This window comes from Paenibacillus sp. J5 (assembly GCF_054955055.1).
In genome coordinates, this window is sequence record NZ_JBUEDD010000001.1 from 1 (window position 1) to 461,373 (window position 461,373).

Here is a 461,373-nt window from a genome sequence, read left to right on the forward strand (position 1 = left end):
AGACTGACACCTGTTTTGAGCCTTGCTCTATATTACATATCGGATTTAATATTGATATTTTTAGTATTTATTCTTGATAAATTTAATTTAAACATTTATAAACATAATAGATGCATGAATAGGAATTATGATCTGTGTTTGCGTAAACCGAGCTCCACTCCCTCTAATATTCCATTCGTTTATACTTCAGCCAGCCCATGCGGCAAGTGCAACCCATGTTCCTACCTCGGGCGACCGACTTGAATTTCCTGTTCACACACTCTCCGCCTATGAACTCATATACTGTAATAAATGGCACAGGAGGCTGGGCATTATGAATCAGCAAGAGAGCGCCGCATGGCGACGTCTGGATCTGTTTGAAGCCGACATGAGGCAGCATGTTGTGCAAGCCGCACGGAGCATGGCGAGAAGCGGGGCCGCATTTGCAGATTTTGAACAGACGAGAGGCAACGAACAGCTATGGCGAGTGACCGAGCTGGGCGCCCTGCAGCTAAGGCCCGGTGTCTCTCCAGCGGCAGGAATACGCGATATTTTTGTCAATGGAGACCTGTATGCCTTTGAATGCGCTACGGCTACGGTCATTGTCCTGTACAAAGGAATTCTCGATTCCATCGAGGAAGAGAGCTTCAATCGGCTGTTTGCTGATCTGCTGCTCTATGATTGGGAATATGACGAGGATCTGAGGCTCATTCAGACAGGGAGCAGCGCTGCGGCGATGCCTGGAGATGTGCTGTACTTCATGAACCCGGATGTGAATCCCGATACGCCCGAATGGCAGGGCGAGAATACGATCAAGCTGGGACCTGACCTATACTTTGGCCATGGGATCGGTGTGACCTCCGGCGCCGACATCATCGCTGCCCTGAACGAGAACCGCATTCCTGATAGTACTCGAACCGCTTACTTGACTAACAATGTGCACCGCCTGGATTTCTCCTATTATTATCCCTACGCGAAGCCGAATGAGCCAAGCGGTATAGCAGCGAGATGCACTTGCTTCATCCGGGTTCGAATCGGACAGCACAGCGGCGCATTCTATCTGGAATAAGCCGCTGTGTATTGCGCCACGACTGTATCTCCTATACAATCATTACTGTTGCTTCATCCAGGCAGGCTCTAGCATGCCGGGCGATTGACCAGCAGCCATAGATCATAGATCATAGGAGAAGGAGTCATCTCATCATGAAGAAGCTGATACTGACAGCAGCACTGCTACTGTTCGCCGCGATGGCGATACCAACCGGAGCAGCAGAAGCCGCATCCAACAAGGACAAAACGTTCGGTTACCTCAACACAGAGACGAACAGCACCTTCGTGCCGATTCGCTTCCTGAGCGAGTATGCCGGAGCTAAAATAACATGGACGGCGGCAGACAAGCGAATCGATATTTCCAAAGGCAAGGATAGCATCGTGCTCTATGTCGGTCGGACACAGGCTATGATTAACGGAGAGCAACAAAAGCTGAGTGCCGCTCCCTTCGAGGAAGGCGGCAGCACCTATGTGCCGCTGCGATTTGTCAGCCAGGCTCTCTCAGTTCAGCTCGCCTGGCAAGCCGATACTTCGTCAGTCAGCGTCACGGCGGGAAGCAAGCAGACTCGTCTGCCTGTAATCAAGCGCGGCGCTACGTCGCCGCCAGTAACCAGCCAAGTGAGGTCGTTCAAGGTAGGAAGCAAGTCGTTCTCCGTCCGTGTGATGACGGTCAACCTGATGCACCCGAAGGTGCAGCTTGATGTCGCGCTTGCCCACGATACGATCGGCAAGGTGGAGGAGCTGAGCAGCATGGCCAAGCGCAGCAATGCGAAGCTCGCCATCAATGGCACCTTCTTCGATGCATACACCAAGGACAGCTACAAGACGCCTTATGGCTGGATCATACAGGGTGGGAAGATTAAGAAGGACAGCTCGGGAGACCGCAAAACCGTCTTTGCTTATGATAAAAACAATCTGACAGAATTAATCGCTGGCGTTGACTTTCCGGATCGCTACCAGCAAGGCGGCATAGAAGGCGCGCTCCAGGTCGGACCTCGGCTGGTCGTCAACGGTAAGGTGCAGCTCAATGTGGAGGCCGAGGGCTTTCGCGATCCTAAGATATTGACCGGTGGCGGGGCGCGCAGCGCGCTGGGGATTACGTCCAATCATGAGCTTCTGCTCGTTACATCCGGTGGAGCGACCATCCCGCAGATGGCCGAAATTATGAAGCAGGCTGGCGCATATCAGGCGATGAATCTGGATGGCGGAGCCTCCAGCGGCCTGTATTACAATGGCAGCTATCTGACCAAGCCAGGACGGGAGCTGAGCAACGCCCTTCTCGTCAAGTATTAATCGTCCTCTCACCTACCGCAGCATCGGACAAGCCTGAAATAAACAAGCGCGAGTGCAGGCTTGATTGACCCAAGCCTTGCACTCGCGCTTGTATATGAACTGACTACATCGCCCTGATCCGCCTGACCACCCGCCTCAACCGTTCTTCATTGAACGGCTTGAGTACGTAATCTGTCATCTGATGATCAAAAGCCCACAACGCATAATGACGATCCTCCGTCACAATGACAACATGCAAATGGGGGAGGGATCTTGTGATTTGCTCCGCAAATGCAATGCCGTGCAGCTCAGGAAGGTGAAGCTCCATAAACAGGACATCCGGCTTCAGATACCCAATCTCCTCCATTGCCTCGATTGGGTTAGAGGATGTTCCGATGATCTCAACCTGCGCTGCTCTTTGCAGCATAGCTGATAGATATTCCAGTTCAGACTCGCTCACATCTAGTAAATATACTCTCATCCCATCCTCCTCCTCCCAAGCCGGCTCGCGCAAGCAAACTAAACAAACTGCATATTACCATTCTAAAGAACTATCCATGGCTTCAATCCTGTTCCTTCATTATTCGAAAAGAAGCTGCCTCTGCAATGTTGCCTCGCAGAAACAGCCATTCATCCTGAATCGCCTCTATTTCTTGTCTAGCAAGCTGCGGACGTCCTCCATCGAGATGACCAGATGAATACCGTTCATCGTCCGCATCGAACCGGAAATAATGCCGCTGAGCCTTCCCTGCTCATCGAGCACAGGGCCGCCCGACATCCCGCTCACGATGGCCGCTGTTGTCAGGATTCGCGCCCTTCCATTCACCTGCGCACCGGGATGGCTGACAATCCCCTCCGTAATTATCGGCGTATCCTTCATCGGATAGCCTAGAGCGTACAGCCGATCCCCATGCCGCAGTGCCGGCTCGCGAAGGGGAAGCGCCGGGTAGGCGCCTCCTTTAAGCTTGACCGTCTTGGGAGAGGGAAGCTGCAGGATCGCAGCATCCGTCAGTTCATCGTAGCGCTGAACCTGTATCGGCCCGATGACGGTGCCATCAATGAGCACCCCTTCGATCCGCTCTCCTCCCTTGACCACATGGTACGCCGTAACGGCTGTTCCGCCTGGGCTGACAATGACGCCAGAGCCGACGGTCTTCACCGTATCGCTACTGTTCATCACCCGCAGATAGAGCAATGCGTTCTGAGCCAGCTCGTAGCTCTCCTTCGCATCATGCTTATCCGGGGCCGTTGCCCGGGTTGCGCCGGCGAATAACAGCGCTCCGCACAGCAGCGCAACTGCAAGCAGGCCTACCCCCGCAAGTTTCACCCTTACAGACATCGCCATGCTTCTCCTCCTCGTTCTCCTCTACGGCTTCACCACGGCCATAATATCCTCATAGGCCCAGTGAGACGGCAGCACATCGGTAAATTTCTCTGGCTGGCTCTGCTTGGCAGCGCCCGTGATGCGGTTAATCAGCACAACAGCCTCTGCTCTGGACAGCTTACTGTCCGGGCGGAAGGTGCCGTCTGGGAAGCCCTTCACATAGCCCGCTTCAACAAATGCTTTCACGTAGCTTGCCGCCCAATGACCTTCCAGGTCGGAGAACAGCGGCGCGGAAGCTTCCTTCGCCGCGGCGCCTGGATTCAGATGCAGCACACGAGAGAGAGTCACGACGAATTCCGCTCTCGTCAACGGCTTATCGCCGCCAAATGTACCATCCGGGTAGCCTTGTACGATTCCAGCCGAGGTGAAGAATGCGATCTGATCCGCCTGATTTGCCTTCACATCGGAGAACAGGTTTGCTACAGTAACATCCTCTTTGTCAATCAGCGGTGCAAGAGCCGTCACTAATTCATAGCGCGTCATCGATGCGTTAGGCTTAAACGTGTTGTTGCTGTAACCGGAAATATATTTGATCTCGGCTGCATTTTTCTTGAGCGCATAGTCCGCATTATCTACCTCATAGTTCATCGTCACTACACGGTTATCCTTGCTTGTAATCGCCTTGATCGTCATCTTGCCTGTAATGATAATCTCGCCTGTGTATTGCTTGCTGGATGTCGTCGGCGTGCTGCCATCTGTCGTATAGTAGATGATCTGCCCTGCCGGTGCTGTCAGTACCAGCTTGCTGTTGCGAGCAATCGTTACCGGCTCCTCACTGGTCGAGCTGACCGTCTTCTGTCCGCTGCGCGCACCGACTACAATCGGCTCATCCTTCGGCTTCTCCGGCGTGATCGGGCCGAATCCGCCTGGGCCGTATACGGCCTGATGTCTCGTCCAGGTTTGTGAGAGAATCTGGCTAGGCTCCTTCTCGGATACCATCGCCACCACCTTGAGCTCGGTTGTCTTACTCAGCTCGATCGGGCCGCTGTACAAGCTGGATTCCTCGCTTGGCTCCGTGCCGTCGAGCGTGTAGTACAGCTTGGCTCCCGGCTCATCAACGGCCAATACAATGCTTGTCTTCTCCAGGAAGTTATTATCACCAGATACAACATACGGTGTCTTGGCTGTCTCCGAATAAGGAACAACAGGAGTATTCAGTACAAGCTCGCGCTGCTGGTTCCCTGCCGCTACCTTGAAGGTAATGCTGCTTGTACCTTTCAGAGTGCCTTGTACAGCCTCGCCTGCTTGCTCGATCTCTGCCTTCGCCGGGTCGGCGCTCCATACGAGCTGATCGTCAGCCGTCAGTCCGAAGGCCGATCTAATCTTGTTAATGCTATCCTTCACATCCAACACTACAGCCGCAGCACTCAGCTTCGATCTTGTGCTGCCTGCATAGGCGGTAAGCTGCGGATAGAAGCCTGCAGTCGCTGTCCACTTCGTGGCATCCAACTGCACCGGCAACTGGCCTGCGGTCAGCGCCTTGACTGTCAGCCCCTGTGCAGCCGCATTCGTTCCCGCGACTTGCTTGGCGACGCTGCTATAGTAGGCGGTGTCGTTTTTAAGCTGCTGCTTGTTGTATACACTGTTGCCAATGACGGCTGCGTCCGCCTTCTGTCCTGCAAGGCCGCCATAGAAGGTCTGACCGGAGATGACCTTGCCGTTCACTGCGGCGATGATCTCGCCCGTGCTCACGGTGTTGTTCATCTCACCGGCTGCTGCATAGCCTGCGATGCCGCCTGCCCAGGCCTTCGCTGTACCCTGTGCTTCGACGCGGCCGCTGTTATAGCTATAGCTGATCGCTCCCTCGTTGGAGCCGCTCAGCCCGCCTGCTTGTGCTTCTGCTGCCGTAACCAGCACATCCGCATACGAGAAGCTATGGCTGATCGAACCGGCTGCACGATTGTCCGCCGTCACGCCGCCTGCGCGAACCAACTGCTGTGGCGCTGCTGCTGCGCTGCGGATAACGCCGGAGATCGTCACTTGATCGATGGTTCCTTCATTCACGCCAGCCGCTCCGCCTGTATAGGCAGCTCCAGAGCTGATCGTTCCGTTCACTTGGCTGTTGCCAAGCTCGCCCTGGTTCAGCCCGGCGATGCCGCCAACATATTGCGGCTGAGTAGCAGAAGTCACGTCGATCGCCACTGTCGCCTCAAGTCCGGCAATCTCTCCTTCGTTCACGCCGACTGCTCCGCCCGTGTATTCCCCGCTTGAGCTGAGCTTGCCCTCTACCTGGCTGCTCTCCAGCTTGCCCAGGTTGCGGCCTGCAAGTCCGCCCGCAACACCAGTGCTCTCCAGCTTCAGTCCAGTGACCTTCGTCTGGGAGATGGTGCCGCCATTGCTGCCGACTACAGCGCCGGTCGGTCCATTGCCCTTGATGTCCGCTTGCTCGATCCCCACACCGGAGATCATCGCTTCTGGCCCAGTTGTACCTGCCGCTACGCCCGTATGACCTTGACCTGTAACGACAACCTTAGGCTGGTCAAAGCGGATATTTTTCAATGTGCCTTCGTGGATAGCGATGAAGCCCGCTGCTTGCTCGGCATCCACCTCGCCAGTGATAGACAATCCGGAGATTGTATGTCCGGCACCATCCCATACGCCAGTGAAGCGATCGAATGGCGTCCATGCTCTGCCCGACCAGTCAATGTCTGCCGACAGCGTCAGCAAAGCGAATTCCGGCTTGTCCGCGGCTGTGCGGTCAAACAGCTTGTAATAGGTTAATCCGGTGTCTGCATTGTACAGCAGCACTGCGCCAGCAAGCTGTGGAGCCGAGCCGATCACCAGACCGTTCTCCTGCTTGCCTGTGAGGAAGAGCGTATCCACCTCATAGCTCCAGCCGCGCACAGCCCCCATATCGGAAGCTGGCACTGCCGCTACACTACTCGACTGGCCGAGATTGTAGCCAATCGGATTGAGCGTGCCGCTGTAAGTAGATTCGGTAATAGCTCCTTGTCGGAACTGATAGCCAATGAGTGCGCCGCGATATACGTTGGCTCCACTTACATTGATCGTTATTGTTGGCACACCCGCATATACCTGCTTCAGCTTGCCGTCATTATATCCAGCAAATCCGCCAGCATAGGCATTGGTTGCATGGTTGATACCGATCGTCTCCACCTTGTCAGACAAGGCATAGGCATTATCAATGGAAGCATATCGCTCGACTGCTCCCGCAAAGCCGCCGCTGCGCGTATCGAATCCGGTGTTATGCACATTGCCGGAAGCATACGCCTGCTTGATCATATACTGATCTACCGAGCCTGCAAATCCGCCAGTGTATGCTCCGGTGATGCCCTTCACAGTCACATTGCCCTTGGCATATGCATCGCTGATAAGCGCCTGCTGTGTCGATGCGTCCCCGAGCAAGCCCGCGAAGCCGCCCGTATACATGGTATTATCCTGATTGCTGTCCTCCACCTGCACCGGAATATCGGCGTAGGAATGAGTCATCTTCGTGTTGTCGCCCTTGCCGACGAAGCCGCCGATCTGGGCGACCGGCATCCGGCCTGGACGGGTAACGGCCTGTCCGGCAGTCACTTTCGCTTCGCCTGCCGCTTTGGCCTCCGAGTAATGAATCTCTCCGCCATCTGTTCTGCCGACCACACCGCCGACGGACAGAACAGTTCCGCCTGCAGCATCGACGCCGCCGCTCGACTTCACATGTACGAGAATGCCGCCAAGATTCGTCCCCACGGCGCCGCCTGCCGCAAGCTCTGTACCACCTGTAGCCTTCAGGCTTGCTGCTGTCTGCGAATAGTAGACCGAGGTCTGCTGGTTATATCCGATCAGGCCGCCCGTATGCGAATTGCCTGTCGCAGCATCCATCGCCAGCTCGATCGAGCCCTGCTGAACGTCTGCCTGATAGATTCCATAGTAGAACGGAATGAGTCGGCCAAAGTCAAAGCGCTTGTTCAGATCGGCAGATTCGCTTCGCCCGATCACCCCGCCTGCCGCGGCTTCACCGGACAGAGCACTCACCTTGATATGAGGCACAACAGTCGCCTTGCTCACGATAGAGCTGTCGCTCCAGCCCACGGTACCTCCCACTGACGGGCTTGGCCCTGAGGCTTGAATGACAGCATTCGAGACCAGTTCTTCCGCTGCTGCCTGGCTCAGGCCGCCAGCTACACCGCCGATGATCGGCGTCCGTGTCGTAGATTGTCCCTGGATGAACAGCTCCTGAACCCTCACACGCTCGGCATCCAATGCAGCCGTTCCACTACCTTCCTTGAATCCGACAGCTCCGCCAACATAGTAGTCGCCGACCACCTGCGGCGTTTCGCTGCCAGCAGTTGTCACAACGGTAAGATCAGCGATTACGTTGTTCGGCTCGGAGTACCCGAAGGCGCCGCCTGCTGCCGATCCGTCGCCTGCTGCCTGCACTTGACCCAGCAGCTCCAGCTTGATATCTTGTGCCTTGCCGGAAGCATAATGACCGACGATGCCGCCAGCAGCGCTGCCCTCGCCATCTGCCTGTACCTTGTAGCTCGGCTCCAGCTTCAGCTCGAATCCGGTCAGGTCGCCTGTCTGCTCGCCGATCACTCCGCCAGCGTAGCCGCCTGACGCTTGCGCGCTAACACTACCCTCTACAGCATGAACCTCCAGCACACTGCCCTGCAGCGACTGACGGTTAACACCAACTACGCCACCGGCGATAGCGCCCGGAACCTGGCTCTTCACTTCGCTGCCGCCATCGATCGTTACCTTGATGACTGCCTCTAGTGTTCCTTCATTCTCGCCCACTGCGCCGCCCGCATGCTTGCCGTTGACGGTTGCGCCATTGAGCAGTCGAATGTCTATCTTGTTAATCGTTCCCTTGTTCAGGCCGACGAGACTGCCTGTCGCTTGCTGGCCTGCCACATGCAGCGGCTCCAGCGTGACATTCTTCACTTCAGCCTTGTCGCCGATGACCCCGAACAGGCCGCCGTAGATATGCTCCGGCTGTACCGTCAGACCATCGATCAGATGTTTGCCGCCATCCAGCGTGCCCTGGAAGCCATGAGCGATCGTGTCGCCGATCGGCACCCATTGCAGCGATTGAATATGGATCGGCTTCGTAATGCGGATCGTTCTGCCCTCGAAGCTGAAGGCGTCCTCCCCTGGAACCGTGCCATTGACGATCGCCGCCAATCCGGCGAGCTCCGCCTCTGTGCCGATCTCGAACGTAACCGCATCCTTGTCGAGCAGATACCAGCGCAGATTGGTGTTGACTTCCTCACTGCTGCCCCCGCCGCTGTTCGCGGTTCGGATCAGCTCAGGATATTTATACTGTGCGCTGAGCGAGCCGTATTTCCACGTATTCGTGAAATCCCAGCCCGACAATCCAGGGAACACGTCGCGATTCTCCAGTTGCCCCGCCAAAATCGTGCTCAACCGACCGTGAGCGTTCAGGAAGCGGTGATTGCCGTCTGCAAAATCGGACAGGTCCTTGTTGATCAGCTTGTCTTCATCTTTGATGTAGTACGACTTGAACAGCAGCTCTCTGCTCGCATTGTCATAACGTCCTGCAAAGCCGCCCGCATACGCCTCACTGGAAGCGACAACCTGGGAAGCTGAGTAGGCGTAGGATATTTGACCAGCCACGATGCGTCCGATCAGACCACCCGCATACGAGTTCTGCTGCAATGCATGAACCGATTTACCCGAATATGAATTGTCGATCGAGCCGGATAGCTGCTCGCCAACGAGACCACCAGTCATCGTATAGGCTCCCTCGGAGGTCACCTTCGCTACAGCGTATGATTTATTGATGATTCCGCTATTGCGCCCGACCAGACCACCGGTAAATACCGGTTCGCTAGCGGTGCCGTTCGCTTTGCTGGTTACATCATTGTCAATATAAGAAGCAATGATGCGACCGTTCTGTTCGTTATGACCAACGAGACCGCCGGTCAGTGTGCCTGTGCCTTCAATAGCCAGGTTGGCATTGGTGTACGTATAGTACAATACGCCTGTCCCTTTATTGACGCCGACCAGACCGCCCGCTATCGATTGGTTGCCTTTAAGCGTGAGCGGATTTTTGTCGGTAATGCTGTTGTTGGCAATCAGGCTGTTGTTCTCGCCCGCCATGCCGCCCGCCACCGTCAGCGGCGCGCTGCTCTGAATGCTGCCCGCCACGCGGCTGCTCTGAATCGTGCTCACCCCGGCAGCCGGATCAGGAACCGTGTCGCCTGCGCGCTGCGCATTGCGGCCGATGAATCCGCCTGCTACGAGGCGCTGCGCCGCAGCATTGGCACGCAGATTAAGCTCCGTCACATAGGTGCCTGTAATAACCTTATTATTAGAGCCCAGATTGTAGCCGACGATGCCACCTGCTTCGGCATCAGTGCCATTAAGCACCAGATTCACCTTATAGCCAACCAGCTTCTCAAGCTGCGTGCGAAGGCTCGTTCCGACGAGTCCCCCTGCACGGGCATTCGTTGCGGCAGCCGAGGTCGTCAACAGTACATTCTCCGCATTGATCTTCACTGCGTTGCCGATCATGACGGAATCCTCTGCTGTACCAGCAAGCGCACCTGCCGATACACCCGTTCCCTGTACAGAGAGCGCTACATAATCCGGGATGATGGCTGCCGCGCGCGAGTCTGCCAGCCTGGCGTTCTTGATGTAGCCGACCAGTCCGCCTGCATGCCCATCCGCTCCTGCCGCCGTCAGGAGGGTCTCCTCGCCAGCCAGCGCATTCGCTCTTGTAATCGACGCCAGCACGCCACCGTCTACCGTCTCCATGCGGCCTGCGATACCGCCTGCCTCCACGCGCGCTCCGCTCGCATGAATAACGATATTGCTGGTGCGTGTATCTGCCAGCACGCCCGTATTCCATCCCGCTACGCCGCCCAGCTTATTATCTGCCGCTGTCGAGACGAGACGAACGCGGTCAGCCAGCACGATCTGCTCTTGCTCCTCTACGTCTTGCTGCATGGTTGTGCCAACTACCTCGCCATGCTGCTCGGCGAACAGGCCGCCCAGTATGCTGCTTGCGCCTGTGCTTCCCAGCTCGCTATCCTGCACGCTCAGCAGCGTATTGTCCGGCAGCAAGGTCGCCGTATTGACGGCCGCGATGCCCCCTATACGTACCTGCTCGCCGGCTGTCTGCAGTTCCAGCCTCTCTGCCACTGCGTACAGCTTGGCCGAGTTGTTGCGGCCTGCCGCGCCACCGATATAACTGTTAGCGGCTTGCACCGTAAAGGCTATATCGTGAATATTCAACGGCTGCTCCTTGGAGCCTGCCGTTGCCTTCTCTGTCAGCTCTCCAGCCACCGCACCGAAGGTGTAGCCGCTTCTTCCTGGCTCTGTAACCAGTTGGATTCGCGCCACCTCGATGCCGCTAAGCGTCAGATTGTCCGAGTTGCGTCCGATGACGCCGCCAGCGGCGAACTCGTCGCTGCCCGCAGGCGCGGCAGCCAGATCGGCAGCAATCGTCACACTATGGCTTGCATCATGGTTCACATCACCGACTACAGCGTTGGTGATCGTGCCTTGAGCCAGACCTGCCACGCCCCCGGCAACCACTTGGCTTGGACGACCCGCAAGCGCAATATAGCTGACTTGCGTCTCTTCAATCGTGCCATCTGCATAACCGGCAATGCCGCCCAATACAGCATCTGCTGTAATGGAAGCATATTGGTCGGTTGTATTGCCAATGACCGTATGAGATATCGTGCTTCCTTGCATGTAACCGATGATGCCGCCGGTATAAGACCCTGCCTGGCCGACAACATCCAGCTTCCCTTTGAACGCCGTATTCTTCACGCCATCGCCGCCGATGTATTCCCCGACAACGCCGCCGGTGCTCACGCGGCTGTTACTGTCCGATTGCGCAGCCTCTACCTTAATCTCGTTCGTGTAGACAGCTCCATTAATCGCGGTATCCGCAGCAACTGCGCTGTCTACCAGGCCAATGTAGCCGCCTGTATACAGCTTGGTCTGCCCGTTCACCGTAATATTACCGGTGCTGTGAACATTCGTCGGAGCCGTGCCGGCTGTGCTGGAATAAGCCAGGTTGGAGATAATCCCCCCAGTGGCCACTCCGCTGCCTGCTGTGACTTGCAGCTCCCCGCTGTTCACATACGCTTGCGGATCGCTGTTGTCGAGCAGCACACGGCTTGCGCCGAAGCCGATCAGACCACCGGTATAGACCTCATTCGCTCCGCCGCTTACCGACACGAGCGCACTGTTGCCTGCCTTGCCGGTAAAGGTAAGATTGCCAGTCATCCGGCCAATCAAGCCACCGGTGTACAGCTCGGATGCTCCGGTAACTGTAATCGGGACTGTATTGGTAAAATTCCGATTCCAGGTCATATTGCCCTCGACCTTGCCGAAGAGACCGCCCGTATGAGCACGGCTTGCGCCATTCGTGCTCACCGCGCCACTACTTGCAAATTGCACCTGGAACAGCTCCTGCTGCTGCGGCGCAGTGATGGCTCCTGCAAGACCGCCTGCATAGGAGGAGGAAGCGTCAGCAGCAGTGACAGTGACCGCTCCGCTATTGGAGGTCTGCTCCGAGAAGTCCGTCTCGCCACCCGCCAGACCGATAATCCCCCCGGCATAGCTGTTCACGCCCTGAACGGCAGTAACCGCGCCGCTGTTGCCGATGGGTGTCGATTCCTCAATCATGGTCAGCACAGCCGTCGATTGGCCGACGATGCCCCCGGCTATGCTATCGCCTGCGCCTGAGCTCGTGGCCGTAACCAGACCGCTGTTCGAGCTTTTCTTCACCTTCAATCCATTCGCGCTGGAATAACCGACGAGGCCGCCCGAGGAGCTATTAACCCCTGTCGCCTCCACTGCCGCATCATTCACAGACAGCGAGATCGTTCCTTCAGCAGAGCCGACCAGACCGCCCGCATACATGTTGTATGCTCCAGCATCGGCATTAATCGCCAGATGGTTCGTCACCTGGTGCACGATGCTGTTGCCAGTCATCTTGCCGACAACTGCGCCAATATAAATATCTCTGCCAGGCGCATCCACCTGTAGACGTCCGTCAGCGGCGAACTCCAGTCCGCCAACCGTTCCGCCGTCCATATATCCAATCAGCCCCCAGTAGCTGGTGTCGCTGATCACCCTCATGCCAGAGAGTGTAAAAACTTGCGCGTTTTCACCCAGCAGCGTGCCCTTGAATGGGCGGTCAGCGTTGCCGATGGGAACCCACTGGTATTCAGACAGATCCAGATTGCGATCAATTTCCAGAATTCTTCCTTGGAACCCGTTAATCTCCTTGCCGTCCGCCGTCTGGCCGTCATTGACCAGCTTGGCGACACCAGCCAGCTTCTCCTTGGAATCAATCGTAAATGTAATATACATCTCGTTGTACCAGCTCGTATCTGCATGGCTGTCCCATCGGTCGGGATCGGCCTGAGCCATATATACGCCCGTCAAAGCAGCCAATGACACGCAGATTGCCGCAAGGATAACCTTAAACATCGAGGATTGCTTCGCTATCATTCATTGCACCGCCTCAAGTAATTTGTGACTGCCCGATCCTGCTCCATACTGTAGCTTCGCACGATAGTCAGAGCAGCGCCCAGTGAGAGCAGATATACCCACACAAGCGTCAAGCGTCTTGTGTGGGTATTGCCCGCTACTCTATTATCCGTTGATGAAGCTATCGAGGCGCACGGCAATTGCTGCGGCTTGCGCCCTTGTCAGATCGCCCTGCGGCATAATGCTGCCATTCTCACCGCGGATAATGCCTTGCTTGATCGTCAAGGCCACCGATTGTCTTGCCCATGCCGGGATGGATGCTCCATCCTTGAATTCGCTCAGAATCTTGTCCGCCTCGTCGGCGCTTAGCTGCTCTGCCAGGCCTAGCGCACCTAGCGTTCTGCCTACCATCGCCATCGCCTCCATGCGGGAGATCGTCGCGTTCGGCGCATAGCTTCCATCTGCATTGCCAGTGACGATGCCCAGCTCTGCTGCGATCGAGACGCTGCGGCTATACCAGTCCTTCGCCGCCACATCCGTAAAGCTGTTCTCTGCATTCCGATTCATCCAGCCGCCTACACGCAGCAGAATCGTTGGATACTCGGCTCTCGTAATTTTGCTGTCCGGTTCAAAGCGGTCTGCGCTCTTGCCGAGCACGAACAGCTTGGCTGCTGCTGCCTCGATGCTGGCTTGTCCCCAGAAGCTCGCCGGTACATCCTGAAATGTCTTCGTGCTGCTCAGGAAGGCCAGGCTGCCATTGCCTGTCACATGAACAATCGCATAGGTCTTGCCGTTTATCTGCTCCAGCTTCCATGGAAGGGTCGTCCAGCTTCCATTGCTAGCACGCTGTACAATCGCGGTCACATCCTCCGCGCGAACCTGATCAGGCAAGGCTACCACAGCATTCACATAAGGGAGCAGGCTTTGCGCCGGAAGGTTCGTTGTGATACGCACGCCTTGACCATTGCCAAGCAGCGTTGCGCCCAGTGTACCCGCTAGCCCTTGCAGCCCTGTTGTTTCTGCTGTGCTGTTAGCGCCGATGTTCATGCTCAAGTTATCCTTCACATGAGCCAGTTGCTCCGGAGTCAGCTCCACCGTCGCTCCTGGCAATTCGATGCGCAGCTTGCTCTTCTTGCTGCCAAGCTGCTGCACGATCGACTTGTCCAGTTGAACATCATAGCTGGAGGCCGTCGCATCGCTGGTAGCAATGACCAGATCGGTCGCATCCTTCACCGTTACTGCTCCTGCAGCAAGATGGATGCGCGCTTCATTGCCGACCCGTGTTGCCTTCTGCTTCACTCCGCCGACGGTAATCTCGATCGGGCCAGTTGTTGTGGTGCTTCCACCACCACCACCACCGCCACCGCCGCCGATGACGCCAGGGCCGGATACTGCCCATACCTGTGCCGTTACTCTGGAGGACAATGCTGTCGCTTCCTTCGATTGCGTCAGGCGCTTCGCGACAAGTACGGTATCCCCTACATTGGCTGCGATCTCGCCATGGGTTGGCAGGACGCTCCATTGGCTCAGATTTTGCTTGTAGACGGGCAGCTCTACCGATGTCCCCTGCGGGAACACCTTGTACACGAGCTGCTGACCGGCCATATCGCCCGGATCGGCTACCGTCATCTTCGTCTTGCTGCCTACATTGACAATGGACGCAGATGTTGCTGTCAAGCTGTCCAGTCCGTCCACCGTAGCGACAGACATCGTCTGCAGCTTCACATCCTCCGTTACCGTATACTCTGCCTGGATAATCGACGAGCCCGTCTGCAGACTGGTAACACGTCCGGTGTCGGTTACATTGACCGCTTCGCCACGATATACCGAGTAGGTCAGGCGCTTGTCTCCGGCTGCTACTGCAACCTCCTTAAACTTCGGCTTGCCGCTTGCATCCTTGCCCGTAACATACTTGAGATAGGCCTGGAAGCTTGCGCTCTCGCCCGGCTTCATCGCCGCCAGCTCCTTCAGCACCAAGCCTGCAGGTGCTTCGAAGCCGTCATTGGTAATCTGGACGCTCGCCGCATTCTTATTGCCTGCACCGTCCTCCGCTGCGAATTCCAGCATGGCTGTCGCTGCACTGTTGCCCACGGCAACACTGCCCTCAAAGCTGCCGTCCTGCGCTACTTCAATGCGAGTGCCATTCACTTTTAATTCCGCATCATTGGATGTTTTGCCAACGACCTTGATCTTGCCATTCGTTGTCCGCTCGCCCGTCAACGGCTGATCGATATACAGCACCGGAGCGATCGTGTCTACGGTCACATACAGCATCGTCACCGAAATATCCTTGGTCTTGGTGTTTCTGGAGACCAGTTCAATAGCATACGTGCCATCACTTTTCAGTTGGTCCAGCTTCAGCGTGCCCTTGCTGCCGCTGCCGCTGTTGGTCAGTACAGTCTTGCCAATCGACTTCTCATCATAGAAGGCTTCGACCTCAACGTTAGGCTGATCAGAGTTAAGCTGCAGCGTCTGCTCGGTCTTGCCTGTCAGCAGCTCTCTCGATGCTGGCAGCACAGTGATCTTGCCTGAGTCGGATTGCACCTGCAGGACAGGCTTCTTCGGAATCGGCAGCAGCTCTTTGGTGCTCCGCGTCAGCTCCGCATAATGATAGTTCTCATTTTTGTCGGCTTGCTTGGTCGGCTTGATGACTGCCGAGACTGCGGCAATATATTCCTGACCCGTAAGCAGTCCAACATACTTCACGTTCTGCTTATCGAGCGTCGTGCCCTTGAGGTTGTCTGTGTTGATCTCATCCGTTGTGGACGTTGGCGTCCAGCCACCAATCAGAATCCCCTCATACTTGCCGCTCTTGCTGTTCCAATATGGCGCCAGCTCATCGGCAGTGAACAGAATATCGCCAAAGTTCTCATAGGTCTGCAGCTTGCCATCCTTCTCCTGCAGCGCCTGAATGAGATAGCTGTGCTCGAAGCTCTCATGGCCTTCCTTCTTCGCCGCCGGCTTGAAGGACAGCGAGAACAATCCATTGCCTGCCGGCTCGATCGCGACATCGCTCACTGGCTGTGGCGCCAGCGGATCGATGATCTCGAATGTGCTAGATGAGGTCTTGGTTCCATATGCTGCATGAGACTTGAGCTCTGCGCGCAGATAATATTTGCCTTGACCCAGCAGACCGCGAATATCTTCGACCTCGCCCATCATGCTCACTTTGGTCACATCGACCTGCAGACTGCCTTTTGTAACAGAACCGCTCACTGAACCGCTCGTGACAACCGGAATGTCCTTGGCGATCAGCATGCCTGGCTCGCCCGGCTCCAGCACTTCCTCACCATTCTCCAGCTTCCCTGTCGTCTGGGTTACCGGCTCAGCGGTCAGATACAAGCTGACGGTGTCGCCAGGCTGGGCATTCTGCACCTTCCAGGATGCCGTGAACTGATTCGCATCTGTGCTGTCCTCGATAATCTCCACATCCGAAAGCCCTGGCGCGGTCGGCACGTTAAGCAGCCGTGTCTCCACTGGAGTAACCGAGGTGAGCTTCCATGTTCCTCCGGCTTCAGCCTGAGCCTCAGGAACGATGATATACAGCTTCCTCAGATCGACGCCGTCTACCGATTCCGATGCCGGAATAATCTGAGTGAAGGCATTGGCATTTGGATTCGTATTCGTGTTATCCATGATGAGAGGATATTCCTTGCCATTACGATCTTTCAGTGTCAGGCTCGGTACTTCCTTCTGATCATATTGCACTTCAATCAACGCATTGCCCGACACACCCGTCATCGGAATCTCATGAACGCGGCCGCCGTTCTTGGTTGTAATGCCGCCGATACCTGCATTGGCCTGACCGTTCTCGATCACGTTCACGCCTTCGGCTACATTGCGGTATACAATGCCTTGTGTCGGCTGTTCCGCATCAATCCAAGAGGTGGCTACCGTCTCGACGCCTTGTCCGATTACCATGAGACGCGGGCCACGTTCCGGATCATCGATAACCATATGAATGAAGCCTTCTGGCAGCTCCTCACCGGAGGTGCCGAATTCAATTCCACCGCCCCAATAATAGGTCACGCCGAGCGTGATCAGCAGCACACCAACGCTGCCCCATACCTTGTCGTTGTTGATGCCGAAGAATACGCTGGAGAGCGGCAATCCACCAACGATTGGAACACTGGAAGGAATCTGAATCTTCGCGCCCATATATCCTTCAAAATCAATCCGGTTCTTCTCCAGATTCTGACCGACGAAGATGCCCGCCTTGCCGATGACGACATCCCAGCCGCCAATATCTACCTCTGCGGCGAGACGAACGAACCATGGCGTCACCCACTGGGCTTCCAGCAGCGCCAGGCTGAGCATCGGTATGAGGTCACTCTTCTTCGGATCGCCCTTGGTGGAGAAATCAAGCTTCCCTTCAATCTTGATGCCCGTTCTCTTCACGGTCAGGTCGACAGCTCCGAAGAAATACGCCGGCGCCATGCCAAAGCGCATATCCACGCCTGCCTGCACTGTCAGCGGGAACGGGTCCTTGCTGGTACCGCCTGCAATCGTGTCCGCCAGCTCGCGCACTGCTCCGCGCACCGCTGTCAGATAGGTCTGCCCGGCTATCAGAATACCCGGATTGCCAAGCGTCGTGCTGAAGGCAATAACATCCGGCAGCACCCTGCCGTCGGCCACTTGCTTGAAGGCCAGCTCGGCCTCAATCTCAATCGTATTTTTCAGCTCGGCCTTGAACTTGATGCCGTACTGATTGCTAATATCCTCTACTTTCTGGACGTAGTGCACGACATTCAATTCGCCGCTCACACCGCCGCCATCATCGTCATCCTTCTTGCCTTTTTTGTCGTCCTTCTTGCCGATCAAGCCAAGATCCTGCTCCAGCTCGAACTTCAGCCCGGCATCGACGCCAACGAAGCCCTTCTCATTGAAGACGACATTTTTGATCTCACCTTCAATAATTTTCAGCTTGATCGAGCCGCCGAAGGATATGCCCTCTTCACGAAGAATATAGTCGTTGAAGGAGAAGCCAAAGCCAGAGATGGAGAAGCTTGGCGCTGCAAACAGGCTGTGCTTGTTGAAGTACACCTGCTCAATCATCACCTGGCGCAACGGGTTAATGCGATCGCCTACACCGCCTACTGCCCATTTCAGGCTGCCGTTGAGGGAATCATCCTCTGCATTGGTTTTGGCGTTTTGCGCTTCCTCTTCCTTCTTCTCTTCTTCCTCTTCCTCATCTTCATCATCATCATCATCGTCGTCATCATCTTCTTGACGCTCGACGCTCTTGTTGAAGCCGTTGAAGAAGTCGAGTGTCCACTGGCCTTGATGGAAGACGAAGCCGCTGCTGGCTACGCTCAGCGTGCCGTCACCCTTGACGAACATCGTATCGAAGAACGGCATCGTGTCATAGCCGGAGACTTTGGTCTTGGCGCCGAAAATATCCAGCTTGCCGCGCACGAAGGCCAGGTCTTTGCCCTTATACGCTACCGCGCCATTAATGATCGCCGGCTCGGTGCGGGTATCAACAACGGCCTGCAGATCAGAGCCTTCGCCGACCTCGCGAATCATCCCGCGAATAACAACCAGCTTCTCGCGGTTTTCCGCCTCCTCGTTATTCTCGTCGTCAAAGAACTCCTCCAGATCCTCCTCGGAAGCAAACAGCTTGTAATTGTAGGCCGGAACTTCCTCAAGTGCTTCGTCGTCCAGGAATTCATCAAGCTTGAACTTCGGATCGACAGCCTTGCTCGCTATGCCAAACAATGCCTTCGTCTGCTTGTAGGCCGTCACAGAGTCCTTCAGCGCAGTCGACGTACTGAATGGCTCGCCAGGGAACATCGTGTTCAGCTCATCCACCAGCTCCTGCTTGGGTGTACCGCCGCTTCCGACACCGCTCAGGTCGAAGGTCTGCTTGTAGACCGCCATAATGTTCGCTTCCCGAATACGCGCCTGCTGGTTCGTGGTTACCAGGAAGGTCTGCTTGGTCGTGATGTCATACATCGCAGCAATTTCCTCGTCGCCGCCCGTATCGCCCTTGTAGTCTATCTCGACCTGGTATTCTCCCAGTGGCAGCTCTGGTCCGCGCCCGGCCTCGATAATCTCGCCGTTGCGATCAACCCGATCTCCGCCCTTGTAAGAGATGCGCATATCCCCGGAATATCCGTCATCAGTCGGCTGGAGCAATACGGAATCCTTGACCGGAATTTTGTAGCGCTCTCCTGTCACGATTTCCTTGAAGTACAGATCAAAGTTCGGATCCGCCGTGTCATTGCCTGTATTGTACGCTTCTATATTGGACAGGTTCAGGGTGACATACTTGATGTCATCCGTGTACAGCTCGCCTGGCGACAGCGCATAGACATACGTTGGCACGGCCTGTCCCACAGGCGGCAGCAATACAAAATTCGCTCGCGTGGCTTCGAACTGAGCCTTGATGCTCTCATCCTCAATCCCCTCGATCTCCTTCTGCGTCTCCGGGCTGGCTACCTTGAGCATGTACTCTTTGGTCGTCGGCCACGGACGCCCCTTCGCCTGCACCTTGAACGATACGGTAATCGTATCCCCCGGCTTATACTTCGGCTCGATCCCCTGCGCCGCTTCCTCAGGCGTGGCCGGCTTCAGGAACTCCAGCGACTTGCTGCGGAAGGCCTCGATCTGCGCCTTGCCATTTGCATCGCGAATAATTTTGCCTTCCTCGTCCACCTTGACGAAGTTCAGCCCGCTCTGCAGCGACAGCTCGGCACTGATTTTGCTATGCTCCTTATTGTAGGAGGCGATATTCTCCACCTCAGCAATAATGTCGAAGATGCCTTCGTTCACATAATCGCTGTTATCCTGCAGTGTAGCGAGCTGCTGCACCGGATCGATGTAGCGAATCGAGAACATCTTGTCGGGTTCAATGATTTCGCCCAGTCCATAGATGGTCTCAAAGGTCTGCACCTTCTGATTATCCAGCGCCTTCGGCTTCCAATAGAAGGCTACCGCCGAATCTGCCGTGCCGTAATCATTGGTGTCACGGGTGAAGTCAAGATTGGAATTAATGTTGTAATCCCACTTCGTATTAGCCAGGCCATTCCAGTGTCCCACGATCATCTCGTCGACAAGGTTGATGTTCGCCTCGGCAATATTATTGAAGCCATAAGCAACTACATTGGTTGCCAGCGGATTGGACAGATCCAGTTGGTCGCGCATGACCCAATAAGGAGGCAGCTTGTAGAAGTTGACATCCTCATCCTTCACGCCCAGCTCCGCCTTCGGATCATGCACCAGCTTGCGCTCTACCAGCAGCGGCGCGCGGTAGGCTGTGCCAATCTGGAACTGTGGCCCGTCATTGCCCGCCACCATCGTATCCAGCAGAATCCGGCTGCCCAGTTCCACCTTCGCTCCGCTGCGGTTGACCACCTCGTAGCGAATGTTGACGTTACCGGCATTTTTCTTATTCGAGGCGTCGGAGTAGAGCAGCAGAATCTGTTTGATCTCCACACCCTTGATCTTCCAGACCGTCTCGATCTGGCGAGTGCCGTCTGTATTGTTAACGATCACCGGAGCGGTAATCTCAGAGAAGAAGTTCGCCCCGAATTTGTATGGATTACCAAAGATATAGTCCGTTCCGTCAATGCGGAAGGTCGTAAACGAAGTCTCAGGATTGTCACCCTGGAACAGCATATCAACGTTCTGATCCTTCTTGCGGATCGGCTGTCCTTCCACGGTACGAATGCTGAAGCGTCCTGTACTGTTATTGACCGTTACTTTCACAAAGTCATTCTGCAGCACCGTCACCTCGGGCGCTGAAGCCGCTGCCGCAACGGCCTGCAGGCCGCTTATATTGGCGGTCATCGTCAAGACGAAGGCCAGCAAAAGGACAAGCGTTCTTTTCATAAGCAACACATTACTACCTCCTGTCTGTTCATCCTCCCTGGCGAGCACCGCCCCGCTCATGTCCCAATGACAGGCGGAGCCGCGCTATCCAGGGTTGCCGCTTCCTCTACTTGGTCTTCGTAATGAAGAAGGTTGCGTATTCCCGTTCACGTTCCTGGTTTCTTACGATCACCGTATACCAGCCCGCCTGCGGGAAGGTCACCGTGAACTTGCCGCTGACCAGCTCTTCATACGTCAGCTTCTGGGCGATGTATTTCATCTGCCCTTCGCGATACAGTCCCGGCTGATACAGCAGATCGAAGGTAGCCTGCTCGTTCGTCAACTGCTTGCCTCCAACGTCCATCACGTTGAATCGGCTGATTCGGAAGGTAATCGAGCTGGTGTCGAACAGCACCGACTCACCCAGTCCCGCAGAGATCAGACGATCGTTGCCGAAGATGAGCATGCCTTGGTCACTCACGACGAACACTTCCTGAACAACCTTGGTGACATTGCCGACTTGGTCAGTTGCCGTATAGGTCACCAGTTGCCGTCCCGTTTGCTCCAGCTTCAGATCATCTACCTCGACCTTGATGTTCTCCGGTGCAGATACATTATCCGTCACTGTGTATCCGCCAAGATCGGTACGGAAATCGAAGTTCGCCTTGTTCTGCACGATGGCTGTGGTCGGCAGGTTGAGTGTCAGCTCAGGGCCCATGTTATCCAGCCCCTTGACCGTCACCGCCACCTTGTTGACATTGCCCACCAGATCAGAGAGTGCAATCATGGTGCTGCCCTCAACGCTGAATACTTTCGAATAGGAGAAGGTACCACCCGCATTGCTGATGAGATTGGTATATTCATCATCCTTGACAACCGGGACAGAACCAGCAAATACCTTGTTCGGCGCAGTTGTCTTGCCGCTGAGCGTCACTTTGACAGCGCCCTTCGCATACTTCTGCCCATCAATCGTAACGATGCTGTCAGGTGCGAGCTCCACCCCTGTGTCATCCACAAAGGTATAGGATACTTGCTCCGGTGTAGGCGCCAGTCCGGCGATATTGTTGACTTCCTCCGTGATGGTCGCCGTATTGCCCTTGCGATCAGCGACCATGAAGGTCACCAAGCCGTTCTCGCGCACCGTCACTAATGGTTCGCCCTTGAGCATGATGAAGTCCTTCGTTGCTCCGTCGGCCTTCTGTACCTCTAGCGTCAAGCCGGAGGAGAGGAGGATGTTGCCTCTGTCATCCGTTACCGTGCCGAAGGTTTGGCTGCCTGTGCTGCCATACGTATAGCTGCGCACGATTTTGACTTGCGGCCCTTCCTTGTCGATATTCGACACCGTTGCCGTCGCCGTATTCGTATTGCCCGCCTCGTCCTTGAATTCAAAGGTAAACGTGCCGTTCCCTGTGAAGGTGTACACATTCCGCCCCTGATTGTTCGTAATCGTGACCGGCTCGGAGGTACCGAGCTTGACGTTGACATTGCTGCTCGTCGGCTCCGTCACCGAATATTCGATGCTGCCCAGTGGCGCGATGCCGTCGATGTTGTTCACCACGACATACAACGTCTCTTGCGGACGGTTCGCATCGGCTGTATCTGTCAAGTCAAATGCGTAATACCCGTTCTCCTTCACCGTAAAGGTGTTGCCCTTGCGCTTGAGCGGAGCAGGATTGACTTCTGCTGCGACCGCCTTGATGCCAAGCGGCAGCGCCAGCTCGATGTCGACCCCGCGGTTCGGATTAACCGGTCTTGTCGTATGCAGTGTCGCAATCGCATAGATCGGCTCCTGCTCGGACAAGGTGCTGATCGTAAGTCCTGCCGGCTCGCTGGTCTGTCCGCCCGGTGTTCTGTACTTGATCATAATCTGCTGATCCGCCACCTTGGCAGAAGGAACCTTGAGCGCTGCGAAGTTCGTGTATGGCCGCCATTTCCCCCAGCTCTCGCCGAAGTCCGGCGACAGGGAGAACTCATAGCCGCGCTTATCCTCGGTAGCCAGGCTCAGCTTCATGACGGCGGTGTAGCCATCCTGATCATCTCCGTATAGATAGATCAGATCGGACTCCGCATCTGCCGGAGGCGTGTCACTTCCGCCCGCACGGGATACCTTGAAGGTCTCTGTCGTGCTCGAGATCGCACTGTTGCCAGCGCCATCCTTAGCGAGTACATACAATTTGAAGTCTGCGACCTCGCCAGGCAACAGGACAGTGCCGTTAATGACGGCTACCTTATCCTCCGGTAGCGCTGTCCAGCCAGCCGATTGATCGGTCGGCTCTGGCTCGCCCGCTCTGACCCATAGATACTGGGCGGTCACGCCTTGTGTACTGTATGGCTCAGTGACGGTAACCGTCACCTCCTGGCTATCCAGCGGATAGGCCACTCCTTGCTTGCTGAAGGTCACGCTTGGCGCTTCATTGTCGAAATAGTACGCCTTGGAGTAGAAATACTTGCGTTCTCCTTCGCGCGCCATCATATGCACATACTGTATGCCGTTCAGCGTCGGGTCGGCCTCGATCAGATAGGCTCCAGGATCATCCGCCAACGCGTCCAACGCCCTATAGCTCCCCTCTGAGGGGCGACTGGCGTTGCCGCTGATCGCATAGGCGACCAGATCTGGCGTTAAGCCGCTAAGCGAGAAACGTACCGCATGGCTCTGAGCATAGTCCGGGTTCGAGTCCGTGAGGAAGGTTCCCTGCACCTGTTGCTTCGAATCAACGGTTACCGGCGCTTCCAGCGACGTGATCTCCTCATTGCCCGCCTTGTCAGTGGACTTGAAGTACAGTTGGTACGTGCCATCCTCAAACACATTGTTCAAGGTAACGAAGGTTGCCTCGCCGCCTGCCAGCACCGCTTGGCGCCATTCAATCTCAGATGGCTGGCTGCCTTCCTTCACCCATTGATAGAATACCTGCTTCACACCGCTATGCTCGTCCGTTACGGTTGCCCGCACCTGAACATTCACGGTCTGATCGCCGTTCACCTCATGAACCGTGACCGTCGGCGGCTTGTTGTCCAGCCGCAGCGTAGCCACGTTATAAGCCCAGTTGGAATCCTCCTGTTTAAAATCCGAGAGATCCCAGACCGATGTATCGCCATATTGGCCGACTGCCGCAAGCGCCTTGTTGTTGGCGTAGAAGATCTGCTCCGCCTCGGACGCATTCGGCTGCTCTGCCTTCCACGCTTCATATTGCGATGGATTGGCGGCAACAAAATCCTTCATCTTGGCATACTGCATCAGCTCGCGCGCAGTGTCCCATGTCATATCAGCCGTCCACGTATGCAAGTACCACTCGCCGCTGTTCTCCGCCGTCAACGCTTCTGCCGGAGGTGCAATCATGTTCGTCTTGTTGTTGTTCACCTGCAATTGCAGATCGGGATATTCGCCCGGATACAGCTCCTCGGACGGCTGCTTGGCTGACAGAGAGTAGCGCTTGATCGCCGCGAATTGATCATTTTCCTTGCCCGCAAGCGGATCATTCGGGTTCTGGCTCCACCAGTAGTAGACCAATCCGACAGATGGAGAGCTTGCTCCGGTCATGTTGGACGGGCGGTAGATGCCCCGGCTCGGACGCTCGGTGCCGCGCTGCGGCAGATCAGGCTCCAGATGCGGAATCTTCACCGCCGGATCATTAGCATCGATCCGTACCTTGCCGTTCTTGAGATACAATTGGTTCGTTGCTCCGTCCGCTTCATAATGGAAGCCGATGACCGGCTTCGTATTATCGATCGCGAGCGTCGCCCAATCGATCGTGGAATCCATCAAGGCCGGGTCATTGCCCAGCTCATCGGTATGAATGCCCTTGAAGTTGGCTGGCTGCATCAGCAGGTTGCCTGCGTAGTCCTGAATGACGCCAGTATCGGAATCATTGCCCTTCTGATCGTTGCCAAGCGAGATCACCTTGAGCAGCGGTGTCTCCATCACCAATGTGTCGGTGACATACGCCCGGAACAGCCAGTTGCGTGAATTTTCGCCGGAGACGTAATAGGCCTTCATACCGTTGTTGAACAGCAGGAATGTATTCGTTACCTCCCAACCGCGCTTCACGACGGCCTCCTCCGTCATCTGCAACGTAAAGTCGATCGTATCATTATCATTGAGCGTCACTCCGGTCAAAATCTCCGGTTGAACGCCGTTGGCCGTCTTGGAATACTTCGGCGGCACCGCATCGACAATGACCTTCAATCCGCCGTTGTCATAATCGAATGGATTGACCGTCTTCGCTCTCAGATAATCGTCACTGCTCCCGCTTGCCCGGTTAGGGAACGACATATCAACGGCATTCCCTGCCGCATCGGTCAGCTCCGCTTCCTTGAACTTCTGCTCTAGCGGCTGATCGATTGGCGCCCCGCTACCGGTGCCGGTGATCTTAGGCTCCAGACCGCGGTTAGCGCTGCTATGGTATCTGGACCCTATGTATTGGAAGACAATATCCTTGTTCAGCTTCTTCAAGGATGCTGCAGTTGTGTACGTCAGATTCTTCATATATTGCTGCTCACCCGATGCCGGCAAGCCTGTGCCCGGCTCACTGACAAACAGCGGATGTCTGGTGAAATGCTCGTAGTACGCATTGTTCAGCGTGTTCGGCCGAACAGGCTCGCTAAAGTTATAGGACAGCTTAATATCCTCGTTAGCCTTGACGTACAGTTCCTGATCCCCCGTATTCGGGTTCGTCCACCGTGCTCCGCTTCCTGTGAAGGTGTAGCTGTTCATAACAGGACGAGTCGTGTCGGAGAACTTGAAGTACAGCCCGCGCACGCCGGATGGCGCATCCGTCTTGTCACGAATCCCTCTTACCTTTACTTTAATAGTCATGTTGGGAGTTAGGGTTCTTGTCGCGCTTCGCGAGCCAACCCCGCCATGATAAGCTTCCTCGTGAATTACATTGGACCCGTTAATATCAATCCAGGCTTCCGTGCCTTGGTAATCCTTGTCGACACAGATTCCCAGCACTCTCTTGGCACATTCCTCCTGCCATTCCAGGAAACTCCATCCTACCTCAACTTGAGCATGGCCGCTGGCAGCCAGCTCGCTTAGCAGTGTGTTGTTCGCAACACTCAGATCAAATTCAACCAAATCTCCACGATAGAGGATCGTATCCCCCGCAGCGAAGTCGATGATGAAATCTCTGTTCTTGGTATAGCGAAACCCGTCCGAGTTGCCGCTAAAATTGATCGCCGCATTCGTCGCCGAATACGTGGCATTCCCGACGCGCCCCCCTCTCTGAAATTCGACCTCCCGGTCTGCTGCAAATGTCGCTGCTTTGGCAATGGGTGTGTACCATCCTGGAGCCGGCAGCGCCAGCAAGCAAATAATCAGTAGAGTCGCCAACAGCCTATATGCCTTGCTATTCCTAAGCAATACCACAACCTCCTTCTAAAGTACTAGACTTATGCTTGCATCCGTCGATCAGTGCTCGATCCGCTATGTTCTATCCACCCCCAGCAATCGATTTTGTTCAGGAATGCTTGTAAATAATGACCTCATTCTATCTATAGAACTAGCTACTCTACACTACGAACCAGTATATCAGCCCGCTCTGAGCGAATTCTGAGCAAACTGGACAATACTCCCTAATTCATGACAGCTTATTGCGCAACTAAAGGCCTATTACAGCGATAGATTGTTGAAATTAAGCTTATTTTGTCGATAAAAGAAGGTATGAAAACAATAGAAAAAACCCCTAAAAGGGGCTCATACAAAAACAGCCTGCGCAGGTCGGACACCCCTACCCGCACAGGCTGTTATACGATTTCACTCATTCAGTGGCTTGCTCTTGCAGGCTGCAGCCTGGCAACCAACGGCTGTATTCGCTCTAATGCGCGCTCCAGTTGCTCCGGGGCAACCGAGTAGGAGCAGCGGATATGCCCTTCACCGCTCTCGCCGAATACAGAGCCGGGAACGACGCCTACGCCCGCTTCCTCCCGCAGCGCCATGGCGAACTGCTGTGAGGTCAGCCCGCTATGAGCGATCGAAGGGAAGGCGTAGAAGGCGCCCTCCGGTGTATGACAGGGCAGTCCGATCGCTTGCAATCCCTGTACGAAGCGGTCACGGCGCTGCCTATAAGCGGCAATCATGACTCTCATCGGCTCCATGCCGCTGCGCAGCGACTCCAGAGCCGCAATCTGCCCGATCGCGGGCGCGCACATCGCGGTATACTGGTGAATCTTGAGCATCTGGCTGATCAGCTCGTCTGGACCGCAAGCATATCCGATGCGCCAGCCGGTCATGGCGAAGGCCTTGGAGAAGCCGTTAATGACAATCGTCCGCTCGCGCATCCCCGGCAAGGACGCAATGCTGACATGGCGCCCGCTATAGGTCAGCTCGCAGTAGACCTCATCTGAGATGACGATCAAGTCATGCTCCTGTATGACTTCAATCAGCGGCAGCCAATCCGCCGCGGTCATTACTGCGCCTGTGGGATTGTTCGGGTAATTGACCAGCAGTACCTTGGAGCGGGCTGTCAGCTTCTGTCGCAGCGCATCCGCTGTCAGCTTGAAGCCGTGGGTGGCAGAGGTAGCAAGCGGAACGACCGTGCCGCCATTGATGGCAGCAATCGGAGCATAGGCGATATAACCTGGAGAAGGAATGAGCACCTCATCGCCAGGCGTCACGAGAGCACGCAAGGCCAGATCCACCGCCTCGCTCGTGCCGACGGTTACCACCATTTCACCCTCCGGCTCATAGTTCAGCCCGAAGCTGGTCGCCAGATAGCGGGCAATCTCTTGCCTAAGCTCCGGCATCCCCGCATTGGACGTGTACTTGGTATAGCCTTCATTCAGCGCGCGAATGCAGGCCTCGCGCACCGTCTCCGGTGTCACAAAATCCGGCTCGCCCACTCCGAGCGAGATCATCTCCCCGCTGTTATCCCGTTCAAAAAAAGCCCGAATCCCCGACGGGGGAATCTCCCGCACCAACGGCGCAATCCATTCCTTACTCATGCTGCAGCACCCCTTGCTTCCCTATGATTATCCTGGTTAACTCTCCTGCTAGCCCTGCTCCTGTAATAATACCCTTGCTTGCTCGCCTATCACCCGTATCCCCAGCTCGATCTCCTCGTCTGCTACCCGCGAGAAGCCGATCCGCATCGTATGGCGTCCCCCGCCATCCGTGTAGAAGATGTCTCCCGGCGTGAAGATGACGCCTTGCAACTGACAGCGCTCCAGCAGTCTTCGGGTATCAAAGCCTTGGGCAAAGACGACGAACAGATGCAGCCCGCCATGCCCTGTCAGCTCCGCATACGGGATATGCTCCCGGCAGCAACGCAGCGTCAGCTCGTATTTCCGTTTGTATTCGGCGCGTGCCCGTCTGAGGTATTTCTCCAGATTGCCATTGTGTATATATTGGTACAGCGTCGATTGATCCAGTGTGGAGGTGTGAATCGTGCGCGCCCGCTTGATGCTCTCCAGATAGCCGACCAGCTCGGCATCCGCGAGCACCCAGCCGACCCTAAGACCTGGAAACAGCACCTTGGAGAAGCTGCCAATGTAGATGACACCATTGCCGCCGCCCGCCGCCGCAATCAGCGGCGATACATGAGATGCGGTATAGCGCAGCTCCTCGTTAAAGCCGTCCTCGATAATGGGAACGCGGTACTCTCCCATCAGCCGCACCAGCTCCAGCCGCTTCTGCACCGACATGACGATGCCTGTCGGATTATGATAGGACGGAACCAGGTAGGCACAGTCGAAGCGCTGCTCAGCCAGCGCCCGCTCCAGCTCTTGCAGGTTTACGCCGTCCTGCTCCATCGGAATGCCTGTAATGTCGAAGCCATGCAGCCGCAAATTTTTGATCGCCGTATTATGAGTCGGATTCTCGCATAGCACCCGTCCACTGCGCTTGCCCAGCGCCGACAGCACGATGTCGAAGCCCTCTGTGAATCCGTTCGTAATCAGGATGTCCTTGCCCGTCAGATCGACGCCCTTATGCTCCATATAATGTAGCAAATAATCCATCAATGGCTTGTAGCCTTTGGCATAGCCGTAATTAAGCAGGACATGTCCCTCCATCGCCATCCGATCGAGAAATGCCCGCTTCACATTGCCCAGATCGAACAGCTTCTCATCCGGCGCGATGCTGGTGAAGGAGATCGTCCCCTTCTGCGAGCGAATGCCATGCTTCATCAGATCGAGCTCCTCCGCCTGCAACGCCTGGTCGCTGAGCCTCTCCTGCCAGCCGATGCGCCACGAAGGCTCCGCCGACATGACCGATGTGGCAGCTACGAAGCTGCCCTTGCCCTGCTGCGTGTAGGTGAAGCCATCCTCCTCCAGTGCCGTATAGGCGGCGATGACGGTATTGCGGCTCACCTGGAGCAGCTCGCCCAGCTCGCGGGTCGATGGCAGCTTCTGATGAGGCTGCAGCGCTCCCTTTATCATTAATCGCTTCATATAATCTTTGACTTGAATGTAGACCGGACGATCCGGCATCGGTAGAAAATCGTTGAACATCGAGCATCGCCCCCACTGCTATCATGTCACAGGTCACAGGATAAAAAAAGAACCACCGCGCTGGATTTTTCATCCGGGGGTGGTTCTGCAACAAGTTATCTCAAAAGCACCCCCGTATCAGACGTATCCGAGGTGCTGACCATTTTCTATTCCACTAGAGATAATAAATATCCGTAATTTTCTTCAGCCATCTTGTCGAGCGGGACGAAGCGGATGGAGGCGCTGTTGATGCAGTACCTTTTCCCGCCACGATCTGCAGGGCCATCATCGAACACATGCCCTAGATGAATGTCGCCTGATCGGCTTCTCACCTCGGTTCGTTCCAGCCCGAAGCTCTTATCCTCGGCATAGGTTACGACCTCAGGCACAATCGGCTTCGTAAAGCTCGGCCAGCCGCAACCGGAGTCATATTTGTCCTGGCTGCTAAATAACGGCTCTCCTGTTGCAATATCCACATACAGACCTGGTTCGTATAGATCCCAATACTCGTTGCTGAATGCGTGCTCCGTATCATTGTTAACCGCTACCGCATACTGCTCCTTCGTTAATCGTTCCTTTAATTGTGCATCTGTCGGGCGTGGATACTGTGCGGGATCGATATCGATATCCATCTCCTGCTCATCCAGAATGCTCAAGTCGATGTGGCAATAGCCGTTAGGATTCTTCTCCAGATAGTCCTGATGGTACTCCTCGGCAAGATAATAGTTCTGCAGCGGCAGCACTTCCGTTACGATAGGTTGATCGTATTTCTCTTGCTCTTGAGCTACAGCCTGCTCAATGATCTGTGCATCTTCAGGCGACGTGTAGTAGACTCCTGACCGATACTGAAGGCCTCGATCATTCCCCTGCTTATTCACACTGGTCGGGTCGACGACTCTAAAAAAATAATCAAGCAGCTTCGCAAGCGATACCTGCTTCGAATCATATTTCACATGTACCGTCTCAGCAAAGCCGCGGTCCCCGCGAATGACATCTTCATAGGTGGGATTCTCTCCTTCTCCGTTGGCATAGCCCGAGGTGACATCCTGTACCCCGTGAATGCGAGACATATACGCCTCCACGCCCCAGAAGCACCCTCCCGCCAGGTAGATCTCGCTGAGCTCAGCGTCTGACATGGTCACGGTCTTGACGGCTGGGGGAGAAGCAGACTCCCGATGACTCGCCTCCCTGCCGCCACAAGCAGTCCCTGTGATTGCAATAACCAGGAGGCATATGCCTACTAGTACACCTCTCATCGCGTTATCCCTCCTCACATCATTTCCTTCATCGTCTGCTTGATCTGGTCATTGGATGCATGACCCGGAAGGGATTTCACCAGCACCCCGTCTGAGCCAATATAATAGGAGCTGGGATATGCCCTTACCTGGAACTCCTTCGCCCACACTCCGTCTTCATCCAACAGAACGTTGAGATGCTCATAAGGCTGCCTGTTGAACCATTCAGTGAACTCACTGGATGATTTCTCTCCTTTATAGCCCGGTGCAACAATCGTTATGACGGTGAAATCAGTGTCCTCGCCGGCTAAGGTATTGAGCTCTTCCAGTCCGGCTAGACAGATGGAGCACCATGAGGCCCAATATTTCACATAGACCTTCTTGCCTTGGAAATCCGCCAGCTTGAAGGATTCGCCTGCCAGATTGCTTAATGAAAATGCAGGTGCGGCCTCCCCCTTGTTCATATTGGTTGACGAGACTGTATCGGATGTTGGTGCCATCGGCTTCGCAGCACATGCAGTCAATATAGTCAATAAGCTGCCCATAGCCAGTATATAGCCCACCCGCTTCAACATGTTCCTCATCCCTCACGCCCCCAGTAATTATTGAACCCAGCCGACCAGCATATTTAGTCGATCTGTCATTAACAGTAGTCCCATCACAATAAGAATACAGCCTGACACCACTTTGATTGCTCCCATATACCTGTACAGATGTCGGACGCGCTTCATTAGATAGCCTGAACATACAGACAGGATCAAGAATGGAATGGATAAGCCGACGCTATAAAGGAGCATAAGAAATCCCCCGTAGACAGGAGAGCCTTCACCTGCCGCGATCCCGAGTACAGCCGCTAATACAGGACCGATGCACGGTGTCCATCCAAAACTGAAGGTCAGGCCAAGCAAGAAGGCTCCGATATACCCGCCCTGCTTCATCCCATTGCGAGATAGCCTTACTTCTCGTTCCAGCCATGATAATCGAATCCATCCCGTCTGGTAGATTCCAAACAGGACAACGATTGCCCCGCAGATCGCAATAAACCAGGGGCTTGAGATGATATGACCTAGAATACCCGAGCCAAAGCCCAGTAGAATAAACACCATCGACAGCCCAAGCACAAACATTAACGTGCGCAATAGAAGTACAGAACGAAACCAAGCGGAGTCGGCGACACCCTCCTCCTGATTCACGGCATTGACTATGCCTCCTGACAAGTAAGACATGTATACCGGAAGCAGCGGCAAAATACATGGGGACAAAAAAGATAATACTCCTGCGCCGAATACGCCCATAAGAAATATGAAATCACCAGCCAACTCCAACACCACCTGAGCAAACAAGACTCGTTAAAGCCGAGCTTAGCGACTGAGGTATATCGGAAGCGTGAACCAAAAGCAACTGCCTGCTCCCTTGGTGCTGTTCACCCCGATCTCACCGCCATGGAGCTGAACAATCGATTGCGCGATTGCAAGACCTAGCCCGGCACCTCCATTGTTCTTGCCGCGTGATTTGTCAATCCGGTAGAACCGTTCAAATATACGGGAAGTCTCCTCCGCCTCGATCCCTTCCCCTTCATCTAGAACCGAAATGCGCACGTATCGGCCCATCTCGGCGGCGGATAATACGATCTTGCCTTCAACCGGAGAGTATTGAATGGCATTTTGCAGCAGATTGGACAGGACGCGCTTCATTTGTGCAGGCACCATCATTGCAGCGGGCAATTTATCAGGCAGCTCAATCTCGATGGTCAGTTTTTTCTCCGCGAGATGTAATGAAAAGCTCTCCAGGGTATGGATCAGCAGCTCATCGGCATGATAGGGCTGGGGCTCGAACACCACGCCTTGGGCTTCCAGGCTGGAAAGTTCAAATAGATCCTGGATCAGTCCACCCAATCGTTTCGTTTCCAGCCGAATCGTGTTCAGGTAGCGTTGGAAGGTTTCCTCATCCTTAATCACATCGTCCTCCAGCGCCTCAACAAAGGATTGAATGGATGCCAGAGGTGTGCGCAAATCATGAGAGACGTTCGCAATGAGTTCCCGCCGCGCAGATTCGGAATGGTGCAGGTTGTCGAAGCTTTCCTTCAGCTTGCAGCTCATCACATTGAATTGCTCGGCCAGCAGCTTAAACTCCTGCGGGCCGACCAAGGGGACCTCGGTATGGAAATCCCCTCTGGCAATTCGGACGGTCTGCTGTGAGATGCGCGCAATGGATTTCTCCAGTGGCTTAGTCAGAACATACTGAAGGATGAACGAAAGCAAGCCTACCCCTGCTGTTATGCCGGACAACCAATACAGTTGTTCAATAGAGAGCAGCATCTTGGAATAGCTGACAAATAAACAAATTAATAATACGCCGATGCCCGTCAAGCTGGACAATAGTAAGTAGGTACGCAGCTTCATGAGTTGCCATCACCCGCAAACTTGTAACCGATCCCCCATACCGTCTTAATAAACTTGGGATGAGAAGGAGTCGGTTCAATCTTCTCCCTTAATCTCCGAATATGCACGGTAACGGTTGTCGTGTCTCCTTCATAACTGAAGTCCCAAACCTTACTCAGTATCTGGTTGCGGGAAAATACTTGATCAGGATGGCTCGCCAGCAAGTACAGCATCTCAAATTCTGTAACCGTCAAGTCGATGATCTGCCCGCCGATCTCCACAATACGCTTCGCGATGTCAATTGTAAGTCCTTCGTACTTGATGATGTGTTCCGATGCGCTAGCAGGCTTTGCCTGCACATAACGCATCCTGCGCAAGATCGCCCGCACACGCAGCACGAGCTCTCGCGGACTAAAGGGTTTGGTTAAGTAATCATCAGCCCCCATGGTCAGACCCATCAAGCGATCCTGTTCCTCGCCGCGGGCAGTTAACATTACAATCGGAGTATCTTCGGTCTGCCGTATCTCGCTGCACACTTCCCAGCCATTCTTATGGGGCATCATGAGGTCGAGCACGATCAGGTTTGGTGTTTCACTGCGCCATAGCTCCAATGCCTCCAGGCCATCCTTGGCGGTCGTGACGAGATAGCCTTCCCTCTCCAGATACCTGCGGCACACATCGGTAATGTTACTATCGTCATCCGCTACCAGCACTCGCTCATTCACACTGACCCACCCCACCCCATATTCGCAGAATTCATTTGACTCCATCATATCATATGGTGATGGGCCTGCTTATTCAAATATTTATTTCATGGCCTCGGCAGGCATCATATATTGAATGAAGGCTTCCGCGACATAAGTGCTGCCCTTGGAGATGGTAGGGGCAGTATCCAGCTTAACTTCCTTCCCATCCACGTTGATTGTTTTGTTGCCAATCCATAATTTAATCATTTGTCCCGCCGGTTTCATCTCACTATCCATCATCATGTCGTCCTTCATCTTCATGTCATCCTTCATCTTCATATCATCCTTCATCTTCATGTCGTCCATTTTGCCCATATAGGATAACGTTACTGATCTTTCCTTGGCGTTCCATTGCACGCTATATCCGTACATTTCCGCCGCCTGCCTCAAATGGAATAGCTCCATCCCGCCTTTAGTTATTGTCTTGATGCCTGCGGCATTCACTACCCCGGAGAGCACCAACGATAGCATTAATACCGCCATTACGATCAATACCTTGCCTTGTTTTCTTCCAATCATTCTCATCGTCCTCCATTCATTTTATCTTGCATGGAGTAGAATAAGTAAGATAGCTTACGATTCTCTAAGCGAAGTATTACAAATGTATTACGACATAAAATTTTCCATCATCAGACTTCACTATGGTCTCCGAAGCATGCCTCTCCGGGAATGAGAGATGAGTAAATAATTGTATAATAATCAATATATTGATATAATCTTTCGTGTAAGCGCTATCTTTTCTGTGTATTCATGATAGAAAGGAGGATCGAGCAGGCAGCAAGACCGTCATAGATCATTATTCAAACTAGAAAGGATGAAGGTAATGAACAGATCCTGGTTCAAAATCGGCTGGCTCGCTGTGATGTGTACTGTGTTGGCGACAGCCGCGCTCCTGCCGGCTGCGGGCTCGCGTGTGTATGCTGCCAATGAGGTAAATGCGAGGGACTTCGGCGCAACGCCTGGCGTCAGGAGCGATCAGAGCGCGGCGCTCCATGCCGCGATGAAGCATTTCTACGATAAGGGGCAAAAGGGGACGGTCTACCTCCCCGCGGGCACTTATTATGTCGATCAGGGCGTTCGTCTGCATGCCGGGGTCAATCTCGTTGGCGATGGTGCCGGCCGGACGATCATTAAAAAGATGGGCAATGTGACCAGCTATGTGCTCGCCAATCCGGTACTGCGCTCCGGCTCCAATGAACTGGGCGCAACCGTGTCCAAGCTGACGATCGATGCAGATCGCACTGCGCGCGCAGCCCAAGGGCTGTCCCAGGTTGGCGGCATTCTAATGGATACGGATGTGCGTAACCTGACCTTGTCCAACATCGAGGTGCGCGACACGACGATCGGCGCGCTGCTGCGCAGAACGAAGGATTCAGCGATCATCGACAGCAGCTTCGACCGTACAACGGGACACGCCATCGCGACCGGACATGAGAGCTACCCTGTCGGCGAGTTCCGCAATGTGCGCATTGCCAACAACCGGATTACGAACTCTAGCGGCGGCAGCGGCATCAATCTGTCCCGCGCAGCCTATACGACCGTAACCGGCAACCAGATCATTAATTCAGTCCAGCAATCCGATACGTATGGCGGCATTCGGATTCCGAATGGCGGCGAATATAACGTCGTTACGAACAACCGGATTGTGAATTACCCGCGCGGCATCTTCGTGCTTACGGGTGCTCATAACAACCGGATTGAGGGCAATACCATCGTCGATTCGCGCATACACGGTATTTTGGTAGAGTCCAATAACAACACGTTCAAGAACAATATTATTCAGCAGTTCAACACTTCGCTGAACCCGGAGACGATTCGGCTAGCTAATGCCAGCGGCAACGAGCTGTCCAACAACCGGATGCAGACCTACAGCGCCTTCCGCAACTTTGGCATTCGCGTTACCGGCAGCTCGAATAATAACCGCATCCTGAACAATGTAACCTCCACCTCCGGCACCTCGATCAGCATCGAGGGCGGCACGGGCAATGTTGTCAGCGGCAATAGCAATTCACGGTAATCATCACCCTAGAGAGCAGGCAACAGCTAGGGCGCAGCCCATCAGCTTAAAAAAAGCAAACACCGAGAAATGCTTACAATACAGCATTCTCAGTGTTTGCTTTTCATTTGTAAGTGGCTCAAAAAGGACGATTCGGACAGCCCCAAGGAGGGGTTCCCCTGACCTTAATAGCCGATTTTAATGCTGTCTCCCTCGACAGCAATCCCCTTGGAGCGGGTCAGCGTCAGCTTCTGCTCCTCCGAAAATCCGATCGTCTCCCCGTCTTGCAGCAACACATCATATTCAATCAGGTATTGCGTAATCATATACAGAAATTCATACAGCTCACCCGGCGTTTTATCCGACTCCACAACCTCAAGCTCATCGCGGCCGAATTTGTTCAGTCCCACCGTATAGGCGCTATTTCCTTTCTCTCCGCCATATAAGCCGACGAATACCCAGAGCGGGATAGGAAGCTCCTCCTCCTGCAGCATCTGTGCCAGCTCAGTGTAATGAGCAGCCTCCAGTACTGCTGGAGCCATGTATAAGCCGAGCGCCTGCCCGGATTGCAACAGGCTGCTCGCAGCTTTGGTGAACAGGGCATGCCCTTCGATCGGATCATTATAATTCAGCACGGACAGGATCAACTGCGCCTGATGCTGTGAGACGACCTGCTCCGCCTCCGGCCAGATCAGATTATAGCGGCAGTTCTCCTCGACCTCGCGGTTAGGAATTGGCGCAGGAACATACATACACGCCGCGCGCATGCCATCGACCTCGAAGACGAAGGCTCCGCCCTCCGGGTCGCCCTGATCGGACAGGTCGATCCCCCACCTCTGGCGCATCTCGTGAATGAACGGTGTGTAGTCAAAGGCATCCCCCTGGAGCAATACGAATCCCACTAATGCGCCATAGCCTTGCTCCTCAGCTTGCCCCTGCTGTTCATTGGGCTGCGGCTGCGGCTCCTCAGCTTGTTGTCTGCCTTTCCCCTTATTCCCGCGCAGACGATCCCAAATTCCCATCCTTAACTCTCTCCTCGCTCTTTGTAGTCTCAGCATCATCATACCAGATGAATCGACATTTCAAGCGTGGCCTAAGGATCATTTTGCCTTGACACCCAGTCGTGTAGCACTATCCTTGCACCGATCGCCCTGCGGAGAAGCAATCCTATGATTTGGCGAACAGATCGATAGCCTCGCGTATAATAACCTCTCCCGCCAAAGGTCCTCGGTAGAAGAGCCACTGCTCCATACTCACGGTGTAGGCATGTCCCGATTTGACGACGTCCAGGTTGCCGAATATAGGATACTCTTCAGGTATAACATCCGCTGTGTGCTCGGGACTTTGCATCAAGATGAAAGCATCCGCCTTCACATCGCCGATCGCTTCTACACTTAGCTCTTCGAAGGGCTTGCCGCCCGCCTCATATGGCAGCTCAAATCCTAGTCCCTGCAAGATCGCTCCCGTGTAGGATTGTGCCGTATAGATCCGTATTACGGACTTGGGATATAAGGTAATCGGCGCGACGGCCCGGAAGCCTGAGCCTGCAAGCTCCGCCTTTCCTGCCTCCAGCTTCTGCTCGAAGTCGGCAATGACCGTCTTCGCCTTCTCTTGCTGCCGGGTTGCCTCTCCAAGCTGTGTAATGATCGTTTTCCAATCCTCAGCACCCGATCCGCTTACAACCATTGTTGGTGCGATCTTTTCCAGTGCCTCGTAGCTTTTCTGATGCCGTTGCAGGTCAGCCACGATCAAGTCTGGTTCAAGTCCGGCCAGCACCTCCAGATTGGGGTCATTACGGGCTCCAACCCATGTCAAGTCATAGTCGACATAAGATTTCAAATAGGAAGGCAGCTCCTCCTTGCCTGGACTTTCCGTAGGAGCACCGATCGGCCTCAGCCCCAGCGCTAGCGCAATATCCAGCAAATAGGTGTCGAGAACCACTATTTTCTGAGGCACCTGCTCCAGCTTGACTGTGCCAAGCTCATGCTTAATGCTCCACGATTCGTTTGCACCGTCTTCTGTTATCGGTGTGTTCAATTGGCTGTTCTGCCCGCCACAGCCAGCTACAACAGCTACAACGAGCACGAGCAGCGCTACCCCTAGCTGTTTTGCCGCAAGCTGCAGCCTCGAGATGAATATCGTCTTCATTCTACTTCCCCCTGTGAATTCAAAAATGAATCAGCGGTTCTGTTCTCCGCCTCTCTTCTCATCGATAATGAGAATTGTTATTATTGATCTTAACAACGGACGTTACGGATTTCCATAGCCTAAAATCTCCGATTCCATATCCGTTAATCACATCTTAGCTAAAGGAGCATGACTATGCGCAGATTGCGAACCCGGCATCCCGTCTACACCTTGTCCTCTATCCGCCTGCGAAGCTTGCCCGCCCATTCACAGCTCTCTGAACGTCAATCGCCCGTTCCTCTACTGCTCTACGTTACCAGGGGCGAGGGATGGATACAAGTCGGCCAGCATACGTGGAGCATTGATATGGATGGTCTTGTATATATTCCTGCAGGTGTAACATTTCGTGCGAAGATAGGCAGCAGCTCGGTCGAATATTACCAATTGCTTATACGCGCAGCCGAGCTTTCCTATGACTCCTCGGGATGCCATGCTCTCGTCTGTCGAACCTTAGAAGGGCTGCCCGAGCATAACGCCATTGTCGTACACGGGGGAAAGCAGTGGCGCCAGCTTTTGAGGGACATGCAGGCCGCCTACACATCGGCGAGCAGCCGCCAGTGCGATCGTGACATCCTGCTGTTGCAAGCTATTAAGGAGCTTCAAGCCAGCACGGAAAGAGAACCTGCTGCGCCAATGGACGGTATTCAACAAACCATCGACTATATGGAGAAACATTATGCCACGAGAATTATGCGGGAAGCGCTCGCCCGCATCGCCATGCTGACGCCTGGCGCCTATTGCCGCAGCTTCAAAAAAAGCCTCGGCGTAACGCCAACAGATTATTTGCAGCACATTCGTATTCAACATGCCAAGCAGCATCTGGCGCAAGGAGCAAGCCTCAAGGAGGCGGCGGCGGCAGTCAGCTACCGGAATGAATTCCATTTTAGCCGTGTATTCAAGAAGGTGACCGGGATTCCGCCAAGCCTCTATATTAAGAGGGAATTCCTTCGGATCGCCCTCGCCACTCGCTTCCATTGGCGCGACAACTTGCAGGCCATGGGCGTCACCCCCATCCTGACAGTAGACTGTTACCGCCATCCGGGCATGGATGAACATGAATATGAGCGCCGCGTCATGCTGCATCTGGAGGAATTGCGGGCGGTCAAGCCCGACCTGATCATCGCCGACTTCTCTCATGAGCCGTTCTATGATACGTTCAAGAAGATCGCCCCTACGGTTACAATTAAGCACAGCCTGGATTGGCGATGGGTGCACCGGCAATTGTCGGAGCTAGTCGGCAGAGAGCGCGAAGCGCAGGACAGCCTGGAGCAATCCGAGCATGGTGTTGCCGAAGCCGCCACCCGCTTCCGCCGCATCGCAGCCGGACAACAGATCGCCATGCTGCAGGTGATGCCTGATCATATTATGCTGCAAGGCACGGTCAGGCACCCGCTGAACGAGTTGCTATATCACGAGCTAAGCCTGCAGGCCGATCCGGCTGTTCCGCGCGATCATCTGCGATTGCAAGCCGCGCCGCAGGATATTCCCGCGCTGCATGCAGATCATGTCTGGGTTCGCCAATACAATGAGCAAGCAGATGTTCAGCGTGTATTCGGCCGCTTGCAGGAGCGCCCGTTCTGGCAGGACATGCCCGCTGCTCAGCACGGCAAGGTTCAACTGGTCACCAATTGGCTGCTGATGAGCTGGACGCCCCAGGGTCGACAGGAAATCGTGGCGGAGATTGGAGGGTATCTAGGAGAATGTCAGCTATAACTATCGGCCTTGTATGACATGGCCATTCTGAATCGTACCACTGCACGATTGCACATCGACTGGCTGCCAGAGCATGTCTTATGCCCAGGCGATGCCGTGAGCAAGCCGTGTCTGACAAGCAAGGCGCTGAACAGCTAGCAAGCCCGGCCATTATCGGCCGGGCTTGCTAGTATAACATATGATCTTACGCCATAATTTTGCAAATATCGTTCGTGAATTCAACAGGGTCCTGCAACGGCAGTCCCTCAATCAGCAGCGCCTGATTGAACAGCAGGCTCGTGTAGAGTGCCAGCTTCTCCTTGTCGGAGGCCTGAGCGTTCTTGAGTGCCTGGAATACCTCATGGTTCACGTTGATCTCCAGCACCTTGTCCGCTTTAACCTCCTGGCTGTTCGGCATGGCGCTCAGCACCTTCTCCATCTCGATGGAGAGCTCGCCCTCGGTGGACAGGCAGACCGGATGCGACTTGAGACGCTTGGAGGCTTTGACGTCCTTCACCTTGCCGGACAGCAGCTCCTTCATCGCTGCGAACAGCTCCTTGTCCGCATCCTGAACCTCGTTATCCTTGTCCTTCTCGTCAGCCTCAATGCCCAGATCGCCGCTGGATACGGAGCGGAATTCCTTCTCCTTGTAGGACATGATCATCTTGATCGCGAACTCGTCGATGTCATCGGTGAAGTACAGAATCTCGTACCCCTTGTCCAGCACACCCTCCGTCTGCGGCAGCTTCTCGATCCGCTCGATCGAATCGCCGGCTGCGTAATAGATATACTTCTGATCCTCTGGCATGCGAGAGACGTACTCATCCAGGCTGACCAGCTTCTTCTCCTTGGAGGAGTGGAACAGCAGCAGATCCTGCAGCACATCCTTGTTCGCGCCGTAGTCGCTGTATACACCGTATTTCAACTGGCGTCCGAACGAGCCATAGAACTTCTCATATTGCTCGCGCTCATCCTTGAGCATGCTCTGCAGTTGGCTCTTGATCTTGCTCTTGATGTTCTTGGCGATCAGCTTCAACTGGCGGTCATGCTGCAGCATCTCGCGCGAGATGTTAAGCGACAGATCCTCGGAGTCGACCATCCCTTTGACGAAGCTGAAATAGTCCGGCAGCAGGTCCGCGCATTTGTCCATGATCAGCACGCCGTTGGAGTACAGCTCCAGTCCCTTCTCATACTCCTTGGAATAATAATCGAACGGTGTATGCTCAGGAATGAACAGAATCGCATTGTACACCACCGCGCCGTCCGCGCTAATATGGACATGCTTGAGCGGCTTGTCAAAGCCGTAGCGCTTCTCCATATAGAAGTTATGGTAGTCCTCATCCGTCAGCTCGCTCTTGTTCTTGCGCCAGATCGGCACCATGCTGTTGATGGTCTGCTCCTCCTGGTACTCCTCGAACTCACCCTCCGCATCCTCCTTCGGACGCTGCCCCTTCACATCCATCTTGATCGGATAACGGATGAAATCGGAATACTTCTTGATGATCGCTCTCAAGCGATATTCTTCAAGAAATTCATCATAATTGTCATCCTCTGTATTATCCTTGATCTTCATTATGATGTCCGTGCCGACAGTTGCCTTCTCCGCCTTCTCGATCGTGTAGCCGTCTGCGCCTTCGGATTCCCACTTGAACGCCTCATCGCTGCCCAGCGGCTTGCTGATGACGGTTACCACATCGGCCACCATGAACGCTGAATAGAAGCCAACACCGAATTGCCCGATAATATTGTGACCGTCCTTCAGCTCATTCTCCTTCTTGAACGCAAGCGAGCCGCTCTTGGCGATGACGCCCAGATTATTCTCCAGCTCCTCCTGTGTCATTCCGATCCCGGTATCGGAGATGGTGAGCGTGCGGCTCTCCTTGTCTGCGGTAACCTTAATATAGTAATCTTCCTTATTAAATACGAGCTGGTCATCGCTCAACGCTCGATAATAAATTTTGTCGATGGCATCGCTGGAGTTGGATATAAGCTCTCTGAGGAAAATTTCACGCTGAGTATAAATGGAGTTGATCATCATCTCTAACAGCCGTTTGGATTCAGCCTGGAACTGCTTCTTCGCCATGAATGGATCTCCCTTCAAATATGAAATCTTCTGCAAAGGCCTGATCGCCTTCTTAATGTTAGCACTCCAACCAACCGAGTGCTAATGACTATTTTTATATTACCTATCCCATTTTTGGCTGTCAAGAGCCTCCACGATATTCTAGGCATAAATTTCCCATGGAAGAAAATTGGAAGCTGGTGGTTAACCGGTAATTGTTTTAAAATACTGATAGATTTGCTCCAGCTTTTGCGACTGCTTGCCATTCTTTTTCTCCATGCTGCCAAATTCAAAAAATTTGACCCGCTTGATCCCGACATAACCAAACAGCGCCCGCTTCATCAACACCTTATGAGCATTGTTCAGCCAGAACAGTGTGTAGCGCGGCGGCCCCTCCATCGTCGAGATGCATATGGCCGACTTTCCCTTCAGCAAGCCCTCCACCATGAGACCACCTGTCCTACGATAAGCAAAATTGGCGGAAAACATCCGGTCGATATAGCCTAGCAGCATCGCCGGCGGTCGTCCCCACCAGATGGGATAGATCATGACGATCCGATCGGCCCACATCAGTTGCTGGCGATAGCGTTCCAATTCGGGATCACGGTGCATATCCCGCCTGCGCTTGTTCTCGTTGAAGACGAGCCGCGGGTCAAACTGCTCGGCATACAAGTCGAGCACCTGCACCTCACTTGTCTGCGGATTGTCCTTGAGTCCAGCCAGCGTGCGCTGCAAAAAGGCATAGTTCAAGCTTTCATGATTAGGGTGAGTGAATACGATTAGGGTTTTCATTTCGCACCTTCTTTGTTATGATTCAAGCGTAAACGGCAAGGAAGAGTTTGGACTACCTTGCATCGTTTCGCGTAGAAATAGAAGTCAAAGGGTAATCGCACAGCGTGTCCCTCCTTCTATTTCAAGCGTAAACGGCAAGGAAGAGTTTAGACTACCTTGCATCGTTTCGCGTAGAAATAGAAGCTAAAGGTCACTCGCGTAGCGAGCTGTTGTCGATAATAAACTAACACAAATATAATTTAGTTGTCAATAGATAAGTATCATTTGATAATAAAATAACACTGAGGTGAGCCACTTGGAGTTAAAAGAACGAATTTTCCAACAAACCGTCGCGTTCCTTACTTCGGCACATAACTTGCAATCGGAATTTACCAAGGTTGTACCCAAGGAGGATGTTACCCCCCTGCAATTTGATATTCTGATTTTCCTATCCATCCAACAGCCACTGACCCCAAGCCAGATCAGCGACTGCATGAACATGTCGATGCCCAACACCAGCCGCGAGCTGCGCAAGCTCACAGAGCGGGGACTATGTGAGAAATACAGCGATGCTATGGATCGTCGTAAGCAATACATCCGGCTGTCCCAATCGGGATGGGCCTATATGGAAGGCGCCTTCGACCAGATGAAGCAGGAGCTGAACAAGCGCCTGGACAGTTGGACGGTAGAGGAGCTTGAGAACATCTCGCAAGCGCTGGGGCTGCTACAATCGACTCTGTTCCGAACCCCCGCAGTACAGGTGGACAAGCTATTACAGGAGAACATGGGGACAACACGGAGCGACTTAGAGGGCTAGTACATTAGAGGAACAGGCAGCTTTCCTAGCCGATTGAAGAATTGGATCGACCGCTTTAATGGAGTAGCAACCAACTATTCGCAACATTATGGGGATTGATTCCGTTATATAGACAGCAAGGAATATGAGAATACCTCATCGAACAAGAAGAAAAATAGGTTGGTCAAATCGTGCTTGTTTACGGTGACCGCCACGAACGCCAAACTTCGGCTTTCTACTTAACTAATGTTTTATCGAAAGGGCTTTTAGATGAAGGCAATAATAATTTCATTCTTGATGTTACTCATTCTTTGTTCGTGTAGTAGTCAGTTTGACCAAGAAACATGGTTAAAGGAACCAGAGAAAAGACAAGATATGGTAAGCAGTTTAACAAACAAGTTCAAACTAAAGGGTATGACTGAGAGTGAAATTATTGAATTGCTTGGAGAACCAGAGGAAAAGCTATCTGAACCATCACGACAATTATTGTACTACATCGGGAGTGCAGGATTAGGGGTAAAGGTTACGTTATTACAACTTCAATTGGATGAAAGCGGCAAAGTGGAGAGTCATGACATCCTATATAAATAGGAAGATCGCTACTCGTAAAAGAGGTTATTCGCGGGAGTGAAGTTATGGAAACTCTCAAAGAGGCCAACCCGTTCAACGAAGACCCTCAAGAAGGATATGAATACATGATGTCTAAAATTCACTACATCATATCTTCAAAAATGGGTAAGCCACAGATACAAGCCCGCGGCCCGCGGGGACACTTACCCGGCTGAATTTTCAGCCCAGTTGTTACATCTGCTTCAATCAGGGTAAGGCTGAGTAGACGGTCAGTGACGGGAGGAGAACGCAATTTTGCGTTCAGCTAAAGTAGAGGCTCGACTGTTCGTTTCAGCTTCTTGAAGGTATATCCTGAATATGGTATGCTTACAATAGAATTAAGGGGCGATTCGCGGTCGCCCCCTGCACAACATTTTGGATGGGAAACCTCCAGTCAAAACTAGAGAAAATAACCTGCTCCCAGTGGCGAAACTTGGGCAGGTTATTTTCGTTTATTCAGGTAAGTAAGTAGCGCGAGCAAGAACATGCCGAGCATCATCACTTCTGTCAACGAAAATTGCATGAGCATCACCTCCGCTCTGGAGGCGATACTTTCCCACCCAAGTCATGTTGTACGGTGACTATTATACCAAAGTTTTCTAGTGTAGGGTATACCTTTTGATAAACGAATCGCTTATCAGTGTACAGCCTTCTAATCGATGTGAAGTCGAATTAACGAATCCATCCTCACAACGAATCAACATTAGAATTTCATATAGCCTTCATTTAATGTTGCTGAAATTTATCCATACCCCTAACCTGATCCTGCGATTAAGACACCCTGCGCCCACTGCGTCGTAAGCCCTTGCTGAGCAAGAGCACCAGAGCTGACAGCGCGATCAGACAGCCTGCAAGCAGAAACGGTATCGACGAATCTAATTGATACAGCGTTGTGGACAGCAGTGGAGCAATGATAGAGGCCACGCCCTGTACAGCAGCCACCATCCCGGCCACTCCCCCCTGCCTTTCCTTGCCGACTGCAAGCGATGCGCCAGCCATGAAGCCCGGCATCATCAGTCCAGCGCCGATACCAAACAAAAAGAATGCCGCATAATATAGGGGCATCGTTCCCGGAACCAGGAACAGCACCATCCCAACTGCGCTGCATAACGAACCCCAGATTATCATCCGCATTGGCTGCCAGTGCAGCAGCCTCATCTGCAGCACCTGTACCAGCAGCATCGCAACTCCCGAGCACATCAGGCCGAAGGAGACGGCACGCGCTGTCTCGCCGGATGTCAGCAGGAGACGATCTTGCAGATAAAATCCGCCGATGACCTGCAAAGTAACGATGCCGATCATCGTAGAAAATCCCGCCATGAGATACAGTCCGAGACCCGGCTGAAGCACCCCATCCTTGACCTGCTTCTCCTGACGCATAAGCATAGGCGGAGCAGGCGGTATCATCACCTTCGCGATTACAAGCGCACATACAGCAGTGAAGATGCCGAAATAGAGCGGCCACAGAAGTCCAATCAGAGTAAATGCGCCTGCTATCGCTGGCCCCAGCACGAGGCCAAGCCCGTTGGCGGCGCTGATCAGCGCCATGCCGTGGGTACGCTCCTCCCCTTCTGTCACGTCGCTCATATAAGCCTGGCTGGAAGACAGTATTGCCGGTATGAAGATGCCAATCAGGCTCCTGGTTGCGATCATCCACCCTAGCAGCAGCCCGCCACGGATCCAATGCTGCAAGCCGCTGAACAATACCACCGCAAACAACAGGCAACTGATCGCCATGCCACCGAAGCCAACTAAGATAATCGGCTTGCGGCCGAATTTATCACTGAGCTTTCCCCACAGCGGCGCCGTTAGCGCCATCATGACCGAGCCGATCGAGACGATCCACCCGGAATGACTTTCTTGAAGACCCAATTCACGAATGAGTGGCGGCATAATCGGAGCGATCAGCATCAGACCGAGCATAGCCACAAATACAATAAAGAATAGACTTCCTTTCACCTTGTTCATCGCGTTGTTTTTCTCCTCTCCACGATCAGCAGTACTAGACAAGTCACAGTATAGCGCGGCTCTATGCCCTGTGCTGCTCGCAGGCGGAGGATTAATGACGCGTGAAGGATTATTAATAAAGCCGCTTGACAGCCGACGGCTTCAGCCCATATCTGCGACAAAATTGCTGGGAGAACGCACTGACATTGCTGTAGCCTACCGACACAGCCGCCTCTGTCACGCTACAATCCCCCTCTCGCAGCAAAGACATGGCCGATTCCAGCCTTACTTGCCGGAGATGCTCATAGACGGTTGTGCCATAGCAGGCCTTGAAGCCCTTCTTCAGCTTAAAATCATTCAACCCGACACGCCGGGACAACTCAAGCAGCGAAGGTGGATCAAGCAAGCTATCCTCGATGATGCTTCGTGCCAGCCCCAGCTTGCGCATATCCTCTCGCGAGAAGCCTTCAGGGAGACGACGCCCTTCAAATAGATGATGAAAGGAACGATCCACCAGCTCCAGAGCAGACGCCTCCATGAGCAGCGGCGATCGGTGCCGCTCCTGCATCGCCAGCAACAATGCCCTAGCCATCATCAGGCTGCGCTCATCCAGCTCGAAGGTTAGAGCCTTGAAGCTGCGCCCGCTTAGGAGCGATAGGAAATCAACTGCATGTCTCGTTTCCATACGAGACACAGCATAATGAAAGAGCGGGATGGGAATACCGATCGTCAGCGAAATATACGGCTCCTGCGACGGCGGGTAAAAGCAGGCACGGAAATTTTGCAGGAGGATTAATGCCCCCTGCCCGGCAGGCAGCGTATACTCCTCCCGTTCTATCATCACATGACGCTGTCCCTGGAAGGCGAACTGCAGCTCGACAAGCGCACCTGGAGAGGAGAAGGAGGTAGACAACGGCTGATTATATTGAATATCGGAATAAACAATCTCGATCCCACTAAATGTGGTTAGCCTCCTGATCTGCCCTGTGCCTGCCTGGGGCTGCAGCGTGTACAGATAAGGCTCCAGCTCGCAGAATGGACTTCGACTTAGATAATACTGATAAATGTCTTGCAGAGCCAGCGATGGGCTCGTCATAGGATCACCTCAACAAGAATAGTGGAGGCACATCAAAGGTACCAAAGGCATCCGAATTCAACGGTGTCACCGTCCACTTTTAATTGATAATAATTATCATTATCTTAGCGTACTCTCCCCTATTTGACTAGTCCTAACAGCTTTCTGCTGGAATGATGTGGGCAGCTCAGTACTTCCCTTGCTCCTACTGTTATTCCCCTTTGGCGCCCAGAACCTATTCGTGTATAATCAGTGCTAACCGTTCATGCTGCGATGGTCTACGAACTGCGAATGCGGCAACAGCATAACGATATAAGACAGTTCGAGTTGACGAGCAGTGGTACAGGATAATACCTTGGAGGGAAATGGGGAAGCCGCATGATCTATGTCGCATTGCTACGCGGAATCAACGTGGGTGGTAATAATAAAATCAATATGAAGGAGCTCAAGATTACCTTCGAGCAAGCGGGAATGGGGTCGGTCGTTACTTATATTCAGTCCGGCAATATTATATTTGCCGATTCGGCACATTCCAGCGCTGAACTTGCAGCTCTGCTGGAGCAGGCGATCGAGGATGACTTCGGACTGCGCATTCGTGTGCTCCTCCGCAGCCTGCCCGAGATGCAGGCCATCGTATCCGCGCTGCCGGAGCATTGGAGCAATGACGAGGCGATGAAGAGTGATTGCCTGTTTCTATGGGAGGAGGCGGATAACCCCGATGTGCTCAAGCAGTTGCCTCTCAAGCCAGGCATCGGCACCGTCATGTATGTGCCTGGCGCCGTGCTGGCCTCGTTCAGCCGGGAGGAGGCCGCTCGCAGCGGAATGAACAAGCTCATCGGGTCAAAGGTGTATCAGCTTATGACCGTTCGCAATGTCAATACAACACGGCGCATCTATGAGCTGATGACCGCCGCAGAAGAATAAACGGCGAGGCTAACGAAAATTCGGCCAGATCTGATCCGTTCAGAGTATCCAGACACGACCTAGAAAAAGACAGCCAGCCCTATGCGGCTCGCTGTCCTACTTGTATTTCTTCCAATCCATATTGGTGTTGTTCAGTAAATATTCAAAATCCCCCTCCAGCCGCTTCTGCTCTGCCTTGCGCTGCTCCTCAGCCTCCTTGCGCCGCTGCTCCTGCTGAGCTGCCTCGGTCGCTTTAAGCTCTTCAGCCTGAGCCTTGAGCTTACGGAGCACATCAGGGCTAAGCATATCCTTCAATGTCGGCGCACTGCTCCCGGCCGATGCTGAAGGTGCCGGAGCCTGCCGTCTCTTCTTCGCCAAGCGATCCCCTCCTCTCCATGATGTTTGCCTCTATGCGCAGGCTTCCGGGCTCATACGAGCCACCATCCACACACATTGCCCGTCGCCCACGTCAGGAAGCGAGCCAGCGATGACCGTTCATGATCATTCCCTAGCGCATAGCATTCAACCTGCTACCCGTATGGTACTCCCGCTATGTGGAAAATGTCAAATTGCCAGAAACGCAAGCGATGATGCTGTACATACCGAGCAGCACCCCTTACGTGTGTGCTTCCCCCGAGGATATTCGCCTGCCAGCACAACGGCGATTGGTGTGATTCTGTCTTATATGGTATAATCTCAACCACAATTCATATGCAGGAGGGGAAGCTGTGCTGACCTTTGAACAGAAGCTGGAGATTCTCGAATCCTTCCCTGAGCTGACACGCAAAAATGTGTCACTGGGGAGGGTCAACTTTCAATACGAACAGAGCGTATATGACAAGAAGAATGTCGTCTACCATCTGCATCCGAACGGCAACGGCTATGTCTATGGGGAGCGTCTGCTTGGTTATCCGATGGATGACAAGGGCTTCGTCAATATCCGTGATTTCACCGAAGCCGAGCTGCGCATCATCGTCGAGAAGGCCATTCGTTCCCTCTCCGCGGCGACAGACAAGCTCGTCGGTTCACAGCAGCCTCGTCCACTCAACGCCTCAGGTGCGGATAGCATTGCAGATCGTGTAGCAAGTTCAAGCGATGATAGAGTCGATGAGGCCAGCCGAGCTGATGCGGCGTCTGAAGCAGTCATTGCCCCACATGGTGCGGAAAAGCCACACGCCGCCGAAGCAGGCATTGCCCTGGAGGGTACGGCAGATCCAGAGCCCTCCGACTATCCTGATGGCGGACAATGGATCGATGAAGCAGGGCATACACTCGTACTCGTATGGGCAGAGGAAGAGGAGCTATGGTTCGTCTATGCAGGGGATGCTGTCGATATGGCCTTCGAGACAAGAGGGGAAGCAGCAGCATACCTGAGAGAAGAGGGCTTTCGCCCGCTGTAGCACGTCATGAAGCTGATGAGCAATATCGTGTGTCATAATACCGTGTGTGATAATACCGTGTGTCACAGACACCGTTATTCGCTCACCGGCTCCATGCTATCATAAGCAGCCTCGCTGACCAGACTTTGAATATCCTCAGAACTAATACTCAGGCAGACATACCCATCTCGCTCACTTTTGCGCCTCGCCTGCTCCTTGATGAATCGCGGGCTTCCCGCCCCCGCCTCCTCATCGTAGACGAGCAAGATGCCGTCCGTCTTGCGCAGCAGCAGCTCGTCACGCGCGCGGAATTGCCATGTTCCAGCATAGGGCTGGTGACTGACTGCACCGTAATAGTCCACGTGCTTCAACACACGCTCATAGTACGCCTGACGCTCCTCCTTCCATGTCTCCTCCTGATTGCTGTACGCCGTAATGACTGCCAACTGCAAATCAGGATACTGCGGCTTCAAGTCAATAACCGCTTCGCAAGCCCACAGATCGACACCATATTGTCCTGGCGAGATTATCCACTCCAGCCCCTCCTCTGCGAGCGGAATGAGCCGATTGGCGATCGCCTGGCGAATATAGGGGATGCCCGGATGCTTCTGATTATAGATGCCTAGCTCATGGGCGCGATAGCCTGTAACCAATATATTTTTTATCATTCTATTCCTCTCCTGCAGCAATGCCGTGGTATCTGCGTCCTAATATGCTATTATTTTACCATGCCCCTCCACCCATCGTCATGCGACTGTTCATTGTACAATTATTGTGTTATATGCTGCTTGGCGGCGTTCGGTCGAGCATACGTCAAGATCGTTCGATTGAACGACGATTTCAACTTAGGAGATTTTAAAGATGTCTTTCAATGATTCCTTATCCTCATGTACGCCCACCTTTTATATGCCGGTACGCGTGGCCGCTCTCAACAGTCTCATCATCCAGGCGGTCAATGAAGAGGCTGATGCGCGGGCCAGAATACTCATCATTAGCGGCGGCGAAGGGATGCTGGAGCAATTCGGCGTCGTCTATCCACTGTACCGAGGCAGCGTGTGGATGAGTGAGCCTACATCCAATTCATCTATACGCATTAACGAGCGAATGCCGCTAAAGGGGACACTAATTGAATATCGCGCGTTCACCGCTGATGGTTCCCGTGCGCTGTCGATTCAGCCAGCCAAGCCATTGATTCGTTGCTCAGATCCGCTGCTGCGCCTTGCACTAGATCTGGAGCAAGCCTGGCGGCAGCCCAATGCTGACCCGCTCCAAGCACAGAGCCTCTTCACCAGACTGCTGGAGATCTTGCTCGGCGAGTTGCTCTCTAGCCATGACAGGCCCATCTCTTGGCTGGAACAGGTTCTACGGTATATGCACACCCATTTCGCCCAAGAATTAAGCCGAGAGCAATTGGCAGTACTGGCTGGAGTCAGCCCTGAGCATTTCTCCCGCGTTTTTCATAAAGCAACTGGCCAGACGTACAATGCCTACCTGACTATGCTGAGAATTCGCCGTGCCCAGTTGGAGATTTTACATGGCGCTGCAAAGGTGGGCACGATAGCCCTGGATGTCGGCTTCAAAGAAAGTGCTTATTTCAGCCGCAAATTTAAACAACTGACGGGGATACCCCCCGGTGCTTATCGTAGTAAGCCTAAGCGTGCCGCCGCGCTTAATCTCAATCATACCGCCTGCCTGCACGCGCTTGGCATTACACCAGAGGCAGGAGTCTATACGCCGTGGTTAGAGCAGCTTCCTGGCGTTCAGCCCTGTCGCAGATTGAATCCTGGCAAGGAGCCTTTTGACGACACCTATGCTGCGCTGCGCGCCGTGAACCCTGATCTCATCTTTAATTACAACACATCAGATGTAAATAAAGCGCTGCTCCCGATTGCCCCGGTCGTCGGGCTGCCGTTTATGCACATGGATTGGCGGGAGCAGTTCCGTTATATTGCCGATATGATGAACAAGCGTCCAGCGGCTGAAGCACGACTCCAGCGCTATAATGAACACATGGTACGTTTAAACAGGCAGCTTGATCTGAGACTTGGCACGAGGGGAACGGCAGTCATCTGGGAGGTCGGCAACAGCTCAGCCTGTTGCTTCAGTAGCAGCTTCGGCAGAGGATGTCAGATTGTCTATGACGATCTTGGTTTTCAGCTACCATCTGTCATGCTTGAGCAGGCGATCGAAGCCAAAGGCTATATCGAGATGGAGATCGAAGAGATGCCCTCCGTGGATGCGGACTATATCTTCATTACCGGATGGCCGACGCATCCATCCGCTTCCAGCCGGATCATGCTGCTGCTGCAATCCCCCCAGTGGCTCGCACTGGAGGCCGTGCGCAGCAAGCGGGTATATATTCTGAGCAGCACAGACGTATTTTTCGGCTACGATCCGCTGTCCTCTGAAGCACAGCTTCAGGAGCTGCAGCGAGTGCTGCTGCCCTGAAGTTGCCTTGGTGAGCAGCATCACAATAATCCAAGCAGCAAGATCATAGAAAAGCATCGCCATTTGCTGTGGAACACGATAAAGTAATGTCGAGAATGATTATCGTTATTACAAGGGGGATTTACTTTGTCCGTGTTTCACACCTTACAATTCTCTGATTCAGACAGAGCCTTAGCCGAACCTACAGCCGGCTTGAACCTGCGTCACTGTCATCATGCAACGCGCCTGTTGGCTGCTATCACTTGCTTGCTGCTCACCCTGCTCGTTGCCGCTTGCGGCAATGACAGCAATGACGCAAGCGGCGGGAGGGAAGTGAATGCGAATGCTCAACCTCCCTCCAATACCGCCGCTATGGGCAATTCGTCTGCTGTAGACTCGAGTCCTGCTACTGCCGGAGCAGAAGGAACGAAGAGCGTATCGACCGTCAAAGGGGATGTCGAGATTCCCTTACATCCCGAGCGGATCGTTGCGGAAGAGTACCTCGGCACGCTGATTGCGCTTGATGTCATTCCGGTAGGCGCTCCCGGATTAACTCTACAAAATTATTATTTTGAACAGGCGCTCAATGGTGTCGCTGATACGGGCCAATACGGACAGCCATCTGTTGAAAACATTGTCGGCTTACAGCCCGATCTGATCCTTATCGGCAGCGCCAACAACTATGATCAGCTCAGTAAAATTTCACCAACCTTGGTTATTCCGTATGGTGAGTTGAAAAATGTCCATGAGGAGCTGACCTACTTCGGTAAACTGCTGGATCGCGAAGAACAAGCGAAAGCCTGGCTCAAGCAATATGATGAGCGTGTCGCGGCAGCCAGAGCGAAGGTGGATGCGGCGATTCCTGACGATGCTACCTTCTCTATTATGGAGGTTGGAGACAAGTCCACCTGGGTATACGGGGATAATTTCGGCCGTGGCGGCCAGCCTATCTACCAAGCGCTGGGGAGAAAGCCGCCTGAGCGGGTCAGGGCGGAAATTATGGAGAAACAATGGATGGAGCTGTCGGCTGAAATGCTCGACCACTACGCTGGGGATTATATAATTATGACCTCAAACAGTCGAACGGTCGAGGACTTCGAGAGCGACCCGCTCTGGGGCAGCTTACCTGCGGTCAAGAACGGACGGCTCTACGTCTGGCCCGAGGAACGCTCCTGGTACTATGATCCGCTAGCCGTACAGTCTCAGATCGAGGAACTGACAGCTTGGCTCGCTCCTGATCATTAACGTCCTCCTTCGAACCGCGTGCTCTGCTGCTGCAGGCTGAATATGTTTATTTTCAGACTAATAATGGCATAAATAAAGGGTACGTTACAGATGGGGCTGGCCTTCCTCTGGCGGGTCATGCCACCCGATTTTACAGAAGGGAGCTCAACAATGAGCGCATTGTATACAGCTACAGCTACCGCACAAGGCGGAAGAAGCGGTCAAGTCACCTCGTCAGACGGTATCCTCAATGAGGTGCTGACGATGCCTAGAGAGCTTGGCGGCGACGGCGCCGCGGGAACGAATCCAGAGCAGTTGTTTGCAGCAGGGTATGCCGCCTGCTTCGAGAGCGCCCTGCGGATGGTTGCCCGCAAGCACAAGGCCAAGGTCGACGGGACGAAGGTAACTGCGGCGATCTCCATCCATAAGGATGGCGAGGGGTTCAAGCTGTCCGCAGCCTTGACAGTCAGCATCCCCGGCATGGAGCGCGAAGCCGCCACCAAGCTGGCGGAGGCCGCTCACCAGGAATGCCCCTATTCCAAAGCGACACGCGGCAACATGGAGGTTGCTATTGCGGTTGAAGCATGACCGACGGCCGGAGGGCACACCTATGCAGGTGTGCCCTCCGGCTTGCTCGCGTGCGCCGTCGCGAGTGTTAGCGATGGTCTGCCGCCTACCTACAGATCAGCGTCTGGCTGACGATGTCCGAATAGATCTCCAAGCCTCTCGTAGCTGCAATATGAATGACATCGGCATACGACTCGCTCTGCGGCAGCAGAGCCGCCAGCATATTGTCCTGTCCCAGCACCAGCGACGGATGGAACACGACCCCTTCCCGCCCGTCGAAGATCGCTGCGTAGAAGATACCGGTCTCCACAAGATCCTGAAAGAAATGGCTGCCGTAAGACAACTCCGGCATGAAGCCGCCACCTGCAGAGGCCACCTCGCAGATGACCGACATATAGCAGATTTCGGAGAATCGTACAGGAACGCCAAGCGAGGGCGTCGTCGTTCCCCATCGCCCTGGCCCGACCAGCATAACACGCTTGCCCTTCAGCTCGCGGCCTATCCTGCCGATCTGACGCGCCACTGCATACTTGTCCTGCTCGCTTAGCAGCAGATAAGGCTCTGGCCGCACATAGACGACATAATCAATCGGCAGGCGCACATTGCCGCCCATGAAGCTTCCCTTCGTCGCGAAGAAGCAGTCTTTGCCGTCATCCAGCCGCGGGATGCTGACCGGCTGACCCAGACCTCTCGTCTGGAGCGGACGGCATTGGAGCAGATTGATCTTGAATCGACCCTGTGGCGTAAAATTAGCCGTAAACTCAATATCAACCGGATATTCGTATACAGAGGACAGCAGCGCCAGCAGCTCCCTCATCAGAACAGGGAATTCCGTCTCTCGCAGCAGCTTCTGGAAATCAAGTATATGCGGAGTTGGCCGACCTGTGTAGCCCAGCTCTCGCATCCGGTCAGCCGTCTGGTAATCTACCGTGGCAAACAAGGAGCGATCAGCCTTGAGCGGGAGCGCCAGCAGTCCATCTGCATCCACTGTCGCCAGCCGGTTGTCCTGGAGGGAGATCAGGTCGACGTTATGTTGAGAGAACTTGCGCACATCCTCCGCATTCATCGGCGTGCGGCGGAGCGGGTCATCCAGGCTGACGATCTTCACATAATCTCCGACTGTGCGGTCGACGGCGCGTGTACCGAGTCCAAATACGAGCCGCAGCATGCCCGCATCCATATCGACATCCGGTTCCCACACATACAGATTGGAGGAATTGCCTACCCCGGCAACATGCGGAAAGTACATATCCTGGTAATGGTCGCCAGACACGCGCTGCACGAGCAGCGCCATCTGCTCATCCTGCTCGACTAGCCCGCGATCCATCCGGTACGCGAGCGCATCCTCATTCATCATGCTCGCATAGACGGTGCGGATCGCCTGCTCGAATGCCTCGTACCGCTCCTCCGGCGTCCCCTGATTGGCGCAGAACACGCTCTCGTATTTGCCCGCGAAGGCGTTGCCGAAGTTGTCCTCCAGCAGCGAGCTGGAGCGGACGATAATCGGGGACTGGCCATAATATTCGAGCAGCTCCATGAACCGTCTGCGGATGCCCTCGGAAAATCTGCCGCGCAGCAGCTTCTCCTGCAGCTCAGGAGCATGCTTGAAGTAGCCCTCCTCCGTCCGCTGCCTCGCTCGCAGCGCCCACCATCCGTTCTGCACAACATAGGTATAGAACACATCCACTCCGATATAGTAGGAATCATGCGGCTCCAGATACGGAGCGAACCGCTCTCCTCCCGCCCGCTCCGCGATGCGCCGCGCCAGCAGCATACCGACGCTCTTGCCCCCGATGAAGCCGGTACCGATCTCGCGCGAGGCCATCATGACCAGATCCTCCAGCGTAAAAAACCGGTCGCACAGCCTGAACATACGCGATTCACTGCCAATCAGCAGCGACATCAGCAGCCGTTTGTGCGGCTCCTGCTGTGCTGCATCCTGTTGCAACGCTTCGCGCGACCGATTGACGATGACATCCCAGTAGTCGAGCCGCTCCTCGCCGCGGTGAATGGCCGAGAATAGCTCCGCCGCCTGCGCGCTCGCCGTTATACATAGCGCCTCCCCGCCATCTATCAGATGCGGAAAAAACATCGTCGGCGAATAACGCGACCATACCTTGAGCGGGTGAATATAGAAGTGACCGTTCACCTGGTACAGATCGAGCAGCAACTGCGTTGTCTCGCGAATGCCGGCAATCGTGCTGTAGGTATGGGCATTGCGGATGATCGCGAAGTACGCGATCGTATCCAGCTCATACAGGAACGGACAGGAGACGTTGAAGAAATTAGCAATCATTGCATCCGAATACCAATGCTCCAGCAGCTCGGTCAGGCAATCGAATACATAAAAGGTTTTACGCCCTTCATGCTCCATCAAGCTATGCACCGCCATGGCGAAGCTCTCGAACCCTTTATTCGCATCCAGTTGATAGACCCGGATAGCCGGATCATCCTCCACCACCGGCTCATGGCGGCCGAAGCGGACATAGACCAGCTTGCGCCTGTCCTGCTTCGCCCTAGCCACATAGGGTGCGACCATCTCCCGATAATGATCGACCGAATCGACCTGCCACACGACATTGTCTCCCAGGCGCAGCCCGTCAATGACATCATCGAAGCCAGCCATGCCTGTGCTGGCCCGACTGCTCATTTCCGCATTCATCGGCATTCCTCCCGCAATAGGATGATGTACAGCTCAAGCGAACACAGCACGCTGCTCATCTTTTGTCTGCTATTTATTGTACTTCAATCTCAGGAAGGCGACAAATGTGCCCACAAGCTGCTCCGCTGGTGCACAGGGCACCTGAAGTGTGCGTACCTGACGAGCCTCATCAAATGAAGGCCGGACGGAAAACCCCACGGTTTTCTCGCCCAGCCTTTGAATTGGGGGACGTACTGGACGACCCCCGGTATGGTAGCCTGCTTGCGGGATTAGCGCCAGGCTCTAGCGACGCTTGCGGGAAACACGCCATAGCAGATAGATGAAGAAGGGAGCGCCGACCGCGCTAATAATCAGCCCCGCCGGAATCTCCAGCGGCGGGCGCAGCAGCCGACCGCATAGATCGGCGGCCAGCACAAGCGATGAGCCGCACAAGGCCGCCGTCGGCAGCAGAATGCGATGACGCCCGCCGACAAGCAGGCGGGCCATATGCGGGGAGATGAGGCCGACGAAGCCGATCGTGCCCGCAGCGGATACCGAGGCGCCGGCCAGGCCGACGACCGCGCAAAACAGCAGCAGCCGGATCGCTGCTACCCGCATGCCAAGCCCCTGTGCCGCCGCCTCGCCCAGTTGCAGCAGATCTAGCTGGAGCGCCAGACGCCAGACGACGGGCAGGAGCACCCCAATCCAGGGCAGCAGCCCGAACAGCTCGCTCCAGCCGCGCCCCCACAGGCTGCCGGTCAGCCAGACGAGTGCGGTTGCGAGATTGGCGCTGCCGCGCAGCAGGATCAGGTCGATTCCTGCGCTGCAAAATGCGCCCATCGCGACACCGACGAGCGCCAGTCGTATCGGATCGATGCCGCCGCGATACGCGATGAAGTAGATGGCCAGCGCTACGGCTGCCCCGCCAAGCATTGCCGCTGGGGACATCATCCCTGCCATCGAAGCAGGGAGCAGCAGCGCCACCATGACCGCGCCCAGTCCAGCACCTGCGGTAATGCCCAGCGTGCCCGGGGAGGCAAGCGGGTTGCGCAGCAGCGTCTGAATGACCGTCCCCGCAACAGACAGCCCTGCGCCGATCAGTGCGCCGATCAGCACGCGTGCCAGCCGATAATCAAGCAGAATCGCGCGATAATCGGGATTCCCGTGACCGAGCAATACAGCAGCCATCTCCGCAGGCGGAATCGGGATCGCGCCCAGCACCAGACTCAGCAGCGCGACGAGCAGCAGAGTGGATGCGAGCCCCAGCAGCACCAGCCACTGCTGACGCGAGCCCCGCCCTCGTTCTGCTGTCAACTGCACGTTGCTCAAGTCGCGGCCCTGCTCCTTCCGCATTGCTTCCGTCATTGTCCCGTTCTCCTTCTGCGCGCCAGATAAATAAAGAATGGCGTGCCCAATAATGCGGTAACGATGCCGACCGGCGTCTCTCCAGGAAAGCTGATCCAGCGCGATCCGATGTCGGCGAGCGTCAACAGCAGCGCCCCGAGCAGCGCACTGGCCGGAATAATCCGCCGATAATCGAGGCCGAGTATGTAGCGAGCCATATGCGGAACGATGAGCCCGACAAAGCCGATCGGGCCGGCGATCGATACCGAGACCCCGGCAAGCACAACGACGACCGCCAGCGCCGCCCCGCGCAGCAGCCGCACCCGCTGGCCCAGTCCCCGAGCCAGCTCATCCCCCAGTCCCAGCACCGATACCGAACGACTGAGCCAAGCAGCCGCAGCAAGTCCGGGCAGACTCCATATTGCCAAGACGGATGCCTCATAAGTCCGGTTGCCGACGACTGAGCCGGCAAGCCAGAACAAGAGCTGCTCGGTCTTGCTCTCATTGAAGATCAGCATCGCCTGAGTACCTACAGCCAGGAAGGTTTGCACTGTGACACCGACCAGTGTCATGTTCAATTCGATCTTTCCCCACCGGATCATATGGCTCAAGGCATACACGAGAACTGCGGTTCCGAGCGCACCGGCAAAAGCGCCATTTACTCGCCAGGCTGCAGACAGACCCGGCAGCAGCATCGTCATGCATACTACCGCGAAGGCAGCGCCCGCATTTAGCCCGAATACACTTGGCGAGGCCAGCGGATTGCGAGTGATCGCCTGCATCAGCGCCCCGGCAACGCCCAGATTGGCTCCGACCAATACGGTAACCACCACGCGCGGCAGACGTAGGGTCGTCAGAATCAACTGCTCCCTGCTCGCCGTGTAATGGAAGATCGCATCATATAGCACCCTGACGGATAAGGTCGTTGAGCCATAGCGCAGTGAGATCAGGATCGCTACGGCAAGCAACAGCCCGCAAGCCGTCGCCACCGTCCATAGCCTCCTGCGGCTGCCGCGCCCCGGGAGACCGCGGCCCTGTGAGGCTTTCATCATCATGTTGTGCGCTCCTTATACATGTTCATGTGCCGCCGCGCCCTTCGCGAAGGACTAGGATTGCGACTTGATGCTCGGTGCAAGAGCCTTCAGTTCCTCCAGCACGACATTAGCGCCCGGCACGCTGCGGTTGAATGACCATTTGCTATGCAGCACCGGGAAAACCTGATTCTCCTGAACCGCCTTCAGTTGCATGAACAACGGGTCTTTGCGCCATTCCTCCAGCAGCTCGCTGTTCGTGACGAACAGAACATCAGGGTCAATCTCCAGCAATTGCTCGATGCTGGCCTTGATAGCCGTTTCATCCGGCGCGCTTGCCTGGAGCGCATACTTCAACCCCGCCTTCTCCAGCATACTCGGCTGGAAGAACAGGTTCGTGCGCGGATTGAGCACCTTATCCCCCAGACTGACGATCAGATAGCTCTTGTCCTGCGGCAGCATCGCCGCCGTCTGCTTCAGCAGTGCTTGATGCGCATCGACATAGGCTGCCGCCTCCGCTTCCTTGCCCAGCGCCTCGCCAATGATCAGATGATTGTTCAGCGCATCCTCATAGTTCGCCTTTGTATCCGGCAGCAGGAGCGTTGGAGCAATGTCCGACAGCTCTTTATAGATTTCATTGTGGCGAGCGTAGTCGCCAATGATCAGATCCGGCTTGAGCGTGCGGATGACTTCCAGGTTTGGCTGCTGCCTTGTGCCTGCTGGAGTGTAATCTCCCATTTGCTTCAAAAATCCGAGCTCCTCCAATGTTCCTTGCTTGCCATCATCCGTGTAGCCGACAGGCTGTTCCCCGAGCGCAAGCACCGAGGCGAGCAATCCATACTCCATCACGACGATACGCGACGGCGTGCCACTGATCTTCGTCTCGCCCGCCTCATGGCGAATGAGCCGCTCCCCGCCTGCCGCTTCCTGCATATCCGATGTTCCGCTAGCCGCTGCTGCAGAAGAATTCGTCGACGTCCCATTCGCCGCAGCATCCCCAACGCCCATTCCGTTAGGGGCTGGAGTCGAAGAAGCACTACAGCCCGCAAGCCCACATAATACCAATGTTATCATAATTAAAACTACACTCCATTTTCGCATATGCCTGCAAGCCCCTCTTTACTTGAAATTGATAATCTTTATCATTAATGAAGTATAGCGGGCAAGCGGCTCGTCGTCCATGACTTCTTTATTCCATTTTGCCATGGACTTTATTGCATTGATCAAGGAAATAGCGGGTCTATGACAGGTTACAGACTTTCGTCAAACAATGTAACCGCCTGCTGCAACTGCCATTGTACCGAGAGCGGCGCATACACCATCCAACGATGCCAGTCGAGTACCGCATACCGACGTTGAACAATTGCGGGATGCCTCCTCCAGGATAGTGAATGCTGCAGACGGCGTTGAACCTCCATCTCTCCCTGCTCGGACTGGACGACGAAGGCAAGATAATCGGCCTTTACGTTATCCAGCCGCTCCACATCCAGCTCCATCCATGTAAATTCGACGCCAGGCGGATGCTGCTCCAGCGCCCTTCGCACCTGCTCCGGCGGCTGAAAGCCGAGCGCGCGGTAGAAGACATGGCCGATGTTGCGCGCACCGTACAATCTCCAGCCTCTGGAATGCAGCACACAGATCGCCAAGGTAGCGCCGCGCTGCTCCACAGGCAGTGCCTCTCTGGCCTGTAGCTCCTGCAGGCGGTATTGCTCCTGCCACTGCTCGGCCTGCAGCTCGCGCCCGAGCACACACGCCAGTTGCTGCTGCAGCCCGAACAGATCAAAGGCTCGCCATGGATAAGAGATAATCGGCGCTACATCCCCGATGTGAAGGCGGGCCTGCCTGAGCACATTGTCCTTGCAGACAATCAGCTCCGGCGCGCAATCGACGAACATATTGCGGCTAATCTCCCAGGGGTCCTTCTCATGATATGGGAGCGGCAGCACGGGCAGCGTGCCCTGCAGCGCGACAGGCACCTGCGCAGCCCGCGGAATAATGCCGAGCGCAAGCAATTGCTCCGTATATGGATAGGAGAGCGAGATAATCGAGGTATCACGGGTCACCTCCAGCCGATAACGGGAGGGCGAGATGCCGTGCAGTCGCTTGAACCGTCTGCTGAAATAAAATTCATCATGGAAGCCGCTACTCTGCGCCACCTCGCGCATATTGCGCCAGCCACCGGTAATGAGCTGCTCCTTCGCTCTGTTCATCCGCCTCTGCACAATAAATTCGGTTGGAGACTTGTCCATCATCTGTCTGAAGCGACGAGAGAACGACGAGAGCTGCAGCCCCGCCAACTCGCTCAATTGCTCTACCTTCACCTCTTCATGGCAATGCTCTGCAGCATAGCGGATGGCTGCGTTCATTCGGTCCTCGGCTGTATCCTCATGCGGTCGCTCCAGCGGTAGCGGTAGCAGCAGCTCCAGCAGCTTCAATAGCCGCTGGCCTGTCTTTAATTGCTCCGAAGCCGTGTGCTGCTCGCTGCGATGCGCGTACAGTTGCAGCAGCAGCCGCTTCAGCGCATCGATTCTCCAATTAATGAGTCCATGCACAGGAAGATTGTCTGCCTGCTCATAGATTAAGCGCTCTGTTCCCTCACTTGCCTTCGTGCTGCTTCGTTGATAGATTTGAAAATCCAACTGATAGGCTTCCAGCGGCTCTTGCGGCTGCCGCGCCGACTCGATCTTCATGCCAGGCGCCATCACATAAATTCCAGGCGAGCGCAGCACCACTTGCCGACCGCTGACGATAAATACCGCCTTGCCCTGCTGAACAAATAGCAGCCGATAGTGCCTTAACTCCAACGGCTCCTGACCCGCAGCCGGAAAAGCCTCCACCAAGGCGATACCCACTAGGTGCGGCAGCCATTCTGTTGCTATATTGCCTAACGAAGGAGCCTCCACGGGATGAGCCCCTAGCTGATTATCATATCCCCATCGTTCCATGCTCATGCTGCTATCCTCGTTCCTTTCCCCTTACATCCTGTTTCTCCCTTATTGTATCATGTTCCGAGCGAGATATAGACCACACACCGCCAACTGCTCTACTGGAGCCGACGGCAATCCACCTTATGCCTCTGCCCGTTTCATCCGAATAAGACGTATAAGCCCTTCCATCCCACTGCAACGTGGAACGGAAGGGCTGTCGCTTCTTGCTATACACCTGGCTCGCATCAACATTCGAGCTTTGTGCTTTCCGCTTTATTACCTATTGCCTATTACCTATTTGAACGCTGGCACAACAGCACCCTTATACTTCTCATTGATGAACTTCTCCACCTCAGGTGTCTGCAACGCTGCCACCAGCTTCTGGATCGCCTCCGAGTCCTTGTTATCCGGGCGGGCAGCAACAATGTTCACATACGGGGAATCCTTATCTTCAATAAACAGCGCATCCTCCGTCGGATTCAGTCCAGCCTCAAGCGCATAGTTCGTGTTAATGGTTGCGATGGCTACTTCATCAAGCACCCGCGGCAATGTGGCGGCCTCCAGCTCGACAATCTCGAAGCTGCGCGGGTTGTCCTTAATATCCGCTACGGTCACTTCAACACCCTTGGATTCATCCAGTGTGATCAAGCCATGCTGGGCAAGCAGCAGCAAAGCCCGACCGCCATTGGAAGGATCATTCGGTATTGCAATCTTCGCTCCGTCCTGCAGCTCGTCGATCGACTTCAGCTTGCTGGAATAGACGCCAAACGGCTCCACATGGACGCCGGCAACCTGCACGAGATCATAGTTTTTATCCTTGTTGAACTGATCGAGATAAGGCACATGCTGGAAGAAGTTCGCATCCAGTTGTTTCTCATACAACTGCACATTCGGCAGTACATAATCTGTGAACTCTGAAATCTCCAGATTGATGCCTTGCTCCTTCAATACGGGAATCACAGATTCCAGAATCTCGGCATGAGGGACGGGCGATGCGCCCACCTTCAGCGTAATCGGCTCCGCAGCAGGCTCTTCCTTTTTCTCTGTCTGGGTATTGCCTGCACCGCCTGTTGTATCATTGGCCGCCGGAGTGTTCGTGCTCCCTGTCCCCTTCTGTCCGCATCCCGCCAGCACCAGCACGAGTGCGAATACAATAAACAATGATTTCTTCATTTCCTTCTCCTCCTACCCTTGTCTCTATATTCTTAAAACTATACTATTCAATCTACTTCCGGCTCAGTCGCCGCACGAGTGCGTCGCCTGCCATCTGCAGAAGTTGAACCATAATGACCAGCAGCGCTACCGTCACAATCAGTACATCCAGTTGAAAGCGCTGGAAGCCGTAGCGAATCGCCAGATCGCCCAGACCGCCGCCTCCGATAACACCGGACATCGCCGTGTAGGAGACGAGTGTAATCGTTGTAATCGTCACCCCCGCCAGCAGTCCTGTACGTGCCTCCCGCAATATAACATGCCAGACTATCATCCACTTCGACAGCCCCATCGCAGCCGCAGCCTCGATGACGCCCCTGTCCACCTCGCGAAGCGATGCTTCCACTAATCTGGCGAAGAACGGCGCTGCCGCAATGACGAGCGGCGGGATGGCTCCCGGCACGCCGATCGAGGTGCCCATGATGAACTTGGATACCGGCAACAGGACAAGAATGAGAATAACAAAGGGCACCGAGCGTAATATATTGACCACCAAGGACAGTAAGCGGTAGATCCATTTATTGTGCAGCATCTGCCCGCTAGAGGTCAGAAATAGAATAATACCGAGGATCAGTCCTATCACGATGGTAAGCAGCAACGACATGCCCATCATCATCAGCGTCTCCTTGGTCGCCTTAATAATCTGATCCCAGCGAATATCCTGAAAGAAGCTACTCATTGTACAATGCTCACATCCAATCCATGCTGTCTAAGCTCGGCGATAATCCGATCCGTCTCTGCCCGTTCTCCCCGCAGCTCCACGATCAGTTGGCCGTAAGGCGTGTCCTTCATGCGCGACACAGTTCCTTGCAGAATGACAAAGGAGGCTGTCGTTGACCGGACAGTATCGAACAAGACAGGCTCATAGGCCAGGTTCCCCCGATAGGTGAGCCGAATGATGCGCCCCTGCGGATGAAGCGCCAGCCGATCTGTATCCAGCACATCAGCAACCTGACTCACAAAGTCCTTCGTCGTGTCATGCTGCGGATTCAGGAATACATTCAGCACATCCCCCTGCTCGATGATGCGGCCGGAGTCCATCACCGCAACCCTGTCACAGATCGCACGGATGACATGCATCTCATGGGTAATAAGCAGTATCGTAATGCCGAGCTTAGCGTTAATATCCTTCAGCAGCGTCAGGATCGCCTCCGTCGTCTGCGGATCGAGCGCCGAGGTCGCCTCGTCGCATAGCAGCACATCCGGGTGATTGGCGAGCGCTCTGGCGATGCCTACACGCTGCTTCTGCCCACCGGACAACTGTGACGGATACTTATGTTCATGTGCACTCAGCCCGACCAGCTCGAGCAGCTCCGTTACCCGCTCTCTGATCTGGACTTTGGTTAGCGTGGATGTCTTGAGCGGCAAGGCGATGTTGTCGCGTACCGTAGCTGTGGTCAACAGGTTGAAATGTTGAAAGATCATGCCGATCTTCTGCCTGCGCTGCTGCAGCTCCTTCTCGCCCAGCATCATCAGATCCACATCGCCAACAATAACTCTCCCGGAGCTAGGCCGCTCCAGTAGATTCACACAGCGCAACAGCGTGCTCTTGCCTGCTCCCGAATGTCCGATAACGCCAAATATCTCGCCTCGTTTTATCGTCAGATGCACCTCGCTCAGCGCATGAACCACGGCACTGCCAGATACGTAGTCTTTATGCACGTCTACCAATTTAATCAGAAGTAACACTCCCCTACAAGCAACAGAAAAACATATCATATATTTCCTATTGACTTAGTCTAATATAAAAATGGAGAAATATCAATGTATACATTTCAGGAAATTTATCCCTTACTTTCATTCCTTCGTCCCTCCATTTTTTACGATGGATCGCACTGCTCACTATTCTAGTGTATTTTGTATATTGTATTATAACATAGAACAGGCTGTTTACCGGGGAATTTGGATAACAAAGAAATGCTCCTCTTCAAGTAGAGGGATATGTACTAATCCGATCTACTTGAAGGGGAGCGTATAGAAGAATATCCAACTAAACGTCAAACTTATGTCTCTTTTTAGGAATCACATGCGCTCGCAGCGCACCTTCATCCCCCGCAAACCAGAAGCTCGGCAAATGGCACATCAGCCGGAGCGAGCGCATAATTCATAAGCTCTGATGGAGCAACCCAGGCATGGGCATCGTGGTCGATTAATTCAATGATACCGTCTATATAATCGGCCTTGTAGGCATACAGGCGAATCTGCACGGTTCCATAATCATGCTCATGAACGGCGAAATACGTGTGCGGGTCGATCTTGATTCCCATCTCCTCCAGCAGCTCGCGGCGCAAGCAGTCTGCCGCGCTCTCCCCTGGCTCCAGCTTCCCGCCAGGGAATTCCCATAATCCACCCTGCTGTTTGCCCTGCTTCCTGCGAGCAAGCAGCACCCGTCCTTGCTCACCCACCACAATAGCCGCCGCCACCTCAATCATGCCGCCGCTCCTTTCCTATCCTCTCTTGACTTTCATCTATTGTACCACGCTTCGTCCCATAGTTGCCTACAACCGCGGGTCCATCTCCTTCTCCTGTGCGGTCTCGAATAACAGACCGGCGGCAATCTCCCTGTAGCCTTGATGCTCAGGGGAAATATCGTGGAATGGAACCTGCAGCATGCGCAGGCCAAGACGATATTCATTGAGCGAGGTACGCAGCTTCCGCGCGATATTCTTCTGCTTGATCAGCTTGCGGTGCTTGTGCGGGAACATGTAATCATAGCCGTAGACGATGGACAGGTACTCGCGGTTGCGAACCTTCAAGTACGGCACCGTGCGCCCATCCCATACATCCGGCTTGATAACGACGCCCTCCATCTGCTTCTCCACGGTCAATTGTTCAAAATATCGCTCCGCCCGCTCCAGACAATCCGGCTCGGACAGATCGAGTACGAGCGCCTCGTCCTCCGACAGCAAGGCGTACATCGTGGATACCTTCATATCCGGCAATTCCTCGCGTCCGTCCTCATCCATCCATTTCAGTATCGCAAATGGCTTGTAGTCCAATTCCTGATCCGATCCATATAGCTCCAACTGTCGCCTGTACGTCGCCAAGGCAGCGATATGGTCTGCTAAGGGTACATACGCCTCTCTCACCCCGCTAACATGCTTGTAGGTCTGGTATGTGCTGGAGCCGTACTTGTCGCTCAGTGCGCCCTTGGCCATGCGATGCTGCTCCTGCTCGAAGCCACTGGCCTCATAATTCGTGATCAACTGGTTCACCGCCTGCTCGAACCCGGTCTGCTCCAGAAAGGCCAGCTCTGTCTCCAGCGCCCGCTCGATCGGCTTGAACTGCCGTTCGATCAGCCCTTCGCCAAGCGCCTTCCACGGCAGCAGCTCCCCGTCGAGCACCATCATCGCCAGCTTGTGTTCCTTCATATAACCGTCGAACCGTTCCAGCAGTCGCTCATAGATCGCGGTCAGATCCACCTTGCGAATGCGATAGCCGTTGCGACTCACTGCATAGCAGCTCTCAAGCTCACGATGCAGATAGATATTGCAACGTGAGCCCATATATTTCGGCTGCAGCACCACATGCTTCACTCCCCGCTCGCTGAATGCCTCCAGCCCACGCCGCAGCGACTCCAGCTCCTGCGCCTGCTCATCCTTATCCGCAGGGGACATCGTACCCGATATATAGTTGATCTGGTTGCGCGAGCAGTAATGAAGGCGCCGCAGCTCATCCTCGCCCAGCTCCTCTACCGCCACCTTGCGTTCGTGCTTGAACAGGATGCTCAGCTCCTCTGGCAGAGCCGTCTGCTGAGAGGCATGCGACTTCATCAACGGCTTGAACGAGATGACCGCCGAGCTCAAGGCATACCCATGCACACAGCCACTGTCGAGATGAAGCTTGTTGCGGATGCGGAACGGCTGGGCGGCCGCCACGTGGCCGAACACGTGGTAGGGATGATTGCCCACCGCCTCCTCCCGCAGGAAGGCGAGCTGCTCCTCAAGCGGCGCCTCGCGATCAATGCGATAGCTGCGCTGATGACGCAGCGAGTTCGGGTCCAGCTTGCCCAGATATTTCGTGCGGCACGGCGCATGCGTGACGATGAACGATGGGCCGCCGCTCCCGATATACCGATAGAAAGGCTGGGATTGCTCCACCAGCTCATTGAACTGCGCCCGCAGCTCCTCATCTCCCTCCAGGATGCGCACAGAGTCAAAATACGTCTCCAGCAGCGCCGGATCAGCCCCGGCAATCTCTCCCTTGAGATACTTGTAGACGAAGTTCTCATGATTGCCAAGCACCAGATACAACTGCTCCCGGTTGCGATGCAAAAATTGCACTATCTCCCGCGTCTGCTTTCCCTTGTCGATCCAGTCTCCAACCAGCAACGGTCGCATATGACGTGCCTTGTCGCTGGCACTCAGTCGCCCGTCCTCGATCTGGAAGCCATAGTCGCGCAGCAGTCCCTGGAGCTCCTGTACACACTCATGCACATCGCCAATCATAATATACTGCTGACCCTGTGGAAGCACAGTGGCGGCATACGCGGCCGCATTCTCAATCTCGACCGTATAGGCAGGATTCGCTATCGCCTGCTGCGGCATATAGAAATCTTTGGCTCGCACCTTATGCACCTTATCATAGCTCTCTCTCGCCAGTTGGCCGAGCACCTCCTTGCGCAGCCGATTAATATGGTTGCTGATCAGCTTCTTGGAGCGTTCGGAGGCGTAGTAATCCTCCCGGCTGCGGTAATCGAAGACGATGGCTTCGAGACGATAGTTGTTCTCATGGGCAATCTCCCTCACCTTTGCCCGGAAATCCTCTGCCAGCCCTGTCGTATCGATGATGACGAACTCGGCTTGAACCGGATACGAGGTTGCCAGCCTCAGCCGCTCGAACAACAACTGGAATGCCTGCCCGCTCGCCTCCATCATTTGCTGATCGTATTTGTCATAAGGATAGCCGAGCAATGTCTGGCGCAGCTCATCCGAGGATAGATACTGTACATTGGTGCGCAGATTGCGGCTCTCATCCGTCAACTGAAGACCTGGCACTAGCACCTCCCTCGCGAAGGTCGTCTTCCCGCATTCTGTAGGCCCGATAAGCATGAAGATGGTATGCAGCCTAGTCTGAATGATCATCGCTCAAGCCCCCTCCTTCCGCACAATGACGCCCTGAGTCGTCTGCACCTGATTTACGCTGTCGCCCACCGCCACGAATTCATACTGCAAGCCATGCAGCAGCTCTGCCATCCATTGCCGGAATTCCAGCTCGCCCAGCTCCCACTTGTGATCCTCATGCCGAAAGCCGCTCAGCTCGTAGTAGCGGTTAAAGTCCGCATTGGGCGTTGTAATGATCAAGCGCTCAAAGTTCGCATGCTGGCAAATGTCCCGGATCAGTTGCCCTGCTTCCTCGCGGCTCATATGCTCAATAACCTCAGTCAGCAGCACATCCACCCGCTCCCCGTTATAATGCTCCAGAAATTGAGCGAAGGAGCCAAGCTGCACAATATTATCCAGCTCCCGAGCTGCCGCCTTGCGCTCCACAACCTCCAGCGCCTCCTTGTTAACGTCAATCGCATAGTAGCTGCCTTCCAGCTTGCTTGCAAATGGGAGCGCGTAGAAGCCCTCTCCACAGCCGACATCCACGATCGACTTGTCAAAATCCAGTACATCGGCAATATAATTGCGCCGCTGCAGCGCTGTTCCACCGAAGGCGAAGCGGATCGGATAGCGCTCCGTCCTCTCCAACTCCGCCCTGTACCTATTGAAGCGGCTGCGCGAGGACAGAAAGTTTCGCACGAACAAGCTGCGGATATAGAACGGAGCATCGATGTTGCCCATGCTTTTAATATATTTGTCCAGTATGCTGTCTGAAATATCGAGACTCTCGTTGCCCAGCATCGACAGAAACAGACAGAGCACACTGGTTGTATGTAGCAGTTGATATAGGCTGCGCTGTGTCCGAATGGTCAAGGAATAGCTCTTGTGCTCCAGGTGAATCAGCTCGAAGGCATAGTCTTGCATATGCTTGCGGAACGAATCGACGTAGCGCGGCAGCTCCACATGAATCATGTTGATGAACAGTACCTGCTCGAAGCCCTCCGTATCCCGTTCATGCTGTATCTTGAGCGGCGCCGAGAAGAATTCCCCGATGGCTCCAAGCGGGAACAGCGGTGTATGATAACGCGAGACATTCAAGTATTCGAAGCTCTCGTCGGGATGCTGTTTATACGAAACCTCATTCTCCGCATCCTTGAAATAAACATTGTAGCTCTGTTCATCGCTATACCAGCCATACGCCATCCCTTTGCGGATAGAGCGCAGTTGCATACCGGAGGCCGGATTCTTCTTGATCAAAAATGAAAATTGCGGGTTTGTCGAGCGAACTTGCATGATAGCCATGTGCTACCCCTCCTTGCTGACTGAAGCCAACCTGTCCGCGCTTTACACGCAGTACAGGATGAGCCGTTGCTGTTCATTTTCACTTATTTACCAGTCAATGAACAGGGTAGAAGTATTACAACACCATCTTGCCTCAATTATAGGGCGTATGCTCTGTGGAACACCGATCAATGGAATGTTGCGCAACTCCCAGCACGCCGTGCAATGCCTGCATGACGGCGTTCGGTCGAGCGACAGCGAAGCTACTAATAATGAAAGCGGTTCCAAAAATGGTCACAGGGTGACCACACACTCTTCCCCCTGCTGCGCCAGCTTGCGAGCAGCGGCATCGTGGGAGTCGCGCCAAGGACGGCAGAGCGCCACACCTGTGCGACTGACCAGCCTGCCGTTTATGCTATAGCAGTTGTTGGCTCCTGAATTTATGAATCTCTGCTTCAATGTAGACCCAGGCCTGCTCCAGCTCAGTAAACACCCAGCCGGCCTCCGTAACAGGCAATGGACTGTTCAGACCGAGCAGCAAGGTACGAATCCCTTCACAGCATTGCTCGCCAACTACGAGCGCCACCGGGAACGGCATTTCTTCATATTGTCGATTGCCGATGCCGAAGACCATCTCCAGTCGGTCTCCCCATTCATACGCCAGACCGCTCAGGTCAATGATGAGCCCTCCCGGCTCCCAAGCATCCACACAGGCATTGCCGATAGCTCTCATATAGATGGCATCACAGTTCCCCTCTGATCCGTAGCCATAACTTCCCTCAAATTTCAGCACCATAATGCCAAGATCGCTGGCCGCGCTGGAATTCCCGATATGCACCTCATGACGTATACTGCTTAGCTGCTCCAACTGAACCTGCTGCAATGTGGTTTCGATCATGGCTGTTGTCTCTCCTATCTCTCGTACTGTCCCTATGCCAAGCTGCAAGCATCCACAATCCGCCCTCTGGCCATCGCCCGCCTTCCCCGCTGCAGGCAGTGCTGCCTGCCCGCGGCGCTGCCGCTTAGCGCTGACTTCCAAGCAGGCAATAAGCGCACGATCATGCCATGTTCGTACCAGCCGATTGGGCACCATGCATTCTCTATGTTTATACTATCGGATAAATACGCGAGTGTATGTAGAGCTACAGTGGCGAAACCGCATTTTTCTGCACGAATCGCTGCGGACACAGGACACAGCATCCCGGCCCGCTACTCTTCCTCCTGCCATATATCCAGATGCTCCCGGATCAGTCGCAGCAGCTTTATCCGTTCCTCATCAGGAACCCATTCCACTAGCCTAGCCGCGATGACAGGCAGGTACCAGCGTTGAATATCCAGCTCGTCAAGTCCAGACAGCTCGCAGTAATGCTCCAGATACACAGCCGCGAGCTGTTCGCGCGCAGTGGAGAACACCTGCCGTACTTCCACAGGGGAATGCTCGGGCAATATCGCATGCTGCAGTAGAATCGCTGTCCGCGCCACATCTCCTGCAGGATGCCCGCTTGTTCCCGTCATCCAGTCCAATATCCAATCCTTCTGGCCGATCAGTACATTAGCCGGGTGGAAATCCCCATGACAGATTCGGTCGCCACCTGGCAATCGATCCATATACCGAATGATCTTTCTCTTCTCCTCCTCCTCTAGTTCAGCCGCTTGCATAATATGGCCGCGCCACAGGTCCCGCTGCGGGCGGAGCATATCCTCTGCCCTCCATTGATGCATCTCCCAATGAAGAGCGGCGAGCTTGCGAGCACAATCATCAGCCTGCGCCGGATCGCGAATGATCTGCTCCAGCAGTGTGATGCCGTCCGCACGCTCGAATACGATGCCGCTGCGCCCATTCAGGCTGAGCTGCTCCAGCGCCTTCGGAACCGGGAGGCCTCGCTCATGGGCGATACAGCTCACCTCCCACTCCTCCTGTATGGCCTGGCTAGGGAAGCCGGAAATATATAGCTTGAGAATTGCATCTGTGCCGTGCTCGTAGATTTCGGCTGTTCTGCCTTGCGCGATTTTTTTCATCATTACAGTAGCCTCCTTGACTTGGCCTTCATCCATCTAGTAATAGAATACTACACTGGCTCCGGGACGAGGGGGGAGTCGTTTATGTATCATTCGTTAATGAACAGGAAGAAGCCTCTCGATGGTCAAGAGGCTTCTGGCTTCTTTTGATGTGTGTGGGACAACCTCATACATCGTTTAATTGTAGATGGACGTCAATTGCAGCTCCTGCTCGCTCGTCAACCGATTGTCCAGCGCTTCACGGCGCAGAACCAGATACAGCTCCGCCTTGGTCGAGTATACATAAGGCACGACGAACAGGGTTCCAATGCCAAACAGCAGCCCCCCGAGCAGCCACCAGCCGAGAAAGCTCAGGTCGAGTACAAATAGACGAAGCTTATGTCCTTGCGTCATCTCCGTGCTTAGCTCCACCGCACGGTTATATCCGATATTCGGATTATCCGCCAGGATAAACGCAGTCTGGCTATACGCGTAATACTTCACGATGCCCGGAACAACCAGCAGCAAGAACCAGAGAAAGTTCAGCACATCTCTCCAAATCATCGTTTTGACAATATCCCCGTACCGCCCTTTTTGAAATGCAGAGGCTACATAACCAATCTCCACATCCTGTTCGGCAGCACGCTTGTAATACCGGAGCGCTCCTGCCTCAAGCGGCCCGCCCACGAAGATGCGGAAGATCAGCGCGAGCCCTACAAATATAGCAGTTACAACCAGCGCCACGATAATTAACATGCCATTGATATATCCGCCATACTCACTACCTTCTGTCCCGCTATTCCATGAGCTATAGCTTGACACGCCGCCTCCACCACCAGCAAGCACCAGGAGCAATCCAACCACGAACGCCTTCCAGTAGGAGGCGCGCAGCACATCCTTCGCCCGTTCCTTTAACACTTTACGATCCCACATAGTAACTCCCCTTAGTGAATAATAGTCGTCTATATTCATACAAATGAACTTCCAGCTCAATGGCTCCATGAGCTTTACTTCATATATATGCTTGTACTGCCGGCTCATGATCATGTCCCTTGAAACGGTTCACTCTGGTCATTGGACCTACTTCCTAAGTTATATCTACAGCTTAGGCTTCATGTCATACCAAGGGACTATAGTAGCAAGGAGCATGCATATTGGCAGAATAATCCGTAACTGTATCGCTTGTCAAGCACTAGCCCTGGCAGGCTAAGCCCGATTCACGCCAAAAAAGCGGCCGTTTGGCCGCTCCTTCGGTGGAAGCTCCAGCTCCCATGGAGGCTCCAGTTCCCGTATCAATGAATGTGCTGCATTATGGCTGCTGCCCTGGCTCCGTGCCCCAGACAAGCGTGCCATTACGATATAGCGTGACTCGCTCCCAGTCGGCGAAGGCCGTCTTGAGCGGATCATATGAGTAATCCCCAAGCTCATTATAATTGGACCAGTCCGTCTTGTTCACACGCGTCTGGATCGGGCCGCTGTCCGCGCCTGCCGCCACACTGCCGGCTCCCGCAGCAAATGACAGCTCCAGGTAATAATCAGCCCCGGCAAGCGGCTGTGCCAGCTTCACAAGACTTCCACTCAGATTGGAGCAGCCTGCCTGCGCCCAGTCGCAATGAAATTGCTGCGGCCGCTCCCCATCCACCGTATACCAGTAGCGGATGGTCAGCTCGCTCAGCGGAACCGCCGCGCTGCCACGGTTAACGATAAGAAAGTGCGGAGTCAGTGAATTGTCCCCGGCATTGCTCGAGCTGGTACGGTACTGGACTGCGAGTTGGCCTGTTCCGGTATGCGGCGTTCCCTGCGGCGTAGCCGACACCACGGCTGATGTCGCACTGGCTCCCGCTGCATCATGCGCCGTCACCTTATAATAGTAGGCCGTACCATTAACTAGCCCCATGTCCAAATAAGATGAAGCCGTCAGCCCCTCCGCTACCTGCGTGTACGGCCCGCCCCTCTGCAATGCGCGCTGCACGCTGTAGCTCGCAGCCCCCGCAACCGGGCTCCAGCTCAGGGTGACGCGCCCATCACCCGCAGCAGCCTGTACATTAGATGGCGCATTCGGAAGCTGCGTCTGCACATCGCCTACAATCTCCCAATACGCGCTCTTGGACTGTAGCCGCTCATCGAACAGCAACGGCCAATTGTTGCGAGTCACAGGGAATTTACGCAGCCAGGTGTTCCCATCATCCTTGCCCCATACCGTAACATTATCGATCAGATCACGATGACGCCTGAATATCTCGAACAGTTGCTTATAGCGCTCCACCTGCCGCTGCTCAATCTGTGCCGGCAGCGTATCATAGCGCTGTCCCGAATTCGTGTAGATGTCAACATCCAGCTCGGTGATCTCCGTCCTGAGGCCCAGCGCAGCAAACTTGAGGATCGAAGCCTCAATCTGGCTCATCTGCGGATAATCGATATTCACATGCGTTTGATGCCCGACACCGTGAATCGGCACCCCTTTTTGCTGCAGCCGAACGATCAGATTATACAGCGCCTGACTCTTGGCAGGATCATGCGTATTGTAATCATTGATGTACAGCATGGCATCAGGATCAGCCTCATGCGCATAGATGAATGCCTTCTCGATATATTCCTCACCCGCGATCTCATACCAGAGACTGCGCCGCAGGCCGTTGGCCTCTCCTTCATCGATAACCTCGTTCACCACATCCCAGGCATAGATCTCATCCTTGTACCGTCCGACGACCGTTTTGATATGATCCTCCATTCGTTCGAACAGCACTTGCTTCGTAACGAGGCCGCCATTGGCGTCACGGAATACCCAATCCGGCGTCTGATTATGCCAGATAAGCGTATGCCCCCGCACATGCCCAGCATTCTGTGCCGAGAACTGTACAGCCGCATCTGCCTCCGTGAAGCGGTAATTGCCCTCCTGCGGCTGCAGGCTGTCCCACTTGAGCACATTGCCTGGCGTCAGGCTGTTGAAGTGCTTGGCAAGCAATTGGGCGTCCGGCTGCTGGTACAGCTCGAAATTTTCGAAGGCCGAGCCGAATAGGAAGTAATCGGCATAGACATCCTTCAGCGAAGGAATATTCTCCTCAATCACGATGGGCTCGCCATCTGGCAGCTTCTCCAGTACGAAGTCATCCACATAGAACGACTGCGTAGGCTGACTCGGAATCTCAAAATAAACGGATAAGCTATCCGCTGGTTCGCGATACTTGTACTCGGCTCTTAGCTGCACCCATCCATGGGCGGCTGCATTCTCATTCACTAGCTGCTCATAATGCATCTCCTCCCCTGCGGTCCGCTGCATCGTCATGTATACGGGGCTCGCCGCAGATCCGGCAGGCAGCTTAACCCAACTGGAGAACACATACGTCTTGCCGAACTCCATGTAATCCGTCACATCAAGCGTCGCGCCATGCCACACCGCACTGCGATTAGCCACCTTCAGTCCGTAGGCTCCTGTGCGCGCAGCCTCTGCCGCAGCGGTCAGCGTCTCGTTATCGCTGCGCCCGGTCCAGCCCTGCGCCGTGCCATCCTCAAATCCGTGCTCCAGCAGCACTGTATTCTGTGCCTGAACCGTCGGTGTACTATAGACGAAGCTGCCTAGCAGGCCGACCAGACCCAGTAACGCGATTACTCTCCGCCAATTTCTTATTCTCATTACCCTCTCCTCCATTTCTTCACCATATAAGCTTGCTCCCTATGCTTGGGGCCTCAGGGCGGCCTTTCCTCCGCGGCAGACCATCCACCCTGCTATCACACGAATAGATCCGCTTGGGATCGACCGATCATAGAGCTTGTCTCCTTCCCAAATGTATTCGGCCCCCCCTTTCTATAAAGCGCTTACATTTTTCCTTAATCGTATCGAATGGCAGCGAAATTGTCAATAAATATTTACCATATTAACCAATAAAATGAATTTAATTCGAACGCATAGCAAGTGTACACGATGCCGATGATCTTGGCGGGCAAGCTATGTTTCATGTAATTGAAGACCCGTATACGTGAACATGTACTTTCTACTAATTTAAAAGAGACCGCCCCGCATAGACTGCTCATGCAGGACGATCTCTTCGTTGCCAGTGTGAACCCGCTATGGACGGCTAGAGGCTGCCTGCCGAGGCAACGCCAGCTACACGCTCATAGGCCGGCTTGGGGCGATGCTGTTCATCGAACAGCAACGGCCAGTTCTTGCGTCCTTGTACCGGGAAATAATCCAGCCAGGTGTCATCGTCGGCTGCTCCCCAGAACGTCACCGAGCCGATATAATCACGGTACTCCTTCAGCAACCGGAAGATGGCCTCATACCGCTCTGCCTGCCGTTCCAGCAAGGAAGGGTCCGGGCGGAGCAGGTCGGTACGGCGGTCATGGAATTCGAATACGGACATATCCAGCTCCGTCAGATGCAGCTTTAGCCCAAGGGAGGCGTAGCGTTCAATCGCTGCCCGAATATCCTCCAAAGACGGGGCGAACAGATTCCAGTGTGCCTGCAGACCAATGCCATGAATAGGCGTTCCCTGCTTGAGCAGCGATTCAACCAGTTGGAAGATTCGCTCCCGCTTCAGTGGATCGGATTCATTGTAATCGTTATAGAAGAGCAAGGCATTCGGGTCTGCTTCATGCGCATACTCGAAGGCTTTGGCGATAAATTCCGGCCCGGCAATGTCCAGCCATCTGGATGGACGGAGCTGTTGATCCCCTTCATCCGCCACCGCTTCATTCACCACATCCCAGGCATAGATGCTGTCCTTATAGCGTCCCACAACCGTGTGAATGTGCGAGCGCATCCGCTCCAGCAGCACTTCACGGCTAACTGGCTGCCCCTGGCTGTCCTCGAATACCCATCCGGTAGTCTGATTGTGCCACACCAGCGTATGTCCGCGCACTGCCATACCATGCTTGCGGGCGAACGAGATGAGCGTGTCCGCTGCTTCGAAGGTATACTTCCCCTCCTCAGGCTGCAGGCTGACGAATTTCATCTCATTCTCTGCCGTAATACTATTGAAATGGTAGCTCAGCAACTGCTCCTGCTTCTTCATCGAGGAAGGATTCACTGCCGCCCCGATATGGAAGTCTTCCTGGAACAGCTCCTTCAGAGCCGCCTCCGTGCGTTCGTGCATGCTTATCCCTCCAGTCCGTCAGGCAGCCGGGTTTCAAACCATGCGAAGCGCGCTGGCTCCGCACAATGCTTGCCGTTGCCTGATGCATAGAGTCCCATTACTGTGCCGGTGAAGCACATCTTGTCTACAAAGTCCTCCGGCGATAACGAACGGGCTGAAGCTCCAGCCAGCCGTTTCCACTGCTCGCCATCCAGCGAGTAGTACAGCGAATACTCCGCCACATCAGCCTCGATCCGCAGCCACACGTTGCCAGTGAAGTCTTCTCCCTCTATCGGCACCAGATGCTCGGCCTGTGACTTGCCCCTGTATCGTAGTCTGGCATATACAGCAAGCCCCCCGTCGACCCGCTTGACGCCAATCGCGTAGTAGGCATCCTCATCCCGTCTTGCGACCAGTCCCGCCTCTGCCTGCTCGCTAGCTGGCGCAAACGACATACAGGTCGTGTACACCGCATGCACATGCTGCTGTCGACGCCCGATGAACGAGACCTGGGCGACATCATGCAGCCCGCCGGGCTGTCCATACAGCGTGAGGCTGCCTGGATGGTCGGTAAGCGACCAACTGCCTTCTGCCGGATTGCGCAGGAACATCCACTCCGGCTTCAGCTCCGTACCGGCAAACGTCTCCCGCCCCTCGCAGGCGGCTGGCTTGGATCGGGTCGGCCGATTGCCTGCTGGCAGCTCCACCTGCATCTTGAGACTGACCACGCCTTCGTTGTTATCAATATGCGGCCAGCCGTCCCGCCATTGCACCGGAGCCAGGAACGTCTCGCGTCCGAGCACGCTGTAGCCTGTCTCGACCAGACGCACGCCCAGGAAGACCGCCCACCATTGCCCATCGGTATCCTCCACCAGATCGGCATGCCCAAGATACTGGATCGGATGATCCATATCCCGATGCGTCAGGATCGGCTCAGGGAACATCTCGAACGGCCCATACGGGTGTGGACTGCGCCCGATAATCTCTCGATGCTCCTTGGCAGTACCGCCCGATGCAGACATCATGTAATACATGCCGTTCACCTTGTACAGATGCGGCCCCTCCGTCCATGGCCCGCCATCGCCATGCCATACGACAACGGGCTCACTCAGCGCCTTGCCCGTCTGAATATCAATCTCATACTGGATCGCATGCGAGTTATAGCCCTCGCCCTGCTGCGCTGTCACGTAAACCTTGCCATCGTCATCAAAGAACAAGGACGGATCAATCCCGCCATGAGGCACCAGGATCGGGTCTGACCATGGGCCAGCCGGGTCGGTCGCCGTGACGTAGAAGTTGCCAATTCCACGCACATCAGTCGTAATCATGTAGAAGGTTCCTGCATGATAGCGTATTGTCGGCGCGAAGATGCCATCTGAGCTAAGACGGTCGCGCACATCGAGCTGGCTGATGCGATCGAGCACATGCCCGATCTGCTCCCAATGGAGCAGATCATAGCTGCGGAAGATCGGCACGCCAGGGAAATATTCAAACGAGCTGTTGATCAAGTAATAGGCATCCTCTGCACGAACAATGCTTGGGTCTGGATAGAAGCCCGGTAGAATCGGGTTCGTATACGTAATCGTTTGCTTCGCCATTATTCTTTTACACTCCCCACATTCAGTCCAACAACAAAATATTTCTGCATGAATGGATAAACGACCAGAATCGGCACAGAGGCAACAATGGTGACCGCTGCACGAATCGAGATCGGCGTTACCATCGAGCTAACGGTATCCTGTGTCACGCCGCCACCATTGGCAACGGCCGGGTTGCTGTTCGCATTCATACTGGATGAGAGCAGCTTCATCAGCTCATACTGCAGCGTACTCAGCTCTTGCCTGGATGAGGTGTACAAGAACGCATCAAACCAGGAATTCCATGAACCTACCGCAACGAACAGCGCTATCGTAGCCAGCACGGGCTTACAGAGCGGAAATATAATGCTCCAGAAAATTTTAAACTCTCCTGCACCATCAATTCGTGCAGATTCCACCAAGCTTTCGGGAATCGTCCCGATATAGGTGCGAATAACGATCATATTGAAGGCACTAATCATCGAAGGAATAACATATACCCAGAACGAGTTAAGCAAATGCAGATCCTTCATCAGGAAGTATCCTGGAATGAGTCCGGCATTGAAGTACATCGTCAAGACAAACACCAGCGTGATCTGCTTGCGGAATATATATTCCCGGCGGCTTAGCGTATAGGCCAGCATCGTCGTCAAGAACAGATTCAGCAAGGTGGCCAGTACGGTTCTCGCTACCGAAACCCAGAACGCATCATAGATGGTACCGGATACGAATACCGCTCGATAGTTTTGCAGCGTCCATTCCCTCGGCCACAGATATAAGCCCCCACGAATGGTATCATTGCCGGCATTGAAGGAAACAACGATCGTGTTCAGAAATGGATACAGTGTAACGACAACCAGAATAACCATAAACAAGGTGTTGAATGTATTAAAAAGGATCGGTTCAATCCTGTTTATTCCGGATTTGTTTTGCACAGTAGCAGAAGCCGACACAGCGCTCAGGCTCGTTTTTTTTGCGCTCATAGCAGCCTCTCCTCTCCCATTCGCTTGGCAATCCAGTTGGCGCCCAGCAGCAGTGTGATGCTGACGACGGTCTTGAAGATCCCGCCCGCAGTAGCCAAGGAATAGTTTCCTTGCGCGATCCCATACTTGAGTACGAAGATGTCAATCGTCTCCGACCAATCCACAACCAGACCATTGCCTAGAAGGTACTGAACCTCAAAGCCTGCTTCGAGCAGATGTCCGACGGACATGATCAGCAATATAATAATCGTCGCTTTAATTCCCGGAATGGTAACAAACCTCATCTTTTGATAACGGTTGGCACCATCAATATCGGCTGCTTCATACAAGGACGGATCAATGGAGGACATCGCTGCCAGATAGATAATCGTATTCCAGCCCACTTCCTTCCACACATGCGAGGCTCCGACCACGCCCCAGAAATATTTGCCTTCACTAAGCCACACAATCGGCTCATTGATCAATCCCAGCCACATCAGCACATCGTTGACAATACCGTCTGAGGCCAGAGAGGTAGCGACGATGCCCGTCACAATAATCCAGGACAGGAAGTGAGGCAGATAAGAGACCGTCTGCACGGTACGTTTCCAATACATATTTTTGATTTCATTCAATAGCAATGCAAGCCCTATTGCAGTGACAAAGCCAAGCACCAGGTTAATAATACTCATGCCGAGCGTATTGCGCAGCACTCTCAAAAAATTATCATCGGTAAACAAAAACACAAAATGCTTAAATCCTACCCATGTCTGCTGAGCAAATGCCAAATTTGGCTTGAAATCCTGGAACGCCATCGTCCAGCCCCAGACTGGAACATAGGCAAACAGAATAATATAGGCCAGCAGAGGCACAGACATATAGATCAGTTGTCTTTGCCGCTTGATGGCCGCCCAGGTGATCGGATATTTGATCTCCTGCTTGCGTTTTGCGGCAGCACGATTTATCTTTTTAGTCTCCACCATAAGCTCGTTCTCCCCACGCACCCAAATTTCTGAAAGTGGAAGGCGGATCACGCCTCCCACTCTCTGATTACATCCTTATTTGACTGTCCATGTTTCAATACGCCATTGCAGTACCTCGTTAATCCGATCCTCGTAAGCTTTCACGTTAATCTTGCCCATCTCTGAGACATATTCGTTCCATGTTTTATCGAAGTCTGCCGCACTTCCAAGAATGACCCTAGGCAGGAATTTCGTCGACAGATCGGTCATCTTCGTGTTAGCCACCTTCGCTTCCGAGCCCTCTACCAAGTCAACGGACCATGCCGGATAGTAGACGGGGTTCTCAGGCGGAGCGCTGAAGAAGTCCACATAGCTGTCATACCCGTATTTGTCCAGGAACTCCACATCATATGGCTTCAGGGACGCTCTGTACTCCTCCGGTTGAGCGCTTCCATCCGTGGCGTTGCCATCGCTGAAGTAGCCCTCCATCTTAGGAGCAAACCTATACAGACTATCTGCTTTGTTCGCCAGCTTCCAGGTTGCATCGGTGAACTTGTCTCTCTGCTCCTGGGTTTTCATAAAGCGGCCTTCCTCGTTGACAATATAATCCTCGCCTTCAAATCCCCAGCTCAATGTTCTCTGCCAATCTTCTTCCATCAGACGATCCAGCAGCTTGATGATACGCTCTGGATTTTTAGCGTTTACACTAATGCCAAAGCCGTTGTTCACGTTCAGCGCCGGACGATCCCGATAGTGATCCCTCGTGCTTTCATCGAATACGACCGGCAATCCGACATAGGTTCTCTCCAGCTTCTTCTGCGTCGTCAGGGAATCCTCTGCGGCCTGGAAGCTCCAGTGCTGGTCGAACATGCCAAGCACTGTTCCGCTGGAAATCTTGGCCATGTATTGGTCATAGTTTTGCGTGAAGGCTTCCTTATCGAGCAAGCCCTTGGCGTTGATTTCATTCAGCTTCTGATAGTATCGCTTCGCATAATCCTTATCTGCGAAAATTTCGGCTTTGCCATCTTTTACAACGACGCCGCCATCATTTGGATGTCCAATCAGATGCTGAGGCGGGTTAAGCAGCCCCCAGGTTCTCCAGTCGTTGTTCAAAATCTCAAAGCCGATCGTCGGGCTACCATCAATGGTCGGATATTTTTCCTTATACTTCTCAATCAGATCGAAGTACTCATCCAACGTCTTTACTTTAGGGTATCCAAACTCCGCCAACACTGCTTTTTGAATCCAGAATGCCGGACCTGAGTACCAACTGCTCGTTACTTCACCGTTGTATGCGCCATAGTTCGGAAGGATATAGATATGGCCATCACTCGGGTCCTTCATCATATTCCAGTATTTAGCGTAATGCTTCTTCAGATTAGGCGCATGCTGCTCAATCAGATCCTCCAGCGGGATATAGGCACCGGCAGAAACCAGCTTCGTATTCCCTGTCATCATATCCGGGTAATCAGAGCCTGCGATCATAACGCCCAGCTTCTGGTTGCTCTCTCCTGCGAGAAACTCGAACTTGAAGCTCGCGCCCAGCTCATCCTTAATCTTCTTATACACCTTGTTATCCGGTGTCGGCTGTTGGCCGGCTTCCCCGATGTACACTGAAATCTCAAATGGCTCTGTTCCGTCTACGGAATTCCCTTCTCCGCTGCTTCCTGTACTCCCCTTATTGCTTGAGCAGCCTGCCAGCACAACGCTAAATGCCAGCAGCATCAGCAAGCTCATGCGAAAGAGTGATATTTTCTTTTCCCCCATGAAAAGCACCTCCATTATGTTCTGCTACAGGTGGTTGTAACCCCTTTCAAGCATCTGTCTTCATTGTAATAATGACCGCGTGTTGGAACTACTCCGCAATTAAAGCTTTTTCCCAAAAAATATTAGTTCCTGTTTTTGTATTCATTAGGAGACATATGAAACCGCTTTTCGAACTGCTTCAAAAACTGACTGTAGCTCGTATATCCTACCAGCTCGGACACCTCGCTATTGGTGTACTTCCCTATGCGCAGCAGCTCCTCAGCCTCTTCAATCCGCAGATTATGGAGCAATTCGTTAAAGCTGATGCCATTTTTCTTAATCAGCAATTGGCCCAGGTACGCTGGATGCAGGTAAAAAACCTCAGACAGCCGCTTGATCGTCAGCGCCTCTCTGTAATGCTCCTTGATGTAATCGTTAATGTCCTGAGCCGTCCCCTGCAGCTTGCCCTTCTGCTCCTTCAGCAGGAGTCCGATACATGCTTCTCCCCAAGCAAGGAGGCGCTCCATACATGTCTCCAGCCTGAGCAACGATTCCACTGCTCCTGGCATATCCGGCTCCTGCAGCAGCAGCTCCGCCTCCTTGGGACCATGCTCACGCACATAATCATCCATCTCGTACCATAGATGGATGACGACCTTCTTCACAATCTCCGGCGCGACTCGTTGACTGCGGAACAAGCTAGCCGCCTCCTCGACGGCTGCATGGAAGGCAGCGGTATCCAGCAGCATGAGTGCGGACAGCAGCTTATTGATCAGCTCCGTCTGATCATATTGGTTAAGAATCGGAGCGCCGCCATCCCTTCGATAAGCAATAGCCCCGGCAGCGCCGGGGCAGTAGAAGGTATCGCGGAGCGCTTCTCTCGCTTCCGCATAGCTATGATGCAGTTGACTCAGGGACGGCACAGCGCCTCCTCGCGCGATCTGAATGGGCCGGTCTGCATACTCATGCGCCAATTCGTTGATGATATGCCAGGCGGTGCCCGGCTGCTCGCTTGCATGCGAGCCTCCCCGTACAATCACGAACTGGCCGGCATTCATATGCAGCACATAGATTCCATCCTGGCTGCTCAGCCGCTCCGTTGCACGTTCTCTCGCCCAATCGTAATCGCTCCGCTCTGTCTGAACGAGACACACCTGCCATTCCTGCCTGCTGCTAGACAGCCGTTCCAGAAGCTGCTGCTCCGCCATGCCCACAGGCGGACGAACAACCGCCTCCTGCAGCACACGCAGCGTCTGCTCCCAAAGCGCTGCATCACGGATGCGGCGCTGCTCCGCCTCCTGCCGCAGCTCCATGTAGATGCTGCGCAGCTCCCGCTCCGCCTCCTCCTCATCCATCGGCTTGAGCAGGTAATGGGTTACATTATATCGCAGCGCCTTGCGGGCATATTCAAACTCGCTGTACCCGCTCAGGATGACGAAGCGAACCGGACGCTCTCCTTGCTCCTGCCACCGCTTAATCATCTCCAGGCCATTCATGACCGGCATGTTAATATCGGTTAGCACCACGTCCGGTTGAAGCTGCTCGATCATCTGCAAGCCTTCCGCTCCGTTGCCGCACATGCCGCACACCTCGTAGCCCAGCCCTTCCCAATCAATCCACAGCTGCATGCCTTCCAGAGCACCCGGCTCATCATCAATTAGCAATACCCTCAATCTCATGACAGTCCCTCCTTGCTCTGCTCCATCAGCTTCATCGGAATCTCGAAGGACACACGAGTCCCCTCGTTCCATTCACTCATAATGCTGAACTTCACCTGATCATCATAATATAGCTCTAGTCGCCGGAAGACGTTGCGAATACCGATACTGCTTCCGGTCATATTCTCGCTGCTCATCGCCTGCGTAATCTCAGCCAGCTTCTCCTCTGTCATCCCGATGCCGTTATCCTCCACGGTTACCCCTAATCGACCTTCGATAAACTTCACACTAATCTGTACGGTGCCCAGCCCTTCCACGGCCTGAAGCCCATGCTTGCATGCATTTTCCACTAACGGCTGAATACTCATCTTAGGAATCTTGTACTGCAGCGCCTGCGGGTCAATGTCCAGCTCATATTCAAATTTATCCCGGAAACGGAACTTTTCGATCTTGAGATACATCTCAAGAAAACGAAGCTCCTCCTGCACCGTAACGAGGTCCTCCTTCCAACTGAGCAACCGCCGCAGCAGCTTGGATAGACTCTTAATAATATCGGTGACATCCGTATAGTTGTTCTTCGTACAGACAACCAGAATCGCATTGAGCGTATTGAAGAGAAAATGCGGATTCATCTGGCTCTGCAGTACATTCAGCTCTGCCCGCACCTGCTCCATCTCCAGACTCTTCTTCTGAATCTCCAGCTTGTATACATTGTTAATCAATGAATTCATACGTGCGGTCATCATATTGAAGGACTGGATCAGTCCACCGATCTCGTCGCGTCCCTCATCCATGCGGATCAGATCGAACTTCTCATTGGTGACCTTATGCATATGACGGGACAGCCGTTTTACCCGGTAATTATAAGAACGGAGCATCATATAGATAAAGCCCGAGGCAAATAAAGCCATGCCTGCTGCAAGCATGAACACAAACATCTGCATATCCCGTGTCGCCTTGCTGAGCCGGGTTCCCTGTGGCACCCCGATCAGCTTCCAGCCCTTCACATAGCTGGCTGTTCCAATGGAGACGACATGAACGTCAGAATCCGCCTCCTGCGGCAGCTCAAAGACCGGATACGCCTGCTGTTCTCCTCCACTCAGCGTCTTGTCCGCCGAGACGATAATACGATTATGCTTATCGACCAGATACAACGTCAAGTAATCTCGCTCACGGACGATCACATCATAGATTTTGTCCAGATCCAGATCAATGCGGGCGAGTTTCTCATAGGTATTCAGTCCATCAAATGAATCCAATTGCTCCATAACACTGAGATAGGGACTGGTTACCGCCATATCGCTAATTCTTGTTTCAGTATAAGCGCCTACCACTACCTTATCAGAGGATTGCTTCCATAGCTTATACCACTCGCTAGACTTGACCTTATTACTCAGATTATAGTAGCTGCTGCCCGGCACGATCGTTGTATTATCCGTATAGACTCTGATTCTCAGAATCTGGCTATTGACCGGAATATAGCTGTTCACCCGGTGCCGCAGTTGCTCATCAAAGGTATCATAGAACGTGATCGGGCTCTCATACCTACGCTCTAACATCTCATATAACGTCTTGTCTGTGTTCAGCGCATGGCTGACAGCCACCCCGCCGTCAATAAAGTTATGAATATCCTTTCTTGCACGCTCCAGTGAAATTTGCAGATTCTGCTCCTCACGCTCTGTGATCAGATTGGACATGCGATCCATGAACATCAGATTAATGACAATAATCGGAAGCAGTATTCCGATTACAAAAATTAACAAAAACTTATAATTCAATGGAATATCATTGATGATCCCGCTGAACCGAACTGTTCTTCTTCTCACTTCAGCACCGTCCTGCTCATAGGTTGTTTCTGCCCTGCTCTACAACTGCTTCTTAAACACGGAGGGGACTGTGCCCGTCTTGCTCTTGAACAGCGATATAAAATAATCCGTATTGTGGTAGCCCACCTGCTGGGCAACCTCTGATACATTCATGCGCGTCAGCTTCAGCAGTCGCTTCGCCTCCTCCAGACGCAGGTCGTTCAGATATTCACGGAACGACTTGCCCGTCTGACGCTTGAACAGTTGCCCGAGATATGTGGTGTTCATATGGAACATCTGAGCCAGCTCCTGAAGCTGCAGCTTGCTGCGGAATTCGCGGTCTACATATTGAACTAATTGAATAATGGTACTGCCCTCGTTGGAGCAGGCCAGCCTCGCCAGCTCGGCTGCGGCCTCCGTGCATAGCACACGCACATAAGAGCGCAGCCCTGCCATGCTGTCCATCGCTTGCATCGAGCCACATTGCTGATGCAGCTTCTGCATGAAATTATCCACCTTGCCGTGCAGCTTCGCAATCCGGCGGCAGATGTTCAGCTCCAGATGTGCGATATGCGCCCGCAGCTCTTCCTGGTTCAGCCGCAATGCCGCCATCAGGGTGAGCAGTTGGTTGAGGGCAGCATCCAGTTGCTCAGGCCGCAGCTCATTCATCTGCTCCAGCAGCTCCCGATACGCCTCCTTAGCCGCAGCTTGCTGCCGCTCTCCCGCTAACAGCTCGACCTCAGCAGCGAAGACGATGCCCTCTCGTCCTTGATGGCGTTTCCATTCAATTAGATTCGAAGCTTGAACATACAAGTTATGTATCCTGCGCAGGCCGGCACTGCTGCCGCTGACACCTACAACGATGGGCTCGCTCTGGTCAGCGAATAATTGCTCATACAGCCTGGCGGCACACTCCTCCAGAAGGTGGGAAGACAGCTCGGCGATCGGAAGGATCGCACCCACCCGCCCCTCATGATCCACGAACGTCCGGTCGGGCAATTCCGGCAGCAGCGCCTGCAATGTATGCTGTGCCTTAACCGGATCGGCTGCTCCGGCCACCAGCAAGCATGTCAACGGCTGCTCATTCGTCAATTGAAGCATACTAGCTGCCTGCCGCTCCAATTCCCCGCCAGCCTCTCCCTGTAGGAAGCGATGAAGCAGTTGCTGCGTATATACGCTTCGCTCTCTGCTCTGATGCAGCTCAGCGGCGCGCTCCTCGTGAATTTTACGGCTCATGCGGGCGAGAGCCGCCTCAATCTCTTCCTCATCGATCGGCTTGAGCACATATTCGGCTACCCGCTGCTGGAGCGCCGTCTTCGCGTACTCGAAGCTGTCATAACCGCTCAGTATAATAAATTGCGGCGGGCTTTGAAATCTCTGATTGGATTGTTGAATCAGCTCCAGCCCGTTGACGGACGGCATATTAATATCCGTCAGCACCAGCTCTGGCCGCAGTTGATCGATAAGCGACAACGCAGCCGTTCCATTGGACGCCTCTCCACATATTTGAAAGCCATAGCCGTTCCAATTAATCATGGTTCGCAAGCCCTCCAGCACCCAAGGCTCATCATCTACCAGCAGAACATTCATCATGCTCATCCTGCTCCTTTCCTACCTTAAGTGAAAGCGTACTCATCCACTATGCTATCATATTTGTATAGGCGTGGAAATAAGTGTATTTTGACAAATACAGCACCTTTTGCTCTCCTGGGTGTAAGCCGCTCGTCTACAGCCTGCACGCCAATAGAGCAGCCGCTAACAAACACGGCTGCTCTATTGTGGCAGATTTCCATTGATAATCGCATGGTTTCGGGGGGATTGCTGCGGAACGATGACCACAGCTCCTGCTTAAAACTTGAGCGTAGCCTTCAGGGAGAAACGAGGTTGCGAGTTTCGATGATCTGAGATACCCCAGCCTTTAGACAGAGAACCCGTCAAGGTGTAATGACAATATATCCTTGAGGGGTTGTATATGCTCTTCCCAAAGGAATTAAAATGCCACCTCCTGGCCAACCTCCACCTCCTGGCCAACCTCCGCCTCCTGGCCAACCTCCACCTGCCCCACCAGTGCCCCCTCCTGTAGGTGGTTGTGTTACAGGAAAAGTTGGACCAAGGTACTGTAATCCAGTAATGTCCTGATTCGTAACGACCATATTTGGATATTGAACTGCTCCATTAGGAGCCATGATGTTCATTCTTACACTCCCTGCCCCGATGGGATCAGTTGGAGCAGGTGGGGTAAAACTCAATAATTGCCAAATAACTGTACCAAATCCGGGAATGTTTGATCTGTAAAAATGATTTGTTCGACCTAGATTGATTTCATTTTGAATATCCGTTGGTAAAATGAGTGGTGCCAAAACCGGTGGCATTGCCATACAGGAACATCTCCTTCAAATATGTGATGATCATGATATATGCCCACGCAGCTTGTTTGTGTGAATAATTTCCATAAATAACTATTTCATATATTTCATTCACTCTTATGGGATGACGGCGCAAATTCCACCACTCTTCCCCCTTAGACATCTTCACAATAATCAGGATCATGCAGCGATGCCAGAAGGCAATCGAGCTGCTCCACGTATTCATAATTGCTGATGTTATCCCGAATAAATGAGGTGTCCATCCCTGATCTTCGCACCTGCTCAATCCATTTCAGTGCTTCGCTCCTCCCGATTCCGCGATGAAGCATGCCATAATACAGATAAGCCAATTCATTGCTGATATTCGTGTTAAACACGATCGGATCATCCGTGTTGACGTTGATGATGATGTCAGGAATGTCCTGATCCTGCTGCTGTATCTGAAAAAACTGATTCTCTGTCCATGCCTGCATGTCCATAATGACAAAGTTCGAGGAGGGATTAACCTCTACAACAATCCCCTTGTCTGCAACGATACGCCTGACATAACGCTGCATATCCATAACAATCTCCTTCTCCAGATCCGTCGCCCTTACAAAGACAGGCTCCCGCTGCTTCTGGAGATACGCCTGATCATGATAGGACAGCAGGACGTCAGAGAGAACAGATTGTCTGGAACGCTGCTCCTTGCGCTCCCAGTCCCTGAAACGGGTAATTTCCTGCTGAACACTGGCCGCGACAGGTAGAAACCTCCTCTGGTACGACTCGTAGAGCATTTCGATAGAGTAGTCGTAGACAGCTTCGCCGAAGATATCCTTGGCCACTTCGTGAATCTTATGCTGCAAGTAGGAGTAGGTCTTGAAGTTCACTTCTGTCGAGCGGGTATACACGCCCCATGCCCATAACAGATTGTCCAAATATTCGCCGCGGGGCAGCACAACCTGCGAATGCTCCTGTACCCAGCGCTCAACCGATACGCCAAGGGCAATGCCATGACCGATCCGGTCCCCGGAATGAAATTTGCAGTAATGAATGACCTCATCAATCCGCCGCAAGCCGGAATTCAGATGGCGAAAATCCTCGCCCGCGTGAAATGTAAAAAACAAGCTCTGCTGTCTCGAACGCTTGCCGTCCCGATCCACCATCACCTTGCGATCATGGTCACTGTTGCGCGCCGCTTCAAACACAGGAGCGAACACATGAATCGGCGTATTATTCTCCAGGCTGGCAGCATCGAGCCCAACGATGAAGTTGGACAGGTATGGGATGTTGTTCCGCAGCTTCAGCATGTGCCGCACCTTCTCAATATAGTTCTGCTGAATCCGACCGTAATACAGATGCTCGGGCTTCCCGGTCTTCTCATATTCCTGCCAATCCTTCGCAATGTGATCCTCCTGCTTGATCAAGTGATAGACCAGACTTACCCGCGGAAAATCCACTTCCCGATCCAGCTCGACATTGTAATCCTCTGTCAAAATATCGCGGTATGCCTGAAGGATGCTGCGAATTCTCGTTCGGTTGGCAGCCACGCTGCTCGCAATGGACAGACGCAGCTCCACCTTCCTCAGATAAGGGTTCTGGAACAGATTGCGCAGCATATCTCGATAATAGTAGTGATCCTGGGAGTCGAATCCATCTGTCGCCCGGTCGAAATATTGGCGAAAATGATCCAAGCCCTGCACGGCATTTGATTGATTCACCTGCTGGTAGAACTCATTTTTGATGCACAAGTAACGAAACATCAGATGCCATAGCTCATGATCCTGCTGCCGCACTCCACCCTTGCCTTGCCGCTTCATCACGAAAATCATCAGCTTATGCATCAACATATTTTCTCCATAGGTATGAAACGGCTTATACTCCTGTAAGATATAGCTCATCCAGTCGGCTCCGTTCTCGCCGATATGACCGATGAACTCCTTCTGCAGATTTTCCAGCACTAGCTTCAGCTCTTCGATCGACAGGAAGCCTTCCTCGCCGAACAGGGCTGTACGCACTAGAGGATAATCGCGCCTCATACTCTGCCTGAGCCAGCGGCTGATCGCAATATCCTCGTCAAGACGCATATAGAGCGCCAACACGAAACGAATGATCTGGGCAGTCAGCATGTATTCCCTCACTTGCTCCGACTTGCAGCTATGGGAAGGACGGAAGTTCGCCAGATATGTCCCTACCGCCGAACGGCTGAAGTCACCGTTGAAGTTCATGCACCGCTCCCACAGCATCGTAAACGTAAAGGCAGCACTCGCATGGATGTGATTCTCTGCAATGCCCTGCTGCAGTACATCGTGCAACGGCGCATCGGCCAAATTAATGTGCTGGTACCATCCGTCCAACTGATGCGGCTCATGGAGGCCGTTCACCGCATAGTACGTCGCAACGAACAGATCAATGGGAAGCAATCGGCTCAACGTACTGAACATATGCACCTTGTCCAGCTCCTCATAGGCCCGCCATACATCGCGAAACATGGCGTCCCCGCTCTGCTGTTCATGGTTCCAATACTTGAACACCATCTCTCCATCCCGATGCGACAACAATGCACGCGTAAATTCTCGGATCAGCTCCAGATAATGCTGATACAGTCTTCCTTCTATCTCTGATGGTTCCTCGATTCCTTCAAAATACGGCTTGAACAGATACGGGTGAAACTTCTCCACCATCAGGTTGATCTCATCCAGGCTGGAGGGCGAGCATTCTGCAAGCACGATGGGGTGCAGCTTGTTCAGCAGCGCCTTGCGCGCATCCATTGCTCCCTTCCTGCTGAAGTGGGACAGCTCTGCCACCTTGATCAGCTCCTGCTGTCCCTCAAATGACAGATCCTTAAAAGGGAAAAAGGCAGTGTGCAGCATGAGCTGCATGTGGTCAAGCGTCACCGGTCGGCTCCTCGTCTTCATCAAGGTCAAGACCGAGATCATTCAGATCAGCGGAGACCGTATTCATCGCTTGCCGGAATCCATCCTCCAGCTTCTGTTGCATCTCCTTTTTTATTTGTTCAGATTGATGATCCTTCTTCGGCAGCTTGCTATGGTTAACTTGCTCCAAGTAATACCGAAGATGGCGAAGCACCCAAAATTCATGCTGGTCAAAGCTCGACACCGCAACATACGATTGCTCCTTCAACACCTGCAGCAGCCTTCTGGCTTCCAGCCTTCCATACCAGACATAGCTGTTGCTGGATAGACCGCCTACTTTACTGAGTAATTCTTGATAGCTAGTAAAATCAATATCATTTATATTTACATTTCGGACAGCAGCTTGAGTCTTTGCATATATGGTCGTCTCTGTTAAACCTGAAAACCCTGTTTTGAATGCCTCAAGAGCTGTTTCAACCGTCCTCTTATCTAACCATTCAATCTGGTACCTCCCTTCACGGATTCTCAGTCTGATCGTGTCAAATAGTTCCTTATAATAAGCCGTAACCCATTTATTTATCGTCGTAATTTGTGCAGTCGTCAGTTCTTTGCTTGGGTCCGCTTGTTGCGATTTCATCAGACTTCGTATGACCTTGGCTAGCTTCAATGAGACCGGCTGGTTATCCTGCGGATGATGTATTGCTAGTTGTTTCATTACCTCCAAAAATTGATCCTCATCCCATCTCTGAATTTCAACAATTGTATTAATAAACACATCCAACGCATAGCTGGTATTAATATTCCAAATAGTAATATTTCCCCAGGACGCCTCCTCCGAAGGGTATCCGTATAAGGTTTGATAGTAGATATGATCCTCATTCGTCACACTGGTATCCGATATGAAATTCAATACATGGTCATACTCAAATTTGAGCTTATTCTTCGCACAATAATATTGCTCCTGGTACAGCCAGGACAGCAGATTTTCTTCCCGGCCTGCTCTGGTAAGCTGATTAATATGCTTCAGCATCCATCGATTATGCTGCTCGGCAACATAGCTATTCGTGAGACTGTCTGTCAACCAGCCTTTTTGGCCCAGGAGCAGATGTGCAAAGTACAAGGAATTATCAAACTTGATGTAATCAAGCAGGCTCATAACGATGTGACCATATTTATTAGGTCTCACATCCTGATCCAACTGCAAGATTTCTTTGATCGCCTTCACTCTCATCTGGTTTTGGATCTGAGCATCATTGCATCGAACATCATTCAATAAGGCAAGGATAATTTCACCCACGATGATTAAGGACAATAGCACACTTTCTTCTTTTTGTTCATTAGAGCTGGTGATATGAGTCGTTATAGCGTCTAATATAGAGTAGTCAAGATAAGTATTTTGTGCGTCCTGCCCCCATTGAACATATTTTCCGATAATATGCCGCTGCTGCTCTGTCAGCTTCGTAGAGGACAGTATGATGGTGTCGACTAACGATTTGACAAGATTAAACTTCTCTTTCCGTTCCTTCGCACTCCGTTCTTCATGACTAAATAGGTTCCTGTATCGCCCAAGTATCTCATGGATGTGATAGTACACATTGACGATTCCCCGTGGAGTGCGGTCAAATATACTATAGCTCTGTGATAATGGTACAAGGCGAGGCTCTTCGTCTTGATCGTTGGCATAGCTGAACACACTGTTATCTCCAAACAGGCGCGCCAACTGGCTAATTAGCGTCCATTGATCGAACGCAAACTGAGGAATCGTGTTATTGTTCCATTCCAGCAGATTATGCCGTCTGGCTGGCGGAATAATCTTCTTCAAATATTCGTGAGCCAGCTTTAACTTTCTTTTGTGTAGGGGCATCTCTTCGACCTGAAAATCCACGCTGATATTGCTATGTCTGAGATTCTCATCCTGAATCAGCGCTAGCGTGATCGCTTCCTGCAATATCGTATAATCACCAGAGAGCACCGTAATGATATTAGGATGGTTCGCATACTGCAATATCGATTCCATCAGCTCTCTGCTGCGCGTCATTTTCAGATCAATATCATCAATAAACAGGAAAATAAGCGGCTCCTGGTCGATGTAAGGCTTCTCCAGCAATTTCCTCTGATTGTACACCAGCAAGGAGATCAGCTTGTCGAGCCTTGCCTTGAACTCAATGTCAGGGGTCAGCAGCTTTTCGGACTTGCGTATATGAGTGGCCAGGTCGTCATAGTTATGCACCAGGATTTTGCGATATTCATTTTCCGTGTACAGATGATACTCGATTAATGCATTCATGGCGCTCTTCAATGCGTTGTTCGGGCGGAGCACTCCCTTCGTGAAGTAGTCCTCAAACTCCGTAGATTTGGGGTTATTCAAGACATGATGCTTGATGGCCCTCAACTGCTCCTCCATTGTCTTGTTCAATAGACCGACGATCGAGCCCATAATTTTCGTATTATCGCCAAAATGATCCGGCTCGATAATATCCAGCACGAGATTGGGAGAAATCAGGGGCCTGTCGCGCTGCACTGGCTGCGGAGGATTCAGATGATTGATGAGCGTAAACATGACCGAGCTTTTCCCCATGCCCCTTGCCCCGAAGATGCCGATCGTGTTATTAATGCTCTTGTTATATCTATTGTGTCTGCCGCCCGCGCTGGCGCGGCTCGTATCGCGAATCTGCTCAATCTGCTTGAGCATCAAATCATAGGTCGGCATGATGTTTTTGACCTCATCCTTCAGGTCTCTTGCTCCGATAAACACCTCGATCTCCTGTTCTTCCTTCACCTGACCCGTCATCATCCTCTCCCCTTTCAACTGCTACTTAAGACTTAGTGAACATGTCCCTGGAGCTTTATTCCACTTCGACATGATCCAACAAATACCTTTACATTTATACAAAATAATTGATTTTAAAGTAAAATACATACAGATGATCATCCAAGCGACAACGGCTGCCGTCCTCCTAGACGTACTTAACGATCAAAAAAGGCGCCCTCCCGTCATGGGAAAGCACCTTATGTTGCAACCTGACATGCCTTGACCTTGCCTTCAATGCTATATTGCCGACCACGCCTGTAGCCGTTTATTCCCCGCCGCTATCCCGCCGCTCCGGCCAGCCGGCCCTTGTGGTCATATGCAAAGCCCACCATCACGGCTCCAGCGAGGGCACATAGCCCGTACATCCACGAATACGAGAGCAGATCGGCCAGCGGCCCCATCATCATGCCGCCTAGCGATACGCCCAGGTCGGCGGTCGCGATGAACAGTCCCATCAGCACATTGCGGCTTGCCTTGGGCAGCACGAAGGACAGATAGGTCGTCAGAGCCGGATAGAGAAGCGCCTGAGCAAGCCCCATCAGCAGTGCGCCTGCATAGAACAGGACAGCCCCGCCCCAGGCCGCCAGACTGACGCAGAGTGCCGCAGCGCTCAACAGCAGCATCACCTTCATGATGAACCCGTGATGCCATCTGCCGTCCGACGGGATGCGCTTGCGCAGCGTGAAGCGTGCGACCACCACCACCGCGGCCTGCAGCATCAGGAACAGCGCGGCGCTGCCGTCTGCAACCTGCGATGCATACAGCGGAATGAAGATCGTCGCCGCCCCGAACACCACCGATGCGGTCAGCATCAGCACGCTGCACTTGAACAGGTGCGGATTGCGCACCAGCTCGCCGAAGGAGCCGCGCAGCGAGGCTGCTGGCGGTGCAGACGCGCCAGCAGCGGGGGTCGCGGGTGGCGCGGGCACCGACGCAGCGGATGTCCGCTCGCTGCGCTCGTCAGTCGCTCCATCACCGCACGACTGCCTGATGTGCACGCTCGCAGCCGGTGACTTCCCGGTTGCCACGCTCGCAGCAGCCGATCGCACAGCGGCCCCCCCCGCAACAGGCACTTGCTGTGCCTCCCGCTGCGCTGCCTCTCCCTGCTGCATCGCCTCCCTCTGCTGCATCACACTGGCGGAGCCGTTCGCCGCACGGCTGCCGCCAAGCGTGGCGCTGTAGCCGATCGCACCAGTGAGCAGCGCCAGCCCCAGCATCGACCAGGTGAAGGCGCTCCCGTCGCTCGCCTCCCACATGCCCAGCGCCAGCAACGGGCCGATAATGCCCGGCATCGAGGCGCATAGCGAATACATGGAGATGCCCTGCGACCGCTCCTGCTCCGGCAAGGCGTCGATGATGCCAAGCTGCAGCGCCATCGAGAAGAATGCGGTGCACACGCCCTGCAGCATCCGTGCCGCCAGATAGCCGCCCAGCCCGGTGAAGGGATACAGCACCAGCGCCACCCCATTTACTGCCAGGATCAGCCTCAGCACCCGCACGGCGCCATGCCGCCCGATCACCTGCCCCGCCCACGGGCGCAGCAGCATCGTCGTGAACAGGTACGCCCCCATCACCATGCCAATCTCGGCGTTGCTTGCGCCAAGCGCCTCTCCCTTGAGCGGGATGATGACATTCAAGATCGCGTTGGCGCTAAAATAAAACAAGGTTAATAGATACAATCGGACAAAAGGCCATGACAGCGCCCCTCTCACGATGCCCACCGCCTCTCTTCATTCCATGACACCCACCCTGCTATATCAGGACAGCCTGCAGCAGCCGCTGCGCATACTCGGACTTGACGTCGCGAAGCTGGCTGATTGCGACCGTCTCCTCCACCCGCCCCTGATGCATAATAACGACCCGGTCGCACAGATAAGCTGCCGCCTGCAGATCATGCGTGATGAATATATAGCTCATGCCGTACTGTTGTCGCAGCCGCTTCAGCAGCTCCAGCACCTGTAGCTGCACGGAGCCATCGAGCGAGCTGACCGCCTCATCCAGCACGATGCAGGACGGATCGGTCGCTAACGCACGGGCGATGCATACTCGCTGTGCCTGTCCGCCGGACAGCTCATGCGGATATTTGCTGCGATAGGAAGCATCCAGCCCCACCTCGTGAAGCAGGCCGTCGATCTGCTCCAGCATCGCTTGCCTGTCAGCACCCGCCCAGCTCTTACCGCCCCGCGGGCGCACCTTGCTGCCCGTCATGCTCCAGCCCCGTGTACTCGCAACCTGTCGGATGACCGCTCGCTCACCACGAAGCTGTTGCTCTGCCCAGGGGACATCGCCTCCTGGCTTCGCTGCTCCCATCCGAGGCAGCTCTGCGCCATCCGACCGCTCCGCCACTGCCGCTGTCACTCCCCCCTGCACGCCCCTAGCCTCAGCAGACGATCTCTGGTAGCGAAGCGGCTCCAGCAGCACCTGCTCGACCGTATAGAACGGGTTCATCGAGGAGGTGTAATCCTGGAAGACAGCGCTGATCCGCCCGCCGCGCGCTTCACGGCGCGACACCTCCCGTCCCGCGAACCGCACTGTCCCACGATCGGGCTTCTCGATGCCCAGCATGAGCCGGGCCAGTGTCGACTTGCCGCTGCCACTTGCCCCGATGATGCCGACACACTCTCCATAGCCGCACTCCAGGCTGATGCCATGCAGCACCTGCTGCTGTCTCCGCGAGAACAGTCCACCCACCGGGTATGACTTCTCCACCTGCTCGACCTTCAGCATCATGAGCCACCCCCCATCATCTGTGTGAAATGGCGCTGCAGCGTCTGTCTGGCATCGATAAGCTCACGTGTATAGGGATGGACAGGACGGCGGCCTGACATCAGCTCCTGCAGATCACCTCGCTCCACGATCTCGCCATGACGCATCACCAGCAGTTCATCAGCTACCTTGCGCACCGCGCCCAGATCATGCGAGACGAACAGCATCGAGCAATCGAGCCTCTCCCGCAGGCGAACGAATTGCTCCAGCACCTCATACTGCGCGATGGCGTCCAGCGCCGTCGTCGGCTCATCGGCAATGATCAGCTCCGGCTCCAGCACCAGCGCCAGCGCGATCATTATACGCTGCAGCATCCCGCCCGACAGTTGGTGGGGATACTGATTCATCACGGTAAGCGGGTCCTTGAGCAGTACCGCCTCCATCGCCCGCTTGAGGCGGGCGGTCGTCTCCTCACGCCCCAGCCCCAGATGCTCCGCCATCGTCTCGCGCAGATGGACACCGACAACACAGGACGGATCGAAGGCACGCATCCCATGCTGCAGGATCATGCACATCTGCTTGCCCCGCTTCTTGCGCAGCTCGTGCTCCGGCAGAGACGACAGATTGACCCCGCTCAGCACAATCTCACCCTCCTGACGCAGCGCCTGTCTGTTGAGCCGCATGACCGCACGGCAGGTGACCGACTTGCCGCTGCCGCTCTCGCCTATGATCGCCAGACAGGAGCCGCGCTTCACTTCGAAGGAGCTGTCCTGCACCAGCAGCTTGCCTGTCAGACTATCCCACACGCTCAGCCCGCTTACTGCGAGCACCGTCTGCTCCATGCTATGCGACCTCCTTCCCGCGCACCTCGGCGTCTCTAGCTGTAGACTGACCCGGCGCCTGCTGCCTGGAAGCGGCCAGCTTCGGGTCCAGCGCCGTCTGCAGCGCATCGGATAGAAAATTGATCGCTGATACGACAACCATGATCGCGATACCTGGCGCCAGCATCATCTCCGGCCGCGAGAACATGACCTCTCTGGCTTCACTCAGCATCATTCCCCATTCCGGTTGCGGCGCCTGTACGCCTAATCCAAGGAAGGAAAAGCCGCTCATTTGCAATACCATCGAGCCGAAGGCGCTGCTGGCAATCACTGCAATAGCAGGCATCGTCACCGGGATGAGATGACGCCATATAATCTGCACATGACCTATGCCCAATGTACGGGCATACTTCACATAGTCCGCCTCCGCATACGACATGACCGCCGTGCGGATCGCCCGCGCGAACCAGGCCCACTTCGTCAAGATGAAGGCCAGCAATATATTTTCCAACCCGACCCCGAGGATGCCGACAAGCGCCAGTGTCATGACATAGCCAGGGAAGGACAGCACGACATCACATACTCGCATGAGCAGCGCATCGATGCGCCCGCGGAAATATCCAGCCAAGAGCCCAATCACTGCACCCAATGCCACCGAAGCGCCCAGTGCTGCCAGTACCCAAAGTATGCTCGGACGGATGCCATAGATCAGTCTGGACATGATGCAGCGGCCCAGATGGTCATTGCCCAGCCAATACGCCCAGGAGGCTCCCGCATACCGCAGCTCCATGTGCACCTCCTCCGGATCATGTGGCGCAAGCCATGGCGCGAACACGCCAGCCACCAGGACAGAGGCCACAATCGCCAGCGACAGCACGGCCAGCTTATCCTTGAAGATACGCTCCCATCCTCTCATCTACAGCTCCTTCCGCAGCTTCGGATTCAGGGCTGCATTGACAATATCGGCTAGCGCATTGAACAGCACGAAGGCTGCTGCCAGCACCAGCACATAAGCCTGAATGACCGGGAAATCCCGGCTCAGAATCGCCTTGATGCTCAGCGACCCCAGCCCCGGCCAGGCAAATAGATTCTCGACGACCACCGTGCTGCCCAGCAGGATCGGAATCGCCATTCCGAATACAGAGATCGCCACCTGCAAGGAATTCCGCATGATATGGGCCGCTATCTTCCGCTCGGGCAGACCGCTCGCCCGCCCGTACAGAACATAGTCCTCATTCATATTGCTCAGCATCGAGCTGCGCACCATCCGAAAATAAATGCCTGCATAGGCCACAGTAATGACGAGCACGGGCAGAACGTAGCTGCTGTATCCGTCCAGACCGCTCGTCGGCAGCCAGTCCAGATGAGCAGCAAAATACCAGACCAGCAGTGCAGCCAGCCAGTAGGACGGCATCGAGGCGAGCAGGAAGGTGATGCCGCGTACCAGCCGGTCTGTCCAGCTCCCTTCTCTACGTGCGCAGAGCACGCCGAGCAGGATCGACAGCACAATAATGGCAGCGGCAGAGCTTATCGTCAGCTTGAATGTATTCGCGAAGGCCGGAGCAAGCAGTGACCAGACCGGCTTGCCCGACACATACGAAGCGCCGAAGTCCAGACGCAGACAGGACAGCAGCCAATCCAGATAACGTACAAGAAACGGACGATCGAGTCCCAGCTCTGCCCTTGTGCTGGCCAGCAGCTCTTCCGTAATGACCGGCACGCCTTGCTCATGCAGCACCGATCTGGCCGGGTCCGCAGGGGACAGCTCGTTCAACATAAATGTCACAAAGGATACCAGCAGCAGCAGTGGAAGCGCAGTTGCCAGCCGCTTCATGATATATCTGATCATAGCCCTCTCCTCCGTCCTGCGAATTCCAGTTCGCCAGATTATTCCACATACATCCGTTCAAATGGCAGCTCGTACTGTGTCTGCTTGAAGCCGATGCCCTGCAGCTTGGAGGAGGCAATCACCGTTACGCTGCCGTTAGTCAGCGGGATGAACACCGCCTCATCATGCACCGTCCGCAATATATCCGCATACAGCGCCTTGCGGCTCGCCTCATCCTTCGTCACCATCACCTCGCCAATCTTGCGATATAGCTCATCGGCATGCTCGATTCCACTGGTGGTGTAATAGTAGGAGGACTCAGAGGTAAAGGCCGACACCGTGCTCTGCGGGTCATAGGCCAGCCCCCAGGTCTGGTTAAACAGCAAGTCATAGTCGCCGGACGATCTTCTTCCCGCAATCGAGCTCGATTCCTCGCCAACCAGCTCGATCTGCATGCCAATTTGCTTCAGCGCATTCTGCAAGTATTCGGCCTCTGTTTTTTGAGTAGAGGAATTAATGTCAAAATACAGCTTCATCGCCAGCGGTGCGCCGTTCTTCGTCCGAGCGCCCTCCCCCTCTGCCAGCCAGCCCGCCTGCTCCAGCAGTTGCTTCGCCTGCTCCGGGTTATAGTCTCTTGGCTTCAAGTCTACCTGGGCATAGTTCACATTGGAGGAGAAGAGCGACTTAGCAGGGGATTCTGTCCCGCTGAAAATCTGCTTGCTCAGCATCTCGCGGTCAATCGCGTACCAGATGGCTTCGCGTACCGCCTTGTCATGTACAGGGGATTCCTTGCGGCTGCTGTTCGCCACAATCATCTTCGTATTCATCGGCTCGCTGCGAACCAACTGGTAATCTCCCGAATCGACCAGTTGCTTCATCGCCTCCACATCGATGCTGTCTGCCCCCCGGTCATCCGTGAAGATCAGATTCACTTCTCCCTTCTTCAGGGCAAGATAGGTGGTCTCCCCGGACGGCAGCACCTTGGCCGTAATCTTCTTGATCTTAGGCGCACCATTCCAGTAGCTCTCATTGGCCTCGAAGATGGCATACTGGTCAGTCTTCTGCTCGATCAGCTTGTACGGGCCTGTGCCATGATGCCCGCTCACGCCATCCTTCGTCTCGCCGTTCACGAAATCCTTGGGTGAGATGAAGACGAACGGCCGGGTCATCGACAGCTCCTCCAACGCCGGGTAATACGGCTCAGACAGCTTCAGCTCAACGGTATGCTCATTGAGAACGGTCGTGCTCACGATCTTGGTGGACAGCTTGATCCACGAGTGCTTGGCAGCGTTCCGCTGCACCGCCTCGATATTTTGCTTCACCGCCTCGGCATTGAACGGCTCGCCGTCGTGGAACACGACCCCCTTGCGCAGGTGGAACGTATAGACCAGCCCATCCTCGGATACATCCCAGCTCTCGGCAAGCAGCGGCTTGATGCCCTCGGAGGTGTTCTCCACCAGCGATTCATAGACCATTCCCTGTGCCGCCATCAGACCCGGATAGAGGTGCGGGTTCATATCGTTAATATCTTTGGAGATCGCAAATACCAGCTCCTGAGCCGGAGTCTCGGCAGCACTGCTGCTCGTCTGTGCACTGTTGGCTGCCTCGCCCTTGCTGTCCGCTCCTTTGCCATGGTTGCTGCCCACCTGCTCTACGTTGCCGCTGCAGCCAGCCAGCATGACGATGGTCATGACCAGGACGGTTAATCGTGTCGTTAATTTTCTCATCGGGTTCCATCCTCCTGTAATTACCACAAGTTCGTTCCTATCCTTTGCTATGGGCTCCTGCGAGCCTGACTCTCACTTGCCTGTCAATTGCGCTACGCTTCTTACTCTGTGATTCTTGCTCTGCTTCCCTGAGCCCTCATCGGGCTTTTATAAATTCTCGTTCTGCTTCTATGAACTCCCTGACAGCGAGCCCTGCAGTCGATCCCCGAGCCCGTTACATATACGGCGCACATCCTCGGCAACATCCTGTACGGCAAAGGCATCCGACAAGGGCTGTCCTTGCAGCCTGTTCGCCGCTTGCATCAACGCTTGCTCATATCTGGCAATAAACCGGTCGATCACTTGACATTCCACCTCCACATACTGTGCGATGCCCTGAATGATCTTGACCCGGTAATAGTCCTCCTTGGGCATTCGCGGCACATCCCAGCAGCCCTCGCGATCTTTATAGATCTGGCGGAAGGGCACCGCGCTAAAATCGAAATAACGACCGTCCTCATCCGGCTCCGAGAAGGGATCGATCAGCAGCGAGGTGTAGCGAACATACAGAAGATACTGCTGATGGATCGGCTCCAGCTCCATAAACTGCTCAATATCCTCACGCGACAGGCTCTCCGGTCTCACTGGATAATTGTCGTCGGTCATAAACTGGAGCAGATTCACGCCCGGTATGCCCAGCTTCTCCATAATCGCTGTTATCTCCCGCCACCCCGACAGCATCTCGCGGATCAACTTCTGTGTAATCGGACCCTCCGGGAACATCTTGTAGACGAACTTCCTCGCTACACCCTCTCCCAAAATAATGTCCAGCGAAAATTCATTCATAAATAATGGCGGATGAACATACAGCGATATATTTCTGGTCTCCGCCTCCAGTGCAGCAGGCAAGACCTGCATGACCATGCCTGCGCTGCCATATAGCCTGCATAGCTGATCCACCGCTGACGAGCGGACAGGCGACGAGGAGCCAACGTACAGCTTCCGCTTCATCCCGGTGGTCAGCACACGCTCACATGGCTCGCCCTGAGCCCAGCGGGTATCGCCCAAATAGGTGGAGAAGCTGATCACCTCGGCCTCTGGCTGAATGCCTGCGATGTAATGGCAAACCAGATGGTTCGAGCCAAATGTTGGCGACAGCAGCACGACTCGGCGCACCTGACTCAGCACCTCATCAGGCATACACCTTAATACCTCGATATACGCATTGGCGGCAACTGCCAGTATGAGAGTCTCCCACTCGCCCTCCACCGTCTCATAGCCAAGAAAGACACGCTCCAGTACACATTCGCCCGCGAGCGCCTGATGCTGTGCATTCTGCACATCGGCTCGCACCCGATTACCGCTCTGCAGCATCGCACAGAAGAAAGGGGCAGCCCGTACCGAGTCTCTCCCCGCGATAGCAACCGCACTTCCCGGCTCTTTACCGAACAGAATCGCCAGTTGAACCGCCGCCGGTCCAGTACCTGCAATTAACACATTACCAAAGCCGCTCATTTGCCCGCTCCTTCTGCCCTCTGGGCTGCGTTAGCCTTACGGTACAATGCAACATCGAAGATATGTCCAGGGCGCAGCAGTGTATCCGCCAGCTGCCATTTATCTTCGTCCACCTGCTCCATTGGATAATTGAACAAGGACTTCAGCTTGTTCCCGAACCGCATCGCCACGACAACTCCACTGTCGGTCGTAGCATACATCCGCTCCAGCAGCTCATACTTGATCGGCACCGTAGAACTGAAGATAATATGCGTCGCTTCGCGCGCTGCTGGCAGTTGATCGGCTGGTATGTTCTCCAGCCGGATCGGCAGGCCTTCGCCCAGCCGCTCCACCACCTTGCGCCCCAGCGTGACCGCTTCCTCGTCAATATCGACTCCGATGACCCGCGCGCCTGTTCTTCTGGCGATCAGCAGCGGAGTCATCGGGAAGGAGCCGGAGCCAACCAGCAGCACGGTGGAGTCAGAGCTTACCCGAAAGCTGCCGAATTCCTGCTCGATGCACGATTCGATATTGTGAAAGTAACCTGCAATATCGTCCTCGCCTTGCAGCAGCTTCAGCGCGCGATACTTCTCCATCGTCGCCACGCAGGCTGCCGAGCTTCGCCGCACCTCATCTGTCAGTTGATGCAGGGGAGTGCTAATTTCCATCCCCGTTCCCAGTTCCTGCTCCAGCTCCAGTTCCTGCTCCAGTTGCCCCCAAGCCTGCACATTTCGCTCATCTGTAATCCATGCCGAGTAAGCATTAATCGTCCCCTCCAGCTCAGCGCTGTGCTGGATCGTTCCGTCATAGCGTGCCGCCAGCTCCGCGAAGCGATCGGCATAATGCTTGATTTCATCTTGCAGCCGATGAACCCTTATCATCCTTGTCTCTCCCCTCCAGCCGCCATGCAGAGCTGAGCCTGCCCCTGCTCTGGCGCCTTAATCTCGACAAAAGCCCGTCCTTGCGCCACGATGCCCACGCTTCCCTCTATGGCGATGCTCATGGCCTCACCCTTGGAGCAATCCGCATAGACATGAATGACACCTCCCGGCTGCTTGATTGGGGCTATGATCTCTTCCCCCCGGCTCCATGACAAGTATGCGCCAAGCGATGCTGTACCGGACCCGCAGCCTCGTTCCCATACCAGACTGTCAAGCGCCGGTACGTAGATCAATGGCTCCAATTCATTCGTCTGGCGACGGTAGAGCATCATACCGACCAGCTTCGAGCCCGGCGCCATGCCGAGCAGCCTCGCCAGCGCCATCGCCTTGCGCCTGACCGCTTCATCCAGCAGCTCCACCTCCAGAATCAGATGAAAGCTCTGCTCATAACTGACCAGCACCGCCTCCAGTTGCTCCTCCTCATAGGTGAACGTCCTGCGTTCGATGGTGCGAGGAGGCGGCATCGCAACCCGGCATATATACCGGTTGTCGCTCCTCCTGACTCTGCAAGCAACCGCCTGTGCCGCCCCCGAGGAATCGAAGGACAGCTCCAGCGCGCCTCCCGGCGACAGTTCCTGCCTGGATGCGATCCAAGCAGCCAGCGCCATACACGCATTGCCACAGAACTCTCCCCCTGCCATATGTAGAGAGGCTGCGGCCTGGGGACTGTGTGCAGCGCCGATGAAGCCTACTTGCTCTGCATGCACATGGTCATAGGACATTAGCCGGGCAGCGATAAATGAACGAGACTCAGACGGATGCTCTGAGCTGACCAGCACCGTCATGTTCTGTGTTGGATCACATTTCACAAACTCAATTTCCTGTCTCATTGCGGTTCCCCTCATCCACCTAATTTGACGAGCCTGCGGTTCCATAAATGACACCAGAATTATAATAGTAATTATTACTATTACCGAACAAGATTGATCTTACCCATAATTTGTCTCGGCGTCAATATGTATGCCAAAAAAAATCATCGCGGCCTTGCGGAGCGTCCTCCTGCTGCGTCTGGCGCACGAGCTTTATAGTGAAAGACGAAAAGCCCAAAAATGCGGATAACCCTTGCTGCATTCTTGAGCTTTTCATTTATAGGGGAGCGCCAGCAAGCCCCCGTTTTAAGGGCAGCCTCACATAAGTACCGCGCGCAGCTCCCGGCGCGCGGTGCATAGCGGCATGACGCCACTCGGTCGAACCACATCGCTGTCACAAGCGCTTGCCTCATAGCGGCTGCTCCTTGCCCGCCAACTTTGACCGGAAGCAGCCAGCTACGACTATCCCCGCTGACTCAGCTCTGCCGCCACCTCGGCAAGACGGGTAGCATAGCCCCATTCATTGTCATACCAGGCGGCGACAGATAAGATCTCTCCCTGCACATGGGTCAAGGGCAGGTCAATGATCGAGGAATGAGGATCGCCGACGATGCGCGAGGAAGCCCACTCCTCCTCCAGTACATCGAGCACGCCCTGCAATGGGCCCTCTGCGGCAGCAGAGCGGAAGATATCATTCACTTGCTGAATTGTGCATGGCTTCTCTGTCACCAGATTGAGCTCGGCGACGCTGCCGGTGCGCGTCGGCACCCGATACGCTTTCCCTGTAATTTGCAGGTCATTCCATATAAATTTCAACGCCTTGGCTGCTCCTGAGGAGGACGGGATAATATTTTCCGTTGCCGCCCACGAATCACGCCGTGCCTTCATCGGCTGATCCGTCAAGGATTGCGTGTTCGTATAGGAATGCACGGTGGAGAATACCCCGCTTTTTATACCGAAGTTTTCGCGCACCAGCTTAACGACAGGAGCCAGTGCATTGGTCGTGCAGCTCGCCATACTAATGATCTTGTGCTGCGCCGAATCAAAGCGATCCAGGTTGATGCCCTTGAGCAATACCGCATCACAGTCATCCAGACTTTTGCTTGGGCCGCTGACCAGCACTCTTTTGGCGCCGCGATCGAGATGGGCCTGGGCTACTGAGCGGGTCACAGCCCGCCCTGTACATTCAATGACCAGATCAACCTCCAGGCTCTTCCAGTCGGGCAGCTCCTGCGATGAATTGATATACGGGATGTTATGTTCGCCAATATGGAGATGCCCGGACTCGCCGCGAACCTGCTCCGGCCAGCGATTATAATTGGTATCCACCTCGAACAATGCCGCCAGCGTCTCCTCGTCCCTAATATCGGAGATGGACACCGGGACGAACAACGAATTTTCCAGCGCAACCCTCAATAACTGTCTTCCGATACGGCCAAATCCATGAATCGCAATTCTTTTCATTTTTGTCCTCTTTTCTACGCTTTACGCGATAATGTGTTAGTGCCTTCAACCACTTGCCCCAGTGCAAGGCAGAAGGCAGGAATAGCTTCCAAAGGCAGACTGGCGATGCATATTCGTCCTGTATCCAACAGATAGATCCCATGCTGCTCCCGCAGCACTTCAATGGAGGGCGGAGAGAGCTGCAGACACAGAAACATCCCCTGTTGTCGATGATATGACAGTAACGTATCCATCAGACCACTGCTCTCCAGCTCGGCGAACAGTGCAGCGCGGCGACGCTGCAGATCGCATCGCATCTCCTTCAGCTCCTGCTGCCAGCAGGAATAGCGATGTGGATCATTAATAATATGACTGGCGATGTAGGCTCCATGCGCCGGTGGTGTGGAATACGTACTGCGAATCATCCTCTTGAGCGTGCTGTGCCAGACTGCCAAGCGATCCGCATCCTTGAATACAAGGGTCAGGGCTCCGGTACGCTCGTTATACAATCCCATATTTTTCGAGAAGGAATTGCAAATGATCAACCTGTCCGAGTGCTCTCGAAACAAGGCGAAGAGCTCGGCATCCTGCTCGGCCGATTGCGCGAAGCCTTGGTAGGCAAAGTCAAACAGCGGAATCAGGCCGCGCTCCGCACAGAACTCCGCCCACTCCCTCCATTGGGAGAGCGTGGGGTCCATCCCTGTCGGATTATGGCAGCAGGCGTGCAGCAACACATAATCACCGGGACGAGCCGCCTGCAGGTCTTCCAGAATCGTAGTCATGCATAACTGATCAGGATTGGCTGGCTGATACCGGTAATAGCCGATCTGCTCCGGGCGGCTGCTCAGCAGCGCAGCATGGTTCTCCCAGGTTGGGGAGCTGATCCACACCCGCGCTGCCGGGGCATCGTGCTGAATCATGCGTCCAGCAAGATGCAAGGCTCCGCTGGAGCCGACCGTCTGGATCACCTGAACATGGTGCGCGCTGCCCTCCTCGCCGGACGGGAACAGCAGACGGCGCACAGCCTGCTGAAATTCGGGAGCGCCATCCATATCGAACGTGGCCTTGCTGCGCTGATGCTGTATGCGGGCATATTCAGCCTCGCGCACCGTTTCCAGTACAGGGGAATTTCCCGATGGGTCCGTGTAGATGCCTGCCGTCAGATTGAGCTTATCTGCCCGCGGGTCCTGATGATACTGAGCTAGTAATTGCAGGATGCCGGGCTTGGTCGGGTTGTTGAGCATACTGTCCTCCTTGAATAATATCAGCGGCTATCGCATCAGCATCCATCATAAAGTCAATCCATTTGTGCGGACGGCTGCTGCCTGACTGCATAAACCACCGGGTGTACTCGGTCGGAATGCCCAGCACATATAGCTGGCCTGCGATCGATTGATTGGCCCGGATCGGGTGGAACGGAGAGTCCGTCACAGCGACACCGCCTGTCTCGAACTCCGCCTCCGCGCCCGCATTGACAAACGGGACATAGATGCCTTGATCCAGAAGCGACTGGGTCAAGCAGGAGCGATCACGGGTAATATCGGTGACCGGAACACGGCCATCAATGATCACCTGCACCGCCACCCTCGAATGCTGTACAACAGGCGATGACATGTAGACACAAGCTTCCGTCTCCGCAGGCTCGAATTGGACAGAAGGTCCGACTACGGTGACGATGCCTGCGCGAATCAAGGCTTGCAGTTGAAGATTGCGGAAGGCAGGCGGCCCGGCAGACAAAAAGCTGCTCACAGGCGCAAACCTCGCCAGAAACTCCTTCTCATGCGAGGCAGGCTGCAGCCCTCCGAAGTCTACATAGGCGCGAATAACCGAACGCGAGTTGCGAATGACATCCAGCGCCGCCTTGAGCGGAGAATCCACATTGCCCTGCATCGCCTCGGCGTAATCGGCAGCCAGCACGTCTTGCAAGGCTTCATGGAAGGCAAGCGGCGATGGGAATATACATCCATTGAACGGATTAGCTAACGAATACAGATCGATCTTGATCGGATGCGACAGCCCTAACCGATGCGCCATCGTGCTGACTCCCTCTACAGAATCCACCTGGCATTCCAGCACCAGCTCGCATAATCTTGCCGCTTGCTCCTCGCCCTGCTCATGAAGGAGTCTGGTCTTGGCATACATGAGCGTAATTTCCGCCTCCAGCACAGGCAGCACATCCCGGTCAAAGCCTATCTCGCCCCGCTCTCGCATGGCATGGGCGCGCTCCAATGTGAAGATTACCGGCTCATACTCGTAGTCATACGGCTTCTGATTGCGGCCGCGCGCCGGGACAGGCATCCCGCTGCGGCTTCCAGCGTAGATGAGCGGCTCCCGCCCGGACGGGCAATACTGCAAGGAGCCGTCTATATCCGCTACAAATCTACCACCGCGCCCCAGTGTAAGCTCAGCGACAATATCATAGAAGGCCAGTCCCATGCCGATTATCCCGACCCTCTGCCCCGGTTCGATCGTGGAGAAGTCCATATCCGCCGCGGAATCCCCGGCGATATAAGCTACTCCGTGAGTTTGGCTGGCATAATCATGGAGAGACTTCTCCAGACCTGACAACTGATTCGTCGAATGTCCTGTTGCCAGTACCGTCCGATCAGCCTGCAAGGATTGGCCGTCCGAGAAATGTAGAAGCTGCATCTCGCCCATCTCCTCCAGGCGATCCACTCGCCCCGTTATTTTGTGAAGGGCAACAGAGGGCGGCAGCGCACGCTCGATGGCGGCCAACACATAGAGCAGGTATTGTCCGTAGTAGGCTCGCGGGCCGTAGCCGCCATATTGCTCATAGTCGTCCAGGTGCAACTGCCACCACTGGGAGAAGGACGGCCCATTGCCCGGGCGAATCTCCTTGCCGTCCCACGGGCCGGAGAAGGCGGAGATTTCTTGTGCGACGGTATTCATCAGCAGGTGAGGGGACTGCCCGGTCGCCCATACCCGCCCGGTGCCTACATACCCGTCATCGATCAGATACAGGTTAATTGGCTCCCCGTTGTCCCGCTCCAGCAGCCGGGCAGCCAGCCGTTCCAGAACCGACATGCCTCGCGGGCCGCTACCTATAATGGCAATTCTCAGCGCCTGCTTCATAGCTGCGGCTCGCTTAGGAGCGTGCGGCAGCCAGGCGATGGCAATGTCGTCGCCAGATGCACATTTCTGGCCGCCTCGTATGCCGCTATGCTGTATTGATCCTGGATCGTCAGTGCAATATCATCCAGATTGAGAATGTACTTCTGCTTGTAGTGGGCTTCCATCAGAAGCGGTACACACCCTTCATCCCAGGTAATAGCATCCTTCTCCAGATCTATGCTAATCTGTGCCTGCGGGCGGCGGCTCAGCACCTCACATAACGAGCGAATCCCTTCCTCAGTGGTTCGTACAGGCAGCACATCATTGATAATGGCGTTTTTATAGAAAATATCGCCGAAGCTGTGAGCAATGACGGCCTTGAAGCCGTAATCCTTGATCGCCCATACCGCATATTCACGCGATGAGCCTGTCGCGAACTCCCGCCCCGCAACCAATATATCGGCCTGGGCATAACGAGGGTCATTCAGCACAAAGCTCGGGTCCTGCCGCCAATTGCCAAACAAGGAGCCGCTGTGTCCCACCCGCTTGGGCTGATAACAAAATCGCGCAGGAATGATCTGATCCGTATCCACATCGTTTCTCGTTAAGGGCATGCCGTATCCGCTAATCCGTTCCCTGCTCATCCTCGTCTCCCCTCTCATCCTACAAATCTGCTACTCTGCTAATCCGTCCAGCTATCGCACTGGCGGCTGCCACGGCAGGCGAAGCAATATGGGTCATCGCATTCACACCCTGCCGTCCTTCATAATTGCGATTGCTCGTTGAGACCGAACGCTGCCCGCTCCTCATACTGTCTTCATTCAAGCCGCAGCACATCGAGCAGCCAGGCAACTGGCGAAAGTCCGCGCCCGCCTGCCTGAATATGGCATCCATCCCCTCGCTGATGGCCTGATCGCGCACCCGGGTAGATCCGGGGACGATGATCATATGCACATTGGGATGAACAGAGCGCCCCTTCAATATATGTGCCACCGTGCGTAAATCCTCGATGCGTCCGTTCGTACAAGACCCCACGAACACTTTGTCAATCGGAATGTCCCGAAGAGATTGCCCCGCCTTCAGGTTCATATATTCCAGCGCACGCTGTACCGCCTGCCGCTGACTCGGCTCCTCGTAGTCATCGATGTCCGGCACACTCTCGTCAAAATGAATATTTTGATAAGGAGCCGTCCCCCATGTGACACTCTCCCCGATCGCTGCGCCGTCCAGCACAATCTCCTTGTCGAATACAGCGCCCGGATCACTTACGCATGTACGCCATCGCTCCACTTCCTCCGCAGCAGGTGGATTCCCGCTCGCCGAGATCGTCCGGGTCAGATAATCGACCGTCACCTCATCCACCCCGATCAGGCCCGCGCTCGCCCCCGCTTCTACGGACATATTGCATAAGGTCATGCGCGCTTCCATGCTGAGCCCTCTAATGGCTGAGCCGGCATACTCGATGACATAGCCTATTCCGCCGCCAGTGCCCAAGGAACGAATAATAGACAGTGCCAAATCCTTTGCCGAGCTATACTCCGGCAATTGATTGTTCACTGTAACCCGCATCGATTTAAACTTTTGAAATCTTAACGTTTGCGTTGCCAGCACATGCTCGACCTGGCTTGTGCCAATCCCGAAAGCCAGTGCAGCGAAGGCGCCATGGGTGGTCGTGTGGGAATCGCAGCACACCAGCGTCGTACCGGGAAGCACCAGCCCCTGCTCCGGGGCAATGACATGGGTGATTCCCTGGCCGGGGTCGCCCAGCCTGAACAGGGGGATGCCGAACTCTGCACAATTGCTCCGCAGCAGATCCACCTGCTTCCTGCGCACCTTATCCTCCTCCAGCGCAAAGGCAGAGCGTGTGGGCGTGTTATGATCCTCGGTCGCTACCGTCAGGTCTGGCCGTCGCACTGTCCGCTTCGCTGAGCGCAAGCGGTCGAATGCCTGAGGCGTATTAATCTCATGCAACAGATGCATATCAATATAGATTAAGTCTTCGATCTCGCCCAGATCCTTGATGCAATGAGCGGCCCATATTTTCTCTACTAACGTTTTAGCCAACATGGTCACCTTCTTTATTGCGGAGTAAGCGGGTTGCTTTTCTCATGGACAGTTGGCCCGCATCTGCCATAAGCGGCAGCGCCAGCAGTGATGCGATCCCGACTACAATCCAGACGCCCAGCCAGGACGACAGATGCAGGATAAAGGGAATCATGTAGGGAATCACAAACGACACGGCGAACACCGTCATCCCCATCATGCCCAGCGCTCTGCCCGCATAACGCACCCCGGCTACAACGGCGATCTCGGTATAGCCGATGCCATGCCAGGCATTGCCCGCCAGACCGGTAATCACCAGCAAGCCGACAGCAAGATAGACATTCTGCTCCGAGAACAGTCCCAGCACGATGCCAGCGATGCCCGCAATGATCGCGATCATGCAGATGACCTGACGCCGATTTTTGCGCTTGTCGGTCAGATGCCCGGTAACCAGTCTCAGCACCCCGCCACCGATCTGAATGACGAAGGCAATGATCGTAATCAGAGCCAGATTAAGCTGATATTGGTCGGTGAGATATACCGAGGCAAAGGTAAGGACGGCCATCTGCGGGAAGGTCAGGGCGGCGCCTGCCAGAGCGATCTTCCACACCGATAACCGCTTGAGGGGCGACACAGCCGCTTGGGCTGCCTCGCCCGCAGCGCCCGGGGTGATCGCCAGCTCGATCATCCAGATCGATACGACGACCGCCATAACCAGACACAACGCGCCAAGCGTCAGAAACGCCGCATCAAAACCGAATGAAGAGGCAATGTGCGGCACGGTAACCGAGCCGATCGCTGCCCCTACAGGAATAGCCGTCTGGCGGACACTCATGGCAAAGCCGCGCTCATGATCCTGAAACCAGGTCATGACCGCGCGGCCGGAGGAGGAGTTGATACTCCCCCCCACCGCTCCTGCAACAATCAACAGTGCGCCCAGTGCCCGATAATCAGGAAGCCGATCCGCTGTGGGCACAAATCCGTATGAAATCACCAGGTAAGCAGCGCCCATTAACGCCAGACCGATGATGAGCACAATCTTGTCGCCAAGCTTGTCAGTCAGCACTCCCCAGATAATCTCGGACAGTCCGACCCCCAGACCCATACAACCGAGCACAAAGCCCAGCTCTGCCATCGAAAATTGATAATCGGTACGCATGAGGACCCCGGATACGGGAATGCCTGCAAAGCCAATCGCAAACGTAATCTGTGCCAGCACGCCAATAAATAAAATAAACCAACGGTATCGTGTTGCTGATGGGTTCGTAGTGGTTGTTGTCATGTTCGCTTCCTTTCACTCTTCAATAGGCTGAGGCGGCTTCTCCCACACAATCAGAGCCAGACACCCGATGTCACTGCGCGAATGATGGCGGCTGCCCGGCGGCAGCAGCATCATTTCATTCTTTCTCACCGTGCCTTGGCTAGTAATCATCTCCCCCTCGAAAATATAAGCGAGCTCGTAGCCGGTATGCAGGTGCGGCGGCGATTCCCCGCCCGGCTCGTAGCGGATCAGCGCAGCGCCAGTGCCTCCTGTATCCTCAGGGCGAAATAGCCAATGCACGGCGGATTTGGATCGCTCAATGGCCCGGAAAGGGCTGAATTCCAGCTCCGTTGCCGCCAGAACGCCGGATTCATCCTCTTGGAGAAGCACCGGCAAGCTTTGTACCAGGTTGTGCAATGTATTGTTCATCATCGCAATGTCGTATGATCCCGAGTCGAGAAATCATACTCTCCTTTCACCCTTTTTATTCCAATCTAATTTCTGCTGGCAGTCAGAGGTTGATCGCTGGCACAGCCATACACATCATTTGCCCAGTAATCCGCAAAGGTATCGGCGGTTGCCCGGTCTCTGAACGTATAGGTTTTGAGCAGCCAGCGCTTGGAGGTATCGTCAGGATTGTTGACCTCGATACGCTCCCGATTATGAAGCCCGAATTGATTGGCGAAGACGAGCAGATCGCCGTACTCCAGCCGATGGCGCGATTTCGGAGATTTGGTCATGCCATCCTTGAAGGCCAGCAGCGCCTCATACACCTCGAGCGGAGCGTCCGCTACAGGCTTGGTGAGTGTATCCTGGAAGCATAGCATCCCGTCCTTGAGAATCGCATGCGCGCTGGACCGCTCCCAGTCCTTCACCTTCTCGCGCGTCAGGTCATCAACCTCTGTAACAAACCATGGCTCGCTCAAAATCTGCACCTGCTCCGAGGTAAGGTGGCTGATGATGTCCTGCCCGTCTATGTAGGTCGTGTAGACCAGATCATTAGAGGGACAGCGCACTCCCAGCAGTGTAATATAATCGGCTCTGACCGGATGGCTGGTGCGGTCGTTATGATAGATCAGATCGCCATCGGTGAAGCCGGTACGCTTCCCGCGGAACCGATTAATGCTGACCACATCAGTGAAGAAATCCCCATTATTGCGAGAGGCATAGGACAGCAGAGGGGTCTGAAGAAGGTAGGCAAACACCCCCAGAAAGGCTTCACCCAGAAAGGTTTTCTTCAACCGATATTTATCATTGATCGGGTCGTCATGGTTTAGATCTGGAATCTCGGTGTCCATCGGGCAATTACGGAGCACATGGACATGAGCGCCTTGCTGGCGGTCAGAGCGGATTCGCTCGCACAGGGCTGTAAAGAATACCGGGAGCTGCCCCTCCTGTACAGTACGAATCATGGCCTTCTCAAAGCTGGGGAAATCCACATAGGGAGAGATGGCTGCGACGGCGGACAGCGCTGTGCCAAGAGCTTGGCGTTCATCATCTGTAAACATGTAATAGGCGTTCAAAGTAAAACTCCTTCCTCGCTTAGAAATTGTTCAAGCGTATAGAGCTCCGACAGCTTCTCTATGACGGTCATCGCACATTGATGGCTGTGAGAATCGCTGGAGGAGATGCAATCTGACAGCGGTCGGACGGTATAGCCCCGGTCGTGGCCGCTCATGACGGTGCTAAGCACCACGAACTCTGTCGAGACGCCGCTCAGGTAGAGCGTGTCGATCCCTTGCGCTCTCAGGACTGTCTCCAGATTCGTGTTATAGAAGGGATCAATGCGGTTCTTGGTAATAACCGCCTCATGAGGCAGGGGACGCAGCTCATCATGCACCTGTGTCGCCCATGTGCCGAGCACAACCTGCTGTCTTTCCTTGACATGCCGGAACAGCTTCGAGCGGACGCTCCATTCCGAGTATCCCTCGCTAAAGCCGACTATGACGTAGATGACAGCTATGCCTGCCCTCCGGCAATGCTCGATCGCTTGCGCGGTGCGGGCTACAGTCTGCCGCTCCTGTGCCTGTTCATAGAAGCCATCCTTGCCTACACTTCCATCTTCATGAACAAGATCATTGATCAGGTCCAGCACTAGCAATGCCTTGCTCATACACTCACCCCTGTAGCTCTGAATCCAAGCTCATGCTTAATTTTGCGGGTAAATGTCGGCAGATCATCGCATGAACTGGAATGATGAATGAATTTCTCATACAGAGCATTAATCTGTTCATCAGTAGAGGAGATGCCTAATTCCTTGAGAAGGTGGCGGATAATCGTTCTGCCCGAATGACGGGTGACCAAGAGCTGTCGTTCTCTGCCCAGGTCCATAGGCTTCACATATTCATAGGTATCGGGATCGTTCAATATGCCCTGCTGATGAATTCCTGCGGCTGTACTGAACACATATTTGCCGAACAGAGGCTGCATGCGCGAATCCTCCAGATCGATATATCCCTTCAATGTCAGATAAGCCGTATACAATTTGTCCAATTTGATCCCGGTCTCCAGCCCGTATTCACTGCCCTTGTAATGCAGAAAAGCCGCTACCTGCTCCAATGAGGTATTCCCTGCCCGCTCGCCAATACCGCCAAGCGTAGCCTGAACCTCATCCGCTCCCTCCTTGATGGCCTCCAGCACATTGGCTACACCCAGTCCCAGATCATTATGGCAATGTGTCGAAATTTTGATCTGTGGCCCGGCAATTCTGCGAATAAAGCTGATCAGATGACCGAAGGTAGGCGGAACCGCATAGCCTGTCGTATCCGCGAGAATCATCTGATTGGCACCCGCCTCGAGTGCTGTCCGGGTTATCGCTTCAATGTAGTCATACTTGGCACGGCTAGCGTCCTCAATGCCCACAGCAATATTCGCAAGTCCTCTCTCTTTGGCATACATGACCGTCTCCCGTATCTCCTTCAGCCCTTGCTCGCGGGTGATATGCCGCTTATTCTCCAGATGAAGATCACTGCCGGTGGCCACCAGCATGACCAGATGACGGTCGCTCACCCCTCCAGCCTCCAATGCAATCCGTACATCATTGACCTGGGTGCGTGAGAAGGTAGCAAATGACGCTCTCTGCAGCTTGGAGCTAATGAGCTGGGTCGCTACAAAATCAGTGTGCGAGGAGGCCGGAAAGCCCGTTTCAATCGTGTCGACTCCAGCTTCTTCGAGCATAAGCGCCAGGTTCAATTTCTGTTCAGGGGTCATTGCATTACCTGGTGCCTGTTCGCCATCCCTGAGCGTAGTATCAAGAAAAGTGATTCGTTTTCTCATCCCACCACATCCTTAATAGCAGCTTTTTAGTTTGCACACCTACACCTGCGAGCTCCGTTATACAACCCTTTCGTGAGCATCTGCACCAAGCATAGCACCCCAGATTAAATCCATAAATATCCTATATAGGATATAAAAGTTTTGATTGAAAATAGCTGAAACGAGTAAAAAAGTGGACAAGCGAGGGATTGAAAAAATGAGGCGACCGTGATACATTGAGGTAGATTGGAAATAAATGTATCATGTATACATTCTCCCCTTTCCTACTGAGTGCTGATGAGCACTCAACCCCCGCTGCCGGAACGGCACCTGAAGCTGCGCAATGTCATCTACGCTGAACTAATGAAGGAGGAATTCAATTATGAGTGTCTTTGGACTGGCTTCCAAGCAACTCAAAAGCTGGTTCAGTCTATCCGATCTGAACCCGGCTACCGTTGCCATGCTGGAGCAAAATGTAACGCAGGCAGGCCCGAATTACAGGTCATTCAAGCGATCTCCCCAAGCTATGGAAGCCGTACTCATGCGAAATCAAGAGCTGCTCACAGTCGCGAATGAAGACATGCTCCTCGTCAATTCCGGGATTGGAATCCCGCATCTTTTTATCGTTACAGACCCCTATGGTATCGCCATCCGTATTATCGGAGAGAAGGAAATTGTTGAACGGCTCCAAAGCTTCGAGATCGACATAGGCTCCTCCTTCGCTTATGAATATGCCGGAATCAACGGAGTATCCTTGGCAATGCATCTACAAGGCACCGTCGTCGTACAGGATAATGAACATACGCTTGCTTTCTATAAGAATTGGGCCTGTGTGTGCTCACCGGTTCGTTTGTGCGATGAGATCTGTGGCTACGTTGATCTATCCTTCCACACCGATGTTGATGTTACCTTTGCCGTGCCCTTGCTGAATAAGATGATTGAGAAGATGGAGAGCAGCCTGAGGGAGAATCGAGCGCGCATACGCAAGAAATCGGAACATGGACGGTTTGATGCTTATCACTTGTCCAATCGTGAACAGGAGGTCGCTCTGGGCTGGCTGCAAAATAAAAGCGTGCTGCAGATGGCCCATACGATGGGGATTACCGAGGGAACTATACGGAATGTACTCAAGAAGGTCTATGCGAAAACAGGAGTGAATGACAAAGGGCAATTCTTCCGAAAATTTCTAAAGTAAGCAATCGGACTATCCGGCACCTCATCCCCCGGCCGGCCCAGCATTCGAGCAAGCTGTGACCGATGCCGGGCAGATGATGCGTGCGAGTCGCCTCGCTAGCCCTAGACGCCACTGTGCCTCTGCTAGCCGATAGGCAAGACTGGCAGCAGCCTGAATGGGCTATCCACGTAGTAGCCGTTATATAACAGACGTTACACTCGTGCTTACCTGGGCGCGGCACTGCCGCAAGGTTCAGAGAAATTCGCCCCTCACCAGCATCTTCACCTCACCAGACACATAGACATCTCCCGTCGAAGCATCCGTATGCACATACAGTAAGCTCGGCCTGCCAACGAATCGGCCTTGCTCCAGGATGATCCGCTCAGACGGATCGCATCGCTTCCACTTCTGAAGATACGCTCCTGCCGGCCCTGCTGCGCTGCCGGTGGCAACATCCTCCACCTGCCCAAGATTGTCCCAGGTGCGTCCTTCCTTGTTGGCTACATCCAGTACATAGACAAATTTGGCCTGTACCTTGCCCAGTCGCTCCTCCAGGTCGTCGACCACGATCGCTGCCTGCTCCAGACCAGAGGTGAGCGGAATGATAAGATAGGGCAAGCCGGTGGAGATGACCTCGAGCGGCAAGCCGGGGTATCGATGGGATGGCGACAGATTCAACGCTGCCAGCAGCTCCGGTGCCGCTGACTCGTCCACTGTGCCGAGATAGTACGGCGTCCCCTGATTCATGATCGCCTCGTAATAATCCATCTTTCTTGCCGAGTCTGCCTGCACGATCTTATGGTTCAGCTCCAATTGCACAGAGATGCTGCCTTCACGCGGATAGATGTCCTGATGGATCGTGGATACGGCACCGAGTATCGGATGCCCGGCAAAATCCAGCTCCTCCTCCACCGTGAATATTCGTGCCCGAAATGATCGTTCACCCGTCTGCCTCAGAAAGATCGTCTCAAACTGCTTGAATTCCTGAGCGAGCCGCTGCATGGTCTGCACGCTCAGCTCATCCTCATGAAACATAACGGTCAGGCCATTGCCTGATAGTGCCTGGGAACTGAATACATCCACATGGTAATATTTCATTGGTATTCTCCATCCTCTCCGTATTTGAACTCTCCCCTGCCGGGGCATGTCTTCAAGCTCACTCATAGGCCTCTACACTCTAGAGAATCTCCCAGCTTTTTTGTATGATAGAATAGGCTCCGATATACGTCATCGAAGCTGCCTCTGTCCCGTCTGCAAGAGTCTATGCCGGACACGGGCTTGTCACGCACACATCTGAGGAGGAACGACAATGTTCAAGAAATTTGCTTCTGAGGCGCTAGGTTTAAGTGATATTGGCAAAGTCATTGATCCAAAGGACTTCGACAAGGTTGACACCGATGATTATGTCATGCATGAGGACAATGAAAAAATTTATTTTATCATTAAATCTAAAAAAGATGAATATTGCTTCACCAATCTCGCTCTGATTCATCTGGATGGCGAGAGTGCGATTAGCAGCAAGCGCGTACTGAAACGCTATAGTTATTCCTCCAATCCCGTATCCAGAGTCTTGCTGGAAACCGCCGGAACGGTTGACCTCGACGTAGAGATCAAATTTCATATCGGCAACATTGAATTCTCCATTGATGTGGACAAGAAACAGTTGGAGCAGGTCAAGGATCTGTATAAGGCTTTATTCAAAATCTCCGAGCTGATGACCTCCAATCAGACGATGCATGAATACGCGATGACTAGCGTTCAGATTGCTCAGAACAGCCTCGGTCATCTGCATGCCTCCCAGGGGCAAGCTGCTGAGCAATTTCAAGCGATTATGGCAGGGGCTTTCGACTGGATGAGAAGCAAGCATGCGGAGTACCGGAGGAAGGATTTCGGTTACGTGTTCGAGAAGTACATTAATTTCTAGGCAATCTCTTCACCCTTCGAGAAGCGCAAGCATCGACGAAGATAAATACAACATGGGGCGATCCAGACCGCGATAGGCTAAGCTGCAAGTAGACAGGCATGAATTCTGTCTGTCTACTGCAGCGAGCCGCTATCCTGGTACAGGACGCCCCATTTCTCATTAATACGTTCATTTCATGAGCCGCCTGCTCTCCAACTGAGAGCCTGCATTGCCCACCCGCCAGCAATCCCCCATACACCGCGCGCTGATAGCGACCAAGGCGCTGGATGACCCCTAGCGGTCTACCGCTTGGAGACGGAGGAGGTGCTCATGCTGCCGGAAGTGCCAGCCGCCCGACCGCGCAGAATAAACTGCACAACCACCATCTGCAGCAGCAGCGAGCAGGCCATAGCCAGCAATACCGCCGCAAAGGACGCGCCCCAGTCGAGGGCAGTCGTTGCCAATGCTCCGCCGATGGCGCCAGACATGAAGTTCGTCATACTGAACACGCCCATCCCTGCCCCCAGCCGGTTAGCGGGCAGCAGCAGCGACACGAGCTTGGACATCGCCGACTGGATAAATACAAAGCCGACATTGGGCAGGATCAGACATAGCGCCACAACCCATGCTCCTGCCCAAGACAGCCCTGCCAGCAGGACAAAGCCTGTAATCATCAGCGTCGCGGCCATCAGCAGCATCGGAATACTGCCGAAGCGGTCAGTCCAGCGGCCGCCGAGCCGCCCCATGAAAGCAGCCGCCAGCGCCGCCGGGAACAGTACGAGGCCGATCTTGTCCGCCCCGAGCCCGAATGTTGAGCCCAGCATTAATGGAATAACCAGCATCAGGCTGAAGCCCGTCATCGAGGACAGGAATACCGCGAGGATCGCGAAGCGGAACGAGCCCTCCGTGAATAGCGACAGCGAGATGAACGGCTCCTGAGAGCGCCGGCTGCGCATAATGAACAGGATGAGCAGCAGCACACAGGCGCCCCCATATGCGGCTGCCAGCGAGCTGCCAAAGCTGGTGATGGTCAGCATCAGCAGCGCTACCGCTCCAGCCAGCAGCGCAGCGCCGACCGTGTCGATCTTGCCAGGACGACGCGCTTCGTCAGGCAATGCCCGGCGCAGGAACGGCAGCACAATCAGTGTGCCAAGCGATAATAGAAATAGAAACTTCCAATGCAGCGCTCCGGCCACAATACCGCCGATAATCGGGCCAATCCCCGATGACAGCGCAATGAACGATGCGATCAGTCCCATGACGGTACCGCGCCGCTCAGGCGGAAAATACCGCGCCGGAATCATCATCGCCAGTGCCGGAATCGATGAGGCGCCCGCCGACTGCACCAGCCGCCCAACCAACAGCCACGCATAGCCCTGCGACACGAAGCCGAGCACAGAGCCGATAGCGAATACGACGATGCCGATGGTCATCAGCTTCCTTAATGGAAACAGATCCGCCAGCTTTCCGAACATCAAAGAACCGATCGCATATACCATGGCGTAGCCTGTAATGACCCAGCCTGCCAGCGAGGCCGAGATATTCATATCCTTGGAAATCTCCGGCAATGCGACATTAAATACCGATACATTCATTACCGAGAACAATAATAGACAACCGAGAAGGTAGACAATTCCTTTGCCAGGCTGCGGCCCTTCATTACCGCTGCCCTCAAGCCTTGCCGCCCGGTTGCCCTGGACCCCTTGTGTACTGCTCATCCTATCAAGCTCCCCCTCTGTTCATAACCATGGCGTGTACATTAGTCAGCACACGCTTCAGCAGATCAATCAGCAAATTGTATTCCTCATCGCTGATCCCCTGCCGCCCGATGCTCATCAGCTTCCGCAACCGTTCCTTCACCTTGGGGACGACTTTATAACCATCCTCCGTCAGGTAGAGCTGGTTGCAGCGTTGATCCTCAGGCGAAGCAATCCGTTTCACATAGCCCTCTGCCTCCAGCTTGCTGATCGCTTTGGCCGTTGTCGTCTTGTCGATCAGCAGTTCCTCGCTCAGCACCTTCTGTGTGATGCCCTCCCGCTCGGCGATCGTCAGCAGGAAGATGTATTGCCCGCTTCCTATCTTGTATTCTGCCAGCTCGTCCGCTATCGCAATCTGGAGATGACGGTAGATCGCCGACACATACTTGTTCGCGGATTCATAAGTCCCCCCGCTGCTGATGCAAGTCGACAGCTCAAACGACCGCTTATCCGCTCCCGCTAAGCTCGCATCCATCTCCTGCTGGATAGATGGCGTCTTGACAGATGGCGTACCGCCTGCTGCCGTATGGTCAGTCGGCCTATCATCACAGCTCTGCCCGTCCACAAGCGGCAGCTCTGCCCGTCCCAGCCTCATCTCTTCTCTTCGCTCTTTGCGCTCCTCGCGCACCCGAATCCCCCCTCTTTCTCCTCTGTCTTCCTTATAATTATGATGCTATTGCAACTAATTTGATCACTCAACCATCTTACCCAAATTAGAATGCTATTGCAACTAATTTATCAAAAAAAATAGGCATTCCCGCTCACATGCGGCAACGCCCACTGTCCGTGTGACTCACAGCCCTCTACTTCTGCGCGCTTGCTCCCGTTCGATCCGCTGTCTGTGGCTGGACGACATACCATACGCCGCCAAGTCCTTGCCCATTGGTGTCGCCTGCAGCCTGATCGCCTGCAAAATAATACAGCGGCCATCCCTTGTATGTCCATTGCTTCACACCGTCTGGGCGGGTCAGCACGGAGAAATCATCTGCATTCATTGTCGCCGGAATATGAAGCTGCTCGGAGGCGAACAATGGCCAGTGCTGGATGCATTCTCCCTGGCATGCCTCCAGATCCTTCGCATCCTTCGTGAAGTAATACAGCGACCGACCAGACACATCTGTGAAATAGGTGCCAAGCTTGGCGTCTTGCTGAAGCTTGATCCGCTGCTCCTTCAATAGCTGCTCGCCCTTAGGAAGCTGCCCGTGCTGCTGCAGCTTCGCCAGCAGCGTGCCTCCCTGCTTCGCCGGAATGCCAAGCGCTTCGATGAGCGCAGTTGCAATGTGCGCATTGGTCAGCTTGTCCACACCGGCAATCTGGTTCAAGCCTTTGCTGGCAGCGAACGTATCGATCTTGGCATACTTGAAATCCTTGTCGGTCTTGTAGCCGGCAGCCTCAAGCAGCACCTTGTAGAACTGCTGCGCGCTTACCGGAGCTAGCGGGGCAAACTTGCCATCCGCCATCCCCTTCCAGCCCAGCTCTGGATGATCCTTCAGATAGGCGAGCACGGGCCGGTCATGCTTCCCGGCCTTGTCCGAATCGGCGAAACCAATCTTTCCTGCGTACTTGAGCGCCTCATCCAGCTTGCCTTGCAGACGCAAGGAGATGATCGCCGCCTGCATCCGTGTCGTTCCCTTGGCCAGATACTCCTGCGACACGCTCTTGCCGTCGCCAACCAGCAAGCCAAGCCTCTCCACTGTCTTCGCGTCGCTCACAATCCCCTTCTCCGCAGCCATCGCCAGGCCGCTCGCCGACAGCAGAAGCATGGCGCTGATCAGCAGCGCTGCCGCTTTTTTACCAAGATGTTTCATCTGTTTTGCCTCCCAGACACATGATATATTTGACACTATGACAGGTAACGGCGGGGAACGCAGAACGGTTTGCTGCCGCATGGCCAATTTTTTTGAATCGAGAATCAAACCGCTTGTCCATTCGAGACGTTAACTGAGATAAACGATGTAATGGAGGCGTTCGTATTGGTAATCAAATGGATACAAGAAAGCAGATATGCTGCGATCGGCCTACTCTTATGTCGGCTCTATCTCGGGTGGCAGTGGCTCGCCGCTGGATGGGGAAAGCTTGCTGGCTCTGCCCCCTTTGATGCGAGCGGATTCGTACAAGGAGCCGTTGCCAATCCTGTCCTGGCTGGCGAATCAGGCTCTCCGCAATACCCGATCTATGTTGACTTCCTCCAGCATTGGGTACTGCCGCATGTCGGCTTGTTTAATGCTCTGGTGGTATGCGGGGAGGTCATGGTTGGCGTAGGGCTGATTCTCGGCTGCTTTACCTCCATTTCCTTATTTTCTGGGCTGGTCATGAACTTTGCCTATCTGCTGGCAGGCGCCATCAGCCTGAATCCCGTCATGATTCTTCTGAGCATCGTCCTGCTGCTTGGAGGGTCCAACTCCGAGAAGCTCGGAATCGGTCGTCCGCTCCTGCGGCAGTTGCAGGGCAAGCTGCTGCCGGACAGACAGAGCATGCCCTCCTAAGAAGCATTGCTACGGCGCCTGGCGCCATTGTATCTGATCTACATACCAGCTTTGGGAGCAACGAATTATGATGCATAATCACACGGATGAACAATTGCTGAAGCTAGTGATCCATAGCCGATCCGGGGAAGCATTGGAGGAAATCTATGATCGGTACGCCAAGCTTATCTTCTCATTTGCCATCAAGGCGGTCAAAGAAGAGCAAGCTGCCCGCGAGATTGTTCAGATGGTGTTTCTACGGCTCTGGACAACGCGCAAGGGATATGATCCGCTCAAAGGAGCGTTCGTCAACTGGGTGATTACGATCACCCGCAATATTACGATTGATTATCTACGCAAGCATCGCAAGCAGAGCGACACAGCGAGGCTGGAGGAGAGCCAGTGGGGAGAAGCCTTGGCTAGCAGCACAGACAGCACGGAGGATATCGTGTCCCGCAAATGGGTTGGACAGCAGATTCAGCAGGCCTACGTGCATTTATCTCCAAGCCAGGTGCAACTAGTGGAGCTTATGTATTGGCAGGGCTACTCTCTTAGCGAGATTGCCGCCAGAACCAACGAGCCGTTAGACACTGTCAAAAGCAGGCTGCACCAATGTCTGAAGCTGCTGCGCAAACATCTGACTTCACTGGAGGGGCTACGATGACCAAAGCAGAATATGAAGAATGCCAGCATCTTCTTCCCTTCCTGATCGGTGAGTGCTCGAAAGCGGAGGGCGAGGCCTTCCAGCGCCATCTGCCGCATTGCGAGGCATGCAGGAAGGAATGGGAGGAGTTGCGCAGCGTCTGGGAGGTGATTCCTTTTCAGATGCAAGAAGTTCCTTTGCCGCCCGATCTCAAGCAAGAGGTGATGCAATCCATTATACAGCCTCCCAAGCAAAAGAGCGCCCTGCTCCGCTCGCGCTGGACGTATGGACTGGCCGCAGCCGTGCTGGCTCTCGTCCTGTTCGGTTCCTACTGGAGCACGACAACCACCGCCCCCGCTCCCCCTGGCGCGACAGAGATAACAGCGGAGACGGCCCAACTCGTCAAGACCTTCACGGTTCGTTCGGACGCGATGCCCGATGCCTCCGGTCAGGCATGGATGTTCGAATATAGCGATATGAGCGATTTTGTCATCAGCCTGGAGGGCTTGACCCCGCCCCCTGAAGGTATGAGCTATCAGGTGTGGCTCGTGGATGGAGACAAGTACTTCAATTGCGGCACGCTGCTTATAGATGGCAGCGGCTCCGGGGTGCTCGCATATAAGGTTAAGCTGCTGAATCTCCCCTTCGACTCGGTTGAGGTGACTCTCGAAGCCGATTCCAGGGAGTATATTCAGCCTACTGGGGACAGGGTGATGGGAACCTCCTAGCCTGACGCCGAGTCCAGCAGTGACAAGGGCGATCCATCGTCATGATCATGACGCGGATCGCCCTTTGTGTGCATATTCTAAACGGTCCAAAGCTACACGGTCGATAGAATCTCGATTCCTCTGATGATCTGTTCATCCGATGGCGTCGAGAAATTCAATCGAATGGAGTTGCATGGGGCAGACTCATCAACCAGGAATGCTGTACCTGGCACAACCGCCACGCCCTTGTCGGCTGCCTGCTTGCAATAGTCCAGCATCGTCACCTCTGGCGGCAGCTCGCACCACAGGAACAGCCCGCCCTCCGGCTTATGATAGGTCAGCTTTCCGCTCATATGCTGGTTCAGCAGCTCGATCATCAAGGTGCATTTGCGGCGATAAATGTCCCGTATGCTCTTGATGTGGCCGGCATAGTCGTATTCCGTCATGAATTTGCTAGCCAGAATCTGCGGCAGCATCGCCGTATGCACATCCTCGCCCTGCTTGGCGACGATCATCTTGGAGGCGATCTCCTTCGACGCCAGCACATACCCGACACGCATCCCTGCGGACAAAATTTTGGAGAAGGAGCCGACATAGATGACACGTCCCTCTGTATCCATGGACTTGATCGTCGGCACTTCCTCCCCGCTGAACCGCAGCTCTCCATAAGGATTATCCTCCAGTACGACCACATCATACTGCTTGGCCAGCTCGTAGACCGCCTTGCGCTTCGCCAGACTGGTTGTTATGCCTGTCGGATTCTGGAAGCTAGGGATAAGATAGATCAGCTTGACATTGCGCTCGGTTCGCAGCGCCTGCTCCAACTGATCCAGATCGATGCCGTCACTCTCCATCGGGATGCCCTTGAGCTTCGCTCCGAGCGAACGGAAGCTGTTCAGCGACCCGATAAAGCTCGGGCTCTCGCACAGGATCGTGTCGCCCTCATTGCAGAACACCTTGGCTGCCAGCTCGATGCCCTGCTGTGCGCCGGATACGACGAACAGCTCGTCCGACTCCGCACCGGACTGAAAGCGAGTCTTGAGATGCTCCGCCAGCGCCTCGCGCAGCGGCGCATAGCCCTCCGTGACGCCGTATTGCAGCGCAGCGACCGGATTGTCCTCCAGAATAGACTGGGTATACTCGCGGATCGCTTCGACGGGAAAGGTCTCCATCGCCGGATTGCCCGCAGAGAATGGAATGACGTTCTTGCCTGAGGTCGCTTTCAGAATCTCACGGATAATCGATGGCTGCAGCGCTGCGATTTTATCGGAAAATCTATAATTCACACCAACATCTCCTCTGAACGAAATAGATCAGCCCCCGACATGCTGGGCCATGAACTACTCAACCTATATCACGAAATGAAATGGTTCGTCAACCGCGTTCTCCAACATGGGCTTGGCAGCGTTCAGCGGTGCGACCGACACGATCACGAAGCAAAGCACCGCGCGCGTAAAAGCTGCGCACGGTGCGACAAAGCGACAAAGCGTCAAACAAAGCGTCAAAGCCAACGGAGCTAAAGTCCGCTTCAGAGCCAGTTATCTGTTCAGGCGTATTCCCGCTCGGCCTCGTGCAAAATCATATGCTTCATGTCATGACCCGAAGGGTTCTGGAACACCCGCAGTCCGAACTCCGGCGCAACCGCCAATATATGGTCGAAAATATCGGACTGAATCCCCTCATAGACTGCCCAGGCAATATCATTCGTGAAGGCATAGACCTCAATCGGCAAGCCTGATTCCGCAGGCTGCAATTGGCGCACCATACAGGTCATGCCGCGGTGAATCCGTGGATGGCGATCAAGATAAGACTGAATATATACTCTGAATATACCGATGTTCGTCAGCGCCCGGCCATTGACCTTCACGGAGCGGTCAATCTCATGCTCTTCATTATATTGCTCAATCTCCTCCTCCTTGCGAGCAATATAATCCTGAAGAATATGAATCCGGCGGAACCGTTCAATCATCTCCGGTGTGCAGATTGTGATACTGCTCATGTCCACATACACGGCACGCTTAATCCGTCTTCCACCGGAGCTCTGCATCCCCCGCCAGTTCTTGAACGAATCGGAGATGAGCGCATAGGTCGGGATCGTCGTAATCGTCTTGTCCCAGTTCTGCACCTTGACCGTATTTAAGGAAATATCCAGTACCTCGCCATCCGCCCCGTACTTCGACATCTCGATCCAGTCGCCTACCCGCACCATATCGTTGGAGGTCAACTGCACTCCGGCAACGAGGCCGAGAATGGAGTCCTTGAAGATCAGCATAATGACCGCAGACAGCGCCCCGATCCCGCTGAGCAAGATCACCGGACTCTCCCCGATCAGATTGGAGATAAGCAGAATACCGCCAATCATATAGATGAAAATCTTGACCACCTGTATATAGCCCCGGATCGGCCTGGCCTTCGAGATTTCATAGGTGACATAGATGTCATTGACGGCATCCAGCAACGCGTTCAATACCATGAGCACCACGATGATGAGATAAATATAGACGCCCTTCTCTATCAGTAGTTGATAGAGGGGAAACAGGGCAGCCGAATAATAGATGATGACAGCCGGAACGATATGGGACAGCTTGTGGAACACCTTGCGCTCCAGCATGATGTTATCCCACGTATAGCGATTGTTGAGAACGTAATATGCAATAATCTTCAGTACAACCTTCTTCGTGACATAATTAGCCGCTATGCTCAATAAGATAATGCCGGCAACCATGACCGTATTAGCCAGATAGACCGCCATGCCAGCCGATACACCCAGCTCCTCGAACCACATCTGAATGAATTTCATGTATGCCTCCTCACCTGCTAGTAGACGATGCTTACTGTCATTATAGCATACACGTTTTCATGCTGACATTTGCCTTGAATTCCTGTGGCATCTATCGGATGCTGGGACATGCTCCTAAGCGTAAACGGCTGTTCCTGTCCTTGACGGGTAAAGCTTCGTCTCGAGTAGAAATAAGCGTGCCTTCCCCAAAAAAGCTGCCCCGCAACACCAGATTGCGGTGTCATATGGGGCAGCTTGTACGCCTTACTAGACTATTCGTAGATGTGGTTCAGCAGCCGGTACAGGAATACGGCCGTCTCTGCCCGGGTTGCGCTCGCTGTCGGATGAAGCTTGCCGTTGCTCCCTTGAACCAGGCCGGAGGCGATCAGACCAGCAACACTTTCCTTCGCATAGGCGGCAACCTGATCGGCATCGCTATACCCCTTCAGGCTCGCATCTGAATCCAGTTGCTTCAGCTCCAGCTTGTCCAGCGCTCTCGCCGCAATCGTAAACATCTCCTGGCGCGTAATCGTTCCCTTCGGATGATAGCGTCCCTCGCCTTGTCCTTCGATTAATCCCAAGGACTTCGCGATGTTAAGCGGCTCGTAATAATAATCTGTAGCCCGAACATCCGTGAAAGGCGTGGCGGATGAGCCCTTCAGTCCAAGCATCCGAACGAGCAGTGTCACGTAATCCGCTCTCGTCATCAAGGCAGCCGGACTGTAGGTGTCCGTGCGGGTGCCCTGAATGACAGCTCTGGCCGCCAAGGCTTCGATCTGCTGCTTCGCCCATCCATACTTGTCCAGATCGTTAAATGGAGCCGCGCCCATCTGCGCAATCGCGTAGGTGCCCATCTCGTTCAATCCCCCGCGCACGGCTGCAGCCGTCGCATCATAACGAGCCCCCGGCACTGCTGTCGCATGGCCGTTCTCATCGATCGCCCATACAACGAGGGTATGTGCATGATCCTGCTCGCGATCAGCAAGCTGGTACGGCAGCTCGATCTCAACCGCTGCGCCTGCCCGTCCTGGGATGAGGGCCTGATTGTTGCCAGTGAGCTGTACCTGAATGACCGGACGGCTGCCGATCTTGGCCCGCAACGGCTCGGATATGCGCACCGCATCTGCTCTGCTGATCGTCAGCTTCAACTTGTCGCCAGTTGTGCTCACAGAGCTGTCCACGTAGTTGGATGGCAGGATCACCGTGCCATACGCCGTTATAATCTCAAGCTGGTGCTGCAATGTCGGCTGGTTCAGCGCATTGGACGGCACAGCCACCTCGATCTGCTGCACCCCTGCGCCAGATTGTACGGCTACCTTGATGCGCACGGTCTTCACTCCTCCCCCGCCAGCGGCTTGCAGCGCAGATGCTAGCTGATCAGCCTTCACCTCGGCCCTCGCCAATGATGTCGACCCATCCACTGTAGCCTCCACCGCAATCGCCTTGCCAGATTCCGTGCCTGGGGTCGGCTCTTGCTCCTGTCCAGGCTGCTGCCCTGACTCGGTTCCCGGAGTTGACGGAATTGTTGGCGTTGTTGGCTGTCCAGGGTAGTAGACCTGTCCTTGCTTCACCGTAATGACACGCTCGGCATATACATCACGGGCGATGCTGGTTGCCCTAACTGTGGCTGTCCCCGGCTTCATTGCCTTGACTGCGCCAGCTTCCGTCAGCTCGATGACATTCGGCGCCGAAGACGCTTGAAAGGTCCAGGTGATCGACTTGTCGGCTGCCTCCGGCATGACCGTCGCTGTCAGTTGCACGCTGCTGCCGACTGTCAGATTGACATTCTGCTGATCGATCGTCACCGAGGTCGGCAAGGCTACAGGCGCTTTCACTTGCACAGCGATCGGCTGGGTATACAGATCATAGATCGGCGCCCCCTCCTTCGCACTCGTATAACGAACGGAGACATACGCGGTGCCGTTCGCCTTGGCCCGCACCTTGCTGCCTGCGGCCTCAATGAACTCCTGTCCACTGAGTATGACGACTTCGCCGCTCTGACCGGCCTCTTCTCCTGTATACGTGCGCACCTTCACGTTAAGCTCCGCCTGTTCTCCCACCTGCAAGGTATAGCTCGGCTGTTCAGAGCTAACCTGATTGGGCCAGTTCGAAGCCCAATGGGCATAATCCGTCGTTAATCCATAGGTGCCCATCACGAAGGCGTTCGTGAAATCATTCCGATTGCGGTACGTCCATGGCCATGTCGTAATGCCGCGATGCTTGGACGCTTCCAGGAACTGGCTGCCAAAGGTGCCGTAGCCAGTATTATACGTTGCGCCCAGCGGTTGAATCGTACTGAGTACCCGGTAGATCGAGCCCGGAATATCCGAGTCGGCAGCCAGACCGCCGCCAAGCAGGTAACCGTTCGACATGCCTGGCATTTTCTCATTCATGCGCTTGAGCTGATTGGCATCAAAGGTGATGATTACCACCTGATCCTCGACATCGTATTGCTGGATCAGCGCCACCAACGGGTCGATGATGTTCGGATTATTCGTCTTGATCTCGATGAAATGGATCAGATCGGTCTGCTTGAACTCCTTGAAAAACTGCTCCAGCGACGGAATCCGCGCATTCGGATACTCGCTCGGGAACTGCTTGTTGGCTAATATCGCTTGCAGCTCCGCCAGCGTATAATTGCCCTCTACCGCGCCGGTGGCATTGGTTGTGCGGTCAAGTGTGCTGTCGTGCATAATGACGATCTGATTATCCTTCGTCAGGTAGATGTCATTCTCCACAATGTCCGCACCCTTGTCATAGGCCAGCTTCGCGCTCTCCAGCGTGTTCTCCGGCGCCAGCGCCGGAATGCCCCGGTGTCCGATGATCCACGGCTTGCGGATGAGCGTCGTGTGCTGATTATACGTCGCCAGAGCATCGATCAGTGTCCCGGGCGATGCGGTGACGATCCCATTCACACCGGCTGTAATCAGCTTATGATGGGTAACAGCCTCCGGCATCGACGAGCCTCCATCGACTTTGGCCCATACCGTAATGAGCCGACCTTGCAAATATTCAACCTGCTCCCGCGAGGCGGCGCGCTCCGGCAGCAAGGCAATCTTCGCCATGCTGGCATTGGTCGTTCTGCGTATATCCATCAGTTGCTCGCTTGTCAGCTCGGCAGACGCATCCGGGAAATCGATGATACCGCGGATAAGCGGATAGGCCGTGCGCGCTTGCTTGACCAGCTCCGGCTGGTCGGATACAACAAATGTATCACCGATCTCTTGACGCTTCAGGTAGGCGATCAGTGCTGTGACCGTCTGGGCATCATGAACATAGAAGGCAGGCATCACCTTGCTGCCCAGCACCTTCAATGCATCCTCCACGCTCAGCACAGGCTCGCCGTCCTTCGTCCCCGTCACCTGCAGCTTATCATTGAGATGCAGCATCACAGTTGCCGGAAGCTTGCCCTCTTGCAGCTCCAGCTTCGCCTGCCCCTCCATAGTGGCCACGACGGTTGGCGCGAGCGAGATGCTGGTGTCCGGCTCGACCACGTTCACAATATTTTCCTCCAGAGTAGGCGGCAGCTCCTCCAATTGCAGCGAAACCTTGATGCTGTCCACCCTCATGACGCTGCCGTTGGCCTGCAGCCCGATAGCGCCTTGCTGATAGCTGCGCGCGCCGGAGGTATGGATGAGCAATTCATCATTAATCCATTGCTGTACCCGGTTGCCATGCGCCTTGATCGTATAGGTGTACAGCTTGTCGGCTTGAATTCGCTCGCTGTATGCACGGGATGCCATGACACTCCAGCCGTTGGCCGGTGTCCGCTCCGCGAATTCGACACCGTTGGCTGCTGTGGCATTTTGCCGGACAGCCATCTGATAATATGGATAATTGCTGTTTTGCACACGATACATGATGGAATGCCAACGGGTAGGCTCATTGACCTTGGCATGCGTGACCACCGCATCAATGCGGTAGTCGCCGAACTGATCCAGCTCCTTGGGCAGTAGCACCCGAGCTGTCTGTCCGCTGGCATTGAGCTCCAATTGACCGTCCTTGACCCCTATCGCCGAGCTGCCCGCCTGCTCCAGCACACGCCAGCCCTCTGGCAGCGCGCCCTCTGCCACTCCATCGAAATCCTCCTCATACAGCACATATTTCGTATCGGACGCAGCTTTGGCTACCATATAGAAGTCGATGACAGCTTCATCCGCTTGGGCTTGTAATTTCAGCAATCCTGGACGCTTCAGCGTCAGCATGCCATCCGTAATAACGGCATCAGCAGCCTCGGCATGCCAGACGAGTGTATTGCCCGCCACCATCCCGCTCGAATAGTCGCTGAAATCGGCAGCGAATTGCCACTGGCTAAGATCGATCGCTTCATTCGTATTGGCTAGCATATAGCCTGTATCATGACTCAGCTTCACGACCTTCTTGCCTGTTCGCGATGGCTTGACCGTCAGCTCGCGTGTCACCTCGATATTGCGATAGACAGCCGTAACCTGAGCCGTTCCCTCTGCCAGCGGAAGCAGCCCATTATTGACGACACGGACGACCGTCTCATCCGACGAGCGCCACTTGAGCCGCTTGCTGTCTACGGCTTCGACGATGCCATCGGAGTAGGCGACCTGAACAGGAGCCTGGAGCGCACCTGTCAGTGCTTCAACCTCGGTCGGCAGCGTGAACTCCAGATTCGTCGGCACCACCCGGGTCACCTTGAGATTAGCAACGGACAGCCTCGCCTGGTCCACCTGGAATCCGACCTTGCCGCGCTCCAGCAGGAGGCTGTCCATCGACTGATCGATCAGCAATTGATACGTGTCCGCCTCCGCCGCCTTGATATACTCCTTGACATTATTGCCAACGACTCTCACCTTGAAGGTATAGTCCTTGTTCAGCTCCAGCGCCTCTGACGTGCCCTTGTGCGGCACCTGCCATTGGTTGCTGGCATCCCGCAAAGCGAACTCATAAGCACCCGATTGCCGGACAGCCATCTGATTGTACGGATGCACTCCAGCCGAAGGCGCGCGGAAGATCAGCGAAGCCCAGCGGCCCGAGTTGAGCACCTGCTGGAATTGCATATCCGCCTCCACCACGTAGTCATCCCATTGCACCGGGGCGAAGATTCGCGATTGCTGCCCCGCAGCGCCTGCGTCAGCCACGAGCCGACCGCCCTGAACCTGGAAGGGAGGGCTGCTGCCGTTCACATTGCTTATCCAGCCATATGGTGTCGCACCATCCGCATACGAGCTAAAATCCTCTTCAAGCAGCACATCGCTGACGTTCCCGCTGAGTGGATTGGCATCATCCAGCCTAATCACGCCATAGCCGCTTGTATCGTTCCAGAACGATTGGCTGTTGTAGGCACTCCACGCCTTGAGCGGACTTAGGAGCGTGCTGTCCTCCTTCATGTGATGAGCGCCAGCCGCAACCTCCAGACCAAGCTGCCTGACCTGAAGAGGATCGACCTCCAGGAAGCTCCACGGGATGGCGACCTCCAGATTCCAGCCCTCGGCTGTCGTCGAGATGGCACGCAGGATGCTCTTCTCATCCCGCCCGGTATGGGTCTGCGCAGCGCCGAAGCTGAAATATGGGGTCGTCGTGTCCGGCTTGTAGACAAAGCCAAGCTGCACATCCTTGCCCTGGAACGGAGCGGATTGATGCAAGGTCGGATCAAGATAGATCGATACATTGGGATGATCCCACCAATAATCGCCGGCTTGTCCTGTCGGGTCCTGAGCTACGTTCGGGCTCGCTGCCAGAAGCGGATCTGAATTTTGCACACCGATATACAGATAGTCGTTATCCCACATGAGCCCCATACGAGATTGCAACGCATCGCTTCCCTCCGCGCTCAGCGGGACGGACAGCTCTTCGTTGATGCTCCAGATCGATTCATCCAGGCTGCCGTCGATGATCGGGGCCACTGTCGTCTTGCGCACGCTCAGCTCTGCGCGTGCTTCCGCGGCATCTACAGTACCGGCGATCGGAGACAGCGCACCGACCAGCATCGAACCAGCAAGCATGAGCGGCATTAATTTTCGGGCAAATTTCACTTCGCAACCCTCTCCCTATATAGACTTAGTTAATTCGCGCTTTCCAGCGGGTAGCAAACATCTCCAGGCCAATCGCAAAAGCCAAAATGAAATAGGTGATGGTGCCCACTTCTCGCAGATCCAGATAATAATTCCCGGCCATAAACATATCGAAGCCGATGCCGCCTGCTCCAGCCGCCGCTCCCATCGCAATCGCCGCGGCAAAGTTAATCTCGAAGCGAACAAATGTCCACGATACCAAGTAAGACATCGACGATGGGAGCACCGCCTGGAAGACGATCTGCCACCAGCTCGCTCCACTGCCGCGCAGCGCTTCGATCACCCCTTCATCCATCTCCTCGAAGGATTCGGAATAGGCTTTGATCAGATAGCCCACAGAATGGAACGCCATCCCGAGCACCGCAGCGACGCTGCCCAGTCCAGCGGAGACGGCGAAGATCAGCACCCACAGCACCGTAGGTACGGCACGGATGAAGGCCACGCCCGACTTGATCAGATAGGACACCGTACCATTCGTCAGATTGCGTGCGGCCAACAAGCCGAGCAGCAGCGCCAGAGCGGCCCCGATTACTGTGGTGAGCAGCGCGAGGCCGATTGTAACTCCCACCGCATACAAGGCCTCACTCCAGGTGAAATGCTTAAAGTGCGCCTCCGTAAACATCAGCCGGAAGTTAGCCAGCATCGTGCGTAGTCCTTCGTCTAACCCCACATCGCCGGTATCCAGCACATACAGGCTGTACAGCGTAATCGCCCCTAGCCCAAGCAAGGTCAACTGGATCACGAGCGTCGGCATGCTGATCGGCTTCTTGGGGATGCGCGCCGTCTTCACGCCGGCTGGCAGACCATCGGAGGGTACATGCATATCATCAGCTCCTATCCTCGTAGAATCATGCTGCGAATGACGTTCGAGCCGGCTTCGATCAGCAGGATCGCGGCTGCGATGACGATAACGACCAGGCTAGCCGCATGATAGTTCATGCCCTTGTAGTACACATCGAAGGCAAAGCCGATGCCTGTTCCCGTCAAGATGCCGATCAGCGTTGCGCTGCGAATATTGGTCTCCATCATGAACAGCATCCAACTGACGAGCTGTGGGGCGCAGGACGGAATCACACAGCGGCATACGATGGTGATATATCCGGCTCCCGTCGCCCGAAGCGCCTCGACCGCGCTGCTGCTCATCTCATCGATCGCCTCCATGAACGCCCGGGTCAAGAAGCCGAAGCTGGCGAAGAGCAGCGCGAAATATCCCGTTAACGCGCTCTGCCCGAACGAGAACAGTAAAATAATCGCCCATGCAGCAATGTCAATGTTGCGAAAGACCGAGGCCATCCCCCTGCTGATCAGGCCAAACCATCGGTTCAGCCGCATCGTCCGCGATCCGCCTACAGCACATACGAGCGCAGCCATGGCGGCTACCGTTGTAGAGGCCACGGCAAGCAGTACAGTGTCGAGCAGCTTGTCCATAATGCCCGGCAGTCGACGCCACGCCTTCTCATCCGGGTAGAAATTCTCGATGCCCCAGCTCAGCGCCGCGGGAATGGCAGACAGTCCTTGACCCGCATTGAATCGCGTGAGGAGCGCAGCCCCCCAGGTGATCAGCATGATCGCGAGCAGACTGCCCAGCGTCATCAGCCGCTTGCGTGTTAGAAAGTCATCCCGCATTTTTACCTCCAAGCTCCATCATCAGCTCGCCGGCCTCGGAGCCGTAAATGTGGTGAATGGCATCATGGGTCAGCAGGCCAGGAGCGCCGTTAAATACGATCCGTCCCCCATTGACGCCGATGATGCGATCCGAGTACTTGAGCGCGACATCCACTTGATGCAGGTTGACCAGAACCGTAATGCCCAGCCTGCTGCTGATCGAGCGGAGATGATCCATAATCACCTTGGAGGAGCTGGGGTCGAGCGAGGCGATCGGCTCGTCGCACAGCAGCAGCTTCGGCTCCTGAATGAGCGCCCGCGCAATGCCGACACGCTGCTTCTGACCGCCGCTAAGCTGGTCGCAGCGCTTATGCACATGCTCCTGCAGCCCAAGGGAGCAGAGCAGCTCATACGCTTTGTGCTTCTCCTCCCGTGAATACAGGCCCAGTGCGCCAGCGAGCACATTTTTATATCCGAGCCTGCCGTGGAGTACATTTTCGAGCGCGCTGAGACGATCGACGAGATTATAGTGCTGAAAGATCATGCCGATCTTCGTTCTCGCCTTGCGCAGCTCGCGCCGGGATAAGCTCCCCATCATCACCTGGTCGAACCGGATCTGCCCCTGCTCGCTCTCGATGATCCGGTTGATACAGCGCAGGAGCGTCGATTTCCCGGCCCCGGAGGGGCCGATAATCGATATGAATTCGCCTTGCCTAGCGGCAAAGTCAATCCCGGACAGCGCCGGAGCGCCTCTGCCATAGCTCTTCGATACGTTCGTTAATTCCAGCAACACGGGCTTCATCACATGCGTCCGCATCCTTACTTCGACAGCTCCCGAACCGGGTTGAACCAATCGTCCGTTACAGGCACGAAGCGCTCCTTGTCGGTTTTGGAGAAGATGCCCTTGATCTCCGAATCCTTAGGGACGAAGATTTGCTTGTTATCGGCAGCCGCATCGCTGGTCAGGGCCTTGACAATCTTGGCAATCTCCTCCTCGCTCACCTTGTCCTTGTTCACAACGATCGGTGAATTGAGCACGGGTGTTACGGAGATGATGGCGAACTCCGCGCCCTTCACTGTATTGAAGGGCTCCTCGGCATCCTGCAGCACCCGATAGGTCGAGCCCGGCGTGTTCTCCGGCCCATCAGCCAGCTCAATATATTTCTTAATGCAGTAGTCGCACACCGCCGCCACATCGGCCTTGCCTGACAGCAGATTGACCGCTGAGCCCTGGTGCGAGCCGCCGAACAACACCTTGCTGAAAAATTCCTTGTCCCCGCCCTCCAGCAGGTCTTCAACCGTCAGATCCTTGTACTTGTCCTGCTTGCTGAAGTAGGAGACAATCCCTGCAGATGGAACCTTGAAGCCGGAGGTCGAGCTGTTCGATACGAATGAGAAGCGCTTGCCTGCGATGTTATCGATCGCGAAGCCATCGCCGCTGCGGTAATTGTCCTCTTCCCCCTTGTTGACCGCGAGCCAACTGTAATAGACGGCATCATCCAGCGTACCGGAAGCGCCGCTGTTCACCACCATCGGCTGCACGTTCGGATTTTTCTGATTGGCTTCGATATACGCTTGTGCGCCCAGGAACGCGACATCTGCCTTGCCGTTCACGATCGACTCGATCGCAATAATATAATCCGTTGTTGTGACATGCTCGATCTCTTTGTCGAGCGCTCCGGAGATCACGCTGCCGATCGCTTCCCGCGCCCCCTTTACGGTGTCGCTCGATTCATTCGGCAGCCAGACCATAACCAGCTTGTCATTGCCCTGATCCGTGCTCTTGCTCCCCTCCGAGCTGGCAACCGGCGCCTGCGCCGGGCTTGGCGTGGAAGCCCCTCCTGTCGGCGCATTGCCCGCGCCAGTGGAGCCGCATGCGGCAACCAGCATGGCCAGAATCGTGGTAACTGCTGCTGTTCTCATTCGTTTCATCATGGTAGGTTCTCTCCCTTATTGGTAAGTTCGTTCCGTCAGACAGCCAAACTGGTGCAATGCTTCGATCACGCCGTCTCCATATTCATGGCGGCAGATGTAATCCGCCTGCTCCATCAGCAGCGGGTGGCTGTTGCCTACGGCAACGCCAATACCTGCCTCCTGCAACAGCTCCAGATCATTGACCTGATTGCCGATCGCCATCACATGCTTGGGCTCGATGTTCAGGATGTCCATGAGCCGGCATAACGCCTTCCCCTTGTTCACTTCCTTGGGCACGATCTCAAGAAATGTATCCTCCGACTGCAAGGCGGTGTACTCCGTATGGAGCAAGGCCCCGGCTGCTTCCCATACCTTGCGGATTACTGCCATCGGTCCAATCAGCAGCAGCTTGTTCAATCGCTCCATCGACAGCATCGCTTGCTCCTCGATCAGTTCACAAACCACCCTCTCCTTATGCTCGTAGTGCTCAATTGCCTGACTGCGGCGAAAGGCATACACTGTGCTTGCGCCAAACATCAGCAGCTCGGCTCCGGCATGGGCAGCCGCTTGCTGCAAGGGCAGGAACGGCGCTGCGGCAAATTCCGCCTGATGCCACACCTTGTCCGGGTCGGCAATCACGGCGCCGTTGCAATAGATAGCGGGCAGCTCAATATTTAGCTGTTGTACTATACTTGCCGCGGTTAGCGCCGGTCTGCCGGTGGCGATCGTCACCATGCCGCCGGCTTGCCGGTATGCCCGGAGCGCGGAAATGACGTGCTCCGGCAACTGATGATCCGGCAGCAATACGGTGCCGTCCAGGTCGCATACGACCAGACGGATGTCATGCTTCATACGTAGGGACACCTCTTTTATGTTGGGAATGAAGCGCTGCTGACCACGAGCCTACGGACGCAAAAAGGAGACGACATCCACTCGCAGCAACAGCGCGCCTGGCGGCCCTATAGGCCATGCCGGCGTTGCATCTGTGCTCCGGGTATTCTCATCGTCTCCACCCAAATAACTATGCAGTTGTTTTACCATAGCTTGGTATTGCCCATCGATACATAATCCGCTCCGCTCTGAAGCGCCATATCGATCTCCTCTTGGTACCGCACCAATCCGCCGGCAATCAGCGGCTGACTGATCTGCCCCTTCACCTCCTGGATGACTCTGGGCATCAGTCCCGGCATCAGTTCAATCTCGTCAGGCTTGCATGTTTTGATCACCTTGATCGCCTTGTCCACCGCCGTCGAATCGACAGCGAACACTCGCTGGATCGTAGGCAGGTTCACCTGCTTGGCATAGGCGACAATATTGCTCTTCGTCGTAATGATGCCGTCTGGCTTGAACGTCTCCGCCAAGTATTGAATGGCTGCTGCATCGCGCCCGATTCCCTGAATCATCTCCACATGCAGATATATTTGCTTCTCTGCACGGCGTATGCGCTCCATTATCGATGGCAATGTATTCATGCTGCCTGCAACCAGATTAATCCGCTTCACGCGACTGCGCAGGGCAATATCCAGATGCTCTTCGTTCGTAATCGAAGCAATAATGCGATCAGATCTTCTCATGTGCTACCTCGTTTTGACTGATTGTGGGGTACAACTACACTCTACCAGCCGTTTGTTTGCTGAGCATCATTGCCATGTTAATCCTTTGATAATATTTCGTTTGGTGTGAGGCTCTGCCTCTCATATGCATAAGCCGCCGCCCCGATCATGCCCGCCTTGCCCCCCAGCTTCGCTACCACCAGACGGCACGCCTCGCGGGGCCATCGCAGCGCATGGTTAGCGATCGCCTCGCGCACGGGCTGAAGCAGCCGCTCTCCGGCAGCAGACATGCCTCCGCCCACAATAATCAGCTCGGGGTTGAACAGATTAATGACATTGCCAAGCCCGAATCCCAGTAGAATCCCCGTCTCCTGCAGCACCTCGGCTGCCAGCTCATCGCCTTCATCGTAGGCTTCAGAGATCATGCGGGCGGTAATCTGCCCCGTCTCCCCGTTCGTCCACTCCATCACCACACTGCTGCGCCCGGCGGTCAGCTTTTCCTTGAACGTATTGACCATGCCGACAGCCGATACATATCGGCCCAGACAGCCCGAGCTGCCGCAACGACAAGGACGCCCTTCGCGGTACATATTCATATGCCCAATCTCCCCGGCGCTGGAGGTCGTCCCATACAGCACACGCCCATCCATGACGATCCCGGAGCCAAGGCCCGTCCCAAGCGTCAGCAATACGAGATTGCGATGACCGACGCCCGCCCCGAACTTCCATTCGCCGTACAGATTGACCCGTACATCATTGTCTATAAACACCGGAAATGACACGTGTCGCTCCAGCTCCTCTACGACGGGCACATCACTCCAGCCTGGGAAATTCGGTGAGAAGATCGACATTCCCGTGTGCGGGTCGAGCAGGCCAGGGATGCCTACTCCCATACAGACTACCTGAGCTTGGTCGATACGAGCCTCCTCCAGCAGTGCATGCACCAGCCCGCTGATTCGGCTCAGCACATGATCTGGGCCTCGATCCGCCTCGGTATCCACCACCCGCTCCATGACACAGCGAAATTCGAGATCGAATATCGCGGCCTTCAGATTGGTGCCGCCCAGGTCAACGCCAATTATATAGTTGCTCATTTCACCGCTCCCCTTCATTTATCGTGCAGGATATAGAAATAAGCGTGCTGCTGACTCAAGCACGCTTCGTATAGAAGACACGTCTAGTATACGCTTACATGTTAATTCAATGCAGATGCAGATGGCTTTGTCCGCAAAAATTGAAGCGCCTCCTCCTCATTGTCCCAGTGACTCTCAACCTCATCCAGATCGATTAGGTTGATGATCGACATGTTGACTACCCTCTTTCATGTAAATGGCTGCCTTCCTACTATATAGCCCCATCATTATAGCATAGCTTTTCTTTGCCTGTCCGTGCCTGCACTCGTGATGGTCTACCTCTCTAACGATCCATTCTCAGCCGAGATGGGTTGTTGCGTTGCAGCTCCCGGCCTGCCTAGCATGAATGGGGCTGTCCAAATTATCGGAAGATGGGAACGTCCCGATTATTAACCGAAAGGACCTCAAATTCCACGACGTGGGAGCTGAGGTCCTCTTATTAAGAAGAGTCTATTCTTTAATCAGTCTGGATCGATAAGCCATGGCCAGCCCGGCAGCAGCCGCACTGATCATACACAGCACACCGGCTCCATCGCTACGCTGCCTCACACTATCTGCCGAGCCAGCCCCCATCGACGGCAAGCAGGTGTCCATGGATATAGTCGGAAGCAGAAGAAGCCAAAAACACGATGCTGCCCTTCATATCCTCAGGCGATCCCCATCTCCCCGCCGGAATACGCTCTGTAATCTGTTTGTTGCGCTCTTGATCCGCAAGCAAAGCTTCATTCATATCCGTAGCAAAATAGCCTGGGACGATGGCATTTACATTAACCCTATACTTCGCCCACTCATTCGCAAGCGCCTTGGTCAGCTGTCCGATACCTCCTTTGGCTGCCGCATAGGCCGGAACTGTAATCCCGCCCTGATAGGTCAAGAGCGAAGCCAGATTAATGATTTTCCCCTGCCGACGTTCCGTCATATGACGACCGGCGGCTTGACAGAGAAGCCACACTGCCTTCAGGTTCACCTGGAGTACATCGTCCCAGTCTGTCTCGGCAAACTCCACAGCCGGGGCACGACGCTGTACCCCGGCATTGTTGACTAGAATATCGACCTTGCCGAAATGAGAGATCACTGCCGGGATCGCTTGCTTCACCTGATCCATATGCGCCAGATCGCAGGGAACAACGATACAGTTTCTGCCCAAGCCTTCAATGACCGCTTTCGTCCCCTGATCCTCCGGCTCCCGCTGCAGCAGCGCCAAGTCGGCTCCGGCCTCGGCAAGGGCGATCGCCAGCTGTTGACCAATGCCTCGCGTTGCGCCTGTCACCACCGCAACCTTGCCCGCCAAATTAAACATCGATTCGCTCATCTCTCAAGCAACCTTTCCGCTCCTGTTAGGAATAACGCGCGACGACCATTTTCTTCCGAGTATAAAACTCAACGCCGTCCTTGCCGTTCGCATGCAAATCGCCGTAAAATGATTTCTTGTAGCCCGAGAAGGGGAAGAACGCCATAGGCGCCGGAACTCCAACATTAATGCCCAGCATGCCCGCATCAATATTCTCGCGATAGTGGCGGATTGCCTGGGCGCTATCGGTGTACAACACCCCGCCGTTGGCAAATTCCGATTGGTTGGCAACCTCAATGGCTTCATCCAGACTGCTGACGCGGACAACGGATAAGACTGGCGCGAATATTTCATCCTTCCAGATTTGCATTCCCGGCTTCACGTGATCGAACAAGGTCGGTCCCACGAAGCTGCCCTTCCCCTCCGATTCAGGCGCCTGTCGGCCATCGAGGACCAGCGAAGCTCCCTCCTGCTCGCCAATCCCAATGTAGGACACTGTCCGCTCCTTATGCGCATCGCGAATAACAGGACCTAGAAATACCCCCTGCTCAAGCCCATTTCCAATTGTGAGCCGGCTCGCCGCCTCGGTTAAGCGAGACACCAGCTCGTCCCCGACGTTTCCTACCGCCACGACTACCGAGGTTGCCATGCAGCGCTCCCCTGCAGAGCCGTAAGAAGCATTAATAATTTCCTTGACGGTCAACTCCAGATTCGCGTCCGGAAGCACGATAGCGTGATTTTTGGCGCCTGCAAGCGCCTGCACGCGTTTCCCATTCGCAGCCGCACGCTTGTACACGTATTCCGCGACAGGCTGAGATCCGACGAAGGAAATCGCCTTGACATCTTCATGATCAAGCAGCCCGTTTACGACATCCTGAGCGCCGTGAACAATATTGAACACCCCGGCGGGAAGCCCGGCTTCAGCCAGCAGCTCGGCAAGCCGATTAGCCAGCAGCGGCGTTTTCTCGGAGGGCTTCAGGACGAAGGTGTTGCCTAAAGCAATAGCGAGCGGGAACATCCAGCAAGGAACCATCATAGGAAAATTAAAAGGCGTAATGCCGCCGATGACCCCGATCGGGTAGCGGTACATATGAGATTCGATTTCTGTTGCAATGTCCGGCAAGGTGCTGCCCATCATCAAGGTCGGCGCTCCCGAGGCAAACTCCACATTCTCGATGCCGCGCTGCACCTCGCCGTAAGCTTCCCCGTAGCTTTTGCCGTTCTCCTGAGTAATCAGTCTCGCCAGCTCGTCCCAGTGCTTGACCAGAAGCTGCTGATAATTAAACAAGATTCTGGCCCGCTTCGGGACAGCTACCCGCTTCCATTCCTGAAACGCTGTGTGCGCAGCTTCAACTGCCGAATCCAGCTCCGCACGTGAGGAAATCGGGACGATTGCGATAGGCTCCCCTGTTGCAGGGTTCGGAATGACGTCTGTTCTCCCGCTGGTTGAGGCTACCCATTGTCCGCCGATGAAGTTATGCAAGGTTGGAATTGACATTGGACCGGCTCCTTTAATTTGCGCTCTGGATAAGCGCTTGAATTTTTTCTATGGTAGGCATAGCGTCCGAGCTGCTGTGGCTGGAGACGACAATCGACGCGGATGCCGCGCCCAATCGCTGGCTCTCTTCTATGCTTAGCCCATTCATCAATCCATATATAAATGCGCCTGCGAACGAGTCGCCCGCACCGAATGTTTTTACCACATTCGCTTTATAGGTAACGCCTTTCAGAACCTGGCCGTCCCGAGTGAACGCCGTAGAGCCTGCCCCTCCATGCTTCACAAGCACAATCTTGGCTCTATGCTCGAACCACATATTCGCGGTTGCTTGGTCGTCTCTGGCTTGTCCGGCAAGATCCTCTAGCAAATCGAACTCTTCGCGCCCGCCCAGAATAATGTCGCTCTTCTCCGCAACCAGCCGGCAGTATACGCCGACCTCCGCCAAGGAAACCCATGTGGGGGGGCGATAATCGATATCGAAAATCACAATGACATCGTGTTTCCTCGCATATTCAAGAGCGATGAACACGGCTTCGCGCGAAGGGCTTTTGGCTAGCGCCGTACCGGAGATCAGAATGGCCTTCGCCCGCTTGATATAAGCTTCGCTGACATCGCCCGGCTCCAGCTTCAGATCCGCGACATTGTCCCTGTACATAAGAATGCTGCATTCCTCCGGGGACTTGATTTCCGTGAAGACCAAGCCCGTGACGCTGCCCGATCGATCCTTAACCACATTGGACGTATCTACGCCGCATTGCTGCAAATAATTCATGATGAACCGACCGTGCTGGTCGTCTGCAATTTTCCCGATAAACCCGGTCTGCTTCCCCAGCTTGGACAACGCAATGGTTATATTCGCTGGAGACCCGCCTACATACTTCGTAAATGTACTCGTCAGCTCCATCGGTCTGTTGATTTCGTTGGCATTCAAATCGATGCACAGGCGACCTACGCCAATCAGATCAAGCTCGCGCTGCTGCTGGAATTGTATCAAGCTCATGCCGTTTCTCCCTCCTGACCCTAATCTACTTCATGAACAAAGGTATCAGCCGTTCGTGATCCTTATCGTTATGGAATTTCCACGTGCGAACCGGTCCAGCCATGACGTTCAAGTAATACAGCTCAAAGCCAGGGGGCGAGGATACGGGATGATAGCCTTTAGGCACCAGCACCACGTCTTCGTTGCAGATCGCCAGCGCCTCGTCCAAGGAGCGATCGTCTGTATAGATCCGTTGAAAGCCAAAGCCGTCTTCCGGATTCAGACGATGATAATAGGTTTCTTCCAACTGAGACTCATGCGGCACATTCAACGTATCATGCTTGTGCGAAGGGTAGCTGGACCAATTGCCGCCAGGCGTATAGACCTCGACAACCAATAAGCTGTCCGCTTCCTGATCCTCCGGCAAAATATTGTGGACAAGACGCTCGACCGGACCGGAGCCGCGCGTCAGCACGCCGACATTCTCCGGCGCAATCAATCGGGCCTTGTACGTGCCTTTGCCCGGAGAGGAACAGATGGCAATCTCCAGCTCCGTTACCGCCTCAACGCTATATTGGTCATTGGAGGGAATATACACTGAAAATGCCGGCGTTTTCTCAAAAATATTCATTCGCTTGCCGATTTCCCGCCATTGCTCATGCTTCGTGCCTACATTCGCTTTGCCGCTCAGCAGGACGATACATACCTCGCGATCCCCCGTCTGCCGCTCCAGTCTTTGACCGATGCCCAGCTTGTAAATCTGAAAACCGACATACTCCCATCCGGCGGATTCAGGGGTTACCGTAAGCACCTGACCCGAAGCATCCGGTTGCGTAGCGCTCTTCACGATATAAGGTGATATCATAGGTGCTCAACCTCGTCAATCTATAGTTTTTTGTCTGTGCGCCGTTCCGGTTGCTTACTTCACGCTCCCCGCAGTCAAGCCTTGCAGGAAATACTTTTGCAGGAAGAGGAAGACTAGAATCAGGGGTACACTGGCCATGAAGGACAGGGCCATCAACGCATTCCACTCTGTCGCGAATTCCCCGATCAGCATTCCGATTCCAATCGTTAAAGGCCTGACGTTAACGGAGTTCGTAAGCACGACGGCAAACAGGAATTCATTCCAGGCCAGAATGAAGGTGTAGACGCCAGTTGCGATCAAGCCCGGCAAGCTCGGCGGCAGAATAATTAAGAAGAAGGTCTTGAAGGGCCCGCAGCCGTCAATTGTCGCAGCTTCATCCATCTCCTTGGGGATTGTGGCGATGAAATCGCGCATCATCATAATGGAGAAGGGCAGCGAGAACGAGGTATAGGCCAGAATCAGCGCAATATACGTGTTGTACAGACCGACGCTCGTAATGAACAAGAAGTAAGGAATGCTGAGCAGAACCATCGGAAACATTTGCGTAAGCAGGATATAAATAAGTGCGCCATTTTTGCCTTTGAACTTGAAGCGCGTAAAGCCATACCCCGCCAACGAGGCGAACAGAATACAGATGGCGGTTACCGACAGAGCAACGATGTAGCTGTTCACAAACAGGCGAAGCAAGCTCTTGTTGCCGAACACCGTTCTAAAGGCGTCGAGCGTTGGATGCTCCGGTATTAGTTGCAAGGGCATGGAGAAGACATCCGGATTGCTGCGGAACGCAATACTGATCATCCAGGCAATCGGAACCATCAGGATGCTGCCGAGAACGACAATAGTCAAATAAGTGGAGACTTGATTGCGCCTTCTCAATGGTCATTCGCCTCCTTCCTCAGTGATGCCCTTAAGTACAGAATCGATGCTGAAATCATAATAAGAAGCATAATAATCGCAGCGGCGGAAGCATAACCGAAATTAAGCTTTCGGAATGCAAAGTGATAGATGAAGGTGGACATGACCTCCGTAGCGTTCATTGGCCCGCCGCCCGTCATCAGGAACACGAGATCGAAGGAACGGAAGTTCCAGATCATCTCCAGCATAGCTACCGTGAGCAGTATGCTCTTCAACTGGGGAATCGTGATATACCGCAAGCGATGCATAAACCCTGCCCCATCGATTTCGGCAGCCTCGTACAGCTCCTTGGAAATCGTTTGCAGGCCGGCAAGAAACATCAGCATCATGAACGGAAAACTCCGCCATATATTCGCAAGCACAACGCCGAACATGGCCGTGCTTTCTTCGCTCAGCCACGCGGTCTGACCAAGCGATTCCAAGCCAATGGATCTCAGAAACCAGTTCAACAAACCGAAAGGACTAAGAATCAATATCCATGTTGCCGCAATGACAGTGGACGAGGTTAGCCACGGGAACATCAACAACGATCTGTAAATAGCGCGGAACCTCGTATTGATAGGCTGATTCAACAGAATTGCAAGCGTTAATCCAAGCACCAGTCCACAGATGACGCTGGCAATTGTAAAAACAGCCGTATTGCTCATGGCATTCCAGAACAAAGGATCGTTTATGATCGCTTCGTAGTTGGAGACGCCGGTAAATACCGGTTTCGCCTTGTCGGTGTAGTCAAAGAAACTCATTTGGATAACCTGAAATAGGGGATAACCGGTCAGCAGCAGCAGCAGAATCATTGCAGGCATTACGAAAGACGCTTTTATAAAGAAATCCATTAGTCCTTGGGATCGAGAACGACCGGAGGACTTCAGGTGATTTTCACTGTTGGTGTGGGCTTGTTTCATCCAGCATCCTCTCTTCCTGAGCAGGGAACTCCGACGGAGACGGAGTTCCCCTTGTTCTCAAGTATCGCTTACGGTTCTCTTACAGCCCTGCTTTAACGAAGGCAGCATCCCAATAGGCTGCGGCATCTTCAAGCGCTTCCTGCGCCGTTTTCTTATCCGTCAGGAAATTTTGCACCTCGATCGTAAATTGCTTCCTCAGATCCGTAGCATCCGGCAGGAAATTATCAATGACTTCTACATTCTTAGCGTTATTGTGTTGGTCGATAAACACTTTCAGGTACTCATTGCTTTGGAAATACTCGTCCTGCATCGTCTGCTTGTTATACGGGAAGAAGTTAGTCGCCTTATCCCACAGCAATTGCCCTTCCGCACTGCCCATGAATTCGATGAATTTCCACGCTGCGTCCTTATTTTTTCCTTTTGCCGCCAAGGTAAGCACAGAGCCTTGCGCAATCGTCCCGGTCGTTTTGCCAGCAGGCATTGGAACAACGCCAAACTCCAGATTCGGATTCGCTTTTTTCTGAATAGCGACACCCCACGGCCCCTCGAACATAAACGCAATGTTGCCTGCGCTGAAGTTGGCTCTCTTCTCTTTCTCGCCGGCACTCAGCTCGCCTGGCGTCATTACCTTAAGCTCTTTAACCAAGCGTTTGTAGAACTCCAGCGCTTGCACGCCTTCCGGGCTATTGAATGCCGCACGGTTGTTATGAATGATTTTGCCGCCTGCCTGCAAAATATAAGGGAAAATTTCGTAGCTGATGACCGTTGGCGGATCCGCAACCAGATTACCAGTCATCGCATATTGATTTTTACTCGCATCCGTTACTTTGACGGCCGCCGCTTCGAACTCTTCCCAGGTGGTTGGCGGTTGCACGTTGGCGGCTTCGAGAATTTTCTTGTTGTAGAACAAGCCCATATTGCCGAACGTTACCGGTACGCCGTAGAGCTTGCCTTTCCAAGGAAGGAACATAGGACCTTCTAACGCGTCCTTGTATTCTTGCGGAAGCTGCGCAACATACTCATCTATTGGAGAAATAATCCCCGCATCCGCAAATTCAGTTACCCAAGCTCCGCTTGCTGTAATAATATCCGGGGGAGAGCCCGCAAGATCAAGCGAAAGAATCTTGTCATGCTCCTGTGCGAATGGAAGATCATCGATAATCAATTCAATTTCCGGGTGCTTGGCTTCGAACGCAGCCTTAACTTCGTTGATTTTGTCCGGTCCTTGCTCGCTCACCCAGTGCTGCAGCCAGTGAATTTGTGTCCTTTCTCCTTCTTTGGCTATGTTCTGCTCTTCGACTTTGTTAGACCCTGTAGAAGGCGGTGAACAAGCGGTCAACAATAATACCATCGCTGTGATTAAGCCCAACATGCTTTTCAATTTCACATAAAGCTCCCCTTTGTGACTGGATTATATTGTTCTTACAGTGAAACCGGTTCAGGGACTTGTCCATCTACTAAAGGCAACATATATTCTCTAAATTCCCGGGTAGGCATCTGTTGCTCGGCATCCCAGAACTCGGGAGGCAAATATCTTTCCTTACCCGCGATATCGTCCAATTCAATCCATTCTATGTCGCAATGATAAGGGTCGTTGGAAACTCGCCTCAATCGCACCATGCCGCCCGACAAGCCTTCGGAAGCGAATCTGACGGCTTCTGCTCCAAGCCTGTAGGCCTCCGTCATATCACACTGGGAAGCCATCCCGCTCATGCATCTGTAGAGTACGCCCGGTGCTGTGACGCGAGTTTTTAAGCCGAGACGCTCGCGTACCGCTGCGGCAAGATGTCCGCTGATTCCCGTATTCAGACGTTCGCGAATTTGTTTGTTTCCCGTCTGATCTGACTGAATATTCCGAAATTTTATGTGATCTGGAATGACAGCCATAACCTGTCCATAGCTGCGATAAGCTTCTTCCACCTGCGCAAGAAAGTGCTCCACATCCGTTTCATGCTTTGGCATATAGACGAGCTGCGGGTAAGCGCTTGCATTTTTCTTGCCCAAAGCGCTTGCTGCCGCAAGCCATCCTGCATTTCCCCCCATGACTTCTACGATCCCGACCTTGTCATAGGCCTTCATGGAAGCCATATCCATTCCAATCCACTGAATCATGTGAGATACCAATTTTGAAGCGCTTGCAAAACCAGGCGTATGATCTGTTCCTAACAGATCATTATCTATCGTCTTGGGAATATGGACAAACTGAATATTCTTTCCCATCGATAGCGCAAGCTGATGCAGAGCTTTTACCATCCGAGATGAGCCATTCCCCCCGATAAAGCAGAAAATATTGACCTGAAGCTGCTCTAGTCGATGAATAATTCGCTCAAAATCGCCGTCTGCTAGCAGGTAATGGGAGGCCCCAAGCACGGAGCCTGGCTGGAGGGAAGCTTGCTCAAGCTCCGCCAGCCTCCCCTCCAGCAGGACAAGCTGCTCGTTCAGTATGCCTTCAATGCCATTGCGAGATGCGTATACATGATTGATGCCTTTTAATCTCACAGCCTGCTCGACCGCCCCCTGCAAGGACCTGTTAATTACAGGAGTCGGTCCGCCAGACTGCGCAATCAGCACATTCACTAGAAAGTCACCTCCTTTCCGCGATCATAACGCGGCATTTAGTCTCAAGCAGTGTTTTCATTTCCGCAGCGATTCCATCGTCCGTAATGATCGTATGATGCTCCTCGATCTTAGAAATCTGGAAGGAGCCGATCACATTAATCTTCGAAGAATCGACCAGCCAATAGATTTCTTTGCCCGACTTCAGAAGCACTTTCTTGACCTCGGTTTCCATAATATCCTCATCCGTAACTCCATGAGTCAAAGAAATTCCAGACGAACCGATAAAGACCTTCTCCGCATATATGCTCATTAGGCTTTGTTCAATAAAAGGACTCAGCAAGGTTGTTGTTCTCGACCGAAATACTCCGCCGGTAATAATCGTCAGAACCCCCTCCTTATCCTCCAGCTCTTCCGCAATATTAACGGCCGATACAACTGCCGTCAGATTTTTACGCTCCGGTAAATTTTTGGCTACCTGTATCGTTGTCGTTCCAGCATCGATGATAATTGTTTCCCCTTCATTGACAAGCGATGCAGCCAGCTTTCCAATCGCCTCCTTAGCTTCCGAATTACGCGTCAGCTTCATCGTGAACCTCTCATTCAGATAAGAGGTTTTCTTCTCCGAGTCATCTTCAACTAGCTGGGCGCCGCCTCTGATTCTAACGAGCAGATTCGTATTGTTCTCCAGAAAGCTTAAATCCCGGCGAGCCGTAATCTCGGAAATCTGCAATTCGTCCACAATTTCTATGATACTTATCGTTTTCTTTGCCTTTATCATTTCAATAATCTGGTCATGCCGTTTTTTCAAGATCACAATTTGTCACCTTTTCTTTTGAGTTCATCCAATAATGATCATTTTGTGATCGAATCTGTGATGTCACCAGTATATAATGATCGTTACGGAAATGTAAAGCGTTTTCTTTTTATTTTTTATGATTGTAAAATGTTTTGTAATCGCTTACTATTGGAGTGTAATTGATCGAAACAGATCATATGGACAAAATTACACCTGTAGGGAGTGAGGAAATGACTAGAATCAGATCGGAAATTGATCAATTGTCGATCAATACCATTCGAATGTTAGCTATTGATGCTGTTGAACACGCCAACTCCGGTCACCCCGGCATGCCATTAGGCGCATCCCCAATGGCCTATACGCTATGGACACGAATACTTCGTCAGAACAGCGCCAATCCAAAATGGTTCAACCGTGACCGCTTCGTCTTATCGGCGGGACATGGCTCTATGATGCTGTACAGCTTGCTTCATTTGAGCGGTTTTGATGTTTCCATTGAGGATATGAAGCAATTCAGACGCTGGAACAGTAAAACCCCCGGTCATCCAGAGTTCGGTCACACCGAGGGAGTAGAGGCCACAACGGGACCGCTTGGCCAGGGAATGGCCATGTCCGTCGGAATGGCGCTTACGGAACGGTTTCTTGCGGCTGTCTACAACCGCCCTGACTATGAAATCATCCATCATCACACGTATGCCTTATGCGGCGATGGAGATCTAATGGAAGGAGTCAGTCAGGAAGCCGCCTCACTTGCGGGACATCTCAAGCTGGGACAGCTTATCGTCCTATACGATTCCAACCGCATCACCCTGGATGGCGAAACCGATCTATCCTTCACCGAGGACGTGAAGCTGCGCTTTCAGGCCTACGGCTGGCAGGTGTTGCAGGTCCGGGACGGCAATGATCCAGACGCAATCGAAGCCGCGATTCTGGAAGCCAAGCAGGACAAAGACCGCCCGACGCTGATCGAGATTAATACTATCATTGGTCACGGCAGCCCGAATAAAGGCGGAAAATCCGCTTCGCACGGCTCGCCGCTAGGCAGCAGCGAGGTCAAGCTTGTACGCGAGTTTTACAATTGGACTCATGAACCGTTCCATGTTCCAGATGAAGTCCGAGATCATTTCTTGCAGCTCAACAAGCTTGGCATTCAAGCCGAAGAAGAATGGAACCAGCTATGGGAGCAGTATAGCCAAGCTTATCCAGAGCTTGCAGACCAGCTTCGGCTCGCTATTGACGGCAAGCTCCCGACTAACTGGGACGAGCACTTGCCCGTCTACGCGCCGGATCACACGCCCATTGCAACTCGTCAGGCATCCGAGGATATTCTTAATGCGATAGGAGACACGCTCCCCAATCTGCTTGGCGGATCGGCTGACCTGGCCTCCTCCAATAAAACTCTGATGAAGCAATCGCCAAATTATTCGCCCAAGCATTACGAAGGCCGCAACATCTGGTATGGCGTTCGGGAATTCGCAATGGGCGCCATAATGAACGGGATTCTCCTGCATGGCGGAGCTCGCGCATATGGCGGAACATTTCTCGTCTTCTCCGATTATATGCGTCCGGCCATGCGCCTGTCGGCCCTGATGGGGCAGCCTGTAATCTACGTATTCACACATGACAGCATCGCCTATGGAGAGGATGGACCGACACACCAGCCGATTGAGCACATACCCTCCTTGCGACTGATTCCGAACATGCTCGTGGTTCGCCCTGCCGATGCCAACGAAACCGTAGCTGCATATCGCTTAGCGCTATCCCAACACGATCGACCCGTATCGCTTATTCTTTCCCGTCAGGATCTCCCCGTGCTGCCAGGGACAGCCGAGCATGCCGATCAATTGTCGAACGGAGCTTACGTCCTTGCAGATGCAGAGCACGGAGAACCTGATCTGATCCTGATTGCCTCTGGTTCCGAGGTCAATCTCAGCTTGCAAATTCGCGAGCAGCTCAGTCAGAGAGGACTCGGCGTCCGTGTCGTGAGCATGCCTTGTCGGGAGCTATTCGACTTGCAAGGTCAAGCTTACAAAGACGCCGTCCTGCCCCCTTCCGTTGTCAAACGTGTAGCGCTCGAGATGGCGCATCCATCCGGTTGGGAACGATATGTAGGCTTCCATGGCCTGATCTTCGGAATAGATCGATTCGGCGCATCCGCGCCCGGGGACCACATGATCGAAAAATTCGGGTTTACGGCCGACCGTCTCGTTCCACAGATCGAAGCTTACATGAACAAATAGGATAAAATCTCCACGCCTTACTAGGGCGTGTGTGAACACTCTGAGCGAATCAGATCTGGCCGAATGTTCGTTCCAGGCAAGGCGCTTTTTCGCAGGCGTACCGGGGTACGTCAAAAAAAGGCAACGCAGCATGGGGCGAACAGGCGGCGGGAGATGCCCTTGAACGGGTGTTCAGACACGACCTAACAGCATTCTAACATATTCTATCATAATCGGAGTGATTCTAATGAATACATTAGTTCCAATGAGCTACTTTCTGCCCAAAGCGAAAAAAGAAAAGTTTGCGGTAGGTCAATTTAACGTCATTACGCTGGAATTCGCCGACATCGTTGCCACGGTTGCAGAGGAAGAGAATGCTCCCGTTATTTTTGGAGCGGGAGAAATGTCCATCAAGTATATGGGACTCGACTATTGCGTCGCTGTAGCCAAGCTTGCGGCCAGCAAGGTCAGCGTCCCGGTTGCCCTGCACCTGGACCACGGCAGCAGCTTCGAGGTTGCCATGAAATGCATTCAGGCAGGCTTCAGCTCGGTGATGTTCGACGGATCGAAATACCCGCTGGAGGAAAATATTCGCTTAACGAAGCAGGTGGTTGCAGCCGCCCACGCCGTCGGCGTATCTGTTGAAGCGGAGCTGGGCTCCATTGGAGGAACCGAAGACGATCATACCGTCGATGAAGCGGATGCCGCATTGGTTAAGCCAGAGGAAGCCATCTATTTCTGGAATGAGACGAAGGTCGATGCCATGGCGATCGCGGTCGGCTCGGCTCACGGCATGTACAAGAGAGAGCCCAACATTAGAACGGACATCATCGAGAAGGTTGCAAATGCGATTGATGTATCAGTCGTTCTCCATGGGGGCTCAGGCATCCCGGACGATGCGATCCGCAATTCAATAGCTGCCGGCATAGGCAAAATCAACGTCAATACGGAAAATCTCGTCGCTTATACTGCCGCGGTTCGCAAATTTATCGCATCCAACGACACCGAAACAGACCCTCGAAAATATCAAGGGCCTGCCCGCGAAGCGATGAAAGACGTCATCCGCAGCAAAATCCGTCTCTTCGGCAGCAACAACAAGGCCTGAGCATAGACGGCTTTCGCTGCCATTAACATACGATATAACAGCCAAGGTGGAACGGATGCTTTCAAATCTGTTCCACCCTTTTCTATTGCCTCCCCTATGCGAGCCGCAGCGAAGTGAAGCTTCACTCCGCCGCCCATCTCCCCCCCCGTGGGGCAGCGGCCAGCCCCGTTCCATGATGCTATGCTAAATAACGGCTCCACGCCTCCTGCTGTTGGATCGTCCACATGCGCCAATACATCCCTTTGCTGCGCAATAGCTCGGCATGGGTTCCCCGTTCACGAATGGCGCCGCCGTGCAGTACGATAATCTCATCCATGCGCTCCAGCCCAGACAGCTTGTGCGTGACCCAGAGCACCGCCCGCTCCTGCAGCACCTGCTGGATGCTGTCACCGAAGGCTCGCTCCGTCAGGGCGTCCAACCCGCTGCCTGGCTCATCGAACAGCAGAGCCGGGGCATTGCGCACGAGCGCTCTGGCTAATGCCAGACGCTGGCGCTCGCCCCCGGACAGCTTCGCTCCCCATTCGCCGATCACCGTGTCATAGCCTTGCGGCAGACGTTCAATTCTCTCATCCAGCATCGCCAGCCGCGCCGCCTCACGCAGCTCCGACTCGGTAGCATCTGTGCGGCCAAGGCGCAGATTATCGGCAACGGAAGCATTGAACAACTGTACCTGCTGTGAGACGACTGCAAATTGGGAGCGCACGCTCTCACTGCTCATTTCCTTCAATTCATGACCGTTAATCGTGATGCTTCCCGCCGGATAGTCCCGCAGCTTGAGCAGCAACTGCAGCAGTGTGCTCTTGCCCGCCCCGCTCTCGCCGACCACCGCGACCTGCTTGCCGCGTTCCAGTGTAAGGGAGATGTTACGCAGTGCATCGTGCTCCTGCTCCGCATAGCGGAAGGAGACCCCTGTAAGCTCGGTGCGCCATGCTCTGCTGCGATCTGCCTCCATGTCAACTGCCGACTGCTCGGCCTCCGCTGCTGGCAGCGCGCTGGCTGGCTGTGGCGACTCGCCCTCCGCGAGTATGCTGGCTAACACAGAATGCCGTCTGCTCTGTGCCCCGGCTGGCCGCTGTTGTCCATCAGCAGCGGCTTCTGCTGGCTCGGCAGCAGCGGCCTTCGCTGGCTCAGCAGCATCCGCTGCGGCGGGTGCTGCGTGTCGAACAGCCTGCGATGCGTCCGTATGTGGGACGCTCGCCATCTGAGCTGTCATCTGATCCGCGTCTTCCGCCAGCTTCAATAGCCTGCTGCCGGAGGAAACCGTCTGCGAGAAGTGCTGGAAGGTTTGGGGCAAGGGGAGCAGCGCCTCGAAGCAGGCGAAGGCAGCCAGCATTAATGCCGGGATCATATAGCCCTCCATAGCACCCGACACAACCAGCGGGATGCATGCCACCAGCATTAGCCACATGGTCAGGTTGGCCAGGCCGCTCATGAGACCACCTGTCGCGGCAGTAATCCAATGCTGTCGATCCTGATGCTGCCCGAGCTGCTGCTGCAACGCGCTGATCCGCTCCTCCTGACGCTCCGTGCGCCCATACAGGGACAACGCCTCCATGCCGGACAGCAGGTCGGCCACCTCGCCATACAACTGTGCCCGCGTCTCCACGTGGGCATGTGCCCCCCTTCTGCCTAGTAGATGACCAAGTCCAGGCACGACCAGCCCGGAGAGCACCATCATGCCGACAAGCATCCAGCCGAGCGACGGGTCTTGCGCCGCCACAATCGAGTAGCCTAGTAGGACTGCCAGCAGAGCGACGACAGGAGGAGCGATAACCCGCAGATACAGATTCTGCAACTGATCGACATCGCTAATGACCGAGCTGAGCAGACCGCCGCTGCTCTGTCTCTCCAGCAGTCTGGCGCCCTGCGGCTCCAGCTTGCTGTACAGCCAGGTGCGGAACTGCTTCAGGATGCGGAAGGTCAGATCATGCGACACCAGCCGCTCCACATAGCGGAACACGCCTCGCGCGATGCCGAAGAAGCGAACGCCAACGATCGGCACATACAGCAGCAGGATGTTCTCCGGGCGCAGCGCCGCCTTGGCAATCAGGTAACCGGAGACGCCCATCAGCCCCGCATTGGAGGCCACGGTTGCGAAGCCGATCAGCACCGCAATGAGCATGCGCCATTTGTAAGGAGCGACGAACCCGAGCAACTGGCGCAGAACCGCCAAGCTGCTGCCGCTCCCTGTCTGTCCGCGTGAACCATGCGGGATTGCCTGTGGCGGTTGTGCCCGCTTCGTCCCTGCTGCCAGGGGCTGCGCTGCTGTTGGCTGCTCTGCTGTTAGCTGCTGCTCTGCTGACCGCCTGTCGGCATCCGCCTCGATATGTGGCCGCTCCGGTAGCGGCAGCCTCGGTAGTTCCGGCAGCGCCGTCTCCTGCTCCGCCATCTCCGCAGCGGTCGGCAGGCTCCCGCCCCTACGGCTCGCAAGCGATGCGGCAAGCGGCGGCTCTGTCTCTATCTTCGCCGTGCTGTCTGCCGCAATATCACTCGTCGCGCCTGTTGCCTTCGTATGCGCCGCGCCCGCAGCCGGAGCCACGGCTACAGCCTGGGCTGCCATTGCATCGGCGGCTGCTTTGGCGGCCGTGCCTGCGGCGAAGGCGGCGCTCTCCGCCTCCGCCGCATGACGCAAGCGTGCATACAGCCCGGCAGCCTCCAGCAGTTGCTGAGGCGTGCCCGATTCAACCACGCGCCCCTCGGCGAGCACGATGATGCGGTCAGCGCCCTGCACCGTATGCAGTCGGTGCGCTACCGTCACCGACATCCGCGCGGCAAGCAGCGGCTCCAGTGCATCCAGCAGCGCCGCCTCATGGATGGAGTCGAGCGACGAGGTAGGCTCATCGAGCAGCATGAGCGGCGCGTCCTGCCTCAGCAGCGCCCGCGCCAGCGCGATCCGCTGCATCTGGCCGCCCGATAGCTGAGCCGCCTCGCCCAGCTCGGTCTCATAGCCTTGCGGCAACTGGCGAATGAACCCTTCCGCTTGTGCAGCCTGCGCTGCCGCTGCCACCTCGGCTTCCGTCGCCTCCGGTGCGGCCAGCCGAATATTGTCGCTCACCGTGCCGCGGAACAGATGCACGCGCTGCGGCATCGACGACAGCCGGCGACGCCATGCCTTCATCGAGAGCTCGGTCATGTCAATGCCGTCGATCAGGATGCGCCCGGAGCTCGGTCTAAGAAATCCCTGCAGCAGCTCCACGATGGTGCTCTTGCCTGCGCCCGTCGGCCCGACCAGTGCGATGCGCTCACCCGGCTCCAGCGTGAATGATACATTCGTCAGCGCATCTTGCTCCGCGCCGCTGCGACGTACCGACACCTGCTCGAACTCGATGCGATAGCCTTCCTGCCGGAGCGGCAGCACGATGCCGTCCTCGCGTTCTGGCAAGCCGGTCGGCTCCGCCTGCAGGATGTCAAAGATGCGCGCAATCGCGCTCATCCCGTTCTGCCCGGCATGAAACTGCGCGCCAAGCGTGCGAATCGGCGTGTAAAACTCCGGCGCGAGCAGCAGCACGAGGAAGGCCGTCTCGAAGCCCAGCTCGCCCTCCACCAACCGCAAGCCGAGGAATACAGCCACGATGGCCGTGCTGAGCGAGGCGAACAGTTCCATCACGAACGCAGACAGGAAGGCCAGCCGCAGCGTGCCCATCGCCGAGCGGCGATGCTCCTCGCCAATCCGGTCGATAATCTCGATCTGTGCCTTGCTGCGGTTGAACATCGCCAATGTCGGCAGCCCGCGCAAAATTTCATGAAAATGGCCGCCCAGCCGACCCAGCAGCTTGAACTGCCTGTCGGTCTTCGCCTTGGCTGCCTTGCCGATCAATATCATAAACAGCACGAGCAATGGCAGCGTCACGCCGAAGACGATCGCCGACACCGTATCCAGCCCGGCTACGACGCAGAAGACTGCTGCGGGGATGAAGGCAGAGAGTGCGGCCTGGGGGACATATTTCGCCAGATAGCTCTCCAGATGCTCCACGCCTTCATAGGCAGTGCCGATCAGCTCGCCGCTGCGCTCGCTCTTGGCGTAGCCCGGCCCGAGCTCGGACAGCTTGCGCACCAGCCTTAGCCGCAGGTCGCCCTTGATCCGCTGCGCCATATGTGCGGCCGCATAGTCTCCAGCCGAATGCAGCAGCGCGCGGAGCGCTATGATGCCTAGCAGCACATAGAGGGCGGGCAGCAGCGCGGCAAGCTCCAGGCCGCCGAGGAATGCGCCGTTCACAACGCGCGCCATGTAGATGGCCTGCGCGATGAGCAGTATCCCGCCCGCCGCGCCCAGCAGAACGCTAGCGGCAAATAGCTTGCGCGCACCCTTTACCCGTCTGAACAATGCTCTCATCATTGCTGCCCACCCTCTCGTTCATTAATAATCCAGATGATCCTCCGCTGTTACCCGCTTGCGGAACACCCAGTACGTCCAGATCTGATAGGCCAGTACGAACGGCAGCACCGTTGCCGCCACGATCGTCATCACCTTGAGCGTGTATGTGTTGGAAGCCGCATTATAGATGGTCAGCGACCATTCCGCATTCAGCGAGGAAATCATAACATTCGGGAACAGCAGCATGAAGACGGTAATCGTCGACAGCACGATCGTAGCTCCTGTCATAATGAATGCCCAGCCGTCCCGTCCAGCCTTGATCAGAAAATGCACCGACAGCAGCGCCATACCCGCCAGCACCGGCACCGTCCCTGGGCTAAGCCCTTGAGAGGTGAACATATCCGTCTCAAAATAGCTCAGCACAACGAACAGCAGCAGCACGCCGCTCGTCCAAGCGCCGATACGCTGCGCTACGCCGCGAGCCCGCTCGCGCAGCACCCCATCAGTCTTGAGCGTCAGGAACAGCGCCCCGTGCAGCAGGAACAGCAGCACCATGCTTGCTCCGCCAGCCACCGAGTAGATGGACAGCAAATCCCAGAAGGAGCCGACATAGTTCATGCTCGCATCAATCGGAACACCGCGCATCAGGTTGGCGAGCGCCACACCCCACAGCAGCGCCGGCAGCAGGCTGCCAATACAGATGACCCAATCCCAGAAGGAACGCCACTTCGGACTTTCCAGCTTGCTGCGAAATTCGAAGGCGACCCCGCGGCCGATCAGCGCCAGCAGCATCAGGAACAGCGCCATATAGAAGCCGCTGAACAGTGTGGCATACCAGTTCGGGAACGCCGCGAACATCGCACCGCCCGCTGTAATGAGCCACACCTCATTCCCATCCCAGAACGGTCCGATCGTATTGATGACAACCCGCCGCTCCGTATCGGTCTTGCCCAGGAAGGGAGTCAGCATGCCAACCCCAAAATCGAAGCCCTCCAAAAAGAAGAAGCCGATGAACAACACCGTAATTAATATGAACCATAACGTCTCCAGCATCTTTACGCCCCGCTTTCTGAATATATAAGAATCCTGTTCGCACCATCTCTGTGCCGCAGCTTAGACATGCCCCGCATACAGCTTCAGTGCCCGACGTCTGCAGCTTCTAGCGTGCCAATCGCTTCTGCCTCAGCACACCGACGTACACCCTCAGCGTACCGAACGCTTCTGCCTCAGTGCACCGACGTACACCCTCGGCGTTCCGAACGCTTCAGCCTCAGTACACCAACGTCTACCTCGGCGTACCGAACGCTTCTGCCTCAGAGGGTCAACGTCTACAGGACGGCTGTACCCGCACCGTGCGGCACTGCATCCGCTCCGCCATGCGGCGGCGCATCGTCCTCGGCGCCCTTGCGAACCTCATTCACAACCAGATAGATAAAGGCGGCGGCAATCAGTCCGTATACAACCGTAAATCCGATCAAGGTCGTCGCCACCATCCCGCTGGAGACGAGCGGCGATACGCCTTCCTCTGTCCGTTGCAGCCCGAAGACAATCCATGGCTGACGACCTACCTCTGTCATAATCCAGCCCGATGAGTTGGCGATGAACGGCAGGGAGATCGCTGGCAGCATCCATGGCAGATAACGCCTCGACTCCACTAATCTGCCCCGCATCACCTTGTAGGAGCCGATCAGCCCGAGCAGAATCATCAGCATGCCCGCGCCGACCATGATGCGGAAGCTCCAGAATGTCGTGCGCACGGGCGGGATATAGTTGCCCGGTCCGTATTGCGCTTCATACTGTGCCTGCAGCTCCAGCATGCCCGGCACGCTGCCGGTCAGCTTGTTATAGGACAGCACGCTCAGCAAGTATGGCACCTCAAGCTGGAACGAATTTTGCTGCTTCTCCGGGTCGATTGATGCGATGACCGTCCACGGCGCGCTTTCCCCGCTCGTATGCCACAGTCCCTCAGAAGCCGCCATCTTCATCGGCTGCGAGCTCATCAGATGCTGAGCTTGGTCATGACCTGCGAACGCCGTCAGCAGGCTCGAGACGAGTGCCAGCACGATCGCGATCTGGAACGATGGCCGGAAGATGTCTGTCTGTTGCTTGCGCAGCAGCTTGTAGGCGCTGATTCCTGCCACGAAGAATGCTCCTGTTGCCAGCGCACCGAAGATAACATGCGGAAACTCCACCCATAGCTGCTTGTTGCCGAGCAAGGCGAAAAAATCGGTCATCTCGGCTCTGCCGTTCACAATCTCATAGCCTACCGGCTCTTGCATGAAGGAGTTCGCACTCAATATCCATAGCGCGGACAGTGTGGCCGCGATCGCGACCAGCCAGATCGACGCCAGATGCACCTTCTTGGACAGACGATCCCAGCCGAAGATCCAGACGCCCAGAAACGTCGACTCCAGGAAGAACGAGACGAGCGCCTCTACAGCGAGCGGCCCGCCGAATACCGCCCCTACGTACCGGGAATAATCGGCCCAGTTCATCCCGAACTGGAATTCCTGCATAATTCCCGTTACTACCCCGACAGCAAAGTTCAGCAAGAAGATTTTGCCCCAGAACTTCGCCATCCGCTTGTACTTCTCATCATTCCGCACCACGTACAGTGTTTGCATGAAGGCAATCAAATACGCCAGACCTATAGACAGCGGCACGAACAAAAAGTGATAAACGGTCGTCACGCCAAATTGCAGTCTGGCCAAATCTACAGCTTCCATCCCAACCTCCCCTTTCAATTTCTTGATTATAGAGCGAATCGGGATGAATTTATGTGACTTTTTTCACAAGTTAACACTGAAATTATGAATTTCAATTACGGCGATGAGCGATTGCCGTCGAATACACCAGTAAATGCCGCCAAATGAAGCGGCTTAAGTATAAACGCCCCTGTATCCGCCAGTGCCGTGTCTTCTCCACTCTTGGGGTCATACAATATTTGGAATTCAATCCTGTTAAGAAAGGAATCGATAAGGTGCCCAAAATTTCCGTCTTGTTGTCAACCTACAATTCATCCAAATATATTGACGCAGCTGTCCAAAGTATACTGGAGCAAACGTATCAGGACTTTGAGCTTATCATCACAGATGATGGGTCCACTGATAATACCTTAGCTATACTAGAGCAGTTCAAGGACCCTCGAATCCGCTATGTCATCCATGAGCATAATAAAGGGTTAATCTATTCACTGAATGAAGGAATCGAGTTGGCCAGCGGGGAATACATTGCCAGAATGGATGCGGATGATATCGCAACGCCCCATCGCCTGGAGCAGCAGGTTGCCTATCTTGATGCCAATCCTCAAGTAGGCGTATTGGGCGGGCTGATGCGTTGGCTCCACACGCATGCCCTCATTCCCAAGCCTGTGAGTCACGACGGCATCCGCTGCTGGCAGTTGTTCCACTCCTGTCTATGCCACCCGACTGTCATGCTGCGAGCGAATGTGCTGCATCAGCATGGCATCCGGTACGACGAGCAATATAAACATGCCGAGGATTATGAGATTTGGGAACGTCTTGGCCGTGTAACCCAGCTCGCCAATCTGCCCTATTGCATCCATTATTACAGGGCACATGAAGGACAAGTATCCCTACAGTTCAAGGCTATTCAAGAGAACAGCGCCAAACGGGTACACTATGACCAATTGCACAGGCTTGGCATTACGCCAACGGATGAGGAATATGCTATTCATAGGCAAATGCGCTATTTCCAGGTACCCACCCATCATACCGAATCTTATGAGAAGGCAATTAATTGGGTTGGCAAATTAATTCAGCACAATCATCATGCACAAGTATACGACCCCCAAATGCTGGAGAGCGTATTGACTCGATGCCTGGTCTTTTCTGGAATGGTAGCAGCGGGAGTATATGACTCCCATTAATCAATAGAAAAGCGAGCGAACCCACAGATGATGGATTCGCTCGCCCCAGCGTAAACGGCTGCCGCTTCCTGACGGGCAAGCTTCGTTTCGCGTATTCTGAATCGTATGATTGTAACCAACTCGACGACCCGATTCGTCACTTAATCTATTTTGAAGATAGAGACGGATTGCTGCAGCTCTTGCGCGAGATGAGCCATTGCCTGTGCCGTCGCTGCGGTCTGCTGACTGCTGGCTGCCGCTTCCTCCGTCGTTGCCGAAATATTCTCTACAGCGGCCAGCACTGTAGTGGTCTGGGCAGCCTGCTCCTCACTCGCAGCGGCGATTTCCATCACTTTTTGTCCCGCCTCATTGATGTAAGCGACGATGTTCTGGAAGGCGTCCCCTGACTGTGCGGATAACCCGGCGCTGTCCTGAACCGCCCTCACACTGGATTTCGTATTTTCCTGCATGCCTTTGATAATACCCGTAATCTGCTTCGTTGCCTCTCCGCTGCGCTCGGCCAGCTTACGCACTTCATCTGCAACAACCGCGAATCCGCGTCCCTGCTCTCCTGCCCGTGCCGCTTCAATCGCCGCATTGAGCGCAAGCAGATTCGTCTGATCCGCAATATCCTCGATCACACCAATAATTTCTCCAACCTTTTGCGAGTCATCCTCAAGACGAGTCATCTGGGCACTCATCGCCTGCATACTATCACTGGAGGATTGAATAATACTATTGCCTTGCTGGGCTATTTTCACGGTTTCGTCAGACAATTGCGAGGCCTGCTCCGTATTGGCCGCGATCTCATGGATCGTGCCAGACAGCTCCTTGAACAATTCACTGATCGTCTGTGCATCGCTTGCCTGACTTGCATTGCCACTGGCAATCTCCTCTGTACTGGCGGATATTTCCTGGGAGGCTGCCGCAAGGCTTTGCGAATGGTTCAGGATGGAGCCTACTGTATGCTGCAAATTATGTACCATTTCATCCATGGCTTGAGCCAACTGCCCTACCTCGTCCTTCGAGGTTATACCGATTGTTTGGCGCAGATCGCCTTGCGCGACACTGACTGCCAGTTGTGAAACCCGTTGAAGCGGCCTGGAAATAATCTGAGAGATAAAGTACCCCAGTGCAATAGCTATAATCACCGCGGCAACAAGGACGGCGATTGTAATATTGCGGGAGGATTCATACAGACTCTGTCCCTCTTGCTTGGCCTGCTCTGCCTCTAGTACCTGTTGCTCGACCAGACGAGTTAATAGGTCACGCATCTGATTGCCTGTAGTTCTGAGCCCGCCTTCAATTAATGCCTTCAGCGCGTCCTTGTCTCCGTCCAGAGCTGACTGGATAGATTGATCATATAATGCAAAATATTGATCCATCATGGCATCAAAAGGGCGTAAAATTTCCTGAGTCGCTTCTGTCAGCTTTGTATTTCGAAAGGTATCCATACTTTGAACCATTATTTTTTTTTCATTTTCTATAGACTTTATGTTTTCTTGCAACTGTGCCTGATTCGTTGTTATGTAATTATCACGCGCGAGCACCCTCAAGCGCGTATAGCTGATTTGGGTGGACATAGAGGTCTGGACAGGGATCAAGTAGTTGTCGTACATATCTGCGAGCGAAACATTCATCTTGCTCAGATTGCCCATGCTGTATATTCCAACCATTGCCATCAGCATCGAAACAAGCAAAAATGATGATATTAATTTCACGCTTGTTCTCAAATTATAGATCCATCTCATTACGCTGCTCAGCTCCTGATTTCTTTTTTTTGTACTGCTTCTCTGGTCTCTATAGCAACACTTCGTCCAGCTTCAGAATGCCTACCAAACGATCGTCCGAGAGGCCGATTCCAGTAAAATAGTTGCCACTGGCACTGGATGTCTTGTAGGGTGGCGGCTGAATCTCGGTCAGCACCTTCACCTGATTCACTTTGTCCACGATAAAGCCCGCTAATTCCTCCTTATGACTTACGACGATAATTCGGGTCATCTTGGTATACTCGTCCTTCTGCAACGAGAACAAGCGCCGCAAACTAATAACCGGAATAATACTGCCACGCAACTGGATGACCCCTTGCACATATCTCGGGCCATTCGGAATTTCGGTAATCTCCTGCATTTTAATAATTTCATGTATATCCGAGATCGGAACAGCGTAATGCTCACCCTCCACTTCAAATTCTATGTACTGCACTCCACGCTTCACCTCCTGATGGCTTGGTCGTATAATACTAATTATCCGACATTTCAAGAGGGGGAATTTTCCATGGAAGCACAACACACCAAGCAGCCAGACCATCAAATTTTCTCGCAGCAGAACTCCAGATTGTATACTGATGACCAAATTATTCAGATGTTTTTAACCACTTGTTGCCCTTCGCTTAATACACGTCGAAGCTATTTGAAAGCCTTTCGCTATTTCAGGAAATTTACCAATTACACGGCTCTTCAATTGATTACATGGAGAGAGATCGAGGCCTATAAGCTGTATTTGCAGCAGCGAGGAGCGGTCACCTTGGACAAAGCATTGGCGCCTGCGAGTGTCGCTGCTTTCCTGGCACCCTTAAAGTCCTTTTATCGATGGGGGAGCGACAACAACATTGGTCTGTTTCAGCATAATCCTACAACTAGCGTTCGATTGCCTGTTGTGCATGTGGTTAGCCAGAAGCATTATTTGACGCGCAGAGAGGTGGGCATCTTGCTGAATCAGCTAAAGGGGACGAACTTCAGAAATTATCTGATTGCTCTTTCACTTGTACTGCTAGGGATGAGGGTATCGGAGCTGGTCGCTGTCCGGTGGGGGAACTTTCATACGGATGTTATGGAGTCCGGGGTATGGCTGACGCTGGAACACACCAAGGGCGGGAAAACCCGCGAGATTAAAGTACCGCAACAGCTATGGAAGCTGTATATGGAACATGCGCAGACGCTGGCTGGACATGACTCTCCAACGTCCGAGCTGTTGTTATTTCCCATCACAACTCGGCAAGTTGAACGCATTATTGCACAAGCAGGGAGAGAAAGCGGCCTGAACAAGAAGGTTACCCCCCATTGGCTTCGGCATACCAATGCTACATTAGCCTTGCTTAACGGGGCTTCCTTGCAGCAGGTACAGGAAAATCTGGGTCATTCCCATATTAATACGACACAGCGTTACATGCACACCGTTGAACAGCTAAAGAAGTCTGCCACCGATTTTGTTGAGGATTCGCTAAAGGAGTTTATCCATTGACATCGAATCACCTGCCAATCTTGTTCTCCTTATGCCGAAGGCTGTCCAACCAACAAGAGTGCACGAGTTAACAGGATACACTTGTTTACATGCGGCCTCTCGAGGCCTCTTTACCACGCTGTCTGGGCGAATGTCACGATGGATGTATTCTTATGAATGTTAGTTGAGGTCTCCTGTTCGTCCCCCCCCTTTTTTTACCCACTTCTCGGTTGCTATTTTTCCACTATACAACATTGTGGCTTATGTCCTATAATTCATTTATACTCAATTCGACAAATTTTTCTCTTTTCAACATTATTTACACCTGAAATGTCGGATAATTAGTATTATGCGACCCGCCGCCCTCAATGATACCAAAGACAAGAAAATCAGGTGAAGTCGGGCTCAATAACTCCTCGTAGATGCCACTTCCTGTATATAATTATACCGATTCAACTAGCGCAAGGGCAAATGATTACCGTATAACAGGGCTGCCCAAATCATGGAATCCCCGTGTATAATCCTTGGTCACGGGCGGACAAATAATAGGCGACCTGCATGAATGCAAGTCGCCTATACGTATATCTATAAAGACTTAAACCGCCTCTTCGGCGTCGCTCTCCTCCATATGGAGCGTTTTCGCGAGTACCGAAAGGAGCAACTCGTTGTCAGGCGACAACAAGGTTACTTCCGGCGGAAGCTCGACCTGTCCCGCTAGAAGTGAATCGCCAATATTCAGCTCGCTAATATCCACGCTGATGGATGGCATCAATTGGTGAGGCAATGCTTGAATCTCGATGAAGGTGCTCTGCGTCTGCAGGCTGCCTCCCAGCTTCGTTCCCTTCGGGGTACCGACGAAGTGAAGCGCCACCTTCGCGCGAACCTTTTCATCGTGCTTTACGCGGAGCAGATCAATATGAATATAGTCGCCGGTAACCGGGTCCCGCTGCACATCCTCAAGCAGCACGGTGACAGGCTCAGAGTCTGCGATCCGAATATCCAACAACCCCGTTCCGCCCGTTCTGACCCAACGTCCAAACTCCCTTGCCGAGAGATGAATCCGATCACTTGCTTGATTCAATCCCATGACGACACCAGGGATACGCCCATTTTGACGCATACGTTTAAGACCCGACTTATTCATTGTTGTTCTGTGTTCCGCTGCAATACATGCTCTCATCATTATAACACTCCTTGGTTAATTGCTAATTATTTGTGCCCTCAAAATCTCTATTCATCGCTGAACGTCTGATTTCGTCCCCCTTACCGGGGGAAATATAGAGCACCATGACATCACCGCCTTCATCGTCATTGGTTATAGAATATAAGCTAAAGGCATCCCACTCTGAGTTAGAGAGCGACATGCCTTGTTCACTACCATAGCATAAACCTCATGGTTTGTCGACTTTAGCTGTGCGCATGGTATGCCTCCATTACCTTGCTGATGAACAGCTCCGCCGTTCTCGTCGGCTGCGGCTTGGCGACCATGCCTAGCGTCAGTGAGGGCAGCGGCACCTCTGTAGGCAGCTCCACCAGCTCACCCGCATCGATCTCCTGCTGTACGAATGGCCGAGGGACGAATGCCGCCCCATAGCCCCGCTTGGCGAACTCGATCAGCATATCATTACTGGTCAGCTCCATATCGGGTTCAATGCTGTAGCCCTGGGCGGCAAACCAGCCCTCCAGCATGCTGCGTGTTGTGCTTCCTGAGGTCAGCAGCAGCAGTGGAATGTCCAGCAGCCGGGCTGTCGGCAGCCTCTGCTGTGACCATGCCGAGAATGGACGACCGGCTACCAGACAATTATCGATCGTCTTCAGCGGGGTAGCTACAAGCTCGGCTGCATGAATCGGCAGATAGACGAAGCCGGCGTCGAGGCTCCCCTCCTGGATCAGCTTCATAATGCTCATCGTCCGCTGCTGAAGCAGTCGTATCCGAATATCGGGGTAGCTCGAATGAAATTCATCGAGGATCGGCAAGACCACCTCCTTAATGATTGCACCATTTGCGCCAATGCGAATCTGCCCCAGCTTATATTGCTTGAGCAGATCAAGCTGCGTCTTTGCAGCATCCAGATGCTGGAAGGCTTGTTCGACATGCTCCGCCAGCAGCTTCCCCTCCTCCGTCAACCGTATCCCCTTTGACAGCCGTTCGAACAGCCTTACGCCCAGTCTGTCCTCCAGTTGCTTCATCGCGTAGCTCACCGAGGGCTGTGTCATATGGAGCTGCTCCGCAGCTCTCGACATGTTCCCGAGGCGGGAGACCGTCAGGAAGACCCGATACCCTTCAATTTGGACGACCATCTATGATATTCACCCTCTCTATATCACGTCGGTAAAACCTCGATTTCATTTATCGCAATTATAGCTTTATAATGAAAGAACAACAACTATTCGAGCTGGAGGAATCAACAATGTCAGGAAATGTGTATGGAGAGCGGTTTAAAATATCCACCTTCGGGGAATCGCATGGCGAAGCGGTCGGGGTGATCATCGATGGCGTGACACCCGGCGTCGAGCTGGAGGAAAGCTATATTCAGGCTCAGATGGATCGCCGCAAGCCGGGGCAATCCTCTGTAACCTCTCCCCGCAAGGAGTATGACAAGATTAACATCGTGTCCGGCATGTTCGAGGGCAAGACGACAGGCACGCCGCTAGCGATCATCTTATACAACACGGATATGCGTCCGTCGGCTTACGATGATATTCAGAACTCCTTCCGCCCCGGTCACGCAGATTACACCTACCTGCACAAGTATGGCCTTCGCGACCATCGCGGCAGTGGACGGGCCTCGGGTCGGGAGACGGCGGCGCGTGTCGCAGCCGGTGCCGTCGCGCGCAAGCTGCTCGAACAGCGGGGCGTATCGATCGTCGCCTACACGACGGAGATTGGCGGCATCGCCTGCGAAAGCTATGATGAGGCCAGCATTGAGACGAATCCGGTACGTGCTTGCGATCCGGCTGCCGCGGTGCGCATGGTCGAGAAGATCGAGGCACTGGCGCAGGCCGGTGATAGCTGTGGCGGCATCGTGGAATGCCGCATCCGGGGGGTTCTGCCTGGTCTGGGCGAGCCCGCCTTTGACAAGCTCGATGCTGAGCTTGCCAAGGCGATGCTATCGATCGGAGCCGTCAAGGGCATCGAGTTCGGCGCCGGCTTTGCTGCGGCTCGCATGGCCGGCAGCGAGCACAATGACCGGATGAACAAGGACGGCTTCCTGACGAACAACGCCGGCGGCATCCTGGGCGGTATTAGCACCGGAGCGGAGATCATCTTCCGCATTGCGGTGAAGCCGACGTCTTCGATCTCCATTCCACAGCAGACGCTGACGACCTCCGGCGAGGAGACGGTCATCGCGACGATCGGACGGCATGATCCATGCATCTGCCCGCGCATCGTCCCTGTCGTAGAGGCGATGGCCTGCATCGTTCTGGAGGATCAGTACAAGCGGCAGGCAGCACTGAGAGATTAATTCCTTATCTAGCGCTGCCCGCACCTAACAAGCGCAGGCTTGCTGCCATGCACCATAATAGGTGCGCGAGCTGCAAGCCTGCGCTTCTTGCGTTACACCGCAGCCAATCCTGCGGGCACCCTAGGCATCATGTCTATTCAAACAGCCGTCTGTGTTTATCAAAAAATTGAACATAAAATTTCACATGATCCAGTTCATGCCATTGCGCCGTCCTCAAGGGTTGGGTGTCCAGATTATAGATTTTGGCATGCAGTGTGCCGAGAACAAAGGGCGAATGCGTCGCAATAATGAATTGACTATCCAACAGCCGTGCCAGCTCGTTCATATGCTCCGCCAGCTTGATCTGATTGGACGGGGATAATGAGGTTTCCGGCTCGTCCAATAGATAGAGCTGACCGGGATGCAGATGCTCCTCAAAAAACTGCATCGATGTCTCGCCATTCGAATACTTCTCCTGTGCGAACTGGATGTTCGCAAGCTTCTTCTTCAGCTCATAGGATTGCTCATACTGTCTCGCTTCTTCCTTGCTCATCCCCTGGCTCAACTGCTCATGCAGGAGGCTCTCGCGCAATACCGCGGCCTGCTGGATTTTCTTGATCTCATACAGGATGTCCTCCGACTTCAGATACCGGCTCCCCTCGGGAAGCTGCCTAAGCTCCCTCTCCTCTATGTCCTCTCCCAACTGATAGCTGCAGCGTTCGAGAAACCGCTGAGCGTACATGCTCTGACCCGTGCTCATCCTCTCTGCCCCGGCCAGATTCAGTTTGTTCGCAATACTATTAAGCAAGGTGGATTTCCCACTGCCATTGCTTCCATACAGCACGGTAATCCGATCGAACAAGAGCACTTCCCCGGCGATCGACTTGAATACATGATCGGGATAAATGTTGGGATTGCGATCTGTGTAATCAGACAGCCTGAAGCTTCTCAGGTAGATCATCGATGTCTTCGCCTCCTGTTCTCATGTTCTCTCCCCTTACTCCCATTCAAACGCACCCGTATACAATTGATAATAGATTCCGCCCTGCGCGATGAGCTGATGATGATTGCCGCGCTCCTTGATCCTGCCCTTCTCCATCACCATAATGGCATCGGAATTCCGCACAGTGGACAGCCGATGTGCGATGACGAATACCGTTCGGCCCTCCATCAGATGATCCATTCCCGATTGTACCAGTGCTTCCGTCCGCGTATCAATGGATGAAGTCGCTTCATCCAGAATCATTACAGGCGGATTGGCAATAGCCGCTCTGGCGATAGCCAGCAGTTGGCTCTGTCCCTGTGAGAGGCTGTTGCCGCTGCCGTCCAGCCGGGTCTGATACCCCTCCGGCAGGCGCTCGATGAAGCCGGCGGCATGTGACCGTCTGGCTGCTTCCCTGACCTCCTCGTCGCTGGCCTCCAGCCGCCCGTAGCGAATGTTATCGGCCACAGTGCCGGAGAACAGATGGGTGTCTTGCAGTACAATGCCTAGCGAACGGCGCAGATCCGCCTTGCGGATACGCTGAATATTAATGCCGTCATAGATGATCTCGCCCTCTGTAATATCGTAGAAGCGGTTCAGCAGGTTGGCAATCGTCGTTTTCCCTGCCCCGGTAGCGCCTACAAAGGCAAGCTTCTGTCCTGGCTCCGCATATAGCGTCACATCCTGAAGCACCTGCCTTTGTCCGTCATAGGAGAAGGATACCTGTCTGAGCTCCACCTTGCCCCTCAAGGGTACCGTAGAACCATCCTCCAGCTTCCATAGCCATCCCGCATGCTGCGAATTTCGTTCCAGCGTCACGCGCCCTTCGTCCTCCTCGGGACGTTCATCCATCAGGTTAAATATCCGCTCCGCCCCTGCTAGAGCTACGACAAACATATTGATCTGCGAGGAGAGCTCGGCGATCGGCATCGTGAAATGACGGGACAGGCTCAAGAAAGCCGCGATACTTCCGAGTGTCAAGCCCGCATTCCAGCCGGTTACCGCCATGGCACCGCCTGCGATGGCAACGAGCACGTAAATGAAGGTCGCAAGGTTGGCATTGATGGGCATTAAGATATTGGAAAACTTGTTAGCCGTAGCCGAGCTATGAAACAAGGCATCATTGAACCGGGCGAACTGCTCCACGGCCTTATCCTCGCGGCTGAACACTTGCACAACCTTTTGCCCATGTACCATCTCCTCGATATACCCGTCTACTACGCCTAGCGATTCCTGCTGCTGAAAAAAATGCTCCGTGGCCTTGGTGCCCACCGTCTTGGTTATCCATAACATCGCGAACGCGCCCACCACCACGACAAGCGTTAATGGAACATCGAGATAGAGCATCGTCCCCAGCACGACCAATAGTGTCACCACCGTGGATAGCAACTGGGGCAAGCCATCGGTAAGCATCATATTCAGCGTATCGACATCATTCGTATAGTGACTCATCAGATCGCCATGTGCCTTGCGGTCAAAATAACGGATCGGCAGCTTCTGCATATGACGGAACAAGTGGTCGCGAATCCGCCTCATGATGTGCTGTGAGATTGTAATCATCAGTCTCTTGGAGGCGAACGTGCTGATGACCCCCGCGGCGTAGATCGCGCCAAGTATCGCCAATGCTTGCAGCAAGGCATCAAAAACCGGGTGCTGGTCGCCTAGCAAGGGAACGATAAAGTCGTCGATAAGCAGTCTTAGAAAGGCCGCCGAAACGACAGATACCGCGGAGCTGATCAGGACGAGCAGCAGCACCAGACAAGCACTGAATTTAAAATATTTGAAGTAGGCAAGCAGGCGAATCATCGTTCTACCGTAGCTCGTGCTCTGCGGCATGCTCATGCTCATCCTCTCCCTTCGTTTGCGTATAATAGGCCTGCTGATATATCGCGCTTCTGCTCAGAAGCTCCTGGTGCGTGCCCTTATCGACCATCTTGCCCTCGTCCAGCACGATAATCTGATCGGCATCCTCAACAGAAGCGATGCGCTGGGCAATGATGATCTTCGTCGTATCCGGGATGCTTTCCCGGAAGACCCTGCGAATCATCGCATCTGTTCGTGTATCGACGGCGCTGGTCGAGTCATCCAGGATCAGTATGCGGGGCTTCTTGAGCAAGGCTCTGGCAATGCAGAGCCGCTGCTTCTGGCCTCCTGACAAGTTGCTTCCTCCTTGGGTCAGGCGGGTAGCATAGCCATCAGGGAAGGCGGAGATGAACTCATGGGCCTGAGCAGCCTTACAAGCCTCCACCAGCTCTTCATCCGTCGCAGCTTCATTGCCCCAACGAAGATTCTCCTTAATCGTGCCTTCAAATAAAACATTTTTTTGCAGCACCATCGCCACCTGATTGCGAAGCACGCGCAGCTCATACTGCTTGACATTCGTTCCGCTAACGAGCACCTCGCCCTCGCTCGCATCATAGAGCCGTGGAATCAATTGCACCAGCGTTGACTTCGCACTGCCCGCAGCGCCAATAATGCCAATGGTCTGTCCAGAGCGAATATGAAGGTTAATGCCGGATAACGCATCTCTCGTTGCCTTGGAGGAGTAACGGAAGGAAACGTTGCGGAACTCCACCTCGCCTGTAAGCAGCTCCGTGACCGGAGAATGAGGGCTTACAATGTCAGGCTCCTCGTTCAACAGGTCGGTAATCCGCCCGGCGGACGCTCGGGCAATGGCAATGACGATCACGACGATGCCGAGCGTCATCAGGCTCATCAGAATCTGCATCGAGTAAGCAAATATGCTCGTCAGCTCTCCAGTCGTCATCGACCCGCTGACCACCAGCTTGGCGCCAATCCAGGAGATGAGCAGCATCACAGCATATAGAACCATTTGCATAAGCGGCAGCTCATAGGACAGGATGCGCTCTGCCTTCGCCATCTGTGTGAAGATTCTCAGGGACACTGCCTGGAACTTGGAGATTTCATGCTCCTCCCGGACATAGGATTTCACGACACGGATTCCCCGGACATTCTCCTGCACGACTTGATTCAGCTCATCATAGCTGCCGAAGGCGCGTTCGAAGATAGGGAAGGACAGCTTCATAATAATCAGCATCCCCACGGCAAGTATAGGGACAACGATCAGGAACCACATCGCAATAGCAGGGCTGATCTGGTAGGTCATGATCGTGGCAAATATCATCATAACCGGACTGCGAAAGGCAATTCGGAGGATCATGAGAAAAGCGTTCTGCACATGCGTAATATCCGTCGTCAGCCTGGTGACGACCCCCGGGGTGGAGAACTTATCCATATTAGCATAAGATAGCCGCTGAACATGGCGGAATAGATCATATCGCAGGTTTTTGCCAAATCCCGCCATGGCGATGGCCGAATGTTTGCCAGCCAGTGCGCCAAATATAAGCGATACCAGGGCAAACAACACCAGAATCAACCCATACTTCACAATCAGATTCATCTGTCCGCCGCTAATTCCCTGATCAATCAATTCGGCCATGAACAACGGAATGATGACCTCCATCGCAACCTCACCCAGCAGAAACAAGGGCGTCAGCCACGAATCCTTCTTGTACTCCCTCACACTCTGCAGCAATGTTCCTAGCATATAGATCTCTCCTCTTGGTTGGCATCCTCCGTCATTCAAGGATGGATGAACCGTACAATACATGCTATTATAAACTGTATAGTTGCTATACAGTCAATTCGACTTTTTGAGGGGGAAACTGCCATGCGCCAGACCGATATGTTGTCCATCAGCGCATTTTCCAAGATGTCCGATGTCTCTCGTAAAACACTCATCTATTATGATCGGATCGGGCTGTTCAAGCCGACGTTCATCGCTGATAACGGCTACCGCTATTACCATCGCAGTCAGTTGGATACGATGGGCGTCATCCATATCTTCAAGGAGCTGGGCATGTCTCTGGAGGAGATTAAGGAGCATCTGGAGCAACGAACGCCGATCAGCACGCTTCAGCTTCTGCGAAAGCAGGAACAGATTCTACAGTTGCAGATTGCGAAGCTCAAGCGAGCAAGACAGATGATTATCCGTCGAGCCGAGGATTTAGAGCAATCGATGACGGTCAATGTTCAGCAGATGTACGTCATCTGGCAGCCGCGGACGCCTCTGCTCCTGAGCTGCCGCGTCCACGCATCCAAGAAGCAATTCACCGAGGAGCTGTGGATGGATTTTCAACAGCGGCTGCAACGGGAGCATGCGCCTCTTGGTTACCCCAATGGGATCGTGATCCCTAAGGAGTATTTGCTGCGGAAAGATGGGGACATGGTATCCCATATGTATAGCTACATGACTACGGATGCCCATGAACAGGCATATCGGCCGGAGGGGTTCTATTTCATTGCTTACGCCAGAGCTGACTATGGGGATACGGAAAAAATCTATCCGCGTATCTTCGAAGCGTTGGAGCGCCACCGATATACTATCATTGGCGATGCTTATGAGGAGTATCTGCAGGACGAGGTGTCCCTGCGAAATTCGGAGGAGTATCTGGTCAAGGTTATGGTGCCGATCGAGGAGCCAGCGTACCCCGGAGAGTGCAGCGGCTAAGAGGGGAAAAGAGATGGATGGTAGCTCTCCGCTAGTGTAATTCAGTGTGAGAAATTACCATCCATCTGAGGCTATAGATTCAATTCATTCCGGGACAGCGTATACCGTCCCTCCTTACCCAGTTCCAGCACCAGACGTGAGGCGCCCGCTTGCAGCGTTACCTCTGCGCCGCGATCCTTAATATCCTCCACATAGATATGTCCCTCGAGGGCATACAGGATTTCACTGCGTTCATCATAGACCACTTCAGGATCCAACGGTTCCTTGTCAATGAGCGAAGTTAATTTCAGTTGTTGATCCTCATCTATGCCGATGCTGAACATCCGCAGGCCGGTCAAGGCTCCCATCTTGTAGTCGGTAGCATAGATGTAATACAGGTTATCGTCTCGCTTTAACATCTCATCCACACGTAGACTCCCTTTTTGATCCAGTATCTGGACGACTCCTTGATGAAGAACGATATGGTAGCTTTCCCTTGCACTGGCGCCATAGATCTCCGGATTCTCGATGTACTCCATTAGTTGGAAGCCATCCGCTTCAAAGACCGTGATGAACCTGGATAATTGCTGGACTTGTTCGCTAGTTAGCTCCGGGTTTTTCGCCCAGTATCGTTGAAGCTCTGCTATGGCTTTGGCCTTTTGTTCACTGGTGATTTCTCCATTGTCCCATTTGCTAAGCAGCTTCTGAACCTCTGCTTCAGAATCTTGCTTTCCATTTAGCCAGAGCATGGCCGTGATCAGCACGAAGCAACATAATAAGGTGATATACATTTTATTCATGAATACCTATTGCACTCCTTGCCTGTACAAGCTTATAGTCAATGTGGGGAGGGGGATATGAAATTGAAAAAGATACTTATCATTGGAATTGTAGCCAGCGGTAAGACAACTCTTGCCAAGCAGCTATCCGAAATCCTGCATATCCCTTGGTATGAGCTGGATTGTATCGTTCATTATAAGACCGGAGCTGTACGGTACAAACGAACGGCGGATGAGCAACTGGGCGTGATTCATGATATTGATCAGTATGGCGAATGGATATTTGAAGGTGTGGACCGGTCATCGTATCGTTGCTTATTCGACATGGCGGATACGATATTATTTCTTGATCCTCCTTTGTGGAAGCGCAGAATCCGTATCTTTACCCGGTTTCTCAAACAAAACCTTGGCATCGAGACCTGTGACTATAAGCCTGATCTGAAAATGCTGAGCATGATGTATACATGGACACGAGATTTCGAAGAACACCGTGAGGAATTCGAATCCCGATTAACCATGTATAAGGATAAGGTAATCCGTCTGTATGACAATCCAGATCTGTCTGCTCTGAAAAACAGACTTCATCCAATTGAAGACCGGGCGCAATAAGCACTCAACAGGTCGTATTCGTTCATATGGATTGGCATAGCCTGTATTCTAGAACAAGGGATTGCCGTTAACGGACACAGCAACCCCCTGTATCATTATACTTTGTGAGCGACAACCATAATCTCTATCTCATCCAAATCAATAGGTGCACGCTTCCAGTTACCTGCCGTACCACCCCAAATATGCTCGACCTTGAGCCCTGACTGAGCAAACATGGCTTGCAGTTCACTAGGAAAATAACGGCGCTCCTTAATCTCCACCTGCCTCTTCCCTTCCGGCAAATCCCACTCCTCCATATAATGCTCGATCATGGTTGCCGGATTGAATCGGCCAGCTTCAACATGCTCTTGCGTGAGCTTGCGGATGTTGGCATAGGCATTTAATGTGGTTAAGATAAATCGCCCCTGCGGCCGAAGCGCATCAGAGATGGCTTGGAGAATGGCCCGATCATGCTCCACAGGCTCCTCCTCTCTGCCAACGAGGCCGAAAGCACCCTCACACAGACATATTACCGCATCATAGGAACGGGTAGGAGTGAACAACACCGCATCCTGATGAATCCACTCGACATTCACCTGTGCCTCGCTTGCGGCTTGTGCCGCTTCAGATAGCATCCCGGAGGATATATCAACACCCGTAACCTTATACCCGCGTCTGGCTAACTCGATAGAATGTCTTCCTGTCCCACACCCTATATCAAGAACCGTATCCCCTTCAGACAGCTTCAATTCATCAATAAGAAAATCAACTTCCTTGATCGTGTTTCGGGTAAATCCGTTGCTCATATAATGCGGGGCATGTGCATCAAAAAACGCAATCCAATTATTCTTCATCTCGTTACCTCCATGTATTGTGAACACGGAAGCTGGCATACTTAGAGCAGCTACATGCAACCTCCGCCGTTCAAATGTGTGCTCTCCCCTGTTGAAACTGGACGGAAATACTTTTCATATCCATCACTCCTTTGCATCAGATACCCAAAGTGTACCTTGATCTTCCAGATATGACAACCATACTATTCAAAATCCAACCAGAACATTCGTTTGCTTCGTCATGCATTTTTCTGTAAAATAGAGGGATAGAACGAATTGTGATCGTGGGTAGAGAACCATACTCGAATCAGGAGATTCTCGTTAAGGAGCGAACTGGATATGATCCAATTAACGAACCGTGAGGCACGCCAGTTTCTGTTACTGAAGCATGGACTGTGGGGCGAGCATCGATTTGCCGGCAAGCAGGGCGTCATGGAATTTATACGGCGGGCCGGCTGTATTCAGTATGATCCGATCGATGTGTGCGGGAAGAATGCCGAACTCGTGCTGCAATCGCGAATCAAGGGATTTGCCAAGCCGATGCTTGACGAGCTGCTGTATCAGGATCGCTGCCTGATCGATTATCCAGACAAAAATTTGGCGATTATCCCGGCCGAGGACTGGCCGTATTTCGAACGATACCGGAAGGCTGCCCGAGAGCATGCCGCGCGCTATCCCGAGATGATGCCCCTGATCGCGCAGGTGCGAGCCCATATTCAACATCACGGTGCGATAAGCTCGAATGAGCTGAATCTGGAGGGGGATTTCACCTGGCAGTCGGCGATTCACTGGAGCGGCGGAAACAATGCATCCCGGTCGGTGCTGGAGCAGATGTATTCCACAGGCGAGCTCGTCATCCATCACAAGAAAGGAACCCGCAAGTATTACGATCTAGCCGAAAAGCACTTGCCTCCAAGCCTGCGCAGTGCCCCTGATCCGCTGGAAGACGAGCTGGAGCATCATAAGTGGCGGGTGCTTCGTCGCATCGGTGCTGTCGGTCTGCTATGGAACCGCGCCTCTGACGCCTGGCTGAATATATGGGGCTTGAAGTCGGAGCAGCGCAATGAGGCTTTCCGCCAATTGGTGCAGGAAGCCCGCATTATGGCTGTTGCCGTCGAGCAAATGAAGGATGTGCTGTACTGCCGCGCGGAGGATGTCCCGCTCATCGAGACCATCCTGCAGCATGCGGCGCCCAGCCAACGCTGCGAGCTCATCGCCCCGCTCGACAATCTGATATGGGACAGAAAGCTGATCAACGAATTGTTTCATTTCGATTACACGTGGGAGATTTATACACCTGCGATGAAACGGAGATTCGGCTACTATGTGCTGCCGCTATTGTACGGAGATCGCTTCATCGGCCGAGCCGAGATCATCGCAGAACGAAAGAGCGGGACACTCGTGGTCAGAAATATCTGGTACGAGCATGACATCCAGCCAACCAAGCCCTTGCGAGCCGCTGTGAATCGTTGCCTTCAACACTTCGCCCTCTTCAATGGATGCGAGACGATCGCAGCGCCATCTATAAGCTGAGGCCATCATGACCCTGCTTCGAGGCTTGGCTGCATGTGTACCGCTAGGCTGAGGTCGACCGTTAACATATACTGTCGTTGTACGAGAGGCTTAAACATGCTATAAGTGTAGAAGAAGCAAGCAGCCGCTTCGCTTACTTTTTCAGAAGATTTTACATGTCACCCATGTATCCATAGAGAGGTTTTTAAGATGACGAATCATTTTTGGCATGAATTACCGCGCCCTTTTTTTGTATTGGCGCCCATGGAGGATGTGACGGATGTGGTGTTTCGTCATGTCGTCAGCGAAGCAGGCAGACCGGATGTGTTCTTTACAGAGTTCGCGAATACCGAGAGCTATTGTCATCCTGAGGGGAACAAAAGTGTGCGTGGACGGTTGACCTTTACTGCGGATGAGCAGCCGATTGTTGCCCATATCTGGGGCGACAAGCCGGAATACTTCCATCAGATGAGCATCGGGATGGCGGAGGAAGGGTTCCAGGGCATCGATATTAATATGGGCTGTCCTGTCGCGAATGTAGCCGAGAATGGCAAGGGAAGCGGATTGATCTGCCGTCCCGCTATCGCAGCGGAGATCATCCAGGCAGCCAAGGCGGGGGGACTGCCCGTCAGTGTGAAGACGAGGCTTGGCTTTACTGCCGTGGACGAATGGCGCGACTGGTTGACCCATATATTGCAGCAGGACATTGTGAATCTGTCCATTCATCTGCGTACCCGGGAAGAGATGAGCAAGGTGGAGGCGCACTGGGAGCTGATTCCGGAGATCAAGCAGCTTCGTGATAAGGTGGCGCCGAATACGCTTCTCACCATTAACGGGGACATCCCTGACCGTCAGACCGGTCTGAGGCTCGCGGAGCAATATGGCGTCGATGGCATTATGATTGGGCGTGGCATCTTCCACAATCCGTTTGCCTTCGAGCGAGAGCCGAGGGAGCACAGCAGTGAGGAATTGCTGCATCTTCTACGACTGCACCTCGATCTGCATGATCAATATGCCCTGTTGGTGCCGCGCTCGTTCAGCGCGCTCGCACGTTTCTTCAAGGTGTATGTCCGTGGGTTCCGGGGAGCAGGCGAGCTCCGCAATCACTTGATGAACGCCAAGTCGACCCGTGAAGTGCGTGCACTGCTCGACGAGTTTGACAGCGTACAGGATAGGACACAGGAACGATAAACGCTGGATGAGTCGATCACTTTGGATCGAATCTGTTATAGCTTTTAGCTATAATCAGTTATACTTTTTAAGTATCTGTTTTAACCCTGCTCGCATGGTATGATATTTATAACATGTTGAGGGGGTTATTTACATGACCGATAAGTTCCAGATCGTAGGAAGCTTGTTGCGGCCGGAAGAGCTGCTGAAATATAAAACACAGATCGAGCATCGCGATGATATTCAGTACCCGTTTTATGATCATTTCGAGGGCTATGCAGCGTGTGAGTCCGAGGCGATCAAGCAAGTCGTGAAGAAGGAAATCGAGCATGACCTGTCCATTATTACGGATGGCGAATTTTCCAAATCGATGTGGCATCTGGACTTTGTATGGGGCTTCAGCGGGGTCGAGCGTTATATTGCAGACCATGGCTACTTCTTCAGAGATGTGGATGGAACATCGAAATACGAGACGCGCAAGGATATCGGACTGCGCATTACAGACAAGCTGGGCGGGAAAAATCACCATTTCATTCAACTGTTCAAGCAGCTTCAGGACGCAGCAGGCAATCAGCAGACGAAGCTGTGCATTCCGTCGCCCTCCCATATCTTCGGTGAATTGTCCTGGTCGGATAATATTGGCGGTACGAATGCCGTCTATCAGAATACGCAAGAGCTCAAGGCTGGACTCGTTAGCGCGTATAAGGAATTTGTAGAGGAGTTTGCTGCAGCGGGTGGCAAAATTCTGCAAATGGATGACTGCTTGTGGGAGCTGTTCGCAGACGATAATCCGAATTCTCCATTCACTGGAGAGCAGATCAATCAAGAGGAAGTGCAAGGTCTCGCCACCGAATTTATCGATATTAACAATACCGTGATCGACTTCGGTCACAGTCTCGGTCTGAAGATGTGGACGCATAACTGCCGCGGCAACTATGACTCCCGTAATATGGGCGGTGGCTCGTATGCGAAGATCGCTCATCTGTTCCTGAAGCAATTGAAGTATGACCGCTTCTTCCTGGAGTGGGATGATGAACGTGCCGGCTCCATCGAGGCGCTCGAGGTGTTCAAGGACAGACCGGACACGGAGATTGTATTAGGTCTGCTCTCCTCCAAAACACACACACTTGATGATGAAGCTCGCGTTATTCGTCTGCTGGACGAGGCCTCCAAGATCATCGATAAGGATCGGCTGCTGCTGTCTCACCAATGCGGCTTTGCCTCCTGTGACGGAGGTAATGAGCTTAGTGAAGGTGAGCAGTGGGCGAAGATTGATCAAGGCCAGAGAATTGCGAAGCAGTACTGGGGCAGCTAGATACTTCCCTCTATTGCCGCGGCTGTGATCTTTCCTGTAACCACGGGAAAAAGTGGCCTTCATATTATAGGAGAAAAGGGTGGGTGAATCCTCGTGGTTCATCCACCCTTGTTCTCTTTATTCATCGTAAAGCCGAGCAGGCATTGGACAGTGGATGCAGGTCGGCTTCCATCTCGCTGAACGATGGCTTACCGCCCTGCACCTGGATGTAGGGCGGTTGTATCTTACTCGGTCTTAGTTAAGCTATCTACGACAAATTGAAGCTGAGCTTCCAACGAAATCGGATCACTGAACACAAAGCCGCGGCTGTTCTCACGATACACCCGATGATTTTGGACAGCAGGGAGCTTCTCCCAGATTGTGCCTTCAAAAACCTCGGACGCATGATCATCGCCTGTCCACCCGCTAATGAAGATATAATCGCCTGCATACTCTGGCAGCAGTTCAAGAGATAGCTTGGCCCACCCCTTGCCGCTGTCTATCGCTTCCTTCTGAATAATCGGCGGCGCCTTCAGATCGAACTCGCCATAAATAATGTCGCCGCCCCTGCCAAAGCTGCCATAGGCATAAAATTCCTTGGCGCTTCCCGAATCGAAGATCGATACGGTACGATCACCTACCGCTTCCTTCACGAGTGGTTTATACTGGGCGATCTTGGCGTCCCACTCTGCAATCCAGGCCCTCGCCTGTTCTTCTCTGCCTGTCATCTTGCCAAATTCCATTAATTGCTCCCTTAGAGGTGTTCCGTATTCCACAGCGACGGTCGGTGCGATTTTAGACAGCTCCTCAATCGTCTGGGGATCATTCCAGACAACAATTAAGTCCGGCTGTAGCTCCAGTATTTTCTCGTAAGGCACCTCATTTCCTAGGTTCACAACGTTATCCAGTTTCCCGACAGTATAGTCGTTAAAGGACTCATCGCCCGTTCCAACCGGCTTTAGACCTAGCGCCAGCAAATATCCAGTGAATGCCCCAGCCACCATGACAACTCTTTGAGGATTTTTGTGGATTTGGACCTTGCCATTTGGCCCGGAATAGGTGATCATCTCTGAGCTGTTGCTTGTATGTCCAGTTGCTGTCTTCCCGGAATTGTTCGCCCCACTCTCAGCACCTGCAGTCGAACTTGTCGCCATATTCGTGCCAGCGCCTCGATTTGTATTGACTGAACCGGAGGAGCATGCGCTTAGTAATAAAGTCAGACACAGCAGGAGCGTAATGCCAACAGGTAACGTGCGTCTATCCATTTGTAAATCTCCCTTTTCATTATATTGATAATCATTATCACCACTGTTATCAATATAACGACGAAGTCTACGCGGAGCAATGGATGATCCAAGCCTAATGATAGGATGATAAGAGCTTCCCCCAGCTTGTATCGACTGCTCCCGGTATTGCTTTGGCGTTATTCCGGTATGCTTTTTGAATACCCGGATGAAATAGGAGACATCGGTATATCCGACACGTGTTGCGATTTCCTGCAAGGATAAATGTGTCTGTTGCAGCAGTGCTCCTGCTCGTCTCATCCTAATCCCAATGAGGTAATCGATGATACTTGTGCCAGTCTCCCGCCTGAAATGCTTGGACAGATAAGGGACACTATAGTGGAAGGTGTGCGCAAGGGTTTCCAGGGTTAGCGGCCCGGCATAGTACTCCTGCATATATCGAATGAGCTGAGTTGTAAGATTGGGCTTAGCGAGGCTGACCTGCTGCTGATCCAGTTGCCGCAGCAGCTCATAGACAAATTGATAAAACAGCGTTTTGACATGGAATCGCTCCAAGCGCCCCTGCCCCTGTTCCTGTGCAAGCCACTCGCCCAGCATTCGCTCAGCCAATTCGTACAGGAGTGCCGGGTGGAGCGGAATAAAGCCGTATTGGAGATGGAAGGGCAATTGCTGTTGATCCATATGCCGAAGTGTCTGCTGCTTCCCCGATAACGATAAGGTGGCCTTATAGAAGATCAGGTAATAATGAAACGCTTCATTCGCCGGGATCATCTCAAGACGAGCGCCTTTGCCCCCATGCAGCATATAATAAGTCGTGGCAGCATGCTCATTCCCGTCCAACAGTAGCGTTGCACTGCCATGCGTCACATACAGATATGCGCTGGCAGGAAGCAGGTATGGGCTCGCATGCTCGCCGGCTTTCATGCGGATATGTCGTACATCCATCAATTTGAGCGCAGCATCATTCCAGATCCGTAGGTGTTCTTGAACGTTCACTTTCAATGGAGCGTTGTCTTCCTTCCCTAAGCTGAAGCCAGCCTTAATACGTTGACATTACCACCATTATATCAGAAGTAAGCCGCATCAACATGAGAACGGAACTGCCGATGATCGCTCCCGAAGGGAGTCCATACTGGACGATGAGTAGTACATACAATCTACATAAACATATAATCCCAAATTAGTATTTATGTGATATTATTAAAGTGATTACGCATACCAAATTAAAGGAGGAGGCAACGATGACTTCTTTAAGTTTAAGCGACCTGTTCACCAGGCGTGTCACTGAACATCCGCTTCATATTTCTCTGGTCTGCGAGAACGAGTCCATTACGTATGCCAGACTTGAGGAGCGAAGCAATCAGCTTGCCCACTATCTGCTTCAATCGGGTGCACAGCGAGGAGATCGGATTGGACTTGCACTGAACCATTCTCCCCATTTGATCGTATCTATCTTGGCTATTATTAAGACAGGCGCCTTATATGTTCCTATCGATATGAATTATCCCCAGGAGCGTATCCGCTTTATGATCGAGGATGCCCAAATATCGTTGCTCCTCACAAGATCAGATCATGAGAGAATTTTCGAGGATTTGACTTTAAGCATCGTCGACTTAGATGAGGTACGATATATCATTGACCAACAGCCCCTCACCAAGCCGCCGATTACAGTACAGGCTTCCGATGCCGCGTACATGATGTATACCTCTGGCACAACCGGCACACCCAAAGGCGTCGTTATTTCACACCAATCGGTTGCACATCTCACCTATCATCCCTCATTCCTGCCCATACACCCCTCTGATATCGTAGCATGTCTATCTAGTATTTCGTTCGATTCCTCCACATTAGAAATTTGGTCCGCCTTGTTGAATGGTGCAACGCTAGCCATCCCTGCTCCTGAAAAGCTTACGCCTGATCTTGTCGTCAGAATGATCTCCACCTTTCAGGTATCCGTTCTCTTCTTGACCCCAGGACTGTTCAACCTGATGGTTGAGGAGCATCTTGCCTCACTGAGCACGGTACGCTACATCCTATCTGGCGGGGATGTCATGTCTCCTGCAATCGCACATGCAGCCCTCCAGCAATTGCCGAATACTACCCTTATTAACGGATATGGGCCGACTGAGAATACTATTTTCACGACGACTTTTCAATTGCCGGGCGCGTGGGACAAGAATACACCGATCCCGATCGGTACGCCAGTCGCCGGTACAGTCATCGATATTATTAATGAGCATGGTGAATCCGTCCCCATGGGACAGGCTGGCGAATTGATTGCTGGAGGGGATGGACTATGCTTGGGGTACTGGCAGAGAGATGAATTGAACCACAGTCGCTTTATCGAGAAGGGGGGGACACGTTACTTCAAGACTGGTGATCTCGTTCGTCAGCAGCAAGGCGGCTGCATTGAATTCATAGGGAGAGCGGATGACCAGGTGAAAATCAGGGGATTTCGCATCGAGCTCGGTGAGATTGAGCATGTGCTGATGGAGCATCCCGAGGTCACAGCCTGTGTCGTCACGGCTACGGAGGTTGCGCCGGGTGACAAACGGTTGGTGGCCTACATCATTCCTGCATACCGAGAAGGCTGGAAGGCTGGCGAGATTCAGCGCTATGCCCGCCAAAAGCTTCCCGAGTTCATGTGTCCTGCACACTATGTGATCAAGGAGGCCTTTCCCCTTACCCATAATGGCAAAATAGACCGTCATCAACTGCGAGCCACATCGTTTGAACGCCCGGAGCTTCACACCCGCTATGAAGCACCGGCTAATGCTCTGGAGCGCGACCTCTGTGAGCTATGGTCAGACAGACTACGCATAGGGCCTATTGGCAGGCACGATAACTTTTTTGACTTGGGTGGAAATTCGATGCTGGCCGCCAAGGTAATGATACAGACCGAACAAGTGCTGCAAGCTCATCATCCTTCCTATAGCCCTAGCAAGCTTCCCGCAAGCACCCTCTATGATTATCCCACCATCCATGATCTTTGCCGCATGCTGGAGCAAGAGCCCGCAGCACGACATTCCGAGTTTTCATCCGATGTTCACTTGAATGCTCATATTCAGCCGTCACATCCCTTTTCTCCTGCTTCCTTCGTGCAGCATGCCGTATTGTTAACGGGTGCGACAGGCTTCCTAGGAGCTTATCTGATCAAGGAGCTTATCGCATTGCATCCGGGAATTCAGATCTATTGCATGGTGCGGGCGAGAGATGAACATCACGCCTTGCAACGTATTGTAGTCAATATGGAGAAATATCATCTCTGGGAGGAGCGTTACCTGGCTCACATTAAGGCGATTGCCGGGCATCTGGAACAGGCTCAATTCGGATTGCCTGCAGAGCAATATCAGCAGCTCACGGACTTCATCGATGCCATATATCATAATGGTGCGATGGTCAACTATGTCCAATCCTACACGATGCACAAAAATAGCAACGTTCGCGGCACAGAGAATATTCTGGAATTGGCCTGCACGGGACGACTCAAGCCCGTACACTTCCTGTCCACTATCTCTGTATTCGGGCCTGCCGGATATGACAGACAGATCAACTGCATCTATGAAGAAGCACGCCTGGAATCCTTCCATACCTATGTACAAATGGATATGGGCTATTCGCAGAGCAAATGGGTAGCTGAACAGCTCGTATGGGAGGCCGAGCGGCGCGGCTTGCCTGTCACCGTGTTCCGCCCAGGCTTCATCATGGGAGACAGCCAGAGCGGGATAAGCAATACAGAGGATTATATGGGAAGGCTCATTAAAGGCTGCATTCAATTGCATGCTTTCGCCGATCTGCCGAATCAACGCAAGGAGTTTGTTCCGGTAGATTTTGTTTCCAAGGCCATCGCCTATATATGCAAGGAGCCGACCAACTTTGGCAAGGCCTATCATCTGGTTCCTCCCCACCACAGGACGATGGATTTGAATGATTTCTTCGAGATGATAACCACAGAGCTCGGCTATGATATGGACAAGCAGCCTTACCATGTCTGGGTCAACGCCTTAGTGAAGGAAAGCCAGAATTCAAGCAACGCACTGACTCCATTCCTCCCCATGCTCACGGAGAAGATTGAACAGGGAAAAAGCATCTGGGAGCTATATGAGAACATGCCAGCTTACGATTCCTCCAACACCCGGAATGCCTTGGTAACGACCGGCATGACTTGCCCCGATATGGATACAGAGCTGCTGCGACGTTATTTCTCCTACATGACACGCATTGGTTTTCTCGATCAGCCAGAGAATAAAGTTGCAACCACCTGACCTTCAGAGAAAACGGCAGAGAAAAGGAAGTATCCGTAGGGGCCCCAGGATACTTCCTTTCTTAGGTTGCTATTTCATGTGAACACAATCATCCTGCATGTATGGACTCCTGGCCTGACCTTCACATTAGCCTGCAGCCCATATCTCTATTTCTATTTTGATAGCTTCCAGACCTAGAGCCGTGACATAAGCAATGGTCATCGAAGGTGGAGTCTCCCCGAAGAAATCTCCATAGACCTTATAGAAATACTCCCAATCTATTTCTTCTTTCGACCATATATTTACCTTTGTCACGTGATCTGGCCCCAGATCTATACTCTTCAGTAGATTGGATATATTTATAAATGTATTCTTTACTTGTTGATTGAACTCCTCAGGAATATTCCCGTCCAAATCGGCTCCGATTTGTCCCGAAAAGGTATATAGCGTCGAATTAGGCTTGATCTTGGTGATATGCGTATAATTCCCCACGGCTTTACTTATTCCTGATGAAGATAATCTAGTAACGACATGTTGATTCATTCAGATAACATCCCTTCTCTATTGGATAAATAATTTCTAACACTGCATACCTCAGCCGTATACAGTTATCCACTGCTAGAAATTTATCTATCAAAAACAGAGATGGAATGCTCGTTCATTTGGATCATGCGACTAATGAATACCCGTCTCATTCGCTACCTCCTTTCAAGCTTCAATCATAGGAGGAATCGGGGATATTGTCAAATTCCCACTCTCCTACGGGGAGCAAACTCTATTTGCTCTCTCAACCAGCTTTCTTGAGGCTAAGCTAGACCTTTTTTCGGTGTTCTTCCTCTGTTGCCATTGATCTGCGGCGCTTCGCTATTCGCTAGCCAGGTCGATCGACAGCAGCACGGGATCATTGCCGGCCAACAGCAATGGGTTTGCATTAGTGACCGTTTCCCCTGTGAATAGATTTTTCCAGGCCGACAGCGGCTCCCCATCCACAACAATCTCAACCTCGTAATCATCCCATCCGTAGTTCACCGCATTGATCAGCAGCTTGCCGTCCTTCATGACCGAACGCCATTCGACATTTTGCACCAGCTCATCGGTATTCACATCGATCAACTCAACCTTCATCAGATCGAGACCGTCGAGCACGGCGATCATACCCTCGTGGATCGCGGCTGCATCCGCAGTCGCAGGGATGACGATCGTGTTGGCGTGACTGAGCAGTTGGCTCCGCTGCGTGGTCGGCAGCAGTTGGTTCATCTCATTGTATTTGAGCGCATCGTCTCCGGTAATGACTAGCTTGCCTCCCTGTTGTACATAGGCCAGCAACGCCATCAAGGTATCCAGTGATACATGCGTCGCGTTGGGCACGACAACCAGCTGATGCTTGTCCAGCCCTTGAAGAGCGGCTTGCTTCTCCGTGACGAAGCCTACCTTCTGTCCACTAAAGTTAAGCGCCTCGTAGAACGCATTCAGCTTTTTGACGTAAGCTCCGGTGCTCCATCTGTCGACGACATCAGGCGTACGCGCTTGGTAGACCAGCGACGGGATCGAATACAGGATTGCCGCCTTAGCCGTATCCTCCTGAAAAGCCGTCACTTCCTCCGCCAATCGGTTCAAGTCCAGATTGGTTCTGCCGATCGCAGCCGTAACATCTGGACGATGCATGATGCTGCCATTAAAATCGCTGGCGTCATTATACGTGCGCTCCCAGACCCAGTAGGTCGTAGCTGTACGGTTGTGAATGGCGCCCTGCCACAGATTTGTACGGGCGTGTCCGACCATCTCCGGGATGTAGTTGGTGTCCCAGTCCTGGATAATATGATCCTCCGAATTAAAGACCGGCATCTCCTTAATCGAAGCTTGCAGATCATAATATTTGAACATATTCATGTACCCGGGGATGCCCCAGCCATAAAAATTATACGCATCGTTGCCGCTCATTTGACTGAACTCGGCAAACTGCTCGACATCCACACCCAGGTTCAGGCCGTTGCCTCCCCAAGCGTAATTCATAATTTTGGCATTAACCGGAATGTCCGGTGCCAGCTCGTGTACGATGTCCGCCATCCAGCTATGCCACTCGGAGAAAAGCTCATTATTAAAAACAACATAGTCGTAGAACTGCGGCGTAGCGCTTTCCGTTTGCGGCATCGGCACCTCGCTGAAGGCGGTGTAGCTCGTGCCATAGGCCAGATTCAAATCTGCGATGCTCGTATATTTCGTCTCCAGGTAGGTCTGCCATTCTGCCAGGTGAGCGCTCTCCAGATTAGAGTGGTAGGTCGACTCATTGGACAGGACGATGTTATGCAGCGACTCATAATCTTTCACCATCGGAATCAGCGTCCGCAAATAATCCTCGATGATCTCGCGCGATTTGGCCGCCTCGATATTGAAACGGATGAAGCCGATGCTGTCGCTCTGTGTTTCGGGCCATTCCTCCAGTACCCACGCCGGGAAATAATGCGGCGAGATGAGCAACGATACTGCAACGTTATGCTCCGCAGCCTGCTGCAGCGTTTGCTGTACGCTCACGATAGGATCTGTAGAGATTCGGTAGCCCTTCGCCGGATTCGGAGCGCCGATTTCTTCGAAATCGCCGTTGCGTAGCAAATTGGTCGACGTGCCGACCTTTACAAACGAGATATCGTCGATCCACAAGTCTGGCGTGACATCCTCGCTCAGGATGAGGAACGGATAGCTGTGGTCATTGGGCCCTGTCGTGAACTGAGCCGTAATGTGCTGCCAGTCATACGTTCCATGCGGGACCAACAAGCGATCGCCCCAGCCGCTGCCGCCGCCGATCCACGCATTTTGCACGCCGTTGCCCTTGACCCATGCGCTGACCTCGTAGGTCGTGTTCGGCTCTACAGTCAGCCACTGGCTCAGATTGTAGAAGACATGCGGCCCATAGCTCGAAGCATTGCTGATATGAAGCGAAGCCGTTCCCCCATGATAGACCGCTTGATCCAGCTCGCTCTCGGCCTGAACTCCGCCAGACTCGGAAGGCGCCCATCCGGGCAGCGGCTCTTCGGGAACGATAATGCCGTTCGGCCCGATCTCGATCTGGATCAGGTTCGTCCCATAGTCCTCGAACTTCGGAATATCCGCTTTGACCTGGCCGAAATGTCCGTATCCGGTAAAGAACACGGGCCGCTTGCTCGGCGTCGCTTCGCCCGCAAGCAAGGTGTCCGCCATAAAGGAATACTGATCGATCGTGCTGCGATCGGTGACGTATCGCGGCACTGCCAGCGGCGTCTTCACGGCATTGATGTAGTCCGTCAACTGCGCGGTGGCTTCGTCTAGCAACCGCTCCAGCTCGGTCGCTACATAATTCGCCCGCTCCAGCTCGCCTTGCAGAATATCCTCCCTGCCATAGCCGACGAAGTTGCGGATGACCGTAGCGTTCACAGTCTCATAATCAGTGGCCAGCTGCAACGTCTCGGCTTGCGACAGCAATTCGTCAAGATCCGCCAGCCCCAGCTCCAGATCATCAAATCGTCCCTCCAGCACAGTCGGATTAGGGGAAACCTTCAGCTCCACGGTACGACTCTGCGTCTGACTCGTGGCCAGATCGGTGACGAGCACATCGCCGCTATACTTCCCAGGCTGCTGCCATTGCACCTCCACCGTTTTTTTGAATATCGTCTCCCCTGGCACCGTGATCGGCTGTGCTGCCGTCACCTGCTGGAAGGGAAGCTCCAGCTCGAAATCCCGCGACGCCGTCCCGTAATTCAAGATATAGACGGCATACGTTCCGTCCTCCTCGGCGACGATCGTCTCCGGAGCCTTCGCGAAGGCGCTGAATGCTGCCGTAGTATCAATCAACTCCAGCGCACCGAATTTCTCGGGATGCTTGCCCATGCCAATGCCCTGCGTCCATTCCACATATCCTTCGCGGCCATTGCCGTCATTGTCATTAATCAATAGACTGAAGTTCAGGCTCGACTGTACGCCTACAGGACTGGTCGCCATGATCGCATCCCATGGCAGCGTCGCTTCATAGGTCGTAGTCGTGCCGGTGCGTTGCGTTAGCAGCGTTACGACATCCTTGTCTGCTACAGCCGTGCCCGCATTCCAACGCCAGACCTCTGGACCGCTGGAGCCTGCGGCCAATCCGTACTCCGCACCGTAGGTCACTCCGTCGGGACTGAACGCGATCTGAATGCTGTCCCCAGACCACATCGACTCGGCAGCTACCGGATGATGGTGATCGTCAGTGACCGTCGCCGATAGATACAGATTGTCCGCATCGTAAGCAAATTCGATCTCAGCCGACAAGTCTGCTGCCCCCTGCCAGCTCGGAATGAGCACCTGATTATCCCTTGCCGGCAGTTGAATCCCCATATGGACTGGCTCGGAGGCATGCAGCAACGGGATAAACATGGCATCGCCAAAGATCAGATGATGATCGTCAAAATCCAGCATGGACTCCCCGGCGTTGGCCGACGCCTGGAACGTCCAGGCAGGCTGAAGACTCGCCAGCAGCAGCGCAGCAGACAACGCCACTCCTATTTTTGAAACCGTTTTTTTTTTTGTATTCATTCCCATACCCTCCCGACTATCATGTTCAGTTATCCTTTTACAGCTCCCAACGTCAATCCTTTTACAAAATACTTTTGCAGAAACGGATAGAGCAGCAGAATAGGAAGCGCGGCTAAAAAGATTTGAGCCGATTGCACTGTACGATTGGACAGCTCCGCCAAATCCTTCATTTGATCTGCGGTTAAGGTGGTGAGGTTCTGAGACACAATCACCGTCTGAAGGTACGTGGACAACGGATAGTTGGTTGGCGAATTCATCAGGATCAATCCGTCAAACCAGGAATTCCAGTGTCCTACGACCGTCAGCAAAACCAAGGTTGCCATGGCCGGCAGCGACAGCGGAACATAGATGCGCCATAATGTGCCCCAATGGCCGGCTCCATCGATCAGAGCCGCTTCATCAAGCTCCCTCGGCAGCCCTCGGAAGAAGTTGATGAGCAGGATGACGTTGAAGACAGGGACAGCTCCCGGCAAAACGAGCGCCCAGATGGAATCAAGCAGCCCCAGGTTCCGTACAGTCAAATACCATGGGACTAACCCACCGTTGAACAAAATGGTGAACACAAATAGCCAGACATACAAGGTTCTGAAGCGAAATCTGCTCGACGTCTTGGATAACGGAAAAGCGATCAGAAGCGTCAGTCCCATACTGACTGCAGTTCCCAGCACCACACGTTGAACGGTGATCCATACGGAACGTAAAAATTCAGGTTTGTTCAGCATAAATTCATACGATTTCAACGTGAAATCGACCGGCCAAAACGTAACTTGCCCCGCTGTGGCGGCGCTGCTCGAGCTAAGAGAGGTTGCGAGCACATTAATTAACGGGAGGACACATAAAATCGCCATCAACATCAAAAACAAATAGTTTGCGACATTAAATACCATTCTGCTCTTTGAAATCCGGGATGCCATACACCTCCCTCCTTAAAAAATTCTATAATTGGCGAATCGGTATGCCAGAATATACGACAATCCGATTAACGCAAAGGAAACGAAGGATTTGAACAGCCCAACCGCCGTAGCTACGCTAAACTGCGCATTGTCCAGCAGCAATCGATAAATGTAGGTGTCCAGGATGTCTCCGCTCTTGTATACGCTGGAATTGTACAGGTTGAACACTTGGTCAAAGCCGGCGTTCAGCACATTGCCCAAGCTAAGCGTTGCCAAGAGGATAATGATCGGGAAGATGCCGGGGATCGTAATATGCAAGGTTTGCTTCCAGCGGTTAGCGCCATCGATGACAGCGGCTTCATACAAGGCAGGATTGACGCCTGTCAATGCCGCCAGGTACAGAATGGTGCCGAAGCCGAACTCCTTCCATACATCTGAGAATACAAGCACGAAAGGGAAGACATTGTTGTCACCGAGAAAAAACACGGATTCTAGCCCGAGCATATTTAAAAACCGATTCGCGATTCCTTCTGACGGCGACAAAATATTGATGAGCACGCCGCCCAATATGACCCAGGACAAAAAATGAGGCAAATAAATGAGCGTCTGGACGCTTCGTTTAACAGCTGATACTCGAACTTCATTTAGTAGCAACGCAACGACAATCGGAGCGATCAAGCCGGCTATTATTTTCATCATGGCGATAAAAACCGTATTCCATAGCACCTGGCCGAAATCAGGCATCGCTAAGACGTACTTGAAGTTGTCGAAGCCGATCCAGTCGGAGTTGAACATCCCCTTCACCGGATGAAACTTCTGAAAAGCAATTGTTAGGCCGGCCATCGGGATATATTGAAAGAGGATGACAATTATCAGACCCGGCAATATCATGAAATGCAACGGGAGCTCGCTGTAGTAGGTTTTGAATTTCATATCCGTCCACCTATCTGTAGGTAGAGGCCAGGTGAAGGCAGTCCTGCCTTCACCTGTCGCTCTTTATTTTTGAGTGTTTGCATACCATGCATTCACTTCAGCCGTAATGTCTTTGCCGCCAAGAGTATTCCAGTTTTTCACAAATTCATCGAAGGTGTTCACGTCGCCGCCCATAATGATGCTGGTATAGGCTTCGCTGATTAATTTATTCAGAGCAGCCGCCTTGGCGCCCATTGTCTCCGTCGGCGCGCCGACGAACTGTTCGGCCATGATGAGGTCTTTTTCCCATTGTTCACTAATGACGACCCTGGCGTCATTGACCACTTTGTCGGCCCAGAACGTATTATCGCCAGCTTGATACTTCGTAATTTTATTGAAGATCTCTTTTTCCGTCGGCACCAGGCTATCCCCATTATTGTCGGCTAATGCTTTCTCGACGTTAACCGCATACACGATATCCGTATCCGGGTTCAACGTCTGCACGAGCGGATAGTGCCATGGCTCTACCCCGTCGTGAGCCCCGAATCTTGAGAAGTCAGTGTTGATAAAGCTGCGATCCACATACAGATTCATTAATTTGACCACGACCTCGGGGTGGGCCATGCCCTTCTTCACGGTGAAGAAATTGCTGATCGGATTCGGCATTTGCGCCTTGGCCGGCTGGTCGTCGATGCTGAGGATCGGGAAAGCCTTCCACTCCGACTTCGGAGCATTATTTTTGAGATCCTGCAGCGGGAAAAACGGCGCCCATGTCGGGCCGATCCAGATGCCAACCTTGCCGCTCGTTACGCTTTCATTGACCTTTGTCGTATCCTTCACGCCAAATTCCCTGTCGATCTGTCCGGTTTTGTACAGCTCCTGCAGGACTCCGAGCGCTTCCTTCACTTCTGGCTGGATCCCTCCGAAGACGAGCTCGCCGGCATCGTTTTTAATCCAACTGTTAGGATAAGCATGGAAGCCGTTGAAGAACCCCGTCAGGCTCGGATAACCGAACAGCCCCTTTTCGGCAGCAATGCCGAAGGTGTCGTCTTTTTTATTTTGATCGGGGTCCTGCGTCGTAAAGGCATGCGCGATCTTCAACAGATCCTCCATTGTCTTGGGCTCCGCAAGCCCCAGATTCGTCAGCCAATCCGTTCTTACCCAGATGACATCCGACGTCCCGGCCAATACAGAGGACACATTGGGGATCGCCAACAGCTTGCCGTCAATGGTAGCCGATTGTAGATAAGGGTCCAACAGCTCCCTCACCTTCGGCGAGGCATATGCTTCATAGACCTGGGTCAGATCCTCCACTTGATCTCCGTCCGCCAGCATTTTCAGTTGTGTTGATCCTACTACGAACAAATCCGGCAGTTGATTGGAAGCGATGGTCACATTCAGCTTTTGGTTATATTGCTCCCCGCTTGAGGTCGTCCATTCATTTTTGATCGTGACCCCCAGAGCCTGTTCAATCTCGCGTGTCCAGTCATTATTATCGATACTCTCTCCCTCGACGAACTTGACCGACGCGCCCACATCCCGAATCGACGTGATGGTAATCGGCGGTTCGTATTTGCCCAAGGGATCATGATCTCCCTCGACCGCTTCGACCTGCTCTCCCGCGGTACCCTCCGTTTGGGGCGGCGCTATATTCCCCTGTTTCTCTTCCGCAGTACTGCATGCGCCAAGGATCAGTGTACACATAAGCACGGACATGAATAGCATCGACTGTGTTTTCTTTTTCATTGTGCCCCTCCTGAGATGCAAGAATAGTATGATGCTTTACATCATTGATTATAAAACAAATAGAAACGGCCCCAATACTGACCGTTTTTTACACCAAACTATCTTTTATTTACTCGCTCTCGCGTTCCCTGAATTCTTGCGGCGTGACATTCATATACTTCTTGAAAAACCGATAAAAATAGTTGTCCGACAAAAAGCCTACTGCAGCGGAAATCTCATGCATGCGATAGTGAGGCTGCTTCAACAACGCAATCGATTTCCTCAGTCGTATGCTTGTGATCTCTTCCGACAGGCTTTTACCGGTTATTTGCTTGTAGGTTCGAGAGAGGTACGAAGGATTGAGCGATACCTCCTGCGCGATCGAGGTCAGCGACACCTCCTGCTCCAGATGATCATGGATGTACGTATGGATGCGTGCAATGAGATGCTGCTCCGTCTCCGAGCGTTCGTTCGTTCGCGCCCTCTCGCTAGCGAGTCGCTTCGCCTGAACATACATCTCGGGCGCTTCAAGCCATGAGCCCCACTGATTTTCCGTATAGAAAGCGATCTCTGTCATCAACAGCTTTTGGCATGTGCTCTGAATCGCCTCCAGACTGCCGTTCACAAAAGACATCAAACGCTGCTCCGCCTGCTCGTTCTCCACCGCTTCCGCCTCCAGAGGCTGAATGAACCAGACCAGCTCATCCTTGCCGCCGGGAAACAACACCACTCGCGAGGAGGGAGACAACTCTTCCGCGATGTTCTGGATGGCAAATTGCAGCAGCGGCTGTTCATGGCTGTTGAACTTGGATTGCCACGGCTCCAGCTTCCCCAACACCAGCATGAGCGGCAATGACTCGAGAAGCGGAACCTGCAATTCGGCGAACCGCTGCTGCAGGCCGTTCATCCGCGCAGGACTTCCTGCCAGCAGCTCCGAGAAAAACGCTTTTTGCAAATAAGGCAATGCCGTTCGCATCTGCGCCCTGGCGCTCTGAATCAGATGCTCTAGCTCAAATTGCGAATTGAGCTGATCAACGGCACGCTGGATCGTCTGAATAATCTGGTCATCGGATTCGGTTTTTAGCAAGAAATCAAAGCTGTGATGGCGAATAGCTTCTTGTGCATAGGAAAACTCATCATAGCCGGTCAGAAAGATCACCTTGCAATGCGGCCAATGCTTTATAATCTCCTTGTGCATCTGAAGCCCTGTCATCTGGGGCATCTCGATATCCGTCATCACGATGTCTACTCTCAAGTCGTGCATGAGCGCCAGCGCTTCCCTGGCAGAGAAGGCATAGACAACCTCCAGCTCCGGGAGATCATGTTCTTCGATCAGCTCGACCAGGCCCCGCAGGATAACTTCCTCATCATCGACTAATAGCAATCTATACATCAAGCTCCTCCGTTCAACTCTATTCTCAGCTCGACCAGCAGCCCTCCGTAGGAAGAACGCCCGACCCTCAAGCCTGAGAGGGGGCCATACCTCAAGCGCAGACGACGGTGTATATTCAATAAAGCGGTCCGCTCCAGCGAGTGATCCACGGTGCGAAGCAGCTGATTCGCCAGCTCCTCGATATCGCTATCCCGCAGCTCGTCGCCATTGTCCTCCACCGTAATGATCAGGAAGTCCTGAGCATGCTTCGCCATGATTTCAGCATATCCGCCCGCCTCTTTGCCATGCAAGCCGTGTTGAAATACATTTTCAAGCAACGGTTGAACAATTAACTTCGGTACAGGCACCTTCTGCAGCGATTCCGGCAATTCCTCCATACGAAGCGTAATACGTCTGGCGAAGCGCATCGATTGAATCTCGGCATAAGCCGCAAGATGCTGCCATTCCTGCGCCAGTTCTACATAATCTGACGAATTGCGCGTAATATAGCGGAAGTAATCGCCGATATGCTGAATGACCTGAACGGATTTTTGGGTGTCGCCGGCAACGACCATCCGTTTGAGCATAAACAAGCTGTTATACAGAAAATGCGGGTTGATCTGAGCCTGCAATTGCTTCAGCTCGGAACGCTGGGAATTAATCTTCTGCTCATACACCTCATGGACCAACTGCTGCAATCTGCCGACCATATGATTAAATTGCTCGTACAGGTAGCCAAATTCATCTTCTCTTTTCAAACTTAACTGCACCTTCAGACTGCCCTCCTCAATCCTGCCGAAGGCCCGAACCAGGCGCTCAAGAGGCTTATGAATGAGGCGGTAGATCCAGAAGGAAAAGGTGATGACCACCAACACGGAAAGAACCAGCAAGACCCAGAACCATACGTAATACTGTTCCAACTCGCCGAGGAAGCTGTTCTGCGGCTGCCACACAAGCATGAGCAGGTCCAACTCGGTCGATCGAACAAATGAAATGACATAGGTCTGATCCTCAAACCTCATCTCGTGCAGACCGGAGCTGCTCGCGCTCGGCGGCAAAGAACGCATCTCCTGCTGGATGCGGTCGATAAACACGGCCTGCTCCCTGGAGGAGAGCCACCACTCCTGTCCGCTGGCGATGACCATCGCCCCCCCTCCATCGGAGGTGCCGAGCACATCGCGGAGCGTAGCCTCAATCCACGCCTTGTCGAGGTCGATCTCAATGACGAACTGCGGAGCCACGCCCGGCTTCAGCAAGGCAGGATACACTTGTGCCAGGATGAGCATCTCATTCATGGCTAATATTTTGCCGTCGTGTTCGAATTGATGCTGCACATAGCGATCTATCGCTTCTTGCGGAATACGCATCCCATACGTCTCGGAGAGCGTACGCTCGAGCGCCGGGATGAATAGCTTGATCCGCTCGATGTACCGGCTGGAGTCCTTCATGAAGGCCAATTTATTCTGGAGACGAAGGATCGTCTGCGTGCGTTCAAAATCATCCAACGAGGATAACAGTCCGCTTAGGCGGAGCAGGTCGCCATCGTTAATAAATTCTGTCTTCATCTTGTTCAAGCGGCTCACCTCCGTCTCAAAGGAGGTCAAGTAGAAATGAATGCGGGACAAAAACGATTCCGATAATTCGTCTTGAATTTTATTTTTGCTCAAGTGGTTCAAATACAGACTCAGCATCAGGATCGGCACCACCATCAGCAAAAAGGACAGCACAAGCTTCATATAGATAGACTTCCGCTTCTGCTTCAGGTATCGCGTCGAGTTGTGAAACAGTTTCATCCGGCCCTGCCTCCTGTGCAAATGATAGTTCCATATCACCAGTATAATAACATGTATAGAATCGACAAAATAGCCCTCCCACAGCCCCCAAGTGCGGTCCGGCTGTAGAAGGGCCTCTATAGTATTGCACAGTGTACTAGCTCTGCAAATAACGGTAGAGCTCCTCCGTTAAGGGGATTCCATGCAGCAAGCGCTCTTGCTTGCGCAAGGCCTCCGGCTCTCCCGGCAGCATGACACGCTCGAAGCCCGGAGCCGGCTGCATCCGGTGCAGATCCTCCATCATGCGCATCATATTCGCCATAAATGCATGAGTATCCGTAAACTTGCCGATATCAATCGCGCATACAAAATGCCCCAGCTTTCGGTGTTCCCCCGGATCGTCGCCATACATCTTGGGGACGTAGGGACCGAAGGGAGAGCCGGTCAACAGTCCCGCAAATACATCCACAACCAAGCCCAGTCCATACCCCTTGGGCCCGCCGAACGGCAGCAATGCCGTCGCCTCGCCCGGATCTGCGGTCGGCTGCCCGGCAGCGTCTACAGCCCAGTCGAGCGGGATCTGCTTGCCCAGATGCATCGACTCCAACAGCTTGCCATAGGCTACAGCGCTGGTCGCCATATCAAGCAGCACCGGCGATTCGTCTCCCGCCGGGAAGCCGAACGCGATCGGATTGGTACCAAAATACGCCTCGCTGCCGCCAAAAGGCACTACCATCTTATCCGTATTCGTCATCGCGATACCGATCATGTCCTGCCGGGCCGCCATCTCCACAAAATAGGACAGTGCGCCGCAATGGCTGCTATTCACTGCGCTTACAGCTCCGATGCCGTTCTCCTTGGCCAACGCAATGGCGGTGGACATCGCTTTCTCGGCCACGATATGCCCTAGTCCGTCATCCCCTTCCACGCGCGCGGTCGACGCACCCGTCTGCAGGACGGATAGCTGGGGATTCGGGTTAATGCCCAGGTGCGTCAGCTTAGTTAGATAATGCTCCATCCGCAGTACGCCATGCGAATCGACGCCGCGCAAATTGGCATGAATCAAAACATCGACGGCAATCCGGGCGTGTCGCTCCTCCACGCCAACCCGCTTGAACTTATTGACACACCATTCCCGAAGCTGCTGCTCCGATACGTTAATTAGCGTCATCTGGCCTTCCCCTTCCTGCGCTCTCCATTATTTCTCCCAATAGGCCGCTCCTGGCAAGCTCCCATCCATCACATACCCGCCATCGATCGTCAGTGTAGATCCGGTCATATACCTGGATTCATCCGAGGCGAGGAATAGAGCCGCATTGGCGATATCGTCCGGCTGCGCAATATCCTGCAACGGAATTCGCTTGAACAGAGCCTCCTTGACAGAAGGCGTATACATCGGCGTTGTCAGCTCGGTATAAGTAGCACCAGGAGAGAGAATGTTGGCTGTAATTCGGTAAGGCGCCAGCTCCGTTGCCAAGGTTCTGGTGAACGATTCCATCCCGCCCTTGGAAGCAGTATAAGCTGAACAGGAGGGCTCCGACAGAATCGCATGGATGGAGGATACATTGATAATTCGCCCGCCCTGCGCTTGCTCAATCATCGTCCGCGCGGCATATTTACTCCCGAGAAAGCAACTCGTCAGATTATTGCGGATGACCCGCTCCCAGTTCTCTTCTTCGGTATCCACTACCTTGGCCTGATGAATAATCGCCGCGTTATTGACCATAATATTCAGCTTTCCAAAAGCAGAAAGCGTTTCCTCCATATAGCGAACCACATCCGCCTTTACTCCAACATCCGCCTGGATGAACAAGCCTCGGACGCCAAACGCTTCCATCGCTTGCACCACCTGCTTGCCTCGTTCCTCATTCCGGCCGATAATCGCCACATTGGCGCCTTCACGCGCAAACCGCTTGGCAATCCCAGCTCCTATGCCTGCCGTGCCCCCTGTAACGATAGCTGTCTTCCCTGCCAATCTTGACATATAAGTTCCTCCCGATTCTGTGGTCATCCTTACAGCAGTTCAGTCGAGAAGGTGGACAGATACAACGGTTCGCCCGTTGTAATCACCACATTCTGCTCTACACGCATGCCCCATTCGCCAGCTCGATAGATGCCCGGTTCAACCGATGTCATCATCCCGGCCATCAGTACATGCTGTGATGCGGGGTGCAGCATGGGGACAGGCTCATGGTACTTGAAGCCCAGGCCGTGACCTGTCAGATGAACGAACTCGCTTGCAAACCCGTACTCAGCAATACCATCCCTTCCCGCCGCATCCACAGTCGCGCCCGTGTTGCCTTCCCGCAGCAGCGGTCGAATCCGCTCATGCGCCTCCATAATCGCTTGATACGCTGTCGATTGCTCCTTCGTCGCCGAGCCGACAGCACGGGTTCTCGTCAAATCCGCCCAATATCCGTCCGCTACAACGGCCAGCTCCAATACAGCCAGATCGCCCTGCTGAATCGTCCTGGCGCTCGATGCCGGGAAGGGACTGAAGGCTTGCCCGGCGCGTGGACCGCTCATCAGCTGCGCCCATGCGCGGACATGCTGCATGCCTTTATACTCGAAGCCATAACGGGCAATCTCGGCCTCCACAGTCGAGGAGATATCGATCTCCCTGACCCCCGGCTTCAGCAGGTCTGCGAAAACAGCCAAGCCGCAGGCGGCAATTTCATGCACAATTTGCAGCTGAGAAATATCATACGGGCTCTTTACCGCTCGCACCTCATGCAGGATGCCAGTCGCATCCTGCAGCGCCGGGTTATGAAAAGCGGCCTGCAGCATAGCTGCAGTTCGTTGTGCGGGAATGGAGGGCTCTGCGGAATTCATCGGCGGTGCGATCGTTTCGAAGCTCGCTTCATATCCGATCGTCTTGCCGATCAAGTCGAATGCCGTGGCAATATCCCGCAATACCGTTGCCGTCTGCTCATACAGGTCGCCTGATGTTAACGTTCCGCAGGCGATCAATCGGACATCCCGGATTCGATTCTTCCTCATGTACGGTTGCTCGAGATCCGTTACGATCAGCACCGGATCGCCAGACTGCGGGCAGACCACACAGCCTACTCCGCTAACCGGCCAATACCCTGTCAATAAAAGCACATTTTCCGGCAATCTGCACACGACGGCATCCAGCCTTGCGGACTTCATTTGTTCTTGAAGCTGCTCATAGCGCTCGATGGGAAGTCACCTCTCCGCCAAAATTATTTTTGTGTATCGATGTCTCGTCCCTTCGCCGCTAATATATCACATGATATTATTGCAAACAAGGAGTAAAAACGATCTCTTGACTTCGGTATATTATCTGATATATTAGAATTGATATCGATCTATTGGCTATATTTAGTTGAGTAAAGACCTACAGAGGGAGAGAGCACTATGACAGCTACACCACAGCCTGCGATCGAAGAGATGTATGCCTGGATCGCAAGCGAGACCGCACGATGCATTCAGGATTGTCGGATTACCGCCGACAACGGGACGACGTTATTTATGCCTGGGAGCGCCCGGCATACCTTGTATCGCGCCATCTGGACCCGAGATTTTAGCTATATGCTGCAGTACGCGCCTGAGTTGTTCCAGCCAGACGAGGTCAGAGCAGCGATACAGTACATCCTTGACCGTCAGAGAGCGGACGGCGCGATTCCCGATCATGTAAGCGCTGCTGGCGAAGCGAACTTTCCGGTCTTCGGTTCTGATCCTGCTACGGACAATCCTTCCTTTCTGGTCCAGGCTGCCGATGTCTATTTGCGTCGCTCCGGCGACATCGCTACGCTTCAGAGCTGGTTCCCAGCCTTGACGGCCGGTCTGCGATCCATCCCGCGCAACCGTGGCACCGGTATGGTATGGATCGACCCGCTGCGCCCTCATTGCAGCTACGGCTTTACGGATATCGTGAACAAAACGGGCGATGAGCTATTCTGTTCGCTTTTATTTCAGGATGCGTCCTTGAAGTTATCCGTGTGGTGGGAGGAGTTCCAGATTGGCGATGAAGAGCAAGCCAACAGGCATCGTGACAATGCTCGCTATATTCAGAACCATCTTCATCAATTCTGGGATGAGGAAGCCCAGCTGTACAACGCCGCTACCTATCATTGCAATCAAAACGATATCTGGGGCTCTGCTTATGCCTGCTCGGAAGCGCTTGCACCTGAAGCAGAGACGATGAACCTCGCCGCCTCCCTGCGGGACAAAAAAGACTTGTATGTGTTGCGAGGCCAAATACGCCATCTTCCCCTCCCATATGTATGGGAAATGCTGCAAAGCAACTCCAAGGATTACCGAAACGGCACCGGAGGTCGGAGCACGAAGTTCGTGCTGAGCAGCATCACCCCCGGCAAATACCAAAACGGAGCCTACTGGGCTACGCCGCTGCTCTGGATCTACAAATCCATCGCAAGACTCGATCAAGAGCTAGCCCTTGCTATCCTTACGGAGGCCATCCAAGACTTCCAAGCAAACGGGATCTGGGAATGGGTCAATGTCGGCGAGCATGCGGAACGAGACTATGTCGCCAGTGTAGTTTCCGCTTATGCCGCTATGAAAACCGCAATCGCAACCAGGTAGTCATTTGCCCCACTTCGAAAGCACCTTGCATGACGAGCCTTAAACGTCGAGTAAAGCATGCTGCCAAACGAACAGCGCCGCACATTCTACCGCAGGGGCGGAAATGACGGCGCTGTTTTTGCGCTTGGCGCAGCTGGCTGATTCGTTAGATGAATAACTCTAGCTGATTATTTGCGCGATTGCTGGCTAGGCTACGTAGCAGGTAACCGGTCAGACGTGCAGCATCCGCGACTATAGGGGGCTGTTCAATTGTCCGCAAGGGACGCTTCAAAAAACCTTGTAAATATCGATGATCGACAGCAAATTCGCAAGCGTCTGCTCCAGATGCCGTTTCAACTCGAGCTTGGCCCCTTCCTTGTCCCCTCCTTGGAGTGCCTGAAGGAAGCTTTGGTGCTCCTGATGCGCTTGTTTGATCCGCTGCATATCCTGTAGATAGTAAGCCCGCACCATCTGGACATGTCCGTTCACCTTATCATATGAGTCGATAACGATTGTATTGCCGGTTGAAGCCACAATCTTCTTATGCAGCTCAATATCCGCATCCATCGCCCGCACCCCATCATAGCTTGTCGACGTGATCGCCGTTTCGAATTGTTGGATAATCGTAACGATCTCTTCCCTCTGCTCGCGCAGCGTCTGAAAGCCGCTCTCCAGCGCGTACAGTTCGACCATCTCTCGGAACTGAAACAATTCAATTAAATCCTGACGATAGATCCCCTTCACATAAATCCCTTGACGCGGGACTGTCTTAATAAAGCCTTCGGCATCGAGCATATTCAGCGCATCTCGAACAGGCGTGCGACTAACTCCGAGTTTCTCAGCGATCGCTACGGCATCAATTCGTTCATTGGGCGTAAAATCACGCCGCATGAACATCTCTTTCAGCCTATCATAGATCGCCTCCTTCAGATCCTGACGACCTGTCAAGGCTTGTTTATCCAAGGCGTCCAACTTTTTATCCATTCTATCTCCCCATCCTTTACGCTAATATATCACATGATATTATGGAGAACAAGCTTCCCCACGACTTCTATTGACATTGATATATTATCTGATATATTAGAGTCAAGAAAGGAATGATACTATGAGACTCGCGAATAAAATTGCGATCATTACCGGCGCGGGATCGGGCATCGGCAAGAGCACGGCGTTGCGTTTTGCTGCGGAAGGAGCCGCTGTGATTATCAATGATCTGCATGCTGACCATGGCTCGGAAACGGCCGCAGAGATCCTTGAACAAAACGGCCAAGCCTTGTTTGTCCAAGGAGACGTTACAGATCCCGCGGACATGCAGCAGTTGGCTGACACGGTCATCGAACGTTATGGCCGCATCGACATTCTGTTTAATAATGCCGGGATCAGCGGGATCGGCTTGCTTCATGAGGTCGAGCCCGAGCAGTGGGACCGCGTCATGTCGGTTAATGTACGGGGCGTCTACATGCCGAGCAAATACGTGCTCCCGCATATGATGAAGCAACGATCCGGCAGCATTATCAACATGTCCTCCTGCATCGCGGAGATCGGACTCGCCCGCAGAGCGCCATACGCGGCAGCCAAGGGAGCCATCCTCGCGCTGACCAAGTCGATGCAAGTGGACTATGCGAGCTACGACATTCGCATTAACGCGCTATTGCCGGGTACGATTTTTACGCCCTTTGTAGAGAGCTATCTACAAGCCTCCTACGACGACCCGCAAGAGGCGATAGCTTCACTCAAAAAACGTCAGCTCAGCGGCGACTTGGGCAAGCCTGAGGATATTGCAAATGGGGCTTTATTTTTGGCGTCGGATGAGTCAACATTTATGATGGGGGCCCCATTCTATATTGATGGCGGAGCCACATTTGGAAAAGATGCCTGACGCATTGTAAAGCGGAGAGGAGCGCAATCATGAAGTTGTTGAATTTTTACGATAAAAATGACATCAAGCTTGGCATTCAAACAGACCGCGGGGTGCTCGATATCGCTGAGGCTGCTCGCCACTTGGGGTATGATGCTGTACCGTCGCACATTCAGGCCGTTATTGAAGACCACGCAACGGCACTACCCGCGCTGCAACAGTTGATAGACGAAGCCTTGGCTAGTCAGGAAAGCTCGACGTTCCTGCTGGACGAGCAAGCTTTGAAGCTGGCGCCTTGCGTGCCGTCGCCCGGCAAGATCATCTGCGTAGGACTTAATTATCAAAAGCATGCCGAGGAAACAAAAGCGTCTATTCCTGAGTTCCCTATTTTGTTCAACAAGTTCAACAATACGATCGCTGCGCCTGGACAGGATATCGCGCTGCCAAAGGCATCGTCCAAGGTCGATTATGAAGCTGAGCTCGTCATCGTGATGGGCAACAAAACGAAGTATGTGTCGAAAGAAGAAGCGCTTGACCATGTATTCGGTTATTGCAACGTCAACGATCTGTCCGCACGCGACTTTCAGCTACGCACCTCGCAGTGGATGCTCGGTAAAATTTGCGATCACTTCTCGCCCATCGGCCCCTACCTGGTAACCGCAGACGAGGTCGGAGACCCGAATCAGCTCGCGATCAAGTGTATCGTGAACGGCAAGGTTCGCCAGCATTCCAACACCTCGGACATGATCTTCAAGTGCGACGAGATCGTCAGCTACGTGTCTCAGCATCTGACGCTGGAGCCCGGAGATATTATCCTGACCGGCACGCCAGAGGGGGTAGTCCTCGGCTATCCGAAGGAGCAACAGGTGTATCTCCAGCCTAACGATATCGTCACGATCGAGATCGAAAAGCTGGGTGCCTTGACGAATCGTATGGTCGAAGAAGTCTAGACGGTAATCCGGGGAGGCTGGCGACCCGCAATGGCACTGGCCAGTGAATGCACCGCCCGTCGTCGGTAGGCAAGGGCGGTGCCCATGGAATCGAAATAGGAGAAGCACCCAGAACGGCAAAGCTCCGCCGCGGCGCGTCTCCTTTCCATATCCGACTGTAGTCAGCCTTGTTACTGTTCCGTTGCAGTGTGATCAGGGCACTCATCCGTGAATTCCGGTCGGCGGCTGGACAAGAAGGATCAGTCTGAGCAGTACGAAGCCATCGCCTTCGAGTAACAGTGCCAGCAACTACAGATACACGTACAACACGTACTATGCTGTCTAGGTATCTTTGCGTTGCATTCCTATTACGCACTCCACATGGCTCGTCATCGGGAATAGGTCTACCGGCTGCACCCACTCGATCGCATAACCGCCATCGATCAGCACCTTGCAATCCTTCGCCAGTGTGGATGGATTACAGGAGACATAGACGAAGCGCTTGGGCTTAACACGCAGTACCGTATCTATGAATTGCCGCTCCAGACCGGTACGCGGGGGGTCTACGATGATTACGTCAGGCCGTATGCCCGCAGCGGCCCAGCGTGGCAGAAGCTCCTCTGCCCGTCCAGCATAAAACTGTACGTTCTCGTAGCCATTATGCGCTGTATTGCGCCGCGCGTCCTCCACCGCCTCTGGAATCAGCTCGATGCCGCGCACTTCCTTCACATACGGAGCCAGCCACAGGCCGATCGTCCCCGTTCCGCAGTACGCATCCACGACCAGCTCATCCCCGCGAAGCGCCGCAGCCGCACGAACCGAATCATACAGCTTCACGGTCTGAACCGGATTGAGCTGGAAGAAGGCTCGCGGCGACAGCTCAAACTCCAGAGCCGCCAGCGATTCCTTCATCGTCTCCCGTCCCCACAACGTGCGCGTATGCTCGCCAAATATTAACGAGGTCTTCTTCGCATTCACATTCAGCGAAATGCCGATCACCTGCGGCAATGCCTCATGCACCTTGCGAACAAGCTCATCTATCCGTGGAATACGCTCCCCGTCAGCAACCAACGTCACCTGCAGCTCGTCAGACTGGAAGCCGTAGCGTACAACGAGCGTGCGAATGCCATCCTTGCCCTTGTGCTCCCGGTAGAGCGGGATACGCAGCTCGTCCATAATTCGCTTGATGGTGTTCACGGCCTCATTGACTTGAGGATGCTGAATGGAACAATCGCTAATATCCACCAGCGCATGACTGTTGGCCTCGTACAGCCCCGCTACGATGTCTCCGTTGACCCGCTGGAGCTGAAGCTGCGCCTTGTTGCGGTATCCCCACGGCTGCTCCATTCCTGCAATCGGCTTCATGGGCAGCTCATTCAAGCCCGTATACCGCCGGAAGGCCTCGCGTACCAGCTCCTCCTTCGCCTGAAGCTGTCCTTCATAAGCGATATGCTGCACTTGGCAGCCTCCGCAGCGATCAAACACCGGACACGGGGGCTGCTGACGATAGGAAGATTGCTTCTCGATCTCCAGCAGCTCGGCCTTCACATAGCTCGGCTCAACAGCAACCACCTGCGCCTTCACCACCTCGCCTGCGATCGCTCCGTCGATGAACACCGTCTTGCGACGGTAGTAGCCGACTCCTTCACCGTTGATACCGACTCGCTTGATCGTGACGACGATCCGGTCGCCCACACCTAGCTGCTCCGCTGGTCTGCCTCCAGCGCTCGCAGCCGCTGCCACTGTACTGGCCATCTTGCGCCCCGGCCTTGGATCGCCATTAGCCTGCCTCGGCTTGGAATGATGGCTGCCCCCTTGCCATTCACTGCGCTTCGGGGTCGGGGCGTTCTGCCGGGTCGCCTCGCCTGAGGGCTTCGCTGTGCGACGGAGCTCGTCGCTTCTGCCTTGAAGGCGCTCCTGAGTGGAACGCGGCGACTGGGCTGGCTTACTCGGCTTAGCCACTTTGCCACCCCGACTTTCTATACGCCGGGAGCCCTGCTTGGCTGACCCCCTTGCAGCTTCAGCGTGGCCTGATACTCTGGCAGTGCCCGAAGTCTTGGCCTTCTCCATGCCCGGCTCAGTATGTGATTTCCTCCCGATGCGGGAGGAAGGACGACGTTCGTTCATGTGGCTTCTCTCCGATTTCATTTTATATAAGAAGGCCACAGCAATTTCATTGCAGCCTCAATTCCATCCATCTGGGAGGCCACTCTTAACACAGCGACTCCCGCTTCTCCATCGTCTTATACTACCATCCGCCGAACAAGCGTGCAATGAGGATTGGAACCGTCCTGAAGATTGCTCTCAAGAATTCCAATAAAGTGTATAATGATAATGAAAAACGATAAGACTCAAAACAAATGAGGAGATTCAATGCCTCACGCTAAAGTAGACAAAATTAACCCGCCCCAATGAACGGTTATGCTCTCCATCAAGCTGGCAGATGAATCATGGAAGCTGGTTCCATGAGCGGAGCATATCACGATTGAGACGGGTCTTATTTATTTTCCAGATCCGAATTACCCACGCAATAGGGAATTCTGTGAAGCGACCGTTGCCTGGCTGTTCACGGCAAGGTTCGCCTGGGTCTGAGCTGCGCACCCTAGCCCGTTCCCGGTCGGCAGCCTGCCAACGCCAGATAGCGCGGTGCATTCACGAAAGGCAAAATGCCTGCATCCAATGCAGCGATTATATTGCAAATGCTGGAGAGCATCATGAATCGCTTCACCCGTGTGAGCGAAGATATGCTCCGCTCCGATCTGCGCATACAGCCCGGATTTCTTCAGCACCTCCAACGGTTGCGGCTGCACCCCAGTCAGCAGAACCCGCCCCCCATTCCCCTCGACATGACGCACCAGATGAGTCAGATTCGCCTCCCCGGTCGTATCCATGAACGGCACCTTCCCGAGCCGCAGCACCAGCACACGGGGACGCTCTCTTACTGAATCCATGATCGAGGCCGCGAACAGCTCCGCCGCGCCGAAGAACAACGGCCCCTCGATCGTGAACATGCTGATCTGCGGACAATCATGGCCCTCATAGACCATGTGCGCCATCACCTTCTCATGCTTGTCGTTCGGGTCAGGCAGCACCTTGGCTACAGTCAGCATATCGCTCATGCGCTTCACGAACAGCAGCACCGCCAAGATGAGCCCTGCCTCCACCGCGAGCGTCACATTCGTCCACACCGTCAGCATAAAGGTAAGAACCAGCACCAGCGAGTCGCTCGTTCGCGTCTTCAGCACATGCATAAACGAATGACGCTCGCTCATGTTCCAGGCCACCACCATTAAGATCGGTGCCATACTGGCGAGCGGAATGTGCGAGGCATATGGCGCCGCTACCACCAGCACCAGCAGCACAACCAGGCCATGGATGACACCGGACATCGGCGATACCGCACCCGAACGAATATTAGTCGCCGTGCGGGCGATAGCTCCGGTCGCCGGGATGCCCCCGAATAACGGGGCCACGATATTGGCGATGCCCTGACCGACCAGCTCGCGATTGCTGTTATGCCGCGTTCCTGTCATCCCATCAGCTACGACCGCAGACAGCAGCGACTCGATGCCGCCGAGCAGTGCGATGACGAGCGCAGGCTGCAGCAATGACACGATGCGCTCCCATGTGATCGTAGGCAGATGAAGCTGCGGGAGCGAGCTTGGAATGGCGCCGAAGGAGGATCCGATCGTCGCCACCTCGCCTGGGAACAGCCAGGCCGCCAGCAGACTGGAGACCACCAGTCCCACCAGCGAGGCAGGCACCTTGGGTGCGATCCTCGGCAATAGCAGGATGAGTGCCAGACAGATCGCGGCCGTCGCCAGACTGTAGCCATTCACTGTGCCCAGATGCAGGCCAATCTCCTTCATATTGGACAGAAAATCTTCATGCTTCTCCACGCCGCTCAGCCCCAGGAAGGCAGGAATCTGCCCAGCAAAAATAATAACAGCGATCCCTGCTGTAAACCCGATCGTCACCGGACGGGGAATGTAGCGGATAAGCGCCCCTAGCCGCAGCAGCCCCATCAGCACCAGCATACAGCCTGCCAGAATACCTGCCAGCAGCAGATCCTCATATCCGTATTGCATCACAATTGCGAATAAAATGGGAATAAATGCGCCGGTCGGTCCACCGATCTGAAACCTGGACCCGCCTAGCAGCGAGATGAGAATGCCAGCAATGACCGTCGTATAGATGCCATATTCCGGCTTCACACCGGAAGCTATGGCGAACGCCATCCCAAGCGGAATCGCGATAATCCCTACAGTCAGGCCCGATACCATATCCTTGCGCAACGACGCAGCATTGTATCCGTCAAACCTTCCCGTCCATTTCATTCGCAATGACCTTCTTCTCTTCATATATTTGAATATTTGAATATATTACGAATGTTACTCCCCTACCTCTGTAAAGTCAATCGCGAAAAAGCCTGTTTTCGGACGGCTACAGCGGGAGTACATAGCAAAAAACAAGAAGTTCCTTCGTCTAGCTCACGGTTCCCCTTGTTTTGTGCATTCAGGATTCTTTTCGGATGTCTTCCAGCAATGAAATGGCGTCTACGAGATGGTTATCAAAAATTTGCTTGGCTACATATAACAAATCTTTAATCAGCGGATCGCGCAGTGAATAAGTGACCGTCGTGCCTTCCTTGATTCCCTGAACGACATTTTTATTACGCAGTACAGCCAACTGTTGGGATACAGCGGAGCCTTCCGAGCCGAGGATACTCTGCAGTTCATTGACATTTTTCTCACCTTCACTCAGCAATTCAAGAATTCGAATTCGCATCGGATGAGCCAATGCCTTGAAAAAATCCGCTTTAAACTGTTGAATGCTCTGATTCATGCTCTATGCCCCTTAGCTTTAAACTTTTGAATAGTACCCTTATCATAGCATAGATAGAATCTGCGAGCGAATCACCTTTCCCCACAACAAAATGTGACCAACCGCCGTCCTAGATAGTGTTAAAGGTAAAGGAGGGCAGAGAGACCATGCAGCGATCCATGGCCCGGCCGGGTAATCATGTGATACACGTTTATGAGAGCTATGCAAGCATGCTGTTCCGGATTGCGATGGTTCATCTGGGCAGCCGCGAAGATGCAGAGGAAGCCACGCAGGAGACCTTTATCAAATTAATGGAAAAAGCACCCGCATTTCAAGACGCCGAGCATCAGAAGGCGTGGCTGATACGTGTGCTGACCAATCATTGCAAGACGATGCTGGGCAGAGGCTGGCGCAAGCGCGAGGTCAAGCTGGAGGCTGACGCGCTACACGCGACAGGCGACCATGAGGATATTGCACTTCTGCAGCTTGTGATGGCACTGCCAGTCAAATATAAGACCGTCATCCATCTGTACTATTACGAGGACTATCCGATTCAGAGGATCAGCAGCATCCTGCAGATCAGCGAGTCGGCAGTGAAGATGAGGCTCCAGCGGGGAAGGCAACTGCTAAAGCTGGAGCTGGAAGGAGACGAACCCTCATGAAGGAAGATCAATTCAGAGCAGCTTATAAGAAAGCGGTGGATTCCATGAAACCAAGCGAGACCATGAGACAGCAATTGGAGCAACGCATAGGACAGTCAGCATCACACACATCACAACGCCAAGAGCGCAGGCGTCCGCGCAAGAGCGCCTATATCGCCGCCAGCATTGTGCTCGCAGCGGGGATCGGCTTGGCTGCCCCGAGCGTGTGGCAGCAGCTCGGCGGTACGTCAGCGCCAGGAATCGGGCAGACGCAGAGCGGCGCGAAGCCTGCTCCGGGCGCGTCCGATACAGGCGCTACAGCACCAGGCGCTGTCGTCATCCCGAAGCTGGAGCTGCCCAGCAGCAAAGGCGGGGCAGCGATGGATATGGTCGGCCTGGTTGTCTATCAGGGCAATGTATACACCCAGGCAGCCATCCGCATAGATGCCGCTGACGCCAGAGCGCTGCGCGGCGACAAGCTGGGGCGCACGACAGGCGGCATTCATGAGCTGAGCGGTAAGGAGGCGTACACCGAGCTGGCCTCCACAATCGGTGAAGCCGACATCTATTCCGTGAAGGGCTATGATACCGGATTTCTGCTGATGTCCTACACTGAGCAGGAGGGTCAGGTATTCGCTGAGCTGTATGAGCATACGAACGGCATCACGGTAGCCAGCGGCGCCGATCTGCTGGGTCAGCTCCATCTGGAGGGTCGAGTAACCTCCGCGCAATGGGAGAGCTTCGACAGTTGGAACAATGCACGTCAGCAATATGCGCCGCTCGCGGTGGACAGCAAGCTTGACGACTTCCTCGCCGCGCTGCTGTCTGCCAAGCCGCTGAAGGCGCAACCGCTCATGGAGGAAGGGATCTATGACAGCGAGGATCGCAAGCTGATCTATCTGACACTGGCGGATCATACTCGTGTCGAGCTTGTCCTGTTCGCCCAAGGTCTGGTGCGCTACGGCAATGCACCGGTATTCTTCCAGGTCGAGTCTGAGGCGTTCCAGACGTTCTGGAGCAGTGTACACGAATAAGCGACAGCGAACCCCTTAACAGGCTGCTGCCGCCTTCCCTGGAGGACTCCATCCTCCCTGTATCACAATGCACCATGTGGCAAGAGCTGGCCTAACGTCTCCACTTGAGAAATAGCCGCCCTCATGCACATCGCACTCCCTATAGCGGACATTGGAAAACACCCTGCTGCTTTCCAATGTCCGCTGTTCCCCGCTATCCATTGCGAGCCACACGAAAGCCTTGGTCAGGGCCATAGCCATTAGCCTCGAACTTGCCGCTAAAGGTCGGCTCCGTATTGCTCACGTCGCCGATCCAGCCGCCCCCCTTGACAACCCGCAGCATGCCTCTTTGGAAGTTCTCATCCTCGAACCAATCCCAACACCATTCCCTTACATTTCCCGACATGTCGTACAACCCTAGCTCATTTGGCGTCTTTGAGCCGACAGGATGGGTTTTATTTTTGTTATTCTCGATGCTGGGCCAGCTCCAATCTCCAGATAGATATTCATCGCCCGCGTTGCGCCAGTACCAGGCGACTTCATCGGCTTCTTGGCTTCCGCTGTACTTGTACTGCTTGCTCTGTTTCCCTCCGGTTGCCGCATATTCCCATTCAGCCTCCGTAGGAAGACGGTATCCGTTGGCCCCTTCATTAATCGTCACCAGCCATTTCAACTGATCGTGCTCGCTGATGTTATCAGGGTCTTTCGTATTCTTGTCCAAGTTATAATAAGGCTCCAGCCCTTCCTTCAGGCTCCGCTTAATGCAATATTCGACAGCATCATACCAGCTCACCATCTCTACCGGCAGGCGGCTGTCCTGGAAGCCGGATGGGTTGCTGCCCATGATCTCCATCCATTCCTGTTGAGTGACTTCATATTTCCCAATATAGAAGCTCGCAATCTCCGTATTCTCGCCACCGTCTTGGTGGCTGCTGACGTAAGTACCTCCTTCCACGTATACCAGATTATGATCCATGTTCTCCGTCTTGACACTTCGCTCGGGCTCCGCCTGTGAGCAGGCGGTGATAAGCAACACGAGCGCGACCATGCTGATCAACCATGCTTTTTTCATCGATAGCTCTCCTTTAGCCGTTCGCATAGACCAGGGATACGTCCAAAAGCCCGTTCTCAGCAGCATATGTATGCGCTTACGATATGCCGCCGAGAATCGGGCAATTCTTGAAGCCGTGAGGCTAGCTTATGTGTCCGACATTTCACCAGACACTGCTGGCTACGATCTTACTACGTGGTCATAACACGTAGGGCGTTCTTACCACACAGTAACGTTCGAGCTTCCGCTGCTTTGGTAACCCTCTGTTGCAAATACCTGATAAGACCAACTGCTGCCCAGATTCATTCCTTTGCTCTTCCAAGCATTGACATGATTGCTGAACGTGATGGCGGAGTTCACTCCGGTCGGACGCTTGGACTGACGAACGCTCCAATACTGCTGGAAGGTTGACGTCCCGTCAATGGAAGGCGCATTGTAACGCATCGTGGTGTAAATATCATACGTGCCGCCATCGCTCGTTACCGTTCCTTTGTAAGAGCCGGTAGGACGATAGGTGCCCCAGTTGTCCACCACGTAATATTCAATCAGCGCATTTCTAGTCCAGCCATAGAGTGTCAGATAACCGTTGCCCGACGGAGACCACACGCCAGCATTATAGTTGACTACGCGGTTCGGTGATCCCACTGTCCACCCCTTGCCCACAACGAAATTTCCGGTGTTATACCAGTTGACGCTGTAGTTTCCGCCGGAGCCGTTGACCGCATTGACTGTGCCGCCGCCATCCGTCCAGTTCTGCCAGTAGTCCGTTGCATTCGCAGTTGCTGCGAACAAGCCTGCACATAAGCTAGCTGCGACCATGACAGCCGCCACTTTTTTCTTTAATTTAAACATCGTTAAAAACCTCCTAATGGTATATTGGGGTCGTGCTTTACCACACTCTGCGCTTCCTCATGATGCAGTACATTGCTTTGCACTTGCCTCCTGCAAACTCTCGATCACCTCCCTTCACCCGAGATTATAAAATGTAAGCGTATACAGAACAATTCTCAAATTAAAGGATTTACCTTGATTTTTTAAGTATTTAGAAAAATTGCCTTATATTTCTATACAATTCGTATCACGATGACACCAGATTGCCCTATTGAAGGCATCGGTGATACTGACTGACACCCTTCATATGGGGCATGACGGGATTGTGGGAGAGAATCGCGAGACCGATGCTGCTGCCTTGAATGGTGCAACGATCCTGTCTATAATGAACCGTATAGGATTGCCATTCCTGGGAAGTTCAATATTCTATATGACAAATCATAGGGAGACGATTCCATGATCGAGAAGAAGGCTCATTCCACAGGCGCAACAGCAGTCGTTGCCGGGGCAACCGGGCTCATCGGGCAAGAACTGGTGCAGCAGTTGCTAGAGCATCCGGCCTATAGCCAGGTGGTAGCGCTCGTGCGTCGCGAGCTCGGCATGTCTCATCCCAAGCTGCTACAGCAGATGCTTTCCTTTGATCAATTAGAGGATGAAGTGGAGGGCAGGTGGCTGCAAGGAGCCGATGTGTACTGTGCGCTCGGCACCACGATTAAGAAGGCGGGCAGCCAGGAGGCCTTCCGACGTGTGGACTATACTTATCCACTCGCACTCGGGCGCGCGGCGCGACGTCATGATGCGGCATGTCTGGTCATTGTGACCGCGATGGGCGCATCTGCCCGCTCGAATATATTCTACAGCCGGGTCAAGGGGGAGGTGGAGCGGGACCTGTCCGCTCTGAAGCTGAAGCGACTGGTCGTGATGCGCCCCTCCCTCCTGCTGGGGGAGCGCGCGGAGAAACGCCCCGGCGAGCATGCTGCAAGTGCTGCCTATCGGCTGCTCGGCGGGCTGATGATCGGCCCGCTGGCGAAGTACAAGGCCATCGAGGGACGGGAGGTCGCCAGGGCAATGATCGCCGCTGCGCGCCGCGCAGGGTCATCCTTCGAGGTGCTGGAGTCCCAAGAGATTGCCGCACTCGCCTCTGACTCAGTGGCCTCCCCGTAAGCGCATAACTACTAACGAGGAAGCTAATCCGCATCCTCGACTAAGGAGACTCTACCTGAATGGATAATATAACGATACCTAAGCTTCTACAGCGCATCATGCAATGGGAGAATGACATTGCGCAGCATGTCCCGAAGCTGGAGCGGCCGAGCGGTTACTTTTTGAAATTTGATCCCTTGGATAACGGCGGCTATTATTGCTCGCCCTTTGACGCGATCGTCTTTGCCAACACTGGAATGGACGGCATTCATTATTCCTTTCTTACGGACTTCGGGATGCACACTGATCTGGAGCAGGCACCTATCCTCTGTGTGTCTCCGATGGACTTCGGCAACTGTGTTCGTATCGTAGCACGGAATTTGCATGAATTTTTCGAGCTGCATTTCGAGGGGCATGAGGATCTGCTGTTGAATGATTTCAAGACGGAAGAGGACTATATGAATCATCGTCGTGAGCAGGAGGATAACAGCTCGGAGTATATAGATAAAGACACGCGGAATCAGCAGAAGCAATGGGTGCGGGAGAGAGCAGCAGAACAGTTTGGATTCCGACCGATCGAGAATGCATTCCAAACCGTACAAGCCGCCCGTGCAAGCCGCCAACGTCAGGTGATTATCCCCACTTTGGACGGCCTCGGCATCATCTTAGGCCCTGGAAACAGTCCTTCCGAGCCTTACGCGCCTCATCCTTGGCATAAGAAGGACATTACCTATGATGAGCTCGAAGCCGTCGGACAGTTCGTCCGAAAGGCTGACGCGCCGGGACTCTTCTCCCTCATTCGCGATGCGCAGCATCAGGATTTGTTGCATCCCGAATATGTCAAGCTGCTGGGCAGCGAATTAACAACACGCGGCTACCTGGCCGAAGCCTCCCGGCTCAAACGCTGCATGACACCCTAGATGGCGCGCACTCCGCTTTCCTGCGAGCTCCCCTGGCCTCGGCAACGTCAGGTATTTTATTCCTCTGGCCTGTTCATGCCGCAGGAACGCTCATCCGGCCATGAACCGGTTGGATGAGCCAAGTCTTAACGGTATATGTGATAGCAGTCAGGCAGCCCTCCGGCTGCCTGTTTATCATGCATTTTCTACCATTCACCTCAAAGCCTCACCTAGAACACTCATCCCGAAGACTCATCTTGAGGGCTCATCGAAGGCTCATCTTGAACACTCTCTTGAAGGCTCATCGCCCCCTTCTTGCCAATACGATCGCTGAGCATACGATGATCATAAGCAGCCCGAGCTGCGGAAGCAGCGTCTCCCACGTCGGATACAAGCCGATGAGCTCGATTGCTGACATCTGTAACGCCTGTGTCGTCGGAAGCTTGCCGGTCAGTTGCAGGGCGTGCAGGCTGACGCCAAGCATCTTGAAGGCGAGGATGTAGATCAGCAGCGTGGCCGCCTTGAAGAACGGGCCAAGCGGGAGCTTGGCGCTATAGCGAATGAACACCACCGCACAGACGGCGAGGATCACAACTGCAATCGCCATGCCTGCCAGCAGCCGGGACGTAGTAAGCGTAGCCGCCATCCCCATATAGAAAATAATCGTCTCTGCTCCCTCGCGGAAAATCGCCAAAAAGCTGACCACCGCCATCGATACAACACTTCCCGCCGACAGCGCCGCCCCCATCTGCCGATTCAGATAACGGGTCCAGCCCTGCATCCGGGATTTTTGATGCAGCCAGATGCCAACACCCAGCATCATCACCACCGCCGCAATGCCGACAACGCCTTCAATAATCTCACGATTCGCTCCCGCAGTTGCGGTGGAGAATAACGCATTGAGGGTGAAGGCCGCAGCTATGCTCGCGAGCACGCCAGCCCCGGCGCCCAGCCAGATCCAGCGCCGATAGCGCTGGTAGCCCGCCCTCTCCAGAAAGGCAAGCAGCGCGGATATGATCAGCAGCGCCTCCATCCCTTCCCGCAGGAGCACAAGCGCCGCATCCCATACGGTATAGCCTTGCTGCTGCAACTGCTCCAGCCTGTCTGCATAGCCAGACAACTGTGCGGATAGCGCATCGAATGCAGCATTCGGAGAGGACAGCTTGCCAGCGATGAGCGGAATATGAGTCTCCAGCGCCCGATACATACTGCCATCGCGTGTCGAGACCTCGCCCTCCACGGCGGGCCAGGCAATGAGGAATTGCTCCAGCAAGCCAGCCGCCTCCTGCGGCTTCCCCTCCCCGATGCGCGCCACGCTCTGCCGCAGCAGCCCAGTGAGTGACGACAGACTGTAGCTGCCCTCAACCGCTGCGGCCGCTGGCTCTGTTCCCTCTGCGAAGAGCTCGACAGCCTCTCGCAGCGCTTCATAGCGTGAGGAAATCTCCTCATAGCTAGGCGGCTCCTTCACGGTCGAGATGCGCAGAATGCCCAGCCTCGACTCAATCTGACCATACATCGCCATATCCAGACTGCGCACCGCCGCTTCCTTCTTCGTCCATACGGACTGCAGCTTCTTGTAGGCCGCTGCTAGCGCCTCCTGATCTTGGCTCGCGATCGAGCCCGCCAGCGCATCAAGTGGAGGACTTAGGCTCTGTCCTACCTCGCTGCGTACCGCCGCCTCATCCAGCGGATGCATCATCCGGTCAAACTCCAGAAATGCCTTGGATAACGTCTTGAGCTGCTCCAGCGTCACCGCCTGATCCCGCTCCCGCACTCCGGCCTGCGCCGCCGCGAAGGCTTGATCGACCGCCTCTGTATGTGTGCCCGCAGGCTTCTCCAACTGCTCCCATTGCTGCGCGAAGACAGCCAGCGCTTGCTCGCTCTCCGCCCAGCTAGCCTTCTTCGTACTCATCAACGCCTCACCCACTGCCGTATATGCGCTGCTATACAAGCTATCCGCCGCTGCTGCTGGCATAACCGCCGCAAGCCACAGCAGCAGCATAGCCATCATGATTGTTGTCCATCTATGCCGCATCATTCACCTCAATCCAACAGACCGGCGCCCAGATAACTCCCCTTGGCTGCCCCTGGCAGACAGACGAACAGGCCGCTGCCGCGATGTGTAATGTATTCGTTCAGCTTGTCCGCCCTACCGAGCTGATTCTGAATGCGGACGAACTGCCCCGGGTCTCTCTGATACGACACAAACAGCAAGCCAGCATCAAAATGCCCGGTCTGCGGATCAATATCATTCGTATACGAAAAGGAACGACGCAATATACGATCCTTCACCTGCTTAGCCAGATGGACGTGCGAGTCGATTGGTACGACCGGATTGCCCCCCTCGTCGGTACGCCCCAGCTCCATCTCCTCGAATTCGCGCTGCTTGCCCAGCGGCGCTCCGCTGTCGCGATGCCGCCCGAAGGTATGCTCCTGAGCCTTGAGCGAGGTGCGATCCCATGTTTCGAGATGCATCTGGATTTTGCGGACGACCATATAAGTACCGTTCGCGAGCCAGGACTGCGAAGCGCCGGCGCCCACCCACACCACATCCTGCATCTCCTGGCTGTTGTTCACATCCGGGTTGCCGGTGCCGTCCTTGAAGGCGAATAAATTACGTGGTGTCTCCTTCTTGCCCTTGTGAACCGGATACGAGTTGAATCCCGCCTGCGACCACTTCATCGTCACCTTGCCGCGAGCTGCCCGCACGAGATTGCGCACCGCATGGAACGCAACCTGCGGATCATCCGCACAGGCTTGAATACATAGATCGCCCCCCGTATAGCGGGAATCCAACTGATCGCGGGGAAAATGCGGCAGCGCGACGAACTCTGCCGGACGTTTCGCCTGTAGTCCATATTCCGCTCGCTCGAACAGACTGAGGCCGAGGCCATAGGTGAGCGTCAACCGCGCAGCGTTCAGCCCCTTCGTCTCGCCGGTATCATCCGGCGGCAGCAGGACATTGCCAGCATGCGCCAGATTCTCCCCGTTCATCATCCGCACACTGTCCTCCGTCCATCGCTGCAACAGCTCCCTCAGCTCACTGCGGGATGTCGCTTCACAATGCAGCGCTGCGAAATACACATAGCGGGGATGCGGGGTTAAAATGCCTGACTGGTGCTTGCCATAGAAGCTGACCTTATTCTGATTGGTCGGATGTTCATCGATTAACGAACGAACTCCCGGAGCGGCGAGGATTCCGCCACTTCCGAGAGCTACCCCAACAGCCCCGATCCCGATCAGCTTCAACATCTCTCTGCGGGAAATCGGATGGCCCGAGTGTCTTGGTTCCTGTTCCGAGGACATCGTAATCACTCCACAACAATTGCCATCTGGCTAAGCGGCTCGCCCAATTGATCCACAGCCTCTGACAATTCCTTTGTATTTGCAGGCGTTAACGCCTCGTATGACAGATAACCGCCCTTGCCGTCCTCATATTTCGCCAGCAGCTCGTTCACCTTCTGGAAGCTCGCTTGCAGTGAAGCCGTCAACTTAGCGTCCTTGCTCTCTAGCTTCGGCTGGAAGATGGTGAAGATTTTCTCTGCTCCCTCAATATTGGCCTTGAAATCATACAGATCGGTGTGCGAGTAGATTTCCTCCTCGCCTGTAATCTTCGAGGTGGATACCTCATTCAGGAGGTCGACGGCCCCATTAATCATCAGCTCCGCGGTTACATCGACCGTCTCCACCTTGGCCCGGAGCTCCTTGACATGAGCGAGCAACTGATCCGCCACCGGCTCATATCCGCTGGTCGTCTGCTCCACCCAGAGCCCATACTCCAGCTTGTGATAACCGGACCATTCCTCCTTCCCCTTCCCTTCCTCCTCCAGATCAGCCAGACGACCGTCTATCTTCGGGTCTAACTCGCCGAACACCTCCGCCACCGGCTCCGACCGTTCGAAATACATGCGAGCCTGCGGATAGATCGCCTTAGCCTGTTCCATATCCCCCGCCTTCACTGCATCCACGAATTTCTGCGTCTCCAGCAAGAACTGATCCTGCTGCTCAAGTACAAACTCGCGATACGCCGCTACCTCCGCCGACAAATCCGCGCCCTGCACGGCCGGAGCCGCTGTCTGTGCTGCTTCCTGTCCATTGCCCGTCTTCTCCCCGCTATCTCCACAACCAGCAAGTACACCGCCTGCAAGCAGCACGGTGCTGAGCATCATTACAGCTTTCCTCATGAATAAGACCCCTTATAGAAAATGAATTAGATTGATAACGCTAATGATATTCATTATCATTTAAGTTGTCAATGAATGTTTTTGCGAACGCTGCGATGGAGGGTCAGCACCACGAGCAAATCAAGGGCGCACTGCTGCGCAGTACGCCCTTCCTTCCTTCGGATTCGCCAGCCAATCACGCCTGCTCCATGTCCATTCATCTTTTCGCACCGCGCGCAGCTCCCCGCGCGACGCAATGCTGCGTAACGGCAGTCGGTCGAACCACATCTCACGAGCTGGCATCATTCTCCTCAGAGGCTTGCAGAATTTTACGCCTGTGCTTCATATCATACATCGATTTGTCCGCCTGCTTGAGCAACTCATCGAGCGTATCTCCGTCCTGCGGATAGTAGCTCACCCCTACACTCATCTGAACATCCAGGTGTTGGCCATCATATTCAATCGGCTCCTGCTTCATCGCTTTCTCCACCCAGCGTAGCGCCTCCTCGGCAGTCCACTCATAGCTACTCACAGGGCGAAACAGCACGAACTCATCGCCGCCCAGCCTCGCTGCGACTCCCGCTGGCTCTGCCGCTCTCCGCAGCACGGAACCGACACCGCATAGCACCAGATCCCCGGCCTCATGACCGTACCAATCATTAATAAGCTTGAAATCATCGAGATCTATGATCATGACTAGCAGCTTGATGCCATGCTGCTGTGCTTCAGCTATCGCCTGCTCCAGCCTTTCCGTGAAATGGCGACGGTTCGGCAGCTCTGTCAGTGCGTCATGATAGGCCATGAACGCCACCTGGCGCATATACTCATTGCGCGCTCCAATATCACGGATGAGCAGAATCGCGTGAGGCTCGTTATGGAACGTGACATAGTCGCCATAGACCAATGTCTCCAGGACGCGGTCGCCATTGTACAGCACGGCCTCCAGCTCTCCAATCTCCGCTCTGTCTTGCAGCCGCTCCATCAACACTCCCCCTTGCAGGGCGGTCAGCTTCGCCGAATCGAGCGCCACCCGATCGAACATCTGCCTTGCGCTCGGATTCACCTCCTTGATCGTGCCATCCATAGCTACCAGCAGAATCGGCAGCGGATTGAGCTGGAACAGCTTCTCATAACGATGGCTCGAATGATTGAGGAACTCATACTTCTGCATGGCTAGCCGCAGCACGAAGCACCAGATCAGACCGGCATAAATGTAAGGATACGGCGGGATTACATTGCCGAATTGAAAATAACCGAATACAGCAACCCAGCAGGCGGTCACCAGGCTTCCATATTCGAGCAGCTTGAAGATGCCTTCGTGCTCCTTCGAGTCAGCAGGACTCTTCCATTTGCGGGCAACGCGCACCATCAAGATGGAAACCATGCTGAGCGTCAGGCTGACCGTGAGCGTTCCATAATAAGCGCCATTGGCTACCGGCCATTTCCATACGCCCACCTCCTTGAATTGCTGAACCGAGATCAGCTCCTGATGGCTCAGCAGTCCTGCCGGAATCGCCAGGAGCAAGATATGAAAGATGAGCGGATACCACGGCCGTGGGAGATGCTTATCCAAACCGATTAATTTGGCGAGCAGGTGGAACCCCAATCCTGGAATGGCAATTCCAATGTTAGAGAACCATACGGCCGCCAGCACCGGACTATATTCAATGGGCAGCATATAGCGAATGTATTCCTCAAGAAGCAACAGGAAATAGCATAATATCGACAGGCTCACCAATATATGCTCTATTTTCCGTGGATTGCGCAGTAGCACTTCGGCGCCCATATAAAAGAAAAGGAGCATCGGCACCCAGTAACACACGATAGGAATCCATACTTCAGACGGGCTCAATATAATTTCTCCTCCGACTCGGATCGAATAGGTTCAGCTACTATTCATTCTATCATGTTCACTCGCCGTGTCGAGAGTTTATGTATACCATATGAGCAGCAGGCACAAGCACTGTCGAGCTCGCCTATTCCGCTCTTTGCTCCAGCGCTGCCCAGCTTCGGTAATCATGAATCGCCATTCCTCCGTAAGCCGCATGTCCGGTAAGCTCGCTGTGGGCTGTCCGCAGCTCCTGCTCCATTAGCCTCACTCCCTTGACGTAAAAAGATGTACGTTCACTCTCAGCGTTAGGTACCGTCTCTACAGCGATGAGGACTTGCTTGCCCTGCGCATAAGCTTCATCTAATATAGCACCTGCATTGTCGATAATGCCGTTGTTCCCGCGTGCGTGGTTGCGGTAATTCATGATGACGACGCCGTCTGACTGCTCCAGCAGCCAAGCGCTCATGCTGGCCTCCGTCCCTGGCGCCTTCACTTGATGCAGCCAATACGGTATATCGAACACGATGCCAAGGCCGCTGCCGTTCATCTCCTCTCCCAGCCATTGTACCGTATTCATCCATTCCTCCAGCACTCGCTGACGATTCGTTGTCCACTCCCGCAGAAGATACGGCTCCATATCCAGATGCCACCCGGCAAAGCGCTCCTCTGGTGGAGCAGACATCTGATACTGGCGCACCCAGGCTAAAATTGGACGGACGGACTCACGGCTCGTGGCGAGCGCCCATTCGGGACGACCTGCCAGCGCCTCCACCCGGATGTCTGCGCGGGCTGCACTGCGGATGAATGCGCCATACGCGTCTGGCGACACGTCCCGATTGATCTGAAGATAGATCGCATTCACATGATGGTCATGGGAAAATCGGAGAATCTCGTCCCTCCCTGACTCGGATTCGATCAGGCGGCTGTCCCAGATCCATGTTGCCTTCGGCATCATCGTCGCCACCTCAGCACGCTGACGCGCCTCATCCCACGTAACCTCCGCTTGCAGCACCTCGCTGATCCAGCGCAGCGGCACCATCATCCGCTGATGACGAAGCTGTGCGGGCACCTCCAGTGCAACAGCCGAGCCATTCACTAGCGCTGATGGCTGTCCAGCCGCCAACCGTATACTCTGCCCGTTCAGCCTCAGTATCGCCTCGGAGGTCGACTTATCCCACTTCAGCTCCGCTCCCAGCGCTGTCGCCATCTCCCTGAGCGGCACCATAATGCGCTTCGAACGGGGATCGACATAGGGAGGCTCCGCCTGGAAGGCCATCTGCCGATTGTCCACCGCGATCTGAATCGCCGTCGCTGCCGCTGCGGGAGCCAGCAGCAGCCCGCTCAGCAGGATCACCCCGATCCAGCACAGCCACCGTCTCATATCGCCTGAATGGCACTCCTGCGCGGCTCCAGCTCCTCGCGAATGACCTGAACGATACCATCCACTAGCTGCGACAGCTCCTGCTCGTTAGGCCCCTCCGCCATCACCCGCACCAGCGGCTCCGTGCCTGAGGGACGAACCAGCACGCGCCCGTTGCCGCCCATCCGCGCTTCTGCCGACGCAACGGCTGCCTCAAGGGCAGGGTGGTCTGCCAGCATGGACTTGTCCTCCACACGGACGTTGACCAGCAACTGCGGATATTTGGTTAGACCGGCGGCGAGCTCGCTCAGCGGGCGGGCAGCCGTCCTCATCGCTGCCATCAGTTGCAGAGCGCACAGCATGCCGTCTCCGGTTGTACTATAATCCAGCATGACGATATGGCCGGATTGCTCTCCGCCCAGGTTATAGCCGCCTTGCAGCATTTCCTCCAGCACATAGCGGTCGCCGACCTTCGTCTTCCTGGCTGTCAGACCGCTCTGCTCCAGCGCCTTGTACAAGCCCAGATTGCTCATCACTGTTGAGACGACGGTGCTGTGGTTAAGGCGGTGCTGCTGCTGGAGCGCCAGGGCCAGAATATAGAGCAGATGATCCCCATCTACAATCGCACCCTTCTCATCCACCGCGATCAGCCGGTCTGCATCCCCATCGAAGGATAATCCGAGCGCTGCACCGTGCTCGACGACTGCACGCTGCAACGCCTCGGGATGCGTCGAGCCGCAGTCTTGATTTATATTCAATCCGTCCGGTTGAGCGGCCAATACGACCACATCCGCCCCTAGCTCGCGCAGCAGGCGCGGAGCGAGCCTGGAGACTGCCCCATGGGCGCAATCAAGCACCACCTTCATTCCCTCGAACCGCTGCTCAACGGTAGATTGAAGATAGCCAAGATAGTCGTATCCTCCTGCCTCATCATCTTGCACCCTGCCTACATCGCCGCCGATCGGACGGGGACAGCCGTCCTCCTGTGCATCGAGCAGCGCTTCAATCTCGGCCTCCAACTGATCGGACAGCTTGAAGCCGTCACCGCCGAACAGCTTGATCCCGTTATCCTGGGCAGGATTGTGGGAAGCAGAGATCATCACTCCCGCATCTGCGCCACGGGCTCTCGTCAGATAAGCGACGCCAGGCGTAGAGATCACACCGAGGCGCACCACATCCGCGCCGATCGACAGCAGACCCGCCACGAGCGCCGCCTCCAGCATCTCGCCCGAGATGCGGGTATCCCGCCCAATCAGCACCTGCGGGCGTTCCCCCTGCCGCTTGCGGGTCAGCACGTAACCGCCTGCCCGTCCGAGCTGGAACGCCAATTCAGGCGTCAGCTCCCTGTTCGCCGTGCCCCGTACCCCGTCTGTGCCAAAATAGTTTCCCATCATCCTCTTCCTTTCTCTATCATCTAACAGCTATCATCTAACAGCTCTAATTTAACAGCTCTAATCTAGCTACCCTGCTCTAATCTAGCGCCCTAATCTAGCGTCTCGCATCCAGTGGCTCGTATGCTTTATCACAGCACTACCAGGGCAATTCCCTGATGTCTTATGCCGCGCCTCAAGCCCGTACCTTTTGCCTGTGCCCAGGCCAGTGTCTTACTCCCTGCCTTCCGCAGCCGCTCTCCAATTGCGATAGTCATGGATGGAGAATCCCTGATACCCGCTATACCACTGCATGAACAGATGGGTGATGCTCATCTGCTGCCACAGACTGGAGCTGTCCTGACCATAGAAGGTCGTATGCGCTCCCTCCTCCGTCGGCCCTGTCTCCAGACCGATCAGGACTGGCTTGCCAAGCCGTGTCCCCTCCTGAACCATCGGCAGCGCACGGTCCATAATGCCATTGTGCCCTAGAGCAGCGTTCCGGTAATTCATCAACACGATGCAGTCGAACTGCTCCAGCATCCATGTGCCCAGGCTCTCGCCCTGCTCGTCATCGATCGTATGAATCCAGGAGGGCACATCTGCCGAAACCCGCAGCGATAGCTCCTTCCTCACCCAATGAGCCACATAGGCCGCCGTCTCCCTCCATTCCCTGACTACCGTGGCGCGTTCCTGCTCCCACTCCTCCAGCAGATAGGGCTCTATATCCACATGAACGCCATCCCATCTCGCCTGCTCTGGCGCACTGCGCTGGTAGTCTTCGATCCATCTCAGGAAGGCTTCCACCTCCTGACGATATGCAGCCAATCCCCAGGAGGGATCGCCTCCCAGCGCCTCCACCTCGATGCCTAACTGATGCGCCTGCTCAATGAAGCGGCGATACGGCTCCATATCCTGCGATGTGCGGTCGATGTGCAGGAAGATGACATTCACGCCCTGCTCCTTGGCAAAGGAGAGCAGGCGACCGCCATCATCCATCCAATCTGTACTCTCCCATACCCAGGTAGCCAGCACCTCCGGCCGTTCCTCCTCCCACTTCAGCGACAACAGCGCCGCAATAATCATGCTGATAAGCAGCAGGAGGCGGTATATAGCTATATGAGGTTGCTTACGTGACAGGTCGATATTCAGGCTCCTACCGCGACCTTCACATGTGGAGGCTGCATACCGGTTCCCAGCTTATGGATATGGTCGGATTGAATCGTGGCGAAGGCATTGCGCGTATCGATGATCGGAACCCCCATCTCCGCCAGCTCATGGTAGCTGAAGCTGCGGTGATTCGTAATGAGCACCATACAGTCGTATTGGGCGAAGACCTCCGGGTCATACTCCACCGTATGAACGGTCAAGCCGTGCTCATCCCTGAATGAGGTCGCATACGGATCATAATAGTCGACCCGTGCGCCACTCTGCTTGAACAATTCATAGATGGAGAGACCCGGCGACTCGCGCAGATCATCGATGTCCGGCTTATAGGACATGCCCAGCATCAGCACTCTCGAATTGCGGATTGACTTGGCATATACATTCAGCACCTGCGCCGTCTTGTTCAGCACATACTCAGGCATGTTGTCATTAATCGACTGCGCCAGCTCGATGAACTTGCTGTAGAAGCGGAATTCCTTGGCCTTCCAGGACAGGTACATCGGATCAAGCGGAATGCAGTGCCCGCCGATGCCGGGCCCTGGATAGAAGGGCATGAAGCCGAACGGCTTCGTGGAGGCGGCGCGAATGACCTCCCATACATCAATCGCCATCTTGTCGCACATCATCGCCAGCTCGTTGACGAAGGCGATGTTGATGCTGCGGAACGTATTCTCCAGCAGCTTGGACATCTCCGCCACCTTGGGCGAGGAGACCGGCACGACGGTCTGCACCACATGCTGATACAGCAGCACGCCCAGCTCCTTGCAGGTCTCGGTCGTGCCGCCAATCACCTTCGGCGTATTATACGTATTGTAGTTGGCATTGCCGGGGTCCACCCGCTCCGGAGAGAAGCAGAGGAAGAAGTCACGGCCCACCGTCAAGCCCATCGCCTCCAGCTCCACTTGAATCAGCTCCTCCGTCGTTCCCGGATAGGTCGTGCTCTCCAGCACGATCAGGGCTCCCTTTTGCAGGTACGTCTTTATTTCCTTTACGACATTCTTGATATAGGAGGTATCCGGGTCTTGATGCTCACTGAGCGGTGTCGGCACACAGATGCTGATCGTATCCAGCTCCTGAATCATTTCGTAGCAGTTGGTGGGCACAAACTTCCCGCTGTTCACCGCGTCGGCAACCAGCGTGGCTGGCACATCCTGGATGTAGGATTGGCCGCCGTGCAGCGCCTCGACCTTAGAGGCATCCAGATCAATGCCATAGACGGTGAAGCCGCCCTTGACCATCTCCATCGATAAGGGCAGGCCCACGTAGCCCAAGCCGATCACGCCGACCTTCGCCGTCTTGTTCATCAGCTTTTCTCGCAACAGATTGTCCATCATTTGCCATCCACTCCTCGCATATTTTCATGGGTCTGGGTAAGCCGTTTCATCTTCCATAGCAACTCAGCGAACGATAGCGGCTTGGTCACATAATCCGCAGCCCCTGATTCATAGGCGCGACTCCGGCTCTCCTCCTGCAGCTTGTCCGTCAGTACAATCACTTGCCCGGAACCTTGCGCCTGCTCCTGGATGCTGCGGATCAACTGGTACCCGTCGAGAATAGGCAGGTTCAGCTCGGTCACGACAAGGTCAGGTCTGTGCCGGAGGAACGCATCATAGGCCTCCTGCCCTTCCCTCGCCTCATGGACGAGATACCCCTTCAGCTCCAGCCGTATCTTGATGAAGTCGCGCACGATATCATCCGGCTCGGCGAGCAGCACCGAGCACGCCGCCTGATGCGGCGCAAAGAAGCGGATGTCTCCCTCCTTCCCCTTGCTCTGGAACGCCTGCTCCAGCATCGCCTCGACCATCGCTTCGGTCGGCTGTGCACTCTCCGGGAAGCTCGCCACCACGAGCTGCCCCTGCAGAAGTTGCTGTTGCTGCAGCCGATCCTTCAAGGCCAAGGAAGCGTAATGGGTGCTGCCCAGCCCCCCGCCCTCCGCGACCGCGCAGAGCATCTGGTTCGGCGTATCGTAGAAGCAATGAAAGGAGAGAGCCGCCTCATTGTTGCCAAGCAGATCGCCCGCCTGCTCGACCTGCTTCGGATTCATCTTCGCACAAGGCGCCAGAATGACGCCGCCAGCCGCTCCCTTGCGGGTAGCCGCATGTATCGATTGCAATAGCTTCAGCTTGATCTCTTGCACAGTATTGCGAATAACAACAGCCATCGGTTCCACTCCTTATTTGTTAAATATGGGTTCGGACCATCATTTGTTAAATTGAGTTCGGACCATCGTTCCCCATGAATTGTTGTTGCGGAAGAAATCGATATGTCCCAGCAGCCGCCATAGCACACCAAGCTGGCGATAGCCGAAAAACATCAGAAAGGAATAAAGCATCATCTTATTCAGATCGCTCAGCTTCGGATAGCGGCTGAACGCCTTCTCCTCGATCAAGAGCGCGCCCAGACTCAGGATGAAGCACGAGAACAGATTGACCAGCATGAAGACGGCAACGATCTTCCAATCCGCCATGTTCAGCAGCCAGTAACCCAGCATCGCCAGCAGACCCGTCAAGCGGATGTAGGGGTTCAACGTCTCAAACAAAATATTGTAGGGAATCGTCAGCAGTCCGAACACCTTGTAACGCGGTCGGAACAGCATATGTACGCCCTCCTCTACCATATTTTTCAGATTGCCCCGCCCCCAGCGCTTGCGCTGGCTGCTTAATATGCGGTAGGTATCGGGCGCCTGTGTCCAGCAGACCGCATCCGGGCAGAACGCGACATGATACGGAATCTGGTTCTCCAGACAATAACGGTGCAGCTTGATGACGATGTTCATATCCTCGCCGGGATAGCCACCGCGATAGCCGCCGACCGCAATGACTTTATCCTTCTGGAACACGCCGAAGGCGCCGGAGACGATGATCAAGCCGTTCAACGCGCTCCAGCCGATCCGACCGCCCAGGAAGGCCTTCATATATTCGACGTTCTGGAGCGCTGGCCATAGCTGCTTCGGGAACCGGATCTGCTTGACGATGCCATCTTCGACCGTACAGCTATTCACGATCCGCACATTCCCCCCAACAGCTACCGTCTCCTGCGGATTCTCCATATAGACTCTGGCGATGCGGGTCAACGCATCCTTCTCCAGCAGAGAGTCCGCATCTATCGTCGAGATGAGCGAATAGTGGGACAGGTTGATGCCGGCGTTCAGGGAGTCGGCTTTGCCGCCATTTTCCTTGTCGATGAAGTACAGATTCGGGTAATCTGGATTATGGTAGTAGCCCCTCACCCGTTCCGTCTTCATATGGCTGGCGACGGTCGGCCTTATCTCCTGAAGCTGGAAGTGCTCGATCATTACCTTGGCGGTGTCGTCGGTGGAGCCGTCATTGACTACAATCACCTCATACTCCGGGTAATGCAGCGCCAGCAGCGACCTTACATTTTCTTGAATCGTCAGCTCCTCATTGTAGGCCGGCACCAGGATCGATACCGGCGGCAGTTGCTCTGAACCGGACAGCTTCTGTATCCGATTGTACTGAATGCCCCGTTGAAGCGGGAACGTATGGCGAATCGAGAGACAGAAGATCAGGAAATAGATGAAGGTAATGACCAATGCATAATACATCGCAATGTATCCATATCCCAATAACACCTCCCGCAAGCCATTCAGAGCCTGTTCGCTATAATAGTGCAGCATTCTCATGCGTTCATTACCTCCTTCGCCTGCTGGCTTTACCCTAAACCTAAACTACACGGTAGATAGGCTGCTTGACGCCTGCTGCTTTGCCATAGTGGTACGCCAGCGAATTGTAGCGAGAAAGCTGCTCCAGGTCATGCTGCAAGCCGGACAATGAACGCAGCTCATCCTGTATCCACTGATTCAGCTCGTCTCCGCGCGTCGTCCCACTCGCGTCCACAGCAGCAGCGCATAATTGAATAATCCCTTGCTCGCCCAGCCGCAGCAGCCCCGATGCACTCGCATAGGCTACACGGCGGCTGTCATCCCCCACACCCTGCCTTAACGCCTCGGCATAGGAGACCAGCTTCAGATCCGCGATGCCCTCGGCGGCAAGCAGCCGGATCTCCTCCAGCGGATGACGCAGCAGCTTGTGTACGGCATGGCGCGGAATGAAGTGTACCGATCTGAGGTAGATGGCAGCCGCCAGAGCGGAGATCGCACTGTCTGACGAATCCAGCAGACGGTACACCGCAGATGCCGCCCTCGGCTCACTCGCAGCCTTCAACCCACATAAGCCGATCTGAATGAGCGCCTTGTCCTCCCGCTGGATGTATTCGGCGAACAGTGCGCCATGATCGATGTCGGCTTCCTTCACCATATCCACCAGCAGCTCATAGAAGCCCTTGTTATGCTTCAGAGCGATCTGCACCATCTCATGGATGTCCTGCTTGCTGCGAGCACACTTGGCAATCGCACGGGCGATAACGAAGAAGGCGGAATTCCGCGGATGCGACCGCAGAAGCTGGAGTAATGGAGGAACGGCCTCCTGTACTCTCATGCAGCCCAGATGGTACGCAGCATCGAGTCTCGCGCCGTAGGAGCCCGTGCGCAGTCGGTCAAGGTAGTGATCGGCACGCCCCATCCGCCTGCACAGCTCGATGCAGCGCTCGCGTGGGATACCGCTCAAGCCTTCTATCATATCGTTCAGCCACGCCTGCATCGCCTCCTGCTCGGCCCTGTTCATCGTGAAGGGAGGAGCGAGAAGCGGCTCCTCGCCCTCCATATGAACCAGAATATAGGAACGATAATCTCTCGCCCGTTCCTCGAACCGCTGCTGCGCTCTGGCACGGGCCAAGCGTCTGAGCTTGACTCCGTACACTAGAGCGGCAAAGAGGACATTCAGCAGCAGCAAAACATACAAAAATGTGATGGCTATATCCAAATTGCTGTACATCCCATACCCCTTCTTTCCTTCATCATGGCCCGCCTGCCGGTGCCTGCACCTCATGCATCGCCTGCTTCATGATCCCGTAGCTCTGCTTGGGCCGCTCGACATAGCGAACGTCCACATCCTCCCAGCGGCTCCACGTATAGAGCGGTAGCTGCGATACGGGATACGGCGCCTCGCCTGTAGAGCTGCTCCCCTTCGCATCGCTGCGGGCAACCCATGGCATGATGCGAATGCCATCCACAACGGAGGAGGCGAAGGACTTCGTGCCCGTATCCTCATAGCTGATCGCCTGCAGCGAGCTCGGGTCGCTGAACCCGAGGAGCATCCATGGAATGCGGATCTCCAGCACCTGACCCTTGGCCTGCCACATCGCCTTGGAATGATAATTCGGATCGTCCGGGTTGCTATTCCCTCTCAGCATCTCACCGACCTCAATATCGGTGAAGGGATGCTTGGCCCGGGCATCCGGCGGCTCCAGCAGGTAGCTGACCACGAGCTTCCATGGCTTGAAGATGCCGCTGTCGTCCTCCAATTCCTCAGGGGCAACATCCAGCATCTGCTGCTCCTTGCCATACATGCGGGTGTGGACATCATAGTTGGAGGCTACCATCATCCGTCCGGCATCCCCGCGCCCCAGCTCCAGCAGCGTCTCGAGCCCCTCGTCCAGCGTGCGACCCTGTAGCTGCGGCGCATGACGGTTGCCGCCCGGCATCGTATCAAAGCCAAAGTAATAATTGTCAGAAGAGTCAAAAGGTTCTGATAACTTGGCCAGCACGTAGAGGTAGCCTTCATCATGCGCTGCCCATAGTTCATCGAAGCCTTCCACCTGCATATCCAGCCTGGTCTTGTCCTTCGGAGCGAGCTTGTCCCAATCCCCATCGTCTCCATCGATATGCAGGACGTCATCCTTGCCGGGATACATCCCCAGCAGGCCAAAATGGGACTCGTTCGTCAGCGTATTGTACCAGTACGCCCGCCGGTCAGGAATGTCGTACTTCATCGTGTTCCACGTTTTCTTAAACCATTCATCCTGCCACGTAAACAGGATCGCGCCGGAGTATCCCTCCTGATGAATCTGGCGGAACATCTCCGCATCCATCTCACCCTGTGTCTTGTCGTCATGCCCTCCCTGATTGCGCCCCAGCATGCCGGTATGGGCGATGCCCTGCGAGGCAGGAACACCGAACTCGGTGATCATGATCGGCATCTCGTTATGATACGCCTTCAGCTTGTGAAGGTAGGTCTTGTAGCTGTCGATCTCCCCCCGGTCGTTCTTCATCGTCTGGAACGAGGCATCAAAGGTGAAGAAATCCGGGTAGTACGGGTACACATGATAGGAGGCAAAATACCCCGCATCCCAATCGACCGCCTCGATATGCGTCGGATCGACGCTGACCATATCCTCGGCCACCAGCGGCTCGCCCGGATGCTCCAGCGGGTCTGTCGTGACCCAGTTGGAGAAGGCAATCGGATGCTGCCACCCATGCTTCGCCTCCGTCACTGCTGTCAGATCGACCATCTCGGCCAGCCATGCCTCGAAGGGGCTCGCACCTTGGCGGCTCTGAAAATGCGTCCCCTTGTACGCCGTGACCTCCGGGTTGCTCTTATTGGTCTGATCAACCATGACCGGGTCCCATTCTGTGCCGATAATCCAGCCCATCAGATACGGACCGGCATTGAAGAGATAATTCCCGCTGGCTTTGCCCGAGTGCGGCTCGGCCTGCAGCTCGATATTGCCATATACTGCTTCGACGGCCTCCCGAATCTCCTTCTCGAACCGTTGCTTTATGACCGGATCATAAGCGTTCTTCCCCTCGATCAGCTCCTCCTCCGGGCTCCACACACCCTGAATAAAAAAGAGCGGCTGCTCCTGATGCTTCGCATTGTAGCGAACGAGAGATTCATAGAATTCCGGCTGCAGGATGGTGTAGACGCGGATAACGTTAGCGCCCATATCCTGAATCATCTCAAACCATCGCATATAGTCATCTGCGGTAATCGCCAGCTCACCGGGGAAATGCCCCGGGACGGCGGCACCCATATTCACTCCCTTGGCGAAATACGGCTGCCACTGCTGGCTGCGGAATTGCTCGATCTGCGTTCCGTTTGTTTTGAATGTCACCCTCACCCCTTCGCCGATTACGGCACTCTCCACCTTGGCGACTGGAGGCAGCAGCCCATACACAGCAGCAGCGCCCGCCAGCACGACGACAACGCCTAATTTAGCCCAACTGCTCAGGAATCGTTTTTTCATGATGGTCTTCCTCACATCTGTCCTCTCGTTTCTTAGGGGGATGTCTTCAAACGTTGAAGATGGCCCTGGCCAGTCTTGACCTCCCATAATGTAGCACAGGGCTGCAAGAGCGTTCAATATCGCAAGCGGCTTGCGGACATTAATAATTTTTTAAAATTTTAATAATTGGTTTTAGCGCCTAAGCCCCTGGCGACGATCGACGAGAGACGTCTGTGAGACCGATTAGGCGTAAAGGCCCGAGCAAGCGCGCTCCCCGCACTGAAGCCTTGAAATTCCGCGATTCCACAGCAAAAATCCCTTCTCGGATGTGTTCCTGAAAAGGGATTCTGGTCATATTCGCTGCTGTCATCCAGTCGGGCATAATCGCTGCTTAGGGCCTATGCGGACGGTATTCAGAGGGTCGATGAAAATTCTAATGAATACCATGAAGCTGCCATGCTTGCGGAGCGGTCGCTTCGTCGTATTGGGCACGCTGACTCGCCTTCATCCGGCTGGTGTGGAAACGCGTGCATGTCTCGATCGATTGATCCGCCCTCCGCGAACCGCCTCGGCTTGCTATGCCTGGTGGGCATGAAGGGGCAGCACACCCCTGCTCTTATAAAATCGTATAGCGAGTTTCGCGATATGCAGCCTCGCCTGCTCCAATCAAGCCCGGCGTCCCTCCCAAGCCGCCAAGGACGTCTGTAGACCATACATGATGATCGACACGGATAACGAGGCTTTCGCCAGACACCGTGCCGGACAACGTATGCCAGCTTGTCCAATCAAACGAAGAGGCCGTCAGTGGGGCAGTCATAACAACCTCCACGACGCCATTGTGGCATTGTGTGACTGTAATGGATTCAACTGCTCGGCTTAATACAACGTCAATCCAGTTGTGCTCGTCGAAATACGAGACAAGCAAGCCAAATGCACCGCCGCGTTTCACAAGAATATCGGATTCAATTCGATAATTCCTGCCTGCTTCTGCAGCCCCAAACGCCTGCAATTGCCATTGGCTGCTTCGATTCTGCGTGCTGCGGCAGTGAAGCTCCCCATTCGTTACCTTGCATATGCCGTCGCCGCTCACCCGCTCCAGCAACTCCCCGAACGAAGCACCATTGCCAGTCGTCATCGCCGCATAACGTGTGACCTCAAATCCTGCAAAGGAGGCTGAAGTGTAACGCGTATGCATGCCTACACTGCCATTAGCAAGCGGAAAGTCCGCTTGGATGACGGCAACATCGTCCAGCTTGATAACGAAGCTCCTGCACGTTTTCTCCACACGGAGCAAATGAAACGCTGCAAACTGAAACGTCTCTGGCAACACATGCGAAACGGCCTCGTGCTGAATGCCTTTATAAACGGCCTGAGCCTGTAATACCCTTCTCCCCACATCAAACAAGACGGATACGTAGTTGCTCTCATCCACATAGACGGCATAAATACCATACAGACCTCCTGTGTGATCCTGCTGCCACTTCATGCTGATCTCCAGCACATAGTGACTGTAGACTTCGCATGTCACAGCACCGGCTACGACAGAGCGATTCGCTTGAAGTGCCTCCCTGCCTGCTGTCGTCCACTCGCCTGCAACCGTTAGCCAGTGGGCGCTTAAACCTTCATCCTCGCCTTCAAACAGATCACGCAAAGCTGCACTTGCTGGCGCTGGCTGCTCACTGTACGTTGGCCCGGCGATATACAGTTGATCCCCGCTCCAAAGCAGAGGATCAGCTCGCATTGTGCGCTGCTCTTGATTCGTATCCAGCACATCGTCGGCATTGCGCCCGTGATAGAACACCCAATTGTCTACATTGTTCGGGCCACGAATAACCGAGTTGTGCCCAACTCCCTCTACCCCGTCATTTTTACGCAACAGGGGCTTGTACTCATCAGCAGAAGGATATTTCATCCACTCCAGCTCCAGTAGCGATTCTGCTTTGCCTGCATCGGCCATCGAATAGCCCAGGAAATAGTTTGGCCGGACATATGCGTTGCCGCTGTACATCATGTAATGCTTCAAGCCCCGTTTCAAATAAAAGGCTCCCTCGATGGTGTGCCAATCACGACCGTCTCCAAATCGATTTTCTTCATAAATCTCCTCATCAATCGTAGGCACAACAACGATTCGTGGATCACCCGCCGGCGTTACCATATCAATGAGCTTATCCACCAGTATGACCGTGCCTGCACGGTCACGCTCTACACCTGAATACTCATTGTTGGAATAAAACAGATAGTAATCGCCATGCTCATCCTTGACCACATGGGAGTCAAGTGAAAATGTATCATAAAATGTCCTCACATAGTTGAATGGCCCCTCAGGCGTATCGGCTACAGCAACCATAAGGCGCTCCTCGTGCACATCCTCCGTATCTGCAGGCATAGAGGATACGTACAAATAAAATTGGCCGTTCTCATAGACAGCAGCCGGGGCCCAAAAGTTTTTGCGACCTGTTAGTTGAAAGCCATATCCAAGATGCTCCCAAGTCAGCAGATCCAGCGAGCGCAGCACGACAACTCCCGCTTCTCCCGTCGCATAGGTGTAGTAGCAGCCATTATATTTCAGCACATACGGATCGGGGTGTACAAGTGTTAACGGCTCCCTCTGCCCAGCTCCTGCTTTTATTGGGAGCGGATTGCGATATGTTTGTGCCTGATGCAACGGCCAACCCTCAGCTTGCGTTCTTTTTTTCATCATGGGTTTCCTCCATTTGTTAATTCATTAGCTCTTGACTGCCCCCGCAGTCAAGCCGGACTTCAGGGCATTTTGACCAAGCATGTAGACGATAATGGACGGAATTGTCATCATAATGAGCGCTGCATACAGCTGTGCGACCATTTCCGGCGTCTGGTTGGTTGTTCCTGTAAAAAACTGCGTAGCCAGCGTGACCGTATACATCTTCTCGTCACGAATGTGCAAGAGCGGGATAATGTAATCATTCCACGAGTAAATAAAGGTCAGCACCGCAATATTGATAATGGCCGGAATACCCAGCGGAATCATAATCGTTCTATACATGAGGAATGACGAAGCGCCATCAATCATGCCCGCTTCCAATATGGCGTTGGGAATGGAATCAAAATAGTTTTTGAGAATAAGCAGCATGAATGGCGCATTAAAGGCAACCAACGGCAATATTACACCCGAGTAGCTGTTCATGATGCCCAGCGTCTTCGCTGTGAAGAATAGCGGCGACATCACAGCGGTAGCCGGTATCGCCAAGCAAGCTACTAGGGAGTAGAACATGAAATTCTTGAGCCTAAACTGCATTTTGGAGAACGCATACGCCGCCAGAGTAGCGAGTAGGCCAACAACAATAGTTGTACAGATAGCGATGAAGAAGCTGTTGAATACAACGAGGAAATAGCTGACCTTGGGATGGCGGATGACGGCCAGATAGTTTCCAAAGCCATTGATCTCAAGCGATTTAATGATCGATTGTACCAGCGGATACAGCCAAATGAGCGCAAACACCGCCAATACAGACTGTATGACCCACTTATCTATTTTTCGCAAATTAATAAACAATAAGCTCACCTCTTCCTCTTATAGATCACGCTGCTGGCGGTTCGTATATTGGATTTGCAGTATAGCAAGTACAAGCGCAATAATGAGAATGGTAACGCCCGCTGCAGCAGACATGCCTCCGTTGAACTCCTCAATCGCCTTCTTGTAGACATAGGTAGTCAAAAACTCGGTAGAACGCCCAGGACCGCCGCCAGTAAGAAGGGAAACGATGTCGAATGTTTTGAGCGAGCCAACAATTCCAAGAATAACGAGTGTGGAGGTCGTTCCTCCAACAAGCGGAACCGTGATTTTGAACAAGGTGCGCCAGAAGCCAGAGCCGTCAATTTTGGCTGATTCATAGATTTCATCCGGGATTGCCAGCAGGGCTGAATAATACAGAGTCATACTAAAGCCCATCCACTCAAAAATGTTAACAATGATGATGGACATTAGCGCGTACTTGGGGTCTCCCAGCCAGGATACAGCCAAGAAATCAAGACCGATCGCACGAAGCCCCTCATTCAGGCTACCGAAATTCGTATCCATAATGATGCGGAAAATGGCTGCGATAATAATCGGCGCCATAATGGTTGGGATGAAGTAAATCGAACGAAAAATGGCATTCCCCTTTAACTTGGCGCGCAGCAGCACCGCCAGCATTAAGCCAAGCGCCGCTTGTATACCAACGGTAAACACGAAGAATATGAGATTGTTGCGCAAAGCGATATGGTAAGACTTATCGTTAAACAACTTGATATAGTTATCCAAGCCGATAAATTTCATGTCCGAGTCAATGCCGTTCCAGGAATGAAAGCTGGTGTATACAGTAAATCCAATGCAGTAGTACAAAAACATGCCTGATAATATAAGTATCGGCAGCACATAAAGATACGCTCTCCAGCCGGAAAGCACTGAGCGGTTGCCAGTCATGGTGCATCACTCCTCCATTTTCCAAATCTCTATCTCTTGATAGGTTCTCTCGTAACAAACAAAGAGCATGAATACCAACTCGCATATTCATGCTCTTTGTTTGTCTGATTGCTTATTTACGATCGATGCCTTCGGAAGCTTTTTGAATATCCTTAAGCGCGGTTTCAATGTCTTTGCCAGCCGCTACATCCTGCATCGCTATACCGATTGCGTTCGTCAGCTCCGGGTAGTCCAGCAGACGTTTGCCAACTGCATTGGCAATCGCGTTATTTACCACTGTGATCCCCTCACGCTCGGCATCGAATTTAAATTGATCCAGCGTTTGAATTTCAATACCAACCTTAGCAGGCGAGCCTTGAATGAAGTCCGCCATAATTTGTTGGCCTTCTCCTTGCGTCATGAATTCAAGCAGCTTCCATGCCGCTTCTTTATGCTTCGAGTTTTTGTTGATCGAAAGCGCCGTATCTACACTTGCTACCGCTCTGGATTCGTTTGGTCCAATTTGCGGAAGCAGGAATATGCCGGTTTCGTCTTGTTCGATTGCTGTACCAGCCTTTTCGCCGCCTGGCAGACTGTAGCCTGCGTGCCAAGAGCCGGTCAAGAACATTGCCGCCTTGCCAGAGTAAAAGTATTGATCCCGCGCATCTGGATAAGTCGACAAGCCAAGCGCCCCGTCCTGCATCACTTTATCGGTGAACAGCTTGCTCCAGGCTGTCATCGTATCTACAAAAACTTGATCTGTCCAAGCCAGTTTGCCTTGCTCTGCCTCATACACTTTACCTGGCGCAAATTGATTGCTAAGCGATACGAACATATCAACATCATGCCAAATATCCTTTGCTCCAAAAGCTACAGGCACAACTCCGTTGCCTTTTTCACGGATTGTAGCGTTTACGGTTAGCCATTCTTCATACGTGGTGGGCACTTTTGTAATACCCAGCTTATCAAAAATCGTTTTATTATAAAGTACAAACTCTTGACCCGTCAGGTTCAGCGGCAAAGCAACCATCGTACCGTTTGTCGCTTTAACTTGATCGATCGATGCCTTTACGAATTTGTCCTTCCAGCCTGCTCCCCATTTCTGATCCGCAAGCGGCTCGATCGGCTCCAGCGTATTCGCATATTGATTCAGCATCCCGCCAACCTGCATACCCAACAAGTCAGGTCCTTCATTGGCCGCCATCGCAACCTGAAGCTTCTTTTGGTAATCCGTCTGCTCTCCGCGCCAGTAATCAACCTTGATGTCCGGATTGGCTTTCTCAAAAGCAGCAATCGCCTTCTCTGCTTGCACGTCTGTCGGAACCCATGACCAGAAGCTTACCGTTTCCTGCTTGCTAGCTGACCCGTCTCCGTTAGCGCCTGTGTTTGGCGACTCATTTTTATTGCCGCAAGCCGCAGTAATCAGCAAGCAAGCCGATAATGAAAGCGCTAATGTAAATTTCATGGACTTCTTCATTTTTTCATCTCCCCTTGGATGTACACTTCTCTTCTTGCTCCTTCATCATAAAAAAGAAGAGCCCGCTCGCGGACTCCATTATTTTTACTTTTACTCTATCTTTTTTACTTTTCCCGCTTGAGCTACCGTTTCTGCTGCTTTTCGTATGCCAATGGAGTCATTCCAGTTGTTTTTTTGAATACCGTAAAAAAGTAATTGTAGTGATTAAAACCCGCCTGCTTCACCACGTTCTTCAGATCAGTCTCGCCGGAGCGGATCAGCAGCTTTGCGTATTCCACCCGCACATGATTGACATAATCGGTAAAGCCTTGCTTGCACTCCTCCTTAAACAATCGGCTCAAATAAGAGGCATTCACGCCAACAACGTCCGCTACCTCCTGCAAGGTGATGGGCTCGGCGAAATGCTGACGAATCCATTCCAGCGTCCGCCTTATGTTATCGGAATAATGGTTATCGTGCAAGGAGGGCCGCAAGGCTTGTATTAGCTTGCGGTAAATCTCTATAATCCATTCCTTCATCTCGACCAGCGTATCGAATTTGCCGATGATTTGGTACGGATTCTGGTCATCTCCGAATAACTCCTGCTCGGAAATGCCAGCCTCCTTCGACTTCCGGTTAACGAGGTGGATAAGCTCGACTGCGACCATTTGTGTCGTTTTATGCGGAGCCCTCGCCTGCCCCATCCGAATAAACAACTCTTCAACTTGCCGGATCAGCTCTGTCTCATTTAGCGTTGCAAGATGTGACAGCAGCAGCCGCTCGAGCTTCACATCTACGGAGAAGCTGATAGAGTTGGCCTCCCTGCGTTGAATACCTGGCCAAATGACGACGTCTCCCCCCTCATAAAACCGTTGCTGGAGCTCCTTGTCCGCTGTCTGAAAATAGCTCGGCAGGTGGTCAGGCTTGCTGCATATCTCACTCACGCTACAGCTTATCGTAAAATTCAACTGACGTTTAACACTTACTCTAATTCGTGACAGCGCCTCTGAAATCATCGTGTGCCACATAAATCTGCTATTCGTCTCCAATGAGAACAAAAACGCGAACTTCCCATTTTCAATCGGTGTCATAAAGGCATTTCCAGTATCAGTCAGGATATTATCCACAATATCCATGAAGGAGCCTTTCATAACCGCAAGCTCTTTGGCATCATAGCGGTCTGCAAGCTTGCCCCGGCTATCCCATTCCGCTACAACAACCGTCAGCATACGCAGGTTCAGTGTGATATCAAGTTTGTCCGCGTTCTGCACCAGCTCCTTCTCGGAGCCGAAGCCATTCTCTACAAGCTCTCTAATGAAGTTCCTAAGCAGCGTTGTATGGCTCTGCTGAATATGCTTCTGTATATTCAGCGTCTGCTCCTGCACCTCCTGCCCCTTGGCGAGCAGCTCTTTGGCGGTGGTAAGTGCTGCCTGCAACACCTGCACATCCAGCTCATGCTTTAGAATATAATCGACTGCGCCCTTGCGCATACTATTTTTCACAAAGTGAACATCGCTAAAGCTACTGATCGCAATAACTTGTGTGTGAGGGAAATACGCCTCCATATAGTTAATAAGCGCCAGCCCATCCATGCCGGGCATGCTCATATCCGTAATCACAATCTCGGGCTTGCACTTGTGGAGAAGCGTAACTGCCGCCTGCCCCCCATTTGCTTCGCCGCAAAGCTGACATCCAAGATGTTCCCAGTCGACCATATTTTTAAGCTTGCTCAGCATGGGCAAATCATCGTCGACGAGCAGCACCTTAAGCATCCTGATCTTCTCCTTCCACTTCAACCGGAATCCGCAGCGTTACCGTCGTGAACAGACCTGGCACGCTTTCAACCTGGAGGCCGTAGCCAGCCCCATAATGAAGTTTAATTCTCTCCTGCACATTGCCTAGCCCAATCCCGCTAAATCGTGATTGATTTTGCTCCGTCGCCCGATCAAACATTGTAGCAAGTCTTTCCGGTTCAATACCCACACCGTCATCCGATACTTTCAGCACGATATGTCCTTCTTCCCCATACCCTTTAATGACAAGCTTCCCTCTTCCTTTTAACGGCTCAAGCCCATGGATCAATGCGTTCTCAACAATAGGCTGCAGCAAAAACTTCAACAAGCGGGCATCCTGAATCTCTTCCTCGATATCGAATACGGCATCGAATTTATCATAATAGCGAAATTGCTGGATATTTAAATAATGCTCTAAATATTGCAGCTCCTCCCGCACCGAAATAAATTCGCCCCCCTTGCCCATACTGCTATGGAGAAGCGTGACCAGCGAGGTCACCAGTTGCTTGATGTTGTCCGCCTTCTGTACATCGGCAAGCCATTTGATCTGGTTTAAGGTATTAAACAAGAAATGGGGATTGATCTGGGCTTGCAGCGCCTTGAATTCGAGCACCCGCTTCTGCTCCTCCGTCTGCTTGATATCATCGAGAAGAACACGCAAATTGGTTACCATCGCATTAAAGCCACGGCTTAGCTCCTCCACCTCGTCCCCGGAGGTTATCGCAATTGGATTCGACAAATTGCCTGCACTGACCTTTTTCATCGCGTGGCGCAAGCGTCCAATATTTTTGGTAATGTGATTTGAAATAATCGTTGCCACAATCAATGCAGCAATCAGTGTAAGAATGGGGATGAGCATAATGTTATTCGCAGCTTTCCTACTCTCGGCCAGCAACTCACTCCTTGGGATCAGACCAACCGTTGTCCAATTCATATAATCCGATGTATGGTAGACGACAAGATGCTCTTCGCCGTTAATTCTCATACTGAGCTTTCCCGAGTTTCCCGTTAGCTGCGGAAGCACACTGGCATAGTCTGTACCAGAAATTGACTTATTAATATTATCTGCGCGGGGAGAATAAACAAAGTTGCCTTGATCGTCCAGCAAAAACAACTGGCTCTTATTCGGCAGCGGAGTATTAAAAATCCGGTCCACGACCTCGTAATTGAAATCAATGTTAACGTAACCCACTGCCTCGTTTCCATTCATGATTGCACGCGAGATGGAAACAACGTTTTGGTTCATATAGGCAGACACCTTATTCAGCTTCGTATTGGCGTGCGTCGTAATAAATATTTTGTTCCCCTGCTGCTCCAGAAGCTGCTTATACCAGCTTGATTGCATAAATTCATCCGTTGGAACCGTTGAACCTTGTGCATAGCTGCGCCCGTCGGTCCTCGCGACCAGAATGCTAGATATATAATATTTGTAGCCGTATAGGCTGGAAATGAAATTATCGAGCTTGCGATCCTTTTCGAGTCGCTCGATTAACGTTTCTGTTGCATCTGGCAACAACATATCAATCACATTGGGTCTGTTAAGCGAAATAATCGTGCTTATATAGTCAATATCCTTCAATGTGAGCTCAAGGCTTTTGTTCGCATCCAGAATGGTTCGTGACATAAAATTCTCCGCTGACTCCCGCTGGCTGTTGTAATATTTGTTGTACCAAAGCACGCTCACAATGGACAAGGAAGCAACGATAACAACGGAGAAGCTTGCGAATAACTTGGTGCGTATGCTGGCTCTCATACTGAATCTCCCATTCCATACCTGCTGGCTTTTGCTATTTATCATACCCCTGATGTGCGGACAGGACAAGCATCGGGACATTGGCAAAAACCTCATGCGCTAATGACATGAGGTTCGTTGTTGCAAACTTGGGCTACACCTGCCAGCCTCCAACGCCATTAGCTCCTCGGTGATGGCCATCATGATTCACCAAGATACTGCACGGGCCTGAAGCTGTACAAGCACGACCCGTTCCGTGGACAATTCTGACCATCCCGGCATGGGCGAAACGCGGCTACCTTGCTCAAGCGACCGGAGGTTGTTTAACCTGTTAGCGCCGTTTCACCTTAAAATACATCTGATACGGTTCATAGCCAATATCCCGGATGCGCCGCAGTTGAATGCCCGGGTCCTGATTGACTGTCTTGAAGAAGAATCTCCAGCTTCCCCACTCGCGCTCATTTTCTGCCTCAATCTCGGCAGCAATGTCATCCGACTCGGCATACAGCAGCCTTTCCTCCTCGCACAGACCCGCCAGCACCTCAGGGCCATACCGGAAGGCGCCCGTATTCGCATCATCCGGGAGCGGGATGAAGCGTATGCCGATCGGCAATATCAGGCTTACTCGGTCGCCGTCCTGCCAGACGCGCCGGATGGCGTGGAACTGGCTGCTGTCCTTCGTCCTAGCCAGGCATTCCCCATTGACATAGATCGACGCCTCGTCCATGATCCAGTCGGGAATGCGGCAGCATAGAGCAAACTCCGTCGGCTGCTCCGTATGAATAACGAGATCATATTTGCGGTATGCAGGCATATTCTCATGACGGGCAGTCACTTCATTGATTACCTGATACCCCGCTGTATTAGAGGAGGAGAGCAGGCTTCCGCTCATCGGGTCCTGGGTCTGAACGAGCCGCACCTTGGCTCCTCCGATCTCCAGCCTGACCTCGGAATGAAAGTATTGGCAGACGTAGACCGCATCGTTCTCCTGATAGTAGAGACCCTGATTCCAGGCTGCATTGGCCTGAACCATCGTACCGTGACAGCAGAAGAAGCTGTCTGTCTCCGAGCTCCAATCCTTGCGCAGTCCTGCCTTCATCGGAAGAAAATACGTCAGCAACCCGCGGCTTGGATGACCATGCTTGTTGCCAGTCAGATGATATTCTTGGTAATATGCCTGCGCCATAATTCCGTTATACAGGTTGTACTCCATATACTGGGCATAGGCAGGCTCTCCCGTCTGCCGGAACAGGAACTCCGCCAGCCGTATCATATTGTAGACGGTGCAATGCTCCTGATTTTTGTCCCCCAGACGCGCCTTCATCTTCATCTTCGGCATCCAGACCTCACCTGCCGTCTGCCCGCCGGTCGCCAGACAGCCCCGCTCCGTAACTGCACAGTTCCAGTAAGCGCGTACAATATCAAGCCACTTCTCTTCACCAGTGACCTCATACGCTCTGGCGCAGCCCAGCACCTCGGGAATCGTCGTATTGGCATGCATGTTGGTTAGAGGGTCCTTGCCATCAAGCAACGGCTGGAACAGCCTGCTGCGGTAATACCGCTCTAACAGTGTGGTATACTTGTCCTCCCCGCTCATCTCCAGCAGATCCGCCCACACCTCCAGCATTCCGCCGGTCTCCACATCCAGAATATCGTCAAACCTCTCCCGCGAAAACCGGCTGCTCCACTCCACAAACCAGTCAGCAAAGCGGCCTGCCACCTCTAACGCCTTATCACTATTCAGATAGCGGTGCGCATCGACAAGTCCCATCAATATTTTGTGCAGATTGTACTGCGGTGCCCAGACATTCTTGCCGTTGGCGATCCAATGAAGATACTTCTCGGGGATCGGGCCTATCCATTGCCCGCCGTTGTCCCGCTGGCATTCCGCCAATTCATCGATGATGGCTTCTGCCTTAACCTTCAGCTCAGGATGGCCTGTCTCATTATAATGAATCGCCGCAGCCGACAGCCAATGCCCCAGGAAATGACCGCGAAGCTGGCAGACCGGTGTTTCCCAGCCCCCATGCGCCCCCTCAGGAATACTCCGTCCCGTATAGCGTCCTGCCTCCAGCCTGTAGTTGAATAACAGATGATCCGTGTTTAATTGGAGCAGGTAGTCTCTATTGGCTTCCTCTCTACGCTTCAACTCCCGATCCCGGATGATGACCTGCTTGCCCTTCAACTCTCTCATCTCACGCCTACCCCCTGTTTCGAATATTAAAGCGTCTTCCATACCTCTATTTCTCATGCAGTGCCAGGATTCGGGCAGAGCGCAGAACTCCAAGACAGGCAGCCCGTCTTACTAGGCTGCCTGCTGGAGAATCTGTCCGAAGGGAAACAGCTAATTCACCCCTGAGAAGGTCCAGTTATGATCCGCTGTCCCGTTGTCCTCCCATTGTACAGCCACAGCTCCCGTCGCTGTAGACATGCCTTCCACTCCCAGCACCTTGCCGCTATGATGGTTCTCCAGCTTATAGCTGCCATTCACTGAGGGCACGAGCTTCCACTCGTGATCCGCAGTGCCATTATCCTCCCACTGCAGCGCCTTCGCTCCATTGGCCGTGGACATGTTCTCTATGCCCAGCACTTTGCCGCTATGCATGTTCGTCAGCTTGTAGTAGCCGTTGCTCAGCAGGTCGAAGCGCCATCGGTTTGCAACACTATTGCCCTCTGCCTGGATCGCCTTAGCCCCGTTGCTCGACGACATGCCCTCGACACCGAGCAGCTTGTTGCTATGCGCGTTCTGCAAGGTATAGACCGCGCCATTCATGACGGGAGAAGCGGCTGTATTAGCCTTGAACATCCACCAATCTACATTGAACAGATACCCGCTGCCTCCAGTAAAGACCAGATACAGATCATGAATGCCGGCAGCGCCGCTGACGGTGGCAGATTGGGTCTGCCAGCTCTGCCAGCCTCCAGTTCCCTGCACCTGCAGCGTCCCGATCAACGGCCCGGTCCGGCTGTCAAGCCGCAGCTCGATCCGGCCGCCATTGCCTGCCGAGGAGACGCTCGCCTCAAACGAGGCTGCTCCTGTACCGAATTGGACGCCCTCTACCTTGATGTAGTCTCCGTTCTCGATAAATCCGATGTTCATGCCGCCCTGGCTGGAGGGCTCCGTCTTAATTCCTTGCCCCCAGGCCATCGTCTCGGCTTCTGTCCGAACATAGGGGTTCAGATTGCCCACACCCGTAACGACACCGGCTGTCGTCATATTCATCAACGGAATCGTTCCATCTGCATTATACCGGAATGGCTCGATTGCCACGGAGCGTGTAAAGCCCCCTCCGCCTGGCAAGGCGCCATTATGATAGAATAGATAGGAGTTCCCCTTGAAATCAATTACGCCGGGGTGATTGGTAAAGCTTCGGCCCTGAGTCGGCATGATGACGCCGCGATACACCCATGGCCCGGTAGGGCTGGTGCTGGTCGAATAGGCCAGATGCTCCGGCACTCCTCCGGCAGCATAGAGCAAATAATAGATGCCGTTGCGCTTGTGCAGCCATGGCCCCTCTTCATAATCCGGCCCGAATGCTGCTGTCGTCAATGGTACCTGAACAATCGACCCGCTGTACGAGATCATGTCCGGGTTCAGCTTGACATACCATAGATTGTTATTTCCCCAGTACATATATGCCTGCCCGTCATCATCGATGAATACTGTCGGGTCAATGTCTCCCCAGTGCGCCGCAACCAGCGGCCGTCCCAGCGCATCCTTGAACGGGCCAGTCGGGCTATCCGCTACCGCCACACCGATCACATGCCTGCCCAGCGCTCTATCCTTGGCCGTCACATACCAATAAAACTTCCCATTTCTCTCGATGGCTTGCCCTGCCCATGCCTCCCCACTCGACCAACTGAATGTATTTGTGGATAAGGGCGATCCATGATCCGTCCAATTCACCATATCTTTGGAGGAGAACACCCGCCACTCATTCATCTCGAAATAGGTGGCCCCATCCTCATCATGTCCGGTATACAGGTATACTGTGTCCTGATACACCAGTGGAGCAGGGTCGGCGGTGTACATATGCTGCACGATCGGATTATCAGCATAGGCTACAGAGGCAAATACAAACGTCATACATACAGCAGCTACCATGGATTTTACAAACGATCTCATTCATTTCCTCCTTCATGTTCTCCTGATCGGAGAGGATTCGGCTGGAATCAATCCACCCATTTCATTGGTTATTTTCAAACACCTTCCTAATATATGTCTTCCTTGACTGAGTAGACTGGAATATCCCGGCTTCCGCTCACATTCCTCTTGCCCCGCAGAATCCAGGATACTCCCTATTTCACCACCTTACTTATCGCGCCTCTGACACCACAACCTCCAGACTGACCTGCGCAAGTGCCGGGTTCACGTCCTTCTCCTCCGTCAGATTGAGCACCGGATCACCGTCGATGTCGAAGTGTACCCGCCGCAGCCCGGCGCTGCGCGGCTGATCGATACCGGGTCGCGCGTGAAAGGCATTCCATATGACGCCATCATCATCTGTAACATAGGAGTTGTGTCCGGGCCCGAATTGCCCCGGGACGCTTCTGGAGGTCAGCAGCGGATAGTTCCCCTTCGTCCAACTCCCCGCATCGAGCAGGTCGGCAGCATGCGACGCACGGAGCAGGCCGACGCAGTAGGTGGCATCCACCAGTGCACTTGCAATCGTCACGAAGATATGGTTCTCCGTGATTAGCGCATACGGCCCCTCATCGACGAAGGTATGATTATTAGCCCAGCCGTAATCCGGCTTGGACAGCAGTACAGGTTCAGATAGCAGCTTCCATGGCTGCCCGCGGTCAGCTTCTGCAATATAAATCCAAGATCCTAGATCATGGGGGACGAATTGGCGCTGCGCCCATAGCACATAGAGTCGCCCCCTCCACTCCAGCACCGTCATATCGAGCGTAATGCCGCTCTCAAACAATGGACGGCCATCATGCCGCACAACCCGGACAGGAGTCTCCCAATCTGCCGCCATCGCAGGGTCGCCGCCCTGCTTGAGCTTCATCACATGCGATTGAATGTCGCCAAACTCACCGGTGCTGCCCGCATGAAATAGATACAGCTTTCCGTCAATCTGATGAAATTCGGGCGCCCACAAAAAGTTCTTCAGATGGTCGTGCTGCTCCGTATCCAGAATCTTCGTCTCCGCTGCCGTTACCAATTCGGGGAGGGTGCGCGCGGCTCGAATCGATAAGGAGTGGTTGCCGTCGGCATCATTAGTAGCGATAAAATAATACCGACCCTCCCATTTCGCTATACATGGATCGGCACGATGCGTCGCGATCGGGAACGGATAGCGATGCTGGCGAATCCGACCCTCGATCCGGTAACTGCCAGGCTGACTCCAATCGATCCCGTCCATCTCCCAATCTACCGGCTTATCGGCTGTCGTGCCATCACTGTATAGTGACGTAACCTTGATTGCTTCCACCTGATCGGGAGAGATTGCAGCGACACGCTCCGGCAGCCTGTTCGCTATATGTGTCGGAACGGTGAGCTTGCTCCTCAGCCGCTTCGCTATATCGCTTGCGATCGGTATCGCATTGCGCGGCACCGCGCCTTCAATCTCCACAGTAATGGCGGGCAGCGGGAACCGATTGGAGTCCTCCACACGTTCAGGCCTGGAGGCTTGATCTTGCTGTGTGATGTCCGCCAGCTCGTTGCGGTAGCAGCAGCCATCCTCCCCGCGCCAATGAATCACATAGCGCTGCCCTTGCTCGTTATACTCGCAGGACAGATCCTGTACATGGCCATTACCTCCCAGGTGGAGCAGCCCATGCTCCTCATAACGGATCAAGTCTGTGGAGGTGAACAGCAGCACTGCTCCCTCGCTCTCCTCATCTGGCGTCCCGTCCGCCTCTGTCCGTATAGCTACGATGCCATACGAGCCATCGGCCATGAGGAACAGGTAGGGCTGCTTGATGCTTTTCGCTGCAAGTGTACCCTCCGGCCGCTCCGTTGCCAGGGCGAAGAGTACACCGGAATTGTGGTTGAGCGCCTCATAGCGCCTTCCATCCTCACTGTAGGCCAGATGCAGGCTGTAGGCGAGCTTGGGGGAATAAATCTGCCCCTCCTGAGGTTGTCTCGTATAGCCTAGAACATAGGGGCCTGTTCGCGTCATTGCTCCTTCTCCTCTCTCGTATGCCGTTACCGGCAGTGATATGCCGATGCTCCTGCAGAGGCCAGCACATGTGAACCGCCTTCGGGATGAGAAGCGCTTTCACAGTGCCAGTATAGAGGAATGACTTTTATAGAACAATGATCTATACTTTTAATAAGTTGATCTATTCTCAGATGTGGGGGTACGCGATGACCATCATCCATTATGTCGGCTATGACACCGCCCACCCGGACGACTTCGTCTATGACATCCCGGACGGGCATGACTTCTGGCTGCTCGTGCTGACGCAGACGCCAGCGGAGATCTGGGTGAAGGGGGAGATAAGAGCCTATCCCGCGCATTACGCGGTGCTCTTCCCGCCCCGCCAAAAAATATTGTACCGCGCCAGCGCCGGCCCCTTCATCAACGACTGGATTCGCTTCGAATCGGAGGCGCCGTTTGTGACGGAAACAACGATTCCGCTCGCCACGCCGATCGCCATGCCAGACCCTGATTATTGCCACAAGCTGTTCCAACTGCTGGCGACTGAGAATTTCTTCACCCATGACTACCGGGAGATGACGATTGATTACTTGCTGCACATTATGTTCAACAAGCTGCTGGAGGCATCGCAATACGCAGACCCCCCGCCCTATTATCGGCAATTGCTCGATCTGCGCAAGCAGATTCATCACCATCCAGGGCAGCCATGGTCGGTATCCATGATGGCGGAATACGTTCATCTCAGCCCAGGGTACCTGCAGTCCATCTATAAGTCCACGTTCGGTATCTCGTGCATGGAGGACGTCATCCAATGCCGGATTCGGCTTGCCAAGGAACGTATTGCGCACGGGTCGCAGCGGCTCAGCGACATTGCCGCATTGTGCGGCTATGCCAATATAGAGCATTTCTCCAGGCAATTCCGCAAACTAACCGGTCTCACTCCCCGCTCCTACCGCCGCGCCTCTCAAGCGCCGTACAACGGGCCACAGGCGGATTAGGATGAAGCTTTAACCTCCGCAGGAAGCAGATATGAGCGTGGAGCTGGAATCGGTCTAGGTCATGACTTAAGAAACCGTTCAAGGGCATCTCTCACCGCCTTGTCTGGAACGAAAAATCGGTCCTTCGTTATTTCATACTATGAATATCTGAGGAGGTTCATCTTCATGTCTAGCACAAAAAAACCATGGAAGATGCGAGCCGTGCTCCTTGGTCTCTCGGCTGCCTTGCTGCTGTCCATCGTCTATAATGTCCATTTCTTTCGCTCATCGGATCAACATACGCTGGATGCGTATGCCCATCTTCGCTACTCGACGGTGTTATTTGAAGAGTACGAGCGGCCGATGCTCGTCTATCTGAATGAATTGCTGCCCACTCTGGAGGAGGCGATTGCAGCCCGGAGCGTCTCGCATAACACTTTGGAGTACTGGTGGATCGGGTATCAGGAGATTGCCCAAAAACAACATACGTACACCGGCCTCATTCAAGACTATGTACATTCCGGTCGCAAAGCCATTGAGCCCTTCGTAGAGAATCTGGAGGCGTATCGCCTTGGCTCCGTTCCCGGCTCAGTATTCTATAATCCTGTTATCGGTTACTTAAAGGGGCTCTTGATGCAAGTTGACCCTACAGAGGACACCGTCAGACTGAAGGAGACCGACGTTGACAAGCTGCGCACACTGCATGAAGTGACGACCATGAACCGGGATGTGTACGCGCAACACCTCCCTGCGAGCTTTGACCCGTCGCAGCTCGTGCAGGCGATCCAGATCCGTCTTCAACTACAGCAGCAGTTGTTAGACTGGATGCCGACCGCTATGGAGAAGACGTATGGGATGAACATATGAACAACAAGAAGGCGATCCTTCGCAGCACCTTGCTGCTGAGGAATCGCCTTCTTCGTTGCACGCGGCTATGCTGTAATGTCGCGTACTGCTCTTATTAACCGCGCTGCTCCTTCCTCACTCTAGCCATTGCTGCGAACGAGTATGCTGCGGTATGTGCCAAACGCTGCGCCCGTCTCGGCATCTGCTTCCAGCCCGCTGGCATCGATTAACGGCAGCCTGGCATCGCGCTCGCCGAAGCCTGTGAAGATGCCGCCGCGGATGTTGGCAATGCCGCCCTCCGATTGCAGGTCAAAATCTTCGGGATAATGACAGCCGGCGCTCTGCAGCGGCAGCGCATCTCCCTTGCGATACGTGGTAGACGGATGTCTCTGCCGCAGCACCATGTTCACCCCAGGGTCATAGCTGAAGCTGTCGAACAACTGCACCTGCTGCCTGGTCTGACCATCGTGCAGGAACACGCCGTCCTCGCCAGCGCCGCCCACTGACACCACCACCCCGCAGGCCGCGGTGGCATGCGTAACACGGTCGATCAGGATCAGCTCGCCCATCGTCTTATGCTGCTTGAATTCGTCGACCACGAGCGGCTCGGAGACGACGATGTCACAGCTAATCAGCTCATTCTTGATGGCAGTGGTTGCCGGGAGCAAGGCTCCGTTGTTGACATCGACCTTGTGGCGCAGCTCTGTCACCAGAGCAGGCAGGAGCTTCGTGCCCAGCTTGATCCAATATTCCTGACCGGGTACCAGTTGCTCCTCATCCATCCACAGCAGCGTCGCTGTGAAGGTGGCCGCCGTCTGCAGACCAGCCTCCTTGGACAGCACGCAGCCGCGTGACACATCAACCTCGCGATCCAGTTGAACGGTGACCGGCTGGCCAGCGATTGCGCGATCCGATGGGCTGTCGCCCACATGAAGCGACTTGACAATCGCGCTCTCGCCGCTTGGGAGGATGGTCAGTGTATCTCCCACCTTCACCTCGCCCGCCTCAATCTGTCCCTGGAAGCCACGGAAGCTATGATTCGGGCGGCATACACGCTGCACGGGCATGTAGAAGCCGCGCTCCGTTACGTCTGCCGAAATATCGACGTTCTCCAGATGCCCCAGCAGGGTCGGCCCCTCATACCAGTCCATGTTGTCCGAGCGGCGCGTCACGTTATCGCCCTCTGTCGCAGAGACCGGAATGATCACCGCATTTTCCAGACGAAGCTCCTCGCGCAGCCGCTGAACATCCTCGCTGATCGCCTCGAAGCGCTGCTGGTCGTAGCCGGCAAGATCGATCTTGTTCACCGCAAAGATGAAATGCTTGATGCCCATCAGCGCGCAGATGCGCGCATGACGGCGCGTCTGCACCAGCACGCCCTGGGTCGCATCCATCAGAATGACGGCAAGATCGGCAAACGCTGCGCCAACAGCCATGTTGCGCGTATATTCCTCATGACCCGGCGTGTCAGCCACAATAAAGCTGCGCCGTTCGGTATTGAAGTAGCGGTATGCCACATCGATCGTAATGCCCTGCTCGCGCTCGGCCATCAGGCCGTCAAGCAGCAGCGAATAGTCGATCGCCCCGTTCCGGCTGCCCACCTGGCTATCCAGCAGCAGCGCCTGCTCCTGGTCGGCATACAGCATCTTGGAATCGTACAGAATGTGCCCGATCAGTGTCGACTTGCCGTCGTCCACGCTGCCGCAGGTAATAAATTTCAGAAGTCCGCTCTCTGTATGGCTCATTAGAAGTACCCCTCCCGTTTGCGCCGTTCCATGCTGCCGGCCGCCTCCTTGTCGATGACACGGCTGGTGCGCTCGGATGTCGTCGCCGACAGTGTCTCCGCAATAACCTCATCCAGTGTATCGGCATCCGACTCGATGCCCCCCGTCAGCGGATAGCAGCCCAGCGTGCGGAACCGCACCTTCTTCATCTCGGGCTCCTCGCCAGGCAGCAGACGCATCCGGCTATCATCCACCATGATGATATTGCCGTCCCGGTACACTACAGGGCGCTCCGCGGCGAAATAGAGCGGCACGATCTCGATATTCTCGCGGCGAATATATTGCCAGATGTCCTTCTCCGTCCAGTTCGATATCGGGAATACGCGCATGCTCTCACCCTTGTTGATGCGGGTATTGTAGAGCTTCCACATCTCGGGACGCTGATTTTTAGGGTCCCATGTATGCTGCTCGTTACGAAAGGAGAAGATCCGCTCCTTGGCGCGCGACTTCTCCTCGTCCCGGCGTCCGCCGCCGAAGGCAGCCGTGAATTGATGCTTGGTCAGCGCTTCCTTGAGCGCCTGGGTCTTCATAATATCGGTATATGCCGAGCCGTGGTCGAACGGGTTAATGCCCTGAGCAATAGCCGCTTCATTGCGGTGAACGATCAGGTTGACGCCCAATTCCTGTGCACGACGGTCGCGGAATTCAATCATCTCACGGAATTTCCAGCTCGTATCAATCTGCAGCAGCGGGAACGGCGGCTTCTCAGGATAGAAGGCCTTCATTGCCAGATGCAGCATGACCGATGAATCCTTGCCGATGGAATACAGCATGACCGGGCGCTCGCATTCGGCAGCCACCTCGCGGAAAATGTAGATCGCCTCGGCCTCAAGTTTATCCAAGTGTGTCAGCGACATGTGTATCACTCCTATAATGCCAATTTGAAACGCTGCTGACCACAATAAGGCGCTGTGACTAGCCATCACCGGGGTCTTGGGTGAGCCGCCGGCAGCACCAGCCACGACAGCCATGACGAACAAGACTGCAGGCAACCCACAGCCCCTCCGCGCAAATATCAGCATAATTTTCATTTATTATATGCTTTTTGGGCGTTGAACACCAGCATTGATTACGCAAACGTTTGACAACAATTTTATAGGGTTTCGCGGATGATTTTCGAGTGATATTTGCGCAAAAATCAAAGCATTTTTGCGCAAATCCACTTTTGTTTTGCGTAAAAACGCGATATGATGGAGAAAACTGCACGTTTGCGCGTCGTGGTACGCGGCTTGCATGATTGTAAGCTGTCGCATCGTTTCGCTTGACGTTATTCACGCTCATGAAGGGGGATGGCAGATGACCACCTTGAAGCAGATCGCCTCGATGGCAGGCGTGTCGATCTCGACCGTATCGCGTATATTGAATTCCCCTGACAATAGCTTTGCTACCCAGGAGGTACGGGATCGGGTGTGGAGAATTGTGAAGGAGACCGGCTATGTGCCCAACCAGAGCGCCAGAGAGCTCAAGCGCGGCAGGAGCGCTGCACGCCCTTCACCCAATGGCTCCATCTCCTGCATATTAGGAAGAACGCGCCAGCTCGATGATGATCCGTTCTTTGCCCAGATGTCCCGCGCGATCGAGCAGCAGGCGCTGGAGCTGGGCTATGCTGTTCATCTATCCTATTCGCTGTTCGACATCGAGACTGATACGCTGCTGGACAAGATCGAATCGTCGCGCGCAGACGGCGCGATCATCCTGGGCCGCTTTAGCAGCGACAGTATGAATTTTCTGGAGAAGCATTACAAAAATCTGGTGTACGCCGGACGCAACGTCATTGCGGCCAACTGCGATCAGGTCATCTGTGATGGATATGAAGCCACCCAGATTGCCATTGAACATCTGATCTCCTGCGGACATCGGCAGATCGGATATATCGGGGAGACGGCGAACGAGGTTCGTTATGAGGCCTACTGCGACACGCTCCGCAAGCATGGACTGGAGCACTCGGATCATCTGGTCAGCAATTGTCCGCAGAATGGGCCCGGCGGGTACCAGGGAGCAGACAAGCTGCTGACCCAGGCCGCACCGCTTCCGACCGCAGTATTCTGCGCGACGGATATTGCCGCCATCGCAGCCTTGCGGCGGTTCACGGAAGCGAACATCAAGGTGCCAGAGCAGCTCTCCATCATTAGTATGGATAACATCGAGCTGTCTGGCTATGTATCTCCGATGCTGACCACTGTCGGCATGCCGATCGTGGAGATGGGCAACTGGGCGGTACGACTCTTGATTGACCGTATTAACAAGCGTCACAGGCTGCCTGCCAAGCTGCTATTGCCGAACAAGCTTGTGGTGAGAGAGAGTGTGGCTAAGCTGGTCTAGTTAGTCGCTAGACCCGGAGACAGCCGCGGAAGCCTCTGGCGGCATAGTAGGATTCCGCGCCATTATGATACATGAAGACCGTATCATAACGGCGGTCGCAGAAGAGGGCCCCGCCCAGCTCTCGAATTCGTGCGGGCGTTCTCACCCAGCTTGAGGATTTCAGGTCGAACGCCCCAAGCTGCTGTAGCCTCCGGTATTGCTCCTCGGACAGCAGCTCGATGCCCATCGCAGCAGCCATCCCGACCGCACTGTCCTTGGGCTTATGCTCTTTTCTCGCTTCCAGCGCTGCATGATCGTAGCATAGACTCCGCCGCCCCTTAGGGCTCTCCGCGGAGCAATCGAAGATGAGATACTCCTCTGACTCCACATCATAGCCGACCACATCCGGCTCGCCGCCTGTACGCTCCATCGCATGAAGCGACCCCAGCTTGCTCGGGTTGGCAGCAAGCTTAGCCATGATGTCTTCCCATTTCAGCTCCGGGTGACGGTGGGGATAGGTCTCAAACCGCTGCTGCATCATTCGCAGCAATTCCTCCCGCTGCTGTGGCAGCAGCTCCATGATGTGATCTCGATCCTGTGTTGACATTGCAATCCCTTCCTTCTATCTATTAGATGTCATGTTAATTTTGTATAATTTGATATATTGACAAATTTTTTACATGAAGATAATCTATATGTGTATCATTTGCCAATTTATGTATCGCTATCAATGAAAATTTTGCACGGTGTATCCCCCATTCATTCTGTCTTCATCTTCGTCTAACTAGCTTGCCTCATCGAACTCGAATTCCATTCAGCCTGTAGACAACGTTCACATGTAGATTACTTTAAAATGAATGCGTTTCCATTATACATTAATTACTCTTCATTGAAGACATTGAATTCTATAGAAGGAGGTGAGCTGTGATTTCCCCACTGCTACGATATGGACAGACGGCATGAAAAATAAGATTTCATCATCATAAGGAGGTTTCATAATGTTAATCGGAAGCTATCGTCCCTTCCTCTCCCTCTTTACTGCTTTTCTGATCGTTGCCTCGACCTTTGCCGTGACGCCTGACAGGGCGCAGGCCGCCACTAGTCAGCCTTACGAGTGGAAGAATGTGGTGACGAACGCTGGCGGGGGTTTTATCCCGGGCATCGTCTTTAACACATCCGAACCGGACTTGATCTATGCCCGCACCGACATCGGTGGAGCCTATCGCTGGAACCCGGCCAACGAAACCTGGATTCCGTTATTGGATTTTGTAGGCTGGGATGAATGGGGCAAGACCGGAGTCGATGCGCTGGCCACCGATCCCGTCGACCCGGATCGCTTGTATATCGCTGCAGGTACCTATACGAATAGCTGGGACCCTAATAATGGGTATATTATGCGCTCCACGGATCGCGGGGATACATGGGAGGAGACGGAGCTGCCCTTCAAGGTCGGAGGCAATATGCCTGGACGCTCGATGGGCGAGAGGCTCCAGATCGATCCGAATGACAATTCCATATTGTTCTTCGGCGCTCGCAGCGGCAACGGATTATGGAAGAGCGCAGACTACGGCGTCACCTGGTCCAAGGTCGTCAGCTTCCCCAACCCCGGCAACTATGTGCAAAATCCGGCAAATGAATACCAAAGTGATATTATGGGACTCGCCTGGATCACCTTTGATCCTTCGACAGGCTCTCCTGGACAAGCAACCCAGACCATCTATGTCGGTGTAGCCGATGTGGCAGAGAGCATCTATCGCAGCACCGATGGCGGCGCAACCTGGGCTGCTGTGCCGGGTCAGCCGACAGGATATTTGCCTCATCATGGCGTGCTTTCCTCGACAGGCGATCTGTATATCCCCTACAGCAACGGCATTGGCCCTTATGATGGAACGAGGGGTGAGGTATGGAAATACAGCACGAAGACTGGGGTATGGAAAAATATCAGCCCCATGCCGGACGCGGACAACTATTTCGGTTACGGCGGCTTGGCTGTCGATGCGCAGCAGCCCAATACGCTGATGGTAGCTTCGCTGAACTCCTGGTGGCCGGATGAAATGATCTACCGCAGCACTGATGGCGGCGCAACCTGGACGCGCATCTGGGATTGGGCTATCTATCCAGAACGCACCTTCCGCTATACACAAGATATTTCTGCCGCACCTTGGCTGGATTTTGCTACGAATCCGCAGGTACCGGAAATTACCCCGAAGCTGGGCTGGATGATTGGCGAGCTGCAGATCGATCCGTTCGATTCGGATCGCATGATGTATGGCACGGGGGCAACGATCTATGGAACGAACAATCTGACCGATTGGGATCAGGATGAGCAGATCCATATTAAGGTGATGGCTCAGGGGATTGAGGAGATGGCTGTTCTCGATCTGGTCAGTCCGCCTTCCGGTGCGCCTCTCGTCAGTGCAATCGGTGACGTCACAGGCTTCCGCCATGACAATCTGCTTCAGACACCGACCAAGATGTTCACGCGTCCCACATCTTCTACGAGCCTGGATTTTGCCGAGCAGAGTCCCAACTTCTTTGCCCGTGTAGGTAAAGAAAACTATGAGCTGCATCCGAATGGCAAATCCGTAGGCTTTTCCTATGATGGCGGCTCCAATTGGAATTGGGGCAACAGCGAGCCTCCGGGCACGAGGGGCGGCGGCACGGTAGCCGTATCTGCTGATGCCACGAGCGTCGTATGGAGCACCGAAGATGTCGGCGTCTACGTCTCCAAGAATGCTGGCAATAGCTGGACGAAGAGTACGGGCGTGCCAAGTGGCGCGCAGGTGCGCTCTGACCGTGTGAACCCGAACAAATTCTATGCCTCAATTGGGGGCAAGTTCTATGTCAGCACAAACGGCGGGTCAAGCTTTACTCAGACGGCGGCGACAGGCCTGCCAAGCGGCGGTACGCTTAACTTCAAGGCTATGCCTGGACTGGAAGGCGAAATCTGGCTTGCAGGCGGCCAAGCCAACGGCTTGTATGGCCTGTGGCATTCCTCCAACTCTGGACAGAGCTTCACCAAGCTGTCCAATGTCGCGCAGGCAGACACCATAGGGTTCGGCAAGGCAGCGCCTGGGGCAACCTATATGGCCTTGTATGCCACAGCGAATATCGATGGCGTTCGCGGCATCTATCGCTCGGATGATGCAGGCGCCTCCTGGGTCAGAATCAACGATGACCAGCATCAGTATGGCATTCCGAACGCGACCATCACCGGCGATCCGCGGGTCTATGGCAGAGTCTACCTCGGGACGAATGGTCGGGGCATCCTGTTCGCTGATCCGGTTGGCGGCACAGAGCCAGGCGGGCCAGAGCCTGTCACCTCCTCCACGATCAGCCCTACCAGCGCCAGCTTTGACCGTAAGGCAGGCGCCCAAGCTGCGATTCCTGTCGCTCTGACGCTCAATGGCAATACCTTCACAGGCATCAAGCAAGGCAGCTACACGCTGGCAGCCGGAGTCGACTATACGCTTAGCGGCACAACGGTTACATTGCTCCCGCCGTACCTGTCCACCCTGCCGCTGGGCACAGTGAATCTGACCTTTCAATTTAGCGCAGGCACCCATCCTGTCCTGCAATTATTGATTATCGACACCACGACTCCCGAACCAGGCGTGGAAGGCGAGATCAAGGTGGAGATGTACAATGGCGAGCGCGCCAGCTCTACCGTATCCATTAATCCGCGCATTAAGCTTACCAATACGGGAGATGCGGCTATTGCTCTCGCTGATGTAAGTCTACGCTACTTCTATACCGCAGACGGGAGCCAAAGCCAGGCCTTCTTCTGCGATTGGTCTCATATCGGCAGCGCCAATGTCGTCGGCACCTTCCATGCCATGGCGAGCGCCAAGCCAACAGCAGATACGTATATGAATATCGGCTTTACAGCAGGAGCCGGCATGCTGAACCCGGGTCAGAGCATTGAGCTGCAGATCCGCTTCTCCAAGTCCGACTGGTCGAGCTACAGCCAGTCCAATGACTACTCCTTCAACGCTACGGCCAGCGGCTATGTAGAGCACAGCAAGCTTGCAGGCTATATCAATGGAACATTGCAATGGGGCATGGAGCCATAAATGGAGCTGAGGAGCGCAGATCGTGCGCACCAGCCAGAATCATGATTTTCCAAGCGAAGCGTTGCCGTCTAAGAGTCGGCAACGCTTCGCTTTGTTCAATGACCCAGCTTCATAATTCCCATCATAATCAGCCATCTTAAATCATAGTGGTGACCATAGGGATGATAAACCTGATGGGACGATCCATGTTCTTTAACCAGGTTGACTATGAAGGGGATGAAGGGATGGGACGATGGGAATTCATCTTGCTGCTTGCCGCTCTGCTCGGCTGGTTCCTTCTGACAGGATCACGCTCTCGCATCACACGGCTCACAAGGCGCCTGGTCGTCGGAGGCCTGATCGGCATTCTTATCCTGCATATATACATCGAGCAGTTACGCTGGGCACTGCTGCCCCTATACGTGACGGTGGCGCTGGTGCTAAGCGGCTATATGCGCGGCAGCCAAAGCAGCCCGGCTCCTCACAGGTCAGGCCGTCTGCGGCCTATGCTGCTCCGTATTCCGATTGTACTCGTTGGCGTCATCTGCTGGACCATTCCGACTTCGCTGCCGTTGTTCCAGTTCACCCCGCCTGACGGCCCTTATGCCGTAGGTGTCGTAGATTACACCTGGAGTGCCCCTGGACGCACTGAAGCGAATGGAAGCCGTCCATTGAATCTACGCATCTGGTACCCGGCGAGCGGCCTCCACACCGCTCCTGCCCGATATATCCCCCAGTACGATCTATTTGTCCAGGCGGTTCGTCGTCATTACGGCCCATGGGCCAATCTGCTGACTGATTACCGGAATCTCACCGTTCCTGCCGATGATGCTGCACCGTTTCACCCTGATGTGGAGAAGGCTCCGGTCGTCGTCTACCTGCACGGCAACCTGCTCGGCACTCGCTTTACGGGTACGTTCCAGGCATTACATTTAGCTAGTCATGGCTACATCGTCGTCGCCCTCGAACATCCCGGGACGGCGTTCATTAGTGCTGTCCCCGAGGGCGAAGGCAACGATAGGCCGTTTACCGATCACTTCGGGGGTCTGCCGAATACGTTCGGCGCCCATAACAGGGCGGCCATCCCGATCATCCGCGAGCAGCAGGCCGATATAGAATTTGTGCTTGCTCGTCTCCGTACCCTTGCCCGGTTCGCCCCGGATTCGCCCCTTGCCAATCGGATAGATGCGCACAGAGCGGCCTTGATCGGACATTCCTTCGGAGGCGCGGCAGCCGCTAGCATGCTGTTCCATTCTTCACTGGTCAAGGCCGCTATTAATCTCGATGGCTACCTTTATGGCGAATATCCAGAGCCTCCGCCAGCCAAGCCACTGCTCATTCTAAATGGCGGCCTTCATATCAAGGGATTGGAGGATTCAATGGCCGGACTGGAGGAAGAGCGCGCCTTGCGAGAACGACTGTTGGAGAAGTCAGGAGCGGAGATTACGCTGCCGCAAGCCGGGCATCTCAGCTTCACCGATCTGCCGCTATATTCGCCGCTTCTTGCTCCAATCGCCCCCAATAACAGGGAGCAACATCGCGTGATTAATGAACATACGCTACGGTTTCTACAGAAGCATCTGTAGAGGCTGTAGCCTGCACGTAAAAGATAGCTCTATCGAGTCTTGCATAAAAAGGGAAACAGACTCGAGTCCAGCGGCCCTCCCATCGGAAGTCCAGCTCCCCCACCCACCCCGAGACAGATGTGAAGTAAATCTTGAGTTGTTATAGTGAATAAGGTCACATCAATTGAGGGTTGAAAGGGGAATTTGGAAGTGAAAGCTGGATTGCGTATCATCATGTATTTCCTCGTGTTTATCGTTATTGTGGGGGGAGCAGGAGGCATCGGGTTCGTCAAAACCATGAATGCCGGAATGTCGGTATACGATAATCCCCCTCCTGCTTGGACGAATGTGCACGTACCAACGTATGACGCCAACAAACCTACGGTGGCTGTGCTACTGGCCAACGAGGTGACGGAGGTGTTCGACTTTCTCGTTCCCTACGAGATGTTTGCGATGACAGCGTCTTACAATGTATACGGCGTTGCGCCTGATCGCGAGATAAAATCATTAACCGGGGGACTTGATGTGCTCCCGCATTATTCGTTCGAAGAGTTGGACGCGATGCTAGGCAAAAGCCCGGATATTATCGTTATCCCATTTATGCCTATACTGGATGAAAAGAAGTATGCGCCTGTCCGGGAATGGATTCAGAGGCACTCGAGCCCCCATACTACATTGCTCACGATATGCAACGGAGCGGAGAACCTCGCGGATACGGGTCTACTGGATGGAAAATCGGCCGCGACACACTGGGGTGACCTCAATCGGCTCGTTAAGGCCTATCCTGAAATTTCGTGGGTCAACGACCAGCGCTACGTCCCGCAAGGCAATATCGTATCTTCTGCCGGTCTGACATCGGGTATCGATGCTACACTATATGTCATCTCTCAGCAGTTAGGAGAGGCGGCTGCAAGAGCGGTGGCGAAGCAGATGAACTATCCCTCTTACGATTACATGACAAACCCTCACATGGAACCGTTCCATATCGAATGGAGTGATATAACCTACGTTCTGAACAATGCTTTTCAATGGAATAAAGTCAAAGCAGGTGTGTTGCTATATAACGGTGTGGACGAATTGGATTTGTCCGCCGCATTCGATACGTATGCTGCTTCTGGAACGACAACGACATTGACCGTATCTAGCCACAATGAACCGATCGTAACCAAGCATGGTCTATATCTAGCAGCGCGTTATCAGACTCAAGAGGTGCCGAAGCTATCAAAAATGATTATTGTTGGTACAGATGCCGAAGCTACAGCCTCCGAAGACATCAAGCAATGGAAAGACAGCGGCAACAGCCCGGGTCTGCTGTTCTTGCACCGTGATGCGGTCGGTCGGTTCGCAATGGACCCCGCATTCGAGGATTTATCGGAGCAAGAGGATATAATGACGGCGAGATTTGTCGCCAAGCGGCTCGAGTATCGCGCTGCCGACCACCTGAAGCTCGAAGGCCAAGCTTTCTCGATTGAAGCATATGGCATACCCGTTATACTCGGCTTCCTGTCTATTCTTATCGCTTTTGCGATCAATCGCCGCTTCCTTCGCCAAAACAAAGGATAGCCTGCTTTGCATCATGCTATGGCTTCTCTGATGTCGCCGAGCTCTCCCTTAGACAGCTTATGTCTTAGGGGGAGCGATGTACTGCTTGCATTGGCTTCCTGTGTCTTTTCTTAGGGTACCTTACCTGAATTCTTTATTCCGATGGATATGAATGGACAAAAAGTAGGAAGCAACAAATAGGATAACAGCCATGCACGCGGAGACGATACCAACAAGCGGATGACGAAGCTGCATCCCACCAGTCGCAGGGATCAGAATCGTGGCAAGCACCACCATCATCCCGATCGCAGCAAGACAGGAGATAAATACGATCAGTTCATTTTTTTCTGTGCCTATCTTCAACATGATCGGGTACATCAAGGCCACGGATGTGATGGACAACGTCAGCCCAAAGCTATAGCTATAGATCACACTATTCAGATCGAGCTGACTCCCTGAGACTTTGACAACAGCAAGCGTGAGGAAACTCATCAGCACACCAAGGAGGATCAGCAAGAAGAACGACACATACTTCGCCCCAATGATGGTGCGGCGTTTGATGGGCAGCGTCAGCTCGAACTTGTTCCATTTGGAGGACTCATCCACTCGGAGTGAAGTCCCTGTGTTGGCAACAAACAGAAAGATTTGTATCGAGAAAATAATCGGAACCATGGAAGACTCCTTAAGAAGTAAAGGAAAAAAGGCTAATAGTACAGCAATGAGCAGCGTGACTCGGAGGTTGCCTCCCATGGAATACAGGTTGTTGCGGATAAGTCCCTTCATTACTGATCCCCCTTGACTAGCAGCAGCATGATTTCATCAATGGTTACGTCATCTACAATAATCCCATGGTGTTCCTTGGAGAATCGATGTTTATCCGGGATCAGAACTTCCGTCTGCAGTCCTCTTTTTCGATAGGCCACATACTCGGATTGATCCAGGGCATGAAACTGCTCCGCCTTGCAACGAGCAATCCCGTAATTGTACATGAGATCATCCTTCGACTCACTCAAAATGACCCTGCCTTTGTGCATAAAGACAATGTAATCTGCAACCTTCTCCAGATCACTCGTAATATGGGACGACATGAGGATGGAATGCTCTTCATGCTCTACAAATTCCAGAAACAAGTCCAGCATCTCTTCTCTTACTATCGGGTCAAGGCCAGAGGTCGCCTCATCAAGCAGCAGCAGCTTGGCGCCATGAGACATAGCTACCGCGGTGGCCAGCTTCATAGTCATGCCGCGCGACAGATCCTTAATAGCTATGTCGGCGGGTACTTGAAGTCTACGGATTAGGTTCTGGAATAGACTGTCGTCCCAGTTGCGATATATATCTCGAAACACCAGAGCCAGCTTACGGGCAGTGAGAGCCTCGGGAAAATTAATGGCATCAAATACAACCCCGATCTGTTCACGTAGGTCCGTTCGTTCATCGGTCAGTTCCTCGCCGAAAATTGCGATACTGCCGCTATCCGGCTTAATGGTATTCAAGATTGAACTAATGGTTGTCGTTTTACCTGCTCCATTCTCGCCGACAAAGCCCATGATACACCCCTGAGGGATAGAAAACGACACATGATCTAATTTGAATTCGGAATTGGAATAGGCCTTGGACAGGTTCTTAACCTCCAAGCAATAATTCATGGTCTAGTCCTCCTTGTAGAAAATGCTTAAAAGCTCCGTAAGCTGTTCCAGCTTCACCCCGCTTGATCGCGCAGTTTCTGCGGCCAGCCGTAGATGCTCCTCTATTTTTTTGTGCAGCTCTTCCTGAATAAACTCCCGGTTCAACGCGGATATAAAGCTGCCCCGGCCGACAGTTGTCTCAATAAAACCGTCCCGCTGTAAATCCTCGTATGCTTTTTGCACGGTAATGACACTGACATGAATCGTCTTGGCGAGGGAGCGCATAGAGGGGATCGGATCGCCGGTTTTCAACTGCCCGCTCATTACCATTCCCTTGATTTGTGACGTAATCTGTTCGTAGATCGGCTTGCTGGTATTGCTGCTGATAATAATCTCCAATCGTCCCTCCCCCTTTAAGTGTACTTATATATACAGTACATTATATTACATATAAGTACATTCTTCAATACCAATAGAGATCAAGACCAACTGGAGCATGGCCTCCCTTCATGGATACCAAGACTTCTTCATGCCAAAATAAAACGGCCTTCATCCCAGCTTTCAGGATCAAGGCCGCTTATTATCATGTATGTGTTCTACCTGCAATCAGGCTGTCTTAGTAGGGGAACAACACGGGATGCCCAATATAATACGGAGTCACATCATCGTAGGTACCGTTAAATGGTAAGACCATCACAGTATACGCTTGCCCCGCAACCAACGGAACGTAAATAGAAGAGATTCCGACGCTGCCACTCGCTATGACATATTGCAGTGGAGTTGAAGCACCATACTCATAAATGCCGAACCCGTATGTGGTTCCTGGAGGTGGTAAAATCCACAGTTCTTGATAACCTGTCTTGGGAGAAATGAAATTCCAGAAATCAATATCATTAGGCGATTGAATCCATGATGTCAAAAGGTTCTGAGAGTACCAGTAAGTTGTAGTAGGAGAGTTATTTGCTGGTTCAGTCGGATCTGAAGCCAGCGGTACCGCAGAGACGGATGTGGAGAAGGTCAACAGCATCGTGAGCATCAGAATGATTAGCTTAAGCTTCTTCTTCATCATTTACCTCCCGCAAAATTTATTTGTACTACTATATCTAATTTTACTATATTATAACATTTTTGGTATAATACTTTTTTCCTTGTTTTTATCGCGGATATTGTCACTTTACAGCGAATATTGCGGTATTTCCCCGATTATTACTAGAAATTTATTAATTCATATCGTCAAGCACTGGTTTCAGTGCTTGGCCGTTTTCTTAGTACAATTTTACGATACATATTGTTGAAGAGGACAGGTATATCTTCTTCTATTTTTAAGCATAACAAAAAAGGCTTGGTAATTTGTTCGAAACTGCGACCGATGTCGGTTCCCATCAGCCCTATAACAGGACGTAGCATCTTCTTTATCCATGACAGCTCCTGATTTTGAGGAATAAATTTATCAAAAATGATCATTTGCCCTCCATCACGTGACACACGGATCATTTCTCGCAGACACTGCTGCGGATCGGGGACAACAGACAAAATAAGGTTCGCAACAACCAGATCATATGAATTCGATGAGAAAGTAAGAGCTTGTGCATCCATTTCAATAAATGTAATCTGTGACGAATTGTACTTATCCTTGGCTTTCTAAAGCATGTCAGGCGACAGATCAATGCCTGTGATTTCCACATCCTTGCCCATCAAAAATGGAAGGTCTGTTCCCGTCCCCACTCCGATAAATAAAACTTTTTGCCTGGGCTCCACTCGAAGCTCAGAGAATACCTTTTTTCGTGCAGCCAGAAAAGCACCTGAGTTGAAAAAGCGATCATAAATCGGAGCCCATATCTTATAGACTATTTTGTTCCAATGGTTTCCCAGCATACTCATCTCTTTCTCGTGTAGTAGGATGTAAATCCATAGGCCGCTAGAAGGTGCCCGGCATCGATCGCGTCTATGCAGCGGGCCTACTCGCCGAGATTGGCGATAGTAGTTGCTTTAGCGGCCACGCCGCGCTCGCCAAGTATGCTAGTTAATCAATAAATAGTAATGATAAAAATCATCATCCCGCTCATATCCGAGTGATTCATACAACTGCTGCGCCGCTTTATTAGCTGTACCTGTCGATAGCTCTAGCCCCTTCGCCCCCGTCTCAGCCGCATATTCCGAAGCCGCATTCATCAGTTGTCGGGCAACCCCTTGGCCGCGGTGGTGATCTGCAACGAATAGATCATTCAGTATCCAACTATTCCTCATGGAGATCGAAGAAAAGGATGGATACAACTGCGTGAAGCCCACAGCAAGGTTTAAGCCCCTGTCCCACGCCGCGAAGATGACCGATTCGCCCCGCTTCGCACGCTCCGACAAATAAGCATACGCTCCATCCGCATCGGAGGGCTGGTTGTAAAACATCCGGTATTGATTGAACAGAGGCGCAATCGCCCGCATATCCTCTAGGCCCGCTCTTCTCACCACAAATTGATCTATGTTCATGTGCAGCACTCCTCTGATTGGTTGAACTCGCCCGAGAGATGTTATCGTTAGGCTTTCACTTTGCTTAGTGGAATCAGAATGTCCACCGGCTCCTCCTCTGCCTCCTCATCAATGTAGAATATCTCGATTTGGCAAGCATTATAGAATCTATGCTCATATTGATTTTGCTTCATCCACTCAAATAGCTTATCGTAGCCTTGTGCGATCGTTTTATTCGTACAGGCTATTTTGACATACTCCATGTCCGGCAATGTGAATGCGAGCATCCCTTCAGGCACCTCTCCAATGTCTGTCACCTCTGTACACGCAAAATAAGTGGCCACAATACCATTGCACATGCCAGGACTGAATAGGATGTCGTAGTCCTTGGAGTTCTTAATCTCTTTCCTTCTATCCCAAAATGCTCTTTGAATCGTGACGGCGACTTCCGGGAAGGAATCTGGATAGTTTCCCGTAATCGACATGCCCACAAGCTTATATTCTCTATTCACAACTTCAATTTCAAATGAGGCTACTACGTTGTTTTGACTCATATTCTTCATCTCCTAAGGTTAGAGGTTTATTTCGTTCCAATAATAAAGTACATATCCAATTTGACCACTCAAAATAAAGAGATAAGTTATATTCACTGCGAGACAAAAATGAAGTCTATTAAAAATATTGGTGTTTTGCATTTTTTGATCATTCAACTTCACCTTAACATTTTGATAAAGCTTTAAGAACTTATACAACTCAGTTAGCCCTAGAACACCCCATAACAGCGTAAATATTAATAATACTGCATTTGCAAGTGATAATAGCATACCTATACCTACATCTGAGATGCTACTAAATCTAAAACATATATGAACGATGAATGTTATGAAGAACAGGCATATTCCTATTAGGCTATACATTGGCTTAGGATGAGCTTGGAGGTTTCTCATGTCTTTCTCGGCAGGTTGAATCATTCAGCGTGGATACGAAGCAAATAACTTGAGGAAGCGGTTTCTAATTTGAATCTCCTCCGTATCAAAATGAAAAAATGGCTCCAAGGACTCGCCTCCCTCTCTATAGTCTCTTACCCAATGAGCACCTTCGCACCGCGCGCCGCTCCCAGCCCGCGGTGCATTGCTGCATAACAGCAGTTGGTCAAGCCCGGTTAAGGAAGTGCCTCTCTCACGATTCTCATTAACTCTTGTTGGTGGTCTGGATGACACGCAATTAAATAGGGCTCTTCGTTCATCCCTGTGAATGGGTTGCCATCATAATCGATCACGACACCTCCGGCTTCTTGTACCATGAGGATACCTGAATAGAGATCATCTCCTTCAGAATTGTACAGAATAATTCCATCTATATCCCCCTTGGCAAGCATGCACCATTGAAGGGTAGGAGCCCATAGTCTCATCATTCGTTTGAAGCTTAAATCAATATGTTGTCTTAGCTTGACTGCCCGTTGGTCGTTCTGTACGACATGGCCTTGAATCCAGCCTATGTTTCCCTTGAAAATATTCGGATTTTTCTTGATCTGAACCTTCCGATCATTGCAATACGTCCCTTCCCCAAGGACAGAGACAAACAATCTATCGGTCAATGGCTCGTACACCACCCCAAGAACAGGTTGTCTTCTATACATCAACGTGATAGAGGTCGTAAAAATAGGCAATCCTATCGCGAAATTATTCGTTCCATCGAGCGGATCAACCAGCCACAGCCAATCGTTCTCCTCCCCGATACTCCCTGCCTCTTCACTATGGATCTGATGCGTGGGAAATGTAGACTGAATGTGCTCGATGATGATGGCTTCAGCCAAATGATCCACTTCCGTAACGACATCGCCAAACTCATCTTTGGATTTTAAATCGACAACATGATCAAATTTTCCTCTTGCAATCTCTCCAGCCTGACGAGCCATTCGTATCGATAATTCTTTGGCTTGGTGAATCACATGATAATCCATCTGGCACCCCCTATGATGTTCTATTCAACTGATCACTCTCAAACTTTGGAAAAATATATCTTATTATACCAACCTTATAAAGAATTAGGCTACATTTATATTACAATCGGAAAACCGTGTTTACAGCGGCTTGTCTTATGCGGGGTTGTTTTCGTGCTGTATGCATAACGCCTCTTGTGGTACGATTATAATACATGACGATGTTGTGAGATGTACTACTATATTAAGGACTAAGTATCCATAAACATACCGCGTGAGGTGTTGGCAATGAAGTATGATTTTAATATGAGCGAGCTATGTCCGGCTACGTATGCCTTCCATGTCATTGGGGGGAAATGGAACCTTCCCATTCTCGCCATAATAAGTGAAGTGGAGGTCATCCGCTACAACGAATTAAAGAGAAGATTGATCGGTATTACTGGGACGACCTTAACTAATTGTCTCAAGGATCTAATGGAGCACGGAATCATTCATCGGGAACAGTACAATGAGATTCCGCCGCGTGTGGAATACTCCTTGACTGGCTCGGGTAAAGAGCTGGTACCAATACTGGAGTCTCTTGTGATGTGGGGACAAAGAAATGTAAATAACTGCCCGACAATGAAATAACCAGACCGCCGCTAACCGCAGTCGAGGAACAGTCAGCGGCCTCCTATATATAAGAGCTCAGCTTGATTATTCCTCTCTGCTCGTATTATTCGTAAGAATATTACTTACAATATACCTTACTCCTCGTTTCTCATCCCATCTCCTATGCAGCTCTTGTGATCTTATAGCCAAATCGGTATAAGGCATAGGTGTTATACGGATCTTGTCAAATTTGTGCCTAAAATGATTGCCTTCCTTCATAATCCTCATCGCTCCCAAATAATCATCGCTCAGCGCCCACACCACCCGTGTTATATCCGCAAGAATTAACGCACCGGAGCACATCGGGCAAGGCTCTACCGTTGTATACATCGTGCATCTGTTCTTGTATTCTGGATCTAATAGGACATTCCCCGCACTTCGGATGACATCAATCTCAGCATGACAAGAAGGGTCCATTGCAGTAAAGACTCGGTTACGTCCCCGGCTAATGATCTCGCCTGCTGGCCCTACAATGACTGCGCCGATAGGTATTGTACCCTCGGAGAAAGCCATCTCAGCCTCTTCGAGTGCGATTTCTAAATAGTATCGATCATCGAACATATATACCTCCGGTGCTAGATTTGTTAAGTGGCAGGGCTGCGTGGATGATTCCTGGCTATAGCTCCTAAGACCCCGTGAATTACTTAATCATTTACACATGTCCATCCTCTCTATTAGCTCTTGATTTTTTATATTCATTTATGATTACATCAAGGCGCTCAATAATTCGTTCATTGTTATCCAGCATTATATCCTTGACAGTAATTCGCTCCATCTGTCTTCCAGCTTTTGTGCCTTGAAATCTATTCACTACTACTCAGAACTCGCTCAATCACCCTCAATAGAACTTTAATTCTTCAATAATTCTCAGCTTCACCTGCTCCAAGTCCTTATTGAGTTTCTTCCCTGGTTCTATCCATCCGAATCCATCCTCCTTATACCTTGGAAACACATGCATATGATAGTGATGGAGATCATTGAATAGTCCACCATTTTGCATAACCGTTATTCCATCAGGCTTGTAGATCCCTTTCATTGCCTTGGAGATGACGACCGACGCATTCATTATAGATTGCATAGTAGACTCATCGATTTCTTCAAGCTCTGAATAATGTGCTTTAGGCAGTATTAAGGTGTGTCCTTCATTGAGTGGGTCAATATCTAGAATGCAGGTCATATAAGCATCTTCGAAAACTACATGTGCTTCTTCAAGCCGATTCGCTAATCGGCAACCAAGACATCTCATAGAGGAGTATCCTTTCATCTGGTCAACATGCATAATGTCTATGTCATGACGCTCGTTTGAACGCCATGTGCATCTGACAGAACCTCACTCCCCTGCCCACAATACCAGACCGAGGAGCGCCAGCGACGATGCTTGACCTTATGTTTTTGCTTATTATATCATTTTTTAGATTTTAATCCCTTATATAGAATTCAATATGGAATCTGCGAAAGCAACCCTTTCCATCAAGCTTGGATAATGATCAGGGGGTGAGCCGTCTTCGACGCTCCAACATGCCCCCATTGTGGTTTCGATATAGAGACATTGCTTTAATATGTCTTGGGGAATCGTAAGCTTCTCCTCAAGGTTGCATAGGATCGCATTGATCTTCTTATACAGCTCCGCAGTAATTTCATCCTCAAATTCATTGAGTATAAAACGAGGGACATCAAATACAGGATCACCAATCACGCCCTTGGGATCGATAATCCTATACTGTCCAGCATCACCGAGCAATATATTGTCGTGATGGAGGTCGCCATGAAGCAGCAACTTCTGTGAATATAGATTAGCAACTGCTAAGCACATGTCTTTGGCTTTCTGCATATACGCATATAAATCGGTACAATCTTGCCGCTTGCTCATGTAATCTGTTATTCTACAGACCCACTCTATGTAGGTTGGATATATCGCTGCATTTGCGGGCGTCTTATGCAAGCCGCTATATAGAGAGCAAAAAATAGAGAGTCGCTGCTCCAGAGAGCTCTCCTCCCTCAACGAAATGCCAGGCTGCACACACTCTTCAAGGATGATACCGTTTTCAATATCGGCGTCGAAGACTCGGCAGAATCGTTCTCCCGCATACTCATACAGAGTATTAAGTTCAGTAACGATTCCACCGAAGAAGGGATTCCCTATTTTAAGCACTACGTTCCCATAGTTTTCGGAATAACATCTAAAAACCAAGTTTGCAGAATAGGAGGCAACCAATTGAAGAGAGCTCAATTTCCATTGATCTGCATACACGGCAATATCCCTCAAGACTTTATAATAGAAATCTTCACCGAAACGAATCGTTATATTGTCGACTTCATCTGGATCGAATTGATAAAGCGTGTTCATGTCTACCTCCGCTTAATCTGTGAACAACCTTCTTATAAATTTAAATACCACCACATGACCTTGTGGTATCCTATCAATTTTGAAGGGATTTCATCTACATTCTTTATGCTGTAATTATAAAAATACACATTTTCTCGATTATATAGTTGATATACTCCTTCTGAGAGCAGTTCGTCCTTAAATTTATATAGAGCTACGACATATCTTGGAGGACTCACATCACCACTGTTACCTAGATCCTCTATGGTTATGTGATCAAAATCTTGAATCGCCTTTACTGCTTCTATACTCTGAACTAAAATTGGAGGGTTAAATTCTTGTGGATATAGTCCAATAGTCAATACAATATTCAAAATTAATACAGTTGTTATATTCAGAATCTTATTTCCATACTTCCTGTTCAGCATCATACAAAGAGTGATGAATGTTGAATTAAGTATCAAAGTTGCTGGCACGGATAAGATTCTTCCTAATCCTGTATAGGGAAAAAGATGAATCAATGCCACCTGTAATACTATACTTGGTAAAATTAATACCAAAAAAATAGCGGTGTACCTCCAGATTCCTTTCATTAATTTTCGCGCTCCCGGCTCTTTAATCGGACTCGTGTTGATTTTCGATTTACCCTCACATGTTTATAACGAATCCTGTTTTCTTGCCTTTAACAAATCCTGCTCTCTCATAAAAGTGATGCACTTCTTCTCTTCGAGAGCCTGTCATTAGCATCAGTTTATAACAATTCATCTCTTGAGCGATTGCTTTGGCTATAGCCAACTGGCCAAACCCTTGTCTTCGATAATCAGGATGTGTGTCTCCTCTGATCAATTCGGGATCATCAGGTTGGAGGAACGTATAAAGTAATAAAAGAGGCTCTAATTCATTAGCATGAATTAATCTGGCTTCGCTCACCTTCATGCACTCCCTTCAAGTCTTCCCGGATCATTACATCGTACCCCGAATAGAATAGCTTGTTGTATTAGCTAATGCGATTCAGATTTGACGTACTTGCCTAATTCGTTCGATATATTGCAGATCGCCATACCCAAGTGTCGGGAATACAGTAATCAGCCGCTCCACCAATTCGCCCTCGGACAGATCAGCGTAATTCTGAATATATCTCGTTACGCTGTTGTCCTCAGCAAGCATACTCAGGTGCAGCTCGATCGCTTGATGCATCACTGGGAATATGTCGATTGATGGCTTCTGTTGATGTAAGAGTACCTCTTCATATACATGGAGATAACTGCCTAACAAGAGCTCGGTTTGGCTCACTTTAAATTCATCATCCCGAAAGCTATTCAAGTATACCTTCCCCTTATAGTTTGACTGCTCCAGATAAGCTAATACGGTCAACAGATTCATCTGGCAAAATACATCTTCACCAAACCATAAAACGATGGCATTGTAGTGATGTTCAAATAAAGGTTGTAATGGCTCGATGACGATGTTTCTGTAGCTCTCTACAGAGCTTTGGTGCCCCTCGGCACGAAGCTGAATAAAGGCTTCATCAAATATGGGCTTTGAAGCTGGATGCACACACATGGCCTCGTTGAATGGAACATAATCCGCGTTACTTATTAATGCATTGGATTGAAATTCATCGTACATCATTTGTCCATTAAAAATATGTAAAACATCTGCATCAAATAGCTCTGCTCTGCGATGTCGTAATTGTGTTACCTCTTCTCTCATGTTCACAGGATTGCCCTCTCCTTCCAGTCCTCTCTCAGCATCCCGTAAATGACATGATCTACATAATGATCCTCGATCCATTCCGCTTGCCTGACTTTTCCTTCATTCACGAAGCTCAGTCGTTCAGGAATTGCCCGACTCTTCCGATTCTGCTCGGCGGCTCTAATCTCCACCCTGTTCAGGCACAAGTCATGAAATACATAGTCGATCACCGCTTCACATGCTCTCGTCATGATCCCCTGGCCCTGATGCTCCTCAGACAACCAATAGCCTATCGTAGTTTTCTTATTCTTCCAGTCTATATGATGTAATCCGATGACACCCGCAAGTCGTTCTTCATAAAAGATTCCCAGGTTGAATCCATTCTGGCTGGCTAATACATTCAATGAGAATTGGATAAATTCCTTAGACTGTTCGACACTTATGGTCTCATCGATCCATGGCAACCACTCTTTCAAGTAATTCCGATTCGCATCAATCACTTGAAACAGCTCCTCCGAATGGCGATACTCAAGAAGCTTCAGTTGAAGGTCATCGCTAATCATATGACTAAACATGCTGTGCCTCCTCTACATTGTAGATTTTTTGTCTTGCTGAGCATTTTCTGCTACTGCAATCCTACTTCTATTGGACTGATCTTCATCATACAATATTTTCCTGACCACATAAATACCAAATCCCAGAGCAACGAGCGAACACGTGCGGAAATAAACGAAACGGCCTCCGTCCCATGAATTTCAGGGCTAAGGCCGCATTCTTATCCTATATGATCTTACGATTTTCGATAACGAGGCTCATACTTCAACTTGCGATAATTGAAGGGACGATTACATCTCTCTTACTCTTATATCGCTATAATAAGCTCGCGCCGCCCCAAGTGTGCTCACGCCATACATGCCGTAACGCCATGTCCTGTCGGTATGTGTCAGCACAGGCTCACCGTTGATGTGGAGCATAATCGTATCCCCTTGCGCTGTGACGGTCAGGTCATACTCCTGCTGTAGCTGCCAGGCGTAGCTGGCGGATGCGAGCTTCTGGTAGCCGAAGTCGTTGATATAGATCGCAACCTGGCCCTTCCCGTCGAAGCCCGCGTGATACCCCCGCATAGCGCCCTGCGCGCGGATGGCTACCAGGTGCGAATCGCCGATCTGCGGATTCACCCGCACCGACACCGAGTAATCCCGTGCGAAGTAGTTGCCCGTATAGGCCTCGCTCGGCTCGGCCGTCATCAGATACATCGCGCCATCCACTAAGCTCCAAGCGCCGTGGTTGTGAGCGAATGGCGTGACGCAGCCGAAATCCAACGATTGCTTGTGGAAATCAATGCGGTAGTCCGCGCTGCCGAAGATGCGGAACTCGTCTATGAAGACACGGCCAAGGCTCTTCGGCTTGAAGTTGGAATAGGCTTCGAGCACGATGCCGACCTCGTCGATCATCTCGCCTTCGGAGTCCGGGATTTCGAATTCAACATGAATCCATTGCTGATCGACAAGCTTGATATAGCCTTGAACGAGCTCCTTGCCACTATGAGCCAGGCGGACATACGGGGCAATGCCCATCGTTTCGGTGCCGCTCCATTGGTCGAGGTAGAGGCTCATCGACACTTTCTGTCCAGAGTAGGCCCGCGGTGCAAAGGTTGGTGAATACCGCTCATCGCTGAAGTCGGCACGGGTATAGAACGGCTTGTAATATACTTTCGATTTCTCCCCGCGCACCATGCGATCAAACAGCACCTCGAGAGAGCCCGTTCCCTTGAAGGCTTGCTCCGTGGAATGACGAACCTGGCAGAAGAATGGATCAGAGACGCGTATATTATGCGTCGAGCCTGGCAGCTCAAAATCGAAGTACACTTCGTCCTCCCTGTAGCTGTCCAGCAGTTGCTGTGGGCAAGGCTCCTTGGCCAAACGATAGCCGAGAATCGCCAGCTCCTTGGCGTAAGTCGGGATGTCCAGAATATTGAGATAGCCGGAGATGCCCGACATGACGATGGAATCATTGATCGGCTTGCGATATTTGTCCGCTATGCCTTCCAATCCGACAGCGACGCCAAGCACGGTGCCGACGTTGCCGGCATTGCAGTCGGTATCCCAGCCGCACATCGTGGCAATCTCGACAGTGCGGTTGAAGTCGCCCTGGCCATAGATCATCGCGAGGAAGCAGACGCCCGCGTTCGGGATGATATGGCAGACGCCTTTGTATTTATCATAGCCCCAGTCCCGCTCCAGCATATCCCGGCAGGCGCGGAAGTCGTCTGGATGCTCGGCGTGGAACGCCAGCACGGCTCTGGCGACCTGTGTGTAGAGGGCGTCCGCAGGAATCTGCGCAAGCCCCGCCTCGATAATCTCATGAATATCCGAGGTGAGGAACGCCTGAGCAATTGCCGCGCAGAAGAATCTCGCGCCTAGCACGCCTTCGCCGTCATGGGACACGCGGGCCGCAGCTTCCCCGAAGTCGGCAGCTTTCTTAGGATTGCCGGGGTTGACGAGCCCCCATGTATCGATAAAGATCTGTCCGCCAATCTGCTCGGCGATAATCTGTCCATTCTGCTCGATAGAGCCGGATTGCGGCGCCGGAACACCGTTCTTCAAGTTAATGAAGGCGGTATGCTCGGTACTAATGCCATAACCTCCCCACCAGAACATGCCGATACCCTCGCGGGCGTAGTTCAGCCAGGCGCGGGCGACATCGTTCGGCGTCACATCCCGATCAACCGCGTCGTCATAGAGCGCGCGCAGAAAGTAGTAGGGGCCGTTGGCGTCATCGTCCGCCGCGAAGTTTTTGAATGGCTTGACGTAATCCGTAATATCGCCATACGTATTTTTAATACGTTCATACGTCCAGATCGTCGGCTCAACCGGGGCGCCCAATCGGATACCGATATTCATGCCAAGGTAGCCGGAGTACACTTTTTCTACATACTGCGAAGGAATCATTATACCTCCACCGCCTTTATCTTTATTGAATGGAGCAATTGTTGTCTGCGCTCGTTATATGCCAAGTCCTGTTGAATGATAGCCGTAGCCGCTTCGATGAACCGATCGCACTGTGTCTGCAGATTCTGCCGGCTCGCTTCCTCCAGCGCGGCGATGTCGTCCGCCGGGATCGCTCCCGCGCCCTGCATGGCGCCGACAATCGCGCCAATCATGACACCGATGGAGTCCGTATCGCGCCCGGAGCTGGCGCCGTCCTTGACCGCCTCCGTCAGATCGCCGTCATGCAGCAGGATATACCCGAGCGCCATCGGCAGCTCCTCGATGGAGAACAGCCGGCTCGGCGTGTAATGGTTCGATGGGATGCCGAGCTTATCGATGCTGCGATTAACGTCATCACCTATCGGCGAATACGGAGCGATCGCTTCATGCAGCGCCTGTACCACTCTGCTCCGATCCTCTTTCTCCGCCCGTAGCTCCAGCGCCCTCGCACATACATCGTGAATCGCCCGCTTCGTCCCGTCCTTGGCATAGTGAAGTGCCGTATCCACAATATCCTGCACTGCCACGCCCGGCTCGAACGCCTTGGCGACGCAGGCTGCCAGCACGCCCGCCGCCTCCAGCCCGTAGCTTATCTGATGACCGGAGGCGAACAATATCGCTTCATCATAAGCCGCCTTCGGGTCGCATGCATTGACAATACCGATAGGGGAGATGTACATCGCCGCGCCGCAGTTGACCATATTGCCGCTGCCCCCTTCGCGCGGCTCGCAATTCGCCAGCACGTGGCGGTTATAGATATGCTTCTCGGGATAAAACAGGCGATCCAGGATTAGCGCCTCCCGCCCGAATTCCGGGATATACCGCGGACGGAACGCGATTTCCTTCACAAATTCATTGGCCATATCGTAGGCGTCCAGGTGACGTCGCTCCGTGCAGTACACATTCATGAGCGCCAGCGTCATCAGCGTATCGTCCGTGACGATGCCTTCCCCCCTCATTCTGCCAAGCCGCAGCGCCTCCGGCCAATCTGCCTTCCACCATCTCGTCCTGACCGTCTCCACCCGGCCATACTGCTCCTTAATCCGGGCATGGGTCATTTTCTCCACTACCGCCCCCATCGCATCGCCGTAGGCCGTTCCGAAGATCACGCCTCGGACTCGGTCCGCAAAAGAAATCATTTGATTGCTCTCCCCTCCGTTACCTAGGAGCGCGAAGCCTGGTTAGCCCCCGCACTCCCCAGTCCTGTAATCTACTGATCTACTTGATAATTTGATTTGCATACTCGGTTAATTCCTTGCCGCCCGCAGCGTTCCATTCCTCCACGAATTGATCAAAATCAGCCGTCGTTTTCTTGCCGGTGACGACGTTCGCCGCAAACTCCTTATACAGCGCGTTACAGGCATCCCACTTGGAAGCCAGCTCGGCCGGGATAATGAAGCTGTTGTCCTTGGTCGACATCGAGGCCATCATCTCCAGCGACTTGACCGCTGGCTCGGACAAATAAGGTGTCGATGGATCGAACTCCTTGTCCGGCTTGAAGCTGACGGTTGATTCGACAAAGCGTGCATACCATTCGGCTGCCTTATCCGTCAGTTTAATTTTGCCGTCCACGATTTGGTATTGCTCGCCTTCAACGCCGAGCTTGTCGAGCATTTGCCCCTTGGGGCTCGCCAGGAATTCCAGCACCGCAAACGCCATTTCCTTGTTCTTCGATGTCTTGGCGATAGCGAACCCGCGGCTTTCCTTGCTGACATCAATCGGCGTATAGCCCTGCGCCTTGCCCTTGGCTGGCGGCAGCGGTGTAATCTGCGCGCTCGCACCGTTCTGAGAGGTCACTTTGGAATTGTAGATGTGGATGACTTTGCCCTGCGTTCCCGCGATGACTGCCGCTTGACCGTCATAGAATGCTTTTTCTTTCGTATCCCATTTTTTCGTCAGAAACTCTGGATCAAGCAGTCCTTCTTTGTACAGCTTGGCGTAAAATTCCAGCTTCTCTTTCTCAAACGAAGTGGTTTTGCCGAATTCGTAGCTGCCGTCCGCACCCTTCATCCAGGTGGAGGTGAGACCGAAGGCCTGACCGAAGGTGGAATCCAGCTCATCCAGTGTGCCCGAGGTCGTGTAGGCGAACTGGGCACCGTTCTTCTCCTTGACCTCCTTCAAGAAGGTATAGTAGTTATCGATCGTCGGATTCGCGAGCAGCTCCTTGCCTGAGGCTGTCTTATCCAGCCAGTCCTGGCGGACGACAGGTATGGAATTGCTGGTTGGCGACAGCCAGACGAGATACGGATAGTTCTTCGTTCTTTCCTGGTTGTACGGGTTCATCGCCGCCTTGACGTTCGTGGAGCTCTCAATGTACGGCGTCAGGTCTTCGAGAATTTCTTGTGTGATGGCGAACTGATAGTCGCCGCCCTGGAAGTAGATCAGATCCGGGATGTTGCCGCTTTGCAGCAGCAGACCCAGCTTCTCGGAATAGGTGCCGCTCTGCACCGGAACGACCTCCAGCTTCACATTTTTCCCTTCGGCCTTCATTCCGTCTTCGATGCCCTTGATCAACAGATCGTCCTGCGTTAAGTCCTTGTCGACGATCGTAATCGTCACAGGCTGGTCTGGCGCCGTCGAGCCCTGCCCCCCATCGGCGGGTTCCTTGGTGCTGCCGGAGCTGCAAGCCGTAGTCAACAGCATCAGGACGGCGGTCATGGTGATAGCGATTTTTCTCATTTGGATTGTCCTCCCCTGTATTTGTCCATGTATGAAACCTTACTCCTTGACGCCGCCATCCATAACGCCCTTGGTATAGTACTTCAGGATGATCGGATACAGCATCAGAATCGGGATCATCGCGATGATGATTGTAGCCGCTTTCAAGGATGAGAAGTCGAGCTGGGCAATGTTATTATTCTTCAATAGATCCGCGGCACCGACGAGCGTCGTCGTATCCCGTTCGACCACGAACTGTCTTAGCAGCACTTGGAGCACTGTATTGTCCCGACTGGACAGGAAAATGCTTGATTTGAAAAATTCATTCCACTTCGCTATCGCATAGAACATCCCGATGGTCAGCAGCGGAATACGCGCTAGCGGTAATACGATGCGGGCGAATAAGGTCATATGCCCCGCTCCGTCGATCTTGCCCGCCTCCAGCAGCGAGTCCGGGATCTGCTCCAGGAACCGCATCATGATGATCAGATAATAGACGTTGATCATCCGGTACAGTACCATCGCCCAGAGGCTGTCGAGCAGATGTATATCCTTGACGACCATATATTCCTGCACGATCCCAGGCTCGAAGATCATAATGATGATGAGGAAAATCATGATCGGCGTCTTGAAGGCCAACTGCTTGCGGGTCAGCACATAAGCGGCAATGGTGGTTAGAAAGAGACTGAAACACGTACCCACAATGGTGATGAATAGCGAGTTCAGCAGCGCCTTCCCTACAATCGGATTGCCGAGAACGACCTGATAGTTAATGAAAGAGAATCCCCGCGGCCAAATTTCGTACCCGTGCAGCAGGTACACCTTGTCGGGATGCGACAGCGACCGGGCGAGCAGATTGACGATCGGTACGAACATCGTGAGCGTGACGACCGTCAGGATCAGGCCCAGGATCACCTTGGAGACGGTCAGCTTTCGATCCGGCATGAACATTCCACCTCCCTACCATGCCCCTTTGGACGTTAATTTCTTCGAGATAAAATGGGTAGACAGCACCAGTACGACGCCAATTAAGCTCTTGAACAGGTTGGCCGCGGTCGCAAACGAGTATTGTCCATTAATCAGACCCACCCGATACACATACGTATCGATAATATCGATCTGGCTGTTGACGGAATCGTTGGTGAAGTTGAGCACTTGATCGAGTCCGGCGTTCATGATGAAGCCCACATTGAGGATAAATATCGTCACCATCGGCACATACAGATGCGGCAGCACGATGCGTGTCACGATATGCCACCGGCTTGCACCGTCAACGTAAGCGGCTTCATACAGACTCGGACTGATGCCCATGATAGCGGCCAGATAGATGATCGAATCCCAACCGATACTGCGCCATGCTTCACTTGCGAGCAGCACCCAGCGGATACTGTCCTTGTCGGTGAGAAAGTCCTTCGGCGCCATGCCAAGCGCTTTCATCAATTCATTAACTGCTCCGGTCGATGGGGACAGAAACTCGAACCAGATGCCCGCGATCACTACCCAGGACAGGAAATGCGGCAGATACGCCACGACCTGCACCGACTTGCGGAATTTCCCGTTGGCGAATTCATTCAGCATTAAGGCAAAGCAGATCGGCAGAGGGAAGATCAGAACCATCTTCATAGCGCTAATAATAAGGGTGTTCTGCAATACATGACCGAAAACCGGCGTACTGAACAGCTCCTTAAAATATTTGAGCCCAACATACTCGTTATCGCCGAGAATGCGATAATCGTAAAAGGCCAGCTTCATCCCGATTATCGGCCAGACATGCAACAGTACGAAATAGATCATGCAAGGCAGCAGCATAAGATATAGAACTTTATCCGACCACATTCGCTTCATTCTGGTGTACACTTTACTTTCTCACCTCTTGTCTGGTCCATTGTTCGTTGATCATTATTCCGTGTGAAGATCGCCTTAACGTCTAACATGAAAGCGCTTGTACATTTAGGTCGCATAACGTTTCTACAATTCAAATTGTAATGAATTCTGACGAAGGAGTCGTCTTCAATTCGATTTAATTCTTCTCAAAAACAGCTATGGATACGAAGTAAGCATATCGTTTCTGAATTCCTTGGGGGTCATGCCCACAATCTGCTTGAAGGATCTGTAAAAGGAAGCATGGCCTTGAAAGCCGCAAGACAAGTACACCTCGGTAATCGATATATTGGGGTCGCTCAACTTTTTCTTGGACTCATGAATGCGGACCTTCGTCAGATATTCCTTGAAGCCCTCTCCCATCGTTTCCTTGAATAGATGATACGCCCGCGATGGGCTCAAGGATAAGCTAGCGGCAATATGCTTGAGCTGAATATGTTCATGATATTGTTGATGGATCACCCCGAGAGCCGGCTGCAATTTCTTATAGGCGTGCAGCGAGCGATTCCACTCCTCCATCGGTATTTCATTGGCATAATGACGAAACAGATGTGCGCACACTTGGGTTAACAAGCCTCGAATCATACTCGTATGCGCTCGATCCTGCCCCTGAACCTCATTCCAGATGTCTCGAAGCAGCCTGCCAATTTGTACAGCCACCTGCGAGCCTCCATCGATTTTGTTCACTACATACTTGGACTTCATGAAGAATGGAGCCAGCAGCTCGTTATCTCCGCCATCGATTAGCGAGCCTTCAAATTTCAAGAAGTGAAATTGACATGGCTTCAACGGGTCGGATTGCGCACGGTGCTTTTCCATATGACTGACGACAAATACATCGCCTGTATGGATGTCATACTTTTTGTCCTCAAAGTAAAACAGCCCTTCCCCCTCAAGGCAATAGCCCACCTCAAATGAAGTGTGCCAATGGAACGGTTCGAGATAAATACTGGGCATCCAGCGTGAAATATGAAGGGGAAAATTTTTATTCAAATTATATTCTCGCTTCATTCGCTATCACGATCCTTTGTTCATCTTCACAGCTCCACTTCCAGCTCCATCAGCGGCGCGTGCTGCTGGGCTCCGTACACGTCGCGATCCAGGAAGGTGCCGGAGGATACTGTGCGGGAGAATGTAATCTTAAAGCCGAGCGCCTGGTCATAAAAGACGATATGTGTAATACGCTCCTCCGGGATATGATATAACCGGGATACAAGTTCCTTATTGATAAGTTCTTGCTGCTTGAGCTTGTAATAGATGTCGGGGTCGCTGAACAGCACGTCGAGCGTAATTTCGAATGGGCCGCTGTTCTTGCTCCGCAATACGGTTGCTGCGTCATAGAGCTTCATGGCTTCACCTCGATATAGTCGATAGGGAACATCTCCAGCCCGTCTGTGACCTCCATCAAGTGATAGACGGAAAATTCGTACACTGCGCCGAACGGCACGTCGCTCGGGGCGAACGGGAACGCCAGATTGCCCGCCGTCGCCTTGCGCCCTTCATAGCCGTAATGCAAGAAGGTCGACCGGAGCGAGCTGCAGATTGCGTTCGCCAGCTCCTGCGTCTTCGCCACGACCTCCAGGACGACACCCAGCTCATGGGCGGGTGTACGCCGAGGCTCCAGCTCGCCGAGTACACCGTTCAAGCCATAGTTAATGAAGTGAATCCGGTAATCGTCTTGCGGTACCTCCTGGTAATCGCTCTGCACCTGTTGCTTCACCAGCTCCTCCACCTCTTCAATGCGGGCAATCAGCAGCGGGTCGCGCACGCCGGCGACGACGAATGTCCGATAGGCGACCTTCATCGCCCCTTCCAGCTTGATCTTGTACACCGGCGTCAGCTCCATCTTGCTGCCGCTCACCTCGACGCTGCCATCGCCGAGCTCGGTGAACTGGCATTCTTCCAGGTTCAGCACCAGTCCCGGCCCGTGCAGAAGGTACGGATGCTCCTTCTCGTAGAACGTATGGGCCGCGACCGATACCGCCGTGCAGCGGCGCGCGTCGCTAAGCGGCTGCACGATGAACGAATCCTTCTTGAGCGTGCCGAGCATGCAGTCCTTGGTCGTTCCCGGCTCCGCTGATAATGCGGCGCATTCGAGAATTTTGCCAAGATGATACGCGAGGGCCGCATCATAGCCGTGGAACATCGCCACAGCCGCGAACGGCGACGGATCATAAGCGCGTCCGCAGATGATGATGTCGGCACCCGCGGCAAGCGCTTCCATTATGGGCTCGTGGCCCATCTGCGCCACGATGCCGCTCGTCGCCTGCAGTCGCTCTGGCGTCAGCGGCGTAACGGACAGGCCAAGCGGCTCGCACTGGCCAGCCTGCTGCTTCGCCTCCACCACCTCATGGGGGATGTCCGCCCAGATCATGGCGAGCTTGATGCCGCCGATTCCACGCTCTTGTAGAATGTCCATGACGATGGACTGCGTCCATTCGACATGCACCCTGGCGCCGCTGCCTCCAGCAGACCCGATAATAACGGGGATACCCGCCTTGACGCCCTCGGTAATCATGATCTCAAGATCCTTCTTGCAGGCCTGCCTGCTGACAATTGCCGTGCCTGCGCCCAGCTTGTGAGGGCCGGCATCTGTAGACCCGGCATCAACGACGATCGCATCCGGCTTAAGCTCCATCCCTTTCATAAAGGAGGCTTTAGGAAAACCGTACCCCAGCATGCCGCAGGGGGCCAATATTCGGAATGACTCTTTGAGCATATCTATCCTCCATTCGCTGTCTTAGCGTTCAATCTTTCCATTTTTTCTTGAATTGGATAATTGGATGACCCAATTATAGGATCAAAAGGATGCTCCTCATCCATTTGATCCTGCTTTGTTCAACATAATGTTTTGCTTGACCTGGCCGATATGATGCAGCAACGCTTCCTTTGCCTTCTGCGCATCTTTCTCTTTGATCGCCTGGAGAATGCGCAAATGCTCTGTGTACACCTCCGCTCGGCGTCCGGGAATATCCACGGTCTTCGTCGCCGTCTTCTGCAGAAGATCCATATGCAGCTCGATCAAGTTAACCAATACCACATTATGTGTCGCCTTGGCGATTGAGAGATGGAACGCCTGATCTGGATTGCCCGGATCGTCCGAGTCGATGTCGATCTTGCCCCAGCGCTCGAGAGCGCTTTCAATCTCGGCGATGTCCTGCCGGGTCGCCCGTTTCACCGCCAGCTCGACAATGCCGGTTTCGAATATTTCCCGTGCCTCCAGCAGCTCGATAATCGTCGCCCGCTCGATATTCTCAAGCATGCGCTTCTGATCCTCGGCTTTGCTTATATTTCTGCTGAGGAAGCGTCCGCCGCCAGGGCGTGCCTCGATCAGCCCTTCCCGCTCCAGTATACGGAACGCTTCCCGCAGAGTGCCGCGGCTGATGCCGAACGCCGTAGCCAGCTCTCTCTCCGTAGGCAGCACATCGCCTGGAGCGAGGTTCCCCTCGAGGATCAGATGCTCGATCTGCTCAATAACATCCTCGTATACCCGATGATACTTAATCTTCTTAATTGACATTGTTAATAACCCTTCCGTCTGATCGTTGCTCGTGGATAATTGGATCACCCAATTATTCGCACCTTTATACTAATCATAAATGTTCTAGCTGTCAATCCCTTCCCTATATACTTCGGATGATGAGAGGCTCATTAGCGTTGACAGACGTCAGTCGTTCTTCTTTATTCGATACCAATACTCATAAATTTCTTGGAAGCCTAGACGCTGATACAATTTTACGGCTGGAAAATTATGCTTTACGACCTGAAGATAACACGTTGCGATCCCCTGATCTCGCGCCCAACTCAACATATTTAAAATCAACTGTTTTCCGTACCCTTGATTTCTATACTTCTCTTCGGTGACGATATGATGCAATCCAAAATATCCACGGGTCACCACCCCAAATCCGCAAGCAACAGGAATCTCGTGTTGATATAATATAAAGAACGCTTTCTTGCTTAGAATATTTCTAATGATCCTTTCTTGATCGCGAGATTGCTGCTCATCGAGGCTGGAGAACCTGCTGAACAGCTCTAGCCACCGATTTGTAAGCTCTGCATCAATAGAGATGGAATCGTTACTAGGCTTCTCCACGTGATTCAGCCCTCGAATTTTTACACTTGACCGTTCGTGGATCACATAATGGCGTTCTTCCAACAAGGCATCCAGATTGGCGGGATGCGTAAAAGGCGTGATCTTGAATATTGTTGCCAAGCCATTTTCCTTGTATATCGCCTCACATTCCTCTATTTTCTCTTTCACATTCTCTTTCCCCTCATATAGCGGGCTGATAGAATTCGCTCTTTTTGTACATCCATTCGCAAAGCGAAGTAGCCATCCATCCAACGTCATGGTTTGCAGGGAGGGCCAGGCGTGAAGCGTTAATTCTTCTACATTTTTAAACATGATGCCACTCTCCAATGAATAGAGTTATAGTTGAATAATTATACTATTTATATTATATTTATTCAACTCTCCTATGTTCGGGTATGCTCAAGGTAAAGCACCTCGTCATTGGGAGAGTCAGGGGGCTGCTCACCCCCTGCTGCTCGCTTCCATACTACCGTATAATGTCGCGAAGTGGCCCCCCTGTTCAAGCAGCTCCCGGTACGTGCCTTGTTCGACCACGGTTCCCTCACTCATGACCATGATCAGATCCGCTCTCTCCACGGTGCTGAGCTGATGGGCGATCAGAATCGTCGTGCGGCCCTCCATCAATTGGTCGAGCGCCTGCTGCACCCAATATTCCGACTCGGAATCCAGGGCAGACGTGGCCTCATCCAGCAGCAAGATCGGAGCGTTCTTGAGCAATGCGCGAGCGATGGCAATCCGCTGTCTCTGACCGCCTGACAACGACTTCCCGCGTTCCCCCACCTGCGTCTGGTACCGCTCGGGCAGCTCCTCAATAAAATGATGCGCATACGCCGCCTTCGCCGCCGCAATAATCTCCTCCTCGGTCGCTTGCGGATTGCCATAACGAATGTTCTCTTCAATCGTACCGCTGAACAGGAAGGCATCCTGCGGCACATAGGCGATACACGCCCGAAGCTCGTCCAGGGTATACTGTCCGAGCGGCTTGCCCTGAATGAGAAGCGCCCCGCCATCAATGGGGTAGAAGCCTAGCAGCAGCTTGATCAGCGTGCTCTTGCCGCTGCCGCTGCTGCCTACGATCGCGGCGATCTGCCCTGGGGCGACCCGCAACGAGACCTCATTCAGAACCTTCTTGCCTGACGAATAGGAAAAATCTACGCGCTGTAGCTCCACCATGGCAGGCGAGGAGGAGGAGGAGGAGGAGGTCTTCCGCGAAGCCTCATTCTCTAGCGGGGCTCCGATATGCTCCGGCTCCTCCTGCTCGTCCAATAGCTGCTGCAGGCGCTGCGCACCGGCCAACGAGTTCTGCGCCATCGACAGGACCGTCCCCAGATTCATAATGGCGTGAGTCAGATTGATTTGCAGCACAGCCAGCGCTGCTACGGTTCCCATCCCAATCAGACCATACGTATAGAACAGACTGCCCGTGGCAATGATTCCACAGAAGGTCACATAGCTTACAAAGTGATTCACGGCGGACAGCATGCCATTTTTCCTGGCGGTTTGTGTAGCGACGCTCGTGACTTGTTCATTCAGGCTCGCGTACTGCGCATAGATCGGCTGGATATGAAATAATTTGACAAGCTGAATCCCGCCGATAAAGTCGGAGAATTTCTCCGTCATCCGCGCCAGCAGCTTGAGCGACTGCTCGGAGAGGAGGCGGATCTGCCGGATAAACCTTGCGCTGATCGCAAACGAGATCAGCAGGATGGCAAGCGAAGCGCACGCAAACGGCCAATGAATGACAAACATCGTCACGAGCGAGCCCACACCGAATACGAACTGCAGCAGCAGTACGAAATATACGCCGGTGTACGTCACCTCCAAGGTCGTCACGTCGTTGTTCATCCGCGAGAGGATGTCCCCGTTATGCGTCTGCTCCAGATAGCTCGGTCGCAGCTTGCAGAGCTTGACAAACAGACGCTCCCGTATATCTGCCATCGTCCGCTCCACGCTGCTGCGGAACATATAGGAGAAGCCCGGAGCGACGAAATTCACGAGAAACAGCGAGCCAGCCAGGATCAATATAGCACGGTACATCAGCGAAGTATCCTGCGTCACCGCGAAATCCACCAGACCCTGAACGACCAGGCTGAAGGAGACCAGAAACAAGCTTTGAATAGTCGTGCTTAGACTAATCCCGGTGAAATAACGAATTTTGCTTCCTTTGCTCATAAAGCTCAGGATGTGACCCAGTTCCTTCGCATGGGAGATCAAGTGAGCTACTTTCATGAGAAGGCCACCTTTCTGCTCTTCACAGCGGCAGTGGCAAACTCCTGATGGTACGATCGGGCGTACAGGCCATTCAACGTCAGCAGCTCCTCATGATGGCCCGCTTCTGCAATTTCCCCCTGCTCCAGGACGAGAATTTCATCCGCCTTCTCGATGGTGGACAGCCGATGCGCGATCACAATCGTTGTTCGATCCTTCATGAGCACATTCAGCGCTTCCTGAACGTATAATTCAGAGGCGGTATCCAGCGCGGAGGTCGGCTCGTCCAGGAGCAGAATCGGCGCATCCTTGAGGAATGCGCGGGCAATCGTGATCCGCTGGCGTTGTCCCCCGGATAGAAGCCCTCCCCTCTCTCCTACATCCGCCTGATACCCGCCGGGAAGCTCCATAATAAACGAATGCGCATTGGCCTGCTTCGCCGCTTCAATCACCTCGTCCATCGTTGCATTCTCCCGTCCGTAAGCAATATTGTCGGCAATCGTGCCGCTGAACAAATACGCATCCTGGGTCACCACCGAAAAACAAGCGCGAAGCTCATTCGGGTTGCTGTCCTGGATCGGCTGACCGAAGATTCGGATCGTCCCCTGGTCGGCGGGCAAGGGGTAGAATCCGCACAGGAGCTTAAACACCGTGCTCTTGCCCCCGCCGCTCGCTCCAACCAGCCCAATGGTTTTCCCTTCTGTTACCGTAAAGCTGAGATTTCGCAGCACAGGAGCCTTGTTATCATAAGCGAACGTCACGTTATCAAATACGACGGGCGGATCACCCGTTCTTGTTATCGAATGCCCCTCCAGAGTTTCGGCAGGCTGCCTCAGCATCTCGGCCACCCTCTTGAGCGCCCCGGTCATTTGGAAGGTATTCGTAATCAGCGTCGGGATGTGATCCAGCGGCTCCAGACATAGATTAAGCAGGTAGAGAAAGGCGATTAATTCTCCCGCGCCGAACTTGCCGATCGATATGAGGTAGCTGCCATAGATCACCGCAAATATAATCGGACTGAGCATCAGCGAGAACAAGAGCGGATCAACCCAGGCCTCCCGTTTTCGCACGGCCAGCTTCTTGAGCAGCGTCAATTGCAGCAACGACTTGTACGAACGCAGCAGCATTCCCGAGAGCAGATAGCTTTTTACAATCGGCATCCCGCCCAGCGTATCCTGCGTAATCGCGTTCATCTGCCCCATATGCCGCTGCGCCTCTTCCGTCAGTCGCTGCATTTGTTTGCCGACCCAGTGCGAGACAAGCAGGGAGATGGGAAGCAGCAGGAGGCTGAACAATACGAGCTGCCACTGAATCCAGATCAGATAGGTGAAGCAGCCGATAAACAAGAGCGGATGGTAAAACCATTGCGCCAAATCTCGACTCATGAATTGTTGGATCACCTGCAGGTCATTGCTCGACCGCGACAGCACATCCCCCGAATGCTGCTTCTCGATATAATGAACAGGCAGCCTCCCGATATGGTTCATCAGATGATTGCGAATATCTCTAACGGCCATGGCGCTGCTGCGCTCCACACCGAACGCCATAAAATATTTCGCGGGAACGCCGATCAGGATGACGGCAAATACGGTGAATACGATGGGCATGACGAGCTGTCCTGCCCCATTCTGCGCATGCGTCGTTAAATCCTGAATGAAGCTGCCGATCCAGATCTCGATCAGCGCGGCTGCCATGGCGGAGACAATCCCGATGACCATCCATCCGAGATGAGCCCTCATATAGGTCCATAACCAAAGGAACGCGTTCCACAGGGTCATTCCGTCTTTTCGCTCTTGCACCACATGTTGTCCCCTTTCAAGGTATGCACAGGGTTAATCCACTTCATAACGGCACCTTATGCGATTCCAGCTTCCGCTCCATGATCTGCTGGACGATGCGCCCAATGACGTTCGCATTTTCTTCCACGTATTCGGGAGCAAGCACCTGCTCGTGAACCCCGGCGAGCGCATATTCCTCGTAGCTAAGCCGGGTCGCATCCTGCCATGACGGCCGGTGCTCCAGCGCTCCACGCTCTCTGGTGCCCTCGGCGATAAGCCCATGAATATGGGCCTCAACCGTGCCCGAATGAATCAGGCTCGCTCCATAGGTCAGGTACGCCCGCACCTTGCGCTCCACACGTTCGCGAATGAATGGATTGTCAAGCAATTCCTTCTCCATACCGTCGGCAGGCTCCAGAATTTCCTTGATGTCGCTCTCCACTTCCTCCAGCGGAGTGGCACATTGCTTGTACAGGGAGTCCAGCATGATCAGGTCCGAGACGCGGCCGCCTCTTCTCTCGATCGCCTGGGCCACCTCATACATCAGATTGCCACCCAGCGAGTACCCTAGCAGCACATACGGAGCGTCGTTCTGCACGCGGCGCATCTCGTCTACATAACGGCCAGTGATGTCCTCGCCATCTTCCGTATCGTCCATAAAATCGATGGCGTACAGCACGCAGCGCCCATCCAGCCTCTTCGCCAGCTCCATATAACCGATGCCATATCCGCCCCCCGGAGGAAAGCAAAACACGTTGATCGGGCCGTGCTCGTTGAGCTTCATGAAGCGGTCGCCGCGATGTCCCTCAAGACCGGATTGCCAGATTTCATACGCCATCGCTTCGATGGACGGATGCTGGAACATGTTGTGGAGCGAGATTTCGACCCCTGTTGCGGCATATACCTTCTGAATCAATTGCATCAGGCTTAACGAGTGGCCGCCCAGATCGAAGAAGCTGTCCTTCACTCCGACCCTCATCGGGCCAAGCACCTCTTGCCAGATCTGTACCAGCTGCTCCTCCAGCGGGGTGCGCGGCGCGATGTATTCCGCACCAGTATTCACGCTTCCCTCCGGCGCTGGCAGCGCCTTGCGATCCGTCTTCCCGTTCGCCGTCAGCGGCATCCTCTCAAGCTGCACGAAATACGACGGAATCATATACCCTGGCAGCTCCTCCGACAGCCAGCCTCGCAGCTCGCTCACCGTCAACGCCTTATCCGCCACCAGGTACGCGCAGAGCTGCTTCTCTCCGCTGCCATCCTCGCGCGCCATGACGACGGCTTCCTGCACCGACTCCAGCTTCAACAACTGCGCTTCCACTTCCCCTAGCTCGATCCGGTACCCCCGTACCTTCACTTGATGGTCGATCCGGCCCATGTACTCGATGTTGCCGTCCGGCAGCCATCTCGCCAGGTCTCCCGACCGGTACAACCGCTCGCCAGGCGTGAACGGGTCGTCCACGAACTTCTCTGCCGTCAGCTCCGGCCGGTTCAGGTAGCCCCGCGCCAATCCTTCGCCCGCCACATACATCTCGCCCGCTACGCCCGCTGGCACGCATCTTCGGTTCCCATCCAGCACATACACCTTCAGCGTCGGGATCGGCCTGCCGATGTTGCTTCTTCCCTCGGCAATCTCCACCTCGGTAATTTCCTTGTACGTCACATGCACCGTTGTTTCCGTGATGCCGTACATATTGATCAGTTGCGTCGCCGGGTATCGCTTCCTCCAGTCCTTGAGCTGCTGCGGCGCCAGCGCCTCCCCGCCGAAGATCACCTTGCGCAGGCACAGCGTCTGTTCGCTCTCCGCCAGTGCTTCACGCAGCAACTGGTAGAAGTACGTCGGCGTCTGGTTCAGGATCGTGACCCCACGCTCCTTCAGCAAGTGCAGGAACTGCGCCGGATGCTTCGCAATCATCGGCGGAACAATGACCAGCTTGCCTCCGTACAGCAGCGCCCCGTACATCTCCCATACCGAGAAGTCGAAGCAGAACGAGTGGAACAACGTCCATGTATCCGCCGGGCCGAAGTCGAACAGGTTTCTGCTGTTGAACAGCAGCCGCACCACGTTCTTGTGCTCGATCAAGGTGCCCTTCGGCTTGCCTGTCGTGCCCGACGTGTAGATGACATAGGCCAGATCATGCGGCTCGTTCACCGAGGCAAGATTCGTGCCATCCGCTGCATAGGTCTGCTCGTCATCCAGCAGCAGGCTCACTCCTGCGAAGGCTGCCTTGTCCTGCAGATGCGATTGCAGCAGCAGCACCTGGGTACCCGAATCGTCCAGCATATAGCGGATGCGCTCCTCCGGGTAGTCGGGATCGATCGGCACATAGGCCCCGCCTGCCTTCAGGATGGCGAGTATCCCGATCACCATGGATGGCGAGCGCTCCGCCATAATGCCCACGAGCCGATCCGCCCCTACGCCTTGCCCGCGCAAGGTGCGCGCCAGACGATTCGCCCGCTCGTTCAGCTCGCGGTATGTCAGCCGCTCGTCCTCATACTCGACCGCGACCGCACCCGGATGACGCTCCGCCTGCTCCTCGAACAGCCCGTGAATCGTCTGCTCTCGCGGATAATCCGCCTCGGTATCGTTGAATACAGTAAAAATCTCGTCCAGCTCGGCATCAGACAGGATGTCCACTCCGCCAATAGCCAGGTCTGGCTGGAACAACACGCCTGTCAGCAGCCGAATGTAATGATCGATGCCCCTGGTCATAAAGGCTTCGTCGTATCGGGTGGAGTTGAAGCTTAGCTTCAACTCGATGGAGCCCTCCGCCATTTCAAACTGAAACAGAGTGTCGCTCCAGGCGATGCTCTTTCCAGTGTCCGTATGCAGGCTTGTTAATGAGACTACTGTAGGGATCACAGGCTCGCCAGACGGATGGTACGCTACGTTCAGAGGTTGAACCATCTTGCGAAACGGAAGATGCTGATGCTCGATGGCTCCGCTGACAGAGGATTTGATCTGTCCGAGCAGCGTTCTCAGCGTGCTCTCGCCATTCACCCTCGTCTTAATTAATAGAACGTCGTGGGTCGGCACGCTTCCATCATCGGGCTCGCTGTACGCGGGCATGCCCACAATCGTATGCTCTTGATGCGTATAGGTGTAGAGCAGCCCGTTAACTCCGGCCAATACGATCAGATAGACAGCCATGTCCGCTCCCTTGGCCAGCGAGATGATCCTCGCGGACAGCTCCTGTGGCAGCTCGCGGCGGATGACACCGATGCTGGATGCCTCCTTCACGCTTGTTTCCTTATGGATGGGGCTGCTATGCGGCAAGAAGCTCATACTATCTTCGTTGTCAAAAATCCCGCTCCAATACGCCTCTTCCCTCTCAAACACCGACTTCATTAATGATCCCTCCCCATGCTTAGGTCAGATAAAAACCCGGAGTGTGTGCCCCCTGAATAAGACGGACACACACTCTATCGGGCCTATTGCGGTATAGCTGATGCCTTCCTTCATTTCTGTCTAGAATGCAAATTCAATGTCTTCCAGTGAGCCTTGGCGGCTTGCCGCAGGCGCATGGCACTGGATCTGATGTAACAGGATGCCCGGGTCGTCGCAAATCTGCGACAATACGAACACGTAATCCTTTATCATTTTATGAATCATCGCCGGTTTGAACAGCTTGGTGCAGTACTGGAAGCCGCCCGTGATGACGCCGTTATCTTCCGCTACAAACAAGGAAAGATCGAACTTCGCATCATTCGTATGATCGAGCACATATGGGGTCAAGTGCAGCTCTTCTAACCGGGCTTCACGCGCCTCGGTGTTCTGCATGACGAACATCGTGTCGAACAGCGGATTGCGGCTTGCGTCCCGTCTCACCTTCAATCGCTCTACAAGCTCCTCGAAAGGATACTCTTGATGCTCGAAGGCGCCCAAAGTCGTTTCCTTGACTTCTTCCAGGAAGGAAGCAAATGTCTTGTCTCCCACTGGATAATTGCGGATGGCGAGCGTGTTGACAAACATTCCGAGCAGCGGCTCCACATCGGGATGTGTTCTGCCTGCGACAGGCGTTCCCACGATGATGTCTTCCTGTCCGCTGTACTTGGAGAGCAGCACATGATAAGCAGATAAGAGAACCATATACAGCGTGCTGCCGCGGGTGATCGCCAATTCGTTCAATTGCCGTGCAAGCTCGGCATCGAGCTCGAATTCGACCTGTGCTCCTTCGAAGCTTCGCACCGCAGGCCGCTCGTAATCCGTTGGCAGGTCTGCCACAGGCAGCTCCCCTTCGAATGTGCGCAGCCAATATTCCTCGTGCTGATTCATGCGCTCGCGCTGCGCCTCCTGCTGCTGCCATACGGCATAATCCTTATACTGAATCCGCAAAGCAGGCAGCTCCTCGCCGGCATAGAGTCGGGACCATTCATCCACCAAAATTCCCATCGAGACACCGTCGGAAATCAAGTGATGCATGTCCACCATCAGCAGATGGCGCTCCGGCTCCAGCTCGACGAGTCCGACGCGCAGCAGCGGCGCCTGCTTCAAATCAAAGGTGCGGACGAACCGGCGGACTATAGCCTCGACCTCTGCTTCGTCAGACTGCCCGTACTCCACCTCAAATTCGACTTGCGCGTGTACCCGCTGTACCGGTTCGCCATGCACCATCTCAAAGCCGGTGCGCAAAATCTCATGCCGTGCGATCAGCTTTCTGAACGCCTCTTCAAACCGCTCGCGATTCAGTGAACCTTCGAGCATCATGAATTCCGGCATGTTGTAGCTCTGCTCTGCGCCTTCCAGTTGATGCAGAATGTACAGCCGCTTTTGCGCCGAGGCTAGTGGATAGTACGCCCTCTCCTCGGCGACAGGTATGGATGCATAGGCCATGTGCGCCATGTCGGCGATCGCCTGCGCCATCTCCTCAATGGTCTGGAGGCGGAATACGTCCCGCAGCGGCAGATTGATGCTCAGCTCCTTGTAGAGCTTGCTGACCAATGCTGTCGCTCTCAGGGAATGACCGCCCAGATCGAAGAAGTTATCCTTCACTCCGATCCTCTCGGCTCCGAGCACCTCCTGCCACATCCGCACGAGCTGCTCCTCCAGCGGGGTGCGCGGCGCGATGTATTCCGCACCGGTATTCACGCTTCCCTCTGGCGCTGGCAGCGCCTTGCGATCCGTCTTCCCGTTCGCCGTCAGCGGTATCCTCTCAAGCTGCACGAAATACGACGGAATCATATACCCTGGCAGCTCCTCCGACAGCCAGCCTCGCAGCTCGCTCACCGTCAGCGCCTTATCTGCCACCAGGTACGCGCAGAGCTGCTTCTCTCCACTGCCATCCTCGCGCGCCATGACGACGGCTTCCTGCACCGGCTCCAGCTTCAACAACTGCGCTTCCACTTCCCCGAGCTCGATCCGGTACCCCCGTACCTTCACTTGATGGTCGATCCGGCCCATATACTCGATGTTGCCGTCCGGCAGCCATCTCGCCAGGTCTCCTGACCGGTACAGCCGCTTGCCAGGCGTGAACGGATCGTCCACGAACTTCTCTGCCGTCAGCTCCGGCCGGTTCAGGTAGCCCCGCGCCAGTCCTTCGCCCGCCACATACATCTCGCCCGCTACGCCCACTGGCACGCATCTTCGGTTCGCATCCAGCACATACACCTTCAGCGTCGGGATCGGCCTACCGATGTTGCTTCTTCCCTCGGCAATCTCCACCTCGGTAATTTCCTTGTACGTCACATGCACCGTCGTTTCCGTGATCCCGTACATATTGATCAGTTGCGTTGCCGGGTATCGCTTCCTCCACTCCTTGAGCTGCTGCGGCGCCAGCGCCTCGCCACCGAAAATCACCTTGCGCAGGCTCAGCGTCTGTCCGCTCTCTGCCAGCGCTTCACGCAGCAACTGGTAGAAGTAGGTCGGCGTCTGGTTCAGGATCGTGACCTCGCGCTCCTTCAGCAAGTGCAGGAACTGCGCCGGGTGCTTCGCCGTCATCGGCGGAACAATGACCAGCTTGCCTCCGTACAGCAGCGCCCCGTACATCTCCCATACCGAGAAGTCGAAGCAGAACGAGTGGAACAACGTCCATGTATCCGCCGGGCCGAAGTCGAACAGGTTCCTACTGTTGAACAGCAGCCGCACCACGTTCTTGTGCTCGATCAAGGTGCCCTTCGGCTTGCCTGTCGTTCCCGACGTGTAGATGACATAGGCCAGATCATACGGCTCGTTCACCGAGGCAAGATTCGTGCCATCCGCTGCATAGGTCTGCTCGTCATCCAGCAGCAGGGTCACTCCTGTGAAGGCTGCCTTGTCCTGCAGATGCGATGGCAGCAGCAGCACCTGGGTACCCGAATCGTCCAGCATATAGCGGATGCGCTCCTCCGGGTAGTCGGGATCGATCGGCACATAGGCCCCGCCCGCCTTCAGGATGGCGAGTATCCCAACCACCATGGATGGCGAACGCTCCGCCATAATGCCCACAAGCTGATCCGCTCTTACGCCTTGCCCGCGCAAGGTGCGCGCCAGACGGTTCGCCCGCTCGTTCAGCTCGCGGTATGTCAGCCGCTCGTCCTCATACTCGACCGCGACGGCACCCGGATGACGCTCCGCCTGCTCCTCGAACAGCCCGTGAATCGTCTGCTCTCGCGGATATTCCGCCTCGGTATCGTTGAAGGCGTGAAGCAGTTGAATTCGCTCTTCCGCTGTCACCATGTCCAGCGCTTCAATCGGCGCGGACGGGGTCTGGATGACCGCCTCCACTAGCTGGTCGAAATGCTTCGCCAACCGTTCCACCGTCTCCCTCGTGTATAACGCTGTCGCGTATTCGATGCCGCATACCAGCTTGTCGGCGTCCTCTGCAACCTCCAGCGTCAGATCAAACTTGGCTACCGACCGTTCATTCGCAAAAGGTGCCAGACGCAGCCCGTCAATTGCGAATTCCCCTTCCTCGACGTTCTGCATGACCAGCAGCGTGTCGAAGAGCGGATTACGGCTGACGTCGCGAGTTACCTGGACTTGCTCCACCAGCTCCTCGAACGGGTAATCCTGGTGCTCATAGGCCTGCATCGTCGTTTCCTGCACTTCCTTCAGGAAGGAGCGGAAGGATTTCTCACCGGACGGATAGCTGCGAATCGCCAGCGTGTTGACAAACATTCCGATCAGCGGCTCCAGATCGCCATGATTTCTGCCGGCAATTGGCGAGCCGACGATGATGTCCTCCTGGCCGGAATATTTATGAAGCAGCGTCGTATACAGAGCCATCAGCACCATATACAGCGTCGCTCCCGACTCCGCGGCAAGCTGCCGCAGGGCCGCGCTCTTGCGCGCGTCAATTACGAACTCGTATGAATCTCCCTTGAAGCTGCGGAATACTGGACGAGCGAAATTGGTCGGCAGCTCAAGCACCGGAAGCTCCCCGCCCAGTTGCTCCAGCCAGTACGCTTCCTGCTGCTTCATCCGTTCCTTCTGCGACTCAGACTGCTGCCACACGGCATAGTCCTTGTATTGAATGCGCAGAGGCGACAGCTCTTCCCCGCTGTACAAGCGGACAAACTCCTCCACCAGAATTTCCATGGACACGCCATCCGAGATAATATGGTGCATGTCGAACATCAGAACATGGCGGCTCTGCCCCAGCTCGATCAAGCCGATCCGCAGCAGCGGAGGCTCCGTAAGCTCAAAGGAGCGAATGAAGCTGTGCACGAGCCGAGCGGCTTCCTGTTCATCTTCGGCCTGCTTGTACTCCACCGCGAAGTCCACCTGCGGGTGAATTCGCTGCACTGGCTCGCCGCCCACCAGCTCAAACCCGGAGCGCAGCGTCTCGTGACGCGCGATCAGAGCGCGGAATGCCGCTTCGAACCGTTCCCGGTCAAGCGCCCCTTCCAGCAGCATCGCTCCCGGCATGTTGTAGCTCTGCTGCGCTTCCTCCATCTGGTGCAGGATGTACAGCCGTTTCTGCGTGGAGGATAGCGGATAGTAGTCGCTCGCTTCAGCTACAGGAATGGACACATGCTCAGCTTGCTCCATCTGGCTGATGGCTGTCGCCATGTCCTCGATTGTCGCGTGGCGGAACACCTCCCGCAGCGGCAGCTCCACGTTCAGCTCCTTGTGAATCTTGCTGACCAGCGTCGTCGCCCGCAGCGAGTGGCCGCCAAGCTCGAAGAAGTTGTCGCGAATGCCCACCTGCGTAGCTCCGAGCACCTCCTGCCAGATGCGCACCAGCTCCGCCTCCAGCGCAGTTCGTGGCGCCACATGCTCCACGCCCCGCTGTCCGCCTTCCGGTGCTGGCAGCGCCTTGCGGTCAATCTTGCCGTTCGCAGTCAGCGGCAGTCGCTCCAACTGCACGAAGTACGACGGGATCATATAGCCTGGCAGCTCTTGTGACAGCGCCGCTCGCAGCTCGCTCGCCTTGCGCTCGCCCTCCGCTGTGTAGTACGCGCACAGAGCCTTCTCCCCGCCTGCGTCCTCGCGCACCACCACGACCGCTTCCCGCACGCCTTCCGCCTTCAGCAACTGCGATTCGATCTCGCCAATCTCGATCCGGTAGCCCCGGATTTTCGCCTGGTGGTCGATCCGTCCGATAAAGTCCACGTTCCCATCCGGCATCCATCTCGCCAGATCGCCTGTCCGGTAGAGACGCTCCCCGGACTCGAACGGACTCGGCACGAATTTCTCCTCCGTCAGCTCCGGCTGATTCCAGTAGCCACGCGCTACGCCTGCTCCGCCAATGCACAGCTCGCCCAGCACGCCCACCGGCACCGGATTCAGATGCGCATCTACAATCGCAAACCGGGCATTCAGCCACGCCTTGCCGATCGGCACATTCCCTGTCTGCGGCAGCTTCTCCAGTGGCTCCTCGTAGTAGCTCGAATCGATCGCTGCTTCCGTCACGCCATACGCGTTAATGATGCGAATCTGCGCGCCAAACCGCTCCTGCAGCTCGCGGTAATCCCCTACGCTGCAGCTATCCGAGCTCGTGATCAGCAGTTGCAGCGAAGGAAGCTCCAGCCCCTGCTCCGCGATATAGCTCATGAACGGCACGATCAGCGCTGGCGTCGATTCGAAGATCGTAATCTCCTCGTTCCGAATCCAGGCATGCAGCCGGGCAGGGTCGATCCGGTCATCCTGCGGACAGATGACCATCGTTCCGCCGTTGTACAGCGTCCGTGCGATATCCCCGACGAACACGTCGAAGGAGAAGCTCGCCAGTTGCAGCAGCCGTACCGGGAACTCGCCCAGTCGGTACTCCCGGCGATAGCCGTCCGCCGTATTGACCAGACTGCGGTGCTCGATCATGACGCCCTTCGGCCGTCCGGTCGTCCCCGACGTATAGATTACATAGGCCAGATCGCCAGGCTGGTTGACATGCGGCAGATTCAGGCGGCTCGGGTCATCCGTGCCGTCCTGCCCGAGAACAGGGCCCGGCACGCTTGCATTTGACTCGGTTCCGATTCGCTTCGTTGCCGTTCCTTCGCTGTACAGCGTCTCATCGTCCAGACACAGCACAGCCTGCAACGCCTGCGCCTCCGTCAGCCACTCCTGCGCGCGCTCCGCCAGATGCGTTTGCGTCAGCAGCACCTCGGCGCCGCTGTCCTCCAGCATGAACCGGATACGGTCGGACGGATAATCCGGGTCAAGCGGCACATAAGCGCCTCCCGCCTTCCATACCGCCAGCACCCCGACCAGCAGCTCCACCGACCGATCGGCCAGAATGCCAACCAGTTGATCCGGCTTCACTCCTTGCCCCCGCAGCCTGCGCGCCAGACGGTTCGCACGCTCGTTCAGCTCGCGGTAGGTGAGACGCTGGTTCGTATACACGACCGCCATCGCCTCAGGGCTTCGCTCCGCCTGCTCCTCGAATAGCTGATGGAACGTCTTCTCCAGCTCCGGCGGCGCCGTCTCTGGATTGAATACACGCTCAAGCTGCTCCTGCTCCTCTGCCGTCAGGATGCCGAATGCTGCGAGCTTCGCGCCAGGATTCTCGACAATAGCAGTCACCAATTGCACGAAATGCTTCGCCAATCGCTCCATCGTCGCTTGCTTGAACAAGGCCGTGGCATATTCGAGGGCGCATTCCAGGCCATCGTCATCCTCCATGACGTCAAAGCTCAGATCGAATTTGGACATCCCGTAGTCACTCGGGAACGTCGTCAGGCGAAGCCCCTCGAGCGCAAATGACTTGTTCTCGATGTTTTGCAGCGAGAACATCGTGTCGAAGAGCGGACTGCGGCTCAAATCACGGGCCACCTGCAATTTCTCCACTAATTCCTCAAACGGATAATCCTGATGCTCATAGGCACCCAACGTCGTTTCCTTCACTTCCTCCAGATACGACAGGAAGGTCTTCTCCCCAGCCGGGCTGTTGCGCAGCACCAGTGTATTGACGAACATCCCGATCAATGGCTGCAGATCGCCATGGGTTCTTCCTGCGATCGGCGTGCCGACGACAATATCCTCCTGGCCCGTATACTTGTGCAGCAGAACGGTATACGCCGCCAGCAATACCATATACAGCGTCGCGCCGTTCTCCGCCGCGATTCGCTTCAAGCCCTCGCTCAGCTCTGCGTCTATTCGAAGCTGCAGCGTATGACCCTCGTATTGCTGCACAGCAGGGCGCGCATAATCGGTCGGCAGCTCCAGCACCGGCAGCTCCCCGCTAAACTTGCTCAACCAGTACGCTTCCTGCTCCCTCAGACGCTCGCGCTGCGCGGCGGATTGCTGCCATACGGCATAATCCTTGTACTGAATCCGCAGCGCAGGCAGCTCCTCACCGCCATACAGGCGGGCGAATTCCTCGACGAGGACATCCGTAGACACGCCGTCCGAGATAATATGATGCATGTCCACGAGCAGGATGTGGCGCTCCTCCGCCAGTTGAATCAAGCCTACGCGTAGCAGCGGCGGCTGCTTCAGATCGAACGCACGGATGAACTCGCGCACCTTGCGCTCCGCTTCTGCTTCGCTGCTCTCCATATACTCCACCGCAAACTCCGTATCCGGGTAGATCCGTTGCACCGGTTCACCGTCTACAAGCTCGAAGCCGGTACGCAGTGTCTCGTGCCGTGCGACTAGCGCGCGGAACACCGCTTCGAATCGTTCCCGTTCAAGCCTTCCCTCCAGCAGCATCGCTCCTGGCATGTTGTAGCTCTGCTCCGCCCCTTCGAGCTGGTGCAGGATGTACAGCCGCTTCTGCGCGGACGATACCGGGTAATGCTCTCTGGCTTCAATCGCCGGGATGGAGCTGTAAGCCTGCTGCTCCATGATGCCGATCGCTGTCGCCAGCTCCTCGACGGTAGGGAATCTGAATACGTCCTTTAACGGCAGTCTGACGTTCAATTCCTTGTGAATTCTGCCAACGAGCGTCGTGGCGCGCAGCGAGTGGCCGCCAAGCTCGAAGAAGTTATCCTGGACGCCGACTCTCTCCAGCCCCAGCACGTCCTGCCAGATGTGCGCCAGCTTCGCCTCCAGCAGCGTGCGCGGCGCCACATAGTCCATCCCCGTCTGCATGCTGTCCTCTGGAGCTGGAAACGCTCTTCGATCCACCTTCCCGTTCGTCGTCAGCGGCATCTGCTCCAGCTGCACAAAGTACGTCGGGATCATATAGCCCGGCAGCTCTTGGGACAGGGCGCTTCTCAGCTCGCTTGCCGCAAGCTCGCTGCCCGCTACGAAGTACGCGCAGAGCTGCTTCTCGCCTCCCTCGGTTTCACGAACCACGACCGTCGCCTTCTCGATCGGCTCCACCTTGAGCAGATGGGATTCGATCTCGCCCAGCTCGATGCGGAAGCCGCGGATTTTCACCTGATCATCGATCCGGCCCACGTACTCGATCGTGCCGTCCGGCAGCCATCTGGCCAGGTCGCCCGTCCGGTACATCCGCTCGCCAGGCGCGAACGGGTTGTCCACAAATTTCTCTGCCGTCAGCTCGGGACGGTTCAAGTAGCCGCGAACCAGTCCGTCTCCGCCTACGCACAGCTCCCCGGCAACGCCAATCGGCTGCAGCTTGTTCCGGGCGTCAACGATATAGACCGTCGTGTTGCTGAGCGGCTGTCCGATCGGGATGTTCACGGCATCCGCGCTCACCTCATTCACGTCCAGCCAGGTCGTATAGACCGCACTCTCCGACGGCCCGTAGGCATGCTTGAGCTTGCCTGGGCCGATATAGCTGAGCGCTTTGCGCACATGACTGACGGACACCCGCTCGCCCCCGAACAGGATCACCCGCAGGTGGCGCAAGCAATGGACATTCGCGTCAACGAGCACATTAAAGAACGCGGTTGTAATCAGCATCACCGAGATGTGCTGCCGTTCGATCAGACTCGCCAATTGCTCGACGTCCAGCATCGTTTCCTTCGGCACCAGAACGAGTCTGGCTCCATTGGTTAACGCCCCGAAGATATCAAAGGCTGATCCGTCGAAGGAGTAGCTGGACAACTGCAACACATGATCCTGGTCTGTAATCTCAATGTAATTCGTATTGCGAACAATCCGCATCAGGTTGCGATGGGTTGTCAGATTGCCCTTCGGCTTGCCCGTTGTGCCGGATGTATAAATGACGCACACGAGGTCAGTCGCCTCGTTGCCGGACTCCAGATTGGAGCCATCGCCGCTGTACGCTTGCTCATCGTCCAGGAAGATGAGTGTGCGCTCTGTCGGAATGCGCTCGCGCAATTGGCGCTGCGCCAGCATCACCTGGGCTCCCGAATCCTCGATCATGTAGCGGATGCGTTCCTCCGGATATTCCGGGTCGATCGCCACATAGGCTCCCCCGGCCTTGAGAATCGCCAGCATCCCCACAATCATCTCCATGGAGCGCTCTGCCATCAGAGCGACCAGATGATCCTTGTCAACGCCCTGAGCTCGCAGCGTCCTCGCCAGTTTGTTGGCCCGCTCATTCAGCTCGCCGTAGGTGAACTGCTGATCCTCAAGCACCAGCGCCACCGCATCCGGGCGCCGCTGCGCCTGTTCCTCAATCAGTTGATGAAGCGTCTTGTCCCGAGGATACTCTGTCGCCGTGTCATTAAATTGCTCCACAATTTCGGCTTTCTCCCCGGCTGTCGCCAGCTCCAGCTCTCCTACAGCAGCCAGCGGATTGTCGACGATCTGCTCGAAGAGATGGACCAGATGCCCCTTCAGCCGCTCCATGTCCGCCCGATCATACACATGGGCATTGTAATCCAGATGCAACTGGATGTTGTCTCCGGGAAGCACCGTCAGCGTGAAGTCATAGTTCGTCTGCTCGGCCATCTCAACATCAGCAATCGCCAGTCTTCCGCTGTCCTCCTGTCCAGCCTGCTCCATCTGCTCATCGACCGGATAATTCTCAAACGCCATAATATGGCTGATCAGGTCCTGCTTCTGCGTGCTCTGGGCCTGAATCTCATACAGCGGATAATAGTCGTAACGACCGGATTCCAATGCCTGCTCCTGCAATCTTCCCATCACTTCGGCAAAGCTCATATCCGACTCGGAAACGACGCGCAGCGGGATCGTGTTAATGAAGAGTCCGATCATCTCCTCAATCCCCGGAATTTCCGCCGGTCTTCCCGACACCACATTGCCGAATACGACATCGCCGGTGCCGTTATATTTCTGGAGCATGACGCCCCATGCCGCTTGCATGAGCGTATTGACGGTCACCTGGTGCTGCTTGGCGACACGGCTCATCTGCTCGCTCAGGCCGTTGCCCAGATCGCATACGATGCGCTCCAGCGCATACCCCGGGCTTCGTTCCTCTGTCTTGGCCTGCGGCAGCACGGTCTGCCCCTCGTAGCCCGCCAGGTACCCGGCCCAATAACGGGCTGCCGCTTCCATGTTCTGCCGCTCCAGCCACTCAATATATTGGCTGTAGACTGGCGTTGCATTACGTTCCGAAGCGTCTTCCCGCCCTGAATCCTGAACGTAGGCGGAATACGTCTCGAACAGCTCCTTCGTCAACTGCGGCAAGCACCAGCCATCCATCAGGATGTGATGGAAGCTCCAGAGCACCTGGCAGCTTTCGGCTGCTGTGCGGATGACCGTTACACGCGCCAGCGCATCCCGCTGCAGATCGAACCCGCGCGCTTTATCGTCTTGCTCCAGTTGATCGATCTGCGCTTGCTGCTCAGCCGCGTGAAGACCCGTCAAGTCCTTATAGGCAAATCCGATCCGTCTGTCGCGGAACACGATCTGCATCGGCTCCCCGTTCCAGCCGCTATAGAAATTAGTTCGCAATACAGCATGACGAACCGCCAGCTCCTCCCAGCTTTGCGCAAACCACTCGATATGGAGCGCTCCTTGCAGCGTAAATCTCGCCTGCTCGAAGTAGGCGCCGGAATCCTGGTTCATCGTATTGTGGAACCACATTCCCTTCTGCATGGGCGTAAGCGCGTAGATGTTCTCAATCTGTCCGAGATGGCGCGTCTGCTCCGCAAGCTGCTCCAGCTCCTCCAGGCTCAAGCCCTTGAGCTGCACATCGCTTGGTGTCAGCTCCGTCCGCTCCTGCGCCGCACAATGAGCGATCAGCTCGCGGAGGCTCTCCTGCAGGCATGAAGCCAGCTCCTCCATCGTTTCCCTGCGGTATTCCTTGCCGCTATAGCCAAGGTCCAGCGTCAGCGAGCCGTCCGCAATCATTCCGTTCATATCCAGTACATAGCTTCGGGCTTGCTTGCCGCTCCACTGCGCCCCGCTGGCAAGCGGCGATAGGCCAAGCTCATTATGCTGCAGATCCTGATCGAACTGACCCAAGTAGTTGAAGCTGATCTGCGGCGTCGCGCCCCATCCGTCTGCCGCCGCAAGCTCCGATAAATACCGCCATATGCCGTACCCGATCCCTTTGTTCGGAACCTGGCGCAGCATCTCCTTCGTCTGCTTGATCTGGTAGGACATATCCTTGCCTGGCTCCATCTCCAGCAGCACCGGATATTTGCTTGTGAACCATCCCACAGTGCGCGTAATATCGATGTCCGGCAGGATGGATTCACGGCCATGACCTTCCAGGTTGACCAGCACCCGGTCATGACGGCTCCATCTCTGAATCGCCGTTCCCAGCGCCGTCAGCAGAATATCATTCATTTCGGTGTTATACGCCTTGTGAACCTGCTTGAGCAGCAGCTCCGTCTCGGCCGCGCTCCACTGAATCGTGATCGTCTCGCTATCCTCCTGCAAGGAGAGCCCCGCTTCCTGATCCTTAGGCAGCGGCAGCACGGCGGTTTGCGCCATCCGCTGCCAATAGGCTTCCTCGCGCTTCATAGCCGCACCTTGCGCATAGGTCGCAAGCTGCTCTGTCCAGACACGGTACGAATCGGTCTTCGCCGGAAGACGGATCTCCTCTCCGTTCACGGCTTGCTCATACCCGGACGCGATGTCCTCCAGCAGAATCCGCCACGATACGCCATCGATAACACCATGGTGGATGGCGATCAGCCAATGATCCCCGTCTGCGCCGCGGAATAATCCACTTTTCACCAATGGCCCTGATTCGAGATTGATGCTGCTCTGAATGTCATTCGCCCTGGCTTCGAGCGCCTGCTCATACAAGCCTGCTTGTACTCCCTTGAGGTCCACCGTTTCCAGGCTGTACAGCTCGCCTTCCCCGACTCCCCGGTTCCATGCCTGATATCCATGTTCCGTCTGGCGGAAGACAATACGCAGCGCGTCATGATGCTCAGCGAGTCGTTGCAGCACCTTGCGGATCGCCGCTTCATTGAAGCCTTGCTTGCGATAGAGCATCACCGATTGGTTAAAGTGGTGCGGGTCGGCGAATTGCTGTTCAAAAAACCAGCGCTGGATAGGAGCAAGCGCCACCTCTCCGGTCACCTCGCCCTGATCGGCCATGCGGGCAATCGGCCTGATGTGATGGCTGAGCTGGGCAACAGTCGGGTATTTGAACAAGTCGCGAATCTCCAGCTTGTAGCCGGCCTGATGCAGCCGTGACGATACCTGAATCGACTTGATCGAATCGCCGCCAAGCTCGAAGAAATGATCCGTCACGCTGATACGCTCCGCTCCGAGCACTGCCTTCCAGACCGCAGCCAGCGTCTTCTCCGCCTCGCTTCTCGGTGCAATATACTCCCCACCGGTATGCATATTGCCTTCCGGGGCGGGCAGCGCCTTGCGGTCGATCTTCCCGTTCTGCGTGATCGGCATCTGCTCAAGCTGCATGAAATAGGACGGAATCATGTAGCCCGGCAGCTCCTGTGACAGCGCCGCCCTCAGCTCGCTCGCCGTCAGCACCCCGTGCGCCACAAAGTAAGCGCAGAGCTGATTTTGTCCGCTCTCGTCCTCGCGCGCAAGCACGATCGCTTCTTGCACCTGTGCCACCTTCAACAATTGCTCCTCGATCTCGCCAAGCTCGATGCGGTAACCGCGAATTTTCACCTGATGGTCGATGCGTCCCAAATACTCGATATTGCCGTCGGGCAGCCAGCGCGTCAAGTCTCCTGTCCGGTACATGCGCTCCCCTGGAGCGAATGGATGATCGACGAACTTCTCCGCCGTCAGCTCGGGACGGTTCAAATAACCGCGTGCCAGACCAACGCCCGCAATGCATAATTCCCCGGCCACGCCGACAGGCAGCGGTTGGTTGTATGCATCCAGAATGTAGATCTGATGGTTCGCAATCGGGCGGCCGATCGGCACTGACTTTTGCTCGAATGCGCCTGACGGAGCCGTCCACATCGACGTGACGATGGAAGCTTCCGTTGGGCCATAGGCATTGAAATACGCCACCTTGTCCTTCCATTGCTTCACCAGCTCAACGGATACCGCCGAGCCTCCTGTAATCAGCTTCTTGAAGCGGGGCATATGCTCCGGCTTCAGGTAGGTCGCATAGGTCGGAGGCAGAATCCCCGCTGTAATCCCGTGTTCATTCATATAGCTTTCGAACAATGGAACATCCAGAATCGTCGCAGCCGTCGGGATATACAGGGTGGCTCCGAAGAACAGAGCCTTGTAGATTTCCCAGCACGCCGCGTCGAAGGAGAGGCTGGCGAACTGGACGACTCGATCCTGATCGGTTATGCCCAGAGTGCCGGCAAACATCAGCTTCAAGCTGCACAGCCCGTGATGCTCCACCATTACGCCTTTGGGCTTGCCCGTTGTTCCTGATGTGTAGATTACATAAGCCAGATGATTCGGCCCGACTACCGGCTCCAGATTGGAACGATCCTCGGCATAGGCCTGCTCGTCATCGACCGTGATGAGCTTCCCTTCAAAGGCCACACGATCCCGCAGACGGCTCTGCACCAGCAGCAGCTTGGCGCCGCTATCCTCCAGCATATAGCGGATGCGCTCCTCCGGGTATTCGGGATCAATCGGCACATACGCGCTCCCCGCCTTTAATACCGCGAGAATTCCGACGATCATCTCCAGTGAGCGCTCCAGCATGAGGCCGACCGGCTCGTCCACCTGCACGCCCTCCGCTCTCAAGGTTCGCGCCAACTGATTGGCTCTCTCGTTCAGCTCCCTGTACGAGAGCTGGCTGCCCTCGAATACGACCGCCGCATGCTCCGGCGTCCGTTCTGCCTGCTCCTCGATCAATTGATGGATGGTCGCCCCGGACGGATAGTCCGCTGCCGTGTCATTGAACACATGGTGAAGCTGCTCCTCTTCTTGCGCCGTCAGCATGCCGAGCGTCGCGAGGGTCGCTTGCGGTGAAGATACGATGGCCCCGAGCAGTTGCTCGTAATGCTTGGCCATCCGTTCCATCGTTTCCTGTCTATATAAGGAGGTCGCATATTCTATGCTGCACCCCAGATCGTCATTCCCCTCCGTTATGTCCAGTATCAGATCGAATTTTGCCACCGTATACTCGCTCGGATACGGCTTCAGTTGCAGCCCTTCGAGCGCAAGCTCCTTGTTTTCCGTGTTTTGCAGCGCAAACATCGTGTCAAAGAGCGGGTTGCGGCTTAAATCTCGGGTCACCTCCAATTTCTCCACCAGTTCCTCGAACGGGTAGTCCTGATGCTCGTAAGCTCCGAAGGTCGCTTCCTTGACTTCCTCCAAGTAGGAGAGGAATGTCTTGCCCCCGGCCGGATAACTGCGGATGGCCAGCGTATTGACGAACATCCCGATCAGCGGCTGCAGGTCTTCGTGGGTTCTGCCCGCAATCGGCGTGCCGACAATCATGTCCTCTTGGCCCGTATACTTGTGCAGCAAGACGTTATAGGCTGCCAGCAGCACCATATACAGCGTCGCTCCGCTGTCCGCTGCGATCTGCCGCAAGCCCTCGACCTTCTGCGCATCGATCCGGAAATGCAGCGTGTGCCCATGGAACTGCTGTACCGCAGGGCGCACGTAATCCAGCGGCAGCTCCAATACGGGCAGCTCTCCGCCTAGCTGCTCCAGCCAGTACGCCTCCTGCTGCCTGATCCGCTCCTTCTGGGACTCGGACTGCTGCCATACCGCATAGTCCTTGTACTGAATGCGCAACGATGGCAGCTCTTCCCCGGCATACAGGGAGATGAACTCCTCCACCAGAACATCCGTCGAAATGCCGTCAGAGATGATGTGATGCATGTCGAACATCAGAACATGGCGATCCTGCTTCAGCTCGATCAAGCCGACCCGCAGCAGCGGTGGTGTCGTAAGGTCAAACGGTCGGACAAATTCGCGCACGAGCTCGTCCGCCTCCCGCTCGTTAGCCGCCTGCTTGTACTCTACTGCAAAGTCTACCTGCGGGTAGATGCGCTGCATCGGCTCGCCGTCCACCAGCTCGAATCCGGTGCGCAGCGTCTCATGACGCGCGATCAGAGCGCCGAACGCCGCTTCGAACCGCGCCCGGTCGAGCGCCCCCTCCAGCAGCATCGCTCCCGGCATGTTATAGCTCTGCTCCACCTCCGCCATCTGGCGCAAAATATACAGCCGTCTCTGCGCCGAGGACATCGGGTAATAGTCGCTCGCTTCAGCCGCAGGAATGGACACATGCTCATCTCGCTCCATCTGGGTGATCGCCCCCGCCATGTCCTCGATTGTCGCGTGGCGGAACACCTCCCGCAGCGGCAGCTCCACGTTCAGCTCCTTGTGAATCTTGCTGACCAGCGTCGTCGCCCGCAGCGAGTGGCCGCCAAGCTCGAAGAAGTTGTCGCGAATGCCCACCTGCGCAGCTCCAAGCACCTCCTGCCAGATGCGCACCAGCTCCGCCTCCAGCGCAGTTCGTGGCGCCACATGCTCCACGCCCCGCTGTCCGCCTTCCGGTGCTGGCAGCGCCTTGCGGTCGATCTTGCCGTTCGCGGTCAGCGGCAGTCGCTCCAACTGCACGAAGTACGACGGGATCATATAGCCTGGCAGCTCCTGCGACAGCGCCGCTCTCAGCTCGCTCGCCTTGCACTCGCCCTCCGCCGTGTAGTACGCGCACAGAGCCTTCTCCCCGCCTGCGTCCTCGCGCACCACCACGACCGCTTCCCGCACGCCTTCCGCCTTCAGCAACTGCGATTCGATCTCGCCAATCTCGATCCGGTAGCCCCGGATTTTCGCCTGGTGGTCGATCCGTCCGATAAAGTCCACGTTCCCATCCGGCATCCATCTCGCCAGATCGCCCGTCCGGTATAGCCGCTCTCCAGCCTCGAACGGACTCGGCACGAATTTCTCCTCCGTCAGCTCCGGCTGATTCCAGTAGCCACGCGCTACGCCTGCTCCGCCAATGCACAGCTCGCCCAGCACGCCCACCGGCACCGGATTCAGATGCGCATCTACGATCGCAAACCGGGCATTCAGCCACGCCTTGCCGATCGGCACATTCCCTGTCTCCGGCAGCTTCTCCAGCGGCTCCTCGTAGTAGCTCGAATCGATCGCTGCTTCCGTTACGCCATAGGCGTTAATGATGCGAATCTGCGCGCCAAACCGCTCCTGCAGCTCGCGGTAATCTCCTACGCTACAGCTATCCGAGCTCGTAATCAGCAGTTGCAGCGAAGGAAGCTCCAGCCCCTGCTCCGCGATATAGCTCATGAACGGCACGATCAGCGCTGGCGTCGATTCGAAGAGCGTAATCTCCTCGTCCCGAATCCAGGCATGCAGCCGGGCAGGGTCGATCCGGTCATCCTGCGGACAGATGACCATCGTTCCGCCGTTGTACAGCGTCCGCGCGATGTCGCCGACGAATACGTCAAAGGAGAAGCTCGCCAGTTGCAGCAGCCGTACCGGGAACTCGCCCAGTCGGTACTCCCGCCGATAGCCATCCGCCGTATTGACCAGACTGCGGTGCTCGATCATGACGCCCTTCGGCCGTCCGGTCGTCCCCGACGTATAGATTACATAGGCCAGATCGCCCGGCTCGTTGACATGCGGCAGATTCTGATGGCTCGGGTCATCCGACGCAACTACACTGTACAGCGTTTCATCGTCCAGACACAGCACAGCCTGCAGCGCCTGCGCCTCCGTCAGCCACTCCTGCGCGCGCTCCGCCAGATGTGTCTGCGTCAGCAGCACCTCGGCGCCGCTATCCTCCAGCATGAACCGGATACGGTCGGACGGATAATCCGGGTCGAGCGGCACATAGGCTCCGCCTGCCTTCCATACCGCCAGCACCCCGACCAGCAGATCCACCGACCGATCGGCCAGAATGCCGACCAGTTGATCCGGCTTCACTCCTTGCCCCCGCAGCCTGCGTGCCAGACGGTTCGCACGCTCGTTCAGCTCGCGATAGGTGAGACGCTGGTTCGTATACACGACCGCCGTCGCCTCAGGGCTCCGCTCCACCTGCTCCTCGAACAACTGATGGAACGTCTTCTCCAGCTCTGGCGGCGCCGTCTCTGGATTGAATACACGCTTAAGCTGCTCCTGCTCCTTCGCCGTCAGGATGCTGAATGCTGCGAGCTTCGCGCCTGGATTCTCGACAATAGCAGCAACTAATTGCTCGAAATGCTTCGCCAGACGCTCCATCGTTGCTTGCTTGAACAAGGCCGTGGCATATTCGAGGGCGCATTCCAGACCGCCGCTGCTCTCCATGACGTCGAGGCTCAGATCGAATTTGGACATTCCGTACTCGCTCGGGAACGTCGTCAGGCGAAGCCCCTCGAGCGCAAATGCCTTGTTCTCGATGTTTTGCAGCGAGAACATCGTGTCGAAGAGTGGACTGCGGCTCAGATCGCGCGCGACCTGCAATGCTTCGACCAACTGTTCAAACGGATAATCCTGATGCTCATACGCACCCAAGGTTGTTTGCTTGATTTCCTCCAGATAAGACAGGAAGCTCTTCTCCCCAGCCGGGCAGCTACGCAGCGCCAGCGTGTTGACAAACATCCCGATCAATGGCTGCAGATCGCCATGGGTTCTTCCTGCGATCGGCGTGCCGACGACGATATCTTCCTGACCCGTGTACTTATGCAGCAGGACGGTATACGCCGCCAGCAATACCATGTACAGCGTCGCGCCGTTCTCCGCTGCAATCCGCTTCAGGCCCTCGCTCTGCTCCGCATTCAGACGGAACTGCAGCGTCCGCCCCTCGTAGCGCTGCACAGCAGGACGCGCATAATCGGTCGGCAGCTCCAGCACCGGCAGCTCCCCGCTGAACTGATTCAGCCAATACCCCTCCTGCTGCTTGAGATGGTCGCGCTGCGCGGCAGATTGCTGCCATACGGCATAATCCTTGTACTGAATACGCAGCGCAGGCAGCTCCTCACCGCCATACAGGCGGGCGAATTCCTCGACGAGGACATCCACCGACACACCGTCCGAGATGATATGGTGCATGTCCACGAGCAGGATGTGGCGCTCCTCCGCCAGTTGAACCAAGCCTACGCGCAGGAGCGGTGGCTGCTTCAGATCGAACGCACGGATGAATTCACGCACCTTGCGCTCCGCTTCTGCTTCGGTGGCCTCCATATACTCCACGGCAAATGCCGCCTCCGGGTAGACTCGTTGCACCGGTTCGCCGTCTACAAGCTCGAACCCCGTGCGCAGCGTCTCATGACGTGCGATCAGAGCGTGGAAGGCTGCTTCCAGCCGTTCCCTCTCAAGGCTCCCCTCCAGCAGCAGCGCTCCCGGCATGTTGTAGCTCTGCTCCGCTCCTTCGAGCTGGTGCAGGATGTACAGCCGCTTCTGCGCGGACGATACCGGGTAATGCTCTCTGGCCTCTGTCTGAGGAATCTCCTCGTACTGCTGCTGCGCCATCCCCTGAATGGCTTCAGCCATCTTCTCGACGGTAGCTGAGCGAAACACATCCTTTAACGGCAGACTGACATTCAATTCCTTGTGAATTCTGCCAACGAGCGTCGTCGCGCGCAACGAGTGGCCGCCAAGCTCGAAGAAGTTGTCCTGGATGCCGACTCTCTCCAGCCCCAGCACCTCCTGCCAGATGTGCGCCAGCTTCGCCTCCAGCGGCGTTCGTGGCGCCACATAGTCCATCCCTATCTGCATGCTGTCCTCCGGAGCCGGAAGCGCTCTTCGATCCACCTTCCCATTCGTCGTCAGCGGCATCTGCTCCAACTGCACGAAGTACGTCGGGATCATATGACCCGGAAGCTCTTGGGACAGGACGGTTCTAAGCTCGCTAGGCATAAGCTTGCTGTCCGCTACGAAGTACGCGCAGAGCTGCTTCTCGCCTCCCTCGGTTTCACGAACCACGACCGTCGCCTTCTCGATCGCCCCCAGCTTCAGCAGATGCGATTCGATCTCGCCCAGCTCGATGCGGAAGCCGCGGATTTTCACCTGATCATCGATCCGGCCCACGTACTCGATCGTGCCATCCGGCAGCCATCTGGCCAGGTCGCCCGTCCGGTACATCCGCTCGCCAGGCGCAAACGGGTTGTCTGCGAATTTCTCCGCCGTCAGCTCGGGACGGTTCAGATAGCCTCTGGCCAGTCCATCACCAGCCACGCACAGCTCCCCGGCAACGCCAAGCGGCTGCGGTCTGTTCTGTGCGTCGACGATGTAGATCGCCGTGTTGCTGATCGGCCGTCCGATCGGAACGGTGATTGTATCCTCGGGTACGTCATTCACATCATGACAGGTTGCAAATACCGTGCTCTCTGTCGGGCCGTACACATGCTTGATTTTGCCCGGCCCCAGATGCTCCAGCGCTTTGCGCACATGGTTGACGGAAACCCGCTCTCCGCCGAACAACACCGCGCGGATGTAACGCAGGCAATCCGGCTTCATATCGATGAGCACATTGAAAAAAGCAGTCGTTATAAACATCACCGAAATGTGCTGTTGTTCGATCAAATCCGCCAATTTTCCCACTTCCAGCATCGTGTCCTTCGGGACAAGAATCAGCCTGGCTCCATTCAATAGCGCTCCGAAAATATCGAATGTCGAGCCGTCGAAGGAATAGCTGGATAATTGCAGCACACTGTCCTTCTCGTTCACATTGACGTAGTTGGTGTTGCGCACGACACGAATAATGTTGCGATGAGTCGTCAGATTGCCCTTGGGCTTACCGGTCGTACCCGAGGTATAGATAACATAGGTCAGATGCTCCGACCCGTTGACAGACTCCAGATTCGAGCCGTTCTCATCATAGGAAGCCTCATCGTCCAGATCGATCCAGACACCGTCAAAGGATGCCCGTGTGTACAGATCACGCTGAGCCAGCAGCACCCCCGCCCCCGAATCGTCCAGCATGTAGCGGATGCGCTCCTCTGGATACTCTGGATCAATCGGCACATAAGCCCCGCCAGCCTTCAGGATCGCCATAATGCCAACAATCATCTCCAGCGAGCGCTCTGTCATCAGACCGACAAGCTCGTCCGCCTGCACTCCCCTTGCGCGCAATGTCCGCGCCAGCCGATTCGCCCGTTCATTCAGCTCGCGATAGGTCAGATGCTCCTGCTCATACACGACCGCCACCGCTTCCGGCGTTTGCTCTGCTTGCTCCTCGAACAACTGATGGATCGTTCGTTCACGCGGGTACGCCGTGCTCGTCTCATTGAAGGCGTGCAGCAACTGCTGCTTCTCCGCATCCTGCAACATATCTACCTGGCCGATCTCCAGCTCGGGCGTAGACAGCACGATCGCGAACAGCCGATGCAGATGGTGGATCGCCTGATTTATGAAGGATGCATGATACACATTCTCATTGTACGCAAGCTGGTAGCTAACCCGACCGTTCTCCAGCGAGAACTGCAATGCTAGATCGGTCACGACATGCTGACTGACATCCGCGGTGTGAATTTCCTTCAAGGAAACAAGCGTGTTGACGACCGGAACGCCGTCGATATATTGAAGCTCCAACCGTTCTGTCATTCTCCGAAACGGGATGTTCTGATGCTTGATCGCCTCCGTCAAGGAAAGCTTCACCTGGTTCAATAGCGCCTTGAAGGACTGATCCGCGCTTAACGTCTCCTTGAGCATGACGACCGGGCTGATATGCCCTGACGCTTCCCCCGGCTTGCTGACCACCGGCATGCCGATTAGGATCGTCTGCTCGCTCGTATATTTGTACAGCAGGCATTGCACGCCCGCTAACAACACCATGTATGTCGCCAAGCTCGAGCCTCTGCTTAGCTGAATCATCTGTTGCGATACCTCCGCAGACAGCTCGCCGGCTATCGTCTGTACCTTCGCTGCAGCGTGGTTGGGCGATTTGTTATAGGGCAGCTTCGTAGGCGTAACGTCGTCACCATCAAACCTGTCATTCCAAAAAAGGGCTTCTTTCTCAAATGCCACGTTCATCGTCTCCTTCTCTCCCGCAAAAATCTGGTTGTACCCGGTATGTCTTCGCTGGCAGTGTGCGCTCTGGCGTACCGCCCATCACGCACACGTGCAGCGAACGATAGTTAAAAAGCAAAATCTATGAACTCCTCAAGGAGCTGCTCTTGCTCCGTATGACGGGTAAGCGAAATCTTGTTCAACAGGATGTAAGGCTGCTCGCAAATCTGGCTAATAATCGTCAATAAATCCTCGGCGAAATGTCGAACCATGTTCGGGGTGAACAATTTTGTACAATATTCGAATTGGCCGCTAATCGTGCCATCCTGCTCTACCTTCAGCTCCAAGGTCAGATCGAATCTGGCAATCGTCTGATACTGCATGAACGGTTCCACGCTCAGCTCGCTAATCTCGCCGATACTCCGGTCTTCGGTGTTCTGCAACACAAAGACGGTATCAAACAACGGGTTGCGGCTTAATTCCCACGCCACCTGTACCCTCTCCAGCAGCTCCTCGAACGGATACTCCTGGTGCTCATAGGCTTGGAGGGTCGTTTCCTTCATCTCCTCCAGATAAGACAGGAACATCTTCTCTCCCGCCGGATAGCTGCGGATCGCGAGCGTATTAACGAACATTCCGATGAGCGGCTCTACGTCCGCATGCGTTCTTCCCGCAATCGGCGCACCGACGATGATGTCCTCCTGACCGGAGTATTTATGCAGCAGAACCGTATACGCCGCCAACAGCACCATGTACAGGGTTGACCCGGTTTCCTCGGCGATGCGCTGCAGCCCCTCGCTTCTCTGCTTGTCGATGGCGATGTCAAGCACTGCTCCCTCAAAGCTGCGAATCGCCGGTCTGGCAAAATCGGTCGGCAGCTCCAGGCGTGGCAGCTCGCCACTGAGCACCTTCGTCCAGTAGTCCTCCTGGCGCTTCATCCGCTCGCGCTGCGCTGCGGACTGCTGCCATACCGCATAATCCTTATATTGAATCCGCAGAGGGGGCAGCGTCTCCCCGCTGTACAAGCGAATAAACTCATCGATTACAAGGTTGATGGAGATGCCATCGGAGATAATATGGTGCATATCAAACAACAGAATATGGCGTTCTTCCTCTAATTGAACCAGCCCGACCCGCAGCAGCGGAGGCTGCTCCAGAGCGAAGGTGCGGACAAATTGTCGTGCAATGTCCTCTGCTTCCTCTTCCGTTGCCTGCCTGTACTCCACCGCAAAATCCACCTGCGGGTAGATCCGCTGCATCGGCTCGCCGTCTACCAGCCCGAATCCGGTGCGCAGCGTCTCATGACGCGCGATCAGAGCGCGGAACGCCGCTTCGAACCGCGCACGATCGAGCGGCCCCCCAAGGAGCAGCGCGCCCGACATGTTATAACTTAATTCAGCCCCCTCCGTTTGCTGCAATATATATAGCCGTTTCTGCGCTGAGGACATCGGGTAGTAGTCGCTCGCCTCAGCTACAGGAATAGACACATGCTCGGCTTGCTCCATCCTGTCGATCGCTCCGGCCATGTCCTCGATTGTCGCGTGGCGGAACACCTCACGCAGCGGCAGCTCCACATTCAGCTCCTTGTGAATCTTGCTGACCAGCATGGTCGCCCGCAAGGAATGGCCGCCGAGCTCGAAGAAGTTGTCGCGAATGCCCACCTGCGCAGCTCCGAGCACCTCCTGCCAGATGCGCACCAGCTCCGCCTCCAGCGCTGTCCGTGGCGCGACATGCTCCACGCCCCGTTGACCGCCTTCCGGCGCTGGCAGCGCCTTGCGGTCGATCTTGCCGTTCGCGGTCAGCGGCAGCTTCTCCAACTGCACGAAGTACGACGGGATCATGTAGCCTGGCAGCTCCTGCGACAGCACCGCTCTCAGCTCGCTCGCCTTGCACTCGCCCTCCGCCGTGTAGTACGCGCACAGAGCCTTCTCCCCGCCTGCGTCCTCGCGCACCACTACGACCGCTTCCCGCACGCCTTCCGCCTTCAGCAACTGCGACTCGATCTCGCCAATCTCGATCCGGTAGCCCCGGATTTTCGCCTGGTGGTCGATCCGACCGATAAAGTCCACGTTCCCATCCGGCATCCATCTCGCCAGATCGCCCGTCCGGTATAGCCGCTCTCCAGCCTCGAACGGACTCGGCACGAATTTCTCCTCCGTCAGCTCCGGCTGGTTCCAGTAGCCACGCGCTACGCCCGCGCCGCCAATGCACAGCTCGCCCAGCACGCCTACCGGCACCGGATTCAGATGCGCATCTACGATCGCAAACCGGGCGTTCAGCCACGCCTTGCCGATCGGCACATTCCCTGTCTCCGGCAGCTTCTCCAGCGGCTCCTCGTAGTAGCTTGAATCGATCGCCGCTTCCGTCACGCCATAGGAGTTGATGATGCGAATCTGCGCGCCGAACCGCTCCCGCAGCTCACGGTAATCCCCCACGCTGCAGCTATCAGAGCCTGTAATCAGCAGCTTCAGCGAAGGGAGCTCCAGCCCCTGCTCCGCGATATACCCCATGAACGGCAAGATCAGCGCTGGCGTCGATTCGAAGATCGTAATCTCCTCGTCCCGAATCCAGGCATACAGCCGGGAAGGATCAATCCGGTCGTCCTGCGGACAGATGACCATCGTTCCGCCGTTGTACAGCGTCCGTGCGATATCCCCGGCGAACACGTCGAAGGAGAAGCTCGCCAGTTGCAGCAGCCGCACCGGGAACTCGCCCAGCCGGTACTCCCGGCGATTGCCGTCCGCCGTATTGACCAGACTGCGGTGCTCGATCATGACGCCCTTCGGCCGTCCAGTCGTCCCCGACGTATAGATCACATAGGCCAGATCGCCAGGCTGGTTGACATGCGTAAGATTCTGGCAGCTCGGGTCATCCGTGCCGTCCTGCTGCCCTAGCGTATCGCTCGGTACGCTTGCGTCGAGCGACCCGGCTCCGATTCGCTTCGTTGCCATCCCGTCGTTGTACCCTTCGATGTACTTCTCATCGTCCAGACACAGCACGGCCTGCAGCTTCTGCTCCTCCGTCAGCCACTCCCGCGTGCGCTCCTCCAGATGTGTCTGCGTCAGCAGCACCTGCGCTCCGCTGTCCTCCAGCATGAACTGGATACGGTCAGACGGGTATTCCGGGTCGAGCGGCACATAGGCGCCTCCCGCCTTCCATACCGCCAGCACCCCGACCAGCAGGTCCACCGACCGATCGGCCAGAATGCCGACCAGTTGATCCGGCTTCACCCCTTGACCCCGCAGCCTGCGCGCCAGACGGTTCGCGCGCTCGTTCAGCTTACGGTAGGTGAGACGCTTGTCCGCATACACCACCGCCGTCGCCTCTGGGCTGCGCTCCGCCTGCTCCTCGAACAACTGATGGAAGGTCTTCTCCAGCTCTGGCGGCGCCGTCTCTGGATTGAATACACGCTGAACCTGCTCTTGCTCCTCCGGCGTCAGGATGCCGAACGATGCGAGCTTCGCGCCCGGATCTTCGACAATTGCGGTGACCAATTGCACGAAGTGCTTCGCCAGCCGTTCCATCGTTGCTTGCTTGAACAAGGCAGTCGAGTATTCAAGAGCGCATTCCAGGCTGTCGTTGCCCTCCATAACGTCGAGGCTTAGGTCAAATTTCGACACCAAATGCTCGTTCGGGTACACAGCCAGTCGAAGGCCATCGAGCTGGTACGCTCTATTTTCCAAGGTGTGCAGCGAGAACATCGTGTCAAAGAGCGGATTGCGACTCAGATCGCGGGCCAGCTCCAGCTTCTCGATCAGCTCTTCAAATGGATAATCCTGGTGCTCATAGGCACTCAAGGTCGTTTCCTTGACTTCCGCCAGATACGACAGGAAGGTTTTCTCGCCAGCCGGGCAGCTACGCAGCGCCAGCGTATTGACGAACATCCCGATCAATGGCTGCAGATCGCCATGTGTCCTTCCTGCGATCGGCGTGCCGACGACCATATCTTCCTGACCTGTGTACTTGTGCAGCAGAATCGTATAGGCCGCAATTAATACCATGTACAGCGTCGCGCCGTTTTCCGCCGCAATCCGCTTCAGGCCCTCGCTCGTCTGTGCATCCATATGGAACTGCAGCGTATGACCCTCGTAGCGCTGCACGGCAGGACGCGCATAATCGGTCGGCAGCTCCAGCACTGGCAGCTCCCCGCTGAACTGATCCAGCCAGTAAGCCTCCTGCTTGTTCAGATGCTCGCGCTGCGCGGTGGATTGCTGCCATACCGCGTAATCCTTATACTGAATCCGCAGAGCAGGCAGCTCCTCGCCGCCGTACAAGCGGACAAGCTCCTCCACCAGAATATCCACGGACACGCCGTCAGAGATAATATGATGCATGTCCAGCAGCAGCAGATGACGCTCTGGAGACAGCTCCAGCAGACCTGCACGCAATAGTGGCGGCTGTGCCAGATCGAACGCTCGGGCAAAATGACGCAGCGCCTCCTGCGCCTCTTCGTCGCTTGCTTGCCGATGCTCCAGCATGAATTCCACCTGCGGATAGATCCGCTGCACAGGCTCTCCATCAACCAGCTCAAAGCCGGTGCGCAATGTCTCATGACGCGCGATTAGCTGGCGGAATGCTTCTTCAAGTCGTTCCCGCTCAAGCCTGCCGTCGAGCCTCATCATCCCGGGCATGTTGTAGCTTTGCTCTGCACCTTCCAGTTGTTGCAGGATGTACAGCCGCTTCTGTGCTGAGGATACCGGGTAATACGCCTTCTCTTCGGCGAGTGGTATGGACGCATACACTCTCTCCTCCATTCTGTCCATCACCTGAGCCAGCTCCTCAATAGTCGGAAACTGGAATACATCCCGCAATGGCAGATGAATGTTCAGCTCCTTGTAGACCTTGCTGACCAACGCTGTCGCGCGCAGGGAGTGCCCGCCCAGATCGAAGAAATTATCCTTCACTCCGATCCTCTCGGCTCCGAGCACCTCCTGCCACATCCGCACGAGCTGCTCCTCCAGCGGGGTGCGCGGTTCGATGTATTCCGCACCAGTATTCACGCTTCCCTCCGGCGCTGGCAGCGCCTTGCGATCCGTCTTCCCGTTCGCCGTCAGCGGCATCCTCTCAAGCTGCACGAAATACGACGGAATCATATACCCCGGCAGCTCCTCTGACAGCCAGCTTCGCAGCTCGCTCACCGTCAACGCCTTATCTGCCACCAGGTACGCGCAGAGCTGCTTCTCTCCGCTGCCATCCTCGCGTGCCATGACGACGGCTTCCTGCACCGACTCCAGCTTCAATAACTGTGCTTCCACTTCCCCGAGCTCGATCCGGTACCCCCGTACCTTCACTTGATGGTCGATCCGGCCCATATACTCGATGTTGCCGTCCGGCAACCATCTCGCCAGGTCTCCTGACCGGTACAGCCGCTTGCCAGGGGTGAACGGATCGTCCACGAACTTCTCTGCCGTCAGCTCCGGCCGGTTTAGGTAGCCCCGCGCCAGTCCTTCGCCCGCCACATACATCTCGCCCGCCACGCCCGCTGGCACGCATCTTCGGTTCCCATCCAGCACATACACCTTCAGCGTCGGGATCGGTCTGCCGATGTTGCTTCTTCCCTCGGCAATCTCCACCTCGGTAATTTCCTTGTATGTCACATGCACCGTCGTTTCCGTGATCCCGTACATATTGATCAGTTGCGTTGCCGGGTATCGCTTCCTCCACTCCTTGAGCTGCTGTGGCGCCAGCGCCTCCCCGCCGAAGATCACCTTGCGCAGGCTCAGCGTCTGGCCGCTCTCTGCCAGTGCTTCGCGCAGCAACTGGTAGAAGTACGTCGGCGTCTGGTTCAGGATTGTGACCTCGCGCTCCTTCAGCAAGTGCAGGAACTGCGCGGGGTGCTTCGCAATCATCGGCGGAACAATGACCAGCTTGCCCCCGTACAGCAGCGCCCCGTACATCTCCCATACCGAGAAGTCGAAGCAGAACGAGTGGAACAACGTCCATGTATCCGCCGGGCCGAAGTCGAACAGGTTCCTGCTGTTGAACAGCAGCCGCACCACGTTCCGGTGCTCGATTAAGGTGCCCTTCGGCTTGCCTGTCGTGCCCGACGTGTAGATGACATAGGCCAGATCATGCGGCTCGTTAACCGAGGCCAGATTCGTGCCGTCTGCGGCATAGGTCTGCTCGTCATCCAGCAGCAGGCTCACTCCTGCGAAGGCTGCCTTATCCTGCAGATGCGATGGCAGCAGCAGCACCTGGGTACCCGAATCGTCCAGCATATAGCGGATGCGCTCCTCCGGGTAATCGGGATCGATCGGCACATAGGCCCCGCCCGCCTTCAGGATGGCGAGTATCCCGATCACCATGGATGGCGAGCGCTCGGCCATAATGCCCACGAGCTGATCCGCTCCTACGCCTTGCCCGCGCAAGGTGCGCGCCAGACGATTCGCCCGCTCGTTCAGCTCGCGGTATGTCAGCCGCTCGTCCTCATACTCGACCGCGACCGCACCCGGATGACGCTCCGCCTGCTCCTCGAACAGCCCGTGAATCGTCTGCTCTCGAGGATATTCCGCCTCGGTATCGTTGAAGGCGACAATCAGCCTGCGCTGCTCCTCTTCGCTAATCAGCGACAGCTCCGATATGGTCTGATATGGACTCCGAATCATATGCTCCATGATATTGACGAACCTGCGGTTGATCTCCTGCGCTTCCTGTTCGTCAAATAGCTGTGTGCGGTAATACAGGTCCACAAAGAGCTTCCCGTCATCTACAATATCCAGGATATGAATATCGAAGTCGTTCACCGAATCCTCGGAATAATCTTGGTTACCACGCATAACAGCCTCATCCATACGAAGGAAGCTCATTGGTCGATATTGTATCGAAACACCAAATAACCGTTGGACATCCTGATTGCGATGCACCTCTCGCAAGTCCCGAATGATTTGATTGTAAGGATAACGCTGATGGCGCAGGATGGAGGCCTGCTCTTTGGCTACATTTTTTAGAAACGAGAGCAATTCCTGCTCAGGCTCCACCAGCATCCTCGTTGCAACCGTACTGACGAACATGCCGATCGTTTCCTTTTCTTTCTTGGTCGTCCGGTTCGCATACAGGGTACCAATCGCTACGTCCTGCTCGTTCGTTACTTTATGCATATAGATATACAAGGCACCCAGAAAAAAGGTAAAGATACTGATCTTATGCTCCTCGCAAAAAGCTTTCACCCCGCGATGCAGCTCGTCCTCCAGGATCAAGCGATCGACTCTAGCATCCGTGCCCACCGTGAGTGGATTGTATGATTTCAAGCTCATAACCTCGGGCATCGTGGCGAATTTTGCGAGCCAATACTCCTTGTCCTTCTGATAGCGCTCGGATTGCTCGTAGTCATGCTCAACCTGAATAAAATCGAGATAAGAGTTACCCTTGTGAGGAGAGCTGGTGCCGCTTGTCATATTCGAATAATGCTCCATCATTTCGTTTACGGCCATATTCATCGAGATGCCATCAGATACGATATGATGCATCTTGAAATTAATCCACGTCTCCGCCTCCCCGACTCGCATGATAACGAATCGATACAGCTCGGCGTCCAGCAGCTCAAGCGGAATGGAGCGGAGCTCCAGCATTCGCTGCTCCGCCTGCTCCTTGCTCAGATCAAGGCATTCGACATCCTTCTCCTCATAGTCCCGAACGTACTGATACGGTACTCCGCTCTCTGTCGTCAGTTGGATACGAAACGAGTCATTTTGCTCAATGACTTTGTTAATGGCTTGCTTCAGCACCGACACATCGATGCGGCCTGTTATTTTCACGATCGCACTGATCGTCATGATCGTCCGATTTGGATACAGCAACTCGGTATACCAAATGCGCTGCTGGGGTTGTGTTAACGGATATAATGCAACATGATTGTTTTTCATCGTCTCTCCCCTTGACAAATTCTAGATTGACCTCGGAGGTACGCGCAGTCTGGCCGGACATGCCGCCATAGTGCCACCTAACCACCAGAATGATCGCCATCAGCCAGATCGCTTAGCGTCAACGCCACTTACAGGTGGTGTTTATGCCAACTGAGGCTGAAGTGAATGAATCAAGGCACAGCATTCCGTTACGGCCTGCTTAAATATTTCACATCCGGCAGCCAGCTCGTCCATCGAGATCGTCAGCGCTGGCATCAGCTTCACCACCATATCCTGGCGTCCGGCCCGCTCGACAATAAGCCCAAGCTCGTAGCATCGAGACACGATCGCTTTGGAGAGATGTTCATCCCGGCAAGCCGATACGTCAATGCCCCAGATCAATCCCATACCGCGCATCGTGAGGCATGGGTGGATCGGCAGAATATGCTCCTTCAAGTATTGCTCGACAAATTGCGCCTTACGTTCCGTCTCTGCATCCAACTGTGTCGATTCCCGGAATTCCAGAGCAGCCGTCGCACCAACGAACGCGAGCTGATTGCCCCGGAAGGTGCCATTATGCTCTGCCGGCTGCCATACATCCAGTTCAGGCTTGAGCAGCAGCAACGACATCGGCAGACCGTAACCGCTGATTGACTTGGAGAGCACGACCATATCAGGAACAATCCCCGCCCGTTCAAAGGAGAAGAAGGAGCCTGTTCGCCCGCAGCCCACCTGAATATCGTCCACGATCAGCAAAATATCATGCCGATCGCACAGCTCGCGAAGCTGTTGAAGCCATTGCGTAGGAGCCGCATTCAAACCACCCTCTGCTTGCATGGTTTCAAGGATAATCGCTGCCGGCTTGGCTATACCCGAGTGATCGTCCGTCAAGACAGCTTCCATATAGCCGATCGTATCCAGATTGTCGATGAAGCCAGTTGGGAATGGCATAAACGTAACATCATGCAGCGGTAATCCTCCCGCTTCGCGATGGTATAGACTGCTTGTGGCAGACAGGCTTCCAAGCGACATCCCATGGAACGCGCCGATGAAAGAAAACACGCCTGTCCTTCCCTTCACTTTTCGTGCCAGCTTCAGCGCCGCCTCTACTGCATTGGTTCCGGTAGGACCGCAAAACTGAAGCTTATAGTCGAGACCGCGGGGCCTTAAAATCTTGTCTGAGAACGTCTGCAGAAAGGTCTCCTTGGCCGAAGTGTACATATCCAGTCCGTGACTCAGACCGTCCGACTGCAGATATTGAATGAGACGTTGCTTGATAAACTCATTATTGTGACCGTAATTTAGCGCCCCGGCTCCGGCGAAGAAATCGATATAGGCTTTTCCAGACTGGGCGTACAGCATCGAGCCCTTCGCACGCACGAAGACATCGGGAAAAGAACGGCAATACGATCTTACATTGGATTCCAACATTTCGAATGTGTTTGTCATCAATAACCCCTCCATATTTTAGGAAAATGTGCACAGCAAATAACGCTCGCGCGGTCTGCTTCTTCGTTGATTAGCCACGATAGACAGCTCAGAGCGTAGTTTCATCATTTTTTTGTGTCAGTTGCTTATCGTGCAACCGGACCGCTTGCGGCAACCCTCCTCTTCTGAGATGATAATTCATGCAGCACCCTGCCGATAACCTCATGTTCCTGCTGATGGAGAAAAAAATGATTCCCCTCAAGCATCTGCACCTGGAATGGACCTTGTGTATGCTCTTGCCAGGCTTGCAGTGATTCTATGCTGACGTCGTGATCCTGCAACCCGCCAAAGGCAGAGATCGGACAAGGCAGCACTTCTCCCGGTCTGTATACATAGGTTTCAACAGCGGTAAAATCTGCTCGCAATTGGGGCATGACGATGTCCATCAATTCATCATTCTGTAATACTTCTTCCGGTGTGCCTTGCATGAGTTGAAGCTCTTTCTTAAACTGGTCATCGGGCAAGTTGTGTAGGGAGTTTCTTGGATAAGGCAAGTGAGGCGCAGTTTTACCTGATACAAATAAGTGGGTAGGAGCCACATGATGCTTGGAGTGTAATTGGCGAGCTGTTTCAAAGGCGATTAGCGCCCCCATGCTATGACCAAAAAAGGCGAAGGGCGTATGTAAAAACGGTGAGATCTCGGAGACAAGCGAGTCTACGATCGCCTCGACGGAATCCATCGGGTCCTCTATCACTCTGCTCTCTCGGCCGGGAAGCTGAACGGGACAAACCTGAATGTAGGCCGGTAATTCTCGCTTCCAGTTACTAAATACGGAGGCTCCGCCGCCGGCGTAAGGGAAACAAAATAAGCGGAGCGTTGCAAAAGAACCGGCATGTGCATTTAAGAACCAGGAACTCTCTCGAACAGTCATCTCTCTATCACCCACATCATAGGATTATATGGGTACTATAACAAAAAAGTGAAAAATATACAATTAAAAATTGTTAAATGTACGTAAAAAGACTAATTTAAACATAAATTTACTTATACGCCACGTAGCTCGAATTTTCATGTTATAGACTGCACTTGACCAGCCTCCGATTTCATCTCCCCGCTGGAAAAAATTATGCTTGCAAGGGGGATACTCAAGCTTCATTTTTTTATTCTCGCTTGCACGAACAGAATCCTTTCGTCACAATATTTTCGTTTTTATTTTTCTATCCCTTGGAAGAAGCGTGAGTATACAGGTTCAGTGTGAATCTCCAATATAACAGCGCAATTATGCTTACCAACACCCCCAACATGCATACACCATGCCACCCCGCCCAAGAGTACATCCAGGTTGACAGTATGGCACCCGTCGCGCTTCCAAAGGAATAAAAGATCATGTACCCCGCTGTTAGCCTGCTCCTCGCTTCTGGACGAACACTTAATAGCATACTTTGATTCGTCACATGCACCGCTTGTACTGCGAGATCTAACATAATGATTCCAAGAATAAACAGCCATCTGGAAGACTGAAGAAACGCTATGGGCAGCCAAGAGGCGGCGAGCAATACTAAAGCGATCCCCGTCGTTAGTTGCCCGAATCCGCGATCTGCCAGTCGCCCCGCACTTCTGGCGGCCAACGCCCCCGCTACGCCAGCAAGTCCAAACCACCCAATGACAGTATGGTTAAACGAAAGTGGAGGGGAGCTCATCGGCAATACCATCGAGGACCACAATATACTAAAGTCTAAAAATAGCAAAAAAGCAAGTAGTCCTCGAATTCTCAGAAGAGGGACTTGAACGAATAGTTCCTTCATTGAGCGGAGCATGTCCAGGTACGAGCCTAGACTTGCTGGGCGTGGTGTAGCAGGTGTAGCCGCTCGGAATAGAACGGTCATGCAGATCATGATGACTGCCGTGATAGCATAAACGGAACGCCATCCGGCTAGATCTGCTAAGGTGCCCGAGAAGGCGCGACCCAGTAGAATCCCGATGACGATACCGCTCGTGACGACTCCAATCGCCCGGCCACGATGCCGCAACGAGGATTGATGGGCGGCAAGCGCAACCAGTACTTGTGCAACGACAGCCTGAGAACCGACTATTCCCATACCGATGAACAGAAACCATGCATTGGGAGCCAGTGCAACGAAGATTAAAGCGAGCGCTATCGTGACTAACATCCCGGTAACGAGCCGACGTGGATCAAGCACATCCCCTAGCGGGACGACGAAAAACAGTCCTAGCGCATAGCACAACTGTGTCACGGTTACAACCGTGCCAATGATCGTACTGCTGATGTTAAATTCTAAAGCTATCGCATCAAGCAAAGGTTGAGCATAATACACTGTGGCTACCGCCGCACCGCATAGGACCGCATACAATAAAAGTATGGTGTTCGAAAGCTGCGCTTGTACCCCTGAGTTACTCGGGTGGAGCTGTGCAGAACTGGACATTGAAACAACCTCCATATTTTTACCGATTGGTACGTTATTTATGGATTGATTAACTCATAAAAAATCATATCTGTCAATGTTAATCCATATTTTTAACAAAAACCACGAATTTCAATGAGAAATTGACCTGTGTAAACAGTTCATGTATAATTTGTAATGTACCAAAAGGTATTTTATCAGGAGGCGTTATGGCTAGATATCGGGAATTCGATGAGCAGAAGGCGTTAACAGAGGCGATGCATGTTTTTTGGGAGAAAGGGTATGAGGCTTCATCACTAAGTGATTTAACAGCTCGTATGGGGATTCAGAAGCCTAGTTTATATGCTGCATATGGAGACAAATGGTCTTTGTTTGAATCTGCTCTTCGAAATTATAATCAATTACACGCGAAATCCGTTCGCGTGAAGCTAAGCAAAATCAAGAGTGTCAAGACGGCTTTCAGACGCTTGTTTATGGAAGGGGTATTCCCTCCCGGAACGCATGAACGGCATGGCTGCTTCTGTATTAATACCATGGTGGAGCTGGCTCCGCACGATGCGAAGCTTGAAATATTGACACGAGAGCATCAACAATATTTGGCGGTCATATTTGAGGATACGCTTCAACGAGGGGTCGCGAACGGGGAGATCAGCGAATCGGCCGACTGCCGGGCACTGGCTCAATCTCTTGTGGTAGCTTTCATTGGAATAACCGTATTGAAGAAATCCAATCCTGGTCGGGAATGGATCGATAATTGCATCGAATCCGCATTATTGTTGCTGACAAGTTCAAAACCTGACGGAGAGCCCACTGTGTAGTGGCATTCATCTCTAATGAAGCTTCGCAGAACAATCCGTCAGGAGAACCAAAATGAGGGGACTTTGCTCTTGTTTCCACGCGGGTAGTATTTACTGATCCAGTACCATGGTTACACTTCTAGAGGCAGGGTTATTGCCCCTGTAATATAATTGCTCTCTCTCCACATATAAATACGTATTTGTCGGATCAAATTACCCAATCAATGAGTCGTTTGGATCAATAATCTCCTGTTTTCACTTTACGTCTAATGACGAAGCTTCCGATTAACCCAAGGGCAACAATCCAGATTACCAGATCAAGCAACTGGCCTTTGAATTGCATGAACTCCATCCCTTTTTCTGTCCCATCAAGAATGTCCATGAAGGCTTTTTGCGGGATGATGTTGAGCACTCCATCGATAAAGCCGTTGTTGACCTTAAAGGATACTAAGCAGCTACCCAACAGAGAAGTGATAATAGCAATCAAGCTTGCCGTTAAAGAAACGTTCTGCTTGAGAACCGAAGACATGAAGAGGCCAAACGCAGTTCCAAGAGCCGTCACAATAGCGATCAAGATCGCCAGCAACCCCAGACTTAACCCGACGTCAACCCCGAAGACTTCCTTCGTGATAGCCAAGGCAAAAAATGTAGGGATATATAAACAAACAAATGTGAATACCCCTTGTGTAAAGATATACATCGTCTCATTTACAGGCGCCGCCAATATTCTTCCGAAGGTTTTGAGGCTTCGATCCTCGGTATACAGCATGGTTAAGGCAACACCCTGCATCAGAACAATCATCACAATAAAACCCATGACCTTCGCCCCCAGGCCGCGTTCCTTATCATCCTTGCCGTATTCATCAGGGCTTTCTTTTTTGTTAAAGTAGTTGGATATAATTTCTGTGTTTTCTTTACTTTTGATCACAGTAGCCACGTCATAGGTACCATCCTGCGTTTTCTCCACGATGGCATCATAATACCCTAGGATCAATTCCGAAAATATCGGTCTGTCCTTCAAAGGAATGATCGTAAATTTATCATTTTCCGGGAAGCTCTGTACGCTCTGTGCGTCATCTGTAACGAACGCGATGTTGGACTTCATTTCCAGACGGTAGGATAGTAGTACGGTTGCCAGAATGACAATAGGAATGATGATAAGCGCAACAACAAAGATTTCTTTCTTGAATCTAATCCTGTCCAGCCTGTTTTTGAATAAGGGTATGAAGTTCATTACAGGTATTCCTCCGGTTTGAATATAAATTGGCCGATAATGGTAAACAAGATGGAGAAGATCAGCAGGCAAGCGATAACGGGCAGGAATAAGCTGAAATTGTTGTCATAAATAATCTGAAATGCCGATTGCATGACCCACTTGGCGGGTGATAGTTGAGCTACTGCCTGCATGACATTTCCAAAGTGACCAACAGGGCTGAAGACCCCACCAAAAAAGATAAAGAGGATAGAGAGGATTGGCATGACGGCATTTGCCCGTTCCTCGCTCTTAAAAATAACGACAACCAGAGCGCCTAAAGAGCAGCCGAACAATGCAAGAATGTTAATCAGCACAATAATGTAAAAGATATTACTTCCGCCAAAATTGCTCTGAAACACAAACTGTTCAATCAAGCACAGCAAGGTGAAGGCAATCACAGCGAAGATGAACGTAGACAGCAGCTTCGATAAATAAATCTCGGCTTTGCTAACCGGAGCGTAGGCAATACGGAGGTTCCCACTCTTGACCTTTTCCTCCAAGAAGGTATTGGTTACGGTCATCGAGATCATGATGGAAGATAATATCATGGTCGCCACGCCATAGTAGTCAAAGGAACTGATCCTCCCGCCAAACTGACTATTTGTCACCAGACCGAAACCGCCCCATATAATCATTTGCCCTATCGTATTGACTATAACGAGCATCGGGTTTCTGCATATATTCAACAAGTCAAACCAAACGATTCTCATAAAATTCATGCGCAGGTACCCCTAATCTCTTAAGTTTTTCCCAGTCAGTTCAAGGAATGTAGTTTCCAACGAAGCCTCTGTACGACTCATATTATATATTTTGCAGTTACTGGAGGTGATGACGCCTATGATACTATTGAGATTCTCTTTGGATTTTCTGGAGGTTACATCAATCGTATTCTCGGACAGACGTACTTTTGTGATGCCGTCTATCTGTTGGAAAGCCGATTCGATAAGATCCCGAGTATGCTCTACAGTGAAGGAATAGGTGATCTCATCGCTTATCCTCTGGTTCAACTCTTCCTGAGTACCTTCCGCAATAATCTGTCCCTCGTTAATAATGAGGATTCGATCGGATATGGCCTCGACCTCTTCCATGTAGTGGGTCGAATAAATCACCGTTGCGCCCTGCTTTTTTAGAAGCTTAATGGACTCCAGGATATGGTTTCTGGATTGGGGATCGATGCCCACTGTCGGCTCATCCATGATAATCAGCTCAGGCTGGTGAGCCACTCCGCAGGCAATATTCAATCTTCTTTTCATGCCGCCTGAGAACGTTTTGGGCTTATGATCTTTCCTATCATAGAGACCTACCAGTTCCAGCGCCGCCTTCACTTTGTTCTCCAGCTCTTGCCCCTTCAGATTATACAGGCTTGCAAAAAATCTCACATTCTTCTCCGCTGAAATCTCTTCGTAAATGGCGAGGTCTTGAGGCACAACCCCAATGTGATACTTGACGGATTTCGCTTTGTTCTTCAGAGGCATCCCTAATATCGTGACTTCACCCTCACCCGCTGACAAAATCGTCGATAAAATATTCATCATCGTACTTTTCCCAGCTCCATTGGGACCTAAAAAGCCTAATATTTCTCCTTTGTTTACTACAAAATTAATTCCATTCACCGCTTTTTTGTCACGGTAGCTCTTGTGTAGGTTATTTACAACCACTGCATATTCCATGAAATTCCCTCCCCAGTTCCTGTACATGCATTCCTAGAATCTATAATCCTTCAAAGTCCATATGTCCCATAGCTTAACAATTAGAGTCTGGCACCAGTGCATTACGTCTTGTAGCAAATTCTTCCATTGCTTTCTTCGTCATCTCATCCTGCTCTTCGTCCATTTGAATGGTGATGCTCTCCTCGAACCCATCCTGCTTCTCACCATCAAATTGATACAGCTTTTTCAACAGCGTCCATAATTGCTCCAGTTCTTCCTTGGTGAAATTTCTGGAGAGATCGGCCAAGAAGTGAATCGATCTTTCCCCGCATTGCAGCAGAACCTTCTTCCCGGATTCGGTGATTTTGATATTCACGGCGCGTCGATCGAGGAGACTTGGTATTGCGACTACATAGCCTTTGCTCTCGATTGAAGAAATCAGATGTCGTGCGCTTTGCTTGGTCGTCCCTAATTTCTTAGCGATGTTGATGATCGTGGCCTCCTCCTCCGGCAGGTGAATGATAGCCATCATAATCATGAACTGTCTTGATGTGATGTCCTTGAAATAGGTGTCACCCTTCGTCTGAATTTTGTTGGCTAGGGCGAAGAGGGTTCCATAAATTTGCTGAATTAAAAATAGCTCCACTTGCATATCCATATTTCTCACCTCAAATTAGACATCATGCTGTTTAATTGAGTCTAACAGCGTAGTTTATTTTTGTCAATTTAATTATGTTATTTCAAATACAACTGCATTAAGGGTTTAGTAGACACTCAAAAAACCTACATGTTGTGATGTAGGTTTTTTGTACGCCCTAGTAAGTGAAGTGTAGCCCCCTGCTACTACACCACTCTGTTATGAAATCGAAATACTGTTAACAATGAATTGCTACATATTCCTCGCTTTATTCATCAGATCTCTTCCAATAAAATTGGAATTCACGGGGACGATACCTAGTTCCCTTGTCCATATTGATAATTGTCCGATATGATGCACTTCATGAACGATTAGATGCTTAACGATTTCTTCTTTACGATACGTCTCTTGCATCCAGGATGGCTTGATATGGTTATCTAGTTCTTCATTTGTCCAATGATCTAGATATTCTATGATTTCGCCTCTCCATTGATTGGATAACATTGCAACAGCTTGAAGATCTCCATATTGGGCAAAATCTATGGGGCGATCCGGCTTATTATACATGGCCCTTACCCAACTATATTCTACATCGATGATATGTAAAAAGGTCTTCAGTATCGAGCCTGCTCCTGCCTTACGATCCTTCATTAGCTCTTCTTGAGATATTCCTTGGAAGGCCTTGAAATATTCATCTCGAACCTCCCAATTATAGAGGATTAGAGTTTTCATGCTTGATTTCATTCCTTCCCTGGATGAACGTAACCGAGCTCCGAACTTTCCCATAACGTTACTGCATCACGACGTTCATTCGCCTTCATTCTATTCTTATATTGTATCCAAAAAAGGGAGGACTGTCCAAGGAACTGCTGCTGCTCATATTGCTGTTCCATAAACGGAGCCAGTTCGCGCAGTTGTTCCATGGTGACGGTCCTCCCTATCTCAAGTTTTCCACCCAGTTCTCCATACCATCCAAATACCAAAACCGAATGCAACCCCCGTACATAATAGATAAGGAAGCCCGGATTGAACCGCGTACAGCGCAGTGCCCACGATGGGACCTACGAAGGATCCAACACCTTGCACCGCGGAGACAAAAGGGGCAACTTCGCTTTGCTCACCTTCATTTACAGCAAGGGAAGCCGAGCTAATATACCCTGGCATCGTAAAGCCAATACCGATCCCGACAACAGCAAATGCGAGCACGTAATACGCAGGTGCAACGAAAAATATAAAGAAACCCAGACCCAAAGAAGCCAGACCAATCACTAACAATCTATCGGGACGCCAGTTGGGGAAGCGGCCAATCAATACTTGCACGGCAGCGACAACCAATCCGCCAACTATGGCGGCGATCCCGATCATACGTGTTGCCTCTTGTGCAGAAGCCAAGAGTCTGTCCTGCACATAGAAGCCGATCGTCACTTGCAGCATAATCGTCATCGTGGACAATAACAGCCCAATTGCCATGTACAAGCGAATACGGGAATCCCATGGAGACAGCCTGGCCTCTTTGCGAAGCTTTTCGCCGATGGATTCTCCTGGAATCCATAATCCAACAAGCAAGACAACGATGAGCAGCAAACCAACTGAAATATACATCGGAGTCGTGAGGCTATGCGTGGCAAACATCGCTCCCAAGGCCGGGCCGAACACAAATCCCAAGCCATTGGCTGCTCCGAATAGAGCCATCCCGCCTGTACGCTGCCCGGCCGACGTCCAATGGATGATATAGTCTTGAGCGATGGCAGGAATGGCTCCGAAAAAAAAACCGGCTATCGCGCGAAGTCCCAGCAACACCCAATAGAGAAACGCAGGGTAAATCAACTCTTGTTGTACGTGATCGACGATCAAGGCAAAGGCCACAATCGCAATCGTGTATCCGAGCAATGCCAGGCTCACCATGAGCTTCCTGTTGAAGGTCGCCCATTTCCCCCACACAAAACTACCAAAAAACCAGCAAATCCCGGTAATGGTGACCAAACCTCCGGACTGCATTTCCAACAATCCAAGACTTCTTGAAAGCGGGCCGATGACCAGATTGAAATTCGCCATTGAAATCATCGCGGTTAACACCATAATAAATAGGACAACAAAATATTTCTTCATCTGTAATTCCCCAATCTGATCCCTGTTCTAGCCGGCGTACACGCCCAGCGTGCCTGTCGACGCTATCAGATTACGCATCGCCGATTCTACGGCCGTTTCGATACAGCAAATACAGCAAATATGGCGCTCCAATCAGCGACACCAGCAAGCCCGAAGGGACTTCCTTGGGAAAAGCAACCAAACGACCCGCCACATCGGCTGTTGTCAGCAGCAAAGCTCCGATGAGCATAGAGAGCCCCATCATTCGGCGATGAGCTGTCCCTGTAAACAACCTTGCCGCATGCGGAGCCAGCAAGCCGATAAATCCGACGGTGCCTACTGTGGCTACAACGACCGCCGCCAATGCAACTCCCAGACTTGCCGCCAGCAATCGATCCCGCTTGACGCGTTGTCCAACTCCTGTCGAAACCTCATCGGCAAAGGATAATAATTCCACACGCTGTCCGAGCCACCAGGCGACCGGGATAAGAATAGCAGATACGATGAGTAATGGAATCGTGTCTGTCCATCCTCGCGCATACGTACTGCCCGCAAGCCAGATGAAGGCAGCCGTAAAGCTTGTTGTCCGCAGCACCAGAATTTGAATGATGGCCGTACCTACCGCGGAGATGCTGATCCCCGCCAGGAGCAGCGCTCCGGGCGCAAGACCGCTGCGCCAGGCAGCCGCGAAGATCACAATAGAGATGATGACCGCTCCAGCAAATGCGCATACCCCCATCAGCCATCCCGGCGCATAAGGCCATACCACCAACAGGGCAAGCACTCCCGCACCTGCGCCGGATGTCACACCGACGATTGATGGATCAGCCATCGGATTGCGCACAGCACTCTGAATCAATAAACCAGCTACTGCAAGCGCCGCACCGCCAAGCCAAGCGGCAGCCATACGCGGCAAGCGCAACTGCCACACCAGATGATGCAAGGATGGTTCGCTATAGCCGAATAATCCCTGAATAAACCGTTCGAGGGTCAACGTGGAATGTCCCGAATGCAAGCATCCGTATAAGGTGACGCCAAGCAAAGCCAAGCTTAGCAAGAGATAGGTGATGAACCTTCGCGCGTGACTTTCTCTGAATCTGGGAGCCGCGGCCATTGAGGACGCTCCAGCGAATCCGCCCATTCCTTGACGCTTCTTTTGCGCGCGCATTACGAATATGACCAACCAACTGCCGCCAAGCAATGCGGTCACAGCTCCGACAGGAAGCGTGCCATACATCGCCCGAAACATAGAGGTGAGCGAATCGGCAGCGAGCAGCAGCCCTGCCCCCAGCATCGCGCTTGCGGGAATCAACAAACGGTGCCGCCGAATGCCGGTCAGTCGAATCATATGCGGTGCGAGCAGACCGATATACCCGATGGGACCAGCGAGGCTCACACTTAGTGCAGCCAGTGTGATCGCGATGCCGGACATCGCCGCCTTCGTCCAGACCAGCCGCTGCCCCAGGGAGGCTGCCGACTCCTCCCCAAGCATCAGCAGATCAAGGGATCTGGCACAGAGAATAATAATTGCCAGCCCGATAACTATCCAGTACCAAGTGAGCTGAACGCCTTGCCAATTATTCTGCATTAAGGAACCAGCGCCCCAGACGAACAACTGACTGGCATCTTCCAAAAATATAATTTGCATCATACCCGTCAGCGAAGACAGCAACAAGGTGACAATTAAGCCGGACACCACCAGCCGAATCGGTGGCGCCCGATGACCTCCGGCCAGCACGTAAGCCATGCCAGCCGCCAGAACTCCGCCCGCAAGAGCAAATACAAATGGATACCGGTGAAGCAGAAAGGGACTCCATATCGTTCCAGCTACGACTGCCAAGTAAGCTCCCGCATTAATTCCGAGCGTACCCGCAGAAGCGAGCGGATTACGCAGCACCGTCTGCAGCAGCACGCCGCTGGCAGCCAGAGCAGCTCCACAGAGCATGCCCGCAACCGCCCGCGGTAAACGCAGTCCCCATACGGCCTGATCAACGACCGTTCCATGCGCATGCAGAAGAGAACGCAGCACATCCGATGCGCTGATGTCTACTTGTCCCTGCGTGACATGCAGCAAGAAGAGCAGCACAAGAAGCAGGGCGCTTCCTCCTAGTACACCGACCGCTTTCCCATTCGCTTTCATTGTGCGGTCAATGCCTTAACAACCTCACCGACCAGCACCTTAGCGCTGATTGGCCCGCCATACCCCCATATTCGCCGATCTATCCCATACACACGCTGCTGCTTGACGAAATCCAATTCGCTCCATAACGCATTGGATTTCAGTTGTTCCTGCAATCCGCCGGTACTGTCCATGTTTAGATAGATCAAGGAAGCATCCTGATAATCCATTAATGCTTCTACAGTTGCCACCGTCACGCCGCGTTGTTCAAACACCTCAGGCTGATAGACGTGATGTAATCCGATTTCCTTCATGATTCGCGCACCCTGGGAATTTCCGGTGAACAACCATACAGAAGGACCCGATTGACTCGGTGTCATCTGGGCGAATACAACCTTCGTTCCCGCTTTATTCGCCGCTTCCAGCTTAACTTTGGCCTCGTCATACACCTGTTGCAATTCCTTGAGCTGCTGCTCGGCTTCATCCCCTTTACCTACCATATCTGCGATCACACGGAAGGTTTCCGTCATTTCTTCGTATTGCTCCTTCCCTTCCGGCGGATAGGGATCAAAGACCATGGTTGGCGCAATGGCATTTAGCTTCTCATAGCTCTTTTGAACAAAATACACATTGGTCAAAATAAGATCCGGCTGAAGTTCGGCAATGATTTCGAGATTAGGCTCCTGCCGACCGCCGACATCCACAACCTCGGACCCCAAAGCAGGCTGTATATTCACCAAGGTATTAAAGCCTGTCGGGGAATCAATATCCGCTACGCCTACCGGTGTAATCCCCAGCGCCAGCAGATCTTCCGTATAACTGAAATCCAATGCCACGATTCTTTTTGGCGGTTCGGTCAACCTTACTTCACCTAACGGATGCTTGAATATACGAACCTCTTCCTGGTTCGGCGATGTCTGCCGATTGTCGGAACAGCCAGTCAACATCACGATAACCAGAACCATAATTGTACAGATAACCCCTTTGCTACCTCTCATCCTTAAACGCCCCTTTCCATGAATGATAATGATTATCACATATACTCATCACTCACCTCTACCCGAGGAAGACGGTCGGCAACCTATTAAGGACGAAACAACGGACATACACCGATGACGATGCATGTCCGTTTCGTTGGTAAGGAATTCTGTGTTTATCGTTCAAAATGCTGTCCATAATGACTTGGATTACAGCCGTATTGCCTCCTGAAGGCGGCAGCAAATTGGCTCGGGTTGCTATATCCCACTGCCATTGCCACATCGCATACTCTCATCCGATTCGCCTCCAGCAGCCATACCGCTTTTTGCATTCTTTGTTCGCGGACGTATTCGAAGATCGTTTTATCGAATACCGTTCGGAAGCCTGCTTTTAGTTTCGTTGTGCCCATGCCCGCTATCTTCGCCAACTCCTGAATAGAAAGAGGCTGATCCAGATTCTCGAGTATCGCTCTGCGAACATTGTGCAGCTTCTCCAAGTCATTGCGATGGAGTGCTGTAGATGGTTTGTTCGGCAGCTCACAGGATGGAAGCTCATGAATAAAGAGAGTGAGTAGCTCTAATACCTTGCTTTCCATAAACAATCTCTTCAACGCTCCGTCATATTCACACGTCCACATCGCCTGCAAAATCGCTTGAACAGCCGGTGACATAGCCTGGCCGCGAATGGTGTTCTTATATGCGTACAGCATCTGCCGCAGTTTGCGATTCTCCTCCCCGTCGGCAAAATACGCATCCAATATCCCCGGACTCATTCGAATCTTAATGGCATTGTTCTGGATCGCCGAGCTTGTCTCCAAGTAGATTTGGGTTTGATGGGTGAAGAACACCGTACTCTCCGGGCCGGACAAATTCGTGCAAATGGCATTATTCCATTCACAGTAGCTTTCTCCGCTTAGTCGATAAACCAAACCCAAAACCTGACACTCCTGGTCGATCCTCAATCTCAGATTTTGATGCAGACTTAAACGCTCCATTAAAATTTCCATCCCCGGACGGATCACCATCCGGTGGATCATGCCATTTCCAACTTCATTCGGGAGGATCAGTTGTTGTCCCCAACTTGAACGAGACAGTTTCCTCTCCAGCCCCATCGATAAATGATCCATATATTCGTGCATGCGGGTTAATTTGAAATTGTGCTGCATGGAGACACTTCCTCGATCTGTAATGAGTATTGTTCTCATTATAGAATACAATAAGGAAAGATGCAGGATGGTTTTTTTGATCTTTTACCACATTCTTATGACTTCTATTAATTCCAGGCCTTCAAATTGCAATTTATATACATCCGGTTTTTTTAATCGATCTAAGAAATCCAATCCATATCGTGAATCGAAATAATTCATCATTAATGTCATGACAAGGCCGTGTGTGCCCATAGCGCTCTTCTTCCCCATATGCTCTTTTAATATAGTTTTGAGCACCGTAATGGATCTGCTCTGACAGTCCGCATTCGATTCGCCACCTGGCAAGTGCCAGCCTCTTCCTTCCCCTGTACAGTAAGACCTCTTGTTCTTTCATCTCCTTCATCATACGGTGATTCGGCATGTCTAACCATATAAATACTGGTTGTCATACAGACCTCCTTGCCTCGAATAATTTACATGCTACTAATGTTGAATCGATTTCCATCTAGATCATAGAAATGAAAGCTAACCATGCCTCCTGTCACATATCCTCCAACCTCTGATGTTTCTATACCGCTACCCAGTAAATACTGATGGTACGTAAAAAAATCTTCTCTATCCTTAATCCAACATATGGGCTGTACCTGACCATCGACTTTTCCTTTATAAGCTTCACCTGACAATTGTTCGATGATCCAAAGTGAATCTTCTTCCCGATGATTCAGCTTTAAGCTCATGAGTACATAGCCCTGATTGATGTCATCCCTAACTACCGACATGCCCATATATTGCTTGTACCACTCCACTGAAGCTTGAAGGTTGCTTACACCTACTCTTACCCAGGAAGGTAATAGCTCATCATGCTGGAGTGACGAGTCCTCTTGCAGAGTCAACCGAATGCCCTCTGTTGTCGCCCAAACATCAAAATATCTCGTTTTCCCTGGCCCGTCGTATATGGCAGATACCCTTATTCCATCATCCAGCCATTTACGATGTAGCTCTTGTAATTCATGAACGCGAAAGCACAATCGAACATTGGATTCGACCGTGCCTCTTTCAGCAAAATGATGGGGCAATCGCGAATTCGTCAGGTATGAAACTAACCATGTGCCCCAATTGGTACTTGTCATTCTTCCTTGCAGGCATCTGGGATCAACCTTCCATTCCTCTTGCCGCCCAACCTTCCACGCCAAATAGTTCTCGAACCATCTCATAGCGTTGTCATGGTTATCCCACAGAACATCGATAAATGAACCATCATAATACAAAGTCGGTGCAGAGAAATGGGTTGCCATAGTTTTCCCCCGATCAAATAATTTTTCTTGCGTGGTGTTTCAGATTAGATCGTTGAAATATTAACATTTATTAATGTAGCCTGACTTTCTTAAATAATGCTCTGTAAATAGATTCAGTTCCGGTATTTGCGAGACATAAGCTGCCGCGGCGATCAGGCGAAGTACTAACCTGCTCCATTGTGCGCTGCCACATTTGCAACCATCGTGATGGATGTCCCTACTTGCCCTACCTCTTCAAAAAATATAGAGCTGTTATAGATCCCACTGGCTTTCCTTCATCATTCATCGCTATACATCCGAAATCTCCAGATCGTCCCCATCCTTCAACATACTTAGAAATGAACGGCTATCATGCACTAGCTTTGCTAGGCGCGTTATGCCCAAAAGTAATGACTCCTGATCAATTCAGAAGTCATCTCATAACAGCATAAGGTTCTCTTTTCAAGAGTCTACATTGTCACAGTTCAAAACAGGGTGCACCATTTTTTATTGTTACACTAGTTCCCAGATTGTATGAATATGTTATAGTCAAATTAGAGGGTGGAAGGCGCGAACGACTCCGCCTGTCGCACCAAAGATTACGGGTGAAGTCGAAGCCAAGAATGCGGCGTTTGTCGCTGCCATGGAGGACGTGCTGGATGTGTATCAATTGCCCTACGACGCCGAGTGCCCTATTTGGCGTCATGTCGCGGTACGGCAGCAGAGACCCCGGCTTGACTGGGCAGAGCAAGTCCGCAAGTTATTGGAGGTTCATTACCCGAATGTCCCGAAAATCAAACTAGTGATGGACAACATAAACACCCACTCGATCGCTTCGCTTTACCAAGCTTTCGAGCCTGAAACGGCTCGTCTATTGGCGAAACATTTGGACATTCACTACACCCCTAAGCATGGTAGTTGGCTGAACATCGCTGATTGAACTGAGTGTGATGACCAACCAATGTTCCGGACAACGAATCCTTCCATTTCCCTATTAGCGGATGAACTGTCTGCTTGGGAGACTAACCGCAACGCCGCTCAAAAAGACGTTGATTGGCAATTCACGGCCGACGATGCAAGGATTAAACTAAACGCCTTTACCCACAATTTAAGAATTGATAGGGTACTAGACATCCAATCTAATTTTCGCTGCCTTCACGTGACTTGGCAATTGTTCATAGCTTCCCAATTCTTTGATGATTGGATAAATAACCTGCAGCGCCTCTTTGCTTAATTTTCCAATCGTCGAATATTTAACCATATCTTTGGCTGTTATGCCTGAGAATGTTCTTGCGAAATGATTCGTCGGTAATACTGCCGTGATACCTATGCCATAATTTGCGGCTGAAAATGGCGTGTTCTCACCAATAAGCACTTCTCCCGCATTCGTGATCTGATCTAAGAATTGCTTTTCAACTTCCTCCTTACATACAACCATTAAGTGCTCTGGCGCGAACCAATCGATAAATTCAATGGCATTGTCAAGGGTTGATGCAATAACGATCGCACCTTTTCCAACAGTTCCGAACACATTTTTCAAATATTCTTTTCGGACACCGTCCAGTTCATCAATGCAGGTCCAAAGCGCGGACTCGACCTTTTCAGCTATGCTCGGAGAAGTCGTAACCAGTATGGAAGAAGAATCCGGACCATGTTCTGCCTCATTGATTAAATCATATGCTAAATTGCGAGGATCCGCGGTTTCATCTGCGAAAATGACGCATTCAGTAGGACCGATTCCCAATACGCTCTTTTTGCCATAGGTCATCGCAATGCCCATTGCTGCAGCAATCCCGCCAGGCCCCGGTCCGAAGATCCCATCCACTTCAGGAATGGAGGAAGTTCCCTGCGCGAATCCTGCTATGATAGATACACCGTTCCCAACTACGAACTGATCAGCCCCAGCAAGGCTAGCCGCTGCTATAGTCCCAGGGTCGCCATACGAATCTTTAAGAGGCGGCATGCCAACTACGATTCTTTTAACTCCCGCTGCTTTGGCAGCAGCAACCAACATTATCGCCGTTGAAACTAATGGACCTTTTCTAGCAGGAATCCACAGGCCTACCGAATCCAACGGAGTTACTTTTTCACCAATGACAGTGCCCGGCCGTATTTCCTGCTCCCACGATGTAGGCAGCATGGCTAGATTCACTTCCCGAACATTGCTTATCGCTTGCTCGATGGCCGCTCGCAACGATGGAGTAAGCGATTCGACACATTGCTTCACATATTCATTGGAAAGAAGGATGTCATTTAATTCAACTTCGTCATACTTTTGAGTAAACTGTTTAACTGCATTATCGCCATTACTGCAAACTTCGTTGAAAATAACCATAATGTCATTCATTAGATCCCTGTTAAAAAGAGTTTTATGCTTTTGGAAACGATTCTGTAATGCCTCTTGCTGCTCAGGGATTTTGTGAATAATACTCTGCATCTAGATTCTCCTTTCAGGGGGAATATGACTTGTGAATATGTATACATGTAACATATTATGCAAAAAAAACAGGTACGTCTATTATATTGCGTAAGCTGTTGGTAGTAAAGCTCTCTTTGGAATTGGTTATTGCTGCGACGTGGTTTCTCCCCCCTTCTTGTTCCCTTTTATACACTTTTCTAATTCTAATAAATCCTCATTGAATAACGGATCTTCTTGTTCAGTAGCAAATACGTCCTCGGGATCATACTTCGGGAACAGGATCGATAATATTTCCACACGCTCATTCGTAAAATTGATAAATCCGTGTGCAACACCGCGAGGAACTTTGAATATATCCCCTTCCGCATACATATGTTTGGTTCCATCAATATAGTAGGCAATTTCTCCCTTGGTAATTACATAAGCTTCATCCGTTTTCTGATGAATAACAGGCTTATACGAAGCAAATGGCTTGATCTCTACCCAATCTACTAAGCCGCTTGAGAAACGAAATACCGTTTGGTAAGTAAGCAAATCTGGAATGACTGTTTTCATGATACGCTCAATCCCTTACAATGTTTATTTGAATGTTGGCATCCTGGATAACGTCCAGCACATGTCTGGCAACTTCTCCGGGTCCATCATGTCCCAGTGCGTTTACATAAGCCTGGCGCTTACGTATCAATGCATCATTCTCCCCAGTATTCAACAGCCTTTCGAAGCCACTCCTTACATATTCGTGAAAGGATTGATCCATTAATTGTTCCGTGAGCAAGTTTAAGAGTTGCTTGGTGCCTTCGATCTCACCATTCTCTGTCGTAGCCCGGTAAATTTCATTAAACTTCTCTGTGATCACCAAATCCCCTGCTAATCCAGAATCAAGGACAGCCCGAGTCTGCAAGACTTGGCTATAATTAGTCGAAGGCAAGAGCAGTGTTGGATTCCCTATCGCAAACGTTTCATAGATGGACGTTAAGCCAGGAACGATGGCGATGAATTCACTATTCCTGACTTCCTCAATGAATGTCGAATGTGGGAGTCGGGTTACGGCTAGAGAGGTTCCATGACTCTTATCTTTAGGATGAATGAAGTTTTGCAGCTTATCGGGACCGCAGACCAATACCTCATCTAGATGCATAGCATGCGCCGTTTTCCAGCCCAGCTCAGCGATACAACGGGCATACTCGATTAAGATATCGTCTTCCGTATCGGGATTAAACAAGCCCCCTGTACTGATCAGTAATCTTGACTTTTTATTGCTCCTCACGGCAGGTTCATTCATCATTTGACGTTCCAACAACGGACCCACGATGACCGGATTTTTAATCAGCGGATCAATCGGGAAGTTACCGAGATAAGACTGCATCACATATTTCTCTACTGAAGCCAATAAATCACATGCATTCGGGATCTCCTTAAGCTTCTGCTTATTGTGATATAGAGCGGAAATAGATGTTACTAGCGCTTCAACCGAACTGTTCATCCAAGGTAAAATATCTAAATACACAACAGGTACCTTGAGCTGCTTCGCATAAATAGCCAATACCGGATTCGTATTAACAAAAACCAAAGATGATGAAGAGATTAGCTCTTTGATTTGCTCCAAAGCCGAAAAACTCTCGGTATTCACTTCAATGATATAATCGATGATTGGGTGATTTCTGAGAAACTCTAACGAGCTGCCTGTACCTATGAATATAACAGCAAATTGCTTGTTGACATTTATAATATCAAGTATCGTAGATATCGTAGAAGCTGGACCGTAGCAATAGGAACAAGCATCAATGATCATATATGTAGAAGAAATATGATCAGGCAAATGGCTTAATACGACCGACTTCATCTATCAACACTCCTTTACGGCAGGATTTATCTTTGGATTAGAGGCAATGGGTTCTCATAATTCCAAATACGTGAGAATTTGATAAGTGTACATTCTGTACACGACTTATTTTGCTTATTATTTTTAGTGAACACAGTTCTTGAGGATGAAGACAATATCTGCTCCAAAGATTGGGTACTCAGATCTCCGTACACAATATCGTCATCCGATGACATGACACAACATGGCGTCACTTGACCATCTATTAAAATATACAAACCGTTGTGAACCCACGGACAGATTTCCTGCTTCTTAACATCAAAAGGTGAAAAAACCTGTAATGAGTCGTATGTAATTCGTAATCGTTTCACTTCTTCACGCATATGTCCCCAATGCTCATTGGTTAATACTTCCATCTCTTCCATCGAATATAAAGGAATGAACTGGATTCCGCTGCACCCCAATTGCTGCGCCAAACCGCATAATGCATCGACTTCCTCCATGTTTTGAGTTGAGATCACAGCATTCACAATCATCATTAACGCGGGGTTTGCTTCTTTAAACCTTTTAACATTATCCATAATTTTGTTTAAATTGCCTCCGACACGAACTGTAGCCCAATACTCAGGTTTCAAACTGTCTATGCTCATATATAGCACATCCGTCTGGGCAAGAATTTGCGGGAGCTTCTTACTCATGACCATGCCGTTTGTAACTAACTGGACTGATAAGTGCGGCATCGTACTTTTAAGCAAAGTCACCATTTCCAATAAGTCAGGGTACAGAAACGGTTCTCCGAATCCTTGGATTAACACCTGTCGAAGCTGTGGCAGATTCTTCATCTCTGAAACAATTTTCTCCATCAGCGTTTTTTCCATATGTGTGAAACTGTTGCCGTAGAGCAATGTCCTAGAACAGTAAGTACATTTCAAGTTACATGCCTGAGTAGGTTCAATCTGCACCCACTTAATCTGTTGCATTGTGCATCACTCCACTTCATTATGAATGATTTGCATTGTTTGTTTCTTTTCTCGGATCTCCTCTATCGCTAATTGGATTCCATCTTCCAAGGATATGAGCGGCTCCCATCCCGTTAGCCGCTTGGCTTTGGTAATGTCTGGACATCTTTGAACCGGATCGTCAACAGGAAGCGCTTCATAGACGATCTTACTTTTGCTACCCGTCAGTTTGATCACTAAATGAGCCAATGCCAAGATAGATATATTCTCTGGATTACCTAGATTTATAATTTGTCCCCGCGCCTTCTCGCTTTGCATAACATGTAGCAGCCCGCTAACCGTGTCATCGACATAACAGAAGCTGCGCGTTTGCTCTCCATCTCCATATACCGTAATGTTAGAGCCATTGAGCGCTTGATTGAGGAAATTGGAGATGACGCGCCCATCATTTTCACGCAATCTAGCGGAATACGTATTGAAAATTCTCACGACCCTTAGATCGATATCGTATTTGTTCAAATATTCGTAGCAAAATGTTTCCCCTAACCGTTTGCCTTCGTCATAACAAGCTCGGGGCCCCCATGTATTCACACTACCTATATATTCTTCATGCTGACATTTAATCAGTGGATTGCCATAAGCTTCACTGGTACTGGTATACAAAAATTTGGCATTACATCGATATGCCGCCTGTAGCAAACGTTCCGTTCCAACTGTGTTCACATAGATCGTCTCTAGTGAGTTTCTTCTATAATCAACAGGACTTGCTGGACTGGCCAAGTGGTATATTTCATCGAAATGCTCATTCAAATCTGCATGCAAAATACTTTCTTTCCGAAACTCAAAGTTTTCCTTGCTTTTCAAGTGTTCAATATTACGAGAAACTCCTGTAAGCAAGTTGTCAATACAAATAACATAATGCCCTTTTCCCACCAAGGAACTACAGAGATAGGAACCGATAAACCCGGCTCCGCCGGTAACCAAAATTTTAGCCACTATAGATACCTCCATTTCTTTAAAGTCATACGCAAACGATAAATCGCTATTTGACCAGTGTTGATGCTAGTGATTGAGGAGGCTTGACTTGAGGGTCAACGAGCACCTCCAGCAAAAAAGGACCCTGTATATGTTCCGTCCGATTCAGAGCATCAATGAGCTGTGCCTCACAATCAATTCTTTCGGCAGGAATCCTCATGGAATTTGCCAGCATGACGAAATCAATATCCGGCATATCTGTTCCTACATATTCTTGAGAAAAAATATCCCTCTGCCAATGTTTCTGGGTTCCATAGCATTTATTGTTGAGGATGATCCATGTGCAAGCAAGATCATACTGCACCGCACAACTGATCTCCTGCAGATTCATCATAAATCCGCCATCGCCACACACGGCATACACTTTCCCTTTACCTTTTTGTACGGAAGACATGCCGATCGAAGCACCGATCGAGTATCCCATTGAGCCCCAGCCATAATTCAAAAACAATTGGTTCGGATTTTTAATTTTAAGAGAAAGCATTCCCCAATAGGCATTTTCACCAGAATCCAAAATGATTGTATTATTACTTTCTAAATATTCATTCAACATTTGAAATAGCCTTGCCGGGTGCACATAGTTGTGATCGTTTCGTGCCTCTAATACTCGAAGCGTCGGATAATACCCGTACTGCTGCTTCTGATCCTCAATAATCTTCGTTACACTGGCAAATGTAAAATCGTCTTGAAACTGCAGCATAGCTTGCAGTACAGTAACGAGGGAAGCATGTATAGTAAGCTGAGGCGTCAAATTTCTTCCTAATTCTCTGCTGTCTATGTCAATATGAACGAGTTTGCCTGAGATGTTTGCGTTCCAGCCCAAAGTCGTTAAGTACTGAAGTGATATGCCCAGCCCAATAATTAAATCGGACTTTTCCAAAAGATATTCATTGGCCACATCTTGACCGTAGCAGCCAATCATTCCTAGCGAAAGCGAGTGGGTCTCGTCAACGACACCGCGTCCGCCTAAACTCGTACAAACAGGGACCTGAAATTTGTCCTGAACTTGTCTCAATAATTCAGTGGCGCCAGCAGCATATACCCCTTGTCCAGCCATAATTAATGGATGCTTGGCTTCTTGCAAAAGAGAGAATAGCTTCGCCAAGTGTTCCGTTTCATGTCGTACGTTGGAAATCGGTTCAACGCTTTCATTCATATGAATATGTTTATCACCATTCAAGGTAAATTCCGATAGAAAATAATCGGTAGGTATATCCAAATGAACCGGGCCAGGACGCCCTGTTGTCGCGATTCTATACGCTTCTTTCAATACGCTCTCGACGCAATCTCCCTCTTGCAACCGATAACTAGCTTTACATACGCTTTGATAAATGCCTTGAATATTGGGGGAGCGATTAATACCTGAACCTTCCTGTATTCCCCCTTTTCCCATTTCATACGATGCAGCTTGTCCAGTTATGACAATGACCGGTATGGAATCATAATAAGCTCCGGCTATTCCTGTAAGTAAATTGCTAGCGCCTGGGCCAGAGGTACTAATGCAGCATCCACAGTTTCGAGTAATTCTGGCATACCCATCCGCCATATACGCCGCTCCTTGCTCATTGCGGGCAGCAATCAACTGCAAATTATTCCGTCTGTGAATCGCCTGAAACAATGGCAGAATACGTCCTCCTGACACTCCGAAAACTTTATATATGCCCAAGCTTTCTAAGGTTGCTGCAATCATGTCGGCTTTGTTTGACTGCAAAACTGAATTCATTTCCATTTTATTCTTCCTTTCTCTAATAGCCTCAACTTCGCAATGACCCATAGCTATTCATTCAAATACCGGTTCAATAATGCCAGAATCTTATTGATCGTATCGAATTTTTCAAAAAGCAAATCCTGTCGCTCAATCTCAATTCCATATTTCCCCTCTAGCAAAACTACCATATTGATCGCTTGAATGGAGGTCATTCCCCTTTCCAGCAAGCTTTCATCTGGTTCGATGGTCATCGTCTCCTGATCTATCTTCAAAACTTCTGCAACGATTGATAAAATATCTTCCTTAACAAGGATCACACTCATTTCTCTCTTCTCCTTTCACTCCTTCTTTTCTAGAAGGTTCATTAAGATGCTTTCAATTGAATCCTCCTCCACCTGAAAAGAAGTAATCATTTTGCCTTGCATTGATAGCAATGAAAGTGCCTGACCGGCTGACACCATCCGTTTATCACCTACAATGGTTTGCACGCCATCCAAGGTGGAAATTAATTTTAAACCGGGATAGTCCACATCTAATTCGTCGTGGGCGGTCACGAAGATTCGATAAGAATAGCCATACGTTTCTTTAAAATTCGAAACGGAACCGTCATAAAACAGTTCACCTTGATGAATGAAAATAATCCGATGGCATATCTTTTCAATATCTGCCATATCATGTGTAGTTAACATCACGGTGACATCATTATTTTTATTTATTTCACGAATATACTCTCGAATTCTGCTTTTGGCTACCACATCAAGTCCAATCGTGGGTTCATCCAAAAAGACGACTTTAGGGTCATGCAGTAGCGCAGCAGCAATATTCACCCGCATCTTCTCGCCTAAGCTCAATTGCCGGACAGGACGGTCAACAAATTCGTCCATATCCAATATTCGAGTGTATAATTCTACATTGTGTTTAAATTTTTTATCATCTATGTTATACATCTTTTGGTACAGCTTTAAGCTGTCCGACATCGGAAGATCCCAAATGACACGAGATCGCTGCCCAAACACAACCCCAATTTGCTTTGCATTCTCCTGCCGCTGCTTATATGGTACCAAGCCATTCACCTGGACCCTTCCTGATGTAGGCGTTAAAACCCCTGAAAGCATTTTAATCGTAGTGGATTTACCTGCACCATTGGTGCCGATATATCCTACGATTTCACCGCTTTCGATCGAAAAGCTAATGTCATTTACCGCAACTTTGGTCGTATACTCCCTGTGAAACAGAGATTTAATCTGAGGGATCAATCCATCCTTCCGCTTGTATATTTCAAAATTTTTTGTGAGATTTTCTACTTCTATGATAGCCATATCTCTTCTCCTGTTTATGAACCCGTACTTTGATATTTTTTAAGATTCCAATTCCAGAACCAGAAACCAAATGCAAACATTAGAACTCCAACCACAGGTGACAAAAATTGAAACACCGATGTAATCAACCAAGGTCCTTCCTTGTCCAGCAAATAATGAGCCGGGTAATAATTAATAAAAGCATACGGCAAAACAAAGGTTAATCCGACTTTTAAAATAGTTGGGAAAATGGTTATCGGATATCGAACAAAGTTAATAATTTCGAAAAAGAAAAGACTGATCAACTGTCTCCCACGAACCATCCAGAAGCTGGGAGCGGCGAATATAAGCAAGCTGCCTCCTTGAATGAGAGCTCCCCCCAATATAAAAAGTATCAAAAGGATAAGTTTCAGTGGTGTTATTTCAATATCCAAATTGGAAAGGCATATGATAAAAACAGCAAGGGCGAGCAGGAAATGACGTATGTATATGGGGTTATAATTCGACATTACTTCATATAACAGCGGGTGCATCGGCAATGTTAAAGAGCTATCAAACTCTCCGTTTTGAATTCGGCTGCTTAGAGACATACAACTGCTAAAGAAGAAAGTGCCCGCAATGGAGTATGAGATCAACTGCATGGCGTACAAGAACATGATCTCCTCTTTATTCCAGCCTGCTAGAGCTTGGAATTTGTCCACCAAGATCCACAACAACAAAAAATCAACGCCATACGAAAGTATCTGCGAAAAAGACGCTGCCAAAAATGCATTTCTATACTCAAACTCTTGCTTATATTTCAAGGCCACAAAAGTTTTAAACGTCGCGAGCCACCTCATCTTGCCGTCAACCTCCTTGAATAAAAACCTTCTTCGATGCCTTCGCCCATATTAGCTTTTCAAGCATAATTAATATCGCGATCCAGGCACCTTGCACAAGGACACATTTGGTCGCCCCGACTATGTCTGAATAACCTAAATAAATCTCAATCGGCTCGAATGTAATATAGCGAAAGGGGAGCAGGTTGCACACAGCGACAAGCCAATCCGGATAAAACCATATTGGAACGACACCTCCTCCGAACAGCTTGGTTAATCCTCCGACCAAAAATGTGATATAGTAAGGACTGACAATCCAAAATGCAGATAGCCCCAAAATATAAATAATATGATAAGAAATGAGTACCCCTAATACTATAGAGGGAATAAAAATCAGAAAGTGTGTGATTGATGCGGGGGCTGCCGCCCCATAAAACAGGAAAGCGGTCAAACAGGTAATCATGCTGTAAAAGATAATATCGAACAAGTTTTCTCCCATGCTTTCCGAAAATGTTTTCCATTTAAAATTGACAGGCATTGTAAAATCCAAAATGATAGAACCATCCCGCACACGATCTCCAATGATCGATGCTGCTTCAAAATAAGTAAAATAACTGACCACACTATTGATGATGATGAAGGAAATCATTTGCTGAAGCGTAACCTGCACATATCCCGAATGGATTAATGCCGTCCATAAGCCTCCTTGCAAGATAACGACGGCGAAAGCGTTTAGCATGATCAGCCAAACCTCGGAGCGATATGCAAACCGCTGGCGAAATGAATTCTTGATAATTAAAGCGTATATAGCCATCCTTTGCGATAGTAACTGTTCCATTAATAACACCTCGTCCATTACACTCTAAGAAAGCAGGACCATATTCATCTTTTTATTTATAGTATGCTTGTAACGGTGTTGATTTTTTCAATATCCTCCTCCGTTAAATCAGGCTGAATCAAGCTAAAAAGATCGGGGTGATCCAGTCGGGTGAAGAAATCAATGCGCCATTCCCTTTTCTCATGCATGGTTAAGCCGTAAAAATTAAGATCCTTTACCGCCTCAGGACTTTTAAAAAGATCCATATGTTCAGCTAGAGCATCGTCCTTGAAAACTTGTTGCGTATAATAAAACAAATAATAGATGTACTTGTTAAGGTTATACTTGTCACTGTAAGCCACCAATTCATTGACACTTTTTTCCATATGCCTTTTATAGAAGCAGTAAATATCCTGGTACATATACGTGGCAAATGCATTTTTGAGCTTAAAACAGTAAATAGAGTTCATTTCCTTATAGTGATGCAGGCATACTTCAAGAAATGCAGGCATGACCGACAATGATTTAATCGTTGTACCATACATATCTATAGAGATAGTGTCTGATAGTATTTCTGCCAGTTCGATTCGCTTGCCTGTATACTCTCCCCAAAAAATATCAACATTTACATCGATATTCAAATCAACATCTCTGTCCTTGACGTAGTAAAACGGCGCCATCTGGTGGGAATTTATAAACATAATTTTTTCTTTTCTAGTTAACGGTCTCGGATTACCCTGTTCATCAAAAACTATATTCTCAAAATGATACTTATTCAGAATTTCAGTAACTTGTGGTAAATGATCTCTAGATACTAGAAGATCAATGTCGCCAGAATCCCGATAACCCAAATCGCCATAAGCCAATAGGGACAACGGTTCTCCCTTGATGACAGCGTACGGAATGTCTTGTAGCTCCTCAACGACCGGTTTGATCAGCTTGTACCATACGGCGTTCTTCTTAATGATTGCGTCTTCCTTGATTCGTAACCTGTCTGAATTTGCGACATTCCAATTCATCTTTGACCTGCCCCTTCATTTGAACATGCAAAACTTGAAGCGCTTCAACTGTCCTAATCATTTGATCCATCGTCCCTAACGAGATTCGAATATGATCGTCATATCCAAAACCGACAAGCTCTCGTATAATAATATTAAATTTGGTATACATCTGTTCAACGATTACTTTGCTATTTCGCATCTTAATTGTGACAAAATTAGTCGAGCTCGGAATATACGCGATCTCCAGCTTATCCAATTGCTTGTAAAACCATATTTTAACTTTTACACTTTCTTTTACTGTATATTGCAAATATTCAACATCCCTGAAGGCTGCCAAAGCCGCCGCGCAAGCCAGGCGATTGAGATTATACGGAAGTGCGTTTCTGATTTGGTTCAATTGCTTAAATTGATTATTGGTCAAGGCGTATCCACAGCGGATGCCAGCAAGTCCATAGGCTTTGGAAAATGTTCTTAAGATTAAAATATTGTCATATTGATCCATCAATCCTACTGTAAGGTGTTCCTGCTGTGTGTACTCAATATAAGCTTCATCAATTACGAGCAAAGCATCATATCGATTACAAGCTGCTGCGATCTTGCATAACTCTGCATAGTTCAGACAAGTTCCTAAAGGGTTGTGCGGATTACACAGAAATACAATCGCCGTATCCTCATCAATGGCGTGACAGATATGATTCACCGTATGTTCATCGTTCGAAAATTCAACTAATGTTCTTTTTGTAATCATGGATGAATATTTATAACCGCCAAACGTTTTTTCTGTAGTGATAACTTTATTTTTTTGCTGGTTTACGAGTAACGTGATCATGAAAATAAGCTCATCGGTGCCGTTTCCTAGAACAACCATCTCAGGATTCAGATTATATCTTCCCGCGATCTCATTACGCAATTCGGTATATGCTGAATCGGGATAATAATGAATTCGTTCTATTTCAGCATAAAGCGCTTCAATGACTCTTGGCGAGCATTTATATGGATTTTCACTTAATGATAATCGAATATCGTTTGGGTGTAATATGGAGCCACTGAATAATGTGGGTTCAAATTCCATAACATCATTTTGCATTTGCCGTTCATTCTCCCTCATGTGGCATCTCCCAATGAATATAATTGATCCAATGCCAGCTTTTACTTCAAGAAATTGATTATATCCAGCCCATCCAACGCCCACGCATAACGCTTAAATATTGACTTAGCATATCGAATTCTTAGCCCCATGTCATAATCATCTGATCCCAAATAGTTGATTTCGCGATAAAAATGACACAGTAGCGATTTTCTGAAATCCTGGAAAAAGTCATCATAGCTATAAGAAGATTGCTGTAAACCCGTACACGCATAGTAATGCCTCAAGAGAAATTCGTATTCAAGCTCCATTGTATGAGGCTCCATATTCCCCACTATAAATAAGGAAACATCGTAAGCTATATTCCCTGTTCTCGCCATCTGCCAGTCAATTACAGCAATTAAATCGTTATAATCATTAAAAATTAAATTATCCAAACGTAAATCAAAATGAATTAAAGAAAGCGGGTGCCGCTCCACATCGATCCATATCTCTATATATTTGCGCTCCATGATATCGGATGCATACGCAAACGAATGGGGCATATGATCGCCGAAATGTTGCCAAGCCATGTCCCAGGATGTCTTGAACTCCTTCTGACTGAAGGCGAGCTGTTCCACATTCCAGCCAGTCATCACCGATTGGTATTGAGTAACGGAGTTAAACCAATAACGATGAAACTCGGCCAATTTTTCAAGAATAGCTGCCGCTGTATGAACATTGCATCCCTTGAATTGATTTCCTGGCACATGATGACCCAGATCCTGCAAAATCATCATAAAATCGCCTGATTGGTTATCATGTTGACTGATATAGCAGATCGGATAAGGCAATGCGTTTTGTAATGGTAAAATTTCCTTGTAGGTATATACCTCTCTTTGATAAAAATTCAAATAATTAAATACGCTTTTACATTCATCGTTTTGAATTTTCAATATGAGTGAAACTTCCTTACGCTCTCCCCTCTGAATAAAATACAAGTAAATATTATAAACATTGCTCGTTAAGGCGATATTAGTCTCAAGTGGTTTGACTTCATATGCAAGCAACTTCGCATTGCTCTCTATTTTGTCTAAAACCTCTACTAGTGTTGAGAATGATAATATTCGGGTTTCGTCCAGAACTCCCATTTTAATCTGCCACCTTTATACAGAGAAAACTATGATTCTATTCCGATGTGGAATACCACAGATTATACAAGCTGTTTATTAGCCTCTAGCACACGGATAACTGATCTTTCATATGCTGCTAGCGTATGCTCTACTTCTTCAATTCCATGTGCATAACTTAAGAACCATTGTGACATCCAGGATGAATTGGGATTGCTCCGCAAATCGCCTTTGAATAAGCTGACACCGTTCTGCACCAATTCCTCGATTAGCAGACCGAAAAATGTGAGATTATTATAGGTCAACGCCTCATAGCTATTCGATATCTTCGTCTTATCTGTATAATAAAACTGGAAAACGGACGGGAATCCTTGCCAAATATGCGGAACAGACAATTTATTCAATATCTCGTCGATACCAAAGATCAGCATCGTCCCCATCTTATTGAAGTGGTCGTAAAGCTTGACTTCCTGTACGACATTAATAATCGTATTTGCAACAGCAACAGATAATGGGTTCGCGTCATAAGTCGCTGCCTGATATAAAGACCCATCCCCCAGTAAACCCATAATTTCTTTCGTGCCGGCACAAATTCCGATAGGCAGTCCCCCGCTGAACGCTTTGGAATACGTTACAATGTCTGCATACACATCATAATATTCCTGAGCACCACCTAGTGAGAGACGCAGCCCAGTTATACATTCATCAAAAATGAGCACTGAACCGTTCTTGCTAGTCTTATGGCGAAGTAATTGCAAAAATCCTTCGTTGGGGGGAATTGGCCCTGCATGGCATAATACCGGCTCACAGATGATTGCCGCAATTTGATCACCGTATTGCTCAAAAACTTCATTTAATTGCTCTGTATTGTTCCACTCGATTGCAATGATCTTCGTAGAATAATCCCCAAGCAGCCCTTTATTATAAAGAAGCTCCGGTACGAATCGGGAGATTTCTTCTGTAAACCAACCGTGGTAATGCCCCCAGAACTTCACGATAATAGGACGATTCGTATATCCTCTAGCCAATCTGATAGCCAGATGTACAGCTTCCGAACCGCTATTCACCAACCGAACAGCGTCTTTACGAGAAATTTTCTTGATGTTCTCAGCCAACTCATACGCCAAGCGAAAGTGATGATCACCAACATTGATGCATTTGCCCGCTTGTTCCCGAATAGCTTCTACAAGCCGAGGATGAGAGTGCCCTAGAATATGGCAACAATTTCCCAATAAGTAATCAACGTATCTCTTGCCGCTCTCATCCATTATCCAAGCTCCATTGCATTTATCTACATAGATATTAGATTCTGAAAAACGATTGGATAAGCTGTCCACTTGAATCCCTCCAGTTGTTATCAATTGATTTGCTGTTCATAACTTTAGTGAATTTATCAAATGTTGTTCTATCGACCGCAAGTTCTCCAATCGCTAAACATCCATTTGTTCCTCCAGTAAGTAGCAGGCCCAAATCATCTTCCACAATGACTTCCAGTTGTGCCATTTCTTCTTGGCTAAAACGAGGATCATATACAACTGCCCCATCAATTCCCTCATCTTTTAAGTTGATGATGAGTTGCTCTGAATCCGAATTAAAAGGTCTGTAATCTAATATGCAAACTCCTCTATTACGTTTTACCCAAGAAATGAAGCACTCCGCTGAATCGTCCAAAATATCATTCTGATCAAAAATTATCGTTTGGTTTTTGGGAGGCAAGTATCCAATAAAATTCATATTTTCGTTTTTGTAAACACATTCCTTTACAATTCCAGCTAGTAGTTGGAGATTCTTTCCTGGGGAAGCATTATAGGTTTGGATGAGTGAAGAGTTCTTTCCATATTCAAATAAGATACCAACCACGGATAAAGAGCTCGTTTCATTTAACTTATGCAATTTCCCCAGCGTTTCCTCATCAGTATCACATTGTTTCACGGTTACATCAGCATATAATCCATATTGGGCTACACTGAGTTCAGGAAATAGATAGTTAAAATGCTCATAATACTCGTTTCCACAGTCCGGGGAGTGAATTAAGTTCTTCATGTCATTACTCGATAACCCGAATTTTCCACGAATCGTTTGCTTTATATCTATCAGTTTTCCAACGGCATACTCTCCATAAACCAACAAGGCGATTACTTTGGACTTGGACATGTATTTCGCATATTTATCATTATCAAACCTTGTTCGTATGGTTTTAATAACATCCTCGTATTTCATATGAATTTCTTTTGTTGTAATTAAGCTCAGGTTATTTTCTTCTAACATAGATACTAGTAAACCCAGCACGCCTCTCTCGATACCATCTGGCTTTAAAACCACTATGCCATATTCTTTTCCGTCATCCATTCACTATGGCTCCTTTTGAATGTTCATTTTATCATTTCGCACTATTCTAAACCCCAACTGGTAAACTGCTGTTCGATCCTTTTCTTCAAATCCATTAGGAACATGGACGCTCTTCTACCTTCCGTAACTCGATGATCAAAAGTAAGAGCTAATGTGACGCGATTCAGTTTATCGTCAAGTGAAGATACCCCTAGAACAGCCGCTTGTTTCTCACTAATGAGAGGGGTAAAAAAGGCAACCTGCTCGTTGGATAGATCGCTGATAGTGAAGGTGCAACCTTGTATATCCGCGGGTCTAAGTGTATTCTTTATATACTTTTTCATTACGTTGATTATTGTGCTTTGGATTTCCTTAAGGCTCATAGCATCTACATCTGGCAACTTGATTACTTTCAATCCTTTGTCGATATCAATAGCTAAACCAATTGCGACATAATTGTACCAAGCCATTCCGCCGTTTAAGTAAAATGCGTTCATCTCCTTATACTCTTTAAGTAAATCGAAGACTTCCTTTACAATAATAGATAATAGATAATTATTGTTGTTTTTCTGAGGCAGCAGATCATTAAAATTAACGTGCATGTATACGGTGCTGGTCACACTACCAGCTTTGAGCAACTGATTGATCTCTGCATTTTTGGCGGGAGTATGCTGTTTATAGTCGAAGGCATCACTTTCGCATATAACAGACTCTTCGTTCTCTTTTTTACTGCCTACATTCACAGGAATCACTTTCTTCACATCATCTTTGCTGACCAGATCTTTTCCCCCGAACAATGACTTGTCTATCCCAAGAGAGTTGATTAATTCCATCGCTTGTATGGAATATCTGGTCCCTGCCTGATCCATTTCTCGAATTTCCAGCTTAGATCCTGGATTTTCTATCTTGACCATCTTCTCCGTATGAATCCTTGCAGCAAGTTGCCCAATCTTCAGCACATCGCCTTCTTTGCAAAAAAATTCAATATATCCTTCAGCCTCCGCAGAAACAGAAACATTGGCCTTTGAAGCCTCGAATTCCAATATGGTTTCGCCTGACGAGATAACATCTCCCGTTTGATAAAAAAGCTTTAAAACAGTTACAAATTCATCATTCATGTACTCTTGGGGTATGTATATATCTTGCAAAGCTGCCACCGTACCAGCCTCCTCGTGAGTTACGCATGCCTTGAGTTCTTCCCAATAATCTGTATAATTCGATCTCGATTAACCAGTATTTCTCCCTCCAAATTTCTATTGGATGGGATAGGCACTGACAGGGAAGCAATTCTTCTGACCTCAATCTTATCTGTCATTCGTTCGGAGACCGTTGCAATAACTTCACTTCCTACTCCATATGCCATGCTTCCTTCTTCTACTACATATAAAGATTTGGTTACATAGACGGAACGGAATATCCCTTCATAATCAATCGGTTTAATTTTGGTTAGAATGATAACTTCCGCTTTCACATCATACTCCATAAATAATGGCTCAATGCACTCTTCGACCAGGCGACTTACTCCTCCATAGGTCACAATAGTCACTGTCGGCTGCGAAATATAAGGCCTTATTCTTAGAATCGGATAGCGATGAGACAACGTAAATTCATACACAAATTGCCTCACACGCGGTCCAGTGAATTTTTTGGCATAGTCCAGTTTATTTTCAATTACGATAACTGGATCTTTTTCATGCTGAATAACGGCGTGATAGATGATTCCTGGATCTATCATTGAGTTCAGCGCAACAACACTAATATTATCGATCGTTAACAAAAGCTTGTCCAACGTTTGCGAATGAGTAGGCCCATATCCTCGTCCCCCCCCCATAGGAGTTCGAATTACAATGGGACACTCAACCTGATGATTGTACATCTTCCTAAATTTAGAGGCGTGATTTAAAATTTGATCGATACATAAGGAAACGAAGTCGCCGAACATGATCTCCAGAACAGGTCTGTATCCAGCGAGAGCCAGACCATTTGAAACACCTGTGATAGCTGCTTCGCTGATTGGCGTTGATATAACCCTTTCGGGGAATTTTTCACTCAAATCTTTAGATATTTTGAAAGTCCCCCCATATGGAAATAGGACGTCTTCACCAATAAAGAGCAATTTATCGTTTTTTTTCATTTCCTCTGCAAAAAATGCATAGATTAAATCGGATTGGTGTGTTGAAATGCTTGGAAGCTCCACCCAATCCATCTTCGTTTCGCTAGCCATACCGGGAAAATAATATTCCTGAAAGCTTAACTCATCCGACGCTTCGATTTCTCTGACTACTTCATCCAACTCTTCATCTATACGTTCTAATAATTGTTCGTATATCTGAGGATTATTCATCCGAAATTCATGAATCGGATCTATGGACGAAAACTTTTCTTTCTCGCGAACATCTCTATAGTCGTCACCTTTGGAATGCGGATTCAGCCTGTACGAATTCACAACATGAAATGCCGGGGAGGACGTATTGCGAACATAATCTATACCGTTTTTAGCATTTGTAAATAGTTGATCCAAGTTCCAAATATCGCTTTGAAATGTTGCAATTCCGAAACTTTGGGCTCTGTCGACGATGCTGCCGGCAAGGGCTGTGCTTTGGCTGGTTGATTGGGCATAATAGTTGTTTTCACATACTAAGAGCAGCGGAAGACGCCAGGTAGAGATGATATTCATCGTTTCATATAGTACGCCTTCGCCTAATGTTCCATCCCCGATAAAGGCCATAACAATATGATTGGATTGGTATAATTTCTGCGCCATCGCCAATCCGGCAGCTACGGGAACCATACCTCCCTGAATCCCATTAGACAAAAACCGGTGTTTGAATAAATGCTGGCTGCCCCCTATCCCTCCGCAGGCCCCCGTTCTTTTGCCCATCACTTCGGCAATCAAGCTTTTATAATCTTTGGTATACGAAATATAGTGACCATGACATCGATGATTGGAGATCACATAGTCATTCTTCTCTACTTGTCCGGCATAGGCGATTGCTGAGAACTCTTGGCCGACACAAGTATGTATGGTTCCGTTCAACTTTCCTGCTGAGAATAATTCCAGTAGTTTCTCTTCTACCCTTCGAATTAAAATGGCTTCCTGAAAGTAAGCAGTATCCATCGTTTTTTCTCCTTGCCCTAGATTTCTATCTCAGCGGCAGAATTCATCAATCCACTATGATTGAATTGATTCCCTTCGTATATTTCGCTATCTGGCAACCTTATCTCTTTTCTACCTATGGAATAATAACCGATCCCTTTAGTCTGCATAGCTTCTGGTTGAAGACAATTTCTTCCGTCAACAATAATAGGTGTTCTCATAATCTTTTTCACCTGTTCTACATCCATCGTTTTAATAGTGTCCCATTCTGTTACGATTAAACAGGCATCGCTATTTTTAACAGATGAATAGATATCCTCATAATAATGAACACTTTCACCAAGATATTTCTTAGCTTGTTGAATCGCCAACGGATCGTAAACATTGACTCTCGCTCCACTTCTCAGAAGTCGCGGGATAATAACCAAAGAAGGCGCTTCTCTCACATCATCCGTATTTGGTTTAAAGGCCAAGCCTAAAACGGATATCGTTTTCCCCTCAAGCTGTCCGAGTATATCCTCGAGCTTCTTAATCATAACAAGCATCTGCCTGTTGTTCACTTCGATCACCGACTTCAATAATTCGAACGAGTATCCATGTTGATCGGCCAAATGAACCAACGCATGCGTGTCCTTCGGAAGACATGAACCACCATAGCCGATACCAGCATTCAAGAAGCTTTCCCCAATTCGCGAATCCATCCCCACTCCTTTAGCCACTTGACAAATGTCGGCTCCGACTTTCTCACATATATTAGCGATTGAATTTATAAAAGATATTTTCGTCGCCAAGAACGCATTAGCAGTATATTTGATCATCTCGGCATTTTCCAAATCCGTTATAAAAACTTCTGATCCTAACGATTTATGAAGCTCGCGTATTATTTGGGCTGCCCGATCTCTTGTCGCTCCAATCACAATGCGCTCCATGTTCATACAATCGGAAACAGCGGTTCCCTCGCGTAAAAATTCAGGATTGGATACAACGTCAAATGGAATGTTACTATGGGGCCGACAACCTTCAATTACCTGCTTTATTAACCTTCCTGTTCCAACCGGAACCGTACTCTTCACTGCAATGACTTTATAACTATTAAGATTTTCACCAATAGTAGAAGCAACATTAACAACATATCGAAGCTCGGGTTGACCTGTAGGAATCATTGGTGTTCCGACTGCAATATAGATGATGTCGCAACTTTGAACCGCATGTTGTATATCGGTAGTAAAGACCAAACGCCCCGCATTTACATTTATATTTACTAAATCCTCTAATCCTGGTTCATAAATAGAAATCACTCCGCTTGCAAGCATTTCAATTTTCTCTCGGTCATTATCACAGCATATTACAGAGTGTCCCCTATCCGCCAAACATGCAGCGAAAACTAGCCCTACATATCCAGCCCCAATGATTGCAACTTTTTTCATATAACCGCTCCTATTTGCATGATATATATAGCAAATACCTTCACTATTCATTTGTTATGGATTAAAAAGTGTTGCTTTGATGTTTAATCTCACCTTTATTTCTTCTGTACTCACTTGGAGTAACGCCATAATGCTTTTTGAAGTAACTAGAAAATTGCGATCTCGATATATAACCAACGCTTTTGGTAATTTCATCGATTGAGAGCTCCGTATTACACAACAGTTGCGAAGCTTGATCAACTCGCACTCTTTGTAAATATTGCATCGGAGAACAGTTAAATACTTTAGAAAACGTATTACTGAAATAAACAGGATTACAATTAATTGAATTGGACAAAAAATCCAATGTAAGAGGCTTCATATATTGCTTCCTTATCATGCGGCAAATTGAAATTAGTCGGGGATCAAGCATTTTCTCCAATGCTTTCTTTCGTGGTGCTTCCAATTCAAGTTCACTTTTAATGATCTCTTTAAATATTTGATTCATGCATTCTGCACTATGGTCTGTCACTTTCGTAAATGTTTTTTGCATTTCTTCCATTAACATTTGAACATTTGAATTCGTTTTATCAATAAGGAAAAGATTCAGCACATGTATATTTCGTATTTCTTTGGGAACTAATATACAAATTCTAACAATAATAGGAACAGACGAATGATTAAAAATGGAAACTTCATTCCCCACTGCAATATAACCACTTGATAGAAGATATTTCTTACTTCTTTTCTTTAAAGTAATTGATTCTTCTGTCTCTATAATTAGCCATTTTGATGTGCCTCCAGTCCACTCCTCTGAATGACCGGGGAAAATTACTAACTTGGGTATGACAGCAGAAAGACACCAATCCATTTCTCCACTTCCTAAGGGATTATTAACCATTTAGTAATAATTCTATCTTATAAAAATTTTTTTTACAATAAAATTATGTTTGATATGTAAAATTGGTCCATATCTGTACATTCGATTCTTTGGTCCCGATTCTGCATAAGCCATCAGTCAAGGGGTTGAGGACGGGGGGGGGTTGATGAAGAAGTCAACCTGCTAGATGATATACCACGCCCTGATAGCTTGGTTTAGGAGCACAATTTATGTTATAGCCTCCGAAAATTATTATTTTATGCAATTCAATAAATCCGTCATTAAATGATAATCAGATGTTTTTATGGAATCACACATGTCGATAATTTCATTCATTAAACGTTTATCATAAGTAAAATTATATTTTATAACCATATTACGCAATATAGTAGAATCTTCAATAATTAATTCATTCTTTTCCTTTAATCTAATAATTTCTTTATTATCAAAAATATTTAATTTATTTAAATAACCCAAGCGAATTCTCATCATAACTTTATGATCGCACAATATATGGAAAGGTCTTATGTCAAGTTTATATTCTTTGCAAAAAACATCAATAATATAATTGTAAAAATTCAAGCCATATAAATTATCTTTATTATAACTTGTATATGTAAATTCAAACTTCCTCAAACTATCTCTGCAATTTATATAATCTTCAATAAATATTTTAAATTGATCAATGTTAAATATATAATCAGAATCTTGGTATTTATAAAGATTGATTAAATAATCGATACCCTCAATGCTTTTATTAATCTCTTCATAACTTACTGTCTCCCTTACATATTTCCCATTATCATAAAAATCCGATATATATATTAGTTTTCTTTCCTTATCAAAACCATATATAAATGTTGTATGTATAAAATGTTTTTTTTCAAAATGAGAGGAACATCTCAAATAGAAATTATCAAGGCAGGCATCTAAATAATATCCCTGATTAATTTGATATTCTATATAATCCGTAAAATCAATAAAACGTGCTGTGGTTTGATTATTTCTTAACCATCCAAAAAATGGACAAGAATACCCAGGAATGATGTGATTATCTGTATCCGCATGATCATAGAAATCTGCGCTTGTGATAGGATGGTAGGGTCTAATTATTAATTGTATATATCGATCACATAGCCACGGAAGCACTTTATCTTCATTAATCCATAAAAATGACAATGTGTTAGCGATAGCTGGAAATGATGTTATTGGAGGATATGTAACTGGGAGAATATTTTTCATAATGCCACCCTTCCTTTACATAAAAGTAGTTTTGATTATTGTATGTTAAGGCGAGAATGTGTCAATTTCAACTACAGCATCTGGTATATTAAAGTGTGACTTACTGTTGGATCATCGTTTTCTCTTGCAGTTTAGCAAACTTTACAGGCTGTTCTGGATATATGTTTTGAACTTCATTCTATTTCACGTTTGATCCCCCTTAGCTTTTTTTATATATTATATCATTATTTAGATTTGAGTACCTTAAATGTAATTTTACTCTTAGTTCACCAGACTGTTCCTTGTAGGGTTGTCTGCCTACTCCTGCTCTGTCATATCATACACCGCTCCGCATATGACTATATCGGACAGGCTTCGAAATTGTTATGACGATAAAATATTATCATTCGAAAACACCGTCATTATGATTATAATGATGAAAGTACCAATAAAAGGAGGAGATAGGAATTATGAGGTTTATTGGAATTTTAGTCGCCATTGTACTTCTCACGGGATGTACATGGGAAGTCAATGCAATGAAGGGAGCAAGCAAGCCGCAGGGGAAGGAATCGGTGGAGGTGCTGAATGTGAATCCTGATGTGTACCAACAAGCAAGAGCGCTTGGCCGAAGCGTCAATCTGGGCAATGCGCTTGATGCGCCGTATGAAGGGGCATGGGACATGGCGCTGGAGGAGTCTTATTTTAAGCTGATCAAGGATAAAGGCTTCGACTCCGTTCGCCTCCCGGTTCGCTTCTCCAATAAAACGACGTGGGGAGCGCCTTATACGATTGATGAAGGATTTCTGCAACGGGTCGATTGGGCTATTGATAAAGCCTTGGAGCAGAATCTTGCCATTATTGTCGACCTGCATCATTTCGAAGAAATGTTTACGAACCCGCACGGTCAAAAGGATCGTTTTCTCTCGATCTGGAATCAGCTTTCACAGCGATACAAGAATCGTCCAGCACAGGTGTATTATGAGCTGCTGAATGAACCGAACGGGGCACTCACGCCAGAGCTGTGGAATCAATATCTTAATGAGGCGATTACTGTGATCCGGGCTAACGACCCGCATCGTACATTAATTGTCGGGGGGACAGATTGGAATAGTGTCGACGGCCTGTACAAGCTGCAGCTTCCGGCGCAAGACCGCAATATTATTGCGACCTTCCATTATTATGGACCGATCCTGTTTACGCATCAAGGCGCTGAATGGATGACGGCAGAATACGGTACGACAGGTCTGACCTGGCCGGGCCCGCCAGCACATCCGGTTGAACCGGTTCAAGCAGCCAGGAACGTGGACTGGGTTGCGAATTTCTTCAGAGATTACAATACGAAGACAGGGGCAGACAATCCTGCCAGCAGAGAACGGCTGGTTGCAGATTTTGAGCGTGCAGCCAGATGGGGACAGGATAACGGCAGACCTATTTTTCTGGGCGAATTCGGCGCCTACAAAACAGCAGACATGAACTCGCGGATCACCTGGACACAGACGGTCAGAAGCGAGGCCGAGCGTCTTGGCATGTCATGGTCGTATTGGGAGTTTGGCGCAGCCTTTGGACTGTATGACCGCTCCGCCCATGCCTGGAGAGAAGATTTGACGAGTGCCCTGCTTCCATAGCAAGAACGACCCATTGTCGTATAGCCTTCACTTCTCCGCTTCGTGCGGAGGGGGGAGGCTTTTTCTATGAATCCATAGAGAGACCTTCGCAAGGGCTAGTCCGAGCGTGGGCAGCAGGTTAACAAATTGTTATCCTAGCTATTGATTTATTATATAACCTTCGACGGGCCGCTTTTATAATTAAGGCATATCAACCTCCATGGAGTAGCTGCAGCGAAGTGGAAGCCATAATGAAGAAAGGAAGCAGAAGGATGCATACAAGTCAAACCTCACATGCGGTGACGGATCTGGTGAAGAAGGAAGCTCCTCCCGCACACCGCGGCAATTGGAAGCGCATGCTGGTTCTTGATGCCATGCTGCTGCCTGCTGTCATTCTGACCCTGATATTTGCCTACATCCCGATGGGGGGGCTTGTCATCGCCTTTCAGGACTTTAAGCCCTGGCTCGGCTTTGCCAGATCGGAGTGGGTCGGCCTGGAGCATTTCCAGTATTTATTCTCTACACCGGAGTATGTGCAGGTCATCTGGAACACGCTCATTATTGCCGCTATGAAAATGATTGCAGGTCTGGTGGCTCCATTTACCTTTGCCCTGCTCTTAAATGAAGTCCGGTTGTCACCGTTCAAAAGATCCGTACAAACGATGGTCTATTTGCCGCATTTCCTCTCCTGGGTGATCCTCGGGGGGATCCTGCTGGACATGCTGTCCAGCGATGGGCTAGTCAATCAAGCGCTGGGCGCTGTGTTTGGCATCGATCCTATCTTTTTCCTTGGAGATGGCAACTGGTTCCGATTGGTGGTGGTCGTAAGCGATGTCTGGAAGGAGTTCGGCTTTGGCGCTATCGTGTTCCTGGCGGCCCTCTCCGGCATTAATCCGTCGCTCTATGAGGCGGCTGAGGTGGACGGCGCGAGCAGGTGGCAGCAGACGCTGGCTATTACGATTCCGGCGATGATTCCGATTACGATCGTGGTTGGCACTCTCTCGCTAGGCAATGTGCTTAACGCAGGGTTTGACCAGATCTTCAACCTGTACAATGCGCTGGTCATGGATAAAGGCGACATTATTGACACCTTTGTATACCGGGTCGGCATCGTGGACGGAAAGTTCGGGTTCTCAACAGCAGTGGGCCTGTTCAAATCCATGGTCGGATTTGTGCTTATTGTCGCCGCTTACCGGCTCGCCTACAAGCTTGCCAACTACCGGATATTTTAGAAGGGAAGACATGCAGCCATGTATTACAAATCCAAGCCGTACAAGCTATTCTCCTGCTTCAACTACACTTTTTTGCTAGCGCTTTCTATGCTGTGCGTGATTCCGCTCGTTCATATCCTTGCGGTGTCATTCAGCGGCAAGGCGCCCGCCAATGCGAACCTGGTTGGCTTATGGCCCGTACAGTTCACCTTCGACGCCTATGACAAAACACTGGCTAACGAAAACTTTCTACGCGCGTTATGGGTCGCCGTGCAACGAACGATAATGGGCACCGCCTTGAGCATGCTGATTGTGTTGCTTGCAGCCTACCCGCTATCCAAGGAAAATCGCCAATTCAAAAGAAGGAATGTGTATACCTGGTTTTTCGTGTTTACGATGCTGTTCCATGGCGGCTTGATCCCATTCTATATGCTCATTCAAGAGCTGAATATGATGAATACGATCTGGGTGCTCATCCTTCCCGGAGCCGTTTCCGTATGGAACATGATATTGCTGCTGAACTTCTTCCGCGGCGTGCCGAAGGAGCTGGAGGAAGCGGCCTTTATAGACGGAGCCGGTCACCTGCGAACGCTGTTTCATATTTATTTGCCGGTATCGCTTCCGGCTCTGGCTACCCTGTCGCTATTTGCAATGGTAGGGCATTGGAATTCATGGTTCGATGGTCTGATCTTCATGACCGACCATAAAAATTATCCGCTGGCCACCTTCCTGCAAACGATTATCGTGCAGCAGGATTTCAGCAAGGTTACTGTCCGTCCCGAGGATCTGGTCAATATCTCTCAACGAACGGTGAAGGCAGCGCAGATCTTTATCGGGATGGCTCCGATTCTGCTCGTGTACCCTTTCCTGCAGCGTTTCTTCGTCAAAGGCATCGTGCTTGGAGCTGTTAAGGAATAACCCTTTGATAGCAGGGCTGGCCTAAAGGAGGTGTATGTCTGAGAGATTAGCCCAAAAATTTCATGTACAATTGGGGGAGACGCAATGATATGGACAATGAAGAAGACAGCAGCAGCTTTGCTGGCCGGGGCCATGCTTACCAGCTTGCTCGCCGGCTGCAGCAACAGCGCCAGTAGTGACGGAGGCCGTGCCGAGACTTCGACTGAATTTTATTCCGCCAAATTCGAAAATGGCAAATATGTGGAGCCTGTCAGCATCACGACAGTGTTTCCAATTGGCAGCAATCTGAAGTTTAAAAATGGTGAGAACATCGAGAACAATGTGCATACCCGATGGGCCAAGGATACCCTTGGCATCGACATCAAGTATTTGTGGACGGTCAGCGACCAGAACAATGCCTACCAAACCAAGCTGCGCCTTATGCTGACCTCCAAGCAGGAGATGCCTGATATTATCGCATTCCGTGGGGATCAGACCTTGATTAGCGACCTTATTGAATCCGGTCAATTCGCCGATGCGGGCGAGCTGTTCGATCAATATGCCTCCGATACGTATAAGGAGGCGATGAGCCAGGACCCCGATGTCTGGAATCCCTACATCCGTGATGGCAAAAGAATGGCGATTCCTGTGCTTGACAATGCCTATAATAACGACGGTGTCATGTATATCCGTGAAGACTGGCTGAGAAACGTGGGTATGGAAGCTCCCACAACCATAGATGAACTGGAAGCCGTAATGGAAGCCTTCACCAACGGCGACCCTGATCAAAATGGGCAAAAGGATACGCTAGCTCTATCTATCGGCTTCAAAAACAATCTGGCCACCTGGATGTCGGATGCAGGCTGGATCTTCGGTATGTTTGGGGCGATGCCGAATCAATGGAATGAAGACGCGGACGGAAAGCTTGTCTACGGCTCCATTCAGCCGGAGATGAAGCCCGCTCTGGCGAAGCTGCAGGATTGGATGAAGAAGGGTTACATCTCTCAGGAAGCAGGACTGTATGACGAGGTGAAGGCCTCTGAGGCATTCACCGCAGGGAAGGCGGGGATTATCGTCGGCCCTTACTGGATGACGGGCTGGCCGCTTCAGGATATGAAGGCCAATCTGCCTGGAGCCGAATACAAGGCATATCCGCTTCCGGCGGGACAAGACGGCAAGGTTGGCCGCAGAGGAACCTCGGTGAATTCAGGGGCTGTGCTGATCAACAAGAATATGAAAAACAAGGATGCATTCTTTGTGTATCAAAACTACCTGTTCGACCATTGGGCGAACCCATCTGGCGAAGGGCCATTCACCAAGGGATTTGCGGAGGGCTATGATTATGCCATTGGTCCAAACGGAGAGCTGTATGGAGAGCAGGACAGCGACAAGATCGAAGGCGGTTGGGTGGACACCATCCGCTACACACTGACCTTTGATGGCGCGATCATTCCACAATTGCGTATTAACACATTAGCCAAAATCGCTAACGGAGAAGAAGCGGTTACGCCGTATGAGAAGGCTATGCTTCGATCGATCCCGGAGCAGATCCAGGCGGCAAAAATCGTCATTGATCAGAAGGATTCGATCATGATGAACAAGTTCACAGGCAGCCCGACCAAAACCCAATTGTCCAAGGGAGATATGCTCGACAAGCTGGAGAAGGAGGTGCTGACCAAAATTATTTATAACAGAGCTTCGATTGACGAATTTGATTCCTTTGTGGAGAGATACCTGTCCTCTGGCGGCCAGCAAGTTCACAACGAAGTCAACGAATGGTACGCGTCGATCCATCAATAGGCAGCAAAGCAGCCGCTCCTCCATTTCCGTCTGACAGCGGATATGGAGGAGTGGTTGGCGTGCACTTATTGGACTTGAACGCCCCCTTGTCGGCTTGGATGCGTCCGTCCTGCGTCTATTGGCGCTTTTCCCGGTATTCCTGGGGCGTCATCCCGTAATATTCCTTGAACACTTTAATGAAATATTGCGAATTGGAGTATCCAAGCTTCTCCGATATGGCATACACCTTGTCCTGGGTGTCGCGCAGATAGGACAAGGCATGCTCCATCTTGAGCTTCAACAGGTAGTCGCTGATGCTGGAGCCGCACAGCTTGCGGAACAGCTTGGATACATAGACCGGGTGGAAGGATACATGATCCGCTATGGATTGCAGGCTCACCATCGCCAGATTGCTATCTATATAGCCTTTGATAACCTGAATCAGACCCTCCTGATGCAGAGCCACATCCTTCTCCAGCTTGTTCCGAATAAGAGCGATCAACGATTCCGCCCATTCCTGAATCTGGGCAAACGAGCGAAGATCGGAGGGCTGGATAGCTTGCTGACTGCTCCACTCCGACAGCATGACATGGTTCTTGTGGGCGACATAATGAAAGGAAGACAGAAGAACGCTCTTCACCTCCTCCAGATGCTCCTCGGTTTGTTCGGGCAGCTCGTTGAAGACCGTCCTCAGCATCGACAGGCGGTTAAGAAATTCATCCCATTGGGAGGTTTCAAGCAAATGCATGAACGTGGGAGGAGCATAGAGCATGCTTAATGGACGTATGTTTACCGATTCCGGGCGTTCTGTAAGCTGGAGCAGATGACCATGCTCCTTGCCGGCCTGCCTCCGAAGCGCCAGAATCGCCTGGTCGTACATGTCACTAATATCCGCCGGAAACCGTCCCGGGTAGGTGGACACGATCGAGATCCCGCCCTTCAAATAGTCATGCACGTTGCGATGGATCCGCTCGACGAGTCCTGATAGCCATCTGGCGGCGTGGGTCAGCTCGGGCCCGGCATGCGTTCCCCTTGGCTTCAGAAGAAACACCAGATGATGGTTCGCATCGCTGCAGTGCCATAGTGTAAAGAACTCGGTCAGCATCTCGGTCACAATATTGGCTACCGCATATTGAAACAGGTTCATATCACTATAACCAAGGCGGGAAAAACGCTCCTCGAGTCTAATAATGAGCATAAATAATTCATCGCCAAGTTCAACATCCAACTGATAGCTCCTCAGCTTGTATTGAAGCTCCTCATCCGAATAGCGGTACCCTTGAAGCAACTCATTCAGCAGCTTGTCCTTCAGATGGGGCAGATGCTCCTTGAAGGCTCGCATGGCATGATCATAGGAGGCAGCCTGCTCCATCTCATCTATGATGGACTGCACAGTAGATTGCAGGCAGGCGTGGAGCTTCGCGTGATCCAGGGGCTTCACCAGGTACTCCACGACGCCTTGATGAATGGCTTCCTTGGCGTAATCGAATTCCGCATAACCCGTTAACAGAAGACATTTGATCTTGAGCTGTGCGCTACGGATGGACTGGATAAGCTCCAATCCGTTCATCCTCGGCATGGATATATCCGTGATGACGATGTCGATCCGTTCGGTGTGGATGATCCGAAGAGCCTCGTTGGCGGAATACGCCTTGAATACCTTGCTGATCCCGCAGCTCCCCCAAGGGAAGGCGACCTCCAGATCGTCTACAACATAGGTTTCGTCATCAACCAGCAGGAGATGAAACATGATGCCCCTCCTTCCTCATCCTTATGGAAATGGTCGTGCCCTGCCCAGGCTTGGATTCGATCAGCAGCCCCTGCTCCTTTCCGTAATAAAGCTTGATTCTCTGATTCACATTGCGCAATCCGATGCCGATTGACCGCTCTGAACACAGCCTCTCATCCATATAGTGTACTACAGCCTGCAAGCGATCACGCTCCATACCAGCGCCATTATCACGTACCGACAGTATGAATTCGCTTCCCACATCAAGGGCTTCTATCGTAATGAGGCCGGAGTGCTCGGAGAGCTCGAGGCCATGGATGATACAGTTCTCAACGAGTGGCTGCAGAATCATGCGCGGCAATCGGCATGCTCTCAGTTGCTTCGGAACATCGATGTGAAAGGATATTGTTGTTTTCCTGAGCTGCATAATGGATAAATAATGCTCTACAGAGGTTAATTCTTCCTCCAGCGTAGCATCCAATTGCTCGATCTTGTGAATATAGCGGCAATAGGCGCCCAGATGAAGGGTCATGGATCTAACAGCTCCCGTATCATTGACGCTGGCTTTGCTGTGAATAAAGTTCAAGCAATTATAGAGAAAATGCGGATTAATCTGGGCCTGGTATTGCATAAGACGAGCCTCCTTGACCTGAAGCTCTCCATGAAGCACCTGTTCAATCAACACCTGCGTGTTTTCGGCCATTCGGTTAAACGAGCGGCCTAGCAGTCGGAAGTCATAAGCATTCACATCAGTCAGCCTGCTGGAGAAGTCTCCCTGGTCGAATTTTTCGATCGCCTTGCGCAGCTTGTGGATCGGTAGCTGTACCTGACGGTGCAGCAAAAAAATACTGATCAGAGAAAGCAGCAGCAATACGACGATCGCAATCATAAAATAATTGTTGTTTCGCGAAATCGGTTCGATTAATTGCCGCATGGGATGGTAGTCCATGAAATAAAAGTCCATCATGTTCAGCTTCATATAATTGAGCAGATAGGGTGTGCCGTTATTGTCCACTGACAGGAATCCATTGTCCCCCTGCAGGAGCGGGACAATCACCTGAGCGGTTTCTTTCATTAATGGAGCGGAATCGTTCTGGATCAGCATATGATTGCGATAGTCGTACAGCAAGGGCGTGCCGGAGGTGTACTGGCTCATTACCTTTCTAATCTGGCTGAGCTGAATCTGCACCTCGATATATAACGGGCTTTTATGGCTTTTGACCAGATAGGAATAGAAATACTCTCCCGTTTTCCGATCCGACTTGACGGTCCATACATGCAAGGGCTGATCGGGCAGTCTGAATTCGCTGAATGAAAAAGATGGGTCGGAGGATACCGTTTCGCTCTGCTCAGGGAAATAGAGTATAAACGTATTGTTCCATGGGGTTGATGCGCTGTTCAGCGCAAGCTTGTCGATAATGTTCAGCTTCGTCTCGTATCTGCTGTATTCGTCTCCGTAGTTAAGCATATTGGGATAGGCTCGAACCGATTGATCCTCGGACAACACAATGGTATTCATCAGAATCTGCTCAAATTGATTGCTTAATTGAGAGGTCATAAATTCCACCTCCGCAATTTTGTTCTTCTTCAACTCGTCTTGTATAACCTGAACATTAAGTCGATAGATGAGCCAGAACACCAGCACAATCAGGGAGAGCATAATCAGCAGACCCACAATAAGCTTCTGAAAAAGCGATACGCCGGCTTTCATGGATACCTCCCAACAACGAAATATAAAGTGACCATAGGGAAAGCCGCATCGTGGTTAGACGAGCAGTAGCTCACAATGTTTTTTCCATACATACACTAGAGGGGCAATCAGCATATTCACCAAATCGATCAATTTCATAAAACTCGTATTTACTGTAAAATCCGATGGCTTCTACTTGTTGATCTCCGGTTTCCAATCTCATCACTTTATAGTTTTTACTTCTTGCTTTACTTTCCATAGTTTTTAGATGAGACCGGCAATTCCCTGATTCCGGTAATCCTCCAAAACAAAAAAACGCTTTAATTCAACTGCCCTGTCGTCGATTTCCTTGATCGCTCCACATCCAACGGGTTTGCCTTGGAGATAAGCAATAACAATTTCAATCTTATCTTTACTGGGGTCTTCATAATCAACCTGGAACACTTCTTCTGGAGGGTAGAGTTCATATAAATACTTATCAAGTCTTTCTGTTAGGATACTTAAATCAGGATGGTTTGTTTGCACATCCATTAGTTTAATATGATCCATATGATCTCTCCCTGATTTATATTGTTAGCAGCAGTTTAGATGAAGTGAACTACGGGAGTGGCCGCGGCTCGGCGCTGGCTTGCAAGGCACTATGGACTTCATTCCCAAACTGTCTTATATCCTCCAGATAGTCATATCCTTGAGGATTGTGTAATTGATTGTACATACGAACGGCCACAGCCTTATATTGTGGAATCACAAGACACGCACAGCCGGTGATGCCCAATACCTGAAAGGAATCATGAGGTACTTGATCACCGATCTGGTTCAAGGGTGAATGGCTCTGTAACCACCAGATAAAGCCTTGTCTCGGTAATGCTGGATGTAACGTTTTTGGGGTTTGCAGGCTAGTCATTCTGTCGAATACAGATTTCGGATAAACTTGTTCGCCATTTATTTTCCCTTTATGGAGATGCAAATTCCCCCATGCGGCCAATTCGCGAGCACTAATGAACAGATTGCTCTGGTCGCCTGCTGAACTGTCATTGGGTCCAACCCAGTTATGATCCTCATGATAGTGGTTATAGATTAGTAGCTCGTTGTATCGCGTCTGCCACCCCGTCTCAGTAAATCCTAAAGGTTGAATCACGTTATCTATGATGTAGCTTGCCAGTGATTGCCCGGTCAGGCGTGCGACGAGTTCAATTAAGATCGTAATTCCCGCGTTATTGTATGCCCAATCTTCACCGGGTCTAAAGGCTCTCGAATATTGCCCCTCTTGAATATCAAGACCATGTGTATGGGTGAGACAATGACGTATCGTAATTCCACTTGCCGTAGCATACAACTCATTTAAGTAGAGACCGACCTCGTCATCTATGCTACGTATTTTCCCCTCTTCAATGAGCATACTTATGGCCATAGCCAAATACGTCTTCCTGACGGAACCAACATTGAATTGGGAATGCGCATCAACCATTCTAGAAGAAGCAGTATGATCATGTCTTCCCGAGTACCATTCGTTGACGACAAGATCATGTTGTATAACATAAGTCGCTGCCGCAGTTGCTTTTATTTGTTGCCGAATCTGATGAACATACCGGTTAAGTTGATGAAAGTGTTTAGTTTCCATGAGGCTCTCCTTGTTCTTTCGCTCAATTCTACGAATTCTCCAGTCTCATGTTGGTATAGTAGGCTCTAAATCCTGCCCTTTCCCAGAATCGTTTTCCTTCGGGGTTCTTTTCTAATACATCGAGTTCAATTCTCCTTACGTCCTCAAATCGCGTCTTTCGCAACAGATCTATTCCTGCGATTCCGTACCCCATATTTCGATATTCTCGTCTTATAAAATACTGTCTGAGGTAGACTTGTTTTTCTCCTCTATGGAATGAATCCTCTTGATATTGATATAAAGCATAGCCAATGATCGTATCTTCCTTCATTATCAGGTCCATTCCCCAATTGTTCTCGAAGAACTCACGCATACGCTCCTCTAGTTCCTGTATTCCCATGGGGTTCGAACTGTTCTCATCCTCGATGAGCTGCTTATTCATTTCGGCCAATATGTGAAGATCCTCTCTGCCTGCACTCTGTAATCTTAGCGTCATGCGTCTTCCACCTCACTACTCTGCATCGTTTGCTCTGCATCTGTTACTCCCTTTATTGTACCAAATTATGGATTTAATTTAGTTACTTTCCATCTTTTAGTTCTCCATTAACAGGCACAATCCTCCAAATTAGGAATATCTGATTCTTTCATGGCTTGGTTCGTATCCAAATCAATATAAATGGCTGATATTTCCCCAGTGTCTTTCACTACAGTGAAACGAAGTTCATCATGATCTACCTTAAAACTTAGATTACTAATGGTTTGAGTTTGAGGCTCTTCGACAACCTCTTTACCGTAAGCAGCTTGAATATCTTCAAGGGTGTCCCCCACCGAAATGCCTCGTGCAGTTGGCACTTGAATCAGGTTGATTGAAACAATACGCCCTGATTCAAGGGTTTCATTATACAGGTAGTCGAATCTCAACTTTTCATTTTCCTTATTGGGGTAGGAGACCTGATACCATTTAAAGGTCATCCCATTAACCTCGCCGGTTGCCCTAATGCGAATACTCTTATTTGTTTCGCCAATGGGTAGGTGTAATTTGGAGGTTAGATCCTCCATCGGAGTTTTATCATTCAGGGTTACACCATTGTAGATTACATCAAGATCCGCACTGGAGAACCCTTCAGGACTAAGGTCTGCTAATTCAGTCGATCCCTCCGTTCTGCTACATCCGAACAACATCATAGAAAGCAGGCATACCACACATAGTAGGTACACACCATTTTTTCTTCGCATCAGCTTGTTCCCCCTCTTATTTCATATACCGGGTGTGTCTGGCTAAGTTCGCTGCTTTAACTGCAGCTTCTACCCGAACAAAGAGCGTCGGCGACGAGGCTTACACCTTATTCTTCATATTCAATCAGCCAGCAGTCCCTATATTGTCCTTCATGATACTCATGCTTCTCCAGATACTTCTTCTTCCTAAACCCACACCGTTCATATACCTTAAGAGCTCTTGTATTCCATGCTTGTGGGTCCATAACAATCTTCCTGGCTTCCTTGTGCTCGATCAGATACCTCACGGTTTCCTCTATGAGTTGAGTTCCGATTCCGCGATTCCAATATGATGGTTCACCAATGAATTGATCCATTCCGTATATCTTTCCTTGAATGTCGACGTAGCCATACTGCTCAAGCTCTTCTTCATCAATCACATAAAATTGCAAATAACCAATATCCTTCAAATGATATTGAATAATGCAGGGTGTCACTTCATCCCCCTGCTCGTAGAAGCTCTGCTGAACCAATTCCTCGTCATGTACTCGGTCGCGTCCTTCATAGTACTGGAGGACCTCAGGATCTGAAAGCCACTTCACAAGTAGATGGGCGTCTTGTTCTTCGAGAGTTCTTAGGCATAGCTCCTTGCTCTGATAAAGTATCATGGGTGTCTCCCCTTTTGATGGTCTGGCGGCAACGGTTGATCGCCGCGCCGCGGCGGTTAAGCGTCAAATATCACACTCTGCCCCTCTTATTATCTTTTTCATTCTTGATAAATTCATCCTTCGTTAATCCGAATAGAATCAGATCATGATATTTTCCATCTGTGTATATGACTTGACGGCGCACTCCTTCTTGAATACATCCGAGCTTCCTCATCATCGTAGCTGAAGCTTCGTTTCCTTCAAGTACACTATCATTAAACTTAGTTAGTCGTCTTTCATAAAAAGCATACCGTAATAGTATTCTAACCGCTCTTGTACCATATCCCTTGCCTCGATGATCTCGGTCGATCTGGATTCCAATACTGAAAGCTCCGTTTCTTTCATCAATACTATTTAAATTTATTCCACCTACATTCTCACCATTCAAGCTCTCAATAGTAAACATTATTCTGCCGTTGTTCGTCGAAAAAGCTGAGAACTTCTCTACAAAGCTCTTCGCCTCTGTCATTGTCGGTGGTAATTCAACTGCACATTCCAATAACCGCCTTGCAGGTGTATCAAATCGGTTATAATAGAATCCCTCCCAGTCTTCAGGCTCAATTGCTCGAAGACGAATTTCTTCGTCTTGCCAATAATAATTGGAATAGATAATTTCTTTCATATCGAAGCCTCCGATCATGCATCGTTGGTTTTGTCTAGCTTCTAAGCATGTGTTGCCATCCTCCTTCCTATCTTAGGAGCTGGGACACATTTTATACCATTTTCTGAGTTGATTTATTTGTGCCTGATGATAACGACTATGATCAGCTATATGCCATAATCCCCATTTTATAGTTGCTTGTTTTTCATTTTCATGTCCAAAATGGACTACCTTATCCAGATCACGATCCGTCAATTGCGTACATGTATCTTCCAACAATTTAATTACATCTTCATAGTCTGACATAAGTGTACTAACAGACATCCCCATTATCATCGGAAGCCTATTATTTCTATCGATCATAGGACCATATTGCTCTTTAACATGATGTGGAAGCGGCTCTCCCTTTATCCTATACACCCAATTTAGATCTACATACAACAGATGTCTGATTAGTTGAGCAATGTTATTATAGCTGTTATCAGGCCCTTTATAGTCTACCTCATCTTGCGTTATACCTTCTGTGATGAGCTTTAAACGTTGGTTATTCTCCTTCACGGCAGAAAATAACATTCCCACAACTGGTGACATATTGGGTTGACCTTGCAAATCATAGAACATTTTGTCTTCCTCCCTTGTCATGTGTTATTTCGTTTTTCTCGGTATAGATGTCATAACATATTCATCGTTTTTTAGCATCTTCCCTATGTACATTATTTGGCCTAAATGTTTTAATTAACTCACAAATAACGGTTTAATTAATTCTTCTTCAAGACCTATAAGCTTTGAAACTGCTTCAATGGATATTGTATTCATGTTTTCCTCAGGCATTCTTCTCATATAAATTAATCTTCCATCCATTATCCCATTCCAAAAAACGGATGTGCCTATATCCATTGTCTTTATAGTATTGATTCAATCTCATATTCTCCGCCATACAATCCAATCTTATTTTTTTCTTTCCATTATTCCTTATAAAGTCTTCAGCCCAAATGATTAATTGTTCACCTATACCAAGCCCCTTGTAATTTCTATGGACTGCAAATCGATGTATATATCCCGATTCAATATGATCAAGCTCCTGCCACAGTTCTGGATCTGACCAACAAATATACAGCGTGCCTACGTATTCGTCATTTAATTTTGCTACAAAGACCTCAAAACCCTTATCAAATAAATCAATCACCTGTTCAATATTAAAATGATCCGGTTCCCACTGATTGATTCCTATTGATTTAAGCCACATTGCCGATCCTTTCCAGAGATCCAAAATATACTGACTTTCATCCCTTGAAGCCCGTTGCACAGTAATTTCGATGCTTTCTTTTATATCCTTCATTTGACTCCCTCCTCAATTAACGTCGCCCCAAGGCTAGTGGGTATATATATTTATCGCTTGTACTGCCCATTTTAGTGCTTTGATTCTTCTGTCTAAGAGCGTTCTTTGAGAACTGTTTACCTTAGCATGAGCATAACTTTTCTCAAGGGATGGGAATAAATCGGTTAGAGTTTTTTTGGCTTGTAAGAGGTCATCATGGGAATAATGGTGGGGTTTTTGATTCCAATCGTATTCAAGCAGTGCTAAACCAATGTAAAGGGCATGAAGTCGCTTTTTTATTAATGTTGTATTGGAGCCTTCATCTGTCATTTTAGCGATGGCATTTTCGGATTTATGGATGGTAGACTGTATCGACTTTAATATATCAGCTTTGTCCGATGGTGATAAATTCTCCACGTTTGCCCTCCATTTATGCATTCATCCTACAATAATTCAGTCCAGAATTTTATAGGTTTGATTTTTTCATAGTTCATTTCGTGATGTGCTTTATCGTTCAATTCAACTTTAAAATATTCTTCTAGATTCTCGCCATAATAGATGATGTCTGTTTGATGCACGGAGAAAATTGGATTCCCGTATTCGAGAGGGTAAGCCGGAACATATCTGTGTGAGTAGATCGGTATGAGTGTCGGAGCTTCAAGATATTTAGACTTACATAGTTCTTTTGCTTCAATTACATGAATTGGTTTAGCACCCCAGCCATCATACCAAAATGAATTATGTTCTATATCAAAGAGCATTCCTTCCAACGGCCAATCTAATCTTTCGAATATAAGGTTAACATTTTTCTCTGAATGATCGCGCCAATTAACAAATCCTTTACTTATAGGAAGTACTATTTGAAGGAATTCACGTAGATCTGGTGGAAATTCTATATTGAATGTGTTTTCGATCTTTACGATTTCGTATTGAGATAGTCCAGAATCGAGTAATATTTTATGCTTCTCAAGCCTTTCAACGATGTCTTTCATATTCATTTTTATTATCTCCTGTAAAGCAATCGTATTAATAACTTATAATTCATGTCGCCCGGCGAATGCCAGGCGAGTACTCAAAATGCAATTACCTTATCTCTATCCAATATCTCTGTATTTCAACTCCATTTATAGTTGCCTCGGAATCTAATACACCGTTATTCTTAATGATTGTTCTCGCCGATGCGATATTATCCTTATCACAAGTCACCAATGCTCTTGATATTCCTAATGATCTAGCATGTCTTAATGACTGATTCAAAATTTCAGTTGCATATCCTTGTCTTCTAGATGAAGGTCTTATACCATATCCAATATGGCCTCCTATCTCTAGCAAATATCTGTTTAGTCTATGTCTAATATTCACTGCTCCAACTATCCGTTCATCATTTTCCAATAACCAGAATGTTGAACTATTTACCGTCTTTTCGTCTTGCAGCGGATTGTCACGTAGGTTCTTTATTTTATCCAAAAAAGAATCAAAGTCTTCATAATCGTATCTTAATACAAAGGGAACCATTCTCTCACCAGTTCCCTTCCATTCTTCGATCATTTCTATGTACTGGAGCTTAAAGTCGGTAGAGGGTTCAACCAGTATCATGTTGCTCATCGCGTCCTCCTTTCATGGTTTTCGCTGATTGATGTCTATCATAGGTAGTTTATCTATCTTTCATTTTATCCATTTGAATTTCACGCAATAATAAAAATAGCGGCAATCCAAATGAAACACCAACTGTTAATGTTCCAATAATCGGTATCCAGATATGCTTTATGCCCATTCTCTTTCCTTCATACAAAATAAATCCAATCAAAACAACTGCTGAAATGATGACATCCAACCAAGCAAATGTACTAATTCGATTCTGTCTTGCTTCATTCACTAGCATCGTCAGATTAAATCCGTTCTCACCGATCCAAGGAATAAGCTCCATGTAAGGCAATATGATTCCTACAATTGTTAACAACCCAAAAAAATACTTCAAGCCTCTCACCTCAAAATTGGCTGAAATTACCCCCGGCGCTTCTTCATCGGGTCCGAACCAAGGAGCGTTAGCGACGCAGCGTGAATAAATTGTTTCAGATACGCTTTGTTAAAATAATTTCCAGCGGTTCATTTTCCAATAATAAACATCCCGAATCTCTGTATCCTAGTCTTCTATAAAAGTGTTGAGCATCTTCGTTTGCTAATGTCGAGGTCATTACAAGTTCAAATCCTCTTTGTTTCATCTGGTCTTCCCAGAATAGAACAACTTCTTTCCCCTTCCCTTTGTTTCGATATTCTTCATCAATCCATATCATATTCAGAAATGGTGTATTATCCCAAAAGTAATTAAATCTCATCCATCCAATTTTTTCATCCGCTTCTTGAAGAATATAAATTTCTTGATCTTCAATTTTTCTTTTCACTAATTCCTTATTAACATGCCTGTCTCTATCCACAATAAAATCATAATCAGACTTTAAAGCAATGTTTATATGCACTGAATATTCCTCCATTTTTTCTCTTGGCTGATTTCCTATAACGTTCTTGCATTCACGAGCTTTCACTGGCTTATTTTTTAATTTGGTATAAAAACTCAACTTCACCATCTAGCAAATATCGATATTCAAATAATTGCATTGTTCGTTCCCTAATTCTCTCCCGTATAACCGTGCCTAGGCTTACCGATCCTTGTGTTCCAAGGTAACCATCATTAATAAATGTCTTCTCTACAAATTCGATTTCCCTTAAATGATACTCTAACCATTCTTTCTGCGATTCAATGAGTGCTTCTCTTGGTTCTCTATCCAATTTAGAAAGAAGCTCTTTATATATTTGATTCAGCTCGTTATCCCAAATCTCTGTATATTTACTTTCCAACGCTCCCCATCCCAAGGTTGTAATCATCTCTTTTGAATTTTGAAATTCATTATATTCCACTTCATAATCATGATCTATAGGATTTAGAAGCATCTCATCATAAAACTCTCCAGACAGATCATAGTTCCCTATGCTCATGGGTAACTTTCTTTTATTAGAAGGATCTTCAACAGGCAGCTCAGAATTTATTATGGATTTAGCTTCGCTGTTTAAGGTAGTCGACGAACTACTATTCTGGCAAGATGAAAGCACTATCATGATAAAAAATAATAAGAGCATCTTACCTTTCATAAATTATCTCCTTAACTATTATCTTTACTATTTATCGGCAATGGGGCATAACATTTGGTGTATCTACGAACCTTCACTGCCTTAATTGATCAAGACAATTGCGCCTTTCTTCTTCCATTGGGAGTGTGATATTACTGAATTCTGTTCCATATAAATAAATGTTCTCAATGTTCATGTTACTCATGTTTGCATCCTTAATAAAGGTTTCAGATAAATTAATATCACTCAATCTACTTCCAGAAGCATTTACATCATTTAATGTTATTTCACTCATATTCGCATTATTCACTTTAGTTTTGGACAGATCTACATTATCAAATTCTAACGCTTGGGCGATCATCTTCTTGAAAGTAGACCCTGAGATATTCTTCATTTCATAGTCCAATTTACTTGTTTCTAAATTCATGTTCACAACCTCCTTTTCCTTATGAAGTTCATGGCATCCTCACCTAATACCAGCGGAACCAGCCGCGGCGCGCTCTATCCTTTATTTTCTTCTAAAATTTCTTTAATTTGTTGAATATGTCTTTGTTCATGAAGGTAGAGGGATTCGAGCCATTCTATAAGTAGCATCTCTTTAAAAACAGGGTGTACATAATATCTTCTACTTAGCACTGAAGAATCTTCCACTTTACTTAAAAGTTCATGTAGCTTCTGTCTTGAATTGTTCAGTTTTTCTATAATCACTTGGCATTCTATTACTTCATTAGATGGTTTAGCAATTTCAGGTGCTTCTATCTTTTCACTTCTGTCTAATAGACGTTCTACGGGTTTTTTAGCTATAAATGAATCTTCCTTGCTCTTTAATCCCTTCCTTATTGCTGCGACATACAACTCCTCTGTGATATAAAGATGCTGACAGACCTGACTAATACTCCAACCTCCAAAGTCTTTCTGTTTATTTATTTGATAACCATTCATACTTGCAACAATTACGAGTAACTCGGTTCTGGTTTCTTCTAATTTTTGATTGATTTGTTGAAATTCCATAGAAAAAAACTCCCATCTTTAATACTTTGCGGATTTTTCCTATAAAGTTCTTGCATTCCCGAGCCTTTCACTGCCTTAATTGATCATTGGGAACGGCCGCTTCGCAGCTTCGTTGCATTCTGTAGCCTTCATCATAGGTTTAAGAGTTTGTTGGTTCGCTTTTTTTCCAATTGTGGTATCATACTTTTAAATAAGCCGAGTGCGGCTAACACTCGGCTTAACATTTAGCTTGGATGCGAGCCCCATCTGAGTCGAATAGGAACCAGAACCCACCTGGGCGCTAACCTTGGGGTGGGTTTTCACTTTAATCGTCAATGCATCCTTCACTTCCATGGCTTCACCTCCTTTCGAAGGGAAACCACGCCCACTCAAGATTCAATTGTCCTTCCTATTGTACCATCATCTCCCAATAACGTGAAGAACAATTGTTCGATGCTTATCTGTAAACCCCAGTACTTATATTTGGAATTAAATAGGCGGAATCCATTCCCTTCCTATAACTTCTACCAGACCGAGGAGCGCTAGGAAGACTCTTGAACATGGTGTTATATGCTGTATCTGCCCTCTTTGAACAACTTACTTATACCCCTTCGTTATATCTTTCTTCAAATAGTAATGTGTATGTCCTCCCGCATTTTCAATTGTTCCATATATCTCATATCCTTCTTTTAAGTAAAAACCTAATGCTTGAAAACTTAGTGTATCTAGTTTAATAAAATCACATTCTCTTTCAATGGCCATCTTTTCTACTTCTCTTATAAGTATTCTTCCATATCCTGATTTCCGATGTTCTTCTTCTACAAATAAATATTGAATCTCCAACCAATTCCAACAAAACTCCCCGACAATACCACCAAGTATATCCCCGTCTTCATTAACTAAATGTAGCTTCAATTCCTCGTAGCGATCTTTTAATTCTTCTGGGAAGTGTCTACGATTAAACTCTATCATTTTGTTTCTTATATAATCGTTATCTTGGGTATCTATATTTTTGGAAATCATTGTCCTCAACATCATCACTTCCGTATTTTTAATTTTTGTTTATTAGGATTCACGAATCCGAGAGGCATAATCTGCCGCGGCGGTCTTGTGAAGCGATCGTCATGCAGGTCGTCAGACTTTGCCTCGCAGGAGTTGTCTGGCTGATTCCGCTATAGCTCTCAAAATTAATCCCTTAATTTCTTTGTCAAGTAGAGAGCAATATCATCATCAATTAGAACCTTATCGCCGTATTTAACATACTCCTGTCCATTATGAATTCCTTTACCATCTGGGATGTAGCCACGCTTTACATATAATACTTGGGCTACACCATAATCGGAAAATATCCCGACTCCAATTCCAGCAATCGACGATCTCTCACTCATTATTTCTTCGGCTCTGTCCATCAATCTAGATCCTATACCGAGTCCACGGTATTTAATCAAGACATTAAAATCATTCACTTCCGGTATATTCTTCTCCCTAAATGCAGGATAATACGAATTCCAGATGACATTTACATATCCCGCAAATTCACCATCTAATTCGGCTATCAATGTGACTCGTTCCCCATTGTTTTGTTCGGTAATATATCTTTCGTACAGTGCTTCCGGCTTTTCCCACCCTTGTTCTTTGAAAGCATTTGAAATAATAACGGAGTCACTTTCAGTTATCTCACGAATACGTAGTTTCATATTGGTCTCACTTTCTTTATACAGTCTTTTCGATCTGCGGGGATTTCCCCTGCCTACAACTTTACCAGACAGTGGAACGCCAGAGACGATGCTTAACATGATGTTATAAGATTTTGGCATCTCCTTTGATTTGCTGGAGCTTTCAATAACTTTCTTTAATTAATTTCCTTTGTTCTATTGGTAGTCCTTCTGGCCATTTATCCATTGAACAATACATAATCTCCGATATTTCTGAGTTGGGTTTAAAGGTTCCTTCCACTACTTTTCCTCTAAATATTAATCATTGCTGCACCTCATTTATATCTTTACGCCAATTCCTTATAACGTTCTTGCGTTCACGCCCCCTTACTAGGGCGACAGCCGCGTGAATGCCACTCATAATCCGTTTGCAGTCTTTAATATTCTTTAGTAGCTTCCTGTTCACTTCTTTTTCCAATTGTGTTATCATACTTTATAAAGAAGCCGAGTGCGGCTAACACTCGGCTCAACAATTGGCTTGGATGGGTTATCCCTTCTGAGTTGAACAGGATCAAAAACCCACCTCTGGCTCTAACCTTAGGGTGGGTTTTTACTTTCTCTTGTTGTTAGAATTGATGTATGTTAAAAGGGCAAGGATAAACGATCCAAATAAAAACATGATCGTCAATGCATCCTTTACTTCCACGGCCTCACCTCCTTTCGAAGGGAAACCATGCCCACCCAAGATTCAATTGTCTTTCCTATTGTACCATCATCTACCACTAAGGTGAAGAACAATTGTTCGATATTTGGAATTCCACTGACCTTATCTCTTGCTTCAAATCAAACACGTGATAGCTGAATATACACCCACCAAACTAATAAATCACAATGCCTGCTATTTCTCTGATTTTTAATATCTCCTGGCGTTCCGTCGTCTTTATAAATCCTTCATTCTCGTGTGCTATTGTCACCAACCATTCTTCTCCATTCTTATAAAAACACAAATCTTCTAATAAGCCAGGTTGCATCCATTCATATAATCGATCTACTTTAGTTAACAATATTTCTAGTAGTTCCCCTTTACAATCAAAATAATAAACATCTGCGTAATGCCCAAACAATCGCGTTCCTGGCCATTCTTCTTGCTTTCTAATCTCTTTTATATGGAGTTCTTCAATGAATGTTTGGCCTTTTTCATCCAATTCAATTTGATCTCTTTTGACTAAAATGAACTCATCACATAGGGTAAATGCCAAAGATATTAGTTGTTTATATGTAACTCCTGTTGGCTCTTCTAATATTTGTATCATTCCATTCTCCTTTTATATAACACTTTATCTTATAGCCTCATTGCACATAACGTGTTGTGTTTACGAGCCCAAGGGGCTTAAGCTGCCAATCAATCCAGCGCAGCGATTGGTTCTTGCCGGGTGGCCTCGCCACTTAGCCTTGCAAGGTCAGCCAGGTCGAGGAGCTGATGCGACGAAGCGTTAATGCGGTTCTATGCTGTTGGAGCCATCGCCTGAATCCACTTCCTCGCTTTTTACCTTCTGGCGATCCAAGGGCCGTATGGCCCGCAGCGCGAACATTGTGTTAAGTGATGTCGGGGACATCCTAGATTTACTACAAAATATTTTTAGGCTCTTATTTCATTTATAAATCTTGTTATTATTGGTAGGTCTGGAGGACTTATTTGACTTGGGATCTTATCTAACTCGAAAAATTGAATATCCTGTACTTCATCTCCGTCCCCTCTAATTGTTCCTCGGTATTCTTTACATATATAAGCTGCTACTACGTTATATACTTCATCCCCATGTGGATACTGATAATACAGTTCTGGTCCTGAAAATATATCTAGTAGCTCTAATTCTTGAGCTTCTAAACCTACCTCTTCAAAAAGTTCCCGTTTAGCAACTTCTTTCATTTCTTCCCCAGGCTCCATTGAACCTCCCGGTAATCCCCACATACCATTATCTGTTCTTTGTTGTAATAATAATCGACCGTCTCCATCCATAAGGATCACACAGGCCCCTGCCATAATAATAGGATGAGTACCTAATAATTTTCTTAATTGTTTAATGTAATAACTCATTTTTTTACACGCCCTTTTTAAGTCTAATTTCGAAATCCATCCCGCAGACCAAGGCTCCGAGGAGCCGCTGCTTGAATTTTATGTTTTAAGATGTCGACGACTTCATTGAGATCCTTTCACGATCTGATTTATGGTTTATTTCTTGAAAAATCGGGCATTCTCCCCATAAATCTCACATTGTCTTTAACAAATTGATATTCTTCGTATAACCCATGAGCATCCTTCGTTCCGAGAATACCAAATAGGTTCTTATACTTATCAGACGTCGTTATACTTTCGATTAATTTTTTTCCTATACCTCTACCACGATAATCTTCATCTACATAGACATCACATAACCAATAAACCGTCTCATGGTCGGTAACTAACCTCGCCACGCCGACTTGTCTATTGTCATAATATACACCAACACATTCTGATGATTGAAATGATCTTATAATCTTTTCTTTAGGTCTCGTACTAGCCCAATAACTTCTTGATAAGAAGCCACATATGGTTTCATAATTTAATAAAGATTTGTTATCAGAAATAAGAAAACCATCAAATTCAATATGCATTTTGACTTCACCCTTCTTTGTAAAATAAACTTTAGTTTTCCGTGATTTCTTATAACGTGTTCTTTTCACGAGCCCAGCGTATGTCGGGTGACCGGAAAATGCCGAACCAAGGACGAATGTCCGCAGCGTGAATATTATGTTATCGGATGTAACATGCCTTCTTGAATTAGCTGACAAATGTTTGTATTCTTTTCCCGTTCTCAATCCGCTCTTCAAATTGGCCTTTTGTATATTCATTAATCGCTTTCTTCCAAAATACCTGAGCTGCTTGATTACTCTCAATCTGATGCACTTCCCATGGTCCTTTATGTCGATTAAATATATCAGCCGCTACAGCCTTTCCAATCCCTTCTCGTCTATACTTCTTTAATATGAAAAATTCTGCAATTGAATAGTGTTGAAGCTCAAGAAACTCTATTAAATGAACTAAAGCAAATCCTATATATTTTTCTTCTTGTTTTATCACATAAGCAAATTGGTGGTTTTCTTCTTTAAAATAATCTTCTAAAGGATAGGGGCTATACTTCCCATCTTCTTCCACATCAAATTTAAGGAATTCGGAAAAATCATAAATATAAAATTGCATAAGATTATCTAATACTTCTCTGTGCTTTTGATTGACCTGAATGACATCAAACTTCATTTCGTATCCTCCACTCTAAATCTTACCAGCATATTATTTCAGATAACGTTTTGTGTTCATGAGCCCGTGAGGCTTAAGTGACCAACGGGAACGGCCGCAGCGCGGTTAGTCGGTGCTGGGTTGTCTGCCTGACCATGCTTCCTCGAAAAAAATATATTAATTCCTTGCAGTATTACGAATTATCAATTCAACTGAAGACCTTGTGGAGTTCCGGTCAAAATGCAATCCTAGGTGTTGACATTCTTTCATCTTTTGGTTTGAAAATTGATTTTGAGAATTTAATTGTTTTTTAGGCTTTAACGAACTTGCGTATAACGTGTTGTGTTCACGACACCCGGCGAGCGCCGGGTGTGTCCGTATGGACCTTCACGTTATCATTAGACTTTTTACTGATCATAAATACTTGTTTGAATCTTTGTGATTTCTTTAGTTTCTGGATCGTAATTAAAAAAATAAACGATTTTTTCATCATCCTTATATACCCAGAAACCATCTTCATTGCTAGTTCCACTGACTTGTCCATAAATGCTAAAGCCATTAGGTACTACTACTGGAGGTCGCGAATTTTCCACTGACCTTATCTCTTGCTTCAAATCAAACACTTGATAGATCAAAAAGCAAATTATCAATATCAGACCGGCAATTAATAAGTTTGAATTCTTCATAGTTTCTCCTTAAAAGTTAATGATTTTTAATGATAAGCCCTTATCTTCCTAATACTATTATTTCTCCCTTTTCGTTTACTCCTCTAAATATAAATCCCCCAGCATCCTTTGTATTTAGTTCTCTGTAAGCTGTTGCGAAATCATCTTCTAATTTTATTTCGATATATACTGTTGAGTTCTCTTTTATTTCTTCCAAATCATCTGGGATTATGTTGTCGATATTATCATTACTTACAATTACTCTCTTAATATCGGGATGATCTGATTCTACTGCGAATATAGTTTCGTACATCTTTTTTGAATTTAAGCTCGCCGACCATGCCCGTTTAATGTCTCCTTCATTCCCTATTAATGGTGACATAGGTTGTAAGACAGCCACATTAGATACGTGAAAAAGGAAGCCCCACTTACGTTCAATTAGTTTCACATAGTTTCCATTGTTAGTCTTCCATATAACTACTTTCTTATTTTCATAATCCTTCTCATTTAGCACTTGACCATCTTCGAAAGGATATGAGTTTCTAATGGCATTATTTTCAATAATAGAATATCCGGAGTTATTAAACAAATAAATTACCAATAATAACAACACTACTAGTAATATCGATCTTCGTAGAGTTTTACGGTTCATAAATACTCCTTTCCTTAACGGTTTGCAACGGGAACGGCCGCGGCGGGATTAGTCGGAGCAGGGTTGTCTACCTGATCCAGCTTTCTCGTAAATTCCTCCGGCAGACCAAGCAAGGGGCGTTGCCTTAAGGGAGTGCTAGCGGCCGCTACGCGGACAGGCAGTGCAGGTCGCTTGATCCCACTTGTTCGGTTAGACGATATTCCTGCCCTCTTAGAATCTACACTTAAATCAAGCTATTCATGTATGATTTCAATCTGACCCATCAATTTTACCTTATCATTATTAACTATTATTCCGTCATTATCTCTACAAGCATAAATGATTGTATCTTTCATTTTCGAGTACTTTCTTAATAACTCTGTTCCATCAGTTGAACCATCCCAGTGAGGCAGAAATTCAAAATTGACCAACCCTAGCGAACTCAAATCTGTTATGCCTACGAAATTTTGGTCTGTACTCTCATCATATTCCATATCGAGATCAAAATAGCTAACATTGTTTATCCCCATTGCCTTGTAATATTCAACTGTGGATTTAAAGTAAATTCTATTCGGATCTGAACATGATGGGATATATCCAATTGCTGGATTTAAATTTTTGCTCTTTAACAATTTCAATAATTCATCATCAATAAGCCTTTTTCGACCGATAGCTAAATCACTGAGCATAACTAGATTTGCCATTCTATCTCCCTACCTTTATACATGAAAATGGAGAGAGTGTAAGTTTTCCTTTATACGTATCAAAACTAACTGTCCCTCTCGTCCATTCTGGAGCAGAGTAATCAAAAATATCTTCTTGGGAGAGGTATGATCCGTGTGGTTCTTCTATAACAACTTCTTAGGCCCGCATCATACGAACACTTGCCTTGAAGAATGTGTTCGCGACACTCGGCGAACGCCGGGTGTGTCTGGCGGATTCCGCTCCCCTGCCTACAACTTTGACCAGACCGAGGAGCGACAGCGACGATGCTTGAACATGGCGTTATACGTTGGTTCGTCCCTCTTCGAGATCCCCACATTGCTTGTTTTTTCCTTTGGTTGTACAATTAGTTTACACGTTCTTATCGGAGGTGTGTATTCATGAAGTGGACTAGTATTCGAGATCAATTCCCTAATTGTTGGGTACTTGTAGAAGCCTTATTTACTCATTCCATTAGTAATAAAAAAACAATAGATGAAATGTCTGTCATATCTATTATATCAATCCCAAAGAGGCTTGGGCCACATAAAAAAAATTACACTTCTCAAATCCTTCTCGTGAACTTTACGTCTTCTATACTGGGAATGAGTCTATTGAAGTTATTGAACAACCATTCACTGGGATCAAAGGTCTTCAATGAAAATTAATTTAATGAATGGTCTCGATACGGGTTGTTCCATTACTATATTAGATACGGATTCGGTCGAGCCAATCGGACTGAACTAAGGACGCCACCCCGGGTCCAAACGGACTTAGCCAGTACAGGGTTGTCCTCTGACTCCTCTTCTCCGAAATGCCCATGCCGGACCGAGGGCCGGATGGATTGTCTTCTATGATGTTAATATCTCTTGAGCTACATAAACATGCAGCTGCATGGTGTTCATTCCAAAAGAACTAGTTTACAATGAAAGATAAACTACAACTCTAAATGAACTTTTGATAATAACTTCGCACTATACTACTATAACAATTGTTAATAAACATAAGGAGTATTACGATGAGCGAACAGAAGAAAAAAATCATAACAGCGGCCAGGAATCTATTTCACACCAAGGGGTTTTCTGAAACTTCAATGAACCAAATTATTGAAGCTTCGGAATCTAGTAAGGGTAATTTATATCATCACTTTAAAAATAAAGAACATCTCTTTATTTTCATCCTTGAAGAGGATGCTAATCAATGGCTAGAAGATTGGAAACAGGAAGTTGAAAATACACAGGCTGATTCCGATTATATTTTATATGTTCTTGCAGATTATATAGCCAAGTCTAGAGGAAACCTTTATTATCATAAATCAACCGCAGAGTTCTACAGTAGTGCATTTAAATCAGACGAGATCACTGAAAAAATCAAGGAAATAGACAAGTTCTATCTTGATTTTTTTGTTAATATTATCAAAGAGTGTCAGGCGGCAAAACAAATTAATCCAGATGAAGATCCAAAATTGTTAGGATATTTTCTTATGTCCTTGTTATTTATAAGTAATGACTATAAACATTATAGTGATGATGTTGAAGTAAAAGGGAATAACTATAACAAAAAAGCCATAGATATTTTCTTAAAGGGCGTAAGTTAACAAAATTCTGTTCAAAAAATAGTTCCCCTTCACCACATCAAACACTTCGTGGATGTCATGCTTTCGACTGGTTTTACAGGAACGTTAACGGAGATTCGGATACCGATCTGGTGACATCGGCTCCTCCGCTTATCGGGTATTTTCAAAATTAAAAATAAAATTGATGTTTACATTTTTTTGTATTATGATTAGACCGAACGGTCTGTCTGTAAAATAAAGGAGGAGAAAAATGAATCACAATCATGTCATTATTATCGGAAGTGGTGTAGCCGGGATAGCCACAGCTTTATTCTTAAGAAAGGCAGGAATTGCAAGCACCATTTATGAAGGTAGAACAGCTGAATTAGAAAAGGGGGCTGGTTTTTTACTTACTCCAAACGGTGTAAATGTTTTAGCTGAGATTGGATGTAAAGACAAAGTTATTGCAAATTCAACGATTATAAAAAGTATTTATCAAATTAATAGTGAAAATGAAGTTGAGTCAATAACAAATAATTACAATGAAAAGCATTATAAATCCCCAATGATCAATGTCATGAGATCCAACATTGTTAAAGTCCTCTTGGAGGAAGCTCAGCGTCAAGGAATCGAAATCAAGTATGATAAAAAGTTGATCTCAGTAAATCAAAGTTCAAAATCAGTTGAAGCATTTTTTGAAGATGAGACCTCTGTCAAAGGTGATATTGTTGTCGGGGCAGATGGAACTTTTTCTAAAACGAGAGAAGCCGTATCATCGGACGCTAAATTGGATTATAGCGGTATGTGGGGGCTACAAGGGGTATCATATGTTGATGATTTCGAATGGGATGAATCAAGTGGTTATTTGTACTACGACGAGAATCTGTCCTTTGTGTTTGGCAAAGCGCACCCTACAAACAAGATGAATATCTTATGGCAAGCATTCTCTATATCTCCGGAGAAACTACCAACAAAAGACTTTGAAAAAGCCTCTACACAAACGATCAGAGAGTTATTAAATAAAATGATGAAAGATTGGAAAGTCACAAACAATCTGTTTAAAATTGTTGAAAACACAGAGCAGATTTTCGCAAGAAGTATTCACGAAGTGAAGCATTTACCTACGTGGTCAAAAGGGCGCGTTGTTCTGGTTGGGGATGCTGTACATACAGCTAATCCTTTTGTAGGTCAAGGAGCTTCATACAGCCTTGAAGATGCCATGGTTTTAGCAAAAAATTTAAGAAATCATGATTACCGGGATGCGTTTTACTATTATGAAAAGGACAGAAGAAAAAGGACAGAAGAATTAAATGCTTTGTTCCTGAACAAACACATGGAATTCAATATGGATAAAAAGATTAATGAATACAAAATTTCATGGGAATAAGTACGTTCGTCTAGATAAAGGGGGGGTGTACTATATGTTACGAAAATATTTAACCATCGGAGAGTTTTCAAAGTTAACGGATCTTCCTAGTCGAACACTCCATTTTTACGATCAGAATGGTGTGTTAAAACCGGCGAAAGTCGATCAGAAAACGAACTACCGATACTATAGTGTAAGTCAAATATTAGACGCTAATTTAATCAAGGCATTTAAATTTTTGGGCGTACCTCTTGACCAAATAGAAGAAGTTCAAACCTATACACCGGAGGAACTACTTCAGTTTCTAAACAAACAAGAAGATGTACTTGAGGATAAAATCAGACAAATTAACGAAGTTCAAAAGAACTTGCAAATAATGAAGGAAAATTTCACACAACAATTTATAGAGTCTGCAAGTAAAGAGGTATACATCAAAACATTTGAGAGTCAAAATTTACTAAAAATAACCATTAGAGAATCTTCTGAAATAGGTGTTTGGAGCCAAGTACTGAATAATATTGTTCAATCCCATGAGCAAATTAATAAGCAAACTATATTTGGAGGTATTCTTCCATTTGAATTCTATCAGTCCTATGAAGAAATTAAATATGATAGCATTTTTATACCTGTTATAACTGAGATTGAGGATAAGTATTTACCAAGTAATATAGAGCGGATTACATTAGAAGCCGGTGATTATGCAGTAATTGCATTTGCAATTCATTCAGATAATTTTATAGAGATGTACAATAAATTAAGAAACTATGTAAAAAATCATAACTTTAAAGTTGCGTCTCATATCTATGAGTATTTTTATCCGTTAAATTTCAAAATGAATAATGCATCACGTTTTGATATTGAATTAAAAATTAAAATTTTTAAGTAATTTCCTTGACCCTACACTAACTATAACCTTTAAAGTATTCGATAGGTACTTTAAAGGAGGAATTGTTTTGGATAGGAATACAAAAACAGTATTATCCATTTTGTTAGGAAGTTTATTTATTGCTTTTATGGGAATTGGGTTGGTTCTTCCTGTTTTCCCGAAATTAATGGTCGAATTAAACATTGGAGGAAAGACGGTTGGGTTATTAACAGCCATGTTTGCTTTAGCCCAATTACTTGCTTCACCCCTTACAGGAAAAGCTACAGATTACTTTGGTAGAAAAATAATGATTGTGATTGGCCTATTTATATTTGGTGGCTCAGAGCTACTATTCGCCATGGGTGATAATGTTACTGTACTATACATTTCAAGAGCTTTAGGTGGGATTAGTGCGGCATTTATTATGCCAGCGGTATCTGCATTTATTGCTGATATCACTACAGACGAAACAAGGCCTAAAGCATACGGATATATGTCGGCGGCAATCAGTACGGGTTTAATCATTGGTCCAGGTGTCGGAGGGTTTTTGGCGGATTTCGGTATTCGGACTCCGTTTTATGTAGCAGGAGTATTAGGAATTTTAGCAGGGATTTTTTCATGGATTATTTTACGTGAACCTAAAAGACAAGAAACATATGAACCCAAGATGGCTACACGCAAGGGGATTCTACAAAAAATTTTAATGCCAATGTTTTTAATGGCGTTTATTGTTATTTTTATCTCGAATTTCGGATTAATGAGTTTTGAATCCTTTTATGGATTATTTGTAGATGTAAAATTAAATTTTACACCGAGAGATATTGCAATTGCGATTACTGGTGGCGCGATTATTGGTGCAATCATTCAGGTTGCCTTGTTCGAACGATTAACACGTTGGTTAGGTGAGATTAAACTTATACGATATATGTTATTATTTTCAGCACTAAATGCAGCGGTTTTCCCGTTTTTAAACAACTATGTCGTCGTAATTATCTCAACGATGTTGTCATTCATCTTCTTTGATTTGGTTCGACCAGCCGTTACCACGTATTTAGCAAGTATATCTGGACCAGACCAAGGGTTTGTAGGTGGGATGAATTCATTCTTTACCTCTTTAGCCAATGTCATAGCTCCAATTATTTGTGGGATCTTATTTGATATTGAGATTGCATATCCATTTTATCTAGCAGCTATTACAATCGCTTTTGGATTCGTATTAGCGATATTTTGGAAAAAACCATCCCAAGTTACTCTTAAAGTCCAAGTTTAAATGAACCTTTTGCCCTTGGAATCGCTCTGATCTTATTATGACATGTTTTTCTTGGGACTAGCGCAGTAAAAACCTCTTGTGTACTTCATTTTTTGGACATAGAAAACTCCCCTTAAAGCAGCAGGTTTTTATTATTTCACCTGTCTACTTTAAGGGGAGCATACCAGTAACTAACCTCGCGACGCCGACTTGTTGTCTATTGTCATGATTACACTAGCACTTCTTGATAAGAAGCCACATATGGTTTCATAATCTTATAAGGATTTGTGATCAGAAATAAGAAATCCATCATATTCAGTATGCATTTTGACTTCACCCTTCTTTATAAAATGAATTTTGGTTTTCCGTCGATTTCTTATAACGTTCTTGTATCTACGACGCCCCAACCGACTTAAACGACCAACGGGAGTGGCCGCGATGCGGTTAGTCGGTGTGGATGTGTCTGCTGAATCCTCATCTCTGCCTACCACTTCTCGCGGACCGAGGGCGACAGGCCCGAAGCGTGGATATAGCGTTATACGACGTACACCACTACCCCGAAATGCTTCCTATAATATCTTTTATTTCTATTAAGTCCTTTATTAACAAATAATCTTTAGAAGGCTTCTCATAATAGTTATCTTCTTTCCAAATCCCTCTCATACCAGCTTTAATGCTTGCGTCTACATCATTGACCGGATGATCTCCTACAAATATGGTTTCTTGAGGCTCTAATCCTAGTCGATCTAGTGCTCTATTAAATATTTTAATATCTGGTTTCCTTAAACCCTCATTCTCAGAAATCAATATTTCATCAAAATAATCCTCTATGTTTAGCCCTCTTATATTATTCATTTGAAATCTACCAAATCCATTGCTAATAATCCCAAGCTTCAGATTCATGCCCTTCAAATAGTCAAGTATCTCAATTAATCCTGGAAAACCAATGCAGTGATATTGGAATGATTGAATATAATCTTCTAATAGGTCTTCCCAATTCAAATCTAGATTATATTCTTCAATAAGCTGTTGATAGACTTTATCCTTCCAAACATATCCCTTCTGATCCAATTCAATAAATCGTTGCACAAAGGTTTGTTTCTCAATACGTTGAAGAGCTTGAATTCGATTATACTGATTTTGAATGAAGAAGAGTAATGATTGGTCTCGATCAAGTAATGTTCCATCTAAATCAAATAATATCCCTTTAATCACACGGTTTTCATCCTCTGGTGAATGTCGTATAACGTTCTTGTGTCCACGAATCCGAAAGGCTTAATCTGCCGCGGCGATTATTTGAAGCAATCACTTACCGAGTCGCCAGACTTAGTCTTGCAGGGTTGTCCGGCTGATCCTGCTTCCTCGAAAATCCCTCCGGCATACCAAGGGACAGATAGCCCGATGAGTGAATATGGTATTATAAGATGTCCCCTCCATCTTCGAGCTGCTTAGTCAATTCTTCGATCCATTCCTTATTTCCATTGGTTGTTATCATACTATCTCTTAGCCATTTCATTGAGCTCTTGTCTTGTATTCGATCTCTGTAAATCTTGAAATCATGTTCATCTTCTTTACGGGTACTCAAGCTCTTAAATAATAGTTGCCAAGCAGGGTTGACATAGGGCCTTGTTGCACTTCCTTTTTCAAATTCTTTCATCTTCATTCTCACTTCATTATTCTTCCGAAATACTATTTCCTCTTCTTCCCGATCCGTTAACAGCAATTCCAAAAACTCATTGTCTTTATACAAATGTAAACCATATCTCGGTAATTTAAGATCCTCTATATCCTTACACGGCTCTAATCGGTTCTCCCCCGGTATCGTTACATGTATATCCCAATCTTGAAAGTAGTTAAGAGCGTATGCTGCATCCTCTCGAAAAATACAAATATCCATATCCTTGTGTTTACGTGTTACTTCTCCAAGCTCTATATCAATCGCCCAACCTCCGGCAATATACCAAGGTTTTTGAAATGATTTCATAATCCATTCAATCTGTTGGAGTTCATTAACGTCCAATCCATTCACCTCTACTTTCAACTTCGGCCGGACCAAGGAACGATAGCGACGGAGCGTGAATACGGTGTTATCAGATGCTGGGGCCTTGCTTCAAAATACTTGTCTTTCTAGTTGATGATCTTCTATTAATTCTATATTTCTCTTGGTTTCTACATACGCTTTAATTTCTTTCTTAATGTTTGGAAATAGTAAAATTGAATCTAACTCATCTATCGGAACCCACTTTACGGCGGATTGATGCGGGTCTGGTCTGTTAGGTAACTTAGGAATTGAATTCTCTTTTAATTTGCATTCAAATATAAGATGCAATCCATGAGGTTCTTGATTACTATATTCTCCTGATTGATTATGGGGTGCCATTTCATATGTTAGGGCAAGTGATCCTACAGTAACTTTAGCAGTCGTTTCTTCTAGAACTTCTCTGGCAACTCCTTCTTTAATTGTTTCCCCTGGTTCCAGACCACCGCCAGGAAGGTTATAATGAATACCATTGTCTTCATATTCAACGAGCAACACGCACTCTTTCTCTATAATCAATCCTGTACATCTAACCCTAACGTGTGACAAGAGCAAACCCTTCTTTCTTGTGGTTTTGTATGTATTGCTCTTTATAGACCTTACCCCAATTTCTGATAACGTGTTGTGTTCACGACGCCCGGCGAATGCCGGGTGTGTCTAGCTGATTCCATTTCCCTGCCTACAACCTCTACCAGACCGAGGAGCGAAGCGACGATGCTTGAACATGGTGTTACGAGAAGTTATATTTTCCTCCTGTTATCGCCTATAAAAAAATCTGCAATTTCATTGCAGACGCTTTAACACTAGTTGAGTAAATCTTGCAGTTTAGCAACTCTCGTGTTGCATCTTCATCCTTCAACGGACCTATTAACGCTACTTCCTCTATGATTTCCTTATCATCCATTTTAATCGAGTCTATAATCTCAAACTTTACAAATTAGTCTGGATATATTTTTTGAACTTCTTTCCATTTTACATTTGATCCCTCTCAAACGTTTTTGTTTATTATATCATTTTTTAGGTTTTAATTCCTCAAATAGAATTTTTCCTAATATTCTTGTCCGACGGACTTAGACAGTGCAGGGTTGTCCGCTGCTTCCTCTTCACCGAAATACCTCTGCCCGACCGAGGGCCGGGGCCTCGATGGGTTAATATGGTGTTATGCGTATTTCCTGACTGCATGAGTAGCCTGCAAGATCCTATTTCACTTTCATTTATGATTTCACTCTTCCCATTACTATAGTGTTATAATAGCCGTCTGAAAGTATTTTATCGTTTTTCAATGTACCCTCAATCTCAAAACCAAAAAATTCATATAACTCTATAGCTTTTGAATTTGTTTCTAGAACATTCAGTTGTATTTTCTTTATTCCAGTAGAATCTGCCCAGGATATTGATTCTTTTAAAAGGTTCTTACCGATACTATAACCCCAATAGTTTTTTAATATGCACACTCCAAATTCCACTTTATGCATCGTTCTCTTCAAGTCATTCCCCTCACAACGTGAAAATCCAACAATTCGTCCATCAACTTCAGCAACTAAAAATAGCCTTCTTGGGTGTTCATCATCTACTTTGATAATATGTTCAAATCCTAATTGATCTACGAAAGCCTCTCCTCGTTCCCTATCCATATTTTCTGTTTCACCATCTATTTGCAATCTCACTTCGGATAGATTTGTTGCATCTGTGAGAGCTGCCGATCTAATAGAGTACCTTAATCCTTTGATATTAAATTCTCGTTTACTAATTCTCATGGCAATCCCCATTCAGCTATAAATTTGTCATGACTTTAATATGATTGGTTTTACAGGAATTACGCCTAACGTTTCTTGCATTCACGAACCTCCGAAGGAGGTTGTCAGCAGCACTGGCTTCATCGAACATCACTACTGCGAACCGAGGGGCGTTGAACCCCGATGAGTGAATACACTGTTAGCTGAAGTTGTCGGCAACTTTGGTTAACCCACACTTACTTTAAAGATTTTGTCCATTTCTCTTCCATTATCTCTTGGTTTGATAAATAGGATTTTTTAATTTCTTTGAGTTCAAAACTATGTCTTTCATATATCTTACGTGCAGCTATGAGATTGCTGTTTGTCCAGAGTATTATTTGTTTGTAGTATTTCAAACAATGCCTTATAGCTATATCCATTAAAGCATTTCCATACCCCATGCCTCGTATTTGGGGCTCTATTAAAAACCACCTGAGTTGTGCCAAGTCATTCCCCGCATCGACAATACCTATTGAACCTTGACGGATTCCTTTTATATCGACTAACCATATGTGTTCCTTCTCGCTGTTTACTCCCTCTGTGAACTGTGTTAAAGACTGAGTAATAAAATTTTCAAAAGAATAATCATAGCCATACTCTTGCTTGTATATCCTCCAATGGGATTCAATTATGTACTTTAGATCATCGTTATTATCAATTGGCCGAATCAACAATCTCATCTCCTTTCTCAATTCTGACAATTTCAGCTAACGTGTTGTGTTCACGACGCCCGGCTAATGCCGGGGGTGTCTGGCTGGATCCGCTCCCTGCCTACAACTTCTTGCATTCAAGGGCTGCATGGCCCGAAGCATGAGTATTATGTTAGATGATTGTTACCATCTTCTATGAAATACCTTCAACCCTTAATTCAGCTTCCATTATTGCAAAGTATACATCCATGGCAATTTAAATAGATATCATGTTTTTCGCATTTAGGGTAGCCTCTTGGGATTGTAGGGTTATCATCACCCTCTTCAATTTCTGTCCATTCTATATAATTGTCCATGTCAACATCTTCTTTATTAAATGCTTTAATCATTAAGCCAAACTGATTCAAACAATTAACAACCCAATCTTGACGTGGTTTATAGCTTAATTTCTCCCACCCTAATCCATCTACTGCATTTGAAATAGTATCTAATATAAAATCTTTCTCACTTTCAAAGGATTCTATAGTCCAAGGCATTTCATCAATATCAAAACCAACTGTTCCTATTCCAACTACAGACTGATCCCTTTGTGCTAGCCAAATAATCATTTCTTTTTCTCGATTCGTTTTAGCTAGTATTGATCCACTTATAGCTAAAACTTCAATAAACACTGAAGTTAATCCATTTGACATACCTATAGGTTCAACTATATCATTTAATTCTTTTGGTAATGAAATTGTGTTTGCCATGCTTTCCTCCAATACTTTGCTACCTAGTTTATATGGTAATTTCATCTAACGTCTTGTGTTCACGAGCCCGAAAGGCTTAAGTTCGACTTCAAAATCCTTGATATTTTAGATAATATTTTATTCCCGCTCGATCCACATCTGAGAAGTCTGTTGGGTTCTTCAAAAACAGTTCATTTAACTCCTTAATATTAATCCATTGAATATCTACTGTTTCATCTCCAGCTTCTAATAGCTCTCCACTTGCTCTACATCTAAAATAATATCCTACTGAATCAACTGGTCCTTTTATGGTTTGATAGGCTGCAAACGGTCTTAAACATTCCACTTCAAATTCAGAATTAATTCCTTTTGTATCTACTCTTGTTTCATTTCCTTCAATTTCAAAAACATCTAATCCCGTTTCTTCTTTGACTTCTCTAATAACCGCTTGCGTCAAAGATTCAAAAAGATCGATTCTCCCACCTGGGAGTTCAAATTTTAATGAAGAATCATGTTTTGCTCTTCTTTGAATTACAATCTCAATTTCTTCATTATTATATCGTTCAATGATGGCTCTTGAGTTTACAAAGAACATTCTATCAGTCCCTTATATTGAAATTTATGATCTTCAAAATAGCACTTCACCAGATTTCACATAACGATCTTTGTATATTTACGACGCCCGGCGAATACAGGGTGTTTTCCTCAGCAACCACCTCTTCGAAGCCACTTCTGGTATCGAGGGCGGTTAGCCCGTGAATATGATGTTATAGGATGCCATTGTCGTCTTGGAGATGCTTACAATCCGCATTTCTTAAGACTCTTCATGTACTACAATCATATTTCCGGTTGGATCAAAAAAACGGAAGAACTTACGTCCTTCTTCGTCAATAACGGGTAAGCCATTCCCTTCATAATCAGATCCAGATTCTTTAATTGAAGCAATTACCCGATCTATGTTTTCTACTTCTATACCTATTGTCGGGAATGACTTTCCATTAACGGTAAATGTATTTGTCGTTTTATCATCCGTCTTCCATAGATTTATATTAGGTCCTTCGTTCAATTCAATAATTGCAAACACTCCAAAATCAGCCGCAAGTGTACCGCCCAAACAATTAACATACCAATAAATTGAATCTTCCAAATTATTTACAGGGACTTGAACATGACTGATAAATCTCTTCATCATTTTTGACTCTCCTCTTGGGTTTAATGATCTTACACCGGTTTCACAATAACATCTTGGTATTCACCAACCCTCACTGGCTTAAGCGCGTAAGCGCGGGTCCGACGGACTTAGCCAGTGCAGGGTTGTCCGGCTGACTCCGCTTCCCTGCTACTGAGTTTTCTTCATCGAAGCCACTTCATACTTCCGCCGGATGGAGGAGCAATAGCGACGCAGCGTGAATACGGTGTTATCGGATGTCGTCGACCTCTTTAAACAACCCTCAAAAGGCCTTTAATATCTTGTTTTCAATTTCATATTCATTCTTATCTTTTTTCATATATACTAAGCAAATATTATAATTACTCATGATAATGGGGGGAATAGATTGTCCATTAAAATTATTATGAATTTTTGTTTTATCCTCTTTCAATTTCTCATTACTTTTATATTCGTATATATATATCTTGTCTCCACTATTCCCAATTTCATATCCCGCTTGATTCACAGCTATTCTACTAATCATACTGTAAGGAATATCCATCTTCAACAATGTCAATTCTTGATATTGAATATTCTCCTTTATATCTTCCAGTGTCATTAATTCATAATCATCATTTTTGCTGCCACATGCAGTTAGCAAAATAACTAAACTGAGAATAATCAAAATCTTAAATTGTTTATTTTTCAATTCTTTCATCCTTTCAACGATTTCTGATAACGTTCCTGTATTCGCGATGTCCATCCCCCTTAGATAGCGCTTATCTTAGGGGATGGATGTGTCCGGCTGCTCCCACTTCCTCGAAACGCCTCTGCCGGACCGAGAGCCGGATGGCCCGAAGCACGAAAATAGTGTTATCAGATGTTACTGCCTCCTTGAGTAACTTACCTATTTTTTGGTAGTATAGGTATATAAATATCGGCATTATTAAAATGCTGTTCTTCTCCAAATCTAAACACTTCTAACGCTAAAGATCTTATGTTATTTTCAAGTCCATGTTCTTTTAAGTATTCTTGGCTCATTGCATATGGATCTTGATCTGATGATCTCACCTTAATATATCTTTGACTTGGCACATAGAATCCAATCATTCCATTAGGGATTTCATCAATTCCTTTCACCTCCATACAGTAAATATATGTAAACAAAATATCATTAGCAAAATGAGGGCAAACGTATTCTTGTTCATTAATAATTCCTTTAATTTCATTCCTTCGCTCAAGAAAGAATTGGTTTGCTTCTTTCATACTTATTGGATCAAATCTTTGAAATACATTAGTTACTGGAACCCCAATAAAATGCTTTGCTTCTAAAGAAACAATTTCGATTTGATAAGTATTCATCGCAAACACTCCTCACTTTTTTGATATCTGGATTGCAGTTATTTCCGATAACGTTCCTGCATTCGCGAACCCTCACCGACTTAAGTGACCATAAGGAACGGCCGCGGCGCGGTTAGTCGGTGCAGGGTTGTCTGCCTGATCCTACTCCCCGAAAATCCCTCCGGCAGACCAAGGGGCGGATGCCCCGCAGCGTGAATGCTGTGTTAACTGATGCCCCTAACTTCTTGAGTCTGCTCTAACATTGTTATTACTGAACTATCTATATGTGCTTTTAGATTTAATAATATTTATATCTGGGTCATATCCATAGTAAGCTAACAATTGATAAATATCTCCTTCTTGTAATTCTGATTTGGGTCCTATAATTATTTCGTTTATAATATTTTGCTCATAGCTTTTAAAAGATAGGTCAAAGAATGAAACAATTTTATTCCGTAATGCTCTAAATTGTAAGCCATTTGGAAATAGAGTTGCGATTTTACCACTTAATGCTGATTTCTCTTCAACTCCATCATACCAATCTTCCCAGTTAATGTATTTGTCAATTTCATCGTTAAAAACGATTCTCCACTCTGCTTCTTCCTTGAATGCTGGATTTTTAAATCTAATAGATTCTTGTATAAATATTTTTGAAGATAGCTCATGAAATACATCAACTGCATAAGTATCATTAGAAAAGAGTTTTTTTGTATCACTCGTTTCAATTGCATGCAACATGCTTTCTATTATATCTATTGAATGTTTTTTAATTTGAGCTAAAGCATTTTCATTATTCTTCTCATCAGGGTATTCAATTTGAAATAATTCAATACTCTCTTCTTTGCCAATAAGTTTAGTTAAAGACTGATAATTAAAGCCAATAGATATTCCATATCCATCATCAGCATAACCTCTCCATTGACTCAATTTATCACCTTCTTCCGAAAAACAAGCTCCATAAAAGAGAGCTTCGTTTCTTTCAAGCATTCTTTCTTTAATTGATTTGATGATCAACTTTAAAGTATCTATTTCATCTAATCCATAAATCAGTTTCCCTTTAAAAAAAGGATCTTCTTTATATCTCTGCATTATTTCACCTTCAATGTACTCCACTAGCCATTTTGTCTCTTTATAATCATTAGACTTAGAAATATCTGATAATCTTATTGTTTTATTTTTAATGATATTCAAAAAAGTTTCGTTACTACAATAATGGTATAACGACGTTTCCATTAACATTCACCTCATCAATTTTATTTTTATAAATCATCAATTATTAGATCGTCCACTTTAAGTTTTCACTCATTTAAAGAATTTGTATTGGGCTTATTTTTAGGGGTTTCAGTTAACGTTTTTGTGTCACTAATCCTCACCGACTCAAGTGACCATGAACGGCCGCGGCACGGTTAGTCGGTACAGGGTTGTCTGCCTGTTCCAGCTTCCTCGATATTTCCTCGGGTAGACCAAGGGGCGTAAGCCCCGCAGCGTGAATACGGTGTTAGGTGAAGTACGGACAGACTATGCCCTCAAAAAATTCATTCTAACATCAGTTCCATAGGTTCTTTACAATGTTTATAGCCATTACGTTCGTAAAATTCAATACTCCTTTCGCTTGGCCAAACTATTATAAATTCATATTTATTAATCTTTTACCATACTTCAATTCCCTTAAATAAATGTATCTTAATTCTATTAAACCTATACTCTGGTAATGTATAAACATTAGTCATGAAAGTAAATAGGTTCGTCTTCCTTCCTGGTCTTGGCACCTTAAATATTAGTTCTATATAAATATGTGATAAGATTTGACCGTCAAAATCAGCAACCCAAATAAACCATTTATTATTATTGATAGCCTCTTTCAGAAATGACATGCACTCTAAGTAAAAATCATTATATTGGTCTTCTTCAATCTTGTTCTTATTATATTCATTTGTGAAATCCCATCTCATCCTAATGAGCTGGTCAAAATCATTATTATTAGCAAGTCGAATAATCATATGAATCACCTTATCTATGGATTCTAAATTTATTGTTAAAATGATTTTTAATTATAAGTTCTTAGCATTTCACCTAACGTTTTGTGTTTACGACGAACGCCGGGTATGCCTGACTGAATCAACTCCCCTGCCTATAACTTCTACCAGACCGAGGAGCGTTGGCGACGATGCTTGAACATGGTGTTATATGACGTACCCTGCTTTCTGGGTTACATTCACTATTTATTTTCATTTATATTTCACAAAGTCAAATATTAATGTCGATACGGTGTTTTATCTATAAGAACTTTCAGATTTTGTAATAGAAATTGGTTTACTTACACTGTATGGAGTATCTCCATAATATCCATATACAGATAAAATATCTCTTATATCTATTGTAGATATTTTTGATTTTGGCCCAATCCATATTTCTTTGATAATATCTTGTTTTATTTGTGAAAAATCCATTTCTAAATACGATATGATTTTCCCTTCCCCATATCTATATTGTGCTTTGGAAAACTCAATTCCTTCGAAATCTCTCAATATTTTCTCCGCGCCCGAACTAGATTTTAAAATCATTCTCCACTCTTTTTCTTCTTTGAAGCTCGGGTTCTTGTATTGAGCGAATTCTAACCTGTAATTACTATTCAATTCTAAAGCTACATGACGGATTTCTTTTACTTCCATATTTTTAATATTTTCTTTAACAATACGATTTATGAACTTGTCTTGATTTTCGTAGATAACTCTATCAAATTTAAGATTATATGGGGCTAAGCCATTAACAGCTTGTAAGTGTTTTTTTGAAAAACCGATGGCAATACCACTTCCATCTTGAGCATAACCTCTCCATTGACTAAGAGAATCTTTGCTTTCCGAAAAACAAGCAGCATAAATAATCATGTTATCTTCAATGTTGTTGTTTATTTGATAACCAGAGTTCCAGGCTTTTAAGTAATCGAAATTTTTTTCCATAAGATAATTTTCTATTCGTTTTTTCACCGAGTCTCTAAGCCATACGCATTCTTTCGAATCATTAGATTTGAGCACGTCCGATAACCAAATTCTAGAGTTTTTAATTATATTAAAAAAAGCTTCTCCTCCACAGTAATGATAAAGTATGTCATCTTTCTTATTTTCCATAAACAAAGCTCCTTTTATATTTTGGGTATGTCATATAACGTTCTTGCATTCACGAACCCTCACTGGCTTAAGTGACCATCGGGAACGGCCGCGGCGCGGTTAGTCGGTGCAGGGTTGTCTGCCTGATCCTGCTTCCTCGATAATTCTTCCGGCAGATCAAGGGGCTGATGCCCCGCAGCGTGAATGCGATGTTATGAGATGTCTCCGCCTTTTCTTTATTCTCAATTATAAGGGTTGGCATAAAGATCCAAATGAATTTCAGCATTTATATTATTTGCAAACTCAATAAGTTCTTTCTTCATTATTAATGCGGGGGTATAGCCTTCATTCATCTTAATTACAATCATTATCATACATTTCAAATCATATCGCCTGCATATTTCAACTAGCCTCTCTTCTCTGCCTTTCAGTCGCTTTATTACTTTATTCATCTGTATTTCACTATCTAATGAATCTTCGTAGTCTGTACCATATTCCCATACGGTTTCTTTCCTACTAGCTGTTACTGTCCTAATCACTTTAGGAGTAGATGTTCATTCTATAATTGTTCCTTTTTTATGTGAATGCGTTGGATTTAAGTTCAACTCTTGTGATATAGTATCAACCGGAAACTGGTCTCCATATAGTATGAAGGTTACTTTTACTTTCGTTTTCTCCAGTTGGACTCACCCTCATTTAGATTTTTATAGTTCTTGGGAGATTTCTCATAACGTTCTTGCATTCACGAACCCTCACTGGCTTAAGGGGCGTTAGCCCCGAGTCCGACGGACTTAGCCAGTGCAGGGTTGTCTGCTGATTCCACTTCCTCGAAAATCCTCTGCAGACCAAGGGCCGTTAGGCTCGCCGCGTGAATACGGTGTTAGCTGAAGTACCTGTCTTCTTTGAAGACACTTAAGAGTTATTTCATAATTTATTTTTTTGGGTTTTTGATAATGTTATCGAGCCGTTCATCCCAATCGCTTCCTAAGTGTGCATTCAAAAGTAAATTCATGTATTCATAGTTAATTATCGTAATTCTTTGATCAATATTTTTAAGGGCAGCATTGGCATAGCCAGTACAGAAAATTACCCCGCGATTGATCTTGTCATTAGTTACGGTATAGGCAAATGACTTTACATGATTATTATTTAATTCTGTTGTTTTGTATAACTTACATTCGATATAAACGCGTTCTTCCCCATCAGGTCTTTTAATTGAAGCAATTATATCTTTTCCGCCATCCCTTGTAGCAGGTGTCAATATAGTCTTGTAACCCATTTTTGTATATAAGGATTCAATTAACCATTCAAACTCAATTGGTTTTAATTTCATTAAATTTCTTTTGGGTTTATCTAAGTGAATAAATCTAGCAAAAATAATATCTACACACTGACTAATCCCAATTATTCTGTCATCTGGGAGGTTTGGTTGTGAGTAAGCATACCCTTCCAATGCAACAATAGCTTGATGAGGTGAGTATGGTAGTAATTCTAAGACCCAAGTCAGACCCTCCCATGCATCGTTACCGGCTTCTATTCTTTTATACAGTTCATTTGATTCCATACCTACTAACATTTTTTGATAATAAGGATCCAATGAATCGGATTCCTTCAAAGCACAATATACCTTATATTGTTCAAGATCAGTGTTTCTGTGTACCGGGACTAATAAACATCGTAATAATGCTTTTACTTCGCTAACAGTTCTATCTTTTATTGAATCAATATATTCATTTAGCCATTCCACATATGGAATCCTTAATTGTGGATACACTGGTTCTCCTCTTTTAATTAAATCAAACCATTCTTCAAAGTTGATAAAATTTTCACTATAGTAATCTTGTAAAAGTTCCATTTTTTTCTTCCTTTCGTTTTTTTATGTTTACAGGTTTTTCAGCTAAAATTCGTGTGTTCACGACGCCCGGCGAACGCCGGGTGTGTCTGGCTGAATCCACTCCCCTACCTACAACTTCTACCAGACCGAGGAGCGTCAGCGACGATGCTTGAACATGGTGTTATGTGAAGTTCTCCTTCACTGACTAACTCTCAGTTTGTTTTCCAAATAATTACTACTACCAATACATTGTATTTGATACATAATTAAATGAATTCTAAAGAGGTAAGCAAATTCATTGTAATCTTCAATGCTTACCACAAAGCTATCTTTCATTCCTTCAATTTTCCAAGAAACTTCAAAAGCTATCTGCTTAACATCATAAACAATTCCTATATAACCAAGTTCTTTCTTTTGTGTTTCAATATCTTCATAAATAACCAAATTCAACCCAGTATGCCATTCCAGTAAACTTATCGCTATCTCTAATGATCTTACTAATGCTTGTACTAGTTCAAAATACAATTCAATTTCAATTACTTTAGGAACCTCATACAAGTGTTCCATCTTATTTCGAATTGTGTTCAATTTGCTTAATGATCTTGAGCTAAATAATCCTATTTCTTCTATAAATTTTAACTTTGTCTCGAATTTCAAGTTCCTTTTTGAAATGTAATTATATAGATTGACCATTGAAAAGAAAGTATCGATCTGACAATCCATAGCTCGCTTCAGGTTTGAAATACAATTTATCAGTGCTGAGGTAGAACCCTCAATCAAGGCCTCTTCTGCAAAACTCAAATAATCTCTTGCATACAATTCGAATTTGGGCAAGTTTAATAAATTACCTGAGCCACCATCATGGATTATGTTTTTATAATATTTAAGCACGATCATTTCAAATTTTTCTATTTTCTCTTTCATTTTTTGATCTCCTGTTTTAGAGAATTTCACATAACGTTCCTGTATTCACGACCCGACGCATGTCGGGTGTCCGGCGAATGCCGGACCCAGGGCGTATGCCCGCAGCGTGAATATTATGTTATACGACGGAATGGCATCGCTGAGCATCTAGCAAATGTTCTAATCCACAACTCTAAAATAGGCTTTTATAATATACATTCAGTCTTATTAATCCTCGATTTTACATGGAGTCAAGAGCTTTACTATAAAGATCAATGTCCATAGCCGGTACTGTTCCTAGATTTTGTAACTGTACAAACAACTTGACAAAAAAGAAGATCAGCGATTCTTCTCGTACACCAACATCAATTGTTCCATCTGGTTTCAGTAAAAATGATCCACTTTCTAATGCACAACCAATATTTAATTTCTGCAATGCACTCAGTTCTTCTATTACTTTTTTGAAAGGATCTCCAAAAGATGGTTTCCATTCTGAAGATGTTGTAATTATTCCAGCAACAATATCAAAAATGGGTCTAGGCTGAAAGACTCCTCCTGCATGTACGATGGGTACAGAAGTACGTTTCAGTCTACGAACCGACTCCGCTTTTTTAGCCGCGTATAATACATGTTCTTTGTTCAAGACTTGTTTTATTTCAAAAACTGCATATACACTCTCGGCAGGTATATATTTAATACCATCCGTACAGAATACGAAGGGAGAATATTGTTGGTCGTAAATAACCATGTCAATTTGATCACTACGTTCACCAGTGTTATCTACAACAAAAGCTGTATCTACACTATATCGGTTTGGTAAATACGTTTTAAAGAAGTCAATCCAATTGCTTTCTGTTGCATTTCCCTTCGTAGGATCATGAGTTACGTTCTTACGTATTTTATTTAGCTTTGCAATCATTTCATCTTGCATATCAAAGAAAAGTTCTTTCATATTCACTCTATTAGTCATTATAGAATCTCCTTAAATTATAAGTATCTTCATTCTGTCGTATAACGTTCCTGTATTCACGACGCCGAGAGGCTTAAGGCAGTGAAGCTGCCGGGTCCGACAGGACTTAGCCTCGCAGGTGTGTACGCCTGATCCCGCTTCCCAGAAATCCATCTGGCGTACCTAGGGATCGTAGGCTCCGAAGCGTGAATATTTTGTTATAAGATGTCTCCGCCTTCTTGAATCAACTTACAATATCAATTCGATTTTATATGTGGATATTTTTGCTTTTGAACCTCACTGCCTATTAGGTGATAAGTAAAATTTGATTCTTCATTTAAATTATCTAACACATAATAAATTAAAAATTTATGTAAATTCTCCTTTTTGCACAATTCGACGCCAGCTACGTTTAATTTATTACTAGCACTAATTGGATTGAAGCAAACGTTATGCCCCATTTTATTTGCAATAGAGGGGTAAACCCACCCATCCTGTGTTCCATCATTTAATGTGTAACACTCTTTAATTAGATTAGAAGATATCTTATATAATTCCTTCTCTTGATCCGATACTTCTTTCGTGAAGATATTCTTAAAAAAAAGTGTTAACAACTTTGTTTTTTCATTTTCTGTTTCAGATAAATAGCTGCTATCCTGATGAAATCCTACGATAGTTGCATATACATCCTCGATCGCTTCGTAGGTTATTAAAACAAAAGACTCCTTCTCCTTGACTTTCGCTTCCTCAATGGCAATGTTGGGGCTTCCGGCTGCTGTGTATAATAGAGATTCAGCAGGATAATTGAGCCTGCCATAATCTGTTATACATTCTTCAGGGGGATTCCAAAAATCTCTCCAACACTCGGTTTCTTTGGGTGGAATTATTATGTCGTTGTTTTCAATTCTTCTAACACGAAAGAATTTTGATCCCTTTTTATAGAGATACACCCAAGTCGGGATGTTATAATAACTCTGCCGAGTAATTGGATTATAAAAAGTCATTACTTCTCTGATTGATTGTCTAATTTGCATGTCTTCAAGAGAATCAACTCTTTTAGACTCGAAATATTTCCATTTCTCCAGAAATGATTCCTTTTGAAATCCAAGTAAATACAATTTATTAAAGATTATCGCTTCGTCAGACTCAGATGCGAAATAATGTCTGGTATCTTGAGTATCCATAATACCTCCTTAATATATCTTTTGTACTAATGCGGATATTTCTTATAACGTTACTGTATTCACGACCCGGCGCATGCCGGGTGTCCGACGAATGTCGGACCAAGGGCGTATGCCCGCAGCGTGAATATTATGTTAGACGATGTAACAGTCTTCTCGATTAATCTATATTTTTAATGTTTTCTTCATAATCTTTCATTATTTCATCTTTGCTTCGATAGTCACCTGGTAAGTAAAGATGTACTGGTAATTTAGGGAATCGCAAGAAAATGGTTTCAAATTCATTATATCCGTATCTTGAAAAATGAGTTATCTCTACCAATCTTGGATCAGGTGGATCAGAATTTAATGTCATGACGTAACCTACAGGTGGAAAAGCTATCTCGCTCATTATTGTGAATTTTCCGTCAGAAGATCCTAATCCAGTTATTCCTGTTTGCCTCATTCTTGATCCTGTCATCAAATAAGCAAAAATTCTAATCTTCGGCTCTAGATACTTATGCTCAGGATTCAGAACAAATCTTACTAAGTCAGGATTCCCTTTAGCGAACCTTTCCCCATTAGCCGAAAAAAACATAGTTATGATCTGTTTAAGAACTCTGCTCGGAAATATATGAAATGGGTAATAAATTGATCCCTTTCCGTCCGATTTATCATGTAAAATCAGAGATTGATAAGTCCAATCAATAAAAGCATTTCCATACCAAGCACCTGTGTCATTATTACAGCTTGCACATAACGTATATGCTCCAGCACCTTTTTGCTGGATTTTGCCCTTAATTTCTTCATACGGTCCTTTAGTCATAAACTTTTCAAAAATTGCTTTAATGACTGGCTTATCATTAAATGCCCCTCTTGGTGGAACATGTTCAAACGTTAACGGTCCCTCTATGCCACATATATGGCATATTCCGTTGATCGTTTTTCTTCCCATAGTTTCTCCTCACTTGTTATGTCGTCTAACGTGTTGTGTTCACGACGCCCGGCGAATGCCGGGTGTGTCTGGCTGAATACGCTCCCCTGCCTACAACTTCTATCAGACCGAGGAGCGTCAGCGACGATGCTTGAACATGGTGTTATCTGATGCCGGTTTCTTCTTTAAATTCTCCCACAAAATGCTCTTCTACATGATTTTTTATAATTGAATTTCTATAATTTAGGCCATCCAGCAATCCTTGTCTATACATCATTTCTTCTCAAAGGCGGACTGATAATTTACTCTATCTTCATAGTCCAATAGCTGTTGTCTACTTGTTTTCGTTATTCCCTTTAATACTTCTTCCAACGAGCTTCTTTTCTTCTTTACAAGTTCCTTATAATATATATTCTTCTTTAAAATCACTCGCCCAATCTCTTCCGTCCTCTGTTCTACAAAACCATTAAAATAACGATCTAGCCCTTGAAGCATTTTATCCCCTCCACATGGTGACATCACTTAGATTTCACTTCTCTCACTCATTCTATAAACAATTCATAGTGATGTCAATATGAATGTATTCTTTATGATTGCTAAGTGATAATATAGTGGTATCACCAAAAAGGAGAGAATGTTGTGGCTACCAATAAGAGGGTTTTCACTTTACGTTTAGAAGATTCCAACTTTCAAAAAATTAAATCTATTGCAGATAAAAATAAACGCTCCATCGCTATGCAAATTGAATATCTCATTGAGCAGCATATTCATGAGTTCGAGAAGGAACATGGCCCTATCTCTACAGATCATTAGTTTGTTGCTCCACCGGTTTCAGATAACGTTTTGTGTTCACGACGCCCGGCGAACGCCGGGTGTGTCTGGCTGAATCCGCTCCCCTGCCTATAACTTCTTCCAGACCGAGGAGCGTCAGCGACGATGCTTGAACATGGTGTTATCTGCTGTTCCTAGCTTCGTTGATTAATATGTCAAAATGTCTTTCTCTAACCAATTATTATTACTTCCATCTCTTGAAAGTAGCCATACATTTTTATAATTATTTGATCTAAATATTAAATCCTTTACTCTTAATAAATCACTCATTCCAAAAATTGGAGAGGCATTTCTTATCAATAATGAAACTGGATATTCAACTTCGTACTTTGATAACTTTGATTCCTTTTGATCTAATAACTTATTTAGTGTTTCTACCAATTCATTAATGGTTTCAATACCATGAAACATATTTTTTGATCTTCCTAACAGCATTTTAGCTTCTTCAGAATCATAATATAAGTGTGCTACTTCAAGCCCTAATAATTCACCTGTTACATTTCTCAAGACGAAATCTGGACATTCTCTTCTTTCAAATAATTCATAGTGATTAGGGTGCTTACTATTATATATTTTTATAAATATTTCTATTGCAGCGCTTTCTAAAGCGATTTTCTCATCGTTATGCCTTCTCATTTTAATCCCTACTTTATAGTTACTTTAAGGAATTGCAGATAACGTTTTGTGTTCACGACGCCCGGCGAACCCCGGGTGTGTCTGGCTGAATCCGCTCCCCTGCCTATAACTTCTTCCAGACCGAGGAGCGTCAGCGACGATGCTTGAACATGGTGTTAGGAGAAGTTCTATTTTCCTCCTGTTATCACCTATAAAAAAAATCTGCAATTTCATTGCAGACGCTTTAACACTAGGTTGAGTAAATCAATATTGAATCTCCCTTTAAGCAGGAGATCTAAACCTAACAACCCATTTATATTATACCTAAAAGCAGTAAAATCTATTTCAACATCTTCTACCCAGTAGTCCCCTATTTTTATTACATCTATTTTTTTTATAAATGCGTGCTCCTCACCGCCAATTCCATAGCTTGTTATAAAGTGATCTTCTTTAGTTGCTCTGATGTCAATTTCATCTACAGCATCTTGTGATATTAAAGTATGACTTGCCCCCGTATCAATGACAATATCTTTGATTAACTTGCTCTGTCCTTTATACTGTATTGTTAATTCTGTGAATAGAAGACCATCTCTATGTTCAATTTGCATTTTATAAATATCTCCTCAAGCCTATATGTTTTCTAATGATGACTTCTACCTTTTCTTTGGATGTGTGGTAGACCATTGTCCGATCCTTGCAGTTTAGCAACTCTCGTGTTGCATCTTCATCCTTCAACGGACCTATTAACGCTACTTCCTCTATGATTTCTTTATCATCCATTTCAATCGAGTCTATAATCTCAAACTTTACAAATTGGTCTGGATATATTTTTTGAACTTCTTTCCATTTCACGTTTGATCCCTCCCAAACGTTTTTGTTTATTATATCATTTTTTAGGTTTTAATGCCTTAAATAGAATTTCTCCTAACGTTCTTGCATTCACGAACCCGAGAGGCTTAAGCTGCCGCGGCGATCATGCCAAGCAATCGCCAAGCCGGGTCGACAGACTTAGCCTCGCAGGGTTGTCTGCTTGATTCTACTTCCTCGAAATTCCTCCAGCAGACCAAGGGACGACCGTCCCGAAGCGTGAATGTGGTGTTATGCGTCGCTTCCGTCTTCTTTGAATTACTTCAAACATAAGTGCCGTTGGCTGTTGCCTCCTCGATTCTTCGTCCCGGCATAACTTTTATATTGTTTTAAATTCGTTTTTTCGATTTAGGAAGTTACGCATAACGTTCCAAGAATTAGCGAACCCGAAAGGCTTAAGTGCAGCGCATGCGGAACGGGTCGTAGACTTAGCCTTGCAGGGTTTGTTTTTTGCAAGCGAAAAATGCTTAAATGTGCTGCGAAAAATGCCGAGACCGCTTGCCAGCTAAATCGTCACTGCGGTATACGTTCCATCGCTTGCTTGAGCCGAAAGCTATCGCCCGTGAATGAAAGGATGTGTGCGTGATGGACAAGGCGATCGACCAAAGCAGACGTCAGCTTTGTGTCTCCAAAAATGGATGTCCACTGACCGAACTCCAGATTGGAGGTGACGATCACGCTCTGTTGTTCGTAGCAGTCAGCAATCACATTAAACAATAATTCGGAGCCCGTTTGGTTAAACGGCACATAACCCACTTCATCCAAAATAATCAGATCCATCTTCTTTAGCTTCTCACGAAAGCGGCTGAGCATGCCCACTGCAAACTTCTCTTGCAGTAACGACACTAAATCGGAAGCTCGGAAGAATGGAACGGCATGTCCTCTCCTGCAGGCCTCTACGCCAAGCGCAGTTGCCATATGCGTCTTGCCTGTCCCAACTGCTCCCATGAGTAGCAGGTTTTCGCGCTGCGTCAACCATCTCATGTCGAGCAACGTCTCAAGCGTACAACCGGCGGGAAATGAAATGTGCTCGCATACGTAACCCTCAAAGGTTTTCAAGTGCGGGAATCCAGCCTGTTGCACGAGTTTCCCTAGCCGGGCCCGCCTGCGTCCTTCACGTTCCGCCAGCAGCAATTGCTCGACAAGCGTTTGCGTCTGCTCGTTCTGTTGCTGCGCCACATACTCGACGACATGCGCCAAGCGAAGCTGTCTACATAGGTCTGCCAGTTCCGGCTTCATCGTCAGTACACTCCCATCAGTCGATCATAGTGCTGCAGCGACGCCGTTGCTTGGGTACCTGGGGGAGAGAGTGTCTCGTTCCACGCTACCGGTATGTCGCGGTTCACTTTCACGAGTCCGAGTGCTGCTGTTAATTGTGCGACCGTAGCTTCGCCTTGTGCTTTCCGCAGCACTTCGGCGATCTGTGCGATGGAGTAGACGCCGCTCCAATGCAACAGCGCTTGCAACCGTTCCTTACGCAAGGTAAGATCAGCCACACGGACATAGACCTGTACCACCTCCGGCAGCATCTGGATGAACTGTGAATGGCCCACGCTACGCGGCTTTCGTAGCAAGTTAGTGAAAACTTGCGCCCACGGAACCTCAGCCGTTTTGCCAGTATAAGGACGCGGAACCTCCCGCACAAGCTCGTGCTCCTTCGTCAAGATCGTGACTCGGTTCCAGAAGACCTGAATCAACACTTCGCTGCCTGGCTGAACGAGACCTGCTAACGGGATGGAGGTGCCTTCAAAGCGAATCTCGCCATACTTGTTCACGACCGCTGCACCCAGTCGGAACGGTTCGAAGGCTTCTTCCGGCAAGGCCAAGAGCTGTGAGCGGTCGGCCTCCCATAATTCGGCGATGGGGACACCCTTGGCGTAGTGCTGTCGCTCGCGATCCTGTCGAGCTTGCTCAGCGAAATAAGTGCCCAATTGCTCATGGTTCTCGTATAGCGGAATCGGTACCGCCCAGTTGCGTTTGGCGTAGCCGCACTTGCTCTCCACATGTCCTTTCTCATGACCGCTGTACGGATTACAAAATACAGCCTCCATTCGGTAATGCGCGCAAAATCGTTGAAAGCCCTCTGTGAGCTGACGCTCACCATGCTTCTCGATGTGGACGACTGCAGCTGACAGATTGTCAAACCACATGCGCCGCGGAACGCCGCCCATCTGCTCGAAGCATTGCTTCATCCCTTCAAGAAAACATTCCTGGTTCTCGGCAGGCGTCGGATAGACAAATGCCGTATTGCTACAAGGAAAGGACACGACGAGTAGTTTGTACGTCATAAGCTGCTGTTCGTGACTAACCTGAATGGTGGTGAAATCTACTTGTGCTTCGCCCGGCGGATGCTCGAGCCGCTCATACGTCTTCGCGCGTTCCAGCGCCATTCGGCTCTTCTGTTGCTTGATGTAAGAGAGTACGGTTCGCTGGCCACCGGTAAACGAATACTCGGCTTGCAGGCGTTCGAAAATCCGAACACCGGTGTGCCGCTGCTTACGTGGAAGGAGTTGGTCTTCCTCTAACCAGGTATCCACGATCTCCATGTACGGTCCCATCACTGGGCTGCTGCTCTTACGTTTGCCTAATGGTTTGTTCCAATCGCTCTTGTCCGCATATCGCTTAGCTGTTCGCCAGTGAACGCCAACCTGTCTAGCGATGTCACTCACGGTAAAGCCTTCTGCTTCCCGTAGAAATTTGATATACTGTTGTTGAGGCATTTTCAGCATTCCTTTCCGTCTCCTTCGTCAAGTTGTCGCAAACCTAACGATAGGAGGATAGTAGGGTGCTGGCAAGTGTCTCTTTTTCTTTGCCGTTAGTTGAGCATTTTTACGCTGCAATTCTCGGCACTTTTAGTATGCAATAAACAAGGGTTGTCCGGCTGAATCCACTTCCTTGCTTCTCAACTTCTGCCGGACCGAGGAGCGCATGCGACGATGAGTTAATTCGGTGTTATGCGAAGTCCTTGTCATCATTGAATTCATCTTCCAATGGGATTGTCTGTCTTTCTAATTCACCTTGAGAATCCAAATATCTTAACATTACTTCAATGACATCAATCTCTAAAGATTTCATTATAATCATATGCTCCCCTGTCATTCCAGGTGGATCCATCATTGAGTTTCCGAAGTGATCTAATAGATTCTGTGGAGTAGTCATATTTAACCACCTACGACTACCGTCATTGAAAGTAATAGTCACCTCAACTATCTTCCATTCATTAATGTCATCATCTAATTTCCAATCAATCATTTGTAATACTGGTTCTAGCACAAAATAATACTGGTCTATCCATACTTGCTTTCCATGATCTCCGACAATTCTGTATTTATCCTCATTTTTATCAATAATTTCATATTGCTTTCCTCGGGTCAGTGCATGTTTATATACACCAACACTATTACATGTAACAAAATAAGCTCCCAAAAGATCACCTTCACTAGGTCTTTATTGGTTTACAAGGATTTCTCATAACGTTCTTGTATTCATGAACCCCGAAGGGGTTGTTTACTGAAATCCCTCTCTGAAATCCACCTCGCAGACCAAGGCTCCAGAGGAGCCGCAGCTTGAATATAATGTTATACGACTGAATCACTACTTGAATATATTTTCACTTGTTCTTCAATCTGTGATTGTTAGTTTAAATCATCTTTTTTATTTCATTTATTGTGCCCACTGCAGTTGACATCAATTTACTCATAGTAGAAAATTGAACCCAAATACTTTTCTTAGATTTATTTAAGTTCTTCTGAATAGGTGGTATTGATGACAAAAGTTCTTTTACCTGTTCTATGCCCTGACTGGATTCTTCAAGTATTGAACTCACTTTATTAATAGACTCTATAAACTCAGGGTCTTGTGAAAATGATGCATCAAATTGATCTACTAAAGACACCACTTTGCTAAAAGTATCCATGAAATTATTTAAACTCGTACTTAACAAAACCACCTCAGGTTCCATTTTTGTAGCAAAACTATCCATGACCATCGCTGTTTTAGTTATTGCCATCTGAGTAAGACGTAGATTTTGTACATCGCTAAATTTTGTAACCTCTTCAGTTCTTTCCTCAAGTTCGCTGATGAATTCGTGTATCAATGTCTGTATTCCATTCATACTGATCACTAAATAAAATGAACTTTGATTGAGATCAGTGTATAAATCTAGCAATCCTTCTTCTACTTCCTCTTCTTCAAAAATATTATCTTCCTGCTTTAGCATTTCAACTTGTTGAGAAGATAGGCTGTGTCTAGAATACCATCCTTTAATTTTCATCATTAAATGCATTCTCACAAGACTTTCGAAGTTTTTACTTTCCTTATAACTCCAATAATACACTCCCTCGTCGCCCAAACTAGATCGAAAATCTTTTATAACCTGGATTTGCGCAACGTCAATATCACTTATAGATATAGGTGCGTCGTTAAAATAAAACATTATCTCTACATCTTCACCTAATTTTGCTCTATCATATGCTCTTTTGAATTCTTCAATTGTTCCTGAATCTGCACGAGAAGTTTTCGATCCAGCCCTTGACCACATTATTCCAATAAAAATGTCATATTCATCATTAATTTGATGATTAATTATGTCTTGAGCATCATTGCCCAGTACTGAAGGAGATGTGTTTTTCTCCCACTTCACAAGTTCGAGACGAAGATTATAAACATCCGCAATCATTTGATTTAACTCATCAATTACACCTTCCAACATTATTCTTTCTTCTACAACATCACTCGGAGAACCGATAAATACTTTTAATAATCTAATGTTTTCCATTTGAAGAACCTCCAAAATAGATTTTTTGAATCAGATTTATACTTCATTTTGATTCTGTCGTATAACGTGTTGTGTTCACGACGCTCGGCGTATGCCAGGTGTGTCTGGCTGAATCCACTCCTATGCCTACAACTTCTATCAGACCAAGGAGCGTCAGCGACGATGCTTCAACAATATTTTATACGACGGTACCGTCTTGGAAGAATACACTTAATTTCCGTCTCCGATCCTGTCTCTATAAAATTCGTTTTCTATTTTATGAATAAAATTCACAAACTCATCAAATGAAAATCTAATAGTATTTTTTTTATTCCTGAAAGTATAGCCTTCGCTTGAAATCTCAAAATCATTATGTGATAGTGAATCTCTAATTACTTTTATTTTTTCGATATCGCCTTCAAGAGGAACTTTTGCATTTGCATACTCTTGTTTAATCAATATTAGTGGTAAGATTCTCATTATTCCAAAGTACTGATTCAACATTATTTGATTAAATTTGAACTGTTCTTCAAATTTTTCTCTTAGCTCTTTCATTGTCATTTCAGAGGGAGCATTGTCATACTGTGAAAGAATAAATTCAATATATTTTTGATTTGAGTTTAATGTTAAAATTTGTTTCATCTTTCATTCTCCTTATGTTTTTATTGTTTTGGTGCTGCTTCTTATCTACGTATGTCACTAACTCACCCTCACGCTTGGTATTCCTGAACCTGTTCGTGAATGCCTCCTCCCGGCAGACATTCACGCCCGTCACATCAGCCTACTCTCCTCACTTCTCGCCCATCAAGCCATCCAGCGGGCTACGAATCCGCCGAACATCCTTCACGCTTACATGGGTGTAGCGCTGCGTCGTCTTGCTGCTCTGATGACCCAGGAGCTCCTGAATATACCGCAGGTCTGTTCCGCCCTCCAGCAGATGCGTTGCGAAGGAATGCCGAAGGGAATGAACGCTGACCGGTTTTACGATTCCCGCTTCCCCTTTACACTTCTCGAACAGCTTCTGAACACTCCGCTCGGTCAAGTGCTTGCGCCCATCCTGGCCTGGGAACAACCATTGCTGGGCCCTCATGCCCTCAGCATATTCCTTGATCACGAGAGCGGCGGCATCCGATAGCAGCGTGACGCGATCCTTGCGGCCTTTGCCTTGCCGCACGGTGATCGTTCTCCTCTCATAATCCAGATCATTCACACGCAGCCGAACGACCTCGCCAACCCGCAGCCCTGCCGAATACAGTACATACAGCAATGCCCGATGCTTGATATTGTTCACCGACTTCAACAAAGCCAGCACTTCTTCCGCAGACAGCACATTAGGCAGCTTTCGCTCCTTTTTGGGTCGTACATACGATGCCCCGCGCCGCTCCCCAAGCACATGCTCCATATAAAACTTCAGGGCGCTAATCGCCTGATTAACATAAGCATGGGATCTGCCCATTTCCAGGAGCGCCAGTGAATAAGCCTCAATCTCCTTCCCTGACCCAACCTTCTCCCCACCTTGCCTCCGAAACACCTCGAACCGCCGCACATGCCCACAGTAGGCTTTGATCGTCCGCTGACTATAGCCGCGCAGCTTTAGTTGCTTCACCATAACCAACGCAAGAGCTGCCTGGTCGGCCTCCCCGCCTGCCCCCTTCGTAACGCCAGCCCGATCCTCCACTTGTCCTCGCTGCCGTTCTTTCACTTGTCCATGCTGCTGATCCTCCGCTTGTCCTTGCTGCCGTTCCTCCGCTTCTCCTCGCTGCCGCCCCTCCGCTTCTCCTTGCTGCCGTTCCTCCACTTGTCCTCGCTGCCGTTCCTCTGCTTCTCCTCGCTGCCGTTCCTCCGCTTCTCCTTGCTTCCGCCCCTCCGCTTCTCCTCGCTGCCGTTCCTCCGCTTCTCCTTGCTTCCGCCCCTCCGCTTCTCCTTGCTGCCGATCCTCCGCTTGTCCTTGCTGCCGATCCTCTGCTTGTCCTCGCTGCTGCTCCTCCGCCTGCCCACGCTGTCGCTCCTCCAGCTTATCCCTCCAGAACGGACATTCCTCCAGCAATTCTCGCTGTACCTCGATGGTAGCGCCTTCAGATAAGAGCAACTGCCACAGCTCCTCCATACTGGCGAGCGTATAGGGCACCAGCCACACCCGCTCACCCGGATTCCATTGCCGCTGCTTTAGCCGCTTGATCCGCTGTACATCCTCCGCGTTATATCGCTCGGTTCTCAAGGTTAACGACATTTCATCCTTTTTACCTACAAAAACATGCATTTTCTCCTATATCCCCTCATTATACCAAAAATATCAACAGCCAACATACGAGTAAATGTCTGCCCATCCTACATAGACCAGGCTTCGTTACGCAAAATCCGAATCCAACTGCACAGTTACCTTTTCATCGATCCATAAAAAAAGAGACCCCCTGTTTGCCTGACGACAAACACAAGATCTCCAATGCTTTTGGATGGTCTATGCTCCCATAACGCCGCGGTGAGCAGAATGGGTGTTCCCTTATTGTACCTCATTTGTGGAGCCGTTCCAACACCGATCGCCGTCATTATAACAGCTTCATGAACATTTATGGAAAATGCTTGCATGCACCTTGGTTTTATTTTACAATCAAGGTGTAAACGCGCGTTCACACAAACAGGAGGAAGCATTATGCGCAGCGAAGATATTGCAAGATTGGCGGGCGTGTCACGCAGCACGGTCTCCAGGGTCATCAATAATTACCCCAATGTGCCCCCGGCAACGCGGGACAAGGTGCTCAAGGTCATCGAGCAGCATCAGTACCAGCCGAATAGCTATGCCAGAGCATTAGCTGGCAAGGCGACGAACACCATCGGCTTATTTGTCGTGAGCACAGCGGAGAAGACCGCCGGGAATCGAATTTACCGGAACAATTATTTTGCGCCCTTTGTGGAATCGGTGGTGGATACAGCTAACTCGCTGGGCTATTATGTGCTCATTCATACGCTGTATGCTCTGGAGGATTACCAGAAGGTCAAGCAGGCCTGCCTGCAAAAAAGGATCGACGGCGCAATTCTGGTCGGCACCCGCAAGCAGGTCGATGTCATCCGCGAGCTGGTCAGCCTGGATGCGCCGATCGTTCTGATTGATTATGACATCGGAGAGATCATCCAGCATCGTCTGGATCGAAGCAATGTATCCGTCATTAATTCCAAGGATTACGATGGGGCGGTCGCGGCGGTCGAGCATCTGATCGCGCTCGGTCATCGTACCATCGGCATGATCAATGGCTCCGTCAGCACATTCTCCGGCTCCGAGCGGTATAATGCCTACGAAGCCGTGCTGCACAGCCACGGTCTGCCGCTGGAGCCGCATTACATTTTGAATGGCGAGTTTCTCAAGCATAACGCCTACCATGAGGTCAAGGGCCTGCTGGCATCCGGGCAGGAGCTGCCTACCGCTTTTTTCGCAGCGAATGACGACATGGCAGCCGCGGCCTACGAGGCGTTCCACGAATTCGGCCTCTCCATTCCCGGAGATATTTCCATCGTCGGATTCGATGACGGCCCGATCGCGACACAGCTTGTTCCCAAGCTGTCCACCGTGCGAATGCCGATCGATGACATGTCCAGGGAAGCGGTGCATAAGGTCGTCGCTCTCTGCGAGCAGACGGTCACCGCCTTCAGTACGGTCAGCTTCCCGGCCCCGCTTATCGTGCGGGATTCCTGCAGACAGCTATAGCCTGGACAGCTATAGCCTGCATACTCAAGTCTGCATTCCTGAGTCTTCATCCCCGCGCAGTCTGGCAGACTTCGCGGACATGAACGGATGAAGAACTCCCTCCACCTATTCGTAAACGCGCGTTCATAACCCACTAAAGGAGAAGGATACGTATGAAATTCGGTCACTTTGATGATGCCCGCAAGGAATATGTCATTGATACGCCCAAGACGCCTTACCCCTGGATCAACTACCTCGGCTCGGAGCAGTTCTTCGGCCTGGTGTCCAATACGGGCGGCGGCTATTGCTTCTATCGTGATGCGAGACTAAGACGCCTGACCCGTTACCGTTACAACAATATCCCGCTCGACAACGGCGGACGCTATTATTATATTCATGATCAAGGCGATTACTGGACACCGGGCTGGATGCCGGTCAAGCGCGAGCTGGATTTCTATGAATGTCGCCACGGCCTCGGGTACACCTCCATTACAGGGGAACGCAACGGTCTGCGCGTCAAGCAGCTCCAATTCGTCCCGCTCGGCTTTACCGGAGAGGTTCATCAACTGACCGTATCCAACGTATCCAACGCGCCGAAGGAAGCGCGGCTGTTCTCCTTTATCGAATTCTGTCTGTGGAACGCCAATGACGACATGACCAACTTCCAGCGCAACCTGAGCACGGGCGAGGTCGAGATCAAGGGGTCGGTCATTTATCATAAGACCGAATACCGCGAGCGCCGCGACCACTATGCCTTCTACTCCGTCAATACGGAGATCGATGGCTTCGACACGGACCGCGACAGCTTCCTGGGCGCCTATAACGGGCTGGATACGCCTGCTGTTGTAGCAGAGGGTCGATCCGCCAATTCGGTAGCTAGCGGCTGGTCGCCGATTGCCTCCCATGGCATCAACATCAGACTCCAGCCCGGCGAGGAGAAGACCTTCGTCTTCGTGCTCGGCTATGTGGAGAACCCGGAGGATGAGAAGTGGGAGTCGCCAGGCGTCATCAACAAATCCAGAGCCCAAGCGATGATCGACCAATTCGCCACCGATGAAGGCGTGAATGAAGCGATGGCCGCACTCGCCTCCTATTGGGACGGCTTGCTATCCAAGTACACGCTGAACGGGCCAGACGACAAGCTGAATCGGATGGTCAACATCTGGAATCCGTATCAGTGCATGGTCACGTTCAACATGTCCCGTTCCGCCTCCTACTTCGAATCGGGCATCGGGCGCGGCATGGGCTTCCGCGACTCCAACCAGGATCTGCTCGGCTTCGTCCATCAGATTCCAGAACGCGCGCGTGAACGCATCATCGACATCGCCTCTACCCAATTCGAGGACGGCAGCGCCTACCATCAATACCAGCCGCTCACCAAGAAAGGCAATAACGAGGTCGGCAGCGGCTTTAACGACGATCCGCTATGGCTCATTCTCGGCACAGCCGCCTATATTAAGGAAAGCGGAGATTACAGCATCCTCGACGAGCAGGTGCCATTCGACAGCAATCCGAACAATACGGCTACATTGTTTGAGCATTTGAAGCGCTCCTTCTTCCATGTCATCCATAACCTGGGGCCGCATGGCCTGCCATTGATCGGACGCGCCGACTGGAACGACTGCCTTAACCTGAACTGCTTCTCCAAGGAGCCAGGCGAAAGCTTCCAGACGACGGCAAATATCGAAGGGCGCGTAGCGGAATCCGTCTTCATCGCCGGACTGTTCGTGTTCGTCGGGCCAGACTATGTGGAGCTGTGCAAGCGTCGCGGACTTCATGAAGAGGCTGAGGAGGCACGCGCGCACATCGAAGCGATGAGAAGGACGACGCTGGAGCATGGCTTCGACGGCGACTGGTTCCTCCGCGCCTACGACCACTACGGCAACAAGGTCGGCAGCAAGGAGAACGCGGAAGGCAAAATCTTCATCGAGCCGCAAGGCTTCTGCGTCATGGCTGGCATCGGCGTCGAGGAGGGGCTTGCCGCCAAGGCACTGCAGTCGGTCGAGGAGCATCTGGAGACGGATTACGGCATTATTTTGCAGACGCCTCCGTATTCCAAGTACTATCTCAACCTGGGCGAAATCTCGTCCTACCCGCCAGGCTACAAGGAAAATGCAGGCATATTCTGCCACAACAATCCGTGGATCATGATCGCCGAGACGGTGCTGGGCAACGGGGATCGCGCGTTCGAGCTGTATCGCAAGATCGCTCCGGCCTACCTGGAGGACATCAGCGAGATTCACCGCATGGAGCCCTACGTCTATGCACAGATGATTGCTGGACGGGACGCGGTGCGCCACGGCGAGGCGAAGAATTCCTGGCTGACGGGAACGGCGGCCTGGAACTATATCGCGATCACGCAGTCCATCCTCGGCATTCAGGCCGACTTCGACGGCTTGCGGATCGATCCGTGCATACCGAAGGCATGGAGCGGCTTCTCGATCGTCCGCGAATTCCGCGGCAACACGTTCAACATCACAATCTCCAACCCAAGCGGCGTGTCCAAGGGTGTCGCGTCCCTCAAGGTAGACGGCAAGCTGCTAGAGGGCAACACCATTCCGGTATCCGGCAGTGGCGGCACGTATCAGGTTGAGGTGGTATTGGGCTAACCTGTAGTAGTGGCGGTCGGCATGTTCTTGCTTACAATAGAACTAAGGAGAGCGCGCCAACGCTCTCCCTGCACAATCTCTTGAATGGTAAACCTCCAGCTAATTCCAGAATATAACCCGTTCCCATGGCGCTAACCTGGGCGGGTTATTTTCGTTGATTCACGTAAGTAAGCAGCGCCAGATACCCTATTCAAGCTATAGCTTCATTAAGCTGAAGCTCCCCGTCACGCGGCTGGTCTATGCCAACACAAGCACGTCAACGAGGGAGACCCCCGCTCTATTTGACCGCGCCCTCTGTCAACCCGGCCACGATATACCGATGGAAGAAAATATACAGCACGATCATAGGAAGCGTAATGAGCGCCAGCGCCGAGAACAGCAGCTTGTAGTCGGTCATGTAGCGGCTGGAGAAGGCCAGCAGGCCGACAGGAATCGTCTTCAACGCATCATTCTGAATGTAGAGCATGGCGAGCAGCAGCTCATTCCAGGTGTTCAGCGCAGAGAAGATGCCGACGGTCGCAAGCGAAGGCAGCAGCAGCGGGAACACGATCTTCTGGAACAAGATCCAGTCGTTGCAGCCATCCATCCGGGCAGCCTCGATCAGCTCCTTCGGGATGGAATCCAAATACGCCTTCAGCAGGAAGATGGCCAGCGGCAGACCGACGCCAATGTACGGCAGGATCAGCCCCAGATGCGTATCCTTCAGATTAAGCTGCTCGAACATATAGCTCTGGGCAATGAAGAACGATTGCAGCGGCATGAACAGCCCGAAGACAAACAGCAGCAGCATGAACCCGCTGCCGCGGAAGCGCAGCTTGCTGAAGGCGAAGGCCGCCATGCTGGCGAACAGCAGGATGCCCACCAGCGTCAGTGAAGTCACGATCACACTATTGGTCGCGTAGGTGCTCATATTGCCTATCTGCCAGGCATCCACCCAGTTCTGAAAGTTGATGCGCTCCGGCAGGGCAAAGGGCGTGGAGAAGATGTCGATGTTCTCCCGGAACGAGGACAGCAGCAGCCAGATCAGCGGATAGAAGGTTCCCAGCGAGATCATAATCATCACGAGATAATACACAATACGGGCTCGCCTCTGCTTGCGGGAAGCGATCTCATAATTCCGATTGGACTCTTGCAGCTTTAAGGCAGCACTCGACACAAAGGCACCTCCAGACAGTTCTTAGTCAATTTAATATTCGAGCGAGTTGCTTCCTCTGCTCTTCAGCTTGCCAGCCAGCAGCCCGATCGCAGCGATGACGACGGTCAGAATAACGGCCAGCGCCGAGCCATAGCCAATACTCATGTGGCTGAACACCACCTTGACGAGGTAGGTCGGCACGATTTCTGTCGCATTGTACGGACCGCCATTGGTCATGACATAGAAGAGGTCAAAGGACTGGAAGCCAGTCAAGACGCAGAGCATGATCGCTGTATCGACCAGACTGCGAATCATCGGCACCTTGATACGGAAAAATATCGTCCCTTCATTTGCCCCATCCAGATAAGCCGATTCATAGATTTCTTTGGAGATTCGCGAGATGCCGGTATAGAAGATCGTCATATAGAACCCGGCATAGACCCAGCCAGACACCACACAGATCGCCAGGAGCGCCGTGTTGGGATTGCCGAGCCATACTTGCGCCCAGCTCTCCAGCCCGATGAATCGCAGCACCGTATTAATCAATCCGAAGTCGGAATTATATACGAAGCGCCACAGATACGAGACGACGATCATAGGCAGCATGACCGGTGTAAACAGGGCGACGCGGAACAAGCTGCTCCCCTTGCGTCCCATCGTGATCAACCCGGCGAGCCCCAGACCAACCAACACCTCGACCACGACCGTAACTGCAATATAGATCAAAATATGGGTATAGGAATTCAAGTAAATGCTGTCATTGAAGGCGCGTGTATAATTGTCGATGCCCGTAAAGGACATGTCGCCGTACCCATTCCAATCGAAAAAGCTGAAGACAAACGTCATCACGATCGGCGCCAGAATGGTGAACGCAAAGATAAGGACAGCAGGCGTGACAAATAGGTAAGGCGATAATTTGCGCAAAGACATTTCGTTGCCTCCTGTTGCGTAATAGGGAAGCAGGCCGAAGACCAGCGGGAAGCAGACTGGCTGCGGCCTCTCCTGAACGGATTTATTTCAACGGAGCGATCGTTTTCTCAAGCTCCTTCAAGGCTTCCTCCGGCGTCTTGGCACCTCCGATGACCTGGGACGTCGCCATATTCAGCGCATTGGCCACCTCAATCGAGTAGCCTGTATCCGGCGGGGACACCACCACCGGCGCGTCCTGCATCAGGTCGTTCAGGCTGACGGAAATCGGGGAGGTGTTGTCACGATCAAGTCCGGTCTTGGTCATCGGCACCGCACCTGCAGCCGACAGCTTGGCCGACGACGCATCCGAGCTGTAGAGCTTCATGAAGTCGATGGCTTCATCAATCAGCGCCGATTTTTTGTTCACAACCATGCCATTCAGCACGCCGATGACGCTCTCCTGATTCCCCTTGCCCCCGGCAATCGGAGGTGTGTTGAAGTAGCCGAGCTCCAGATTCGGAGCCTGTGCTGCCGCCTCCGAGACGAGCCAACTGCCGATCGGGTGCATGGCTGCTTTGCCCGTGAGGAAGAGCATATCGGATTCATTATCAGCGATTGCATTCACGTTGTTGTTCACGTAGCCTTTATCCCAGAGATTCTGAACGAGGCTGTACGCCTTGATGAAATCATCGGTCAGGAACGGCTGCTCCAATTGCAGGGCATCGCTGTACGCTTGCTCGCCAACGACGCGAGAGATAATATGTCCAACCCAGTTGCCGGCTGTCCACAGATCCAGGTTACCGATTGTAATCGGGGTGATGCCGGCGTTTTTGACGGTCTCTGCGACATTCAGGAATTCCTCCCAGGTCGTCGGCGCCGACAATTGAAGGGAATCGAAAATGCTCTTATTATAGAAGATAACGTTGGTCACATCTCCTGCCGTAGGCACCATATACGTCTTGCCGTCCACCTTCATCCCGTTGAAGCTGCCCTCTTCGAACATCTCCCCGAGACCAGATTGCTGAAGCTGCTCTGTAATATCGGCAGCGAACCCGTCCTTGATGCGGGTATTCAACCGTTCGCCCGCCCACTCGAAATAAAGGTCCGGGGGTGTCTTGCCGCCCAGCAGATTCGGCAGGCCAATCGTTTGATACGTATCATCATCCTGATAGGTGAATTCAACCCGCATTCCTGGATGTTGACTTTCGAATTCGTCGGCGATCCCTTCCCATACTTTGATCAATGCTTCACCAGGTGAGCCCATCGCGATCCGCAGAACCTTCTCCCCGCCTTCAGCCGTACCTCCGCCGCTGCATCCTGTCACTGAGGTGACGACCACGATCAGTGAAACCAATCCCGCTAGCCCCTTCTTCATCTACAACACTCCTTATTCGTGTGGTGCCGCCACATTACAGGCAACCCGATTCATGCTGCTGCCTAGCTCCCCCTTAGGGATGTCTAAGCTACTACGCCCCCCACTCGCCTCCAAACCATTTCTTAGATAACAACTATCTATTTGTAGTAACAACTTATCTCTTATATTAGGGCGTAGGTTATCAAGGTGTCAATGAATTTTTTCGATGATAGCGCAATCATTGATTTTCATGGAATGAAACCTCTCTTCAACCTCTAATGATCCTGCTTGATCCCCGGTTATATTTTATAGAATCCATGGAAAAAGTTCACATTAATCTTCCATAAAAAATAAATAGATTGACAACTTGTTATTATTAAAAATAAAATACACGTATATGTTACTACAAATTAGGGGTGACATGACAGGATACTAAGATAAGGGAGGGCTATGGGGCAGCTTGTTTCTTATTAGATGGCGAAGCTCGCATGATGGCAAGCACAGACGAAGTGAGACAAACAAGGGAGGCATAAACATGTTCATGCAATGGAGGCGCATGATCGCCATGCTGGCAGCCGTGATGCTGATCAGCACGATGTATTCTGCGGTATCGGCGGCGGAGACGACCGCAGCGGAGCAATTGCCGGAATGGGCGTCAGCGGAATTGACGTATTGGCAAGCAGCGGGGCTGCTGAAGGGAAATGAGAAGGGCGAGCTTCAGCCCGGGCGCAATGTGACCCGTGCCGAGATGGCGGCGATGCTGGATCGAATCTTCAAATTCAACGCAAGGAGTCAAGAACACTTCAGCGATGTCTCTGCCGATGCATGGTATGCGGACGATATTAGCAAGGCTTCCGCAGCGGGCATCCTCAAGGGAACGGGCAACGGGCAATTCCAGCCGCTCAGCACCGTCACCCGTCAGGAGGCGGCAACGATGGCCGCGCGCGCCTTCGGGATCACGTTGGAAGGGACGGCGGATCACTTATTCGCAGATGATTCGCAAGTCAGCGCTTGGGCCAAGGATGCGGTGTACGCATTGAAGGCTGCCGGCTATGTCCAAGGCAGTGCGGATGGCAGCTTCCACCCGCTCAAGGCGCTGACACGAGCCGAGGCGGTCAAGATGCTGCATAATCTCATGGGCGGCCTTATCCAGGATGCCAGCAGCCATAGTGATGTGAATGGCCGCAACCTGGTCGTGAACACGGCGGGCGGCGCGCTGCAGCAGGCGAAGCTGTCCGGCAGCCTCTACCTGACGTCAGCACTTGGCGATGGCAACTTCGCGATTAGTCAGTCTGCCATTGCTGGCACGGTCTATGTCCATGGCGGTGGCGTGAACAGCATTACGATTACCGATAGCACCATCGGCCATCTGATCATCCATCGTGCTGAAGGCCCTGTAAGGGTCGTTATTGAAGGCGCTTCAACCATCGACTCGATCGTTGTAGCCTCCAGCGGTGTTCAGTTGGAGCTTGGCACAGGGAGCTCCGTCAGCAAGTGGACCCTCGAGACTGACTCCGTGTTGGTGAACGGCAAGGCGAAGACGCGCGATACGATCGGCAAAGAAGAGACGCAGCCGGGTAAGGAGAATGAATCTGGCGCTGGCAACGGCAACGGAAGCTCATCCTCCGGGGGCGGTTGGGTTTATACACCAGAGAAACCGAAAGCCACGCAGCTCTATACGCACGAGCAGGTCAAGAGCCAATTCTCCGACACAGGCGCCGAAGGTCTGGTCAAGCAATATCTGGTCTTCCTGAACGACCCGACCTACAAGCCAGCTACGGCTAGTCCGGGCGCGAAGATGCCAGATCTGGTCAATGCCAAAACCTTCGTCAACTACGAATATACTGTCAAGCCGTCGATCTTCCCTTCCATGCGGGATATTAACAGCTCGGTGCTGAATGAGAAGCGGACGACACTGTGGCTCGGAACGAACGATGGGGTAACCAAGGTAGACTTGACCTCCAATACGTTGACGTCCTATACGGCAGCAGATAAGCACCTGGCGGATAACGGCGTGCTGTTGCTGATTGATGACGGCGCAAAGGGCGTATTCGTTATAACCGAAACTGGTGTCTCGCATATCTACCAATAACAGAAAGGGGATTGGGCATGTCTAAGATGAAGAAATATCGCATCGCTCTCACCGCTACACTGGCCGCTTCCATGCTGGCTACCATGCCGATGTCATCCGTATTTGCCGCGAAGCTGCCTTCTGCCAGCTACCCGACCGTTCAACTTCAAGCAGTGCCGACCAAGCAAGTCACCTATTATAAAGCAGGTGCTGCCCTGCCGCAGATTCAGTGGATCGAGAAGGTGAAGGACCTCTCCTTCCTGCCTGCGAACGTGATTGGCGATGTGACCAGCGCGTTCCGCGACAGCTCGGGCGTCTATTGGATCGGTACCAGGACCGGACTGCAGCGCGTCCATTTCTCCGAGCAGGACGCTCGGGACATCGTACAATACTTCGCCGGACCTCGCTATCTGTATGGCGGCGATGACCATGTGACCGGGCTTGCCAGCGATGGCGCCGATGGCATCTGGGTTCGCACGGCAAGCGGAGTAACGCATATCGCGATGCCCAAGATGACCCTGCAACAAAAAACGGAGAATTATGAGCGCATTATTCGTAATGTGCATGACCGTTGGGGGATGGTGTCCTCCTCCAGCTTCAGCTTCAACGACAGCAGTGCTCCAGCCGGCGTGATCAACTACAACTCGCCGACAGGCGTATTCAGCTCCGTGCCTGCCACCTCAGACAACGACGGGCTATGGACGTCCATGTATGCGATGGGCGAGATTTTCCGGTACAGGTCGCTGCAGGAGCAGTATGGTCCTAATCCGACTGAGGAGCAGAGCGAAGAAATTCAAGCGGCGAAGCAAGCGGCTGTACGTGCTACGAAGGCTGTACTTGTACTCAGCTATGTATCTGGCCGCGGCAACGGCTTCCCGTCCCGCTCCTATATGTTAACGAGTGAATATGGTGCTCAGACCATTGACGAGACCGGATCCGTGTACAGCTTCCAGAATCAGAGCGGCTTCTGGTTCCAGAACGTAGTAGGCGACAATGCGGTGAACCCGAACGGCATTATCCCGAGCTTGAAGAAGGAAGACGCTACCCCGATCGGCTATTCCATCGCCCGTGTGACGAAGGATGCACAGACCAAAAAAGGCTCCCGCTTGTTCCCTAGCGGCGGCACGGATGTCATGAACTATAACGGTCTGGGCTTGAGCCAGGCAGCCATCGACGCGCTGAATGAGACACGCCCCGATGGACAGAAGCTCGGCACGGACATTAAGACGATCGTTGAGGTCGTTGACGGACAGCCCGTATACCAGGTGTTGCCTGTCATCACCGCGGCGACGAATAACGCCATGGCCGCCGAGGACAAAACAACCGGCATCAACAACCAGCCGCTGTTCCAGTTGACAGCGCCCGTGTATGAGCAGATCCCGACATTCTTCAACGAGCTGTTCCCTGCGTCAGTTATCGTGGATGGCAAGGTGGATATGAATCAGATCGTCTACAAAGCCGATACGTCCTCAGACGAGGTGGACGGCCACTATGCCCTGTTCTTTACCGCCTACAAGTATCTGGTCGGCGACTCCCAGGACGCTGACATGCTGGAGATGAAGAGCTACATTGAGCAAGTCACGCATCGGATGACAGAGCTGATCCTCAAGGATAATCATTACTACATTGAGGATGCAACAGGCAAGTCTACCCAATGGTCGCGCTGGTCGGCGAAATATTTCAATGACGGCCTCAAGGTGATGGAGCAGCAGCCAGCGTGGCAGCATAAGGTGGGTGTGGATGAGAATGGCGAGGATGCGTTGTCCTATGGCTACGAGGACGGGCCGCTCAAGGCGCTGGACGTCCTGGCGATCTTGAAAACCGCGATCTATATCACTGGCAATACGCACCCGGAGACGCTGCAAAGGTATAAGGATGCGTATGACCTGGCCTTTGACAGCAGCTACAGCAAGGAAGAGCCGTTCGTGAACGGCAAGGGCTACATTCAGATGGCGATGGAGTATATCGACCGTCGGCTTGTGCGTCAAGCAACCAATGCTTACAATGATAACGATAATACGGTCGTCACCCGCGACAATCTGGTCAAGCCCAATACGAATGCTAACGCGACCATCCATAATGACTGGACGCAATATATCAACTATTCGGATGAAGAGCTGGCCTGGTTCCCGACTTACATCCTGCTATTGCTGGAGGAGAATCCGGCCAGACATCAGCAGATTGTACAGGTATTCGACCAATGGTACAGTAATGAGGTGCGAGAGCAAAATCCATTCTATACCTTCCTGTATCAGCTCGCCCATCCCGACAAGAAAGATGTGGATGTGGCATCAGCTGTACGATACTTGTATCGCTCCTACGAATATATGATTGAGTTCAATGTGCAGTGGAATCGTCAGGATGTGCTGTATATTGAGCCTGGGGATCGGGACAAAGAGGAGAACAAGCAGACAAACTATGCGCTGGCTCCTGATGAGCGCAGAACCATGAAGCATAACAGCAACCCGTTCGAGAGCCGCAATCAGACGAATGGCGCCAACCCGAACTACAACTATAATACAGGCTCCATGGAAGCCGGTACAGTCTTCACCTTGCCTTATTGGCTCGGTCGTTACTTCGAGATCATCAAGGAGTAGATTCCATAGTGCACAATAGAGGAGGGGCTCCCCTCCTCTATTGCATCCATTAGAAATGCCGCTCGATGGTGTAGCTAGGGTAATCGCCGCGGAACACGCCGAAGCTGTATTCAATCGGCGTCTGGTCGGCCAGATAGGAAATCGTCCGTACCTGCAGGCAGGGCGCGCCTTCCTTGACGCCGAGCAGCTTGCGCTCTTGCTTGTCCGCCAGAATCGGCTTGAGCTGCTCTACCGAGCGGTGAACCTTATGCCCGTACTGGCTCTCCAGGAAGGCGAAGAGGGAGCCGTCCTTATAGTCGTTGATCAGGCCCGGCGCCAGACTCCATGGGATGAACGTGCGCTCGTACAGCAGCGGCTCGCCGTCGGCGAAGCGGATGCGCATAAGCTGATTGACCGGCGCCTGCAGCGGGATGCCCAGATGCTCCTGAAGCGGATATTCGGCCGGTACCACCTTGGCTTCGATAATCTGGCTCGCGGGTTCCTGGCCATTCATCAGCACATCCTCCGCGAAGCTGCGGGACTGGATGAGCTGCAATTCCTTGCGTTTGACGAAGGTGCCTTTGCCTTGCAGCCGCTCCACGAGGCCTTGCACCTCCAGCTCGCTGAGCGCCATGCGAATCGTTGTCCGGCTAGCGTTGAAGATTTTACCGAGATCGGCTTCGGTGGGCAGCTTCTGCCCCACCTCATAGACGCCGGCTTGAATTTGTTTCAGCAATTGTTCTTTAATGGTGAAGTAGAGTGAATTATGGCTACGCTTTGTCATGACAACATGCTCCTAATTATGAGTTTGTTGTATTATAATACGCCAATTTTTGAAAATAAACAACCAACTATACAAATTATCAAAAGGGGATGAGCATGTGTTTGTGGCAGGAGTCGATGGAGGAGGCAGCAAGACGGAAGCGATCATAGCAGATGCACAGGGACATGTATTGGGCGTTGGTCGGGCAGGCTGCGGCAACCATCAGATTAACGGTGTCCAGGCAGCGGTCGCCAACATACGCCAGGCGCTATGTGCAGCGCTTGAGCAAGCAGGGCTGGAGGAACACGAGCTGACTTATATCCATTACGGGCTGGCGGGCGCCGACCGCCCCCACGACTTCGAGATTCTGCGTCCCGAGATCGAAGCGCAGCTCCCTCATACACCCTATACGATCGAATGCGACGTGTTCGAAGGCTTGCGGATTGCGACAGCCGACCATACCGGCGTCGTGCTCGTATGCGGCAGCAATACCAATGCGGCCGGCCGCAGCAAGGACGGCAAAACCGCCGTTGTAGGCGGCACAGGCACCCTGTTCGGTGATCGGGCAGGCGGCTATTACTTGGCCGATCAGGCGTTCGGACGGGCCATTCGCGCTTGGGAGGGTCGCGAGCCGCTTACCACATTAGTGGAGCGCATCCCGGCGGCGCTCGGCTTTGAGCGGATGGCGGATATGGTCGAGCACTATCTGAAGCTTGATCCGCCGTCTGCTCCCTTGCCCCTGGTGCTGATCGTGCATGAGGAGGCAAGTGCAGGCGACTGGCTGGCGATCGAGCTGCTGGAGGATATGGGGCGAGAGCTCGGCACCGCAGCCGTAGCCGTCCTGAGCAAGCTGGGCGAGATGAAGCAGCAGCCCGTGCCGATCGTTCTGACCGGTAGTATCCTGCAGCATGGACGTCATCCCCTGCTGCTCTCGGCGCTCACCGACCGGGTGCATGCCGCTTATCCGAACGCCTATCCGGTGATTCCGGTTCTGCCGCCCATGTTCGGCGCGCTATTAACGGCGATGGATCAAGCGGGCATCGAAACATCAGCGGATACATTATCCCAATTTGAATCTTACCTGGAGGCAAATAAGCCATGACTAAAAAAAGCCTGAAAATCGCAGTAATCGGCGGCGGCTCCTCATATACACCTGAATTAATTGAAGGACTGATCCGCTATTATGACGTATTCCCTGTAAGCGAGCTGTATCTCGTCGACATCCCGGAGGGGGCGGAGAAGCTGAACATCATCGGCGCGCTCGCCCAGCGGATGGTGGAGGAGAGCGGTGTACCGATGCGGATCGTGCCTACCTTCGATCGACGCGCGGCGATACGCGGCGCGGACTTCGTGACCACCCAGATCCGTGTTGGCATGCTCGACGCCCGTTCGCGGGATGAGCGAATTCCCCTGGCCCATCATCTGATCGGCCAGGAGACGACCGGAGCTGGCGGCTTCGCCAAGGCGCTTCGCACGATTCCTGTCATCCTTGAAATCTGCCGGGAGATGGAGGAGCTGGCGCCACACGCCTTCCTGATCAACTTCACCAATCCGGCCGGTCTGGTGACAGAGGCCGTGCTGAAGTACTCCCCGATCCGTACCGTCGGCTTGTGCAACCTGCCGATCGATACGAAGATGCAGATTGCCGAGCTGTACAATCGGAAGCCCGAGGAGCTATTCATCGAGATGGCCGGCATCAACCATCTGAACTGGACGACGAAGGTCGTTATCGACGGGATCGATGTGACGAAGGACTTCCTGGGGCGTCTCTCGGATGGCAAGAGCTTCTCCATGACGAATATTCCCGATCTGGCATGGGATCAGTCCTTCATCCGCTCCTTGGGGGCGCTGCCCTGCGCCTATCATCGCTACTATTATATGAAGAATGAGATGCTGGAGGAGCTGCTGAACAAGCTGGAGAAGCAAGGAACGACGCGCGCGGATGATGTGAAGGCCGTCGAAGCGGAGCTGTTCGAGCTGTATAAGCAGCCGGAGCTGAAGCACAAGCCCAAGCAGCTTGAACAACGCGGCGGCGCCTATTATTCCGAAGCCGCCGTGCGCCTGATGCGCTCCATCTACAACGATACCGGCGATGTGCAGACGGTCAATGTCCGCAACAACGGCATCATCTCCTGCTTGCCTGACGATGCCTCCATCGAGGTCAATTGTGTCATCAAGTCCGACGGCCCTCACCCGCTCTCGCTCAGCCGTCCGCTGCCGACACAGATACGCGGACTGCTGCAAGTGGTCAAGGCTTACGAGGAATTAACGGTGGAAGCCGCTGTCCATGGTGATTACGGCAAAGCTCTGCAGGCACTGACAATCCATCCGCTGGTCGGTGACGAGCAGGCCGCGCGGGCCGTGCTCGATGAGCTATTGCAAGCGAACGCGGCCTATTTGCCACAATTTCAACCGACCTGTCCACAATAAGGGGTGTGGCCTGAACCAGCAATAACTGTGCGAAGGCAGTCGTTGTAGATTCAGGCGCTTCCCCAAGCCATAAAGGAAAGAGCATCCTCCAAAGCGACGTCGCTTCAGAGGATGCTCTACTTTGTTGCGATAGGGGAACTCACGAATGGACAGGCGGCGTACCGGGGGTACGTCTAGGAAAAGCAACAGCAGTGGACGATAAGGCGAGGATAGATGCTCTTATGCGGGTTTGCATACACGTCCTAGATCATGGCATCTTTAAATTTCTGGGCCGTTGCTAATTCCAATTCAATAATTTCAACCAATCGCTTACTTAAGCTGAGAATCAATTCTGAATTCTTCCCAGCTACACTTCCTCTTTTTTCAAAAAAATAGTAACTTCGATTTTTATAGTTAGTCCAATGAAGCTGTAGCAACTTATAATTTTCAACAAGTGCTGAATAATCGGAATCGTGAAGGTAACCACTCTCATTCAGAAAACGGACTAATTGTTGGTTTCGCCCATGGAGCTGGGGAAATCGCAACAGAAATAAGGCTACAAAAGATAGCGACATCTCGCTTAAATGTGTAAATAAATAGTCCATTTCCTCTTGAAATTTCCTAAGAGCCTTTAGTCCAGAATAAAAATGTAGGTTGTACTGTGTATTATAAGACGTAGTCTCATCAAATAAATTGGCGATCATTTTTATAGCTGCATCCTTTGTGTTCTCTGCAATATTATGAAGTGGTAACTCCAAAGGCTTACACGTTGTAAGCAATAAGGGTTTCCCTTGTTTCAAAAAGTACTGACAAGATCTTTCAACAGACTCGTAAGGGATGTCATAATAGCTCAAGACGCCTAAGGTTACGCAATCTTCAATTGCATGGAACATATTCTTATCATCATCGTAGCCTAGAATGAAAACAGAATGAGCCAAATGCAGTGTCCCCGCTTCTCTTCCCGACGGATAAAAATAACGGTCTATCATCAAAAATGTGCTCAAGCCATCCGCTAGACTAGACTTTAGACTTTCAATGATTTCTTTATATTCTTGATATTCTTTATATCGGATCTCGAAATGATCTTTAATAATATCACTAGAATATTCTACGGTAGGAAATAGATTACCGCCTGTAAGCATCGTCCTTCGATCGTTTTCAGAGTCATAATGTTGATCTGTAAGCATTTTTATGTATGAAGCCTCCATCGCTAGAGGAAGCATCCTAGAGGTCTCACTTCTACTGATTAAGGTTGAAATTAAATTGTTACTGAAGCAATCTAGCCAAATGTCGTTGTAAGGAACGATCTGATTAACGATCTTGGTCAATGAGCTTACCTCCCTTGTTCCATTCACTTGGCAAAAATTCGCTTGTGGGGATAGTCAATAAACGATTCATGAAAGGGACAGCTCGTTCTGAATTTTACGGTTGATCCAAATCCGATAAGGAATAATCATAATAAGGCAAGCAAGGAAGAGGGCATAGAACTGAGGATTCGGAATCCGGTTAATGCGGAATATCGCATCAATCAGGGCGATCAACACCGCGAATGCCATACGCGCTTTACGTGTTGTCGGCGTTGATTTCGGATCGGTGATCATAAAGAACGTAAAGAGCTGTAAGGAGGCCCCCATCATCGGTCCAAATGCAGCATATAAGGGAGCTCCAAAAAACAGATGCCGCATCCAGGCAAAGAGGGCAAAGCTGCCAAAGAAGGCAATGACGGAATCGAGGCGGTTAGCCATATAACAAGCGAAAACACCTAAGCAAAGAATAACAATCATGATTTCGATGCCATTGGTCCATTGTTTAGGGGTGCTGACTGCAAACTGCGGAAGAAAAAACAACAGGATCACCATGGCCACATTATTTGGATTAAAGATATTCGATCCTTTGAAACGAATGGCATACTTTAAGCCAATGGATAAAACGGCCGCTAAGGCATAAGGCCAGAGCTTATGAGAACTAAGCAGCAGGCTCACTCCAAGTCCAGTAATTACCCCGCTGATCGGCCACATCCATCTTTTATATTTTACTCGACTCAGCAATAATTCAGTTGCTGTACTACAGCCCACCGCTGTGAAGACAGCGTTCCATTGTTGATAGAACCCAAGGTATACCTGACCTGCAACCACAAAGCTTAATAAAAACAACAGGATAAAAAATCTCGGGTCAATACGATAATCCAACCAGGATATTACGGGTCGTAGCTTTTTTTCACGTTCATTGCGCATTCATCTGCCTCCTAGCTTGTTATGTTAGATTGGATAGATGGAAAATCTGCGATATTCGTTTAATTTATCCGTTTTACGGCGTATGGTCTTCCACTCGACTCGATAATTGTCCACATAGCCGAGCTCGCTGCTGCCCAGTATATTTTTCAACTGATTCTCGGCTTCTTGCCTGCGATGAGCAGCCCCCTTCTCTACAGCGGCCTCCGTCTTATACTGTTCAATCCATTGCAGCGCCTCGACTGGCAATTCAATGGCTTTGGGTGTTGTTACAGCAGCAGGGTACATCTCTCTTAACAGCCTGGAGGAGGCATCACTGCCATCCGGTTGAGGAGGAATCCGCTTCTCCACATGCTCTCGCCAGAAGAACATCTCTGAACGAATAAGCTTCTCTATTGCTGCTTCGTCACGGTCAACACGAACCGTTCGCAGCTTGTTGCCACCAATGAGAACGGCCACCCACCAGTTACTGGCCCCGCTTACAGCCATCAGATGCTGACATTGCAGATGAATCGCTTCGGGCACGACTCCATCCTTCCATTCGTCCTTACGGTATTCGCCAACCGACTTACACAGCAATCCTTCGTTTGCCCCGACAAGCCATCGGTCAATTGTTGCGATCATGAACGGGTGCTCTCGATGCTGATAGATCGCGTTGCACCTGACAACCCTCTTTCCGGTTCGTGCCATAAATTCTCGGGCAATCATAGTTTTCATTTGCTTGCCGAGATGCATTGCCTCTGTAGTCTTGCCTTCGGGGCTACTGTTCATTTTATCCAGATACACTTCCAGCGCTGTCTTCCATTTATCAACCCCGCATACTGCAGCGGCTTCATGGCCAGATATGCCGCTTCTCCACCACATGAGCCACTCCTCGGCTGTAAGTGTATGCGTTTTTGTTAATACTTTTCCACGCATTATAGCTGTCCTCCTCATGTAATGTATGTATTCACTGTGCCCTGTGCCGTAATAGCCGATAGGGTACCCCAATAAGAAGGGTCACAACGAACGCCGCATAAAATGTAGAATTTGTAATCTCATGGATACGCATCATCGCATCGGTAAGCGCAATCAAACTAGCGAATATCACTCTGGCCATACGAGTTGGAGGGGTTGTCTTCGGATCGGTAATCATAAAGAAACAAAATAATTGAAAGGACGCTCCCAGCAGTGGACCAAATGCGAATAAAATCGGCTCACCAAACCCTATATGTCGCACATAAGCTAAAACAGAGAAGGAGATTATGAAGGCCATAACGGTATCCAGCCGCTTGGCCGCATGTGCCGCAATGATCCCCAGGATTAATATGAAAACCATGATTTCATAACTATTTGTCCACTGTTTAGGTGTGCTCACCGCATATTGAGGCAAAAAGAACAACATAACGACCATTGCCACATTATTGGGATTAAATAAATGCTTTCCCTGCAGACGAATCATATATTTGATACTTATGGCGAGTATAGAGGTTACAACATAAGGCCATACCTGATGTGAGCTCAGGAGTAGACTAATACCAAGACCTGTAATTACGGAGCTGAGAGGATAAATCCATTTTTTGTTTACTACTCTGTTCACAACTAATTCTACTGCGACAGCAGCGATGACTGCGGCAAGTATAGCATCCCACTTTTGAAAGAATCCCAAGAATACCTGACCTGCAACGGCAAAGCTGCACAAAAACAGCAATACGAGGTAACGTGGGTCAATTCGATATATCCACATCATCAGCGCTTGTTCCAATAATTCCAATATATAAAGGATCTATTGAGAACACGGTAATCCAGGTGATCCCATCTTAGCCAAGAGTACCTTTGCTCGGGAGAGCATTTCTTATTGTCTTCGCCAGACTCTGGGGAGTTGGTGTTCTTCGGACGCTTCGGGATTTCTTTCCTATTCATTCGTTTCCTCCTCCGTAATCGAACCTATATCCAGTATAAGAAATGCCAGGCTCAGAGCCTCGGCTACTATTGATGATTCGTGTAAATCTAATCGTGGAGATTAGAGAAAATTACCCGAGTATATCGTCACTACTTATCGTACCCTGTTATTTGAGGTGATGATGATGACAAGCACAACAGGGTCGCAGAACATCGTTTATATCGATGCGCCTGCAACCGAAATTTGGCCCTTTGTATCTACTGTTGACGGGTGGAACCATTTTTTGAGTGATGTAACCATTACTTCTGGAGACAGCGAGTTTCATGATGGGGATCAGGTTCACATTACGATCGGAGAGCTGCATAATCATGCGGTTTGCGTAGCGTGCAAGCCGTATGAGCTCATCGCTTTTGATGAGCATTATTCCGTAGTCCTGCCTGACGGAGGGCTGTGGGAATATCGACTCCAAACGACCTTTTCGCTTGAGCAGCTCCTGTCGACTACCAAGGTGACCGTTAGTGTGGAAGGGTATACGGAGGATGAAATGATGCAGTGGGTGCGGGAATGCGGGGAAACCGGATGGAGACAATCTCTATTTCATCTAAAGACCGTAATTGAGCTGGGATTGGATTTACGCAATGCGATATTTAATTATCCCCGGCTTGGCGTTCTCAACTATACCGCGACAACAGCGCAGCTTCAGGCCAGTGGACTATTACAGCTAGGGATTCGAGGGAATTATATCAAGACTGTCTATCCCAACAGTCCAGCACATCAGGCGGGCCTGCGGGATGGTATCATTATTACTCAGATCGGCGGAATGCCGGTTCCCACTTATAATGACTTGGTGAAGGCGCTCTCCAGCTACTATGGCAAAAATTGCTCCGTCCCCGTCAACTATTATGCACTCGGTCAGCCTTTTGAGACCATCATTCATTTAACGTATGACGATCAATTTACCGGTATGATCGACCCGGCGCATGTTACAGTAGAGGAACTGGTCAATCAACGTATTCAGAAATCCTCAACGTGAACTATTGAAGCAAAGCCCGCGACTCCTTCTCTTCATGAGGGAGTCGCGGGCTTACTTATTAGCCATTATAATATCTTATTTATACAAAAGTGAGTGTTCCTTCATCCTTTGAGACCTGCATCCTTCGTTGAAATTCAGTTAGCTCCACATTTCGCTCGATAATCGTTACATTCGGGTTACGCTCTATGATGAAGCCCAGTATTTCCTCAGGCACAATCAGTTCTTGGGTACCTATTTGAACATAGCTAAGACTCACGTCTATTTAGACCCACTTTCCGTTTCCTCAATGATCTGCAACTGCAGATCAGCTTTTACATTGTGGAGCTCTTGCACGCGTCCGCTCGGCCATTCGATGCGGATCGAATCTACTTGCTCTGAATCACCCAACCCGAAGTGAATACGGGGGTCACTCTGCCCGCCATGACTGTTCCCACCATCTCTTTCGATTACGGTCGATATCCCTTTTACTGTGAAGGTCACGCGGGCACCCACTGCATCACGATTACTTGGGGCTTGACCAATCAGATGCAGCTTAATCCAGTGATTCCCGGTTTCGTTATTCACCTTGTACATCCTGGCCTGGCCACCCTGATTAGCAAATACAAGATCCAGGACGCCCCGGTTCCACAAATCTACCGCAGCAATCCCCCGCCCATCTTCAACGAATGTGATTCCTACGTCCTGTGCAACGTTCGTGAATCCTTTGCCATCGTTCAAGAACAGGCTCTTCTTTTCATAGCCCGACATGCTCTTGTCCTTGAAGGCTGGCCAGTTACGCGCATCTTCGACCACATAGCCCGGAGTTGTCGCCAGTGTGCCCATATCAAACCAATAGTCCCTCTTTTTACTTGCAGAGATAAATCCATTCGTCACCATCAGACTCATATTACCGCTGTTATTGGCGTCGAAAAATCTCGCTCCCCATGAGAACCCGGACTGCTTCACGCCCATTTCCTCCGCACGGTCTCGATACACCCCGTTCTCATCCTCGTGCCAGAGCTGATTTCCTTCCAGCAGGTATTTTTCTTTGGTGATATTGCTTACATAATTCACAAATTTCCCATCACGGAACACATCAGCAAAATCAACATTCATCCCTTTGAATGTATCGTCCCCGATACCACGGCTTTGCACAACCTTTCGGAAGGAACGCCCCTGTTCATTCATATAGAGCGTATCTGGCCCAAAATCATTCGCCACATAAATATCCGGCCAGCCATCATGATCAAGATCCGCAGCTCCAACGGCCAGTGTCCAGCCGGTATCGTCTACCCCCAGCTCCTTAGTCACATCTGTAAATGTGCCGTCGCCATTATTTCGCAAGAGAACATTCCGTCCTCCATTACGTGCCCGTTCAAAATCGTCGTACAGCACCTTCGTAGACGTTAAATTCCACAAATCATCCGTTTCCCTGAAATAGGTGCCTAAATATAGATCCAGATGACCATCCTTATTGTAATCCAATGTGATGACCTTATTGACATAGCCTTGATAACCGGCCCCCGCCTGATCCGTAATATCGGTAAACGTTCCATCCCTGTTATTGTGGAATAGACGGCTCTTGCCCCACATCCCGACAAACAAATCAGGGAAACCGTCATTGTCGTAATCAAACCATAATACGGCTTGTGTAACGCCCCCTTGATTGACATCAGCCACGCCAGCCTCTGCGGCTACATCCGTAAACGTTCCATCCCCGTTGTTACGATATAGAGCATTCATACTGCCCGGTTTACTATTGGCAAAATAAATATCCATCAAGCCGTCTCCATCAAAGTCTGCTACAGCCACTCCGGCTCCAGTAGAAGCAAACCACGGAAGCATATGAGCAAGCTTGGGATCGAACTCTGAGGTTTCATGTACAAAGCTGATTCCTGCTGTCTCCGTAACGTCGTTATACGTAAAGCCGTAATCTTGCTGCGTCCCCCCTCCACATGCGGACAGAATGGTCACAACACTAAATAAAAGTATGAAGAGAGTTATTCGGTATGGTTTCAAGCGGCACTGCCTCCTTTAATTAGTTCATCTCTCCTGCCAGAAGCTCTCGAGTCCGATCCATCCAAGCTGTATATAGATCTCGTCCACTTTCCTCATCGTCCATTTCCCGTGCCTGGTGCACACATGCAATATACCATTCTGCCTGATCAGATAATGTGTCAGGATAACGGCTTAACTGTGCCGCCCAATACTCTATATCATGAAGCCGGCGTGCTTCCCAACCAAAAGCAACCCCTTGACGGAAGGCCGGACGGTGCTGTTTCGTAATCAGACTTTCCGCACGAATAGCAAAAGCCATGTTGTCGAAAAAACTATAGGCCACTGCAAGTCCCAGGCCACTATAAGCATCATTGCGGTACTTCATGGGCAATTGTTGAATATCATTGACGACCAAGGGCAATTGAAACCGATTGACGAACCATAGCCCTCTGCCAAACCCTTGATAGCAAACCCGACTATAGCTAAACGGAAATCTCTCAAACTTCTGATGGATCAGCGGGTCCTGCTCCAATCGAAACAATGCAGCACGAAATCCGACACCGTCAAAGAGAATCGACGCATAACGGGGAGTTAGGTTGGTAACCCATCGCTTGTAGCCACTATACCTGTAACCGTAACGAATATTTAAGTACCAGCCTAGCCCTACGTAATATTGATAAATATAATGAGGGGAGAGCGCGTGGATCATCCCCTCAAAACGTTTCGCGCGTCCGTAGAACCGTGATGCCTGAACAGCCAACCCCATCCCTGCCCCTTCAAATGCAAAACCGCGATAGAATGGACCGAAATCGTTATTTAACGAAGAATAGACTTCATCTACCTTCCAGAAGCGCTTGAGTACACGGTTATTCCCTGTAAGGAAGGCTTCCAATATTCGTGGGAAGCGCCTGGAGTAAATGTCCCCGACATATCCCTTCTGAAAACGCTGCTGCATTCGCGGGATATGTTGACGAAACATAGACAGGTATAACGAGGGCAGCATCAACACAGCGATTATAATCAACAGTATCATTCCGATGAGTATCATGATTTCATGCTCTTTGTCTTAATGATATGTAACAGTTGACGCATCGAGGCAATCTCGGCCAGCTCGCTCTCATCTAGCCTGACCTTGTACTCCCGCTCGATATATACCGCTAGCTCTAACGCCATGAGAGAGTCAACCCCTAATTCGTGGAAAGGACGATCAAGCGCTTGTTCATCCAACTGTTGATCGGTCATTTCCCCGATTATCTCCATTACACGTTGCGTTAGTTCATCCTTATGATTGGTCATAGAGTTCACTCCTTCTGCATTATAGTGTAAGCCCGCCATCTGCAACGATGATCTGACCTGTGACAAAGGAAGCTGCTTCAGAGAGGAGAAAGGCTGTTACTTGCGCAATCTCCTCCGGTCTGCCTGCTCTTCGCATTAATGATAGCTGCCGAACCTGATTCTTTTTTCCAGGTGGCAACCTGTCTAACATCGAGGTATCTATATACCCCGGGGCGACCGCATTAATACGAATACCTAATGACGCCCATTCTTTGGCTAGTGATTTGGTAAATCCGATAATTCCTGCCTTAGAGGAAGCGTAATTGACCTGTCCGCTCATTCCCGTCACACCTGCAACAGAGGTCATATTGACGACCTGACCTTCTGCGAGTGCCAAGGGCCTCATTAGACGCTTTGTTAGCCAGAACATCGATCCGAGGTTCGTTTGAATAACGTCATTCCATTGATCTGAATTCATTTTGTACATCGGACCATCTTTGGTAATGCCCACGTTATTAATAAGGAAATGCAAACCATCGGATACAAATGACTCGGTTTCAGCTACAAATCTGTCGATCGCCTCTTCGCTGGAATGGTCACAGCAGCTAGCAGATACCAAGCCCCCTTCAAACCGGCATTCCTCCTCCAGTTGATGCGCTGAAGCATGATCCTTGCTATACGTGAATACAACCTCGGCACCTGATTTTGCAAGAAGCTTGACTATCGCTCTGCCGATCCCCCGGGAGCCTCCGGTTACTATGGCCCGTTTCCCCCGGAAATCCCAGTATGCTTGTGCTTGGGTCATACGTATCCCCCTTTATAGAAGCTCGAATGCTGAGGCAGCAATAAATCCGCCATAAGCAGGTACACTTTTCATCACACGTTTTATGGGTCTCTCTACAGTGTCCGCTAGGATAGGAAGATGAATCTGCGGGTCTGAATGTTCGTAGTTGGCCGTTCGAGGTATAATCTGATGCTCCAGGCACTTCAGAAGCAGGATCGACTCGATCAAGCTATTGGCGCCAAGCGTATGACCTATATATCCCTTGAATGCGGTAATCGCCGGAAGATCAGTGAACGCTCGCTTAATTTCCATAGCCTCATAGCGATCCCACAGCGTATTCCCCGTTCCATGAGGTACCAGCAGATCAACTGGAGCACGAAGCCATCGGCTGTTCGCCAATTCCATAACACGGGAATAGGCATGCGATGTCACATCGGGAAGAGTCATTTGCCACCTGTCCTGCTTAAATGCCGATCCGGCATAGCGATACATGGGCTTGCTCGACTTTGATTGTATACGCTCAGATGACTCCAGTACGACAGCCGCTGCTCCATCTCCCAGAATCGATCCATCCCGATGCAGGTCAAAGGGGCGTAATGATTGTTTCTCTGAACCGAACCCTTTATTGGCAAGCCATAAATGCTCGGTTACATGAGCATAGTCGGAGCAAACCACGAGGACAATATCGGCTTGTCCTGAGCGGATCAGTTGACTCCCCAGCTCCATGGCGTATAATCCCGTTGCACATGCATTATTGGTTACATATCCGATTCCGCCTAAATGTAATGTCTTCGATAAATAAAATAAATAGGGGAATGTTTGCAACTTGTAGAATCTTTCCTGGTAGGCTTCATAGGCCAACAAAGGGGTAATGGGATGAAGCGGGTGACGATTGCCGTCATGATGAGTGCTGGTTAATATACCGTCGATCAATCGATTCATCCCCAGGTTCTCGTGACCGATAACAAGAGCCACGGATTCTCGCTCGGACTCTCGAATGCCTGCATCCTCTAGCGCCATCCGGGCAGCGGCCATCATTAAGGTGAAGTCCGGGTCATCATAGATCCCCTCTTCCTTCCACCACTCGCATTGAAAGGGAGTTAACCAATCCCCCGGATTCACCTTCGGGGCTTGATAGACAGGATATTCCAGCTCACTCCCATCCCCCATCTGATACACCCTGGATTCGGGTGAAGCTGGATGATAGAGTATAGACTGCCACACTTGCTCGGAGCCTACTCCACCGGACGCAATCATCCCGCTTCCGGTAATGGCAACATCGCGATTACTCATAGCGTACCATCCGGTCCCGAGCAGGAATGAGAACGATTATACAATCGCACCCGATAGTAGCCCTCTTGCTCCCCGCTGATCACCAGTTGTTGAGAGGGTTGCTTCGCGGAGGCAATCCTCTTATACGAGGATGCAATACCCAGCAGCGCATCGCTGGAGAGAACCAACGAATCCGATGGATCATAAGCATCGTTAGGCTCGTTCCATTCTAATAGGATGTCCGAGCCTGTAGCGGACGCTTCCGTATCTCGTCTCAGCAGTAATGCAACGACCGATTCGGACCCTCGTGCTTCACGGGGCACGACTCCCGCGAATGCTTTAGGCGGCTCAATGGATATCATGCAGCACACAACATAATCCAGAGCCCCCCTATCCAATAAGTCGATGGCATAGACTAGACATTTCGGGCCAGATAGCGGCCCGTCGGAAATGGTCATGTTGGCGCCCGTAATCTGATAATAGATGGATGCGTGCCCACCGATGGCATTCATCACTGTTTCTGGGAATAATGCCGGATTCACACCCGTCACTCCATAACGATCGGCTTCATCCCTCATCGACAAGATGGGCTCCAGGTTGGAATAACTCGTGCCGATGATCATTCCTGTATCGCTTCTTTCTGACATCTTTGCAGGGGTTACCTCCCAACCCGCATGCTTCAGAGCTTCTCCGATCGCCATGCAACCATACTGACTCATACGAGATAGACGGGTGAGACCCTTCCAACCATAGTCGGCTGGATTAAGGTCAGGCAGCATGTGGTTTCCCCAGTCTTTAAACCCTTCTGGAGAAGGAAGAAAGGAGAGTCCTAATCCTGCTGGAGTAATGGCCCCAACACCAGTGATTGCTACTCTTTTCATTCGCTGCTACTCCTTTGAATCTCTCAGGATTGTATTTACATTTCTCTTGCCTGTCCGAATATGACAGACGTATTAATGCCTCCGAAGGCATAGGCATTGGATAGTACATAATCTACGTCTGCCTGAACGGGTTCCCCGGCAATGACATCCACCTGACAATCCGGATCTTTGGAAATCAAGTTCAATGTCGGAGGCAGAAGCCCTGTCTCGAGCACTTTGACACACATCGCCGCTTCAATCGCACTGGCAGCGCCCAGCGTATGCCCGATATGCCCCTTAATGGAGCTCGTTCGGATTGCACCTCCAAAAACGTCGTTGAGCGCTTTGGATTCCATGCGGTCATTCGCCAATGTTCCAGTACCATGGGCACTCACATAACCGATCTGGCCACTGTTGACGCCCGCCATCTCCAATGCGGCATTCATTGCACGAATAGAACCGTATGCACCTGGATCGGGCTGTGTAATATGATGGGCATCACAGTTCGCTCCATATCCCAGTATTGACGCTCGTACAGGGCCTCCCCGTTGTACAACCGTAGAGTACCTCTCCAATATAAGAACCCCTGCCCCTTCACCAAGCAACAATCCTTTACGGTTCCTATCAAAAGGTCGACACACGTCAGAAGATAATGCCCTTATACTTCCAAATCCCGTGTATGCTATCCAGGACATCGCGTCTACGCCTGCCGCAACCATGACATCCGCTCGACCTGCCCATAGCTCCTCCATGGCCCGCATAATGGCGATGTTGCCCGCGGCGCAAGCATTCGTAATGGTCCAGCGCGGTCCCGTCAAGTTCAGTTCATCCGCCACCCATTGGCCAATCACACGGGTTCCCCCGTATCCGCTAGGCCGGTTGCCTGCAAGCACCTCCTCAAAGGGGGCAATCTCCCCCATTGTCGTTCCTACGCAGATCCCGATCCTCTTCCCCTCACTGTCTGTCATTCGTGCATCATGCAGAGCATCCTCTGTAGCTAACAATAGCAAGCTTGTTGCCCGTCCCGCGGGCTGATGGTGTAGAAAGTAAGACTCGATATTTTCTATCTCGCATCCCACTTGGCTGGCGTGGCGAGATACGTCAAAGGATCGGATTCGTTTCACACCACTTCTCCCGGTCAGTAAACCTTCCCATGTACTCTCTACATTTGCTCCTATGGAGGTAATCGCTCCGATTCCCGTTACAATAATGGGATCATTTCTCATCATCTTGGGACTCTCCTGCAGCATGATTATTCCATAGTATACTAATATCTGATATGGATCGCTCGGGGCGTTCGAACACATCAATTCCCCGAATTTGCCGGACAATATCGAACGCCTCCTCGTCAGACTTGGCTTTGGCTCTCCGTTGCAGTGCCTCAGAATCCGGGTACTTCTTCATCCCATCCTTCCACACCGCCATACCCTTTTGATTTTCCCCGTTCTTCACTAGAGCATCACCATAGGCTTCATAAAATAGCGGCCACATCGGAGACGGGTAGCCTTCAAGCTGCTTGGCTACAGCAACACAGTAAGCCAGATCCTGGATTGCCTTCTCCGTTCTGCGTAAACCAAGCGGCCAGTAAAGATTGTTAAGTCCCCTCGCATAGTGAGCCAATACATCATATGGATCCTCCTCAATAATTTCATTGAGTACGGATATGGATTGAGTGGAAATTTTACCTAGTGACGCTGTTCCCAGATCAGGATCTTGCAGCAGATCTACATAGGCAAGCGCTGTTTGAAGCTTCAGATTACGATTCGACGAGTTCAAGCTGTCCAGGAAAGCGATGAAGTCTTTTTCCCTCTCCTGACTCCCCATGTAGAGACGCAGCTCGTTCATATAAGCCAGATTATCAGGCTCTTCGACAATCAACTGTTTAAGCTGGCTAAGCTTGTCACCCGCAGTATTAGACTCGATGACCTTCGTCGAATTCAGCTCACGATCGAAAACTAAACCATACTGCTCCATGGTTATATCTGAGTTGATTGCGGGTAAATCATAAGGCTTGGTCCACCACCACACGCCCCCGCCGACACCCATTCCTAGTACAAGAATCATAACAAGAACGATCATCTTTTTTTTGCTCATTAAGCTAACACCCTCTCATAACCAAGATCAACATTATTTTTATATCCAGATGGATTAACACCAACCAACCTCTTGAATGCCCTTCCAAAATGGGTTAAATCATTATAACCGACTGCATAACATACTTCTGTAACCGCACTTCCTTCCTCAAGAAGCGACATGGCCTTTCGGATTCTTTTATGAATAATATATTCCTTAAAACCAATCCCCACATTTTTCTGAAAAATTCTCGAATAATAGCATCGACTAACATAAATATGCGAGGCTGCCTTCTCAAGTGATAATTCCGGGTCGTATAAATGCTCTTCTATGTAACGGAGTGATGCAGCGAAGGAATCATTGGATTTTTGAAGCCTTACTGTTGTCTCAAAGGAATCAATCAAGGAGACCAGCGAGCGTACATTCAGATCTACACCTGATAAGACAATGGATGGACAGCGTGCATTGAGATTACTAAGGTTCCATTCTGTTGGAAATGCCTGTTCGAAGGTAAACAATACAACTAACTCATAAGTCTTTTCACGTATTTTTTTGAGCACGTTTTGAAACTTATTCTCTTGAAACAATTCTACTTTTTTTTCAAGATGAACCATTTCATCACTAACAGGCCATTTGGCATGTCCACTATATAAGCATACAAGTATATTCACCAGCTTTACCTCCTTATTTTTAGCGATATTTTTATGTAGAGGTTCATTACATATATTTTTTCCAATTATTCCATCTCTGATGTTATCAGACTACCCGGAAGAATAATCTGCGATTTTTGTCAGTAATTATTAATTTATTTACATTTTCCATATATAATGAAAAAATCATATACTTATCATTATAAATGAACAAAAACGAATAAAGAAATTTTATCCCCCCCTCTTCTACTCGTTATAAAACTTCGTGCTGTCTAGGGCGTGTCTGAAAACTCTGAACGGAACAGATCTGGCCGAATTTTCGTTCCAGGCAAAGCGCTTTTTCGCAGCATGGGGCGAAAAGGCGGGGAGAGATGCCCTTGAACGGGTGTTCAGACACGACCTAGCCATCATCGCGAGGAGTCAAACAAATACGAGAATTGAACAATATAAATGGAGCGAATATTCTCTTCACTGCCGTATGCTTAATTAAAATATGGTCATAAAGGAGAAGCTAATGTTTTCATCGAATCAATGGAGAGATTATGGTTACGGAGAAGAGCCTAGCGAAATTTGCGAATGCAGCAACGATCGGTGTAGAAATCCAATCTATAGAGGAGAACGAAATTGGGAATTCGATGGGGAATGGTTCTGCTCCGCTCGGTGTATCGCCAGGCATGTTGGAGCATATCATCGGTATGTGGAGTAAGTTGAATGTAAACCTTGATGGCAAGCTAAGGAGAAAATCCCGTGCCGGTGTTGGTACGGGATTATGTATTTATTTGAAGCTGTTATAGAACAGGTATCTCCCTTACATCATGCCGCCCATACCACCCATGCCGCCCCCGGCGCCTGGCAATGCTGGAGCTTCCTTCTCCGGCTGGTCGGCAACCAATGTTTCTGTTGTCAGGATCATAGCGGCTACAGACGCGGCATACTGCAGCGCAGAGCGCGTAACTTTCGTCGGATCTACGATGCCGGCTTCGATCATATCTACCCATTCATCACAAGAAGCATTATATCCGATACCCTGCCCTTCTTTCTTGAGTCGCTCAACGATAACAGAGCCCTCCTTGCCAGCATTGGAAGCAATGATACGTACAGGCTCCTCAAGCGCACGAAGGACGATCTGAACGCCAGTGCTCTCATCCCCATTAGCTTCCAGGTCGGCTACCGACTCATATACATTCATAAGGGCGGTACCGCCTCCCGATACGATCCCCTCTTCAACAGCAGCGCGGGTCGCATGCAGCGCATCTTCGATACGCATCTTACGCTCCTTCATTTCCGTTTCCGTCGCTGCTCCTACGTGAATGACCGCTACCCCGCCAGACAGCTTGGCCAGCCGCTCCTGCAGCTTTTCCTTATCAAATTCCGAGGTGGTTTCCTCCAAATGATGACGAATCTGTCCGATGCGGGCATCAATATCCTCACGTTTGCCCGTTCCATTCACGATGATCGTATTCTCCTTCGTTACACGAACGGAACGCGCATGGCCTAGCTGATCCAGACGGGTCGTTTTGAGGTCAAGCCCGATCTCTTCGGAGATCACTTGTCCACCTGTCAGAGCCGCAATATCTTGCAGCATATCTTTGCGACGGTCGCCAAAGCCCGGTGCCTTGACAGCCACACATGTGAACGTGCCTCGAAGCTTATTGACGACCAGTGTAGCCAACGCTTCACCCTCTACATCTTCTGCAATCAGCAGAAGCGGCTTGCCTTGCTGAACGACCTTCTCCAGCGTCGGCAGTAAATCTTGAATATTCGTAATCTTTTTGTCTGTAATCAAAATATACGGATCAACAAGCTCGGCTTCCATCTTGTCCTGATTGGTGACCAGATAAGGGGAAATGTAGCCACGGTCGAATTGCATGCCTTCTGTGATTTCCATTTCAGTATGAAAGCCTTTGGACTCCTCTACTGTGATAACGCCATCATTCCCTACCTGCTCCATGGCCTCAGCGATCAGCTTCCCGACACTTTCATCGGCCGACGAGATCGCTGCGACCTGCGCGATGGATTGCTTCCCTTCAATTGGCTTGGATATTTCGGCCAATCGCTCCACTGCGCGCTTCACTGCCTTTTCAATCCCTTTTCGGATAATGATAGGGTTGGCCCCTGCTGCAACGTTTTTGAGACCTTCGCGAACCATCGCTTGAGCCAATACTGTCGCAGTCGTCGTTCCGTCTCCTGCGACATCATTTGTCTTCGTCGCTACTTCTTTGAGAAGCTGGGCACCCATGTTTTCAAACGGTTCCTCAAGCTCTATTTCTTTAGCAATCGTAACACCATCATTCGTAATCAGCGGACTGCCGAACTTTTTCTCCAGAACAACATTGCGTCCTTTCGGCCCTAATGTCACTTTGACCGCATCGGCTAACGCATCGACACCACGAAGCAATGCTTTCCTGGCCTCTTCTCCAAACAATAGATTTTTTGCCATGATTACGAATCCCCCTATTCATTTACCTGCGAGATGATCGCCAAAATATCACTTTCTCTAAGGACAAGCAACTCCTTGCCTTCAACCTTCACTTCCGTACCCGAATATTTGGCATATAGCACCGTTTCACCTGGCTTTACTTCCATCGGAACACGCTGGCCATGATGCAGTTGACCGCTACCCACGGCAATGACCTTGCCCTCCTGCGGCTTTTCTTTTGCTGAGTCTGGCAGTACAATGCCGTTAATCATCTGCTCTGCCTTATCGATCGGTTCAATTACAACCCGATCGCCAATCGGTTGAATCATCGTGTTGCCTCCTTCATGATTTGTTGTTCCCCACACTTCTTATTTTGCTGGATTTTCAGTATCATTTCTCTGCTTTCCTTTCATTCCATTCAGCTTTTATTTCATGACTAACAGCATAACAAGCCAACAAGGCGTCTCCTGCAATAATCAGTTGCAAGAGACGCCTTGAATTAGCACAAAAATGACCGTTATTTTTCTTCCTGATCGATGGCAACAAGCTTATGCTTACGAATATTGTAGTCTATGAAAATAAAGAACGTACAGCCGGTTTCGGTATAAACATCATGTGCCTCCATATCCACCGCGGTCAGAAAATCCCCGGCTTTCATGACATCATCGTTAAGTCGAACTTCTCCTTCTACAAGAAAAGCCACCTCTCGCCTTGGATGATCATGAAATGGAATCGAGCTGCCGGGAGCACATTTAACGAGAAATGCAGTACGACCCGTCTCCTCCTCTTCCCACAAATAGGCCATTTCCGTGTTTTCATACATTCCGTATTCCCAATTCATATCTTCCTGACGCACAATCCAATGTTGATTCGTCGTTGTACCCAATGGAACACCTCCCACAATCTTCTTAATGTGCTGAACAACATGTTATTCCCCGCGTTTCCATAATGCCCCTGAGGCCGAGCGTTGCTGCGATAACAGCTTTCTGCGTTCCTGCTCTAATCGTTGCCCTTCATCCGTGCCTTCGATTAACCCCGTAAACATTCGATCTAGTGAAAAATCGGCTTGCACATGATGTGTTTCTCCTGATCGAACAAAGGTTATCTTTACAGGCTGCTTCTTGCCATAGTATCGGGAGATTACTCTTACAAAAGAGGCATAATACGGAACGGCTACATCATCCATCGCAAGAATCACATCACCAGGCTGCAATCCCGCTTGATCGGCGGGGCTATTAGGGAATACATCGAGCAAGTAATTGCCTTGGCCGGAAGCAACCCCTGTTTCTTCATGTTGTACTTCATTCACGGTGCAATTCGTGACACCAAGTCGCGGATAACTAAATAGCTCTGTTCGCAGGTCCATACCGAGCTCGAGTACAGACTTCAAATTCATAAGCGAGCGTCGCCATCCCATCTCAAGACATTCCCGAAACCACTGTCCATACGTGTCCTGTTCATGACCGATCACTTCTATTTTTAATCGGGTGAACGCTCCATATTGCTCCATGGTATACTCCGTCCTTACATGGTACGGATGTACAGAGCCATCTGGAGCCATGGACTCGTAACGATCGGACAGAATGAAGCGCTCTTCATGTACAATGTCCATGATCTCGGCATGATTTATAATATCGCCATAGTATAGGGTATACCGATCCTTGAGCTTGGGTTCATCATAGATACCGGTGGTAATAACCTGATCTGTCAAGTAACTGTTGGAACCCGAAGGGGTTACAATCGACCACCATACTTGATCAATCGGCGCTTCCAACAAAATGATGTTGATGGAGCGGTCTTTCGGACAGTCAATCAAGCCTGTTCCTCCTTCAGTAATGAATACACATGATCTGATCGCTGAATCATGGTCTTAGCCATACTCGGAAACGTATACAGCATACGAATCATATCTATGGATTCATTGGATACTTGTTCGGTCGTCTTTGCCAATGTTCTCAAGGAATGATCATATTGAGGCATGATCCGTTCATCCCGTGTATGCTTGTAGGTTTCCATGGACTCATCCCACGGTTTATTGCTTCGCAGGAAGCCATCCAATGCTGCAGCCAGTGCTTCAGCTCCACAAACAGCATTGTCGATCCCAACCCCTGATACGGGGTGCAAGGTTCCTCCGGCATCGCCAACCAATACCCAGCCCTCCCCGTAAGCTTCTTTAATGAATGAGCGGAATGCAGGGATTCCGCGGACGGTTCCAGCGAATTGTATGTTTTTAATCCGAGGAGCTAGTGTCCTTATACTGCTCAGGAAGTGTACAAAGGAACCTGCCAACGATTTGCTCCAGCGCTTGAATCTATCGTTTGGCACCATGACGGCAATACAGTGTCGGTCACCATCAATCGGGTTGATAATGACAATTCCGTCTTCATGCCAGTACCACTCTATTGTCGGTAACGGCTGAGGAAGGACACCCGATGCATAGACATAACATACACTGTGAAGCGGACTGGGGGGCTGTCGAAGAATTCGGGCCTGAAGCTCCCTGGCTACCATCGAATCCCGTCCGTCAGCTCCGACAACCACCTTGCCGTAATAGTGATGAACCCTCCCCCTATGATCCATGCATGTTAGCTTGGAGACTTGACCACCCTGCCGGACCACGGAAGTAACTCTCATTTGAAGCTTGACCGTCACACTACTATACCGCCCTGCAGCCTCTAGCAGCATGGGATCTAGCAATTCGCGCCGCAAACCAATGACACGGGGAGTGGTCATTAAATCGGCTTCGGTCACTGCGCCATTTATATCAACCCGCATGCGGGAAATAAGAGGAGCTCCTGACTGTTCCATGGATTGGAGAATTCCTAGTCGCTCGTATACTTCAATCTCTCCAATGATATGTGTCGATAATGTAGGGCCAGGCTCTGTATATTTATCTATTAGCAACGTTCGAATGCCCCGCTGTCCTAGAAAGGCTGCCAGTGCAGCTCCCGCACATCTGGCACCTGCTATAATAACCTCAAACATAAAACCACCTCGAACGAATGAAACCAAAGAGACCAGGGGATGGTCTTCTTTGGCCATTTAAAGGGGAGTGATACAGCGGGTTAGTTAGACTGGAGGCAGCCATACAGAGTTCCGACCTGATCGTCCTGATCATTAAAAATCGGAATCGTACCCTCAGAATAAAAGGTTGCGTCCTTCGGAGGAAGTCCGGTAATGCGACCTTTCATATGAATCGGTTGTTTGTTGTGGAACGTACCTTCCGGGGTCTCAATGACCCAGTACAGGAAAGATTCTGCCTGAACGCCATCAGCCATCTTCTTGCCCATCGGAATCGATGCGACTGCTTTAATCGTCTGGCCCTGACCGTGCAGACCGCCACGAACACGAACCTTTTGACCCGGCCAGAGCGTCTTCGAAGTCGCCTCAAGATCGACGTTCATAATTTCCAGCTCGACCTTCGCACCTGACTTCAGGCTGAAGTCGGAGTCGCCAACCACAAACTGGGTCGGGTTCACTTGGGAAAACTGCAGCTCTTCACAACGACCGTCAAGCAGCTCGAAAAATGTTTTGCTGTTGGAGCTTGGTAATGTCATCTCGACCTTGCGGGTTAGAAGTTTCAATGGAACTCCTCCTTTTGCTTGTTTGTCTCCCGGGGACATCTTTATTATCGCACTTCCTGCTGCTCTAACACTCTGCTTCGGTGCGCAGGCCATTCGTGTTTTTGACGCTATCCATTGCATCCCGTCCATAGCCAAGTACAACCTGGGCTGCAGCATAATCGCCAGAATGGGAGATACTGACGAACACCTTCAAATTATGCTGCTCACAGATCTCGAGCGCCCTTCTATATAACACAATATGAGGTTGACCTGACTCCAGATGAACCGTCTCGATATCCAACAGCCTTATCCCTTTAGAAATCCCCGTACCAAGTGCCTTTGAGAACGCCTCCTTGGCTGCCCATTTTGCAGCGTAATGCTGCCCTGCCTTCCGATGCTTCCTGCAGTAAGCAATCTCCTGTTGCGTATATACTCTATTCAGGAAGAGCTCTTGCTGCCTTTGTATTGATTCTTCGATTTGGGGAATATACTGCAGATCGAGGCCGACTCCATAGATCATGTGCTCACATCCTTTGCGGTATGGATCAGTGCCATACTTCTACTATATACTTCAGCGGCTCCCCCGTAATAACGATGCTTCACCTCGCTCCGAAGCAACCGCGCTCGTTCTCTATAATCGTCGGCCATAATGTGCGAGGCCAGATCCATGAGATGCTTTATTGTAAAGGTACCTGGAATCATATATTCGCAAACCCCTTGATCGGTCAGCATACGGGCATTGAATTCCCGCTCTGTATGCGTCGGAATGATGAGTGACGGTACGCCATGCATGACCGCTGACAAGCAGCTTCCATGACCGCCATGATGAATAAACAGACGACATCCATTCAACCATTTGTCCGTGAAATAGGGGATGTGCAGGATATTATCCGATCGCAATGGATCGAGATGAGCTGGAAGGCGATCACGGTTCGCGATTATGATACGCTCTGGACGATTATGATACGCCTCCATCACCGCCTCCAATAGCCGTTCACCTGACTGTCCTGACGAATCCTGCAAACGCCCAGGGTACACCAGAATATAGGGCTCATCGGGCACGCCCAATAATTCACGCTCGGGATGACGGGTTTCAATCGGTCCCACATGTCGCACAGTCTCCCCGGTAACCGGATCTGTCTCTGGAATGCCAGGGATGATATTCAATGTTCCAACATTCAACTCTTCCATACAAGTGATAGCCGGCTGCCCGATTCGTCTAAGAACCCTATTCACGACGGGTGTTACTCTAGGGAGATTACGTGGCGCATCTACCCAGAAACATAGAGGCTTCCCCTCAGGGATGAAGCAGGATTGAGTGATACTCACGCTCGGGATTCCCAGATGTGCTGCGGCAACCAGTGTATGGGGGCTCATGTCCGCCACAATCAGATGGGGACGATATTGCTCCAGCATGCGGATACGATGCCGGAAGAAAGCCTCAGTAAACGTCTCATCCAGCAGTCCCATTTGGGCATAATAATGATCGAGATGATAAAATATGCTCGCTGGCGCGATGATATTCTCTCTTGCAGGCATCGTAGGATCATCGTCGTCAAGCACCATGTAGCCTTGCGCCCGGATATAGGCAGCCGCCTGCGAATCATAGATGCTGAACGCGACCTCACAGCCTCTTGTCCGAAACTCCTCGGCAATAGGCATACAACGCATGACAGGCCCCATGCCTCCACTCAGCCCCATAAAAATGCGATACGTCATGCTGATTCCCCTCCTCCACGAAACCATATTTCAAATGCATGTAACTGCTCCGGCGTTCCTAGCGGCATGCATACTTCGGCAGAATCCAGATAAACCTGATGTCCGAGGTGTATCAGCTCATTATACAGTGGGGCTATATATCTCTCTTCCGACGAAGGACGTATACGGGACCATGCAAGTTCTGCTGCCTGGTGGAATAAGCGCACGGATGAGAAATAATACAGCCCTGCCGTCGCCCATGAAGAGATGACCTCCTTCTCCTTAACCCGTTGAACTAGACCGTTCTCATCAGCCAATGCATAGCTATATGCCGGGTCATCCGACCGGAAGACCGGAATGATGCCCGCAGCACGTTCCTTCATGCTCTGGATCGTTTGGCTGATGGACGATTTCAAGTAGGTATCGCAGTTATATATGATGAGGGGTTCGCCAGGAATCATATAGGAGAGGGCTTCCAATACCGTCTCCGTCTGTCCGTCAGTCACCCGGGGCAAAGCAACAATTCTCGAATCCGGGCAATACGAGCGAATCGTATTTTCTAACACATCGTCTCTCAGATGCTCCTCCAGACAGACGAAAGTGATATCCTTTAATGAGAAATGAGGCGCCAAGCTATCCAATGCCCAATAGAGCATCGGACGGCCAGCAGCCTCAATTAACATTTTGGGCTGATTATATCCTGCCTGTACAAAGCGGCTCCCCTTCCCGGCCATCGGAATTACGATGTTCACTCTCGATCAGCTCCATTCACATACAACCCGGCAATGGCTTCCCAGCCTTCAAAGCGATGCCCTAAATCATCAATGTATAGATCTCCTTGCGGTTTGCCAAACACCAGCTCGTCATAGGGGACGTCATACTGCTCCAGCCAATCCAGTGTCAGCTTGCCGATATTCGCGACTACTTTTCCTACATTGCTGCCGCAGGTTCGCATATTTCGAGCGGTATAGATAATAATCGTATGCCCGGCCGTCTTTAATGACCAGAGTGTCTCGACAGCACCGGGGAGTGGACGCACATCCCCATAGCTTTGATTTTCCTTCTTCAACTCACAGATTGTACCATCCAAATCAACTACCACTCGCATGACACCCCTCCTCTAGTCCAATGCTTCATACAGCAGTCTTGTTGCTACCGCATACATAGCCAACTGGCGATCAGGATGCTCTCGATGATAGGGCAGCATGGACAAATATAGCAGTGCTTCTATCATCTTCACTTCATGCAAGCCTTCAGCCAGACTTTGATCCCATAGCTTGCGAAGCGTCTCATGTTCGTTGTGAAGCGTAATATGAATATCGATCGATTCATCCGTTACATGGATTGTAAAAGCATCTCGGACAATATGCTCATATCCACTCAAGCTATGTCGTACCTTGGCAAGATCATAGCGCTGGTCACCATAGATCCCTTTACTTCCAAAACGGCCACGAGGGTCTATCATATAGACGTTATCTTCAGCCAGATCATAGAAAAGATTGGAGAAGCATAAGTCACCATGAATAATTCCAGCTAGCGGTCTCTCCAGCAGCTTACGGAAATCGCTCAAATGCTTATGAAAAATATAGAGCGGGCACATGACCTGCACGCCATTGAGGCGATAAAACCCGCGTTGTCTGATCTTACGCGCCCAATCATTATGCAATATAAACGAAGACAAGCGTTGCATGGTTTTAGCGATATACATCTTCTCCAGATGATCCTTCGATATTTCACGTGGATATTCCGAGAAATTTCGAAAGATTGTTTCCAGATTTCCAAAAAACAATTTCCAGCGCTCGACTGGCATCATCCGGTTCACAAACAAATCGCCCACATTCGGGTGGGGAATCCAGTTCATCGTCAGATGTACGGGCTCTTGTAATGAATACTCCTGTATTAACGGTATGTAGCCATGCCACTTCTTCGGAAGGTCTAGAAACCAACCGATCTCATCCGCGAGCTTGGCACTTTTTAATGGACTTGTCTTTGTAACGGTACCCGCTACCGGATCATGTACAATGTGATTAAAAAATCTGCTCTGCACCCTTCGTCATCCTTTCATGAAGATAAGCTCTTGCGATTCCTAAGATATTCAGAAGGGTTAATACCGACCATGCGTTTGAATACCCGTCCAAAATGCGTCAGATCACCATATCCGACTGCGTAGCAAACCTCGGTAACCGAGGTTCCCTCCTGAAGCATAAGCTTAGCCTTCTGGATTCGCTTATTCATGATGAACTCCTTGAAACCGATACCAAGATAGGTTTTAAATATACGTGAATAATGACATCGGCTAACATATATGCTCGCAGCCACCTTTTCTAGTGACAGGTCATTTTCACATAGATTTTCTTCAATGAACTCCAGCGATTTGTGGAGCATGGGATGTATCTCCTGCTGCTCAGGAGGAGAAGAGGGTTTAGAGATTAATCCCACAGAGTCCATCAGAGATTGTAAGACATACATATCCGCTTGGCTCATATTCAATAAGATCATCACAGGACTTTCCACCTGAAGCTTGTCTAACCTCCAAGTCGGAGGCAACGTATCTTCGCAGGTCAGAAACACAATTAATTTATAGGCGTTGTTTTGTACAAGCTCCATCACATGGTTAAAGTTGGTTTCAGCTAGAACAGACATATGAGGAAAGAATTGCTGCATTCGCTGATATTCGTCCTTGGTTAATAGATGGCTTATGGCAAGAAGCGTATCCAATTTCACTCTCCTCCTACTCCTATTTGCCTTCATCGTATCAAAGGTTTCTTTTATTTAATCTGCCTGTATTGATCAAATCTAGGAAAATATTGACGCATACTGAAGTACATTAATTCTTATCCTGCTGTAAAAAAACGATCGGCTTATTGTGTTGAGCCTTCGGCATTTGTCTATACTTTTCCAGCTCGTCCGATGATAAGAAGTACGTCCTTACCTCACTGCTAGGTGATTCACGTTTCTCCGTTTTGTCATGTCTTGGTATAATCGTTCGTTTGAATATATTATTCCTGGTCAACGAAGCCACTCTCCCTTAGTTTGCATTGTTGGATGAAATAACGGGGATCAAGCTTGTACTGCGTACAATCAACGATAAGCTCATCCCAGCGTTTGAGTGCCCCGGGGCGCATCAGTGTCTTGCGAGTATGACGCAGCGAAGCCTCACCATGCCACTGTCCGAACTGATCATTCAACGTATGCTCAAGCTGTGAAGCAAGGATTTCCCCGAATAAATAGTTGTAGTAATACACGGGAAGCGTAGTTAAGTGGGCCTTGCTGGCCCAATAGGGGTAATCCCATTCATCGGGTCTTGCTATACCCTGGATATCCTCAACCAGATCCCACCAGAGGGAGTTCAGCGACTGCCCGGGATCTCGATAGAGCTCCTGTTCAAACTTGATTAAGGTCATCATCCAGTAGGTTTTGATCAGCAAATGAATTCGGTTTCCAGAGGGTATAGAAGAGGGGGTAATTGGGATATGTTGCCATTTTGAGTAGAGCTGTGGGGATGTCGCAACTCGTTCAAAGAGCAGAGCGATTCCCTCGCTCATAAAGGTATGGGCAGGTTGTCGGAGTAGAAAGGGAAGCTCCGCATCCAGAGATTGCTCATATAGGGCATGGCCTAGTTCGTGCAGCAACAGAGCCAGGCCTCGTTCATCTGGAGAAAGGTGACAGGATAGACGGATGTCCATGCCGCGGTCGATGTTTAAACAACAGTTGGCTTGGCTTTTTGAGGAACTCAAGGTAATATCTGCACGGGATAGGATGGGAGAAATATCGAAGCCCCGCTCTCGAAACCATGGCTTGATTAGAGGCAATACCTGCTCCCAATCAACAGGGGATGGAAGATGGTTAGCCATATCCTCTTGGAAGAAAGGATGGTGGTAGTGCCACGAACGCAGGTCAGCAACCGGTATGGCATGGAAAGCGGCTAATTCATTGTCGAGCTGATGTTTGGCAGCAAGATAGGAAGCGTCAAGTCCGTCTCGAATTCGTTCCATGACAGACTCCAGCATAGCGAGATCTACATCTTGAATGGCCAGCTTCATCTCAAAATAGTTCGCGTATCCCTGCTTCTGGGCTACACGGTTGCGAAGGTGAACGAGCTCCAGCAGCTTGGGGGCCACCCGCTCTCCATTCTGCATATAGCTCTTCCAGAGCCGCTTGCGCTCCTCCCCGCCTTTTAAGCTCTGTAGAAGTGACAGCACCTCGTGCTCGGATAACTTATTCCCGCCAAACTCGGTACGGTACGTCATGATCATATAATGGAGTTCGTTCCATAATGATGTCATCCGTTCACGCAGTTCTGCGGTGTCAGCATGTTCTCTTATTTCTCCTTGCAGCACATGCAACTGGCGAATGAGCGGAAGAGTATGGCTATCCTCCATACTCTCCAGACGTTGCAGCCATCGCTTGACTCCTTGCTTCAGCTTCCCGGAAGCGATCTTCTCCTGATAGCTCCGCTCATCTGCCTCACATTGCTCCGCCCATTCCTTGTCTCCGGTCATCATCACCTGCCACAGGGAATTCATCATCGATGTATAGTCGCGCCGGAGCGTATCGTTTACCTGCTTCAAATATCGTTCAGCTTCTTGCTTCACTCTCTGATTCATGATTGGGATACCCGTTTTTTAAACATCTCTACTCCTCCCGACTACGTTAGTCATTAGATACTTGCAAGACTGCTCTGGTTACACCATCAATGAGCTGCTGTGACTCTTCTCTAGTCATTGTAAGGGGGGGATACATGAGAAGCGTGTTGTTAAAATAATTCCCTAGTATGCCCTCTGAATGCAGCGCCTTTGATAATTGCTGACCGAATGCATAATCTACAGGTGTCTTGCTCTGCTTTTCTTGTACGAACTCGATGGCAAGCATGAGACCCATTCCTCGAATATCACCAACATGGGGATGATGCTGTAGATTGCTGCGCAGTGACTGTAGAATGAGTTCCCCATGCTCACGTGTCTTGTTCAGAAGCTCTCCTTCTTCTATTAGGTCGAGTACGGCTAAAGCTGCGGCGCAGCCCACCGGATGTCCACTCTGGGTAGACCCATGCAAGAAGATCCCGCCATCACCGAACAGTTGACGGGCAATAGAGGTCGAAATTAATGTAGCTCCCATGGGAAAGTAGCCGCCAGTCAACCCTTTGGACAGGGTCAGCATATCAGCCTGCACACCATAATGATGGGAGGCAATCCAACTCCCCGTTCGTCCAATGCCTGTAGTCACTTCATCCATAATAAGCAGAATGCCGTATTTTTCAGTTATTTCCCTCACTGCCTGGACATATTCGACAGGTAATGGATGGATACCGTTTACCCCCTGAACCGGCTCTAGCAGTACAGCCGCTACCGCATAGGAACCAATATCAAAGATAATTTCCTCCAGCATGTCCAGACAATACTTCACGACCCCATCTGGGGTTCCTTCAATTGGAGGCCGAAATCCAAACGGAAAAGGTGCTGCATAACAATGGGACATCCCTGGGCCAAAGGATTCCTGAATACCAAGATGCGTTACCGCTCCTGTGCCGTAGGTTGTACCATGATAGTTGCCCTCCAAGCTGATGAATGCGGTCCGTTCTGGTTTATTTTGTGCGATAAAGTATTGGCGGGCAAGCCTCATCGCCGTCTCGACTGCACCCGAACCATCCGTCCCGTAAAATACCATACCGAATGGGTCTCCTACGATGTGCAACAGGCGCTCTGATAGCTGCTGAATCAGAGGATGTGTCTGCCCGCAGGTCGATCCGAAGCTTAATGTCTCGTACTGATGGCGTATACGGTTCATAACTTGTTCATTGCCGAGTCCAACTGACGGAACGGCTGTAGTTGTGTAGAGATAGGGCCGTTCGTCTGTGTCATAGACCCAGGAACCGGAACCCCTGTGGAGCATGATATTATGCTGATGAAACAAATCTCCCGCCTCCCCCTCATATCCCGGCATAAACGTAAACGGATGGAGGACAGGATAACGTTGCTCATGAGTAGCTTCTACTTTCTGTTCCATTTCACACCTCTTTTTATCTTCATTCACTACATCTGGGTGATTCGAACATAGCCCTTTAGCCCGCTATCTTCCTTATGTGGCATCAGTTGACCCGTTTGCTCTATATCCTCCAGTTGTTTCAGACTGATCTCCCCTAACATGAAGGACAAAAAATGCTTCACAACTGGCTCAGAATGCTTCTCGTAAAAGTAGCGATGACTTCGGGTCATGTAGTTTCTATAGGACGTGCCTTGGCGATGATGTGCGAGATGGACATTAATGGCCTCTTGGGCGTACACAAACGGAACCCTTCCTTGGCACGCTCTGTAACCCAACTCAAAATGCTCGAATCCCCATTCTTGGAACTGTTCATCAAACCCGCCCAGTCTATGGAACAAGTCAACCGGCATAGACATATTGCCGCTAAATGTGGCAACCCACGGAATGCCCGATTGGCAGGCCCCCGCATCGTCGAACAATTGATAAACGAGCCGACAATATTGAGGGATACGACTGAAGGCGTGATTAGCTAACCGCTCTTCGATGATTTTTCGATTCCTCTCCGGTTCGGTCACGTAGATCTCCCGCACTTGGCCGATCATGATGGAAGAATCATATCGCTTGGAAGCTTCTACGTGACTCTGCAGAAAATCTGGCCGCGGCATACGATCGGCATCACAAAAGACGATCAACCCTTCTCTCGCCCATCTGGCGCCAGCGTTTCTTGCAGCCGCCCTGCCGCTTTTTGCAATTCGTACATATTGGATGTCCAAGGAGTCTCTATACGCTTCAACGACGGAATGGATCAGATCCTCAGAGCCATCATCCACCACGATAATGCTGTACTGGTTATAGGGGGGAAGCTGCCTCGTAAAAGCCTGAAGTGTTAATGCCAGGGGATAGGCCTGATTATGGACAGGGATGATGACGGTGATCGGGGGAATACCAACACCTCCTTTATGTTCTTTTCCGTCATTATAGTGAATAGGAGGGGGCAAAACTCGGCTTATTGGTTCAACACAACTGACAAATGAGTTTACTTTTCATCGAATTCGCCGCGTGGCGAGCTATCGACGAAAAAGAAGCATAGGCCCCCGAATAGGCCTATGCTTCTGCTGCTGCAGCCGCTCTAGAATCAGAGCTGCTATGGGCGAACCGTTATCCGGCTCACATATCCTGTCTTCTGTCCAGCTTCACTGCTCAGGACGAATACATCGTTGTTTTCACCGACGAATATGGTGCCTACGGTAGGGAGGGTCGCAGGGAGCTCTACCCTTCCCAGCTCCTCGCCGCTCATAAGGTCAAGAACGACAAAATGGTCTTTGCCATTTGTATAATCGTCAATATAAACCTGCCCGCTCTCTACAGCTATGGCGGGAGAGGCACTCGCCTTGATTCCTTCTCTTTCCCACAGCAGGCTGATGCTGCCGTCGTCATGTATTTTATTCGCGGAGACGAGATTGTTCAGCGGATCGTAGTACACAACCAGATTGTTCACAAACGTATCGCCCCCAACCATAAAGAAGTTGAAGCTTGGCTTATCCGTTGTGAATGCGTGAGCTGACTGCAGCTTACCGTTGCCGTCTTTAGTGGACTTCGTATAAAGCCTCATCGGTGTGTCGGCCCCGGGCGCAGTATTGTCCGCAAAGACAAGCATGTCGATGCCAGGCAGCAGCATCGGAGAGCTTGCCTGCGTGCTTTGATCCGATTGCGTTCGGTATCTTGCGGTATAGCTATCGTCTCGTATAAACCCTTGATCGGTGATGTGAAAGCGTAGCACCTCTTCGGCATTCACATGATACAGGTCGTTATCCTTAATCGCCAATCGAGCAGAGGAGACTCTTGCCTTTTGCTTGATATCCATTTGCAATGTGTCCGGGTCAATCAGCAGCAGATAGCCATCCAGATTAGCGTTATTTAATAGATGAAAGCCTTTGAGCACTAGCTCCCCGTTGTCAAGCACTTGAAGACCGTTATACGTAGTCCAATAGTTGGTCAAGCTGTTACCCACCTTGGGCAAATCCACACTCTTCGTAATGACCATCTGATCGGGATCGATCTGATACAAGACCGATTGCGAGACGGCGTACACATAGCCATTGGCATGCATCAGCAAGCCCCCGGTATAATTGACGGTGCTCCCCTTGTCCAACTCCAGTATGGACTTTGTATTGGTCTCGGTATTAATTTTGGCCACATAGGCAACATCGCTGCTCCACATATCCTTTGCCGTATACGTCAGAAGCTTGAGCTTGGATAATCCCTCGCCCTCCTTGATCGACTCCGTGAACGTGGTCATAAACTGCGGACTTCCACCGATGACGAAGATGTCATTGTCTCCCCTTGTATACCCCCAGGTCGGCATATATAGCTCGGTGCTTGATACTTGGAGCTTGAGCCTGGATGTGCCGAGGTCTTTGGGAAGCCCTGCCGAGAGCACGGCGTGAGACCTTATCTGATCGGCATGTTCGCTGGGCCAGGTGGTGTCATAGTAACCGGAGCCCAGCTTCATTGGGTTTTCGCTTACCGCATTGGGTTTGTTAATCGTCCGTTCCGGCTCGCTAGGCCCAGGCAATATGTTGCCGTACAAAAAGATCTGCAGCAGTGCCACGGCTATAAGCAGCAGGAGCGCCACAGCCGATATAACCACATATTTCATTTTCATGTTTCGCATGTATTCAATCCCTCTCGCATCTCTTATTCGCCCTCCATAGTGGTTACGGATTTTTCTGATAGCTGTTCAGGAACTCATCCTGAATGAGCTCAGCGGTTCCATTGATGTCATAGGTGACGTCCTCATCCAGCACCCGTACCCGATAGACCCATCCATCCGGCAGCTTCAATCTTTCACCGAGGCGATCCAAGTCCGTCAGACTCAGGCTTTTGTCAATCTCAAGAGAGGCCGACTGCATCGTATATACCTCGTTTTGATCGGACACCAGCTCATACACCTTTTCTCCTTTTTTGAAGGTATACGTCGTCTTGCGATTAACCTTATGCATGCTGTAGGGAGTCCGGCTCTTTAGATCCGCGAGGGACAAATCCACAGTACCCGGCTGATTCATCGTGTAGCCAGCAATTGTTCTCTCCGCTCCGTTATAGTAGCCGGTAATCTCGTCCATTAGCCAGAATCTCGGCCCGTTCTTGATCACTGCCATCGCACCAAGCTCCTGCTTGATCGCGTCGGTGTCCATCGCTGCAAAATCCGGCTCGCTGATCAGCGTCTTTCCAATATCGTTATACACCCCGGCTCTGATCTGGTTAAAGTATCGGTAGACAACGAGGATCTCATGATAAGGCTGTCCTCTCACCGCCCGCGGCTGCGGATGGCTGATCTCGGTTTGCGCGATGCTCATGAATTGCTCCTTCGTATTGCCCCTTGCCAGTGGATATAGAACGCCAATCAGGATGCCTGCCGCAATGATCCCCACCAGAACCATCATTTTTCTTCTGCCTATTCTTGCGTTCATCTTCACCTTTACCCCCTATCGTTTTATTGCGCCGTGCGTATCACTTGAATTCTCAGATCATAGATTTCCATAATCTCTTCGACTGCCGGCGATTTCGAGATATACATCATGAGCAAATCTCTATTATTCAGCTCCAGAATATTCATCAGCTCCTGAAAATACGAGTCCGCATAACCGGATTTTCTACGCAGCGCATCCAACCGGTTCTCTAGCATTTCATTCCGTATCGAGCTGAAGATCGCCTTTAGCTCTTGCTGAAGACGATAATTCATCCCAAAATACATATTCCTGAAAAAATCCTTGTACTCCCCTCCTGAGATTAGTTGGAGATTGTAGGCAAACAATGCCCGATACACAGCATAAATATCCTCCGGTTGCGCGGCTATGAATTGCTTCAGAAATCGATAGGCGGTAGCTTGAAGCAATGTTTTTATACTGAAAAAATAGAGATCGTCCTTATTCTCAAAATATTGATAAAAGCTTCCTCTGGAGATATCCGCTTCCTTAATGATCTGATTGATGGACGCTTTATCGTACATCTGGCTTGAAAACTCGTGAATGGCGGCTTCCATAATTCGACTTCTCTTCTCTGGATCAATGGTAAAAAACAACTCTTTGGGCACGATCATTCACCTCTTCTCCAACGTATAATGACAACCTGTCACTACACCAAATAATAAATGACAACCTGTCACTTGTCAATTTTCTTCGCGGTTCGATGGCGTATCACAGAAAAAAATCGCCCTTTCTCGAGTTGGCGGCATGACAACCTCCAGCCTCAAAAAATGGGCGATTTTCTGTTTATTTATTAGTAATAATCCCCAGCCTCATTCGCTCCGCCTCTTGCCACCGAATTGACCCAGCAGCCCGTTCATGATGCGCTGCCGCCCCAGTGGCGTCCAGCTCATCGCGAACCAATTGGGAATCGTATATACGTTGCCGCGCAACACGGCCTCGATGCGAGCCCATGCGGGCGTGCTCGTCATCTCTTCATATCGTTCTCCACTGCCAGCCAGCACATGATGCTGGTGAATGAACAGGTGCTCCGTCTCTAGTACGGGCATAGAACCGGGCTGCAGCTCCAGCCGCCACAGCTCCGCGGGGGCCTGTCCGCCCGGATTCAGCCCCAGCTCGCCGTACACCATCTCATTCAGCGGATGATTCTTCATCCCCTGGATGCCGATGGCGCGGTGGTTCACCTGCAGCAATAGGAGCCGATCCCGTCCTAATATCCGGCGCAGCTCCTGCCCGGTTGTCTCGCTCTGCACATATAGCCGAGTCAGCATCTCGGAGGCCTCGCGCTCCCGGTTAACCAACTCGGCAATCTGCTCAAAATTGCGCTTCCAATCCCATACCGAGAAGTCTAGAAATACTGGAGGCGCCGTCTGCTTGAGCTGATCGCGGAATTCGGTATGATAGTCGTCCGCGATAATCAGATCCGGGCGAGACGAGCACAATTGTTGCAGTTGCCCCTCCATCCGTTCCCGATAATGTTCCTGACTCTGCCCTGGGTAGCAGAACAGATCAACGACGCAGACCGGCTCGACGCCAAGCGATTTCAAGTGATCCTCCAAATTTAACGAGGAGGCCACCGCAATCTTCAGCCTGCCCCTCTTCATATACAGTGTGGGAGATACGCCTACCCTATGCTGAAACATGCGGCTGAAATAAAATTCGCTACGAAAGCCTACCTCTGCCGCCACCTCTTTTACCCGACAGTCCTTTGTATTTAGCCGTTGTTTGGCCTCAGCCATGCGTACCTTGTTCAGATACTCAAGCGGAGTCATCCCGGTCTCCTGACGAAATAAACGGGAGAAGGCAGCCGCAGACAGGCCTCCTGCTGCCTTGGCCAACTGTTCAATGCATAGTTTGTCGGGGTAATGCTGCTCGATGTAAGCAATGCTTCGCTCAATCCGTTCATCCCTTGCTTCGACAAGCGGGGCCTGTTCATTTTGCAGCAGCTCATGCATCAATCGGTCGAATTGAAGCCTGCCCTTGATGGCATACCGTATCGCCTCCTGCTGGCCAAGCTGGTAGAGCTGCACGATCGACTGCAGGATTCGCTGTGGATGATGAACGGGCAGCATCCCCGGAGACAGCTCGCCAGACAATGGCGGGGAAGACACACCTGCATACCCTCCCTTGATCTTCGCAAGCCGGATGGATTCAAACCATAGGCCATAATACTGAAACGCACTTCCTTGTTCGGGAAATTCCACAATCATGCCTGGCACGAGCAGGTAGATTTGAAACGGCCTGATCTTCTGTAGAGCGCCATCGAGCAGGATGACCCCTTCACCCTCCACAATAAAACAAAGCAGGTAGGCAGGAATTTTGACTTGTCCAGCTCCCCTCTGCTTGGGAAATCTTCGCTTTCGCACGGAGGATAATCGATAGATCTGATAGACTTCGTTCGCATAAGAGGACACGCGCAGGGCTCTCTCCCTTCATCAGCTTCCAATCTTTTCTATCCATTATATAGCACGACGAGCCAGCAGCAAATAGATCATGTAGGGCGCTCCCACCAGCGCAGTGATCAGCCCGACAGGAATTTCGTATGGAGCGAACAACTGCCGGCCGACCAGATCCGCCAGCATGACGATAACGCCTCCAAGCAGTGCCGCCACCGGCAATCGAACGAGGCTGCGGCTGCCAACCATATGCCTGGCCATGTGAGGCGCCATCAACCCGACAAAGCCAATCGTGCCTGCCATCGATACCGCCGAGCCCGCCAAGCCTACACTGATTAGAATGAACAGAGCTCGCATCGTCTCAACCCGTACCCCAAGCCCTACCGGGGTTTGGACATTCAGCAGGAACAGATCGAGCACACTGGACTTCCATATTAATAGTAGGAACAGCAACACGAGCCATGGCAGCAGAGGCCAGAAATGCTCCCATGTCCGTCCATACAGGCTGCCCGCCATCCACACGAATGCCTGCGAGACTCGAAAAATATGACCCAGTGTCAGCAAATACGTGATGAGCGCTCCCGCCATGGCGGATATGCCTACACCGATCAGCAGCATGCGAGTGGTTGAATCCTCCTCCCCCCTCCGCCAGGACAAGCTGTAGATGACAGCAGCTACGAGCAGAGCGCCGGAGAAGGCAATCCACGGCATCGCGCGCATGGGAAACGAAGGAACCAGCACCATGACCGTGACAACAGCCGCGGCCGCCCCGGCATTGAGTCCAATGACGCCCGGAGAAGCCAGCGGATTTCGGGTAATTATCTGCAGCACCGCACCAGCCAGAGCCAGTCCACAGCCGACGAGAAACCCTGTTAGCACACGCGGCAGCCGAAGCTGGTAGATGGTGAAATGATATTCCGGGTTCCCCATTCCGAGCAGGCTCCGCACGACTTCTCCCGCAGGGATGGAGCGATCACCCAGCATCACGTTCAGCACAATCAAGCCTGCATTCAGCAGCAGCAGTATCGACAGGACGATAGAGGCACGCTTTAGTATCGCTGCAGGAATCATGAGGAGGTCTCCTTTCTCTGGACGAGATAGATAAGGAAAGGAGCGCCGAAGAAGGCCGTGACCACCCCGACCGGGATCTCTTGTCCGGGGAGTACATATCGTGCGCCAATATCGGCCGCAAGCAGCAGCAGCGCCCCGAGCACAGCCGAGTAGGGAACTGCCCAGCGGTAGTTTCCACCTGTCAGCATGCGGGTCATATGAGGGACAGCCAGGCCGATGAAGCCGATCGGCCCGGCAATGGCGACCGCACTGCCTGCAAGCAGCACGATCACGACCATACAGCCGATGCGGATCAGCTTCAAGCGCTGCCCGAGACCTTGGGCAACCTCTTCTCCCAGCTTGAATATATTCAGTT

362 protein-coding genes and 4 pseudogenes (1 of these 366 only partly in view) are annotated in these 461,373 nt (G+C 51.1%); 61 read left to right on the top strand and 305 right to left on the bottom strand.

Annotated elements, in window-relative coordinates; genetic code table 11:
* Positions 1-313: 313 nt before the first annotated feature.
* Positions 314-1,048 (top strand): spore coat transglutaminase TGL, encoded by a 735-nt coding sequence (gene tgl, locus ACY1JZ_RS00005; protein WP_270168939.1) that lies wholly within the window; start codon positions 314-316, stop codon positions 1,046-1,048.
* 134 nt (positions 1,049-1,182) lie between these two features.
* A complete protein-coding gene (locus tag ACY1JZ_RS00010; RefSeq protein WP_462627463.1) occupies positions 1,183-2,322 on the top strand; it encodes a phosphodiester glycosidase family protein in 1,140 nt (379 codons plus the stop codon).
* Positions 2,323-2,425: 103 nt separating this feature from the next.
* On the opposite strand, the gene ACY1JZ_RS00015 is transcribed toward ACY1JZ_RS00010, so the two are convergent.
* From ACY1JZ_RS00015 to ACY1JZ_RS00075, 13 genes are all read right to left on the bottom strand, one after another.
* Positions 2,426-2,782, bottom strand: a complete 357-nt coding sequence (locus ACY1JZ_RS00015; protein ID WP_270168937.1) for a LytR/AlgR family response regulator transcription factor — start codon at positions 2,780-2,782, stop codon at positions 2,426-2,428.
* 165 nt (positions 2,783-2,947) lie between these two features.
* On the bottom strand, positions 2,948-3,646 hold the full coding sequence (locus tag ACY1JZ_RS00020; protein WP_270168936.1) for a S1 family peptidase: 699 nt from the start codon (positions 3,644-3,646) through the stop codon (positions 2,948-2,950).
* 21 nt (positions 3,647-3,667) lie between these two features.
* Entirely contained in the window at positions 3,668-13,129 is a 9,462-nt protein-coding gene (locus tag ACY1JZ_RS00025; protein WP_462627465.1) for an S-layer homology domain-containing protein, read from the bottom strand.
* Positions 13,130-13,273: 144 nt separating this feature from the next.
* Positions 13,274-20,941, bottom strand: a complete 7,668-nt coding sequence (locus ACY1JZ_RS00030) for an S-layer homology domain-containing protein (RefSeq protein ID WP_462627950.1) — start codon at positions 20,939-20,941, stop codon at positions 13,274-13,276.
* Between the two features lie 106 nt (positions 20,942-21,047).
* Positions 21,048-26,279 carry a hypothetical protein gene (locus ACY1JZ_RS00035; protein ID WP_462627466.1) on the bottom strand — a complete coding sequence of 1,744 codons (5,232 nt, stop codon included), beginning with the start codon at positions 26,277-26,279 and terminating at the stop codon, positions 21,048-21,050.
* 401 nt (positions 26,280-26,680) lie between these two features.
* Positions 26,681-27,859, bottom strand: a complete 1,179-nt coding sequence (locus ACY1JZ_RS00040) for an aminotransferase class I/II-fold pyridoxal phosphate-dependent enzyme (protein ID WP_462627467.1) — start codon at positions 27,857-27,859, stop codon at positions 26,681-26,683.
* A 48-nt stretch (positions 27,860-27,907) separates the two neighbouring features.
* The gene (gene pdxR, locus ACY1JZ_RS00045; RefSeq protein ID WP_462627468.1) at positions 27,908-29,365 is read right to left on the bottom strand and encodes a MocR-like pyridoxine biosynthesis transcription factor PdxR; all 1,458 of its coding nucleotides are present in this window, start codon (positions 29,363-29,365) and stop codon (positions 27,908-27,910) included.
* Between the two features lie 146 nt (positions 29,366-29,511).
* Positions 29,512-30,600 carry a peptide-methionine (R)-S-oxide reductase MsrB gene (gene msrB / locus ACY1JZ_RS00050; RefSeq protein ID WP_462627469.1) on the bottom strand — a complete coding sequence of 363 codons (1,089 nt, stop codon included), beginning with the start codon at positions 30,598-30,600 and terminating at the stop codon, positions 29,512-29,514.
* 14 nt (positions 30,601-30,614) lie between these two features.
* Positions 30,615-31,163, bottom strand: a complete 549-nt coding sequence (locus ACY1JZ_RS00055; RefSeq protein ID WP_462627470.1) for a redoxin family protein — start codon at positions 31,161-31,163, stop codon at positions 30,615-30,617.
* Positions 31,164-31,181: 18 nt separating this feature from the next.
* Complete coding sequence (locus tag ACY1JZ_RS00060) at positions 31,182-31,874, bottom strand: cytochrome c biogenesis CcdA family protein (protein ID WP_462627951.1); 693 nt, start codon at positions 31,872-31,874, stop codon at positions 31,182-31,184.
* 66 nt (positions 31,875-31,940) lie between these two features.
* On the bottom strand, positions 31,941-32,981 hold the full coding sequence (locus tag ACY1JZ_RS00065; protein WP_462627471.1) for a HAMP domain-containing sensor histidine kinase: 1,041 nt from the start codon (positions 32,979-32,981) through the stop codon (positions 31,941-31,943).
* Positions 32,978-33,685 carry a response regulator transcription factor gene (locus ACY1JZ_RS00070; RefSeq protein ID WP_462627472.1) on the bottom strand — a complete coding sequence of 236 codons (708 nt, stop codon included), beginning with the start codon at positions 33,683-33,685 and terminating at the stop codon, positions 32,978-32,980. Before ACY1JZ_RS00070 ends, ACY1JZ_RS00065 begins: the two co-directional genes overlap by 4 nt.
* An 81-nt stretch (positions 33,686-33,766) precedes the next feature.
* On the bottom strand, positions 33,767-34,225 hold the full coding sequence (locus tag ACY1JZ_RS00075; protein WP_462627473.1) for a stalk domain-containing protein: 459 nt from the start codon (positions 34,223-34,225) through the stop codon (positions 33,767-33,769).
* A 304-nt stretch (positions 34,226-34,529) separates the two neighbouring features.
* Here ACY1JZ_RS00075 and ACY1JZ_RS00080 point away from each other — a divergent pair, with 304 nt between their 5' ends.
* A complete protein-coding gene (locus ACY1JZ_RS00080; protein ID WP_462627475.1) occupies positions 34,530-35,723 on the top strand; it encodes a glycosyl hydrolase family 28-related protein in 1,194 nt (397 codons plus the stop codon).
* 164 nt (positions 35,724-35,887) lie between these two features.
* Here the strand turns inward: ACY1JZ_RS00080 and ACY1JZ_RS00085 are convergent, their stop codons facing one another.
* A complete protein-coding gene (locus ACY1JZ_RS00085) occupies positions 35,888-36,724 on the bottom strand; it encodes a DUF4261 domain-containing protein (protein ID WP_462627476.1) in 837 nt (278 codons plus the stop codon).
* A 145-nt stretch (positions 36,725-36,869) separates the two neighbouring features.
* Positions 36,870-37,850 (bottom strand): ABC transporter substrate-binding protein, encoded by a 981-nt coding sequence (locus ACY1JZ_RS00090; RefSeq protein ID WP_462627477.1) that lies wholly within the window; start codon positions 37,848-37,850, stop codon positions 36,870-36,872.
* Between the two features lie 174 nt (positions 37,851-38,024).
* Here ACY1JZ_RS00090 and ACY1JZ_RS00095 point away from each other — a divergent pair, with 174 nt between their 5' ends.
* Positions 38,025-39,602: an AraC family transcriptional regulator gene (locus ACY1JZ_RS00095; RefSeq protein ID WP_462627478.1), complete on the top strand. Its 1,578-nt coding sequence runs from the start codon at positions 38,025-38,027 to the stop codon at positions 39,600-39,602.
* A 184-nt stretch (positions 39,603-39,786) separates the two neighbouring features.
* On the opposite strand, the gene htpG is transcribed toward ACY1JZ_RS00095, so the two are convergent.
* The gene (gene htpG, locus ACY1JZ_RS00100) at positions 39,787-41,664 is read right to left on the bottom strand and encodes a molecular chaperone HtpG (protein WP_462627479.1); all 1,878 of its coding nucleotides are present in this window, start codon (positions 41,662-41,664) and stop codon (positions 39,787-39,789) included.
* A gap of 183 nt (positions 41,665-41,847) precedes the next feature.
* Positions 41,848-42,435 carry an NAD(P)H-dependent oxidoreductase gene (locus tag ACY1JZ_RS00105; RefSeq protein ID WP_462627480.1) on the bottom strand — a complete coding sequence of 196 codons (588 nt, stop codon included), beginning with the start codon at positions 42,433-42,435 and terminating at the stop codon, positions 41,848-41,850.
* Positions 42,436-42,730: 295 nt separating this feature from the next.
* Between ACY1JZ_RS00105 and ACY1JZ_RS00110 the strand changes: the two genes are divergently transcribed.
* Together ACY1JZ_RS00110 and ACY1JZ_RS00115 are read left to right on the top strand one after the other, a co-directional pair.
* A complete protein-coding gene (locus ACY1JZ_RS00110) occupies positions 42,731-43,231 on the top strand; it encodes a MarR family winged helix-turn-helix transcriptional regulator (protein ID WP_462627481.1) in 501 nt (166 codons plus the stop codon).
* A gap of 249 nt (positions 43,232-43,480) precedes the next feature.
* Positions 43,481-43,801, top strand: a complete 321-nt coding sequence (locus tag ACY1JZ_RS00115) for a hypothetical protein (protein ID WP_462627482.1) — start codon at positions 43,481-43,483, stop codon at positions 43,799-43,801.
* A 789-nt stretch (positions 43,802-44,590) separates the two neighbouring features.
* On the opposite strand, the gene ACY1JZ_RS00120 is transcribed toward ACY1JZ_RS00115, so the two are convergent.
* Both ACY1JZ_RS00120 and ACY1JZ_RS00125 read right to left on the bottom strand, forming a co-directional pair.
* Positions 44,591-45,787 carry an MFS transporter gene (locus ACY1JZ_RS00120; RefSeq protein ID WP_462627484.1) on the bottom strand — a complete coding sequence of 399 codons (1,197 nt, stop codon included), beginning with the start codon at positions 45,785-45,787 and terminating at the stop codon, positions 44,591-44,593.
* Between the two features lie 112 nt (positions 45,788-45,899).
* Positions 45,900-46,862 carry a helix-turn-helix domain-containing protein gene (locus ACY1JZ_RS00125; RefSeq protein ID WP_462627485.1) on the bottom strand — a complete coding sequence of 321 codons (963 nt, stop codon included), beginning with the start codon at positions 46,860-46,862 and terminating at the stop codon, positions 45,900-45,902.
* Between the two features lie 357 nt (positions 46,863-47,219).
* On the opposite strand from ACY1JZ_RS00125, the gene ACY1JZ_RS00130 reads away from it, so the two are divergent.
* Positions 47,220-47,765, top strand: coding sequence for a DUF1697 domain-containing protein (locus tag ACY1JZ_RS00130; protein WP_462627486.1), 546 nt, complete (start codon positions 47,220-47,222; stop codon positions 47,763-47,765).
* A 96-nt stretch (positions 47,766-47,861) separates the two neighbouring features.
* On the opposite strand, the gene ACY1JZ_RS00135 is transcribed toward ACY1JZ_RS00130, so the two are convergent.
* Positions 47,862-48,122: a YqkE family protein gene (locus tag ACY1JZ_RS00135; RefSeq protein ID WP_270168908.1), complete on the bottom strand. Its 261-nt coding sequence runs from the start codon at positions 48,120-48,122 to the stop codon at positions 47,862-47,864.
* 350 nt (positions 48,123-48,472) lie between these two features.
* Here ACY1JZ_RS00135 and ACY1JZ_RS00140 point away from each other — a divergent pair, with 350 nt between their 5' ends.
* On the top strand, positions 48,473-49,144 hold the full coding sequence (locus ACY1JZ_RS00140) for a hypothetical protein (protein WP_462627487.1): 672 nt from the start codon (positions 48,473-48,475) through the stop codon (positions 49,142-49,144).
* 74 nt (positions 49,145-49,218) lie between these two features.
* Here the strand turns inward: ACY1JZ_RS00140 and ACY1JZ_RS00145 are convergent, their stop codons facing one another.
* Positions 49,219-49,791: an SLOG family protein gene (locus tag ACY1JZ_RS00145; RefSeq protein WP_462627488.1), complete on the bottom strand. Its 573-nt coding sequence runs from the start codon at positions 49,789-49,791 to the stop codon at positions 49,219-49,221.
* Positions 49,792-49,984: 193 nt separating this feature from the next.
* On the opposite strand from ACY1JZ_RS00145, the gene ACY1JZ_RS00150 reads away from it, so the two are divergent.
* From ACY1JZ_RS00150 to ACY1JZ_RS00160, 3 genes are all read left to right on the top strand, one after another.
* Positions 49,985-51,571, top strand: a complete 1,587-nt coding sequence (locus tag ACY1JZ_RS00150; RefSeq protein WP_462627489.1) for a helix-turn-helix domain-containing protein — start codon at positions 49,985-49,987, stop codon at positions 51,569-51,571.
* Positions 51,572-51,703: 132 nt separating this feature from the next.
* A complete protein-coding gene (locus ACY1JZ_RS00155; RefSeq protein WP_462627952.1) occupies positions 51,704-52,795 on the top strand; it encodes an ABC transporter substrate-binding protein in 1,092 nt (363 codons plus the stop codon).
* A 150-nt stretch (positions 52,796-52,945) separates the two neighbouring features.
* Positions 52,946-53,362 carry an organic hydroperoxide resistance protein gene (locus tag ACY1JZ_RS00160; protein ID WP_462627490.1) on the top strand — a complete coding sequence of 139 codons (417 nt, stop codon included), beginning with the start codon at positions 52,946-52,948 and terminating at the stop codon, positions 53,360-53,362.
* 85 nt (positions 53,363-53,447) lie between these two features.
* On the opposite strand, the gene ACY1JZ_RS00165 is transcribed toward ACY1JZ_RS00160, so the two are convergent.
* The 45 genes from ACY1JZ_RS00165 to ACY1JZ_RS00385 all read right to left on the bottom strand — a co-directional run bounded on the left by ACY1JZ_RS00165 (position 53,448) and on the right by ACY1JZ_RS00385 (position 114,035).
* Positions 53,448-56,003 carry a PEP/pyruvate-binding domain-containing protein gene (locus tag ACY1JZ_RS00165; protein WP_462627491.1) on the bottom strand — a complete coding sequence of 852 codons (2,556 nt, stop codon included), beginning with the start codon at positions 56,001-56,003 and terminating at the stop codon, positions 53,448-53,450.
* A gap of 282 nt (positions 56,004-56,285) precedes the next feature.
* A complete protein-coding gene (locus ACY1JZ_RS00170; protein ID WP_462627493.1) occupies positions 56,286-57,347 on the bottom strand; it encodes a FecCD family ABC transporter permease in 1,062 nt (353 codons plus the stop codon).
* Positions 57,344-58,381 carry a FecCD family ABC transporter permease gene (locus ACY1JZ_RS00175; RefSeq protein WP_462627494.1) on the bottom strand — a complete coding sequence of 346 codons (1,038 nt, stop codon included), beginning with the start codon at positions 58,379-58,381 and terminating at the stop codon, positions 57,344-57,346. The genes ACY1JZ_RS00170 and ACY1JZ_RS00175 overlap by 4 nt, the downstream gene beginning before the upstream one ends.
* A gap of 51 nt (positions 58,382-58,432) precedes the next feature.
* Positions 58,433-59,431 carry an ABC transporter substrate-binding protein gene (locus ACY1JZ_RS00180; RefSeq protein ID WP_462627495.1) on the bottom strand — a complete coding sequence of 333 codons (999 nt, stop codon included), beginning with the start codon at positions 59,429-59,431 and terminating at the stop codon, positions 58,433-58,435.
* A 176-nt stretch (positions 59,432-59,607) separates the two neighbouring features.
* The gene (locus ACY1JZ_RS00185; protein WP_462627496.1) at positions 59,608-61,308 is read right to left on the bottom strand and encodes a helix-turn-helix domain-containing protein; all 1,701 of its coding nucleotides are present in this window, start codon (positions 61,306-61,308) and stop codon (positions 59,608-59,610) included.
* Between the two features lie 270 nt (positions 61,309-61,578).
* Positions 61,579-62,457 (bottom strand): MetQ/NlpA family ABC transporter substrate-binding protein, encoded by an 879-nt coding sequence (locus ACY1JZ_RS00190; RefSeq protein ID WP_462627497.1) that lies wholly within the window; start codon positions 62,455-62,457, stop codon positions 61,579-61,581.
* Between the two features lie 52 nt (positions 62,458-62,509).
* Complete coding sequence (locus tag ACY1JZ_RS00195; RefSeq protein WP_462627498.1) at positions 62,510-63,175, bottom strand: methionine ABC transporter permease; 666 nt, start codon at positions 63,173-63,175, stop codon at positions 62,510-62,512.
* Positions 63,172-64,176, bottom strand: a complete 1,005-nt coding sequence (locus ACY1JZ_RS00200; protein ID WP_462627953.1) for a methionine ABC transporter ATP-binding protein — start codon at positions 64,174-64,176, stop codon at positions 63,172-63,174. The genes ACY1JZ_RS00195 and ACY1JZ_RS00200 overlap by 4 nt, the downstream gene beginning before the upstream one ends.
* Before the next feature lie 365 nt (positions 64,177-64,541).
* On the bottom strand, positions 64,542-64,928 hold the full coding sequence (locus ACY1JZ_RS00205; protein ID WP_462627499.1) for a (deoxy)nucleoside triphosphate pyrophosphohydrolase: 387 nt from the start codon (positions 64,926-64,928) through the stop codon (positions 64,542-64,544).
* Positions 64,929-64,994: 66 nt separating this feature from the next.
* On the bottom strand, positions 64,995-67,580 hold the full coding sequence (locus ACY1JZ_RS00210; RefSeq protein ID WP_462627500.1) for an AAA family ATPase: 2,586 nt from the start codon (positions 67,578-67,580) through the stop codon (positions 64,995-64,997).
* 3 nt (positions 67,581-67,583) lie between these two features.
* Positions 67,584-68,843: a methyltransferase domain-containing protein gene (locus ACY1JZ_RS00215; RefSeq protein WP_462627501.1), complete on the bottom strand. Its 1,260-nt coding sequence runs from the start codon at positions 68,841-68,843 to the stop codon at positions 67,584-67,586.
* A 394-nt stretch (positions 68,844-69,237) separates the two neighbouring features.
* Complete coding sequence (locus ACY1JZ_RS00220; protein WP_462627502.1) at positions 69,238-69,720, bottom strand: hypothetical protein; 483 nt, start codon at positions 69,718-69,720, stop codon at positions 69,238-69,240.
* A 311-nt stretch (positions 69,721-70,031) separates the two neighbouring features.
* Positions 70,032-70,844 carry a phosphotransferase family protein gene (locus ACY1JZ_RS00225; RefSeq protein ID WP_462627503.1) on the bottom strand — a complete coding sequence of 271 codons (813 nt, stop codon included), beginning with the start codon at positions 70,842-70,844 and terminating at the stop codon, positions 70,032-70,034.
* Positions 70,845-71,018: 174 nt separating this feature from the next.
* Entirely contained in the window at positions 71,019-71,753 is a 735-nt protein-coding gene (locus tag ACY1JZ_RS00230) for a DUF975 family protein (RefSeq protein WP_462627504.1), read from the bottom strand.
* 376 nt (positions 71,754-72,129) lie between these two features.
* On the bottom strand, positions 72,130-74,454 hold the full coding sequence (locus tag ACY1JZ_RS00235; RefSeq protein WP_462627505.1) for an endo-1,4-beta-xylanase: 2,325 nt from the start codon (positions 74,452-74,454) through the stop codon (positions 72,130-72,132).
* 442 nt (positions 74,455-74,896) lie between these two features.
* Positions 74,897-75,913: an endo-1,4-beta-xylanase gene (locus tag ACY1JZ_RS00240; protein WP_462627506.1), complete on the bottom strand. Its 1,017-nt coding sequence runs from the start codon at positions 75,911-75,913 to the stop codon at positions 74,897-74,899.
* A 2-nt stretch (positions 75,914-75,915) separates the two neighbouring features.
* Complete coding sequence (locus tag ACY1JZ_RS00245) at positions 75,916-77,490, bottom strand: glycoside hydrolase family 43 protein (RefSeq protein ID WP_462627508.1); 1,575 nt, start codon at positions 77,488-77,490, stop codon at positions 75,916-75,918.
* Complete coding sequence (locus ACY1JZ_RS00250; RefSeq protein WP_270172803.1) at positions 77,490-78,338, bottom strand: carbohydrate ABC transporter permease; 849 nt, start codon at positions 78,336-78,338, stop codon at positions 77,490-77,492. Before ACY1JZ_RS00250 ends, ACY1JZ_RS00245 begins: the two co-directional genes overlap by 1 nt.
* Positions 78,339-78,448: 110 nt before the next feature.
* On the bottom strand, positions 78,449-79,414 hold the full coding sequence (locus tag ACY1JZ_RS00255) for an ABC transporter permease (protein ID WP_462627509.1): 966 nt from the start codon (positions 79,412-79,414) through the stop codon (positions 78,449-78,451).
* Positions 79,415-79,489: 75 nt separating this feature from the next.
* Entirely contained in the window at positions 79,490-81,160 is a 1,671-nt protein-coding gene (locus ACY1JZ_RS00260; protein ID WP_462627512.1) for an ABC transporter substrate-binding protein, read from the bottom strand.
* A 122-nt stretch (positions 81,161-81,282) separates the two neighbouring features.
* Entirely contained in the window at positions 81,283-82,818 is a 1,536-nt protein-coding gene (locus ACY1JZ_RS00265) for a response regulator (protein ID WP_462627518.1), read from the bottom strand.
* On the bottom strand, positions 82,815-84,623 hold the full coding sequence (locus ACY1JZ_RS00270) for a sensor histidine kinase (protein WP_462627519.1): 1,809 nt from the start codon (positions 84,621-84,623) through the stop codon (positions 82,815-82,817). The genes ACY1JZ_RS00265 and ACY1JZ_RS00270 overlap by 4 nt, the downstream gene beginning before the upstream one ends.
* 39 nt (positions 84,624-84,662) lie before the next feature.
* On the bottom strand, positions 84,663-86,195 hold the full coding sequence (locus ACY1JZ_RS00275) for a response regulator transcription factor (RefSeq protein WP_462627521.1): 1,533 nt from the start codon (positions 86,193-86,195) through the stop codon (positions 84,663-84,665).
* 341 nt (positions 86,196-86,536) lie between these two features.
* On the bottom strand, positions 86,537-86,980 hold the full coding sequence (locus tag ACY1JZ_RS00280; RefSeq protein ID WP_462627522.1) for a hypothetical protein: 444 nt from the start codon (positions 86,978-86,980) through the stop codon (positions 86,537-86,539).
* Between the two features lie 143 nt (positions 86,981-87,123).
* On the bottom strand, positions 87,124-89,844 hold the full coding sequence (locus ACY1JZ_RS00285) for a hypothetical protein (RefSeq protein ID WP_462627524.1): 2,721 nt from the start codon (positions 89,842-89,844) through the stop codon (positions 87,124-87,126).
* Positions 89,834-92,614, bottom strand: coding sequence for a P-loop NTPase fold protein (locus tag ACY1JZ_RS00290; RefSeq protein ID WP_462627526.1), 2,781 nt, complete (start codon positions 92,612-92,614; stop codon positions 89,834-89,836). The genes ACY1JZ_RS00285 and ACY1JZ_RS00290 overlap by 11 nt, the downstream gene beginning before the upstream one ends.
* A 299-nt stretch (positions 92,615-92,913) precedes the next feature.
* Positions 92,914-94,347 (bottom strand): staphylopine family metallophore export MFS transporter CntE, encoded by a 1,434-nt coding sequence (gene cntE / locus ACY1JZ_RS00295; RefSeq protein ID WP_462627528.1) that lies wholly within the window; start codon positions 94,345-94,347, stop codon positions 92,914-92,916.
* A gap of 40 nt (positions 94,348-94,387) precedes the next feature.
* Positions 94,388-95,365 (bottom strand): ABC transporter ATP-binding protein, encoded by a 978-nt coding sequence (locus tag ACY1JZ_RS00300; RefSeq protein ID WP_462627529.1) that lies wholly within the window; start codon positions 95,363-95,365, stop codon positions 94,388-94,390.
* On the bottom strand, positions 95,362-96,183 hold the full coding sequence (cntD, locus tag ACY1JZ_RS00305; protein WP_462627530.1) for a staphylopine uptake ABC transporter ATP-binding protein CntD: 822 nt from the start codon (positions 96,181-96,183) through the stop codon (positions 95,362-95,364). Before cntD ends, ACY1JZ_RS00300 begins: the two co-directional genes overlap by 4 nt.
* Position 96,184: 1 nt before the next feature.
* Entirely contained in the window at positions 96,185-97,078 is an 894-nt protein-coding gene (gene cntC / locus ACY1JZ_RS00310; protein ID WP_270168856.1) for a staphylopine uptake ABC transporter permease subunit CntC, read from the bottom strand.
* Entirely contained in the window at positions 97,079-98,011 is a 933-nt protein-coding gene (gene opp1B, locus ACY1JZ_RS00315; RefSeq protein WP_270168854.1) for a nickel/cobalt ABC transporter permease, read from the bottom strand.
* Positions 98,012-98,049: 38 nt separating this feature from the next.
* Positions 98,050-99,717, bottom strand: a complete 1,668-nt coding sequence (gene cntA, locus ACY1JZ_RS00320) for a staphylopine-dependent metal ABC transporter substrate-binding lipoprotein (RefSeq protein ID WP_462627532.1) — start codon at positions 99,715-99,717, stop codon at positions 98,050-98,052.
* Positions 99,718-99,885: 168 nt separating this feature from the next.
* Positions 99,886-101,211, bottom strand: a complete 1,326-nt coding sequence (locus ACY1JZ_RS00325) for an opine metallophore biosynthesis dehydrogenase (protein ID WP_462627533.1) — start codon at positions 101,209-101,211, stop codon at positions 99,886-99,888.
* Positions 101,208-102,071 carry a class I SAM-dependent methyltransferase gene (locus ACY1JZ_RS00330; RefSeq protein WP_270168850.1) on the bottom strand — a complete coding sequence of 288 codons (864 nt, stop codon included), beginning with the start codon at positions 102,069-102,071 and terminating at the stop codon, positions 101,208-101,210. Before ACY1JZ_RS00330 ends, ACY1JZ_RS00325 begins: the two co-directional genes overlap by 4 nt.
* Positions 102,068-102,961 carry a histidine racemase CntK family protein gene (locus ACY1JZ_RS00335; protein WP_462627534.1) on the bottom strand — a complete coding sequence of 298 codons (894 nt, stop codon included), beginning with the start codon at positions 102,959-102,961 and terminating at the stop codon, positions 102,068-102,070. Before ACY1JZ_RS00335 ends, ACY1JZ_RS00330 begins: the two co-directional genes overlap by 4 nt.
* Before the next feature lie 441 nt (positions 102,962-103,402).
* Positions 103,403-104,404, bottom strand: coding sequence for a type I glyceraldehyde-3-phosphate dehydrogenase (locus ACY1JZ_RS00340; protein ID WP_462627536.1), 1,002 nt, complete (start codon positions 104,402-104,404; stop codon positions 103,403-103,405).
* Positions 104,405-104,418: 14 nt separating this feature from the next.
* Positions 104,419-105,627 carry an aromatic amino acid transaminase gene (locus tag ACY1JZ_RS00345; protein WP_270168847.1) on the bottom strand — a complete coding sequence of 403 codons (1,209 nt, stop codon included), beginning with the start codon at positions 105,625-105,627 and terminating at the stop codon, positions 104,419-104,421.
* Positions 105,554-107,476, bottom strand: a complete 1,923-nt coding sequence (locus ACY1JZ_RS00350; RefSeq protein WP_462627538.1) for an FAD/NAD(P)-binding protein — start codon at positions 107,474-107,476, stop codon at positions 105,554-105,556. Before ACY1JZ_RS00350 ends, ACY1JZ_RS00345 begins: the two co-directional genes overlap by 74 nt.
* Complete coding sequence (gene leuD, locus ACY1JZ_RS00355) at positions 107,473-108,099, bottom strand: 3-isopropylmalate dehydratase small subunit (RefSeq protein WP_462627540.1); 627 nt, start codon at positions 108,097-108,099, stop codon at positions 107,473-107,475. Before leuD ends, ACY1JZ_RS00350 begins: the two co-directional genes overlap by 4 nt.
* Before the next feature lie 19 nt (positions 108,100-108,118).
* Positions 108,119-109,522: a 3-isopropylmalate dehydratase large subunit gene (gene leuC, locus ACY1JZ_RS00360; protein ID WP_462627542.1), complete on the bottom strand. Its 1,404-nt coding sequence runs from the start codon at positions 109,520-109,522 to the stop codon at positions 108,119-108,121.
* Positions 109,512-110,780: an MFS transporter gene (locus ACY1JZ_RS00365; RefSeq protein WP_462627544.1), complete on the bottom strand. Its 1,269-nt coding sequence runs from the start codon at positions 110,778-110,780 to the stop codon at positions 109,512-109,514. Before ACY1JZ_RS00365 ends, leuC begins: the two co-directional genes overlap by 11 nt.
* A 12-nt stretch (positions 110,781-110,792) precedes the next feature.
* Positions 110,793-111,191 (bottom strand): cupin domain-containing protein, encoded by a 399-nt coding sequence (locus ACY1JZ_RS00370; protein ID WP_270168840.1) that lies wholly within the window; start codon positions 111,189-111,191, stop codon positions 110,793-110,795.
* A 62-nt stretch (positions 111,192-111,253) separates the two neighbouring features.
* Positions 111,254-112,282 carry a Fe(II)-2OG oxygenase family protein gene (locus ACY1JZ_RS00375; RefSeq protein WP_270168839.1) on the bottom strand — a complete coding sequence of 343 codons (1,029 nt, stop codon included), beginning with the start codon at positions 112,280-112,282 and terminating at the stop codon, positions 111,254-111,256.
* Complete coding sequence (locus tag ACY1JZ_RS00380) at positions 112,279-112,872, bottom strand: cysteine hydrolase family protein (RefSeq protein ID WP_270168837.1); 594 nt, start codon at positions 112,870-112,872, stop codon at positions 112,279-112,281. Before ACY1JZ_RS00380 ends, ACY1JZ_RS00375 begins: the two co-directional genes overlap by 4 nt.
* Positions 112,869-114,035, bottom strand: coding sequence for a LeuA family protein (locus ACY1JZ_RS00385; RefSeq protein ID WP_462627547.1), 1,167 nt, complete (start codon positions 114,033-114,035; stop codon positions 112,869-112,871). The genes ACY1JZ_RS00380 and ACY1JZ_RS00385 overlap by 4 nt, the downstream gene beginning before the upstream one ends.
* Before the next feature lie 361 nt (positions 114,036-114,396).
* On the opposite strand from ACY1JZ_RS00385, the gene ACY1JZ_RS00390 reads away from it, so the two are divergent.
* Complete coding sequence (locus ACY1JZ_RS00390; RefSeq protein WP_270168833.1) at positions 114,397-115,209, top strand: LuxR C-terminal-related transcriptional regulator; 813 nt, start codon at positions 114,397-114,399, stop codon at positions 115,207-115,209.
* A 231-nt stretch (positions 115,210-115,440) separates the two neighbouring features.
* On the opposite strand, the gene ACY1JZ_RS00395 is transcribed toward ACY1JZ_RS00390, so the two are convergent.
* Positions 115,441-116,286 carry a PhzF family phenazine biosynthesis protein gene (locus ACY1JZ_RS00395; RefSeq protein WP_462627549.1) on the bottom strand — a complete coding sequence of 282 codons (846 nt, stop codon included), beginning with the start codon at positions 116,284-116,286 and terminating at the stop codon, positions 115,441-115,443.
* A gap of 211 nt (positions 116,287-116,497) precedes the next feature.
* Between ACY1JZ_RS00395 and ACY1JZ_RS00400 the strand changes: the two genes are divergently transcribed.
* Positions 116,498-117,112 carry a PH domain-containing protein gene (locus tag ACY1JZ_RS00400; protein ID WP_462627551.1) on the top strand — a complete coding sequence of 205 codons (615 nt, stop codon included), beginning with the start codon at positions 116,498-116,500 and terminating at the stop codon, positions 117,110-117,112.
* 281 nt (positions 117,113-117,393) lie between these two features.
* Here ACY1JZ_RS00400 and ACY1JZ_RS00405 read toward each other — a convergent pair whose 3' ends face one another.
* The 3 genes from ACY1JZ_RS00405 to ACY1JZ_RS00415 all read right to left on the bottom strand — a co-directional run bounded on the left by ACY1JZ_RS00405 (position 117,394) and on the right by ACY1JZ_RS00415 (position 120,656).
* On the bottom strand, positions 117,394-118,809 hold the full coding sequence (locus ACY1JZ_RS00405; RefSeq protein WP_462627553.1) for an MFS transporter: 1,416 nt from the start codon (positions 118,807-118,809) through the stop codon (positions 117,394-117,396).
* A gap of 4 nt (positions 118,810-118,813) precedes the next feature.
* Entirely contained in the window at positions 118,814-119,476 is a 663-nt protein-coding gene (locus ACY1JZ_RS00410; RefSeq protein WP_462627555.1) for a MarR family winged helix-turn-helix transcriptional regulator, read from the bottom strand.
* Between the two features lie 175 nt (positions 119,477-119,651).
* Positions 119,652-120,656 carry a hypothetical protein gene (locus ACY1JZ_RS00415; RefSeq protein WP_462627557.1) on the bottom strand — a complete coding sequence of 335 codons (1,005 nt, stop codon included), beginning with the start codon at positions 120,654-120,656 and terminating at the stop codon, positions 119,652-119,654.
* A 165-nt stretch (positions 120,657-120,821) separates the two neighbouring features.
* Here ACY1JZ_RS00415 and ACY1JZ_RS00420 point away from each other — a divergent pair, with 165 nt between their 5' ends.
* From ACY1JZ_RS00420 to ACY1JZ_RS00430, 3 genes are all read left to right on the top strand, one after another.
* Positions 120,822-121,334, top strand: a complete 513-nt coding sequence (locus tag ACY1JZ_RS00420; RefSeq protein WP_462627559.1) for a TQO small subunit DoxD — start codon at positions 120,822-120,824, stop codon at positions 121,332-121,334.
* A 67-nt stretch (positions 121,335-121,401) separates the two neighbouring features.
* Positions 121,402-121,977, top strand: a complete 576-nt coding sequence (locus tag ACY1JZ_RS00425) for an RNA polymerase sigma factor (RefSeq protein ID WP_462627561.1) — start codon at positions 121,402-121,404, stop codon at positions 121,975-121,977.
* A complete protein-coding gene (locus ACY1JZ_RS00430; RefSeq protein ID WP_462627562.1) occupies positions 121,974-122,684 on the top strand; it encodes an anti-sigma factor domain-containing protein in 711 nt (236 codons plus the stop codon). The genes ACY1JZ_RS00425 and ACY1JZ_RS00430 overlap by 4 nt, the downstream gene beginning before the upstream one ends.
* Before the next feature lie 92 nt (positions 122,685-122,776).
* On the opposite strand, the gene ACY1JZ_RS00435 is transcribed toward ACY1JZ_RS00430, so the two are convergent.
* From ACY1JZ_RS00435 to ACY1JZ_RS00525, 19 genes are all read right to left on the bottom strand, one after another.
* Positions 122,777-123,949: an aminotransferase-like domain-containing protein gene (locus tag ACY1JZ_RS00435; protein ID WP_270168827.1), complete on the bottom strand. Its 1,173-nt coding sequence runs from the start codon at positions 123,947-123,949 to the stop codon at positions 122,777-122,779.
* Between the two features lie 260 nt (positions 123,950-124,209).
* Positions 124,210-125,463, bottom strand: coding sequence for a mechanosensitive ion channel family protein (locus ACY1JZ_RS00440; RefSeq protein ID WP_462627565.1), 1,254 nt, complete (start codon positions 125,461-125,463; stop codon positions 124,210-124,212).
* Positions 125,464-125,714: 251 nt separating this feature from the next.
* Positions 125,715-131,444 (bottom strand): glycerophosphodiester phosphodiesterase family protein, encoded by a 5,730-nt coding sequence (locus ACY1JZ_RS00445; RefSeq protein ID WP_462627567.1) that lies wholly within the window; start codon positions 131,442-131,444, stop codon positions 125,715-125,717.
* A 25-nt stretch (positions 131,445-131,469) separates the two neighbouring features.
* Entirely contained in the window at positions 131,470-132,306 is an 837-nt protein-coding gene (locus ACY1JZ_RS00450; RefSeq protein ID WP_462627569.1) for a PhnE/PtxC family ABC transporter permease, read from the bottom strand.
* A gap of 11 nt (positions 132,307-132,317) precedes the next feature.
* Positions 132,318-133,109 (bottom strand): PhnE/PtxC family ABC transporter permease, encoded by a 792-nt coding sequence (locus ACY1JZ_RS00455; RefSeq protein WP_462627571.1) that lies wholly within the window; start codon positions 133,107-133,109, stop codon positions 132,318-132,320.
* On the bottom strand, positions 133,099-133,890 hold the full coding sequence (gene phnC / locus ACY1JZ_RS00460) for a phosphonate ABC transporter ATP-binding protein (RefSeq protein WP_270172802.1): 792 nt from the start codon (positions 133,888-133,890) through the stop codon (positions 133,099-133,101). Before phnC ends, ACY1JZ_RS00455 begins: the two co-directional genes overlap by 11 nt.
* A gap of 17 nt (positions 133,891-133,907) precedes the next feature.
* Positions 133,908-135,023 (bottom strand): PhnD/SsuA/transferrin family substrate-binding protein, encoded by a 1,116-nt coding sequence (locus tag ACY1JZ_RS00465; protein WP_270168817.1) that lies wholly within the window; start codon positions 135,021-135,023, stop codon positions 133,908-133,910.
* 15 nt (positions 135,024-135,038) lie between these two features.
* Positions 135,039-135,854 (bottom strand): HAD family hydrolase, encoded by an 816-nt coding sequence (locus ACY1JZ_RS00470; RefSeq protein ID WP_270168816.1) that lies wholly within the window; start codon positions 135,852-135,854, stop codon positions 135,039-135,041.
* A gap of 182 nt (positions 135,855-136,036) precedes the next feature.
* A complete protein-coding gene (locus ACY1JZ_RS00475; RefSeq protein ID WP_270168814.1) occupies positions 136,037-136,576 on the bottom strand; it encodes a glycerol-3-phosphate responsive antiterminator in 540 nt (179 codons plus the stop codon).
* A 77-nt stretch (positions 136,577-136,653) separates the two neighbouring features.
* The gene (locus tag ACY1JZ_RS00480) at positions 136,654-137,649 is read right to left on the bottom strand and encodes an ROK family protein (protein WP_462627574.1); all 996 of its coding nucleotides are present in this window, start codon (positions 137,647-137,649) and stop codon (positions 136,654-136,656) included.
* A 589-nt stretch (positions 137,650-138,238) separates the two neighbouring features.
* Positions 138,239-139,000 carry an SDR family oxidoreductase gene (locus tag ACY1JZ_RS00485; protein ID WP_462627576.1) on the bottom strand — a complete coding sequence of 254 codons (762 nt, stop codon included), beginning with the start codon at positions 138,998-139,000 and terminating at the stop codon, positions 138,239-138,241.
* A gap of 25 nt (positions 139,001-139,025) precedes the next feature.
* Complete coding sequence (locus tag ACY1JZ_RS00490; RefSeq protein ID WP_270168809.1) at positions 139,026-140,477, bottom strand: CoA-acylating methylmalonate-semialdehyde dehydrogenase; 1,452 nt, start codon at positions 140,475-140,477, stop codon at positions 139,026-139,028.
* A 13-nt stretch (positions 140,478-140,490) separates the two neighbouring features.
* A complete protein-coding gene (gene iolC, locus ACY1JZ_RS00495; RefSeq protein ID WP_462627578.1) occupies positions 140,491-141,477 on the bottom strand; it encodes a 5-dehydro-2-deoxygluconokinase in 987 nt (328 codons plus the stop codon).
* A 25-nt stretch (positions 141,478-141,502) separates the two neighbouring features.
* Complete coding sequence (gene iolB, locus ACY1JZ_RS00500) at positions 141,503-142,321, bottom strand: 5-deoxy-glucuronate isomerase (protein ID WP_462627580.1); 819 nt, start codon at positions 142,319-142,321, stop codon at positions 141,503-141,505.
* A gap of 54 nt (positions 142,322-142,375) precedes the next feature.
* Entirely contained in the window at positions 142,376-143,197 is an 822-nt protein-coding gene (locus tag ACY1JZ_RS00505) for a carbohydrate ABC transporter permease (RefSeq protein ID WP_462627582.1), read from the bottom strand.
* The gene (locus tag ACY1JZ_RS00510) at positions 143,194-144,138 is read right to left on the bottom strand and encodes a carbohydrate ABC transporter permease (protein ID WP_462627584.1); all 945 of its coding nucleotides are present in this window, start codon (positions 144,136-144,138) and stop codon (positions 143,194-143,196) included. Before ACY1JZ_RS00510 ends, ACY1JZ_RS00505 begins: the two co-directional genes overlap by 4 nt.
* A 79-nt stretch (positions 144,139-144,217) precedes the next feature.
* On the bottom strand, positions 144,218-145,525 hold the full coding sequence (locus ACY1JZ_RS00515; RefSeq protein WP_462627586.1) for an ABC transporter substrate-binding protein: 1,308 nt from the start codon (positions 145,523-145,525) through the stop codon (positions 144,218-144,220).
* A gap of 35 nt (positions 145,526-145,560) precedes the next feature.
* Entirely contained in the window at positions 145,561-146,715 is a 1,155-nt protein-coding gene (locus ACY1JZ_RS00520) for a diphosphate--fructose-6-phosphate 1-phosphotransferase (RefSeq protein ID WP_462627587.1), read from the bottom strand.
* Positions 146,716-146,722: 7 nt separating this feature from the next.
* Positions 146,723-147,511 carry a DeoR/GlpR family DNA-binding transcription regulator gene (locus tag ACY1JZ_RS00525; RefSeq protein WP_462627589.1) on the bottom strand — a complete coding sequence of 263 codons (789 nt, stop codon included), beginning with the start codon at positions 147,509-147,511 and terminating at the stop codon, positions 146,723-146,725.
* Positions 147,512-147,732: 221 nt separating this feature from the next.
* On the opposite strand from ACY1JZ_RS00525, the gene tkt reads away from it, so the two are divergent.
* Together tkt and ACY1JZ_RS00535 are read left to right on the top strand one after the other, a co-directional pair.
* Positions 147,733-149,733 carry a transketolase gene (gene tkt, locus ACY1JZ_RS00530; protein ID WP_462627954.1) on the top strand — a complete coding sequence of 667 codons (2,001 nt, stop codon included), beginning with the start codon at positions 147,733-147,735 and terminating at the stop codon, positions 149,731-149,733.
* 226 nt (positions 149,734-149,959) lie between these two features.
* On the top strand, positions 149,960-150,817 hold the full coding sequence (locus tag ACY1JZ_RS00535) for a class II fructose-bisphosphate aldolase (RefSeq protein WP_462627590.1): 858 nt from the start codon (positions 149,960-149,962) through the stop codon (positions 150,815-150,817).
* A gap of 178 nt (positions 150,818-150,995) precedes the next feature.
* Here the strand turns inward: ACY1JZ_RS00535 and cydD are convergent, their stop codons facing one another.
* The 3 genes from cydD to ACY1JZ_RS00550 all read right to left on the bottom strand — a co-directional run bounded on the left by cydD (position 150,996) and on the right by ACY1JZ_RS00550 (position 157,858).
* Positions 150,996-155,153, bottom strand: a complete 4,158-nt coding sequence (gene cydD, locus ACY1JZ_RS00540) for a thiol reductant ABC exporter subunit CydD (protein ID WP_462627592.1) — start codon at positions 155,151-155,153, stop codon at positions 150,996-150,998.
* 21 nt (positions 155,154-155,174) lie between these two features.
* Entirely contained in the window at positions 155,175-156,185 is a 1,011-nt protein-coding gene (gene cydB / locus ACY1JZ_RS00545; RefSeq protein WP_462627594.1) for a cytochrome d ubiquinol oxidase subunit II, read from the bottom strand.
* Between the two features lie 275 nt (positions 156,186-156,460).
* Complete coding sequence (locus ACY1JZ_RS00550; protein ID WP_462627595.1) at positions 156,461-157,858, bottom strand: cytochrome ubiquinol oxidase subunit I; 1,398 nt, start codon at positions 157,856-157,858, stop codon at positions 156,461-156,463.
* A gap of 218 nt (positions 157,859-158,076) precedes the next feature.
* Between ACY1JZ_RS00550 and ACY1JZ_RS00555 the strand changes: the two genes are divergently transcribed.
* Positions 158,077-159,021, top strand: coding sequence for a glycosyltransferase family 2 protein (locus ACY1JZ_RS00555; protein ID WP_462627597.1), 945 nt, complete (start codon positions 158,077-158,079; stop codon positions 159,019-159,021).
* Between the two features lie 140 nt (positions 159,022-159,161).
* Here the strand turns inward: ACY1JZ_RS00555 and ACY1JZ_RS00560 are convergent, their stop codons facing one another.
* Both ACY1JZ_RS00560 and ACY1JZ_RS00565 read right to left on the bottom strand, forming a co-directional pair.
* Positions 159,162-160,751: a methyl-accepting chemotaxis protein gene (locus ACY1JZ_RS00560; protein WP_462627599.1), complete on the bottom strand. Its 1,590-nt coding sequence runs from the start codon at positions 160,749-160,751 to the stop codon at positions 159,162-159,164.
* A 49-nt stretch (positions 160,752-160,800) separates the two neighbouring features.
* Positions 160,801-161,205, bottom strand: coding sequence for a chemotaxis protein CheW (locus tag ACY1JZ_RS00565; protein WP_462627600.1), 405 nt, complete (start codon positions 161,203-161,205; stop codon positions 160,801-160,803).
* Between the two features lie 72 nt (positions 161,206-161,277).
* Here ACY1JZ_RS00565 and ACY1JZ_RS00570 point away from each other — a divergent pair, with 72 nt between their 5' ends.
* Positions 161,278-162,243, top strand: coding sequence for a tyrosine-type recombinase/integrase (locus tag ACY1JZ_RS00570; protein ID WP_462627601.1), 966 nt, complete (start codon positions 161,278-161,280; stop codon positions 162,241-162,243).
* Between the two features lie 574 nt (positions 162,244-162,817).
* On the opposite strand, the gene ACY1JZ_RS00575 is transcribed toward ACY1JZ_RS00570, so the two are convergent.
* On the bottom strand, positions 162,818-163,405 hold the full coding sequence (locus ACY1JZ_RS00575; protein WP_462627602.1) for a 50S ribosomal protein L25: 588 nt from the start codon (positions 163,403-163,405) through the stop codon (positions 162,818-162,820).
* A 224-nt stretch (positions 163,406-163,629) separates the two neighbouring features.
* Complete coding sequence (locus tag ACY1JZ_RS00580; protein WP_462627603.1) at positions 163,630-164,523, bottom strand: LysR family transcriptional regulator; 894 nt, start codon at positions 164,521-164,523, stop codon at positions 163,630-163,632.
* A 110-nt stretch (positions 164,524-164,633) separates the two neighbouring features.
* On the opposite strand from ACY1JZ_RS00580, the gene aroC reads away from it, so the two are divergent.
* On the top strand, positions 164,634-165,689 hold the full coding sequence (aroC, locus tag ACY1JZ_RS00585) for a chorismate synthase (RefSeq protein ID WP_462627604.1): 1,056 nt from the start codon (positions 164,634-164,636) through the stop codon (positions 165,687-165,689).
* A 133-nt stretch (positions 165,690-165,822) separates the two neighbouring features.
* On the opposite strand, the gene ACY1JZ_RS00590 is transcribed toward aroC, so the two are convergent.
* From ACY1JZ_RS00590 to ACY1JZ_RS00600, 3 genes are read right to left on the bottom strand one after another with little or no spacing between them, the layout of a single operon-like run.
* Positions 165,823-166,629: an AAA family ATPase gene (locus ACY1JZ_RS00590; protein WP_462627605.1), complete on the bottom strand. Its 807-nt coding sequence runs from the start codon at positions 166,627-166,629 to the stop codon at positions 165,823-165,825.
* Between the two features lie 36 nt (positions 166,630-166,665).
* Entirely contained in the window at positions 166,666-168,492 is a 1,827-nt protein-coding gene (locus ACY1JZ_RS00595; RefSeq protein ID WP_462627606.1) for an ABC transporter ATP-binding protein, read from the bottom strand.
* Entirely contained in the window at positions 168,461-170,218 is a 1,758-nt protein-coding gene (locus ACY1JZ_RS00600; RefSeq protein ID WP_462627607.1) for an ABC transporter ATP-binding protein, read from the bottom strand. The genes ACY1JZ_RS00595 and ACY1JZ_RS00600 overlap by 32 nt, the downstream gene beginning before the upstream one ends.
* Positions 170,219-170,341: 123 nt before the next feature.
* Here ACY1JZ_RS00600 and ACY1JZ_RS00605 point away from each other — a divergent pair, with 123 nt between their 5' ends.
* Positions 170,342-171,181, top strand: a complete 840-nt coding sequence (locus tag ACY1JZ_RS00605; RefSeq protein ID WP_462627608.1) for a MerR family transcriptional regulator — start codon at positions 170,342-170,344, stop codon at positions 171,179-171,181.
* A gap of 71 nt (positions 171,182-171,252) precedes the next feature.
* Here ACY1JZ_RS00605 and ACY1JZ_RS00610 read toward each other — a convergent pair whose 3' ends face one another.
* Positions 171,253-171,960, bottom strand: a complete 708-nt coding sequence (locus tag ACY1JZ_RS00610) for a hypothetical protein (protein ID WP_462627609.1) — start codon at positions 171,958-171,960, stop codon at positions 171,253-171,255.
* A gap of 63 nt (positions 171,961-172,023) precedes the next feature.
* Between ACY1JZ_RS00610 and ACY1JZ_RS00615 the strand changes: the two genes are divergently transcribed.
* On the top strand, positions 172,024-172,548 hold the full coding sequence (locus ACY1JZ_RS00615) for a P-loop NTPase family protein (protein WP_462627610.1): 525 nt from the start codon (positions 172,024-172,026) through the stop codon (positions 172,546-172,548).
* 95 nt (positions 172,549-172,643) lie between these two features.
* On the opposite strand, the gene ACY1JZ_RS00620 is transcribed toward ACY1JZ_RS00615, so the two are convergent.
* Positions 172,644-173,381, bottom strand: a complete 738-nt coding sequence (locus tag ACY1JZ_RS00620; protein WP_462627611.1) for a class I SAM-dependent methyltransferase — start codon at positions 173,379-173,381, stop codon at positions 172,644-172,646.
* Positions 173,382-173,699: 318 nt separating this feature from the next.
* Between ACY1JZ_RS00620 and ACY1JZ_RS00625 the strand changes: the two genes are divergently transcribed.
* The 3 genes from ACY1JZ_RS00625 to ACY1JZ_RS00635 all read left to right on the top strand — a co-directional run bounded on the left by ACY1JZ_RS00625 (position 173,700) and on the right by ACY1JZ_RS00635 (position 177,357).
* Positions 173,700-174,893 carry a winged helix-turn-helix domain-containing protein gene (locus ACY1JZ_RS00625; RefSeq protein WP_462627612.1) on the top strand — a complete coding sequence of 398 codons (1,194 nt, stop codon included), beginning with the start codon at positions 173,700-173,702 and terminating at the stop codon, positions 174,891-174,893.
* A gap of 189 nt (positions 174,894-175,082) precedes the next feature.
* On the top strand, positions 175,083-176,063 hold the full coding sequence (locus ACY1JZ_RS00630) for a tRNA dihydrouridine synthase (RefSeq protein WP_462627613.1): 981 nt from the start codon (positions 175,083-175,085) through the stop codon (positions 176,061-176,063).
* 133 nt (positions 176,064-176,196) lie between these two features.
* A complete protein-coding gene (locus tag ACY1JZ_RS00635; protein ID WP_462627614.1) occupies positions 176,197-177,357 on the top strand; it encodes a cobalamin-independent methionine synthase II family protein in 1,161 nt (386 codons plus the stop codon).
* A 224-nt stretch (positions 177,358-177,581) separates the two neighbouring features.
* On the opposite strand, the gene ACY1JZ_RS00640 is transcribed toward ACY1JZ_RS00635, so the two are convergent.
* Entirely contained in the window at positions 177,582-179,576 is a 1,995-nt protein-coding gene (locus tag ACY1JZ_RS00640) for an ABC transporter substrate-binding protein (protein WP_462627955.1), read from the bottom strand.
* 245 nt (positions 179,577-179,821) lie between these two features.
* Here ACY1JZ_RS00640 and ACY1JZ_RS00645 point away from each other — a divergent pair, with 245 nt between their 5' ends.
* Positions 179,822-182,845 (top strand): non-ribosomal peptide synthetase family protein, encoded by a 3,024-nt coding sequence (locus tag ACY1JZ_RS00645; RefSeq protein ID WP_462627615.1) that lies wholly within the window; start codon positions 179,822-179,824, stop codon positions 182,843-182,845.
* Positions 182,846-182,971: 126 nt separating this feature from the next.
* On the opposite strand, the gene ACY1JZ_RS00650 is transcribed toward ACY1JZ_RS00645, so the two are convergent.
* From ACY1JZ_RS00650 to ACY1JZ_RS00695, 10 genes are all read right to left on the bottom strand, one after another.
* Positions 182,972-183,367: a RidA family protein gene (locus tag ACY1JZ_RS00650; protein WP_462627616.1), complete on the bottom strand. Its 396-nt coding sequence runs from the start codon at positions 183,365-183,367 to the stop codon at positions 182,972-182,974.
* A 321-nt stretch (positions 183,368-183,688) separates the two neighbouring features.
* Positions 183,689-187,366, bottom strand: a complete 3,678-nt coding sequence (locus tag ACY1JZ_RS00655) for a sugar-binding protein (protein ID WP_462627617.1) — start codon at positions 187,364-187,366, stop codon at positions 183,689-183,691.
* A gap of 29 nt (positions 187,367-187,395) precedes the next feature.
* A complete protein-coding gene (locus ACY1JZ_RS00660) occupies positions 187,396-188,280 on the bottom strand; it encodes a carbohydrate ABC transporter permease (RefSeq protein WP_462627618.1) in 885 nt (294 codons plus the stop codon).
* A 12-nt stretch (positions 188,281-188,292) separates the two neighbouring features.
* Complete coding sequence (locus ACY1JZ_RS00665) at positions 188,293-189,192, bottom strand: ABC transporter permease (protein ID WP_462627619.1); 900 nt, start codon at positions 189,190-189,192, stop codon at positions 188,293-188,295.
* A 63-nt stretch (positions 189,193-189,255) separates the two neighbouring features.
* On the bottom strand, positions 189,256-190,917 hold the full coding sequence (locus ACY1JZ_RS00670; RefSeq protein ID WP_462627620.1) for an extracellular solute-binding protein: 1,662 nt from the start codon (positions 190,915-190,917) through the stop codon (positions 189,256-189,258).
* Between the two features lie 109 nt (positions 190,918-191,026).
* Positions 191,027-192,289: a response regulator transcription factor gene (locus ACY1JZ_RS00675; RefSeq protein WP_462627621.1), complete on the bottom strand. Its 1,263-nt coding sequence runs from the start codon at positions 192,287-192,289 to the stop codon at positions 191,027-191,029.
* Positions 192,289-194,061 carry a sensor histidine kinase gene (locus ACY1JZ_RS00680; RefSeq protein WP_462627622.1) on the bottom strand — a complete coding sequence of 591 codons (1,773 nt, stop codon included), beginning with the start codon at positions 194,059-194,061 and terminating at the stop codon, positions 192,289-192,291. Before ACY1JZ_RS00680 ends, ACY1JZ_RS00675 begins: the two co-directional genes overlap by 1 nt.
* Before the next feature lie 136 nt (positions 194,062-194,197).
* Positions 194,198-195,211, bottom strand: coding sequence for an ureidoglycolate dehydrogenase (gene allD, locus ACY1JZ_RS00685; RefSeq protein WP_462627623.1), 1,014 nt, complete (start codon positions 195,209-195,211; stop codon positions 194,198-194,200).
* Between the two features lie 27 nt (positions 195,212-195,238).
* The gene (locus tag ACY1JZ_RS00690; protein ID WP_462627624.1) at positions 195,239-196,024 is read right to left on the bottom strand and encodes an SDR family NAD(P)-dependent oxidoreductase; all 786 of its coding nucleotides are present in this window, start codon (positions 196,022-196,024) and stop codon (positions 195,239-195,241) included.
* Positions 196,025-196,053: 29 nt separating this feature from the next.
* Positions 196,054-197,223, bottom strand: a complete 1,170-nt coding sequence (locus tag ACY1JZ_RS00695; RefSeq protein ID WP_462627956.1) for a M24 family metallopeptidase — start codon at positions 197,221-197,223, stop codon at positions 196,054-196,056.
* 198 nt (positions 197,224-197,421) lie between these two features.
* Here ACY1JZ_RS00695 and ACY1JZ_RS00700 point away from each other — a divergent pair, with 198 nt between their 5' ends.
* Positions 197,422-198,609, top strand: a complete 1,188-nt coding sequence (locus tag ACY1JZ_RS00700) for a hypothetical protein (RefSeq protein WP_462627625.1) — start codon at positions 197,422-197,424, stop codon at positions 198,607-198,609.
* Between the two features lie 267 nt (positions 198,610-198,876).
* Here ACY1JZ_RS00700 and ACY1JZ_RS00705 read toward each other — a convergent pair whose 3' ends face one another.
* Positions 198,877-199,572, bottom strand: a complete 696-nt coding sequence (locus ACY1JZ_RS00705; protein ID WP_462627626.1) for a GntR family transcriptional regulator — start codon at positions 199,570-199,572, stop codon at positions 198,877-198,879.
* 121 nt (positions 199,573-199,693) lie between these two features.
* On the opposite strand from ACY1JZ_RS00705, the gene ACY1JZ_RS00710 reads away from it, so the two are divergent.
* Both ACY1JZ_RS00710 and ACY1JZ_RS00715 read left to right on the top strand, forming a co-directional pair.
* Positions 199,694-200,467 carry an SDR family NAD(P)-dependent oxidoreductase gene (locus tag ACY1JZ_RS00710; RefSeq protein ID WP_462627627.1) on the top strand — a complete coding sequence of 258 codons (774 nt, stop codon included), beginning with the start codon at positions 199,694-199,696 and terminating at the stop codon, positions 200,465-200,467.
* 29 nt (positions 200,468-200,496) lie between these two features.
* Positions 200,497-201,396 carry a fumarylacetoacetate hydrolase family protein gene (locus ACY1JZ_RS00715; protein ID WP_462627628.1) on the top strand — a complete coding sequence of 300 codons (900 nt, stop codon included), beginning with the start codon at positions 200,497-200,499 and terminating at the stop codon, positions 201,394-201,396.
* A gap of 321 nt (positions 201,397-201,717) precedes the next feature.
* On the opposite strand, the gene rlmD is transcribed toward ACY1JZ_RS00715, so the two are convergent.
* From rlmD to ACY1JZ_RS00730, 3 genes are all read right to left on the bottom strand, one after another.
* The gene (gene rlmD, locus ACY1JZ_RS00720) at positions 201,718-203,502 is read right to left on the bottom strand and encodes a 23S rRNA (uracil(1939)-C(5))-methyltransferase RlmD (protein WP_462627629.1); all 1,785 of its coding nucleotides are present in this window, start codon (positions 203,500-203,502) and stop codon (positions 201,718-201,720) included.
* A 392-nt stretch (positions 203,503-203,894) separates the two neighbouring features.
* Entirely contained in the window at positions 203,895-205,712 is a 1,818-nt protein-coding gene (locus ACY1JZ_RS00725; protein WP_462627630.1) for a SulP family inorganic anion transporter, read from the bottom strand.
* A 178-nt stretch (positions 205,713-205,890) separates the two neighbouring features.
* On the bottom strand, positions 205,891-206,220 hold the full coding sequence (locus tag ACY1JZ_RS00730) for an ArsR/SmtB family transcription factor (RefSeq protein WP_270168765.1): 330 nt from the start codon (positions 206,218-206,220) through the stop codon (positions 205,891-205,893).
* Between the two features lie 146 nt (positions 206,221-206,366).
* On the opposite strand from ACY1JZ_RS00730, the gene ACY1JZ_RS00735 reads away from it, so the two are divergent.
* Positions 206,367-206,861, top strand: a complete 495-nt coding sequence (locus tag ACY1JZ_RS00735; RefSeq protein WP_462627631.1) for an RNA polymerase sigma factor — start codon at positions 206,367-206,369, stop codon at positions 206,859-206,861.
* Positions 206,858-207,874: a hypothetical protein gene (locus ACY1JZ_RS00740; RefSeq protein WP_270168763.1), complete on the top strand. Its 1,017-nt coding sequence runs from the start codon at positions 206,858-206,860 to the stop codon at positions 207,872-207,874. The genes ACY1JZ_RS00735 and ACY1JZ_RS00740 overlap by 4 nt, the downstream gene beginning before the upstream one ends.
* Positions 207,875-208,067: 193 nt before the next feature.
* Here ACY1JZ_RS00740 and ACY1JZ_RS00745 read toward each other — a convergent pair whose 3' ends face one another.
* Positions 208,068-208,925 (bottom strand): formylglycine-generating enzyme family protein, encoded by an 858-nt coding sequence (locus ACY1JZ_RS00745; RefSeq protein WP_462627632.1) that lies wholly within the window; start codon positions 208,923-208,925, stop codon positions 208,068-208,070.
* A gap of 198 nt (positions 208,926-209,123) precedes the next feature.
* Positions 209,124-209,756 (bottom strand): endo-1,4-beta-xylanase XynA, encoded by a 633-nt coding sequence (gene xynA / locus ACY1JZ_RS00750; protein ID WP_270168761.1) that lies wholly within the window; start codon positions 209,754-209,756, stop codon positions 209,124-209,126.
* A gap of 435 nt (positions 209,757-210,191) precedes the next feature.
* Between xynA and ACY1JZ_RS00755 the strand changes: the two genes are divergently transcribed.
* Both ACY1JZ_RS00755 and ACY1JZ_RS00760 read left to right on the top strand, forming a co-directional pair.
* Positions 210,192-210,899 carry an NAD(P)H-binding protein gene (locus ACY1JZ_RS00755; RefSeq protein WP_462627633.1) on the top strand — a complete coding sequence of 236 codons (708 nt, stop codon included), beginning with the start codon at positions 210,192-210,194 and terminating at the stop codon, positions 210,897-210,899.
* 59 nt (positions 210,900-210,958) lie between these two features.
* The gene (locus ACY1JZ_RS00760; RefSeq protein ID WP_462627634.1) at positions 210,959-211,798 is read left to right on the top strand and encodes a hypothetical protein; all 840 of its coding nucleotides are present in this window, start codon (positions 210,959-210,961) and stop codon (positions 211,796-211,798) included.
* Between the two features lie 280 nt (positions 211,799-212,078).
* Here the strand turns inward: ACY1JZ_RS00760 and ACY1JZ_RS00765 are convergent, their stop codons facing one another.
* The 22 genes from ACY1JZ_RS00765 to ACY1JZ_RS00870 form a co-directional block, all read right to left on the bottom strand.
* Positions 212,079-213,788: an FTR1 family iron permease gene (locus ACY1JZ_RS00765; protein WP_462627635.1), complete on the bottom strand. Its 1,710-nt coding sequence runs from the start codon at positions 213,786-213,788 to the stop codon at positions 212,079-212,081.
* Between the two features lie 32 nt (positions 213,789-213,820).
* Entirely contained in the window at positions 213,821-215,083 is a 1,263-nt protein-coding gene (gene efeB / locus ACY1JZ_RS00770; protein ID WP_462627636.1) for an iron uptake transporter deferrochelatase/peroxidase subunit, read from the bottom strand.
* A 5-nt stretch (positions 215,084-215,088) separates the two neighbouring features.
* A complete protein-coding gene (gene efeO / locus ACY1JZ_RS00775; protein ID WP_270168756.1) occupies positions 215,089-215,961 on the bottom strand; it encodes an iron uptake system protein EfeO in 873 nt (290 codons plus the stop codon).
* A 120-nt stretch (positions 215,962-216,081) separates the two neighbouring features.
* Positions 216,082-216,246, bottom strand: a complete 165-nt coding sequence (locus ACY1JZ_RS00780) for a hypothetical protein (RefSeq protein ID WP_462627637.1) — start codon at positions 216,244-216,246, stop codon at positions 216,082-216,084.
* Entirely contained in the window at positions 216,230-217,792 is a 1,563-nt protein-coding gene (locus tag ACY1JZ_RS00785; protein WP_462627638.1) for a GGDEF domain-containing protein, read from the bottom strand. Before ACY1JZ_RS00785 ends, ACY1JZ_RS00780 begins: the two co-directional genes overlap by 17 nt.
* A 124-nt stretch (positions 217,793-217,916) precedes the next feature.
* A complete protein-coding gene (locus ACY1JZ_RS00790; RefSeq protein WP_462627639.1) occupies positions 217,917-219,152 on the bottom strand; it encodes a copper amine oxidase N-terminal domain-containing protein in 1,236 nt (411 codons plus the stop codon).
* Positions 219,149-220,522 (bottom strand): phosphoglucosamine mutase, encoded by a 1,374-nt coding sequence (glmM, locus tag ACY1JZ_RS00795; RefSeq protein WP_462627640.1) that lies wholly within the window; start codon positions 220,520-220,522, stop codon positions 219,149-219,151. Before glmM ends, ACY1JZ_RS00790 begins: the two co-directional genes overlap by 4 nt.
* 213 nt (positions 220,523-220,735) lie before the next feature.
* Positions 220,736-221,587 carry a hypothetical protein gene (locus ACY1JZ_RS00800; protein WP_462627641.1) on the bottom strand — a complete coding sequence of 284 codons (852 nt, stop codon included), beginning with the start codon at positions 221,585-221,587 and terminating at the stop codon, positions 220,736-220,738.
* Between the two features lie 62 nt (positions 221,588-221,649).
* Entirely contained in the window at positions 221,650-223,002 is a 1,353-nt protein-coding gene (locus tag ACY1JZ_RS00805) for a nucleotide sugar dehydrogenase (RefSeq protein ID WP_462627642.1), read from the bottom strand.
* Complete coding sequence (locus ACY1JZ_RS00810; protein WP_462627643.1) at positions 222,999-223,829, bottom strand: response regulator transcription factor; 831 nt, start codon at positions 223,827-223,829, stop codon at positions 222,999-223,001. Before ACY1JZ_RS00810 ends, ACY1JZ_RS00805 begins: the two co-directional genes overlap by 4 nt.
* A 39-nt stretch (positions 223,830-223,868) precedes the next feature.
* Positions 223,869-225,269: a glycosyltransferase family 2 protein gene (locus tag ACY1JZ_RS00815; RefSeq protein ID WP_462627957.1), complete on the bottom strand. Its 1,401-nt coding sequence runs from the start codon at positions 225,267-225,269 to the stop codon at positions 223,869-223,871.
* An 82-nt stretch (positions 225,270-225,351) separates the two neighbouring features.
* Complete coding sequence (locus tag ACY1JZ_RS00820; protein ID WP_462627644.1) at positions 225,352-226,521, bottom strand: hypothetical protein; 1,170 nt, start codon at positions 226,519-226,521, stop codon at positions 225,352-225,354.
* 22 nt (positions 226,522-226,543) lie between these two features.
* A complete protein-coding gene (locus ACY1JZ_RS00825; RefSeq protein ID WP_462627645.1) occupies positions 226,544-228,772 on the bottom strand; it encodes a hypothetical protein in 2,229 nt (742 codons plus the stop codon).
* A gap of 595 nt (positions 228,773-229,367) precedes the next feature.
* Positions 229,368-231,452 carry a glycoside hydrolase family 43 protein gene (locus ACY1JZ_RS00830; protein ID WP_462627646.1) on the bottom strand — a complete coding sequence of 695 codons (2,085 nt, stop codon included), beginning with the start codon at positions 231,450-231,452 and terminating at the stop codon, positions 229,368-229,370.
* A 24-nt stretch (positions 231,453-231,476) separates the two neighbouring features.
* A complete protein-coding gene (locus tag ACY1JZ_RS00835) occupies positions 231,477-232,292 on the bottom strand; it encodes a carbohydrate ABC transporter permease (protein ID WP_270168747.1) in 816 nt (271 codons plus the stop codon).
* 9 nt (positions 232,293-232,301) lie between these two features.
* Entirely contained in the window at positions 232,302-233,192 is an 891-nt protein-coding gene (locus tag ACY1JZ_RS00840; RefSeq protein WP_270168746.1) for a carbohydrate ABC transporter permease, read from the bottom strand.
* Positions 233,193-233,304: 112 nt separating this feature from the next.
* Positions 233,305-234,648, bottom strand: coding sequence for an ABC transporter substrate-binding protein (locus ACY1JZ_RS00845; RefSeq protein ID WP_270168745.1), 1,344 nt, complete (start codon positions 234,646-234,648; stop codon positions 233,305-233,307).
* Positions 234,649-234,770: 122 nt separating this feature from the next.
* The gene (locus tag ACY1JZ_RS00850; RefSeq protein ID WP_462627647.1) at positions 234,771-236,399 is read right to left on the bottom strand and encodes a response regulator transcription factor; all 1,629 of its coding nucleotides are present in this window, start codon (positions 236,397-236,399) and stop codon (positions 234,771-234,773) included.
* On the bottom strand, positions 236,392-238,173 hold the full coding sequence (locus ACY1JZ_RS00855; protein ID WP_270168743.1) for a cache domain-containing sensor histidine kinase: 1,782 nt from the start codon (positions 238,171-238,173) through the stop codon (positions 236,392-236,394). The genes ACY1JZ_RS00850 and ACY1JZ_RS00855 overlap by 8 nt, the downstream gene beginning before the upstream one ends.
* Before the next feature lie 310 nt (positions 238,174-238,483).
* Complete coding sequence (locus tag ACY1JZ_RS00860) at positions 238,484-240,346, bottom strand: beta-L-arabinofuranosidase domain-containing protein (RefSeq protein ID WP_462627648.1); 1,863 nt, start codon at positions 240,344-240,346, stop codon at positions 238,484-238,486.
* Between the two features lie 150 nt (positions 240,347-240,496).
* Positions 240,497-242,278 (bottom strand): family 43 glycosylhydrolase, encoded by a 1,782-nt coding sequence (locus tag ACY1JZ_RS00865; RefSeq protein ID WP_462627649.1) that lies wholly within the window; start codon positions 242,276-242,278, stop codon positions 240,497-240,499.
* A gap of 190 nt (positions 242,279-242,468) precedes the next feature.
* Positions 242,469-244,283: a family 43 glycosylhydrolase gene (locus ACY1JZ_RS00870; RefSeq protein ID WP_462627650.1), complete on the bottom strand. Its 1,815-nt coding sequence runs from the start codon at positions 244,281-244,283 to the stop codon at positions 242,469-242,471.
* A 188-nt stretch (positions 244,284-244,471) separates the two neighbouring features.
* Between ACY1JZ_RS00870 and ACY1JZ_RS00875 the strand changes: the two genes are divergently transcribed.
* On the top strand, positions 244,472-245,263 hold the full coding sequence (locus ACY1JZ_RS00875; RefSeq protein ID WP_462627651.1) for a helix-turn-helix transcriptional regulator: 792 nt from the start codon (positions 244,472-244,474) through the stop codon (positions 245,261-245,263).
* Between the two features lie 165 nt (positions 245,264-245,428).
* Entirely contained in the window at positions 245,429-246,109 is a 681-nt protein-coding gene (locus tag ACY1JZ_RS00880) for a hypothetical protein (protein ID WP_462627652.1), read from the top strand.
* A 119-nt stretch (positions 246,110-246,228) separates the two neighbouring features.
* Here the strand turns inward: ACY1JZ_RS00880 and ACY1JZ_RS00885 are convergent, their stop codons facing one another.
* Both ACY1JZ_RS00885 and cysD read right to left on the bottom strand, forming a co-directional pair.
* A complete protein-coding gene (locus ACY1JZ_RS00885; protein WP_462627653.1) occupies positions 246,229-247,833 on the bottom strand; it encodes a sulfate adenylyltransferase subunit 1 in 1,605 nt (534 codons plus the stop codon).
* Positions 247,833-248,729, bottom strand: a complete 897-nt coding sequence (cysD, locus tag ACY1JZ_RS00890; RefSeq protein WP_462627654.1) for a sulfate adenylyltransferase subunit CysD — start codon at positions 248,727-248,729, stop codon at positions 247,833-247,835. Before cysD ends, ACY1JZ_RS00885 begins: the two co-directional genes overlap by 1 nt.
* A 439-nt stretch (positions 248,730-249,168) precedes the next feature.
* Between cysD and ACY1JZ_RS00895 the strand changes: the two genes are divergently transcribed.
* Positions 249,169-250,194 (top strand): LacI family DNA-binding transcriptional regulator, encoded by a 1,026-nt coding sequence (locus ACY1JZ_RS00895; protein ID WP_462627655.1) that lies wholly within the window; start codon positions 249,169-249,171, stop codon positions 250,192-250,194.
* A gap of 7 nt (positions 250,195-250,201) precedes the next feature.
* On the opposite strand, the gene ACY1JZ_RS00900 is transcribed toward ACY1JZ_RS00895, so the two are convergent.
* Positions 250,202-250,780: a DUF4256 domain-containing protein gene (locus ACY1JZ_RS00900; RefSeq protein WP_462627656.1), complete on the bottom strand. Its 579-nt coding sequence runs from the start codon at positions 250,778-250,780 to the stop codon at positions 250,202-250,204.
* A 391-nt stretch (positions 250,781-251,171) separates the two neighbouring features.
* On the opposite strand from ACY1JZ_RS00900, the gene ACY1JZ_RS00905 reads away from it, so the two are divergent.
* The 3 genes from ACY1JZ_RS00905 (at position 251,172) to ACY1JZ_RS00915 (ending at position 257,353) form a co-directional block, all read left to right on the top strand.
* A complete protein-coding gene (locus ACY1JZ_RS00905) occupies positions 251,172-254,246 on the top strand; it encodes a cellulose binding domain-containing protein (RefSeq protein WP_462627657.1) in 3,075 nt (1,024 codons plus the stop codon).
* 173 nt (positions 254,247-254,419) lie between these two features.
* Positions 254,420-255,811 (top strand): alpha/beta hydrolase family protein, encoded by a 1,392-nt coding sequence (locus ACY1JZ_RS00910; protein WP_462627658.1) that lies wholly within the window; start codon positions 254,420-254,422, stop codon positions 255,809-255,811.
* A gap of 189 nt (positions 255,812-256,000) precedes the next feature.
* Positions 256,001-257,353, top strand: a complete 1,353-nt coding sequence (locus tag ACY1JZ_RS00915) for a DJ-1/PfpI family protein (RefSeq protein WP_462627659.1) — start codon at positions 256,001-256,003, stop codon at positions 257,351-257,353.
* A 120-nt stretch (positions 257,354-257,473) separates the two neighbouring features.
* Here the strand turns inward: ACY1JZ_RS00915 and ACY1JZ_RS00920 are convergent, their stop codons facing one another.
* From ACY1JZ_RS00920 to ACY1JZ_RS00945, 6 genes and pseudogenes are all read right to left on the bottom strand, one after another.
* Positions 257,474-258,115: an ABC-2 transporter permease gene (locus tag ACY1JZ_RS00920; RefSeq protein WP_462627660.1), complete on the bottom strand. Its 642-nt coding sequence runs from the start codon at positions 258,113-258,115 to the stop codon at positions 257,474-257,476.
* Entirely contained in the window at positions 258,115-258,978 is an 864-nt protein-coding gene (locus ACY1JZ_RS00925; RefSeq protein WP_462627661.1) for an ABC transporter ATP-binding protein, read from the bottom strand. The genes ACY1JZ_RS00920 and ACY1JZ_RS00925 overlap by 1 nt, the downstream gene beginning before the upstream one ends.
* A 3-nt stretch (positions 258,979-258,981) precedes the next feature.
* Positions 258,982-259,356, bottom strand: coding sequence for a GntR family transcriptional regulator (locus ACY1JZ_RS00930; protein ID WP_270168720.1), 375 nt, complete (start codon positions 259,354-259,356; stop codon positions 258,982-258,984).
* A 217-nt stretch (positions 259,357-259,573) separates the two neighbouring features.
* Positions 259,574-260,023: a hypothetical protein gene (locus ACY1JZ_RS00935; protein WP_462627662.1), complete on the bottom strand. Its 450-nt coding sequence runs from the start codon at positions 260,021-260,023 to the stop codon at positions 259,574-259,576.
* Positions 260,024-260,190: 167 nt separating this feature from the next.
* A pseudogene (locus tag ACY1JZ_RS00940) lies at positions 260,191-260,583 on the bottom strand (class I SAM-dependent methyltransferase); the annotation flags it as partial.
* 15 nt (positions 260,584-260,598) lie between these two features.
* Entirely contained in the window at positions 260,599-260,838 is a 240-nt protein-coding gene (locus ACY1JZ_RS00945) for a class I SAM-dependent methyltransferase (RefSeq protein ID WP_462627663.1), read from the bottom strand.
* Between the two features lie 44 nt (positions 260,839-260,882).
* Between ACY1JZ_RS00945 and ACY1JZ_RS00950 the strand changes: the two genes are divergently transcribed.
* The gene (locus tag ACY1JZ_RS00950) at positions 260,883-260,984 is read left to right on the top strand and encodes a transposase (RefSeq protein ID WP_462627664.1); all 102 of its coding nucleotides are present in this window, start codon (positions 260,883-260,885) and stop codon (positions 260,982-260,984) included.
* Here the strand turns inward: ACY1JZ_RS00950 and ACY1JZ_RS00955 are convergent.
* The 3 genes from ACY1JZ_RS00955 to ACY1JZ_RS00965 all read right to left on the bottom strand — a co-directional run bounded on the left by ACY1JZ_RS00955 (position 260,977) and on the right by ACY1JZ_RS00965 (position 263,383).
* A complete protein-coding gene (locus ACY1JZ_RS00955) occupies positions 260,977-261,441 on the bottom strand; it encodes a GNAT family N-acetyltransferase (protein WP_462627665.1) in 465 nt (154 codons plus the stop codon). The two genes, ACY1JZ_RS00950 and ACY1JZ_RS00955, sit on opposite strands and share 8 nt — an antisense overlap.
* A gap of 47 nt (positions 261,442-261,488) precedes the next feature.
* Positions 261,489-261,974, bottom strand: a complete 486-nt coding sequence (locus ACY1JZ_RS00960; protein ID WP_270168713.1) for a GyrI-like domain-containing protein — start codon at positions 261,972-261,974, stop codon at positions 261,489-261,491.
* Between the two features lie 608 nt (positions 261,975-262,582).
* Entirely contained in the window at positions 262,583-263,383 is an 801-nt protein-coding gene (locus ACY1JZ_RS00965) for an inositol monophosphatase family protein (RefSeq protein ID WP_270168712.1), read from the bottom strand.
* 267 nt (positions 263,384-263,650) lie between these two features.
* On the opposite strand from ACY1JZ_RS00965, the gene ACY1JZ_RS00970 reads away from it, so the two are divergent.
* Positions 263,651-263,992, top strand: coding sequence for a winged helix-turn-helix transcriptional regulator (locus ACY1JZ_RS00970; protein ID WP_462627666.1), 342 nt, complete (start codon positions 263,651-263,653; stop codon positions 263,990-263,992).
* A 66-nt stretch (positions 263,993-264,058) separates the two neighbouring features.
* Here ACY1JZ_RS00970 and ACY1JZ_RS00975 read toward each other — a convergent pair whose 3' ends face one another.
* The 25 genes from ACY1JZ_RS00975 to ACY1JZ_RS01095 all read right to left on the bottom strand — a co-directional run bounded on the left by ACY1JZ_RS00975 (position 264,059) and on the right by ACY1JZ_RS01095 (position 319,861).
* Positions 264,059-264,574 carry a nucleoside deaminase gene (locus ACY1JZ_RS00975; RefSeq protein WP_462627667.1) on the bottom strand — a complete coding sequence of 172 codons (516 nt, stop codon included), beginning with the start codon at positions 264,572-264,574 and terminating at the stop codon, positions 264,059-264,061.
* Positions 264,575-264,851: 277 nt separating this feature from the next.
* Entirely contained in the window at positions 264,852-265,259 is a 408-nt protein-coding gene (locus ACY1JZ_RS00980; protein WP_462627668.1) for an HIT family protein, read from the bottom strand.
* A gap of 180 nt (positions 265,260-265,439) precedes the next feature.
* Positions 265,440-266,360, bottom strand: a complete 921-nt coding sequence (locus ACY1JZ_RS00985) for an aminoglycoside phosphotransferase family protein (protein WP_462627669.1) — start codon at positions 266,358-266,360, stop codon at positions 265,440-265,442.
* Between the two features lie 32 nt (positions 266,361-266,392).
* Entirely contained in the window at positions 266,393-266,932 is a 540-nt protein-coding gene (locus tag ACY1JZ_RS00990; protein WP_462627670.1) for a hypothetical protein, read from the bottom strand.
* A 55-nt stretch (positions 266,933-266,987) separates the two neighbouring features.
* Positions 266,988-267,275: a GNAT family N-acetyltransferase gene (locus ACY1JZ_RS00995; protein ID WP_462627671.1), complete on the bottom strand. Its 288-nt coding sequence runs from the start codon at positions 267,273-267,275 to the stop codon at positions 266,988-266,990.
* Between the two features lie 75 nt (positions 267,276-267,350).
* A complete protein-coding gene (locus ACY1JZ_RS01000; RefSeq protein WP_462627672.1) occupies positions 267,351-268,058 on the bottom strand; it encodes an AraC family transcriptional regulator in 708 nt (235 codons plus the stop codon).
* Complete coding sequence (locus ACY1JZ_RS01005) at positions 268,055-268,609, bottom strand: GNAT family N-acetyltransferase (protein ID WP_462627673.1); 555 nt, start codon at positions 268,607-268,609, stop codon at positions 268,055-268,057. Before ACY1JZ_RS01005 ends, ACY1JZ_RS01000 begins: the two co-directional genes overlap by 4 nt.
* A gap of 270 nt (positions 268,610-268,879) precedes the next feature.
* A complete protein-coding gene (locus ACY1JZ_RS01010; RefSeq protein WP_462627674.1) occupies positions 268,880-270,985 on the bottom strand; it encodes an ADP-ribosylglycohydrolase family protein in 2,106 nt (701 codons plus the stop codon).
* Complete coding sequence (locus ACY1JZ_RS01015) at positions 270,985-272,163, bottom strand: ADP-ribosylglycohydrolase family protein (protein WP_462627675.1); 1,179 nt, start codon at positions 272,161-272,163, stop codon at positions 270,985-270,987. Before ACY1JZ_RS01015 ends, ACY1JZ_RS01010 begins: the two co-directional genes overlap by 1 nt.
* A gap of 79 nt (positions 272,164-272,242) precedes the next feature.
* Positions 272,243-273,703 carry an extracellular solute-binding protein gene (locus tag ACY1JZ_RS01020; protein WP_462627676.1) on the bottom strand — a complete coding sequence of 487 codons (1,461 nt, stop codon included), beginning with the start codon at positions 273,701-273,703 and terminating at the stop codon, positions 272,243-272,245.
* A gap of 39 nt (positions 273,704-273,742) precedes the next feature.
* Positions 273,743-274,627 (bottom strand): carbohydrate ABC transporter permease, encoded by an 885-nt coding sequence (locus ACY1JZ_RS01025; RefSeq protein ID WP_462627677.1) that lies wholly within the window; start codon positions 274,625-274,627, stop codon positions 273,743-273,745.
* 15 nt (positions 274,628-274,642) lie between these two features.
* Positions 274,643-275,527, bottom strand: coding sequence for an ABC transporter permease (locus ACY1JZ_RS01030; RefSeq protein ID WP_270168695.1), 885 nt, complete (start codon positions 275,525-275,527; stop codon positions 274,643-274,645).
* A 195-nt stretch (positions 275,528-275,722) separates the two neighbouring features.
* Positions 275,723-276,574, bottom strand: a complete 852-nt coding sequence (locus ACY1JZ_RS01035) for an AraC family transcriptional regulator (protein WP_462627678.1) — start codon at positions 276,572-276,574, stop codon at positions 275,723-275,725.
* A 26-nt stretch (positions 276,575-276,600) separates the two neighbouring features.
* Positions 276,601-276,912: a DUF4387 domain-containing protein gene (locus ACY1JZ_RS01040; protein ID WP_462627679.1), complete on the bottom strand. Its 312-nt coding sequence runs from the start codon at positions 276,910-276,912 to the stop codon at positions 276,601-276,603.
* A complete protein-coding gene (locus tag ACY1JZ_RS01045) occupies positions 276,909-278,282 on the bottom strand; it encodes an acyclic terpene utilization AtuA family protein (protein WP_462627680.1) in 1,374 nt (457 codons plus the stop codon). The genes ACY1JZ_RS01040 and ACY1JZ_RS01045 overlap by 4 nt, the downstream gene beginning before the upstream one ends.
* A gap of 96 nt (positions 278,283-278,378) precedes the next feature.
* Positions 278,379-279,083, bottom strand: a complete 705-nt coding sequence (locus tag ACY1JZ_RS01050) for a FadR/GntR family transcriptional regulator (protein WP_270168689.1) — start codon at positions 279,081-279,083, stop codon at positions 278,379-278,381.
* A gap of 147 nt (positions 279,084-279,230) precedes the next feature.
* Positions 279,231-279,971: a GNAT family N-acetyltransferase gene (locus ACY1JZ_RS01055; protein ID WP_462627681.1), complete on the bottom strand. Its 741-nt coding sequence runs from the start codon at positions 279,969-279,971 to the stop codon at positions 279,231-279,233.
* Positions 279,972-280,100: 129 nt separating this feature from the next.
* Positions 280,101-281,888 carry an ABC transporter ATP-binding protein gene (locus ACY1JZ_RS01060; RefSeq protein ID WP_462627682.1) on the bottom strand — a complete coding sequence of 596 codons (1,788 nt, stop codon included), beginning with the start codon at positions 281,886-281,888 and terminating at the stop codon, positions 280,101-280,103.
* Positions 281,885-283,645: an ABC transporter ATP-binding protein gene (locus tag ACY1JZ_RS01065; RefSeq protein ID WP_462627958.1), complete on the bottom strand. Its 1,761-nt coding sequence runs from the start codon at positions 283,643-283,645 to the stop codon at positions 281,885-281,887. The genes ACY1JZ_RS01060 and ACY1JZ_RS01065 overlap by 4 nt, the downstream gene beginning before the upstream one ends.
* Before the next feature lie 64 nt (positions 283,646-283,709).
* Positions 283,710-286,991, bottom strand: coding sequence for a non-ribosomal peptide synthetase (locus tag ACY1JZ_RS01070; RefSeq protein ID WP_462627683.1), 3,282 nt, complete (start codon positions 286,989-286,991; stop codon positions 283,710-283,712).
* Positions 286,992-287,111: 120 nt separating this feature from the next.
* Positions 287,112-308,171, bottom strand: a complete 21,060-nt coding sequence (locus ACY1JZ_RS01075; RefSeq protein WP_462627684.1) for a non-ribosomal peptide synthetase — start codon at positions 308,169-308,171, stop codon at positions 287,112-287,114.
* 104 nt (positions 308,172-308,275) lie between these two features.
* The gene (locus tag ACY1JZ_RS01080; protein ID WP_462627685.1) at positions 308,276-316,009 is read right to left on the bottom strand and encodes a non-ribosomal peptide synthetase; all 7,734 of its coding nucleotides are present in this window, start codon (positions 316,007-316,009) and stop codon (positions 308,276-308,278) included.
* Positions 316,010-316,150: 141 nt separating this feature from the next.
* Complete coding sequence (ectB, locus tag ACY1JZ_RS01085; RefSeq protein WP_270168679.1) at positions 316,151-317,437, bottom strand: diaminobutyrate--2-oxoglutarate transaminase; 1,287 nt, start codon at positions 317,435-317,437, stop codon at positions 316,151-316,153.
* A gap of 125 nt (positions 317,438-317,562) precedes the next feature.
* Positions 317,563-318,348 (bottom strand): thioesterase II family protein, encoded by a 786-nt coding sequence (locus ACY1JZ_RS01090; RefSeq protein WP_462627686.1) that lies wholly within the window; start codon positions 318,346-318,348, stop codon positions 317,563-317,565.
* A 286-nt stretch (positions 318,349-318,634) separates the two neighbouring features.
* Positions 318,635-319,861, bottom strand: coding sequence for an MFS transporter (locus tag ACY1JZ_RS01095; RefSeq protein ID WP_462627687.1), 1,227 nt, complete (start codon positions 319,859-319,861; stop codon positions 318,635-318,637).
* A 188-nt stretch (positions 319,862-320,049) separates the two neighbouring features.
* Between ACY1JZ_RS01095 and ACY1JZ_RS01100 the strand changes: the two genes are divergently transcribed.
* On the top strand, positions 320,050-320,658 hold the full coding sequence (locus ACY1JZ_RS01100) for a TetR/AcrR family transcriptional regulator (protein ID WP_462627688.1): 609 nt from the start codon (positions 320,050-320,052) through the stop codon (positions 320,656-320,658).
* Positions 320,659-320,875: 217 nt separating this feature from the next.
* Here the strand turns inward: ACY1JZ_RS01100 and ACY1JZ_RS01105 are convergent, their stop codons facing one another.
* The 12 genes and pseudogenes from ACY1JZ_RS01105 to ACY1JZ_RS01160 all read right to left on the bottom strand — a co-directional run bounded on the left by ACY1JZ_RS01105 (position 320,876) and on the right by ACY1JZ_RS01160 (position 331,805).
* Positions 320,876-321,871, bottom strand: coding sequence for an ABC transporter permease (locus tag ACY1JZ_RS01105; RefSeq protein WP_462627689.1), 996 nt, complete (start codon positions 321,869-321,871; stop codon positions 320,876-320,878).
* Positions 321,871-322,611, bottom strand: coding sequence for an ABC transporter permease (locus ACY1JZ_RS01110; RefSeq protein WP_462627690.1), 741 nt, complete (start codon positions 322,609-322,611; stop codon positions 321,871-321,873). The genes ACY1JZ_RS01105 and ACY1JZ_RS01110 overlap by 1 nt, the downstream gene beginning before the upstream one ends.
* Before the next feature lie 12 nt (positions 322,612-322,623).
* Positions 322,624-323,562 (bottom strand): ABC transporter ATP-binding protein, encoded by a 939-nt coding sequence (locus ACY1JZ_RS01115; protein ID WP_462627691.1) that lies wholly within the window; start codon positions 323,560-323,562, stop codon positions 322,624-322,626.
* A gap of 73 nt (positions 323,563-323,635) precedes the next feature.
* Positions 323,636-324,199 carry a MarR family winged helix-turn-helix transcriptional regulator gene (locus ACY1JZ_RS01120; RefSeq protein WP_462627692.1) on the bottom strand — a complete coding sequence of 188 codons (564 nt, stop codon included), beginning with the start codon at positions 324,197-324,199 and terminating at the stop codon, positions 323,636-323,638.
* 231 nt (positions 324,200-324,430) lie between these two features.
* Positions 324,431-324,910: a DinB family protein gene (locus tag ACY1JZ_RS01125; protein ID WP_462627693.1), complete on the bottom strand. Its 480-nt coding sequence runs from the start codon at positions 324,908-324,910 to the stop codon at positions 324,431-324,433.
* 8 nt (positions 324,911-324,918) lie between these two features.
* A complete protein-coding gene (locus tag ACY1JZ_RS01130; protein WP_462627694.1) occupies positions 324,919-325,101 on the bottom strand; it encodes a hypothetical protein in 183 nt (60 codons plus the stop codon).
* Between the two features lie 19 nt (positions 325,102-325,120).
* Positions 325,121-326,287: an MFS transporter gene (locus tag ACY1JZ_RS01135; RefSeq protein ID WP_462627695.1), complete on the bottom strand. Its 1,167-nt coding sequence runs from the start codon at positions 326,285-326,287 to the stop codon at positions 325,121-325,123.
* 70 nt (positions 326,288-326,357) lie between these two features.
* On the bottom strand, positions 326,358-328,406 hold the full coding sequence (locus ACY1JZ_RS01140; protein WP_462627696.1) for an iron ABC transporter permease: 2,049 nt from the start codon (positions 328,404-328,406) through the stop codon (positions 326,358-326,360).
* On the bottom strand, positions 328,403-329,383 hold the full coding sequence (locus tag ACY1JZ_RS01145) for an ABC transporter substrate-binding protein (RefSeq protein ID WP_462627697.1): 981 nt from the start codon (positions 329,381-329,383) through the stop codon (positions 328,403-328,405). Before ACY1JZ_RS01145 ends, ACY1JZ_RS01140 begins: the two co-directional genes overlap by 4 nt.
* Positions 329,384-329,538: 155 nt before the next feature.
* Positions 329,539-330,528 (bottom strand): helix-turn-helix domain-containing protein, encoded by a 990-nt coding sequence (locus ACY1JZ_RS01150; protein WP_462627698.1) that lies wholly within the window; start codon positions 330,526-330,528, stop codon positions 329,539-329,541.
* Between the two features lie 84 nt (positions 330,529-330,612).
* A pseudogene (locus ACY1JZ_RS01155) lies at positions 330,613-330,959 on the bottom strand (histidine phosphatase family protein).
* A gap of 24 nt (positions 330,960-330,983) precedes the next feature.
* Entirely contained in the window at positions 330,984-331,805 is an 822-nt protein-coding gene (locus tag ACY1JZ_RS01160) for a VOC family protein (protein WP_462627699.1), read from the bottom strand.
* Positions 331,806-332,427: 622 nt separating this feature from the next.
* Between ACY1JZ_RS01160 and ACY1JZ_RS01165 the strand changes: the two genes are divergently transcribed.
* On the top strand, positions 332,428-332,724 hold the full coding sequence (locus ACY1JZ_RS01165) for a transposase (protein ID WP_462627700.1): 297 nt from the start codon (positions 332,428-332,430) through the stop codon (positions 332,722-332,724).
* A 186-nt stretch (positions 332,725-332,910) separates the two neighbouring features.
* Here the strand turns inward: ACY1JZ_RS01165 and hisD are convergent, their stop codons facing one another.
* The 20 genes from hisD to ACY1JZ_RS01265 all read right to left on the bottom strand — a co-directional run bounded on the left by hisD (position 332,911) and on the right by ACY1JZ_RS01265 (position 354,810).
* On the bottom strand, positions 332,911-334,221 hold the full coding sequence (hisD, locus tag ACY1JZ_RS01170) for a histidinol dehydrogenase (protein WP_462627701.1): 1,311 nt from the start codon (positions 334,219-334,221) through the stop codon (positions 332,911-332,913).
* 126 nt (positions 334,222-334,347) lie between these two features.
* The gene (locus ACY1JZ_RS01175; protein ID WP_462627702.1) at positions 334,348-334,758 is read right to left on the bottom strand and encodes a cupin domain-containing protein; all 411 of its coding nucleotides are present in this window, start codon (positions 334,756-334,758) and stop codon (positions 334,348-334,350) included.
* Positions 334,759-334,765: 7 nt separating this feature from the next.
* A complete protein-coding gene (locus tag ACY1JZ_RS01180; RefSeq protein WP_462627703.1) occupies positions 334,766-336,046 on the bottom strand; it encodes a hypothetical protein in 1,281 nt (426 codons plus the stop codon).
* 26 nt (positions 336,047-336,072) lie between these two features.
* The gene (locus ACY1JZ_RS01185) at positions 336,073-337,005 is read right to left on the bottom strand and encodes a radical SAM/SPASM domain-containing protein (protein ID WP_462627704.1); all 933 of its coding nucleotides are present in this window, start codon (positions 337,003-337,005) and stop codon (positions 336,073-336,075) included.
* Positions 337,006-337,011: 6 nt separating this feature from the next.
* Positions 337,012-337,980, bottom strand: coding sequence for an NAD-dependent epimerase/dehydratase family protein (locus tag ACY1JZ_RS01190; RefSeq protein WP_462627705.1), 969 nt, complete (start codon positions 337,978-337,980; stop codon positions 337,012-337,014).
* Positions 337,981-338,026: 46 nt separating this feature from the next.
* On the bottom strand, positions 338,027-339,748 hold the full coding sequence (locus ACY1JZ_RS01195) for a thiamine pyrophosphate-binding protein (protein ID WP_462627706.1): 1,722 nt from the start codon (positions 339,746-339,748) through the stop codon (positions 338,027-338,029).
* A gap of 47 nt (positions 339,749-339,795) precedes the next feature.
* The gene (locus ACY1JZ_RS01200; RefSeq protein ID WP_462627707.1) at positions 339,796-340,050 is read right to left on the bottom strand and encodes an acyl carrier protein; all 255 of its coding nucleotides are present in this window, start codon (positions 340,048-340,050) and stop codon (positions 339,796-339,798) included.
* 15 nt (positions 340,051-340,065) lie between these two features.
* Positions 340,066-341,046 (bottom strand): ABC transporter ATP-binding protein, encoded by a 981-nt coding sequence (locus tag ACY1JZ_RS01205; protein WP_462627708.1) that lies wholly within the window; start codon positions 341,044-341,046, stop codon positions 340,066-340,068.
* A gap of 14 nt (positions 341,047-341,060) precedes the next feature.
* A complete protein-coding gene (locus tag ACY1JZ_RS01210; protein ID WP_462627709.1) occupies positions 341,061-341,864 on the bottom strand; it encodes an ABC transporter permease in 804 nt (267 codons plus the stop codon).
* Between the two features lie 7 nt (positions 341,865-341,871).
* On the bottom strand, positions 341,872-342,681 hold the full coding sequence (locus ACY1JZ_RS01215; RefSeq protein WP_462627710.1) for an ABC transporter permease: 810 nt from the start codon (positions 342,679-342,681) through the stop codon (positions 341,872-341,874).
* Between the two features lie 56 nt (positions 342,682-342,737).
* Positions 342,738-343,679: a nucleotidyltransferase family protein gene (locus ACY1JZ_RS01220; RefSeq protein ID WP_462627711.1), complete on the bottom strand. Its 942-nt coding sequence runs from the start codon at positions 343,677-343,679 to the stop codon at positions 342,738-342,740.
* The gene (gene hisC, locus ACY1JZ_RS01225; protein ID WP_462627712.1) at positions 343,621-344,769 is read right to left on the bottom strand and encodes a histidinol-phosphate transaminase; all 1,149 of its coding nucleotides are present in this window, start codon (positions 344,767-344,769) and stop codon (positions 343,621-343,623) included. Before hisC ends, ACY1JZ_RS01220 begins: the two co-directional genes overlap by 59 nt.
* A 41-nt stretch (positions 344,770-344,810) precedes the next feature.
* Positions 344,811-345,878, bottom strand: coding sequence for a phosphotransferase (locus ACY1JZ_RS01230; protein WP_462627713.1), 1,068 nt, complete (start codon positions 345,876-345,878; stop codon positions 344,811-344,813).
* 62 nt (positions 345,879-345,940) lie between these two features.
* Complete coding sequence (locus ACY1JZ_RS01235) at positions 345,941-347,194, bottom strand: aspartate aminotransferase family protein (protein WP_462627714.1); 1,254 nt, start codon at positions 347,192-347,194, stop codon at positions 345,941-345,943.
* Entirely contained in the window at positions 347,160-348,206 is a 1,047-nt protein-coding gene (locus ACY1JZ_RS01240; protein WP_462627715.1) for a nucleoside-diphosphate kinase, read from the bottom strand. Before ACY1JZ_RS01240 ends, ACY1JZ_RS01235 begins: the two co-directional genes overlap by 35 nt.
* 41 nt (positions 348,207-348,247) lie before the next feature.
* The gene (locus tag ACY1JZ_RS01245) at positions 348,248-349,342 is read right to left on the bottom strand and encodes a 2-oxo acid dehydrogenase subunit E2 (RefSeq protein WP_462627716.1); all 1,095 of its coding nucleotides are present in this window, start codon (positions 349,340-349,342) and stop codon (positions 348,248-348,250) included.
* A 20-nt stretch (positions 349,343-349,362) separates the two neighbouring features.
* Positions 349,363-351,303 (bottom strand): dehydrogenase E1 component subunit alpha/beta, encoded by a 1,941-nt coding sequence (locus ACY1JZ_RS01250; RefSeq protein WP_462627717.1) that lies wholly within the window; start codon positions 351,301-351,303, stop codon positions 349,363-349,365.
* A gap of 17 nt (positions 351,304-351,320) precedes the next feature.
* Entirely contained in the window at positions 351,321-352,709 is a 1,389-nt protein-coding gene (locus ACY1JZ_RS01255) for a UDP-glucose dehydrogenase family protein (protein ID WP_462627718.1), read from the bottom strand.
* A gap of 61 nt (positions 352,710-352,770) precedes the next feature.
* On the bottom strand, positions 352,771-353,559 hold the full coding sequence (locus tag ACY1JZ_RS01260) for a helix-turn-helix domain-containing protein (protein WP_462627719.1): 789 nt from the start codon (positions 353,557-353,559) through the stop codon (positions 352,771-352,773).
* 261 nt (positions 353,560-353,820) lie between these two features.
* The gene (locus ACY1JZ_RS01265) at positions 353,821-354,810 is read right to left on the bottom strand and encodes a hypothetical protein (protein ID WP_462627720.1); all 990 of its coding nucleotides are present in this window, start codon (positions 354,808-354,810) and stop codon (positions 353,821-353,823) included.
* 449 nt (positions 354,811-355,259) lie between these two features.
* Between ACY1JZ_RS01265 and ACY1JZ_RS01270 the strand changes: the two genes are divergently transcribed.
* From ACY1JZ_RS01270 to ACY1JZ_RS01285, 4 genes are all read left to right on the top strand, one after another.
* On the top strand, positions 355,260-356,414 hold the full coding sequence (locus ACY1JZ_RS01270) for a glycoside hydrolase family 5 protein (RefSeq protein WP_270168665.1): 1,155 nt from the start codon (positions 355,260-355,262) through the stop codon (positions 356,412-356,414).
* 251 nt (positions 356,415-356,665) lie between these two features.
* Positions 356,666-357,625: an ABC transporter permease gene (locus tag ACY1JZ_RS01275; RefSeq protein ID WP_462627721.1), complete on the top strand. Its 960-nt coding sequence runs from the start codon at positions 356,666-356,668 to the stop codon at positions 357,623-357,625.
* An 18-nt stretch (positions 357,626-357,643) separates the two neighbouring features.
* Positions 357,644-358,522 (top strand): carbohydrate ABC transporter permease, encoded by an 879-nt coding sequence (locus ACY1JZ_RS01280; RefSeq protein WP_462627722.1) that lies wholly within the window; start codon positions 357,644-357,646, stop codon positions 358,520-358,522.
* Between the two features lie 84 nt (positions 358,523-358,606).
* Positions 358,607-360,301, top strand: coding sequence for an extracellular solute-binding protein (locus ACY1JZ_RS01285; RefSeq protein ID WP_462627723.1), 1,695 nt, complete (start codon positions 358,607-358,609; stop codon positions 360,299-360,301).
* 115 nt (positions 360,302-360,416) lie between these two features.
* Here ACY1JZ_RS01285 and ACY1JZ_RS01290 read toward each other — a convergent pair whose 3' ends face one another.
* The 30 genes and pseudogenes from ACY1JZ_RS01290 to ACY1JZ_RS01435 all read right to left on the bottom strand — a co-directional run bounded on the left by ACY1JZ_RS01290 (position 360,417) and on the right by ACY1JZ_RS01435 (position 380,188).
* A complete protein-coding gene (locus ACY1JZ_RS01290; protein ID WP_462627724.1) occupies positions 360,417-362,030 on the bottom strand; it encodes a response regulator in 1,614 nt (537 codons plus the stop codon).
* On the bottom strand, positions 362,008-363,720 hold the full coding sequence (locus ACY1JZ_RS01295; protein ID WP_462627725.1) for a sensor histidine kinase: 1,713 nt from the start codon (positions 363,718-363,720) through the stop codon (positions 362,008-362,010). Before ACY1JZ_RS01295 ends, ACY1JZ_RS01290 begins: the two co-directional genes overlap by 23 nt.
* Before the next feature lie 243 nt (positions 363,721-363,963).
* Positions 363,964-364,248 carry a GNAT family N-acetyltransferase gene (locus ACY1JZ_RS01300; RefSeq protein WP_462627726.1) on the bottom strand — a complete coding sequence of 95 codons (285 nt, stop codon included), beginning with the start codon at positions 364,246-364,248 and terminating at the stop codon, positions 363,964-363,966.
* A gap of 49 nt (positions 364,249-364,297) precedes the next feature.
* Entirely contained in the window at positions 364,298-365,320 is a 1,023-nt protein-coding gene (locus ACY1JZ_RS01305) for a serine hydrolase domain-containing protein (RefSeq protein WP_462627727.1), read from the bottom strand.
* 28 nt (positions 365,321-365,348) lie between these two features.
* Positions 365,349-365,795: a GNAT family N-acetyltransferase gene (locus tag ACY1JZ_RS01310; protein ID WP_462627728.1), complete on the bottom strand. Its 447-nt coding sequence runs from the start codon at positions 365,793-365,795 to the stop codon at positions 365,349-365,351.
* A gap of 107 nt (positions 365,796-365,902) precedes the next feature.
* Positions 365,903-366,535 (bottom strand): hypothetical protein, encoded by a 633-nt coding sequence (locus tag ACY1JZ_RS01315; RefSeq protein WP_462627729.1) that lies wholly within the window; start codon positions 366,533-366,535, stop codon positions 365,903-365,905.
* A 107-nt stretch (positions 366,536-366,642) separates the two neighbouring features.
* Positions 366,643-367,182: a GNAT family N-acetyltransferase gene (locus ACY1JZ_RS01320; protein ID WP_462627730.1), complete on the bottom strand. Its 540-nt coding sequence runs from the start codon at positions 367,180-367,182 to the stop codon at positions 366,643-366,645.
* A 70-nt stretch (positions 367,183-367,252) separates the two neighbouring features.
* A complete protein-coding gene (locus tag ACY1JZ_RS01325; protein WP_462627731.1) occupies positions 367,253-367,843 on the bottom strand; it encodes a GNAT family N-acetyltransferase in 591 nt (196 codons plus the stop codon).
* 72 nt (positions 367,844-367,915) lie between these two features.
* The gene (locus tag ACY1JZ_RS01330; protein ID WP_462627732.1) at positions 367,916-368,443 is read right to left on the bottom strand and encodes a DinB family protein; all 528 of its coding nucleotides are present in this window, start codon (positions 368,441-368,443) and stop codon (positions 367,916-367,918) included.
* Between the two features lie 24 nt (positions 368,444-368,467).
* Positions 368,468-368,542 (bottom strand): annotated as a pseudogene (locus ACY1JZ_RS01335) (hypothetical protein); the annotation flags it as partial.
* A 103-nt stretch (positions 368,543-368,645) separates the two neighbouring features.
* On the bottom strand, positions 368,646-369,161 hold the full coding sequence (locus ACY1JZ_RS01340; protein WP_462627733.1) for a GNAT family N-acetyltransferase: 516 nt from the start codon (positions 369,159-369,161) through the stop codon (positions 368,646-368,648).
* A gap of 33 nt (positions 369,162-369,194) precedes the next feature.
* Positions 369,195-369,557, bottom strand: coding sequence for a hypothetical protein (locus ACY1JZ_RS01345; RefSeq protein WP_462627734.1), 363 nt, complete (start codon positions 369,555-369,557; stop codon positions 369,195-369,197).
* A 26-nt stretch (positions 369,558-369,583) separates the two neighbouring features.
* A complete protein-coding gene (locus ACY1JZ_RS01350) occupies positions 369,584-370,138 on the bottom strand; it encodes an SMI1/KNR4 family protein (protein ID WP_462627735.1) in 555 nt (184 codons plus the stop codon).
* A gap of 85 nt (positions 370,139-370,223) precedes the next feature.
* On the bottom strand, positions 370,224-370,745 hold the full coding sequence (locus ACY1JZ_RS01355; protein ID WP_462627736.1) for a GNAT family N-acetyltransferase: 522 nt from the start codon (positions 370,743-370,745) through the stop codon (positions 370,224-370,226).
* Positions 370,746-370,794: 49 nt separating this feature from the next.
* Positions 370,795-371,118, bottom strand: a complete 324-nt coding sequence (locus ACY1JZ_RS01360) for a DUF2834 domain-containing protein (protein WP_462627737.1) — start codon at positions 371,116-371,118, stop codon at positions 370,795-370,797.
* 94 nt (positions 371,119-371,212) lie between these two features.
* Positions 371,213-371,617, bottom strand: coding sequence for a GNAT family N-acetyltransferase (locus tag ACY1JZ_RS01365; protein WP_462627738.1), 405 nt, complete (start codon positions 371,615-371,617; stop codon positions 371,213-371,215).
* Between the two features lie 70 nt (positions 371,618-371,687).
* Positions 371,688-372,287 (bottom strand): lysozyme inhibitor LprI family protein, encoded by a 600-nt coding sequence (locus ACY1JZ_RS01370; protein WP_462627739.1) that lies wholly within the window; start codon positions 372,285-372,287, stop codon positions 371,688-371,690.
* A 73-nt stretch (positions 372,288-372,360) separates the two neighbouring features.
* Complete coding sequence (locus ACY1JZ_RS01375) at positions 372,361-372,693, bottom strand: pentapeptide repeat-containing protein (protein ID WP_462627740.1); 333 nt, start codon at positions 372,691-372,693, stop codon at positions 372,361-372,363.
* A gap of 74 nt (positions 372,694-372,767) precedes the next feature.
* Positions 372,768-373,277 (bottom strand): DinB family protein, encoded by a 510-nt coding sequence (locus ACY1JZ_RS01380; RefSeq protein ID WP_270168638.1) that lies wholly within the window; start codon positions 373,275-373,277, stop codon positions 372,768-372,770.
* 186 nt (positions 373,278-373,463) lie between these two features.
* Entirely contained in the window at positions 373,464-373,610 is a 147-nt protein-coding gene (locus tag ACY1JZ_RS01385; protein WP_462627741.1) for a hypothetical protein, read from the bottom strand.
* A gap of 243 nt (positions 373,611-373,853) precedes the next feature.
* Entirely contained in the window at positions 373,854-374,288 is a 435-nt protein-coding gene (locus ACY1JZ_RS01390) for a GNAT family N-acetyltransferase (RefSeq protein ID WP_462627742.1), read from the bottom strand.
* Positions 374,289-374,443: 155 nt separating this feature from the next.
* Positions 374,444-374,953: a GNAT family N-acetyltransferase gene (locus tag ACY1JZ_RS01395; RefSeq protein ID WP_462627743.1), complete on the bottom strand. Its 510-nt coding sequence runs from the start codon at positions 374,951-374,953 to the stop codon at positions 374,444-374,446.
* Positions 374,954-375,521: 568 nt separating this feature from the next.
* Positions 375,522-375,617: a competence inhibitor ComI gene (gene comI / locus ACY1JZ_RS01400; protein WP_219930283.1), complete on the bottom strand. Its 96-nt coding sequence runs from the start codon at positions 375,615-375,617 to the stop codon at positions 375,522-375,524.
* 172 nt (positions 375,618-375,789) lie between these two features.
* Positions 375,790-376,224: a hypothetical protein gene (locus ACY1JZ_RS01405; RefSeq protein ID WP_462627744.1), complete on the bottom strand. Its 435-nt coding sequence runs from the start codon at positions 376,222-376,224 to the stop codon at positions 375,790-375,792.
* A gap of 326 nt (positions 376,225-376,550) precedes the next feature.
* Positions 376,551-377,009: an NUDIX hydrolase gene (locus ACY1JZ_RS01410; protein WP_462627745.1), complete on the bottom strand. Its 459-nt coding sequence runs from the start codon at positions 377,007-377,009 to the stop codon at positions 376,551-376,553.
* 128 nt (positions 377,010-377,137) lie between these two features.
* A complete protein-coding gene (locus tag ACY1JZ_RS01415; RefSeq protein WP_270168630.1) occupies positions 377,138-377,566 on the bottom strand; it encodes a GNAT family N-acetyltransferase in 429 nt (142 codons plus the stop codon).
* 166 nt (positions 377,567-377,732) lie between these two features.
* On the bottom strand, positions 377,733-378,209 hold the full coding sequence (locus ACY1JZ_RS01420; protein ID WP_462627746.1) for a GNAT family N-acetyltransferase: 477 nt from the start codon (positions 378,207-378,209) through the stop codon (positions 377,733-377,735).
* A gap of 386 nt (positions 378,210-378,595) precedes the next feature.
* Entirely contained in the window at positions 378,596-378,874 is a 279-nt protein-coding gene (locus ACY1JZ_RS01425; protein ID WP_462627747.1) for a hypothetical protein, read from the bottom strand.
* A 40-nt stretch (positions 378,875-378,914) separates the two neighbouring features.
* Positions 378,915-379,505, bottom strand: a complete 591-nt coding sequence (locus tag ACY1JZ_RS01430; RefSeq protein WP_462627748.1) for a hypothetical protein — start codon at positions 379,503-379,505, stop codon at positions 378,915-378,917.
* A gap of 233 nt (positions 379,506-379,738) precedes the next feature.
* Positions 379,739-380,188, bottom strand: a complete 450-nt coding sequence (locus tag ACY1JZ_RS01435; protein ID WP_462627749.1) for a hypothetical protein — start codon at positions 380,186-380,188, stop codon at positions 379,739-379,741.
* Positions 380,189-381,204: 1,016 nt separating this feature from the next.
* Here ACY1JZ_RS01435 and ACY1JZ_RS01440 point away from each other — a divergent pair.
* The 4 genes from ACY1JZ_RS01440 (at position 381,205) to ACY1JZ_RS01455 (ending at position 385,242) form a co-directional block, all read left to right on the top strand.
* Positions 381,205-381,783 carry a TetR/AcrR family transcriptional regulator gene (locus tag ACY1JZ_RS01440; RefSeq protein ID WP_462627750.1) on the top strand — a complete coding sequence of 193 codons (579 nt, stop codon included), beginning with the start codon at positions 381,205-381,207 and terminating at the stop codon, positions 381,781-381,783.
* A gap of 229 nt (positions 381,784-382,012) precedes the next feature.
* Positions 382,013-383,128, top strand: coding sequence for an FAD-dependent oxidoreductase (locus ACY1JZ_RS01445; RefSeq protein WP_462627751.1), 1,116 nt, complete (start codon positions 382,013-382,015; stop codon positions 383,126-383,128).
* Positions 383,103-383,993 (top strand): MerR family transcriptional regulator, encoded by an 891-nt coding sequence (locus ACY1JZ_RS01450; protein ID WP_462627752.1) that lies wholly within the window; start codon positions 383,103-383,105, stop codon positions 383,991-383,993. The genes ACY1JZ_RS01445 and ACY1JZ_RS01450 overlap by 26 nt, the downstream gene beginning before the upstream one ends.
* Positions 383,994-384,120: 127 nt before the next feature.
* A complete protein-coding gene (locus tag ACY1JZ_RS01455) occupies positions 384,121-385,242 on the top strand; it encodes an MFS transporter (RefSeq protein WP_462627959.1) in 1,122 nt (373 codons plus the stop codon).
* 531 nt (positions 385,243-385,773) lie between these two features.
* On the opposite strand, the gene ACY1JZ_RS01460 is transcribed toward ACY1JZ_RS01455, so the two are convergent.
* The 19 genes and pseudogenes from ACY1JZ_RS01460 to ACY1JZ_RS01550 all read right to left on the bottom strand — a co-directional run bounded on the left by ACY1JZ_RS01460 (position 385,774) and on the right by ACY1JZ_RS01550 (position 402,285).
* Positions 385,774-386,436, bottom strand: a complete 663-nt coding sequence (locus ACY1JZ_RS01460) for an HAD family hydrolase (RefSeq protein ID WP_462627753.1) — start codon at positions 386,434-386,436, stop codon at positions 385,774-385,776.
* Between the two features lie 202 nt (positions 386,437-386,638).
* Positions 386,639-387,241, bottom strand: coding sequence for a nucleotidyltransferase domain-containing protein (locus ACY1JZ_RS01465; protein WP_462627754.1), 603 nt, complete (start codon positions 387,239-387,241; stop codon positions 386,639-386,641).
* A 90-nt stretch (positions 387,242-387,331) separates the two neighbouring features.
* Positions 387,332-387,814, bottom strand: coding sequence for an NUDIX domain-containing protein (locus ACY1JZ_RS01470; RefSeq protein ID WP_462627755.1), 483 nt, complete (start codon positions 387,812-387,814; stop codon positions 387,332-387,334).
* A 659-nt stretch (positions 387,815-388,473) separates the two neighbouring features.
* On the bottom strand, positions 388,474-389,016 hold the full coding sequence (locus tag ACY1JZ_RS01475) for a GNAT family N-acetyltransferase (RefSeq protein ID WP_462627756.1): 543 nt from the start codon (positions 389,014-389,016) through the stop codon (positions 388,474-388,476).
* Positions 389,017-389,231: 215 nt separating this feature from the next.
* Complete coding sequence (locus ACY1JZ_RS01480; RefSeq protein ID WP_462627757.1) at positions 389,232-389,705, bottom strand: GNAT family N-acetyltransferase; 474 nt, start codon at positions 389,703-389,705, stop codon at positions 389,232-389,234.
* A gap of 197 nt (positions 389,706-389,902) precedes the next feature.
* Positions 389,903-390,433: a hypothetical protein gene (locus tag ACY1JZ_RS01485; protein WP_462627758.1), complete on the bottom strand. Its 531-nt coding sequence runs from the start codon at positions 390,431-390,433 to the stop codon at positions 389,903-389,905.
* Between the two features lie 88 nt (positions 390,434-390,521).
* On the bottom strand, positions 390,522-391,007 hold the full coding sequence (locus tag ACY1JZ_RS01490; RefSeq protein WP_270168605.1) for an NUDIX hydrolase: 486 nt from the start codon (positions 391,005-391,007) through the stop codon (positions 390,522-390,524).
* Between the two features lie 219 nt (positions 391,008-391,226).
* Positions 391,227-391,604 (bottom strand): VOC family protein, encoded by a 378-nt coding sequence (locus tag ACY1JZ_RS01495; protein ID WP_462627759.1) that lies wholly within the window; start codon positions 391,602-391,604, stop codon positions 391,227-391,229.
* 259 nt (positions 391,605-391,863) lie between these two features.
* Positions 391,864-392,325, bottom strand: a complete 462-nt coding sequence (locus tag ACY1JZ_RS01500) for a hypothetical protein (RefSeq protein WP_462627760.1) — start codon at positions 392,323-392,325, stop codon at positions 391,864-391,866.
* 140 nt (positions 392,326-392,465) lie between these two features.
* Positions 392,466-392,924: a GyrI-like domain-containing protein gene (locus ACY1JZ_RS01505; RefSeq protein WP_462627761.1), complete on the bottom strand. Its 459-nt coding sequence runs from the start codon at positions 392,922-392,924 to the stop codon at positions 392,466-392,468.
* Positions 392,925-393,179: 255 nt separating this feature from the next.
* Positions 393,180-394,136, bottom strand: a complete 957-nt coding sequence (locus ACY1JZ_RS01510) for a DUF2971 domain-containing protein (protein ID WP_462627762.1) — start codon at positions 394,134-394,136, stop codon at positions 393,180-393,182.
* Positions 394,137-395,176: 1,040 nt separating this feature from the next.
* On the bottom strand, positions 395,177-396,031 hold the full coding sequence (locus ACY1JZ_RS01515) for a DUF2971 domain-containing protein (RefSeq protein WP_462627763.1): 855 nt from the start codon (positions 396,029-396,031) through the stop codon (positions 395,177-395,179).
* A gap of 221 nt (positions 396,032-396,252) precedes the next feature.
* Positions 396,253-396,690: pseudogene (locus ACY1JZ_RS01520) on the bottom strand (DUF4279 domain-containing protein).
* 251 nt (positions 396,691-396,941) lie between these two features.
* Positions 396,942-397,865 carry a restriction endonuclease gene (locus ACY1JZ_RS01525; protein WP_462627765.1) on the bottom strand — a complete coding sequence of 308 codons (924 nt, stop codon included), beginning with the start codon at positions 397,863-397,865 and terminating at the stop codon, positions 396,942-396,944.
* A gap of 177 nt (positions 397,866-398,042) precedes the next feature.
* Positions 398,043-398,768, bottom strand: a complete 726-nt coding sequence (locus tag ACY1JZ_RS01530; RefSeq protein ID WP_462627766.1) for a hypothetical protein — start codon at positions 398,766-398,768, stop codon at positions 398,043-398,045.
* Between the two features lie 220 nt (positions 398,769-398,988).
* A complete protein-coding gene (locus tag ACY1JZ_RS01535) occupies positions 398,989-399,717 on the bottom strand; it encodes a DUF6602 domain-containing protein (protein ID WP_462627767.1) in 729 nt (242 codons plus the stop codon).
* Between the two features lie 236 nt (positions 399,718-399,953).
* On the bottom strand, positions 399,954-400,880 hold the full coding sequence (locus ACY1JZ_RS01540) for a hypothetical protein (RefSeq protein ID WP_462627768.1): 927 nt from the start codon (positions 400,878-400,880) through the stop codon (positions 399,954-399,956).
* Positions 400,881-401,037: 157 nt separating this feature from the next.
* The gene (locus tag ACY1JZ_RS01545) at positions 401,038-401,811 is read right to left on the bottom strand and encodes a hypothetical protein (RefSeq protein ID WP_462627769.1); all 774 of its coding nucleotides are present in this window, start codon (positions 401,809-401,811) and stop codon (positions 401,038-401,040) included.
* Positions 401,812-402,063: 252 nt separating this feature from the next.
* Positions 402,064-402,285 carry a hypothetical protein gene (locus ACY1JZ_RS01550; protein WP_462627770.1) on the bottom strand — a complete coding sequence of 74 codons (222 nt, stop codon included), beginning with the start codon at positions 402,283-402,285 and terminating at the stop codon, positions 402,064-402,066.
* 144 nt (positions 402,286-402,429) lie between these two features.
* Here ACY1JZ_RS01550 and ACY1JZ_RS01555 point away from each other — a divergent pair, with 144 nt between their 5' ends.
* A complete protein-coding gene (locus ACY1JZ_RS01555; protein WP_462627771.1) occupies positions 402,430-402,603 on the top strand; it encodes an Arc family DNA-binding protein in 174 nt (57 codons plus the stop codon).
* A 165-nt stretch (positions 402,604-402,768) separates the two neighbouring features.
* On the opposite strand, the gene ACY1JZ_RS01560 is transcribed toward ACY1JZ_RS01555, so the two are convergent.
* From ACY1JZ_RS01560 to xerA, 9 genes are all read right to left on the bottom strand, one after another.
* On the bottom strand, positions 402,769-403,257 hold the full coding sequence (locus tag ACY1JZ_RS01560) for a hypothetical protein (protein ID WP_462627772.1): 489 nt from the start codon (positions 403,255-403,257) through the stop codon (positions 402,769-402,771).
* 209 nt (positions 403,258-403,466) lie between these two features.
* Positions 403,467-403,844 (bottom strand): retropepsin-like aspartic protease, encoded by a 378-nt coding sequence (locus tag ACY1JZ_RS01565; RefSeq protein ID WP_270168580.1) that lies wholly within the window; start codon positions 403,842-403,844, stop codon positions 403,467-403,469.
* A 1-nt stretch (position 403,845) separates the two neighbouring features.
* A complete protein-coding gene (locus ACY1JZ_RS01570; protein WP_270168579.1) occupies positions 403,846-404,088 on the bottom strand; it encodes a hypothetical protein in 243 nt (80 codons plus the stop codon).
* Positions 404,089-404,616: 528 nt separating this feature from the next.
* Positions 404,617-405,342: an IS21-like element helper ATPase IstB gene (gene istB, locus ACY1JZ_RS01575; RefSeq protein WP_462627773.1), complete on the bottom strand. Its 726-nt coding sequence runs from the start codon at positions 405,340-405,342 to the stop codon at positions 404,617-404,619.
* Positions 405,343-405,344: 2 nt separating this feature from the next.
* Positions 405,345-406,832 (bottom strand): IS21 family transposase, encoded by a 1,488-nt coding sequence (istA, locus tag ACY1JZ_RS01580; RefSeq protein WP_462627774.1) that lies wholly within the window; start codon positions 406,830-406,832, stop codon positions 405,345-405,347.
* Positions 406,833-407,055: 223 nt separating this feature from the next.
* Entirely contained in the window at positions 407,056-407,529 is a 474-nt protein-coding gene (locus tag ACY1JZ_RS01585; protein WP_462627775.1) for a hypothetical protein, read from the bottom strand.
* 214 nt (positions 407,530-407,743) lie between these two features.
* Entirely contained in the window at positions 407,744-408,880 is a 1,137-nt protein-coding gene (locus ACY1JZ_RS01590) for a hypothetical protein (RefSeq protein WP_462627776.1), read from the bottom strand.
* A 210-nt stretch (positions 408,881-409,090) separates the two neighbouring features.
* A complete protein-coding gene (locus ACY1JZ_RS01595; RefSeq protein ID WP_462627777.1) occupies positions 409,091-409,501 on the bottom strand; it encodes a hypothetical protein in 411 nt (136 codons plus the stop codon).
* Positions 409,502-409,649: 148 nt separating this feature from the next.
* Entirely contained in the window at positions 409,650-411,119 is a 1,470-nt protein-coding gene (gene xerA / locus ACY1JZ_RS01600; protein ID WP_462627778.1) for a site-specific tyrosine recombinase/integron integrase, read from the bottom strand.
* 390 nt (positions 411,120-411,509) lie between these two features.
* Between xerA and ACY1JZ_RS01605 the strand changes: the two genes are divergently transcribed.
* Both ACY1JZ_RS01605 and ACY1JZ_RS01610 read left to right on the top strand, forming a co-directional pair.
* Entirely contained in the window at positions 411,510-412,559 is a 1,050-nt protein-coding gene (locus ACY1JZ_RS01605) for a LacI family DNA-binding transcriptional regulator (RefSeq protein WP_270168572.1), read from the top strand.
* Positions 412,560-412,711: 152 nt separating this feature from the next.
* Positions 412,712-415,147, top strand: a complete 2,436-nt coding sequence (locus tag ACY1JZ_RS01610; protein ID WP_462627779.1) for a glycoside hydrolase family 94 protein — start codon at positions 412,712-412,714, stop codon at positions 415,145-415,147.
* 277 nt (positions 415,148-415,424) lie between these two features.
* Here ACY1JZ_RS01610 and ACY1JZ_RS01615 read toward each other — a convergent pair whose 3' ends face one another.
* From ACY1JZ_RS01615 to ACY1JZ_RS01625, 3 genes are all read right to left on the bottom strand, one after another.
* Positions 415,425-416,303 (bottom strand): carbohydrate ABC transporter permease, encoded by an 879-nt coding sequence (locus ACY1JZ_RS01615; RefSeq protein WP_270168570.1) that lies wholly within the window; start codon positions 416,301-416,303, stop codon positions 415,425-415,427.
* Between the two features lie 30 nt (positions 416,304-416,333).
* A complete protein-coding gene (locus tag ACY1JZ_RS01620) occupies positions 416,334-417,212 on the bottom strand; it encodes a carbohydrate ABC transporter permease (RefSeq protein WP_462627780.1) in 879 nt (292 codons plus the stop codon).
* An 82-nt stretch (positions 417,213-417,294) separates the two neighbouring features.
* Entirely contained in the window at positions 417,295-418,566 is a 1,272-nt protein-coding gene (locus ACY1JZ_RS01625) for an ABC transporter substrate-binding protein (RefSeq protein WP_462627781.1), read from the bottom strand.
* A 514-nt stretch (positions 418,567-419,080) separates the two neighbouring features.
* Between ACY1JZ_RS01625 and ACY1JZ_RS01630 the strand changes: the two genes are divergently transcribed.
* Both ACY1JZ_RS01630 and ACY1JZ_RS01635 read left to right on the top strand, forming a co-directional pair.
* Positions 419,081-420,637, top strand: a complete 1,557-nt coding sequence (locus ACY1JZ_RS01630; protein ID WP_462627782.1) for an S-layer homology domain-containing protein — start codon at positions 419,081-419,083, stop codon at positions 420,635-420,637.
* A gap of 17 nt (positions 420,638-420,654) precedes the next feature.
* A complete protein-coding gene (locus ACY1JZ_RS01635; RefSeq protein WP_462627783.1) occupies positions 420,655-423,213 on the top strand; it encodes a hypothetical protein in 2,559 nt (852 codons plus the stop codon).
* A gap of 49 nt (positions 423,214-423,262) precedes the next feature.
* On the opposite strand, the gene ACY1JZ_RS01640 is transcribed toward ACY1JZ_RS01635, so the two are convergent.
* A complete protein-coding gene (locus ACY1JZ_RS01640; protein ID WP_270168564.1) occupies positions 423,263-423,976 on the bottom strand; it encodes a GntR family transcriptional regulator in 714 nt (237 codons plus the stop codon).
* Between the two features lie 97 nt (positions 423,977-424,073).
* On the opposite strand from ACY1JZ_RS01640, the gene ACY1JZ_RS01645 reads away from it, so the two are divergent.
* Both ACY1JZ_RS01645 and ACY1JZ_RS01650 read left to right on the top strand, forming a co-directional pair.
* Entirely contained in the window at positions 424,074-425,057 is a 984-nt protein-coding gene (locus ACY1JZ_RS01645) for an N-acetylglucosamine kinase (protein ID WP_462627784.1), read from the top strand.
* Positions 425,054-426,385: a 6-phospho-beta-glucosidase gene (locus tag ACY1JZ_RS01650; protein WP_462627785.1), complete on the top strand. Its 1,332-nt coding sequence runs from the start codon at positions 425,054-425,056 to the stop codon at positions 426,383-426,385. The genes ACY1JZ_RS01645 and ACY1JZ_RS01650 overlap by 4 nt, the downstream gene beginning before the upstream one ends.
* 242 nt (positions 426,386-426,627) lie before the next feature.
* Here the strand turns inward: ACY1JZ_RS01650 and ACY1JZ_RS01655 are convergent, their stop codons facing one another.
* The 4 genes from ACY1JZ_RS01655 to ACY1JZ_RS01670 all read right to left on the bottom strand — a co-directional run bounded on the left by ACY1JZ_RS01655 (position 426,628) and on the right by ACY1JZ_RS01670 (position 430,348).
* The gene (locus ACY1JZ_RS01655) at positions 426,628-427,692 is read right to left on the bottom strand and encodes a hypothetical protein (protein ID WP_462627786.1); all 1,065 of its coding nucleotides are present in this window, start codon (positions 427,690-427,692) and stop codon (positions 426,628-426,630) included.
* Positions 427,693-427,758: 66 nt separating this feature from the next.
* The gene (locus tag ACY1JZ_RS01660) at positions 427,759-428,598 is read right to left on the bottom strand and encodes an RnfABCDGE type electron transport complex subunit D (protein ID WP_270168559.1); all 840 of its coding nucleotides are present in this window, start codon (positions 428,596-428,598) and stop codon (positions 427,759-427,761) included.
* 24 nt (positions 428,599-428,622) lie between these two features.
* Positions 428,623-429,513, bottom strand: coding sequence for a YqaJ viral recombinase family nuclease (locus ACY1JZ_RS01665; RefSeq protein WP_462627787.1), 891 nt, complete (start codon positions 429,511-429,513; stop codon positions 428,623-428,625).
* 31 nt (positions 429,514-429,544) lie between these two features.
* Positions 429,545-430,348: an RnfABCDGE type electron transport complex subunit D gene (locus ACY1JZ_RS01670; protein WP_462627788.1), complete on the bottom strand. Its 804-nt coding sequence runs from the start codon at positions 430,346-430,348 to the stop codon at positions 429,545-429,547.
* Between the two features lie 313 nt (positions 430,349-430,661).
* Here ACY1JZ_RS01670 and ACY1JZ_RS01675 point away from each other — a divergent pair, with 313 nt between their 5' ends.
* On the top strand, positions 430,662-431,510 hold the full coding sequence (locus ACY1JZ_RS01675) for an SRPBCC family protein (RefSeq protein ID WP_462627789.1): 849 nt from the start codon (positions 430,662-430,664) through the stop codon (positions 431,508-431,510).
* Between the two features lie 258 nt (positions 431,511-431,768).
* Here the strand turns inward: ACY1JZ_RS01675 and ACY1JZ_RS01680 are convergent, their stop codons facing one another.
* From ACY1JZ_RS01680 to ACY1JZ_RS01720, 9 genes are read right to left on the bottom strand one after another with little or no spacing between them, the layout of a single operon-like run.
* A complete protein-coding gene (locus ACY1JZ_RS01680) occupies positions 431,769-433,508 on the bottom strand; it encodes a CRTAC1 family protein (RefSeq protein ID WP_462627790.1) in 1,740 nt (579 codons plus the stop codon).
* Between the two features lie 19 nt (positions 433,509-433,527).
* Positions 433,528-434,535, bottom strand: a complete 1,008-nt coding sequence (locus ACY1JZ_RS01685; RefSeq protein WP_462627791.1) for a DUF1702 family protein — start codon at positions 434,533-434,535, stop codon at positions 433,528-433,530.
* A complete protein-coding gene (locus ACY1JZ_RS01690; RefSeq protein WP_270168552.1) occupies positions 434,532-434,783 on the bottom strand; it encodes an acyl carrier protein in 252 nt (83 codons plus the stop codon). Before ACY1JZ_RS01690 ends, ACY1JZ_RS01685 begins: the two co-directional genes overlap by 4 nt.
* 19 nt (positions 434,784-434,802) lie before the next feature.
* Complete coding sequence (locus tag ACY1JZ_RS01695; RefSeq protein ID WP_462627792.1) at positions 434,803-435,567, bottom strand: SDR family NAD(P)-dependent oxidoreductase; 765 nt, start codon at positions 435,565-435,567, stop codon at positions 434,803-434,805.
* Positions 435,568-435,579: 12 nt separating this feature from the next.
* Positions 435,580-436,839 (bottom strand): beta-ketoacyl synthase N-terminal-like domain-containing protein, encoded by a 1,260-nt coding sequence (locus tag ACY1JZ_RS01700; RefSeq protein WP_462627793.1) that lies wholly within the window; start codon positions 436,837-436,839, stop codon positions 435,580-435,582.
* A complete protein-coding gene (locus ACY1JZ_RS01705; protein ID WP_462627794.1) occupies positions 436,836-437,699 on the bottom strand; it encodes a beta-ketoacyl synthase N-terminal-like domain-containing protein in 864 nt (287 codons plus the stop codon). The genes ACY1JZ_RS01700 and ACY1JZ_RS01705 overlap by 4 nt, the downstream gene beginning before the upstream one ends.
* Positions 437,700-437,734: 35 nt before the next feature.
* Complete coding sequence (locus ACY1JZ_RS01710) at positions 437,735-438,907, bottom strand: beta-ketoacyl-[acyl-carrier-protein] synthase family protein (RefSeq protein WP_270168548.1); 1,173 nt, start codon at positions 438,905-438,907, stop codon at positions 437,735-437,737.
* The gene (locus ACY1JZ_RS01715) at positions 438,894-439,772 is read right to left on the bottom strand and encodes a tetratricopeptide repeat protein (protein WP_462627795.1); all 879 of its coding nucleotides are present in this window, start codon (positions 439,770-439,772) and stop codon (positions 438,894-438,896) included. Before ACY1JZ_RS01715 ends, ACY1JZ_RS01710 begins: the two co-directional genes overlap by 14 nt.
* On the bottom strand, positions 439,772-440,422 hold the full coding sequence (locus ACY1JZ_RS01720; protein WP_462627796.1) for a helix-turn-helix domain-containing protein: 651 nt from the start codon (positions 440,420-440,422) through the stop codon (positions 439,772-439,774). Before ACY1JZ_RS01720 ends, ACY1JZ_RS01715 begins: the two co-directional genes overlap by 1 nt.
* A 521-nt stretch (positions 440,423-440,943) precedes the next feature.
* On the opposite strand from ACY1JZ_RS01720, the gene ACY1JZ_RS01725 reads away from it, so the two are divergent.
* A complete protein-coding gene (locus ACY1JZ_RS01725) occupies positions 440,944-441,195 on the top strand; it encodes a hypothetical protein (protein WP_462627797.1) in 252 nt (83 codons plus the stop codon).
* A gap of 14 nt (positions 441,196-441,209) precedes the next feature.
* Here ACY1JZ_RS01725 and groL read toward each other — a convergent pair whose 3' ends face one another.
* The 21 genes from groL to ACY1JZ_RS01830 form a co-directional block, all read right to left on the bottom strand.
* A complete protein-coding gene (gene groL, locus ACY1JZ_RS01730) occupies positions 441,210-442,841 on the bottom strand; it encodes a chaperonin GroEL (protein ID WP_462627798.1) in 1,632 nt (543 codons plus the stop codon).
* Between the two features lie 14 nt (positions 442,842-442,855).
* Complete coding sequence (gene groES / locus ACY1JZ_RS01735) at positions 442,856-443,149, bottom strand: co-chaperone GroES (protein ID WP_462627799.1); 294 nt, start codon at positions 443,147-443,149, stop codon at positions 442,856-442,858.
* A gap of 188 nt (positions 443,150-443,337) precedes the next feature.
* Positions 443,338-443,706: a cupin domain-containing protein gene (locus ACY1JZ_RS01740; RefSeq protein WP_462627800.1), complete on the bottom strand. Its 369-nt coding sequence runs from the start codon at positions 443,704-443,706 to the stop codon at positions 443,338-443,340.
* Between the two features lie 42 nt (positions 443,707-443,748).
* Positions 443,749-444,636 (bottom strand): SRPBCC family protein, encoded by an 888-nt coding sequence (locus tag ACY1JZ_RS01745; protein ID WP_462627801.1) that lies wholly within the window; start codon positions 444,634-444,636, stop codon positions 443,749-443,751.
* Positions 444,633-445,805 carry an NAD(P)/FAD-dependent oxidoreductase gene (locus ACY1JZ_RS01750; protein WP_462627802.1) on the bottom strand — a complete coding sequence of 391 codons (1,173 nt, stop codon included), beginning with the start codon at positions 445,803-445,805 and terminating at the stop codon, positions 444,633-444,635. The genes ACY1JZ_RS01745 and ACY1JZ_RS01750 overlap by 4 nt, the downstream gene beginning before the upstream one ends.
* A gap of 80 nt (positions 445,806-445,885) precedes the next feature.
* Positions 445,886-446,404, bottom strand: a complete 519-nt coding sequence (locus ACY1JZ_RS01755; RefSeq protein WP_270168540.1) for a hypothetical protein — start codon at positions 446,402-446,404, stop codon at positions 445,886-445,888.
* Positions 446,405-446,468: 64 nt separating this feature from the next.
* Positions 446,469-446,903, bottom strand: a complete 435-nt coding sequence (gene acpS / locus ACY1JZ_RS01760; protein ID WP_462627803.1) for a holo-ACP synthase — start codon at positions 446,901-446,903, stop codon at positions 446,469-446,471.
* Positions 446,900-448,102, bottom strand: coding sequence for a glycosyltransferase (locus ACY1JZ_RS01765; protein ID WP_462627804.1), 1,203 nt, complete (start codon positions 448,100-448,102; stop codon positions 446,900-446,902). Before ACY1JZ_RS01765 ends, acpS begins: the two co-directional genes overlap by 4 nt.
* The gene (locus tag ACY1JZ_RS01770; protein WP_462627805.1) at positions 448,099-448,833 is read right to left on the bottom strand and encodes a glycosyltransferase family 2 protein; all 735 of its coding nucleotides are present in this window, start codon (positions 448,831-448,833) and stop codon (positions 448,099-448,101) included. Before ACY1JZ_RS01770 ends, ACY1JZ_RS01765 begins: the two co-directional genes overlap by 4 nt.
* Complete coding sequence (locus tag ACY1JZ_RS01775) at positions 448,830-449,189, bottom strand: HAD family hydrolase (RefSeq protein WP_270168536.1); 360 nt, start codon at positions 449,187-449,189, stop codon at positions 448,830-448,832. The genes ACY1JZ_RS01770 and ACY1JZ_RS01775 overlap by 4 nt, the downstream gene beginning before the upstream one ends.
* Positions 449,190-449,201: 12 nt before the next feature.
* Positions 449,202-450,128, bottom strand: coding sequence for a BUD32 family EKC/KEOPS complex subunit (locus ACY1JZ_RS01780; protein WP_462627806.1), 927 nt, complete (start codon positions 450,126-450,128; stop codon positions 449,202-449,204).
* 14 nt (positions 450,129-450,142) lie between these two features.
* Entirely contained in the window at positions 450,143-450,805 is a 663-nt protein-coding gene (locus ACY1JZ_RS01785; protein WP_270168534.1) for a helix-turn-helix transcriptional regulator, read from the bottom strand.
* A 275-nt stretch (positions 450,806-451,080) separates the two neighbouring features.
* Positions 451,081-452,688 carry a M2 family metallopeptidase gene (locus ACY1JZ_RS01790; RefSeq protein WP_462627807.1) on the bottom strand — a complete coding sequence of 536 codons (1,608 nt, stop codon included), beginning with the start codon at positions 452,686-452,688 and terminating at the stop codon, positions 451,081-451,083.
* Positions 452,689-452,734: 46 nt separating this feature from the next.
* A complete protein-coding gene (locus tag ACY1JZ_RS01795) occupies positions 452,735-454,087 on the bottom strand; it encodes an aminotransferase family protein (RefSeq protein ID WP_462627808.1) in 1,353 nt (450 codons plus the stop codon).
* Between the two features lie 26 nt (positions 454,088-454,113).
* Positions 454,114-455,064, bottom strand: coding sequence for a glycosyltransferase family 2 protein (locus ACY1JZ_RS01800; RefSeq protein WP_462627809.1), 951 nt, complete (start codon positions 455,062-455,064; stop codon positions 454,114-454,116).
* Positions 455,065-455,210: 146 nt separating this feature from the next.
* Positions 455,211-456,740, bottom strand: a complete 1,530-nt coding sequence (locus tag ACY1JZ_RS01805; RefSeq protein ID WP_462627810.1) for a hypothetical protein — start codon at positions 456,738-456,740, stop codon at positions 455,211-455,213.
* 43 nt (positions 456,741-456,783) lie between these two features.
* Positions 456,784-457,536 carry a hypothetical protein gene (locus tag ACY1JZ_RS01810; RefSeq protein ID WP_462627811.1) on the bottom strand — a complete coding sequence of 251 codons (753 nt, stop codon included), beginning with the start codon at positions 457,534-457,536 and terminating at the stop codon, positions 456,784-456,786.
* 23 nt (positions 457,537-457,559) lie between these two features.
* Positions 457,560-458,165: a TetR/AcrR family transcriptional regulator gene (locus ACY1JZ_RS01815; protein WP_462627812.1), complete on the bottom strand. Its 606-nt coding sequence runs from the start codon at positions 458,163-458,165 to the stop codon at positions 457,560-457,562.
* A 198-nt stretch (positions 458,166-458,363) separates the two neighbouring features.
* Complete coding sequence (locus tag ACY1JZ_RS01820; RefSeq protein WP_462627813.1) at positions 458,364-459,965, bottom strand: helix-turn-helix domain-containing protein; 1,602 nt, start codon at positions 459,963-459,965, stop codon at positions 458,364-458,366.
* A 45-nt stretch (positions 459,966-460,010) separates the two neighbouring features.
* A complete protein-coding gene (locus ACY1JZ_RS01825) occupies positions 460,011-461,018 on the bottom strand; it encodes a FecCD family ABC transporter permease (RefSeq protein WP_462627814.1) in 1,008 nt (335 codons plus the stop codon).
* Positions 461,015-461,373, bottom strand: the final stretch of a protein-coding gene (locus tag ACY1JZ_RS01830) for a FecCD family ABC transporter permease (protein ID WP_462627815.1). It continues 646 nt past the right edge of the window; only the last 359 of its 1,005 coding nucleotides appear in the window; its start codon lies off the right edge, out of view — the gene reads right to left on this strand; it ends in the stop codon at positions 461,015-461,017. Before ACY1JZ_RS01830 ends, ACY1JZ_RS01825 begins: the two co-directional genes overlap by 4 nt.

Excerpts from the sequence above, each read along its gene's own strand:
- ACY1JZ_RS01415 (WP_270168630.1), bottom strand. The coding sequence starts at position 377,566 with ATGCATATTGAATTTGATGGTTTTCTTATTTCTGATAACAAATCTTTA.
- cntC (WP_270168856.1), bottom strand. The coding sequence starts at position 97,078 with ATGAGAGGATGGGAGCGTATCTTCAAGGATAAGCTGGCCGTGCTGTCG.
- ACY1JZ_RS01665 (WP_462627787.1), bottom strand. The coding sequence starts at position 429,513 with ATGCGTGGAAAAGTATTAACAAAAACGCATACACTTACAGCCGAGGAG.
- ACY1JZ_RS00370 (WP_270168840.1), bottom strand. The coding sequence starts at position 111,191 with ATGATGAACAATACATTGCACAACCTGGTACAAAGCTTGCCGGTGCTT.
- ACY1JZ_RS00160 (WP_462627490.1), top strand. The coding sequence starts at position 52,946 with ATGAGCGCATTGTATACAGCTACAGCTACCGCACAAGGCGGAAGAAGC.
- ACY1JZ_RS01635 (WP_462627783.1), top strand. The coding sequence starts at position 420,655 with ATGTCTAAGATGAAGAAATATCGCATCGCTCTCACCGCTACACTGGCC.
- ACY1JZ_RS01350 (WP_462627735.1), bottom strand. The coding sequence starts at position 370,138 with ATGAATATGAAAGACATCGTTGAAAGGCTTGAGAAGCATAAAATATTA.
- ACY1JZ_RS00570 (WP_462627601.1), top strand. The coding sequence starts at position 161,278 with ATGGAAGCACAACACACCAAGCAGCCAGACCATCAAATTTTCTCGCAG.
- ACY1JZ_RS00655 (WP_462627617.1), bottom strand. The coding sequence starts at position 187,366 with ATGAATACAAAAAAAAAAACGGTTTCAAAAATAGGAGTGGCGTTGTCT.
- ACY1JZ_RS01030 (WP_270168695.1), bottom strand. The coding sequence starts at position 275,527 with ATGAAGCGAATGTGGTCGGATAAAGTTCTATATCTTATGCTGCTGCCT.
- ACY1JZ_RS01095 (WP_462627687.1), bottom strand. The coding sequence starts at position 319,861 with ATGTCCAGTTCTGCACAGCTCCACCCGAGTAACTCAGGGGTACAAGCG.
- ACY1JZ_RS00020 (WP_270168936.1), bottom strand. The coding sequence starts at position 3,646 with ATGGCGATGTCTGTAAGGGTGAAACTTGCGGGGGTAGGCCTGCTTGCA.
- ACY1JZ_RS00150 (WP_462627489.1), top strand. The coding sequence starts at position 49,985 with ATGTCTTTCAATGATTCCTTATCCTCATGTACGCCCACCTTTTATATG.
- ACY1JZ_RS01610 (WP_462627779.1), top strand. The coding sequence starts at position 412,712 with ATGAAATTCGGTCACTTTGATGATGCCCGCAAGGAATATGTCATTGAT.
- ACY1JZ_RS00405 (WP_462627553.1), bottom strand. The coding sequence starts at position 118,809 with ATGAGCAGTACACAAGGGGTCCAGGGCAACCGGGCGGCAAGGCTTGAG.
- ACY1JZ_RS01550 (WP_462627770.1), bottom strand. The coding sequence starts at position 402,285 with ATGCTTCAAGGGCTAGATCGTTATTTTAATGGTTTTGTAGAACAGAGG.
- ACY1JZ_RS00030 (WP_462627950.1), bottom strand. The coding sequence starts at position 20,941 with ATGAAAAGAACGCTTGTCCTTTTGCTGGCCTTCGTCTTGACGATGACC.
- groL (WP_462627798.1), bottom strand. The coding sequence starts at position 442,841 with ATGGCAAAAAATCTATTGTTTGGAGAAGAGGCCAGGAAAGCATTGCTT.
- xynA (WP_270168761.1), bottom strand. The coding sequence starts at position 209,756 with ATGTTTAAATTAAAGAAAAAAGTGGCGGCTGTCATGGTCGCAGCTAGC.
- ACY1JZ_RS01090 (WP_462627686.1), bottom strand. The coding sequence starts at position 318,348 with ATGACTGTTCGAGAGAGTTCCTGGTTCTTAAATGCACATGCCGGTTCT.
- efeB (WP_462627636.1), bottom strand. The coding sequence starts at position 215,083 with ATGTCCTCGGAACAGGAACCAAGACACTCGGGCCATCCGATTTCCCGC.
- ACY1JZ_RS01625 (WP_462627781.1), bottom strand. The coding sequence starts at position 418,566 with ATGAAGAAGGGGCTAGCGGGATTGGTTTCACTGATCGTGGTCGTCACC.
- ACY1JZ_RS01110 (WP_462627690.1), bottom strand. The coding sequence starts at position 322,611 with ATGAATTTTATGAGAATCGTTTGGTTTGACTTGTTGAATATATGCAGA.
- ACY1JZ_RS00985 (WP_462627669.1), bottom strand. The coding sequence starts at position 266,360 with ATGAACACGCTTTATCAATTCGATCCAGATGAAGTCGACAATATAACG.
- ACY1JZ_RS00080 (WP_462627475.1), top strand. The coding sequence starts at position 34,530 with ATGAACAGATCCTGGTTCAAAATCGGCTGGCTCGCTGTGATGTGTACT.
- ACY1JZ_RS01805 (WP_462627810.1), bottom strand. The coding sequence starts at position 456,740 with ATGCGAAACATGAAAATGAAATATGTGGTTATATCGGCTGTGGCGCTC.
- ACY1JZ_RS01115 (WP_462627691.1), bottom strand. The coding sequence starts at position 323,562 with ATGGAATATGCAGTGGTTGTAAATAACCTACACAAGAGCTACCGTGAC.
- ACY1JZ_RS00465 (WP_270168817.1), bottom strand. The coding sequence starts at position 135,023 with ATGATGAAACGAATGAGAACAGCAGCAGTTACCACGATTCTGGCCATG.
- allD (WP_462627623.1), bottom strand. The coding sequence starts at position 195,211 with ATGACGCTAATTAACGTATCGGAGCAGCAGCTTCGGGAATGGTGTGTC.
- ACY1JZ_RS01435 (WP_462627749.1), bottom strand. The coding sequence starts at position 380,188 with ATGGCAAATCTAGTTATGCTCAGTGATTTAGCTATCGGTCGAAAAAGG.
- ACY1JZ_RS00170 (WP_462627493.1), bottom strand. The coding sequence starts at position 57,347 with ATGACGGAAGCAATGCGGAAGGAGCAGGGCCGCGACTTGAGCAACGTG.
- ACY1JZ_RS00675 (WP_462627621.1), bottom strand. The coding sequence starts at position 192,289 with ATGTATAGATTGCTATTAGTCGATGATGAGGAAGTTATCCTGCGGGGC.
- ACY1JZ_RS00455 (WP_462627571.1), bottom strand. The coding sequence starts at position 133,109 with ATGCGGGATGACTTTCTAACACGCAAGCGGCTGATGACGCTGGGCAGT.
- ACY1JZ_RS00610 (WP_462627609.1), bottom strand. The coding sequence starts at position 171,960 with ATGAATAAAATGTATATCACCTTATTATGTTGCTTCGTGCTGATCACG.
- ACY1JZ_RS00860 (WP_462627648.1), bottom strand. The coding sequence starts at position 240,346 with ATGAGAGAGTTGAAGGGCAAGCAGGTCATCATCCGGGATCGGGAGTTG.
- ACY1JZ_RS01020 (WP_462627676.1), bottom strand. The coding sequence starts at position 273,703 with ATGAGAAAAATCGCTATCACCATGACCGCCGTCCTGATGCTGTTGACT.
- ACY1JZ_RS00390 (WP_270168833.1), top strand. The coding sequence starts at position 114,397 with ATGAGTGTCTTTGGACTGGCTTCCAAGCAACTCAAAAGCTGGTTCAGT.
- ACY1JZ_RS01650 (WP_462627785.1), top strand. The coding sequence starts at position 425,054 with ATGACTAAAAAAAGCCTGAAAATCGCAGTAATCGGCGGCGGCTCCTCA.
- pdxR (WP_462627468.1), bottom strand. The coding sequence starts at position 29,365 with ATGTTCAACGATTTTCTACCGATGCCGGATCGTCCGGTCTACATTCAA.
- ACY1JZ_RS00060 (WP_462627951.1), bottom strand. The coding sequence starts at position 31,874 with ATGGGCGTATTCGGCGCAGGAGTATTATCTTTTTTGTCCCCATGTATT.
- ACY1JZ_RS01370 (WP_462627739.1), bottom strand. The coding sequence starts at position 372,287 with ATGAAAGGTAAGATGCTCTTATTATTTTTTATCATGATAGTGCTTTCA.
- ACY1JZ_RS01135 (WP_462627695.1), bottom strand. The coding sequence starts at position 326,287 with ATGAAGAAATATTTTGTTGTCCTATTTATTATGGTGTTAACCGCGATG.
- iolB (WP_462627580.1), bottom strand. The coding sequence starts at position 142,321 with ATGATATCACCTTATATCGTGAAGAGCGCTACGCAACCGGATGCTTCG.
- ACY1JZ_RS00210 (WP_462627500.1), bottom strand. The coding sequence starts at position 67,580 with ATGATCATTCAGACTAGGCTGCATACCATCTTCATGCTTATCGGGCCT.
- ACY1JZ_RS00440 (WP_462627565.1), bottom strand. The coding sequence starts at position 125,463 with ATGAAATTCATTCAGATGTGGTTCGAGGAGCTGGGTGTATCGGCTGGC.
- ACY1JZ_RS00840 (WP_270168746.1), bottom strand. The coding sequence starts at position 233,192 with ATGACTGGCAACCGCTCAGTGCTTTCCGGCTGGAGAGCGTATCTTTAT.
- ACY1JZ_RS01490 (WP_270168605.1), bottom strand. The coding sequence starts at position 391,007 with ATGTTCTTTGTAAACTCAAGAGCCATCATTGAACGATATAATAATGAA.
- ACY1JZ_RS01205 (WP_462627708.1), bottom strand. The coding sequence starts at position 341,046 with ATGGCTATCATAGAAGTAGAAAATCTCACAAAAAATTTTGAAATATAC.
- ACY1JZ_RS01075 (WP_462627684.1), bottom strand. The coding sequence starts at position 308,171 with ATGAACGTGGCATTTGAGAAAGAAGCCCTTTTTTGGAATGACAGGTTT.
- opp1B (WP_270168854.1), bottom strand. The coding sequence starts at position 98,011 with ATGATCAGATATATCATGAAGCGGCTGGCAACTGCGCTTCCACTGCTG.
- ACY1JZ_RS00745 (WP_462627632.1), bottom strand. The coding sequence starts at position 208,925 with ATGAAAAAAGCATGGTTGATCAGCATGGTCGCGCTCGTGTTGCTTATC.
- ACY1JZ_RS01280 (WP_462627722.1), top strand. The coding sequence starts at position 357,644 with ATGTATTACAAATCCAAGCCGTACAAGCTATTCTCCTGCTTCAACTAC.
- ACY1JZ_RS00260 (WP_462627512.1), bottom strand. The coding sequence starts at position 81,160 with ATGGGGGAAAAGAAAATATCACTCTTTCGCATGAGCTTGCTGATGCTG.
- efeO (WP_270168756.1), bottom strand. The coding sequence starts at position 215,961 with ATGAGGAAAGCTGTAATGATGCTCAGCACCGTGCTGCTTGCAGGCGGT.
- ACY1JZ_RS01220 (WP_462627711.1), bottom strand. The coding sequence starts at position 343,679 with ATGAATTGGAATGTCGCAAATTCAGACAGGTTACGAATCAAGGAAGAC.
- ACY1JZ_RS01215 (WP_462627710.1), bottom strand. The coding sequence starts at position 342,681 with ATGGAACAGTTACTATCGCAAAGGATGGCTATATACGCTTTAATTATC.
- ACY1JZ_RS00935 (WP_462627662.1), bottom strand. The coding sequence starts at position 260,023 with ATGAAGAAGAAGCTTAAGCTAATCATTCTGATGCTCACGATGCTGTTG.
- ACY1JZ_RS01240 (WP_462627715.1), bottom strand. The coding sequence starts at position 348,206 with ATGGATGACGGAAAAGAATATGGCATAGTGGTTTTAAAGCCAGATGGT.
- ACY1JZ_RS00130 (WP_462627486.1), top strand. The coding sequence starts at position 47,220 with ATGATCTATGTCGCATTGCTACGCGGAATCAACGTGGGTGGTAATAAT.
- ACY1JZ_RS01305 (WP_462627727.1), bottom strand. The coding sequence starts at position 365,320 with ATGGAAACTAAACACTTTCATCAACTTAACCGGTATGTTCATCAGATT.
- ACY1JZ_RS01230 (WP_462627713.1), bottom strand. The coding sequence starts at position 345,878 with ATGGGAGTTCTGGACGAAACCCGAATATTATCATTCTCAACACTAGTA.
- ACY1JZ_RS00190 (WP_462627497.1), bottom strand. The coding sequence starts at position 62,457 with ATGAAGAAATCATTGTTTATTGTATTCGCACTCGTGCTGGTGCTGGCG.
- ACY1JZ_RS01340 (WP_462627733.1), bottom strand. The coding sequence starts at position 369,161 with ATGAAGGATATAAAAGAAAGCATCGAAATTACTGTGCAACGGGCTTCA.
- ACY1JZ_RS00250 (WP_270172803.1), bottom strand. The coding sequence starts at position 78,338 with ATGGTTATTCTGGTTGTCGTTACACTGTATCCATTTCTGAACACGATC.
- ACY1JZ_RS01690 (WP_270168552.1), bottom strand. The coding sequence starts at position 434,783 with ATGACCAATCATAAGGATGAACTAACGCAACGTGTAATGGAGATAATC.
- ACY1JZ_RS00945 (WP_462627663.1), bottom strand. The coding sequence starts at position 260,838 with ATGAGTATGCTGGGAAACCATTGGAACAAAATAGTCTATAAGATATGG.
- ACY1JZ_RS01660 (WP_270168559.1), bottom strand. The coding sequence starts at position 428,598 with ATGCGCAATGAACGTGAAAAAAAGCTACGACCCGTAATATCCTGGTTG.
- ACY1JZ_RS01255 (WP_462627718.1), bottom strand. The coding sequence starts at position 352,709 with ATGAAAAAAGTTGCAATCATTGGGGCTGGATATGTAGGGCTAGTTTTC.
- ACY1JZ_RS00910 (WP_462627658.1), top strand. The coding sequence starts at position 254,420 with ATGGGACGATCCATGTTCTTTAACCAGGTTGACTATGAAGGGGATGAA.
- ACY1JZ_RS01825 (WP_462627814.1), bottom strand. The coding sequence starts at position 461,018 with ATGATTCCTGCAGCGATACTAAAGCGTGCCTCTATCGTCCTGTCGATA.
- ACY1JZ_RS00970 (WP_462627666.1), top strand. The coding sequence starts at position 263,651 with ATGAAGTATGATTTTAATATGAGCGAGCTATGTCCGGCTACGTATGCC.
- ACY1JZ_RS00265 (WP_462627518.1), bottom strand. The coding sequence starts at position 82,818 with ATGAGATTGAGGGTATTGCTAATTGATGATGAGCCGGGTGCTCTGGAA.
- ACY1JZ_RS00925 (WP_462627661.1), bottom strand. The coding sequence starts at position 258,978 with ATGAATTATTGCTTGGAGGTTAAGAACCTGTCCAAGGCCTATTCCAAT.
- ACY1JZ_RS00635 (WP_462627614.1), top strand. The coding sequence starts at position 176,197 with ATGACCGATAAGTTCCAGATCGTAGGAAGCTTGTTGCGGCCGGAAGAG.
- ACY1JZ_RS01040 (WP_462627679.1), bottom strand. The coding sequence starts at position 276,912 with ATGAAGCTCTATGACGCAGCAACCGTATTGCGGAGCAAGAACAGCGGC.
- ACY1JZ_RS01410 (WP_462627745.1), bottom strand. The coding sequence starts at position 377,009 with ATGAGTTATTACATTAAACAATTAAGAAAATTATTAGGTACTCATCCT.
- cydD (WP_462627592.1), bottom strand. The coding sequence starts at position 155,153 with ATGATGAGAGCATTGTTCAGACGGGTAAAGGGTGCGCGCAAGCTATTT.
- ACY1JZ_RS00870 (WP_462627650.1), bottom strand. The coding sequence starts at position 244,283 with ATGACGCGAACAGGCCCCTATGTTCTAGGCTATACGAGACAACCTCAG.
- ACY1JZ_RS01330 (WP_462627732.1), bottom strand. The coding sequence starts at position 368,443 with ATGTTCTATGATTTGCAAGGTCAACCCAATATGTCACCAGTTGTGGGA.
- ACY1JZ_RS01010 (WP_462627674.1), bottom strand. The coding sequence starts at position 270,985 with ATGATTCCTTCGCAGTATGTAGAAAAAGTGTACTCCGGCTACCTTGGC.
- ACY1JZ_RS00145 (WP_462627488.1), bottom strand. The coding sequence starts at position 49,791 with ATGATAAAAAATATATTGGTTACAGGCTATCGCGCCCATGAGCTAGGC.
- ACY1JZ_RS01210 (WP_462627709.1), bottom strand. The coding sequence starts at position 341,864 with ATGAGGTGGCTCGCGACGTTTAAAACTTTTGTGGCCTTGAAATATAAG.
- hisC (WP_462627712.1), bottom strand. The coding sequence starts at position 344,769 with ATGAGGGAGAATGAACGGCAAATGCAAAATGATGTTATGGAATTTGAA.
- ACY1JZ_RS01180 (WP_462627703.1), bottom strand. The coding sequence starts at position 336,046 with ATGAAGTCGGTCGTATTAAGCCATTTGCCTGATCATATTTCTTCTACA.
- ACY1JZ_RS00425 (WP_462627561.1), top strand. The coding sequence starts at position 121,402 with ATGATGCATAATCACACGGATGAACAATTGCTGAAGCTAGTGATCCAT.
- ACY1JZ_RS01035 (WP_462627678.1), bottom strand. The coding sequence starts at position 276,574 with ATGAAGCGAGAATATAATTTGAATAAAAATTTTCCCCTTCATATTTCA.
- cydB (WP_462627594.1), bottom strand. The coding sequence starts at position 156,185 with ATGCTGGAGACGTTATGGTTCATATTAATTACGGTGTTGTTCATCGGC.
- ACY1JZ_RS01325 (WP_462627731.1), bottom strand. The coding sequence starts at position 367,843 with ATGAAAGAAATTATCTATTCCAATTATTATTGGCAAGACGAAGAAATT.
- cntA (WP_462627532.1), bottom strand. The coding sequence starts at position 99,717 with ATGAGAAAATTAACGACACGATTAACCGTCCTGGTCATGACCATCGTC.
- ACY1JZ_RS01270 (WP_270168665.1), top strand. The coding sequence starts at position 355,260 with ATGAGGTTTATTGGAATTTTAGTCGCCATTGTACTTCTCACGGGATGT.
- ACY1JZ_RS00275 (WP_462627521.1), bottom strand. The coding sequence starts at position 86,195 with ATGATGAATGTTCTGCTGGTAGATGATGAGCCTTGGGTGCTGGAGGGC.
- ACY1JZ_RS00095 (WP_462627478.1), top strand. The coding sequence starts at position 38,025 with ATGCGCAGATTGCGAACCCGGCATCCCGTCTACACCTTGTCCTCTATC.
- ACY1JZ_RS00645 (WP_462627615.1), top strand. The coding sequence starts at position 179,822 with ATGACTTCTTTAAGTTTAAGCGACCTGTTCACCAGGCGTGTCACTGAA.
- ACY1JZ_RS01510 (WP_462627762.1), bottom strand. The coding sequence starts at position 394,136 with ATGGAAACGTCGTTATACCATTATTGTAGTAACGAAACTTTTTTGAAT.
- ACY1JZ_RS01630 (WP_462627782.1), top strand. The coding sequence starts at position 419,081 with ATGTTCATGCAATGGAGGCGCATGATCGCCATGCTGGCAGCCGTGATG.
- glmM (WP_462627640.1), bottom strand. The coding sequence starts at position 220,522 with ATGGGAAACTATTTTGGCACAGACGGGGTACGGGGCACGGCGAACAGG.
- ACY1JZ_RS01045 (WP_462627680.1), bottom strand. The coding sequence starts at position 278,282 with ATGCTCAAAGAGTCATTCCGAATATTGGCCCCCTGCGGCATGCTGGGG.
- ACY1JZ_RS00235 (WP_462627505.1), bottom strand. The coding sequence starts at position 74,454 with ATGAGAATAAGAAATTGGCGGAGAGTAATCGCGTTACTGGGTCTGGTC.
- leuD (WP_462627540.1), bottom strand. The coding sequence starts at position 108,099 with ATGAGCAGGGAACGGATTAGCGGATACGGCATGCCCTTAACGAGAAAC.
- ACY1JZ_RS00480 (WP_462627574.1), bottom strand. The coding sequence starts at position 137,649 with ATGAGCAACTATATAATTGGCGTTGACCTGGGCGGCACCAATCTGAAG.
- ACY1JZ_RS00620 (WP_462627611.1), bottom strand. The coding sequence starts at position 173,381 with ATGAAGAATAATTGGATTGCGTTTTTTGATGCACATGCCCCGCATTAT.
- ACY1JZ_RS01810 (WP_462627811.1), bottom strand. The coding sequence starts at position 457,536 with ATGAACGCAAGAATAGGCAGAAGAAAAATGATGGTTCTGGTGGGGATC.
- ACY1JZ_RS00800 (WP_462627641.1), bottom strand. The coding sequence starts at position 221,587 with ATGATTATTGCGGCGCTGTTGTCGCTGAAGTGGGAGGAGGAACGGCCG.
- ACY1JZ_RS01535 (WP_462627767.1), bottom strand. The coding sequence starts at position 399,717 with ATGACTAATAGAGTGAATATGAAAGAACTTTTCTTTGATATGCAAGAT.
- ACY1JZ_RS00395 (WP_462627549.1), bottom strand. The coding sequence starts at position 116,286 with ATGAAATATTACCATGTGGATGTATTCAGTTCCCAGGCACTATCAGGC.
- ACY1JZ_RS00365 (WP_462627544.1), bottom strand. The coding sequence starts at position 110,780 with ATGACAACAACCACTACGAACCCATCAGCAACACGATACCGTTGGTTT.
- ACY1JZ_RS01545 (WP_462627769.1), bottom strand. The coding sequence starts at position 401,811 with ATGGGAAGAAAAACGATCAACGGAATATGCCATATATGTGGCATAGAG.
- ACY1JZ_RS01295 (WP_462627725.1), bottom strand. The coding sequence starts at position 363,720 with ATGAAAGCCGGCGTATCGCTTTTTCAGAAGCTTATTGTGGGTCTGCTG.
- ACY1JZ_RS01495 (WP_462627759.1), bottom strand. The coding sequence starts at position 391,604 with ATGATGAAGAGATTTATCAGTCATGTTCAAGTCCCTGTAAATAATTTG.
- ACY1JZ_RS00345 (WP_270168847.1), bottom strand. The coding sequence starts at position 105,627 with ATGCTCAACAACCCGACCAAGCCCGGCATCCTGCAATTACTAGCTCAG.
- ACY1JZ_RS01675 (WP_462627789.1), top strand. The coding sequence starts at position 430,662 with ATGACAAGCACAACAGGGTCGCAGAACATCGTTTATATCGATGCGCCT.
- ACY1JZ_RS01405 (WP_462627744.1), bottom strand. The coding sequence starts at position 376,224 with ATGATACAAATATTAGAAGAGCCAACAGGAGTTACATATAAACAACTA.
- ACY1JZ_RS00085 (WP_462627476.1), bottom strand. The coding sequence starts at position 36,724 with ATGGGAATTTGGGATCGTCTGCGCGGGAATAAGGGGAAAGGCAGACAA.
- ACY1JZ_RS00875 (WP_462627651.1), top strand. The coding sequence starts at position 244,472 with ATGACCATCATCCATTATGTCGGCTATGACACCGCCCACCCGGACGAC.
- ACY1JZ_RS01375 (WP_462627740.1), bottom strand. The coding sequence starts at position 372,693 with ATGAATTTAGAAACAAGTAAATTGGACTATGAAATGAAGAATATCTCA.
- ACY1JZ_RS01065 (WP_462627958.1), bottom strand. The coding sequence starts at position 283,645 with ATGACCCTGTGGAACGCGTTCCTTTGGTTATGGACCTATATGAGGGCT.
- istB (WP_462627773.1), bottom strand. The coding sequence starts at position 405,342 with ATGAAGCCGGAACTGGCAGACCTATGTAGACAGCTTCGCTTGGCGCAT.
- ACY1JZ_RS00955 (WP_462627665.1), bottom strand. The coding sequence starts at position 261,441 with ATGAACATAGATCAATTTGTGGTGAGAAGAGCGGGCCTAGAGGATATG.
- ACY1JZ_RS01425 (WP_462627747.1), bottom strand. The coding sequence starts at position 378,874 with ATGAAGAATTCAAACTTATTAATTGCCGGTCTGATATTGATAATTTGC.
- ACY1JZ_RS00240 (WP_462627506.1), bottom strand. The coding sequence starts at position 75,913 with ATGCACGAACGCACGGAGGCGGCTCTGAAGGAGCTGTTCCAGGAAGAC.
- ACY1JZ_RS01150 (WP_462627698.1), bottom strand. The coding sequence starts at position 330,528 with ATGCAGCACAATTTCAAATTAACCCGCATGCACGAATATATGGATCAT.
- ACY1JZ_RS00895 (WP_462627655.1), top strand. The coding sequence starts at position 249,169 with ATGACCACCTTGAAGCAGATCGCCTCGATGGCAGGCGTGTCGATCTCG.
- ACY1JZ_RS01715 (WP_462627795.1), bottom strand. The coding sequence starts at position 439,772 with ATGAGCAAAAAAAAGATGATCGTTCTTGTTATGATTCTTGTACTAGGA.
- ACY1JZ_RS01265 (WP_462627720.1), bottom strand. The coding sequence starts at position 354,810 with ATGAAAAATATTCTCCCAGTTACATATCCTCCAATAACATCATTTCCA.
- ACY1JZ_RS00300 (WP_462627529.1), bottom strand. The coding sequence starts at position 95,365 with ATGATGCTGAAGGTCGAGCAGGTGGAGAAGTCATACCCGGTGGGTGGA.
- ACY1JZ_RS00790 (WP_462627639.1), bottom strand. The coding sequence starts at position 219,152 with ATGAGACGGTGGCTGTGCTGGATCGGGGTGATCCTGCTGAGCGGGCTG.
- hisD (WP_462627701.1), bottom strand. The coding sequence starts at position 334,221 with ATGCAGAGTATTATTCACAAAATCCCTGAGCAGCAAGAGGCATTACAG.
- ACY1JZ_RS00705 (WP_462627626.1), bottom strand. The coding sequence starts at position 199,572 with ATGGATAAAAAGTTGGACGCCTTGGATAAACAAGCCTTGACAGGTCGT.
- phnC (WP_270172802.1), bottom strand. The coding sequence starts at position 133,890 with ATGAAGCCCGTGTTGCTGGAATTAACGAACGTATCGAAGAGCTATGGC.
- ACY1JZ_RS01105 (WP_462627689.1), bottom strand. The coding sequence starts at position 321,871 with ATGAACTTCATACCCTTATTCAAAAACAGGCTGGACAGGATTAGATTC.
- ACY1JZ_RS00755 (WP_462627633.1), top strand. The coding sequence starts at position 210,192 with ATGATCGAGAAGAAGGCTCATTCCACAGGCGCAACAGCAGTCGTTGCC.
- acpS (WP_462627803.1), bottom strand. The coding sequence starts at position 446,903 with ATGATCTATGGAGTCGGCCTCGATCTGCAGTATATTCCCCAAATCGAA.
- ACY1JZ_RS00415 (WP_462627557.1), bottom strand. The coding sequence starts at position 120,656 with ATGAAACATCTTGGTAAAAAAGCGGCAGCGCTGCTGATCAGCGCCATG.
- ACY1JZ_RS00885 (WP_462627653.1), bottom strand. The coding sequence starts at position 247,833 with ATGAGCCATACAGAGAGCGGACTTCTGAAATTTATTACCTGCGGCAGC.
- ACY1JZ_RS00325 (WP_462627533.1), bottom strand. The coding sequence starts at position 101,211 with ATGAGCGGCTTTGGTAATGTGTTAATTGCAGGTACTGGACCGGCGGCG.
- ACY1JZ_RS01100 (WP_462627688.1), top strand. The coding sequence starts at position 320,050 with ATGGCTAGATATCGGGAATTCGATGAGCAGAAGGCGTTAACAGAGGCG.
- ACY1JZ_RS01250 (WP_462627717.1), bottom strand. The coding sequence starts at position 351,303 with ATGGATACTGCTTACTTTCAGGAAGCCATTTTAATTCGAAGGGTAGAA.
- ACY1JZ_RS00075 (WP_462627473.1), bottom strand. The coding sequence starts at position 34,225 with ATGATTGGAAGAAAACAAGGCAAGGTATTGATCGTAATGGCGGTATTA.
- ACY1JZ_RS01505 (WP_462627761.1), bottom strand. The coding sequence starts at position 392,924 with ATGAATACTTATCAAATCGAAATTGTTTCTTTAGAAGCAAAGCATTTT.
- ACY1JZ_RS00430 (WP_462627562.1), top strand. The coding sequence starts at position 121,974 with ATGACCAAAGCAGAATATGAAGAATGCCAGCATCTTCTTCCCTTCCTG.
- ACY1JZ_RS01705 (WP_462627794.1), bottom strand. The coding sequence starts at position 437,699 with ATGAAAAGAGTAGCAATCACTGGTGTTGGGGCCATTACTCCAGCAGGA.
- ACY1JZ_RS00340 (WP_462627536.1), bottom strand. The coding sequence starts at position 104,404 with ATGAAAAGAATTGCGATTCATGGATTTGGCCGTATCGGAAGACAGTTA.
- ACY1JZ_RS00590 (WP_462627605.1), bottom strand. The coding sequence starts at position 166,629 with ATGATCTACCTGAGAAGCTTCAGGCTGTCTGATTACACAGATCGCAAT.
- ACY1JZ_RS00470 (WP_270168816.1), bottom strand. The coding sequence starts at position 135,854 with ATGAAGCATGACATCCGTCTGGTCGTATGCGACCTGGACGGCACCGTA.
- ACY1JZ_RS00665 (WP_462627619.1), bottom strand. The coding sequence starts at position 189,192 with ATGAAATTCAAAACCTACTACAGCGAGCTCCCGTTGCATTTCATGATA.
- ACY1JZ_RS00350 (WP_462627538.1), bottom strand. The coding sequence starts at position 107,476 with ATGAAGCAGGCGCTGAGAATTGCCATTATAGGTAGCGGCCCGCGAGGC.
- ACY1JZ_RS00865 (WP_462627649.1), bottom strand. The coding sequence starts at position 242,278 with ATGAGATCGTTTGTAAAATCCATGGTAGCTGCTGTATGTATGACGTTT.
- ACY1JZ_RS00580 (WP_462627603.1), bottom strand. The coding sequence starts at position 164,523 with ATGGTCGTCCAAATTGAAGGGTATCGGGTCTTCCTGACGGTCTCCCGC.
- aroC (WP_462627604.1), top strand. The coding sequence starts at position 164,634 with ATGTCAGGAAATGTGTATGGAGAGCGGTTTAAAATATCCACCTTCGGG.
- ACY1JZ_RS01430 (WP_462627748.1), bottom strand. The coding sequence starts at position 379,505 with ATGAACCGTAAAACTCTACGAAGATCGATATTACTAGTAGTGTTGTTA.
- ACY1JZ_RS00040 (WP_462627467.1), bottom strand. The coding sequence starts at position 27,859 with ATGAGTAAGGAATGGATTGCGCCGTTGGTGCGGGAGATTCCCCCGTCG.
- ACY1JZ_RS00805 (WP_462627642.1), bottom strand. The coding sequence starts at position 223,002 with ATGATGGACAATCTGTTGCGAGAAAAGCTGATGAACAAGACGGCGAAG.
- ACY1JZ_RS00335 (WP_462627534.1), bottom strand. The coding sequence starts at position 102,961 with ATGAGACAGGAAATTGAGTTTGTGAAATGTGATCCAACACAGAACATG.
- ACY1JZ_RS01725 (WP_462627797.1), top strand. The coding sequence starts at position 440,944 with ATGGTTACGGAGAAGAGCCTAGCGAAATTTGCGAATGCAGCAACGATC.
- ACY1JZ_RS01385 (WP_462627741.1), bottom strand. The coding sequence starts at position 373,610 with ATGGAAGTGAAGGATGCATTGACGATTAAAGTGAAAACCCACCCCAAG.
- ACY1JZ_RS00175 (WP_462627494.1), bottom strand. The coding sequence starts at position 58,381 with ATGATGATGAAAGCCTCACAGGGCCGCGGTCTCCCGGGGCGCGGCAGC.
- istA (WP_462627774.1), bottom strand. The coding sequence starts at position 406,832 with ATGCTGAAAATGCCTCAACAACAGTATATCAAATTTCTACGGGAAGCA.
- ACY1JZ_RS01710 (WP_270168548.1), bottom strand. The coding sequence starts at position 438,907 with ATGATGAGAAATGATCCCATTATTGTAACGGGAATCGGAGCGATTACC.
- ACY1JZ_RS00995 (WP_462627671.1), bottom strand. The coding sequence starts at position 267,275 with ATGAAGGTGAGCGAAGCCAGATTAATTCATGCTAATGAATTAGAGCCT.
- ACY1JZ_RS00855 (WP_270168743.1), bottom strand. The coding sequence starts at position 238,173 with ATGAGAGCCAGCATACGCACCAAGTTATTCGCAAGCTTCTCCGTTGTT.
- ACY1JZ_RS01485 (WP_462627758.1), bottom strand. The coding sequence starts at position 390,433 with ATGGCAAACACAATTTCATTACCAAAAGAATTAAATGATATAGTTGAA.
- ACY1JZ_RS01420 (WP_462627746.1), bottom strand. The coding sequence starts at position 378,209 with ATGAAGTTTGATGTCATTCAGGTCAATCAAAAGCACAGAGAAGTATTA.
- ACY1JZ_RS00290 (WP_462627526.1), bottom strand. The coding sequence starts at position 92,614 with ATGACGGGTCAGGTGAAGGAAGAACAGGAGATCGAGGTGTTTATCGGA.
- ACY1JZ_RS01380 (WP_270168638.1), bottom strand. The coding sequence starts at position 373,277 with ATGGAATTTCAACAAATCAATCAAAAATTAGAAGAAACCAGAACCGAG.
- ACY1JZ_RS00660 (WP_462627618.1), bottom strand. The coding sequence starts at position 188,280 with ATGGCATCCCGGATTTCAAAGAGCAGAATGGTATTTAATGTCGCAAAC.
- rlmD (WP_462627629.1), bottom strand. The coding sequence starts at position 203,502 with ATGAACGAACGTCGTCCTTCCTCCCGCATCGGGAGGAAATCACATACT.
- groES (WP_462627799.1), bottom strand. The coding sequence starts at position 443,149 with ATGATTCAACCGATTGGCGATCGGGTTGTAATTGAACCGATCGATAAG.
- ACY1JZ_RS00700 (WP_462627625.1), top strand. The coding sequence starts at position 197,422 with ATGACAGCTACACCACAGCCTGCGATCGAAGAGATGTATGCCTGGATC.
- ACY1JZ_RS01200 (WP_462627707.1), bottom strand. The coding sequence starts at position 340,050 with ATGAGTGTGATCCTTGTTAAGGAAGATATTTTATCAATCGTTGCAGAA.
- ACY1JZ_RS01275 (WP_462627721.1), top strand. The coding sequence starts at position 356,666 with ATGCATACAAGTCAAACCTCACATGCGGTGACGGATCTGGTGAAGAAG.
- ACY1JZ_RS00730 (WP_270168765.1), bottom strand. The coding sequence starts at position 206,220 with ATGAATCAGAGCATTCAACAGTTTAAAGCGGATTTTTTCAAGGCATTG.
- ACY1JZ_RS01050 (WP_270168689.1), bottom strand. The coding sequence starts at position 279,083 with ATGTCAATTAAGAAGATTAAGTATCATCGGGTATACGAGGATGTTATT.
- ACY1JZ_RS00680 (WP_462627622.1), bottom strand. The coding sequence starts at position 194,061 with ATGAAACTGTTTCACAACTCGACGCGATACCTGAAGCAGAAGCGGAAG.
- ACY1JZ_RS00820 (WP_462627644.1), bottom strand. The coding sequence starts at position 226,521 with ATGTACAGCAATTTGGATATAGCCATCACATTTTTGTATGTTTTGCTG.
- ACY1JZ_RS00330 (WP_270168850.1), bottom strand. The coding sequence starts at position 102,071 with ATGATAAGGGTTCATCGGCTGCAAGATGAAATCAAGCATTATGCCGAT.
- ACY1JZ_RS01500 (WP_462627760.1), bottom strand. The coding sequence starts at position 392,325 with ATGGACATCGCGAATACAGGAACGTTATCAGAAATCGTTGAAAGGATG.
- ACY1JZ_RS01450 (WP_462627752.1), top strand. The coding sequence starts at position 383,103 with ATGAATACAAAATTTCATGGGAATAAGTACGTTCGTCTAGATAAAGGG.
- ACY1JZ_RS00245 (WP_462627508.1), bottom strand. The coding sequence starts at position 77,490 with ATGGCGAAGCAAACGATTACGTATACGAACCCGATTCTACCGGGCTTC.
- ACY1JZ_RS00630 (WP_462627613.1), top strand. The coding sequence starts at position 175,083 with ATGACGAATCATTTTTGGCATGAATTACCGCGCCCTTTTTTTGTATTG.
- ACY1JZ_RS01540 (WP_462627768.1), bottom strand. The coding sequence starts at position 400,880 with ATGGATACTCAAGATACCAGACATTATTTCGCATCTGAGTCTGACGAA.
- ACY1JZ_RS01795 (WP_462627808.1), bottom strand. The coding sequence starts at position 454,087 with ATGGAACAGAAAGTAGAAGCTACTCATGAGCAACGTTATCCTGTCCTC.
- htpG (WP_462627479.1), bottom strand. The coding sequence starts at position 41,664 with ATGGCGAAGAAGCAGTTCCAGGCTGAATCCAAACGGCTGTTAGAGATG.
- ACY1JZ_RS01750 (WP_462627802.1), bottom strand. The coding sequence starts at position 445,805 with ATGTTTGAGGTTATTATAGCAGGTGCCAGATGTGCGGGAGCTGCACTG.
- ACY1JZ_RS01015 (WP_462627675.1), bottom strand. The coding sequence starts at position 272,163 with ATGATTTCTTTTGCGGACCGAGTCCGAGGCGTGATCTTCGGAACGGCC.
- ACY1JZ_RS00560 (WP_462627599.1), bottom strand. The coding sequence starts at position 160,751 with ATGAGATGGATCTATAATTTGAGAACAAGCGTGAAATTAATATCATCA.
- ectB (WP_270168679.1), bottom strand. The coding sequence starts at position 317,437 with ATGACAAACACATTCGAAATGTTGGAATCCAATGTAAGATCGTATTGC.
- ACY1JZ_RS01300 (WP_462627726.1), bottom strand. The coding sequence starts at position 364,248 with ATGGATCATATTAAACTAATGGATGTGCAAACAAACCATCCTGATTTA.
- cysD (WP_462627654.1), bottom strand. The coding sequence starts at position 248,729 with ATGTCGCTGACACACTTGGATAAACTTGAGGCCGAGGCGATCTACATT.
- ACY1JZ_RS01595 (WP_462627777.1), bottom strand. The coding sequence starts at position 409,501 with ATGAAACAAATTTTAACATTAAACTCAAATCAAAAATATATTGAATTT.
- ACY1JZ_RS00810 (WP_462627643.1), bottom strand. The coding sequence starts at position 223,829 with ATGGCTGTTGTTATTCGCAATACTGTGCAAGAGATCAAGCTGAAGCTA.
- ACY1JZ_RS00195 (WP_462627498.1), bottom strand. The coding sequence starts at position 63,175 with ATGAGTAGCTTCTTTCAGGATATTCGCTGGGATCAGATTATTAAGGCG.
- ACY1JZ_RS00625 (WP_462627612.1), top strand. The coding sequence starts at position 173,700 with ATGATCCAATTAACGAACCGTGAGGCACGCCAGTTTCTGTTACTGAAG.
- ACY1JZ_RS01070 (WP_462627683.1), bottom strand. The coding sequence starts at position 286,991 with ATGAAGTCGGTGTTTGAGAGGGAAGAGGCGTATTGGAGCGGGATTTTT.
- ACY1JZ_RS00765 (WP_462627635.1), bottom strand. The coding sequence starts at position 213,788 with ATGATGGCTATGCTGCTGCTGTGGCTTGCGGCGGTTATGCCAGCAGCA.
- ACY1JZ_RS00225 (WP_462627503.1), bottom strand. The coding sequence starts at position 70,844 with ATGATGAAAAAAATCGCGCAAGGCAGAACAGCCGAAATCTACGAGCAC.
- ACY1JZ_RS00535 (WP_462627590.1), top strand. The coding sequence starts at position 149,960 with ATGAATACATTAGTTCCAATGAGCTACTTTCTGCCCAAAGCGAAAAAA.
- ACY1JZ_RS01285 (WP_462627723.1), top strand. The coding sequence starts at position 358,607 with ATGATATGGACAATGAAGAAGACAGCAGCAGCTTTGCTGGCCGGGGCC.
- ACY1JZ_RS00490 (WP_270168809.1), bottom strand. The coding sequence starts at position 140,477 with ATGTCAATTCCAACCTTGCATAACTTCATCGGCGGACAATGGGTAGCC.
- ACY1JZ_RS00205 (WP_462627499.1), bottom strand. The coding sequence starts at position 64,928 with ATGATTGAGGTGGCGGCGGCTATTGTGGTGGGTGAGCAAGGACGGGTG.
- ACY1JZ_RS00010 (WP_462627463.1), top strand. The coding sequence starts at position 1,183 with ATGAAGAAGCTGATACTGACAGCAGCACTGCTACTGTTCGCCGCGATG.
- ACY1JZ_RS00215 (WP_462627501.1), bottom strand. The coding sequence starts at position 68,843 with ATGGCTATCATGCAAGTTCGCTCGACAAACCCGCAATTTTCATTTTTG.
- ACY1JZ_RS01055 (WP_462627681.1), bottom strand. The coding sequence starts at position 279,971 with ATGTTTAAAAATGTAGAAGAATTAACGCTTCACGCCTGGCCCTCCCTG.
- tgl (WP_270168939.1), top strand. The coding sequence starts at position 314 with ATGAATCAGCAAGAGAGCGCCGCATGGCGACGTCTGGATCTGTTTGAA.
- ACY1JZ_RS00830 (WP_462627646.1), bottom strand. The coding sequence starts at position 231,452 with ATGATGAAAAAAAGAACGCAAGCTGAGGGTTGGCCGTTGCATCAGGCA.
- ACY1JZ_RS01560 (WP_462627772.1), bottom strand. The coding sequence starts at position 403,257 with ATGAGAAGGCATAACGATGAGAAAATCGCTTTAGAAAGCGCTGCAATA.
- ACY1JZ_RS00120 (WP_462627484.1), bottom strand. The coding sequence starts at position 45,787 with ATGAACAAGGTGAAAGGAAGTCTATTCTTTATTGTATTTGTGGCTATG.
- ACY1JZ_RS01165 (WP_462627700.1), top strand. The coding sequence starts at position 332,428 with ATGGAGGACGTGCTGGATGTGTATCAATTGCCCTACGACGCCGAGTGC.
- ACY1JZ_RS00055 (WP_462627470.1), bottom strand. The coding sequence starts at position 31,163 with ATGAGGAACATGTTGAAGCGGGTGGGCTATATACTGGCTATGGGCAGC.
- ACY1JZ_RS00125 (WP_462627485.1), bottom strand. The coding sequence starts at position 46,862 with ATGACGAGCCCATCGCTGGCTCTGCAAGACATTTATCAGTATTATCTA.
- ACY1JZ_RS00510 (WP_462627584.1), bottom strand. The coding sequence starts at position 144,138 with ATGAAACAAGCCCACACCAACAGTGAAAATCACCTGAAGTCCTCCGGT.
- ACY1JZ_RS00280 (WP_462627522.1), bottom strand. The coding sequence starts at position 86,980 with ATGGCAATGCCACCGGTTTTGGCACCACTCATTTTACCAACGGATATT.
- ACY1JZ_RS00230 (WP_462627504.1), bottom strand. The coding sequence starts at position 71,753 with ATGTGGGATCGTAAAGTGTTAAAGGAACGGGCGAAGGATGTGCTGCGC.
- ACY1JZ_RS01395 (WP_462627743.1), bottom strand. The coding sequence starts at position 374,953 with ATGAAACTACGTATTCGTGAGATAACTGAAAGTGACTCCGTTATTATT.
- ACY1JZ_RS01775 (WP_270168536.1), bottom strand. The coding sequence starts at position 449,189 with ATGCGAGTGGTAGTTGATTTGGATGGTACAATCTGTGAGTTGAAGAAG.
- ACY1JZ_RS01530 (WP_462627766.1), bottom strand. The coding sequence starts at position 398,768 with ATGAAAGAGAAAATAGAAAAATTTGAAATGATCGTGCTTAAATATTAT.
- ACY1JZ_RS01310 (WP_462627728.1), bottom strand. The coding sequence starts at position 365,795 with ATGACGCTAAGATTACAGAGTGCAGGCAGAGAGGATCTTCACATATTG.
- ACY1JZ_RS01005 (WP_462627673.1), bottom strand. The coding sequence starts at position 268,609 with ATGTTTAGTCATATGATTAGCGATGACCTTCAACTGAAGCTTCTTGAG.
- ACY1JZ_RS00850 (WP_462627647.1), bottom strand. The coding sequence starts at position 236,399 with ATGCTTAAGGTGCTGCTCGTCGACGATGATTTGCCCATGCTGAGCAAG.
- ACY1JZ_RS00400 (WP_462627551.1), top strand. The coding sequence starts at position 116,498 with ATGTTCAAGAAATTTGCTTCTGAGGCGCTAGGTTTAAGTGATATTGGC.
- ACY1JZ_RS00845 (WP_270168745.1), bottom strand. The coding sequence starts at position 234,648 with ATGAAGAAGTCCATGAAATTTACATTAGCGCTTTCATTATCGGCTTGC.
- ACY1JZ_RS01620 (WP_462627780.1), bottom strand. The coding sequence starts at position 417,212 with ATGTCTTTGCGCAAATTATCGCCTTACCTATTTGTCACGCCTGCTGTC.
- ACY1JZ_RS00600 (WP_462627607.1), bottom strand. The coding sequence starts at position 170,218 with ATGCTAGGAACATTGCTGCAGAGTGTGAGGGAGTACAAGAAGGATTCG.
- ACY1JZ_RS00670 (WP_462627620.1), bottom strand. The coding sequence starts at position 190,917 with ATGAAAAAGAAAACACAGTCGATGCTATTCATGTCCGTGCTTATGTGT.
- ACY1JZ_RS01120 (WP_462627692.1), bottom strand. The coding sequence starts at position 324,199 with ATGGATATGCAAGTGGAGCTATTTTTAATTCAGCAAATTTATGGAACC.
- ACY1JZ_RS01315 (WP_462627729.1), bottom strand. The coding sequence starts at position 366,535 with ATGCGAAGAAAAAATGGTGTGTACCTACTATGTGTGGTATGCCTGCTT.
- ACY1JZ_RS00650 (WP_462627616.1), bottom strand. The coding sequence starts at position 183,367 with ATGAATCAACATGTCGTTACTAGATTATCTTCATCAGGAATAAGTAAA.
- ACY1JZ_RS00380 (WP_270168837.1), bottom strand. The coding sequence starts at position 112,872 with ATGAGCAAGGCATTGCTAGTGCTGGACCTGATCAATGATCTTGTTCAT.
- ACY1JZ_RS00690 (WP_462627624.1), bottom strand. The coding sequence starts at position 196,024 with ATGTCAAGATTGGCAGGGAAGACAGCTATCGTTACAGGGGGCACGGCA.
- ACY1JZ_RS01815 (WP_462627812.1), bottom strand. The coding sequence starts at position 458,165 with ATGATCGTGCCCAAAGAGTTGTTTTTTACCATTGATCCAGAGAAGAGA.
- ACY1JZ_RS00090 (WP_462627477.1), bottom strand. The coding sequence starts at position 37,850 with ATGAAGACGATATTCATCTCGAGGCTGCAGCTTGCGGCAAAACAGCTA.
- ACY1JZ_RS01130 (WP_462627694.1), bottom strand. The coding sequence starts at position 325,101 with ATGGAACAACTGCGCGAACTGGCTCCGTTTATGGAACAGCAATATGAG.
- ACY1JZ_RS00550 (WP_462627595.1), bottom strand. The coding sequence starts at position 157,858 with ATGGAAGCTGTAGATTTGGCCAGACTGCAATTTGGCGTGACGACCGTT.
- ACY1JZ_RS01695 (WP_462627792.1), bottom strand. The coding sequence starts at position 435,567 with ATGACCCAAGCACAAGCATACTGGGATTTCCGGGGGAAACGGGCCATA.
- ACY1JZ_RS00900 (WP_462627656.1), bottom strand. The coding sequence starts at position 250,780 with ATGTCAACACAGGATCGAGATCACATCATGGAGCTGCTGCCACAGCAG.
- ACY1JZ_RS00185 (WP_462627496.1), bottom strand. The coding sequence starts at position 61,308 with ATGAGCATGGAACGATGGGGATATGATAATCAGCTAGGGGCTCATCCC.
- ACY1JZ_RS00965 (WP_270168712.1), bottom strand. The coding sequence starts at position 263,383 with ATGGATTATCATGTGATTCACCAAGCCAAAGAATTATCGATACGAATG.
- ACY1JZ_RS01260 (WP_462627719.1), bottom strand. The coding sequence starts at position 353,559 with ATGGATTGGTGTCTTTCTGCTGTCATACCCAAGTTAGTAATTTTCCCC.
- ACY1JZ_RS00450 (WP_462627569.1), bottom strand. The coding sequence starts at position 132,306 with ATGCATGTACCCTCCGATGGTCTGCCAGCCGGCGTGAAGACGGCGCGC.
- ACY1JZ_RS01605 (WP_270168572.1), top strand. The coding sequence starts at position 411,510 with ATGCGCAGCGAAGATATTGCAAGATTGGCGGGCGTGTCACGCAGCACG.
- ACY1JZ_RS01140 (WP_462627696.1), bottom strand. The coding sequence starts at position 328,406 with ATGAAAGCGAATGGGAAAGCGGTCGGTGTACTAGGAGGAAGCGCCCTG.
- xerA (WP_462627778.1), bottom strand. The coding sequence starts at position 411,119 with ATGCATGTTTTTGTAGGTAAAAAGGATGAAATGTCGTTAACCTTGAGA.
- ACY1JZ_RS01025 (WP_462627677.1), bottom strand. The coding sequence starts at position 274,627 with ATGCCGGATCGAAAGCTGACCGTCTCCAAGGTGATCCTGGGCCTGATC.
- ACY1JZ_RS01525 (WP_462627765.1), bottom strand. The coding sequence starts at position 397,865 with ATGGAACTTTTACAAGATTACTATAGTGAAAATTTTATCAACTTTGAA.
- ACY1JZ_RS00475 (WP_270168814.1), bottom strand. The coding sequence starts at position 136,576 with ATGAGAAGATCTGATCGCATTATTGCTTCGATTACGAACGAAGAGCAT.
- ACY1JZ_RS01640 (WP_270168564.1), bottom strand. The coding sequence starts at position 423,976 with ATGACAAAGCGTAGCCATAATTCACTCTACTTCACCATTAAAGAACAA.
- msrB (WP_462627469.1), bottom strand. The coding sequence starts at position 30,600 with ATGAGAGGTGTACTAGTAGGCATATGCCTCCTGGTTATTGCAATCACA.
- ACY1JZ_RS00975 (WP_462627667.1), bottom strand. The coding sequence starts at position 264,574 with ATGTTCGATGATCGATACTATTTAGAAATCGCACTCGAAGAGGCTGAG.
- ACY1JZ_RS01080 (WP_462627685.1), bottom strand. The coding sequence starts at position 316,009 with ATGAAAAACAATCATGTTGCATTATATCCGTTAACACAACCCCAGCAG.
- ACY1JZ_RS00960 (WP_270168713.1), bottom strand. The coding sequence starts at position 261,974 with ATGAGTCAAAACAACGTAGTAGCCTCATTTGAAATTGAAGTTGTGAAT.
- iolC (WP_462627578.1), bottom strand. The coding sequence starts at position 141,477 with ATGAGCTTGATACAATTCCAGCAGCAGCGCGAGCTTGATCTGATTGGC.
- ACY1JZ_RS01445 (WP_462627751.1), top strand. The coding sequence starts at position 382,013 with ATGAATCACAATCATGTCATTATTATCGGAAGTGGTGTAGCCGGGATA.
- ACY1JZ_RS00740 (WP_270168763.1), top strand. The coding sequence starts at position 206,858 with ATGAAGGAAGATCAATTCAGAGCAGCTTATAAGAAAGCGGTGGATTCC.
- ACY1JZ_RS01455 (WP_462627959.1), top strand. The coding sequence starts at position 384,121 with ATGGGAATTGGGTTGGTTCTTCCTGTTTTCCCGAAATTAATGGTCGAA.
- ACY1JZ_RS00825 (WP_462627645.1), bottom strand. The coding sequence starts at position 228,772 with ATGAAAAAACGATTCCTGAGCAGTTGGGCTAAATTAGGCGTTGTCGTC.
- ACY1JZ_RS01440 (WP_462627750.1), top strand. The coding sequence starts at position 381,205 with ATGAGCGAACAGAAGAAAAAAATCATAACAGCGGCCAGGAATCTATTT.
- ACY1JZ_RS00025 (WP_462627465.1), bottom strand. The coding sequence starts at position 13,129 with ATGATAGCGAAGCAATCCTCGATGTTTAAGGTTATCCTTGCGGCAATC.
- ACY1JZ_RS01685 (WP_462627791.1), bottom strand. The coding sequence starts at position 434,535 with ATGATACTCATCGGAATGATACTGTTGATTATAATCGCTGTGTTGATG.
- ACY1JZ_RS00255 (WP_462627509.1), bottom strand. The coding sequence starts at position 79,414 with ATGGTGGAGACTAAAAAGATAAATCGTGCTGCCGCAAAACGCAAGCAG.
- ACY1JZ_RS00780 (WP_462627637.1), bottom strand. The coding sequence starts at position 216,246 with ATGATGCCAGCTCGTGAGATGTGGTTCGACCGACTGCCGTTACGCAGC.
- ACY1JZ_RS01475 (WP_462627756.1), bottom strand. The coding sequence starts at position 389,016 with ATGAGAATTAGTAAACGAGAATTTAATATCAAAGGATTAAGGTACTCT.
- ACY1JZ_RS00385 (WP_462627547.1), bottom strand. The coding sequence starts at position 114,035 with ATGAGAAAACGAATCACTTTTCTTGATACTACGCTCAGGGATGGCGAA.
- ACY1JZ_RS00980 (WP_462627668.1), bottom strand. The coding sequence starts at position 265,259 with ATGAGATGTCTTGGTTGCCGATTAGCGAATCGGCTTGAAGAAGCACAT.
- ACY1JZ_RS01790 (WP_462627807.1), bottom strand. The coding sequence starts at position 452,688 with ATGAATCAGAGAGTGAAGCAAGAAGCTGAACGATATTTGAAGCAGGTA.
- ACY1JZ_RS01355 (WP_462627736.1), bottom strand. The coding sequence starts at position 370,745 with ATGAGCAACATGATACTGGTTGAACCCTCTACCGACTTTAAGCTCCAG.
- ACY1JZ_RS00065 (WP_462627471.1), bottom strand. The coding sequence starts at position 32,981 with ATGAAGCTGCGTACCTACTTACTATTGTCCAGCTTGACGGGCATCGGC.
- ACY1JZ_RS01175 (WP_462627702.1), bottom strand. The coding sequence starts at position 334,758 with ATGAAAACAGTCATTCCAGATTTGCTTACTTACCAAACGGTATTTCGT.
- ACY1JZ_RS00180 (WP_462627495.1), bottom strand. The coding sequence starts at position 59,431 with ATGATAACATTGGTATTATGTGGGCTTGCGGGCTGTAGTGCTTCTTCG.
- ACY1JZ_RS00485 (WP_462627576.1), bottom strand. The coding sequence starts at position 139,000 with ATGAGCGAATCGATGTTTAATTTGGCGGGCAAGGTTGCGGTGGTGACA.
- ACY1JZ_RS01185 (WP_462627704.1), bottom strand. The coding sequence starts at position 337,005 with ATGCAACAGATTAAGTGGGTGCAGATTGAACCTACTCAGGCATGTAAC.
- ACY1JZ_RS00710 (WP_462627627.1), top strand. The coding sequence starts at position 199,694 with ATGAGACTCGCGAATAAAATTGCGATCATTACCGGCGCGGGATCGGGC.
- ACY1JZ_RS01060 (WP_462627682.1), bottom strand. The coding sequence starts at position 281,888 with ATGAAAGTAGCTCACTTGATCTCCCATGCGAAGGAACTGGGTCACATC.
- ACY1JZ_RS00760 (WP_462627634.1), top strand. The coding sequence starts at position 210,959 with ATGGATAATATAACGATACCTAAGCTTCTACAGCGCATCATGCAATGG.
- cntD (WP_462627530.1), bottom strand. The coding sequence starts at position 96,183 with ATGGAGCAGACGGTGCTCGCAGTAAGCGGGCTGAGCGTGTGGGATAGT.
- ACY1JZ_RS01320 (WP_462627730.1), bottom strand. The coding sequence starts at position 367,182 with ATGATACTTTATCAGAGCAAGGAGCTATGCCTAAGAACTCTCGAAGAA.
- ACY1JZ_RS00165 (WP_462627491.1), bottom strand. The coding sequence starts at position 56,003 with ATGAATGCGGAAATGAGCAGTCGGGCCAGCACAGGCATGGCTGGCTTC.
- ACY1JZ_RS01125 (WP_462627693.1), bottom strand. The coding sequence starts at position 324,910 with ATGAAAACTCTAATCCTCTATAATTGGGAGGTTCGAGATGAATATTTC.
- ACY1JZ_RS01145 (WP_462627697.1), bottom strand. The coding sequence starts at position 329,383 with ATGAGAGGTAGCAAAGGGGTTATCTGTACAATTATGGTTCTGGTTATC.
- ACY1JZ_RS01515 (WP_462627763.1), bottom strand. The coding sequence starts at position 396,031 with ATGGAAAATAAGAAAGATGACATACTTTATCATTACTGTGGAGGAGAA.
- leuC (WP_462627542.1), bottom strand. The coding sequence starts at position 109,522 with ATGTTGGCTAAAACGTTAGTAGAGAAAATATGGGCCGCTCATTGCATC.
- ACY1JZ_RS00715 (WP_462627628.1), top strand. The coding sequence starts at position 200,497 with ATGAAGTTGTTGAATTTTTACGATAAAAATGACATCAAGCTTGGCATT.
- ACY1JZ_RS00605 (WP_462627608.1), top strand. The coding sequence starts at position 170,342 with ATGCGCCAGACCGATATGTTGTCCATCAGCGCATTTTCCAAGATGTCC.
- ACY1JZ_RS01290 (WP_462627724.1), bottom strand. The coding sequence starts at position 362,030 with ATGTTTCATCTCCTGCTGGTTGATGACGAAACCTATGTTGTAGACGAT.
- ACY1JZ_RS01590 (WP_462627776.1), bottom strand. The coding sequence starts at position 408,880 with ATGGAAAACATTAGATTATTAAAAGTATTTATCGGTTCTCCGAGTGAT.
- ACY1JZ_RS00880 (WP_462627652.1), top strand. The coding sequence starts at position 245,429 with ATGTCTAGCACAAAAAAACCATGGAAGATGCGAGCCGTGCTCCTTGGT.
- ACY1JZ_RS00105 (WP_462627480.1), bottom strand. The coding sequence starts at position 42,435 with ATGAAAACCCTAATCGTATTCACTCACCCTAATCATGAAAGCTTGAAC.
- ACY1JZ_RS00905 (WP_462627657.1), top strand. The coding sequence starts at position 251,172 with ATGTTAATCGGAAGCTATCGTCCCTTCCTCTCCCTCTTTACTGCTTTT.
- ACY1JZ_RS01565 (WP_270168580.1), bottom strand. The coding sequence starts at position 403,844 with ATGCAAATTGAACATAGAGATGGTCTTCTATTCACAGAATTAACAATA.
- ACY1JZ_RS00735 (WP_462627631.1), top strand. The coding sequence starts at position 206,367 with ATGCAGCGATCCATGGCCCGGCCGGGTAATCATGTGATACACGTTTAT.
- ACY1JZ_RS00575 (WP_462627602.1), bottom strand. The coding sequence starts at position 163,405 with ATGATGAGAGCATGTATTGCAGCGGAACACAGAACAACAATGAATAAG.
- ACY1JZ_RS01700 (WP_462627793.1), bottom strand. The coding sequence starts at position 436,839 with ATGAGTAATCGCGATGTTGCCATTACCGGAAGCGGGATGATTGCGTCC.
- ACY1JZ_RS01765 (WP_462627804.1), bottom strand. The coding sequence starts at position 448,102 with ATGACGTATCGCATTTTTATGGGGCTGAGTGGAGGCATGGGGCCTGTC.
- ACY1JZ_RS00920 (WP_462627660.1), bottom strand. The coding sequence starts at position 258,115 with ATGAAGGGACTTATCCGCAACAACCTGTATTCCATGGGAGGCAACCTC.
- ACY1JZ_RS00725 (WP_462627630.1), bottom strand. The coding sequence starts at position 205,712 with ATGAAATGGACGGGAAGGTTTGACGGATACAATGCTGCGTCGTTGCGC.
- ACY1JZ_RS00595 (WP_462627606.1), bottom strand. The coding sequence starts at position 168,492 with ATGAGCATGCCGCAGAGCACGAGCTACGGTAGAACGATGATTCGCCTG.
- ACY1JZ_RS00015 (WP_270168937.1), bottom strand. The coding sequence starts at position 2,782 with ATGAGAGTATATTTACTAGATGTGAGCGAGTCTGAACTGGAATATCTA.
- ACY1JZ_RS00220 (WP_462627502.1), bottom strand. The coding sequence starts at position 69,720 with ATGATCGAAACCACATTGCAGCAGGTTCAGTTGGAGCAGCTAAGCAGT.
- ACY1JZ_RS01160 (WP_462627699.1), bottom strand. The coding sequence starts at position 331,805 with ATGGCAACCCATTTCTCTGCACCGACTTTGTATTATGATGGTTCATTT.
- ACY1JZ_RS01195 (WP_462627706.1), bottom strand. The coding sequence starts at position 339,748 with ATGGAAATGAATTCAGTTTTGCAGTCAAACAAAGCCGACATGATTGCA.
- ACY1JZ_RS00115 (WP_462627482.1), top strand. The coding sequence starts at position 43,481 with ATGAAGGCAATAATAATTTCATTCTTGATGTTACTCATTCTTTGTTCG.
- ACY1JZ_RS00990 (WP_462627670.1), bottom strand. The coding sequence starts at position 266,932 with ATGAAAGGAATCTGGAGGTACACCGCTATTTTTTTGGTATTAATTTTA.